At 70.7% G+C, this 461,373-nt stretch carries 393 protein-coding genes, 1 tRNA gene and 7 pseudogenes (2 of these 401 running past the window's edge); 221 read left to right on the top strand and 180 right to left on the bottom strand.

Annotated elements, in window-relative coordinates; all coding sequences use genetic code 11:
• The 9 genes from O7616_RS26525 to O7616_RS26485 form a co-directional block, all read left to right on the top strand.
• Window positions 1-1,033: the 3' portion of a cytochrome P450 gene (locus O7616_RS26525; RefSeq protein ID WP_282307734.1), read on the top strand. Its footprint begins 257 nt before the window's first position; only the last 1,033 of its 1,290 coding nucleotides appear in the window; its start codon lies off the left edge, out of view; its stop codon occupies window positions 1,031-1,033.
• Window positions 1,034-1,035: 2 nt separating this feature from the next.
• A complete protein-coding gene (locus O7616_RS26520; RefSeq protein ID WP_282304498.1) occupies window positions 1,036-1,938 on the top strand; it encodes a terpene synthase in 903 nt (300 codons plus the stop codon).
• Window positions 1,935-3,548: a prenyltransferase/squalene oxidase repeat-containing protein gene (locus O7616_RS26515; protein ID WP_282304497.1), complete on the top strand. Its 1,614-nt coding sequence runs from the start codon at window positions 1,935-1,937 to the stop codon at window positions 3,546-3,548. Before O7616_RS26520 ends, O7616_RS26515 begins: the two co-directional genes overlap by 4 nt.
• Window positions 3,549-3,627: 79 nt before the next feature.
• Entirely contained in the window at window positions 3,628-6,201 is a 2,574-nt protein-coding gene (locus tag O7616_RS26510; RefSeq protein ID WP_282304496.1) for a nitrate- and nitrite sensing domain-containing protein, read from the top strand.
• Between the two features lie 91 nt (window positions 6,202-6,292).
• Window positions 6,293-6,715 (top strand): roadblock/LC7 domain-containing protein, encoded by a 423-nt coding sequence (locus O7616_RS26505; protein ID WP_282257857.1) that lies wholly within the window; start codon window positions 6,293-6,295, stop codon window positions 6,713-6,715.
• Between the two features lie 5 nt (window positions 6,716-6,720).
• On the top strand, window positions 6,721-7,107 hold the full coding sequence (locus O7616_RS26500) for a DUF742 domain-containing protein (protein ID WP_145779890.1): 387 nt from the start codon (window positions 6,721-6,723) through the stop codon (window positions 7,105-7,107).
• Window positions 7,088-7,699, top strand: a complete 612-nt coding sequence (locus O7616_RS26495) for an ATP/GTP-binding protein (protein ID WP_278147066.1) — start codon at window positions 7,088-7,090, stop codon at window positions 7,697-7,699. Before O7616_RS26500 ends, O7616_RS26495 begins: the two co-directional genes overlap by 20 nt.
• Window positions 7,700-7,784: 85 nt before the next feature.
• Window positions 7,785-8,120 (top strand): YciI family protein, encoded by a 336-nt coding sequence (locus tag O7616_RS26490; protein ID WP_282304495.1) that lies wholly within the window; start codon window positions 7,785-7,787, stop codon window positions 8,118-8,120.
• A gap of 26 nt (window positions 8,121-8,146) precedes the next feature.
• Window positions 8,147-9,379 (top strand): sigma-70 family RNA polymerase sigma factor, encoded by a 1,233-nt coding sequence (locus O7616_RS26485; protein WP_282304494.1) that lies wholly within the window; start codon window positions 8,147-8,149, stop codon window positions 9,377-9,379.
• 216 nt (window positions 9,380-9,595) lie between these two features.
• Here O7616_RS26485 and O7616_RS26480 read toward each other — a convergent pair.
• Window positions 9,596-9,697 (bottom strand): annotated as a pseudogene (locus O7616_RS26480) (DUF397 domain-containing protein); the annotation flags it as partial.
• 75 nt (window positions 9,698-9,772) lie between these two features.
• Between O7616_RS26480 and O7616_RS26475 the strand changes: the two are divergent.
• A complete protein-coding gene (locus O7616_RS26475; RefSeq protein ID WP_282304493.1) occupies window positions 9,773-9,994 on the top strand; it encodes a hypothetical protein in 222 nt (73 codons plus the stop codon).
• 77 nt (window positions 9,995-10,071) lie between these two features.
• On the opposite strand, the gene O7616_RS26470 is transcribed toward O7616_RS26475, so the two are convergent.
• Window positions 10,072-12,924, bottom strand: coding sequence for an aconitate hydratase (locus O7616_RS26470; protein WP_282304492.1), 2,853 nt, complete (start codon window positions 12,922-12,924; stop codon window positions 10,072-10,074).
• A gap of 354 nt (window positions 12,925-13,278) precedes the next feature.
• Entirely contained in the window at window positions 13,279-13,935 is a 657-nt protein-coding gene (locus O7616_RS26465) for a C39 family peptidase (protein ID WP_282304491.1), read from the bottom strand.
• A gap of 500 nt (window positions 13,936-14,435) precedes the next feature.
• Here O7616_RS26465 and O7616_RS26460 point away from each other — a divergent pair, with 500 nt between their 5' ends.
• From O7616_RS26460 to O7616_RS26450, 3 genes are read left to right on the top strand one after another with little or no spacing between them, the layout of a single operon-like run.
• Complete coding sequence (locus O7616_RS26460; RefSeq protein ID WP_282304490.1) at window positions 14,436-15,656, top strand: macrolide family glycosyltransferase; 1,221 nt, start codon at window positions 14,436-14,438, stop codon at window positions 15,654-15,656.
• Window positions 15,657-15,658: 2 nt separating this feature from the next.
• Window positions 15,659-16,150, top strand: a complete 492-nt coding sequence (locus O7616_RS26455) for a hypothetical protein (protein ID WP_282304489.1) — start codon at window positions 15,659-15,661, stop codon at window positions 16,148-16,150.
• Entirely contained in the window at window positions 16,147-17,091 is a 945-nt protein-coding gene (locus O7616_RS26450; RefSeq protein WP_282304488.1) for a hypothetical protein, read from the top strand. Before O7616_RS26455 ends, O7616_RS26450 begins: the two co-directional genes overlap by 4 nt.
• A 4-nt stretch (window positions 17,092-17,095) precedes the next feature.
• Here the strand turns inward: O7616_RS26450 and O7616_RS26445 are convergent, their stop codons facing one another.
• Window positions 17,096-18,211: an FUSC family protein gene (locus O7616_RS26445; RefSeq protein ID WP_282304487.1), complete on the bottom strand. Its 1,116-nt coding sequence runs from the start codon at window positions 18,209-18,211 to the stop codon at window positions 17,096-17,098.
• A 338-nt stretch (window positions 18,212-18,549) separates the two neighbouring features.
• Entirely contained in the window at window positions 18,550-18,738 is a 189-nt protein-coding gene (locus O7616_RS26440) for a hypothetical protein (protein WP_282307813.1), read from the bottom strand.
• Window positions 18,739-18,757: 19 nt separating this feature from the next.
• Here O7616_RS26440 and O7616_RS26435 point away from each other — a divergent pair, with 19 nt between their 5' ends.
• The 5 genes from O7616_RS26435 to pulA all read left to right on the top strand — a co-directional run bounded on the left by O7616_RS26435 (window position 18,758) and on the right by pulA (window position 27,041).
• Window positions 18,758-19,429, top strand: a complete 672-nt coding sequence (locus O7616_RS26435) for a hypothetical protein (RefSeq protein ID WP_282304486.1) — start codon at window positions 18,758-18,760, stop codon at window positions 19,427-19,429.
• A 37-nt stretch (window positions 19,430-19,466) separates the two neighbouring features.
• The gene (locus O7616_RS26430; RefSeq protein ID WP_282257867.1) at window positions 19,467-19,856 is read left to right on the top strand and encodes a hypothetical protein; all 390 of its coding nucleotides are present in this window, start codon (window positions 19,467-19,469) and stop codon (window positions 19,854-19,856) included.
• A gap of 135 nt (window positions 19,857-19,991) precedes the next feature.
• Window positions 19,992-20,672, top strand: coding sequence for a hypothetical protein (locus O7616_RS26425; RefSeq protein ID WP_282304485.1), 681 nt, complete (start codon window positions 19,992-19,994; stop codon window positions 20,670-20,672).
• 80 nt (window positions 20,673-20,752) lie between these two features.
• Window positions 20,753-21,448, top strand: a complete 696-nt coding sequence (locus O7616_RS26420; RefSeq protein WP_282304484.1) for a cellulose binding domain-containing protein — start codon at window positions 20,753-20,755, stop codon at window positions 21,446-21,448.
• 109 nt (window positions 21,449-21,557) lie between these two features.
• Window positions 21,558-27,041 carry a pullulanase-type alpha-1,6-glucosidase gene (gene pulA / locus O7616_RS26415; RefSeq protein WP_282304483.1) on the top strand — a complete coding sequence of 1,828 codons (5,484 nt, stop codon included), beginning with the start codon at window positions 21,558-21,560 and terminating at the stop codon, window positions 27,039-27,041.
• Window positions 27,042-27,120: 79 nt separating this feature from the next.
• Here the strand turns inward: pulA and O7616_RS26410 are convergent, their stop codons facing one another.
• The 3 genes from O7616_RS26410 to O7616_RS26400 form a co-directional block, all read right to left on the bottom strand.
• The gene (locus O7616_RS26410) at window positions 27,121-28,776 is read right to left on the bottom strand and encodes a hypothetical protein (protein WP_282304482.1); all 1,656 of its coding nucleotides are present in this window, start codon (window positions 28,774-28,776) and stop codon (window positions 27,121-27,123) included.
• A 292-nt stretch (window positions 28,777-29,068) separates the two neighbouring features.
• Entirely contained in the window at window positions 29,069-30,970 is a 1,902-nt protein-coding gene (locus O7616_RS26405; protein ID WP_282304481.1) for a hypothetical protein, read from the bottom strand.
• Between the two features lie 589 nt (window positions 30,971-31,559).
• A complete protein-coding gene (locus tag O7616_RS26400; protein WP_282304480.1) occupies window positions 31,560-33,041 on the bottom strand; it encodes an aminopeptidase P family protein in 1,482 nt (493 codons plus the stop codon).
• Between the two features lie 132 nt (window positions 33,042-33,173).
• On the opposite strand from O7616_RS26400, the gene asnB reads away from it, so the two are divergent.
• Entirely contained in the window at window positions 33,174-35,135 is a 1,962-nt protein-coding gene (asnB, locus tag O7616_RS26395; protein ID WP_282257874.1) for an asparagine synthase (glutamine-hydrolyzing), read from the top strand.
• Between the two features lie 93 nt (window positions 35,136-35,228).
• Here asnB and O7616_RS26390 read toward each other — a convergent pair whose 3' ends face one another.
• Window positions 35,229-36,320 (bottom strand): lytic polysaccharide monooxygenase, encoded by a 1,092-nt coding sequence (locus tag O7616_RS26390; protein ID WP_282304479.1) that lies wholly within the window; start codon window positions 36,318-36,320, stop codon window positions 35,229-35,231.
• A gap of 352 nt (window positions 36,321-36,672) precedes the next feature.
• Here O7616_RS26390 and O7616_RS26385 point away from each other — a divergent pair, with 352 nt between their 5' ends.
• From O7616_RS26385 to O7616_RS26375, 3 genes are all read left to right on the top strand, one after another.
• Window positions 36,673-37,824, top strand: a complete 1,152-nt coding sequence (locus O7616_RS26385; RefSeq protein WP_282304478.1) for an XdhC/CoxI family protein — start codon at window positions 36,673-36,675, stop codon at window positions 37,822-37,824.
• Window positions 37,825-37,937: 113 nt separating this feature from the next.
• Window positions 37,938-38,879, top strand: coding sequence for a carbohydrate kinase (locus O7616_RS26380; RefSeq protein ID WP_282304477.1), 942 nt, complete (start codon window positions 37,938-37,940; stop codon window positions 38,877-38,879).
• 147 nt (window positions 38,880-39,026) lie between these two features.
• On the top strand, window positions 39,027-40,808 hold the full coding sequence (locus O7616_RS26375) for an RICIN domain-containing protein (RefSeq protein ID WP_282304476.1): 1,782 nt from the start codon (window positions 39,027-39,029) through the stop codon (window positions 40,806-40,808).
• A 28-nt stretch (window positions 40,809-40,836) separates the two neighbouring features.
• Here O7616_RS26375 and O7616_RS26370 read toward each other — a convergent pair whose 3' ends face one another.
• Window positions 40,837-41,667, bottom strand: coding sequence for an MBL fold metallo-hydrolase (locus O7616_RS26370; protein WP_282304475.1), 831 nt, complete (start codon window positions 41,665-41,667; stop codon window positions 40,837-40,839).
• The gene (locus tag O7616_RS26365) at window positions 41,664-42,068 is read right to left on the bottom strand and encodes a hotdog domain-containing protein (RefSeq protein ID WP_282304474.1); all 405 of its coding nucleotides are present in this window, start codon (window positions 42,066-42,068) and stop codon (window positions 41,664-41,666) included. Before O7616_RS26365 ends, O7616_RS26370 begins: the two co-directional genes overlap by 4 nt.
• A 138-nt stretch (window positions 42,069-42,206) precedes the next feature.
• On the opposite strand from O7616_RS26365, the gene O7616_RS26360 reads away from it, so the two are divergent.
• The gene (locus O7616_RS26360; protein WP_282257883.1) at window positions 42,207-43,292 is read left to right on the top strand and encodes a phosphatase PAP2 family protein; all 1,086 of its coding nucleotides are present in this window, start codon (window positions 42,207-42,209) and stop codon (window positions 43,290-43,292) included.
• Between the two features lie 148 nt (window positions 43,293-43,440).
• Here O7616_RS26360 and O7616_RS26355 read toward each other — a convergent pair whose 3' ends face one another.
• The 3 genes from O7616_RS26355 to O7616_RS26345 all read right to left on the bottom strand — a co-directional run bounded on the left by O7616_RS26355 (window position 43,441) and on the right by O7616_RS26345 (window position 46,095).
• Window positions 43,441-44,865: a PH domain-containing protein gene (locus tag O7616_RS26355; protein WP_282304473.1), complete on the bottom strand. Its 1,425-nt coding sequence runs from the start codon at window positions 44,863-44,865 to the stop codon at window positions 43,441-43,443.
• A gap of 220 nt (window positions 44,866-45,085) precedes the next feature.
• Complete coding sequence (locus tag O7616_RS26350) at window positions 45,086-45,622, bottom strand: PH domain-containing protein (RefSeq protein WP_282307733.1); 537 nt, start codon at window positions 45,620-45,622, stop codon at window positions 45,086-45,088.
• Between the two features lie 242 nt (window positions 45,623-45,864).
• A complete protein-coding gene (locus O7616_RS26345; protein ID WP_282304472.1) occupies window positions 45,865-46,095 on the bottom strand; it encodes a hypothetical protein in 231 nt (76 codons plus the stop codon).
• A 241-nt stretch (window positions 46,096-46,336) separates the two neighbouring features.
• Between O7616_RS26345 and O7616_RS26340 the strand changes: the two genes are divergently transcribed.
• The 3 genes from O7616_RS26340 to O7616_RS26330 are packed head-to-tail and all read left to right on the top strand — an operon-like array spanning window position 46,337 to window position 49,370.
• A complete protein-coding gene (locus O7616_RS26340) occupies window positions 46,337-47,443 on the top strand; it encodes a MoxR family ATPase (protein WP_282304471.1) in 1,107 nt (368 codons plus the stop codon).
• On the top strand, window positions 47,422-48,423 hold the full coding sequence (locus tag O7616_RS26335) for a DUF58 domain-containing protein (RefSeq protein WP_282307731.1): 1,002 nt from the start codon (window positions 47,422-47,424) through the stop codon (window positions 48,421-48,423). The genes O7616_RS26340 and O7616_RS26335 overlap by 22 nt, the downstream gene beginning before the upstream one ends.
• Window positions 48,420-49,370 carry a VWA domain-containing protein gene (locus O7616_RS26330; protein ID WP_282257889.1) on the top strand — a complete coding sequence of 317 codons (951 nt, stop codon included), beginning with the start codon at window positions 48,420-48,422 and terminating at the stop codon, window positions 49,368-49,370. Before O7616_RS26335 ends, O7616_RS26330 begins: the two co-directional genes overlap by 4 nt.
• A gap of 99 nt (window positions 49,371-49,469) precedes the next feature.
• Here O7616_RS26330 and O7616_RS26325 read toward each other — a convergent pair whose 3' ends face one another.
• The 5 genes from O7616_RS26325 to O7616_RS26305 form a co-directional block, all read right to left on the bottom strand.
• Entirely contained in the window at window positions 49,470-49,625 is a 156-nt protein-coding gene (locus O7616_RS26325; RefSeq protein WP_167393634.1) for a hypothetical protein, read from the bottom strand.
• Window positions 49,626-49,749: 124 nt separating this feature from the next.
• A complete protein-coding gene (locus O7616_RS26320; RefSeq protein WP_282304470.1) occupies window positions 49,750-50,982 on the bottom strand; it encodes an acyltransferase in 1,233 nt (410 codons plus the stop codon).
• The gene (locus O7616_RS26315) at window positions 50,979-51,905 is read right to left on the bottom strand and encodes an alpha/beta hydrolase (protein ID WP_282304469.1); all 927 of its coding nucleotides are present in this window, start codon (window positions 51,903-51,905) and stop codon (window positions 50,979-50,981) included. Before O7616_RS26315 ends, O7616_RS26320 begins: the two co-directional genes overlap by 4 nt.
• A gap of 98 nt (window positions 51,906-52,003) precedes the next feature.
• On the bottom strand, window positions 52,004-52,666 hold the full coding sequence (locus tag O7616_RS26310) for a response regulator transcription factor (RefSeq protein WP_282304468.1): 663 nt from the start codon (window positions 52,664-52,666) through the stop codon (window positions 52,004-52,006).
• On the bottom strand, window positions 52,663-53,889 hold the full coding sequence (locus O7616_RS26305) for a histidine kinase (protein WP_282304467.1): 1,227 nt from the start codon (window positions 53,887-53,889) through the stop codon (window positions 52,663-52,665). The genes O7616_RS26310 and O7616_RS26305 overlap by 4 nt, the downstream gene beginning before the upstream one ends.
• Before the next feature lie 154 nt (window positions 53,890-54,043).
• Here O7616_RS26305 and fabG point away from each other — a divergent pair, with 154 nt between their 5' ends.
• The 4 genes from fabG (at window position 54,044) to O7616_RS26285 (ending at window position 57,469) form a co-directional block, all read left to right on the top strand.
• Window positions 54,044-54,748 (top strand): 3-oxoacyl-ACP reductase FabG, encoded by a 705-nt coding sequence (gene fabG / locus O7616_RS26300; protein ID WP_088988617.1) that lies wholly within the window; start codon window positions 54,044-54,046, stop codon window positions 54,746-54,748.
• Window positions 54,749-54,776: 28 nt separating this feature from the next.
• Window positions 54,777-55,544 carry an enoyl-ACP reductase FabI gene (gene fabI, locus O7616_RS26295; RefSeq protein ID WP_282304466.1) on the top strand — a complete coding sequence of 256 codons (768 nt, stop codon included), beginning with the start codon at window positions 54,777-54,779 and terminating at the stop codon, window positions 55,542-55,544.
• A 100-nt stretch (window positions 55,545-55,644) separates the two neighbouring features.
• Window positions 55,645-56,697, top strand: coding sequence for a ferrochelatase (locus O7616_RS26290; RefSeq protein WP_282304465.1), 1,053 nt, complete (start codon window positions 55,645-55,647; stop codon window positions 56,695-56,697).
• The gene (locus O7616_RS26285; RefSeq protein WP_088988620.1) at window positions 56,690-57,469 is read left to right on the top strand and encodes an HAD-IIA family hydrolase; all 780 of its coding nucleotides are present in this window, start codon (window positions 56,690-56,692) and stop codon (window positions 57,467-57,469) included. The genes O7616_RS26290 and O7616_RS26285 overlap by 8 nt, the downstream gene beginning before the upstream one ends.
• A gap of 184 nt (window positions 57,470-57,653) precedes the next feature.
• Here O7616_RS26285 and O7616_RS26280 read toward each other — a convergent pair whose 3' ends face one another.
• Window positions 57,654-58,448: a hypothetical protein gene (locus O7616_RS26280; RefSeq protein WP_282257903.1), complete on the bottom strand. Its 795-nt coding sequence runs from the start codon at window positions 58,446-58,448 to the stop codon at window positions 57,654-57,656.
• 433 nt (window positions 58,449-58,881) lie between these two features.
• Between O7616_RS26280 and O7616_RS26275 the strand changes: the two genes are divergently transcribed.
• Together O7616_RS26275 and O7616_RS26270 are read left to right on the top strand one after the other, a co-directional pair.
• Window positions 58,882-59,694 carry a DUF3097 domain-containing protein gene (locus O7616_RS26275; protein ID WP_282304464.1) on the top strand — a complete coding sequence of 271 codons (813 nt, stop codon included), beginning with the start codon at window positions 58,882-58,884 and terminating at the stop codon, window positions 59,692-59,694.
• A gap of 253 nt (window positions 59,695-59,947) precedes the next feature.
• Window positions 59,948-60,829 carry a transposase family protein gene (locus O7616_RS26270; protein WP_282303345.1) on the top strand — a complete coding sequence of 294 codons (882 nt, stop codon included), beginning with the start codon at window positions 59,948-59,950 and terminating at the stop codon, window positions 60,827-60,829.
• Between the two features lie 403 nt (window positions 60,830-61,232).
• On the opposite strand, the gene O7616_RS26265 is transcribed toward O7616_RS26270, so the two are convergent.
• Window positions 61,233-62,546: a serine hydrolase domain-containing protein gene (locus tag O7616_RS26265; protein ID WP_282304463.1), complete on the bottom strand. Its 1,314-nt coding sequence runs from the start codon at window positions 62,544-62,546 to the stop codon at window positions 61,233-61,235.
• A 113-nt stretch (window positions 62,547-62,659) separates the two neighbouring features.
• Here O7616_RS26265 and O7616_RS26260 point away from each other — a divergent pair, with 113 nt between their 5' ends.
• The 4 genes from O7616_RS26260 to O7616_RS26245 all read left to right on the top strand — a co-directional run bounded on the left by O7616_RS26260 (window position 62,660) and on the right by O7616_RS26245 (window position 67,686).
• Window positions 62,660-63,133, top strand: coding sequence for an NfeD family protein (locus O7616_RS26260; RefSeq protein WP_282304462.1), 474 nt, complete (start codon window positions 62,660-62,662; stop codon window positions 63,131-63,133).
• 5 nt (window positions 63,134-63,138) lie between these two features.
• A complete protein-coding gene (locus tag O7616_RS26255; protein ID WP_278147034.1) occupies window positions 63,139-64,245 on the top strand; it encodes an SPFH domain-containing protein in 1,107 nt (368 codons plus the stop codon).
• A gap of 153 nt (window positions 64,246-64,398) precedes the next feature.
• The gene (locus tag O7616_RS26250) at window positions 64,399-65,166 is read left to right on the top strand and encodes a hypothetical protein (protein WP_282304461.1); all 768 of its coding nucleotides are present in this window, start codon (window positions 64,399-64,401) and stop codon (window positions 65,164-65,166) included.
• Between the two features lie 321 nt (window positions 65,167-65,487).
• On the top strand, window positions 65,488-67,686 hold the full coding sequence (locus O7616_RS26245) for a transglycosylase domain-containing protein (RefSeq protein ID WP_282304460.1): 2,199 nt from the start codon (window positions 65,488-65,490) through the stop codon (window positions 67,684-67,686).
• Between the two features lie 9 nt (window positions 67,687-67,695).
• Here the strand turns inward: O7616_RS26245 and O7616_RS26240 are convergent, their stop codons facing one another.
• Window positions 67,696-69,543 carry a thiamine pyrophosphate-requiring protein gene (locus O7616_RS26240; RefSeq protein WP_282304459.1) on the bottom strand — a complete coding sequence of 616 codons (1,848 nt, stop codon included), beginning with the start codon at window positions 69,541-69,543 and terminating at the stop codon, window positions 67,696-67,698.
• A gap of 118 nt (window positions 69,544-69,661) precedes the next feature.
• On the opposite strand from O7616_RS26240, the gene O7616_RS26235 reads away from it, so the two are divergent.
• The 3 genes from O7616_RS26235 (at window position 69,662) to O7616_RS26225 (ending at window position 73,784) form a co-directional block, all read left to right on the top strand.
• Window positions 69,662-70,483, top strand: coding sequence for an RNA methyltransferase (locus O7616_RS26235; protein WP_282304458.1), 822 nt, complete (start codon window positions 69,662-69,664; stop codon window positions 70,481-70,483).
• A gap of 46 nt (window positions 70,484-70,529) precedes the next feature.
• Window positions 70,530-71,984 carry an argininosuccinate synthase gene (argG, locus tag O7616_RS26230; RefSeq protein WP_282304457.1) on the top strand — a complete coding sequence of 485 codons (1,455 nt, stop codon included), beginning with the start codon at window positions 70,530-70,532 and terminating at the stop codon, window positions 71,982-71,984.
• 96 nt (window positions 71,985-72,080) lie between these two features.
• Window positions 72,081-73,784 carry a PucR family transcriptional regulator gene (locus O7616_RS26225; protein WP_282257915.1) on the top strand — a complete coding sequence of 568 codons (1,704 nt, stop codon included), beginning with the start codon at window positions 72,081-72,083 and terminating at the stop codon, window positions 73,782-73,784.
• Window positions 73,785-73,882: 98 nt separating this feature from the next.
• Here O7616_RS26225 and O7616_RS26220 read toward each other — a convergent pair whose 3' ends face one another.
• The gene (locus tag O7616_RS26220; RefSeq protein WP_282304456.1) at window positions 73,883-75,226 is read right to left on the bottom strand and encodes a hypothetical protein; all 1,344 of its coding nucleotides are present in this window, start codon (window positions 75,224-75,226) and stop codon (window positions 73,883-73,885) included.
• 48 nt (window positions 75,227-75,274) lie between these two features.
• Here O7616_RS26220 and murD point away from each other — a divergent pair, with 48 nt between their 5' ends.
• On the top strand, window positions 75,275-76,624 hold the full coding sequence (gene murD / locus O7616_RS26215; RefSeq protein ID WP_282304455.1) for a UDP-N-acetylmuramoyl-L-alanine--D-glutamate ligase: 1,350 nt from the start codon (window positions 75,275-75,277) through the stop codon (window positions 76,622-76,624).
• A gap of 327 nt (window positions 76,625-76,951) precedes the next feature.
• A complete protein-coding gene (locus tag O7616_RS26210; RefSeq protein ID WP_282304454.1) occupies window positions 76,952-78,343 on the top strand; it encodes a hypothetical protein in 1,392 nt (463 codons plus the stop codon).
• A gap of 34 nt (window positions 78,344-78,377) precedes the next feature.
• On the opposite strand, the gene O7616_RS26205 is transcribed toward O7616_RS26210, so the two are convergent.
• Entirely contained in the window at window positions 78,378-80,714 is a 2,337-nt protein-coding gene (locus tag O7616_RS26205) for a CHAT domain-containing protein (protein ID WP_282304453.1), read from the bottom strand.
• A gap of 119 nt (window positions 80,715-80,833) precedes the next feature.
• Here O7616_RS26205 and O7616_RS26200 point away from each other — a divergent pair, with 119 nt between their 5' ends.
• From O7616_RS26200 to O7616_RS26160, 9 genes are all read left to right on the top strand, one after another.
• Window positions 80,834-81,163, top strand: coding sequence for a hypothetical protein (locus O7616_RS26200; RefSeq protein ID WP_282304452.1), 330 nt, complete (start codon window positions 80,834-80,836; stop codon window positions 81,161-81,163).
• A complete protein-coding gene (locus O7616_RS26195; RefSeq protein WP_282304451.1) occupies window positions 81,150-82,670 on the top strand; it encodes a CATRA conflict system CASPASE/TPR repeat-associated protein in 1,521 nt (506 codons plus the stop codon). Before O7616_RS26200 ends, O7616_RS26195 begins: the two co-directional genes overlap by 14 nt.
• Window positions 82,671-82,731: 61 nt before the next feature.
• On the top strand, window positions 82,732-83,505 hold the full coding sequence (locus O7616_RS26190; protein ID WP_282304450.1) for a protein phosphatase 2C domain-containing protein: 774 nt from the start codon (window positions 82,732-82,734) through the stop codon (window positions 83,503-83,505).
• Window positions 83,506-83,734: 229 nt separating this feature from the next.
• Window positions 83,735-84,091, top strand: a complete 357-nt coding sequence (locus O7616_RS26185; protein WP_282304449.1) for a hypothetical protein — start codon at window positions 83,735-83,737, stop codon at window positions 84,089-84,091.
• Between the two features lie 63 nt (window positions 84,092-84,154).
• A complete protein-coding gene (locus O7616_RS26180; RefSeq protein ID WP_282304448.1) occupies window positions 84,155-85,168 on the top strand; it encodes a UDP-N-acetylmuramate dehydrogenase in 1,014 nt (337 codons plus the stop codon).
• A gap of 167 nt (window positions 85,169-85,335) precedes the next feature.
• Window positions 85,336-86,319, top strand: coding sequence for a hypothetical protein (locus tag O7616_RS26175; protein ID WP_282304447.1), 984 nt, complete (start codon window positions 85,336-85,338; stop codon window positions 86,317-86,319).
• Entirely contained in the window at window positions 86,316-87,281 is a 966-nt protein-coding gene (locus O7616_RS26170) for a hypothetical protein (RefSeq protein ID WP_282304446.1), read from the top strand. Before O7616_RS26175 ends, O7616_RS26170 begins: the two co-directional genes overlap by 4 nt.
• An 87-nt stretch (window positions 87,282-87,368) precedes the next feature.
• Window positions 87,369-88,235 carry a hypothetical protein gene (locus O7616_RS26165; protein ID WP_282304445.1) on the top strand — a complete coding sequence of 289 codons (867 nt, stop codon included), beginning with the start codon at window positions 87,369-87,371 and terminating at the stop codon, window positions 88,233-88,235.
• A 26-nt stretch (window positions 88,236-88,261) separates the two neighbouring features.
• The gene (locus O7616_RS26160; protein WP_282304444.1) at window positions 88,262-89,119 is read left to right on the top strand and encodes a hypothetical protein; all 858 of its coding nucleotides are present in this window, start codon (window positions 88,262-88,264) and stop codon (window positions 89,117-89,119) included.
• On the opposite strand, the gene O7616_RS26155 is transcribed toward O7616_RS26160, so the two are convergent.
• The gene (locus O7616_RS26155; RefSeq protein ID WP_282304443.1) at window positions 89,091-90,536 is read right to left on the bottom strand and encodes an acyltransferase; all 1,446 of its coding nucleotides are present in this window, start codon (window positions 90,534-90,536) and stop codon (window positions 89,091-89,093) included. The two genes, O7616_RS26160 and O7616_RS26155, sit on opposite strands and share 29 nt — an antisense overlap.
• A 193-nt stretch (window positions 90,537-90,729) precedes the next feature.
• Here O7616_RS26155 and ngcE (O7616_RS26150) point away from each other — a divergent pair, with 193 nt between their 5' ends.
• The 3 genes from ngcE (O7616_RS26150) (at window position 90,730) to O7616_RS26140 (ending at window position 94,017) form a co-directional block, all read left to right on the top strand.
• A complete protein-coding gene (ngcE, locus tag O7616_RS26150) occupies window positions 90,730-92,145 on the top strand; it encodes an N-acetylglucosamine/diacetylchitobiose ABC transporter substrate-binding protein (RefSeq protein ID WP_282304442.1) in 1,416 nt (471 codons plus the stop codon).
• A gap of 67 nt (window positions 92,146-92,212) precedes the next feature.
• A complete protein-coding gene (locus O7616_RS26145) occupies window positions 92,213-93,121 on the top strand; it encodes a sugar ABC transporter permease (protein ID WP_282257935.1) in 909 nt (302 codons plus the stop codon).
• On the top strand, window positions 93,118-94,017 hold the full coding sequence (locus O7616_RS26140; protein ID WP_282304441.1) for a carbohydrate ABC transporter permease: 900 nt from the start codon (window positions 93,118-93,120) through the stop codon (window positions 94,015-94,017). The genes O7616_RS26145 and O7616_RS26140 overlap by 4 nt, the downstream gene beginning before the upstream one ends.
• A gap of 466 nt (window positions 94,018-94,483) precedes the next feature.
• Here O7616_RS26140 and O7616_RS26135 read toward each other — a convergent pair whose 3' ends face one another.
• Complete coding sequence (locus O7616_RS26135; RefSeq protein WP_282304439.1) at window positions 94,484-95,470, bottom strand: BadF/BadG/BcrA/BcrD ATPase family protein; 987 nt, start codon at window positions 95,468-95,470, stop codon at window positions 94,484-94,486.
• A gap of 206 nt (window positions 95,471-95,676) precedes the next feature.
• On the opposite strand from O7616_RS26135, the gene O7616_RS26130 reads away from it, so the two are divergent.
• The 5 genes from O7616_RS26130 to O7616_RS26110 are packed head-to-tail and all read left to right on the top strand — an operon-like array spanning window position 95,677 to window position 100,757.
• Window positions 95,677-96,630, top strand: coding sequence for a MurR/RpiR family transcriptional regulator (locus O7616_RS26130; protein WP_282304438.1), 954 nt, complete (start codon window positions 95,677-95,679; stop codon window positions 96,628-96,630).
• The gene (locus O7616_RS26125) at window positions 96,627-97,376 is read left to right on the top strand and encodes an SIS domain-containing protein (RefSeq protein WP_091403970.1); all 750 of its coding nucleotides are present in this window, start codon (window positions 96,627-96,629) and stop codon (window positions 97,374-97,376) included. The genes O7616_RS26130 and O7616_RS26125 overlap by 4 nt, the downstream gene beginning before the upstream one ends.
• A gap of 25 nt (window positions 97,377-97,401) precedes the next feature.
• Window positions 97,402-98,814, top strand: a complete 1,413-nt coding sequence (gene ngcE, locus O7616_RS26120; RefSeq protein ID WP_282257939.1) for an N-acetylglucosamine/diacetylchitobiose ABC transporter substrate-binding protein — start codon at window positions 97,402-97,404, stop codon at window positions 98,812-98,814.
• Window positions 98,815-98,846: 32 nt separating this feature from the next.
• A complete protein-coding gene (locus O7616_RS26115) occupies window positions 98,847-99,788 on the top strand; it encodes a sugar ABC transporter permease (protein WP_282304436.1) in 942 nt (313 codons plus the stop codon).
• 12 nt (window positions 99,789-99,800) lie between these two features.
• The gene (locus O7616_RS26110) at window positions 99,801-100,757 is read left to right on the top strand and encodes a carbohydrate ABC transporter permease (RefSeq protein WP_348773837.1); all 957 of its coding nucleotides are present in this window, start codon (window positions 99,801-99,803) and stop codon (window positions 100,755-100,757) included.
• Window positions 100,758-100,805: 48 nt separating this feature from the next.
• Here O7616_RS26110 and O7616_RS26105 read toward each other — a convergent pair whose 3' ends face one another.
• Entirely contained in the window at window positions 100,806-102,503 is a 1,698-nt protein-coding gene (locus O7616_RS26105) for an ABC transporter ATP-binding protein (protein WP_282307730.1), read from the bottom strand.
• A gap of 50 nt (window positions 102,504-102,553) precedes the next feature.
• Complete coding sequence (locus O7616_RS26100) at window positions 102,554-104,284, bottom strand: ABC transporter ATP-binding protein (RefSeq protein WP_282307728.1); 1,731 nt, start codon at window positions 104,282-104,284, stop codon at window positions 102,554-102,556.
• 120 nt (window positions 104,285-104,404) lie between these two features.
• On the opposite strand from O7616_RS26100, the gene O7616_RS26095 reads away from it, so the two are divergent.
• From O7616_RS26095 to O7616_RS26085, 3 genes are all read left to right on the top strand, one after another.
• Window positions 104,405-106,114 carry a bifunctional 3'-5' exonuclease/DNA polymerase gene (locus O7616_RS26095; RefSeq protein ID WP_282307727.1) on the top strand — a complete coding sequence of 570 codons (1,710 nt, stop codon included), beginning with the start codon at window positions 104,405-104,407 and terminating at the stop codon, window positions 106,112-106,114.
• 276 nt (window positions 106,115-106,390) lie between these two features.
• Entirely contained in the window at window positions 106,391-106,984 is a 594-nt protein-coding gene (locus O7616_RS26090) for an NTP transferase domain-containing protein (protein ID WP_282304435.1), read from the top strand.
• Window positions 106,985-107,204: 220 nt separating this feature from the next.
• Window positions 107,205-108,638: a S1 family peptidase gene (locus tag O7616_RS26085; protein ID WP_282304433.1), complete on the top strand. Its 1,434-nt coding sequence runs from the start codon at window positions 107,205-107,207 to the stop codon at window positions 108,636-108,638.
• A 92-nt stretch (window positions 108,639-108,730) separates the two neighbouring features.
• Here the strand turns inward: O7616_RS26085 and O7616_RS26080 are convergent, their stop codons facing one another.
• From O7616_RS26080 to O7616_RS26025, 12 genes are all read right to left on the bottom strand, one after another.
• Entirely contained in the window at window positions 108,731-110,134 is a 1,404-nt protein-coding gene (locus tag O7616_RS26080) for a GH1 family beta-glucosidase (protein ID WP_282304432.1), read from the bottom strand.
• Complete coding sequence (yicI, locus tag O7616_RS26075; protein WP_282304431.1) at window positions 110,131-112,362, bottom strand: alpha-xylosidase; 2,232 nt, start codon at window positions 112,360-112,362, stop codon at window positions 110,131-110,133. Before yicI ends, O7616_RS26080 begins: the two co-directional genes overlap by 4 nt.
• On the bottom strand, window positions 112,359-113,225 hold the full coding sequence (locus O7616_RS26070) for a carbohydrate ABC transporter permease (RefSeq protein ID WP_348773836.1): 867 nt from the start codon (window positions 113,223-113,225) through the stop codon (window positions 112,359-112,361). The genes yicI and O7616_RS26070 overlap by 4 nt, the downstream gene beginning before the upstream one ends.
• Before the next feature lie 10 nt (window positions 113,226-113,235).
• A complete protein-coding gene (locus tag O7616_RS26065; RefSeq protein ID WP_282304429.1) occupies window positions 113,236-114,204 on the bottom strand; it encodes a sugar ABC transporter permease in 969 nt (322 codons plus the stop codon).
• A gap of 67 nt (window positions 114,205-114,271) precedes the next feature.
• Window positions 114,272-115,576 carry an extracellular solute-binding protein gene (locus O7616_RS26060; RefSeq protein WP_282304428.1) on the bottom strand — a complete coding sequence of 435 codons (1,305 nt, stop codon included), beginning with the start codon at window positions 115,574-115,576 and terminating at the stop codon, window positions 114,272-114,274.
• A gap of 76 nt (window positions 115,577-115,652) precedes the next feature.
• Window positions 115,653-116,723 (bottom strand): LacI family DNA-binding transcriptional regulator, encoded by a 1,071-nt coding sequence (locus O7616_RS26055; RefSeq protein ID WP_282307726.1) that lies wholly within the window; start codon window positions 116,721-116,723, stop codon window positions 115,653-115,655.
• A gap of 622 nt (window positions 116,724-117,345) precedes the next feature.
• Window positions 117,346-118,254 carry an amidohydrolase family protein gene (locus O7616_RS26050; RefSeq protein WP_282304427.1) on the bottom strand — a complete coding sequence of 303 codons (909 nt, stop codon included), beginning with the start codon at window positions 118,252-118,254 and terminating at the stop codon, window positions 117,346-117,348.
• Window positions 118,251-119,060 (bottom strand): metal-dependent hydrolase, encoded by an 810-nt coding sequence (locus O7616_RS26045; protein ID WP_282304426.1) that lies wholly within the window; start codon window positions 119,058-119,060, stop codon window positions 118,251-118,253. The genes O7616_RS26050 and O7616_RS26045 overlap by 4 nt, the downstream gene beginning before the upstream one ends.
• Before the next feature lie 103 nt (window positions 119,061-119,163).
• A complete protein-coding gene (locus O7616_RS26040; protein ID WP_282304425.1) occupies window positions 119,164-120,795 on the bottom strand; it encodes a serine/threonine-protein kinase in 1,632 nt (543 codons plus the stop codon).
• A 119-nt stretch (window positions 120,796-120,914) separates the two neighbouring features.
• The gene (locus O7616_RS26035) at window positions 120,915-122,648 is read right to left on the bottom strand and encodes a serine/threonine-protein kinase (RefSeq protein ID WP_282304424.1); all 1,734 of its coding nucleotides are present in this window, start codon (window positions 122,646-122,648) and stop codon (window positions 120,915-120,917) included.
• A gap of 83 nt (window positions 122,649-122,731) precedes the next feature.
• Window positions 122,732-124,066 carry a glycosyltransferase family 4 protein gene (locus tag O7616_RS26030; RefSeq protein WP_282304423.1) on the bottom strand — a complete coding sequence of 445 codons (1,335 nt, stop codon included), beginning with the start codon at window positions 124,064-124,066 and terminating at the stop codon, window positions 122,732-122,734.
• Window positions 124,067-124,204: 138 nt separating this feature from the next.
• The gene (locus O7616_RS26025; RefSeq protein ID WP_282304422.1) at window positions 124,205-126,148 is read right to left on the bottom strand and encodes an amylo-alpha-1,6-glucosidase; all 1,944 of its coding nucleotides are present in this window, start codon (window positions 126,146-126,148) and stop codon (window positions 124,205-124,207) included.
• 42 nt (window positions 126,149-126,190) lie between these two features.
• On the opposite strand from O7616_RS26025, the gene O7616_RS26020 reads away from it, so the two are divergent.
• Together O7616_RS26020 and O7616_RS26015 are read left to right on the top strand one after the other, a co-directional pair.
• The gene (locus O7616_RS26020; protein ID WP_282304421.1) at window positions 126,191-128,896 is read left to right on the top strand and encodes a glucosidase; all 2,706 of its coding nucleotides are present in this window, start codon (window positions 126,191-126,193) and stop codon (window positions 128,894-128,896) included.
• 532 nt (window positions 128,897-129,428) lie between these two features.
• Window positions 129,429-129,896 (top strand): hypothetical protein, encoded by a 468-nt coding sequence (locus tag O7616_RS26015; protein ID WP_282304420.1) that lies wholly within the window; start codon window positions 129,429-129,431, stop codon window positions 129,894-129,896.
• A 21-nt stretch (window positions 129,897-129,917) separates the two neighbouring features.
• Here O7616_RS26015 and O7616_RS26010 read toward each other — a convergent pair whose 3' ends face one another.
• Entirely contained in the window at window positions 129,918-130,220 is a 303-nt protein-coding gene (locus tag O7616_RS26010; protein ID WP_282304419.1) for a hypothetical protein, read from the bottom strand.
• A 20-nt stretch (window positions 130,221-130,240) separates the two neighbouring features.
• The gene (locus O7616_RS26005) at window positions 130,241-130,624 is read right to left on the bottom strand and encodes a DoxX family protein (RefSeq protein ID WP_282304418.1); all 384 of its coding nucleotides are present in this window, start codon (window positions 130,622-130,624) and stop codon (window positions 130,241-130,243) included.
• 196 nt (window positions 130,625-130,820) lie between these two features.
• On the opposite strand from O7616_RS26005, the gene O7616_RS26000 reads away from it, so the two are divergent.
• Window positions 130,821-131,714, top strand: a complete 894-nt coding sequence (locus tag O7616_RS26000; RefSeq protein WP_282304417.1) for an RNA polymerase sigma-70 factor — start codon at window positions 130,821-130,823, stop codon at window positions 131,712-131,714.
• 10 nt (window positions 131,715-131,724) lie between these two features.
• Here the strand turns inward: O7616_RS26000 and O7616_RS25995 are convergent, their stop codons facing one another.
• The gene (locus O7616_RS25995; protein ID WP_282304416.1) at window positions 131,725-132,924 is read right to left on the bottom strand and encodes a low temperature requirement protein A; all 1,200 of its coding nucleotides are present in this window, start codon (window positions 132,922-132,924) and stop codon (window positions 131,725-131,727) included.
• A gap of 177 nt (window positions 132,925-133,101) precedes the next feature.
• Here O7616_RS25995 and O7616_RS25990 point away from each other — a divergent pair, with 177 nt between their 5' ends.
• A complete protein-coding gene (locus O7616_RS25990; protein WP_282304415.1) occupies window positions 133,102-133,725 on the top strand; it encodes a TetR/AcrR family transcriptional regulator in 624 nt (207 codons plus the stop codon).
• A 38-nt stretch (window positions 133,726-133,763) separates the two neighbouring features.
• A complete protein-coding gene (locus O7616_RS25985; RefSeq protein ID WP_282304414.1) occupies window positions 133,764-134,477 on the top strand; it encodes an HAD family hydrolase in 714 nt (237 codons plus the stop codon).
• Window positions 134,478-134,800: 323 nt separating this feature from the next.
• Here the strand turns inward: O7616_RS25985 and O7616_RS25980 are convergent, their stop codons facing one another.
• The 4 genes and pseudogenes from O7616_RS25980 to O7616_RS25965 all read right to left on the bottom strand — a co-directional run.
• On the bottom strand, window positions 134,801-135,076 hold the full coding sequence (locus O7616_RS25980; protein WP_269683309.1) for a hypothetical protein: 276 nt from the start codon (window positions 135,074-135,076) through the stop codon (window positions 134,801-134,803).
• 47 nt (window positions 135,077-135,123) lie between these two features.
• Entirely contained in the window at window positions 135,124-135,555 is a 432-nt protein-coding gene (locus tag O7616_RS25975) for a hypothetical protein (RefSeq protein WP_282257964.1), read from the bottom strand.
• A 184-nt stretch (window positions 135,556-135,739) separates the two neighbouring features.
• On the bottom strand, window positions 135,740-136,441 hold the full coding sequence (locus O7616_RS25970; RefSeq protein ID WP_282304413.1) for a VOC family protein: 702 nt from the start codon (window positions 136,439-136,441) through the stop codon (window positions 135,740-135,742).
• A gap of 140 nt (window positions 136,442-136,581) precedes the next feature.
• Window positions 136,582-136,692: pseudogene (locus O7616_RS25965) on the bottom strand (DUF397 domain-containing protein); the annotation flags it as partial.
• A gap of 402 nt (window positions 136,693-137,094) precedes the next feature.
• Here O7616_RS25965 and O7616_RS25960 point away from each other — a divergent pair.
• From O7616_RS25960 to malQ, 5 genes are all read left to right on the top strand, one after another.
• Entirely contained in the window at window positions 137,095-138,384 is a 1,290-nt protein-coding gene (locus O7616_RS25960) for an ABC transporter substrate-binding protein (protein ID WP_282304412.1), read from the top strand.
• Window positions 138,385-138,419: 35 nt separating this feature from the next.
• Window positions 138,420-139,337, top strand: a complete 918-nt coding sequence (locus tag O7616_RS25955; protein ID WP_348773890.1) for a sugar ABC transporter permease — start codon at window positions 138,420-138,422, stop codon at window positions 139,335-139,337.
• Window position 139,338: 1 nt separating this feature from the next.
• On the top strand, window positions 139,339-140,175 hold the full coding sequence (locus tag O7616_RS25950; RefSeq protein ID WP_282257973.1) for a carbohydrate ABC transporter permease: 837 nt from the start codon (window positions 139,339-139,341) through the stop codon (window positions 140,173-140,175).
• Window positions 140,176-140,185: 10 nt separating this feature from the next.
• Entirely contained in the window at window positions 140,186-141,394 is a 1,209-nt protein-coding gene (ugpC, locus tag O7616_RS25945) for a sn-glycerol-3-phosphate ABC transporter ATP-binding protein UgpC (protein WP_282304410.1), read from the top strand.
• A 114-nt stretch (window positions 141,395-141,508) separates the two neighbouring features.
• Window positions 141,509-143,467: a 4-alpha-glucanotransferase gene (gene malQ / locus O7616_RS25940; protein ID WP_282304409.1), complete on the top strand. Its 1,959-nt coding sequence runs from the start codon at window positions 141,509-141,511 to the stop codon at window positions 143,465-143,467.
• Between the two features lie 11 nt (window positions 143,468-143,478).
• On the opposite strand, the gene O7616_RS25935 is transcribed toward malQ, so the two are convergent.
• Complete coding sequence (locus tag O7616_RS25935) at window positions 143,479-144,588, bottom strand: winged helix DNA-binding domain-containing protein (protein WP_282304408.1); 1,110 nt, start codon at window positions 144,586-144,588, stop codon at window positions 143,479-143,481.
• Between the two features lie 189 nt (window positions 144,589-144,777).
• Here O7616_RS25935 and O7616_RS25930 point away from each other — a divergent pair, with 189 nt between their 5' ends.
• The 6 genes from O7616_RS25930 to wrbA all read left to right on the top strand — a co-directional run bounded on the left by O7616_RS25930 (window position 144,778) and on the right by wrbA (window position 148,841).
• Window positions 144,778-145,302, top strand: a complete 525-nt coding sequence (locus tag O7616_RS25930) for a hypothetical protein (protein WP_282304407.1) — start codon at window positions 144,778-144,780, stop codon at window positions 145,300-145,302.
• Window positions 145,303-145,534: 232 nt separating this feature from the next.
• Window positions 145,535-145,906, top strand: coding sequence for a hypothetical protein (locus tag O7616_RS25925; protein ID WP_282304406.1), 372 nt, complete (start codon window positions 145,535-145,537; stop codon window positions 145,904-145,906).
• A 248-nt stretch (window positions 145,907-146,154) separates the two neighbouring features.
• The gene (locus O7616_RS25920) at window positions 146,155-146,745 is read left to right on the top strand and encodes a TetR/AcrR family transcriptional regulator (protein WP_282304405.1); all 591 of its coding nucleotides are present in this window, start codon (window positions 146,155-146,157) and stop codon (window positions 146,743-146,745) included.
• A 33-nt stretch (window positions 146,746-146,778) separates the two neighbouring features.
• On the top strand, window positions 146,779-147,540 hold the full coding sequence (locus O7616_RS25915) for a HipA family kinase (RefSeq protein WP_282304404.1): 762 nt from the start codon (window positions 146,779-146,781) through the stop codon (window positions 147,538-147,540).
• Entirely contained in the window at window positions 147,537-147,905 is a 369-nt protein-coding gene (locus O7616_RS25910; RefSeq protein ID WP_282257981.1) for a DUF3037 domain-containing protein, read from the top strand. Before O7616_RS25915 ends, O7616_RS25910 begins: the two co-directional genes overlap by 4 nt.
• Window positions 147,906-148,223: 318 nt before the next feature.
• Entirely contained in the window at window positions 148,224-148,841 is a 618-nt protein-coding gene (gene wrbA / locus O7616_RS25905; protein ID WP_282257982.1) for an NAD(P)H:quinone oxidoreductase, read from the top strand.
• Between the two features lie 85 nt (window positions 148,842-148,926).
• Here the strand turns inward: wrbA and O7616_RS25900 are convergent, their stop codons facing one another.
• Entirely contained in the window at window positions 148,927-150,849 is a 1,923-nt protein-coding gene (locus O7616_RS25900) for a chorismate-binding protein (protein ID WP_282304403.1), read from the bottom strand.
• 205 nt (window positions 150,850-151,054) lie between these two features.
• Here O7616_RS25900 and O7616_RS25895 point away from each other — a divergent pair, with 205 nt between their 5' ends.
• The 3 genes from O7616_RS25895 to O7616_RS25885 all read left to right on the top strand — a co-directional run bounded on the left by O7616_RS25895 (window position 151,055) and on the right by O7616_RS25885 (window position 155,526).
• Complete coding sequence (locus tag O7616_RS25895) at window positions 151,055-152,467, top strand: FGGY family carbohydrate kinase (RefSeq protein ID WP_282304402.1); 1,413 nt, start codon at window positions 151,055-151,057, stop codon at window positions 152,465-152,467.
• 99 nt (window positions 152,468-152,566) lie between these two features.
• A complete protein-coding gene (locus O7616_RS25890; RefSeq protein ID WP_282304401.1) occupies window positions 152,567-155,107 on the top strand; it encodes a nitrate- and nitrite sensing domain-containing protein in 2,541 nt (846 codons plus the stop codon).
• A 5-nt stretch (window positions 155,108-155,112) separates the two neighbouring features.
• Window positions 155,113-155,526 carry a roadblock/LC7 domain-containing protein gene (locus tag O7616_RS25885; RefSeq protein WP_203148617.1) on the top strand — a complete coding sequence of 138 codons (414 nt, stop codon included), beginning with the start codon at window positions 155,113-155,115 and terminating at the stop codon, window positions 155,524-155,526.
• Window positions 155,527-155,601: 75 nt separating this feature from the next.
• On the opposite strand, the gene O7616_RS25880 is transcribed toward O7616_RS25885, so the two are convergent.
• Entirely contained in the window at window positions 155,602-156,945 is a 1,344-nt protein-coding gene (locus O7616_RS25880; protein ID WP_282304400.1) for a GH1 family beta-glucosidase, read from the bottom strand.
• Between the two features lie 831 nt (window positions 156,946-157,776).
• On the opposite strand from O7616_RS25880, the gene O7616_RS25875 reads away from it, so the two are divergent.
• The gene (locus O7616_RS25875; protein WP_282304399.1) at window positions 157,777-160,683 is read left to right on the top strand and encodes a glycoside hydrolase family 48 protein; all 2,907 of its coding nucleotides are present in this window, start codon (window positions 157,777-157,779) and stop codon (window positions 160,681-160,683) included.
• Between the two features lie 322 nt (window positions 160,684-161,005).
• Here O7616_RS25875 and O7616_RS25870 read toward each other — a convergent pair whose 3' ends face one another.
• Window positions 161,006-161,740, bottom strand: a complete 735-nt coding sequence (locus O7616_RS25870) for a DUF3159 domain-containing protein (RefSeq protein ID WP_282304398.1) — start codon at window positions 161,738-161,740, stop codon at window positions 161,006-161,008.
• A gap of 83 nt (window positions 161,741-161,823) precedes the next feature.
• Here O7616_RS25870 and O7616_RS25865 point away from each other — a divergent pair, with 83 nt between their 5' ends.
• Both O7616_RS25865 and O7616_RS25860 read left to right on the top strand, forming a co-directional pair.
• Entirely contained in the window at window positions 161,824-162,711 is an 888-nt protein-coding gene (locus O7616_RS25865; protein ID WP_282304396.1) for a phosphatase PAP2 family protein, read from the top strand.
• 8 nt (window positions 162,712-162,719) lie between these two features.
• Window positions 162,720-163,388 carry a maleylpyruvate isomerase N-terminal domain-containing protein gene (locus tag O7616_RS25860; RefSeq protein WP_282304395.1) on the top strand — a complete coding sequence of 223 codons (669 nt, stop codon included), beginning with the start codon at window positions 162,720-162,722 and terminating at the stop codon, window positions 163,386-163,388.
• 144 nt (window positions 163,389-163,532) lie between these two features.
• On the opposite strand, the gene O7616_RS25855 is transcribed toward O7616_RS25860, so the two are convergent.
• Together O7616_RS25855 and O7616_RS25850 are read right to left on the bottom strand one after the other, a co-directional pair.
• Window positions 163,533-164,396 carry a DUF1028 domain-containing protein gene (locus O7616_RS25855; protein WP_282304394.1) on the bottom strand — a complete coding sequence of 288 codons (864 nt, stop codon included), beginning with the start codon at window positions 164,394-164,396 and terminating at the stop codon, window positions 163,533-163,535.
• A 51-nt stretch (window positions 164,397-164,447) separates the two neighbouring features.
• Entirely contained in the window at window positions 164,448-165,668 is a 1,221-nt protein-coding gene (locus O7616_RS25850; RefSeq protein WP_282304393.1) for a low temperature requirement protein A, read from the bottom strand.
• A 155-nt stretch (window positions 165,669-165,823) separates the two neighbouring features.
• Here O7616_RS25850 and O7616_RS25845 point away from each other — a divergent pair, with 155 nt between their 5' ends.
• The 4 genes from O7616_RS25845 to O7616_RS25830 all read left to right on the top strand — a co-directional run bounded on the left by O7616_RS25845 (window position 165,824) and on the right by O7616_RS25830 (window position 169,453).
• Window positions 165,824-166,807 carry an LLM class F420-dependent oxidoreductase gene (locus tag O7616_RS25845; RefSeq protein ID WP_282307725.1) on the top strand — a complete coding sequence of 328 codons (984 nt, stop codon included), beginning with the start codon at window positions 165,824-165,826 and terminating at the stop codon, window positions 166,805-166,807.
• Window positions 166,804-167,595, top strand: coding sequence for an SDR family oxidoreductase (locus O7616_RS25840; RefSeq protein ID WP_282304392.1), 792 nt, complete (start codon window positions 166,804-166,806; stop codon window positions 167,593-167,595). The genes O7616_RS25845 and O7616_RS25840 overlap by 4 nt, the downstream gene beginning before the upstream one ends.
• Window positions 167,596-167,834: 239 nt before the next feature.
• A complete protein-coding gene (locus O7616_RS25835; RefSeq protein WP_282304391.1) occupies window positions 167,835-168,917 on the top strand; it encodes a hypothetical protein in 1,083 nt (360 codons plus the stop codon).
• Entirely contained in the window at window positions 168,914-169,453 is a 540-nt protein-coding gene (locus O7616_RS25830; RefSeq protein WP_282304390.1) for a hypothetical protein, read from the top strand. The genes O7616_RS25835 and O7616_RS25830 overlap by 4 nt, the downstream gene beginning before the upstream one ends.
• Before the next feature lie 102 nt (window positions 169,454-169,555).
• On the opposite strand, the gene O7616_RS25825 is transcribed toward O7616_RS25830, so the two are convergent.
• The 6 genes and pseudogenes from O7616_RS25825 to O7616_RS25800 all read right to left on the bottom strand — a co-directional run.
• A complete protein-coding gene (locus O7616_RS25825; protein WP_282307724.1) occupies window positions 169,556-171,916 on the bottom strand; it encodes a transglutaminase domain-containing protein in 2,361 nt (786 codons plus the stop codon).
• 8 nt (window positions 171,917-171,924) lie between these two features.
• Window positions 171,925-173,094 carry a DUF58 domain-containing protein gene (locus O7616_RS25820; RefSeq protein WP_282304389.1) on the bottom strand — a complete coding sequence of 390 codons (1,170 nt, stop codon included), beginning with the start codon at window positions 173,092-173,094 and terminating at the stop codon, window positions 171,925-171,927.
• Between the two features lie 14 nt (window positions 173,095-173,108).
• Entirely contained in the window at window positions 173,109-174,104 is a 996-nt protein-coding gene (locus tag O7616_RS25815; RefSeq protein ID WP_282258010.1) for a MoxR family ATPase, read from the bottom strand.
• 26 nt (window positions 174,105-174,130) lie between these two features.
• Window positions 174,131-176,755, bottom strand: coding sequence for a fibronectin type III domain-containing protein (locus tag O7616_RS25810; protein ID WP_282304388.1), 2,625 nt, complete (start codon window positions 176,753-176,755; stop codon window positions 174,131-174,133).
• 216 nt (window positions 176,756-176,971) lie between these two features.
• A complete protein-coding gene (locus O7616_RS25805) occupies window positions 176,972-178,033 on the bottom strand; it encodes a hypothetical protein (protein WP_282307723.1) in 1,062 nt (353 codons plus the stop codon).
• A 1,467-nt stretch (window positions 178,034-179,500) separates the two neighbouring features.
• A pseudogene (locus O7616_RS25800) lies at window positions 179,501-179,917 on the bottom strand (tetratricopeptide repeat protein); the annotation flags it as partial.
• A 231-nt stretch (window positions 179,918-180,148) separates the two neighbouring features.
• On the opposite strand from O7616_RS25800, the gene O7616_RS25795 reads away from it, so the two are divergent.
• A tRNA-Leu gene (locus O7616_RS25795) sits at window positions 180,149-180,235 on the top strand.
• Window positions 180,236-180,419: 184 nt separating this feature from the next.
• On the opposite strand, the gene O7616_RS25790 is transcribed toward O7616_RS25795, so the two are convergent.
• From O7616_RS25790 to O7616_RS25775, 4 genes are all read right to left on the bottom strand, one after another.
• Window positions 180,420-181,325: a septum formation family protein gene (locus tag O7616_RS25790; protein WP_282304387.1), complete on the bottom strand. Its 906-nt coding sequence runs from the start codon at window positions 181,323-181,325 to the stop codon at window positions 180,420-180,422.
• A 273-nt stretch (window positions 181,326-181,598) separates the two neighbouring features.
• Complete coding sequence (locus tag O7616_RS25785; protein WP_282304386.1) at window positions 181,599-182,306, bottom strand: SDR family NAD(P)-dependent oxidoreductase; 708 nt, start codon at window positions 182,304-182,306, stop codon at window positions 181,599-181,601.
• A 258-nt stretch (window positions 182,307-182,564) separates the two neighbouring features.
• On the bottom strand, window positions 182,565-183,257 hold the full coding sequence (locus tag O7616_RS25780; protein ID WP_282304385.1) for a hemerythrin domain-containing protein: 693 nt from the start codon (window positions 183,255-183,257) through the stop codon (window positions 182,565-182,567).
• Between the two features lie 189 nt (window positions 183,258-183,446).
• Complete coding sequence (locus tag O7616_RS25775; protein WP_282304384.1) at window positions 183,447-184,916, bottom strand: M1 family metallopeptidase; 1,470 nt, start codon at window positions 184,914-184,916, stop codon at window positions 183,447-183,449.
• Between the two features lie 169 nt (window positions 184,917-185,085).
• Here O7616_RS25775 and O7616_RS25770 point away from each other — a divergent pair, with 169 nt between their 5' ends.
• The 3 genes from O7616_RS25770 to O7616_RS31185 all read left to right on the top strand — a co-directional run bounded on the left by O7616_RS25770 (window position 185,086) and on the right by O7616_RS31185 (window position 187,157).
• Entirely contained in the window at window positions 185,086-185,847 is a 762-nt protein-coding gene (locus O7616_RS25770; protein ID WP_282304383.1) for a hemerythrin domain-containing protein, read from the top strand.
• Window positions 185,848-185,948: 101 nt separating this feature from the next.
• Window positions 185,949-186,401, top strand: a complete 453-nt coding sequence (locus O7616_RS25765; protein ID WP_282304382.1) for a MarR family transcriptional regulator — start codon at window positions 185,949-185,951, stop codon at window positions 186,399-186,401.
• 438 nt (window positions 186,402-186,839) lie between these two features.
• On the top strand, window positions 186,840-187,157 hold the full coding sequence (locus O7616_RS31185; protein ID WP_348773889.1) for a TetR-like C-terminal domain-containing protein: 318 nt from the start codon (window positions 186,840-186,842) through the stop codon (window positions 187,155-187,157).
• 13 nt (window positions 187,158-187,170) lie between these two features.
• Here the strand turns inward: O7616_RS31185 and O7616_RS25760 are convergent, their stop codons facing one another.
• Window positions 187,171-188,076, bottom strand: a complete 906-nt coding sequence (locus tag O7616_RS25760) for a LysR family transcriptional regulator (protein ID WP_282304381.1) — start codon at window positions 188,074-188,076, stop codon at window positions 187,171-187,173.
• 180 nt (window positions 188,077-188,256) lie between these two features.
• On the opposite strand from O7616_RS25760, the gene O7616_RS25755 reads away from it, so the two are divergent.
• On the top strand, window positions 188,257-188,976 hold the full coding sequence (locus O7616_RS25755) for an SDR family oxidoreductase (RefSeq protein ID WP_282304380.1): 720 nt from the start codon (window positions 188,257-188,259) through the stop codon (window positions 188,974-188,976).
• Window positions 188,977-189,284: 308 nt separating this feature from the next.
• Window positions 189,285-189,518: a cold shock domain-containing protein gene (locus O7616_RS25750; RefSeq protein ID WP_282304379.1), complete on the top strand. Its 234-nt coding sequence runs from the start codon at window positions 189,285-189,287 to the stop codon at window positions 189,516-189,518.
• A gap of 146 nt (window positions 189,519-189,664) precedes the next feature.
• Here the strand turns inward: O7616_RS25750 and O7616_RS25745 are convergent, their stop codons facing one another.
• Both O7616_RS25745 and O7616_RS25740 read right to left on the bottom strand, forming a co-directional pair.
• Entirely contained in the window at window positions 189,665-189,928 is a 264-nt protein-coding gene (locus O7616_RS25745; RefSeq protein WP_282304378.1) for a hypothetical protein, read from the bottom strand.
• Between the two features lie 165 nt (window positions 189,929-190,093).
• On the bottom strand, window positions 190,094-192,556 hold the full coding sequence (locus tag O7616_RS25740; protein ID WP_282304377.1) for a trypsin-like serine protease: 2,463 nt from the start codon (window positions 192,554-192,556) through the stop codon (window positions 190,094-190,096).
• A gap of 1,367 nt (window positions 192,557-193,923) precedes the next feature.
• Here O7616_RS25740 and O7616_RS25735 point away from each other — a divergent pair.
• Window positions 193,924-198,033: a hypothetical protein gene (locus O7616_RS25735; RefSeq protein WP_282304376.1), complete on the top strand. Its 4,110-nt coding sequence runs from the start codon at window positions 193,924-193,926 to the stop codon at window positions 198,031-198,033.
• A 516-nt stretch (window positions 198,034-198,549) separates the two neighbouring features.
• Here O7616_RS25735 and O7616_RS25730 read toward each other — a convergent pair.
• The 3 genes from O7616_RS25730 to O7616_RS25720 form a co-directional block, all read right to left on the bottom strand.
• Window positions 198,550-198,765, bottom strand: a complete 216-nt coding sequence (locus O7616_RS25730) for a hypothetical protein (RefSeq protein ID WP_282304375.1) — start codon at window positions 198,763-198,765, stop codon at window positions 198,550-198,552.
• Window positions 198,766-199,052: 287 nt separating this feature from the next.
• Window positions 199,053-199,232, bottom strand: coding sequence for a hypothetical protein (locus O7616_RS25725; protein WP_282304374.1), 180 nt, complete (start codon window positions 199,230-199,232; stop codon window positions 199,053-199,055).
• Window positions 199,233-199,340: 108 nt separating this feature from the next.
• Window positions 199,341-200,549 (bottom strand): DUF2254 domain-containing protein, encoded by a 1,209-nt coding sequence (locus O7616_RS25720; protein WP_282304373.1) that lies wholly within the window; start codon window positions 200,547-200,549, stop codon window positions 199,341-199,343.
• A 69-nt stretch (window positions 200,550-200,618) separates the two neighbouring features.
• Between O7616_RS25720 and O7616_RS25715 the strand changes: the two genes are divergently transcribed.
• Window positions 200,619-201,080, top strand: a complete 462-nt coding sequence (locus O7616_RS25715) for a cation:proton antiporter (RefSeq protein WP_282304372.1) — start codon at window positions 200,619-200,621, stop codon at window positions 201,078-201,080.
• Between the two features lie 23 nt (window positions 201,081-201,103).
• On the opposite strand, the gene O7616_RS25710 is transcribed toward O7616_RS25715, so the two are convergent.
• The 3 genes from O7616_RS25710 to O7616_RS25700 all read right to left on the bottom strand — a co-directional run bounded on the left by O7616_RS25710 (window position 201,104) and on the right by O7616_RS25700 (window position 203,007).
• The gene (locus O7616_RS25710; RefSeq protein WP_282304371.1) at window positions 201,104-202,033 is read right to left on the bottom strand and encodes a mechanosensitive ion channel family protein; all 930 of its coding nucleotides are present in this window, start codon (window positions 202,031-202,033) and stop codon (window positions 201,104-201,106) included.
• A gap of 174 nt (window positions 202,034-202,207) precedes the next feature.
• Window positions 202,208-202,636, bottom strand: coding sequence for a hypothetical protein (locus O7616_RS25705; RefSeq protein ID WP_282304370.1), 429 nt, complete (start codon window positions 202,634-202,636; stop codon window positions 202,208-202,210).
• A gap of 185 nt (window positions 202,637-202,821) precedes the next feature.
• Complete coding sequence (locus O7616_RS25700; RefSeq protein WP_282304369.1) at window positions 202,822-203,007, bottom strand: hypothetical protein; 186 nt, start codon at window positions 203,005-203,007, stop codon at window positions 202,822-202,824.
• A 146-nt stretch (window positions 203,008-203,153) separates the two neighbouring features.
• Here O7616_RS25700 and O7616_RS25695 point away from each other — a divergent pair, with 146 nt between their 5' ends.
• Window positions 203,154-204,401 carry a cation:proton antiporter gene (locus O7616_RS25695; protein ID WP_282304368.1) on the top strand — a complete coding sequence of 416 codons (1,248 nt, stop codon included), beginning with the start codon at window positions 203,154-203,156 and terminating at the stop codon, window positions 204,399-204,401.
• Here the strand turns inward: O7616_RS25695 and O7616_RS25690 are convergent.
• The 3 genes from O7616_RS25690 to O7616_RS25680 all read right to left on the bottom strand — a co-directional run bounded on the left by O7616_RS25690 (window position 204,333) and on the right by O7616_RS25680 (window position 206,125).
• Entirely contained in the window at window positions 204,333-204,998 is a 666-nt protein-coding gene (locus O7616_RS25690) for an ATP-binding protein (protein ID WP_282304367.1), read from the bottom strand. The genes O7616_RS25695 and O7616_RS25690 overlap by 69 nt on opposite strands.
• Before the next feature lie 151 nt (window positions 204,999-205,149).
• Window positions 205,150-205,506, bottom strand: a complete 357-nt coding sequence (locus O7616_RS25685) for an STAS domain-containing protein (RefSeq protein WP_282304366.1) — start codon at window positions 205,504-205,506, stop codon at window positions 205,150-205,152.
• Window positions 205,507-205,576: 70 nt separating this feature from the next.
• Window positions 205,577-206,125 carry a MarR family transcriptional regulator gene (locus O7616_RS25680; protein ID WP_282304365.1) on the bottom strand — a complete coding sequence of 183 codons (549 nt, stop codon included), beginning with the start codon at window positions 206,123-206,125 and terminating at the stop codon, window positions 205,577-205,579.
• A gap of 48 nt (window positions 206,126-206,173) precedes the next feature.
• Between O7616_RS25680 and O7616_RS25675 the strand changes: the two genes are divergently transcribed.
• From O7616_RS25675 to O7616_RS25660, 4 genes are all read left to right on the top strand, one after another.
• The gene (locus O7616_RS25675; protein ID WP_282304364.1) at window positions 206,174-206,965 is read left to right on the top strand and encodes a potassium channel family protein; all 792 of its coding nucleotides are present in this window, start codon (window positions 206,174-206,176) and stop codon (window positions 206,963-206,965) included.
• 106 nt (window positions 206,966-207,071) lie between these two features.
• Entirely contained in the window at window positions 207,072-208,070 is a 999-nt protein-coding gene (locus tag O7616_RS25670) for a PP2C family protein-serine/threonine phosphatase (RefSeq protein WP_282304363.1), read from the top strand.
• 127 nt (window positions 208,071-208,197) lie between these two features.
• Window positions 208,198-208,536 (top strand): STAS domain-containing protein, encoded by a 339-nt coding sequence (locus O7616_RS25665; protein ID WP_282304362.1) that lies wholly within the window; start codon window positions 208,198-208,200, stop codon window positions 208,534-208,536.
• A gap of 130 nt (window positions 208,537-208,666) precedes the next feature.
• Window positions 208,667-210,139: a metallophosphoesterase gene (locus O7616_RS25660; protein WP_282307722.1), complete on the top strand. Its 1,473-nt coding sequence runs from the start codon at window positions 208,667-208,669 to the stop codon at window positions 210,137-210,139.
• Window positions 210,140-210,171: 32 nt separating this feature from the next.
• Here O7616_RS25660 and O7616_RS25655 read toward each other — a convergent pair whose 3' ends face one another.
• Window positions 210,172-212,163 (bottom strand): acyl-CoA dehydrogenase, encoded by a 1,992-nt coding sequence (locus tag O7616_RS25655; protein ID WP_282307721.1) that lies wholly within the window; start codon window positions 212,161-212,163, stop codon window positions 210,172-210,174.
• 161 nt (window positions 212,164-212,324) lie between these two features.
• On the opposite strand from O7616_RS25655, the gene O7616_RS25650 reads away from it, so the two are divergent.
• The 3 genes from O7616_RS25650 (at window position 212,325) to O7616_RS25640 (ending at window position 213,327) form a co-directional block, all read left to right on the top strand.
• Window positions 212,325-212,753, top strand: a complete 429-nt coding sequence (locus O7616_RS25650) for a PRC-barrel domain-containing protein (RefSeq protein WP_282304361.1) — start codon at window positions 212,325-212,327, stop codon at window positions 212,751-212,753.
• A 78-nt stretch (window positions 212,754-212,831) separates the two neighbouring features.
• Entirely contained in the window at window positions 212,832-213,110 is a 279-nt protein-coding gene (locus O7616_RS25645) for a BON domain-containing protein (protein ID WP_282304360.1), read from the top strand.
• A 16-nt stretch (window positions 213,111-213,126) separates the two neighbouring features.
• Window positions 213,127-213,327, top strand: coding sequence for a hypothetical protein (locus tag O7616_RS25640; RefSeq protein ID WP_282307812.1), 201 nt, complete (start codon window positions 213,127-213,129; stop codon window positions 213,325-213,327).
• 485 nt (window positions 213,328-213,812) lie between these two features.
• On the opposite strand, the gene O7616_RS25635 is transcribed toward O7616_RS25640, so the two are convergent.
• The 5 genes and pseudogenes from O7616_RS25635 to O7616_RS25615 form a co-directional block, all read right to left on the bottom strand.
• Window positions 213,813-214,220 carry a RidA family protein gene (locus O7616_RS25635; protein WP_282304359.1) on the bottom strand — a complete coding sequence of 136 codons (408 nt, stop codon included), beginning with the start codon at window positions 214,218-214,220 and terminating at the stop codon, window positions 213,813-213,815.
• Between the two features lie 107 nt (window positions 214,221-214,327).
• Window positions 214,328-214,564: pseudogene (locus tag O7616_RS25630) on the bottom strand (transposase); the annotation flags it as partial.
• A gap of 99 nt (window positions 214,565-214,663) precedes the next feature.
• The gene (locus tag O7616_RS25625) at window positions 214,664-216,808 is read right to left on the bottom strand and encodes a hypothetical protein (protein ID WP_282307720.1); all 2,145 of its coding nucleotides are present in this window, start codon (window positions 216,806-216,808) and stop codon (window positions 214,664-214,666) included.
• A 220-nt stretch (window positions 216,809-217,028) separates the two neighbouring features.
• A complete protein-coding gene (locus tag O7616_RS25620; protein WP_282304358.1) occupies window positions 217,029-218,741 on the bottom strand; it encodes a carboxylesterase family protein in 1,713 nt (570 codons plus the stop codon).
• A 363-nt stretch (window positions 218,742-219,104) separates the two neighbouring features.
• Window positions 219,105-219,296, bottom strand: coding sequence for a hypothetical protein (locus O7616_RS25615; protein ID WP_282304357.1), 192 nt, complete (start codon window positions 219,294-219,296; stop codon window positions 219,105-219,107).
• Window positions 219,297-220,474: 1,178 nt separating this feature from the next.
• On the opposite strand from O7616_RS25615, the gene O7616_RS25610 reads away from it, so the two are divergent.
• A complete protein-coding gene (locus tag O7616_RS25610) occupies window positions 220,475-221,005 on the top strand; it encodes a hypothetical protein (RefSeq protein ID WP_282304356.1) in 531 nt (176 codons plus the stop codon).
• A 741-nt stretch (window positions 221,006-221,746) separates the two neighbouring features.
• Here the strand turns inward: O7616_RS25610 and O7616_RS25605 are convergent.
• The 3 genes from O7616_RS25605 to O7616_RS25595 all read right to left on the bottom strand — a co-directional run bounded on the left by O7616_RS25605 (window position 221,747) and on the right by O7616_RS25595 (window position 223,085).
• A complete protein-coding gene (locus O7616_RS25605) occupies window positions 221,747-222,124 on the bottom strand; it encodes a DUF4260 domain-containing protein (protein ID WP_282304355.1) in 378 nt (125 codons plus the stop codon).
• 363 nt (window positions 222,125-222,487) lie between these two features.
• The gene (locus O7616_RS25600) at window positions 222,488-222,745 is read right to left on the bottom strand and encodes a (4Fe-4S)-binding protein (protein WP_282304354.1); all 258 of its coding nucleotides are present in this window, start codon (window positions 222,743-222,745) and stop codon (window positions 222,488-222,490) included.
• Window positions 222,746-222,776: 31 nt separating this feature from the next.
• A complete protein-coding gene (locus O7616_RS25595) occupies window positions 222,777-223,085 on the bottom strand; it encodes a GNAT family N-acetyltransferase (protein ID WP_282304353.1) in 309 nt (102 codons plus the stop codon).
• Between the two features lie 610 nt (window positions 223,086-223,695).
• On the opposite strand from O7616_RS25595, the gene O7616_RS25590 reads away from it, so the two are divergent.
• Genes O7616_RS25590 through O7616_RS25580 form a run of 3 tightly spaced genes read left to right on the top strand, consistent with a single transcriptional unit; the run spans window position 223,696 to window position 224,917 of the window.
• A complete protein-coding gene (locus tag O7616_RS25590) occupies window positions 223,696-224,007 on the top strand; it encodes a hypothetical protein (RefSeq protein WP_282304352.1) in 312 nt (103 codons plus the stop codon).
• 2 nt (window positions 224,008-224,009) lie between these two features.
• Complete coding sequence (locus O7616_RS25585; RefSeq protein ID WP_282304351.1) at window positions 224,010-224,405, top strand: nuclear transport factor 2 family protein; 396 nt, start codon at window positions 224,010-224,012, stop codon at window positions 224,403-224,405.
• Window positions 224,406-224,452: 47 nt separating this feature from the next.
• Entirely contained in the window at window positions 224,453-224,917 is a 465-nt protein-coding gene (locus tag O7616_RS25580; protein WP_282304350.1) for a MarR family transcriptional regulator, read from the top strand.
• Between the two features lie 786 nt (window positions 224,918-225,703).
• Here the strand turns inward: O7616_RS25580 and O7616_RS25575 are convergent.
• A complete protein-coding gene (locus O7616_RS25575; protein ID WP_282304349.1) occupies window positions 225,704-226,588 on the bottom strand; it encodes an alpha/beta hydrolase in 885 nt (294 codons plus the stop codon).
• An 88-nt stretch (window positions 226,589-226,676) separates the two neighbouring features.
• On the opposite strand from O7616_RS25575, the gene O7616_RS25570 reads away from it, so the two are divergent.
• The gene (locus tag O7616_RS25570; RefSeq protein ID WP_282304348.1) at window positions 226,677-227,186 is read left to right on the top strand and encodes a CGNR zinc finger domain-containing protein; all 510 of its coding nucleotides are present in this window, start codon (window positions 226,677-226,679) and stop codon (window positions 227,184-227,186) included.
• 43 nt (window positions 227,187-227,229) lie between these two features.
• Here the strand turns inward: O7616_RS25570 and O7616_RS25565 are convergent, their stop codons facing one another.
• Window positions 227,230-227,514 carry a GPP34 family phosphoprotein gene (locus O7616_RS25565; protein WP_282304347.1) on the bottom strand — a complete coding sequence of 95 codons (285 nt, stop codon included), beginning with the start codon at window positions 227,512-227,514 and terminating at the stop codon, window positions 227,230-227,232.
• A gap of 157 nt (window positions 227,515-227,671) precedes the next feature.
• Here O7616_RS25565 and O7616_RS25560 point away from each other — a divergent pair, with 157 nt between their 5' ends.
• Together O7616_RS25560 and O7616_RS25555 are read left to right on the top strand one after the other, a co-directional pair.
• On the top strand, window positions 227,672-230,449 hold the full coding sequence (locus O7616_RS25560) for an AAA family ATPase (protein WP_282304346.1): 2,778 nt from the start codon (window positions 227,672-227,674) through the stop codon (window positions 230,447-230,449).
• A 102-nt stretch (window positions 230,450-230,551) separates the two neighbouring features.
• Complete coding sequence (locus O7616_RS25555) at window positions 230,552-231,514, top strand: alpha/beta hydrolase (protein ID WP_282304345.1); 963 nt, start codon at window positions 230,552-230,554, stop codon at window positions 231,512-231,514.
• A 102-nt stretch (window positions 231,515-231,616) separates the two neighbouring features.
• Here the strand turns inward: O7616_RS25555 and O7616_RS25550 are convergent, their stop codons facing one another.
• The 4 genes from O7616_RS25550 to O7616_RS25535 form a co-directional block, all read right to left on the bottom strand.
• The gene (locus O7616_RS25550; protein ID WP_282304344.1) at window positions 231,617-232,318 is read right to left on the bottom strand and encodes an alpha/beta hydrolase; all 702 of its coding nucleotides are present in this window, start codon (window positions 232,316-232,318) and stop codon (window positions 231,617-231,619) included.
• A gap of 32 nt (window positions 232,319-232,350) precedes the next feature.
• Window positions 232,351-233,265 carry a carotenoid biosynthesis protein gene (locus O7616_RS25545; protein ID WP_282304343.1) on the bottom strand — a complete coding sequence of 305 codons (915 nt, stop codon included), beginning with the start codon at window positions 233,263-233,265 and terminating at the stop codon, window positions 232,351-232,353.
• Between the two features lie 184 nt (window positions 233,266-233,449).
• A complete protein-coding gene (locus O7616_RS25540) occupies window positions 233,450-233,626 on the bottom strand; it encodes a hypothetical protein (RefSeq protein ID WP_282304342.1) in 177 nt (58 codons plus the stop codon).
• Window positions 233,627-233,706: 80 nt separating this feature from the next.
• Window positions 233,707-234,051, bottom strand: coding sequence for a hypothetical protein (locus tag O7616_RS25535; RefSeq protein ID WP_282304341.1), 345 nt, complete (start codon window positions 234,049-234,051; stop codon window positions 233,707-233,709).
• 105 nt (window positions 234,052-234,156) lie between these two features.
• Between O7616_RS25535 and aroQ the strand changes: the two genes are divergently transcribed.
• On the top strand, window positions 234,157-234,714 hold the full coding sequence (aroQ, locus tag O7616_RS25530) for a gamma subclass chorismate mutase AroQ (protein WP_282304340.1): 558 nt from the start codon (window positions 234,157-234,159) through the stop codon (window positions 234,712-234,714).
• Window positions 234,715-234,845: 131 nt separating this feature from the next.
• Complete coding sequence (locus tag O7616_RS25525) at window positions 234,846-236,315, top strand: NAD(P)/FAD-dependent oxidoreductase (RefSeq protein WP_282304339.1); 1,470 nt, start codon at window positions 234,846-234,848, stop codon at window positions 236,313-236,315.
• A 19-nt stretch (window positions 236,316-236,334) separates the two neighbouring features.
• Here O7616_RS25525 and O7616_RS25520 read toward each other — a convergent pair whose 3' ends face one another.
• Window positions 236,335-238,752: a LuxR family transcriptional regulator gene (locus tag O7616_RS25520; protein ID WP_282304338.1), complete on the bottom strand. Its 2,418-nt coding sequence runs from the start codon at window positions 238,750-238,752 to the stop codon at window positions 236,335-236,337.
• A 465-nt stretch (window positions 238,753-239,217) separates the two neighbouring features.
• Between O7616_RS25520 and O7616_RS25515 the strand changes: the two genes are divergently transcribed.
• From O7616_RS25515 to O7616_RS25495, 5 genes are all read left to right on the top strand, one after another.
• Window positions 239,218-240,123: an alpha/beta hydrolase gene (locus O7616_RS25515; protein WP_282304337.1), complete on the top strand. Its 906-nt coding sequence runs from the start codon at window positions 239,218-239,220 to the stop codon at window positions 240,121-240,123.
• Between the two features lie 83 nt (window positions 240,124-240,206).
• Window positions 240,207-240,812: a sigma-70 family RNA polymerase sigma factor gene (locus O7616_RS25510; RefSeq protein ID WP_282304336.1), complete on the top strand. Its 606-nt coding sequence runs from the start codon at window positions 240,207-240,209 to the stop codon at window positions 240,810-240,812.
• A gap of 89 nt (window positions 240,813-240,901) precedes the next feature.
• On the top strand, window positions 240,902-242,749 hold the full coding sequence (locus O7616_RS25505) for a Na+/H+ antiporter NhaA (RefSeq protein WP_282304335.1): 1,848 nt from the start codon (window positions 240,902-240,904) through the stop codon (window positions 242,747-242,749).
• Window positions 242,750-242,808: 59 nt separating this feature from the next.
• Window positions 242,809-243,522 carry an SDR family oxidoreductase gene (locus tag O7616_RS25500; protein WP_282304334.1) on the top strand — a complete coding sequence of 238 codons (714 nt, stop codon included), beginning with the start codon at window positions 242,809-242,811 and terminating at the stop codon, window positions 243,520-243,522.
• A 56-nt stretch (window positions 243,523-243,578) separates the two neighbouring features.
• Window positions 243,579-244,664 carry an LLM class flavin-dependent oxidoreductase gene (locus O7616_RS25495; RefSeq protein WP_282304333.1) on the top strand — a complete coding sequence of 362 codons (1,086 nt, stop codon included), beginning with the start codon at window positions 243,579-243,581 and terminating at the stop codon, window positions 244,662-244,664.
• A gap of 201 nt (window positions 244,665-244,865) precedes the next feature.
• Here O7616_RS25495 and O7616_RS25490 read toward each other — a convergent pair whose 3' ends face one another.
• The 7 genes and pseudogenes from O7616_RS25490 to O7616_RS25460 all read right to left on the bottom strand — a co-directional run bounded on the left by O7616_RS25490 (window position 244,866) and on the right by O7616_RS25460 (window position 252,706).
• Window positions 244,866-245,825, bottom strand: coding sequence for an NADP-dependent oxidoreductase (locus O7616_RS25490; protein ID WP_282304332.1), 960 nt, complete (start codon window positions 245,823-245,825; stop codon window positions 244,866-244,868).
• Window positions 245,826-245,887: 62 nt separating this feature from the next.
• Window positions 245,888-246,976, bottom strand: a complete 1,089-nt coding sequence (locus tag O7616_RS25485) for a Gfo/Idh/MocA family oxidoreductase (RefSeq protein ID WP_282304331.1) — start codon at window positions 246,974-246,976, stop codon at window positions 245,888-245,890.
• Between the two features lie 78 nt (window positions 246,977-247,054).
• Window positions 247,055-247,636, bottom strand: a complete 582-nt coding sequence (locus tag O7616_RS25480; protein ID WP_282304330.1) for a TetR/AcrR family transcriptional regulator — start codon at window positions 247,634-247,636, stop codon at window positions 247,055-247,057.
• Window positions 247,637-248,003: 367 nt separating this feature from the next.
• The gene (locus O7616_RS25475; protein ID WP_348773835.1) at window positions 248,004-248,333 is read right to left on the bottom strand and encodes a protein-tyrosine phosphatase family protein; all 330 of its coding nucleotides are present in this window, start codon (window positions 248,331-248,333) and stop codon (window positions 248,004-248,006) included.
• A gap of 297 nt (window positions 248,334-248,630) precedes the next feature.
• Window positions 248,631-250,901: an MMPL family transporter gene (locus O7616_RS25470; protein ID WP_282304328.1), complete on the bottom strand. Its 2,271-nt coding sequence runs from the start codon at window positions 250,899-250,901 to the stop codon at window positions 248,631-248,633.
• 116 nt (window positions 250,902-251,017) lie between these two features.
• Window positions 251,018-251,353, bottom strand: a pseudogene (locus O7616_RS25465) (DedA family protein); the annotation flags it as partial.
• A gap of 357 nt (window positions 251,354-251,710) precedes the next feature.
• Complete coding sequence (locus O7616_RS25460; RefSeq protein ID WP_282304327.1) at window positions 251,711-252,706, bottom strand: DUF418 domain-containing protein; 996 nt, start codon at window positions 252,704-252,706, stop codon at window positions 251,711-251,713.
• A gap of 146 nt (window positions 252,707-252,852) precedes the next feature.
• Between O7616_RS25460 and O7616_RS25455 the strand changes: the two genes are divergently transcribed.
• The 6 genes from O7616_RS25455 to O7616_RS25430 all read left to right on the top strand — a co-directional run bounded on the left by O7616_RS25455 (window position 252,853) and on the right by O7616_RS25430 (window position 258,577).
• Window positions 252,853-254,010, top strand: a complete 1,158-nt coding sequence (locus O7616_RS25455) for a histidine kinase (protein WP_282304326.1) — start codon at window positions 252,853-252,855, stop codon at window positions 254,008-254,010.
• Window positions 254,007-254,645: a response regulator transcription factor gene (locus O7616_RS25450; protein WP_282304325.1), complete on the top strand. Its 639-nt coding sequence runs from the start codon at window positions 254,007-254,009 to the stop codon at window positions 254,643-254,645. The genes O7616_RS25455 and O7616_RS25450 overlap by 4 nt, the downstream gene beginning before the upstream one ends.
• A 354-nt stretch (window positions 254,646-254,999) precedes the next feature.
• Entirely contained in the window at window positions 255,000-255,971 is a 972-nt protein-coding gene (locus tag O7616_RS25445) for an ABC transporter ATP-binding protein (protein WP_282304324.1), read from the top strand.
• Window positions 255,949-256,737, top strand: coding sequence for an ABC transporter permease subunit (locus O7616_RS25440; protein ID WP_282304323.1), 789 nt, complete (start codon window positions 255,949-255,951; stop codon window positions 256,735-256,737). Before O7616_RS25445 ends, O7616_RS25440 begins: the two co-directional genes overlap by 23 nt.
• Before the next feature lie 60 nt (window positions 256,738-256,797).
• Complete coding sequence (locus tag O7616_RS25435) at window positions 256,798-257,847, top strand: helix-turn-helix domain-containing protein (RefSeq protein WP_282304322.1); 1,050 nt, start codon at window positions 256,798-256,800, stop codon at window positions 257,845-257,847.
• Between the two features lie 292 nt (window positions 257,848-258,139).
• Entirely contained in the window at window positions 258,140-258,577 is a 438-nt protein-coding gene (locus O7616_RS25430) for a hypothetical protein (protein ID WP_282304321.1), read from the top strand.
• A 64-nt stretch (window positions 258,578-258,641) separates the two neighbouring features.
• On the opposite strand, the gene O7616_RS25425 is transcribed toward O7616_RS25430, so the two are convergent.
• The 3 genes from O7616_RS25425 to O7616_RS25415 form a co-directional block, all read right to left on the bottom strand.
• A complete protein-coding gene (locus O7616_RS25425) occupies window positions 258,642-259,148 on the bottom strand; it encodes a hypothetical protein (protein WP_282304320.1) in 507 nt (168 codons plus the stop codon).
• A gap of 105 nt (window positions 259,149-259,253) precedes the next feature.
• Window positions 259,254-259,505, bottom strand: coding sequence for a transcriptional regulator (locus tag O7616_RS25420; protein ID WP_282304319.1), 252 nt, complete (start codon window positions 259,503-259,505; stop codon window positions 259,254-259,256).
• Window positions 259,506-259,562: 57 nt separating this feature from the next.
• Window positions 259,563-260,399 carry an SDR family oxidoreductase gene (locus O7616_RS25415; RefSeq protein WP_282304318.1) on the bottom strand — a complete coding sequence of 279 codons (837 nt, stop codon included), beginning with the start codon at window positions 260,397-260,399 and terminating at the stop codon, window positions 259,563-259,565.
• A gap of 112 nt (window positions 260,400-260,511) precedes the next feature.
• On the opposite strand from O7616_RS25415, the gene O7616_RS25410 reads away from it, so the two are divergent.
• The 4 genes from O7616_RS25410 to O7616_RS25395 all read left to right on the top strand — a co-directional run bounded on the left by O7616_RS25410 (window position 260,512) and on the right by O7616_RS25395 (window position 262,233).
• Complete coding sequence (locus O7616_RS25410) at window positions 260,512-260,766, top strand: helix-turn-helix domain-containing protein (protein WP_282304317.1); 255 nt, start codon at window positions 260,512-260,514, stop codon at window positions 260,764-260,766.
• Complete coding sequence (locus tag O7616_RS25405) at window positions 260,712-261,056, top strand: hypothetical protein (RefSeq protein ID WP_282304316.1); 345 nt, start codon at window positions 260,712-260,714, stop codon at window positions 261,054-261,056. The genes O7616_RS25410 and O7616_RS25405 overlap by 55 nt, the downstream gene beginning before the upstream one ends.
• Window positions 261,057-261,248: 192 nt before the next feature.
• Entirely contained in the window at window positions 261,249-261,908 is a 660-nt protein-coding gene (locus O7616_RS25400; protein ID WP_282304314.1) for a hypothetical protein, read from the top strand.
• Window positions 261,909-262,074: 166 nt separating this feature from the next.
• Window positions 262,075-262,233: a hypothetical protein gene (locus O7616_RS25395; RefSeq protein WP_282304313.1), complete on the top strand. Its 159-nt coding sequence runs from the start codon at window positions 262,075-262,077 to the stop codon at window positions 262,231-262,233.
• Window positions 262,234-262,402: 169 nt separating this feature from the next.
• Here O7616_RS25395 and O7616_RS25390 read toward each other — a convergent pair whose 3' ends face one another.
• From O7616_RS25390 to O7616_RS25375, 4 genes are all read right to left on the bottom strand, one after another.
• Window positions 262,403-262,927 carry a hypothetical protein gene (locus tag O7616_RS25390; protein WP_282304312.1) on the bottom strand — a complete coding sequence of 175 codons (525 nt, stop codon included), beginning with the start codon at window positions 262,925-262,927 and terminating at the stop codon, window positions 262,403-262,405.
• 391 nt (window positions 262,928-263,318) lie between these two features.
• Window positions 263,319-264,104, bottom strand: coding sequence for a nucleotidyltransferase domain-containing protein (locus O7616_RS25385; RefSeq protein WP_282304311.1), 786 nt, complete (start codon window positions 264,102-264,104; stop codon window positions 263,319-263,321).
• A gap of 32 nt (window positions 264,105-264,136) precedes the next feature.
• The gene (locus tag O7616_RS25380) at window positions 264,137-264,778 is read right to left on the bottom strand and encodes a hypothetical protein (protein WP_282304310.1); all 642 of its coding nucleotides are present in this window, start codon (window positions 264,776-264,778) and stop codon (window positions 264,137-264,139) included.
• Between the two features lie 381 nt (window positions 264,779-265,159).
• Complete coding sequence (locus tag O7616_RS25375; protein WP_282304309.1) at window positions 265,160-266,149, bottom strand: hypothetical protein; 990 nt, start codon at window positions 266,147-266,149, stop codon at window positions 265,160-265,162.
• Window positions 266,150-266,183: 34 nt separating this feature from the next.
• Between O7616_RS25375 and O7616_RS25370 the strand changes: the two genes are divergently transcribed.
• Both O7616_RS25370 and O7616_RS25365 read left to right on the top strand, forming a co-directional pair.
• Window positions 266,184-266,648 (top strand): hypothetical protein, encoded by a 465-nt coding sequence (locus O7616_RS25370; protein ID WP_282304308.1) that lies wholly within the window; start codon window positions 266,184-266,186, stop codon window positions 266,646-266,648.
• A 200-nt stretch (window positions 266,649-266,848) separates the two neighbouring features.
• Window positions 266,849-267,880: a DUF808 domain-containing protein gene (locus tag O7616_RS25365; RefSeq protein ID WP_282304307.1), complete on the top strand. Its 1,032-nt coding sequence runs from the start codon at window positions 266,849-266,851 to the stop codon at window positions 267,878-267,880.
• Between the two features lie 318 nt (window positions 267,881-268,198).
• On the opposite strand, the gene O7616_RS25360 is transcribed toward O7616_RS25365, so the two are convergent.
• Window positions 268,199-269,512, bottom strand: a complete 1,314-nt coding sequence (locus O7616_RS25360; protein ID WP_282304306.1) for an aspartate aminotransferase family protein — start codon at window positions 269,510-269,512, stop codon at window positions 268,199-268,201.
• 84 nt (window positions 269,513-269,596) lie between these two features.
• Between O7616_RS25360 and O7616_RS25355 the strand changes: the two genes are divergently transcribed.
• Both O7616_RS25355 and O7616_RS25350 read left to right on the top strand, forming a co-directional pair.
• Window positions 269,597-270,484, top strand: coding sequence for a LysR family transcriptional regulator (locus O7616_RS25355; RefSeq protein ID WP_282304305.1), 888 nt, complete (start codon window positions 269,597-269,599; stop codon window positions 270,482-270,484).
• A 253-nt stretch (window positions 270,485-270,737) separates the two neighbouring features.
• Window positions 270,738-271,592, top strand: coding sequence for a hypothetical protein (locus O7616_RS25350; RefSeq protein ID WP_282304304.1), 855 nt, complete (start codon window positions 270,738-270,740; stop codon window positions 271,590-271,592).
• A gap of 216 nt (window positions 271,593-271,808) precedes the next feature.
• Here O7616_RS25350 and O7616_RS25345 read toward each other — a convergent pair whose 3' ends face one another.
• From O7616_RS25345 to O7616_RS25330, 4 genes are read right to left on the bottom strand one after another with little or no spacing between them, the layout of a single operon-like run.
• A complete protein-coding gene (locus O7616_RS25345) occupies window positions 271,809-272,462 on the bottom strand; it encodes a response regulator transcription factor (RefSeq protein ID WP_282304303.1) in 654 nt (217 codons plus the stop codon).
• Window positions 272,459-273,613 (bottom strand): sensor histidine kinase, encoded by a 1,155-nt coding sequence (locus tag O7616_RS25340; RefSeq protein ID WP_282304302.1) that lies wholly within the window; start codon window positions 273,611-273,613, stop codon window positions 272,459-272,461. Before O7616_RS25340 ends, O7616_RS25345 begins: the two co-directional genes overlap by 4 nt.
• A 14-nt stretch (window positions 273,614-273,627) precedes the next feature.
• Entirely contained in the window at window positions 273,628-274,377 is a 750-nt protein-coding gene (locus O7616_RS25335) for an ABC transporter permease (RefSeq protein WP_282304301.1), read from the bottom strand.
• Window positions 274,374-275,270 (bottom strand): ABC transporter ATP-binding protein, encoded by an 897-nt coding sequence (locus tag O7616_RS25330; protein ID WP_282307719.1) that lies wholly within the window; start codon window positions 275,268-275,270, stop codon window positions 274,374-274,376. The genes O7616_RS25335 and O7616_RS25330 overlap by 4 nt, the downstream gene beginning before the upstream one ends.
• Between O7616_RS25330 and O7616_RS25325 the strand changes: the two genes are divergently transcribed.
• The gene (locus O7616_RS25325) at window positions 275,269-275,817 is read left to right on the top strand and encodes a MerR family DNA-binding transcriptional regulator (protein WP_282304300.1); all 549 of its coding nucleotides are present in this window, start codon (window positions 275,269-275,271) and stop codon (window positions 275,815-275,817) included. The genes O7616_RS25330 and O7616_RS25325 overlap by 2 nt on opposite strands.
• Here the strand turns inward: O7616_RS25325 and O7616_RS25320 are convergent.
• Window positions 275,741-277,939: a hypothetical protein gene (locus O7616_RS25320; protein ID WP_282304299.1), complete on the bottom strand. Its 2,199-nt coding sequence runs from the start codon at window positions 277,937-277,939 to the stop codon at window positions 275,741-275,743. The genes O7616_RS25325 and O7616_RS25320 overlap by 77 nt on opposite strands.
• A gap of 684 nt (window positions 277,940-278,623) precedes the next feature.
• Here O7616_RS25320 and O7616_RS25315 point away from each other — a divergent pair.
• Together O7616_RS25315 and O7616_RS25310 are read left to right on the top strand one after the other, a co-directional pair.
• Window positions 278,624-282,733, top strand: a complete 4,110-nt coding sequence (locus O7616_RS25315) for a polymorphic toxin-type HINT domain-containing protein (RefSeq protein WP_282304297.1) — start codon at window positions 278,624-278,626, stop codon at window positions 282,731-282,733.
• Window positions 282,734-282,808: 75 nt separating this feature from the next.
• Entirely contained in the window at window positions 282,809-283,108 is a 300-nt protein-coding gene (locus O7616_RS25310) for a hypothetical protein (protein ID WP_282258392.1), read from the top strand.
• 207 nt (window positions 283,109-283,315) lie between these two features.
• Here O7616_RS25310 and O7616_RS25305 read toward each other — a convergent pair whose 3' ends face one another.
• Entirely contained in the window at window positions 283,316-284,563 is a 1,248-nt protein-coding gene (locus O7616_RS25305) for an MFS transporter (RefSeq protein WP_282304296.1), read from the bottom strand.
• A 388-nt stretch (window positions 284,564-284,951) separates the two neighbouring features.
• Here O7616_RS25305 and O7616_RS25300 point away from each other — a divergent pair, with 388 nt between their 5' ends.
• The 8 genes from O7616_RS25300 (at window position 284,952) to O7616_RS25265 (ending at window position 300,823) form a co-directional block, all read left to right on the top strand.
• Window positions 284,952-285,752 (top strand): response regulator transcription factor, encoded by an 801-nt coding sequence (locus O7616_RS25300; RefSeq protein WP_282304295.1) that lies wholly within the window; start codon window positions 284,952-284,954, stop codon window positions 285,750-285,752.
• A 5-nt stretch (window positions 285,753-285,757) separates the two neighbouring features.
• Complete coding sequence (locus O7616_RS25295) at window positions 285,758-286,597, top strand: aminoglycoside phosphotransferase family protein (RefSeq protein WP_282307718.1); 840 nt, start codon at window positions 285,758-285,760, stop codon at window positions 286,595-286,597.
• Window positions 286,598-286,762: 165 nt separating this feature from the next.
• Entirely contained in the window at window positions 286,763-289,990 is a 3,228-nt protein-coding gene (locus O7616_RS25290) for an amino acid adenylation domain-containing protein (RefSeq protein WP_282304294.1), read from the top strand.
• Window positions 289,983-292,238: a polyketide synthase gene (locus O7616_RS25285; RefSeq protein WP_282304293.1), complete on the top strand. Its 2,256-nt coding sequence runs from the start codon at window positions 289,983-289,985 to the stop codon at window positions 292,236-292,238. Before O7616_RS25290 ends, O7616_RS25285 begins: the two co-directional genes overlap by 8 nt.
• Window positions 292,238-292,504, top strand: coding sequence for a phosphopantetheine-binding protein (locus O7616_RS25280; protein ID WP_282304292.1), 267 nt, complete (start codon window positions 292,238-292,240; stop codon window positions 292,502-292,504). The genes O7616_RS25285 and O7616_RS25280 overlap by 1 nt, the downstream gene beginning before the upstream one ends.
• Window positions 292,504-295,959 (top strand): amino acid adenylation domain-containing protein, encoded by a 3,456-nt coding sequence (locus O7616_RS25275; RefSeq protein ID WP_282304291.1) that lies wholly within the window; start codon window positions 292,504-292,506, stop codon window positions 295,957-295,959. The genes O7616_RS25280 and O7616_RS25275 overlap by 1 nt, the downstream gene beginning before the upstream one ends.
• Window positions 295,956-298,838: a type I polyketide synthase gene (locus O7616_RS25270; RefSeq protein WP_282304290.1), complete on the top strand. Its 2,883-nt coding sequence runs from the start codon at window positions 295,956-295,958 to the stop codon at window positions 298,836-298,838. Before O7616_RS25275 ends, O7616_RS25270 begins: the two co-directional genes overlap by 4 nt.
• Window positions 298,835-300,823: an amino acid adenylation domain-containing protein gene (locus tag O7616_RS25265; protein ID WP_282304288.1), complete on the top strand. Its 1,989-nt coding sequence runs from the start codon at window positions 298,835-298,837 to the stop codon at window positions 300,821-300,823. The genes O7616_RS25270 and O7616_RS25265 overlap by 4 nt, the downstream gene beginning before the upstream one ends.
• A 120-nt stretch (window positions 300,824-300,943) precedes the next feature.
• Here the strand turns inward: O7616_RS25265 and O7616_RS25260 are convergent, their stop codons facing one another.
• The 15 genes from O7616_RS25260 to O7616_RS25190 all read right to left on the bottom strand — a co-directional run bounded on the left by O7616_RS25260 (window position 300,944) and on the right by O7616_RS25190 (window position 317,585).
• Window positions 300,944-301,351 (bottom strand): carboxymuconolactone decarboxylase family protein, encoded by a 408-nt coding sequence (locus O7616_RS25260; protein ID WP_282307716.1) that lies wholly within the window; start codon window positions 301,349-301,351, stop codon window positions 300,944-300,946.
• Window positions 301,352-301,499: 148 nt separating this feature from the next.
• Window positions 301,500-302,561: an LLM class flavin-dependent oxidoreductase gene (locus O7616_RS25255; protein ID WP_282304286.1), complete on the bottom strand. Its 1,062-nt coding sequence runs from the start codon at window positions 302,559-302,561 to the stop codon at window positions 301,500-301,502.
• A gap of 101 nt (window positions 302,562-302,662) precedes the next feature.
• A complete protein-coding gene (locus O7616_RS25250; protein ID WP_282304285.1) occupies window positions 302,663-303,214 on the bottom strand; it encodes an NAD(P)H-dependent oxidoreductase in 552 nt (183 codons plus the stop codon).
• A gap of 149 nt (window positions 303,215-303,363) precedes the next feature.
• On the bottom strand, window positions 303,364-304,599 hold the full coding sequence (locus tag O7616_RS25245; protein WP_282304283.1) for a vanadium-dependent haloperoxidase: 1,236 nt from the start codon (window positions 304,597-304,599) through the stop codon (window positions 303,364-303,366).
• A 62-nt stretch (window positions 304,600-304,661) separates the two neighbouring features.
• Entirely contained in the window at window positions 304,662-305,726 is a 1,065-nt protein-coding gene (locus O7616_RS25240; RefSeq protein WP_282304282.1) for an aldo/keto reductase, read from the bottom strand.
• Window positions 305,727-305,746: 20 nt separating this feature from the next.
• Window positions 305,747-307,078, bottom strand: a complete 1,332-nt coding sequence (locus O7616_RS25235) for an LLM class flavin-dependent oxidoreductase (RefSeq protein ID WP_282304281.1) — start codon at window positions 307,076-307,078, stop codon at window positions 305,747-305,749.
• A 2-nt stretch (window positions 307,079-307,080) separates the two neighbouring features.
• Window positions 307,081-307,818, bottom strand: a complete 738-nt coding sequence (locus O7616_RS25230; protein ID WP_282304280.1) for an ABC transporter ATP-binding protein — start codon at window positions 307,816-307,818, stop codon at window positions 307,081-307,083.
• Window positions 307,794-308,630 (bottom strand): ABC transporter permease, encoded by an 837-nt coding sequence (locus O7616_RS25225; RefSeq protein ID WP_282304279.1) that lies wholly within the window; start codon window positions 308,628-308,630, stop codon window positions 307,794-307,796. The genes O7616_RS25230 and O7616_RS25225 overlap by 25 nt, the downstream gene beginning before the upstream one ends.
• Window positions 308,627-309,691: an ABC transporter substrate-binding protein gene (locus tag O7616_RS25220; protein WP_282304278.1), complete on the bottom strand. Its 1,065-nt coding sequence runs from the start codon at window positions 309,689-309,691 to the stop codon at window positions 308,627-308,629. The genes O7616_RS25225 and O7616_RS25220 overlap by 4 nt, the downstream gene beginning before the upstream one ends.
• Entirely contained in the window at window positions 309,692-310,204 is a 513-nt protein-coding gene (locus O7616_RS25215) for a flavin reductase family protein (RefSeq protein WP_282304277.1), read from the bottom strand.
• Between the two features lie 464 nt (window positions 310,205-310,668).
• On the bottom strand, window positions 310,669-312,063 hold the full coding sequence (locus O7616_RS25210) for a nitrate/nitrite transporter (RefSeq protein WP_282304276.1): 1,395 nt from the start codon (window positions 312,061-312,063) through the stop codon (window positions 310,669-310,671).
• 54 nt (window positions 312,064-312,117) lie between these two features.
• Window positions 312,118-312,447, bottom strand: coding sequence for a Rieske (2Fe-2S) protein (locus O7616_RS25205; RefSeq protein WP_282304275.1), 330 nt, complete (start codon window positions 312,445-312,447; stop codon window positions 312,118-312,120).
• On the bottom strand, window positions 312,447-315,080 hold the full coding sequence (gene nirB, locus O7616_RS25200) for a nitrite reductase large subunit NirB (RefSeq protein ID WP_282304274.1): 2,634 nt from the start codon (window positions 315,078-315,080) through the stop codon (window positions 312,447-312,449). Before nirB ends, O7616_RS25205 begins: the two co-directional genes overlap by 1 nt.
• Window positions 315,080-315,427, bottom strand: a complete 348-nt coding sequence (locus O7616_RS25195; RefSeq protein WP_282258400.1) for a molybdopterin oxidoreductase — start codon at window positions 315,425-315,427, stop codon at window positions 315,080-315,082. The genes nirB and O7616_RS25195 overlap by 1 nt, the downstream gene beginning before the upstream one ends.
• Before the next feature lie 16 nt (window positions 315,428-315,443).
• Window positions 315,444-317,585 carry a molybdopterin oxidoreductase family protein gene (locus O7616_RS25190; RefSeq protein WP_282304273.1) on the bottom strand — a complete coding sequence of 714 codons (2,142 nt, stop codon included), beginning with the start codon at window positions 317,583-317,585 and terminating at the stop codon, window positions 315,444-315,446.
• Window positions 317,586-317,730: 145 nt separating this feature from the next.
• Between O7616_RS25190 and O7616_RS25185 the strand changes: the two genes are divergently transcribed.
• On the top strand, window positions 317,731-318,303 hold the full coding sequence (locus O7616_RS25185) for a sigma-70 family RNA polymerase sigma factor (RefSeq protein ID WP_282258402.1): 573 nt from the start codon (window positions 317,731-317,733) through the stop codon (window positions 318,301-318,303).
• Window positions 318,300-319,472, top strand: a complete 1,173-nt coding sequence (locus tag O7616_RS25180) for a hypothetical protein (RefSeq protein ID WP_282304272.1) — start codon at window positions 318,300-318,302, stop codon at window positions 319,470-319,472. Before O7616_RS25185 ends, O7616_RS25180 begins: the two co-directional genes overlap by 4 nt.
• Before the next feature lie 175 nt (window positions 319,473-319,647).
• Here O7616_RS25180 and O7616_RS25175 read toward each other — a convergent pair whose 3' ends face one another.
• Both O7616_RS25175 and O7616_RS25170 read right to left on the bottom strand, forming a co-directional pair.
• Window positions 319,648-320,709, bottom strand: a complete 1,062-nt coding sequence (locus O7616_RS25175) for an NAD(+)/NADH kinase (RefSeq protein WP_282304271.1) — start codon at window positions 320,707-320,709, stop codon at window positions 319,648-319,650.
• A 209-nt stretch (window positions 320,710-320,918) separates the two neighbouring features.
• Window positions 320,919-322,148 (bottom strand): dipeptidase, encoded by a 1,230-nt coding sequence (locus O7616_RS25170; RefSeq protein ID WP_282304270.1) that lies wholly within the window; start codon window positions 322,146-322,148, stop codon window positions 320,919-320,921.
• A 290-nt stretch (window positions 322,149-322,438) separates the two neighbouring features.
• Here O7616_RS25170 and O7616_RS25165 point away from each other — a divergent pair, with 290 nt between their 5' ends.
• The 10 genes from O7616_RS25165 to menC all read left to right on the top strand — a co-directional run bounded on the left by O7616_RS25165 (window position 322,439) and on the right by menC (window position 335,294).
• Window positions 322,439-323,989 (top strand): ABC transporter substrate-binding protein, encoded by a 1,551-nt coding sequence (locus tag O7616_RS25165; protein WP_282304269.1) that lies wholly within the window; start codon window positions 322,439-322,441, stop codon window positions 323,987-323,989.
• 11 nt (window positions 323,990-324,000) lie between these two features.
• On the top strand, window positions 324,001-324,975 hold the full coding sequence (locus O7616_RS25160; protein WP_282304268.1) for an ABC transporter permease: 975 nt from the start codon (window positions 324,001-324,003) through the stop codon (window positions 324,973-324,975).
• A 3-nt stretch (window positions 324,976-324,978) separates the two neighbouring features.
• Window positions 324,979-326,886 carry a dipeptide/oligopeptide/nickel ABC transporter permease/ATP-binding protein gene (locus O7616_RS25155; RefSeq protein WP_282304267.1) on the top strand — a complete coding sequence of 636 codons (1,908 nt, stop codon included), beginning with the start codon at window positions 324,979-324,981 and terminating at the stop codon, window positions 326,884-326,886.
• Window positions 326,883-328,235 carry a serine hydrolase domain-containing protein gene (locus tag O7616_RS25150; protein ID WP_282304266.1) on the top strand — a complete coding sequence of 451 codons (1,353 nt, stop codon included), beginning with the start codon at window positions 326,883-326,885 and terminating at the stop codon, window positions 328,233-328,235. Before O7616_RS25155 ends, O7616_RS25150 begins: the two co-directional genes overlap by 4 nt.
• 7 nt (window positions 328,236-328,242) lie before the next feature.
• A complete protein-coding gene (locus tag O7616_RS25145) occupies window positions 328,243-328,992 on the top strand; it encodes an ATP-binding cassette domain-containing protein (RefSeq protein WP_282304265.1) in 750 nt (249 codons plus the stop codon).
• Window positions 328,993-329,023: 31 nt separating this feature from the next.
• Window positions 329,024-330,643, top strand: a complete 1,620-nt coding sequence (locus O7616_RS25140; RefSeq protein ID WP_282304264.1) for a helix-turn-helix domain-containing protein — start codon at window positions 329,024-329,026, stop codon at window positions 330,641-330,643.
• 119 nt (window positions 330,644-330,762) lie between these two features.
• Window positions 330,763-332,187 (top strand): serine hydrolase domain-containing protein, encoded by a 1,425-nt coding sequence (locus O7616_RS25135; RefSeq protein ID WP_282304263.1) that lies wholly within the window; start codon window positions 330,763-330,765, stop codon window positions 332,185-332,187.
• A gap of 1 nt (window position 332,188) precedes the next feature.
• The gene (locus tag O7616_RS25130; protein WP_282304262.1) at window positions 332,189-333,310 is read left to right on the top strand and encodes a M20/M25/M40 family metallo-hydrolase; all 1,122 of its coding nucleotides are present in this window, start codon (window positions 332,189-332,191) and stop codon (window positions 333,308-333,310) included.
• Window positions 333,307-334,188 carry a GNAT family N-acetyltransferase gene (locus O7616_RS25125; protein ID WP_282304261.1) on the top strand — a complete coding sequence of 294 codons (882 nt, stop codon included), beginning with the start codon at window positions 333,307-333,309 and terminating at the stop codon, window positions 334,186-334,188. Before O7616_RS25130 ends, O7616_RS25125 begins: the two co-directional genes overlap by 4 nt.
• Window positions 334,185-335,294: an o-succinylbenzoate synthase gene (menC, locus tag O7616_RS25120; protein WP_282304260.1), complete on the top strand. Its 1,110-nt coding sequence runs from the start codon at window positions 334,185-334,187 to the stop codon at window positions 335,292-335,294. Before O7616_RS25125 ends, menC begins: the two co-directional genes overlap by 4 nt.
• A 256-nt stretch (window positions 335,295-335,550) precedes the next feature.
• Here the strand turns inward: menC and O7616_RS25115 are convergent, their stop codons facing one another.
• From O7616_RS25115 to O7616_RS25105, 3 genes are all read right to left on the bottom strand, one after another.
• Window positions 335,551-336,765: a GDSL-type esterase/lipase family protein gene (locus tag O7616_RS25115; RefSeq protein WP_282304259.1), complete on the bottom strand. Its 1,215-nt coding sequence runs from the start codon at window positions 336,763-336,765 to the stop codon at window positions 335,551-335,553.
• Between the two features lie 48 nt (window positions 336,766-336,813).
• The gene (locus O7616_RS25110; protein ID WP_282304258.1) at window positions 336,814-337,383 is read right to left on the bottom strand and encodes a TetR/AcrR family transcriptional regulator; all 570 of its coding nucleotides are present in this window, start codon (window positions 337,381-337,383) and stop codon (window positions 336,814-336,816) included.
• Window positions 337,384-337,489: 106 nt separating this feature from the next.
• On the bottom strand, window positions 337,490-338,227 hold the full coding sequence (locus O7616_RS25105; protein WP_282304257.1) for an SDR family NAD(P)-dependent oxidoreductase: 738 nt from the start codon (window positions 338,225-338,227) through the stop codon (window positions 337,490-337,492).
• A gap of 130 nt (window positions 338,228-338,357) precedes the next feature.
• On the opposite strand from O7616_RS25105, the gene O7616_RS25100 reads away from it, so the two are divergent.
• From O7616_RS25100 to O7616_RS25085, 4 genes are all read left to right on the top strand, one after another.
• Window positions 338,358-339,290 (top strand): AraC family transcriptional regulator, encoded by a 933-nt coding sequence (locus O7616_RS25100; RefSeq protein WP_282304256.1) that lies wholly within the window; start codon window positions 338,358-338,360, stop codon window positions 339,288-339,290.
• A gap of 213 nt (window positions 339,291-339,503) precedes the next feature.
• On the top strand, window positions 339,504-340,064 hold the full coding sequence (locus tag O7616_RS25095) for a hypothetical protein (protein ID WP_282304255.1): 561 nt from the start codon (window positions 339,504-339,506) through the stop codon (window positions 340,062-340,064).
• 1 nt (window position 340,065) lies between these two features.
• Complete coding sequence (locus tag O7616_RS25090) at window positions 340,066-341,487, top strand: NAD(P)/FAD-dependent oxidoreductase (protein ID WP_282304254.1); 1,422 nt, start codon at window positions 340,066-340,068, stop codon at window positions 341,485-341,487.
• A 47-nt stretch (window positions 341,488-341,534) separates the two neighbouring features.
• Window positions 341,535-341,840 carry a hypothetical protein gene (locus O7616_RS25085; protein WP_282258428.1) on the top strand — a complete coding sequence of 102 codons (306 nt, stop codon included), beginning with the start codon at window positions 341,535-341,537 and terminating at the stop codon, window positions 341,838-341,840.
• 100 nt (window positions 341,841-341,940) lie between these two features.
• Here O7616_RS25085 and O7616_RS25080 read toward each other — a convergent pair whose 3' ends face one another.
• Complete coding sequence (locus tag O7616_RS25080; RefSeq protein ID WP_282304253.1) at window positions 341,941-342,339, bottom strand: VOC family protein; 399 nt, start codon at window positions 342,337-342,339, stop codon at window positions 341,941-341,943.
• Between the two features lie 127 nt (window positions 342,340-342,466).
• Between O7616_RS25080 and O7616_RS25075 the strand changes: the two genes are divergently transcribed.
• Window positions 342,467-343,447 (top strand): YafY family protein, encoded by a 981-nt coding sequence (locus tag O7616_RS25075; RefSeq protein ID WP_282304252.1) that lies wholly within the window; start codon window positions 342,467-342,469, stop codon window positions 343,445-343,447.
• A 54-nt stretch (window positions 343,448-343,501) separates the two neighbouring features.
• On the opposite strand, the gene O7616_RS25070 is transcribed toward O7616_RS25075, so the two are convergent.
• From O7616_RS25070 to O7616_RS25050, 5 genes are read right to left on the bottom strand one after another with little or no spacing between them, the layout of a single operon-like run.
• On the bottom strand, window positions 343,502-343,837 hold the full coding sequence (locus tag O7616_RS25070) for a DUF4387 domain-containing protein (protein ID WP_282304251.1): 336 nt from the start codon (window positions 343,835-343,837) through the stop codon (window positions 343,502-343,504).
• The gene (locus O7616_RS25065) at window positions 343,827-345,200 is read right to left on the bottom strand and encodes an acyclic terpene utilization AtuA family protein (RefSeq protein ID WP_282304250.1); all 1,374 of its coding nucleotides are present in this window, start codon (window positions 345,198-345,200) and stop codon (window positions 343,827-343,829) included. The genes O7616_RS25070 and O7616_RS25065 overlap by 11 nt, the downstream gene beginning before the upstream one ends.
• Window positions 345,201-345,229: 29 nt before the next feature.
• A complete protein-coding gene (locus O7616_RS25060) occupies window positions 345,230-346,894 on the bottom strand; it encodes an FAD-binding dehydrogenase (RefSeq protein WP_282304249.1) in 1,665 nt (554 codons plus the stop codon).
• A complete protein-coding gene (locus O7616_RS25055) occupies window positions 346,891-347,835 on the bottom strand; it encodes a phosphoglycerate dehydrogenase (protein ID WP_282304248.1) in 945 nt (314 codons plus the stop codon). Before O7616_RS25055 ends, O7616_RS25060 begins: the two co-directional genes overlap by 4 nt.
• Entirely contained in the window at window positions 347,835-349,094 is a 1,260-nt protein-coding gene (locus O7616_RS25050) for an MFS transporter (protein WP_282304247.1), read from the bottom strand. The genes O7616_RS25055 and O7616_RS25050 overlap by 1 nt, the downstream gene beginning before the upstream one ends.
• A 98-nt stretch (window positions 349,095-349,192) precedes the next feature.
• Between O7616_RS25050 and O7616_RS25045 the strand changes: the two genes are divergently transcribed.
• Both O7616_RS25045 and O7616_RS25040 read left to right on the top strand, forming a co-directional pair.
• Window positions 349,193-349,882, top strand: a complete 690-nt coding sequence (locus O7616_RS25045) for a GntR family transcriptional regulator (protein WP_282304246.1) — start codon at window positions 349,193-349,195, stop codon at window positions 349,880-349,882.
• The gene (locus O7616_RS25040; RefSeq protein WP_282304245.1) at window positions 349,879-350,976 is read left to right on the top strand and encodes a tartrate dehydrogenase; all 1,098 of its coding nucleotides are present in this window, start codon (window positions 349,879-349,881) and stop codon (window positions 350,974-350,976) included. Before O7616_RS25045 ends, O7616_RS25040 begins: the two co-directional genes overlap by 4 nt.
• 128 nt (window positions 350,977-351,104) lie before the next feature.
• Here the strand turns inward: O7616_RS25040 and O7616_RS25035 are convergent, their stop codons facing one another.
• Complete coding sequence (locus O7616_RS25035) at window positions 351,105-351,920, bottom strand: AfsR/SARP family transcriptional regulator (protein WP_282304244.1); 816 nt, start codon at window positions 351,918-351,920, stop codon at window positions 351,105-351,107.
• Window positions 351,921-352,376: 456 nt separating this feature from the next.
• Here O7616_RS25035 and O7616_RS25030 point away from each other — a divergent pair, with 456 nt between their 5' ends.
• Window positions 352,377-353,345, top strand: a complete 969-nt coding sequence (locus O7616_RS25030; RefSeq protein WP_282304243.1) for a hypothetical protein — start codon at window positions 352,377-352,379, stop codon at window positions 353,343-353,345.
• A 41-nt stretch (window positions 353,346-353,386) separates the two neighbouring features.
• Window positions 353,387-353,764, top strand: coding sequence for a peptidase inhibitor family I36 protein (locus O7616_RS25025; RefSeq protein WP_282304242.1), 378 nt, complete (start codon window positions 353,387-353,389; stop codon window positions 353,762-353,764).
• Between the two features lie 213 nt (window positions 353,765-353,977).
• Here the strand turns inward: O7616_RS25025 and O7616_RS25020 are convergent, their stop codons facing one another.
• Window positions 353,978-356,887, bottom strand: coding sequence for a BTAD domain-containing putative transcriptional regulator (locus O7616_RS25020; protein ID WP_282304241.1), 2,910 nt, complete (start codon window positions 356,885-356,887; stop codon window positions 353,978-353,980).
• A gap of 155 nt (window positions 356,888-357,042) precedes the next feature.
• On the opposite strand from O7616_RS25020, the gene O7616_RS25015 reads away from it, so the two are divergent.
• From O7616_RS25015 to O7616_RS24995, 5 genes are all read left to right on the top strand, one after another.
• On the top strand, window positions 357,043-357,246 hold the full coding sequence (locus tag O7616_RS25015) for a hypothetical protein (RefSeq protein WP_282304240.1): 204 nt from the start codon (window positions 357,043-357,045) through the stop codon (window positions 357,244-357,246).
• A complete protein-coding gene (locus tag O7616_RS25010; RefSeq protein WP_348773834.1) occupies window positions 357,159-357,887 on the top strand; it encodes a MauE/DoxX family redox-associated membrane protein in 729 nt (242 codons plus the stop codon). Before O7616_RS25015 ends, O7616_RS25010 begins: the two co-directional genes overlap by 88 nt.
• A 48-nt stretch (window positions 357,888-357,935) precedes the next feature.
• The gene (locus tag O7616_RS25005; protein WP_282304238.1) at window positions 357,936-358,481 is read left to right on the top strand and encodes a hypothetical protein; all 546 of its coding nucleotides are present in this window, start codon (window positions 357,936-357,938) and stop codon (window positions 358,479-358,481) included.
• 134 nt (window positions 358,482-358,615) lie between these two features.
• A complete protein-coding gene (locus O7616_RS25000; RefSeq protein WP_282304237.1) occupies window positions 358,616-360,403 on the top strand; it encodes an ABC transporter ATP-binding protein in 1,788 nt (595 codons plus the stop codon).
• Complete coding sequence (locus O7616_RS24995; protein WP_282304236.1) at window positions 360,400-361,068, top strand: S26 family signal peptidase; 669 nt, start codon at window positions 360,400-360,402, stop codon at window positions 361,066-361,068. The genes O7616_RS25000 and O7616_RS24995 overlap by 4 nt, the downstream gene beginning before the upstream one ends.
• A gap of 51 nt (window positions 361,069-361,119) precedes the next feature.
• Here the strand turns inward: O7616_RS24995 and O7616_RS24990 are convergent, their stop codons facing one another.
• The gene (locus O7616_RS24990; protein WP_282304235.1) at window positions 361,120-361,713 is read right to left on the bottom strand and encodes a DUF4240 domain-containing protein; all 594 of its coding nucleotides are present in this window, start codon (window positions 361,711-361,713) and stop codon (window positions 361,120-361,122) included.
• A 223-nt stretch (window positions 361,714-361,936) separates the two neighbouring features.
• Window positions 361,937-362,662 (bottom strand): nuclear transport factor 2 family protein, encoded by a 726-nt coding sequence (locus O7616_RS24985; protein ID WP_282304234.1) that lies wholly within the window; start codon window positions 362,660-362,662, stop codon window positions 361,937-361,939.
• A gap of 417 nt (window positions 362,663-363,079) precedes the next feature.
• On the opposite strand from O7616_RS24985, the gene O7616_RS24980 reads away from it, so the two are divergent.
• The 4 genes from O7616_RS24980 to O7616_RS24965 are packed head-to-tail and all read left to right on the top strand — an operon-like array spanning window position 363,080 to window position 366,113.
• Window positions 363,080-363,688 (top strand): TetR/AcrR family transcriptional regulator, encoded by a 609-nt coding sequence (locus tag O7616_RS24980; RefSeq protein ID WP_282304233.1) that lies wholly within the window; start codon window positions 363,080-363,082, stop codon window positions 363,686-363,688.
• Between the two features lie 60 nt (window positions 363,689-363,748).
• The gene (locus O7616_RS24975; protein ID WP_348773888.1) at window positions 363,749-364,294 is read left to right on the top strand and encodes a DsbA family oxidoreductase; all 546 of its coding nucleotides are present in this window, start codon (window positions 363,749-363,751) and stop codon (window positions 364,292-364,294) included.
• A 22-nt stretch (window positions 364,295-364,316) separates the two neighbouring features.
• Window positions 364,317-365,300 carry an NADP-dependent oxidoreductase gene (locus tag O7616_RS24970; RefSeq protein ID WP_282304232.1) on the top strand — a complete coding sequence of 328 codons (984 nt, stop codon included), beginning with the start codon at window positions 364,317-364,319 and terminating at the stop codon, window positions 365,298-365,300.
• 48 nt (window positions 365,301-365,348) lie between these two features.
• Window positions 365,349-366,113, top strand: a complete 765-nt coding sequence (locus O7616_RS24965; protein ID WP_282304231.1) for a glucose 1-dehydrogenase — start codon at window positions 365,349-365,351, stop codon at window positions 366,111-366,113.
• Between the two features lie 84 nt (window positions 366,114-366,197).
• Here O7616_RS24965 and O7616_RS24960 read toward each other — a convergent pair whose 3' ends face one another.
• Window positions 366,198-366,998, bottom strand: coding sequence for a helix-turn-helix transcriptional regulator (locus tag O7616_RS24960; protein ID WP_282304230.1), 801 nt, complete (start codon window positions 366,996-366,998; stop codon window positions 366,198-366,200).
• A gap of 124 nt (window positions 366,999-367,122) precedes the next feature.
• On the opposite strand from O7616_RS24960, the gene O7616_RS24955 reads away from it, so the two are divergent.
• A complete protein-coding gene (locus O7616_RS24955; RefSeq protein WP_282258460.1) occupies window positions 367,123-367,572 on the top strand; it encodes a VOC family protein in 450 nt (149 codons plus the stop codon).
• Window positions 367,573-367,717: 145 nt separating this feature from the next.
• Here O7616_RS24955 and O7616_RS24950 read toward each other — a convergent pair whose 3' ends face one another.
• A complete protein-coding gene (locus O7616_RS24950) occupies window positions 367,718-368,341 on the bottom strand; it encodes an SRPBCC family protein (RefSeq protein WP_282307715.1) in 624 nt (207 codons plus the stop codon).
• Window positions 368,342-368,349: 8 nt separating this feature from the next.
• Window positions 368,350-368,499 (bottom strand): hypothetical protein, encoded by a 150-nt coding sequence (locus O7616_RS24945; RefSeq protein ID WP_282304229.1) that lies wholly within the window; start codon window positions 368,497-368,499, stop codon window positions 368,350-368,352.
• A 380-nt stretch (window positions 368,500-368,879) separates the two neighbouring features.
• Here O7616_RS24945 and O7616_RS24940 point away from each other — a divergent pair, with 380 nt between their 5' ends.
• Window positions 368,880-369,653 carry a maleylpyruvate isomerase N-terminal domain-containing protein gene (locus tag O7616_RS24940; RefSeq protein ID WP_282304228.1) on the top strand — a complete coding sequence of 258 codons (774 nt, stop codon included), beginning with the start codon at window positions 368,880-368,882 and terminating at the stop codon, window positions 369,651-369,653.
• Window positions 369,654-370,209: 556 nt separating this feature from the next.
• On the opposite strand, the pseudogene O7616_RS24935 reads toward O7616_RS24940, so the two are convergent.
• Window positions 370,210-370,584, bottom strand: a pseudogene (locus tag O7616_RS24935) (hypothetical protein); the annotation flags it as partial.
• Between the two features lie 245 nt (window positions 370,585-370,829).
• Between O7616_RS24935 and O7616_RS24930 the strand changes: the two are divergent.
• Together O7616_RS24930 and O7616_RS24925 are read left to right on the top strand one after the other, a co-directional pair.
• Complete coding sequence (locus tag O7616_RS24930; RefSeq protein WP_282304227.1) at window positions 370,830-371,384, top strand: SMI1/KNR4 family protein; 555 nt, start codon at window positions 370,830-370,832, stop codon at window positions 371,382-371,384.
• 152 nt (window positions 371,385-371,536) lie between these two features.
• Window positions 371,537-371,983 carry a GNAT family N-acetyltransferase gene (locus O7616_RS24925; protein ID WP_282304226.1) on the top strand — a complete coding sequence of 149 codons (447 nt, stop codon included), beginning with the start codon at window positions 371,537-371,539 and terminating at the stop codon, window positions 371,981-371,983.
• A gap of 92 nt (window positions 371,984-372,075) precedes the next feature.
• Here the strand turns inward: O7616_RS24925 and O7616_RS24920 are convergent, their stop codons facing one another.
• Both O7616_RS24920 and O7616_RS24915 read right to left on the bottom strand, forming a co-directional pair.
• Complete coding sequence (locus O7616_RS24920) at window positions 372,076-374,898, bottom strand: immunoglobulin-like domain-containing protein (RefSeq protein WP_282304225.1); 2,823 nt, start codon at window positions 374,896-374,898, stop codon at window positions 372,076-372,078.
• A gap of 314 nt (window positions 374,899-375,212) precedes the next feature.
• Window positions 375,213-375,659: an SRPBCC domain-containing protein gene (locus O7616_RS24915; RefSeq protein WP_282304224.1), complete on the bottom strand. Its 447-nt coding sequence runs from the start codon at window positions 375,657-375,659 to the stop codon at window positions 375,213-375,215.
• A gap of 431 nt (window positions 375,660-376,090) precedes the next feature.
• On the opposite strand from O7616_RS24915, the gene O7616_RS24910 reads away from it, so the two are divergent.
• Together O7616_RS24910 and O7616_RS24905 are read left to right on the top strand one after the other, a co-directional pair.
• Entirely contained in the window at window positions 376,091-377,032 is a 942-nt protein-coding gene (locus O7616_RS24910; RefSeq protein ID WP_282304223.1) for a DUF5996 family protein, read from the top strand.
• Window positions 377,016-377,405, top strand: a complete 390-nt coding sequence (locus tag O7616_RS24905; protein ID WP_348773833.1) for a GNAT family N-acetyltransferase — start codon at window positions 377,016-377,018, stop codon at window positions 377,403-377,405. Before O7616_RS24910 ends, O7616_RS24905 begins: the two co-directional genes overlap by 17 nt.
• Window positions 377,406-377,439: 34 nt before the next feature.
• Here O7616_RS24905 and O7616_RS24900 read toward each other — a convergent pair whose 3' ends face one another.
• From O7616_RS24900 to O7616_RS24865, 8 genes are all read right to left on the bottom strand, one after another.
• Window positions 377,440-377,838 carry a cupin domain-containing protein gene (locus tag O7616_RS24900; RefSeq protein ID WP_282304221.1) on the bottom strand — a complete coding sequence of 133 codons (399 nt, stop codon included), beginning with the start codon at window positions 377,836-377,838 and terminating at the stop codon, window positions 377,440-377,442.
• 59 nt (window positions 377,839-377,897) lie between these two features.
• A complete protein-coding gene (locus O7616_RS24895) occupies window positions 377,898-379,136 on the bottom strand; it encodes an iron-containing alcohol dehydrogenase (RefSeq protein ID WP_282304220.1) in 1,239 nt (412 codons plus the stop codon).
• 64 nt (window positions 379,137-379,200) lie between these two features.
• Entirely contained in the window at window positions 379,201-380,661 is a 1,461-nt protein-coding gene (locus O7616_RS24890) for an NAD-dependent succinate-semialdehyde dehydrogenase (RefSeq protein WP_282304219.1), read from the bottom strand.
• 108 nt (window positions 380,662-380,769) lie between these two features.
• Window positions 380,770-381,846 (bottom strand): ABC transporter ATP-binding protein, encoded by a 1,077-nt coding sequence (locus tag O7616_RS24885; RefSeq protein WP_282304218.1) that lies wholly within the window; start codon window positions 381,844-381,846, stop codon window positions 380,770-380,772.
• Window positions 381,846-382,913, bottom strand: coding sequence for an ATP-binding cassette domain-containing protein (locus tag O7616_RS24880; protein WP_282304217.1), 1,068 nt, complete (start codon window positions 382,911-382,913; stop codon window positions 381,846-381,848). Before O7616_RS24880 ends, O7616_RS24885 begins: the two co-directional genes overlap by 1 nt.
• Complete coding sequence (locus O7616_RS24875) at window positions 382,913-383,830, bottom strand: carbohydrate ABC transporter permease (RefSeq protein ID WP_282304216.1); 918 nt, start codon at window positions 383,828-383,830, stop codon at window positions 382,913-382,915. Before O7616_RS24875 ends, O7616_RS24880 begins: the two co-directional genes overlap by 1 nt.
• A complete protein-coding gene (locus O7616_RS24870) occupies window positions 383,830-384,738 on the bottom strand; it encodes a sugar ABC transporter permease (RefSeq protein WP_282304215.1) in 909 nt (302 codons plus the stop codon). Before O7616_RS24870 ends, O7616_RS24875 begins: the two co-directional genes overlap by 1 nt.
• Window positions 384,739-384,776: 38 nt before the next feature.
• Window positions 384,777-386,210 carry an extracellular solute-binding protein gene (locus O7616_RS24865; protein WP_282304214.1) on the bottom strand — a complete coding sequence of 478 codons (1,434 nt, stop codon included), beginning with the start codon at window positions 386,208-386,210 and terminating at the stop codon, window positions 384,777-384,779.
• A 392-nt stretch (window positions 386,211-386,602) separates the two neighbouring features.
• On the opposite strand from O7616_RS24865, the gene O7616_RS24860 reads away from it, so the two are divergent.
• The 3 genes from O7616_RS24860 (at window position 386,603) to O7616_RS24850 (ending at window position 388,848) form a co-directional block, all read left to right on the top strand.
• Window positions 386,603-387,346, top strand: coding sequence for a GntR family transcriptional regulator (locus O7616_RS24860; RefSeq protein ID WP_282304213.1), 744 nt, complete (start codon window positions 386,603-386,605; stop codon window positions 387,344-387,346).
• Between the two features lie 91 nt (window positions 387,347-387,437).
• A complete protein-coding gene (locus O7616_RS24855) occupies window positions 387,438-388,007 on the top strand; it encodes a DJ-1/PfpI family protein (protein WP_282258486.1) in 570 nt (189 codons plus the stop codon).
• Between the two features lie 19 nt (window positions 388,008-388,026).
• Complete coding sequence (locus tag O7616_RS24850; protein ID WP_282304212.1) at window positions 388,027-388,848, top strand: alpha/beta hydrolase; 822 nt, start codon at window positions 388,027-388,029, stop codon at window positions 388,846-388,848.
• Window positions 388,849-388,958: 110 nt separating this feature from the next.
• Here the strand turns inward: O7616_RS24850 and O7616_RS24845 are convergent, their stop codons facing one another.
• Complete coding sequence (locus O7616_RS24845) at window positions 388,959-390,050, bottom strand: Gfo/Idh/MocA family oxidoreductase (RefSeq protein WP_282304211.1); 1,092 nt, start codon at window positions 390,048-390,050, stop codon at window positions 388,959-388,961.
• Between the two features lie 63 nt (window positions 390,051-390,113).
• On the bottom strand, window positions 390,114-391,085 hold the full coding sequence (locus O7616_RS24840; protein ID WP_282304210.1) for an aldo/keto reductase: 972 nt from the start codon (window positions 391,083-391,085) through the stop codon (window positions 390,114-390,116).
• A gap of 128 nt (window positions 391,086-391,213) precedes the next feature.
• Here O7616_RS24840 and O7616_RS24835 point away from each other — a divergent pair, with 128 nt between their 5' ends.
• A complete protein-coding gene (locus O7616_RS24835; RefSeq protein ID WP_282304209.1) occupies window positions 391,214-391,735 on the top strand; it encodes a MarR family winged helix-turn-helix transcriptional regulator in 522 nt (173 codons plus the stop codon).
• 15 nt (window positions 391,736-391,750) lie between these two features.
• Here O7616_RS24835 and O7616_RS24830 read toward each other — a convergent pair whose 3' ends face one another.
• From O7616_RS24830 to O7616_RS24815, 4 genes are all read right to left on the bottom strand, one after another.
• Window positions 391,751-392,794 carry a PHB depolymerase family esterase gene (locus O7616_RS24830; RefSeq protein WP_282304208.1) on the bottom strand — a complete coding sequence of 348 codons (1,044 nt, stop codon included), beginning with the start codon at window positions 392,792-392,794 and terminating at the stop codon, window positions 391,751-391,753.
• A gap of 69 nt (window positions 392,795-392,863) precedes the next feature.
• Window positions 392,864-393,544, bottom strand: coding sequence for a GPP34 family phosphoprotein (locus tag O7616_RS24825; protein WP_282304207.1), 681 nt, complete (start codon window positions 393,542-393,544; stop codon window positions 392,864-392,866).
• On the bottom strand, window positions 393,541-394,260 hold the full coding sequence (locus O7616_RS24820) for an ABC transporter permease (protein WP_282304206.1): 720 nt from the start codon (window positions 394,258-394,260) through the stop codon (window positions 393,541-393,543). The genes O7616_RS24825 and O7616_RS24820 overlap by 4 nt, the downstream gene beginning before the upstream one ends.
• A gap of 26 nt (window positions 394,261-394,286) precedes the next feature.
• Window positions 394,287-395,168: an ABC transporter ATP-binding protein gene (locus O7616_RS24815; protein ID WP_282258498.1), complete on the bottom strand. Its 882-nt coding sequence runs from the start codon at window positions 395,166-395,168 to the stop codon at window positions 394,287-394,289.
• A 107-nt stretch (window positions 395,169-395,275) separates the two neighbouring features.
• On the opposite strand from O7616_RS24815, the gene O7616_RS24810 reads away from it, so the two are divergent.
• From O7616_RS24810 to O7616_RS24790, 5 genes and pseudogenes are all read left to right on the top strand, one after another.
• Window positions 395,276-396,418, top strand: a complete 1,143-nt coding sequence (locus O7616_RS24810) for a histidine kinase (RefSeq protein WP_282304205.1) — start codon at window positions 395,276-395,278, stop codon at window positions 396,416-396,418.
• The gene (locus O7616_RS24805) at window positions 396,415-397,017 is read left to right on the top strand and encodes a response regulator transcription factor (RefSeq protein ID WP_282304204.1); all 603 of its coding nucleotides are present in this window, start codon (window positions 396,415-396,417) and stop codon (window positions 397,015-397,017) included. The genes O7616_RS24810 and O7616_RS24805 overlap by 4 nt, the downstream gene beginning before the upstream one ends.
• A gap of 198 nt (window positions 397,018-397,215) precedes the next feature.
• Entirely contained in the window at window positions 397,216-398,121 is a 906-nt protein-coding gene (bla, locus tag O7616_RS24800) for a class A beta-lactamase (RefSeq protein WP_282304203.1), read from the top strand.
• A 77-nt stretch (window positions 398,122-398,198) separates the two neighbouring features.
• Window positions 398,199-400,337 (top strand): annotated as a pseudogene (locus O7616_RS24795) (transglycosylase domain-containing protein); the annotation flags it as partial.
• Between the two features lie 279 nt (window positions 400,338-400,616).
• Entirely contained in the window at window positions 400,617-401,435 is an 819-nt protein-coding gene (locus tag O7616_RS24790) for a CPBP family intramembrane glutamic endopeptidase (RefSeq protein ID WP_282304201.1), read from the top strand.
• Here the strand turns inward: O7616_RS24790 and O7616_RS24785 are convergent.
• From O7616_RS24785 to O7616_RS24775, 3 genes are all read right to left on the bottom strand, one after another.
• Window positions 401,432-402,352, bottom strand: coding sequence for a serine hydrolase (locus O7616_RS24785; RefSeq protein ID WP_282304200.1), 921 nt, complete (start codon window positions 402,350-402,352; stop codon window positions 401,432-401,434). The genes O7616_RS24790 and O7616_RS24785 overlap by 4 nt on opposite strands.
• Window positions 402,349-403,260, bottom strand: a complete 912-nt coding sequence (locus tag O7616_RS24780) for a LysR family transcriptional regulator (RefSeq protein ID WP_282304199.1) — start codon at window positions 403,258-403,260, stop codon at window positions 402,349-402,351. The genes O7616_RS24785 and O7616_RS24780 overlap by 4 nt, the downstream gene beginning before the upstream one ends.
• Before the next feature lie 88 nt (window positions 403,261-403,348).
• Entirely contained in the window at window positions 403,349-403,717 is a 369-nt protein-coding gene (locus O7616_RS24775) for a MerR family transcriptional regulator (RefSeq protein WP_282307714.1), read from the bottom strand.
• A 140-nt stretch (window positions 403,718-403,857) separates the two neighbouring features.
• Between O7616_RS24775 and O7616_RS24770 the strand changes: the two genes are divergently transcribed.
• The 9 genes from O7616_RS24770 to O7616_RS24730 all read left to right on the top strand — a co-directional run bounded on the left by O7616_RS24770 (window position 403,858) and on the right by O7616_RS24730 (window position 411,308).
• Window positions 403,858-404,253: a hypothetical protein gene (locus O7616_RS24770; RefSeq protein ID WP_282304198.1), complete on the top strand. Its 396-nt coding sequence runs from the start codon at window positions 403,858-403,860 to the stop codon at window positions 404,251-404,253.
• Window positions 404,250-404,789, top strand: coding sequence for a TetR/AcrR family transcriptional regulator (locus tag O7616_RS24765; RefSeq protein WP_282304197.1), 540 nt, complete (start codon window positions 404,250-404,252; stop codon window positions 404,787-404,789). The genes O7616_RS24770 and O7616_RS24765 overlap by 4 nt, the downstream gene beginning before the upstream one ends.
• A gap of 630 nt (window positions 404,790-405,419) precedes the next feature.
• On the top strand, window positions 405,420-406,667 hold the full coding sequence (locus tag O7616_RS24760; RefSeq protein ID WP_282304196.1) for an NAD(P)/FAD-dependent oxidoreductase: 1,248 nt from the start codon (window positions 405,420-405,422) through the stop codon (window positions 406,665-406,667).
• Window positions 406,668-406,675: 8 nt separating this feature from the next.
• Window positions 406,676-407,155 carry a MarR family transcriptional regulator gene (locus O7616_RS24755; RefSeq protein WP_282304195.1) on the top strand — a complete coding sequence of 160 codons (480 nt, stop codon included), beginning with the start codon at window positions 406,676-406,678 and terminating at the stop codon, window positions 407,153-407,155.
• A gap of 158 nt (window positions 407,156-407,313) precedes the next feature.
• A complete protein-coding gene (locus tag O7616_RS24750) occupies window positions 407,314-408,192 on the top strand; it encodes a hypothetical protein (protein ID WP_282304194.1) in 879 nt (292 codons plus the stop codon).
• Entirely contained in the window at window positions 408,185-408,685 is a 501-nt protein-coding gene (locus O7616_RS24745) for a SigE family RNA polymerase sigma factor (protein WP_282304193.1), read from the top strand. Before O7616_RS24750 ends, O7616_RS24745 begins: the two co-directional genes overlap by 8 nt.
• Before the next feature lie 140 nt (window positions 408,686-408,825).
• Window positions 408,826-409,434: a hypothetical protein gene (locus O7616_RS24740; protein WP_282304192.1), complete on the top strand. Its 609-nt coding sequence runs from the start codon at window positions 408,826-408,828 to the stop codon at window positions 409,432-409,434.
• Window positions 409,427-410,350: a serine hydrolase gene (locus O7616_RS24735; RefSeq protein WP_282304191.1), complete on the top strand. Its 924-nt coding sequence runs from the start codon at window positions 409,427-409,429 to the stop codon at window positions 410,348-410,350. The genes O7616_RS24740 and O7616_RS24735 overlap by 8 nt, the downstream gene beginning before the upstream one ends.
• A gap of 211 nt (window positions 410,351-410,561) precedes the next feature.
• Window positions 410,562-411,308, top strand: coding sequence for an alpha/beta hydrolase (locus O7616_RS24730; protein ID WP_282304190.1), 747 nt, complete (start codon window positions 410,562-410,564; stop codon window positions 411,306-411,308).
• A gap of 73 nt (window positions 411,309-411,381) precedes the next feature.
• Here the strand turns inward: O7616_RS24730 and O7616_RS24725 are convergent, their stop codons facing one another.
• The 4 genes from O7616_RS24725 to O7616_RS24710 all read right to left on the bottom strand — a co-directional run bounded on the left by O7616_RS24725 (window position 411,382) and on the right by O7616_RS24710 (window position 417,297).
• Entirely contained in the window at window positions 411,382-412,782 is a 1,401-nt protein-coding gene (locus O7616_RS24725; RefSeq protein WP_282304189.1) for a ricin-type beta-trefoil lectin domain protein, read from the bottom strand.
• A 91-nt stretch (window positions 412,783-412,873) separates the two neighbouring features.
• Window positions 412,874-415,219: a non-reducing end alpha-L-arabinofuranosidase family hydrolase gene (locus O7616_RS24720; RefSeq protein WP_348773832.1), complete on the bottom strand. Its 2,346-nt coding sequence runs from the start codon at window positions 415,217-415,219 to the stop codon at window positions 412,874-412,876.
• A gap of 505 nt (window positions 415,220-415,724) precedes the next feature.
• The gene (locus O7616_RS24715; RefSeq protein ID WP_145780103.1) at window positions 415,725-416,318 is read right to left on the bottom strand and encodes a lytic polysaccharide monooxygenase; all 594 of its coding nucleotides are present in this window, start codon (window positions 416,316-416,318) and stop codon (window positions 415,725-415,727) included.
• A gap of 397 nt (window positions 416,319-416,715) precedes the next feature.
• The gene (locus O7616_RS24710) at window positions 416,716-417,297 is read right to left on the bottom strand and encodes a hypothetical protein (RefSeq protein ID WP_282304187.1); all 582 of its coding nucleotides are present in this window, start codon (window positions 417,295-417,297) and stop codon (window positions 416,716-416,718) included.
• Window positions 417,298-417,924: 627 nt separating this feature from the next.
• Between O7616_RS24710 and O7616_RS24705 the strand changes: the two genes are divergently transcribed.
• From O7616_RS24705 to O7616_RS24680, 6 genes are all read left to right on the top strand, one after another.
• On the top strand, window positions 417,925-418,590 hold the full coding sequence (locus tag O7616_RS24705; RefSeq protein WP_282258539.1) for a GntR family transcriptional regulator: 666 nt from the start codon (window positions 417,925-417,927) through the stop codon (window positions 418,588-418,590).
• 76 nt (window positions 418,591-418,666) lie between these two features.
• The gene (gene atzF, locus O7616_RS24700; protein WP_282304186.1) at window positions 418,667-420,472 is read left to right on the top strand and encodes an allophanate hydrolase; all 1,806 of its coding nucleotides are present in this window, start codon (window positions 418,667-418,669) and stop codon (window positions 420,470-420,472) included.
• Window positions 420,473-420,511: 39 nt separating this feature from the next.
• Window positions 420,512-421,201: an isochorismatase family cysteine hydrolase gene (locus tag O7616_RS24695; RefSeq protein ID WP_282258544.1), complete on the top strand. Its 690-nt coding sequence runs from the start codon at window positions 420,512-420,514 to the stop codon at window positions 421,199-421,201.
• A 7-nt stretch (window positions 421,202-421,208) separates the two neighbouring features.
• The gene (locus O7616_RS24690) at window positions 421,209-421,901 is read left to right on the top strand and encodes a cysteine hydrolase (RefSeq protein ID WP_282304185.1); all 693 of its coding nucleotides are present in this window, start codon (window positions 421,209-421,211) and stop codon (window positions 421,899-421,901) included.
• Window positions 421,902-421,913: 12 nt separating this feature from the next.
• Window positions 421,914-423,530: a regulator gene (locus O7616_RS24685; protein WP_282304184.1), complete on the top strand. Its 1,617-nt coding sequence runs from the start codon at window positions 421,914-421,916 to the stop codon at window positions 423,528-423,530.
• Window positions 423,531-423,610: 80 nt separating this feature from the next.
• Window positions 423,611-423,988 carry an AtzH-like domain-containing protein gene (locus tag O7616_RS24680; RefSeq protein WP_282304183.1) on the top strand — a complete coding sequence of 126 codons (378 nt, stop codon included), beginning with the start codon at window positions 423,611-423,613 and terminating at the stop codon, window positions 423,986-423,988.
• A gap of 73 nt (window positions 423,989-424,061) precedes the next feature.
• On the opposite strand, the gene O7616_RS24675 is transcribed toward O7616_RS24680, so the two are convergent.
• The gene (locus O7616_RS24675; protein WP_282304182.1) at window positions 424,062-425,399 is read right to left on the bottom strand and encodes a ricin-type beta-trefoil lectin domain protein; all 1,338 of its coding nucleotides are present in this window, start codon (window positions 425,397-425,399) and stop codon (window positions 424,062-424,064) included.
• A gap of 29 nt (window positions 425,400-425,428) precedes the next feature.
• Window positions 425,429-426,787 carry a ricin-type beta-trefoil lectin domain protein gene (locus O7616_RS24670; RefSeq protein ID WP_282304181.1) on the bottom strand — a complete coding sequence of 453 codons (1,359 nt, stop codon included), beginning with the start codon at window positions 426,785-426,787 and terminating at the stop codon, window positions 425,429-425,431.
• A gap of 627 nt (window positions 426,788-427,414) precedes the next feature.
• Here O7616_RS24670 and O7616_RS24665 point away from each other — a divergent pair.
• The 4 genes from O7616_RS24665 to O7616_RS24650 all read left to right on the top strand — a co-directional run bounded on the left by O7616_RS24665 (window position 427,415) and on the right by O7616_RS24650 (window position 432,307).
• A complete protein-coding gene (locus O7616_RS24665; protein WP_282304180.1) occupies window positions 427,415-428,854 on the top strand; it encodes a glycoside hydrolase family 43 protein in 1,440 nt (479 codons plus the stop codon).
• A gap of 29 nt (window positions 428,855-428,883) precedes the next feature.
• Entirely contained in the window at window positions 428,884-430,383 is a 1,500-nt protein-coding gene (locus O7616_RS24660) for an RICIN domain-containing protein (RefSeq protein ID WP_282304179.1), read from the top strand.
• Between the two features lie 143 nt (window positions 430,384-430,526).
• Window positions 430,527-431,237 (top strand): ThuA domain-containing protein, encoded by a 711-nt coding sequence (locus tag O7616_RS24655; RefSeq protein WP_282304178.1) that lies wholly within the window; start codon window positions 430,527-430,529, stop codon window positions 431,235-431,237.
• Window positions 431,207-432,307, top strand: a complete 1,101-nt coding sequence (locus tag O7616_RS24650; RefSeq protein ID WP_282304177.1) for a Gfo/Idh/MocA family oxidoreductase — start codon at window positions 431,207-431,209, stop codon at window positions 432,305-432,307. The genes O7616_RS24655 and O7616_RS24650 overlap by 31 nt, the downstream gene beginning before the upstream one ends.
• 7 nt (window positions 432,308-432,314) lie before the next feature.
• Here the strand turns inward: O7616_RS24650 and O7616_RS24645 are convergent, their stop codons facing one another.
• From O7616_RS24645 to O7616_RS24615, 7 genes are all read right to left on the bottom strand, one after another.
• A complete protein-coding gene (locus tag O7616_RS24645) occupies window positions 432,315-432,875 on the bottom strand; it encodes a DM13 domain-containing protein (RefSeq protein WP_282307712.1) in 561 nt (186 codons plus the stop codon).
• Window positions 432,876-432,966: 91 nt separating this feature from the next.
• Window positions 432,967-433,812 (bottom strand): S-methyl-5'-thioadenosine phosphorylase, encoded by an 846-nt coding sequence (locus O7616_RS24640; protein WP_282304176.1) that lies wholly within the window; start codon window positions 433,810-433,812, stop codon window positions 432,967-432,969.
• Window positions 433,805-434,263: a hypothetical protein gene (locus tag O7616_RS24635; protein ID WP_282304175.1), complete on the bottom strand. Its 459-nt coding sequence runs from the start codon at window positions 434,261-434,263 to the stop codon at window positions 433,805-433,807. Before O7616_RS24635 ends, O7616_RS24640 begins: the two co-directional genes overlap by 8 nt.
• Complete coding sequence (locus tag O7616_RS24630) at window positions 434,260-435,393, bottom strand: molybdopterin-dependent oxidoreductase (RefSeq protein ID WP_282304174.1); 1,134 nt, start codon at window positions 435,391-435,393, stop codon at window positions 434,260-434,262. Before O7616_RS24630 ends, O7616_RS24635 begins: the two co-directional genes overlap by 4 nt.
• The gene (locus tag O7616_RS24625; RefSeq protein ID WP_282264867.1) at window positions 435,390-435,947 is read right to left on the bottom strand and encodes a methyltransferase domain-containing protein; all 558 of its coding nucleotides are present in this window, start codon (window positions 435,945-435,947) and stop codon (window positions 435,390-435,392) included. Before O7616_RS24625 ends, O7616_RS24630 begins: the two co-directional genes overlap by 4 nt.
• Window positions 435,948-436,081: 134 nt before the next feature.
• Complete coding sequence (locus O7616_RS24620) at window positions 436,082-436,762, bottom strand: DUF2064 domain-containing protein (protein WP_282304173.1); 681 nt, start codon at window positions 436,760-436,762, stop codon at window positions 436,082-436,084.
• Window positions 436,759-437,436, bottom strand: a complete 678-nt coding sequence (locus O7616_RS24615) for a glycosyltransferase family 2 protein (protein ID WP_282304172.1) — start codon at window positions 437,434-437,436, stop codon at window positions 436,759-436,761. Before O7616_RS24615 ends, O7616_RS24620 begins: the two co-directional genes overlap by 4 nt.
• A 148-nt stretch (window positions 437,437-437,584) precedes the next feature.
• Here O7616_RS24615 and O7616_RS24610 point away from each other — a divergent pair, with 148 nt between their 5' ends.
• The gene (locus O7616_RS24610) at window positions 437,585-438,976 is read left to right on the top strand and encodes a hypothetical protein (protein ID WP_282304171.1); all 1,392 of its coding nucleotides are present in this window, start codon (window positions 437,585-437,587) and stop codon (window positions 438,974-438,976) included.
• Here the strand turns inward: O7616_RS24610 and O7616_RS24605 are convergent.
• The gene (locus O7616_RS24605; RefSeq protein ID WP_282304170.1) at window positions 438,948-440,027 is read right to left on the bottom strand and encodes an NAD-dependent epimerase/dehydratase family protein; all 1,080 of its coding nucleotides are present in this window, start codon (window positions 440,025-440,027) and stop codon (window positions 438,948-438,950) included. The two genes, O7616_RS24610 and O7616_RS24605, sit on opposite strands and share 29 nt — an antisense overlap.
• A 146-nt stretch (window positions 440,028-440,173) precedes the next feature.
• On the opposite strand from O7616_RS24605, the gene O7616_RS24600 reads away from it, so the two are divergent.
• The 9 genes from O7616_RS24600 (at window position 440,174) to O7616_RS24560 (ending at window position 456,530) form a co-directional block, all read left to right on the top strand.
• Complete coding sequence (locus O7616_RS24600) at window positions 440,174-440,869, top strand: response regulator transcription factor (RefSeq protein ID WP_282304169.1); 696 nt, start codon at window positions 440,174-440,176, stop codon at window positions 440,867-440,869.
• Window positions 440,862-441,878 carry a HAMP domain-containing sensor histidine kinase gene (locus O7616_RS24595; RefSeq protein ID WP_282304168.1) on the top strand — a complete coding sequence of 339 codons (1,017 nt, stop codon included), beginning with the start codon at window positions 440,862-440,864 and terminating at the stop codon, window positions 441,876-441,878. The genes O7616_RS24600 and O7616_RS24595 overlap by 8 nt, the downstream gene beginning before the upstream one ends.
• A 373-nt stretch (window positions 441,879-442,251) precedes the next feature.
• Window positions 442,252-445,371, top strand: a complete 3,120-nt coding sequence (locus tag O7616_RS24590) for an AAA family ATPase (protein ID WP_348773831.1) — start codon at window positions 442,252-442,254, stop codon at window positions 445,369-445,371.
• Window positions 445,372-445,521: 150 nt separating this feature from the next.
• On the top strand, window positions 445,522-446,547 hold the full coding sequence (locus O7616_RS24585; RefSeq protein ID WP_282304166.1) for a hypothetical protein: 1,026 nt from the start codon (window positions 445,522-445,524) through the stop codon (window positions 446,545-446,547).
• Between the two features lie 143 nt (window positions 446,548-446,690).
• Window positions 446,691-448,967 carry a TOMM precursor leader peptide-binding protein gene (locus tag O7616_RS24580; RefSeq protein ID WP_282304165.1) on the top strand — a complete coding sequence of 759 codons (2,277 nt, stop codon included), beginning with the start codon at window positions 446,691-446,693 and terminating at the stop codon, window positions 448,965-448,967.
• 52 nt (window positions 448,968-449,019) lie between these two features.
• Window positions 449,020-450,483, top strand: coding sequence for a SagB family peptide dehydrogenase (locus O7616_RS24575; protein WP_282304164.1), 1,464 nt, complete (start codon window positions 449,020-449,022; stop codon window positions 450,481-450,483).
• Window positions 450,480-451,289 carry a hypothetical protein gene (locus O7616_RS24570; RefSeq protein WP_282258577.1) on the top strand — a complete coding sequence of 270 codons (810 nt, stop codon included), beginning with the start codon at window positions 450,480-450,482 and terminating at the stop codon, window positions 451,287-451,289. Before O7616_RS24575 ends, O7616_RS24570 begins: the two co-directional genes overlap by 4 nt.
• Window positions 451,286-453,472 (top strand): NHLP family bacteriocin export ABC transporter peptidase/permease/ATPase subunit, encoded by a 2,187-nt coding sequence (locus O7616_RS24565; RefSeq protein WP_282304163.1) that lies wholly within the window; start codon window positions 451,286-451,288, stop codon window positions 453,470-453,472. Before O7616_RS24570 ends, O7616_RS24565 begins: the two co-directional genes overlap by 4 nt.
• Window positions 453,473-453,497: 25 nt before the next feature.
• A complete protein-coding gene (locus O7616_RS24560; RefSeq protein WP_282304162.1) occupies window positions 453,498-456,530 on the top strand; it encodes an ATP-binding cassette domain-containing protein in 3,033 nt (1,010 codons plus the stop codon).
• 8 nt (window positions 456,531-456,538) lie between these two features.
• Here O7616_RS24560 and O7616_RS24555 read toward each other — a convergent pair whose 3' ends face one another.
• The gene (locus O7616_RS24555; RefSeq protein ID WP_282304161.1) at window positions 456,539-457,318 is read right to left on the bottom strand and encodes a MerR family transcriptional regulator; all 780 of its coding nucleotides are present in this window, start codon (window positions 457,316-457,318) and stop codon (window positions 456,539-456,541) included.
• Window positions 457,319-457,650: 332 nt separating this feature from the next.
• Between O7616_RS24555 and O7616_RS24550 the strand changes: the two genes are divergently transcribed.
• From O7616_RS24550 to O7616_RS24530, 5 genes are all read left to right on the top strand, one after another.
• Complete coding sequence (locus tag O7616_RS24550; RefSeq protein WP_282304160.1) at window positions 457,651-458,013, top strand: hypothetical protein; 363 nt, start codon at window positions 457,651-457,653, stop codon at window positions 458,011-458,013.
• Window positions 458,014-458,161: 148 nt separating this feature from the next.
• Complete coding sequence (locus tag O7616_RS24545) at window positions 458,162-458,536, top strand: class IIb bacteriocin, lactobin A/cerein 7B family (protein WP_282304159.1); 375 nt, start codon at window positions 458,162-458,164, stop codon at window positions 458,534-458,536.
• Window positions 458,537-458,563: 27 nt separating this feature from the next.
• Window positions 458,564-459,730, top strand: a complete 1,167-nt coding sequence (locus O7616_RS24540) for a YcaO-like family protein (RefSeq protein ID WP_282304158.1) — start codon at window positions 458,564-458,566, stop codon at window positions 459,728-459,730.
• A complete protein-coding gene (locus O7616_RS24535; protein ID WP_282304157.1) occupies window positions 459,723-461,117 on the top strand; it encodes a TfuA-like protein in 1,395 nt (464 codons plus the stop codon). The genes O7616_RS24540 and O7616_RS24535 overlap by 8 nt, the downstream gene beginning before the upstream one ends.
• A 10-nt stretch (window positions 461,118-461,127) precedes the next feature.
• Window positions 461,128-461,373, top strand: partial view of a radical SAM protein gene (locus O7616_RS24530; RefSeq protein ID WP_282304156.1) — the 5' end (the start) only. It continues 1,881 nt past the right edge of the window; only the first 246 of its 2,127 coding nucleotides appear in the window; it begins with the start codon at window positions 461,128-461,130; its stop codon lies beyond the right edge, outside the window.

Here is a 461,373-nt window from a genome sequence, read left to right as displayed (position 1 = left end):
CGCCGCGATCGGCGATCTGAGCCGGGCGATCAGCGATGCGGTCGACGACCTGAAACTCCCGGCCCGCAACGGCGAACCGGTCGACGCGGCCGACGAGATCTCCCGGATCATCTGCCAGGCCGTCATCAAGGTCTTCTTCGGCGACCGGATCACCGTCGCCGACGCCGTACGGGTCGTCGCGGAACAGGACACCGTGGCCAACGCGCTGCGCTTCCGGCTGCTCACCCCGTTCATGCCGGACGCCGTGCCGATGCCCGGCGACCGCGCCTTCCGCCAGGCGGTCCGGAACATCGACGACATCCTGCTGCCGCTGGTCCATGCCGCCCGAGCCGAGGACGACGAGGGCGACGACATCGTCGCGTCGCTGGCCCGGGCCCGTGACGCACACGGCCGCAGACTCGACGAGCAGCGGGTACGCGACGATCTGGTGTCGATGTTCGCCACCACGACCGAGACCACGTACGTCGTGCTCACCTGGCTCTTCCCGCTGCTGGAGCAACAGCCCGACGTCGCCGCGCGGCTCTACGAGGAGATCGATCGCGTGGTCGGCCCCGACGACGTGATCGACAAGAAACAGCTCGGCGAACTGCGCTACCTGCGGATGGTGCTGGACGAACTCCTGCGTGCCTACCCGTCCGGCTGGTTGGTGCCCCGCACCGCTGTCGCCGACGACGTCATCGACGGCACCCGGGTCAGGGCCGGCAGCACGATCATCCTGAGCCCGTACGTGACCCAGCGGCTGGCCCGCTTCTGGGACCGGCCGGAGGTGTTCGACCCGGAACGCTTCGCGCCCGACGCTCCCCGGCGCGCTCACCGCTACGCCTACTACCCGTTCGGTGGCGGCGCTCACCAGTGCATCGGCCAGTACCTCTTCCAGCTCGAGGCGCCACTGATCGTGGCGACCCTGCTCAGCCGATTCCGGTACCGACTCTGCACGCCCGGGATGCCGTCGGCGAAACTGGCGGCGTCGCTGCGACCACGGGAACGGGTGCCGCTGCTGCTCACCCCCCATCGGCAACCGGCCCTGGCCTAGCAGTGGCACAACGATCTGCGATCAGCGACGACCTCCAGCAGGCCGCCGAGCACGGGCGCGTCTGTGCCCTCGCCGCCCAGGGGCAACGTGACCTGCAACGGTGTCTGACCGCGCACCCGGACCTTTTCGCGGAAGGGCCCTTCGACGGCGCTTTGACCAGCACCATCGCGCTGGTCACCGCGTTCAGCGCGCCCTGGTGTGCGGCCGCCGAGCTGCGACTGACCAATCGGGCCGTGCTCTGGGTGTTCGCGCTGGACTGGCAGGTGGACCGGCTGGCCACCTCTGCCGCCGAGCTCGACCGGCTGGTGCGGGGGCAGCTTCGGGTGGCCGACGGTGAACCGCCGTCGGCCGACGAGCCACTGCAACGGTTCCTCGCTGCTCTCCACGACGACCTGGCTGCCGCGCCCGCATTCGACCGGCTGGGTGGGGCATGGCGGGCGGCGGCCCGTCGAAGCCTGCTGGCCATGCGGCAGGAGTGGCAGTGGAAGACGGCGATGGGCGACGACCTCCGGGCGCGGCCCAGCCTCGCCGAGTACCTGGACAACGCGGACAACCTGGCCAGCACTCTCGTGAACGTCCTGCAATGGATCCGGACCGGCGCGGCCGAGACGGAGGCCGCGCTCGACCGGCTGGTCATCGTGAGTGACGCGGTACAACGCGCTCTTCGACTGGTCAACGACCTGAGTACGTACGAGCGGGACCTTCGCTGGGGCGACCTGAACGCGATCATGCTGGTGGACGACCGGTCAGTCGTGGAACAGGAACTGAAGCGCCTGGTCGCGGAGGCGACCGACCTGCTGGAGGAGTTGCGGGTCGACTGCCCGAGGGAGGCGGCGTACCTGACCCGGCAGCTCGGCTACACCACCGGCTTCTACCGGAGCACCGACTTCTGGGGAGTGTCGTGAGCACCGGGGCGTTGGTCCAGGACGCCGGGGCGTCCAGAGATCGCGGGCCGGCGCGCGACGTCGCCGAGGTGATCGCCGAGCTGAGCCGGCACCCGTCCGGCCGTACGTCCGCCTCGCCGTACGAGACCGCCCGTCTGGTCTCCCTGGCCCCCTGGCTGCCACGCCACGCCGACCGGATCCGGTACCTGCTCGCCGGGCAGCGCCCGGACGGCGGCTGGGGCGGGCCGGACGGGTACGCGCTGGTGCCCACCCTGAGCGCCGTGGAGGGGCTGCTCGCGACGTTGCTGCGCGTCGAACCGGCGGGCTGGTCTCCCGAGGCGGTGTCCGATGCCGTCGATCGTGGACTTCGACTGCTGTTCGACCGGGCGACCGGCCCGGCGACCCACCCCGTGCCGGACCTGCCGGCCGCGGACCTGATCGTTCCGGCACTCGTCGACCGGATCGCCGACCACCTCGCCGACCCGCCGACGCGGTTGGTCCACTGGCGAGGCGTCGGCGCGCCGGCGATGCCCGACGGCCTGGACCGGCAGCGGCTCGACCGGGTACGCCTGCTGCTGGGGTCCGGTCGGCCGATTCCGCCCAAGCTGCTGCACGCGTTGGAGGTCCTCGGCCCGGCCGCCCGGCGTGCGGCAGGTGTCACCGCCACCGCCGCCGGCCCGGTCGGAGCCTCGCCGGCCGCCACCGCCGCGTGGCTCGGCGACCCCGACGGTACTCAATCCGCCACGCTGGACTACCTCATTCGGGCAGCCGACGAGCACGGTGGAGCGGTCCCGTGTGCCACTCCGATCACCGTGTTCGAACGGGCGTGGGTGCTGAGCACCCTCGCGCGGGCCGGTGTGCTCCCGACGGTGCCGCCGGAGCTGCTCGCCGGGCTGCGCGACGCGGTGGGACCCGACGGTGCGGCCACCGGCCCGGGGCTGCCCACCGACGCCGACACGACGGCCGTGACGTTGTACGCGCTGGCCCTCCTGGGGCACCCCGCCGATCCGTCGTGCCTGGGCCGCTTCGACGCTGGTGAGCACTTCGGCACCTGGCAGGGCGAGGACGGCTCGTCGGTGACCACCAACGCGCACGTGTTGGAGGCGTTCGGTCGGTGCGTCGGCGGCGGCGGCCCGTCCCCGGCGCCCGTGCTGCGCCGGCTCACCGGATGGCTGCTCGACCGGCAGGAACCCGACGGTCGATGGTCGGACCGGTGGCACGCCTCGCCGTACTACGCCACCTACTGCGTCACGCTGGCGCTCCGGGAGTACGGCGGGCCGTCGGCACGCCACGCATTGCGGCGGGCCGTCTCCTGGGTGCTCGACACCCAGCGGGCCGACGGTTCGTGGGGGCGCTGGTGTGGCACGGCGGAGGAGACCGCCTACGGGCTGCTCGTGTTGCTGGCCGCGCCGCCGTCACCCACGATCCGTGCCGCGGGCGTCGCCGCCGCCCACCGTCTGTCCACAATGCAGGATGAGCGTACCGATCATCCACTGTGGCATGACAAAGACCTTTATCATCCGGCGGTGATAGTCCGAGCGACGGTGGCGGCTGCCCGGGTTTCGGCGGCGGCGCGGCTGGGCGGATCCGCCCATATCCCGGATAGCCGTTGGTCTGCACCGCTTGAGTGAAATTCCGGACACTGCTAGCGTGCGCCGGGCCGGGGGCTGGGCTCGTTCAGCCAATCGAAACGGTCGAGGGACGGGTGGGATGGCTTCCCGCAGTGCAAGTTTGCGCACCAAGATTGTGGCCCTGCTGGTCTCGCTCGCCGCGCTCTGGGCGTTCGCGGCCTGGGTGACCCTGCGCGACGGCTTCAACGTGCTCGGTGCGCAGACGCTCGACTCGCAGGTCGCGCAACCGAGTGAGTCACTGCTCACCGAGCTTCAGCGGGAGCGTCGGATGTCGGTGGCCTACCTCGGCCGCCGCGATCAGGGCCTGGCACAGGAGTTGCAGGCGCAGCAGGAGCGCAGCGAGAAGAGCGCGACCACCTTCGCCGAGTCGGCCCGCAGTTGGCGGGCCCGGTTCGCGTCGAGCGACGAACTGATCGGTCGGATCGACGAGATGGTGGCCCGACTGGACGGGCTCGGCGAGATGCGTGCGGCCGTCGTCTCCGGCTCCGTGGACCGGGCCGGCGCGGCCGCGGCGTACACCGGGGTCCTCGACTCGCTGTTCCGGGTGTACGCGGCGATGGGTCAACTCGACGACGAGCAGATCGCCCAGGACACCGTCAACCTCACCCGGCTCGTGCGGGTACGGGAGCTGATGTCGCAGGAGGACGCGCTCTTCGCCGGGATGGCCGCCGCCGGTCGGGTCAGCGCCCCGGAGTACACCCAGTTCGCCCACCTGGTCGGCGCGCAACGGTTCCTGGTCGCCGAGGCGTTGGCCGAGCTGCCGGACGCCGACCGTGAGCGCTACGTCCAGATGACCGAGGGGCAGGCCTTCACCCGCCTCCGCGCCCTCGAAGACCGGATGGTCACCGTCGGTCGCCCCAACGCGCCGCTGCCGGTCGAGGCCGGCGACTGGCAGGCCGCGATCGATCCCTCCCTCAAGGAGCAGGAAGCCGTCGTCCTGGCCGGTGGTGACGCTCTGGTGAAGCGCGCCACGCCGGTGGCGGTCTGGGTGGTCATCCGGCTGGTGCTCGCCGCCGGTCTGGGTCTGCTCGCCGTCATCGCCTCCGTCGTCGTCTCGATCACCACTGCTCGCGCCCTGCTACGCCAGTTGGGCCGACTGCGGGAGGCCGCCTGGCAGCTCGCCGACGAGCGGCTGCCACGCGTGGTCGATCGGCTCGGCCGCGGCGAGGAGGTCGACGTGGCCACCGAGGCACCGCCGCTGGAATTCGGCACCGACGAGATCGGCCAGGTCGGAAAGGCGTTCAACGCCGTCCAGGAGACCGCTCTGCGGACCGCCGTCGAGCAGGCCGACCTGCGTCGCAACGTCCGCGAGGTCTTCCTCAGCCTGGCCCGCCGCACCCAGGCACTCGTACACCGCCAGCTCACCCTGCTGGACGCGATGGAGCGCCGTGAACACGACGCGGAGGAGCTGGAGGACCTGTTCCGCGTCGACCACCTGGCCACCCGGATGCGGCGTAACGCGGAGAACCTGATCGTCCTCTCCGGCTCCACCCCCGGTCGGGCCTGGCGACGCAACGTCCCGATGGTCGACGTGGTACGTGGCGCCGTGGCCGAGGTGGAGGACTACACCCGCGTCAACGTGCTGCCGCTCGGTGAGGTCTCCCTCGCCGGCCGGGCGGTCGGCGACGTGATCCACCTGCTCGCCGAGCTGATCGAGAACGGCCTGTCCTTCTCCCCGCCGCACACCACCGTCGAGGTCCGTGGCCAGTCGGTGGCCAACGGGTTCGCCATCGAGATCGAGGACCGGGGCCTCGGCATGAGCGAGGAGGACCTGGCCGCGGCGAACCACCGGATCGTCGACCAGTCCGAGCTGAACCTCGCCAACGCCTCCCGCCTCGGCCTCTACGTGGTCAGCCGGCTGACCGAGCGGCACGGTGTGCGGGTGCGGTTGAAGGAGTCGGCGTACGGCGGAACCACGGCGGTCGTGCTGATCCCGCTCGAACTGGTCACCGAGGACGGTCCCAACCCGGAGGACTCCGGCTCGATGCGGACCGGCTCGGCCGCTCCGACGCCGTCGACGAACTCCGCCGACGCCGGCCGGTCGACGGCCCTCGCACCCGTCGCGCTGGCCGCGACGCCAGCGACCGCGTCGGACGTACCGGAAGCGGTCGTCCCGGCAGCGCCCACGTCGGACGGTGCCGACCCGGCGACGTCGGCCGACGAGGGCGACACCGCCCTGCCCACCCGGCAGCGGACGACCGCGACGCCCGAACTGCCCGTCCGGGCCCGGCGTGGTCCGGCCGTGCCGGCGCTGGAAGCACCCACGGTTCCCACCGGCCTGCCCGCTGTCGACCGCACCCGAGGGGCGGAGCGCGTGGAAGCACCCGTCACGGCCGACGACGGCCCTCCGGTCGCCACCGGCGGCGACGCCCCGACGCCCGACCAGGCCGAGGCGGCGCGAACCGACTCCGGTCTCCCGGTCCGGGTCCGACAGGCGAACATCGTTCCCGAGCTACGGGACGACCCAGCGGAGTCGGAGAGTGACGACGAGGATGTGGTGCGCCAGCCGGAGCAGGTGCGCCGGATGATGAGCTCCTACCAGACCGGCACCCGTCGTGGCCGCACCGACGCGGCACGGCTGCTCGGTGGCCCGTCCGGCGCCCCGACGACGGCGACGCCCGAGCCGAGCGACGAGGACCCCCAAGCCCCCTGACCGGCTGTCGAAGTGCGGGAATCCCCGCACGGCGTGACGGTCAGCCCTAGACGAACACGGCGCAACAGCCGGGCGAGAAGAGGACGACGAAGTGGCGCAGAAGACGGCTTCGAGTGCCGACCTGACGTGGTTGCTGGACGATCTGGTGGGCCGGGTGAAGCAGGCCGAGCATGCGGTCGCGCTCTCCAGCGACGGGCTGTTGATGGCCTCCTCCCAAGGGCTGAGCCGGGACGACGGTGAGCACCTGGCGGCGATGGCGGCGGGCATCCAGAGCCTGGCCCGAGGCGCCGGGAAGCGCTTCGGCGGCGGGCAGGTGCAGCAGACCATCATCGAGATGCAGTCGTCGTTCCTGTTCGTCACGGCGGCCGGGCGCAACGCCTGCCTGGCGGTCCTGGCCAGCGAGGACGCCGACGTGGGCCTGATCGCCTACGAGATGGCGATGCTGGTCACCCGCGTCGGCAAGTACGTCGCGTCTCCTTCCCGGGCAACTGAGCAGTCGGTCGACGAGAGGTAGCGGCGATGACGGTCCAGGGGGAGTCCGCAGACCATCAGTGGGTGGATGACCACGCGGGTCCGGTCGTACGCCCATACGCGGTGACGCGCGGGCGAGCCCGCCCGGTCACCGGCACCTTCGACCTGATCTCCCTGGTCACCGCGACCCAAGCCGAGGTCACGCCGGAGATCGGTCTCGGTCCGGAGCACGTGGCGATCGTCGGCTTGTGCCAGCGCATACAGTCCGTCGCCGAGATCGCCGCTCATCTCGACCTGCCGGTGGGCACCATCCGGGTGCTCCTCGGTGACCTGGCGGCCCGCAGCCTGGTGCGGGTCCGCGAGCCGCAGACCACGGCCGGTCTTCCCGACAACAGCATCTTCGAGGCGGTAATCAATGGACTACGGGCACTCTGACCGGCCGGCCGGAGCGACGACACTGCCCACCGCGATCAAGATCCTGGTCGCCGGCGGCTTCGGCGTGGGCAAGACGACCATGGTCGGTGCGGTCAGCGAGACCCGGCCCCTGCGCACCGAGGAGGTGCTGACCGAGTCCGGTGTCGGCATCGACGACCTCTCCGGAGTGGAGGGCAAGTCCACGACCACCGTGGCCATGGACTTCGGCCGGATCACCATCAGCGACGACCTGGTGCTGTACCTGTTCGGCACGCCCGGGCAGGACCGGTTCTGGTTCGTCTGGGACGAGTTGGCGTTGGGCGCGATCGGTGCCGTGGTGCTGGCCGACACCCGCCGGCTCGCCGACTGCTTCCCGTCGATCGACTACTTCGAGGGCCGGGGTACGCCGTTCGTGGTGGCGGTGAACTGCTTCGCCGACGCCCGGCAGTACCGGCTCGACGAGGTGCAGGCCGCGCTGAACCTGGACCCGGGGGTGCCGGTGCTGCTCTGCGACGCCCGGCAGCGCGAGTCCAGCAAGGAGGTGCTCGTCACGCTGATGGAGCACGCCATGAAGACCCGCGAGGCCCGTCGCCGCGCCGCCAGCGGAGACTGACCGACGTTTTTCGGGGGAGGGTGTCCGGAACGCCGTCGGCCGATCGTCATGCTGGCGACACCCCGAGAGACCAGGGAGCGACCAGATGAAATACATGATGTTCGTGTGCAGCGACAGCGAGCCGGACACCGACCCCACCGAACTGCCCGACATCCACAAGTGGGTGGCGGAGAACGACTCTCGTGGCCGCCGCCTGACCGGCGACGTGCTGGCGCCGACCAGCGCGGCCACCACCGTCCGGGTGCGCAACGGTGAGCTGCTCGTCTCCGAGGGGCCGTTCGCGGAGACCGCCGAGGTGATCGTCGGCTTCGACCTGATCGAGTGCGCTGACCTGGACGAGGCGATCGAGGTGGCCCGCACCCACCCGATGGCCCGTGCGGGGCGACTGGAACTGCGTCCGTTCGCGGACCTGCCCGACTGACGGTGCCCACATCGCAGCGCCGGCCGGTGCGCACGGGGGCACCGGTCGGCGCGGCGGCGGAAGCCGTCGCGGCCGCCGGCGTCGAGGCGTACCCCCGGATCGTCGCGACCCTGATCAGGGTGACCGGGGACTGGGCGTTGGCCGAGGACTGCGCCCAGGAGTCGGTGACCGTCGCCCTGGAGCGCTGGCCCGTCGACGGTGTGCCGGACAACCCGGGCGGCTGGCTCATGACGGTGGCCCGCAACCGGGCGATCGACGCGCTGCGGCGGGCCACAGTGGAACGCCGCAAGCTGCACGACCTCGCCTTGCTCACGCCCCCTGACGCGCAGCCCGAGCCCGAGGTGGGGGAGGACGTGGTGGACGACCGGCTACGGCTCATCTTCACCTGCTGCCATCCGGCCCTCGCCTTCGAGGCCCGGGTGGCGCTGACGCTGCGTACCGTCTGCGGGGTGCCGACCGCCGCCATCGCCCGGCTTCTGCTGGTCACCGAGTCGACGATGACCCGGCGGTTGACCCGGGCCCGCACGCGCATCGCGCAGGCCGGCATCCCGTACCGGGTACCGGCCGGGCCGGCGTTGACCGAGCGGTTGCCGGGCGTCCTCGCGGTGCTGTACCTGCTGTTCACCCGAGGCTACGTCGCCGACGGCGAGCCGGCCTTCGCCGACGAGGCGGTCCGACTGGCCCGGCTGCTCGACCGGCTGATGCCGGAGCAGTCCGAGGTGGCGGCGCTCCTGGCGCTGTGCCTGTTCCAGCACTCCCGCCGGGACGCCCGCCGCGACGCCGCCGGCAACCTGCTCACCCTGCAACGGCAGGACCGCTCACTGTGGGATCACGCGGCCGTCGCCGAGGGCCTGGAAGCCCTCCATCGGGTACGCCACGACGGGCCGTACGCGTGGCAGGCCCGGATCGCCGCCTGCCACGCCACCGCCGCGTCGGCCGACGACACCGACTGGCCGACCATCGCGCGGGCCTACGACGCGCTGGCCGACCTCCGGCCCTCCCCGGTGGTCGCGCTCAACCGCGCTGTCGCGCACGGGTACGCGTACGGGCCGACCGTCGGGTTGGCTCTGCTGGACGCGGCGCGGGCCGGGGGAGGGCTGGACGGCTACCCGCTCGCGGGGGCGGTGGAGGCCGATCTGGTGGCCCGGCAGGGCGACCGACGTCGGGCCGCCGGACTGTTCCGGGAGGCGGCGGCGACGGTGGGCTCGACCGCCGAGCGTCGCGCGCTGCTGGACCGGGCGGCCGAACTCGCGCCCTAGACGAGCGCGTCGGCTCTGAGCCGGCCGAGTCCCGACGGCCGGACCGCGCTTGTGCGTTTGGTGGTCCGGCCGTGTCGAAGACGCCGGTCGGGGCGTCGGGGAGGACTAGCACTGTGAATCTTGGACAGTTTCCGTCTTCGGCTGACGGAAACTGTCCAAGATCTCGGCTTTCAGGCGGTGGCGCGGCCTGGGCCGCGCCGGGAACCTCCCAGAGGTTCAGCCGCGCTTGGCCGACGCCAGGAATCGGGACCAGGCCGCCGGGTCGAAGGTGAGCGCCGGACCGGCCGGGTCCTTGGAGTCGCGTACGCCGATGACGCCCGCTGCGGCTGCGCTGAGCGCTCACCCAGTCACGCATCCCTGTTGGGCGCGGTCGGCGACCGATATGGTGGCCGCATGCAACTGCCGTTCGTGGTTACTCTGCGCGGCTACGACATGCGTCAGGTCGAAAGTCTCTTCGCCGAGGTCGACGGGGCACTGGCCACCGACAGCGCAGTGTTGCGGGCTGCCGCGCGAGACGCGCTTCGGGCGGCCAGCCTGCGACGGCGGCTACGTGGCTACGACATCCGGGCCGTGGATGCGGCGATAGACCAACGGCTGGCAGCCCTCGCGCCCTGACCGCAGGCGTTCCTCGGCTAGTCCGGCGAAGGCCGCCCCCGCCGAAGCGGGAGCGGCCCTCGACCAGCCGAACGCGATCAGTTGGCGATCATGCGGCGCAGCACGAACTGCAGGATGCCGCCGTGCCGGTAGTAGTCCGCCTCACCGGGGGTGTCGATCCGCACCACGGCGTCGAACTCCACGCCGGTGTCGGTGCTGACCTGCACCGTACGCGGGGTCTCGCCGTCGTTGAGGGCGGTCACCCCGGTGATGGTGAACGTCTCGGTGCCGGTGAGCCCCAGCGACTCGGCGGTGACGTCCACCGGGAACTGCAGCGGCAGCACGCCCATGCCGATCAGGTTGGAGCGGTGGATCCGCTCGTACGACTCGGCGATGACCGCGCGGACGCCCAGCAGCATCGTGCCCTTGGCCGCCCAGTCCCGCGACGACCCCGAGCCGTACTCCTTGCCGGCCAGGATGACCAGCGGGACGCCGGCCTCCTGGTAGGCCATCGAGGCGTCGTAGATCGAGGTCTGCTCACCGGTGAGGTGGTTGACGGTGAAGCCGCCCTCCACCCCGGGCACCAGCTGGTTGCGCAGCCGGATGTTGGCGAACGTGCCCCGGATCATCACCTCGTGGTTGCCCCGGCGGGACCCGTACGAGTTGAACTCGTGGCGGGGCACACCGTGCTCGGCGAGGTACGTGCCGGCCGGGGAGTCGGCCTTGATCGCGCCCGCCGGCGAGATGTGGTCGGTGGTCACCGAGTCACCCAGCTTGGCCAGCACCCGGGCACCGGCGATGTCGACGACCGGGGTCGGCTCCTGCTGCATGCCCTCGAAGTACGGGGGCTTACGCACGTAGGTGGAGTCGTTCTCCCAGGCGAAGGTGTCACCGGTCGGGGTGGGCAGCGACTGCCACCGCTCGTCACCGGCGAAGACGTCGGCGTACGCGGCGCTGAACCCGGTGGCGCCGATCGCCTGGGCGATGACGTCCTGGATCTCGGCGCTGTTCGGCCAGATCTCCCGCAGGTAGACCGGGTTGCCCTCGGTGTCCTCACCGATCGGCTCATTGGCCAGGTCGATGTCCATCGTGCCGGCCAGGGCGTAGGCGACCACCAGCGGCGGGGACGCCAGGTAGTTCATCTTGACGTCCGGGTTGATCCGGCCCTCGAAGTTGCGGTTGCCGGAGAGCACCGAGACGACCGACAGGTCGTGCTCGTTGACCGCGGCGGACACCTCCTCGGGCAGCGGGCCCGAGTTGCCGATGCAGGTGGTGCAGCCGTAGCCGACCAGGTTGAAGCCGAGCTTGTCCAGGTACGGCGTGAGGCCGGCCCGCTCGTAGTAGTCCATGACGACCTTCGAGCCGGGCGCCAGGGTCGTCTTCACCCACGGCTTGCGGGTCAGGCCCTTGTCGACGGCGTTGCGGGCCAGCAGGGCGGCACCGATCATCACCTGCGGGTTGGACGTGTTGGTGCAGGAGGTGATCGCGGCGATCACCACGGCGCCGTGGTCCAGCTCGTACTCGACACCGTCGGTGCCGGTGACCCGGACCGGGTTGGTGGCCCGCCCGCCCGCTCCGGCGGCGGCCGTCTCCAGGTCGCGCGGCTCGTCGGCCGGGTCGCTGAACTCGTTGGCCGGCGGGTCGCTGGCCGGGAAGGACTCGGCGCTGGCCTCGTCGGCCGGGCCGTTCGCGCCGCGCGGCAGCTCCTCACGGGCCACGCTCGGCTTCAGGTCCCGCTCACCGGCGGAGTCGTCGGCGACGTAGTCGGTCAACGCGGAGCGGAACAGCGTCTTCGCGCTGCCCAGCGGCACCCGGTCCTGCGGGCGCTTCGGGCCGGCGAGCGACGGCTCGATGGTGCTGAGGTCCAGCTCCAGGCGCTCCGAGTACTCCGGCTCGGCGTCCGGGTCGTGCCAGAGGCCCTGCTCCTTGGCGTACGCCTCGACGAGCGCGACCTGAGCGGCGTCGCGGCCGGTCAGCTCCAGGTAGCGGACCGTCTCCGCGTCGATCGGGAAGATCGCCACGGTGGAGCCGTACTCGGGGGACATGTTGCCGATGGTGGCCCGGTTGGCCAGCGGCACGGCGCTGACGCCGGGGCCGTAGAACTCGACGAACTTGCCGACCACACCGTGCTTGCGCAGCATCTCGGTGATGGTCAGCACCAGGTCGGTGGCGGTGGTGCCGGCCGGCATCTCGCCGGAGAGCTTGAAGCCCACCACGCGGGGGATCAGCATGCTGACCGGCTGGCCGAGCATCGCGGCCTCGGCCTCGATGCCGCCGACGCCCCAGCCCAGCACGCCCAGGCCGTTGACCATCGTGGTGTGCGAGTCGGTGCCGACGACGGTGTCCGGGTACGCCTGCCCGTTGCGCTCCATGATCGTGCGGGCCAGGTACTCGATGTTGACCTGGTGCACGATTCCGGTGCCCGGGGGGACGACCTTGAACTCGTTGAACGCGGTCTGGCCCCAGCGCAGGAACTGGTAGCGCTCCTTGTTGCGCTCGTACTCCAGCTCGACGTTGCGGGCGAACGCGTCCTCGCGGCCGAACAGGTCGGCGATCACCGAGTGGTCGATGACCAGCTCGGCCGGGGCGAGGGGGTTGACCTTGGTGGCGTCGCCGCCCAGGTCGCGCACGGCCTCGCGCATGGTGGCCAGGTCGACCACGCAGGGCACGCCGGTGAAGTCCTGCATGAGCACCCGCGCCGGGGTGAACTGGATCTCCACGCTCGGGGCGGCGGTGGGGTCCCATCCGCCGAGCTGACGGATGTGGTCGGCGGTGATGTTCGCGCCGTCCTCGGTCCGCAGCAGGTTCTCCAGCAGGATCTTCAGGCTGTACGGCAGCCGAGCGTGGCCGTCCACCTTGTCGATCTTGAAAATCTCGTAGCTCGCGTCTCCGACGCGTAGCTGGGTCTTCGCACCGAAGGTGTCGAGGCTCGCCACGTCGTACTCCTTCACACCAGCGACCGTGAGTAGTCCTGAGCAGTCTGTCGCACCGGTCGGGGTGCCGCCGAGGTTAGGTGACACTTACCGCCGATTCCGCGCTCAACAAAACCGTACGTCCGTCTTGCTAGTTGTGCAACCCGGCCGCCTGTCCGCCCGTGCCGCGGCGGCACCTGCCGGACAAGTCGCCCGGGAGGGTTCGCGGCACTGTTGCGGATCCAGGCCAGGCCGGGCCGCTCGCGAGCCCACCGGGTCGAGGCCGTCGAACCGACGCCAGACCCCGAGGTGGTACGCGCGAACACCTGACCCGCGCACGGCGAAGGGCCGGGCCCCGTGGTGGGGTCCGGCCCTTCGGGTGTGTCTACCGGCTTAGCTGGTGGCGTAGCCGCGGGTGGCGATCCAGTCGGCGAGGTGCTCGACGGTGATCTGGTAGGAGGCCTGGGTGGGGTCGGCGGAGTCGGCGATGGTGACGGTGTCGCCGTTGTCGCGGTAGCCGACGACGCTGATGTAGTGCCCACCCTCGTAGGAGTGGCTCACCCCGTCGGTGTCGGTGCTGGTGCCGGCGATGTTCGCGACCACGGCCCGGCCGTCGTCGACGGTGCGGACGATGTCGGCGCGCAGCTGGTCGGTCTGCTTCGCATCAGCGTCCGGGCTGGAGATCTCCACCGAACGGTACGCGTCGTTCTTACCGGTCTCCTTGTTCAGCACCGGGGTGATGTCGTTGATCGAGTTCGTGCCCGCCTCGGTGGTGCCCATCTCCTTGGCCATCGCGTCCACGTTGATGTCCTTACCCTGCACACTCAACGCGTTACGGGTGGCTGCCGGGCCGCAGTAGTAGAAGTTCGGCTGCGCCTCGTAGCGCACACCCAACTCCCGCTCACCACTCTTACGGTCCTGGGTCTGGGCGCTCGGCTTCGCGGTACTCGGGGCCGCGAACGCGGTCGTGACGGGACCGGCGATCGCACCACCGGTGAACGCGAGACCAGCAGCGGTCAGAGCAGTCCTACGAATCAGATCGGTACGCATGACAGCGTGCTCCTCTGCATCGGGGGTGGTGTGCACGGCACGCCCGGGGGGGTGGACGTGCCGCACGTACAAGGGGGAAGGTCACGGCAACGTCGGCGATCCAGGGGACCTGCTCGAACGTTGCGGAGGATGTAACCGGGGCGGCCTGGCGGATGTTCCCGGCGGCCGCCGCGCCCCACGACCCGAGAGTCGCGGTGGCGTGCCAGGTATAACGACCCCGCCCGGCCGCCGATTCCGCCCCCGGGGTGGCCCCGACCACGGGACATCACCGCACACAACCGGCTGAACCACACGAACGGCCGACCGCCGAACCGGACATTCGACGCTACGGGACGTCGCGGCTGATCAGGTGCCAAACGATCTGAGCCTGCCGCTCAGGGTCACGTACCTGGTCCACGACGCGCCGCCACCAGGCAACATCTAGGCTCTGACCGAGAAGGGTGGATCATGGACGCTGCAATGTGCCGGGCTCTGGTTCCTGCCCCGTCGGGGGTCGGCCGATGAGCGCAGTGGCATTCCTGAACATCTCCATGCACGGGCACATCAACCCGACATTGCCCGTTGTGGGCGAGCTTGTTCGTCGCGGTCACTCCGTCACCTACCACACGACGCCGGTCTACGCCGAGGAGATCAAAGCCACCGGGGCGCGGGTGCTCCTCTACCCCGGGGACGACGTACCGCTCTCCGGCCCGCCGACGCCCGTCACGGTGATGGAGCAGCTAGCGCGTACCGCCGTACGCGTGCTGCCCGCCGTGCTGACCGACCTGCGGGGCACCCGACCCGACGTGATCGTGCACGACTCCCTCTGCCCGTGGGGGCCGGTGGCCGCCCGGGAACTCGGCGTTCCGCCCGCGTCGTCGTTCACCACCTTCGCCTTCAACCGGCACGTGCCCAGCCCAACCCGCGGCTCCTGGAAGCTGCTCAGCGCGGCGGCGGCCCTTCCCCGTCCCACCATGGGGTACCTGCGGTCGCGCTGGGAGCTGCGCCGGCGGTACGACACAGGCGCGTTACCCCTGATCGACCTGGCCAACATTCGTCAGCCGCTCAACCTGGTCTACACCTCGCGGGCGTTCCACCCCGAGGCGGACAGTTTCGACGAGTCCTACCAGTTCGTCGGACCGAGCATCGGTGCCCGCCCAGCAGACTCGTCGTTTCCGGACGATCGACTGCGGGACCCGGTGATGTACGCCTCGATGGGCACGGTGTTCGACGCCCCGCAGCTGCTGCGCACCTTCGCCGCCGCGCTCGCCCCACTGGGTGGCACGGTGATCATCTCCACCGGACACACCGAACCCGCCGCGCTTGGCCCGCTGCCGGACAACGTGCTCGCCTACCGTTCCGTACCGCAGCTGGAGGTGCTGGCCCGCGCAACGCTGTTCATCACCCACGGCGGAGTGAACAGCGTCAACGAAGCTCTGTACGCCGGCACCCCGATGCTGGTGGTCCCGCAGGGCGCTGACCAACTGCTGGTGGCTTCCCGCATCGTCGAGCTCGGTGCCGGCCTGTCGATCCGCACCGAGGATGTCACGGTGGAGGTGATGCGCGCCCTCGCTGGGCGCCTGCTCGACGAGAGTCGATTCCAGGCCGCCGCGAGCACCCTGCAGGTCGCCCAGCGCCAGGCAGGCGGCTACGCCCGTGCCGCCGACGTGCTCGAGCACTTCATGCAGCAGACCGGTTCGGTCACCCAGCCGGGCTCCGTCAATCTGCCACCACCGAGCTGACGATGTCTCCATTCGTCGTCATCCTGCTGCTCGTCGCCGGGCTGTCCGAGGCCGCCGGGCGTCTCCTGCCGGTGGTGGCTCGCCTGTCCGGCGTGTCGCGCGCGAGGGTGGTCAGTCTGTTGCTGGCGGGCGCGATCGTCGACGGTGCGGTGTTCGCACTCTGGCCGCTGTCCGCCTGGGCCGTTGCCGGTCTGGTACTGCCCACCGCACCCTCCGGCGAGGCCGCACTGGTCTGGACACCTGGCCTGGCCGCTCCGCTGGTGCTCGCCGGCGTCCTCGCGTTCCCGCTGCTCGGGCCACTGCTGCACCTGTTGCTCATGGTGGGCGTGGGGGCCGGCCTCGCCGGTGCACTCGCCACAGTCGCCGACGTTGGCTGGTGGGAGGCCGCCGGCTGCGTAGCGGTCGCGGGTGTCGGGCTCGGCGTCTCCGTCGAGGCCGTCCGCCGCCTTGTCGTGAAGCTCAACAGCAGAAGAGCACCGGAGCCGGTCGCGTGATCGGACTGGCGCTCTTGCTGCTGCTCGGAGGGCTCGGACTGGTGCTGATCGCCGAGGCGTTGCTCGCCCGCTACGAGGTGCTGGTCTACGCCGCAGGATGGCGCACGCCCACCATCTCCCGCCCCGACGGGATGTCCTACGCCCGCGGGGCGGATCCGGACCGCCCCCCGGACGCCTACCTGGTCTACCTGGACGGCATCGGGAAACGCCGTTTCCACGACACCCGCGACGGTGGCCGACTGGTCAAGAGCCTCATCGACCGGGCGCCGGAGCTCCGGGTACTGGGCCAGGTGCAGCCCTACTCCCCGCTGGCCGTGCCGCTCGCCGACCGGCCGGTCTGGACCTGGCTGCGCCGCCACATCGGGCTGCTGCTGTTCCTACACAACGTGATGCAGATCTTCGTCGCCGCCGACCGCCGATACCGTCCCCTGTACAACCGGGCCGTCGGCGCGCAGATCGCCACCGAGCTCCACGTCGCCGGTTACCGGCCGGACAGCGGCATACCCGTGGTGCTGCTCAGCTACAGCGGTGGTGCCCAGGTCGCCAGCGGTGCGGTGAACGAACTGTGGTCCCAACTGCGCACCCCGCTCTGGCTGATCACTCTCGGCGGTTTCCACAACGGGGCCAACGACATCACCCATGCCCAGCACCTCTACCGACTCACCAGCGCCGGCGACTGGATCGAGCGGGTCGGCACCTGGATCTTCCCGCAGCGGTGGCGGCTGTTCCGCTGGAGCGGTTGGAACCGGGCCGACCGCGAAGGGAAGATCAGCGTGCATCGGCTCGACCCGGCCACGCACATCGGTCCGCGCAGCTACATCGCCCCTGAGGCACGCATGCCGGATGGCCGCAGTCACCTCGACCGGACCACCGACACCGTGCTCGCGCTGATCCGGGACAGCCTCCGCCGGAATGCGGAGACCGACGGCCCGCTGCCCTGAACGCTCACACGTCAGCCTTCAAGCCCGCCTGCTGATCCGCCTCGCTCTGAGTGAGCCCGGAGATCTGGAGCACCTGGCTGACGACGACGCGCAGTTGCGAGACGACGACCGCCCCGGAGGACCCGACACCCTCGGCGCAGGCCTCGTTGATGTCGGTGATCACCTGTAGCGCCCGCTCCCGCGCGCGGTCCGGCTCCCGTCCGGCCAGGAAGTCCCGGTGCAGAAGCCTGAACGCCTGGCCGAAGTGCTCGATCGCTGTGGAAAGGCCGGCCGGTAGCCTCTCCCCGGCGTGCAGTGCCGACAGCGCCCACTGCACCATCTCGCGGCTGCTGGTGTAGGCGAGTTCAAGGTGCTCGGCCGCCCGCGAATACCGACGCATGATGCCCAGCCGTCCCCTGCGCCACGGTGAGAGGACCGCGACTTCGCATGCCGCGGCGACCACGTCGGCCATGTTGCGTCGGTCCGCCTCTGCCGCACGCAGTCGCTGCAGGGCATCCTCGGCCTGCCGCGCGTCGCGGTGCGCCAGCGCGTTGGCGGTAGCTGTCATCTCCCGGGCGATGGCGTTGACTGTCGGGCCGGCGGCGCGGTGCACGATCCGCACCGGATTGAGCGGCAGGATCAGCAAGGCCACCACGATGGCAACCACGACACCGACCAGCGCATTCGACGTCCGTGGAACGGCCAGGTCCGGCCGGTCCGGAGACACTGTTCCGAGCAGGACGGCGGTGCTGCCCGCCTGCACCATGACGGCTCCGGTGCCGCGAAAGACGGCGGCCGCCGAGATGGCCAGTGCCACGACCACGCCGGTCTGTATGGGTCCCACCCCGATGAACCGTATGAGCCCGTTTCCGACCAGCACCCCGAGGACCACCCCGGCGAGAAGTTCCAGAGTTCGACGGGCCCGGTTGCCGATGGCCGCCGCGATCGTCCCGACCGCCGCGGCGGGTGCGAACAGCGGCTGCGGGTTGTGCAGCACGTCGTTGGCGATGAACCAGGCCAGACCCGCGGCCACGCCCGCCTGCACCGCGAGGATGAGGTAGGTGCGAAGCCGTTCATAGGCCTCCCGGCCCTCGCGCAGCGCACTCTCCGCCGGTCGGGCACCCCGACGTCTGCTACGCATCTCGCACCCCTGCCATCGTCCGGCTGTCTTCCGATCGTCGTACGACGGGGAACGTCGGGTGCGAGAGATCCCCGATCTGATGACCGTGGCTGAGGAGTCGAAGGAGTGTCGGCCGTCCGGCATCCCGCTCACCCGCATCGGCCAACCCTGCGGGGTCGCCGCCCGGAACGAATGCGTCGATGCCGGCCAGGACCGGTGGGATGTCCTGGCCGGCCCGGGTCAGCACCGGTGGCACGCCCCTGCCGGAGCTGAGGCTCCGACCAGCAGGAACCGAGGGTCGACCTCCCGACCGGGGGAGGGCGAGAAGGATCCGACGATGATCTACAAGGGGCGGTCGGTCAGGCCGGGTCGGCGGGCTTCGCGGCGTCGCCGGCCTGGGCGTGCCGCTCCAGCAGTCGCTGCCGGATCTCCTCCGGGGTGTACGCGCGTCGGCGTCGTTCGGCCCGCGCGACGACCACGCCGGAGGCTGCGACGCCGGCGAGGCCAGCCAACCCGAGAACCTTCCACCACCGCATTCGTTGCGCCATCGGCCTAGGCTAGTCCCTCATGAGCATCAGCCTGGATGAGGCCGTCGAGTTGACCCGCACCGGCGACGTGTGGGTGTTTCGGGGTCGCAGCGTGCCGGACCGGGCGATCCAGTTCACCACCAACAGCCCGGTCAACCACGTCGGGATGGCGGTGGTGCTGGACGACATGCCGCCGCTGATGTGGCATGCGGAGTTGGGCAGGTCGTTGCCGGATCTGTGGTCGGGTACGCACCAGCGTGGCGTCCAGTTGCACGACCTGCGGGACGCGGTCTCCGTGTGGGCGAACCGGTACGGGCAGCGGGCCTGGCTGCGGCAGCTCGATCCGCCGGCCGACGGGGAGATGGAACGGGCGGTACTGCGGACGATCGCGCGGTTGGACGGCACCCCGTTCCCGTCTACCGCTCAGTTGGCGTGGCGGTGGGTGCGTGGCCGGGTGCCGACGCTGCCGCGCCCCGGCCGCCCCGCACTCCGATCGACCCCGGCCGGCTCGGCGGGGGAGCGGGACCGGGCGCTGGAGACGGCGTACTGCGCCGAGGTGGTCGCGGTGACCTACGAGGCGATGGGGTTGCTGCCGGCGGGCCGGCGTCCTAACTGGTACGACCCGGGACGGTTCTGGAGTGGTGACGACCTGGGTCTGGCCGCCGGTGCCCAGCTGGGCTCGGAGATCGAGGTGCGGGTGCCGCCGCGTTGAGGTTTGACCTGGGCGGTGACCGGCAATTGCTGTGGCCGTGAACGCCTCCACGGATCTCGACACGCTGGCCGACTTCTTCGACCGGTACGGTGCGGCGCTGACGTCCGGCGACCTGCCGGCGATCGCGGGCTGTTACGCCCTTCCGGGTCTGGTGGTGGCCGACACCTACAGCTTCTCCTTCACGTCCCCGGCGGCTGTGGCGCTGTCCTTCGTGGGGGCCGCACCGGACTACCAGGATCGGGAGCTGATCGCGGCGCACGCCCGGATCGAGGATGTGCAGGCGGTGTCCGCGCTGTTGACGATGGTCGCGGTGGAGTGGGAGTTCCTGGACAGTCAGGGGCAGGCGGTGCCGGGGGAGCGGTACCGCTACCTGCTGCGGATCTCGGACGAGGGGCCGGTGATCTGCACCGTCGTCCGGACGGCCTGATCGAGCGGGACCGTCCGCCGGGTCGGACCGTTTTCCGTTGGGCGTCGGCTGGTCGGCCCGATCCCTACCCGCCCGGTTTCCGCGCGGGGCGGTGCTGGCTACGCTGTCGCGTCGGTGGGGACGAGGGGAGACCTGATGGCGGTGCGGCCGGATGGCGCGGCAGGGTCACGGGCGGCTCGACTGTTGGCGTCGGTGCCGTGGATCGTGGTGCTGTGCGGTGTGTGCGCGCTGGTGGTGCTGCTGGTGGTGGCGCTGCTGTCCTTCCGGACCAGGGAGCGGGAGGCCGTACCGCAGGGTGCCCCTCCGGTGATCGTGCCGACCGTGCCGGCTGCCGCGTCGGCGACGGGTGGGCCGACTCCGGCCGGTGTGGAGCGGCGCTCGGTGTCGCCGCGGCCGTCGCGCAGCAGTCGGACGCCGTCGCCACGGCCCACCGTGACCGGCGCTCCGACGCCGGGACGGACGAGCGCTCCGCTGGTGTCGGCGTCCTCGGCGGGTGCGACGGTCACCGCCCGGTACCAGGTCGGCACGGACGGCTGGGACGGGGACGCGGCGGTGTTGTCGATCGCGAACGAGTCGAGCCGGTCGGTGGACTGGTCGGTGGAGTTGACGTTCGACGACGACCTGTGGGCGTTGCGCCTCAGCGACGACTCGGGGATTTCGGTGCGGGGTCGTGGGAACGGCGAGTTCGTGTTGCGGGGGACCCGTTCGCTGGAGCCGGGTGGTTCGCGGACGGTGCGGTTGCGCGTGGGGTGGGGTGAGTCCGCGCAGCGGCCGGAGCGGTGCACCATCAACGGGGTCGACTGTCGGCTCGGCTGAGCGGACGTCAAGCGGTCCCGGCGCTTTCCGGTGCGGCCGCCGATCGCTACGCTGCCCGGACGGTCCGCTGAGGGAGGTACATGTCCGGCATGCGTCGCGCCCCGCGACTGACGCCCGGCCCGGCCGCGATCGTGTCGTCGCCCTGGGTCGTGGTGGGCGCTGGGGTGGTCGTGATGGTCGTTCTGCTCGTCATGACCCTGAGTGCGTACCGGGGGCGTAGCCCGGCACCGGACGGTGCGTCGGCCCCGCCGGCGTTGCCGCTGCCGTCGGCGGAGGCGGCGCCGAGCCGACCCACGCCGGTGGCCTCGCCGGCGCCGGTGATGCCGGGGTTGTCCGGGCGCGCGAGCGGGCTGCCGCCGGGTGCCGTGACGGGTTCGCCGTCGCCGTCGGTCGCCCCTCCGGTCAGCCCGCCCGGTCAGCCGGTGGTGACGCGGTCGCCGAGTCGTGCGCCGCAGGGTCAGCCGGCGGTCAGTGGGCGGTACCGGGTGGTGCAGAGCTTCGACGGCGGCTTCATCGGCGAGGTGGCGATGGTCAACGCGTCCGCCCAGAGCCGTGGCTGGACGGTCCGGCTGGAGTTCTCCGGTGGGCGGCTGGTGACCGCCTGGGTGGAGGGTGTGCCACAGGGGACGGTCCGGCAGTTCGACGGCGGTTTCACGTATGTCAGTGGGGTGGACGTGCGGCCCGGCGGGTCGGTGTCGTTGCGGTTCCACATGGAGCGGGCGTTCAGCACGCCGCGGTCGTGCACTGTCGACGGGGTGCGCTGCGGCGGCTTCTGAACGGCACTTCCGCAAGAACATGCTCGGTTACGACCATGTTTGCAAGGCATTGCAGAATGTTTCGGCAAGGGTTAGCGTGCGGCCATTCAGCGACCAGAGGAAGGCGTCGATGAAACAGCCGCCGATACCGCGCACCACCCTGGCCCTCGTCTCCCTGCTCACCGTGACGCTCGTCGGCACCTCGGTCGCCGTGCCCCCGGCCGCCACCGCGGCCCCTCGCCCCTCCGGGGCCGTCCCGCTCGGCGGTGCCACCCAGTGGACCAGCGAACCCACCGCCGAGGCGCTGGTGAAGGCCGGCGGCGGCTCCGCGCGGGCCGAACAGTTCTACTTCGTCCTGCCGGACCGGTTCGCCAACGGAGACTCCCGCAACGACCGGGGTGGCCTGACCGGTGACCGGCTGCGGACCGGGTTCGACCCGACCGACAAGGGCTTCTACCACGGCGGTGACCTCAAGGGTGTCATCGACAGGCTGGACTACATCCAGGGGTTGGGCACCACCGCCATCTGGCTCGCCCCGATCTTCAAGAACCGACCGGTGCAGGGCTCCGGCGATGACATCTCGGCCGGCTACCACGGTTACTGGATCACCGACTTCACCCAGGTCGACCCGCACTTCGGCACGATGGCGGAGATGAAGCGGCTGGTCCGGCTCGCCCACCAGCGCGGCATCAAGATCTACCTCGACGTGATCGTCAATCACACCGCCGACGTCATCAAGTACGCCGAGGGCTCCTACGCGTACGTCGACAAGGCGGCCTCGCCGTACACGGACGTGCGGGGGCAGGCGTTCGAGGACCGTAACCACGCCGACGGCAGCCGTGCGTTCCCGCCGGTCGACGAAACGTCATTCCCGTACACGCCGACGTTCGACGAGCCGACGGACGCCACCGTCAAGGTCCCGGCCTGGCTGAACGACGTCACCATGTACCACAACCGGGGTGACTCCACCTTCGCGGGTGAGAACAGCGAGTACGGCGACTTCTTCGGTCTCGACGACCTGTGGACCGAGCGGCCCGAGGTGGTCCGGGGGATGACCGAGGCGTACGGGGACTGGATCGGCGCCACCGGCGTCGACGGGTTCCGGCTGGACACCGTGAAGCACGTCAACATGGACTTCTGGCCGCAGTTCAGCCAGGGCATCGAGCGGGCCGCCGAAAAGGCCGGCAAGAAGGACTTCTTCATGTTCGGCGAGGTGTACAGCGCCGACCCGGAGATCAGCTCCCGCTATGTCCGGCAGGGCAAGCTGCCGGCGACCCTCGACTTCGCGTTCCAGGAGGCCGCCCGCGGCTACACAGCCGGTGCGGGCTCGGCGAAGGCGCTCGCCGACGTGTACGCCCGCGACGACCTCTACGCCGCCCGGAACACCGACGCGGGACGGCTGCCCACCTTCCTCGGCAACCACGACATGGGCCGGATCGGGTCGTTCGTCGCCACCGGTGGCACCGACCCGGCCAGTCACCTGCGCCGGGACCAGCTCGCACACCAGTTGATGTTCCTGACGCGTGGCCAACCGGTGGTCTACTCCGGTGACGAGCAGGGCTTCACCGGGCCCGGCGGGGACAAGGACGCCCGGCAGGACATGTTCGCCTCGAAGGTGCCCGACTACCTCGACGACGACCTGCTCGGCACCGACCGCACCCATGCCGCCGACCAGTTCGACACCGGCCACCCGCTGTACCGGACCATCGCCGAGCTGGGGCGGTTGCGCCAGGCCCACCCGGCGCTGCGCGACGGTGTGCAGGTCACCCGGTACGCCGCCGACGGCCCGGGTGTCTTCGCCGCCTCCCGGGTCGCCCCCGCCGACCGGATCGAGTACGTGGTGGCGGTGAACAACGCCGACACCGCGCAGACTGTCACCGTGGACACCTGGTCGGCCGGCGCCACCTTCACCGGCATCTACGGCGACACCGGCCGTGCCACGGCGAACGCCGACGGCAGGCTGACCCTCACCGTGCCGCCGCTGTCGGCTGTGGTGCACCGGGCGGGCACCCCCGTCGCACGGCCGACCGCCGCGCCGCGCATCGCTCTCACCACCCCGGACGCGCCGGTCGCCACCCGGGTTGCGGTGACCGCCCAGGTGACCGGTGACCCGCTCTCCACGGTCACCGTCGCCGCCCGGGTCGCGGGCGGTCGGTGGACGTTGCTGGGCAGCGCCGACCGCGCACCGTACACGGTGCAGCACGACCTGACCGGCCTGGCCGGCGGCACCCGGGTCGAGTACAAGGCGGTGGTCCGCGACGGTCGGGGTCGCACCGCGACCGCCCGGTCCACCGCCACCGTCGGCACGCCGCCGCAGGGCGGGTCCCGGGAGTGGGCGGTGGTGCACTACCAACGCCCCACCGGCGGGTACGACGACTGGGGGTTGTACGCGTGGGGTGACATCGACCCGGCGTACGTCACCGAGTGGCCCGAGGGGCAGCCGTTCGCCGGGGAGGACTCCTACGGCCGGTTCGCCTGGGTGAAGCTCAAGCCGGGCGCGACGTCGGTGGGTTTCGTGGTGGTCGACGAGGACGGAAACAAGGACGTCGCCCAGGACCGCAGCATCGACGTCACCGCCACCGGTGAGGTCTGGCTCAAGCAGGGCGACCCGACGGTCTACCCGACCCGGCAGGCGGCCACCGGTGAACCGGACCCGCCGGCCGAGGAGGACACCGCGGTGATCCACTACCGGAGGGCCGACGGCGACCACGACGGCTGGGGTCTGCACGTGTGGGACGGCGCGGCCGACCCGACCGACTGGTCCGCGCCGCTGACACCCATCAGGACTGACGCGTTCGGCGCGGTGTTCCGGGTGCCGCTGGCGGCCGGAGCGACCGGGCTGAACTACATCATCCACCAGGGCGACACCAAGGACCTGCCCGACGACCAGCGGCTCGACTTCACCAGCGCGGGCCGGGAGGTGTGGCTGCTCGCCGCCACACCGGGCCGGTTGCTGCCGCAGACGGCGACCAGCGCCGGTGGGGACACCGACATCACCCGGCAGAAGGCGCACTGGATCGACAGGTCCACCGTGGCGTGGCAGACCCCGCCGACCGACGGCAAGACGTACGCGCTGGTCGTCGCACCCGAGGGCGGGATCGGTGTGGCCGACGGGGAGTTGACCGGGGCGTACACCACCCTGCCGTTGCGGGCGCAGCGCAACGGGCTCACCGAGGCCCAGCGCATGGCGTTTCCGCACCTGTGGTCGTACCGCAGCTTCACGCTGGACCGGCGCGACCTGGCCAAGGTCCCGGCGGCGCTGCGGGGGCAGGTGCTGGTGACCGAACGCGACGCCTCGGGGGCCCTGCTCGCGGCGACCGGCGTGCAGATCCCCGGCGTGCTCGACGACGTGTACTCCCGGGCCACCGACGCCACCCTCGGACCGAGCTTCGACGGCCGGACGCCGAGCCTCGCGGTGTGGGCGCCGACCGCGCGGGCGGTGACGTTGCAGCTGTTCGACTCGCCGACCGCCACACCGAAGGCGGTGCCGATGCGCCGCGACGACCGTACCGGCGTCTGGTCCGCGCGTGGCGACCGGAGCTGGACCGGCAGGTACTACCGCTACCAGGTGCGGGCGTGGCAGCCGGCGGCGCAGAAGATGGTCACCGCGTCGGTGACCGACCCGTACTCGGTGGCCCTCGCCGCGGACTCCACGCACAGCCTGCTGGTCGACCTGAACGACGCGGCGCTGGCCCCGCCGGGCTGGCGGACGCTGCGCAAACCTCCACCGGTGCCACCGGCGAAGGCGCAGGTATCCGAGCTGTCGGTACGGGACTTCTCCATCGCCGACGAGACCGTGCCGGCCGAGCGTCGGGGAACGTTCCTCGCCTTCACCGACCCGAGAACCGCCGGGATGACCCACCTGAAGGCGCTCGGCGACGCGGGCGTCACCCACCTGCACCTGCTGCCGGCGTTCGACTTCGCGACGATCCCGGAGAAGCGGGCCGACCAGCGGCAGCCGACCTGCGACCTGGCGGCGCTCCCGCCGGACTCCGCGGAGCAGCAGAAGTGCGTGGCGGCGGTCGCCGATACCGACGGCTACAACTGGGGGTACGACCCGCTGCACTACACGGTGCCCGAGGGCGGTTACGCCGTCGACCCGGTCGGCGCGGCGCGGACCACCGAGTTCCGGCGGATGGTCGCCGGGCTGAACGGCGCGGGTCTGCGGGTGGTCATGGACGTGGTCTACAACCACACGGCGGCGGCCGGAACCGACACCAAATCGGTGCTCGACCAGGTGGTGCCCGGCTACTACCACCGGCTGCTGGACGACGGTACGGTGACCGACTCCACCTGCTGCGCCAACACCGCTCCCGAGCACGCCATGATGGGCAAACTGGTCATCGACTCGCTGGTGACCTGGGCCCGGCAGTACAAGGTGGACGGTTTCCGGTTCGACCTGATGGGTCACCACCCGAAGGCGAACATCCTGGCCGTACGCCGAGCACTGGACCGACTGACCGTCGCCCGCGACGGGGTGGACGGCAGGTCGATCCTGCTCTACGGGGAGGGCTGGAACTTCGGCGAGGTCGCCGACGACGCGCGCTTCGTCCAGGCCACCCAGGCGAACATGGCCGGCACCGGCATCGGGACCTTCAACGACCGGCTCCGCGACGCGGTTCGCGGCGGTGGACCGTTCGACAGCAACCCGCGCGCCCAGGGCTTCGCCTCCGGGCTCTACACCGACCCGAACGGCGACGAGGTCAACGGGTCGCCGGCCGAGCAGAAGGCGCGCCTGCTGCGCGCCCACGACCTGATCAAGGTGGGTCTGACCGGCAACCTGCGCGACTACCGCTTCACCGACACCGCCGGACGGCAGGTCACCGCGGCGCAGGTGGACTACAACGGCTCCCCGGCCGGCTACACCGCCGCGCCGGGGGAGGCGGTCACCTACGTCGACGCGCACGACAACGAGATCCTGTACGACGCGCTGGCGTACAAACTGCCGCAGGCCACCTCGGCGACCGACCGTTCCCGGATGCAGGTGCTGGCACTCGGCACCGTGGTGCTCGGTCAGGGCACCGGGTTCGTCACCGCCGGGACCGAGCGGTTGCGGTCGAAGTCGCTGGACCGCAACTCGTACAACTCCGGTGACTGGTTCAACCAGATCCGGTGGGGCTGTGAACGGGGCAACGGGTTCGGTGCCGGTCTGCCGCCCGCGCCGGACAACGAGGACAAGTGGCCGTACGCGAAGCCGCTGCTGGCGGACCCGGCCTTGGTGCCCGACTGCGCGGCGATCGACACCACCGACGCCCGGTACGCCGAGCTGCTGCGCATCCGGGCGTCGTCGCCGGTGTTCGGGCTGGCCACCGCCGAGCAGGTCCAGCGACGGGTGGCGTTCCCGCTGTCCGGGGCGCAGGAGACGCCGGGCGTGCTGACCATGACGTTGGACGCCCGCGGGCTGGGCGGACAGTGGACGTCGATCACCGTCGTCTTCAACGCCACCCCGAAGACGGCCACGCAGACGCTGACCGGTCTGCGTGGGGCGGATGTGGCACTGCACCCGGTGCTCGTCGACTCGGCCGACCCGGTGCTGCGTACGGCCTCGTTCGACCGGTCCGCCGGGACGTTCACCGTCCCGGCGCGCAGCGTGGCGGTCTTCGTCCAGAGGTGACACGGAACCGGCCCCCTCCCGCTGGTGCGGAAGGGGGCCGGCTCGTTGGTGCTCTGCTATCTCGTCACCCGAAGGGTGATCAGGCGAAGCAGTTCTCGATGGTCCCGCCCGGGATGGCCAGGCAGTTGGTCGGGCGGTTGGCGGTGATCGCGGACTTGTCGTCCACGTTCACGTCTCCGAAGAAGCTGAAGACACCGCCCGGAGCGAAGGTGGAGAAGTTGTGGGCGACCTTCGTCTTCGACAGGTTGACCTCGCCGAAGATGTTGAAGATGCCGCCGCCGACCCCGATCGGCCCGATGGCCCGGTTGCCGACGACCTCGCTGTCCCGCAGCGTGGTGACGCTGAAGGCGTTGAAGAGTCCGCCGCCGAAGAAGCCGGCGGTGTTGTCCTTGATGCTGCTCTTCTCGAACGTGGCCACGCTGTCGAAGGCGATGGCCACACCGCCACCGACACCGGCGGTGCTGTTCTTCTCCACCGAGACGTGGTGCAGGTTCAGCTGGCTGTCCGCCGCGGCGATACCACCACCGGCGAGGACCGCGGTGTTCGAGACGAACTTCGTCTCGTACGCCGTGGTGTTGCCCTCGATGTCGAGGTAGCCACCGCCGAAGCCCAGCGTCTCGTTGTCGGTGATCTCGGCCTTCTTGAGCTCGACCGTTCCGCCGTCGACGTCGTCGGCGAAGATCTCCGCGGCGCCGTTGGAGATACCGCCACCACCGATGATGGCCGTGTTGTCCTTGATCTTCGACTCCTCGACCTTGAGCAGGCCGGCGTTGAAGACACCACCACCGAAGAAGAAGGCGGTGTTACGGGTCACGGTGCTGTGCCAGATCTTCGTGGTGCCGAAGTTGGCCACACCACCACCGTTGCCGCCCGACTGGTTCAGGACGACCTCGGACTCCAGGATCTCGGCGGTGCCACCCGGCTGGACCAGGATGCCGGCACCGTCGGTAGCCTCCGGCTGCTCGACGAGCGGCGTGACGACGCCGCCCTCGGCAGCCGGCGCGGCCTTGGCCGTGACCTTCGGCGCGGCCTTGAGGCCGGCCTTCGGGTTGGCCTGCCGGGCGGTGAGCGCCTCGTTCAGCGGCGTGCCCGCCTTCACCTGCGCCGCGATCGCCTCGGAGTCCGAGTACGACGCCCAGACCTCGGCCGGCTGGACGGTGTTGAACAGTTCGAGGGTCTGGCCGCCCTTGATGGTCAGGCCCTTGATGGTGAGGTGACCGCCGCTGCCGACGTTGAGGATGCGGAAGTAGTCCGCCGTGGCCTCCCGGGCGATCGTGGTGTGCTCACCCTTCAGGGTGATGCGCTCGGTGATCACCGGCAGGCCGTTGCCCTGGTAGTCGTTGCGGGTCAGGTTGTAGGTGCAGCCCTTGGCCAGCTCCAGCACACCGCCGTGCTTGCTGTTGGCGAAGATGATCGCCTGGATGAGCTTGTCGGTGTCGCAGGGCACCTCCTTCCCGCGCTCGTGGTCCTTGTCCCGGTCCTTGTCCTTGTCCCGGTCCTTGTCGTCCTTGTCCTTGTTCCAGTCGCGCGACTCGTCACCCCGCTGGTCGCCGTCCTTGCTGACCTGCGCGGTGTTCCAGTTCAGGCCGACCGCTCCGGCGCTGCCCGCGACGCCCACCGCCGCGAGACTGATCACGCCCGTCAAACCGGCCACGCCACTGGCGAGCCAGAGCTTGCGGCGGCGCTTGGCCGTCGCCCGCCCGGAGGCTTCGTTGTTCGTTAGGTAGTTGGACATCGGAGCTCTCTGCCCTCTCCTCGTACCAGACAGGGTCGCCGCCGTCAGACGGGCGTCCCCTGCTACAAATCGGTTGTAGCTCCCAAAACCACCGTATGAGAAGGTTCCTCGCCTCGTGGGCTTATCCGAGAGAACCCCACATTCGGTTCATCTTCGGCGCGGACCGGCCGGGAGGGTCCGTTGGGGACGGCGCCCCCGTAGGGCCCCTGAGCTGCCCAAATGGGTACGCCCCTCCGTGCCGTGACCGGCTCGGAGGGGCGCACCCTCTATGTGGATCAGCCATCCGTTCCGGTCAGAAGCAACCGGGAACGTTCAGGCAGTTGGTGGGGCGGTTGGCGGACACCGCGGACTCGTCGTCCAACCGGACGAAGCTGCCGAGGCCGTTGGAGATGCCGCCGGGCGGAAGGGTGGCGAAGTTGTGCGTCACCTTCGTCCGGCGGAGGGTGATCTCGCCGCCATCCGTGTTGTAGATACCGCCGCCGCTGGCCAGCGGACCGATGGCCCGGTTGCCCGTCACCTCGCTGTCGCGCAACGTGGTGACGCTGTCCTCGTTGAAGAGGCCGGCGCCGAAGAACCCCGCGGTGTTGTCCTTGATGGCGCTGTCCTCGATCGTCGCGACGCTGTCGAAGGCGACCGCCAGGCCGCCGCCCACGCCGGCGGTGCTGTTCTTGACCACCGTCGCGTGCTTGAGCGTGAGCCGGCTGTCGGCCACCGCCACGCCGCCACCGGCGAGGACCGCGGTGTTGTCGCTGACCTTCGTGTCGTGCAGGGTCGTGGTGCCCTCGATGTCCAGGACGCCACCGCCGAAGCCGAGCGTCTCGTTGTCGGTGACCTCGCTCTTGTAGACCCAGACCGAGCCGCCGTCGACATCGTCGGTGAAGATCCGGGCCGCCCCGTTGGAGATGCCGCCGCCGCCGATGATGCCGGTGTTGTCAGTGATCTTCGACTCGTCCACCTGGAGCACCCCGGCGTTGAAGATGCCGCCGCCGAAGAAGAAGGCGGTGTTGTGGGCCACCGTCGTCTTGCTCAGTCTGGTGCTGCCGAAGTTGGCCAGCCCGCCGCCGTTGCCGCCGGACTGGTTGTAGAGCAACTCGCTGTCCAGGATCTCCGCACGTCCACCGGGCTGAACCAGCACCCCGGCGCCGTCGGTGAACCCGGGCTGCTCCACCAACGGGGTCACCGCCGGCGCGGCTAGCGGGGTTGCCTTGGTCGCCGCTGCCGCCTGGGCCTTGGCGGTTGCCTTCGGCTCGGCCGCTGCCTTGGTTGCCGCTGCCGTGGCTTTCGACGCCTTGGCCTTCGGCGCCGTCGGCGTGGCCTTGGCGGCGGCCTTCGGCTTGGCGGCCGCCTTGGTCGCCGCCGCCTCCGGCTTGGCCGCCGCCTTGGTCGCCGCCGCCTTCGGCTTGGCCGCCGCCTTGGTCGCCGCCGCTGCCGGCTTCGCTGCCGCTGCTGCGGCCGGCTTCGCTTCCGGCTTCGCTGCCGGTGCTGCGGCCGGCTTGGCTGCCGTGCTGGTCACCGTGGAGCGGACCATCGAGGAGTACGGCGCCCAGACCGCCGCCGGGTCGGCGGTGATAGCGGCTTCGAGGGTCTGCCCGCCCCTGATGCTCAGGCCCTTGAGGGTGAGGTGCCCGCCGGGGCCGACGTTGAGGATGCGGAAGTAGTCCGCGGTGGCCTCCCGGCCGATCGTGGTGTGCTCGCCCTTGAGGGTGATGGGCTGGGTGATCACCGGCAGGCCGTTGCCGTCCTGGTTGCGGGTCAGGGTGTAGGTGCAGCCCTTCGCCAGTTCCAGTACGCCGCCGTGGTCGTTGTTCGCGAACGTGATGGCCTGGATCAGCTTGTCGCTGTCGCACGGGACCTGCTTGGTGCGGTCCTTCTCGTCGCGCTTGTCGTCCTTGCCGGACCGGTCGTCGAAGCCGCTCCAGTCGTCGCCGCTCCACTCGTCGTCCCGACCGTCGGTCTTCGAGCCACCCTCGTCCGCGCCGCCGGCGTCACTGACGTTCTGCCGGTCGGTCGACGGCTGCGCGTCCGAGACCTGGTCGGATTTGGGCTTGTCGTCCCGGGCGGCCACGCCACCGAGGGCCGCCAGACCGACCACACCGGTCAGCCCGGCCACGCCGGCGACCCACAGCGCCCGCCTTCGTCGTGTCGGCGGAGCTGTCGAGGCCCCGCCGTCGGTACTCGTTACGTCGTTGGACATCAGAGCCTTCCGCCCTTTCCTGCTACCAGACGGGGTCGCACCGCCTGGGGCGCCACGACCAGCTACAAATGGGTTGTAGCCTCTGATCCCCACCGTATGAGAACCATCTTCGCGATGCGGACGTATCCGAGATAACCCCGCATTCGGCTCAGGCCGGTTGACGTCGGGCAACCGGTTCGGGGTGGTTGAAAGGGGGCGTGAGCAGCGCAAACGCCGACGGAAAGCGCAGCCTCACCCACGAGTCGCGGCGTGATCCACTCCACATCGCCGATATCGCGCTGTCCCCGCAACCGGATACCGCCACTTCGGCGATATGGAGTGGATCAGGCGCCGGGCCTCGTGCCGGGCCTCGTGCCGGGCCTCGTGCCGGGCCTCGTGCCGGGCCTCGTGCCGGGCCTGGCGGGGCCCGGCGGGGCGGGGCGGGGCGCGGCGGGGCGCGGCGGGGCGCGGCGGGGCCGGCGGGGCGCGGCGGGGCCGGCGGGGCCGGCGGGGCCCGGCGGGGCGGGCTGGAGGCAGTGGGGTGGCTGGAGACGGGTCGGGCCGCGACGGTCAGTCGTCGCGGCCCGAGGGTGAGGTGCTGGTGGCGCGGTCAGCCGGGCAGGCGGGGGCCGGCCTCGCGCTGCTCGGCCAGCCAGGTCTCCACCTCGTCGGAGGTGCGGGGCAGCCCGGCCGACAGGTTCGTCGCGCCGGTCGCGGTGACCAGCACGTCGTCCTCGATCCGGATGCCGACGCCGCGCAGCTCGGCCGGGACCAGCTCGTCCTCGGGCTGGAAGTACAGCCCCGGCTCGACGGTGAGCACGTAGCCCTCGCCCAGAGCGCCGTCGCGGTACGTCTCCTTGCGGGCGTTCGAGCAGTCGTGCACGTCGATGCCGAGCATGTGACCGAACCCGTGCAGCGTCCACCGCCGGTAGACGGTCGACTTCTCGTCCATCGCCTCGTCCACGCTCACCGGCAGCAGACCCAGGTCGGACAGGCCCTCGGCGAGCACCCGCATGCAGGTCAGGTGGACGTCCTTGAACTTCACGCCGGGGCGGATGGCCTCGATGCCGGCCTGCTGCGAGGCGTACACGATGTCGTAGACCTGGCGTTGCAGGGCGGTGAACCGGCCGCTCACCGGCAGCACGCGGGTGACGTCGGCGGTGTAGAGGTTGCGGCCCTCGACGCCCATGTCCATCAGCAGCAGGTCACCCGGCCGGGTGGTGCCGTTGTTGTGCACCCAGTGCAGGATCGTGGCGTGTTCGCCGGCGCCGACGATCGAGCCGTACCCGACGTCGTTGCCGTCATGGCGCGCCCGCAGCGCGAAGACACCCTCCAGGAGCCGCTCGGAGACCGCGCGGTCGGCCGGGAGGATCCGGGCCACGTCCTCGAACCCGCGCACGGTGGCGTCGATCGCGTCCTGGAGTTGGCCGATCTCCCACTCGTCCTTGACCAGCTTCATCTCCGAGATGGCGATGGCCAGCTCCCGGTCGCGGGCCGGCTGACCCTCGGCGCGGGCGCCGTCGTACTGGCGCACGGCCGCGTCCACCTGGGCGTCGAAACCACGCAACACGCGGGTACGCCCCGGCGCGAGGTCCGCGAGGGTCGCCTCCAGGCCGGTCAGGTCGGCGGTGGGCAGGCCCAGCTCGGTCGACTTCTCGGCGAGGGTGTGCCGCCGGCCGACCCACAGCTCGCCGTTGCGGCTGCGGAAGAACTCGTCGGTCTCCCGGGACGACCGGGGTCGCATGTACAGCGTCGCGTCGTGGCCCGAGCCGTTCGGTCGCAGCACGAGCACGCTGTCCGCGTCGTGGTCACCGGTCAGGTAGGCGAAGTCGCTGCCGGGCCGGAACGGGTAGTCGGTGTCGTTGGCCCGGACCTTGTCGGTGCCGGTGGGGATGACGAGTGTCTCGCCGGGGAAGGCCGCCGAGAGCGCGGCGCGCCGCTTCGCGTAGTTCGGCGTCTCCGGGCGAGGCGTCACGGGCAGCGCGGTGTCCCGCCAGCCCTGCCGCATGAAGGACAGGAACGCCTCCGGGAAGTCCGGATCGTGTGATTCCGTACCGTCCGTCGTCGTACCGTCGGTGCGTCCCTCGGTCATTGCGCCGCTCCCTCCGCTTCGTTGCTGGTCCCGACGGTACCGCGCGTCCGGTTCGCGGTGCCGCCCGCCGGGAGCGGGCCGATCGACGGACGCCTGCGACGGGCCGACAACGCGCGTGGAAAGATGGCCATCATGTGCGGACTTCTGGCCTTCTTCAGCGCGAACGGTAATGCCGCCGCGCATCGCGACCACATCGCCGGAGCGTTGGAATGCCTGCACCACCGCGGCCCCGACGAGACCGGGGTCGAGGTGGTCGGCGACGCTTCCGGCCGGTACGCGGACGGCGTGTTCGCCCACAAGCGGCTGGCGATCATCGACGTCGCGTCGAGCCACGAGCCGCTGCCCTACGCGAACGGTCGTTACCTGCTCACCTTCAACGGTGAGATCTACAACTACATCGAGCTGCGCGAGGAGCTGATCAGGAACTTCGGCGCGCAGTTCGCCACCGCCGGTGACGGCGAGGTGATCGTGGCGGGCTACCACTTCTGGGGCGAGCAGGTGCTCACCCGGCTGCGGGGCATGTTCGCCTTCGTCATCTGGGACCGGCAGGAGCGGCGCGCCTTCGGTGCCCGGGACTACTTCGGCATCAAGCCCATGCACTACCTGGAGACCGCCGACGGTCTCTACCTGGCGTCGGAGAAGAAGGCGCTGCTGCCGTTCGCGCACAGCAACTACCAGGGTGACGCGGGTGTCGACCCGGCCAACCTGAGCCACTACCTGACCCTGCAGTACGTCCCCGAGCCGGGCACCCTGCACAAGGGCATCAGTCGGATCGGCTCGGGGGAGTACCTGACCTGGACCCCGGGCGGGCGGATCGACGTACGCCGGTGGTACCGGCCGGTGTTCCGGCCGGCACCGGTCGACGACGAGCAGAAGCTCTACCACGAGATCCGGGAGACGCTGCGGGAGAGCGTGCGCATGCACATGCGCTCCGACGTGCCGGTCGGCTCGTTCCTGTCCAGCGGCATCGACTCCACGGCGGTGGTCGCGCTGGCCCGCGAGTTCAACCCGAACATCCTCACCTTCACGGTCGGCTACGACGTGCCGGGCTATTCGGAGATCGACGTCGCCCAGGAGTCGGCGCGGCACCTGGACGTCACCACGATCCCTACCAAGATCGGTCCGCAGGACATGATCGACGCGTTGCCGAAGATCGTCTGGCACCTGGACGACCCGGTGGCCGACCCGGCGCTGGTGCCGCTCTACTTCGTGGCGAAGAAGGCCGCCGAGCACGTCACCGTGGTGCTGTCCGGCGAGGGCGCGGACGAGTTCTTCGGCGGCTACACGATCTACCGGGAGCCGCTGTCGTTGGGCACCGTGAACGGTCTGCCCGGCGGGGTGCAGAAGGGCCTGCGCGCGGTCTCCAAGGCGATCCCGCAGGGGGTCAAGGGCAAGAGCTTCCTGGAGCGCGGCACCACCCCGATCGAGGAGCGCTACTACGGCAACGCGCGGATGTTCACCGAGGAGGAGAAGCAGCACCTGATGCGGCGCTACGACCCCTCGGTGCGCTACACCGACGTCACCGCCCCGATCTACGCCGAGTGCACCGAGCTGGACGACGTCACGAAGATGCAGTACGTCGACCTCTACACCTGGCTGCGCGGCGACATCCTGGTGAAGGCCGACCGGATCTCGATGTCGCACTCGCTGGAGGTGCGGGTGCCGTTCCTCGACCGTGAGGTCTTCGACGTCGCGGCGAAGATCCCGGTCGACCTGAAGCTGCCGCCGCGCTCCGACGCCACGAAGTACGCGATGCGTCAGGCGTTGCAGGGTGTCGTGCCGCCGGCCATCGTCAACCGGAAGAAGCTGGGCTTCCCGACCCCGACCCGGGTCTGGCTGCGCGGTGAGATGTACGAGTGGGCCCGGCACGTGCTGAGCACCTCGGGTGCGGGTGACCTGCTCGACCTGTCGTACGCGCTGCGACTGCTCGACGAGCACAAGCGGGAGGAGGCCGACCACTCCCGCAAGGTGTGGACGGTGTTGATCTTCTGCATCTGGCACGCCATCTTCGTGTCGAAGACGCTCGACCCGGGCATCCAGCGCAACCAGTCCGCCCTGCTGACCAAGCCGGTCGTGGGCTCCATGGTCCGCTGACCCACGGCCTCACCCCGTTGATCAAGAGGTTTGCGTCATCCGGAGTCACTCCGGTGACGCAAACCTCTTGATCAACTATTCACGGCGGGGCGCTCAGCGGGCGGCGCAGGTCACCGTGGGGGCGCTGTTGGTTCCTGTGGAACTGCCCAGGAAGCCGAACGTCGCGGTGCCCGACGGTGCGACAGTGCCGTTGTAGGCGACGTTCGTCGCCGTCACCGACGAGCCGGACGTCGTCTGGGTGGCACCCCAGATCTGGCTGATCGACTGCCCGTTGGGCCAGGTCCAGCTGGCGGTCCAGCCGGACAACGCCGAACTGCCGTTGTTCGTGATCGTGACCTCGCCCTGGAAACCACCCTGCCAGGAGCCGGTCACCTTGTAGCTGGCCGCGCAGGCGCCACCGGCCGGCGGCGGGGTGGTCGTCGGCGGCGGGTCGGTCGGCCCCGGCGTCGGCGTGGTCGGGGTCGGCGACGTCGTGCCGCCCCGGATGCCGGTCACCTGGCCGTTGCCACCGTCGAAGACCACGTCGGAGCAGCCGAAGAAGTTCTCCTGCGAGTCGGATCGCACCCAGCGCGAGTAGATGATGTGCTGGCCGCTCTTGCCCGACGGCAGGTTGCCACTGAAGTAGTAGTGACCGTCGTTGGTGCCGACAGCTCCGCGCTGCGGCGGGTTGGTCACCGTGAGGAACGGCTGCTCCTCCAGGTCACTCCAGGCCAGCGCCCGGTTCGGGCTCCAGCTGTTCTTCGTGATGTAGAAGTAGAACGTGCCCGGGTGGTGGGCCCAGTTGCTGTACTTGAAGTCCAACCGCGCCCCGGCGGTCAGGTGGGTGAGCGGCCAGTCGGTACGCGGCAGGTCGTAGCCGCGGAAGCCGGTGGCACCACCGCTGCACAGCTGGCCGTCCGGGATGAAGCCGGTGGTCCGGCCCCCGGCGTCGGAGCGGAGCACGCTGAACCAGTTGTAGAGCGAGTTCGCGCCACTCGTCGCGACGGCGGCGGAGCACGCGGGGTTGGTCGGCCGGATCTCACCGGTCGTGCTGAGGCCGTCCTGCCAGCACAGGTAGGTGCGGCTGCCGGGCGTCATCGCCGCGCCGTGCGCCTCGGCAGGCTGCGGACTGGACGCCAGGGCGACAGCGCCCAGCGCGAGTGTCACGGACGCGATGAGCAACGCGGCCGTACGGGAACGGTTCACAGGTTCTCCTGACTCGCGAGGCGCGCCGCCAGCGACGCCCCGCTGCAATCGGGTGGGGATGTGGCTTGATCGCCCGCTTCGGTGAGCGGTGCGACGATCACGGCGACGGTCCCGGCGAAGAATCGGCCGGTGGACGTGCGCCATCGTCGGTCCTGCCCTGGACCGGTGCCCTCGCGCCAAACGAACCCGGCAACCGGCGACGCGACAGCCCTCGCACCGCCCGGTACGCGTCATCCCACCACGCCGCGCCGCCCAGCGCAATAGTCGTTCCTCGATGGATGAAATGACCCGTCGCCCGTCGGTGGACGCCATATCCTGCCTGGGGGAGCGGGAAACCGGGAGGTGGCGGCGGGTGCCGGACGTGTTCGACGAGGCACACCGCCGTTGCCGCGGTGGCGAGCCGGTCGCCCTCGCCACCGTCGTGGCCACCTGGCACTCCGCGCCGCAGCCGCCCGGCGCGACGATGCTCGTCGCAGCCGACGGCACGGTCACCGGCAGCGTCTCCGGGGGCTGCGTCGAGGCGGACCTCTACGAGCGGGCCCGTCGCGTGCTCGACACCGGCGCAGCCGAGCTGATCCGGTACGGGGTCAGCGACGACGACGCGTACGCCGTGGGCCTGACCTGTGGGGGCACTCTGGACGTGTTCGTGGAACGCGTCGACGCCGACGCCCTGCCAGGGCTGGACGTGGTCGCCGCCGCCCGCCGCGACGGCCGACCGGCGGCGGTGGTCACCTGCGTGGCGGCCGACGCCGGTGACCCGCCGGGCGCGGTGCCGGTCGACCCGGCCGGGCGGCTGGGCCGGCGGCTCGTGCTGACCGGTCAGCTGTCGATCGGTTCCCTCGGTGACGACCGGCTCGACGACGCGGCCGGTGCCGACGCCCGCGGGCTGCTCGCCGCCGGGCGCAGCGGGATGCTCCGGTACGGGTACCACGGGCAGCGCCGCGGCAGCGGCGTCAGCCTCTTCGTGGCCGCGTACGCCACAGCGCCCCGCATGATCGTCTTCGGGGCCATCGACTTCGCCGCCGCCGTGGCCCGGATCGGCGCCTTCCTCGGCTACCGGGTCACCGTCTGCGACGCCCGGCCGGTCTTCGCCACCGCTCGGCGCTTCCCCGAGGCGGACGAGGTGGTCGTGCGGTGGCCGCACCGCTACCTGCGTACGGAGGTGGACGCCGGTCGGGTCGACGAACGGACCGTGGTGTGTGTCCTCACCCACGACCCGAGGTTCGACGTGCCGTTGCTGGAGGTGGCGCTGCGGCACCCACTGGCGTACGTCGGCGCGATGGGCTCGCGACGCACCCACGACGACCGGCTCAAGCTGCTGCGCGAGGCGGGGCTCAGCGCGGCGCAGCTCGTCCGGCTCGCCTCCCCGATCGGGCTGGACCTCGGCGGGCGTACCCCGGAGGAGACCGCGGTGAGCGTGGCCGCGCAGATCGTCGCGGCCCGGTGGGGCGGCACCGGGCGCCCTCTCGCGGCGCTCGACGGGCCGATCCACCAGCCGGGGTAGCGGTTGCGGCGGCTTCGGGGCCCGTCGGGCGGCGCACTGTGCCAGCCTGGTGCCACGGCGATCGGCTCGGCGTACGACGGTCGGTGGCGGTTGGCGAGGACGGGAGACCCGGCATGGGATACGCGGTGGTGCTCGGCGAGGCGCTGGTCGACCTGCTCGACAGTGAGCGCGACGGTGAGCGGGTCTACCGGCAGGCGATCGGCGGAGGGCCGCTCAACGTCGCCGTCGGCGTGGCCCGGCTCGGAGGCGAGGCACAGTTCGTCGGTTCGCTCGGCGACGACGTGCTGGCTGATCGGATCCGCGCCTTCCTGAGTGCGGCCGACGTCGGGCTGGCCGGCGCGGTCACGGTGCCGGCGCCGACCACGCTCGCGGTGGTCACGTACGCCGGACCGGAGCCGGACTTCCGTTTCTACGGCGAGCCGGCCTCCTACGGGCTGCTCGGCCCCGACGACCTGGATCTCGCGCTGATGGAGGGCGCGGACGTCCTCTACTGCGGCTCGATCGTGCTCCTGCGGCCCGGCACGCTCGCCGCCGCCCGACGCGCCTGGTCGCTCGCCACCGGTCTGCGGGTCTTCGATCCGAACGTGCGTCCCCGGCTGCTGGACGGGCCGACCGCTCTGGAGGGGCTGCGCGAGGTGGTGGCCGAGTTCGCCGCCGGAGCGCACCTGGTCAAGCTGAGTGCCGCCGACGCCGGACTGCTCTACCCGGGTGAGCCGGTCGAGGGGGTCGCCGCGTACCTGCGCGAGCTGGGTGCCTCCACGGTGGTGGTGACGCTCGGCGCGGCCGGTGCGGTGTTGGCCGCCGCCGATGCCGACCCGGTCCGGGTGCCGGCCCCGAAGGTCGACGCGATCGACGCCACCGGCGCGGGTGACTCGGTGATGGCCGCGTTGATCGCCGATCTGCTCGTCGGCGGTGAGCCGGTCACCCCGGACGGTTGGGTCGAGCGGGTGGGTTTCGCGCTGCGGGTCGCCGGTCTGGTCTGCGAGTCGCCGGGTGGCGCGACCGCCATGCCCACGCGTGCCGATGTGGAACGTCGCTTCGGAAGCCCCGGCTGAGTCGTCGCGTGGGCGGGAGTCGTCTTGACGTCCACTTAATGTGAACGTTAACATCGACATCTTGCGATGGAAACATCCCTGCGCTTCTCGCCGGAGGCTTCGATGTCACCAGTCCTGGTACCTCCGTCGTTCCGCCCCCTCGCGGCCATGCTGATCATGCTTCTGGTGGCCGCGGCTGGCATCTTCGTCAGCCCGCCACAACGGGCGCTCGCCTGGGACAACGACGTGGCCGACACCCCACCGATGGGCTGGAACAGCTACGACTCGTTCAACTGGCGGGTCACCGAGGCCGACGTCCGGGCCAACGCCGACTACATGGCCACCAACCTGCGGCAGTTCGGCTGGCAGTACGTCGTGATCGACTGGGCCTGGTACTACCCCGGCCAACACAACAACAGCCCCAACCAGGACGCCAACCTGCAACCCCGGCTCCGGATGGACGCCAACGGACGGCTGCTGCCGGACACCACCCGCTTCCCCTCCGCCGCCGGTGACAACGGGTTCAAGCCCCTCGCCGACTACGTCCACGCGAAGGGGCTGAAGTTCGGCGTCCACCTGATGCGCGGCATCCCCCGCCAGGCCGTCGCCGACAACGTCCCGATCCTCGGCACCACCTGCCGCGCCAACCAGATCAACAACACCACCACCGCGGCCTGGCTCAACCTCATGTGGGGCCTGAACATGTCCAACCCCTGCGCGCAGACCTACCTGGACTCGGTGTTCCAGCTGCTGGCCTCCTGGGGCGTCGACTTCGTGAAGGTGGACGACATCGCCGCACCGACGTACCGGCAGGCCGAGGTCGAGGGATACCGCACCGCCATCCAGCGCAGCGGCCGTCCGATGGTGTTGAGCCTGTCGCCCGGGGCGACCCCGCTGGCCGGCGGCGGGCACGTGCAGAACAACGCGCACATGTGGCGCATCGTCAACGACCTGTGGGACAACTGGTCGTCCGTGGACGCCCTCTTCGACCAACTCCGCAACTGGACCCCGTACCGTGCCACCGGCGCCTGGCCCGACCCGGACATGATCCCGATCGGTCGGCTCTCCAAGTACGGGCCGGTCGGCTCGCCGCGCTACTCCAACCTGACCGCGGACGAACAGCGCACCCTGATGTCGCTCTGGGTGATCAACCGCGCGCCGTTGATGTGGGGCGGCAACCTGGTCGAGAACCGCGCCTCCGAGCTGGCGTTGATGACCAACGCGGCGGTGTTGGCCGTCGACCAGAACAGCACCGACAACCGCCAGCTCACCGGCGGCACCCGGCAGGTGTGGACCGCCGACGTGCCGGGCGGCGACCACCGGTACGTCGCCCTGTTCAACCGGGAGAACAGCGCGGCCCCGGTGACTGTCAACCTGGCCGACCTGGGCATCGGGTCGGCCACCGTGACGGACCTGTGGTCCGGTGCGGCCCTCGGCACGGCGAGCGGGACCTTCACCCGTACCCTCCCGGCCCACGGCGCCGGGCTGTACCGGCTCGCGCCGGAGACCACGGTGCCGGTGCCCACCACCTCCACCCTCACGGCACGGCACAGCGGCAAACTGCTGGACGTGTCCAACAACGCGACCACCGACGGCGCCGACGTGGTCCAGTGGGCCGCGAACGGCCAGCCCAACCAGCGGTGGCGGTTCCAGGACGCGGGCGGGGGCTACCAGACCGTGGTCAGCGTGCACAGCGGCAAGTGCCTCGACGTGTACGGCGGCGCGGGCGCCATCGCCGACGGGATCCGGGTGACCCAGTGGACCTGCAACGGCGGCACCAACCAACAGTGGCGCGTACAGGACCTCGGCACCGGCTACGTGCAGCTCGTCGCCCGGCACAGCGGCAAGTGCCTGGACGTGCTCAACGCCGCCACCACCGACGGTGCCCGCGTCGTGCAGTGGACGTGCAACACCGGCAACCAGCAGCAGTGGCGGCGTACCCCGGCGTAGCCGGGTCGGGCGCGCCGCGGGACGAGGGTCAGCCCTCGCCGTCGAGTTCCAGATAGCCGCGCCGGGCGGCGACCAGGGCGGCGCGCGCGCCGAAGGGCGCCTCGGCGGCCACCCGCTCCGGCGGCGCGCTGCCGGTGTGCGCGGCCCGGATCAGCCAGGCCAACCTGGCCAGCTCGGTGTGCTGGGCGCGGACGAAATCGACGTCCACCGGGTCACCGTGGCCCGGAATGACCACCGTGCGCGCCGTGGTCAGCCGCAACAGGTCCGCGACCGCGTCCGGCCACCGCAGGGGGTACGAGTCCTCGAAGGCGGGTGGGCCGCTCTGCTCCACCAGGTCCCCGGCGACCAGCACGTCGGCGTCCGGCACGTGCACCACCAGGTCGGCCTCGGTGTGCCCCCGGCCCGGGTGCCGCAGCAGCACCCGCCGGCCACCCAGGTCGAGCGTCGTCTCCGTCTGCACCGGGTGCGTCGGGGCGAGCAGCGGGGTGTCGGCCAGCTCGGCGGCGAGCGTCGGGTGCTCCGTCCGCACCTCCTCGTACGCCTCCCGGCGCAGCCGCTCCGGCTCGTCGCGCAGGGCCGCGGCGGCCAGCTCGTGCGCGTACACCGGGCGGGATGGCTCACCGGCCAGGACGGCGTTGCCGAAGCAGTGGTCGTAGTGGTGGTGGGTGTTGACGAGCGTCAACGGCCGGTCGGTGACCGCCCGGACGGCGGCGGCCAGGTCGGCGGCCTGCGCGGCCGACGAGAGCGTGTCCACCAGCAGGGCCTCGTCGTCGCCCACCACCAGGGTGACGTTGACCCGCAGCATCGGCTCGCGCAGCAGGTGCACCCGGTCGGCGACCTCGACGAACCCGGCGTTCACGAGGCCCGCCCGGCGCGTTCCACGAAGCGTTGCCGGTCCACCATGATCCGGTCGACCCGGCCCCGGGCCACCGTCTGGTCACCGTCGCTGACCGTGACCTCGAACGACAGCCGACGACCGTCGACGGTCGCCAGCAGGGCCTGCGCCCGGACCGTCCGGCCGACCACGGTCGGCGCCAGGTGCTCCACCTCGACCCGGGTGCCCACCGTCGTGAACCCGGGCGGCATCCCGGTCGCCGTCGCCGCGACGGTGGCCGCCTCGGCGAGCGCGAGCACCCGAGGAGTGCCCAGCACCGGTACGTCCCCCGAACCCACCGCCTGGGCGGTGTCCGCGTCGGTGACTGTCAACTCGACCTGGGCGGTCAGACCCGGCGCGAAGGCCGGCTCGGGCTGCTCCTGCATGGTCGTCAGCCTAGGTGCTCGCCGGGCCCGTCGAGCACGCGCCCGGCGATCCCGACACCCACCGTCTCCCACCTGTGCGCGGGCCCGCCGGGTGGTCCCCGTCGGTCGATGCCGTACCCGTCGTTAACCTTGACGGCGATGGCCGTCGTGACTGACCCCCAGCCCCCCGCCCGGACCGACCCACCCGCGTCCCCGGACGGTGGTCGTCGGCGCGTCGTCGCCATGACCGTCTGGGCGGTCGCCTTCGTCGTCGCGTGGCTGGCCATCGGGTTGCCCACCGACCCCGCGTACGCCTTCGTCTGGATCTGGGCGGCGACGATCGCCTGGAACAGCGAGCGACCGTGGCGCAGCCACCTGCGCTTCGCCCGGGACTGGGTGCCGGTGGTGCTGCTGTTCGTCGTCTACAACCTCTCCCGGGGGTTCGCCGACAACGGGGCCACCCCGCACGCGATGGAGTTGATCGTCGCCGACCGGTTCATGTTCGGCTGGGCCACCGGCGGGGAGGTGCCGACCGTCTGGTTGCAGCAGCACCTCTACCACCCGCAGGTGCACTGGTGGGACGTCGCGGCGAGCTGGGTGTACTTCTCCCACTTCGTGGTGGCGCTCGCCGCCGCCGCGGTGCTGTGGCTGCGTGACCGGCACCGCTGGGCCGCGTACATGCGGCGCTGGGGTTTCCTCTGCGCCGCCGGCCTGGTCACCTACTTCCTCTACCCGGCCGCCCCGCCCTGGTGGGCCGCGCAGAACGGGCTGCTCACCGAGGTCGCCCGGATCTCCACCCGGGGCTGGAAGGCGTTCGGCATGCACGGTGCCGGCAACGTCCTCAACGCCGGTCAGATCGCCTCCAACCCGGTCGCCGCGATGCCGTCGCTGCACACCGCGTGGGCGCTGTTCGTGGTGCTGTTCTTCCTGACCAGCACCCGCCGCCGCTGGTGGCCGCTGCTGCTCGCGTACCCGCTGGCGATGACCTTCACCCTGGTCTACTCGGGCGAGCACTACGTGATCGACGTGCTGGTCGGCTGGGCGTACGTCGGGTTGACCTTCCTGGTGGTCGGCCTGGCCGAGCGTGGCTGGGCCGCGTGGCGGGTCCGTCACCCGAAGACCCGAACCCAACCGCCCCCCGAACCCCCCGCCACCACCCCCGAAACACCGACCGGCGAACCCCCGTCCCCCCGCAAACAAACCACCCCCACCAGCCCAGACCCCCAAATCCCCGCCGACCACTAACCCCGGGCGTGCCCACCCCTCCCGGTGCCCCCGCCCTCGGCGGCCCGCCCGCCCTCGGCGGCCCGCCCCTGTTGATCAAGAGCTTTGCGTCAGGAATCGCGGGTGCGGTGACGCAAACGTCTTGATCAACACGAGCGGGGCGTGGGGGTTAGGGGCGGTGGCGGGCTTGGTGGGCTCTGTGGGTCAGGTCGGCGGCCAGGGCCCAGGCTTCGGTCAGGTCGCGGTCCTGGGCGGTGGCGCCGGAGCCGCCCGCGGTGTCCACGTGCACGGAGGCCAACCCGAGGCGGCGCTGGATCGGCCCCTGCACCACCCGCACGCTCTGGATACGGGCGTACGGCACGATCACCAACTGGCGGGTGAGCCGCCCGGAGCGGGTGGCGAACACCTCCTCGAACAGCCCCGCACCGAGCGCGCGTCGGCCCAACGGGTGCAGCCACCGGGTCCGGGACGGCGGAGGGCTCAGCGTCATGGTGTCGAGGCGTACCCCGGGGAGCACCTCGGCGACGATCATCGTCGCGGTCGGCAGGTCACCGACCGGCAGCAGGCGGTCGGGTCGGTTGCGGTCGTCGGCCTCCGCGACGGAGAACCCGGCCACCTCCAGGCGCAACCGCAGCCAACCGTTGACCCGCCACAGCAGCGGCCAGGTGGCCCGTACGGTCTGCACCCGGGCCAGCGGCACGGTCTGCGAACGGGTCTCCAGCAGGCCGTTGTGCACCCGCAACGTGCCGCCGTCGCGGGCCAGCCGGAAGTTCCAGTCGTCGAGCACCCGGCGCACCGGTTGCAGCAGCACACCGGCCATCGCGGTCAGCGTGCTCGCCACCGCGACGAAGGACCACGACCCGGCGGTGAGGAACTGGATCACGACGAACGCCACACCGAACGGCAGCAGGAACGCCTGCGGCGTGAGCAGTTGGCTGATCAGCAGGCTCTGGTTGCGTACCGCGTGCAGTGGTCGGCCCGGCGCGGCCACCGTCGGCGCCGGTGCTCCCGGGACCGCCGCGGACGTCGCGTGCTCCGGTGCCGGGGCCTGCGCCACCCGCCCCGCCAGCTCCAGCAGCCGAGCGCGCAGCCGGGCCGCGTCGGCCACCCCGAGGTACGCCAGGGGCGCCTCCGTCTTACCGCCACCGACCACCTCCAGCCGCAGCTCGGCCAGGCCGGTGAGCTGGGCGAGCAGCGGCCGGACCACCTCCACGGCCTGCAGGCGCTCCAACGGGATGGCCCGGGTACGCCGCCAGAGCAGCCCCTCGTACACCCGTAGCTCGCGGCCCACCACGTGGTAGCCGGTGTTGTACCAGCTCACCACCGACAGCACTGTCGCGCCGAGCGCCAGCACCGCCACCATGGCGGCGAACCAGCCGAAGCCCACCCGGGACAGCGTCGACCAGGACAACCCGGCGATCACCACGACCAGTGACTTGGCGCCGTGCAGGACAGGGCTGAGCGGGTGCAGACGTTGCCGGGGCTCGCCGTCGCCGCCCTCCGCCGGTGTCGGCCATGCGGCCGGCGGCACCGAGTCGTGCGGTGTCGAGACGGCGGGTGGCACGGTGCTCGGCTCGGCAGGCCCCTCGCTCATCGGGCCGGCCCTCGCCGCCCAGGGTCAGCGCGTCGCACAACCGCTCGGGTGGTCGCCGGGCGCGACTGCGGGGCTCGCGAACCCGGCTCACTCCTCGCGCTCGCCGGGCCGCCGTCCGTTCGCGACTGCGGGGCTCGCAAACCCGGCTCACTCCTCGCGCTCGCCGGGCCGCCGTCCGTTCGCGACTGCGGGGCTCGCAAACCCGGCTCACTCCTCGCGCTCACAGGCCCTCCGCCCGGTCTTCGCCGAGCGCGGTGAGCCGGTCGCGTAGCCGGGACGCCTCTGTGGGCCGCAGCCCGGGCACCCGGGCGTCGCTGGCCGCCGCGGCCGTGTGCAGCTGCACGGTGGCCAGGTCGAAGGCGCGCTCCAACGGCCCGGCGCTGACGTCGACGAACTGCATTCGCGAGTACGGAACGATGGAGAGCCGCCGGACCAGGAGCCCGTGCCGGACCAGCAGGTCGTTCTCCCGCTCCGCGTACCCCCAGGCCCGCACGGCGCGGACGATCGCGATGGCGCGCCACCCACCGAGCAGCGCGACGACGGCGACGGCCAACCCGAACAGCCAGTGGCCGCTCAGCGCCCAGCCCACGGCCGTCACCGCCAGCCCGACAGCGACCACGATCGCCAGCCGGATCAACTCCACCCAGATCAGGTCGGTGGAGATCGGCTGCCAGTTGACAGTGCTCGGCCAGGGCTCCAACGGCCCCCGCCCCGGCACAGGACCGGACGGGCCGGGAGCGTCGGGGGCGGCCGGCAGGAGGCCGGGTGCGGGCAGGTCGGGGGCCCGCTGGTCGGCGGCGGGCCCCGGACGGTGACCGGGTGGCAGCGCACCCGGTGGCAGCGGCGCCGGTGACGAGACGTCGGGCGCGGCGGGCTCCGGGCCGAGCGTGCCGGGTGCCGGAAACGCGCCGGGCGGCGGCTCGACGCCCGGTGGTGCGGAGGCCGGGGCGGGCGGCCAGGTCGGGGAGGTGGGGCCGGGGGAAGCCGGTGGGTCGCCGCTCACGTGTCGAGCGTAGGCGATCCGGGCACCGGAGTGACGGCACGTAGGAAGCCGCGAGCGTCCAGGAAGTCACCGAGGCTGCTCCGGTGTTCGGCGCAGGCCAGCCAGGTCTTGCGCCGGTCGGCGTCGTGCAGCCGGGGGTTGTTCCACTTCAGGGCCCAGACGGCGTCGGCCCGGCAGCCCCGGGCCGAGCAGACCAGGGCCTCGTCGGCGGGGGAGGGGATGCTCATCCCGGCCAGTCTAGGGCGGCGGGACGGAGAGTTTGAGCGCCGGGCGACCACGGGGGGAGCCGCCCGGCGACGGGATGAATCGTACACGCGGCGGGCCGATCCGTGCACACCCGCGTTTCGCGGTTCGGCCGCCGGGGACGGCGCGGCGAAAATCGGCTTCTCCCCACCTCGACACTCAGCAAGGCATGCGAGTCTTGATACCGCACCAGCCGCGACGACCGATTGATGCTGTGGAGGACCGGTGGCCCAGCCGACCATGCCCGACGCCCCGACGCCGAACGGGGCGGCACCACAGACGCCCGCGCCGGTGACCACACCCGCGCAGGACGCCACCCTGCTGGAGAAAGCGCTGTTCGAGATCAAACGCGTGATCGTCGGGCAGGACCGGATGGTGGAGCGGATGTTCGTCGCGCTGCTCGCCCGTGGTCACTGCCTGCTGGAAGGGGTGCCCGGGGTCGCCAAGACCCTCGCCGTGGAGACCCTCGCCAAGGTCGTCGGCGGGTCCTTCGCCCGGGTGCAGTTCACTCCGGACCTGGTGCCGGCCGACATCATGGGCACCCGCATCTACCGGCAGTCGAGCGAGAAGTTCGACGTCGAGTTGGGGCCGGTCTTCGTCAACTTCCTGCTCGCCGACGAGATCAACAGGGCTCCGGCGAAGGTGCAGTCCGCGCTGCTGGAGGTGATGAGCGAACGGCAGGTGTCCATCGGTGGGGAGAGCCACCGGGTGCCCGACCCGTTCCTGGTGATGGCCACCCAGAACCCGATCGAGCAGGAGGGGGTCTACCCGCTGCCGGAGGCGCAGCGCGACCGGTTCCTCATGAAGATCGTGGTGGGTTACCCGACCGACGCGGAGGAACGGGAGATCGTCTACCGGATGGGCGTGGCACCGCCGGAGCCGGTCGCGGTGTTCGACACCCCGGAGCTGATCGCCCTGCAACGCAAGGCGGACCAGGTCTTCGTGCACAACGCGCTCGTCGACTACGCGGTCCGGTTGGTGTTGGCCACCCGCGCCCCGGCCGAGCACGGCATGCCCGACGTCGCCCAACTGATCCAGTACGGGGCCAGCCCGCGCGCCTCGCTGGGCCTGGTCCGGGCCACCCGCGCGTTGGCGCTGCTGCGGGGGCGCGACTACGCGTTGCCGCAGGACGTGCAGGACATCGCACCGGACATCCTGCGGCACCGGTTGGTGCTCAGCTACGACGCCCTCGCCGACGACGTGCCCGCCGACCACATCGTGCACCGGGTGATGTCGACGATCCCCCTGCCGGCTGTCGCACCCCGGCAGCAGGCCACCCCGTCGTCGAGCGTGCCCCCGCCGGGCGCCGGCTGGCCCGGGCAGCGCCCGTGACCTCACCCACCCCTCGTCCCGCCCCCCTCGCCGACCGCAGCGAGGCCGTGCTGTCCCGGCTTCAACTGCTGGTCACCCGCAAACTCGATGGCCTGCTCCAGGGCGACTACGCCGGCCTGCTCCCCGGGCCGGGCAGCGAGGCGGGGGAGTCCCGGGAGTACCGCCCCGGCGACGACGTACGCCGGATGGACTGGCCGGTCACCGCCCGCACCACGACCCCGCACGTGCGGCGTACGGTGGCCGACCGGGAGCTGGAGACGTGGCTGGCGCTGGACCTCTCGGCCAGCCTGGACTTCGGCACCGGGCAGTGGCTGAAACGGGAGGTGGTGGTCGCCGCCGCGGCTGCCATCACCCACCTGACCGTACGCGGTGGCAACCGGATCGGCGCGGTGATCGGCACCGGTGGCGGCGCTCCCGTTCCGACCCGACGATGGCGGGGCGCAGCACCGCCGGCCGGGCCCGGAGTGCTCACCCGGCTGCCGGCCCGCTCGGGTCGCAAGGAGGCGCAGGGCCTCCTGCGTACCGTCGCGGGCACCACCATCCGACCCGGCCGCGGTGACCTGGGCGCCCTGATCGAGATGCTCAACCGCCCGCCCCGACGACGCGGGGTGGTCGTGGTGGTCTCGGACTTCCTCGCGCCGCCCGAGCAGTGGGCCCGGCCGTTGCGCAAACTGCGGGTCCGCCACGACGTGCTGGCGATCGAGGTGGTCGACCCGCGCGAGCTGGAGCTGCCCGACGTGGGAGTGCTGCCTGTCGTCGACCCGGAGAGCGGCGAGCTGCACGAGGTGCAGACCGCCGACCCTCGCCTACGGCAGCGCTACGCCGACGCCGCCGCCGCCCAACGCGCCACGATCGCCGCCGCCCTGCGCGGCGCCGGCGCGGCCCACCTGCGTCTGCGTACCGACCGAGACTGGCTGCTGGACATGGTGCGATTCGTGGCCGCGCAACGGCACGCCCGCACCAGGGGGACGACACGATGATCCGTTTCATGCAACCGTGGTGGCTGCTGGCCGTGCTGCCGGTGCTCGCACTCGCCGGGTTCTACCTCTGGCGGCAGCTGCACCGCCGGGCGTACGCGATGCGGTTCACGAACGTGGACCTGCTGCGTACGGTGGCGCCGAAGGGGCTGGGCTGGCGTCGGCACGTTCCGGCGACCGCGTTCCTGCTCTGCCTGCTGGTGCTGGCCAGCGCGTTGGCCCGGCCCGCGGTGGACACCAAGGAGCCGTTGGAGCGGGCCACCGTGATGCTCGCGATCGACGTGTCGTTGTCCATGCAGGCCGACGACGTGGCGCCGAATCGGCTGGAGGCGGCCCAGGAGGCGGCCAAGCAGTTCGTCGGCGAGCTGCCGGAGAGCTACAACCTGGGCCTGGTGTCGTTCGCCAAGGCGGCCAACGTGCTGGTGCCGCCGGGCAAGGACCGGGACGCGGTGACCAGTGCCATCGACGGGCTGGTGTTGGCCGAGGCGACCGCCACCGGTGAGGCGGTGTTCACCTGCCTGGAGGCGATCCGGTCGGTGCCGGCCGACGGCGCGGCGGGCATCCCGCCGGCCCGGATCGTGCTGCTGTCCGATGGTTTCCGCACCTCCGGGCGGGCGGTGGAGGAGGCGGCGGCGGCCGCTCAGGCGGCCAACGTCCCGGTCTCCACCATCGCGTTCGGCACCGACACCGGTCAGGTCGACATCGGCGGGCAGTTGCAGCGGGTGCCGGTGGACCGGTTGGCGCTCGCCGACCTCGCCGAGACCACCGAGGGCTACTTCTACGAGGCGGCGTCGGTGAGCGAGCTGAAGCAGGTCTACCAGGACATGGGCAGCTCGATCGGGTTCCGCACCGAGCCGCGCGAGGTGACCCAGTGGTACGCGGGGATCGCGTTGCTGCTGGCGCTCTGCGCGGGCGCGCTCAGTCTGCTCTGGTCGTCGCGGATGCTCTGAGCGGTGGGCCGGATGCGGTGAGCGGTGGGCTGGCGGCGGACAGCGCCGCCGCCGGGGCGGACGACGGCCGCCGGCAACCGGAACGAGTGCCGAGGACGGTCAGTGACCGCCGCCGGCCAGGACGAAGACGACTGCCACCCAGACGGCGGCGAGGGTGAAGCCCAGCGGGGCGACGTAGCGGCTCATGGACGGCTCCGGGTGGCGGCAGGACGGTCCGCGATGCGGGGGCGGACCGCAGGGGGTGGGGACGCGCACACGAAGTCGTGACCGGGCGGCTCCCGGCGACCGCCCGGAGTCGGGCGGCGCGGCATACACACCTCGGCGTGGACCGAGGTGGTCGGGAGCGAAGCGGGGTCAGCTCACCAGACTGAGTCGTGGCTCAGCGGGACTGACCATCGGCCCGGCCACGACTAGGAGGATCGCTATCTCGCACAGCGATCACCTCCTGCGGGTCGGGCGGGCCGGAACGTCGATGATCGTACACCGGCGACACCGCCGGGGCGTACTCGGCCGACCGGTCGGCAACCCCTCCACCGCCCGGCCGTCGCGGCGGCCGTGGTCGACCCGTCCGCACCACCGTGACCAGCACCGCGGCCAGCAGTGGCAGCCAGCCGAAACGGGCCAGCACCCAGCCCGGGCCGTCCGGCGCGGTGTGCAGCCCCGGCAGGGCCAGCCCGCCGCGGGCGGTGAGCGCGGTCACCGTCACCAGGATCGGCTGATGCCACAGGTAGATCCGGACCGCGTACCGGTTCACCTCGGCCACCGCACGGCCCGGTAGCGGCCGGGTCAGCAGCCGTTCCAGTGCCGGCCGAGCCAGCAGGCCCAGTCCGACCTGGGTGACCGCCAGTGCCACCGCCAGCAGCGACGGCGGGTTCAGGTTGGACACCCCGGCCCCGGGCACCCCGACCGCGCTCGCCGGATAGCCCAGCGCCAGCAACGCCGCGAGCGCGACAGCCCCACCGGCCGCCAGCGTGCCGGCCGTCCGTCGGCCGCCCAACCGCCCGTCGGCGTGCGCCACCCCCAACAGGTACGGCACCGACCACGCCGCCAGGACGGTGAGCGGCGGCAGGTCGGTCCCGGCCGGTAACAGGCGCACGGCCAGGTCGACCGCCGCGACCACCGCCACCGCCGGTGCGACGGTCCGGGCCACCCCCCAGCGGCGTACGGCGGCGCGCAGCGGGCTGGTCGCCGCGACCAGGAACACCAGTGGCACCAGGAACCACAGTGGACTGATCGCGAGTCGGAGCGCCACCGCGAGGGTCTCGTCCGGGGTACCGGCGACGGTGGCGGCGAGCAACACCGCAGCGCCCACCCCGAGCAGCGCCACCGTCGGCAGCAGCAGCCGGCGCAGCCGACGGGCCAGCCGACTGCCCGCCCGTCCCCGATGGCTCGCCAACGACCGGGTCGACCCGAAACCGGCGGTGAAGAAGAACAGCCCGAGCGTCTGCAACACCCAGGTCACCGGGGCCAGGCCGGGCAGGGCGGTCAGTGGGCTGGCCTGGTGCAGCCCGCCGTCGCCGGTCAGCACCAACCCGGTGACCAGCCAGTGCCCCAGCACCACCCCGCCGATCGCGTACGCCCGCAACGCGTCGACGGCACGGTCCCGGTTCACCGGGCGTCCCCGCTCCCGGCGTCGGAGCCGCCGAGCACCACCGCGTCGGAGCCGCCGAGCGCCACCGTCGCCACCGCGGCCAGCGTGGCGCTGCCCGACGCGAGGTAGCCGTCGTGCCCGGCCACCCCGACCACCGGCAGCGGGCGTGCGCCGAACGCCTCGTCGCCGGGACGACGGCCGAAGCCCAGGCCGAGCAGTCGCACCGGCGGCACGCGGCGGATCCAGTCGCTCGGCGCCTCCGCCGCCCAGAACCGCCGCCGACCGGGCAGATCGTCGGTGTGCTGCACTCCGGCGCCGACGCCGCCGAGACTGACCACGTCGGTCACCTGGGCGGGGGCGTCGACCGCCGCCAACGACACCACCAGCGCCCCGTAGCTGTGCCCTACCAACGTGATCGTCGCCGCCGGACGTCGAGCGGCCAACTCCCGCAGCAACACGACCAACCCGCGCGCTCCGCGCCGGGCGCTGCCAGCACCGGCTGCGGTCAGCACCCCGTCCGGCGGGTCGTAACCCAGCCAGGCCAGCACCGCCACCCGCGCCGTCGGGTCGGTCGCCCGCAGCTCCCGGTAGAGCTGCCCGGCCTGCACCGCCGGCGCCCGGCCAGCCACCCCGCCCAACCCCCGGTCGAAGTCGGCGAGGGTGCTGCCCACCCCCGGCACCAGCACCGCGATCCGGTCCGCGCCGACCAGATCGCCGAACACCTCCACCGCACGGCCGTCGCCACGCGTGTCGAACGTCAGGAACCGGCGTCCGTCGGCCGCCCAGTCCGCGTACGGGCGGCCGGCCGCGAGCATCGCCGCCGCCATGACGGGGTACGCCTCGACGAACCCCGCCGCCGCCACCGGCTCGGGTCGGGTCGGCAGGACCAGGTTCACGCCCAGCAGCGCGGCCACCGCCACCCGACCGGCACCTCGTCGTCGCATCACTTCTCCCTCCGGAATGTCGTCCGGAGGGAGAGTGCGTGAGCGGTCGGCGCTCGGTCGTCATCCCGGGGAGCCGTCTGTGGACTGGCTCCACGGGGCTACTCCCCGGCGGCCACCAGACCCGTCTCGTACGCCAGCACCACCGCCTGGGCCCGGTCGCGCAGCCCCAGCTTCGCCAGGATCCGCCCGACGTGCGTCTTCACGGTCTGCTCGGCCACCACCAGGTCGGCGGCGATCTCCGTGTTGTTGCGGCCCCGGGCGATCAACCGCAGAACCTCGGTCTCGCGTGGAGTGAGCCCGGCCAGGTCGGTGGGGCGCGGACGGCGGCGCTCCGGGCGGGCGGCGAACTCGGCGATCAACCGGCGGGTGACCGCCGGGGCGAGCAGCGCGTCCCCGGCCGCCACCACCCGCACCGCCTGCACCAGGTCGGCGGCCGGGGCGTCCTTGAGCAGGAACCCGCTGGCCCCGGCGCGCAGCGCCTCGTACACGTAGTCGTCCAGGTCGAACGTGGTGAGGATGAGCACCCGGGGTCGCTGCGCCGAGCGGTCGCCGAGCAACATGCGGGTGGCGGCCAGCCCGTCCATGACCGGCATCCGCACGTCCATCAGCACCACGTCCGGGTCGAGGTGGCGGGCGGCGCTGACGGCCTGCTCGCCGTCGGCGGCGTCACCCACCACGAGCAGGTCCGGTTGGGCGGCGAGCAGCGCCCCGAAGCCCTGCCGGACCATCGCCTGGTCGTCGGCGATCAGCACCCGGATCATCGGTCCCCACCCTCCGCGTCGTACGGCAACCCGGCCGCCACCGCGTAACCCCCGTCCGGTAGCGGCCCGGCGGTGAACGTACCGCCCAGCGAGGTGGCCCGCTCCCGCATACCGGTCAGGCCGTGCCCGGGACCACCGTCGGCGGTCGGCCGGGCGTCGGCCGGGGAGTTCTCGACGCGTACCTCCAGGCGGGAAGGACCGACGCGGACGGTGACCCGCACCGCGGCGCCGGTCGCGTGCCGGGCCGCGTTGGCCAGGCCCTCCTGCACGATGCGGTACGCGGCCAGCCCGACCGGCGCGGGCACCCGCCCGTCGTCCGGCGGCCCGGCGTCCAGGGTGACCGGCAGCCCGGCCCGGCGGGCCGCGTCGACCATCGCGCCCAGGTCGCTCAGGTCCGGCTGCGGCGCGGTCTCCGGCCCGGTCGTCTCGCTGCGCAGCACCCCCAACAGTCGCCGCATGTCGGTCAGCGCGTCGCGGGCCGAGGCGGCGATGGCGACGAACTCGGCAGCCGTCGGGGCCGGCACGTCCGTCAGCCGGTACGGGGCCGTCTCCGCCTGCACCGCGATCAACGACATGTGGTGCGCCACCACGTCGTGCAGCTCCCGGGCGATCCTGGTGCGTTCCTCCAGCACCGCCCGGCGCTCCTGCTCCCGCTCGTTGCGCTCGGTCTGCGCGGCCAGTTCGTGCCGGGACAGCCGGTTGCGGCGGACCAGGTCACCGACGATCGCCAACGCGCCCAGCAGCAGCAGGACGGGGACCCGGTTGTCCGGGTGCACCATCGTGAGCACCGGGACCGTGCTGATCAGCACCACCCAGGCCAGCACCGGACGGTCGACCCGCGCGACGACCACCGCCAGCACCGCGATCGAGCCGAGCGCCAGTGGCGGGGTCCACGGCCAGTCCTGATCCGCTGGGGCGTCGAACGTGCAGATCAGCAGGGCCAGCACCATCAGCCGCCAGGCCAGCAGCGGACGCCGGGGCAGCGCCAGCAGCGGCGCCACGGTCATCGCCGCGAACAGCACCGCGATCGGCGTCGGCAGGCCCCACTCGGTCTCCACGGTCAGCGTGATCAGGAATAGGCCGAGCGCGGCGAGCAGGCCGACCGGGGCGGCGTACGGGGCCAGCGTGGGCCAGCGGGCCAGCAGCGGCCGACCGGGCGGGGCGTCCCGGCCCCACAGGGTCTGCCCGAGGCCATCGAGGGCCAGGGATGGTCGCCAGTTCACCACCCGGAGGCTACGGGCCGCCCCCGCCGCAGGGCGTGCCACCAGGGGTTGATCCCGGTGTCGTACCCCGGTGTGACGCGGCTCCCGTTAGCGCTTACCTGCGGGTAACGCCTAGGCTCGCCTCCGACTGAGATCGGCTGAGCAAGGGGGAACAGTGGCCCGTACCGTGCTGGTGACCGGCGGCAACCGGGGGATCGGCCTGGCCGTCGCGCAGGCCTTCGCCAAGCAGGGCGACCGGGTGGCGGTCACCCACCGCAGCGGCGACGCGCCCGAGGGGCTGTTCGGCGTACGCGCCGACGTCACCGACGCCGCCTCCGTCGACGCCGCGTTCGACGCCGTCGAGGCCGAGCTGGGCCCGGTCGAGGTGCTGGTCGCCAACGCCGGCATGACCGCCGACACGCTGCTGCTGCGGATGACCGAGGAGCAGTTCACCGGTGTGGTGGACACCAACCTCACCGGCGCGTTCCGGGTCGCCAAGCGCGCCTCCGGCAAGATGCTCCGCGCCAAGTGGGGCCGTATGATCTTCATCTCGTCGGTCGTCGGTCTCGCCGGTGGTGCCGGGCAGGTCAACTACGCCGCCAGCAAGGCCGGTCTGGTCGGCGTGGCCCGCTCGATCACCCGGGAACTGGGCAGCCGCAACATCACCGCGAACGTGGTGGCACCCGGCTTCATCGACACCGACATGACGTCCGGCCTGTCCGAGGACCGCAAGGCGGAGATCCGCAAGTCGATCCCGGCCGGTCGGATGGCCAGCCCGGACGAGGTCGCCGGGGTGGTCACCTGGCTGGCATCCGACAGCGCCGGGTACGTCTCCGGCGCCGTGATCCCGGTCGACGGCGGCCTCGGCATGGGCCACTGACCCCATCTACGTACGGAGGAACCCCCGGATGTCCGGACTGCTCGCCGGTAAGCGGCTGCTCGTCACCGGTGTCATCACCGACGCCTCGATCGCCTTCTCGGTGGCGAAGCTCGCCCAGGAGAACGGCGCGCAGGTCGTCCTCACCGGCTTCGGTCGGCTCTCCCTGGTCGAGCGGATCGCCAAGCGGCTGCCCGAACCGGCCCCCGTGATCGAGGTGGACGTCACCAACGCCGAGCACCTGGCCAGCCTCGCCGACCGGGTCCGCGAACACGTCGACGGCCTCGACGGTGTCGTGCACTCGATCGGCTTCGCCCCGCAGAGCTGCCTCGGCGGCGGCTTCCTCGACGCGCCCTGGGAGGACGTGGCGACCGCCCTGCACGTCTCCACCTTCTCGTACAAGTCCCTCGCGATGGCGGCGCTGCCGCTGATGTCGCCCGGCGGCGCGGTGGTCGGCCTGACCTTCGACGCGACGAAGGCGTGGCCGGTCTACGACTGGATGGGCGTCGCCAAGGCCGGTCTGGAGTCGGCGTCCCGTTACCTGGCGCTGCACCTGGGCAAGCAGGGCATCCGCAGCAACCTGGTCGCCGCCGGGCCGTTGCGCACCATCGCCGCGAAGTCGATCCCCGGTTTCGACCAGTTCGAGGAGGCCTGGACCGAACGCGCCCCGCTGGGCTGGAGCCTCACCGACCAGGAGCCCGCCGCGAAGGCGTGCCTGGCGCTGCTCTCCGACTGGTTCCCGGCGACCACCGGCGAGATCGTGCACGTCGACGGCGGCTACCACGCCATCGGCGCCTGACGCTGCCCAGCGGCGCTCCCTGATCTCCGTTCGCGTGACGCACGCATCCGGACCAGGGGGCGTCGCGGGGCCGTTGCGGCCGAGGGGCGAGAATGACCCCATGTCGTACGACGCGGTGGTGCTGGTGTCCTTCGGCGGGCCGGAACGGCCCGAGGACGTGATGCCGTTCCTGCAGAACGTGACCCGCGGCCGAGGCGTGCCGCCCGAGCGGCTGGCCGAGGTCGCCGAGCACTACCAGCACTTCGGTGGGGTGTCCCCGATCAACCAGCAGAACCGGGACCTGCTGGCCGCCATCCGCGCCGACTTCGCCGCGAACGGCATCGACCTGCCGGTCTACTGGGGCAACCGCAACTGGGACCCGATGCTCGCCGACACCGTCACCCGGATGCGCGACGACGGGATCACCCGCGCCCTGGCCTTCGTCACCAGCGCCTACGGCGGCTACTCGTCCTGCCGGCAGTACCAGGAGGACATCGCCGCCGCCCGGGCCGCCGTCGGCCCGGACGCCCCGGTGATCGAGAAGCTGCGCCAGTTCTGGGACCACCCCGGCTTCGTCGAGCCACACGTCGACGCGGTCCGGGCGGCCCTGGGGCAGCTCGACCCGGCCAAGCGGGCCACCACCCGGCTGGTCTTCACCGCCCACTCCATCCCCACCTCCATGGCGGCCAACGCCGGCCCGCACGGCGGCCGGTACGAGGCGCAGCTCCGCGAGACCGCCCGACTCGTGGCCCAGGCCGCCGCACCGGACCTGGAGTACGACCTGGTCTGGCAGAGCCGCTCCGGGCCACCACAGGTGCCGTGGCTGGAACCGGACGTCAACGACCACCTGGCCACCCTCGCCCAGGGCGGCACCACCGGCGTGGTGGTCAGCCCGATCGGGTTCGTCTCCGACCACCTCGAAGTGGTGTGGGACCTGGACACCGAGGCACCGGAGACGGCCAAGCAACTCGGCCTGGACTTCGTCCGGGCCGCCACCCCCGGCGTCGACCCGCGCTTCGTGAGCATGGTGCGGGAGCTGGTCACCGAACGGACCGACCCGGACGGCGCACACCTGCGCCGCCGCCTCGGCGAACTGCCGATGTGGGACACCTGCCCGACCGTCTGCTGTGTACCGACCCGCCGTCCGACACCTGCTGGGGGCACCGATGCATGACCGTAAGCCCGTACAGAGTTGGCTGACCGACATGGACGGCGTGCTGGTGCACGAGGGCCAGCCGGTGCCCGGCGCGCCGGAGTTCATCAACCGGATGCGCGCCTCCGGCAAGCCGTTCCTGGTGCTGACCAACAACTCCATCTACACCCCGCGCGACCTGACCGCCCGGCTCAGCCGGATGGGGCTGGACGTGCCGGAGGAGTCGATCTGGTCGTCCGCCCTCGCGACCGGCCAGTTCCTCGCCGACCAGCGGCCGGGCGGCACCGCGTACGTCATCGGTGAGGCCGGGTTGACGACCGCGCTGCACGCGGTCGGCTACGTGCTCACCGACTTCGCCCCGGACTACGTGGTACTCGGCGAAACCCGCACCTACAGCTTCGAGGCGATCACCAAGGCGGTCCGCCTGATCAACGACGGCGCCCGGTTCATCTGCACCAACCCCGACGTGACCGGGCCCTCCGTGGAGGGCGCCCTACCCGCCGCCGGCTCGGTCGCCGCCATGATCTCGAAGGCCACCGGGGTGGAGCCGTACTTCGTCGGCAAGCCCAACCCGATGATGATGCGCTCCGCGCTCAACACCATCAACGCGCACTCGGAGAGCACCGCGATGATCGGTGACCGGATGGACACCGACATCCTCTGCGGCCTGGAGGCCGGGCTGGAGACCATCCTGGTGCTGACCGGGATCAGCAGCCGCACCGAGGCGGAGCGCTACCCGTACCGCCCCTCCCGGATCGTCAACTCCGTCGCGGACCTGCTCGACGAGATCTGACCGGCCGGCCTTCGCGGGCTGGTCGCGTCCTGCGGTGGTCGCGTCGTGCGGTGGTCGCGTTGCGCCCCGGATGATCGCGCTGCAACCGGGATGTAGTGGTCATCGTCCGCGCCGGAGGCCACTACATCCATGATCGAGCGCGATCATGCAGGGCGCGCGGCATCACCGTGGCGTGGGTGACCGGTCAGGGGCGAAGTGGGGCGTTGCAGGCGGCCACCAGCGCCTGCCGGCAGGCCGCGGTGAGCGGACGAAGCGCGGCGTCGCGCTGCTGGGCCTCGTAGTTGTTGATCGCGCCCCCGGGAGCGGCGTGCCCGGCCAGCGCGAGCACCCGGTCGAGCACCGCGGCCCGGGCGAAGAGCCGGCGGGCCCGTGGGTCGAAGCCCGGCGGCAGGTCGGTGGCGCCGTCGGGGCGGCGCAGCGCGGCCAGCGCCCCGGCCAACTCGGGCCGCCACTGAGCTACGTCGAGACGGGTCAACGCGGCGGTCGTCTCGGCGAGCGCGGCGGCCAACTCGGCCTCGGCCTCGGCGGCGCCGGGCAACGAGAGTGATGCGGCGGGGGCGTTGGCGGGCAGCGGATACACCCGCCACAGCACCGTCTCGAAACAGTCCCCCGAGCCGGAGGTGTGCGAGCGGACCTCCGGGATCAACCCGAGTGCACCGGCCACCACCGCCTCGCCCGCGACCAGTGCCGCACCCGCGAAGTCGCCGGGACCAGGCAACCCCCGAGGGTCGCCCGGCGCGGGCAGCACCAGGCGGATCTCGTCCGGGGAGAGCTTGGCCAGGGTGGGCAGCGCGGCACCCAGCGGGACGTCGGTCCAGGTGCCGGGGGCGTCCGCGACGAGGTGCTCCTCGTCACCGGCGATGGCGTCGGCGACTTCGTCGTACGGCACCAACCCGGCGCGCCACGCGCGCACCCAGGCAACGAACCGGCTCGACCGGCGCGGCGCGAGTGTGGCCGCGCCCGTTGCGGGGGTGGACATGCCGAAAGGGTACGTGGTCACCACCGGCTGTGTCTCGACTGCCGCTCCGGCCGCCCGCCCTGCCCCGAACTGCTCCCTTCACCCCATTCCCCGCCCCCGCCCCCGCCCCCGCCCCCGCCCCCGCCCCACCCCCACCCCCACCCTCGCCCGCCCCTCGCCCGCCCGGTCCCGCCCCGGTCCCGCCCCGGTCCCGCCCCGGTCCCGCCCCGGTCCCGCCCCGGTCCCGCCCCGGTCAGCGTCGATCATGGTTCTGGTGGGCGATATCCGGCTGTTGCAAGCGTTTGTGGAGCACCACAACTCCATGATCGACGAGGCCGTGGCTGTGCGGAGGGCGTCCGGACGGGTGGCTGCTGGGCGGGGCGGCGTTCGGTGAGGAGGCTGGGGGCGGTGTGTCGGGAGGTGGGGTGGGGGTCGGGACGTTAGCGTGATCGACATGGCGGGGCGATACGGCGAGGACGTGTTGGCGGGGGACTGGCGGCGGCGAAAGGTCACCCCCGAGGTGGACGCCGAACCGGACCTCGTGGTGGAGGACGCCGACTCGGGGTTCTGCGGTGCGGTGGTCGGTTTCGAAGCCGGCGCGGTGGTGTTGGAGGACCGGCACGGCAAACGGCGCAACTTCCCGCTGCTGCCCGCGGCGTTCCTGCTCGATGGTCGCCCGGTGACCCTGCGCCGCCCCGCCCGCGCGCCGGTACCGGCGGCGCGTCGACGCACGGCGTCCGGCTCGGTGGCGGTGGACAACGTCCGGGCCCAGGTCGCCAAGGCGAGCCGGATCTGGGTGGAGGGCATCCACGACGCCGCGCTGGTCGAGCGGATCTGGGGCGACGACCTGCGCATCGAGGGTGTCGTCGTGGAGCCGTTGGACGGCATCGACGACCTCGACGCCGACGTACGCGACTTCGGCCCCGCCCCCACCCGACGGCTCGGCGTGCTCGTCGACCACCTGGTGCCGGGCAGCAAGGAGAGCCGCATCGTGGCCCGGGTGACCTCGCCGTACGTGCTGGTGACCGGCCATCCCTACGTCGATGTGTGGCAAGCGGTCAAGCCGGCGGCGCTGGGCATCGCGGCGTGGCCGGTGGTGCCGCCGGGGCGACCGTGGAAAGAGGGAGTCTGCGCGGCCCTCGGGGTCGCCGAGCCCGCCGACATGTGGCGGCACATCCTGTCCCGGGTGAACAGCTTCGCCGACGTGGAAACCCCGCTGATCAACGCCATGGAACGCCTCATCGACTTCGTCACCGAGCCAGCCTGACCCCCGCCCCGTGGCTTCCCTCACCGCCTCACCGCCCCGCCCCGCATCATCCGCCGTCCGCCGCCCGCCCCAAGATCCGCGCAGTTTCCCTGGGGTAGTTCCATCCTGAGTTGGCTGGTCAGGGGGTCTTGACGGTGCGGGGGTGGCGGGGATGGAGCAGGTCAACCGCTGGTGATCTTCGCGGTGATCGTTTGCCGGTGGTGACGGTGTGGCGTGCAGAAGATAGATGAGCCCTCGGCCAGGGTGTTCGGTCGTGACACACAAAAACCCGGTGGCCGAGGGCTCGCCGCTTGTCTACCAGTCGAGCCTTGCGCTGTCCACGAAGACCCTGACCCTGGTCGTCAACGCGATCCGTCAGCACCGCTCACGGGTGCGTTCCCGATGGCGCAAGTTGTCCGATCACCGCGCGGCGATGATCGTGCTGGCGGTATTGCGCCATAACCAACGCCCTCACGACCTGGCCGCCGGCAACGGCATATCCGCCTCCACCGTCCGTCGATGGGTCGCGCAAGTCATCGCTGTCCTGGCCGCTGAGATGCCCCGCCTGTCACGGGTCCTGCGCCGCGCCCGCCACCACAGCGAGGTAGTCCTGCTCGACGGCACCCTCATCCCGGTCCAACGCCCCCACGACCGACACCGCCGCCGCACCCATTACAGCGGTAAACACAAAACCTTCGGCCTACTCGTCCTCGCCATCACCGACCTCAACGGCAACCTGCTCTGGACCTCCGCAGCCCTACCCGCACGCACCGCGGAAATCACCGCCGCCCGCCGCAACCGCATCCCCGCACACCTACGCGCAGCCGACCTCGCCGCCATCTGCGACCTCGGCTTCACCCGCCTCGACGACCAACCCGGCATCAGCCACACACCTCGCCCCCGCGGCGCTCACCCCGGCCACCCCCACGACCAACCCACCATCATCACCGGCCGCCGCGCCGCCCGCGGCAAACCCCTCACCCGCCACCAAACAATCGTCAACACCCTCATCAGCCGCGAACGAGCAACCAACGAACACGCCTTCAACGACCTCAAGAACTGGCGAATCCTCGACCGACTACGCGGCAACCACCACCACGCCACCACCCTGATCCGCGCACTCACCGTCCTCACCCAAACCCACACCACCCGCTAACCACCCACGGCAAACGATCAACCCAAAGATCACCTCACCACCAACCTGGACCTCCCACCCACCACCACCAACCGTCAAGACCCCCTGACCAGCCAACTCAGGATGGAACTACCCCCCTGATGTTGCTGCCTCATCGCGCTCCGAGGCAGCAACATCCCTGATGTTGTGCGGATCTTGGGGCGGGCACGGGGGCGGGTCGGGCAGGCATGGGCGGGGCGAGGCGTGGCGCGGGTCGGGCAGGCATGGGCGGGCCGAGGCGTGGCGCGGGTCGGGGAGGCGCGGGCGAGGCGATGCGAGGCGCGGGCCGTGGCGCGGGCGCGGCGAGGTGTGGCGCGGGCCGTGGCGCGGGCGCGGCGAGGTGTGGATGAGGGCTGGGCGCAGGTGAGGGCTGGGCGGTGTGCTCTCAGGGCTCCTGGTCGGGAGTGCGGGTGTAGACGAAGGTGGCGACGTCCAGCGCGACCGCCCGGCCCTGCTCGTCGCGGTGCACGGTGAGGATCTCGCCGTCCTGCCCACCGGCTCGACCGCGCCAGCGGTCCGGGCCTTCGGCGACGAAGCGGAGGTTCGGTGCGCCGACCGGGCCGGCGCGCAGGACGCCGTCGGTGTCCGCGTACACCTCGATGGTGGTGCCCATCCACCACCAGCGGCCGGTCAGCTCGGCGAGTTCGGCGGGCGGCGGGTTGGTGGCCGGACGCCAGGGGGCGACCGGCGCGGGTTCGGTGTCCACCACCAGGGTGAGCAGCCGCCGCCCGAGCGCGCCGAGGTGCACGTTCCGCAGGGTGTACGCGTTGACCAGGCCGACCACGGCGGTACGGCTGGGCCGGTGCACGGCCAGCGAGGCGCCGTAGCCGGGCATCGATCCGCCGTGTCCGGCGTACACCCGGTTGCCGTCCCGGAACAGCTCCAGCCCGAGGCCGTGCCCGTGGGTCCAGGCCTCGTGGTCGCTGATGACGACGGGGGAGCACATCTCGGTCAGGGTGTCGGCGGTCAGCACCGACGGGTCGGGGTCGGCCAGGAACGCGGCCCAGCGGCCCAGGTCCTCGATCGTCGACCAGAGTTGCCCGGCGGGGGCCATCGCGCCGGTGTCGGTGCGCGGCTCCTCGCGCAGGGTGTCGTGCCAGGGGTGGACGACGTGGCCGCGGGCGAACGGTTCGGTCGCGTTGTACGTGGTGCGGCCCATGCCCAGCGGCGTGAGGATGCGTTGGTCGAGCAGGTCGATCCACGGCGTGCCGGTGAGCCGTTCGAGCATCCCGCCGAGCAGCCCGTACGCCAGGTTGGAGTAGTGGTACGTGGCGTGCGGCGAGTAAGCGATCTTGTCGGCGGTGACCCCGGCGAGCAGGGTGGGTAGGTCGACGCCCTCGGTCCGCTCCCACCAGTCGCCGTCGGGTTCGCGTTGCAGACCGCTGGCGTGCCCGAGGAGTTGGCGCACTGTGAGCGCGCCGAGGCCGGTGCCCGGCAGGTGCTTCTCCAGCGGGTCGTCGACGCTGAGCCGGCCCGCGTCGCGCAGCTGCATGATCAGGGTCGCGGTCATCGTCTTGCTGATCGAGCCCAGCCGGTACTGCAGGTCGACGTCCGGGCGGGGGTGTTCGCCGGCGGTGGCCAGGTGCGCCAGCGTGCCGTCGCGGACGACGCCGATCACCAGCGACGGGGCGTGCCCGTCGCGCTGTGCCTGGGCGACCTGGTCGTCGATCTGTCGGGCGGTCTCGGGCAGCAGGGGCAACGGGGTCTCCTCGGGTCGGGTCGGGCGCCCGGATCAGGGTCAGGGAGGGCCTCGCCGAGCCTACTGATCTTCGCGGGGAGGCCGCGCGTGCATTCGCGTGTCACGATCGTGGGGTGGACGCGGTGGTGTGGATCGTATTGGGTGTGGTGCTGGCGGTCGCCGAGATCTTCACGACGACGCTATTTCTGATCATGTTCGGGGTCGGTGCGTTCGCCGCCGCGGGGGCCGCCGCTCTGGGCGCGCCGGTGGCGGTGCAGGCGCTTGTCTTCGCTGTGGTGTCGGCGTTGAGCCTGGTGGTGGCTCGGCCGGTCATCCGGCGGCACCAGCGTCCCGCGGTGGACAGCGGCGAGCAGCCCTTCGGCGTGGAGGCGATCGAGGGCTCCACGGCACTGGTGCTGGAACGGGTGGACGCCGACCATGGTCTCGTCAAGATCGACGGCGAGCTGTGGACCGCCCGCTCGTACGACACGACGCAGGTTCACGATCCCGGTCAACGGGTTCGGGTGATAAAGGTCCGGGGCGCGACCGCCCTGGTGTGGCAGGACGACGTTTCTTCCGCCGGCGAGTTGCCGGAAGCGAGAGGGTGAACGGGATGACAGTCATAGGGGTGCTGATCATCGCGGTGGCGTTGATCGCCGTGATAACGCTGGCGAAGGCGGTGCGGATCGTGCCGCAGCAGCGCCAGGACGTGGTGGAACGGCTCGGTAAGTACAAGCGCACCCTCAGCCCCGGCCTCAACCTGCTGGTGCCGTTCATCGACGCGGTCCGGACCAAGGTCGACATGCGGGAGCAGGTGGTCAGCTTCCCGCCGCAGCCGGTGATCACCTCGGACAACCTGGTGGTCTCGATCGACACGGTCCTCTACTTCAAGGTGGTCGACTCGGTCCGGGCGACCTACGAGATCTCCAGCTTCCTGCAGGCCATCGAGCAGCTCACCGTCACGACGCTGCGTAACGTGATCGGTTCGCTGGACCTGGAGCGGGCGCTGACCAGCCGCGATGAGATCAACCGCCACCTGTCGGGTGTGCTGGACGAGACCACCGGCCGCTGGGGCATCAAGGTGACCCGCGTGGAGATCAAGGCGATCGAGCCGCCGGCCAGCATCCGCGACTCGATGGAGAAGCAGATGCGCGCCGAGCGGGACCGCCGGGCGGCGATCCTGACCGCCGAGGGGCACAAGCAGTCGCAGATCCTCACCGCCGAGGGTGAGAAGCAGTCGGCGGTGCTGCGGGCCGACGGTGACCGGCAGGCCCGCATCCTGCAGGCCGAGGGTCAGGCGAAGGCGATCCGCACGGTCTTCGACGCCATCCATCAGGCCAACCCGAGCCAGAAGGTGCTCGCCTACCAGTACCTGCAGGCCCTGCCGCAGATCGCCCAGGGCAGCGCCAACAAGGTCTGGATCGTCCCGGCCGAGCTGACCAAGGCTCTGGAGGGGATGGGCGGCGCTCTCGGCGGGCTGAGCCAGATGGTGGGGGACCTTCCCGCGCCGGAGGCCGCGGACCACGCGAGCCAGGTGGAGCGCGAGGCGGCGGAGGCCGCCGAGGCCGCGGCCGCGGCGGCCCAGCAGATCCACGACGAGGTACGCGTCGCCGAGGCGCAGGCCACCGGCGGGAACAAGCCGCAGGGGCTGCCGGCGCCGGAACCGGTGTCTCCGCTGAGCCTGGTCGAGGACCCGGCCGACGAGCGCGAGCGCGGCTGATCCTGGTACACAGGCCGGCAATCCGGCGTTAATACGAGAAATGCTCATGGGGCGCTCCGACGCCTGCCACGATCGGTCCTAGGACGGGTGGTGACCAGGCAATCGGGGCGCCCCGGCGCGTCTCGCACCGCTCGTGGACGAGCGAGGTGACGCATGAAGGATCCGGCGAATCGGATGTGGTCCTCGGCCCCGGTGCCCGGCGCGCACGACCCGGTCGCCCCGCTGGGCTCCCGCCGCAGCGGCGGCGGTTTCGGCGTACTGCCCTTCGTCGGCGAGCCGACCCCGGGCGCTCCGGCCACGAACGCCAGTTGGGCCTGGTCGGTGCGGAAGTTCGCGCGGGCCGCCGTGTGGCTGCTGCCCGCGTACGCCATCCTCTACGGCATGGTGGCGATGGCCAGCGACGGCGGGGTGGGCAACGACCCCTATCCGGCCGACGGCCGCGCGGTGTACCTCATCGGATGGGTGGCCGCCGTCTGGCTGGGCCTGCTCGCGTTGCTGGCCCTCACCGGCCTGCTCGCCGCGACCCGCAGCCGCCGGGTGGCCGCCGCCGGGCTGCTGGTCAGCATCGCCGGCACCGTGCTGATGCTGCCCTTCGCCGGCCTGGCCGAGCAGACGCCGGTCTTCGGCACCACCGCACGGTCGCTGGTCCTGCTCGGCGCGACCTTCTACAGCGTGGGCTGGTTCCTCACCGGCTGGGCGGTCGCCCGCTCGGGCACCTTCAGCCTCGGCGACGGCGCCATGTTGATCATCGCCGCGCCGCTGCTCGGCCTCGGTGGCGCCCTGATCGGTTCGCTGCAGACGTTCGGCGCGATCTTCGTGCTGATCGCCGGCATCGGCATCGGCTACCGTTCCGGCCGCCTGATGCCCCGGGAAACCGCCCGAGACGCCGCCACCGCCAGCCTCAGCACCCCCAACCCCTAAGCGCCTGCCACCCCTCCACCCCGGCCCTCGACCACCCCTCCACCCGGCCCCTTCCAGCCCCGGTGATCATGAGGTTGACGGGCGATTCCGTGATCAAACTTCCCGCTAACCCCATGATCACCAGAGCGGACCGGCGGGGAGCGGGGAGCGGAGCGGCGGGGAGCGGGGAGCGGGGAGCGGACCGGACCGGCGGGGGAGCGGGGAGCGGGGCGGGGAGGGCAGCCAGCGAGCTGGGGATTGGCTGGTGGGGGGCCGTGAAGTTGGTGACAATCAGCCCCTGGGGCTGGTCGGTTGGCGTTTTTTGTGGCAATCCTGGGGAGCATGGCCGCCTCCCGCTCGCCGCTGTCGCGGCTGTTCACCGTGCTGCTCGCCGGCGTGTTGGCCGGGCTTGTCCTGGCAGTCGCCGCGCTCCCGGGCAACCTGCTGCTCGGGTTGAGCGCCCGTGCCGCCCTCGGCTCGTACGCCGCGTTGCCGGCCTCGCTGAAGACCCCGGCCACCCCGCAGCGCTCGTACCTGTACGCCAACGACGGCAAGACGCTGATCACCACGTTCTACGACGTGAACCGCACCGACGTGCCGCTGGCGGACATCGCCCCGGTGATGCGGCAGGCCATCGTCGCGGCCGAGGACCGGCGCTTCTACGACCACGGTGGCGCTGACCTGCGCGGCCTCGCCCGGGCGCTGGTGGCCAACGTCAAGGGCGGCGGCACCGAGCAGGGCGGCTCGACGCTGACCATGCAGTACGTCCGTAACGTGCTCAAGACCGACCCCACCCGCACGGCCGAGGAGCGCGCCGCCGCCACCGACCCCACCGTCGGGCGCAAGATCCAGGAGATCAAGTACGCGAGCGCGCTGGACAAGAGCCTCGGCAAGGACGAGATCCTCGACCGGTATCTGAACATCGCCTACTTCGGCTCCGGCGCGTACGGGATCGCGGCGGCCAGCCAGCGCTACTTCGGTAAGCCGCCGGCCCAGCTCACCCTCGCCGAGTCGGCGCTGCTCGCCGGTCTGGTGCAGTCCCCGGACGCGTACAGCCCGATCGACGGCGACAAGAACGAGGCGCTGGCCCGCCGGTCGTACGTGCTGGACTCGATGGTCGCCACCGGTGCGATCACCGCCGCCCAGGCCGCCCAGGCCAAGGCGGAGCCGCTGGCCCTGCACCCGACCGCCCAGCCCAACGGCTGCACCGCCGTCTCCCAGGGCCACGACGACTGGGGATTCTTCTGCGACTACCTGCGTCAGTGGTGGCGGAGCCAGCCGGCGTTCGGTGCCACGGTCGCGGAGCGCGAGCAGGCCCTGCGCTCGGGTGGCTACACCGTGGTCACCACGCTGGACCCGAAGATCCAGGCCACCGCGCAGCAGCAGGCCACCAAGGTCTACGGGTACGACAACAAGCGCGCCCTGCCCATCGCGGCGGTCGAGCCGGGCACCGGGCAGGTGCTGGCGATGGCGGTCAACCGGCACTACAGCCTGGCCGACAACCCGGGCGGGCAGGCGAACCACCCGAACACCGTCAACCCGTTGATCTCCGGCGGAGCCAGCGTCGACGGGTACCAGGCGGGTTCGACGTTCAAGCTGTTCACCATGCTCGCCGCGTTGGAGTCGGGCCGTACCCTCTCCACCGGCTTCGACGCGCCCGCCAAGCTGCCCACCCGGTACGCCGCCGAGGGCCCGGGAAGTTGCGACGGCCGCTGGTGCCCGGCGAACGCCAACCCGGACTGGATGGACGGTTACCGGATGATGTGGGACGGCTTCGGCCGCTCGGTGAACACCTACTTCGTCTGGCTGGCGGAGCAGGTCGGCCAGGACAAGGTCGTCGAGATGGCGCAGCGGCTGGGCATCACCTTCCGGGCCGACTCGGACGCCGCCTTCGCCGAGGACAACGCCGCGAACTGGGGTTCCTTCACCCTCGGCGTGGCCGCCACCACCCCGTTGGACCTGGCCAACGCGTACGCCACGGTGGCCGCCGAGGGCACCTACTGCACGCCGGTGCCGGTGGTCTCGGTGACCGGGGCGGACGGTACGAAGGTGCCGGTCGGTGAGCCGTCCTGCAAGCGGGTCCTCGACCCGGACGTGGCCCGTGCCGCGACCGACGCCGCTCGCTGCCCGGTGGGTCAGCAGTCCGCGTTCGGGCAGTGCAACGGTGGCACCGCGACCGGGGTGAACGACATCCTCGACGGCCGGCCGGTGGCGGGTAAGACGGGCAGCTCGGAGCAGAACTCCACCGAGACGTTCGTCGGTTTCACCCCGCAGGTCGCGGTCGCCGGCATCGCCGCGAACCCGGACGACCCGGCCGACTCGGTGGGCTCCGCGGTCCAGAGCAAGGTGATCGACGCGGTCGCCCGGGTCATCGCCACCGCCGTCAAGGGGCAGCCGGAGAAGGCGTTCGCAGCGCCCAGCAAGGAGCTGGCCGGTGACCCCCGCCGCCCGGTCGAGCGCCCGACGGTCCCGCAGAGCCCGCAGAACCAGGACGACGACCGCCTGTCACCGCTGGAGCGCTGGCTGAACCGCCGAGGCTGACCCCGCCCGTCAGCGGTCGCGGCGGCGGGGGCGGTAGCTGGCCAGGGTGGCGGGGAGGCCGCGGCGGATGATCCCGGCCCAGTCGGTGTCGCCCCGGAGTACCGCCGCCGCGGTCTTGCGGGCCTGCTCGGCGGTGAAGTGCGGCGGCAGCATCAGCTCGGCCGGGTCGACCAGCGCGTTGATCACCACCGGCCGGTCGGCGGACAGGGCCCGGTCCCACACGTCGGGCACCTGCTCCGGCGAGTCGACCAGCTCACCGCGCAGCCCGAGCACCTCCGCCCACTGGTGGTAGGCGATGTCCGGCAACTGTTGGCTGTCCGGGAACATCGGCGTCCCCTCCGACGAGCGCTGTTCCCAACTGACGAACGCCAGGTCCCGGTTGTTGAGCACCAGCACCACGAACCGGGGGTCGGCCCAGCTGCGCCAGTACTTGGCCACGGTGATCAGCTCGTTGACGCCGTTCATCTGCATGGCGCCGTCGCCGATCAGCGCGACCAGCGGCCGGTCCGGGTGGGCGAACTTGGCGCTCAGCGCGTACGGCATGGCGCCGCCCATGGACAACAACGTGCCGGACAGGCTGGCCAGCATCCCGGGGCGGACCTGGATGTGTCGGGCGTACCAGGCGGTGGTGGTGCCGCAGTCGACGGCGAGCAGCACGTCGTCGGGCAGCCGCTGGTTGAGGGTGTGGAAGAGCAACTGCGGGTTGACCGGGTCGGCGGCCTGCTCGGCCAGGTCGTGTTGCACCCGCCACCACGCCGAGGTCGCCTCGGCGATCTCCGCCCGCCAGGCGGTCGGTGCGGGGCCGGGGCCCAGCTCGTCCAGCAGTGCCCGCAGGGTGGGGCGGGCGTCCCCGGTCAGGTTCACCTCGGTCGGGTACCGCAGCCCGAGTTGGGTGCCGTCCAGGTCGATCTGCACCGCTCGGGCCTGACCCGGCGGTGGGTAGAACTCCGAGTACGGCATGTTGCTGCCGACGATCAGCAACCGGTCGCAGCCGGTCATGAGCTGCCAGCTCGGTCGGGTGCCGAGCAGTCCGATCGCCCCGGTCACCCACGGTTCGCGGTGGTCGACGGCGGTGAAGCCGAGCAGGGCGGTGGCCACACCGGCACCGAGCCGGTCGGCGATCTCGCGGACCTCGTCACGCGCCCCGAGGGCGCCCTGCCCGACCAGCATCGCCACCCGCTGCCCGCCGCGCAGCACGTCGGCCGCCCGGCGTACGTCCGCCTTCGGCGGCACCGTCGGGGTGCTGCTCGGCGCGTTGCTGGTCTGGTAGTAGCCGTGCGCGTGCGGCGGGTCCACCACGGCCGGCTCGTCCTGGATGTCGAGGGGGAGGATCAGGGCGGTGACGGTACGCCGGGCCAGGGCGGTGCGGCACGCCCGGTCGACCAGGTGCCGAACCTGGGCGGGATTGTCGAGCTGGGCCAGGAACGCGGCGGCCACGTCCTTGTAGAGGGCGAGCAGGTCGACCTCCTGGTAGTAGCCGCCGCCCTCGGCGGTCGTCGCCGTGTGCCCGACCAGGGCGATCACCGGCTGGTGGTCGAGCTTCGCGTCGTACAGCCCGTTGAGCAGGTGGATGGCACCGGGACCACTGGTGACCAGGGCGCAGCCCAGCGGCCCACCGCCGTACTTGACGTGCGCGGAGGCGGCGAACCCGGCGGTCTCCTCGTGGCGTACCTGGATGAACTGGGCGCGCTCGTTGGTGCGCTGCAGCGCGGACGTCATGCCGTTGATGCCGTCGCCGGGGTAGCCGAAGTAGCGCCGTACACCCCAGCTGAACAGCCGCGACACGATGTGGTCGGCGACGGTCGGGTGCCGGGGCAGGGCGCCGGCCTCGTACGCTGACGTGTGGTCCGTGCTCACCTGGCTGGTCCTTCCCGTCGGATCCCTACTGTGCCGGTCCTTCCCGTTCTCTTCCGGACAAAACACCTCGCGTTACCGGCGCCGGAGTGCGGGGCGCGGCGTCCGGCAGAATCGTCGGGTGCCTGTCCACCAGATCACCGACCCCGACGACGACCGGATCGCCGACTACCGGGCGCTCACCGACGTCGAGTTGCGCACCCGCTGGGAACCGCCGCACGGACTGTTCATCGCCGAGGGGGAGCTGGTGCTGCGCCGCGCGCTGCGCGCCGGCTACCCGGCCCGGTCGTACCTGGTCGACGCCAAGCGGGTCGACCAACTCGCCGACCTGGACACCGGTGACACGCCGGTCTACGCCGCGACGCCCGACGTGCTGCAACAGGCCACCGGCTTCCACGTACACCGGGGGGTGCTGGCGTCGTTCCACCGCCGGTCGCTGCCGACGGCGGCCGAGGTGCTCGCCGCCGCGCGCCGGATCGTGATCCTGGAGGACGTCAACAACCACACCAACCTGGGGGCGATCTTCCGGGGCGCCGCCGCGCTCGGCGTCGACGCGGTGCTGCTGTCGCCGACCTGCGCCGACCCGCTGTACCGGCGCAGTGTGCGGGTCAGCATGGGGGAGGTGTTCGCGGTGCCGTACGCCAAGCTCGACCACTGGCCGGCGGGCCTGGACCTGGTGCGGGAGGCCGGCTTCACGGTGCTCGCCATGACGCCCGCGCCGGACGCCGTACCCATGCAGCGGTTGACCCCGGCGCAGCGCGAGCGGGCGGCGTTGCTGCTCGGAGCAGAGGGGCCCGGTCTGACCGCGGCGGCCCAGGCGGCCAGCGACGTGCGGGTGGTCCTGCCGATGCGGCGCGGGGTGGACTCGTTGAACGTCGCCGCCGCGGCGGCGGTGGCGTTCTGGGAGTTGGGCCGCGACGACCCGCCGGACGACAGCGAGTAACCGCTTCGACTTGCATGGCCATACGTTCTATTGCATAATTTTCCCCGTGTCCAAGGTTCTCACCTCCCTGCCCACCGGCGAACGTGTCGGCATCGCCTTCTCCGGCGGCCTCGACACCTCTGTCGCCGTCGCGTGGATGCGCGACAAGGGCGCGATCCCCTGCGCCTACACCGCCGACATCGGCCAGTACGACGAGCCCGACATCGCCTCGGTGCCCGGTCGCGCGCTCAGCTACGGCGCCGAGTTGGGCCGCCTGGTCGACTGCCGCGCCGCCCTGGTCGAGGAGGGCCTCGCGGCGTTGACCTGCGGCGCCTTCCACATCCGTTCCGGCGGGCGGGCGTACTTCAACACGACCCCGCTGGGCCGGGCCGTCACCGGGACGCTGCTGGTGCGGGCGATGATCTCCGACGACGTCCAGATCTGGGGCGACGGCTCGACGTTCAAGGGCAACGACATCGAGCGGTTCTACCGGTACGGCCTGCTGGCCAACCCGATGCTGCGGATCTACAAGCCGTGGCTCGACACCGCCTTCGTCACCGAGCTGGGTGGGCGTAAGGAGATGTCGGAGTGGCTGCAGGAGCGCGGCCTGCCCTACCGGGACAGCACCGAGAAGGCCTACTCCACCGACGCCAACATCTGGGGCGCCACGCACGAGGCGAAGACCCTGGAGCACCTCGACACCGGCATCGAGACGGTCAACCCGATCATGGGTGTCCGTTTCTGGGACCCGGCGGTGGAGATCCCGACCGAGGACGTGACCATCGGCTTCGACCAGGGCCGCCCGGTGACGATCAACGGCAAGGAGTTCGGCAGCGCCGTCGACCTGGTGCTGGAGGCCAACGCCATCGGCGGCCGGCACGGCCTGGGCATGTCCGACCAGATCGAGAACCGGATCATCGAGGCCAAGAGCCGGGGCATCTACGAGGCGCCCGGCATGGCGCTGCTGCACTACGCGTACGAGCGGCTGGTCAACGCCATCCACAACGAGGACACCCTGGCCAACTACCACAACGAGGGTCGCCGCCTCGGCCGGCTCATGTACGAGGGCCGCTGGTTGGACCCGCAGGCGTTGATGCTGCGCGAGTCGTTGCAGCGCTGGGTCGGCACCGCCGTCACCGGCGAGGTGACGCTGCGGCTGCGCCGGGGCGAGGACTACTCGATCCTGGACACCACCGGTCCCGCGTTCAGCTACCACCCGGACAAGCTGTCGATGGAGCGCACCGAGGACTCGGCGTTCGGCCCGTCCGACCGGATCGGCCAGCTCACCATGCGCAACCTGGACATCGCCGACTCGCGGGCGAAGCTGGAGCAGTACGCCTCCCTGGGCATGGTCGGCGGCGGTGCGGCCCCGCAGCGGGTGATCGGCGCCGCCCAGGCCGCCTCGACCGGGCTGATCGGTGCGATGCCGGAGGGCGGCGCGGAAGCCATCGCCTCCCGGGGGGTCGCCTCCGCCGAGGACGAGGCGCTCGACCGCGCCGCGATGGAGTTCGGCGTCGACTGAGCCCGTCCCACCACGCCGCCACGCCGGGGCAGCCCAGGCCGCCGCCCGGCTCGCGTCGCCGGCCGCTGTTCGAGATCCGGCGTCACGGACGGTAGCGTGGCGGCCGTGTTCCCTACCGTCCGTGAGGTCCTCGCCCTGGACCCCGTCCGCCACGGCGCACCGCGCGTGGTCGCCGGAGACGCGGGGCTGGACCGGCCGGTCCGGTGGATACACATCGCCGAGGTGCCGGACATCGCCACCCTGCTCGGCGGCGGCGAGCTGGTGCTCACCACCGGCATCGGTCTCCCCGGCGACGACGCGGGCCTGCGCGCGTTCATCGGCGACCTCGCCGACGTCGGCGTCTCCGGGCTCGTCGTCGAGCTGGGCCGCCGCTACCTCAGCGGGGTGCCCCGGGTGATGGTCGCCGCCGCCGAACGACGGGGCCTGCCCCTGGTGGAGCTGCGCCGGGCCACCCCGTTCGTGCGGATCACCGAGGCGGTGCACGCGCTGATCGTCGACGCGCAGCTCACCGAGCTGCGCGCCACCGAGGAGATCCACCAGCGCTTCAACGACCTGTCCGTCGAGGGCGCCGACGCCGCCGAGGTCATCCGGCAGGCCGCCGAGCTGTCCGGCTGCCCGGTGGTCCTGGAGAACCTGTCCCGGCAGGTGCTCGGGTACGACCCGGCGGGCGAGAACGCCGAACTGCTGCTCGACGGCTGGGAGCAACACTCCCGGCGGATCCGGCTGACCGGGCGCACCGCGTACGACCGGGACAGCGGTTGGCTGGTCACCGCCGTCGGGGCGCGAGGTCAGGACTGGGGGCGGCTGCTGCTGCGGTGGCCGGCCAGCGGCGACGAACCCAGCGACGATCCACCGACGCGGCTCACCATCCTCATCGAACGGGCCGCGTCCACCCTCGCGCTGGGCCGGCTGATCCGTCGCGACGCCGAAGGGCTGGAACGGCAGATCCACCGCACCCTGCTCACCGCGCTGCTCGACCACTCCCGGCCGGTGGACGAGGTCGCACTGCGCGCCAAGGCGCTCGGGGTGGTGCTCGACCGCCGACACCTGGTCGGCGTGATGGTCCGGCACCGGTCCGAGGACCCGGTCGGGGAGAACGGCCCGGAGGCCGGTCAGGCCCGGCTGCGGGACCTGTCCGAGGCGGTCGGTCAGGCGCTTCGGGAGGCGAAGCTGACCGCGCTGACCAGCGCCGTCGACGACAACTCGGTGGGCGCGCTGCTGGCCCTGACCGACCCGGCCGCCGAGGACCGCGCGCTGTCCGCGTTCGCGACCGCACTTCGCCGGGTACGCCTCGACTCCGGCGCGACCCGCGCGACACCGGGAGTCGAGGCGTCCCGGGGTGTCGGGGCGGGCGCGGTGATCGTGGCCGCCGGATCCGGGGTGGCGACTCCCCGGGAGGCCCGACGCTCGCTGGTCGAGGCACGGCAGATCGCCGAGGCGGCTCGCCGGGACCGGCGGGACCTGCCGATCTTCCGGCTGCCGCACGTCGGGCTGGCCGGGCTGCTGCACCTGCTGCGCGACGAGCCCCGACTGCAGACCTTCGTGGAACGCGAACTCGGCGCACTGCTGGAGTACGACGCCCGGCACCCCCGGGAGCAGTTGCTGGACACGCTGCGCGCGTACCTCGAACAGGGCCGCAACAAGACCGCGGGCGCCGCCGCCGCCCACCTGTCCCGGCCCGCGTTCTACGAACGCCTGGCCCGCATCGCCCGCATCCTCGACGTGGACCTGGATTCGGTAGAGGCCAGCCTCTCCCTACACGTAGCCCTCCTAGCCCTCGAAGCAGTCCGAACCCCCTAACACCCGACCCCGCGCCCTCTCGTGTTGATCAAGAGGTTTGCGTCAGAAATCGCGCCGTTCGTGACGCAAACCTCTTGATCACCGAGGTGGGGGTGGGGTTAGAGGTTCAGGGTTTTTGCGTAGGTTGGGGGGATGTGGTTCGGGCCGCCGGGGGTGAAGACGTCCGTTGACGCCACCGCGGACCAGGCTGTCGCGGGGACCGCGTCGACCAGGGCTCGGATCACCGGGGCGTCGCGCCACTGGTCCTGCTCGGCGAGCAGGCCGAGGGCCACCACCGACTCCTCGACCTCACCCACGCACTCGAACGGCTTGTGCCCGTCCACACCCAGCAGCTCCCGGTAACCGGGGATCTGCTCCGGGTCGGCGAGCAGGTCACCGCCGAAGATGTGCGTGACCCGCTCCCGCGACATGAACGGCGCCATGGCCAGGAAGACGAACCGGCACTTCGGGCAGTCGCGGCACCAGCGCTCGCTCGGGTCGTGCAGCTTGAACGCGGCGTTGCAACTGGTCACCACGTCGTCGTACCGGGTGATCTCGGCGAACAGCCGGGCGATGTGCAGCTCCGACAGCGACCGCAACAGCGAGAAGTACGGGTCGGTCAGGCCGGCGTGCTCGGCCAGCGCCCCGCGCAGCAACCCCTCCGCCTCGACGCCCTTCGACCACTGGTGGTTGATCTCGTGGCCGTCCCAGACCAGGTTCGGGTCGGACGCCGAACGCTCGTTGGACATCACCACCGGGCCCAGCCCGTGCAGCACGGCGGTGGCCACCGCGATCAGCGAGTTGATCGCCGTGACCGGGATGTGCCCGTTCAGGGCGCCGGCCTTGTTCAGGTCGAACAACACCGGGTCGATCCGCCGCCGGGCCGTCAGCGGGGTCAGCCCGGACGCCTCGTTGACCGCGACGATCACGTGGTTCGGGTTGACCGAGAACGGCACCGGGTCCAGCTCGGCGCGACGAAGCGCCTCCAGGCTGACGATGGAGTCCTTGCCACCACCGACCGCCGAGAGCGGGCGACGGTCGGAGTCGTCGTACACCCGGGGGGAGTCCGGCGAGCCGGCCGGCACCTCCGGGCGCAGCTGGAGCACGTGCGGCAGCTGGTTGCGGTACGCGTACTCCGCGAGGCCCTTGGTGTAGACGGCCGTGACGTAGTCGACGACGGCCGCACCCAGCGGCGTCGGCAGCACCAGCCGGGGCGGCGCGGCCGCCTTGTAGTAGCTGACGCCGGCGACGAGGTGCAGCACCTCCAACACCCGGTTGAGAGTCGCCACCGTGTCGTCCGAGGGCGGCTCCGCCGGCAGCGGAAGAGTGATCACCTCGGTGAATCGCTGCTCACCGGCTGGGCCGGTCAGGGCGTAGTCGAACAACACCTCGCCCGTGGCGAAGTCGATCGAGTAGGACGGGAAGGTGAAGGCGTCCATCCGCCGCAGTTGTCCGTTAGGCACAGGTCATACTAGTCCGAGCTCAACCGCTCACGAGCAAGGAGATCACAGGTGCACCTGGCTGACCTGCGCGGACGCTCCGTGGCCGTCTGGGGTACGGGTCGTGAGGGCGTGGCTGCCGTCACCGCCGCCGCCGCGCACGGCCCGGCAAGCCTGGTGGCCGTCGACGACCGGACGAACTTCCTGTCGCTGCCGTGGGAGGGGGCGGTCGCCCAGGCCGCGCCACTGGTGACCGGCGAGGAAGGCCTCGCCCGGCTGGTCGCGGCAGACGTGGTGATCCGTTCGCCCGGTGTGCCGCAGACCCACCCCTGGATGGCCGAACTGCGCCGACGTGGCATTCCCGTCACGCAGGGCACCGCCCTGTGGATGGCGGATCACGCGGCCCGCACCGTCGGCGTCACCGGCAGCAAGGGCAAGAGCACCACGTCAAGCCTGACCAGCCACCTGCTCAACGCGGTGGAGCGGCCGAACCTGTTCGGCGGCAACATCGGCGTACCGACGCTGGAGCTGCCGGAGGCGGACCTCTACGTGCTGGAACTGTCGAGTTACCAGTGCAGCGACCTCACCGAGTCGCCGCACGTCGCCGTGGTGACCGCCCTGTTCCCCGAACACCTGGACGCGCACGGCGGTGAGCGGGAGTACTACCGGGACAAGCTCAACCTGATCGCACACGACCCGGCGACCGTGGTGGTCAACGGCGCGGACCCGCGGCTGGCGGCGGAGTTGGGTGACCGTCCGGTCGTCCGGGCCGGTCTACCCGACACCACCCACGTCGACGTCGGCCCGGACGGGACGCCCTGGTTCCACCTGGGCGGCCAGCCGCTCTTCCCGCGCGCGGTGCTGCCGTTGGTCGGCCGGCACAACGAGAGCAACCTGTGCGTGGCACTGGCCGTGCTCGAGGCGCTCGACGTCGACGTCGTCGCACGCAAGGACACCCTTGCCGTGGCGATCGCCGAATTCCAGGGTCTGGCACACCGGCTCACCGAGATACCCGACCCGTCCGGCCTCACCTTCGTCGACGACACCCTCGCCACCAGCCCGTACGCGGCGATGCACGCCATCGACGCGTACGACGGTCGGCCCTTGACGGTGATCCTGGGCGGCAACGACCGAGGGGTGGACTACGGCCCGCTCCGCGACCACCTGGCCGAGCGGGATCTCACCGTCATCGGCATCCCGGACAGCGGCCCACGCATCATCCAGACGCTCGCCGGGCTGCCCGGGGTGCGCTGCGAGATCGTCGAGGACCTCACGGCGGCGGTACGCCAGGCGCGCAAGCTCACGCCGGCCGACGGTGTGGTGCTGTTGTCACCCGCCGCGCCCAGCTACGGTCGATACCGCAACTTCGAGCACCGCTCGGAGGCGTTCCTCGAGGCGATCGAGGAGACGGCGGCTCGCTGACCGGCCTGCTTGAGCGGGCGGGTCTGCCCCGGACACCGGGGCGGCGCTGCCCCGTAGGTTCGGTACAGCCCGATCCCTATCAGTCGTGGCGATCCTGAGCAATCGGTTGTGGGTAGCTGGGCGTATACCGATATCCGACAGTTCGAATCGGGGTCGCGGCGGCGATTGTCCCGAGACTTCCCAGAAGCGATGAGGCGTCCGCCTCCTCAGTGGTGTCCATCGACCTGAAAGGTTGATGGTGACCACACCGGCGCCTATCTAACCTGACCCCGAAACGCATCGCAGATCATCATTGATCAATCGCTGCGAAGGGGAGTCCTTTCACTCATGTGGACCGTCGAAGAATTGGAATCGATCTGCCATGCCCTGCGCGCCGAATCCGATGGCGTGGATGATCCCGAGGTGGACCGTCGCGCCGCCGAAGAGACGCTGATCGAGGAGATCGAGCGCGAGGTGGCGGAGTACCGCGAGTGGTATGCCAAACACCGATCGTCCGAGTCGATTGAAGACTCCGTCGAACCGCCTGATGAGCTGCGTGAACGTCTGTGGTTGATCGGATGGATGATCTACGAGGCGAGTTGGCAGATTGTCCGCTGGGCGCGGCGTACCAAAGCGGGTGTCGAGGTCAACCAACGGGCTGCCCACCTCATCGAGCGATTGGCCGAAGTGGCTCGTATCCTGCCCTGGCCGCATTTCGCACCCCGGGCACTGGGGGCGATCCGAGCCGACGCGCTGGTCGCGTCCAAGCGGGATACGCCACAGGGTTACAACGTCGCGTTCCTGCGGCACCGGGAGGCGCGGGAACGGCGCGACCACTATGTCGAGAGCCATGGTCGTGCACCCGGGCGCGAACGGGAGTTGCTGGGCCTTGAGGAGATCTTTCTCCAGTTGGTGCTGGCCGAGACGGGCACCGCCTGCCGCACGGCGGAGCGTTTCATCGGTCGTTGGCTGGACGAACTGGAGAAGGACCAGCAGAAGCGCCAGTGGACCGCGGACGACGAGGAGCACTGGGTCGAGATCCTGTACCAGCAGCTGTCCGTCGGTGTCGTCATCGGCGAGCAGTCGCTCGACAAGGCCGCCGAGATCGAACGCGCCTACGGGCTGGTCAAGCGCGTAGGTCGGGACCGACTGGCACTGCGCACAGCCTTCCGCAACCCCGGCATCATGACCGCTCGGGCGGCCCTGCACCTGCTGCCGCTGACGTACGAGATGGAAGAACTCGCCCTGGAGCCGGGTTCCGACTACGAGAGTTGGAAGGAGATGCGCGAGGCGACCATCCGGCGCTTCGTCAAGGCGTACCAGGCTATCGAGAGGCCCGTCCTGGACGACGACGACCAGGCGGTGCCGCTGATCGCCGACCATCGACGGTCAGTCGCCCAGCTTCGGCTCAACGCCGCGCTGGTACTCCCCGGTATCGACCTGCCCACCTCTCTCGACTTCGCGGATTTCCTGCGGTGCGACCCGCTCGACGCCGAAGCGGCCGAGGAGATCTCGGCCTGGCTCGCCGAAGAGGACAGCGCGGGAAAGATCCGCGGCAATGCCAACGCGATCGGCAGCGTGACGATGCCCGCGTTCCTGCGGGGCGTCCGGGCCAGCCGTGCCGAGCGCGGCGTGTCGGAGGGCTACCGGGAATGGCGGCAGCGGTGGTTCGTCCTCGATCGCTACGCCCAGGAGGAGGGCCGCCGCGAACGGGTGGAGCGCGCCTTGCGGGACTACTGACGACGCTCAGCCCTGGCTCCGGTCCGACGTCGGGTCAGCGCGCGTAGGCGGCGAACAGGATCCAGGCGAGGTCCGGCCAGCGGCGCCTCACCCACTCCAGTTGAACCTCGCGGAGGGCGACGTCGAGCCGGGTGCCGTTCGTACGGCTCTCGCGAACCATCGCGGCGGCCGTCTTGCTGGCTGAGTAGTCCGCGACGTCGTCGATGCAGGCCACGACCTGTTCCGCTCCGCCGGCGAGCGTCGCCATCACGAAGTTCAGTGGTTCGGCGTGTTCGACATTCACCAGCCGACCGACCTGACACGACGCGATGAGCAGTGACTGCGGCCAGCGCAGCATCAGCGCCCGGCCGGCGCTGATGGGTGCGTCCGGCAGCAGCAGGGTCTGGCCGAGGCCCACGCCCTCACCGTGGGAGGCGATGTGGACGTAGCGCCAGCGGCCGCTCCGCTCGGACAGTGCGGAGGCGAGCGTGCCGGGCACCTCGACCGGCGGTGCGCCCGGCTCGAGCTCGCACTCGCTGAGCGGAGGGCTCCCATGCTCGGGTGGGGCCAGACCCCAGGCGGCACCCTCTCTTTCGATGCCGAGCTCTGGGCTGCCCTCGGCACGATCCCCGACCAACTGGATCAGGGCGGGCCCGGCAGCGGTCGCAGCGGTCGGACCGGAGAGGAAGGTGAGCACCGGCGTCTGGGTGAGGATCGCTCGCTCCACCAGGTGCGTGTGTGGGTCGACGCGAAGTGCCGCCCACGGCATCAGGCTGAGCGCGGAGTGCGCCGAGATCACCAACGGGACAGGCTCTTCGGTCAGTTGCAGGACGTCACGCAGCTGCGGTGGTAGGAGTTGCTCGCCGAGTGCCTGCCAGTCGACGCCACCGGCCAGGGCGTCGGCCAGACTGACCGTCGGCGCACTGATCGCGGTGATGAACGCCGAGAGGACGTCGCCCACCCGGAGCCGGCCGAAGGAGATGACGCCGGTCGGCTCGATGAGCGTCCGGAACCACGAGGTTTCGGCGGTGACGGTGTCCGGGAGGCCGACGTAGTCGAGCGCGTAACGGTCGCCCACCGCGTCGATCAACCGCGCGACGTTCACCGGCACGGGCACGACGGCGTCCGCGAGCAGCGGTGAGACCGCATGTTCGATGCGTTGCCGTAGTTCCTGGAGAAGTTTTTCGTTCTCCGCGTCGGCCGCGCCGAGTTGCTGTCCGGATTCGGCCTCGACCACCTGGTCCAGCAGCGTGCGCAGTCGCCGACCGGTTCGCCAGGTGCGCCAGTTGGTCTCGACGTCGAACCGGTCAGCCCGCACCCGAGAGGCGAAGCCGGACTGCTTGGCCGAGAGACTCACCCGTAGCCCGAGCTCGGCTGCCTGACGGCCCGGCAGCATGGCGGCGGCACGGGCGATGTCTCCGTAGACGCGGCGGATCGCCGCGGCCAGCGGGCTGCCGGACCGGGAGATCACCCGCCACCGGTCGCGGAGTCCCTCGATGGTGTGCAGCGCGTCGTCCAGATGGTCGATCGCCTGATTGACGGCAGCGAGCGGCAGGTGGTTCCCGTCGATGAGCAACTCCGCACGTGTCATCGACAGCAGCAGGTCTTCGATGTCGTACTGGGGTGCCCGCCCGCCGGTCTTCCGGAGGTGGCGATGGGCGCGGGCGAGCCGCTTGGCCGCGTCATCGCGGTCGCCCTCCGCCCAGGCGCCGAGGGCGTAGGCGTAGTCGATACGGTGACGGCTGACGAACTGGCTGTCCTGGACTGCCTTCCAGTACCCCCGCGACTCCGACTCGCGCAGTAGTCGCCGGACCTGCGCGCCCTCGTTCTCGAGGAGGTGTCCGGCTGCCAACTCGTAATGAAAATGAGCGCGGAAGATGTCGGCGCCGCTTCCGACGAATTCGCTGTCGGGTCGGTCGGCGAGGGTCATCGCGCCGTGGCGGTCGCCCCGGATCCGGCGATCACGGGCCGCCCGATACCGGATCGTCCGTCCTCGGTACAGGTCCTTGTCGAGATCGACGCCGGCCAGCGTCTCGGAATCGGCCTCCAGTCGGTCGAGCGCCTGCTCGTGCAGAGTGGCGACGTCGACACCTTTGGGGGCCCGTAGGGGGACTTTGAGCAGGGCACAGAGCCGAACGATCGTCCCGGCGCTGTCCAGCGAGTCCAGAAAGGTCGACGACGAGAATCGGTCGTCGGTCGCGTTGCGGGCGGTGTCGCAGTACGTCTTCAGGGCCTCGGAGAACAGTTCGCTCTCCTGCCGAAACACGTGTTCTTCCGGCATTCCCTCACGCATGATGTCGACGGCCACCTCGGCGTCCCGAGCGAGCATCATCACGTCGTCACGGGCGAGTACCCGCCGGACCGCGGAAGAGAGCCCACCGTCAGTGGCCATCGGCCGATTATTCGGTCACGTCGATCCACCGTCAATCGTGCGGCCGGGGCGATCGGCAGTCAGGATTCCGATACGTCGATCCCTTGACTGGGGCCGGGCTTCTGCTGAAGTAATTGACCATGGACGAGGTGGATCGCGAAGATCTGACGTACCTGATGACGAAGATCATCGACAGCGAGTTCGAGGAATCCGACTGGGGGCGGGTCGAGCGTGCTCTCGCGCTCCTGGATCAGTCGCGTGGCTCCGGCGACGAGGATTGGACGCAGGGCAGGAATGAGCTGTACAGGTTGCTGGAGAGATATCAACGCACGAGGAGGGGCTTGCGAGATTCGCTGTCCGAGAAAACGGAGAAGCCTGCCCCGCAGTTGATCCGGGAACACGCCGTCCAGTTGTTGCACAAGGTCGGTCACGTGCCTCGTCAGGAGCGACGCGCCGATGACTCCGCGTAGACCGGCCCTCATCGTCCACACGTTTTTCGCGGTCAATGCGGCCAGCGGCTCTGCGGGGGAGTCGACTCCCGCCCTGACCGCCGACGCGGTGACAGGTCTCTGGCGTGGGCTGGTGCGGCTCGACCTGACCGAACCGATCGCGCCGTACCCGGCCGACCTACCCGACGACTACGGTCCCGCGACCCCGGAACTGCGCGTGCTGGCCGCGCGGCAGCGGGTGGTTCCGGAGGCGTTCTACGAGGCCCTGGCATTCCGGTGCCGTGACGTCGTCGGCGTGAGCGTGCTGCTCGCACCGAATGACGACGGTGTCGGCTGGCAGGAGTTGCGCGATCGGTGGGCGTCGGCAGTCCCACCGGTCTCCGGCGCGGAATTCAGCACGACCATGGTCTATCTCGGGCTTCTCGATCACCGCCACGTCAACTGGCTCGGACGGCGGGTAGGGGAGGCCCGGTGGGCGCGGCGGTTGGACCTGCTCCTGCCCGGCCCACATCCGGGGCCGGGCTGGACGGCGACCTGGAGCCGCATCGCCGACAGCCTGCTGATGTGGGTCCTACCGGCCGACGACGGGTACGCGCACAGCCGTTACCTCGTCCTGGCCGACCTCGCCGACGAAGCCGAGCTGGACCGGCTGACGTGGCTGAGCGACGGCCGGGCCCTGCCGCCGTTGACCCGATACGTGCTCTGCGGTGCCGAACTCCGGCACCAGGAGAAGGTTCTGGAGGCGGCTGTTCCAGGTTTACGTGCCGCGATCAGAAGGACTGACCGCGCGTGCGAGACCCTCGCGGAGCTGCTGCGGGCGACCGACCCGTCCGACCGGCAACTGCGTGCCGCCGCGCTGGAGTTGGCCACCGTCCAGGCCGAGGGAAGCGGATTGATCGCGGCCACGGCCGATGTCAGCAAGATGGCGGAGACGGTACGCGGCATCCGCGACAACATGGAGGCGGCCCTCGGCCACGCGGTAGGTCGCCGCCTGAACGCGGCCGTGGAACAGGACCGGACGCGTGCGGTGTGGCTGGCGGACCAACTGCGCATCGAGCTGACCTACGTCGATGCCACGTGGCGCAAGGCCGACCAGCTCAACCGTCTCGCGGCAGCTGTGGTGGACGAGCGACACCGTCGCCGGCAGGAGGTGTTGACGCTCATCCAGGCGTCGATTCTGGGCAGCCTGCTGATGGGGTTGGCCGCGATCCAGAGCCTCCAGTACCAGGTACCCCTGGCCGGGCCGCTGGTGGCGCCGTTGATCTGCGTGTTGGGAATCCTGGCACTGCTGCTCCCCGCCGCGGTTCTACACTGGCCGCGCCCGGGTACGTCGGTGCCTCGGCGCCGCTGGCTCGTGGCAGGTGGCTCCGTCTTCGGGGCCGCCCTCGGTTGGCTGATGGCCAGTATCGGCTGGTGGCAGGCGCGGGACGAGCCGGCTCCTTCGACGTGGTCGGCTCTGCTGGCTGCTGCCGGTGCCACCGTGGTGACGGCGTCGGCCCTGCTGCTGATCCGCCCGCGAAAACACTGATCCGCCCGCGACAACCATTCGCTGTCCTCGGAAAGTCTCCTGAGAACCGGTTTGAGGATCCATGGACTTCGTCTTCGCCAGTGAGCCTGGTCCGGGCCGACCCAACGAGGATCACGTGGTCGTGTCGGCCACCTTCGCCGTCGTCCTGGACGGTGTCACCCAGCTCCCTGATCTGGACACCGGTTGCGTCCATGATCCGATCTGGCTGGTCCGGGAACTGGGCGCCTGTCTCGTGGAGGCGTTGACGCGGGCGCCGACGGCACCACTCGACGACTCCCTGGCGGAGGCGATCGGCCGACTGCGCGGCCGTCACCAGGGCCTGTGTGACCTGTCGAACCCGAACAGCCCCTCGTCTACCGTGGCGATCCTGCGGGAGCGAAGCGGTCAGGTGGACTACCTGGTGTTGTGCGATTCGTCGGTGGTGTTCGAGGACCGGACCGGCATCACCGTCGTCCACGACGACCGTACCGACGGCCTGCCCGCCTACGACCGGCACACCGTGGCGCGGCTTCGCAACCGGCCGGGAGGCTTCTGGGTGGCGTCGACCGACCCGGCCGCCGCCACCGAGGCGGTGACGGGCAGCGTCGCCCTCGACGGGCTGCGTCGGATGTTGGTCTGTACTGACGGGGTCTCGCGACTCACCGAGTTCTTCGGGCTCAGCTGGACCGACGTCTTCCAGTTGGCCGAGCGCTCCGGGCCGCGAGCTGTCATCGACACGGTCCGAGAATATGAATCGAACCGCCCAGGACTGCTGACCCGGCCGGGGCGAGGTCGGGTGAAGCGACACGACGACGCGACACTCGTCGTCCTTCGAACGGGAAGGATGAATCGCTAGCGGACCTCGGCCGGATCGTTGACGGAATCCCGACCATGCTGTTGCACTGAAGGGCACGTGCCGGTTCAATACTGCCGTTCTGACCTGACGGGACGACATCACCACATGCGCCAACCCGCACCCGTACCGTTTGCCTCACGATCATTCATGACCGGACGTCGTGGCATTGCGCTCCGGGGGCCCGGTCCGACGGGATGTGTCAGCTGTGATCGAGGAAACGGACAGGCCGATGTCCTCCGATGACCTGTACCGAATGGCAGCGATGGACGCCAAGACGTTGCAGGATCGGATCTTGTCGGCAGCGGGGAACAGCGTCGACGTCAGTGACGGGCGGGTGGCGGCACTCGCCCTCGCCGACGCTCTCCTCGCCGCCGTGCAGGAACACCTCGAACGCACGTCGAACGAGCATGACGTGGAGCTTTTCCTTGAGGTCAACGGGCGGCGACCGGCCGACATCGGGACCTGGCCGGTGAACATCCTGGCGGGCCTACGGCTGCGGCGGACTTCGGCCGACGATCGGCGATCCATCTGCGAACGCGCGGTTCAGTTGGCGGTACGACGGCTTCGACCGCGACCCGGGGCCTGAGCGTCGTCGCCTGACCACCGTGATCATTGACGGCCGGCATTGGGCGATCAGTAGGCTGGCGCTGTGACAACCACCTTTGCTGACCTGACCACGATGCGGGTCGGCGGCCCGATAGGTCGCCTGCACACCCCGGAGACGATCCCGGAGGTTGTCGACCTTCTGCACGAGACCACCGCCGCAGGAGACCCGCTGCTGGTGATGGGTGGCGGATCGAATCTGATCGTGGGTGACGTCGGTTGGGACGGCACGGTGATCAAGACGGCGTCCTCGGAGTTCGACATCGACGGCGAGGTGGTCACCGCCGCCGCCGGCGTCGAATGGGACCACCTGGTGCGGACGACGGTCGCCGAAGGGCTTGCCGGCTTGGAGGCGCTCTCCGGCATCCCCGGCCTGGTGGGAGGCACACCGGTGCAGAATGTCGGCGCGTTCGGCACGGTGACCTCGGACGTGCTGGCGTCGCTGTCCGTGTACGACCGGCAGACCGGTGCCCTGGAACGGTGGACTCCGGACCGCTGTGGGTTCGGCAGCCACCGGCAGTCCGTCTTCAAGCACAGCGACCGGTGGGTCGTGGTGGACGTGACGTACCGCCTGCGCCGGAGTGACCAGTCAAAGCCGATCGGGTACGCCGAACTCGCCGCGAGGTTGGGGATCGAGGTCGGAGGCACGGCAGCGCCGGCTGACGTGCGGGAGGCGGTTCTGGCCCTACGTCGCGGCAGGGGCATGATCCTTGACCCGGAGGATCACGACACCTGGAGCGTCGGTTCGTTCTTCATCAACCCCGTTCTCGCCGAGGTGCCGGACAGCGTCCGGGACTGCCCGCGCTACCCCGACGCCAAGGGCACGAAATTGCCGGCGGCGTGGTTGATCGAGCGAGCCGGGTTTCCCCGAGGCTTCGGTCATGACTGGGGTAACGGGACGGTGGCTCTGTCCAGCCGCCACGCGCTTGCTGTCACCAATCGGGGTGGCGCCACAACGTCGGAAGTCATGAAATTCGCGGCCCACATCCGGGAAGGTGTCGAAGCGTGCTTCGGCATTCGTCTGGGCCCCGAGTGTGATCTCGTCAACTGCTCATTCTGACGTGATCTTCGAAGCCCCGTACCGACGCTTCTCGGTGTCGGTCCAGGTCGGACGATCGCCGATGGCCCGCGTCGACCTTGACCGACCGACGTCACTCTCGTCTAGCATGCGTATACGGGACGTCGTCACCACTTCCGCCCGCGTCGTGATCCCTGTGAAGGAGACGCATGGCCAGCTTTCCCGCTGTTGCCCTGCCGACCTGTGAGCCGAACTTCCGCCCGGAGGCGGTAGCCGCCGAGATTCACGGCTGGATCTCCTCGGCGCCGATGCGTGCTCTCGTCGGCGAGTACGGTGGCACTCTCCCGTCGGCGACGGTCGGCGATCTGCTGACGTGGTTGGACGCCTTCTCCGACGAGCACTGGGACTTCCGCAAACACGGCAACGTCGAGCGTGACCAGGTGAAGGCACCCAGCTTCACTCCCGCCCAGGCCGAACTCATCCAGGCGGCCGCGACGGCGCTACGTCTGGTCGACGCCGATCGGCCACCGCGATCGACGTACGACCACCTGCTGATCCTGGGTGGCCTCGGGCGGGCCTGTCTACAACGAACCGAGTACGCCGCCCGCCTTGTTCGGGACGCCGCGGTCGCGGTCGGTGCGGTGTCGGCGCTCGGCAGTTTTCGCCAGTTGACCGAGGCGGAGACGTCGTTACCCGGCCTTGCCGACAGCCGCTACGAGGTGGACGCGATGGACGTCGGCGTACGGCTGGGGTTCGGGCTCGCGGAGCCTGCGCTCACCGAGTCGTCCGGCGGCGCCGTGACGCACGAGTCCTGGCAGGTGCGCACGTACCGTGCCGCCGGTTGCCCGGAGGTGCATGTGCTGGCGGCGCCGTCGAGCGAGCCTGCGCAGCGGCGGGCCAACACACCGGACACGTACGACTTCTGGGCCCGGCGGTCCAGCCTTCGGCCGACCGACCGCATCCTCGTCGTCACCTCCTCGATCTACGTGCCGTTTCAACACAACGACGCGATCCGGATGCTGGCGATGCGATACGGCTGTGGTATCGACACCGTCGGGTTCGACCCGGCGCGGGCCAGCGTTCCGATGGCGTCCGGGGCCACCGGCCCCGACCGGTACCTGCAGGAGATCCGGTCCGGGATCCTGTCGATGCGGCGGTTGCACCACGCGCTCGCCGGGAGCCTGACCGCGTGACGGCCGTTGCGCTTCCCCCGGTGCCACTGCCGACCACCGTCGCGGGCGGTGACAACCGCGCCGAACTGGCTCGGGCCATCGCCTCCTGGGTCGACTCGCCGGCGATGACCGCCCTGCTGCGGGAGTTCCGCTACGGGCCGCTGCCGGACGCCCCGCTCGGCGATCGGCTGGCGGCGCTGGAGAAGATCTCGGCTGAGCGTTGGGACTACCGCGCGGGAAACCTCGAACGCCACGAGGCGGTCGGGGAGCGCTTCGACCCGGCGGCCGACGCCCGGATCCGGTCGGCGGCCGGGGCGCTGGGGCTGGCCGACCGGTCCACACCGGCGGGGCGGCGGTACGACCATGTGCTGGTGCTCGGCGGTGGCGTACGCACGATGATGGCCCGCGCCCATCTGGCAGCCACGATCCTGCGCAGCGGTGTCGGTGCCGGCTCGGTCACCGGGCTCGGCAGCCTACGCCTCCTGCACGACCAGAACGACCTCGCCCGGCAGTTCGGGCTGGGCGAGTGTGTGACCGAGGGTGATGCGGTCGACGAGGCGTTGCGGCACGTCTTCGACTCGCCGCCGCGCGCCGATCAGCGGATCGGCAGGACCACCACCGGCGAGCCGTGGTGGATCAGGTCCTACCCGGAGACACAGCCTCCGCTGCACGTCCTCGCCGCACCGTCGAGCCGACCCGGCGAGCGGGCCAATACCGCGGACACACTGATCGGCTGGGCGGAGTTGACCGGGCAGGCACCAGCCGGCGCGCGGTTGCTGCTGGTCACCACCGACATCTTCGTTCCGTTCCAGCACTGTGACGCGGTCCGGATCCTGGGCCTCGGGTACGGCTGCGGCGTGGAGACGGTCGGCTTCGCCAATCTCACGGACCGGTGGGTTCAACCGGCGGAGACCTTCGCGATTCTGCAGGAGGTCCGGTCGGCCATCCGGTCGATGCGGGCGCTGCACCAAGCGCTCACCTGATCCGCCGCACACGGTCCCCCGTCGCGGTGTCAGGGGCGGTTGTAGCCGGTGTTTACGCTGGTCGTAGCGGCTGATTGGGGGACTTCGATGACCCGTGACGTGGCCCGTCCACGCCGACGAGGCGGCACCTCCGGCGGGTTCCTCCGCCTGGTGGCGCACACCGACCCGGTGGCCCTGGTCGGCATCACGCTGTCGATCACCCTCAGCATCGCGCTCGACCTCAGCAACGCCGCCTCCGGCGTGGAGTCGCTGCTGGCCGGCCTGATGGGTATCACCATCTCGCTGTTGGTGGACTCGCTGGCCCGCGCGGAGCGCCGGTTTCACCTGCGTACCCTGCTGGACGGTCCGCCCTGGCTCGCGCACACCACGACAGAGTTGGCCGGGGCCATCCGGGACGCGACCGAGCAGCACGCGGGGACCCGGGTCGCGGTGGAGGCGCAGCGGCGCTACGAGCAGTTCCGGGTGGAGGCCGAACAACTCGCGTACGGCCGGATCATCCGGCGGGGCGACGAGGACGAGGACCTGGCCGGTGCCACCCGCACCTGCCAGCACCGGTTGGACGGCCTGACCAACGTGATGCCCCGGGTGAGTGGTGAGTTGAGCTGGTGGCGCAGTGAGATCGGGCAGCGCTACTGGGAGGCCAACGTGGAGGCCCTGCGACGCGGTGTCCAGGTCACCCGGGTCTTCGTCTACGCGAACCTGACCGACGAGCTGTCCGCTCTGGTGGAGAAGCAGCGCGCGGCCGGAGCCCGGGTGGGTCTCCTGCCCCTCGGTGTGGTCAGCCCTCACCTGCACGTCAACCTGACGCTGTGGGACCTGTCGAGCTGCTGGGAGGCCCGGATGACCGCCCACGGTGAGATCGGCGAGAACCAGTTCTCCGTCAACCGGGCGGACGTCGCCCGGCTCACCCGCGTGTTCGACCTCTGCGCGAGCGCCGCGACCTTCCAGGACTGACGGCACCCGGGGCGAGGGCGGGCGCGATGACGTGGAGTGGGGTCCTGCTGCTGACGGCAGTGGTCTGGGCGGTCAGCCTGATCCGCTCCGTCCGGCTCCGAGCGCTGGTCTACAGCCTGCCGTTGCCGATGACGCTCGCCCTGGTCAGCAGCGGCCACCGGGTGGAGGGCGCGCAACTGCTCGGTGTGCTCGGGCTCAACCTCTTCTTCGTCACCGTCGCGGTCACCCACCGGCGGCTGCGCTGGCCGATCCTGCTCGCCGACGGCGCGGGGATCGTCGTCTACGTCGCGCTCAGCGCCGGCCTGCTGGCCGTCGGCATCCCGTTCGAGGCCGCCCTCGGCGGCACGCTCGTGCTCTGGGCGGCGACGATGCTGCTGCTCCACCGTCGCGCCCGCGCGCGAACCGCCCCCGCTGACGCACCGGCCACCGCCGACGCACCGGCCACCGCCGACGCCCGACGCCACGGGCTGCCGGCGCTGCTCAAGCTAGTGGTGATCTTCGTCGGGGCGGTCCTCACCACGCTCCTCGGTGCCGTGCTGCGCGGCATGGTGGTGACCTTCCCCTACTCGGGTGTGCTTGTCGCGGTCGAGGCCCGCCGTCAGTTGGTCGAGTTCAGTCGACACTTCGCCCGCAACAGCCTCGCGCTCGTCGGATTCCTCACCGCGTACCACTACCTCCAGGACGTCTCCCCGCTCGTGGCGCTGGGTGCCGGTTGGGCGGCCTTCGCGGTGGTCGCCGCCGCGCTGCACCTGCCGCCGCGCCCCCGGCCGGGACACCGGACCCCCGACGGGGTACGCGGGGCGAGGCTGCCGGGGACACGTCGCCGATGCTTTCCTCGCCCCCGGCCGGGCGGTGTCAACGTCGGGTTCCGAACCCGGACCTGAGCAGTCGCAGCGCACCCGCTCCGGCCGCGTATGCCAGCAACACCCCGACCGGTGTGCCGAGCGGTTCCGGGGCGTGCTGCGGTGTCGTGCTGTTGACCAGCAGCGCGGCCACCACGGCGGCGTAGCCGGCGACGGTCGCCGCCGCCTGGGCGGGTGTGCCCCGACCTGCCCGACGAGCGGTGCGGTGTCGGCCACTGCGTGCCTCGACCGGTCCGAAGACGGCGACCAGCACCGCCAGGACGGCGGTGAGCAGCAGCAGCCACGGCACCCGCCACACCCACCAACCGGCCGAGTCGACCGCCGGGGTGGGCAACGTTCCGGTCGCGTCGAGCAATCCGATCAGCAGGATCGCGGCGGTCAGGTGCCAGAGGAAGACGGTCAGCACCACCAGGTTGACACCGATCACCACCTGCCAGGGGCCGGTGCGGCGCAGCAGCCGTTCCGCCGGGCCGCGGAGCAGCAGGATCACGCCCAGTTGGCCGGCGGCGACGGCCAGCAGCGCGAGGCTGGGCGGTGCCGCGTTGTCGAGCCGTTCGTCGGGCACCTTGAGCATGGCCACCGGCCACGGACCGAGCACGGTGAGCAGCAGCACCGTACCCAGCCCGACGGTCAGGAAGGCCAGGCCGGCTCGGCGGGAGGTGGGCAGCCGTCGTCGGCGTACCGTCGGGCGCTCGGGTTTCGGCGCGGCGTCGGCCTTCGCGGACGGTTTGGCGGTCGGCCCGGCGGCGGGCGGTGGCGCGGTCCGGCCGTCGGGCGGCGGTGCGGCGCGGGTGTCGTGCCAGGCGAAGCCGAGCTGGTGGACGGCCAGCCAGCCGAAGAGGTAGTTGCCGTAGCTCAGCCCTTCCGGCCCGGTCAGCCGGCCGAGGTCGCCGAGGCCGACCAGGGCGACCAGCACCAGTGGGACCGTCAGGCCGAAGCGGCGGTGCAGCGCGTACATCGGTGGGGTGAGCGTGACCACCACCAGGTAGGCGACCAGGAACCAGAGCGGGATGGTGGCGAACCAGAACACCTCGCGGGTCCGGGTCGGGTCGGCGCCGCGCAGCCAGGCGACCGCCGCCGCGGCGGTGAGCACCAGCAGCAGCGTGCTGGTGGGGCGGACCAGTCGGGCGCTGCGGTCGAGCAGCCAGTCGGCGGCGTCGCCACCGCGCGCCCGCAACCGGGTCAGCGAGGCCGCGTTGGCGTAGCCCCCGACCAGGAAGAAGACGGGCATCACCTGCACCAGCCAGGTCAGCGGGTACGCCCAGCGCAGATCACCGAGCGCGGAGTGCGCGGTGACGCGTCCGTCCGCGTCACGCTCGATGACCGTGACGATCCAGTGTCCGATAATGACCATCGTGATGGCGAGCGCGCGGAGCAGGTCGACGTACCGCTCCCGGTCGGCCGGGGTGCGCTCGGCTAGCTGGCGCAGGCGGCGCATCGCCCCAGGTTAGGTGACGCGACGGTCGCTGGTGGCGATAACGGTTCGACCGTCAGGACTTGAAGTCCGGGCCCGGCTGTCGTAGAAATTCTTCAGCAACAGAGCATGAACTGAAGAGAACCAACGCGCCTCGCGTGGCGGTCGCCTCCCCCTGAACACCGGCGGCCCGCCCGACCCGACCCGAGGAGAACCGATGAACAGGCGTGACATCCTGCGGCGTACCGCCGCCGCCGGCGTGCTGGCCACCCCCGCCGCCGCGCTACTGACCGGCTGCGCCACCAGCGGCGGCGGTGACAAGAACGACGCCGACACCTACCAGGGCACCAAGAGCGCCGAGAACCCCCTCGGCGTGAAGGAGGACGCCCCACTCGAAGTGGTGATCTTCGGCGGCGGGTTCGGTGAGGAGTACGCCAAGGCCCACGAGGCCATGTACACCGCGAAGTACCCGAAGGCGAAGGTCAAGCACACCGCCACGCAGGAGATCAGCAAGACCCTCCAGCCCCGCTTCGTCGACGGCACCCCGCCGGACGTGGTCAACAACTCGGGCGCGGGCCAGATCGACTTCAACGGCCTGGTCAGCCAGAACGCGGTGGCCGACCTCGGTGAGCTGCTCGCCGCGCCGAGCCTCGACGTCCCCGGCAAGACGGTCCGGGACACGCTGCTGCCCGGCGCAGTCGAGGTTGGCTCGTACGACGGTAAGTTCCTGGTCCTCAACTACACCTACACCGCCTACGGCATCTGGTACTCCAACAAGCTGTTCACCGACCGCTCCTGGGAGTACGCGAAGACCTGGGACCAGCACATCGCGCTGTGCAAGGAGATCAAGGCCGCGGGCGTCGCCCCGTGGACGTACGCCGGTCTGCACCCGCGCTACATGAGCTGGCCGGTGATCGCCACCGCGATCAAGCTCGGCGGCCCGTCGGTGGCGACAGCCATCGACAACCTGGAACCGAACGCCTGGAAGTCCGAGTCGATGCGGGCCGCCGCGGACGCCTGGTACCAGATCGTCAAGGACCGGTACATCCTGGACGGCTCGTCCGGTTTGGATCACAAGCAGTCGCAGACCGCCTGGTGCCAGGGCAAGGCCGCGTTCATCTCCTGCGGCTCCTGGTTGGAGAGCGAGCAGAAGGACGTCACCCCGGTCGGGTTCAACATGACCATCGCGCCGACGCCGAGCCTGGGCAGCGGTGACAAGCTGCCGTTCGAGGCGATCCGGGGCACCGCCGGTGAACCGTTCATGGTGCCCGCCAAGGCCCGCAACCTCGCCGGTGGCCTGGAGTACTTCCGGACCATGCTCTCCAAGAAGGGCGCCCAGGACTTCACGAAGAAGGTCGCCAGCCTCACCGTGGTCGCCGGTGCCACCGAGGGCGTCGAGCTGCCGTACGGGCTGAACAGCGTGGTCAAGGCCCTCGACGCGTCCGGCGCCAACGGCTTCAACTGGGTCTACAACAACTACTACCGCAAGTTGGAGCGCAACCTCGTCGACGCCGCCTGCGGCGAGTTCTTCAGCGGCCGGACGAGCCCCGCGGAGTTCCTCGACCAGTGTCAGAAGGGCGCCGACTCGATCGCCCAGGACAGCTCGATCAAGAAGTACAAGCGAGCGGCCTGACAGCCCGACCGGCCGGTGGGGGAGAGGTCCACCCCACCGGCCGTACCCCAACGGAGAGGTCCTCCTCGTGAGACATGGCAAGTGGCCGCTGATCGTCGTGTTCCTGGTGCCACCGGTGCTGCTGTACGTGTTCTTCGTCGTCTCGCCGTACCTGCAGGCGTTCCAGATCTCCACCACCGACTGGCTCGGCTACTCCGCCGAGGCCAACCCGGTCGGCCTGGCGAACTTCAGGACACTGTGGCACGACGGCTACGTGTGGAACGCGCTGAAGAACAACGCGATCCTGCTGGGCCTGGTGCCGGTGCTGACCATCGTGCTCGGGCTCTTCTTCGCCAGCATGCTCGCCCTCGGCGGCCGCAAGGGCCGCGCCGGCGTGACCGGGGTACGCGGCGGGGCGCTCTACCGGACCGTGTACTTCTTCCCACAGGTGCTCTCCGTGGTGATCATCGCGCTGCTGTGGAAGGAGGTGTACCACCCCAACCAGGGGCTGCTCAGCGGGCTCGTGCGCGCGGTGGGGCTGCCCGCGCCGACCTGGCTCGGCGACCCGGCGACCGCGTTCTGGTGCGTCCTGGCGGTGATGGTCTGGAGCAACGTCGGCTTCTACGTGGTGCTGTTCGGGGCCGCGATGTCGGCGGTGCCCAAGGAGATCTACGAGGCGGTGCTGCTCGACGGCGCGTCCCGGTTCACCACACTGCGCCGGGTCACGCTGCCGCTGCTGTGGGACACCATCCAGGTCGCCTGGGTCTATCTGGCCATCTTCGCCCTGGACGGGTTCATCCTCGTGCAGTTGATGACCAACGGAGGCCCGAACTTCTCCACCGACGTGATCGGCGTACGGATGTACGACACCGCCTTCGGTAGCGAGACCAAGTTCGGCTACGCCTCGGCGATCGGCGTGGTGATGTTCTTCCTGACCCTCACGGTGGCGGTGCTGTCGCTGCGGGTCGGCCGGCGCGATCGAATCGAGTACTCGTGACCACTCTTGATCAGCCCACCACGCCCGTGCCCGCGCCGACCGTCGGTCGGGACCGCCCGGTGCGCCGGGAACTCGGCTTCGGCAACACCCTCTCGCACGGCTTCCTGCTGCTCTGGGGCCTGCTCACCGTACTCCCGCTGCTGTGGATGTTCGTCAGCTCGTTCAAGACGAACGGTGAGATCCTGGCCGACCCCTGGGGGCTCCCGGCGACGTTGCACCTGGACAACTGGGCGCGGGCCTGGACCGGAGCGCACATCGGCCGGTACTTCCTCAACAGCCTGGTGGTGGTCAGCGGCTCGGTCGCCCTCACCATGCTGATGGGCGCGACCGCCGCGTACGTCTTCGCCCGCTACGAGTTCCGCGGCCGCCAGGTCGTCTACTACCTGTTCGTCGGCGGCCTGATGTTCCCGGTCTTCCTCGCCCTGGTGCCGCTCTTCTTCGTGGTCCGCAACGCCGGCCTCTTCGGCACCTGGAAAGGGCTGATCCTGGTGTACGCGGCCTATTCGCTGCCGTTCACGGTGTTCTTCCTGACCGCGTTCTTCCGGACCCTGCCGACCACGGTGGCCGAAGCCGCGATGGTCGACGGCTGCGGGCACTTCCGGCTCTTCTTCCGGGTGATGCTGCCGATGGCGCGTCCGGGATTGATCAGTGTCGCGATCTTCAACTTCCTCAGCCACTGGAACCAGTTCCTGCTGCCGCAGGTACTCATGCAGGGCGACGACTCCAAGTGGATGCTGGCGCAGGGGCTCTTCGCGCTGTCGGTGAGCCAGGGCTACGCCGGCGACTATGCCCGGCTCTTCGCCGGGCTGAGCATCGCGGTGCTCCCGGTCCTCGCGGTCTACGTGGCGTTCCAGCGCCAGGTGCAGGCGGGCCTCACCGCGGGACAGCTCAAGTAGGGGTCCGTTCCCGCCCCGCCCGCCGCCCACCCGCCGCCCCTGCCCCCTCGCCCGAGCGCCTCGCGCGCCTCGCGCCCTCGCCCTCGCCCCAAGATCCGCGCAACTTCGGTGAAACTGCTGCCTCATCCCGGGTCGAGGCAGCAGTTTCACCGAAAGTGCGCGGATCTTGGGCGTGCGGCGGCGGGTCGGCGTGGTTCGAGCACGATCTTGATCGGGAGTGCGCACCGGTTCGCCCACCGCGCCTGCCGCCCCGCTCCGATCCGGCGCGCCTGGTCCAACCCGCTCCGGCAAGGCGATGTCTGTGCTGGTGCGGCCCGCCCTGGTGCGGCCCGCCCTGGTGCGGCCTGCCTGGCTCGGCCTGGCCTGGCCTGCCTGGCTCGGCCTGGCCTGGCCTGCCTGGGGTGGCCTGCCTGGCATGGCCTGGTCTGCCTGGCTTGGCCCCGGCGGGCGGGCGTGGGGCGGGTGGTCAGGTGGTGGGGAAGAGGCGGGCGTGTAGGGCGCCCGGGTCGGTGACCTCGGGTAGGTCGCGGGCGGCCAGCCAGGCGGCGGCGACCGCCCCGTCACCGGCGGTGCGTAGGGGGGCGTCCGGCCACTGTCGGGCGATCTCCACCCGGACGGCGGTGGCCAGTGGGGTGTCCGCGGTGAGCAGTCCGCCGCCGAGCACGACAGGTGTCACCGCGCCGGCCGGGCGGATGCGGCCCACGCTGTCGGCCAGGTGCGCGGCGGCCTCGGTGATCAGCGCGGTGGCCACCGGGTCGCCGTTGGTGGCGGCGTCGACGACGAGCGGTGCGAGCCGGGCCAGGTCGACGGGGGCTCGGCGGGTCACGGCCTGGATGGCGGCGTCCACAGTGGTCCGGGGTCGGGCGGCCACCTCCGCGCTGCCGAGCAGTTCGGTGAGCACCGCTGTGGTCAGCGGGCCTAGGGCGTGGCCGGAATCCAGGTCGGCGAGCAGTCGGCGGACCGCCTCGCGGCCGAGCCAGAAGCCGGACCCCGCGTCGCCGAGCAGCCAGCCGTGACCGTCGGCGATCCGGTCGAGGCGCAGGTCGCTGACCTGCGCGGTGATCGCCCCGGTGCCGGCGATGAGGACGGTTCCGTCCGGGGCGGCGGTGCCGGAGGCGTAGGCGACCAGGGCGTCGCCGTGCACCGCGTACGGGCAGCGCAGGCCGGCGTCGTGCCAGGCCCGGTCGAAGGCGGCTCGTCCGGCGGGGTCGGCGAGCAGTCGGCCCGCTCCGGCCAGCCCGATGGTGCCGGCGGCCACCCGGGCCGGGTCGAGGTCGACGAGTGCGGCGCGGAGCGCGGTCAGCAGTTCGACGGCGGCGCGTTCCGCGCCGTGACTGGTCGGGTTGCCGCCGCCGGCGCGACCGCTGCCGACGCGTCGGCCGGTGAGGGTCAGGGCGGTCGCCCGGGTGGACGTACCGCCGACGTCGAGGCCGACCACGACGGTGTCGGACATCGGCACGGGTCTCCTTGCGCTGGACGGCGATCGGGACTGTTCATGCTGGTCGGCGCCACCGTGGAGGGCAAGATCTGGCGGGCGCGGCGGGCTGTGCGCCAGGTAACAGTTTGAAAACTTCGCCCACAGTCTTGACACGGAGGGGCCTTCAGTAAGAACTTTTACCACTAACAGTTAACAGTCTTTTCGGAAAGGTGAGGCGACCCATGGTTGATCACGAGGTGGACACCGCCGCGGGGACCGCGGTGGTCGACGCCGACGTGGTCGACCGACGGAGTTCCGCCTCCGGCGGCGTGCTGGCCCGCGTCCGCAACGGACTCGGCGACCTGACCGGCGCGCTTCGCCGAGTCGCCGAGCACGTGCTCAGCGACCCGGAGGCCGCCGCCCGATCCACGATCGTGGAGCTGGCCGAGCGCAGCGGGACCTCACCGGCCACCATCACCCGCTTCTGTCGGGCGATGGGCTTCGAAGGGTACGCCGACCTGCGGTTGGGCATCGCCTCCGAGACCGGTCGGGCCCGCTCGGCCGGCTGGACCGTCGACATCGGACGCGAGATCCAGCCGAGTGACCCGCTCGCCCGGGTGCTCGACCAGATCATGGCCGCCGACACCCGCGCCATGCACGACACGGCCACCCTGCTCGACCTCGCCGAGGTGGAGCGGGCCGCGGTGGCCATCGCGGGCGCCAACCGGGTGAACATCTTCGGTGCCAGCGGCAGCGCGCTGGTCGGCGAGGAGATGCAGTTCAGCCTGCACCGCATCGGCGTGGCCGCGTGGGCGTGGAACGACGTGCACGAGGGCCTGGCCAGCGCCGCGTTGCTGCGCTCCGGGGACGTGGCGCTCGGCATCTCGCACACCGGGCAGACCCGGGAGACGATCGAGATGCTCGCCGAGGCGGGCAGCCGGGGCGCCACCACCCTCGCGCTCACCGGTTTCCCCCGCTCACCCTTGGCCGAGCTGGCCGACATCGTGCTGCTCACCGCCAGCCAGGCGACGACGTTCCGACCGGACGCGCTCTCCGCCCGGCACCCGCAGCTCGTCGTGCTCGACCTGCTCTACATCGCCGTCGCCCAGCGGACCCACGACCGCGCGCACGCGGCCTTCCGGCGTACCGCGCAGGCCGTCGACGGGCACAAGGCAGCGAAGGGAAGCCTCTCATGATCAGCGCCCAGGGGTACGCGGACGCGGTCCGCCCGGTGCTCGACCGCCTGCTCGACTCGGAGGCCGACGGGATCACCCGGGCCGCCGACCTGATCGCCGACAGCCTGCGCGACGGTGGCGTGCTCCAGGCGTTCGGGGCCGGGCACTCCGAGGCGTTCGCCGCCGAGTTGGTGGCCCGGGCCGGCGGGTTGGTCCCCACCAACCGGCTGTCGGTACGGGACCTGGTGATGCACGGTGACGCCCCGCGTGACGTGCTCGCCGATCCCAAGCTGGAACGCGACCCCTCCATCGCCCACCAGATCTACGCGCTCGCGGCACCCCAGCCGCGGGACGTGTTCGTGGTGGCGTCCCAATCCGGCATCAACGGCTCGGTGGTCGAGCTGGCGGCGCTGGTCACCGAGCGCGGTCACCCGTTGATCGCGGTCACCTCGGTCGAGCACACCGCGCGGGTCGCCCCACGGCACCCGTCCGGGCATCGGCTCGCCGACCTCGCCGACGTCGTGCTGGACAACGGCGCGCCGTACGGCGATGCACTGCTGCCGCTCGAGGGCGGCGGCGCGGTCTGTGCGGTCTCCTCGGTCACCACGGCGCTGCTGGCGCAGCTGCTGACCGCGGAGGTCGTACGACGGTTCCACCAGGCCGGGGAGGTACCCCCTATCTACCTCTCCGCCAACGTCCCCGGCGGGGACGAGCACAACCTCGCCCTCGAGTCGCGGTACGCCGGGCGTCTCCGGCGAACCGCCTGACCCGACACCACAAGGAGAGTCGAAGATGTCGGATACCCCCGAGAACATCGGTGACCTGAACCGTCGGACCCTGCTGCAGCGCGCCGCGGCGGCCGGTCTGCTCGCCGTTCCGGCGGCGGGCCTGTTGAGTGCCTGTGCCGGCAGCGAGCCGTCCAAGTCCGAGGACAGCGGTGCCGCGAAGAGCAAGGACAACCCGTTCGGCGTCAAGGACGGCAGTGCCGTCAAGGTGGTCGTCTTCAACGGCGGTCTGGGCGACCAGTGGGCCAAGGAGGACAAGGTCCTCTTCAACGCCAAGCACCCGAACATCACCGTCAACATGAGCTCCACCCAGAAGATCAAGACCGAAGAACAGCCGAAGATGGCGACCCAGCCGAGCGACCTGGTGATGAACTCGGGCGCGGACATCATGGATCGCAGCACGCTGATCAACGAGGGTGCGATCGAGCCGCTCGACGACCTGCTCACCGCCCCCGCGTGGGACAGCGAGGGCACGGTCGCCGACACGCTGCTGCCGGGCACGGTCACCGACGGCACCCAGAACGGCAAGTTCTACGTGGTGAACGTGGCCTACACGGTCTGGGGCAACTGGTACAACGCGGCCCTGTTCAAGCGTGAGGGCTGGCAGGCGCCGACCACCTGGGACGACTTCTTCGCCCTCGCGCCGAAGATCAAGGCCAAGGGCATGGCGCCGTACGTGCACGACGCCGCCCACGGTTACTACCCGCGCTGGGCGCTCTTCGCCAGCATCTGGAAGGCCGTCGGCAAGCAGCCGATCATCGACATCGACAACCTGAAGGACAACGCCTGGAAGGCCGACGGCATCGTCGCGGCGCTGGAGCCGTGGGAGAAGCTGGTCAAGGACAAGCTGCTGCTGCCGGGCAAGCTCGACCACACCCAGTCGCAGCAGGCCTGGCTCGACGGCAAGGCCGCCTTCATCCAGGTCGGCACCTGGCTGAAGAACGAGATGTCGGCGACCATCCCGCCGGGCTTCGAGATGACCCTGTCGGACTACTGGTCCAAGCCGGGCGACAAGGCCGCCAAGGACGTCTTCGCCTCGTCCGGCGAGGGCTTCGTGGTGCCGAGCAAGGCGCCGAACAAGGCGGCCGCGAAGGAGTTCCTGCGGGCCATCCTCTCCAAGGCCGGCTCGGCGAAGTTCGCGGAGCTGACCAAGTCGCTCGCCTCGACCAAGGGCTCCGGCGACAACGTCCAGGACACCGCGCTGGCCTCGGCCAACACGCTGATGAAGAGCGGCAGCACGGACCTGATCTCGGTCAAGTTCCCGGACTTCTACGCCGACCTGGACAAGGAGAGCCAGAACCTGTCCGAGGAGCTGATGGCGGGGCGTCTCACCGCGCAGCAGTTCGTCGACAAGATGCAGGCGGCCGCGGACAAGGTCGCGAAGGACTCCTCCGTCAAGAAGCAGACCCGTACCGCCTGACAGGCCCTGATCAGCTAGAGAAGTGAGTGACCATGCGGCACGGTGTTGCGCGTTTCGTCACGGGTTTCCTGGCCTTGCCGCTTGCGCTGTACCTCTTCTACGTGGTGTGGCCCTTCGTGCAGGCGGCGGGATACTCGTTGACCGACTGGGGTGGTTACTCGGACACCCAGAACTTCGTCGGTCTGGACAACTACGTCCGGCTGTTGTCGGATGAGTTGATCAGGAAGGCCTTCTGGCACAACGTCTTCTTCCTGATCACCGTGCCGCTGTTCACCATCGCGCTGGCCCTGTTCCTCGCGTTCCTGCTCAATGTGGGCGGACGCGAGGACAGGGCCGGCATCCGAGGGGTGTTCGGCTCCGGGGTCTACAAAATCATCTTCTTCTTCCCGCAGGTGCTGTCGCTGGTGGTCATCGCCGTCATGTGGCAGCAGATCTACCGCAGCGACGGCCAGGGCCTGATCAACGGCCTGTTGATCAAAATCGGTCTGGTCGACGTGGACAACCCGATCGCCTTCACCGCCGACCCGGAGCCCTTCCTCGGCGTGCCGGCGGTGCTCTGGTGGTTGCTGCTGATCGCGGTCTGGAGCGGTGCCGGCTTCTACATGGTGCTCTTCTCGGCGGCGATGCAGTCCATCCCGAAGGACATCTACGAGGCGGCCCTCCTCGACGGGGCCAGCCGGTTCCACACCTTCTTCAAGATCACGCTGCCCCTGCTGCGGGACACCGTCTCGGTCGCCTGGGTCTACCTGGGCTTCATCGCACTGGACATGTACGCCCTGGTCTTCGTCATGACGCCCAGCCAGGGCGGCCCGAACCACGCCAGTGAGATCTTCGCGTCGGTGCTCAACTTCACCGCGTTCCAGAAGGGCCAGTTCGGTTACGCCTGCGCGATGGGTGTCGCCCTGGCGATCTTCACGATCCTGCTCGCCGCGGCGCAGCTCAGGATCACCCGTCGCGACCGTATCGAGTACTGAGGAGGCTGGACGATGAGCACTGCGACGCACGATGGTCTGACCCGGCCCGACCAGAGCCCGGACACCGCACCCGAGGGTGGGAAGGGCGGCAGGTCCACCTCGGACGGGATCGGCGGCAAGTTCTTCAACGGCTTCTCCCACCTCTTCCTGCTGGTGTGGGCCGTGATGGTGATCTACCCGCTGCTGTGGGTGGTGATGTCGGCGCTCAAGACCGACTCGGAGGTCATCCGTCAACCGCTGTCCCTGATCCCGGCCAAGCTCAACTGGGACAACTTCAGCCGAGCCTGGGGCGCGGGGCACCTCGGGTCGTTCTTCCTCAACACCGTGCTGGTGTTGGCCGGCAGCGTCACCCTGACCATGCTGCTGGGCTCGATGGCCGCGTACGCGCTGGCCCGCTACGAGTTCCGGGGCAACCGGCTGATCTACTACGTGTTCCTCTCCGGCCTGACCCTGCCGATCTACCTGGCCGCGGTGCCGCTGTTCAAGGGCGTCTACAACACCAGCGTCCACTTCCCGCTGCTGGGCCCGAACAAGCACCTCATGCTGATCCTGGTCTACGTGGCCTGGTCGCTGTCGTTCACCGTCTTCTTCATGCACTCGTTCTTCCGGACGCTGCCCAACACCATCGCCGAGGCGGCCATGGTCGACGGCGCATCGCACAGCCGACTCTTCTTCAGCGTCATGCTGCCGATGTCGAAGCCCGGTCTGATCAGCATCGGCATCTTCAACGTGCTGGGTCAGTGGAACCAGTGGTATCTGCCGACCCTGCTCATGCAGTCGGTCGCCGGGGAGCCGAAGAACCAGGTGATCGCCCAGGGCCTGATCGAGCTGTCGGTCAACCAGGGCTACAAGTCCGACTGGTCCGGCCTGTTCGCCGGGGTGACCATGGCGATGCTTCCGGTGCTCGTGGTCTACATCATCTTCCAGCGGCAGGTGCAGTCCGGCCTCACCGCGGGCGTCGGCAAGTAACCATCGACCGCACGTCAGGGGCCCCTCACCGGAGAGGGGCCCCTTTCGTCATCTCCGGTGCTCGTCGGCCGGGGTGTGCCAGGAGCGCCACAGGTCGGCGTACGCCCCGCCGGCCGCGACCAGGTCGTCGTGACTGCCGATCTCGGTGATCCGGCCGTCCGCCAGTACGGCCACCCGGTCGGCGTCGTGCGCGGTGTTGAGCCGGTGCGCGATCGCGATGACGGTCCGCCCGACCAGCACGGCGGCGAGTGCCCGCTCGGTACGACGGGCCGTGGTCGGATCGAGCGCGGCGGTCGCCTCGTCGAGGATCAGCGTGTGCGGGTCGGCCAGCACCAGCCGAGCCAGCGCGAGTTGCTGGGCCTCCGCCGCACCGAGCTGGCGCGCGCCGTCGCCGAGCGTGGCGTCCAGACCCTCCGGCAAATCGGCGAACCAGTCGGCGCCCACGGTGCCGAGCGCCGCCCGCATCTGCTCGTCCGAGGCGTCCGGCGCGGCGAACGCCAGATTGTCCCGTACCGAGCCGATGAAGACGTGGTGCTCCTGGGTGACCAGGGCGATCCGGCGGCGACGCTCGGCCGGGTCGAGGTCGGTGACCGGGCAGCCACCGATGCTGACCACGCCCTGTCGGGGCGCGTCGATCCCGGCCAGCAGCCGGGCCAGGGTGGACTTGCCGGCCCCCGACGGGCCGACGACGGCCAGCCGCTCGCCGGGCTGCACCTCCAGGTCGATGCCGTGCAGCACGTCCGGCCCGCCGGAGTAGGAGAACCGCGCCCCGCGCACGACGAGCCGCTCACCCCGCGACGTGGCCGTCCGGCCCGGCGGCTCCGCCGGGACCAGGCCGACCCCGAGCACCCGCGCGTACGACGCGAAGCCCCGCTGCGCCTGCTCCGTCCACTGCAACAGCCGGTCCAACGGGTCGATCGCCTGTTGCAGGTAGAGCGCGGCGGCGACCACCGCGCCGAGCGACACCACGTCCCGGGAGAGCAGGTAACCGCCGACGAGCAGCACCAGCGCGATCGGCAGCGGGTAGCTGGCCTCGACGACCGAGAAGAACACCGTACGCAGGGCGAGGGTGGCCCGCCGGGCCTGCCACACCCGGCTGATCCGGTCGGTGCCGTGCCGGACCCGGTCGTCGGTGAGGCGCAGCGCCTCGACCGTGCGGGCGCCCTCGGCGGTCGTGGTGAGCGTCTCGGTCAACTCGGCTGCCGCCGCACCCTCGGTGAGGTACGCGGAGCCGGCCCGGCGCAGGTACCAGCGGGTCACCGCCACGATCGACGGGAGCCCGGCCAGCGCGGCCAGCCCGAGCAGCGGATGCAGCAGGAAGACCGCGCCGAACAGCAGCAACAGCTGCACCGAGGCGATGACGATGGTGGGCACCACGTCCCGGACGGTGGTGCCGACCGTCGCCACGTCGACCGAGCTGCGGGTGGCCAGGTCCCCCGAGCCGGCGCGCTCAACGACCGAGACCGGCAGCCCGAGAGTCCGGGAGACGAACTCCTCGCGTAGCTCCGCGACGGCACGCTCACCGAAACGGTGACCGGCGTACTGCGCGTACCGGGAGAGCAGCGCGCTGACCACGACGCAGCCGGCGATGGCCAGCGCCAGCCGGTCCACGGTGGCCACCCCCGCGCCCGCGGTGACCCGGTCGACGATGGTGCCCAGCAGCCACGGTGGGGCGAGCCCGGCGACCGCGGCGGCGCCGTGCAGCGCCAGCACGACCCCGACCGCGCGCCGGTGTCGGCTGAGCATGTCCCGTAACGCCCGGCGTACCGTGCCGCGGTCGGCCACCGGAAGCCGGCTCACCGGTACGCCTCCTCGGTGTCGACGGGCTCGGGCTCGTCGCTGCCCCGGGCCACCAGGTGCCGGTAGTCGGCGTCGGATTCCAGCAGGTCGGCGTGGCTGCCGGTGGCGGTGATCCGGCCGCCGCTCAGGTGCGCGACCAGGTCGGCCCGGCCGAGCAACAGCGGTGACGTGGCGATCAACACCGTCGTCCGCCCGGCCCGCGCGACCCGCAACCGTTCGGCGATCCGGGCCTCGGTGTGCGCGTCCACCGCCGACGTCGGGTCGACGAGGATCAGCACCTCCGGTTCGGTGAGGAGGGCACGCGCCAGGCGGACCCGTTGCCGCTGACCGCCGGAGAGGGTCCGGGCCCGGGAGTCGATCGGGGTGTCCAGCCCGGCCGGCAGGGCATCGACCACGTCCTCGGCGGAGGCGGTCCGCACCGCCGCCCCGACCCGGTCGTCACCGTCCTCGGCCCCGCCGCGCAGGATGTCGCGCAGTGTCCCGGCGAAGAGGTACGAGTCGTGGTCGGCGACCAGGACCCGGGAGCGGACCTCGTCCAGGGCGACCCCGGCCAGCGGCACCCCACCCCAGGTGGTGTCACTGACCACGTACCGGCCGAGCCGGTCGGCCAGTGCCACGGCCGCCGCCGGGTCGTCGGCCGCCACTCCGGTCAGCCGGCCGGCGCGGACGGTCAGCCCGGTCACCGGGTCGTGCAGGTCGGCGGGGCCGACCGGCGCCGCCAGGGCTTCCGGCTGGCGTGCCTCGGGCACCGAGCCCGACCACCGACGGCCCGGGCCGCCGACATCGTCCGGGGCCACCGTGAGCAGGTCGGTGATCCGTCGCGCGGCGACCCGCCCCCGGATCAGCTGGTGACTGCCCTCCAACAGGAACCAGACCGGCACGATCAGGGTCGCCACATAGCCGTAGACGGCGACCAGCTCACCGATCGAGACGTCACCCGTCACCGCCATCCGGGCCGTCAGCCACACCACCGCCGCCAGGAACAGCCCGGGGATGGCCACCGTCGCCGCGTCGATCCAGCTGATGACCGCGCCCACCCGGTAGCCCTCGACGCGCAGCTCCTGGGACCGGGCCGCGTACCGGCCGGCGAACAGGCCCCGACCGCCCACCCCGGCGAGCACCCGCAGCCCGGCCACGATGTCCCCGGACCGGGCGGTGAGTGCGCCCTGCTGGCGGCGGTAGACCGACTCCGCCTGTTCGAGGCGGCGCAGCAGCGGCCCGACGACCAGCCCGACCGCCGGCACCCCGACCAGGACGCAGAGCGCGAGCATCGGCGAGATCGACCAGAGCACCACGGCGATGACCCCGAAGGCGACCACCGCTCCGACGCCCGGCCCGGTCAGCGTCAGCACCTGCGCCGTCCAGTCGATGTCGGAGCCGCCGATGGTGGACACCTCGCCGGAGGCGACCCGGCGGGGGAGCACCGCGCCGATCCGGGACAGGTGGCGCAGCAGGACCTCGGCGGAGCGGGCCTTGGCGTCCTCCCGGATGAAGGTCATCGTGCGGTGCCGCATGGTGCCGAGGAACGACAGAGCAACCCCCGCGACGACGATCGCCGCGACCCAGAACACCAGCGCCCGGGTGTCGCGGGCGCGCAGACCGTCGTCCACGGCGCGGGCGATCAGGTAGGGCCGGGCCGAGAGCCCGACCATCCAGGCCGTGCCGAGCAGGCTGCCACGTAGCACCCGCCAGGGTTGGCGGCGGGTGAGCCACCACAGGTATCGCATCGGGCCGCGGGTGTCGGGAGTGCCTGGATCGGGGTGCGGGATCTGCGGAGGCACCAGCTCACGCTACCGACCGGGCCCGACACCCCACCGACCCGAAACGCGTGAGGTGCGCCTCCGTTCCTGTCGCAGGGGAGAGGCAGAATCACGTTCGTGCTGGTAGCGGTGGTGGCTGATGAGCGGGGCGGCGGAGTGCTCTGTCCGCTCGACCCCGCCGGTCGCCCGGCCGGCCCGATCGAGGTCGTCACCGATCTGGCGGCCGCCGTCGCCGCGCGGGAGGCCGCCGGGCACCCGCGCTGGGTCTGGTCCGGCTCCGCGTCGGTCTACCCGGCGTTGCTGCGCGCCGGCGTCCGGGTCGACAGGTGCCACGACGTGGAGTTGACCGAGGCGTTGCTGCTCGGTCACGCGGGCCGCTGGGGCGAGCCCCGTTCGCTGGCCGCCGCCTGGGCCCGGCTGAACGGCGCGGCGGTGCCGCCCGACCCGCCGCCGCGCGCCCCCGCGCCACCCGGGCACGGCCAGGGCGCGCTCTTCGACACGATGCCCGGCCCGCCGGGGCCGGGCATCGAGGCACTGACCCAGGTGTACGCCGACCAGCTCGCCCGCGTCGGCAGGGCCGAGCACCCGGGCCGGTTCCGGTTGCTGGTGGCCGCCGAGTCCGCCGGTGCGTTGATCGCGGTGGAGATGGGCGTCGCCGGGCTACCCTGGCGGGCCGACGTGCACGACGAGATCCTGCACGAGCTGCTGGGTGACCCGTCTCCGGTCGGTGGCCCGCCACGCCGCCTCGCCGAGTTGGCCGCCCGGATCGCCGACGCCCTCGGCGTACGCCACCTGCACGCCGACTCCCCGGCGGAGCTGCTGAAGGCGTTCGCCCGGGCCGGGGTGGAGCTGCCCAACACCCGGGCCTGGGTGCTGCGCGGTGTCGACCATCCGGCGGTGCCGCTGGTGCTGGAATACAAGGAGCTCTACCGGATCTGGACGGCGCACGGCTGGGCCTGGCGTGAGCAGTGGGTGCAGGACGGCCGCTTCCAGCCGGAGTACGTGCCGGGCGGGGTCGTCTCCGGCCGGTGGGCCACCCGGGGCGGTGGCGCGTTGCAGATCCCGAAGGTGATCCGCCGGGCGGTGGTGGCCGATCCGGGCTGGCGGCTGGTGGTCGCCGACGCCGGCCAGTTGGAGCCCCGGGTGCTGGCAGCGGTCTCCGGCGACGCGCGGTTGGCGGCGGCCGGTGGAGCCGGCGACCTCTACGCCGCGTTGGCCCGGGATTCGTTCGGTGGCGACCGGGCGAAGGCCAAGGTGGCCCTGCTCGGCGCGATGTACGGGCAGACCGGAGGTGCCGCGGTGCCCGCCCTGGCGGTGCTGAAGCGCAGTTACCCGACCGCGTTCGGCTACGTCGAGGCGGCGGCGCGCACCGGTGAGACCGGTGGGCTGGTGCGATCGTGGCTGGGGCGGACGTGCCCGCCCGGCTCGGCCGGCTTCGGCGATCTCGACGACGCGTCAGCCGACCCGGAGGGGGCGGCCGATCCGCAGAGCCCACGGGCTCGTGCCGCCCGGTCCCGGGGTCGTTTCACCCGCAACTTCGTCATCCAGGCCACCGCCGCCGAGTGGGCCTCCACGTTGCTGGCCACGCTGCGGACGGAGTTGTCCGGCACCGACGCCGAGCTGGTCTTCTTCCAGCACGACGAGGTCATCGTGCACGCTCCCGCCGAGCAGGCGGCAGCGGTCACCGACGCCGTCACGCGGTCCGGCGAGCGGGCCTCGGCGCTGCTCTTCGGTGCGACGCCGGTCCGCTTTCCGCTGGACCTGTCAGTCGTCGACTGCTACGCCGACGCGGCCTGACCGCCGGCGCCGACCTGCCCGCGGACGCTTTGATCGACTCCACTTCGGCGATGTGGTGGCAATCTGCCGCCCGGATACCGCCATATCGGCGACCCGAAGTCGATCAAGCCGCCCGCCCGCCGCCGCAAGTGCTCCGATGCGTAACGGTTGTGCTATTTCTCCTTTTCGCCCCGCCACCCCCCGCTGGCCGTCCTCGTTGCAGTGTCCGTAGGAGGGGGCGGATCGGTAGCGGTCGCTCCCATGCTTGAGGGGGCGCAGCTGAACCGGATCGCAGGAATGATCATCGCAGCGGGTGGGGGACGACGGATCGGTGGTCCGGAGGCACTGCTGTGCCAGGGGGACAAGCCCCTGGTCAATCAGATGATCGACACGATGACCGAGGCGGGCTGCGAGCGGATCGTGGTCGTGCTGGGTGCCGCCGCGGAGCAGGTGCAGGAGGCCGCCGACCTGGGCAGGGCCACCGTCGTCATCAACAAGGCGTGGGGCACCGGAGTCGGCTCGTCCATCCGGGCCGGCCTGGCCGCCATGGACGACGAGGGGATCGAGGCGGTGGTGGTGGTCCCGGTCGACATGCCCGGTCTGACCGCCACGGCCGTCAGCCGGGTGGCCGCGCTGCCGTACCCGGACGTGCTGGTCTGTGCCACCTACGACGGGTTGCGCGGGTACCCGATGCTCTTCGGTCGCCGCCACTGGCCCGGCATCGCCACGCTGGCCAGCGCCGACGTCGGCGCGCGGCCGTACCTGTTGGCGCACAAGGACCAGATCGTCGACATCGCCTGCGACTCGGTGGCCGACGGCAGCCGGGTGGACACGCCGGAACTGATGGAGCTGTACGGGCTCACCGTCCCGCCCCAGCGCGTCGGGGTCTAGGTGCGAGTCTCGCTCGACTGATCGAACGACGCTGTCCCCCTGGACCGGTCGAAATCCCGTTCCGCCAATTCGATCTGGTGTCGGGAGCTGCCGCCCACTAGCCTGACCCTGCGCGGTCTCGCTTCCACGGGGGTTGATGTGACATCGCCGTTGTCGCTTGCCTGTGCGCGCGTGGCTGTCCTCAGACAGCCAATCCGGGTTCGTGCCAGAGAGGCGATGCATGAGATTTGTCAAAGTCGGTTGGCGGGCGGGTTTATCGCTCGTCCTGGTGGCGGCGGGTTTGACGTCGTCAGGGCTGCCGGCGCAGTCGGCTGTCGGCGTCACAGCCGCTGACGGCACATACCGTTTCGTCGCCAAACTGACCATCGGAGATCCAGGCCAGGCGGATGGCACCAGCTGTTCCGGGGCGCTGGTCGCGCCGCAATGGGTGATCACCGCAAAGAGCTGCTTCGGATCGTCCAGTGTGACCGCGGGGCCACCGCCACGGTCCACCACGGCGACCGTAGGCCGCGCGAGCCTGAGCACGTCCGCCGGTACGGTTTCCGCTGTCGACAGGCTGGTGCCCCATCCGGATCGAAACGTGGTGCTGGCGCGGATGGTGACTCCGGCCGATGGCATCACGCCGATCAGGCTCGCTCCGGCCGAGCCGCGGTACGGGCAGGTGCTCCGCGTCGCGGGCTACGGCCGGACCGCCACCGAGTGGGTGCCGGACCGGATGCACACGGCGCAGTTCACAGTGGGATGGTGGGCCGACCAGACGGCGACGACCTTCGACGTGAAGGGCCGGGTGCCGGCGAACGCGAGCATCTGCAAGGGCGACGGCGGAGGGCCGGCCTTCCGGGAGCTCGAATCCGGCCCTCAGTTGGTGGCCATCAACGGGTCGTCATGGCAGGCCGGCTGCATCGGTGAGACCCAGACGCGGCAGGGCGCCGTCGAGATCCGTGTCGACGACCTCGCCGACTGGGTCCGGAGGAGCATCGTCGACTTCCCGATCGCCGACGGGTCCCTCTACCGCGAGGCGGCCGGCGCGATCTCCGTCATCGCCGGGGGATCGCCCATCTGGTTCGACGACATCGCCGAGATCAGGGCCACTGGCTACACCACCTCGTGGACCGACGTTCCGAACGGCACGTTCGGGCTCCTGCCGACCGCCCCGCGCAACGGCACTGTGGTGTCTGCTCCGCAGCATGGCATCTACGTGATCGCGGGCGGTGCGAGGATCTGGTTCAGCACTCCGCAGGAGATTGTCGACACCGGTTACGGCGGGGTGTCGCCGACGATGGTGCCCACCCGTTACCTTGACACCGTTCCCACCACTCCGCGGGACGGCACCCTGGTGTCCGACCCGCAGGGCAACGTGTACGTGTTCGCCGGTGGGGCGAAGATCTGGTTCAGTCACCCGCAGGAGGTGACCGACACCGGTTACGGCGGGCCCCGAACTGTTCTGCCCACTCGGCACCTGGCTGGTGTTTCCGACGTTCCCCGTGACGGCACGATGGTGAGTAACCCGCAGGGAGACGTCTACCTGATCGTCGGTGGCGCCAAGAAGTACTTCCACTCGTGGAACGAGATCGTCGCGGGCGGGTACGCGGACGCGCCGCTCACCGTGCTTCCGGCCCGCTACCTCGCTGGACTACCGACCGCTGCCTCGTGATGACGAGCGGCCGGTGAGCCGTTGATGATCGACGGGCTGGATGTGCTCGGCAACCGCCGAACGCATCCAGCCCGTCGCGGTTCGTCCGCCCGTCAGGCGTCCGGCAGTTCGCCGGTGGCCGCGAGGCGCTGGTACCAGTGGGCGCTGTCCTTCCAGGTGCGGACCTGGGTGTCGTAGTCGACCCGGATGATGCCGAACCGGCGGTCGTAGCCGTAGCCCCACTCGAAGTTGTCCAGCAGCGACCAGACGAAGTAGCCGCGCACGTCGGCACCCTGCGCCCGGGCGTCGCCCATCGCGCCGATGTGTCGGCGCAGGTAGTCGATCCGCCGGTCGTCGTGGACCCGGCCGTCGGCCGACACCTCGTCGTCGAACGCCGCGCCGTTCTCGGTGATCATCATCGGCTGGTTCGGGTACTCGCGGTGCAGGCGCAGCAGCAGCTCGGTCAGGGCCGGCGGGTCGATGTTCCACCCCATCGCCGTGTACGGGCCGGGCTGCGGCAGGAAGTCGACGTCGTCGGCGGCGACCCACGGCGTCGAGGTCGAGGCACCGTGCCCGTCGGCGTCGGAGCGGGCCGACACCCCGTCCCAGGCGCGGACGAGGGTGCTGGAGTAGTAGTTGACTCCGAGCACGTCCAGCGGCACCGCGATCTGCTTCTCGTCGCCGTCGTGGACGAACGACCAGTCGGTGACGGCCGCGGTGTCGGCCAGCAGGTCGGCCGGGTACGCCCCGTCGAGCATCGGCCCGAGGAACGCCCGGTTGGCCAACGCGTCGATCCGGCGTACCGCGTCCCGGTCCGCCTCCGACCCGGACGCCCCCCGGATGACGTGCAGGTTCAGCGTCACCGACAGCTCGGCGGCCGGGGCCAGCTCCCGGACCACCCGCCCGGCCAGGCCGTGCGCGAGGTTCAGGTGGTGCACGGCGGCCAGCGCCGCCGCCGGCTCGGTGCGGCCGGGCGCGTGCACGCCGGAGGCGTAGCCGAGGTACGCCGAGCACCACGGCTCGTTCAGCGTCGTCCAGGTGTGCACCCGGTCGCCCAGCGCGCCGACGATGCCCGCCGCGTACTCCTGGAAGCGCAGCGCGGTCTCCCGGGCCGCCCAGCCGCCCGCGTCCTCCAACTCCTGCGGCAGGTCCCAGTGGTACATGGTCGCCACCGGGCGGACGCCCCGCTCCAGCAGCCCGTCCACCAGCCGGGAGTAGAAGTCGATCCCCGCCTGGTTGAACCGGCCGGAGCCGCCCGGCTGCACCCGCGGCCAGGCGATGGAGAACCGGTACGCGTCGAGCCCGAGGTCGGCGACGTGCCCGAGGTCCTCGGCCCACCGGTGGTAGTGGTCGGCGGCCACGTCGCCGGTGTCGCCGTTGAGCGTCCGGCCCGGTGTGTGGCTGTACGTGTCCCAGATCGACGGCCCGCGCCCGTCCTCGCGGGCGGCGCCCTCGATCTGGTACGCCGCCGTCGCCGACCCCCAGACGAAGCTCTCCGGGAAGTGGTGTTGCGTCATCGTTCAGTCCCCTGGATCTCGCAGATGTAGCCCGTCGAGGCACCGGCGACCAGTGCGGCACTGGCCGTCCCGTCCTCGTAGCGCACGTCGAACTCGGCGCCCGGCCCGTGCCCGGGTGACGGTACCCGTACCCGGGTCCGCTGACCCTCGGCCGGTGCGTACAGCCGTAGCCGCACATCGTCGGCCCACTCGTAGTCCGGTCGGTCGTCGCGTGCGCCGAACGGGATGACGGCGCCGGGCCGGGCCAGCACGGGCAGGCTGTCGAAGGCGTGCTTCTCGGTGACCCACGCCGGGCCGGTGACCTGCGCCCCGCTGACCAGGTGCGTCCAGGTGCCGGCGGGCACGTAGTAGGTGACGTCGCCGTCGGCGCTGAGCACCGGGGCGACCAGCACGTCGGGGCCGAGCATGTACTGCCGGTCCAGGTACGCGGTGGCCGGGTCGTCCGGGAACTCCACGAACATCGGCCGCATCATCGGCGTACCGTCGCGGTGCGCCTCCTGGGCGGCGGCCGCCAGGTACGGCATCAGGCGGAGTTTGAGCTGGGTGAAGTGCCGCAGCACGTCGACGGCCTCGTCGTCGAACGCCCACGGCACCCGGTACGACCCCGAGCCGTGCAGCCGGGAGTGCGAGGAGAGCAACCCGAAGGCGACCCACCGCTTGAACACCACCGGATCGGGGGTGCCCTCGAAGCCGCCGATGTCGTGGCTCCAGTAACCGAAGCCGGACGACGCCAGCGACAGCCCGCCGCGCAGCGACTCGGCCATCGCGGCGAACGTCGCCTCGCAGTCGCCGCCCCAGTGCACCGGGAACTGCTGCCCACCGGTCGTGGCCGAGCGGGCGAACAGCACCGCCTCACCCTTGCCCCGCTCCGTCTCCAGCAGCTCGAAGACCGCCTTGTTGTAGAGGTAGGAGTAGTAGTTGTGCATCCGCTGCGGGTCCGAACCGTCGTGCCACACCACGTCGGTCGGGATGCGCTCGCCGAAGTCGGTCTTGAAGCAGTCGACGCCCATGTCGAGCAGCACCTTGAGCTTGCCGGTGAACCAGCGGACCGCGTCCGGGTTGGTGAAGTCGACCAGCGCCATCCCGGCCTGCCACTTGTCCCACTGCCAGACCGACCCGTCGGGCCTGCGGACCAGGTAACCGGCCTGCCGCCCCTCCTCGAAGAGGTAGGAGCGCTGCGCGATGTACGGGTTGATCCAGACGCACACCTTCAGGTCGCGCTCGCGTAGCCGGCGCAGCATCCCCTCCGGGTCCGGGAACGTCGCCGGGTCCCAGATGAAGTCGACCCAGTGGAACTGGCGCATCCAGAAGCAGTCGAAGTGGAACACCGACAGCGGCAGCCCGCGTTCGGCCATCCCGTCGACGAACTCGGTGACCGTCTTCTCGTCGTACGAGGTGGTGAAGGAGGTCGACAGCCACAACCCGTACGACCAGGCGGGGATGCGGGCCGGGCGGCCGGTGAGTGCCGTGTAGCGACGCAGCACGTCCTTCGGGGTGGGCCCGTCGATCACGTAGTAGGTGAGCGACTGCCCCTCGACGCTGAACTGGGTCTGCGTGACGATCTCGGAGCCGACCTCGAACGACACGTGCTCCGGGTGGTCCACGAACACCCCGTAGCCGGCGCTGCTGAGGTAGAACGGCACGTTCTTGTACGCCTGGTCGCTGGCGGTGCCGCCGTCGGCGTTCCAGATGTCGACGGTCTGCCCGTTCTTCACGAACGGGCCGAAGCGCTCGCCCAACCCGTACACCGTCTCGCCGACACCCAACGCGAGCCGCTCGTGCACGTGCTGCCGGCCCTCGGCGTCGGTGACCAGGCCGACGCTGCGTTCGGTGGACGCGGTGAGCAGCCGGTCACCGTGCCGGAAGTCGACGCGCCACCCGTCGACGAGCGCCACCCGCGCGGTCAGCTCACCGGTGGTCAGCGTCGCGCTGAGCCCGCTGACGTCGACGGCGACCGGATGCGTGTCGTCGGTGCTCAGCCCGAAGTGCGGCTCCCGGGGCAGCCCGCCGGTGTGGTGGGCGATGGTCACCCCGACGACGCCGGGGGCGGGGGAGAAGAACCGGACGGTGACCAGGGGCCGGTTGAGGGTGTCGCCGCGTCCGGTGATCCGGCCGGTCGGTGCGAAGACGGTGAACCCGCGCTCGTCCGGCTCGACCGACTCGACCGTGCCGGGGCGCAGGACGCTGACACCGGGGCGCAGTTGCCAGTACCCGTCGGTGAACTTCACTTCTCGGCTCCTGCCGTGATGCCGCGCGCCAGAGTGCGCTGGAAGATGAGGAAGAAGAGGACGGCCGGCACCAGGCTGATCAGCGAGCCGGCGTTGGTGGTCGGAGCGTCCATCAGCCGGTCGCCCTGCAACGACGCGAGCGCGACCGGGATGGTCTGCGTCTGGTTGTCGATGAGCATGACCAGCGGGATGAGGAACTCGTTCCACGTCCAGATGAAGAAGAAGATGAGCAGCACCGCGAGGGTGGGTCGCAGGTTGGGGAAGACCACCCGCCACAGCACCGTCCACTTGCCGGCGCCGTCCAGCGCGGCGGCTTCGAGCAGTGAGCGCGGGAACGTGCCCAGCACCGAGGCGAGCAGGTAGGTGCCGAACGCGCTCTGGATCACGGTGAAGATGATGATCACCGCGAGTCGGGTGTTGTAGAGCCCGACCTCCTTGGCCACGTAGTACAGCGGGTAGATCAGCGCCTCCTGCGGCAGCATGTTGGCCAGCAGGAAGAGACCGACGATCCAGAGCCGGCCACGGACCCGGCCGATACCGAGGGCGTACGCGTTGAGCAGGGACACGGCGACGCCGAGCACCGCCACGGAGCCGGCGATGAGCGCCGAGTTCCACAGTTTGAGCGGGAAGTCGACGGCGGTCCAGTAGGTCCGCAGACCCTTGGTGTAGAACTCCGTCGGCCAGCTCAACGGCCCGGCCGACGAGTAGTCACCGGGCGACTTGAACGCGTTGAGCAGCATGAACGCGAACGGCACTAGCATGACCAGCGCGCCGAGGGTGACCAGGGCGAGCACCACCCAGCGACTCGCGCCGCGGTGGTGCCGGTCGCGGACGGGTCGGCCCGCCGGGGCTTTGGTGATCATGATGGCCATCTCAGACCCCCCGGTCCCGGCGCTCGCTGCGAGCCTGCATCCAGATGAAGAGCACGGCCACCACGATGATGATCAGCGTCAGCACGGTGGAGATCGCCGAGCCGTAGCCGACCTGGAGCTTCTTGAAGAACGTGTAGTACGCGAAGTAGGACGGCACGTTCGTGGCGTTCTCCGGGCCGCCCCGGGTCAGGGCGAAGATCGGCCCGAACACCTTCAGCGCGGCGATGGTGCAGGTCAGCGCCACCACGAAGGTCTCCGGCCGGATCTGCGGGAGGGTGATCGCCCGGAACCGGTGCAGCCAGTTCGCGCCGTCGACCTCGGCCGCCTCGTACAGCTCGGGGTCGACCCGTTGCAGCGCCGCCATGAAGACGACCACCGGGTAGCCGATCTGCACCCAGATCATCACCGCCATCACGGCCGGGAGGGCCGTGTCCGGGTCGCCGAGCCAGTCGTGGCGTAACGCGCCGAGCCCCACCGCGTCGAGCAGGCTGTTGAACGCGCCGTCCGGGCGGAGGATCCAACCCCAGACGATGCCCGCCACCACCACGGGCAGCACCTGCGGCAGGTAGAACGCGGCCCGCAGCGCGGCGGCGGTGCGGGGCTTGAACCGGCGGCCGATGACGTCGAAGAGCACCGCCGCGAGCAGCAGCCCGAGCACTGTGGGCACCACCACCATCGCGACGATCATCGCGACGGTGTTGCGGAACGACGCCCAGAACACCTCGTCCTGGAACAGCTGCCGGTAGTTGTCCAGGCCGACCCACCGGGGGTCGCCGACACCCGACCACTTGGTCAGCGACAGGTAGACCGTGCCGACCAGCGGTGCGCCGATGACCAGGACGAAGAGCGCCGCTCCGGGGAGCAGATAGAGCCAGTACGCCGCGTCGCGTCCGCGTCGTCGGCGGTTGGGCGCGGGCGGGGTGGTCGTCGCGGCCGGTGGTGTGGCGGCGACGGTCTCGGAGACTGCCATGGAAGATCCTTCCCGGCGGGGCGGGCGGGCGCGTCGGTGGTGCCGCGCACGCCCGCCGCTCGCCGTGTCACTTGCCGGTGATCTCCTTGACGCCATCGGCGTACGGCTTGGCGATCGTGTCGAGAACCTGGTCAGGCGACTTCGAACCGTTGATCAGGGCCTGGAAGCCGGAGACCAGCACGTCGTAGTAGCCGGGGACCGGCCAGTCCGGGTAGAAGGCGAGCCCGTCGGACTTGCTGACCGTGTTGAAGTCCTCGATCAGCTTGCGGTCCTTCGGGTCGGTGATCTTCGACGCGTCGGCGGCGACCGGGACACCACCGTTGTTGCCGATCAGGTCCTGGACCTCCGGACGCAGGGTGATGTCGATGAAGTCGTACGCCAGGCTCTTGGCCTTGCTGTTCTCCGGGACGACCCAGAGGTTGCCGGAGGAACCGGCCTGCAGCGTGTTGCCCGGGAAGAGGAAGGTGTCCCAGTCGGCCTTCATCTCGGTCTTGAACCGGCCGTACCACCAGCTGCCCGAGACGATCATCGGAACCTTGCCGGCGATGAAGGCGGTGCCCATGTCCTCGGCCTTGAGGCTGGCCGAGTCCTTGGCGACGTAGCCCTTCCGCACCCAGTCGGCGAAGGTCTCCGCGCCGTACCTGAGCGGGTCGGCCTTGAAGTCGACCGGGTTCTTGTAGAGCTGGTAGTCGTCGACGAACCGCCGGTCGCCCTTGGAGAGGGCGAGCTGGTAGAACAGCTGCCCGGCCGGGTACTCGGCACCGGCCATGCCCAACGGGGTGACGCCCTTGCCGACGAAGGTGTCCATCGCGGCGGTCATCTCGGCCATGCTGGTCGGGACCGCGACGCCGTTGGCCTGGAACAGGTCCTTGTTGTAGTAGACGGTGACGTACTCGCCGTAGTTCGGGACGCCGAACCACTTGCCCGAGCCCATCACGCCCTTGTCGCTGTAGCGGGCGGTGGTCTGCAGGCTGGGGCTGAGCTTGCCGGCCCACCCGCGTTTGTCCGCCTCGGCGCTCAGGTCGGTGAGCAGACCCTGGGAGGAGAGCAGACCGGCCGTCGCGTTGCCCTTGTTGTACTCCATGATGTCCGGGCCCTCGGACGAGTTGATGATCATGCCGGCGTTCTGCTGGATCTGCTCGAACGCCTTGCGCTCGAAGCGCACCTCGACACCCGGATGTTCGGACTTGAAGATCTCGATCGCCTTGTCCCAGCCGACCCCCATCGCGCTGTTCTCGCTCTCGTAGTGCCAGAGCTTGAGGACCTTCGCGTCGCTGTCGTCCGCGTTGTCACCACCACCGCAGGCGGCCACGGTGGTCGTCGCCGTCGCCGCCAGGGCGAGCGCGGCGACGAGCCGGTGGAATCGCTGCATTAGCATCCTCCTCGTTGAGTATCTAGCCGGTACTTCACGAGGCCCGTCGTCGCGTTGCAGCGCGGCGGCGGGCCGTTTACTGATCAGCCCCCACTGGTCGGCGGCTTCGTGGGCGGCGGCTTCGTGGCGCGGCGGTCGACCCCCGGACCTCCAACACGCAGGGCAGCAGTTGCTGGTGGTGCTCGACCGCCGAGCCGTCCATCTGGCGCTCGGCGGGGCCCTCCAAATGGCGCACCAACGCCTCGATCGCCATCCGACCGAGCGCCGACCCCGGCGACGTCATCGCGGTCAGCGCCGGGGTGGCCAGCTCGGCCACCTGCGGCGAGGTGACCATCGAGACGACCGAGACGTCGTCGGGCACCGACAACCCACGGCCGGTCAGCTCACCGAGGATGCCGAAGATCGCGGTCTCGTTCATGGCCAGCACGGCGGTCAGCTCCGGCGCCTGCGCGAACGCGTCGGCCAACGCGGCCCGCCCGCCCGCCGCGCTGTCCTCGGCCGCGATCATCACCGGGTCGAGGCCGTGCGCGGTCATCGCCGCGACGAAGGCATCCCGGGTACGCAACGCGGGCCCGTAGCCGCTGGCCAGGGTCGCGGCCGAGTGGTTGACGTAGACGATCCGCCGGTGCCCCAGGTCGACCAGGTGCGCGACGGCCTCCCGCACGGTCTGGTCGAAGTCGATGTCGACGTAGGAGAGGGTGCTCGTGTCGGCGGTGCGGCCGATCAACACCAGCGGAACCCCGGTCTCCTGGAGCACGGTGACCCGCTCGTCGACCAGTTGGACCTCCATCAGCACGACCCCGTCGAGCATCCGCTGACTGGCCAGCCGCCGCAGGTCGTCGAGGTCACCGCCGCCGACCGGGGAGAGCACCAGGTGGTAGCCGGCGTCGCTGGCCGCCGCGGCGGCACCGGTGACGAATGCCGTCTCGGTGGCGCCGAGCCCGCGCTCGTCCATCGGCATCAGCAGACCGAGGACCCGGCTCCGCCGGCTGGCCAGGCCGCGCGCCAGCGCGTTGGGCTGGTAGTCCAGCTCCGCCATCGCGGCGAGCACTTTGTCGCGGGTGGCCTGCGAGATGGGCCGGGTGCCGGTGAGCACGTACGAGACGGTGCTGACCGAGACCTGCGCGAGGCGGGCGACGTCGTGCATGGTGGCCACCCGCGCACCTCCCTGGGCCAGGCGTGGGATCGCTCCCGATACGGCGTCGAAGCGTTTCGACTAAGCGGTTCGACAGGACGCTAGGCCACCTGTTACGGAGACGTCAATAGGAGATGTCGAAAAGGATGCGGCCCGCCGCTGGCACCCCGCCCCGCCCCGCCCCGTTCCGCGCCGCCCCGCGCCGCCCCGCCCCGCGCCGCCTGCCCCGCCCCGCGCCGCCTGCCCCGCCCCGCGCCGCCTGCCCCGCCCCGCGCCGCCCCGCCCCGCCCCGCGCCGCCCCCGCCCGGCCGCGAGGCGCGAGGCGCGGTACTCGCAGGCAGCAACATCCGGGATGTTGCTGCCTCCCGCATGCCGGAGGCAGCAACATCCCGGATGTTGCGCGGATCTTCCTCGCCTGTCGCCCAGCGCGGGCGCGGGGCGCGCGGGCGCGGCGGTGCGCGGGTGCGGGGCGCGGGGCGGTGGGGGGCGGCGGTGCGGGGCGCGCGGGTGCGGGGCGGTGGGGCGCGGCGGTGCGGGGCGCGGCGGTGCGGGGCGCGGCGGTGCGGGGCGCGTGGGGCGCGGCGGAGCGGGGGCGCGTGGGGCGGGGCGGAGCGGGGGCGCGTGGGGCGGGAGGTCAGGGCAGGTTGAACAGCGCGGCGGCGTTGTCCCAGCAGACCGCGCGCAGCCAGTCGTCGCCCAGGTCGAGTCGCGCCAGGCCGGTCAGTTGGTCGGCGTACGGGTAGGGGATGTTGGGGAAGTCGCTGCCCAGCAGCACCTTGCCGGCCAGCCCCAACTCACGCAACCGGGGCCGTTCCTCGGCGGGGAAGGGAACGACCTGCTCGAAGAACGGCGTGAGGGCCATCGTGGTGTCCAACCGAACCCGTTCGTACGTCTCGGCGAGGTCCAGGAAGGCCCGGTAGTCCGGGGCGCCGAGGTGTGCGACCACCGCGCTCAGCCGGGGGTGGCGGGCGAGCAGTGCGGCGAACGGGTCCGGGCCGGTGTGCGCGGTCCCCACCGGGGCGTGCCCGGCGTGCACCACGACCGGTACGCCCGCGTCGGACAGCGTCCCCCACACCTGGTCCAGCGCGGGGTCGGTGGGCGAGAAGCCGCCGACCTGCAGGTGCACCTTGAACAGTCGGGCCCCGTCGGTCAGGGCCGCCTCCACGTACTCGGCGACGTCCGGTTCGGGGAAGAAGGTGGCCGAGGGGAGACAACCCGGGGTGGTCCGGGCGAAGTTCAGCGTCCACCGGTTGAGGTCTGCCGCCATGGCCGGCCGGTGCGCGTACGCCAACGCGCTGAACGCCCGCACCCCGAGGCGGCGCAGGTGCCCGACCCGCTCGGCGTCGCTCCACCGGTAGCGGATCGGCCACTCGACGCCGACCAGCGGCCCGGCCGCGTCGAAGTACTCCCAGATGCGGCGCAGCAGGCGCGGCGGCAGGAAGTGCACGTGCACGTCGGCGAGACCGGGCAGGCCGAGCGCGTGCCAGAACTCGGGCACGCGCTCGTCCTCGGCCGGTGGCAGCTCCGCCGCCGGGTCGGTCATATCTCGATGTCGAACCGGCTCAGAACCGACGGCGCGACCAGGCCGAGGGTCGCGAGCGCCGAGATGACGGTCAGGGCGATGCGCATCCCGACCACCTCGGCCTTGCTGCCGACCCGCAGGGCGATCTTGTTCGGCAGGCCGATCATCGTCCACATGCGGCGCTTGATCGGGATCGGCCAGAGGATCGGCACTCCGGCTCGGGTGATCATGTCGCCGAGGATGTGTACGAAGCAACCCACCCCCAGCGCCGTGCCGATCAGCGGATAACCGCGACCACCGGGGAGGTTGGCGAAGGTGAACCAGGCCGCCCCGGCCGAGGCGAGGGTGATGATGACCCAGCCGGCGCGCTCCGCCCACTCGTCGAACAGTCCGCGCAGCGCGAGGCCGAACATGAAGAACAGGATGGTGATGACCGCCCACTTGCCGTACGCGGCGCAGAGCGCGGTGGTGCCCCAGCCCACCAGCACCGTGAACGGCAGCGTGTGGGTCAGCGTCCGGTGGCCGTTGTTGCGGCGGGGGTCCTTGCTGAGCTTGGTGGCGTAGTAGACCCCGAGCGAGATCTTCTCCATCACCTCGGCGGCGAAGAGCGAGAAGACCCCGAAGGTACGGGCGACGGTGGCCCCACCCTGGTTCCTGGTCACCTTGCCCGACATGTCGAGGTCCGGAAAGAGCGCGCCACCGGCGCACACAGCGGTGCCCACCGCCAACGCGAGCGGCGACTGGTGGTAGTCGGCGAACTGCTGCAACGCCCAGGACCCGGCCAACCACACCGCCGCGCCGGACAGCGCGTGCTGCGGACCCATCATCTCGGCTCACCCTCCCCAGGGATCTTGAGCGCCCAAAACTACGCCACTGTAGTCAGCGTGGACGTCGCAGGGGCATCACCCGGAAGGTCCACATCGGACACTGTCAGAGGGCGGGGGTGAAGCTCTGCCGGATCATCGGCAAGTATGCCGCGTTGACCTGCCAGTCGAACTCTTTTGTCAACCACGAGACGGTGTAGGAACGCTCGGCCGAGGTGTTGGCCAGCAACCGGAAGCTGTGCACCTGCTCACCGGCGGCGTTCTCCCAGCCGCACTCCCAGACGGCGCCGCCCTCGAAGATGTCCATCGCGGAGATGTCCACCTTGCGGTACGCCGGCAGCAGCCCGTCGCCGCTGGTGAGTCGCGCCTCCTCATCCCTCCAGTACGCCACCGGGTCGGGTCGCGCCGGCCCCGACTCGACACTGAGCACCCGGGCCCCGCCCGGCTCCCGGAAGCAGGTCGCCGACCCCTCGGTCCAGCGCGCCCAACCGACCGGTGCGGCGATCCGGAAACCGGTCGGGTCGTCGTGCCAGGTCCAGCCTTCGCGCAGCCGGTACCGGGCCTCGGCGGGTGGCGCGACCGAGGCCACCGGAGTCGACGTGGGCGGCGCCGGTGGAGGTGCCGCACAGGCGAACGCGGCCGGTCGGGGGGTGGCCACGCCTCCACCGGAGCCGGACGGTGGCGTCCGGTCGTCGTGGCGGTTGACCAGGGCAACCGCGACACCTCCGGCGACGAGCAGCGCGGTGGCCGCACCCCCCAGGGCGAGCAGGCGCCGCCGTGCTCGGCGGGGGTGACTCGTGGGCCGGGCCGTCGTCGCGGGGTCGAGGTAGCCGGGCACGTCCACCGGGGCGGGTGCCTGGACGCGACCCGCGCTGCGTACCGCCGCCACCGCCGAGGACAGCGGTGGCCCGGCGGGCTGGTCGTGCTGCGCCGCCGCCTGGTGCAGCAGCGACTCCGCCTCCGCGGCGGTCAACCGCCGCCACGGATCGCGCTGCAACAGGCCGACGAGGACGGGACGCAGCGGCCCGGCCCGGCGCATCGGGTCCGGCGGCTCGGTGGCCAGCGCGCTCAGCGTCGCCATCGCGCTGGACCGGGCGTACGGTGACTGCCCCTCGACCGTCGCGTAGAGCGTCGCGCCCAACGACCACAGGTCGGTGCGCTGATCCGACACGCCGTCGCGGGCCCGTTCCGGGGCCACGAACTGTGGTGAGCCGAGCACCGTGCCGGGCCCGGTCATCGCCCCTTCGCCACCGTCGAAGGTGGCCAACCCGAAGTCGGTGAGCACCACCCGACCGTCGTCGGCGACCAGCACGTTGTGGGGCTTCACGTCGCGGTGCAGCACCCCGGCGGTGTGGGCGGCCCGCAACGCGGCGAGCACCGCCAGCCCGATCCGCGCGGTGCGCTGCGGGCTCAGCGGCCCCTCGGCGCCGATGATCTGCTGCACCGACCGGGACGGGACGTACTCCATCACGATCCAGGGGCTCTCCCGGTCGTGCACGACGTCGTAGATGCGGACCACGTTGGGGTGGTTGAGCCGGGCGGCGGTGCGGGCCTCGCGCAGGGTCCGCAGCCGTAGCTCCTCGCGTTCGGACTCGGCCAGCCAGGACGGCGGCACGATCTCCTTCACCGCCACGTCACGATGCAGCATCTCGTCGCGAGCAAGCCACACCCGGCCCATTCCGCCGGTGCCGACCAGGTCGAGCAGCCGGTACCGACCCGCGATCAGCAACTGCTGCACGGTCGCTCCCCCTCGGTCACCCCGAGTTACACGATAGCCACCGTGGCGGCATTTCTCATCCGCTGAGCGGCCTCGATCCACGCCGGACGGTAGTCCGGATCATGACCATACGGTGCAGGTCAGGGGGGTGGTCGGAAACTCTTTCGGAGGTTTTCCCCGTCGGCTGCGGCCCCGGCCCAGTCCTCGTCGTGGGCGATCCAGCCGAGGGCCCAGCGGCCGGCCCCGACGACCTGATGCCGAGCGTGCAACCACGGGCCGTTGAAGGGAGCCGTCCACCGGCACTCCCACTCCGCCCCGTCGTCGGTCCCGGCGAGCCGGATCTCGTCGTACCCCGGAAGTGCCCCCGCCGAGATCGCCGTGTCGCGCGCCGCGCGCAGCCGGGCCAGCGGGTCGGCGCTGTCGCCCCCGGCGACGCTGAAGGCCCGGCCGGTCGCCGGGTCCTGGAAGCAGGCCACCCCACCGTCGCGGGAGTAGTACCAGGTCGCCGGTACGGAGACCCGGAAGCCGCTGCTGTCGGCGTGCCAGACCCAGCCGGGCGGCGGCCGGAACGACTCGCCCGGGGTCGGCGTGCCGGCCTGCACCGGCCTGCCGACGACATGCGGACGGACACACGCGAACGGTGGCGGAGGGACGTTCCGGCCACCGGGTGGGGGACCGGGCCGATCGAGGCCGGGGTCGAAGGGTCCGCCCGGGCCGCCACCGTCGGGCGGACCGTTCTGCGGCTGTTGCGAGGACCATCCGCCGGTGTCGCCGGGCTTGTCGTCGGTGAGGGTCAGCGCGGTGCCGACGCCGGCGGCCGCGGCCACCAGCAGCGCCACGCCGACCAACGCCAACCGAGCGGTGGTACGCCTCCCGCCCGCACGCCCCGAGGTCGGCGCGTGGGTGGTGGGGTCGCCCGGGCGGGGGCTCGGGTCGGCGGGCGGATCGGGCAGCGGAACGGTGGGGTCCTGCTCGTCGCCGCCCTGCGCGACGGCGGGCACCCGCACCAGGCCCGGAGTGGGCCGGTCCGGCGTCGACTGTGGGTCGGACACGGGCGGTGGTTCGGGGCGGCCGGTCGCCGCGGCGGTGAGCAACCGGCGGGCCGTGTCGTGGTCGAGGCGGTCGCGCGGGTCGCGGCGCAACAACCCGTCGAGCACCGGCGCGAGCCGCCCGGCGTGCGGTGCCGGGTCCGGTGGCCCGGCGGCCAGTGCGCTCAGGGTCGCCATCGCCGTGCTGCGGGCGTACGGGGAGCGGCCCTCCACCGCGGCGTGCAGTGTCGCGCCGAGCGACCACAGGTCGGCGGCGACCGTGGACACCCCCTCGGCGGCGCGTTCGGGGGCGACGTACTGCGGGGACCCGAGGACCATGCCGGGGCGGGTCATCACACCGTCACCACCGTCGAAGGTGGCCAGCCCGAAGTCGGTGAGCATCACCCGCCCGTCGTGCGCCACGAGGACGTTCTGCGGTTTGATGTCGCGGTGCAGCACCCCGGCGGTGTGCGCGGCGTGCAGCGCGTCGAGCACCGCCAGCCCGATCCGGGCCGCCCGGGCCGGCTCCAACGGCCCTTCCGCGTCCAGTACGTCCTGCAGGGTGCGCGACGGGACGTACTCCATCACGATCCACGGGCTGCCCTCGACCGGGACGACGTCGTAGAGCCGGACCACGGCGGGGTGGTTGAGCCGGGCGGCGGCGCGCGCCTCCCGCAGGGTGCGCGAGCGCAGCTCGTCCCGCTCGTGGTCGGCCAGCCAACTCGGGGGGACGATCTCCTTGACCGCGACCTCACGGTGCAGCATCTCGTCGTGGGCGCGCCACACCCGCCCCATTCCCCCACGACCGACCAGGTCGAGCAGCCGGTACCGACCAGCGATCAGCACCTGCGCACACTCCTCCTCAGCCGCTGTCCGGGCTACACCCTAACCAGCGGATCGGAAGCCACCTATAGCTCGTCTGACGTATCTCAGCACGCGGCGGGGTCGAGGCGGGCGAGCAGATTGCCCTCCGGAATCGCGATCCGGGGTTTCCCACCGGCCAGTCGGGCGGCGGCCCGGCGGGCCTGTGTCGGGCCGTGTTCGCGTCGGGCGGCGGTGTAACTCGCGGCGGTACGGGCGGCGATGCTCGCCCAGCCGTACCGCTGGCCGACCATGGTGCGGGCCCGGCGCGCGACCCGCCGGGCGAAGATCTCGTCACCGAGCAGTTGACCGACCGCCCCGGCGAGGGCGTCCGGGTCGCTGTGCGGGAACGTCACCCCGGTGACGCCGGGCTCGACGATCTCGGCGAGCCCGCCGGTACGGGCCACCGCGAGGGGCGCACCGGCGGCCGCCGCCTCCAGCGCCACCATGCCGAACGGCTCGTAGAGGCTGGGCACCACCGTCGCGTCGGTGGCCCCGAGCATCGCCGGCAGTTGGGTGGAGTCGAGGAAGCCGGTGAACCGTACCGTCGAACTGAGCGCCAGCCGCCGGGCCTCGGCCTCCAGGTCGGCGCGGTAGGGGCCGTCCCCGGCGATCACCACGCGCAGCCCCGGGTGCTCCTTGCGCAGCCGGGGCACCGCGTGCACCAGGTGCTGGACGCCCTTCTCGTAGACCAGTCGCCCGGCGTACCCGACCAGCGGGCCGTCTCCGGCGAAGCGCGCGCGGGCCGACGCGACCGCCCGTGGGCGGGCCCGCCAGGCACGGTCGTCGACCCCGTTGGGCACCACGTCCACCTGCGCCGCCGGCACGTCGAACAGCGTCGTCACCTGCTCCCGCATGTAACCCGAGCAGGTGATCACCCGGATGGAGGAGCCGCTGAGCCAGTGCTCCACGCCGTGGATGGTGCGGTTCATCTCCTCCGGCAGCCAGCCCTGGTGCCGGCCGGCCTCGGTGGCGTGGATGGTGGTGACCAGGGGCAGGTCCAGGTGCTCGGCCACTGTGATGGCGGTGTGCGCGACGAGCCAGTCGTGGGCGTGGACGACGTCGTACGAACCGGCCTCGGTGGCGCGCAGCGCGGCGCGGGTGAGGGTGTGGTTGAAGGCCATGGTCCAGGCCAGCAGGGAACCGGTGGCGAGGGGGAAGGTGACCGGGTCCTCGGGGGCGCGCAGGATGCGCACGCCGTCGGCGTACTCCTCCAGGGGTGCGCCCTCGGAGTGGCGGGTGACGACGGTGACCTCGTGGCCGGCGGCGGCCACTGCGACCGACAGGGCGTGCACGTGCCGACCGAGACCGCCGACGAGCACCGGCGGGTACTCCCAGGAGAGCATCAACACCCGCAGTCGCCGGGCGGGGTGGATGTCGATCACGTGGGCGTCGGGTGACATGCGGCCCCCTTTGAGTTGTCCCCGGGCGCGCGCCGACCGACACCGGAGCCCGGTGTCGCCGTCGCGTCTGGATCGGGGCCAATCCTGCCGGGACCGAGATAACCAGCGGAGACACCGCCGTTGCGGTCGTGTAAAGCGCTACTGGCCCTTTCGGCGCACTCGCAGCAACTCGGCCACCGACCACGCCTGGAATGGGCAGCCGGTCGCGGAGTGCGGCGCGAGACCGTCGGCCGTCTCGCTTACCGATCCTAGCCCATATTCGGTCAGATGGGCCTCGATACCAACGAAAACGTCATCGACCGACATCTTGCCCCGGCGGCAGGCGTCCACGTACGGCCCGAGCAGCCACGGCCAGACCGTGCCCTGGTGGTAGCCACCGTCGCGTTCGGCGGGACCACCCCGGTGGCGGCCCACGAACTCCGTCGAATCCGGGGCGAGGCTGCGTGGCCCGAGCGGGGTGAGCAGCCCGTCACCGATGCGCCGCAACGTCGTCTCGTCCGGCTCCATCGGCGCGTACGGCAGCGACCAGGCCAGCAGTTGGTTGGGGCGCAGCGCGTCGTCGTCGTGCAGGGCGGCCCCGCCCAGCGGGTACGCCGGCGCGGGCGCGTCCAGCACGTCGTGCAGCCAACCGGTGGGCGCGGGGAACCGCTCCCGGAACGAGGCGACGGCCTGGCCGTGCCGTCGCCACAGCTCGTCCGCCTCCTGCCCGGCCAACTCGGCCAACTCCGCGAACCCGGCCAAGCCGTTGATCCACAACGCGTTGACCTCGACCGGCTTGCCGGTACGCGGGGTGACCGGCACCCCGTACACGCGGGCGTCCATCCAGGTCAGCGCGGTGCCGGGGGCACCCTGGTTGAGCAACCCGTCGGCCGGGTCGACGGAGATCCCGTACCGGGTGCCGGCCACGTGGGCGTCGACCACCGACCGCAACGCGGGCAGCAGCTCGTCACCCAGGTCGGTGTCACCCGTGACGGTGACGTGCCGACTCACCGCGTGCAGGAACCAGAGCGTGCCGTCGACGGTGTTGTACTCCACCCGACCGGTGTCGGCCGTGTTGGCGAGCATCCCCTCGGACAACGTCGCCGCGTACGCCCGCAGCAGCTCCCGCCCCTCGTCGGCGCGACCCGTGCAGAGGAACAACCCCTCGTAGGAGATCATCGTGTCCCGGGACCAGGCCCCGAACCACGGGTACCCGGCCACCACGTCGACGGCCCGCCCGCCGGGGCGGACCACGAACGCGTCCGCGGCCAGCGTGAGCGTCGCCTCGACCGGGTCCGCCGGCTTCGCCGCCGCCACCACCCGCCGGTTGCGCCGTCGGGCCGTCTCGACGATCTCGGTGGCCGGTGGCGGCTCCTCGTCGAGTCGACCCGCCCACGCCCGCACCGACACCGTGTCGCCGGGGCGTTCCAGGGTGCCGGCGAACCGCCCCGCGTACCACAGGTCCTCGTCCGGATTCAGGCCCCGGTTGGCCTCCTCCCGGTGGTGTACGCCCAGCCACCACTGCCCCTCGGGTGACCAGCCCGGCCCGGACAGCCGGTACGCGCCCTCCACCACCGCGCCGTCGGCCACCGTCTCGACCTGCGGAACCGGGCCGTCGGCCCGCCGTTCGCCGTGCGCGTCACGCCAGGTGCAGGCCGCCGACAGCTCCAGCCGGACGGGCCCGCCGGCGACCAACCGGTGCACCACCGACACGCAGGAACGGCCGGGCAGCATGGCCACCTCCCGCTCGATCACCACGCCGCCGATCCGCCAGCGCCACCGGGGCAGCCCGTCGACCAGGTCGAAGCGCTCCAACAACTCGAAACCACGCGGGTCCACGTCACCGGAGGACCACTCGTGCGCGCCGAGGCGCACCCGCGCGCCGGACGGCAGTGTGACCGCCGGGTCGAGGCTGACCAGTCCCACTTGACGGGACGCCGGAGTTTCGCCGGGAACCACCAGCAGACCGTGGTAGCGGCGCGTCCGGAGCCCGCCGACAGTGCCCATCGCATATCCGCCGAGACCGTCGGGGACCAGCCACTCCCGGCTCGTGGCGCTGGTCAGATCGCCGCAGACCTGGGGGCCGAAGCGCATGTCGATCAACTTTCCTCCACCTGCGACGGGGTGTAACACGCCACGACGAGAATGGCCGCTGTGGTCAAGTACCGCGGCGACGTCAAAGATGTGCACGTGATCACTGACGGATCGTCCTCCGACGCCTCGCCACCCGACGCTGAGCAGCTCCGGCTCGCCCAGGCCGACTCGGGGGAGCAGGACTGGCGTGCATGGGGTCCCTATCTGTCCGAACGGGCGTGGGGGACGGTACGGGAGGACTACAGCGAGCACGGTACGGCCTGGGACTACTTCCCGCACGACCACGCGCGGTCCAGAGCCTACCGGTGGAACGAAGACGGAATGGCCGGCGTCTGTGACGACCGGCAGACCTTCGCCTTCGCCCTCGCGCTCTGGAACGGCAAGGACCCGATCCTCAAGGAGCGGATGTTCGGCCTCGGCGGCGACGGCGGCAACCACGGCGAGGACGCCAAGGAGTACTGGTGGTACCTCGACAGCACCCCGACGCACTCCTGGATGCGCTGGCGCTACCACTACCCCCAGGCCGCCTTCCCGTACGACGAACTCGTCGCGGTGAACGCGTTGCGCGGCCGCGACGACACCGAGTACGAGCTGGTGGACACCGGGATCTTCGACGACGACAGGTACTGGGCGGTGACCGTCGACTACGCCAAGGCGTCCCCCACCGACCTCTGCATGGTGGTGACCGTCGCCAACCGGGGCGACCGGGCGGCGACCCTGCACGTGCTGCCGACCCTGTGGTTCCGCAACACCTGGGCGTGGGGCCTGCCCGGCGGTGACCGGATCCCCCGCATCACCGGTCAGGGCACCCGGCTCGTCGGCGAACACCGGGTGCTCGGCCAGCTGCTGCTGGAGGGCGACGGTGGCCCGGTGCCGCTGCTCTGCGACAACGACACCAACGCCGAACGTCTCTGGGGCCTACCCGGGCGCTCGAAATATCCCAAGGACGGCATCAACGACCACGTCGTCAACGGCGCGGCCACCGTCAACCCCGACCGGGAGGGCACCAAGGGCGCGCTGCACTACGTGCTCGACGTCCCGGCCGGCGGGCAGCGCCAGATCCGGCTGCGACTGACCCGCACCGCGTCGCCCCCGGCCGCCGCGCCGCCGCCCCCGGCCGACCTCAGCGCCGGCTTCGAGGCCGTGGTGTGGGCGCGGCGGGCCGAGGCGAACCGCTTCTTCGCCGGGATCATCCCACCGGCCGCCACCCCCGACGAGGCGTTGGTGGCCCGGCAGGCCATCGCCGGGCTGATGTGGGGCAAGCAGTTCTACCACTTCGACGTCAAACGCTGGCTCGACGGCGACCCCGGCTCCACCCCACCGGCCGGTCGCCGTCACGGGCGCAACAGCGCCTGGTGGCACATGACCAGCTTCGACGTCATCTCCATGCCCGATCCCTGGGAATACCCGTGGTACGCGGCCTGGGACCTGGCCTTCCACTGCGTGAGCATCGCCCGGGTCGACCCGGGCTTCGCCAAGGAGCAACTGCTGCTCCTGCTCCGCGAGTGGTACCTGCACCCCAACGGGCAGATCCCGGCGTACGAGTGGGCGTTCGGCGACGTGAACCCGCCGGTGCACGCCTGGGCGGCGCTGAAGGTGTTCGAGATCGACGGCGGGCGGGACTACGAGTTCCTGGCCCGGGTGATGCACAAGCTGCTGCTCAACTTCACCTGGTGGGTCAACCGCAAGGACACCGGCGGCAACAACGTCTTCGAGGGCGGCTTCCTCGGGCTGGACAACGTGGGGCCGTTCGACCGTTCGGCGGCGCTGCCGGTGGCGGGTGTGCTGGAGCAGTCCGACGGCACCGGCTGGATGGGCATGTACGCGCTCAACCTGCTGGACATGGCCATCGTGCTCGCCGAACACGACCGGACCTGGGTGGACACCGCCACCAAGTTCTTCGAGCACTTCGCGTACATCGCCGCCGCCGCGTACGAGCAGGGGCTGTGGGACGACGAGGACGCGTTCTTCTACGACGTGCTGCGCCTCGCCGACGGCACGAAGGTGCCGCTGAAGGTCCGTTCCGTCGTCGGGCTGCTGCCGTTGGCCGCCACCACCCGGCTCACCGCGAAGACCCTGCACCGCCTACCGGAGTTGGGCGCCCGGTTGCGCTGGTTCCTCACCAACCGCCCGGAGTACGCCCAGGTGATCGGCACCCGACGCCTGGGCCCGGACGGCCGGCAGCAGCGGCTGCTCTCCATGGTCGGCCCGGAACAGGTGGTCCGGCTCCTCGCCCGGATGCTCGACCCCGACGAGTTCCTCTCCGACTTCGGCCTGCGGACGCTGTCCCGCGCGCACCTGGACAAACCGTTCTCGGTCACCCTCGGCGGGCAGGAGTTCTCCGTCGGCTACGAGCCGGCCGAGTCGACCAGCGGATTGTTCGGGGGCAACTCGAACTGGCGTGGGCCGATCTGGATGCCGACGAACTTCCTGCTGATCAGCGCGCTACGCGACTACGCGGCGTTCTTCGGCGACGACCTGCAGGTGGAGTACCCGACCCGCTCCGGCGTGAAGCGCACCCTGGACGAGATCGCCGACGACCTCTCCGCCCGGCTGATCGCGTTGTTCACGCAGGACGACTGGGGTCGCCGACCGATCTACGGGGCGGCGCAGATGTTCCAGACCCACCCGGACTGGCGCGACCTGATCGCCTTCCCCGAGTACTTCCACGGCGACAACGGCGCCGGCCTGGGCGCCTGGCACCAGACCGGCTGGACCGCCCTGGTGGCCGACCTGATCCTCACGTTGCGCCGCTGACGCCCCCACATCCCACCCCGGCCACTCCCTCTCCCGCCCGGCCCTTGCCCGGGCCTGCCCTCGCCCGGGCCCGGCCTTGCCCGGGTCTGCCCTTGCCCGGGTCTGCCCTTGCCCGGGCCCGGCCTTGCCCGGGCCCGGCCCGGGGGCCTCGCCCCGGGTGGGCCTCGCCCCGGGTGGGCCTCGCCCCGGGTGGGCCTCGCCCCGGGTGGGCCTCGCCCCGCCCAAGATCCGCGCAACATCGGTGATGTTGCTGCCTCCGACGTCCGTGAGACAGCAACATCACCGAAAGTGCGCGGATCTTGCGGCTGGAGAGCGGCATGATCGCGCTCGATCCTTGTTGTAGTGGTGTCGACCGGAGCAGGAGGCCACTACATCCCGGATCGAGCACGATCATGCCGGGGCGCGGGGCGCGGGGCGCGGGGCGCGGGGCGCGGGGCGCGGGGCGCGGGGCGCGGGGCGCGTTGTCGGTGGTGCGGCTGGGCGCTGGGGCTCGAGGTGCCGTCGTGTGGTGCATTCACTAGCGTGAGTGTGCATGGGGGAGTCGGTGCGGCCGGTGGGCGAGACGGTCGTTCTCGGGCAGTCGCGGGTCTGGCCCGCCGTGGCGATACCGGGAGCGTTCCTGGCCGCGATGATCGTGGTCGGGGTGCTCTTCGAACTGCTCAACTGGACGGCGCTGCTGTTCGGTTTCGCGTCGGTCGCCATCGCGTTCACCCGCTGGCAGAACGCGGTGCTCGCGGACGACGTCGGGCTGCTGATCCGCGATCGTCAGGGCCTACGCCGCTCGTACGCCTGGACGGAGATCGAGCGGATGGGCTGGGTGGACGCGGGAATGTGGGGCAGCACCCTGGCGGTCTATCCCCGAGGCGGCCCGTACGACGTGCCGGGGCCCAACTCGTCGACGAACGTGGGACGCATCTGGCGGCCCCGGCGGCGCCATCTCGCCGACCCGATGCCCGCGCTGCTCAAGACTCACGGCATCAAGGCGCTGTGGGACGGCTGATTCCCGAGCCGCCGGGGCACGTCAGCCGTCTGCCTCCGCCTGCCTGGCTTTCCATCGGCGACGGCGGACTGCCGCGACGGCGACGGCCAGGGCGAGGAGCAGTGCGACGACACCTTTCCACGCCCGCTCGACCCACGGTCGATCGTCGCCGAACGCCGCCTCGCCGGCCGTCATCAGCCACAGGCCCACCCACGCCCACTGCCAGCCGCGCGGCCGGGAGAACGTCTCGGGCCGGTCGGAGAACACACTGACGAACATGAATCCGGCCCAGACGACGAGAAGCACCGGCATCACGACGCGTGTGACGACCTCCCACGGGGGCATCGACAGATCATCACATCCGGTCAGCCTCCGAAGGGCTCGGGCCAGAGGCGACCCCACGCCACGAAGGCGGCCACCGCCAGGTAGGTCAGGTTCAGCACGATGAACTTCGCCTCGCCGTAGCGCAGGTGGGTGATCATCGCCCCGACCATCAGCAGGATCCAGCAGAGGGCGGTGACCGGCACCAGCACCGGTGCGATGTCGAGCACGGCGGGCAGGATCAGGCCGACCGCGGCCAGGATTTCGAGGATCCCGAGGGTCTTGACGAAGCCCACGCTGGCGTCGGCGGTCCACCCGCCGCCGTTGGTAGCGGCCAACTTCTCCTTGGGTACGAACGTCTTGGTGACGCCGCCGGCCAGGGCGACTGCGGCCAACAGTCCGGCCGCGATCCACAGTGCCAGGTTCATGGGGTTCCTTCCGTCTCGGGTCGACCACGAGACACCGCCGACCCGCTCGCTGTGACAGGGGTGCCGGGGTGACGCGGCCCACGCCTGCCCGGTGTCACAGACGGCGCGGGACCGGTGTCTCGTGGGCGATGCCATCGGGATCGACGAGACTGGAGCCAGATGTGGTCGGCACATTCCGGACCTGGGGAGCGAAGCCATGACCGAGGACGGCCGGGCGGGCCCCGCCGTCGACGCGTTCGTCACCCACCGGAACCTGCTCTTCACCGTCGCCTACGAGATGCTCGGATCGGCCGCCGACGCTGAGGACGTACTCCAGGAGACCTGGCTGCGGTGGGCGGACGCGGATCTCGCGGCGGTGCGGGACCAGCGCGCCTACCTGGTCCGGATCACCACCCGCCAGTCGCTCAACCGGCTGCGGGCGGTCGGCCGGCGGCGGGAGTCGTACGTCGGCTCCTGGTTGCCCGAGCCGTTGCTGACCGCGCCCGACGTCGCCGACGATGTCGAACTCGCCGAGAGTGTCTCGATGGCGATGCTGCTGGTGTTGGAGACCCTAGCGCCGACCGAGCGGGCGGTGTTCGTCCTTCGTGAGGTGTTCGACCTCGGCTACGACGAGATCGCCGAAGCGGTCGACAAGAGTGCGGCCGCCGTCCGCCAGATCGCCCATCGGGCCCGGGCGCACGTCGCCGCACGTCGACCTCGCGGGACGGTTTCCCCGGCCGAGACCCGGCGTGCGCTCGACGCGTTCCAGCGGGCCGTCGAGACCGGCGACGTGCAGGGCCTGCTCGACGTCCTCGCACCGGACGCCGTGTTGCTGGGCGACGGTGGCGGAATCAGACAGGCGGTGCTACGGCCGGTCGTCGGGGCCGACAAGGTGGCCCGGCTGCTGGCCAGCACGAAGGCCCGGGCCGCTGCCATGTCGTTGCGACCGGCCCAGGTCAACGGCTACCCGGCGCTGGTGCTCCGATTCGACGGCGAGATCGACACGGTGGTCGCGCTGCGCATCGACGACGGTCTGGTCAGCGCGCTCTACGCCGTACGTAATCCGGAGAAGCTGTCGCACATGCGGCGGGAGACGACCCTGTCCCGCTGAAGATCGTTGTCTAGAACGGCGGTGTCGGTGTCTCCGGTGGGTGCCGGCGGGAGCGTCGTGCGTCCGCCCCCGCGACGCCGAGCAGCACCACGGCGGCGGCCGCCCCGGCGGTGAGCGGTTCGAGGTGCACGGCGACCGGCGCGAGCAGGCCGAGCGCGAGGAGGCCGGCCAGCCGGGAGCGGGAGACCCGGGCGAACACCTGGTATTCGAGGGCCGATCGTCCGGCGAGGAAGAGCGCCGGACCGCCGAGGATGGCGATGAGCCAGGCCGCCGGGAGGTGCCCGAGGGGTTCGGTGATGAACAGTTCGAAGCCGACGCCGGTCAGCACGATCCCCGCGATCATGACCATGTGGGCGAACGCCAAGTCGGTCGCGAGCCGGGCCGGGTCGCGGGAGCGGTCGACGGCCGTGCCCAGTAGCCCGCCCGCCACGTGGAAGTAGATCCGCCAGAGCAGGACGGTGCTCGCCAACGCCAGGACGAACCCGCCCGTCTGGTCGGTGTGGAACTCGCTGCCGCTGAACGCCAGGCCGATGACGAAGATCGCCTCGCCGAGAGCGATGAGGAGGAACTGTTGGTACCGCTCGGCCAGGTGCTCGGCCGCGATCATCTGGACGCCGAGTCGTTGCGCGCCGAGTCGGGGGGTCGGCCAGCCGAGGAACAGCCCGGTGTAGTCGATCAGCACGGCGAGGGTCCAGAGGGCCCCGCGGATTGTGCCGTCGTTGACCAGCCCGCCGACGACCCAGAGCGGCGCGCTCAAGCCGAACCAGAACAGGATCCGGATCGACTGTTGGGGGTCCGGTCGGCCGTGCCCGGCGAGGTGGAAGAACACCACTCGGCCGATCTGGAGGGTCACCAGGGTGATGGCGAAGAGTGAAGCCCGCGCGCCGAAGCCGTTCGGCACCGCGACGGCCATCGTCATGGCACCGACCAACGTCATGATGATGACGGTCTGGACGATCGGAGCGTCCGGGTCCAGCCAACTCGTCGACCAGACCGTCACCGACCAGACCGCCCACAGCGCCAGGAACAGCAGCAGGGCCTGGCCGAGACCCGCGAGCACGCCGCGTTGGCCGTCGGTGAAGTCGGCGATCAGCCGCGCGGAGATCCGGGTGAGGGCGAAGACGAAGACCAGGTCGAGGAAGAGTTCCAGGAAGGTGGCCCGCTGGCGGGTGGCTTCGCTGCGCAACAGTCCGCCGGGGGTATTCCTCATCGGCTCGCCACGCGCCGGTGTCGCCGAACGAGCACGTGCCCTCCCGTCGCGGTGATCTCCTCGCCTAACGAGCCAGGGGCCGCTGTGGCACGTGGGGGGAGGGGGCGCACCCACCACAACAGTCACCAATCTGTCACCAGGCGGCTACCGGAGGGGTCCGGGCTTACGCTCGTGGGCGTGCCCGGACCTGCCGAGAAGGCCACCGAACAGGACCGGCGTGACCTTCTCGTCACGGTCGCGCGGGAGTTGGCCGAGGCGGAGGGCTGGGCGGAAGTGAGCACCCGCCGGCTCGCCGAACGGGCCGAGATCGACATCGGCGACGTCTACCGACACTTCGCGGATCTGGAGGCGCTGCTCGCCGCCGTCGCGGTGTGCGCGTTCGCCGACCTGGCCGCCGATCTGGCGGAGGCGCACGCCGAAGCCGTGGACGGTCCCGACGGTGCCTGGTCGGCGGTCGCTACCGCGTACCTCGACTTCGCGTACACCAATCCGGAGGTCTACGACGCGATGCTCGCGCTGACCCCCGACCTGGCGCTCGGCGTGGATGGTGTGCCGGCCGCGCCGCGGGCGGTCTTCGCGGAGCTGAGGGCGGCTCTGAAACCCCTGGCCGAGGGGCGGGACCTGGACACCCTCGCCGAGGTGGGATGGAGCCTGCTGCACGGCGTGGTGATGCTCACCCGTGGTGGTCGGCTCCGGCCCGAGGGGCAGGAGGAGCGGGAGGCGCTGATCGCCGAACGACTGCTGCGATGGCCCTACCCGGCGAGCAGGAACTCGGTGGGGGTGACGGGCGACATGACCTAGAGTTCCGCACCGCATCAGCGTGATCGCGCGGGGGCGGCATGACAGCGGACGGCACGGCGGCGCGGCGGCAGGCGAAGGTGTTGATCTTCGATGCGGACGACACCCTGTGGGAGAACAACGTCGTCTTCGAGCGGGTGATCGACGACTTCCTGTCCTGGCTGGACCACCCCACCCTGGACCGGGCCGCGTTGCGCGCCGTCCTGGACGACATCGAGCGGGCCAACGCGGTGGCGCACGGGTACGGCAGCAAGGTGTTCCTGCGCAGCCTGGGGGAGTGCCTCGAACGGCTGCGCGCCCGGCCGGCCACCGAGACCGAGCGCCAGGAGATCGACCGGTTGGCGGTGGCGCTCGTGGAACACCGGGTGGAGCTGATGCCCGGTGTGGCCGAGGCGCTCGACGACCTGGCCAGCCGGCACGAGCTGCTGTTGCTGACCAAGGGCGACCGGGAGGAGCAGCAACGCAAGCTGGACGCCTGCGGGGTGCTGCACCACTTCCAGGCCGCGCACATCGTGCCCGAGAAGAACGCCGAGACGTACCGGTGGCTGGTCCGGGAGCACGGCTTCGACCCGTCCACCGCCTGGATGATCGGCAACTCCCCGAAGTCCGACATCCTGCCGGCGCGGGCCGCCGGGCTCAACGCGGTGTTCATCCCGAACGAGAACACCTGGGTGCTGGAGGAGGACGAGCTGGACCCGACCGACGGCGGCGTCCTGCGGCTGGCCGCGTTCCGCGACCTGCTCCGTCACTTCTGACGGCCACACCCGACGTCGGACCCCGGCCCGCGGCGGCCGAGCCGACGCGGCGACCCGAACAGCGCCGACGATCAGGGTCCCGTTACGGCGACATGCCGCTTTTTCAGCGTGGGATCAGTCATGCCGTCGGCGGCCCGCTTCGGCTTGTTCGCCCCGTCGGGGCCCCCTAGCCTGGGCCGGCGTCTTCTGGCTCTGGGGTTTTGCCGGGACGCGTCAGGCGTCCGGAGGGTGGGCACCGCGGAGCTGAGTGACCGCAGCCGGACGCCACGGTCAGGGCCGGGTAGTTGCGGACCCGGCCCTGACCACCACGATCTGTCGCCGACTCAGGACGCCTCACGCCGGACGATCGCCACCGCCACCCGGCAGAACTCGTCCATGTCCGGGTTGAACCCGGCCGCGATGTCGGGATGCAACCCGGAGCGGGTCTCCTCCAACAGGCGCTGGCAGACCTGCTCGACCGGCTCGCCGGCGTAATCCGCGCGGACCCGGTCGGTGGCGGCCTGAAGCGCCGAGGTCAGCTGTTCCTCCAGCGGGCCGCGCAGCTTCTGCTGCACCGGGTCGAGCCCGCGCGGGTCGAGCGTGACATGTGGCTCCGACATCGGTGCTCCCTTCGTCGGCGTCCGCGGTACCCCACCGCGGACGTCGGTCAAACCCCGTTCGGTACGGCGGCGACCCGCACCTGGTATGAAAAGTCCTCCGCCGGCTCCTCGTGGTACGACAGCCGGCGGATCTGCCGGTCGTCGTCGTAGAGGGCGACGTCCACCAGGACGCCGAGGTGGCTGAGGCCGATGGACGACACCCGCTTCTTGTCCTGCAACACCGCGCAGACGCCGCCGAGCAGGGTGCTGGCGTCGGCCGTACGGTGCCCGGGTGGGCAGCGCAGGACCAGGTCGACCTCGACCGGCCCGGGCAGCGGCGTCCAGCCGGTGCGCTGGGCCGCGGTGAGAGCGGCCTGGAGCAGGGTGCGGACCCTCGTCGCCTGGCGATGCCCGGCGGCGAAGATGGACAACGCTTCGGTCTTGACCGGGGGCAGGCCGCTCACCTCGAATGTGAGGGCGAGAGCGCGGGTGTCCTGCACGACGGCACCTCCTCGTTGGGACGATCCTGCCGAACCGGGGGAGCGGCGGTGCGACGTTCCCGCGATTACCAACCGATCGGGCAGGTTGGGGTCGGCCGAGGCGTGTCGACGGCGGCGGCGAACGCGCCCGCTGCGGCGCTAGGAAAACGCTAGTCGACGATGCCCGCGCTGGGTAGTCGGTCGTTCACCCGGTAGTGCGCGGTGCGAAGGCGCAGAACTCGTTGCCCTCGGGATCAGCCAGCACCCACCAGCGGCTGCGGTCGGTCGGCTCGGCCAGCACCGTCGCACCGGCGCTGACCAGCGCGCCCGGCTCGTGATCGACCAACTCGACGTCCCAGTGCATGCGGTTCTTGACCGTCTTGGGCTCGGGCACCCCGGCGAACACCCAGTAGTCCCAGGGGAACCCGGCCGCGCCGACCACACCCGCGTGGGTCCCCTCGTCCTCGACGGTGCCGCCAACCACTCCGGCCCACCAGGTCGCCTGCGCAACCGGGTCGGTCGAGTCGACGACCAACTCGAACGGGCCCGGCCGGGTGCCCTCCCGGGCCGGGAACGCACAGAACTCGTTGCCCTCCGGGTCGCTCAACACCCACCAGGTCGCCTCGCCGCCCGGCTCGCGCACCAGCCGGGCACCGTCCGCGAGCAGCGCCGCCGGGTCCGCGTCGGCCAACCGCAGATCCAGGTGTACGCGGGTCTTGCCGACCCGGGGCTCGGGCACCTTGTTCACCCAGATCGACTCGGCGTCGGAGCGGGCCGAGCGGGGGTCCAACCGGGTGTCGCCGTCACCGGCGTCGGCCACGTCGCCGTCGAGCATGCGGGCCCAGAAACCGCCCAGCGTGAGCGCGTCGGCGGCGTCCAGACAGAGGTCCTTGAAGCGCGCGATCATGACCCCAGCATGCCTGGTCCAGGCACGCCGTGGGAGCTGCCGCCCGACGCCTCGTCGATCATGGAGTTGTGGTGGGTGACAAACTCCTCGTACAACCCCAAACCAGGCACCACAACTCCATGATCGACCGGGTTGGGGCCGCGGTCCTTGGTGTCGCGCACCAGCACCACGGTCGGCAGGTTGTCGGCGACCTCGACGCGGGACCCGCCGTTGCCACCGGACCGGGTCGACTTGCGCCACTGTGGGCCGGTCCAACCTGTCCAGCATCCGCTGGAATCGGTCGCCGGTCTCGTGGTGGGTGTCGACCGCCCGCATGTACTCCTCCTGGGCCAGGGCCCGCACCTGACCTAGCTCGACGCACCGCTTGATCGACTCCGCTTCCTGAAAGGCGGGGCTTCCGGGCGCGGTGACAGCCCGTCTTCCGGAAAGCCGAGTCGATCTTGCAAATGGCGTCCGCGCCGCCCGCAGACAGCTCGTCGCTGCCCGCAGGCTCGGTGTGACGGCCAGGTTTCGCGGCTTCGCGAGTGGGGCAGTGTAGCCGCACGGAGCATCTGAGCCGTCGTGTTTCCGCAGTTCACGGGGCTCGGAATTGTCTCGCCGTGCGCCGGGGCACGGATGCCCTCCCCGGTTTCGCCGAAGAGAGGGGGAGGGCGATGACGGACCCCGAAGCGGCTCGACACCGACGCCGGCCGGTTGTTCGGCTCGGGGCGGCGGCCGCCGCGCTGGCGCTCGTCGCACCGCTGGCCGCGTGCGGCAGTGACGACGGTGGTGGCGGTACGCCGACCATCAACCTGTACTACCCGCCGGAGCAGAACCTGCAGAAGGTCGTCGACGACTGCAACGCGCAGGCCCAGGGGCGGTACGAGATCGCCTACCGGGTGCTGCCCCGGCAGGCCGACGACCAGCGGGTGCAGATGGTGCGCCGGCTGGCCGCCGAGGACACCGGCATGGACGTGCTCGGCCTGGACGTGACCTGGACCCAGGAGTTCGCCAGCGCCAAGTGGATCCGGGAGTGGACCGGCCAGGACAAGGCCGAGGCCGAGCAGGGCACCCTCGCCGGGCCGCTGGAGACCGCCCGCTACGAGGACAAGCTGTACGCGGCCCCGAAGAACACCAACGTCCAGCTGCTCTGGTACCGCAAGGACCTGGTGCCGCAGCCGCCGACCACCTGGGACCAGATGATCAGCGCCGCCCAGCAGCTCAAGGAGCAGGGCAAGCCGTACCAGGTGCTCACCATGGGCGCCCAGTACGAGGGCCTGGTCGTCCTCTACAACACCCTGGCCGAGAGCGCCGGCGGGAAGATCCTCGACGACGACGGCACCAAGGCCGTGATGGACGAGGGCGCGGTCCGGGCGTTGGACCAGCTGAAGCGTTTCGCCACGTCGGGCGTGACCTCGCCGTCGTTCAGCAACGCCACCGAGGACCCGGTCCGGCTGGAGTTCCAGTCCGGCGCGGGCGCGTTCCAGGTGAACTGGCCGTTCGTCTACCCGGCGCTGCAGGAGGCCGACCCGGAGCTGGCCGAGCAGGTCGGCTGGGCGCGCATCCCCAGCGTCGACGAGGGCACCCCCAGCAAGGTCACCATCGGTGGGGTCAACCTGGCGGTCAGCTCCTATTCCAAGCACCCGGAGCTGTCCTTCGAGGCGGCCCGGTGCATCCGCAGCGCCGAACACCAGAAGTTCTCCGCCATCAACGACGGCGTACCGCCCACCATCGAGGCGGTCTTCGACGACCCGGAGATGACCGAGGCGTACCCGATGAAGGACACCATCCTGGAGGAGCTGAAGGACCCGGCGACGCGGCCCCTGACCCCCGCGTACCAGAGCATCTCCACGGTGATGTCGGCGATCCTGTCGCCGCCGTCCGGGATCCGTCCGCAGCAGACCGCCGACGAGTTGCGCGGCGCCATCGCCGACGCCCTCGAGTCGAAGGGGGTGCTCCCGTGAGCGCGGACACCGTCGAGAAGACCACGACACCCACCGTGCCCACCCAACGCGGGGGCCGCCGCAAGCCGCCGCTGAGCGAGAACAAGAAGGCCGAACGGCGGCTCGGCTGGCTGCTCTGCGCGCCGGCCGCGCTGGTCATGATCCTGGTGACCGCGTACCCGATCCTCTACTCGGTCTGGCTGTCGTTGCAGCGCTTCGACCTGCGCTTCCCCGACCAGCGGGAGTTCGTCGGGTTGGAGAACTACGTCACCGTGCTCACCAACGAGTTCTGGTGGACCGCGTTCGGGGTGACCACGCTGATCACCGTGGTCACCGTGGCCGTCGAACTGGTGCTCGGTATGGGCCTGGCGATCATCATGCACCGCACCCTGGTCGGGCGCGGCCTGGTCCGGACCTCGGCGCTCATCCCGTACGGGATCGTCACCGTGGTCGCCGCGTTCTCCTGGCGGTACGCCTGGACGCCCGGCACCGGCTACCTGGCCGACCTGTTCAGCGACGGCGCTCCGCTGACCGAGCGGGCCAGCTCGCTGGCGATCATCATGCTCGCGGAGATCTGGAAGACCACCCCGTTCATGGCGCTGCTGCTGATGGCCGGGCTGGCGCTGGTGCCGGAGGACCTGCTGAAGGCTGCCTCCACCGACGGCGCGACCGCCTGGCAGAAGTTCACCAAGGTGATGCTGCCGGTGATGAAGCCGGCGATCCTGGTGGCGCTGCTCTTCCGCACCCTGGACGCGTTCCGGGTCTTCGACAACATCTACGTGCTCACCGCCGGAGGCAACGAGACGTCGTCGGTGTCGATGCTCGCCTACAACAACCTGCTGCGGGGTCTCAACCTCGGCATCGGCTCGACGATGTCGGTACTGATCTTCATCACCGTGGCGATCATCGCGTTCGTCTTCGTGAAGCTGTTCGGCACCGCTGCCCCCGGCAGCGACGACGGGGAGAGGCGCTGACATGGCCGTCGAAACCACTGGTAAGGCAAAGCTGCGCTGGGGTCTGCTCGACGTCCTCGTTGTCGTCTTCGCGCTCGTCCCGGTGCTGTGGATCGCGTCGCTGTCGTTCAAGACGCCGGCCACCCTCACCGACGGGAACTTCATCCCCCGGGAGTGGACGCTCGACAACTACCGGACGATCTTCGACACCGACCAGTTCGTCCGGGCGCTCGTCAACTCCATCGGCATCGCGCTGATCGCCACTTTGATCGCGGTGGTGCTCGGGGCGATGGCCGCGTACGCGATCAGTCGGCTGGACTTTCCCGGCAAGCGGTTGCTGGTCGGCATCTCGTTGCTGATCGCGATGTTCCCGCAGGTGTCACTGGTGTCGCCGCTGTTCGAGATCGAACGACAGTTGGGGATCTTCGACACCTGGCCCGGGCTGATCCTGCCGTACATCACCTTCGCGCTGCCGCTGGCGATCTACACCCTGTCGGCGTTCTTCAAGCAGATCCCGTGGGACCTGGAGAAGGCCGCGAAGATGGACGGCGCGACCCAGGCCCAGGCGTTCCGGCGGGTGATCGCGCCACTGGCCGCGCCCGGGTTGTTCACCACCGCGATCCTGGTCTTCATCTTCTGCTGGAACGACTTCCTGTTCGCCATCTCGCTGACCTCCACCGAGCGCTCCCGCACGGTGCCGGCCGCGCTGTCGTTCTTCACCGGCGCGTCGCAGTTCGAGGACCCCACCGGGGCGATCTGCGCCGCCGCCGTGGTGATCACCGTACCGATCATCCTCTTCGTCCTCTTCTTCCAGCGTCGCATCGTGTCCGGTCTGACCTCCGGCGCGGTCAAGGGATAGGTGAGTAGTCATGGCTGACATCGTGCTGGACAAGGTGAGCAAGAACTTCCCGGACGGGACGGTCGCCGTGCGGGACGTCGACCTGGAGATCGCCGACGGTGAGTTCGTGATCCTGGTCGGCCCCTCCGGCTGCGGGAAGTCCACCACCCTCAACATGATCGCCGGATTGGAGGACATCAGCTCCGGCGAGCTGCGCATCGGCGGGCAGCGGGTCAACGACAAGGCCCCCCGGGACCGGGACATCGCCATGGTGTTCCAGTCCTACGCGCTCTACCCGAACATGACGGTGCGGGAGAACATGGCGTTCCCGCTGCGGCTGGCGAAGCTGGACAAGGAGACCATCAACGCCAAGGTCGACGAGGCGGCCAAGGTGCTGGAGCTGACCTCACTGCTGGACCGCAAGCCGGCCAACCTGTCCGGTGGTCAACGCCAACGGGTGGCGATGGGCCGGGCGATCGTCCGCCAGCCGAAGGCGTTCCTGATGGACGAGCCGCTGTCCAACCTCGACGCCAAGCTGCGGGTGCAGATGCGTACCGTGGTGTCCCGGTTGCAGAAGCAGCTCGGCACCACCACCGTCTACGTCACCCACGACCAGACCGAGGCGATGACCCTCGGCGACCGCGTGGTGATCATGCGGGGTGGAGCGGTGCAGCAGGTCGGGCCACCGCAGGAGCTGTACGACCACCCGCGCAACCTCTTCGTGGCCGGGTTCATCGGCTCGCCGTCGATGAACTTCCTGCACGCCGCCGTGGAGGACGGCGGTCTGCGTACCGCGCTGGGTGACGTGCCGCTCGGCGACCGGGTCCGCCGGGAGTTGGAGTCGGCCGACGCGCCCCGCGAGCTGATCCTCGGGATCCGCCCCGAGCACTTCGAGGACGCCGAACTGGTCGACGACGACACCCGCCGCCGGGGCATGGAGTTCGAGGCGCCGGTCGACATCGTCGAGTCGATGGGCTCGGACAAGTACGTCTACTTCACCGTCGAGGGAGAGAAGGCCAGCGCCGCCGAGTTGGAGGAGTTGGCCGCCGACGCCGGTGCCGCCGACTTCGCCGGCGCCGGGGGCAACCTGGTGACCCGGCTGTCCGCGGAGTCCGCTGTCGCCGAGGGGCAGTCGCGGCGGGTCTGGTTCAACCTGGAGAAGATTCACCTGTTCGACCCGACCACCGGGCGGAACCTGACCCTGCACGAGGGGCGGGCGGCCGGCGCGCTCGGCGACTGAACGCCAGCAGGGTGACGGGCCGGCGGGTTCGCCCGCCGGCCCTCGTCGTGTCCTGCGCCGCCGGCCGGGTCGTGGGAAGGTGGTCGGAGGTCGCGTCGTGAGGCGGGGGGCGGGATGAACCGACGACTGGCCGCGCTGGCCGATGCGCACGGCGTGTCCACCTGGTACGAGGACTGGCGGCACCGTCGCGTCGCTGTCGCACCGGAGACCGTGGTGGGTGTGCTCGGCCTGCTCGGTGTGGACGCCACCAGCCCGGCGGCCATCGCGGACGCGCTGGCCGCAGCCCGTGCCGTCGACCGGGGCGCGTTGCCGCCGACCGTGGTGCTGACCCACGGCACGACCCGGGCGCTGCCCGGCCCGGGCGTGGTGACCCTTGAGGACGGCGGTCGACGCGCCGTCGACGGCGAGCTGCCGGGGGACCTGCCGCTGGGCTGGCACCGGTTGGCCTGCGCCGACCAGGAGGCGACGCTGGTGGTGGTGCCCCGCCGACTCCCGGTGCCCCCACGCACCTGGGGCTGGATGCTCCAGCTCTACGCGCTGACCTCGGAACGCTCCTGGGGCATGGGTGACCTCGGCGACCTCGCCGACGTCACCCGCTGGGCCGGCGACACCGGCGCCGGGCTGGTGCTGCTCAACCCGCTGCACGCCGTCGGGCCCGCGCACCCGGTCGCCGCCTCGCCCTACTCGCCCGCCAGTCGACGCTTCGTCAACCCGCTCTACCTGCGGGTCGGTGACACCGCCGCGTACCGGGCGGCCGACCCGGCGACCCGGGCCGTGGTGGACGCCCTGCGCCCCGACCGTGGCGAGTTGATCGACTACGACCGGGTGTGGGCCGCCAAGCGGCACGCCCTGGAGCTGCTGCACCCGTACGCCCAGTCGGTCGACCTGGCCGCGGACCCGGCGCTGACCAGCTTCGCCACCTGGTGCGCGCTCGCCGAGCGGCACGGCAACGACTGGCGTGCCTGGCCGGAGGCGCTGCACCACCCGGACTCCCCGGCGGTCGCCGAGCAGCGTCGGCAGCTCGCCGACCGGGTCGCCTTCCACGCCTGGTTGCAGCACCTGTGCGACGAGCAGCTCGACGCCGTCACGGCGGCGGCCCGGGCGGCCGGGATGCCGGTCGGGGTGGTGCACGACCTGGCCGTCGGCATCGACCCCGGCGGCGCGGACGGTTGGCAGCTCGCCGACGTGCTGGCCCAGGGAGTGCGGGTCGGGGCCCCGCCGGACGACTTCAACCAGCTCGGCCAGGACTGGGGGCTCGCCGCGTGGCGCCCGGACCGGCTCGCCGCCACCGGGTACGCCGCCTACCGGGACATGCTGCGCCGGACCCTGCGGCACGCCGGTGGCCTGCGGGTCGACCACGTCGCGGGCCTGTGGCGGCTGTGGTGGGTGCCGCCGGGCGCCGGGGCGGCGGAGGGCACCTACGTGCGTTACGACGCCGAGGCGATGCTCGGCATCCTCGCGCTGGAGGCGCACCGGGCCGGTGCGGTGGTGGTCGGTGAGGACCTCGGTACCGTCCAACCGGCGGTGACCCGGGGGCTGCGCGGGCGCAACATGCTCGGCTCGACGGTGCTGTGGTTCGCCCGCGACGACGACGGCGCGTTCGTCCCGCCCGCCCGTTGGCCGCGCAACGCGCTGGCCACGATCTCGACGCACGACCTGCCGACCGCGCCGGGCTTCCTGACCGGTGAGCACGTACGGGTGCGCGACGAGTTGAAGCTGCTCGGCACCGACGTGGCGGTGGAGCGGGCCCGGGCCGCCACGGACCGGAAGCGTTTGCTGGACATGCTGCGGGCGGAGGATCTGCTGCCCGACCCGGAGGCGACATCCGACGACGACGTGGTGGTGGCCATGCACGCGGCGCTCGCGGCGAGCCCCACCCGGCTGCTCGGCGTCTCCCTCTACGACGTGCTGGGCGAGGTGCGTCAGCCCAACATGCCGGGCACCGTGGACGAGTACCCGAACTGGCGGCTGCCACTACCGGCGACCGTCGCGGAGATCCGTTCGGACCCCCGGGTGGCCCGGATCGTCGACCTGCTCACCACCGCCCGCCCGCAACGGGCCGGCCAGGATTGACGTCGCTCAGGTCACGCCAGCCAGTCGACGCGCGCCGGCAGCCCGAGGAAGTCCGCGTACCGCCCCAGCGCCTGCTCCACCCGGGCCCGTGCCGCCGCGTCGAGTGACGTGAGCGGTCGGACCGCCACGGTGACGGCTGAGCGGCCGACCTTGCGCTTCCACACACCGACGACCCGCCCGGCGCGGGCCACTGTGGCTTGGAAGATGCCATTGTTGCCCGGCACGACGGCCTGCTGGTCGGCCGGGTCGAGCATCAGTGAGCGATCCCGGTAGCCGAGCAGGTACTCGTCGAAGCCGGGCAGCGCGAGCACGTCGTCCGGCGCGAGGTCCGGCACGTCGGCCAGCGCCGCGTCGACGTGCATCGGCTCGCCGTCGACCCGTACGGTGCTCAGTGCGCTCTCGGCGGCGGCCAGGCCGCGCCGCGCGTCGGTCAGCGTGAGGCCGCTCCACCCGGCGAACTCGCGGGCGGTGACCGGCCCGTGCCCCCGCACGTAGCGGTGGGCGAGCACTGCCAGCGCCTCGTCCCGGTCCAGTCGGCGTGACTCGGGCGCCCACTCGTCGAGCAGGGCGAAGGTCTGGTCGGTGCCGACGTTGGGTGCCACGCAGGTCACCCCGCGCACGCTCGCGGTCCACAGCAGGTGGTAACCGCGTTGTCCGTCGGTGCCGATGCCCGCCTCGCGCAGGGTGGCGAGGCACTGGGCGCGGGTGAGTCGCCCGCCGCCGGCCAGCGCCGCGCCGAGCACGTCCATCGCGCGGCCCTCGTCGGCCTCGGTGAGACCGAGCTGCGCGCGCCGGGTCGCCGAGCCGGAGAGCGAGCGTACGCCGGTCAGCTCCAGCATCCAGCGGGCGTCGGCGGGCGGGACGAGGTGCACGGTGCCCCGCATCGGCCAGGTGCGCAGGGCCTCGCGCCGCTCCAACGCCGCCTGCACGTCGGCGACGCTCTGCCCGGGCAGGCGTGCGCCCAACGACCACAGGCCGCTCGCCAGATCCTGCGCCTGCATCGCACCGAACCACCGCACCACGTCGGCGACGCCGCCGGGTCGGCTGCTCGGGTGCGGGCGCAGCAGCAGGCTCGTCATCCGTAGGCCGAGCGCCTCGGACGCCGTGAGATCCCTGCTCATCAGGCTCCTTCCCCGGGTCGACGGCCAGCGTATGACAACCGGCCGACGTCGCTGCCCCCACGGCGAGACGTAGATGTGGGACGATCTCTGCCGTCACCATCCTGGTGCCGCAGCGGTGCCGCCACGTCGATCCACACCGGACCGTGCGGGCGACTGGTCTCAGGTGACTTCACACGGGGTGAACGATCAATGCAGACTCCCTCCTGGAAAACAACTGTCGCCGGTGCTGCCGCTGTCGTGCTGGCCAGCGCAGCGGCGGTGGTCGTCAGTCAACTTCCGTCCGCGGCCGAGGACACGCCGCCCTCGATCGTCGAGGACTACTCCTACCCGGGCGCCGCGCAGGTGCTGGCTCAGCGGGGCATCAAGCTGATCAAGGGTGACGGGCACATCACGTTGGTCAGCTGTGGGTCGACGCCCAACAACCCACCGGCGGACCTGATCCTGGTGCAGAGCAACGACCTCACCCTGCCGGCAGGCATCAACTTCTGCTTCAAGGCCACCGGCACCACGGGCCTGCTCACCATGGAGATCCCTCAGGTCTACTTCGTTCGCGGCGACAGCACCCGCACGATCGCGGCGAAGGTCGAGGTGAAGGACGAACCCACCGTGGTGGAGGTCGAGGAGGTCATTCCCGCGGAGTGGCAGCCGGTCGGCGTCGGGCAGGGCCGGGGCGATGCCACGATCCTCGAACTGCGGTACCCCTTCACGTCCTGAGGTCTGACACACGGGCTAGAGGGCGGGCTTGAGCCCGTCCTCTGTCTCCGTCTATCCGCCGAACCCGCCGAATCCGCCGTCGAGGCCGTGTCGGTCAAGATCCGGCTCAGACGGCATCTCCCCGCCGGGGCACCCCGCCGGCAGCGCACCCCGTTGAGCTGGCATAACGACCCACACGGTGGGAAGGCGCTCACCCGGAAGTGCGCGCGCCGCGCGTACGGAGGGGAGCCTCATGACTGCCGCAAGCCAATCGGCCGGGTCCCGGCCCCATCGAGCGTCCACCGGTGCCAAGACCAGCGCGGCCGCCACCTTCGCCCTGGTCTTCGGTGTGGCCGGTCTGTTCAGCGTGTTGACGGCGATCCTCGCCTGGCTGGGGCTGGTGCTCGGCATCATCGGGATCATCCTCGGCATCGTCGGCCTCAAGATGGCGCGCCGACCCGGGGTCACCGGACGTGGTGTGTCGATCGGCGGCCTGGTGCTCAGCATCCTGGCGGTGCTGATCGGGCTGGGGCTGGCTGCGGGGATCACCACGTTCGTCAACAACGAGAACGCGGTGGACCGCCTGCAGACCCAGGTCGACAAGCTGCGCGACAAGCTCGACTGACACCGGCCCGGTGAGCGGGGCCAGGGAGTGCCGCTGGCCCCGCTGGACCTACCTCGACTCGACCCGGCCGACGGCGTCGCCGCCTCGACCCGGCGCGGCGAGGAGCCTTCCGGGTGCTGACGCGGCACCGGCACGGTTGGTGCCGGGGCAGGGCACCGCCTGCTTCGGCTACAGTCGAATCGGATCGCTGTTCCACTATCATGCGGAGCGTTGATCCGTTTTCTGATCGTGTGGGTGGAGGAGAGCCGGTGTCGGCGACGAGCCAGTCCCCGCAGGTGCCGACCCGTGGCAGACGGGCCGACGCGCTGCGTAACCAACAGGCACTCCTTGCCGCCGCCGCTGCGGTGTTCGTCACCTCCGGTGTCGAAGCGCCGATCCGGGAGATCGCGGCCCGGGCCGGGGTCGGCATCGGGACGATCTACCGGCACTTCCCGACCCGGGCGGACCTCGTCGTCGCCGTCTACCGCCACCAGGTCGAGGCCTGCGCCGCGGCCGGCTCCACCCTGCTGGCGAACGCCGCCTCGCCCCTGGCCGCACTCCACCAGTGGGTCGACCTCTTCATCGACTTCCTGGTGACGAAGCACGGCCTGGCCAACGCGCTGCGATCGGACACCGGCGGTTTCGACGCGCTGCACACCTACTTCGTCGACCAGCTCGTGCCGGTCTGCGCGCAACTGCTCGACGCCTCGGTCGCCTCGGGTGAGATCACCCCCGGCACCGGCCCCTACGAGCTGATGCGTGGCATCGGCAACCTCTGCATCGGCCGCGACAACGACCCGGAGTACGACCCCCGGCGGCTCGTCGACCTGCTCCTGCGCGGACTCCAGCAACCACGGTGACCCACCCTCGGAGATCACAGTAGGGTTGGCGACGTGCTCCGCCAGGTCACCGCGATCCGCTACGTCACCCCGCTACGCGAGGGTGGCTCGTTGCCGGGCGTGGTGGAGGCCGACGACCTCGGCACGTACGTGGCGAAGTTCCGGGGTGCCGGGCAGGGGCCCAAGGCGCTGGTCGCCGAGGTGATCTGCGGTGAGTTGGCCCGCCGCCTGGAGCTGCGGGTGCCGCCGCTGGTGGTGCTCGACATCGACCCGGTCATCGGCCGCGCCGAGCCCGACCAGGAGGTGCAGGAGCTGCTGCGGAACAGCGGCGGCGCGAACCTGGGCATGGACTTCCTGCCCGGGGCGCTCGGCTTCGACCCGGTGGCGCATCCCGTCGACGCGGCGCTGGCGTCGCGGGTGCTCTGGTTCGACGCGTACGTGGAGAACGTCGACCGGAGCTGGCGCAACCCCAACCTGCTGGTGTGGCACCGGGAGCTGTGGCTCATCGACCACGGTGCCTCGCTCTACTTCCACCACAACTGGCCGCGCGCCGGGGCCGCCGTGCACCGCGCCTACCGGGGAGCCGAGGACCACGTGCTCGCCCCGTACGCCGACGGGCTCGCCGAGGCCGACGCCGAGCTGGCCCCACGGGTCACCACCGACCTGCTGACCGAGGTGCTGGCCCTGGTGCCCGACGAGTGGCTGACGGCCGCCGACTTCGAGACGGCCGACGAGGCGCGGGCCGCCTACCGCGACCACCTGTCCGCCCGGGTCGCCCGCACCGCCGACTGGCTGCCACCGGGGAGCGCGGCATGAGGCACCCCTTCGAGTACGCGCTGATCCGGCTGGTGCCCCGCATCGAGCGCGGCGAACAGATCAACGTCGGGGTGCTGCTCTACTGCCAGCAGCGCGACTTCCTGGGGGCGCGCACCCACCTGGACGCCGACCGGGTCCGCGCCCTGGCCTCCGACGTCGACCTGCCCGCGGTGGCCGCCGCGCTCGGCTCCTGGGACCGGACCTGCTCCGGCGACGGGCCGGCGACCCGGATGCGACTCGGTGAGCGGTTCCACTGGCTGGTGGCACCCCGCAGCACGATGATCCAGGCCGGGCCGGTGCACACCGGGCTCACCGCCGACCCGGCGGCCGAGCTGGAGCGGCTGATGGCGGCCCTGGTCCACTGAGTGCCGGGTCCACCGACTGCGGGGTCCACCGCGCCCCGGTACATCCGACGACCCCTGATCGCGCTACGCCAGCGCCGTTGCCGGCGGAGCGCGATCCCCCGTTCAGGTGCCCGGTGCGGGGCGGCGGCTCGTTCCCGCCGGCACCGGTGACATCAGGATCGCCGCCCGCGTGGGACGCAGGGCCGTAACCACCCGGAAGTTGCGGAAAACTTGAGCCCGGCGGATCGATCGGTGAGAACCCTCGCGCGCTGGCGTTAGAGAGCGCGCTCATCGGGTAGTCGCGGGAGCTGACCCGAGACGAGTTAGGGGAAACATCTGATGGCTGCCCAGACCAAGGTAGCGGTGATCTACTACAGCGCGACCGGCATCACGTACCAGATGGCGCAGGCCGTGTGCGAGGCCGCCGGGGACGCCGGCGCCGACGTGCGGCTGCGTAAGGTGCGCGAGCTGGCGCCGGACGAGGCGATCCGCTCCAACTCCGGCTGGCAGGCCCACCACCTGGAGACCCAGGACGTGCCCGAGGCGATGATCGACGACCTGGCCTGGGCCGACGTGGTGATCCTCGGCGCGCCGACCCGCTACGGCCTGATCGCCGCCCAGCTGAAGCAGTTCATCGACACCACCGGCCCGCTCTGGGCCCAGGGCGCGCTGGCCAACAAGGTCTACTCCGCCTTCACCTCGACGGCCACCTCGCACGGCGGGCAGGAGACCACGTTGACCTCGCTGTTCAACGTCTTCTACCACTGGGGCGGTGTGGTGGTGACCCCCGGCTACACCGACACCAGCCAGTTCATCGCCGGCAACCCCTACGGCCCCTCGCACACGAGCAACAACGGCGAGATCGCCCCGGACGCCGTGGCGCTGGGCGCCTGCGCGCTCACCGCCCGGCGGGCGGTGCAGCTCGGGGCCGCGTTGAAGGCGGGCCTGGGCAGCTGACGGCGGAAGCGACCGGTGGCGCGGGCGGGGGCTCTCGGCCCGTCCGCGCCACCGGTCGATCCAGCCCTACCCCGAGGCGGAACGACTATGCGCGTCCGCCCGTCGCGGACAGCTCGTCCGCCCGCGGTGCCGGCAGCAGGTCACTCAACAGCTCGGTCAGCACAGCCAGCCCGTCCGGGCTCAGCACCGACTCGGGGTGGAACTGCACCCCGGCGAAGCCGCGCCCCCGCAGCGCGTGCACGGCCCCGTCGCCCGGGTCCCGGGCCAGCTCCACCGGCCCGTACGCGGTCTCCAGCCGGTCGGCTTCCGCGCGGGCCGTGAACGTCGAGTAGAACCCGACCCGCCGGGTCCTGCCGAACAGCGGCACCTCCCGCTGCAACCCCTGATAGGGCGCGTCCCTGCGGTGCAGCGGCAGCCCCAGCAGCCCGGACAGCACCTGGTGGCCGAGGCAGACCGCGAGGGTCGGCCGACCGGCCGCCAGCAGGCCGCCCAGCAGCTCCCGTACCGCCGTCATCTTCGGCTCGTCCGGGCTACCCGGGTCACCCGGCCCGGGGCCGGCCACCACCAGGTCGTACCCGTCGACCGAGCCGCTCGTGTGCCACGGTCGGGTGGTCACCGCGAGACCCAACGCGCCCAACTGGTGGGCCAGCATCCCGGTGAACGTGTCCTCGGCGTCCACGATCAACGCGCGACGGCCGACCAGACCGGGCAGCTTGGGAGCGTCCGGTGCCCGCTGGTCCAGCCAGAACCGGGCGAGCGGGGCGTTGCGCCGGGCCAGCGCGTCGCGTACCGCCGGGTCGTCGGCCAGTCGCGCGACCGGCTCGTCCCCCCGGTCGGGCGCCGCCGGCCCGAGGCCGAGCGCGGCCAGCACACCGGCGGCCTTGGCGTGCGTCTCGGCCACCTCACCGGCTGCCGTCGAGTGTCGGACCAGGGTGGCGCCCACCGGCACCCGCAGCCGCCCGGCAGGGGAGATCTCGGCGGTACGGATCAGGATCGGCGCGTCGAGGGTCTGGCGGCCGGCCTCGTCGTGGCCGACCAGCGCCAGCACCCCGGAGTAGTAGCCCCGGCCTCGGCGTTCGTGTCGGGCGATCACCCGGCAGGCGTTCTCCATCGGGCTGCCCGTGACGGTCGGCGCGAACATCGTCTCGCGCAGCACGTCCCGGACGTCGCGGGTGCTCTGCCCGGCGAGCAGGTACTCGGTGTGCGCCAGGTGCGACATCTCCTTCAGGTACGGGCCGATCACCTGGCCGCCGTGCTCGGCGACCGTGGCCATCATCTTCAGCTCCTCGTCGAGCACCATGTACAGCTCCTCGACCTCCTTGGGGTCGGCGAGGAAACGCAGCAGCGCCTCCCGGTCCGGCGTGTCGCCGGCACGCCGGAAGGTGCCGCTGATCGGGTTCATCATCACCAGCCCGTCGTCGACGCTGACGTGCCGCTCCGGACTCGCGCCCACCAACGTCCGGGTACCGGTGTGCACCACGAACGTCCAGTACGCGCCGCGCTCGGCGACCAGCAGCCGACGCAGCGCGGCGAGCGCCGCCACCAGCGGTGGACCCTGCACGGTGGCGTGCATGGTGCGGTGGATGACGAAGTTCGCGCCCTCACCCCGGCCGATCTCCTCGGCGAGCACCTGGTGCACGGTGCGCGAGTAGTCCTCGTCGGTGATGTCGAACGCGGCGTCGGCGGTGCGGACCTGCTCGTCGGGCAGCGCGGCCAGGGCGTCGGCCAGCGCGATCCGTCGATGGTCGCGGATCCGGAGGCACTCCAGCGGGGCGCCGTCGTCGACGCAGGCGAAGCCGCGTTCGGAGATCTGCCGGTACGGCACCAGTGCCAACGTCTGCGCCCCGGACGTACCCGGCGTCAGCGGGATGTCCGCGAGCCGTTCGACGGTGTCGACGGTGCCGGTGAACAGTTCCAGCTCGTCCGCGCCCTCACGGCGTAGCAGGGCGAAGGGGCCGGGGTCGGCACCGCTGACGATGGCGGTGAGCAGGTCGGTCAGGTGGGTCATCGGAGTCTCCGTCAGGCTCGGCGCCGCCGTTGTGGCGGTCATCCGGCCGGGAGATCCGGCAGCCGCCTGGAGGGCGGCCGCGTGGTTGGAGCTACGCGCGGGAGGTGGCCGCCGGGTCGGCGGGCCACCAACTGGTCGGTTGCGCGAGCATGTGATCCACCTTACGCGCCCGTCGCCCGGTTCGCACCGGGTAACTTGACCGGCGATGAACATTCTCGCGCTCGATCTCGGCACCTCCTCGGTTCGCGGGCTGGTGCTGGACGGGAACACGCGTCCGCTGTCCGGTGCCCTCGCCCGGCGCAAGGTCGAACTCGCGATCGGCGACGACGGGACCGGCACGCTGTCCGCCCCCGACTATCTCGCCTCGCTCGTCGAATGCCTGGACGAGTTGGCCGAGGCGGGGCACCTGCGCGACGTCGACCTGGTGGCGGTCTCCGCGCAGTGGCACTCGGTGCTCCCGCTGGCCCGCGACGGCGCGCCGATGGGCCCGGTGATCACCTGGCTGGACACCCGGCCCGCGCCGGTCGGCGGTACGGCGGGGCCGGCCGACCCGGACGCCTTCCACCAGCGCACCGGCTGCTGGTGGCACCGCTCGTACTGGTCGATGCGGCTGCCCTGGTTACGCGAGCAGGCCGGTACGCCGATCGCCCGGTTCGTGGGCCTGCCGGAGTATGTGCTGGGCGAGCTGCTCGACTCGGCTCCCATGTCGATCTCCCAGGCGTCCGGGACCGGCCTGCTGGACCTGCGCACCCTGCGCTGGGACGAGGAGGCGCTCATGCTGGCCGGGGCGCGGGCGCAGGACCTGCCGTCCCTCGGCGCGCTGGACTGGCACGGTCGACTCCGGGCCGACCTGGCCGGCCGGTGGCCGCAGCTGGCCCGGGCGCGCTGGTCACCCCCGGTCGGTGACGGCGGTGCCTCGAACGTCGGGTCGGGCTGTGTCGACCCGAGCCGGGCCGCCGTCACGGTGGGCACCTCCGCGGCCGTACGGCTGATGCAGCGGATCCCGGCCGGCGACCCGATGCCGCGGCTTCCCGAACGGCTCTGGCGTTACCGGGTCGACCACGACCACGTGGTGACCGGGGCGGCGTACGCCTGCGGTGGCAACCTGTTCGCCTGGGCGGACCGGGAGTTGCGGTTGCCCCGGGGTGCGGAGCTGGACGCGGCGCTGGCGCTGGTGCCGATCGGCGGTGGCCGATCGGCCGACCCCCGTTTCGGCGGCGACCGGGCGCCCGGCCTGGCCCCGGCGGGCACCGGTGAGCTGCGCGGCCTGAGCTTCAGCACCACCGCGGTGGACATCCTGGCCGGTCTGATGCAGGGGGTGTGTGAGCTGGTCGCCGAGGATCTGGCGGTGCTGGAGTCCACGATCGACAAACCGGTGGGTGTGGTGCTCGGTGGGGGCGCGGTGGCGGCGTCGACGTGGTGGCGGCAGTCCTTCGCCGCCGCGCTCGCACCACGACCGGTGTCGCACCAACGCAACCCGGAGATCGGGGCCACCGGTGCGGCACTGGTGGCGCTCGGCCGGTTCGGCGACGCGATCGACCTCGCCGACATCGGCCGGACGGACGAGCTGGTACTACCGACCACGGCAGGACGATCCCACCCGCAGTATCCTTCCTGAACCACCGCTCAGCCCAAACCGTTGACAGTCCAACCAAGCCTGGTTGGATGGACTGCGCTCCCCGGACCGCGGCGGACGCGGTAGCACGGAGGAGGCAGGGTGGCGGCAGGTCCCGAGCCGGCGAACGGCGCGGTGTCGAACCACCGCCGGCGCCGCTTCGATGTCCGGGTGGTGGCGCACCGGCGACGGTCGCCGTTCCGGCTGCGCGACTGGCGGATGAGCACGAAGCTCGCCACGGTGCTGGTGGTGCCGTCGATGGCGTTCCTGCTGCTCGCCGGCGTGCAGACCAGTGACCTGGTGGGACGGACGACCGCGCTCAACGACTTCTCGCGTCAGGTCGGCATCGGCCGGCAGGTCACCGCGGCGGTGCATCAGCTTCAGCAGGAACGCGACCGCTCGGCGGGCGAGTTGAGCGAGTTGCGCAGGGGCGGCGACCGGGCGGCCGCGACGGCCAACCTGAAGCCGTTGCAGACGGCCACCGACCGGGCCGTCGCGGAGCTGAGCCGGGCGGCGGAGCCGCTGGCCGACGCCGACGCGTCCTGGCGGGTCGCCTTCTCCGAGGCGCTGGAGGCGTACGACCAGGTGATCGACATCCGCCCGGCGATCCCACCGGCGGTGCTCAGCAACGAGACCATCCTCAGCAACTACCACCGGGCCGTCAACGCGTTGCTCGACCTGCTCGCCGAACCGACCCCTGGTCAGGGTCGGCCGGCGTTGAACGACGCGGTGTTGCGCTACGTCCAGATGGCCCGGGTGAAGGAACTCTCCTCCAGGGTGCGGGCGCAGCTCTACGCCGCCGGACGCGCCGGCGCGTACGGCACCGAGGACCGGGTGATCCTCAGCGATCTGCGTGGCCAGCAGTTGACCGCGCTCAGCGCGTTCCGGGTAGCTGCCACGTCCGACCAGGTCCGCCGGTACGACGAGACGTCGGTGAGCCCGACGTTCCTCGTCGCCACCCAGTTGGAGGAGCGCAGCCTTCCGGCCGGCAACGCGTCGCCGGAGGTGCTGCCCTCGGAGCAGTGGTGGGCGGCCAGCCAGCAGCGCCAGGAGCTGCTGCGCCAGCTCGAGGCGGGTGTGCTGGACGACGCCGTGCGGCAGGCCGACGACGCCAGCAGCGAGCAGTTGAGGACCACCCTGCTGGTGGCCGGCGGGGTGGTGGCGGTCCTGCTGGTCGCCCTGCTGATCTCGTTGCTCGTCGGCCGCTCGGTCGCGCGGTCGATGCGTTTGCTGCGGAGCCAGGCGCTCCGGATCGCGCAGGTCGAGCTGCCGGACGCGTTGGACCGTTTGAAGACCGTCACCGGCGGCGTGCCGGGCATCGAGGTCGCGCCGGCGGTGGTCCGCTCGCTCGACGAGATCGGTGAGCTGGCCGAGGCGTTCGTGGCGGTGCACCGTAGCGCCGTCACGGTCGCCGTCGAGCAGGCGCTCATGCGGCGCAACGTCAACGCCATGTTCGTCAACCTGGCCCGCCGCAGCCAGGTGCTCGTGGAGCGCCAGCTCGAACTGCTGGACGACCTGGAGCGCGAGGAGAGCGACCCGGACCAGCTGGAGAACCTGTTCAAGCTCGACCACCTGGCCGCCCGGATGCGCCGTAACGACGAGAGCCTGCTGGTGCTCGCGGGCACGGACTCCACCCGCCGCTGGAACCGGCCGGTCGGCCTCGGCGCGGTGCTGCTGGCCGCCGCCGCCGAGATCGAGCAGTACCAGCGGGTCCGGATCGACGCGGTGGCCGACGTGTACGTGGTCGGGCACGCCGTCGGCGAACTGGTGCACATGCTGGCGGAGTTGCTGGAGAACGCCACCGCCTTCTCGCGTCCGGACACGACGGTGGTGGTGACCGCGCGGGTCGACGCCGCGACCGCCCTGGTCGAGATCGCCGACCGTGGCCTGGGCATGAGCCCGACCGCGCTGGCCGAGGCGAACGCGGTGCTGGCCAGCCCTCCGGCCGCGGACGTCGCGACGGTGGAGCGGATGGGCCACTTCGTGGTCAGCCACCTGGCCGCGAGGCTGGGCGTGCGGGTCAGGTTGGACGACCACCAGGGCGGTCTGGTCGCCCGGCTGGCGTTGCCCGCGGCGTTGCTCGCCCCGGCGGGCGCGGTGCAGGCGGATCTGCCCGCGCCGGCCCGCATGCTGGCGACGGGCGCCGCCCGCGGCGTGGTCCGCCAGCCCTCGGCCGTCGCCGAGGCCCACGTCACCGGGCCGGGCATCGCGGCACGGGACCTGCCGGTCGCCGGTCGGCCACCGGCCGCGGCCGTGCCGCGGCAGACCCGACCGGTGCCGCTGCGCGCCGAGGACGTGTTGACCCCGGCCGGGCGTGACGACGGCGGGGGTTGGTGGTCGCGGCAGGGCCCCGGCCCGTCCGCGCCGATCGTGCCCGCGTCGGGGATGCCACCGGCCGTCCCGGTCACGGCCGGCACGAACGAGCGGGGTCTTCCGGTGCGCGTGCCGATGGCACAGTTGAGCGCGGTCACCAGATCGGCGCAGCCGACGGCGCCACCGACCCGCACCGACCCGGACCCGGAGGCGGTCGGCGGCATGCTCTCCCGGCTCTACAGCGGGGTGCGGCGCGCCGAGGCCGAGGACACCACCGAGATACCCGTGCCACCGTCCGGGGGGCACGACGAAGGGGGACGACGACAGTGACGACGTTGAGCCAGGAGGCGCGTGACCTGAGCTGGCTGGTGAGCGCGTTCGCGGAGCGGGTGCCGGGCGTGGCGCACGCGGTGGTGGTCTCCTCCGACGGGCTGTTGGTGGCGATCTCCGATCACCTGCCGCGCGACAACGCGGACAAGCTCGCGGCGGTCACCTCCGGGTTGATGAGCATCACCGCCGGAGCGGCCCAGATGTTCGACGGGGATGTCGTCAAGCAGACGGTGGTCGAGATGGGCCGCGGGTACTTCCTGGTGATGCAGATCCGCGACGGCTCGATCCTGGCCACGTTGGCCGCCGGTGACGCGGACATCGGCGTGGTGGGCTACGAGATGGCCCGGTTGGCCAAGCAGGCGGGGGAGATGCTCACCCCGGCGCTGCGGGCGGAGTTGCAGCAGGCGTTGCCCCGCTGAGTGCGTCGGCCGGGGCCCGGACGGTCACCGGCTCATCCGAGCCGTCCGGGCCCGGCCGTCCGGGTGGCCGCGCGCTCAGAAGCCGCCGTCGGCGATGACGGAGCGGTACCACGCGGCGCTGCTCTTGGGCACCCGTCGCTGGGTCGCGTAGTCCACGTAGACCAGACCCCAGCGCTGGTCGTATCCGGCGTCCCACTCGAAGTTGTCGAGCAGTGACCAGACGTGGAAGCTCTCCAGCGGCACGCCGTCGGCGATGGCCCGGTGTGCGGCGGCGAGGTGGTCGCGCAGGAAGCTGATCCGGCCCGTGTCCTGGACGGTGTCGTCCGCGGCCAGGGTGTCCGGTGTGGGCAGCCCGTTCTCGGTGATGGTGAGCGGGATCGGGCCGTAGTCGCGGGTGACCCGGGTCAGCAGGTCGTACAGCCCCTCGGGGTAGATCTGCTGCCAGGCGGCCTCCGAGGTCACCCAGCGGTGTTCGGTGCCGCCGTCGGCGGTGACGTAGATCGGCGTGTAGTACTGCACGGCCAGCAGGTCGACGGGCGCGGAGATGATCGCCAGGTCACCGTCGCGGATGCCCTGGACCATCCGGCTGCCCGGGCCCAGGTCGGCCAGCACGTCCTCGGGATAGCTGCCCCGGAGGATCGAGTCGAGGTAGAGGCGGTTCTCGTAGCCGTCGTAGAGGTGGGCGGCCGCGGCGGCCTGCGGGGAGTCGTCGGCGGCGTAGCAGGGGTGCAGGTTGAGTGCCGGACCGATCCGGCTGTCGCTGCCACCGGCGCGCAGTGCGGCGACGGCGAGCCCGTGCGCGAGCTGCAGGTGGTGGGCGACCAGGTAGGCGGCGTCCGGGTCCTGCCGGCCGGGGGCGTGGTGGCCGGTGAGGTAGCCGTTCTGTACGACGGTCTTGGGTTCGTTGATGGTGAGCCAGGCCGGCACCCGGTCGCCGAGAGCGCGGAAGACCAGGTCGGCGTAGTCGGCGAAGCGGTGGGCGGTGTCGCGGGACTCCCAGCCGCCGGCGTCCTGCAGTGCCTGGGGGAGATCCCAGTGGAACAGGGTGGCCATCGGGGTGATGCCGCGTTCGTGGAGGCCGTCGAGGAGGCGGCGGTAGAAGTCGAGCCCGCGTTGGTTGGGCGTGCCGGTGCCGTCGGGCTGGATCCGGGGCCAGGAGATGGAGAAGCGGTAGCTGCGCAGGCCGAGGTCGCGCATGAGGTCGAGGTCCTCGGCGTAACGGTGATAGTGGTCGATGGCCACGTCGCCGGTGTCGCCGTTGCGGGTGCGCCCCGGGACGCGGCTGAAGGTGTCCCAGACCGATTCGCCGCGCCCGTCCTCCTTGGCGGCGCCCTCGATCTGGTACGCGGAGGTTGCCGCGCCCCAGCCGAAGTCCTCCGGGAAGCGGAGCGGGCTGGCGGGCCCATTAGGTATCGACATGGATTCTCCTCATGGATACGGGGCCACCGCCGAAGATTCGGGAGCGCTCCCATGATAGGGCAGACGCGGCCTGCCGGTCATCCGTCCGTCCTGACGGCCGGGGCTGGCGGGGTGGTGGCGGGTATGGCCCCGAGCAGCGAACGAGGCCGTCCGGGCGGCGCACCGCGCCTGTCCCGTCGGCCTCTTTTCCTATCGTGTACGGGGGTTTAGTGTGGGGACGGGGGAGGGCAACCCCCGTCCCCACCGTAACTGCACACACGCACGCGGAATTTGGGTCCTGTCATGCGTGTCGCGCGGGAGCCGGGCCACGCGAGTGGCTCTGGTTCCACCTCCCTCCATGTGGCGGGACGATGGTTGACGACGGCGTCCGGGCTGGCCCGTCGTCGACCATCGGTCGGGTTCCCCGACCCTGCCCAGAGGCAGCGCCGGCGATCTTCTAGTTGGAACCTTGTCGATGGAAGCGCTCCCATCGACCGATGTTGCGACTGTAACGCCCGTCACGCCTTTGTGAAAGACCCAAAACAAGATCGAAACAAGGAGTCGATCCGGCTTGTTGTGGGAGCGCTTCCATGGCACACTGTCGATTCAGCGCGGCAGGAGCCAGATCGCGTGAGTGCGGGTCCACCGAGGGCAGCCGGCGGCATCACCTCCGGTCACGGTCACCCCACCGCAGCCGGCGGGACCCCCTCCCGTGCAGGCCGCACCGACCCACCCCGGCCGGGCCCGGGGGAGACCACCATCCCGGCGCCTTGACTCCCCGCGGACCACCACCCTCGCGGGCAGGCGCCCCGCCGGGACCATCCCGGCCTCGCCCGAGGAGACACCGCGCACATGAGACAACTGGCAATACGCCGTCGCGTGGCGATCGCCGCCGCCGCGTTGCTCGCCGTCGGCGGGGTGACCCTGCCTGCCGGCGCCGCGCAGGCCGCCCCCGCCTGCGACGTGGTCTACGCGACCAACGACTGGAACACCGGCTTCACCGCCAACGTCACCATCAAGAACCTGGGCGACCCGATCAGCAACTGGACGCTCAAGTGGACCTTCCCGAACAGCAGCCAGCGGGTCACTCAGGGCTGGTCGGCCAGGTACAGCCAGACCGGCAGCGAGGTCACCGCGACGAACGAGTCGTACAACGGCAACCTCGGCACCGGGGCCTCCACCACGATCGGTTTCAACGGCGCGCACTCGGGGAGCAACCCCAAGCCCACCTCGTTCACCCTGAACGGCACGGTCTGCAACGGCACCGCGGCCAACCAGCCGCCCACCGTCGCGCTCAGCCTGCCGAGCGGGCCGTTCACCGCGCCGGCCGACGTGCCGCTGACCGCCACCGCCAGTGACCCGGACGGGACGATCAGCAAGGTCGAGTTCTACCGCAACGGCCTGCTGATCAACACCGACACCTCCGCGCCGTACTCCTACACGCAGGAGGACCTGCCGGCCGGCAGCTACACCGTGCAGGCCAAGGCGTACGACAACGCCAACGGCATCGGGGTCGACGAGAAGGCGTTCACCGTCGGCGCCGCCACCGGCCCGACGCTGGTGGCCACCCCGTCCGCGGTGAGCGTCGCCGAGGGTGGTACCGCCACCTTCAACCTGAAGCTCAGCGCCGCGCCGACGGCGAGCGTGCCGGTCACCCTCACCCGCACCGGCGACGCCGACATCACGGTCTCGCCGGCCAGCGCCACGCTGACGTCGAGCAACTGGAACACCGGGGTCACCGTCACGGTCGCCGCGGCCGAGGACGCCGACACCGCCGGTGGTGCCGCCACCATCACCGCCTCCGCCACCGGTCTCGCCTCGCTGGCGGTCGCCGCCACCGAGATCGACAACGACACCCCGGGCGGCGACAACACCTACATCGCGAAGTTCCTCGAGCAGTACGGCAAGATCAAGAACTCGGGCTACTTCAGCCCCGAGGGCGTGCCGTACCACTCGGTGGAGACGCTGATCGTGGAGGCGCCCGACCACGGTCACGAGACCACGTCGGAGGCGTTCAGCTTCTGGCTCTGGCTGGAGGCCTACTACGGGAAGGTCACCCAGAACTGGGCCCCGTTCAACAACGCCTGGACGGTGATGGAGAAGTACATCATCCCGACGCACGCCGACCAGCCGACTTCGGGTTCGGCGGGCACCCCGCAGTACGCCGCGGAATACAACCTGCCCAGCCAATACCCCTCGGCGCTGAACCCGAACGTCTCCGTCGGGCAGGACCCGCTCCGCTCGGAGCTGCAGTCCACCTACGGCACCGGCGACATCTACGGCATGCACTGGCTGATGGACGTCGACAACACCTACGGCTTCGGCCGCTGCGGTGACGGCACCACCAAGCCCGCCTACATCAACACCTTCCAGCGGGGCACCCAGGAGTCGGTGTGGGAGACCATCCCGCAGCCGTCCTGCGACACCTTCGAGCACGGCGGTCAGTACGGCTACCTCGACCTGTTCGTCAAGGACACCGGCGCCCCCGCCAAGCAGTGGAAGTACACCAACGCCCCGGACGCCGACGCCCGCGCCGTGCAGGCCGCGTACTGGGCGCTGACCTGGGCCAAGGCGCAGAACAAGCAGGCCGACGTCGCGGCGACCATCACCAAGGCCGCCAAGATGGGCGACTACCTGCGGTACGCGATGTTCGACAAGTACTTCAAGAAGATCGGCAACTGCGTCGGGGCGAGCACCTGCCCCGCCGGCAGCGGCCGGGATTCGGCGCACTACCTGCTGTCCTGGTACTACGCCTGGGGTGGCGCGTACGACACCAGCCAGAACTGGTCCTGGCGGATCGGCTCCAGCCACAGCCACTTCGGCTACCAGAACCCGTTCGCGGCCTGGGCGCTGACCAACACCCCGGAGTTGGCGCCGAAGTCGCCGACCGCCGCCAGCGACTGGACCAAGAGCTTCGAGCGGCAGCTGGAGTTCTACACCTGGCTGCAGTCCGCCGAGGGCGGCATCGCCGGCGGTGCCACCAACAGCTGGGACGGCAGCTACGCACAGCCGCCGTCGGGCACCAGCACCTTCTACGGCATGTTCTACGACGTCGACCCGGTCTACAACGACCCGCCGTCGAACCAGTGGTTCGGCATGCAGACCTGGTCGATGCAGCGCATCGCCGAGCTGTACCTGCAGACCGGCAACGCGAAGGCCAAGGCGCTGCTGGACAAGTGGGTGCCGTGGGCGATCGCGAACACCACGCTCGGCACCAACTGGTCGATCCCGTCGGACATGGCGTGGACCGGTCAGCCGACCACCTGGAACCCGAGCAACCCGCAGCCCAACACCAACCTGCACGTCGAGGTGATCACCAAGGGCCAAGACGTCGGTGTCACCGCCGCCTACGCCCGGATCCTGATCGCGTACGCGGCCAAGTCGGGCAACGAGGCGGCCAAGACCACCGCCAAGGGGCTGCTCGACGCGCTGTCGGCCGCCAGTGACGCCAAGGGTGTCTCCACCACCGAGAAGCGTGGCGACTACCGGCGCTTCGACGACGTCTACAACGCGTCCACCGGGCAGGGCCTCTACGTCCCGCCGGGGTGGACCGGGACGATGCCGAACGGTGACGCCATCGCCGCCGGCAAGAGCTTCCTCGACATCCGGTCCTTCTACAAGAACGACCCGGACTGGCCCAAGGTGCAGGCGTACCTGGACGGTGGTCCGGAGCCCGAGTTCAACTACCACCGGTTCTGGGCACAGGCTGACGTCGCCATGGCGTACGCCGACTACGGCAGCCTGTTCCCGAACGGCTGAGCGACCCGGGGTGGGTGGCGTGGACCGCCCACCCCGGGAATCGGTCGGGGTCCGGGGAACGACGGACCCCGACCGGGGAACGGCCTGACACCCACGGTCAGGCCGGGGTGGGCCGGCCATCTGGCCGACGCAGCGGATCGGCTGGCCCACCCCACCGCCCGGACTGGAGCCAGTCGCGAAAAAGCCCAGAAATTCGGGCCGTCACGGGATCACGCCGAAGTCCACGACGGAGTAACGTACGTCACCGGAGAGGCCGCTCCCCCCGTGGCGGCCTCTCCTCTTTCTTGCCCGGGATCCGTCGCTGCCGGGAGCCCCGTTCGGGTCAGCGCGGCGGCCCGGCCGGGCCCGGGACGACCGGATGACGCAGACCCGGGTGCCCGGCGGGCAGCGACCGACGCAGCACCACCCAGCTCAGCGCCAGCGCCGCCGCGACCAGCGGCCAGGTCAGGGCCACCCGGGCCACCACCAGCGCGAGCACCTGCCCACTCAGGTAGAGCGGAACGAACACCACGAGCCGCAGCACGTAGGTCGCCGTCCACACCCAACTGGCCCGCCCGTACCCGCGCAGCAGCGCCGGGTCGCGCCGCCACCGGGCGCGTTGGCCCAGCACCGCGCCGACCAGCACCCCGAGCAGCGGCCACCGCACCAGGATGCTGACCGCCCAGGCGAGCGCGCTGGCGGCATTCGAGAGCACCTGGAGCAGAAAGAAGTTCTCGGCCCGGCCGGTACGAACCGCGATCAACGCCGCGACGCAGACCGCCAGCAACCCGATGAGCACCGAGCGCGGTCGGTCGCCGCGGCGCAGCCGTACACCGGCCACCACCCCGCCCACGGCCAACGCCGCGCCGACCCCACCCCACAGCGACTCGCCGCCCAGCAGCCAGCCCACCGCGAACGCCAGCGGCGGCAGGGTGGCGTCGACGGCGCCCCGCCGCCCGCCCAGGAGATCGGCCAGCGACTCGGCCCGCGTCGACTCTCCCGGGCCCGAACCGGCGTTCGCCTGCTGGTCCGGGCCGGGTGTGGCCTGACCGCCGTCGCCCATCGGTGCTCCGCCCACCGCCGCCTCCTCGCCTCCGGCACAACCTAACCGTCGGCGCGCGGCGGGCCACCGATCGGCTGGCCGACATCGGCCGCTACGGTGTGCGGATGCGCGCGACGGCACGGGGTTGGACCGCGGTCTGGTTGGTCGTACTGGTCCTCGTCCAGGCGGCTGCCTTCCTCGCCGTGTGGCGGGTGGCCGTGCACACCGAGGTCGGTCAGTGGGTGGACACCGTCGCGTTGACCGGCAACCGGATCGGGCACGACACCATCGACGGCCCCGTCGACCGGATCCTCAACGCGATGTCGGTGGTCTCCCTGCTGGCCGCCACCGCGATGATCGGCTTCATCGCCCTGATCCGGGGGCGGATCGCCCTCGCCATCACCGCGACCCTGCTGATCGCCGGGGCGAACGTCACCACCCAGTTGTTGAAGTACGGGCTGGGCCGCCCCGACTTCGGCCTCGACCCGGAGCGCGCCGGGGTGGGCAACAGTCTGCCCAGCGGGCACACCACAGTGGCCGCGTCGGTGGCGGTCGCGCTGATGCTCGTCCTCCCGCGCAAGGTACGGGCGGCCGGCGCCTTCATCGGCGCCGGTTACGCCGCCGCCGCCGGGGTCGCCACCCTCTCCGCCGGTTGGCACCGGCCCAGTGACGCGGTCGCCGCGTACCTGGTGGTGGGTGTGTGGGCGGCGTTGGCCGGGCTGCTCCTGCTGGTCACCCAACGAGAGCAGGCCGAGATCGCCCCCGGCGACGCGCACCGGGTCGCCGCCCTGGTGCTCGGGGTGGGCGGCGTGGTCGCCCTGGTCGCCTGTGGGCTGGCCCTGGCCTGGCTGATCGAGCTGCGCGGCACCGGGCCGCAGGAGTTGACCCGCCGGCCGCTGTTCGTCGGGTACGCCGGCAGCGCCGCCGGGATCGCCGGCACCATGGCGGTGGTGATGGCGCTGGTGCTCACCGTCGTGCACCGGCTCGTGCCCCGGGTCAAGGGCTGAGCCGGACGATGGATCCGGCCCGCGCGGCGTTCTCCGCCGAGTGCGTACGCCTCACCGAGGTCCTGGCCGACCTGGTCGACGCCGACCTCGACCGTCCCACCGACTGCCCGCCGTGGACCGTCCGGGAGTTGATCGCCCACATCCATACCGGAGTGGGCCGGCTGGCCGACATGCTCGCCGCGTCGGCCCCAACCCGCGCCGAGGTGGACGCCGCCGGTTACTTCTCCCGGGCGAAGTTCACCCCGCAGGTGGACGCCGACCGGATCGCCGGCGGGCGGCGCGACGCGCTCCAGGTGGACCGGGGGGCCCTGGCGGCCGAGGTGGAGCGGGCGTGGCGGGCCACCGAGGCGGGTGTGGCCGCCGCGCCGCCCGGCCGGGTGGTGCGGACCCGCCACGGGGACGCGATGCTCCTCACCGAGTTCCTGCGCACCCGGGTCGTCGAGGTGGGCGTTCACGGTCTGGACCTGGCAGCCGCTCTGGGCCGGTCGCCGTGGCTCACCGCCCCGGCGGCCGAGGTGATCGCCGACCTGCTCACCGGCGGGCACCCCACACCGGTCGGTCTGGGCTGGGACCGGGTGACCCTGATCCGCAAGACCACCGGCCGGGCGGCGCTGACCGCCCCGGAACGGGCCGCGCTCGACGCGGCCGGGTTCCGCCCGCTCGCCTTCGGCCGCTGAGCCTCTCCGACGGCCCTGGCTCCATCGCTGCCGAGCCGAGCCGACGGCTCCGGATCCGTGGCCGCTGAGCCAGCCGACGGTCTGGCTCGGTGGCCGTCGGTGTCGGCTCGTCGTCGGCGCTGGTCGCGGCTCGTCGGGAGCCGGTCAGCTCGCGGATCGGGGTGCGGGAACGTGCCTGGCGACGCCGCGCAGGTGCGTCAGGACGACCGGGTCGATGCGGCCCGGCACCAACCGCTCCTCCAGGTTCTCCAGCCCCGCCCAGGAGATCAACGCCGCCTCCGGCCCGTCGTCGGCCACCGGGTGGCCCAGCGCCCTGAGCAACGCTGTGACCTCCTCGGCGACCGCCCCGGTCAGGTCGAGCAGGGTGGCCGGGTCCGGCCGACCGAACAGCATGGTGTGCACGGCGAGCAGCCGGCTCAGCTCGGCGATCGGATCCGGGTGGTCGTCCACCCGAAGGTCGACGACCACGTCGCTGGTGCCGCCGTACCCGCCGCCGCGCTCGACCACCAGCAACCCGGCGCTCTGCCGACCCCGCCGGTCACCGCCGGCCTCGTCGCCGGCTCGCAGCGCGGCCACCAGCCGCTCGGCGAACGGCAACGCCGCCCCGGCCAGCCACGCCTCGCCGAGCGCGTCGACGACCTCCGGGCCGGTGAGCACGTTGCCCTGCGCTGCCCAACCGTCGCCGGTCCGCCCGCCGGCCCACGGAAGGCAGGACGGCCCGGTCCAGCCGGCACCCGGACCGTCGGCCCCGACGACGCCGAGTTGGCGGTGCTCCCGCTCGGGGTCGGCGGCGACCAACCCGGCCACGACGTCGGCGGCGGCCACGCCGGTGCGGAGCAGGGCGAGGCCCTGCGGGCGGTAGGCGAGGTTGGCGTGCGCCTGGGTGGCCAGAGCGCCGACCTCGGCGGCGGCGGCCGGCACCAGCGCCCCGGCGGCGAGGAACCTGCTGGCGACGGCGACGCCGTGCAGGCGGCCGTCGGCGGAGCGGGCGACGAGCGAGAAGGTCACCGGCCGAGATTAACCGGTCGCGTCGGCAGGACATCGCCGTACGTCGTCGCCTCAGAACGGCGGCGAGGCGGGCTCCGGTGGGGCGCCCCGCGCCCGACGGGCGTCGGCGACCACGACCGCGGCCAGCACCACCGCTCCGACCGCTGTCGCGGCCACTCCGGGCAGGTGCCACAGCGGCACCGCCGACGCCAGCAGCACCAGGAGGGCGATCCACCGGGACGGGGAGACCCGTGCGAACACCTCGTACTCCAGGCGGGACCGCCCGGCCAGGAACAGGATCGGACCGGCGAGCACCATGACCAGCCACGGCCCGGGGATCCGCTCCAGCGGTTGTTCGATGATCAGCTCGTATCCGATCGCCGTGGAAGCGAGACCGATCACCATCACCAGGTGGGTGTCGGCGGCGGAACGGCCGATGGTGGCGGGGTGCCGAGCCTTCGTCACCGCCTCGCCCAGGATCCGCCCGGCACGCTGCACGTAGATCCGCCACAGCATGATCGAGGTGGCCAGTGCCAGCGCGAACGCCCACGCGTGCCCTGCCTCGTACGGGCCCTTGCTGTACGCGAAACCGGCCACCAGGATCGTCTCGCCCAGCGCGACGAGGAAGAACTGCTGGTACCGCTCGGCCAGGTGCTCGCCGGCGATCTCCCACTTGGAGATTCTCGAACGGCCCAGGCCGGGCACCGGCCAACCGCAGCGGGCCGCCAGATACTCGAACGCCAGCGCCGCCGACCAGAGCGCCACCTGCCCGTTGGTGCCCAGCATCGCGCCGCCGATCCAGAGCACCCCGCTCAGCGCGAAGATCACCGCCATGCGCACCTTCAGCCGGCGGTACGGGTGCGCGCCGAGCGCGACCGACAGGATCACCGGCCGGGTCACCTGCGCGATCACGTACGCCACCGCGAACATCAGCGCCGTCTCGCTGAACGCCCGGGGGATCGCGACCCCCATCACCATGCTGCACACCAACGCGGTGATCACCACGGTCTGCAACGGCACCCGGTAGGGGTCGTACCGGCTGGTCGTCCACGCGGTGCCCTGCCAGACCGCCCAGAGCGCGAGCAGCAACAGCAGGGTCTTGCCGCTGCCGGTGACCGCCTCCCAGATGTGCTCCCGGCCCGACTCCTCGGTCAGGTCCTCGAACGCGCGCGCCGAGATCCGGGTGAGCGCGAAGACGTACACCAGATCGAAGAAGAGTTCGAGGAAGGTGGCCCGGCCGGGAGCGGTCGCCGCAGGGACCGGCTCCAGGCCGCCCGCTGCCCTGGAACCCATGGTCAGCGGCCTGCGCCGTCGGTCCGGTCCACCTCGAAGTCGTAGCACCCTGCGGCGGCACGCACCGCCGGAAACCGGCGATTCTGCCCAGTACGGGGATCTTGCTCGCGTGCCCCGTCAACGGGCACGATCGATCGGTGACGAATCGATGGGGCATGACGGTGCCGCTGGGCGGGATCGCCCTGGCGCACCACGACGCGGCCTACGCGGCGCTCGACCAGGCCGGGTTCACCGACGTGTGGTCGTCGGAGGTGGCCGGGACCGACGCGTTCACCCCGCTGGCGCTCGCCGCCGCCTGGCAGCCCCGGCTGCGGCTCGGCACCGCGATCACACCGGTCTTCACCAGAGGGCCGGGGCTGCTGGCGATGAGCGCGGCGGCGTTGGCCGAGGCCGCGCCGGGCCGGTTCTCGCTCGGCATCGGGGCGTCCTCACCGGTGCTGGTCCGGGACTGGAACGCGGTCCGGTTCGACGAACCGTTCCGTCGCACCCGCGACGTCCTGCGCTTCCTGCGCGCCGCGCTGCGCGGCGACACCGTCGACGAGGTCTACGACACCTTCACCGTCCGCCGGTTCACGCTGGAACGGCCGCCGGCGGTGCCGCCGCCGATCCTGCTCGCCGCACTGCGCCCGGGAATGCTCCGGCTCGCCGGCGCGGAGGCCGACGGGGTCATCCTCAACTGGCTCAGCGCCGACGACGTGCCGCGCGCCCTCGCCGAGCTGGGCGAGCGGCGTCCCGGGTTCGAGGTCGCCGCCCGCATCTTCGTGTGCCCCACCGAGGACGCCACCTACGCCCGGACACTGGGCCGGCGGCTGATCACCAGCTACCTGACCGTTCCGGCGTACGCCGAGTTCCACCGCTGGCTCGGGCGCGGCGAGACGCTCGCGCCGATGTGGGATGCCTGGGCCGCCGGTGACCGGCGGGGGGCCGGTGCCGCGGTGCCGGACGAGGTGGTCGACGCCCTGGTGCTGCACGGCACGCCCGAGCGGTGCCGCGCCCAGGTGCGTCGCTACGTCGACGCCGGCGTGGACGTGCCGGTCGTCGCGCTGCTGCCCACCCCGGAGGTGACCGCCGGCGGCGCGGCCGCGCTGCTCACCCTCATCGCCCAGTTGGGCGTCGATCCGCAAGGAGCGTCCGCGTGAACCTCACCGACCGGATCGTGGTGGTCACCGGTGGCGCCGGTGGGATCGGAGCCGCGCTGTCGCGCCGGTTCGTCGCCGAGGGGGCCGCCGCGGTGGTGGTCGCCGACCTGGACGCCGAGGCGGCCCACGCGGTGGCCCAGGGCATCGGCCCGGTCGCGCACGCCACCGCCCTCGACGTCACCGACGAGGACCAGGTCCGCGAGCTGGTCGCCGACACCGAGACACGATACGGCCGGATCGACCTGTTCTGCGCCAACGCGGGCGTGACCACCGGTGGGGGAGTGGAGGTCGACGACGCCGCCTGGGACCGGGCCTGGCGGGTCAACGTGCTCGCCCACGTCTACTCGGCCCGTGCGGTGCTGCCCGGGATGCTCGCCCGGGGCGGCGGCCACCTGCTGCACACCTGCTCGGCGGCGGGGGTGCTGACGGCGGTGGGCGACGCCGCGTACACCGCGACGAAGCACGCCTCGGTGGGGTTCGCCGAGTGGCTGGCCATCACCTACCGGGACCGGGGCATCCGGGTCAGCGCGCTCTGCCCGCAGGGCGTGGACACCCCGATGCTCGCCGACGGGATCGCCGAGGGTCACCTCGGCGCCCGGGTGGTCACCGCGTCCGGTGCGGTGCTCACCCCGGACCAGGTCGCCGACGCGGCCATCGCCGGGTTGGCCGAGGAGCGCTTCCTGATCCTGCCGCACCCGGAGGTCGCCGACTACGCACGCCGCCGCGCCGAGGACCCGGACGGTTGGCAGGCTGGCATGCGCAAACTCATCCGTCGCCTGACCGCCTGACGCGGTCGGGCGTCGGTCCGGCCGGGTCGGGGCTCTGGTCCGGATCGCGGGTTCCGGGGCCGGTCTGGTTGTCGGCGGAATGCTCATGGCCGCCGGCATGGAGGGTTGACGCAGCGCCAAGGTCAAGCCCGACGAGCGCCGCAGGCCGGATGCGGCGCGTGCGGCCATCCCCCGACGGCGGGAGCGAGACCCCCGACGTCGGGGAGGAGTGGCGCGGCGTCGCCGCAGAGCATTGATCCATGCATGTGGGTGTGGGGTCACCGGCGTCCGGTCGTGTCAGTCGATCCGTCGACCCCGGTGCGGCGCGACGCTGGGCGGTGGCCGGTGCCGTCTTCGTCGTGGGGGAGTCGGCCCTGCGGCTGTACTGGATCGCGGGCGGTCGGTGGGCGTACACCGCCTGCGACCGCACCGCCCTGGTCGACCCGGCCGGTGGATGCGGCGCGGACCGGGTGCGGACGCTGCCGTTCTGGGCGGGTTGGGGTGCGGTCGGTGTCGGTGTGGCGCTCGCGGTGGTCATCGGCTTCGCGATCCGGGCTCCGGGCCGTGCCGCGTCCGCCGCGAGCTGGGCGGTGGGCGCGTTTCTCCTGGTCGTGGCGTTCCCTCTGCACCTGCTCTTCGAGGTCCCGGCGGCGGTGGCGGGACGCCCGTCGGACTGGCGGGACCTCGGGGCCCGGCTGGCGCTGGCAGCCGGTGGCGTCCTGTTCGCCGGGCTGGCGAACGCCTCCGCTCCCCGGCGTGGCCCGGCTTCTGGCGACTACCAGCCGGTGCCGAGGTGGACGCGCCGCTGGGCGTACGCCGCCGTCGCCCTGCCCGTGGTCGGCTGGGCCGTGCCGCACGGGCTGTGGGTGCTCGGCGTTCCGTTCGGCATCTCCGAGCGGAAGCTGGACGAGATCCACCTGAATCTCTCGACGGAGACCGGCGTCGCGATCACTCTCATCCCGCCGCTCGCCGGCCTGCTCGTCCTCGGGTTGGCGCGGCGGTGGGGGCAGCAGTTCCCGCGCTGGGTGCCGGGGCTGGGCGGCCGACGGGTTCCCCGGCTGCTGGCGGTGATCCCGGCCGGGGTGGTGGCGCTCGCGTTGGTCAGCTACGGCGTGTTGAGCGTCGCGGTGTTCGTCGGCCGGCTCCGCACCGGAGAGCTGCAGTGGTCGGAGGTGGGGGAGAGCTGGGCGACCAGCGCCACCCTGCTGGTGTTCCTCGGTTGGGGAGTGGCGCTGGGCGTCACGACCAGCGGATACGCCCTCGCCACCCGGCCACGTCGGCCGCACGACGTTTGTCTGCCGTCGGAGCAGGCGGATCCCCTGCCACGATCGGAGTACCGGTGAACCCCACCGACTGCTACCGCGCCTGGGCCGCCGACCCGCCACGCTGGGCCGTCTGGGCCGCCTACGCCGTGCCGCTGTGCGTCCTGCCGTCCGCGCTCTGGCGACTGTCCCTGCTGTTCACCGACGATGCCGTCACCTCGTGGTACATGATCTTCCTGTCCGTCCTGTCGATGGGGCTGGCGCTGTCGACACTCGGCCTGGTGCATCGCTGGGGACAGCGACTTCCGCGCTGGGTGCCGTTGCTCGGCGGCCGTCCCGTTCCGGCACGCCCGGTCGTGCTGGTCGCGCTGATCGGCGGTGCGCTGCTCGTCGCCATCTGCGTCTACCTGTTCCTGAACAGCAGGTTCCACTTCGTGGAGCGCGGGTGGGTGGGAATAGGCCGCGACGAGCCGGCGCGTCCGGCACCGACCTGGGAGGTGCTGCGCTACTACGCGCCGATGCTCGCCTGGGGGCCCCTCGTCATCGCCGTAGCCGCCGACTACGGCCGCCGCGCCACCCGCCCCCGCCGACCCCCGGCGGACCACCGCCTGGGTTGATCAAGAGGTTTGCGTCAGAAAGACACCGGCCGGTGACGCAAACCTCTTGATCACCGGGGGAACCCGGGGGTGGGTGGTCCGGGTGGGTGCGGTGGGCGGGGGTCAGCGGGGGGATCGGCGGGCGCGGCGGAGGGGGGACGGGTGGACGGACCAGAGCAGGCGGCGCCACCAGGGCCGGGCGGCGCGCAGGGTCGCCACGTAGGCGGTGGCCACCTCGGCGGCCCGCGCCGCCTGGTCCGGAGTCGCGGCACCGGGGGCGAAGCCCACCTGATTGAGCAGGGCCGCCAGCTCGTCGACAGTGGACCCCTCGCTGGTCGGGCCGCCGACGGTGAGGCCGCCGCCGGCTACGCCGCTGTCGGTCGGGCCGCCACCGGTCGGACCGCGGCCGCCGGTCGCGTCGGCCTGGGCGTCGGTCAGGGCCTGGCGGGCGTGCCCGGCCACCTCGGTGGCGGCCAGGTCGTCGCCGACCGGTCGACCGGCCAGACGCAGCGCGTCGGTGACCTCCTGCCAGGCCCCGGCGATACGACGACCGGGATCACCCTGGGCGAGCCGACTCCGGGTCAGCGAGCGACGCATCGCCAACAGGGTGAGCAGCAGCGCGCCCACCAGCAGCACCAGGCCGCCGCTGCCCCCGGCGACGAGCACCGGCGTGGACAACCCACCGCGTCCGGGTGGCCCTTCCGGGGCGGCCACCGGCTCCGGCGACGCGGTCGGCTCCACGGTGGGCGCCGGGGCCTCCGACGGCGGCGGATCGTCCGGCGTCGGCCGGAAATCCTCCTCCACCGGCCTCGGCTCGTTGTTCGGGCGTGGCAGCGGGTCGAACGGCACCCAACCCAACCCGTCGAAGAGGACCTCCGGCCAGGCGTACGCGTCACCGGCCAGCACCGGCCCCTGCCCACCGGCCCGGAAACCCACCACCACCCGGGTCGGCAGCCCGGAGAGCCGGCCGAGCACCGCGAACGCCGCCGCGAACTGCTCGGACGTACCCTCCTGACCGCCACCGTCGCGGGGCCCGAAGAGGAAGAAACCCAGATTCGGGTACGCGTGACCGCTCGGCGCGTCCGCCACCAGCCGGTAGTGCTCGGCCAGGAACTGCTCGATCGCCAACGCCCGCGCGTACGGAGCGCCGTTCTCCTCGGCGAGCTGCCCGGCCAACCGGCGCATCGGGTCGGGGACCCCGTCGGCGACCCGCAACACCCGGGCCACCTCGTCACCGGCGGGCACGTTGGCGGTGCCCAACAGGTTCGAATCCGGATGCGCCTCGGCGGAGGTCACCTCGTAGCGCAGCCCCGGCGTCAGCCCCTCCGGCCGGATCAGCGTCCCGGTCGCCGGGTCGTACGCCACCCGCGCGCCGCTGACCTCCCGAGGCGTCGCCACGGCCGGGAGAAGTCGACCGCTCAACTCCGCCACGGTGATCTGCTGGCGGACCGTCCCGACAGTGCTGTCCTCAGGAGGTGTGGCGGCCGGCAGGATCCGGCCGGCGTTGCGGTACGTCGCCCCGACCCGCCAGGTCACCCCGTCGTAGTCGCTGAGCACCGCCAACCGGATCCGCACGCCACCGGCTTTCTGCTCGGGTTCCGGCTCGCCGTCCGGTGGCGCGGCGTCGGGCGGTGCGCCGTCGCGTTCCGTGCTCACCTCGAGGAGTTTCTGCTCCGGGCGCAGCGCCCAACCGGAGATCCGGATCAACGGGTTCTCGTCGAGGGACTGCACCTGCGGTGGCTCCACGTACCGGCGCGGGTCCACCGGTCGACCGTCCACCTGACCGGCGACCACGGGACCGAGGAGCGCGACCGACCCGACCACCACCGCCACGCCGAGCGTCGCGCCGGCGGCCAGCCGGAGTCGCACCGCCGCGCGTACCCGAGGTGCCAGGTCGGCCGCCGGGTCCCCGCCGACCGGCGTCGCGGTGCCGGGTGCCGCCAGGCCGACCGCCGCGACCGCGACGAACGCCACCGTCGTCCCGACCGCCGGCTCCGAGTTCGGGCCGACCGCGTAGAGGGCGGCGGCGTAGAGCCCCGCCGCGGGCAGGTAACCCAGCAGCACCCGGCCGGCGCGCAACGCCACCTCCGCACCCGCCAACCCGGCCAACCAGGCGGCGACCACCGGCACCAGCACCGTGTCCGGTGCGGGCTCCACCGGAATCATCGCGGTGAGCAGCCGGGGGATGCCGTTGCGCGCGGCGTCCGCGGTGACCTCCAGCAGGCTGCCGGGAAGCTCGGCGTGGTCGGCGGCGAGCCGCAGCGACCACAGTGTCCAGCCCGCCATCGCGGCCACCGACACCGGCGCCACCAGCCAGGACGGCAACCGGCGGGCGGCGACGCTGACCAGCACCGAACCGGCCGCCGCGCCGCCCACCAGCCAGGTCAGCAGGTCACCCGCGTACACCCGGCCCAGCGCCACCCCGGCGAGCACCGTCAACCCGATCAACGCTGCCGGGACGACGGCCGCCCGCAGCACCCGCATCACGTGCGTCACCACCGGCGTACCCCGTCCCACTCGGCGGCGAACCGCGCGCCGTCCGCCGCGTCGACCACCACCAGGCCGGCGGCGCCCGGTGGCGTCGGCTCGGCCGCGCCGAACACAGCGACCACCACCGAGGGGTACGCCCCGCGCAGCGCGCCGACGTGCCCCAGGTCGCCTCGGCCACCCGGCCCGGTCAGGAAGATCAACGTGTCGCCGAGCCGGTCCTGTCGCAGTCGGGTCGTCGTCGCCCGTACCGCGTCGTCGTCGGTGGACAGTTCGGCGGCGGCCAGCCGGTCCAGCGGTCCGAGGGCGGCCCCGGAGTCCGCCTCCCCGCCGGGCGTCGCCGCCTCGGCGGCCACGAACAGCAACACCACCGGCAGGTCCGCGCGGTGTGCGGCGGTGACCACCGACGCCGCCGCCTCGCACGCCGACTCGAACGACTCCACCACCCCGTCGACGCGCTGCGGGTGCGCGGCGACACGGTTGTCCAGCAGGACGACCAGACGCGGCAGACTGGTGTCGACGTTCTCCCGCACCATCAGCTCACCCACCCGGGCGCTGGTCCGCCAGTGCACTCGGCGCAGCTCGTCGCCGACCACGTACTCCCGCAGCGAGTCGAACGTGATCGACCCGTGCGGCACCCCGTCCACCCGGCCGTCGAGGCTGCGCCCCGCGCCGGTGGGCACCGCCGTCAGCGGGTGGATCCGCGGGTGCACCCAGACCGGCACCACCGCACCGTACGGGCGGGCCAATGCCACCAGACCCAGCGGGTCGCGTCGGGTCACCCGCAGCGGCCCGACCGCGACCACCCCACGTCGGTGGGTCGGCACGTCGTAGCGGACCTCGGTGTCCCGCCCCGGCCGCAGACGCAGCACCGGAACCGGTACGACGCGGTCGCCGCACCGGTCCTCGGCCAGCAGGTTCGCCGACCGCAGCCGCCCCGAGTTACGCACTGTCACCGTCATGCTCGCCGACTCGCCGCGCGCCACCCGGTCCGGGTCGGCGTGCCGGGTGACCGTCAACCGGGGCCGCCAGGCCGCGACCAGTGCCGCGTAGCCCACCGCCGCGCCGGCCGCCGCGCCGAGCAGCGTCAACTCGGGGTACGCGAACCGGAAACCCGCCCCCAGCAGCACGACGGCGGCGACGAGCAGCCCGACCCCACGGGCGGTGATCCCCATGCCGCTGCTGCCGGTCAGCCCTGCACCGGAGCGGGTTGCCCCGACGGCAGCGGCACCGGCACCGAGGCGATGGCCTGGCGCAGCACCTCCGCGGCGGTCAACCCACGCACCTGGGCTTCCGGGGTGAGCAGCAGCCGATGCGCGAACACCGCCTCGGAGAGCGCCTTCAGGTCCTCCGGCATGATCCAACCTCGCCCGTCGATCAGCGCGTACGCGCACGCCGCCCGGGTCAACGCGATCACACCCCGGGGGCTGACCCCGACGCGTACCTGCGGGTGGGCGCGGGTTGCGGCGGCCAGCCGGACCGCGTACGCGTAGAGCGGCTCGGCGATGTGCACCCGGCGGGCCATCCGGACCATCTCTCCGACGGTGGCGGTGTCGGTGACCGGGGCGAGCGCCTCGGGGGAGCGCACTGTGGCACCGCGCAGCACCTCGACCTCGACCGCCTCGTCCGGGTAGCCGACGGACAGCTTCACCAGGAACCGGTCCAACTGTGCCTCGGGCAGCCGGTACGTGCCGTCCATCTCCACCGGGTTCTGGGTGGCGACCACCAGGAACGGCGACGGCACCGGGTGCCGGACCCCGTCCACCGTGACGGTGCGTTCCTCCATCACCTCCAGCAGCGCCGACTGGGTCTTCGGCGACGCCCGGTTGATCTCGTCGGCGATGACGATGTTGGCGAAGACCGGCCCCGGGTGGAACTCGAAGTCCCGGGTCGCCTGGTTGAAGATCGTCACGCCGGACACGTCCGACGGGAGTAGGTCGGGGGTGAACTGGATGCGCCGCCACTCACCCTTCACCGTGGCGGCGATGGCCCGGGCCAGGGTCGTCTTACCGACGCCCGGCACGTCCTCCAGGAGCACGTGACCCTGCGCGAACAGCGCGGTCAGCGCCAGCCGCACCACCTGCGGTTTGCCGAGTACCACCGCGTTGACGTTCTCGGCCAGCCGGGCGGCCAGGGCCGCGAAGCCCTGCACCTCCGGCTGGGTGAGTGGCTCGTGGGTGTTCACGGTCGGTGGTGCTCCTCGCTGGTGGTTCAGCAGGTGGGCAGGACGTTGATGGTGTCGCCGCCCTCCAGGTTGAGCCAGGCCCAGGGGATGTAGTTCTTCCCCTCGAAGTTGACCTGCACCCACCAGGTGCTGCGCTTCTCGTTGTTGTAGATGTAGGCGTAGACCTCTTCGCCCGACTTCTTGCAGTACGCCTGCAGCCTGGTGCCCGGCTTCGCCCAGCCCACCTGCTTGTCGTTGTCCTGCCGAGCGACCGAGAAGATCTCGTTGCCGTTGCGGCCATCCCGGTCCCGGTCGCAGTAGGTCGACTCGGGCCCGGACGCGCCGTTACGGCAGGTCGCGATCCCGTACAGCGGCTGCGTCTTCTGGGCCCTCGTCGCCGTGCCCTTACCGGCGGCGTTGCTCGCGGTCACCGTGAACGTGTAGTTGGTGCCCGGCGTCAGGCCCGTCATCGTGATGCTGGAACACGCCCCGGCCTTCGCCGGCTCACCCGGCGTGCTCAGCGAACAGGTCGCCTGACCGCCACCGGCGTCCACTGTGAACGTCACCGTCGCCCCGGTGGCCGTCGCCGACGAACCGGTCACCGTGACCCGCGGCTCGGCGACCGTACGCGCGGTGGCGGTGGCCTCCGGGCCCGGCCCCGCCTCGTTGACCGCCTTCACCTTCACCGTGACGTTCTGGCCGTTGCCCAGCCCGGTGACTGTCGTGCGGGTGTCGGTCACCTCGCTGGTGCGCCCACCGACGTCCACCAGGTACTTCGTCACCGGCCGACCGTTGGCCTCGGCCGGTGCCCACTGCACGGTCACCGCGCCCGGCTGGTTGGCGACGGTGCCGGCCCGCAGGTTGAGCGGACGACCCGGCGCGGCGAACGGCACCACCGTGTTGCTCACCGGCGAGGCCGCCGACCCGGCGCCCTTGCTGTTGACCGCCACCACCGTGAACGCGTACTGGGTGCCGTACTCCAGCTCACCGGCCGGCACCACCAGCTCCGTCTTCGTCGACTCGCCGGCCGGGGCGTTCGTCCCCGCCGAGGTGGCCGTCACCGCGTACCTCGCGATGGTGTTGCCCTGCCCGTTCGCGGCCGGCCACTTCACCAACACCGTGCCGTCCGGCCGTTCCTGGGCGGTGACGCTCGCCGGCGGATCGGGCACCGCCGCGGTCGGGGTCACCGGGTTGCTGTTGCGTGGCGGGCCGTCGCCCTTGGCGTTGACGGCGTGCACGGCGAACCGGTACGTCTCGCCGTTGGTCAGACCCTTGATCTCCACCGCACGCTGGTTCGCGCCCACCTCCACCCGCTGGCCGGCACCCTCCACCACGTACTTCATGATCTCGGCGCCGTTGGCGGCAGCCGGCCGCCAGCTCACCCGGGCCTGCGCGTTGCCGGCGGAGGCGGTCACGCTGCGCGGAGCGCTCGGCTTACCCACCCGGGGCTTCTTCGGCGGGGGCGGTGGCGGGGCGACCGGCGGCGGGTCGCCGCCGAGAACGTCGTTGGCGTACTTGTCGACCTCACGCACCTGGTGCTTGTCGTCCACCACCCGGGCGGTCGCCGCGTCGGGGGAGTTGATGAACAGGTGGTTCTCCCGGACCTCCAGCTCCAGCGGCCCGTTCGCCCGCCCGCCGATGGTCTCGACCAGCTGCCCGCCCCCGTCGAAGGCGTAGATCGTGCCGGTGGACTCGTCGGCGCAGTAGAACCGGTCCGCCCAGGCCACCGCCGCGCTGAGCCGATCCCCCTCACCCGGCACCGTGAACGCCTTCTCCTCCCCACCGTCGCCCACCACCAGCACCCGCCGCTCGGCGGGCACGGTGACCGGGATGCGGGGGCCGCTGGTCCGTGCGGGCAGCGCCGCCGGACCGGACAGCGTCAACGGCGTCGGACGCACCTTGCCGCCCTGCACGCGCACCAGCTTGCCGGCCGTGCGGTCGAGCACCGCCACACCGTCGTCCAGGGTGGAGACCACCAGCTCGTGGCTCGCCTCGGCCACGTCGTACGACTCGACCCGCTCCGGGCTGAGGCCGCCACCGTCGGGCGCGGCCGAGGCCGGCGCGGACGGCAGCTTCGCGGCGGTGATCGCCGAGACGGTGCCCTGGCTGGGCACCGCGATCCAGAGCCGACCCTCGCCGTCGAAGGTGCCGCCGGCGATGCCCGGGGGATAGCGGACCGGCTCGCCGACCGGGGCCAACGACCGCGGGTCGAGCTGCCGCACGATGCCCTGCACGGCGTCGACGACGAACGCCGCGTCCTCGTGCAGGGCGACACTCACGCCGAGGCCGGGGGTCGTCTTGGTGGTCGCGGTGAGCTGCAGGGTCGCCAGGTCCAGGGAGCTGACCTGCCCGGTCTGCAGGTCGCGCAGGATCAGCAGCCGGTCGGTCTGGGTGACCTGCATCGGGTGACGGTTGGCGCCGGGGATCTCGGTGCGGGTGTCCACCCGGGCGGTCACCCCGTTGACCCGGGCCAGCTCGCTGCGCGCCGTGCTCCACAGCCAGGAACTCGCGTCGTAGTTGGCCACCGCGTTGTCGGCCGCACCCAGCCCGAGAACCGTCAACCCCATGGCGGCCAGCAGAGCGGTCACCGTGCCGACGGTCACCAGCCCACCGCGAAGCCGGGACCGGGAGCGGGGGGCGTCGGTCCGTACGGCGTCGTCGATGCTGGCCACAGCCGGCTGCCTCCAATGAGTCGTGGCAGGTGGCGCGCCGCGCGGCGACCCCTCCCCTGAGCCGGGTGCCATCATATGGCGCTGCTGGTGGCGGGGGAACCCGCACGGTCACCCCTGTGGATACCGAGCGTGTGCGTTGTGGACGCCCAGCTAGCCCGGTGCGCGCTCCGAATCGGTTCGGCTCACGTTCCGGCTCGGCCCGGCTCACGTTCCGGGTCAGCTCGGCGACGGTCGGCCCGAGGGCCCTTCACCCGGCGAGGCGGTGCGCTCCCGCGCGGTGCAGACCTGGCCCGAGGTCGCGAAGCTGTCCGTCGAGTACACGGCCAGCACGGTGAAGCAGTGATCCACTCGGGAGTTCAACCCGTTGACCGTGTAACTGGTGCGGCCCGGGTCCACCGTGGCCATCACCCCCAGTGCCTGCCCGGCCCGTCCGGCGGCGACCATGAACGGCACCGCACCGCCGGACGGGTCCGTCCAGGTCAGCGTGATCGTGGTCGAGTCGTCCCGCAGTTTCAGATCCCCCGGAGGCGGCCCGGCCGCCGTCGGCACCACACCCGTCGGTGCCGCAGTCGTCGGCGCGGCCCCGCCCGGCGGCGGATCGTCGCGGGTCAGCACCACCGCGCCCAGCCCGGCCACCGCCACAAGGGCGACCCCGGCCGCCACCACCGCGCCGATCAGCGTCGCCCGGTTACGGCCCGCCGAGCCGTCCTCGTCGGCGTACGCCGGCCGGTACGCGTCCGGCACCGGGTGGTACTGCTGGCCCGGGTACAACGCCTGGCCCTGCTGGTGCTCCGGGGTGGCGTGGTGGTCCTGGTGGTGGCTCTGCGTCGGGTAGGGGGCCTGTCCTGCCGGGGTCGACTGCCCGTCCTGCTGGTGCTGCCCGTCCTGCTGGTGCTGCCCATCCTGCTGGTGCTGCGTGAACGGCTGTGGCACGCCCGGCGTCGCGGCGCTGCCCTGCGCCGACCACTCCACCGGAGTCGGCGTCGACGGCGTGGCGACAGATCCGGCCTGGACGGCGAACGGCTGACCCGGGTCGGCGTGACCGCCGGGCGGACCACTGCTCGCCGCGACGGCCGGGAACACCTCGGTCGCGTCGGACGCCGAGTCCCGGGTCCGCTGCGTCGGCACCACCGCGGCGTCGAAGATGTCCAGCCCGGACTCACCGTCCCCACCGGCGGGTTCGGCGTCCGTCCGGGGCGGCTCAGCGACCTCAGCGACCTCGGCGCCGGTGTTCGGCAGTGGCGGCGGGCCACTCTGGCTCCACGGCGGCGCGGTCAACCCCCATGGGGGTACGGAAGACGCGGCGTTGGGCGGCGCGGTGTTGGGCGGCGCGGTGTTGGGTGGTGCGGAGACGGGGGGCGCGCTCTGCGGGAGCCCGGCGACCGGTTGCCGGGGAATGGGCGGTGCGCTCGTCGGAGGGGCGGAGACGGGGGGTGCGGAGATCGGCTGCCCGGCCGGTGGCGCAGAGGTCGGGTAGCTGTACCCAGCCGAGGCGGGCGCTGCTGGGTAGGTGTGCGCGGGTGGCGCGGACCCGAATGGTCCATGACCGGGTGGCCCGGAGACCGGAGGAGTGGGTGGCCCGGAGACCGGATGGGCTGATGCTCCGGAGCCCGGGTGGGTCGGCGGCCCGCTGACCGGGTGGGCTGGTGCTTCGGAGACGGGGTGGGTCGGCGGCGCGTTGACCGGGTGGGCTGGTGCTCCGCCGACCGGCCGTGTCGGCCCCGGGTGGCTCCTGGTCGGCGACGGGCTGCCCGGCGATGTCGCCTCGACATCGGCTGCGTCGACCGGTCCGGTTGGCCTGACTCCCGTTCGGGCCGCCTCCTCGGCGAGCAGCGGCTCGATCTGCCGTACCTGGATCGTGGGCTCGTCCCAGCGGGGTGCGGGTGTCGGAGCAGGTGGGACGGCCGGTTGGTGTGCGGCGGCGTCGACGGGCGGGTGGTCATCGCCGACACGCTGGCGCGGCGCGGCGAGAGGCCCGACCGGTGGTCGGTGTGGCGGCCCCTGCTCGGATGACGGCACCGGCTGGCGTTCGGCCCTGGGCCTGGGTAACCGGCCGTCGGCAGTCGGTCCGGCCGGTTGGCCTCCGGCCCTCGGCGTGAGCGGCTGGGACTCGGTACTCGGCCGGGGCCGCTGCCTCTCGACCGTCGGCCCGAGCGGCTGGCTCTCAGTCGCCCGCCCGGGCGACCGGCTCGCCGGCGGGGGTGGCCCTGGCTGCGCTGGCGGGGTAGGTGTCGGCGGGGCGGGTTGTGCTGGCGGGGTCGGGGTAGGTGTCGGCGGGACGGGTTGTGCTGGCGGGGTCGGGGTAGGTGTCGGCGGGACGGGTTGTGCTGGCGGGGTCGGGGTAGGCGTCGGCGGGGCGGGGCGCGGTGGCTGGGCGGGTCGCGGTGGCGTGGCCGAGGGAGGTGCCTGCGGGACAGTGTGCGTCGGCGGGACCGAGGTGGGCGTCCGGTGGATGGGCTGCGCCGGAGGCGCCGAGGCCGGAGCCATGGCGTTGCCGGGTGCGGCGGGTGCGCGTACCCCTGGAGGGGTTTGCTGGGGTGGGGCCGGCGGTTGCGGCGGAGCCCAGGGTGAGGCGGCGGTCGCCGGTTTGAGACCGGAGGGACGCATCGCGGCGAGGGTCGCCAGGGACAGCGTCGGCCCGGACAGCGCCGACCGGACACCGGAAACGGGCGGCGCACTGACCGGCTCCGGACCGGGCGTGGGCGGTGGGTTGGGCGGCCCGCTCGGGGCCGACGCGGGCAGGCCGAGGTAGTCGCGGGCGGCGCGTACCGTCGGGTGGTGCTCCCCGAGCACCGCGGGCCCGGCGGTGGCGACCCGGGTGTAGTTGCGGCGGGCCTCGTGCCGGTTGCCCAGTTCCTCGGCCACCTCGGCGAGTTCGAAGGCGATGGCGAGCAGCCCCGGGTCGGAGTGCTCCCACCGCCGCTCACCCGCCGCGAACGCCTCCTCCAACACCCGGCGGGCGCCGAGCGGATCATCCGCCTCCCGGTGCAACCGCGCCAGCAGATGCGCGGTGTGCAGCACCTCGGGATGATCACCAGCGTACGGCGCGGGAGGGGACTCGACAGCCTCCGCGAGCAGCTGCCGGGCGGCGCTGAGATCGCCAGCGGAACGCAGGGCGAGGGCCCGATGCTGGACGGCTGCGAGGGGGGAGGGATGGGACACGTGGCAATGCTGCCGCCAGAGGGCCGCCGGACGCTACCCGGACACGCGTGACCGCCGTGTCGGTGCGGCCCGGTGAGGCCGCCTGAGCAGTGGTGCGAGCGCCCAGACCGGGACGCCGGAAGGCGATGTGCATGATCCACGAGCGGCGTGTACAGTAACTCCCCGTGCGGCCCGCCGTACCGACATCGGATGGAAAGATCATCCGGTCGGCGAGGTAGGCTGAACGTGTAGGTCCGGGTGGCGGAATGGCAGACGCGCTAGCTTGAGGTGCTAGTGCCCGTATAGGGCGTGGGGGTTCAAGTCCCCCCTCGGACACCAATGATTGCCCACGGTGCGTGCTGAGATCGACTGCAGCACGCACCGTTTGCGTTTCGGTCTGGTAGGTGATTCGACGCGACCACCCCCGCAGCGCAAAGCCGCGCGTCGCTGCCACATGACCTTCGTGAATTCCGGCAACAGGCCCCGGACACGGCCAGCACCATCCAGACGGCGAGGAACGCGCTCAGCGGACCGGTAGCACCCTTGTGCCACCGTCCTTGATCGAGCGAGTCACCTTCGGGCCTCCTGACCAGTAGAAGCATCGGATTCCCCGGTCGCCGCGCGCCCACGCCTCCTCGGCCGGCGCCAGGTACGAGGTGCCCGTGCGGTAGCGCAGCGTGCCGTCGACCGGGACCTTCGCGTACCGAGCCACAAGGGTCCGGCACTTGGCGTGCACGCCGTCCTCGTCACGTTCCGCGTCCGCGTACGAGCTGTCGGGCGCCGTCCACGAGCCGACGTACTCGAAGGTGTGCGGCCGGGCGCAGGTGCTCTGCTCGAACTTGCCGTACCGGTCCTCGTTCAGGCACCCGAAGGCCAGCGGTGACGGGCCCTTCAAAGCGTCCCGCAGGCTGCCGGTGTGCTGCACCGGGTGGTCGTCCGGATGCCGTTGCGCCGAGCCGCCGTCGGCGGTGTCCAGCTCAAAGATGTCGCACCGGAACCAGCGACTGCCACCCTGCCATCCGCCCGGAGACGGGGGCGCGACCTGCACCGTCAGGCGAGCGCCCCGCCAATCACCACCGACGAACGCGGTCGCCTTCGCGTCGCATTCGGCAAACGCCGGCCGCAGCACCGCCGAGCCCACCGGCGGCGGGGCTTCCCGCTCGGCTACCGCGCCCGTGAACGTGCCCAGGTGAAAGGTCTCCAGCAGGTGCTGCCGCGTGCAGTCGACCGGCTGGTAGCTGGCCAGGTAACTCGACGGCTCGGCAATCACATGGCAGTCGCCCACCTTCGGGGTGAACTGCACGGCCGCCGCGGCGGGCCGCCAGTCGTCGGTCAGGTCGCCGTCGAGCCCGGCCGGTGCCCCGCACCCCGCCATCGCCGTCGCCCCGGCCATGGCGGCCACCGCCACCCGAACCCGCCACCGTCGCATGTCACCCTCCCCGTCGTGCCGCGGCAGCATATGCCACCCGGCGTCGCGGACGTATTGCCCGTAGTCGCGGTCTCAGGCTGCGCCGAAGACGGTGCCTTTTCTTGTTGCCGAGCAGAGGGGGAGCGCCGCGATGAGGGTGTCTGCGGGGGCGTAGTCGGCTGCGCAGGTGGATCGGCGGTGTTCGACGAGCCGAGTGCGGTATGGCGATGTTGTTTGAGGTGTCGAGTGGTCACCAGCGCAGTTGGCCATGCCGATGGTGCGTTCCGCCGTGGGTCACCAGGGGATGACGCCCCGGGCGTCGAAGAATCCGCCGCTGGGACCGTCTGGTCCGATCTGGGCCATCCGCACGATGATTTCGGCACCCTGCTCGATGGTCTGGTGGCCGGCGTGGAAGTTGAGGTCGGTGGCGGTGAAGCCGGGGTCCACGGCGTTGATCCGGATGCCCGGGTACGCCTTGGCGTATTGGACGGTCAGCATGCTGACGGCTGCCTTGGATGCGGGATAGGTGATGTCGGGATAGAAGTGGGCCGGGCTTTCGGGGTTGCTGAGTTCACGCATCAGTGACGCGCCGCTGCCGACGTTGACCACGGCCGGCGCGGCGGAGCGCTGCAGCAGGGGGAGGAACGCGTGCAGCATCCGGATGTGCCCGAACACGTTGGTGTCGAACACGCGGTGGGCGAGGTCGGCGCTTACCTCGGCGGCAGGGATGAAGCCGCCGTCGGCCTGGCGTGGTTCGATGCCGGCGTTGTTGACCAGGACGTCCAACCCGCCCTCGGCCGCGACCTGCTGGGCCGCTGCCGTTACCGAGGCGTCGTCGGTCACGTCGAGCAGCAGGAAGCGGGCGCCGAGTTCGTCGGCGGCCCGTCGCCCGCGTTCGGCGTCGCGTGCACCTGCGTACACGGTGTGTCCGGCGGCCACGAGTTGCCGGGCGGTCTCGAAGCCCAGGCCCTTGTTGGCGCCGGTGACGAGGATTGTTGTCATCATTAGCTCCGCAGTTGCAGTAACAGGTGATTAATGCTTCGGCCCGGCATCAGTCGCTGACGTGATCGTGCCATTACGTAGCGGTGTCAGACTGCGCTTGAATGGAATCGCCTGTCGGCAGGTCTGACCCGCTATCGGACTCGGGTGTCGATCGGGTGCCGGCTCCGCCGACACCCGAGTCCGGGCGTAGCTCTCCGTCCTGACTGCCATGGGTCGGCCGGCGGGCGCGACTCGCCGCCCGGCTGGTGGACGGGGTGATCAGGCGGGGATGGCGGTGCTTCGAGGTGGGGTGGCGGTGCCGTGGATGCGCTTGGCGTGCTTGGCGTACGTGCGTGGCGCGATGATCGGCATGAGCAGCCGGATTAGGAGCGGGGCCTCCGCGAGGATCCCCTTGATCACCTCGGGATCGGCCTCGTACATCATCATGCCTAGGGCCAGTGGCACGCTTTTCTTCGGGGCGTCCTTCATCCCGTGCTCGCCCATCTGCTTCCACTCCGCGTGGGTGACGTGCTTCTCGGCCAGCGGCAGGATCTCGCGCTCCTCCAGCGTCATGTGCTCGGCCACCGCGGTGTAGAGCCGCTCGCAGGCGTCGGCGAGGTCGTCGCCGCCGCGGCCGGTGGCCCGCCAGCCGGGGAGCAGAGCGGCCACCGTCTCGTTGGCCTCCTCAATGGCGTGATGCTGCTTCTCCATGATCGGCACAATGGCCGTCGCCTCGGCGCCGCCACGCGCGTTCAGCAGGGGCCAGAGCAGCGCATCCTCGCCCTGGTGGTGCAGGTGCAGGATCATGGTCACGAGCTCGGTATGCGCGCCGACGATCTCGGCTCGCGCGGCATCGCCGGGCGTGACCCCGCGGACGACCCGCGGAAGCAGGCCGAGCTCCCGACGCATGAGGGCATGGGCCATGTACATGTCGCGGACATCGGCCATGGGTTCGTTCTGATTGCGGCTCACGGTGACCTTTCAGGGTGGCATCACGGGGTTTGTTGATCGTCGGCCACGGGATCGGGCCTTAGCGACGGCACACGTCGAGCGATCGTGCGCCCAGTCACTCGGGGGTCACTTGGAATTGACTAACCACCTCATCCGGCGAGCGCGGACTCCCCTGTACGGGTGGGGTGGGTACGGCATCGACGGCGGGCATCACCGCGGCAGCGGGCCGGTCTCCGGGGGTGTGGTGGGGGAGTCGAGCCACGCGTCGATGAGCGCGGTGAAGTCGTGGCCGGTCTTCTTGTTGACGTACGCGGTGAACGACGCCCGGGTCTGCTGGGTGTGCAGGTTCTCCTGCACCCAACCCCGTGCCAGGTCGAAGAACCGCTCGTCTCCCAGCGCCTGATGTAGTTGGCGGAGCATCGCCGCGCCGCAGGTGTAGACGTTCGTCGCACCGAACTCGGCGGGGTCGGGCTTGCTCGGTGGGCCGTACTCCTTGCGTAGTTCCCCGTCGCGTTGCCGGCTCGCCTTCACCATCTCCGCGTCCGTGAGCCCGTACTTGTCCTTCTCGTAGAGCTTCTGCACGTAGAGGGCCCAGCCTTCGTTGAGCCACATGTCGCGCCAGTCGGTGAGCGTGACGGCGTCGCCGAACCAGTGGTGGGCGTACTCGTGCACTGTGGTGAGGTCGAACATCTTGTCGCCGCGTTGCGGCTGTACCTCACCCAGGGTGACCATCTGCTGGGTTTCCATGGCGGAGTTCGACTCGACCACGACGAGGCCGGCGGAGTCGAACGGGTACGGGCCGAAGCGCTCCTCGAGCCAGGTGAGGAAGGCCGGGGACCGTTTGAGCATCGGTAGGAATCGAGTGTCCTTCGCTCGGTACCAGGTGGTGACGGGGATGCCGCGCGGGCCGGTGGCCGCGAGCTTCTTGTACCTGCCGACGGCCAGGGTCGTCGCGTACGAGGCGACCGGGACGGTGCTGCGGTAGGTGAAGGTGGTGCCGCTCTGCCCGACCGGGGTGCCGCTGGCCACTCCCGTCCAGCCCTTGGGCGCGGTGACCGCGATGTCGTAGAGCGCCTCGTCGGAGGGGTGGTCGTTCGCCGGGTACCAGGTGAAGGCCCCGAACGGCTCCTGCATGGTCCAGATTCCGCCGTCGCTGTCGACTGTCAGCCCGAGCGGGTGGGCGTCGCCGCGCTTCGTCGGCCACGTGGTGGTCGACGGCTTGCCGTGGTAGCCGACGACCAGTGTGATCGGGACGCCCGCCCGGACCGGGGTCTCGACTACGAGCTTCTCGCGGGTGACCGCCGCCGTGGCGCTGGTGCCGTCGACGGTCACGGTGTCGAGGGTGTACGGCGTGAAGTCCAGGCTCACCGACGACGCGTCCCGGATCGGCCGCAGGTGAACTGTCGCCGTGCCGGTGAGGGTGCGTTTCGTCGGTGACCAGTCCAGATCGAGTCCGTAGTGCAGCACGTCCACCGCGTCGGTGCCGCGCTCGGGGTAGAGCGGGTCGACGACCGGCTTCGACACACCCGCCGCGAACGCCATGTACGGACCGGAGAGCGCGGGGGCGCCGGACGGGGTCGCGAAGATGCCGCCCTTCGTGGGCGCCGTTGGCGGGTCGGCCGTGCAGCCGGCGAGCAGCGTCAAGGACGCCAGCACCGCGACGGCGGATCGGTAACGCACCTGTGAGCTCCAGAGGCCGGCGACAGCATGGGGGATCTTCTGCAGGTAGACGTCCGGTCTTCCTCGGGACTCTGCTGGAGAGGGGCGGTCGGTGCTCATGTGACCCATCCTACTGTTGCTTGCGCAAGCACGTAAATAGCGGGATTGTCGGATCCAGACCCCGCCCGGGTTGTCACGATCCCTCCCGCATACGGACCGGCTCGGCGTCCCGGGGCAACGCGACATGGAAGGCAGGAAACCTGTGACTCCGGAGAACGAGCCGCTCGCCGACGCCCGCGACATGTTCGCAGTGCACACCATGCTGCGCCGCGAACTCGGAACTACCCCGGCCCTGATCCGCAAGGTCGGTGCCGGTGACCAGCGCCGCGTGGAGGTCGTGGCGCGTCACGTCGACCTGATGAGCCAACTCCTCGAACAGCACCACTCCGGGGAGGACAAGCACATCTGGCCCCGGCTGGAGGCGCGGGTCCCCGAGGCCATCGCGCCGATCATCGACGTCATGGAAAGGCAGCACGAAGCCATTCACCGAGGTGCTGAACGGGTCAACGAGGCGTTGCGACAGTGGCGGGCCGACTCGTCAGCCGTGTCGCGCGATGCTCTCGCCGACGCCGTCGACGCGCTCCTGAGGGTGCTGCGGGAACACCTGGCACTTGAGGAGGAACGCGTCGTCCCGCTCATCGAGAGGTACGTCACCGCGGCCGAGTACCGGCTCGTGGCCGGCGAGGGCGGCGAAGAAACCTCGCCCGAACTGCTGCCGGTGATCTTCGGCATGCTCATGTACGAAGGTGCCCCGGAGGTCATCGACAGCATCATCGCCGAGATGCCCCCGCAGGCTCAGACTGGAATCAGGGAGTTGGCCTCACAGGCGTACGCCAGCTACGCCGAGAAGGTCCACGGCACGTCCACGCCAACGCGTACGACGGGGAGCTGACCAGCCGTTCACCCTGCGGTGGGTCGACGCCGGGCGGGCGGTCCGAGCCGCTACCGCCGCCGGCGCGTCGTTTCGAACCACACCACGGCTACGCTTGTTGAATGACAGCCCCAGTTCCTCTCGACCCCGACGAGGAGCGTTTTTGGCGAGCGTTGATGCGGGTCATGGTCTCGCTACCGAAAGCGCTCGACGACGACCTGCAGAAGGCGACCGGGCTGACGCTCTCGGAGTACATCGTCTTGATGCACCTCTCCGAGGCTGCCGACCGGGAGATGCGGGTAACCGACCTCGCGATGACCGCGACACTGTCCGTCAGCCGTATCTCCCGGGTCGTCAACGCCCTCGAAACCCGTGGTTGGGTGACGAAACGACGCGACGCCAAGGATGCCCGGGGGAGCGTCGCGACTTTGACGGACGAGGGACTACGACGCCTTGAAGCGGCCTATCCGACGCTCCTGGCGAGTGCCCGTCGGCGCATCGTCGACCATCTGGACAAGGCCGAGGTCCCCGGTATCGCCGACCAGTTCCACAGCATGGCGCTGACCCTCGAGTGAGCCGACCCTGAGAACCGGGCGTCGGCGCGCCACACACAACAATGAGGTCGGTCGGGACGCCTCAGGCCCTCTGGTTGATGACCTCTTCGGCGAGTCCGAAGGCGTCAGCGTCGGCGCCCTGTGGACGCGGTAGGGCCGCGTCCGTACATGCCGAGAACATTCGACATGACCAGGCTCGTACCCGACGTGTACCGCGATGTCGCCGATCGTGCGTCACTGCGCTGGGACCTGGCCGCCCGCCAAGCCCCGGAGGAATCCCTTGACCTCGGGGCCGGTTTCACCATCGAGAAGGGCGCGGCGCTCGCCAGGGCCAGCCGGATGACGACCTACAAGTGGGGCCCGCCAAGGGCGCGCTCGCCCTGGACGGCTACTTCACCGTCGTCGCACCCACGTCGGCGTTCCCGGACACCGGCGACATCGTCGCCGACCTGACCGACCATCTCGTCGCCTTCGTCCACCCCGTCCGGGACACCTCCGCCGGGCCGGTCATCAATCAACTCATCGGGCAGGCGCAGACCGACCCGGCGCTGGCCGCCGCCTACCGGGAGCGCTACTCCGCCCCCCGTCGGGCCCTCGCCGTCGAAACCCTCACCCGGGCCATGGCCCGGGGGGCAGCTACGGGCCGACATCGACCCGGAATCCGTCGTGGATCAATTCTGGGGCGCGTGCTACCACCGCCTGCTCATCGCCGACCTCCCGCTCACCGCAGACTTCGCCCGCACCCACGCCGACAACCTCGTTCGTGGGCTGCGCTGACCGCCCGGCCGGGTCAACCCGCCTGCCGCTCAAGCCTCCGGTGCCGCCTCAGCAACTCGACGAAGCGGCGCGTGGCGGGGCTGGCCGCCTCCCCGGTAGGGAACACGAAGTCCAGTTGGCGCTCCAGCCGCAGATCGGCGAGCGGGATCAGGCGGACGCCGAGTTGACGGCGGTAGCGGGCGAAGTCCAGCCCGGCGGGGACCAGGGAGACACCGACGCCGGCGTCGACCAGGTCGAGCACGCTGGTCCACTCGTTGACCTCGCAGACGACCCGCCGCGTCAGACTCGCGGCCTGGAACGTCCGGTCGACCAGCACCCGGATGGCCCAGTCGGCGGGTGTCTCGACGAACCGCTCCCCGTCCAACTCGGCCAGCCGGACCGCGCGCCGGTCGGCCAGCGGATGCCCCTCGGCGCACGCCAGCACCACCGGGTCAGAGATCAATCGCAGGGCCGCCAGGCCGCTGGCATGCGGGGCGGAGAGCAGGGCGCAGTCCAGCCCGCCGTTCTCCACCATCTCCAGCATGCGCAGCGTCGCGTCCTGCTTCACGACGATGGTCACCCCTGGATGGGCATGGGCGAACTCCGCCAGCCAGGTGGTGAAGGGCAGCGTGTGCCCCACACTGCTGATCGTCCCGATTCGCAGTCGTCCGGAGAGGGTGCCCTCGACGTCCTGTACGACCTGCCGGGCCGCGGCCGCCGCCTCCAGGGCGCGCCGGGCCGCGCCGACCAACGCCTCACCCGCCGCGGTCAGCCGCACCGGCCGCGTCCCCCGCACGAACAGCGGCGCCCCGACGTCCCGCTCCAGCGCCCGGATGGACGTGGACAGCCCGGACTGAACGATGAGTTCTCGTGCGGCCGCCCGGGTGAAGCTCCGCTCCTCGGCCAGGGCGACGAAGTGCCGCAGGTTCCGCAGTTCCACGCACACGTCATTTCCCGCAGAGATGGGAACCATCTCCACCATGTGTGTCGGATCTGAATACGTCCTGAACAGGCCGTTTGTTGTGAGTGGCAGGACCGGCACCGTCCGGCCGGCACGGCAACAAACCTGTTCAGAAGTGGAGTTCGTACCATGTCCGTTTTTCCCACACACGAAGGCCGAGTGGCGGTCGTCACCGGCGCGGCCCGCGGCATCGGCCAGGCCATCGCCCGTCACCTCGGCGAACGAGGCGCGACGGTCGTCGCGATCGACCTCTCCGACCCGGTAGAGACCGTGGGTCTGATCACCAGCGGTGGACACACCGCGATCGGTCTCACGGCCGACGTCTCCGACCCGGACCAGACGGCGGCCGTCGGCACCGAGATCATCCGTCGGTTCGGGAGGGCCGACATCCTCGTCAACAACGCGGGCATCTTCCCGTTCCGCGACATCGACGACCTGGACTACGCGACCTGGCGGCACGTCCTCGCGGTCAACCTCGACTCACAGTTCCTCATGGTCAAGGCCGTTCTTCCGGCCATGAAGAACGGCGGGTGGGGTCGGATCGTGAACCTGACCTCAAACTCGATCGTGACCGCGAGCCCAGGGCTGTCGCACTACATGGCGAGCAAGATGGGCGACATCGGCTTCACCCGAGGTCTCGCCAACGACCTCGCGCCGTTCGGCATCACCGTCAACGCCGTAGGCCCGACCCTGACCATCACGCCGGGCGTCCTCCAGGTTCACCCGAAGGAGGTCCTCGCGGCGGTCGCGCAGGCGCAGGCGATCAAACACAACGGCCAGCCGGACGACCTGGTGGGCACCGTGGCGTTCCTCACCAGCGACGACGCCAGCTTCATCACCGGCCAGACGGTCATGGCCGACGGAGGTCTGGCCCGTTGAGGACGTGCGACCCGCCCAGCAGAGTGACCAGCGAGCGCCACCGCCACCGGTGGCGCTCGCACCGTCCGCTCAGATGACCGGCCAGCGGCCAGACCACGTCGCCACGCCACGGATCGACCGGACCCTGCGGCTGGTCGCTGCATCGCGTGCGGCGAAGCCTCGCCGGCATGCTCGGCCAATTCGTCAACACACCGAGTCAGCGTCCGGGCAAGTCGCGACATTGGTGCGCGAGCCAACCCGCCGTGATCGGCATCGCGAAGCCGCAACTACATTGCGGGCCAGCACGCCCGATCCCTACGATCTGCCACGTGACTGATCGCGAGCGCACCGGCACAACAACAGCCAACACGCGCGAGTGGCGGGACGAAGAGGGTTGGGGAGTCGTCGACTCACCCGATACGCCAGGCGGGTGCTGGGTGCACTTCAGCCACATTGACATGCCCGGTTACCGCGCCCTGACCCCGGGACAGGCAGTACGACTCGACTGGGAATCCCCTGGCCAGGATGGCTACGACTACCGCGCCGTCCGCGTCATTCCGTAAACCCAACAGCGAGCCGACGCCCCCGAACGCCAGGTCAGGTCCAAGGACACAATGACTCGCCCTCGCACGCCGAACCACGCTCTGCTCATCGCTGGTCATCTACATAACTAACCCCGCTGCCGTACTAGATGAAGTCAGCTCAGCGGCTAGAATCGTGCGAGCCTCAGAGTTGCGCTGAGCTTCATCGGCGGTGGGGCAATGGGCTGTGTCGCCCCTCGGACACAAACCATTGCCCCACGGTGCGCGCTGAGATCCACTTCAGCGCGCACCGTTTGCGTTTCCGGTTGGTAGTTCAGCCGGAGGCCGAGTTGCCGGTAGACCTCGGCCTTGTCGGCGGGGTCGGCGTCGCGCAGCACGGTGGTGATGTCGCCGAGTGCGGTCACCAGGGGGGTGATCTCTGCTCGGCTCATCCGGGGTGGCACCCGGAATGGTGCGTAGTTCGGCTTTCCGCGCGGGCGCGTTCGGCCTGGGTTTGGGCGATCCAGGCGGTGACCACCGCTGGGTCGGGACAGGAGCAGGGGGATGCGCGCTCGCCCGCGTCCCCCTGCTCGCGCTTAGCTCGGCAGCCTCATTGACTACTCCGGCAGTTGCATGGGTCGGCCGCAGCCGGGGGCGGCGGACAATTTCGTCTGGGTCCAGCCGGCCGGGTCGACGAGCGGTCCGAGCTCGGTGATGTCGCTGCCGGAATTGTTTTCTGGGTTCTTGTCGAAGTAGACGGTCACCTTGCCGGTGTCCTTGTCCCGGGCGTAGTAGAGGCCACTGCCGGGTGAAAGCAGGTGGCTCAGGTTCGACCACGTGTGACCGAGCGGCCAATCGTAGAACGAGTTGACGCCATTGATCAGGTAATTGTGCAGCGTGCCGTCCGTGGTCTTCGTTCCGATGATGTGCTGGTTGGCGCTGGCGGCGAGGGTGTTCAGCGTGAAGCCGGTGCCGATCGTCATCGAACCGGTGATGTCGCCGCTCACGGGCTTGCTCGGGTAGATCGTGTAACGCTGCAGAGATCCGGCGGCGGTCACCGCGTGTAGGTAGGAGCCGTGGTAGGCGAGCTGGGTGAAGCCCGTCCAGCGCGAGCCGATTGCCACCGGGGCGCCGAAGGTGAGTCCGGTGGTGTTGTTGGTGATGTCCACTCGGTAGAGCGGGCCGGCTGGGCTGGTCATCAGCACCGTGTTGTCGTTGAGAGTGGCGATCGCGAGCGGGGCGAAACTGAGGGGCGCGTTCGATGTCAGGCGCCGGACGACCGTCCGGGTGTAAGGCTCGATCAGCGTATAGGTCAGCCGGTTGTCGGCGTTGACGCCGTAGAGCGTGACCTGCGGATCGCAGTCGATCGCCGGGCCCGCCGGCATGACCGCGTTCGTCGAGGTCTGTACGGCGGAGATGGTGCCGTCGAGGAAGTCGCCGACGACGCCGTTGTTCTTGACCGCGCCGACGCGGAAGCTGCCGTTGGCGTCCGGCGGGTAGGGGTTCTTGGGGTTGGGTTCGGCGGAATAGGTAGCGCTGGCAGCCGGGACACCGTCGATCTTCAGGAGCAACCGCCGTGTGGCGCGTTCGTAGTGCACCGCGATATGGGTCCACGTGCCGAGCCGGGAGGTCTCCGGCGCCGTGCTCACCGTGCTCCAGGTGGGCGGGCCGTTCCTAGTCAGGATGCCGTCGAGTACGGAGAACCGCCACGACCGGTCGCTGGCTTCCGGCCACAGCCGGTAGGCGGGGTGGTTGGCATAGCCGCTGTCCTGGGAGATGACCGTGCCCCCGAAGGCATCGAGCTTCACCCGCACGCTGAGGGTGAAGCTCGCCAGCTTCGACACCGCGGGCTGTGTGGAGGCCAACGAGCCGGAGACGCCGTCGAGGGCGACGGCGGGGGTCGTCGAGTCGCCGGTCGTCCACGTGGCGCCGGCGGTCGCGGTCAGCGGCATCGGAGTGCCGTTGTGGACGCTGTCGCCGACGGTCAGGACTTGGGTGCCGTTGGTGGCGTCAGCCGGCATATCGGTCAGCGTCCAGGTGTGCGCCGCACCAGGGTAGGTGGTGGTGATGGCACTGACCCAGGTGGGCAGGTCATCGACCCGGGCGCCGGTGACTGCGGAGCCGGCGCCAGTGACGTCTAGACAGCCCTCCTGGCCAGCCTGGCTGAGCACTGCGGCGACCTTGCCGCCGACCAGGACCGGTGCGCCGGCCATGCCCTGGCAGATCTGCGGACCGGTGGGTGCGGACAGCGTGGTCGCGGTGGTCGCGGAGAACGTGACGTTCGCGATGCGCTGTGTGTCCGTCAGTCGATCGGTTGCGGTCTGCCCGAAGCCGACCGCCGGCACTGATACACCCGGGATCGCAGGCACGGTGGCGACTGCCAATGGGGTCACGCCGTCCACGGCGGTGACCAGGCGGGCCAAAGCCACGTCGCGGCCGGGTTGGGGGCTGACCCAGTCGACGGCGACGACGCCCTTGCCGGGAAACACCGCCCGGCTTCCTTCAGGTGCCTTCGCTTCGTTCACGACCGGCGCGACCGGGTTGTCGGCAAAGCAGCTCGCGGCGGTCAGCAACCAGCGGGGCGAGACGAGGGTAGCGGTGCATTGCCGATCGAGAGTCGTGATCTTTCCGACGGCGGCTTGGGCGCCGCTCACCGGTGCCATGCCGTCGCCGGCGCGGAGCTGCACCAGCATCGTCGGTGACGCTTCCGGGTCGGCGCCCAGGCCGACCTGGGTGGAGCCGTCCGGATCAACCTCGACGGAGATCTCCTCGCCGTCATCCGCGACAAGATCGGCGATCACCTCGTGACCGGTGTTGGGTCGTTGGCCGTCGCCCCGGATCTCGTATACGCCGGGCACCGCGAGGGTGAGCCAGCCACCCGTCGCGGTGACCTTGAAGCAGACCCGGCCGATTCCGTCGGCACCGATCGTCTCGTCGGTGGTATAGATCTTCAGCAGGCCGATGTCGCCTGTCGGCGGGCTCGCACAGTCGGCCAGAATGATATGGCCGTCGCCGGCGATCAGTCGGACGTTCTGCTCGGCGAGGATCTCTCCGGCGCCGGGATAAAGCGAGTCGTCCACGAGAGACGGTGCGGGTACGGCAGCAGCAGTGGCCGACCCGCCTGTGCCGAAGATGCAGACTGAAGCTGAGACCGTTGTGGCGGCAGCAATTGCCGCCCATCGCCGTAATCCGACCATGGCTACGCAAACTCCCCCGTGTATGAAGCGAGCCTCCAGAGATGAGGTTGGCTCACGGAAGGTAACTCTCCGCGTCGAAACCCGTCAAGATTAGTGCAGTCAATATGTCAAGCGCGCAAGATGTCGCTGCTCCGTCGAATGTCCGGCGCGACTGCGTCGGGAGGGAGGCGTGTTCGACGGGGCCGCCCAATTAGGAAAAGACCGCATCGGGCCAGGCCCGCGCGGAGTGGGCGGCCTGCTCCAAGCAATCGCTTCGGCCAGCCCTGGCCCAATGCCTCGACAGACATCATGCTCGCCTCACCTTCAGCGGCCCCGGTTTTTGCACGGCTTCGCTCTTGCCATCTCTCGATCCTTCCTAAATGGGGAGTTTCTACACGAACGCGGGATTTTCAGGCGACGCGGCCCTGGCTTGGGGTCGATGTGGACAAGGGCAGTCCTCGCTCCCAGCGGACGGCTCGGTGCACAGCCGTGGTGCAGATGTCCTCGCCGACCGGCCATCGTGCTGTGTCGATCTCGCGCGCATCCGGCAGAGAGTGGTTAAGGTCAAGGCGGGGGTTGCCTACGTCAATTTCTTGACTGTAAGGAACGGTTGCGTCCCACGAGCATGTTCACCTACGCTTGGGGCGCTCCTTGGTCGCAGGACGGCCGAAAATTCTGATAACAGCAGGTCAATGCCTATCGTGCCGGACGGGTGGCCTGTAGTTCGTGGCGATGATTCCTGACGGGGGAAATCACATGGCCCATTTTATTCGGTGCGCAGGGTCTGCTCATGGCGACCTCCATGTAGGCCGCGTCGATCGACGCCTGTGCCGCAACGGTCGCCAACGTTCCTGACGATACGCCCGGGTGGGTCAGTCATCGACTGCTGCAGCTATCCGAATGCCGGGAAGATCAGGCGACGAACGTCAATGGATTCCCGCTGATGCTGGCGTGTGACAACGGTCGTCGGTCCCCCATCGTGGTACCCGGGCCCGTCAAGGCCTCCTCCTCGTGGCTCCGGCACGCCGTATTGAAGTGGATGACGGCGGCTGGCTAAGCCACTTCTCGCGTTCCATCCTCCCTGACCGCACGCCACGAAGGGTCCACTAGGGCCCTCACTGCCGAATCGACGTTGCCGAACCGCGGCCTCAGCCGCATCGAGACACTTGCCCACGGGGATCGGAGTCGCAGTGAAGTTGCCATCTGAGGTGTTCCTGGGCCGGCGACTCCGACACGTCGGTAGGCGTGGTCCGATCGCCATGCTCACCGCGGTGACACTGCTAGCAGGACTCCTGCAGGCCACCCCGGCGACCGCTGCGGCCGAACAGGAGCCAACCAGTCCCAATCGGTCGATGGTGGTCGCCGCATGGCGATCCGGCGGCGCCCAGGTGCGATTGGCCGCCGAAACTGCGCTCGTTGGCTCCGACGACCAAATTCGCGACTTCCTCGACGACGGCTGGCAGTCGGCCCAGGCAACTGATGAGCGGGACGCGATCGCCGGTGTCATCGGAGAGGCCGGCCCGTCCGTGCGGGATGCGGCTAATCAGGCGCTGGTGGCGGCCGAGGCTGGTAATCCGGCGGCGATCACGGCCTTCCTGGCTGAGGGATGGCAGGGGCCGTCGAACATTGACCTACGGGTGTCGGTCAACCGAATGATGGTCGACGCCGGGCCTCAACTTCGCCAGGTGGCCCAGCAGGCACTGGACTCCGAGGACCCGACCGTGCTGCGGGACTTCCTCGAATCCGGCTGGCAGGTGCAGTGGCTGACCGACCAACGGCTGCGAGTCAACCAGGCAATGTCCACCGGCGGACCACAGGTCCAATCCGCCGCGCAGCGGGCCTTGGACCACGGCACCCCGGAGGCCCTGGAAGCGTTCCTGGAGTACGGGTGGGCGGTCGCGTCGGCGCGAGACGAGGAAACCGGAACATTGGTCGGGCTTGTTGCCCAGGCCCAGGCCGCCGGAGAACTCGCAGCACAGGAAACCCAACATGCCAATCAGGAGGCGGCACGGGCGAAGGCTGCCGCCGATGCGGCCCGTCGAGCGGCCAGCGAGGCTGCCCAGGCGACGGCGGCTGCTCGGAACAACATGACGCAGGCGGCAGCCCACGCGAAGCGCGCTGCGGTGGCCGCGGAGAAGGCGGCACAGGCGGCGAAGGTGGCGGTGCAGGCTGCGGCTGCGGCGAGCAGGGCTGCCCGTGCCGCCGCCTCGGCTGCGTCCCGAGCCGCGTCGGCGGCGTCCCGTGCTGGTCAGGCGGCTGCGAGGGCATACAGATCAGCCGCCGATGCAGCGCAGGACGAGACGAAGGCTGCGGACGCACGACGAGCCGCAGACACGGCGAATCGGATCGCCCAGGAGGCCGACAGCCTCGCGGACAAGGCTCACGAAGCGGGCCAGGCGATCGAGCAGGGCCTGGCTGCAATCGAGGCCGCAAAGTCGGCAGCCAACCACGCTCGACAGGCCGCCGACGCCAACGACGAGGCCGCTCGGCACGCGGGAAGTGCAGGCGCGGACGCGTCCGCCGCGATCGCGGCGGCACAGCGGGCACGGGCCAACGCCGATCGTGCGGCGCGTGCGGCGCAAGCGGCCGAGAGGTACCTCAGGGTCGCGATCAGTTCAACGTTCGCGGCGAGGGACGCGGCCCGCCAGGCGGCAGGGAACGCCCGAGCCGCCGCCAGGGCTGCGATCGAGGCGGCCGAACACGCCGGTGAGGCCGCCGAAGCAGCACGCCGGGCCACCGAATACGCCATCGCCGCGACCGCAGCGGCACAGGCTGCGGTGGACACCAGCATCCACGCTCTCACCGTGTTCGAGGCGGCCCGGGAGGCTGATGCCGAACGGCTCGCGGTGGCGAGCGGTCAGGGGCTGGAGTTCGCGAGAGCTGCCAATGCGGAGTACGAGAACCAGCAACGCGCGATCGACTGGGATGTCGAGCAGGCGGCCCAGCGCGACGCGGAGACCAACCGACTGATCGCAGAGGCGCAGAACCCGGCTACACCTCCTGAAGAGGCGGCGACTGCCGGGCGCCGAGTCGCGCTTGCGTTAGCCAGTGCCAGGGGCACCTGGACCCGGGAAGCCGCCCTAGCGGCCCTCGAGAGCAGCGACGAGCAGGTGCTTGAGTTCGTTCGCACCACCATCACGAAAGCCGCCGGCAGGGATGACCGCCAAGTCGTGATGAATCTCGCGGTCAGCGACAACGCGGCGCTCTCGGCAGCGGCACTGACCGCGTTGGCGGGAAGTGACGCGACGGTGACGCATTTCCTGCGCACCCAGAACTACCCCGGCCGTTACGCCCGAGACCGGACGGCGGTCAACCAGATCCTCGAGTCGGCCCGCGGGACCGGCGACGTGGTTCTGATGCAACGGGCACAGGAGGCGTTGGACGCCGAGACCCTGCCCGCTCTGCGGGACTTTCTCGACACCGGCCAGTACACCGCTGCTGCGATCGGCGAACGGGTACGCGTCAACAACATCCTCGCTCACCCTGCCAGCGGGCCGGAGATCAAGGCTGCCGCCCAGATCGCCCTGGATGGACCGCCGCCGGGACTGCGGCAATTCCTCAGCACCGGCCAGTACCTCGCTGCGGAACGAGACCACGACAGCGCGGTGCACGTCGCGGTGGCCGGCGGACTCGTCGAACAAATCAACCAGATCGCCGAAACCGCCGTACAGAACGCCTTCGAAGCACAGGCATCAGCAGCGCAGGCGCGTGGCGACGCCGAAAAGGCCGCAGAGTACGCCAACCGGGCGATCGCCTCGGCAACCAGAGCCGCCGAATACGCCACCCGAGCAAACGGCTATGCCAACCAGGCGGCGCAGTCAGTGGAGAAGGCCGCCACCGCCGTCGCCACCGCCAAGAACGCGGCCACCAGGGCCAACTCCTCCGCCCGAAGCGCCATCCGGTCTGCCACTTGGGCGATCACCTCGCATCACACCGCCGTCAAGTACGCCGCGGAGGCGAACGCCGCAGCCACTCGCGCCTACGCGTCAGCGGTCAGGGCTGGCATGGATGCCGAAGCCGCGGTAGCCGCTGCCCGCGAGGCTTACGAGGCGTATGACAGGGAGAAGCATGCCGAGATCGCGCACTGCCACACGGCCTGGGCCTCTGGGCCGGCCCTGACGATCGAGCGTCTACTGCGTGACGAGGAAGGGTCGTGGTTTCGGAACTGCGCACGGAATGTCATCGCTGATCCGGTCGAACTGGCCACCCGCGGTTACACCAACGAGTCCCTCTGCGGTGTGCATCCGGAGGGTAGCCGGCTTTACGACAACTGCCTCGACCGGGTACACAACCCCAACTTCGGGGCGATGGAGCCGCTGTTCTTCCTCACGGAGTCGATCAAGGGTCTGACTGCGACTCTCGTCCCGCTCGGGATCATCGCCGCTGGCGCATGCCTGGCCACGCTCGTCTGCGGAGCGGTGGCGGGAACGCTTCTCACCCTGGCCGACGTCGGCCTCAACCTCCACCGTCTCATCAATGGCGACCAGTCACTCGCCGGCACCCTGCTCAACCTTGGCCAGGCGGCGCTGGAGGCCCTGGTCATCATGGGTATCGGTAAGTTGGTCGACGTTGGCTTCCGGAACATCAGAGCGCTGTACATCACGACCCAGAACGCCAAGCGTGCGGAGAAGGGCCTGTGGGAGACCAACCAAGCCCGCGTGCGGCTGGTGATGCTCAATTGGATCCGAGGTTGCAGCGGTCCCGAGGTCAACGCCGCCTCCGGTAGATCCGGACAACTCGACAACGACCGGCCAAGTCGAATCATCGCTGCTGACACCCACCCGTTTTGGATGCCGGATCATCAGCCGCGGGCCGCCACCGCTGAACTGCCTGCGGGGCAGTGGCTACGCACAAGCTCCGGCAGCTGGGTTCAGGCGGACAGGGTCGCGCCTCGGGCGACAAAGGCCTTTGTCCACAACTTCACCGCCGCCGACGACGCCCACCACACCGGCGCGAACCTGGCACCCGTCCTTGTACAGAACGACAGCTGCTTCTTGCGACTGACGGACCTCGGTGCAAACTGGTACCGGACGCCAGCAGGGCTGAACTACGGGCCGGGCAGCGAGCACGGCCATTACATCCTCCATGTGCTCGACCACGCTTATCCCAATCCCGCGAAGTCGCTTCACACGGTGTTCCTGGCCGAGCCTAGTGAGATCCTCAAAATCGTTGACGAGGCATGGAATAGACGTGACGGCAGCATGCTGATCGAGATTGATGACCGAGGCGATTCGTGGTGGGCGATCTCCATGGGACGACAGATCGGCACCGCCGGCGAACGGCATATCTGCCTAGTGGTCAGGGACATCGATCGAGTTGTCACCGCATATCCCATCGCCAACCCGGCAAAATGCCGACGCGACCCCAAGTCGGTGCCATGAGTCACGAGAGCCAACGTCTGGCCTGTCCCGCCTGTGGACAGGACTGGCAGATCTGGTACCGAGTCCGAAGCGACGGATGGTCGTTCCTCCTGTGTGCCGAGTGTGAGTCGGTCTGGTTGCCCGAAGACGATCGACACGGCCCCGCGAGCCGCTATCTCGACAGCCTCTTCCCGTCCGGCCAGATGTACGACGCATGGAGCCTCATCGAACCGATTGACCCACCGGATCAATGTTAGGAGGGCGCGGAGAAGGTGTGGGCCAAGATCGCCCATCACGAGGCCCACGGCGCGGGCGAGGAAGAGGTGCAGGACGAGACGACACTGTCTCACCAGACGCCCGAAACCCCGCTCTGCGAATGATTCCCGCCTGGGGGACGTCAGCGAACAACAGGCTGAGCTGGTGACCTCTTCGGCGCGCCCGAAGAGGTCACCACCATAGCTAGACTTGCGCGAGCTTCAGAGTCGCGCTGAGCGTCATCGGGGGTGGGGCAATGGGTCGTGTCGCCCCTCGGACACGTTATTTCCCCACGAAGCGCGATTTCTCTTCGCGTTTCGAGCGATCCCCGTCCCGTTGGACGGGGATTTCTGCTGTGCGGGTCAGGACGGTCGTCGGGGCGGTGAGTGGGAAGACCGCCCGGTCAGTTTCGGTGGTCCAGGCGTCGTTGTCGCAGACGATGATCATGTTGTGGAGCCGTAGGTAGCCCGCGACGCTGTCTGGATCCTGGTCGCGCATCGCCGGGTGGTGCCGACGCAGGCTGCTGTCGTGTCGGATCCTGTCCAGAAGATGGTCCTCACCCAGATGCGTGCCACGAGCAGATCGGGGTCGCCTGCGGCCGTACGCCGGCCGAGGTCCCACAGCGGTCGGAGGATGCTCTTGCCCGGGATTTGGCGTTCGCCGGCCCCTTTGGTGGGCGACAGGAGCCGCAACTCCGCGCGGACGATCCCGTGGATGCTCTCCCACCGGCCCTCAGTGGCACCACGCGGCAGCGTCGGGGAGCCACATCAGCTCGGCGCTGCCGATCAGCAGATCCCACCAAGCGGTCGGCGGTCGCCATCGAGGTCTCTAAGGAGGTCGAGCGCGATCTCCCCCTCGTCGTAGTCGAGGTACTCGCGTACGTCCGCCACCGTCACGCCGGCCTCGTTGACGACATCAGCCGGGACCATGCCTGCAGCCCGAGCGAGCAGATCGGCAACATCCACCCGCGGATTATTCAACGTCGCCGCAGCATCCGCCCGGGGTTACGTCGTGATCGACATGGGCGGCAGTTCCCTCGCCGGGGGTGGTACGCGGAGGTTGGCTCGAGGTTGTCAGGGCTGGTTGTCAGCCGCTGACGTTGATAGCCGACGCCGGACCGCCGCTTGGTGGAGGGGGAGTGCGACGGATGCCACGTCACTGACGACGGAGTCCAGCAGTCGCTGAACGCGTGGCTGCTGGCGGGAGACGAGTCGAATGTCGTCGATGATCATCGCCAGGATGGTGTCGTACGAGATGCTCCGCATCTGGGCGCGGACAGTGCCGTCGTCGTCGCGGACGATGTGGGTCGGGTCGGGACGGGTGGCGAGCCGGCGAAGGAGGTCGTGTGCTTCCTGCACCGCGCGTACGGCGGTGGTGACGTCGTTGATGCCGGGGGACAGCGCACGTTCGGCGATGTCGGCGAGCTGGCGGAAGCCGAACCCGAGGTCCTGGCCCGGGGTGCGTTCCACGCCGATGGTCACGCCCTGTTCGGCTGCGTCGACGGGCACCGGGGAAGGCGTGGCGCCAGCGGTCCGGTGGATGCGCAGCAGCGGTGCTCCCGCGACGACGAAGTCACCCGGTGTGGGCACGACGGTGATGGTGCAGTCGTGCTCGCGGGCCAGCCACGCGAGGAGGGCAAGGTCGACGTTGCTGACCATTCCGGGTGCCGAGGCCGGCACGGTCTGTGTCAGCTCGCCGAGGGCAACGACCTGGGGTTCGTCGGGCGGAGGGAGTCGGGCGATCGACCGTCGGGTCTGTGCGCCGATGGAACCGATGATGTGTGACACCCGCATCACGGTGGTGATGTGGTGCAGGTAGTAGATGAAGGTGGCGCTGCTAACCAGGACGAGCGCTATCGACACCGCCAGGGACAGCTCGGGCAGCCCCTGGTTCGCCTGGTCCGGTAGCGCGGCCAGTACCACCATGGCGAACAGGAACGTCGCGACGAACGTACCGAGCGTCGCCTGGATGGTCCGGTCCTGCAGGAAGGTCCGCAGGACGCGGGGGGAGTACTGGCTGCTCGCCAACTGCAGGGCCACGACCGTGATGGAGAAGACCAGCGCGGTGAAGGAGATCATCGCCGTGATGATCGAGGACAACAGCGACCGCGCGCCGGCGGGGCCGCTGGGCACGACCCCTCCGAAGGGGAGATTCAACTGCAGCTCCAGCGCCGACAGGCCGATCGCCGCCACCACCGCGCCGATGGAGAAGAGCGCCGGCACCAGCCAGAAGCTCTCCCGTATCTCGGCCAGCCGCGCGGCGGCCGTACGGGGCCGGCTCACGGTGCGCAGCTCATCGTCATCACAAGGTCATCGTCGCGCACACCCGAATGTCGCGCGGGCTGTCCGCTGATGTCGACAAGGGGCCGGCGCATCGTCGCCGGCCTGGCGCACAACACGGTCGTCGGGGACCGGTCGTGGGCGTCGGCGCATGAGCTCGACGACGCGTTGACCCGCTATCTGGTGTTGCCGCTGTTCTTCCTGCTCGGCGTCGAGGTGCCGTGGCGTGCGTGGCGCGAGTTGGGCTGGCCGTTGGTGGCGTTCGTGGTCGCGGTGCTGGTGCTGCGTCGACTGCCGGTGGTGCTCGCGCTGAAGCCGGCGCTGGGGCTGCCCTGTCTCGGTGTGGTGTTCCTGGGGTGGTTCGGGCCGGTCGGCGCTGTTCGATCTGACCTACAGCCGGGACGGGGGGTACGGGATCCTCGGCCGTGGGCTGCCGGGAGTCTGGTGGTGGCGGCGAGCACGGTGGTGTACGGGGTGACGGCCATGCCCGGTCGTCGCTGGTACGCGCGGCGGTCGTCGGTCTCCGGTCGTTGACAGCGAGGGAACGTTCGAGACCGCTACCGGTGGTCGGCCGAGGTGGCGGCGGCTGGTTTCATCGGGTGGGGTGAGTGGATGGTGATGTCCTGGGTCTCCGATGCCACCCGGATGCCGCTTTCGGCGAAGCGATCCAGCACCCGCCGGGTGACCTGGTCCTTGACCTGACGGGCGCCGCGCACCGGCACCACGAACCGTGCCGACAGCTCGATCCAGTTCGAGGTGGCGCGGACGAACACGCGGGGATCGACTTCCGCCTCGGCAGTGGGGTAGCGGTGGCGCATCGCGTCGATGGCAGTGCGTGCCTCGGCTGTCGAGGAGACGTTCTGGGCTTCCTCGCACAGGATGCTCTCGGCGAGGTGCCAGTCGGCCTCGTAGGGGATGGGCAGCGTCAGCTCCTCCCACAGGTGGTCCAGGACCATGCTGCTGTTGTAGACCGGTGTGCAGAACACGAAGCGGTTCGACAGTGAGACAACCCGGCCGGTGTACTGGCGGCCGCGGATCCAGGATTCCGGGTCGGTGGACGAGCCGCTTTCCAGGATGCGGGTGCGCAGGGGGGTGATTTCGAGGACGTCACCTCGTACGTCGCACATCTGGATCCGGTCCCCGACGCGGTACTGCCGGCCGGTGATGATGCTGATCCATCCGGCAAAGGCGCCGATGACCTCCTGCAGGGCCAGCGCGAGACCGACGCCGAGTAGTCCGACGACCAAGCCGATCCGGCCGGCGAACGGCTTCCACAGCAGCGCCAGCGCGAACAGCAGCACCATGACGGTCAGGTAGTGCGTCGCCTTGCGCAGGTAGTAGCGGTTGGTGGTGTCCTTCACCCGCAGGGTGGACAGGCGCCCGGCCAGGGCGGCGATGACGAAGGCCAGCACGATCAGGACGATGCTGGTCACGAGGCGACCGCTCACGCTGCCCGTGTCCCAGAGTGCCTCCAGGAACCGCTCCATGTTGCTTGCCCATCGTCCTCGCAGGCGACCCGTCGGTGCGTTTCTGTCGCGTCAGCCTCACCATAGGCAGCCGCTGTCCGCGGATTCTTGGAAACGGCCGGTGCGGGCTGGGGCGGCCGGGCGCGCCCGGCTCGGCGATGCGACGTGCACCTCTCCGCGGCACGCAGAGGATCGTCACCAGACGGTCAACTCCCGGGCGACGAGCGCGCGCCCGCCCTCGAAGGCCCGGTACGGTCCCCGCGGCCCGAGGTGGTAGCGGCCGGTGAGGTCGCCGTGGGAGAACCGGATCACGGTGCCCTCGACGGTCACCAACTGCGGCGCGGCGGGCACCGACGGGCCCGTCGACAGAACGAGCAGGGTCCCGTCGGTCAGGTCCACGTCGCGGACGACGAACGCGCTTTCGGTGATGACCGTCTCGACGGTCGCGGTCACGGTGAGCTGGTCGCCCACCTGCGCCCGTGCGACCGTGCCCGGCGCGGTGGTGGGCGTCGGCACGGGACTGGGTTGCGGCGCTGCGGGCTCGTCGGTGCAGCCCCCGGCGAGCAGGACCACCGCCGAGAGGGTTGCCGCTGCTGGGCGCACCCAGCCATGCCTTCTGCTCATTCGTGGTTCCTCCGCTCCGTCGTACCGCCTCCGCAACGAAATTCCCTGGCATGTGGCGGCACGACCCCGAAACCGTGACGGTTTGGTGACGATCGACCTCATCGGGCCTCGCCGCACCGAGCCAGGGCCGACGCCACAAGACGACCGGGGACGGTCCGTGGCGGCTTGCTGCGTCGCAGCGGACATCAGCCGCCGTGATCGCTGCCCTCGCGTTCGACGATCGGTGGTGGCGGTGCGTCGGGGGTCAACGGGGCGGCGACCGGTGCCGGACCGGTGACCTTGTGTCCGTTGCCGAAGTCGAACGTGACGGACGCGGTCTGTCCCGAGTGCAGGGACTCGTCGAGTCCGAGGAGCTGGAAGTGCGCGACCATGCGGGCTAGGTGAGCCTACGAGTGTTGACACTGTCCCTGATGGCCAGCGTGCCCGTACACGAACGACGCTATGATCATTCGGACCCAGCGGGGCGTCGAGAGGTCTTCTCGGCATCGTCATGACGCATGTCCGTGGAGCGTGACCGATGCTGTTGCTGTCGTTCGCCGTTGTCCTTCTGGTGGCGGTGTTGCTCTCGGCGCTGGCTCACCGCACCATCCTGTCCACCGCGGCGTTGTTCCTGGTTGCCGGGTTCATCCTTGGCGAGGACACCACCGGGCTGCTGCACCTGCACTCCGATTCCCCCATCGTGGCGCAGCTCGCGGAGCTTGCCCTGTTCGCGGTGCTGTTCACCGATGGGATGCGGGTCGGTTGGGCGGACCTGCGTTCGGCGTGGCGGCTGCCCGGCCGGGCGCTGGGTTGGGGCCTACCGCTCACCCTGCTGATCACCGCACTGTTGGCCCACTTCGTGGCTGGCCTGGGCTGGCCGGAGGCGCTACTGATCGGCGCTGTTCTGGCCCCCACCGACCCGGTGTTCGCGGCGGCGCTGGTGGGCAATGACAAGGTTCCGGCCCGACTGCGGCATCTGCTCAACGTGGAGTCCGGCGTCAACGACGGTCTGGTCCTCCCGTTCGTGGTGCTGCTGCTGGCTTTGGCCGCAGGCTCGGACGACCTGCACCTGGGCAGGATTGCCAGCGAACTGGCGGTGGGCCTGCTCATTGGTGTGCTGGTGCCACTGCTGGCGATCGCCTTGGAGCGGACCCGCTGGCTTGCGGCGTCCGCGGCGTACGCGCCGCTGAACGGGGTGGCGATCGGGCTGCTCGTGTTGGCGTTGGGCAAGGTCACGCACGGCAACCTGTTCCTGGCGGCGTTCGCCGCCGGGATCACCGTGGCGACCTTCGGGCCGAGGGAACGGGCTGCGTTCGAACATTTCGGGGAGAACATCGCTGAGCTGTTGAAACTCGCCGCGCTGCTGGTCTTCGGCGCGCTGATCTCGGTGCGGTTCCTGGGTGAGATCTCGTGGACCGGCTGGGCCTTCGCGGTGCTGGCCATCTTCGTGGCCCGCCCGGTCGCATTGTGGATCTCGTTCCTGCGGTCCGGGCTCGGCGCCAGGGAGCAGGCCGCCGCGATGTGGTTCGGGCCGAAGGGGTTCGCTTCCGTCGTCTACGGGCTGCTGGTCCTGGAGTCCGGCATCGCTGCGGGTGACGAGGTGTTTCACCTCGTCGCCCTGACAATCGTGATCTCCATCTTGTTGCACTCATCGACCGACGTGGTGATCGCTCGGGCGTTCGACGAGTCGCGCGAGGCGCCCGCCTGGTTCGGCGTGCTACATCGGGTCCGCCGGCCGCTGCGGCCCCGGCGGCGAGATCGGGAAAACTCGTCCGCTGACGGGTGATCCGTGGGGGCCGTCGATCGCGGCCCAGACGGTCTTGCCGTCGCCGAAGGGGAAGAAGCCCCAGTGCGTGGTGAGGGCGGCGATGATCGGCAGGCCACGACCACCTTCGGTGACCTGACGAGGGAGGGTCGGGGTGGTGGAGTCGGGTGTTTCGCCGTCGCGGTCTCGGACGCTGATCCTCAGCGATCCCGCCACGTCGGCGACGGTGATGTCCATGTCGGTTCTGGCGTGTTGGACGGCGTTGCTGACCAGCTCCGAGGCGATGACCATCACTCGGTCGGCCACCGCGTGCATGCCCCAGGCATGACACTGCCGGGCGACGAGCCTGCGGGCAGCGGCGGGCGACCGCGCGTCAGCGGGAAGTCGCAGGTGCGCGCGATACGCAGAGACCGGCGCACGTCTGGCGGGGTGTTCGAGCAGAGCCCTGCCGAGGATCGCGTGCTGACCGAGTGTGGCGCGCAGCAGGCGTCCCGGGGGAGTCAGCGGATTAGCCGACACCGTCAGCTCAGGCCCGGCGGAGCGGTCGGCGGCCCACCGGGCGAGGAACGTGCCGATCGGGACGACGTCCGACGTCGTGATTGTGTCGAGGTCGACCACGAGGGTCAGCGGGGCGTCCAGGGCACCCGCGCACAGCAGGGCGGCAAGATGTGGTTCGGCCTCTGGGGTGAGGCCGCCGGCGAGGGTGATCCGGGTGCTACCACCGTCGAAGTCGCGCAGGATGGTCCATCTCATTCGTGGCACGCGAATGTCATCTGCCGGTCGGCGAGCCGTAAATCGTGCCGGTCGGCCGGTTGGCGGGACGCCCGAGCGTCGCCGCCACCCCGGTGACCCGGAGTACCTCGGCGACGATTCCGCTGGCGTTGCGCAGGATCAGGACCCGTCCCTGTCGGGCGGCGAGCCGGTGGACGTCGACAAACTCCTTTATCGCACCGGAGTCGATCATTGTGGTGTCCTGAAGATCGACGATCAGCCATTGCGTCGAGGTCGCCGCGAGCGTGCGCTCGACGGCGTCGCGGAGTTGGCCGGATACGGCCATGTCCAGTTCTCCGGAGAGGTGGAGGGTCCTCGGCGCGAGCCCCGCACCGGAGGACCGGATGCTGAACACGGGCTTCTGCCACCTCCCACGAGCCGACGCCATAAGGTACGCCAAGATACCTGCATGACTGCAGGTATCGTCAGGGCGTAACGGTACCTGCTCGATGGCTCGCGTCGTCAGGTACCGACGCTGACTGCTCCCAGTGCTGCCACCACAGCTCCTCCGTCGGCTCTCCGGCGGCGATCACCAGGGAGTTGATCAGCTCGGCGGGCGTGCGCCGGCGTCCGGAGTCGGCGACGCTCAGGAGGCGCCGGATTTCGGCGGTCCGGCGTCGCATGACATCGCCCACGAGCGTTTTGCCGCCCTCGGTGAGGCTCAACCAGGCGACCCGCCGGTCGTCGGCCTGCTGACGGCGGGCCACCAACTCCCGCCGTACGAGGCGATTGCACGTCCTCGTCGCCGTCGACGGGTGCACCCCCAACAGGGACGCGAGATCCACGGTGCGCAGCGGAGCACGGGACGCGAGAATGACAAGTGTCCGGTACTGGGGCAGGGTCACCTCGGCGTCCACCGACGCCAGGGTTCGGGCGGTGATCCCTACCAAGGTGCGGGCCAGCGCAGACAGGCCGTCAACCAGCTGGTCGTTACCTGCGGTCGACGCGGTGCCGCCTTCCCCGTACAGTTTCACCTAGAAATGATTGCACGGGTGCACGCACAATCGTCGGGTGGGCCGTTCATGCAGGTGAGGACTGAAGCGCTGCCTGCCGACCGGGCCGCGCGATGGGAGCGGCTGACGGCACTCCCGTTGACCGTCCTGTCGGTCCTTTTTCTCGTGGTCTACGCGGCACCGATCCTGCGGCCCGACCTGGCGGAATCCTGGCTGCGGGTGTGCGAGGCGACGACTGTTCTCATCTGGCTGACGTTCTGGGTCGACTTCGTAGTGCGGCTGAGCCTGACCGGAGCCCGGCGGCGTTTCCTGCGCGATCACCTCTTCGACCTCGCGGTTCTGGTGCTCCCCGTCCTGCGCCCGCTGCGTGCCCTGCGGCTGATCACCGTGGTGCTGAGCCTGAGCAGACGCGCGGAGTCGTGGGCACGTGGCCGGCTCGCCGTCTACGTGGGCGCCACCACCATGCTGCTGGTGCTGGTGTCCGCGCTGGCGGTGCTGGACGCCGAGCGGTCCGCGGCGGGCAGCAACATCGCGTCGTTCGACGACGCTCTATGGTGGGCGACGGTGACCATCACGACCGTCGGCTACGGTGATCACTTCCCCGTCACCGGGACGGGCCGGTTCGTCGCGTTGGGGCTCATGATCGGCGGCATCGGCCTCATCGGTTTCGTCACCGGCTCACTGGCGACCTGGATCGTGGATCGGGTCTCCCAGAAGGGCGGCACCGCGCCGGCGACCGCCGACGACATCGCGGCCCTGCGCGCGGAGATCGAGGCGCTACGCCGACAGCTCGACCCAGAGTCATCGCCAGCGGGCGACGATCCGGATCGGCGGAGCCATGCGGCCCAACCCTCCGGTTGAGAGCGGCGAGGGCAGGGAGCCGTCCGCCCGTTCCTCCGTCGCTGACGCGGAGCCGGGCCGGTGGACCCGCTGGCTCGGGGTGCGGCTGGCCATCGGATTCATCGCGGTGGTCCTGCTGATTGACGTCGCGGCGGGCACCCATGCCGTACTCATTGGTTTTCTGGCCCTTGCCCCGCTGTTCGCCGCCGCCGTCGAAAGCCCTCGCCGGACTGCAGTGGTGTCGGCCACCGCGACCGGGGCGGCGGTGGGGGCCGGGCTGCCCAGCGGGATGCTCGGCAGCCTCGATCACCTGCTGCGGGTGGCGGTGGTCATCTCGGTCAGCCTGGTGGCGGTGTACGTCGCGCGGGCTCGAACGGGACGGGAGGAGCGTCTGCGTCGGATGGCCGAGATAGTGCGGATCACCCAGGCTGCGATCCTGCGTGAGCCGCCGCGGTATGCGGCCGGGGTGGAGTTGGCGGCCCGGTATGTCTCGGCTTACGAGGAGGCCGGCGTGGGTGGCGACCTGTACGAGGTGGTGGTCGACCAGGACCGGCTGCGGATCATCGTCGGTGACGTCTGCGGCAAGGGGCTTGCCGCGGTGCGGCTGGCTTCGGCGGTGGCGGGGGCGTTCCGGCAGTCGGCGATCGTTCGGCCCGACCTGACGCAGGTGGCGCGCGACCTGGATGATCTCGTCGCTCGGGAGCCGACTCCCGCCCAGGGCGCGACGTTCGTCACGGCCGTTCTGGTCGAGCTACGCGGGGGCGAGATCCGGACCGTCAACTGCGGTCACCCCGCGCCGTTTCTGCGGCACCGCTCCGGAGAACTGGAGGAGTTGATGGCGTCTGCGCCGGATCGACCATTGGGTCTGGGTGGGCCTCGGACACCGGGGAAGGTGGACCGTTGGGACGTCGGTGACCGGCTGCTGGTCCTCACCGACGGGCTGATCGAGGCACGTGACGGCGAACGGCGCTTCTTTCCGATGCCTGCGCTGAGGGCGTGTCTGGCCGAGCCGTCGGTGGACAACTGTCTCGACGCGGTCTGGGACGCCGTGCACCGGCACGTGGGCGGCGAGCCGCACGACGACATCGCCCTTCTGCTGGCCGAGCGGAGCCCTGCGGCACAGTGAGCGACGAAGACGCCTCGCACTTGGCGATCTTGGACATGGCTCCCGCAGAAGATAGGCTGGCCTGCGGCAATAATTCATTGCATCCATGCATGTTTCACCTGGCGCTGCCACGGTTAGGAGTCGTGCGTTGGAGTTGACAGTCGACACGTTGCAGATGGGGGCCACCACCCGCATCCGGTTGGGTGGGGAGATGGACCTCGCAACGAGCGGACTCGTGCACGACGCGGTCATTGCGGCGTTGGCGACTGATTCGGTGCAAGACGTCATCCTCGACTTCGGTGACCTCACCTTCATCGACTCCACCGGCATGGGAACGCTCGTGGCCTGCCAACGCGCCGTCGCCGTGCGGGGCGGCGCGCTGCGGTTGGAGAACCTCGCGCCTGTCGTCCGGCGGCAGCTGTTCGCCGCCGGCCTGCTCGGCCTGCTGTGCCCAGGGGCCGAAGACCAGGCCGCCCTCTCGGACTGACCCCCGGCCGTCCCCTCGGTTACCCCACAGATCGGATCCTCTCGTGACTCCGCCCCCGGACGCGGCACCGCCGCGTCGTACCGCCCTGGCCGAACGCCTCAGGCACGCGGCTGCTCGGCCAGGGCGGATCATGCGCTCGCCGTGGGCAGGCAGTGTCCTGGCGGCGGTCGCCCTGGTCGCCGTCACCGCCACGGGCATCACGGTCGGCACCCTCCTCGGGGCCAGAGGCGCCAGTGACGTCGGGCCGTTCCGGGTCGTCTTCCAGCTGACCCCGTCCGCGGACGGTGGCACGGAGATCGCCATACCCCCACTGGGGTCGCTCTTCCTCGACAGCCACGACGGCCCCGCACGACTGACCGTCCGCCTCGACTCACTCGACCAGCGACGCACCAAGGCGCTGCTCGACGACCCCGCCGGCCTCGCTCACGCCGGCGCCACGGCACCTGATGACCTCCGCGATGCCCTGGTCCGGCTCGGGCTCCGTACGCTCGGCGTGTCGGTCCTGGCGTCCATGCTGCTCGCGGGGTTGACGTTCCGGTCCGTGCGCCGCGTCGCCTGGTCGGGTGGCCTCGCGCTGCTGGTCACCGGCGGCACCCTCGGCACGGCCGCCCTGACGATGCGACCGCAGGCGCTGGCCGAACCCCGATACGAGGGCCTGCTGGTCAACGCCCCGGCGCTGATCGGTGACGCGCAACGAATCGCCGATGACTACAACCGCTACGCCGAGCAACTCCAACGCCTCGTCGGCAACGTCGGCGAGCTGTACACCACCGTGTCGACCCTGCCGATCTACCAGGCCGCGCCCGACACCACCCGGATCCTGCACGTCTCGGACCTGCACCTGAACCCCGCCGCCTGGCCGATGATCAGAACCGTGGTCGAGCAGTACGACATCGACCTCGTCATCGACACCGGGGACATCACCGACTGGGGCAGCGAACCCGAGACCTCGTACGTTTCCATGATCGGCCAGCTCAACGCGCCCTACGTCTACATCCGGGGCAACCACGACTCACCCCGAACCGCCGCTGCGGTGGCCAGCCAGCCGAACGCGGTCGTCCTGGACGACTCCGTCACCACGATCGCCGGAGTGACGATCGCCGGGATCGGCGATCCTCGATTCACGCCCGACAAGCAGGAGGCCGAGGCCGGGCCCTGGGAGGAGCCAGCGGCGACGGTCGAGGGCACTGGGAAGCAGCTCGCCGCGACGATCCGCTCGCTGGACCAACCGGTGGACATCGCTCTCGTGCACGACCCCGCATCAGCGACCGCGCTCAACGGTGCGACGCCGCTCGTCCTGGCCGGCCACACTCACCAGCGGAAGGTGACGACGCTGCCGCAGACCGCCGCGGTCGCCACCCGGCTGGCCGTGCAGGGTTCCACTGGCGGGGCGGGATTGCGCGGACTCGAAGGTGACGAACCGATGCCTCTGGTCATGTCGGTGCTCTACCTCGGCGCCGATCACCGGCTCCAGGCGTATGACGACATTCAGGTCGGCGGCGCCGGCACCGCGCAGGTGAGTCTCAACCGCAAGGTGGTCGACGGCGCGCCACAAATGAATCCGGCAGCACCGTCCGCGACTCCGCCGACAACTAGCTTCTGAACCCCTCCACCCAGACGGCGGCGTCACCGGAGTCATCCTGCCCAGGCTGGAACCACCTGCGGGTCACCGGCGTCGTCGTGGGCGGTCATGGTCTCCTGCCGGTGGGGTTCCTCGCGCAGGATCGCGGCGTGCAGCCATTCTTGAGGGATGGCGAAACCGTCGACGAGGTCGCGCATGTGCGGGCGTAGTTCCTTGAGTAGTCCGTTGACGACGCCGGTGATGGTCTTGGAGCGGGCCGGTGTGAGCCGGCCGTGCTCCAGGAACCAGCCCTTGTTGGTCTCGATGACGCTGAGCGCGTAGAGGTCGCAGACGCGGGTGAGCAGCGCCCGGACCGCCGGGTCGGCGGTGTCGTTGATGCCGGCGACGAACGCCTCCAGGGTGATCCGGTCGATGTGCGCGGCGGCGACGGTCAGGACGTGGTCCTGGACGTCGTTGAAGATGTCGAAGGGTCGGTCCTTCTTCGTGGCCGCGCCGTTGCGCAGGCGGCGGACCGCGCCGTCGAGGAGGTGCCTCTCGCGGTCCTCGAAGGTCTTGAGCTGCCAGCCGCGGTCGGTGACGGCGACCTCCTCGTCACGGCCGGGCACGGCGCTGATCAGCCGTTCGATGAGCGAGCGCGCGGCGGTGCGTTCGAGCACCATCTCGCGGACCTGCTCGGCGACGAAGGAGGCCCGCCCCCAGCCGTCCAGCGAGCCGAACTCGTCCCGGTAGCCGGTGAGTAGTCCTTTGGCTACCAGTTGCAGCAGCACCGTGTTGTCGCCCTCGAAGGTGGTGAAGACGTCGGTGTCGGCCTTGAGGCTGGGCAGCCGGTTCTCGGCCAGGTAGCCCGCACCGCCGCAGGCTTCGCGGCACATTTGAATGGTGCGGGTCGCGTGCCAGGTCTGCGCTGCCTTGAGACCAGCGGCCCGGGACTCCAGCTCCCGTTGGCGGTGTTCGTCGACCGGCCCGTCGCCGCCCTGGACCTCGTTGAGCGCGGTGACCAGCTCGGATTGGGCGAAGTGCAGCGCGTACGTGGTGGCCAGGGCGGGAAGCAGTTTGCGCTGGTGGGCGAGGTAGTCGTTGAGCAGCACCTCCCGGTCGGCGTCGGGCGTGCCGAACTGGCGGCGGATGTCGCCGTAGCGCACCGCGATGGTCAGCGCTGATTTCGTGGCCGCCGACGCGGCGCCGCCGACGCTCACCCGACCACGGACCAGGGTGCCGAGCATGGTGAAGAAGCGGCGGGAGTCGTTCTCGATCGGGCTGGAGTAGGTGCCGTCCGGCGCGACCTGACCGTAGCGGTCCAGCAGCATCTCCCTGGGCACCTGCACGTGGTCGAAGGTGAGTCGCCCGTTGTCCACGCCGAGCAGCCCGGCCTTGGGCCCGGCGTCGCCGATGCGCACGCCGGGCATCGGGTTGCCCTGCGCGTCGCGGATCGGCACCAACCACGCGTGTACGCCGTGCCGCTCCCCGTTTGTGATCAGCTGCGCGAAGACCACCGCCATCCGCCCGTCCCGCGCGGCGTTGCCGATGTAGTCCTTACGGGCCGCCTCGTGCGGGGTGTGCAGGTCGAAGGTCTGCGTCTGCGGGTCGTACGTGCAGGTGGTGCGCAGCTGCTGCACGTCGGAGCCGTGCCCGGTCTCGGTCATGGCGAAACAGCCAAAAACCGTGCCGGAGATGATGTCCCGCAGATAGGCGTAATGGTGCCGTCGGGTGCCGAGAGCCGCGACCGCGCCGCCGAACAGGCCCCACTGCACGCCCGCCTTGACCATCAGCGACAGATCGACCTGCGCCAGCATCTCGCTGGCGATGATCGAGCCGCCGACATCGGAGTTGCCGCCGTACTCGGTGGGGAAGGCCGACGCCATGCCCAGCTCGGCGGGAAGTTCGGTGAGCAACCGGGAGATCCGCTCCCGTGCCTGGTCACCGGTCTCGCCGTACACCGGGAGGAAACGCGCGTCGAGGTGCTCCCGGTGCGCGTTGCGGACTGCGGCCCACGGTCCGTCGAGCACGTGCCGCAGGCGAGCGAGGTCGATCTGGTCGGGCACGATCCCCCCTCAGTCAGCGGACATATGCGCACAGGTCGTACTCGATCAAAGATACCGCCGCCAGCCGTCACGAAAGTGGGCAGGGACCGTCATCGTTTCGTCGTCTAGTCCGGGACGCCAGGTGGGTAGCGGAAAGGGAACAGACGCTACGGAAGGAGCAGCTCATGCCACACGACACGACAGCGATTCTGATCAAGCTTGGTGACTCCGGGCAGACGATCGCGGCTGCCGAGCAGGACGTACGCGGCCGGCACGTCCTCGACGCCAACGGCGACGACCTGGGCAAGGTCGACGACCTGCTGATCGACCGCGACGAGCACAAGGTGCGCTTCCTGCGAGTCGAGCACGGAGGAGTCCTCGGTATCGGCGCCACCGCCACCTTCATCCCTGTCGAGGCGATCAGCGACGTCACCGACGACACGGTACGGGTCGACCTGACCCGCGAGAAGATCGAGCAGGCCCCGACGTACGACCCGGAGGTCGTCGAGGAGACCGGCTACTACGAGGACGTGTACTGGTATTACGGCTACGCGCCGTTCTTCGGCCCGAGGGGGGTCGCTCCGCCGTACCCGGTGCCCCCGGCCCAACGCTGAGTTTCGGCTACCCCCGACCGGTGTTTCGCCGGTCGGACGCGAGCCACCGGAACACCGAAGCACCCGCGAGGAGGCACGATGACCTACGTCCCCTGGTTCGTTCCCGACGACCCCCCATCGCTGTTTCAGACCGGTCCGACCTCTGCTGATGCCCGTCTGGCCTGCCAACTGCTTGAGCGCATGCAGCGGGATCTGCGGTTGCGTCATGAACACATCTGCATCGAAGTGCAGAACCGCGTGGTCATCCTGGAGGGCACGGTCACGTCCGCTGATGTGAGCGCGGAAGCCCAGGCCCGCGCCTGGAGCATTCCGGGAGTGCACGACGTCAACAACCGCCTGCGCTCGTTGGAGCGCTGAACGCCCGATTGCGAGGGTGACCCCGCTCAGGCACAAACGTCCCGACGGCGGTAGCCGGCTGTGCTGGGGCGACGAGCGGGTCGACCAAGAGGTGGCGCACTACGTCGCGCGGGTCCGGGCCGAGCGGGCCGCGCACGAGCAGCCCGACGACGCGGCGGCGGACGCCTTCCGGCTGGACCCGCCCGACGTGGTGCCGGCGGTTACCGTGGCGGCCTGAGCGGGCTCCGGGGGTGTGCCCGGCATGCCGCCGGAGCCGGTGGGCAGTGTCGGCTACACCTTGCTGCTCCCGCTTCCCGGCGACGTCCTCACCCTGGCCGCGCAGGACTGCCCGACGGCCGCGCATCGGCTGCTCCTGGCACTCGTAGCTAGACCTGCGCGAGCTTCAGAGTTGCGCCGAGCGTCATCGGCGGTGAGGCAACGGTTCGTGTAGCCCCTCGGACACCACATTTCGTGGAAAATCACGATGAACAGGGCAGAGTTACTGTCAACGGCCGGAAGCGGTTCATCATCACCGACACCCTCGGCCAACTGGTCACCGTCTGGGTCCTGGCCGGACCGCAACGGCGCCAAGGAGCCCTACTCGCCACCACGCAGAGACCCCCATCCGGCATGCTCCGCCGTCTCACACGAGGCGAAGCCGCCACCCGCCGACAACGCCGCACCTTCAACACGCCCGACTGACAGCAAATCTGAAACCCGCTCTCAGTCCATGACGGCGGTGGCCTCGACCTCGACGAGGTAGTCGGGGCCGGCGAGGGCGCTGACGCCCAGCCCGGTGAACGGCGGGACCGGAGTGACTTCGAGTTTCGCGGCGGCTCGGGTGATGCCGTCGATCAAAGGCGTCATCTTGTCCGGGGTCCAGTCGACGACGTACACGGTGAGGCGTACCACATCACCGAAGGACCCACCGACCCCGGCCAGAGCTTTGGCGACGTTGAGGTAGCACCGCTCGACCTGCGCGGCGAGGTCTCCGGCGCCGACCGTGCCCCCGTCCGCGTCGACGGCCACTTGGCCGGCGATGAAGACCTGCTTCGTGCCGGTCGCGACCGCGACGTGACGGTACAGGTCGGTCGCCGGTAGTCCCTCGGGATTGACGAACGAGACGGCCATGGTGCGCTCCTTCCGGAAGAGCCGCCGATCGGCGACTCGTCAAAGCTCGGCCTGCCGGTCGTGGCCAGGCGGACCCGTTCCCACAGCTCGGAGAGAATCTCCTCGGTCATGCCCTTCCTGTTGAGGCGTTGGAAGTCGGAGTCCACGGTCTGCCAGGGCGGGAAGTGAACCGGTAGGTACCGCCACGCGCACCCGGTCCGCACTACATAGAGGATGCCGTCGACGACCGCCCGGCGTGAATGCTTCTCTGGTTTGCCCATCCACTGCGGCGACGGCAGCATCGGCTCCACGATCTCCCACTCGACGTCAGTCAGATCAGACGGGTACCGCCGCATTCGACCCATATCCTTCTACCGACCCGGTCGGGGCTCATCGATCGGACCGGTGTGCGACACGCCCGGCCAACCCACAACCCCAACGCGCACTGAGGTTGCTACGCCATCTCAGCCCGTCCGGAGCCGCTCGGACAACTCGCAGACCGCCGCCTCGTATCGGTCGTCCGTCACGCACGGCCGATGACCGCACATCGGAGGCCACACGGTGTCACGGCCTCGGGCTTCGAGATTCTGCGGATCCCGAAGCCTGCGGTCCACCTCGGACCGCTGCGGCAGCGCGTCGTCACCGCCGCGTCCGGACGTGAAGATCCAACTGCCGATGGGATCGGTGTCACGCCACAGGTTCACCCAGCGCCAGCCCAACCGGCGGCCGGCTTCACTCAGCACATCCCTGCCCACGTACGCCGGGAACAGCGTGCTGTAGAGGCATCTCAGCGGTGAACCGTGCGTCAGCAGGGCAACCCTGGAGAGCGCGGACGCCTCCAGTTGCAGGACGCTCGCCAGAGCGAGTACCGACCCGTGGCTGTGCGCCGCTACCAACACGTATCTTCCTTGCCGGACCAGCATGCTGATACGACACGCGAGTTCGGGCACGGCGCGCTCGGCGTAACACGGTGGGGCGAAGGGGTGAGCGGCGCGCGGCCAGAACATCCCGAGGTCCCAGAGCGTACCGATATAGCGACGAAAAGTGGTCGTACGGTAGGCGAACAGCCCTCCGAAGAACAGGCCGAGAAACAGCAACGCCATCAGGTAGCTCCCCAGTTGGGTGCCCGCGCTGACGAAATCGGATGGCAAGCTGACCAGGCCCTCCACGGCGACACTGGGCTGCAGCTCGTCCAAGGCCAGAGCGGTGAAACCCAGGCTCAGCGCGACGAGGCAGCAGTAGGTCAATCCGAGCGGAAACAGCCGTTCCGTGAATTGCGCCCGGGCGATTGCGTCGCGTACTTCTGCCCGCCGTCGGGTCGTCCCCGCATCTGCGTCAGGAAAGTCGCGCGCGACGATGTCTTCCGCTGATCGTCGTCGACTCCACCGCGTGAACAGCACCATCACCGCACCTGCGACTGCTGCGCCAATGACCGACACGAAGAACCCGAACATCGTCCACTTGTATGCCAGAACAGGGCTGGTGGGCAGCACGTCGGGGGTGGGCAGATCGCGGTCGAGGTAGTCCGATACGCGGTAGTTGAATTCGGTGGCAAAGCCGACCGCCAGTCCCACCGCCAGACACGCGAACAGCGGCGCACCCGACCAGCGCAGCCTCCTCAGGCTGCCCTCCCGGCCCGCCAGTGCGGCGATCCCGAGCAGCGCGAGTAGGGCGCCCTGTGTCCCGAAGAGCAGCACGACCGCGACGTCGTGGCCGGGCAGTCCGTTTTCGGCGGGCCACTCGCTGCGATCGAACGCGACCCGCCCGATGACGGCGATCGTCACCACCACGGCAGTCGACCGCAGGGCATGGACCACCCCATCGACCGCCGGGGTGCCGGCTACGGCGTCGATGACGGAAGGTACGCACACCAGTACGACAGTGACGACAAGGGTGAGCGCGGCGCCGAACGTGAGCAGAACGTCAAGGAGGTTCGGTCCACGAGCGGTCCACAACGTCGCAATCAAACTGAGATCGAGCACGGCGAGACCGGTCGCCACATGGATGGAGCGAAGTCGCATCACTCCCGGAGTGGCGTGACGTGTCCCGATCGCGCCCAGTGCCGTGTCGGCCGGCGCAACCGTAGGTGGGATGAAGTTGTCGTACCAGCGAGGGCACCGGGAGCCCACCAGCCACAACACCCAGATCGCGGCGACGGGCACCAGCGACAACAGCGCAATGCGCAATCCGACCGGTTGACCACCGAGCCAGGACAGCCAGGTCCGGCCTCCGAGGCAACTACCCAGGGACATGCACTTGCAGGCGAGCAGGTCCAACGCCACGCCGACGAAAGACAGGACGTACAGGGCCGTGAGGCTCAGGCCGACCAGCCTGCAGCCCACCCAGACCACACTGCCGCTGACCTTCGCCCGCGGCCGCATCCATGCCGCCACGTTGCAGGCCATGAACGGCAACAGCAACACCAGCGACAGCGTCCTCGCGGCGGCCCCGCTGCGGAGATCGCTCCACCGATATGTCTCCAACACCACGCCGCAGGCGCCTCGGGAGTCGCCGTAGCCTCTGCGGGGCCGGTAGAAGCCGCCCTTGCTGTCGCCGCCGACCCGCTGCACATGCGGCCGATCCAGGATGTCATCCGCGTCGGCACCCATCACGCCGTGCACCCGCAACTCAACGACGTCACCGGGCGGGTGGCACTCACCCTGTGCACGGCGCGGCGATGATTCGGGCATTCCTACCTCGCAGACTGGGACAGACCTCGGAGCGAAGCGCTGGCCAGCCGTGCATACCCGAACGGGCCTATTCCAGACGAGGGATCCCCACCACCCTTCGTCTCGCCCGACTACCCGGGGCTCGTGTAGAAGTGCTCGTCTAGGGGATCGGCCCGTCGTAGTCCATCCAGAAGTCGACCTCGTCGGAGCGTGGGTGACGTGCCATCCCGCTGCCGCCATTGAACTCCATGACGTGGTCGGGTGCTTGCGCGACCGTCGGCCAGGCCGGCAGGCCCGGCGCGTTGGGGTCGCCGGTGCGGACGAAGTTGACCCAGTACGCGCTCATCTGGTCGCGGAGCCGGTAGTCGGCCTCCGTGTAGTCGGCGGCGCTGTCGGCGCCGAGGTTGTCGTATGCGTATGCGACCTCGGCGCCGTGGTAGGCGCCGTACTTTTCGAGACCCTTCTCGGGAGGGATGTGTGAGAAGAAGTAGAGGTAGGCGTCCGACTCGCCCGTCTGCGTCTGCAGCTGAGCCCAGCGCCGCATGGCACGCGTCATGATCTTGTCGGTCTCGGCCTGCAGGCGCGACTCCAGAACCTGCTCCGCGGTGTCCCCTGGATACAGATCGAGGAACCGATCCGCACCCTCACCGTATGTTTCGCGTGCGGACGCCCGGTACTCGTCGACGTCCGTGTCCGGTGGGCTGGCCAGCGCGAGCGAGGCCTCGTCCGCGTTGCTGCCGACCAGGGTCGGCACGTCCAGTTGCTCTCCGGACGCGTAGGTCTCCGCCGGCGAGCGCTTGAGCACATGGCCGTCGACGGAGGGTTGCCAGTGCGCATCGAGCTCGCCTGCCGCGTCCACGAGGCGCTCGACGGGCATCTCGCGCATCTCCTCGATGGTCGCCCCTCCCAGTTGCTCGCTCAGGCGGCGGCCGGCATCCTCAGCCGCCTCACGCGTGTCAGTCTGGTCGCCGCGCTCGGTGTTCCCCGTGGTGCCCATGCACGCTCCGCTGCCGGCGACGATGCCGTCCACGAGGTCTTCGGCGAGTGGTGTCGCACCGAGGATGCAGACGCTCTCGCCCCCGGCGGATTCGCCCGCGATCGTGACCCGGTCGGGGTCGCCGCCGAATGCCGCGATGTTGTCGCGCACCCAGGCTAGGGCGGCGAGCTGGTCGAGGATCCCGTAGTTGCCCGACGCGTTGTGTGCGGACTCGGCGGACAGTTCGGGATGGGAGAGGAAGCCGAGTACCCCCAGCCGGTAGTTGATGGTGACGGTGATCACCTCGCCGCGGGAGGCGAGCGACTCGCCATCGTAGAGGGGGAGGGCGCCGGAGCCGGTCGCGAAACCGCCGCCAGGGATGTAGACGAGCACGGGAAGGTCCTCCGAGGCGGGCTTCGTGCTCCGCCAGATATTGAGGGAGAGACTGTCCTCGCTCACGGGATACGGATTGAGGAGCGTGCCTTCCAGGGGCACCTCCACGATCTGCGAGAGCGCCCGCGTGAAGAACCTGGAGGTGCCCTGAATCGGAACGGCGGAGAACCGGTTCGCGGTGAGCACGCCCTCGCGCGGCTTCAGCGGCTCAGGCGCACGCCAACGCATATCCCCCACCGGAGCCTGCGCGTAGGGGATGCCCGCGAAGACCTCGACGGTGCGCTCGTCGTTGTAGACGCCGGTGATCGGTCCCTGCTGCGTCTGCACCGGCCCGGACGGCGAGCGGTCCCCGCCGCCGGCGATGCGGGTCTGCGGCGGTGGATAGGCGAGCACCGCCGCCCCGAGGACGAGCGTCCCGGCGAGCAGCCACGCACCTATCCGGAGCAGCGCGTGCCCTCGGGCCCACGAGCGCACGGTCGCACCGAGCACCACGAGCAGCCCCACGACAAGTACCCAGCCCCACCACGGACTCCGGTTGAGCCACGCGAGCACGAACGCGATAGCCGTCAGCGGGAACAGGGGGACCCAGGGGCGGAGGGACCTCGCGAACCGTCGGCGCCCCCCAGACGTGGCACCCTCCTGGTCGACACCGGTTGGGCGCTGTTGCCGCTCGCTTCCCACTCTTGACTCCTGTTGCTGGATTGAGAACTGACACATGTTCGCGAAGCGCTTCGCTGCCGGGTGCGCAGTGACGCGTCGCCTATCAGCGGACACTCTGTCGCCGGAACAGGGTCAACCGCGGCGTCGCCGCATTAGACAGCGGGGAGTTTGCGAACGGCGCAGCGCTCGTCCGACGGTGCGCGGTGCTCATCGGCGGGGTTCCCGCTGGAAGAGCCGGGTGGCCGGGGTGGCGGCGATGGCGACCCACGCCAGGTCGTGCATGGTGCCGGAGGTCGGCCTCCGGTGGGGCCGTACCTGGAAGGTGAGGTCCTCGACGGCGTGGAAGTCGCCGTCGGTGAGGTTCAGCCGGTCGACGACGATGACAGGTGTAACTGACATATACCCATGACAGCGCGGGCGAGGCCGACCCGTCAGTGGCGCCATGTCACGACTGCGTGTGACGTGGTGTCACTGGTTGGTCCTCGGCTGCCGGGTACCCGACTTCGGCCCCGGCGAACGCGTGCTCTCGGCCTACCACCAGGGGGAAGCTCTCCCGTGACGACGCGGTGCGGTATGGCCTGGGCGCAGTGCGCTCGCCCCGGTCGGTGCCGCGGCCGGAGCAGAAGTAGCGGAAAATCTTCTGTCAGGGTCGGCGGGCCGAGCCGCTTTGGGTGATATTCCGACGGGGAATGCGACGCGAGCCCCGGGAAGCGCGACGCAGTCGACAGGGGCGGGTGAAACCGGAGGTCAAGCCACCAGGGACAAGACGACAGGCCAGGGAGAGTGGTGGTCAACGTCGTACGCAAGACGACCGCGGTCGCCTGCCACAGCAGCAGCACCCGGGAGCGCGAGGTCCCCGAGGCGATGAGCATGGCCTCGGTGAACTGGGTCGGACGGCCAGCAGTCCGAGCAGGCTCGCTCCGGGCATGCCGAAGCGCATGAGGTAACGGCGGAGACGCCGGCACCCGTTGGCCTCGGGGTGCTCCTCGCGGCCGCTCGGTCGGCGTCCGTGAGCGACCGCAGCGGCGCGGGCCCGCGAGCTGACCAGCACGACGACGAGCAGCCGGAGGAAGTTGCCCGCACGAGCTGCGCCCCGCCTGCTGCCGTTACTCTGAGTCGCTTGCCTATTCTTCGGATCGAGTCGACGGCGGGCGGCCCGGCTGGCGGCGAAGGCCAGCGCCGCCCGAACGGCAAAGAGCAGTGTCGTTCAGATCTACCTGCACACGTCCACCGCCGCCCGGCCCGCGACTACGAGACCTACCCCAGCACGTGAGAGGCCGTAATTCGATGGGCTGCGCTCGGCGGCATACTTCGCCCTCACCCAAGGCAAACCGCCACCCGCCAACAACGCCGCGCTTTCAGCACGCCCGAGTGATACAAAATGCGAAACCCGTTCCCAGTCTGTGGATGGTGCTCACGGTGCCTTGCGTACGTCGGACAACTCGCGCCTGGACGTATGGACTTGGCACCTCGAGAGGCCGAGACCGCAAATAGGCACCCGCCCTCCTCGGTCGTCCGTATAGTCACCGAGAGACTGCCGTCGGGACATCCTCCACGCTGAAGGGGAGTCGGTCGCGATGCGAGAAATCAGCGATGAGTTCTTTTTGACCATGGCAGAAGTTTCTGCTGCTCTTATCGGCACACTTCTCGTCGGAGTCTTTTTCTACCTCGACTCCGACCTGCACAAGACCCGCCGGGGCGCAGCTGCGGCCGACCGCTACATGCGCTCGGGAGTGCGGTGGATCTTCTTGGTATCGGCCGTGCCGCTCATCGTGTCCCTCACGCTCGCCGGCCTGGAGCCGTTCTGGGGTGCTCTCACCTTCATCGCGCTCTCGGTCGTACTGGTTGCTTTAACTGCCAACACGACCTACCGCACAGTCGCTCGCGGCGCCTCGGCTATATCGACCGCCTTCGTTATAAATGAAATCGCCACCACGGTCGCAGTCGTCGTCCTTGTCACGCTGCCCTGGGTGCTTGGTGGTTGGGTGCCACCGCCACCTGCCTTCGTGCCCTCGCTTTTGCTGGCCTTGGGATCCGGCTTCTTCAGCATTGTGGCGCTCGTGATGACTCTCTTTGGGCCGGCCCGGCAGGACGACGCCCCTCCGTAGCACCCAGCGGACACCGGCGGGTCGAGACCGGCTGAGAGCACGCGGCAGCGCGCTGGGTAACAGCTAAGGGGCTCATACCGACGCGGCCGTGCCGGCGGTGGCGGGAGCCTCACCGTTGCGGAGTCCGTCCGGCTGATCGGCCGGCTCGCCCAATGTCGGGGCACTGTGGCCAGGGTGCTCGATCTCGTCGACCTCGCCCACTGGGCGGACACGACCACGAAGTATCCGACGATAGAAGGGAAATGACCATGGGTTCATCGCCGTCGGGAACGAGAAACAGCACTCCGATCGAGCTGTACTACGAGGATCGGGGTGCAGGTCAGCCGGTTGTCCTTCCCTGCGCTCCTTCCTCCGCTGAGCTGAGGGCGGGCGCCAGCTTAGCCACTAACACCAGTCAATGAGCGTCCGGTTGTTGTCACCCGCCGCGATCGTTCCGCCCTCGAAGTCGACATCGGACCACGGCAGCCCGCACACCTCGGCCGGCCGTAGGCCCATCAGCGACAGCAGGCAGGCGGCGTAGAGGCGTTCGCCCGTGATGCCGGTCAGGAACGCGCCCCAGCCGCAGTCAGGCGCTCGTCTCCGACGCGAGCGGTGAGACGGGTAGCCTGCCAGAGATTGCACATCTGACGACCCTGTCTGTCAGAGCGGTCCGCCGCTCTCGCCGTCGTCCCCGCCCTCTTCCAGCTCGTCGAGCTGCCGGCGCAACTCGGTTGCCTCGCCGCTTTTGATCATGGTTGTCCGTCAACGCGGGTCAGACCCTCTGGCCTTGCCGATCAAGCCGAGGTGGGTGTGCTCGAATCCTTCGGCCGTCTTCAGGCCGTAGCCAAGGCCGCGATCGACGCCGATGTGGAACACCCAGGCAAGGGCCAGAACTCCGAGCCAACCGATCCGGTCGCCGAACCCGGCCGCGGCCACGGCTACCGCGCCCAGCGCAGCCGGCAGGGTGTAAGAGTGTGCCAGGTTGTAGCAGAAGGCCCCGAGACGTGGCCCGCGCAGGTAGCCGAGCATGGACAGGTCGAAGACGAGGAAGAGGGCAAGCATCGACCACCACGGGTACCCGGCGGTGACGGTCACGACGACGGCGAGAGCCGCGACGACGAGGCCCTCGACGCGCTGCACTGCGACCGGACTCAGATGCGGCATCTCACACCTCGTTGTCGGTCAGGGACGCTCGTGGGTTGTCTTCCCGTCGCTGGCCTGGCCTGGCCTGGGAAGAGGATAGGCGGTGATGACGACCCTCGTGCTCCGTTACCGGACAACAGCTTCGGCAGAGAGGACCAGCGGCCCCGCGGGGTCGGCCAGATGAGGGTGGCCGTCGGCGCGCCAAGGATTTGGTCGACGAGCCTCTTGCGAGTTGCCGAGCCGAGGGCCGCGTTGGTCCTGCAGCACCTACGGATGGGGTAGCGGGTCAGCCCTGCCTGCCCGCACGCACACAGGCCGGCCCTGGTCCGCGCACGGTCAACTGTCCGACGGAGTTGCGCGTCATCTGCTCGGGCCGGTCTGGTTCTCGGCCCCGCCGTCGACGAGTTCGTACTGCAGTGCCCCGGAGGGGCAGCGCCGAACCACTTCGGCCAGGCGCTCGGCCTCGGCACCGTCGGGCCGGATCCACGGGCGCTGGCTTGGGTCGAAGACCTCCGGCAGGCCGCGGACGCACTCGGCGGCGTGCAAGCAACGCCTCGCCTCGAACGTGACAGTGATCTTCTGGCCCTCGTACGTCTTCTTTGTGGTTCCGCTGCTCATAGCGACCTCCGTCGTTGCCCTGCTCGGCCGTTCAGTCCCTGACCCTGCTGTTGGCCTGGTACACCAGGTCCTGATACTCGGGGTGCCTGGCGATCCAACCCGCGATAAATGGGCAGGTGGCCAGGACCAGCAGGTTCGCGGCGCGCGCCTCGTCGAGGGCGGTGCGGGCCAGTGCCGCCCCGACTCCGCGGCCCTCGTACTCCGGCGAGACCTCGGTGTGTACGAACGCGACGAGCTCCGCGGTGCGGATGTACTGCGCGACGCCCGCGACCTTGGACTCTGCGTCGACGCGGGCCTCGTATCGCTTGGCCTCGGGGACCTCACTCACTCTTACTGCCACGTGTTCTCCATGTGTCTTCAGGGTGGATCTCAAGCCATGGGGGTTCGGTCTCGTTGATGTGTCACTCAGTGTCACCGGCCTCCGGACCCCGGGGCCTGCTTTCGGGACTTGGTGGGGCAACGCGGCGCTCGACGTCGCCAAGTTGTGCGGGCACAGCCGTCGCCGCGTCGTTCCGGTAACCGCGGCGATCCCGCGGTCACCACCCAGTGTCCGTCAGCAACCGGCCTCGACCAGTGACACCGCGTCACATGCGGTGATGACGCAGCGCCACTAGCGGACCGGCTCGTAGGCGCTTCCAGGAGTCTGTCCAACCAACCGGTCATCGAAGTCGAACGGCTCAATGTCATTTACAGCGGCACACCTTCAGTGAAGGTGCTCTCTTCCAGGTACGGCGGCAGTGCGTTGGTGCAGGCGCAGCCCCAGCGATCAGCGGCGGATGCGTCCCCCATGGGTGTCCTGCTCGCAGATGGCGGCTTCTCCCGGAGCTCACGGGTCGTGCCGCTCGCAGCGCCTGGGTGACCTGCATCCCAACCCCTTGCCGAAACGCGCCGCCGAGTTGAGAGTTCAACTCAGCGGCGCGTCGTCCGCACCGGCAACGGAAGGGCATGTCATGACCAGGCAACTAACAGGCCGTAGCTTTCGCTTCGACCTGGGCGACCTCAAGGTGCGGTTCACCTTTGATTCGCCGACCCAGGGCAGCTTCACCGTGGTGCAGGGCGCGGGGCTCGCGCCCGACGGTCACGCTGAAACGGTGGCTCTGAACCTGCGGGAGATCCGTGAAGGCGTGTACCTGAACTCCTGGACCGAGGCGAGCGGGGCCACCGTTACGCACCTGGAGGACTTCGAGAACGGGACGGTCTATTCCAATGTGACCGTTGGCGGCAAGCTCTACAACCTCGTCGGAACGATCAAGGAGGCCTGAAGATGACCCAGTACCCCGTGACCCAGGACGATCAGGCACAGCGCAACACCGAAATTGTGCTGACCGCGATGCGAGAGTTGTTCGCGGAGAAGGATCTCACCGCGATCGACCGATACTGGGCCGAACCTTACGTCCAGCACAGCCCGCAGATGCCCAACGGGCTGGACACCTTGCGCAATGTCGTCCCGGGGCTGGAGGGCTTCTCCTGGGAACCACAACGGGTTGCCGCTCAGGGCGATCTGGTCTTCACCCACAGCATCGTCCGCGGCTGGGCCCCGAACCCGGTGGCCATTGTCGACATCTTCCGGCTGGAGAACGGACGTATTGTCGAACACTGGGACGTGGTTCAGGACATCGTCAACCCCGAGGCCTCCGCCAACGGCAACGCCATGGTTTAGGCGCCCGAAGGTCGACATGCCGGTGCGTCGACGCGAGAATGAACACCGTGACGACGCGACGTGACGACGACCTCGACCGGGCCGCGATATGGCAGGACTTCGTGCTGGCGGCCCACCTCCTCGAGGTCGCGCTGGAACGACAGTCCCAGCGCGACGGGAACATCTCGCATGGGCACTTCAAGTTGCTGGTCCTGCTGAGCGCTGCGGAGAATCAGACGCTGGGCCTGAAAGCGCTCGCCGGCATGCTGCGCTTCTCGCCCAGCCGCGTCAGCCACACGCTGAACGTCTTGGAACGCCAGGATCTGGTCACCCGGGGTCGGGTACCAACGGGACGACGTGCCTACGAAGCCACCTTGACCTCGCAAGGTCGGTTGCTCGTTGCGCGCGTGCTACGCGCGCAACGAGCAGAAATTCGAGACGTCCTTTTCGGCAGCCTGGGTGCAGCTGATGCCGCCGCCCTCGGCAGGATCAGCGCGCGTGTTGTTCGAGTGCTCGACGAGGCAGAAGTCTAGTGCAAATGCCACAGGATGGTGTGGTGGCCCAGTGCTATCCAGTTGCTCCCAGGCGGGTGTGCCGGAATTCAATGAGAATAGTTGGGCTGCGGTTAAGCGCGTTTCATTAGTAGTTGCGCGCCGGGTCAGGTGACGGCGTGACGGTGATCGATATAGGGTGAGGTCTCCGCTGGGTGAACATCCACGTGACGACCGGTGCGATGGCCGGTTCGGGGTCAAGCCGTAGCCGGCGTCGGCCTCGCCGGGCGTCGGCGCGGTTGGGGTGCGGCCCGGCGTCGGTGGGTCGACACCCGTATGGGGGTCGTCCGCCCAGATAGCGGGCCTTGTTCGCGGGCCTGTGCCCGCATCGCCGCGGTGATCCGGAACCGCGAGCGCAGCAGCTCCCGGCGTGACTGCGCGGACAGCTGAAGGATCGCCAGCGCATGCACCGCGTTGGCAGGGTCGTAGGTTCCGCACAGTTCGGGCAGCCACACCTGCACCCCGTGCCGGGCGGGAGATCGGCATCAGGTCGGCGAACTGGTTGCCGTAGAACGCCCGCTCACGCTCGCCGATCACGACCGCTCGAAAGCACGGTTGGGATCGGCGAGGACGGCAAGAAGCTCGCGGGCCTTCGGACGCTGCGACCACGGCAGCCGGCTGGTGTACCCGACGTCGCGAGGCTGAGCGGGCGTAGCCACCCTGGGTCGACTCGCTGGACGCGGCGATCCTGAGGTCACCCCCTCAGTGTCCGGCAGCCACCGGCCCTGGCCACTGACGCCACGTCACGCGTAGCGGTGAGGAGCAGCCTCAGGGTTGGTCGGGGCCGGACGTTACGAGAGCTCGGCCGAGGAAGTCGTTGATGAGTTCCGCCACTGTCCGCCCTTCGCTCTCCAGCAGAAAGTGCCCGCCGTCCAACAGGTGGATCTCCGCGTTGGGCAGGTCGTCCCGGAATGCCTCCGCCCCCTCCGCGGAGAAGATCTCGTCGTTGCGGCCCCAGACCGCAAGGAGGGGGATCTGGCTGTCACGCAGATACTCCTGCAGCCGAGGGTAGAGCTCACGGTTGGTGTGGTAGTCGCCGAACAGCCGCAGCTGCACCGCGTCGTTGCCGGGCCGCTGCAGCAGTGCGTGATCGAGCGTCCAGGTGTCGGGGGCGACCACGCTGGGGTCCGGTAGGCCGTGGGTGTACTGCCAAACGATCGCGTCGAGGCTGAGGGCGGGTCGGAGCGCGGCTTCGTTCTGCGCGTTCGGGTCGTCGCCGTACGCCCAGATCGGGGCCCAGAATTCGGGCACGAAGCCGGCCTCGTAGCCGTTGCCGTTCTGGCTGATGATGGCGGTCACCGGGGCGGTCGGCTGAAGCGCGAGGCGCCACCCGATCGGCGCGCCGTAGTCCTGGACGTAGATGGCGTAGCGGTCGAGCCCGAGGTGGCCGAGCAGCCCGGCGGTGAGTCGCGCCAGCGCGTCGAAGCTGTAGTCGAACTCGTCAACCGTCGGGGCGTCCGACTGGCCGAAGCCAAGGTAGTCCGGCGCGATCACGTGGTAGCGGTCGGCCAGCCTCGGGATGAGGTCGCGGAACATGAACGAGCTGGTCGGGTAGCCGTGCAACAGTACGACGGCAGGGGCGCCGGCAGCGCCCGCCTGGCGGTAGAACAGTCGCCGCCCCTCGATGGTGGCGTACCGGTGATGGACCCGCATATCTAACCTCCATAACCTAGTGTGAGGGTTAGGAGCCTACTGATAGACTTCTACCCTGTCAAACTCGTGAAGATGGTTAGGCGGTGCGATGCCGGTCTCCACTGGCGAGGAACTTCTCCTGTTCATTCTGAACAGCACCCCGCTGGTCAACGGCGATTCACAGGATCTGCTCGCCGATCCGACCGGCGCCCCCCCAGCGTTGCGGCGATTCGGCGGTACCGGCTCGCCCGAGGAGTTGGAGGCCGTACGCGCCGTTCGTCCCCTACTGCAACAGGCGGTCCGCGGCGACATCCCGGCCGACGCTCTCGCTTCCGCCCTGACCGGTGTCCACCGGACCCCGCGGCTGACCGCGACCGGCCTCACCTGGACGCTGGTGGTCGCGTCGGACCGGAGGCTCGCCGTCCAGGCCGTGCTCGCCTGGGCCGAGATGCGCGAAAGCGCCCCCGGACGGCTACGCCCCTGCGCCAACGACGAGTGCCGCCTGTTCTTGGTCGACCGCAGCCGGGCGAACACCGCCCGGTGGTGCTCGATGGCGACGTGCGGCAACCGACTCAAGGCTCGACGTCACTACCGCCGCTCGGTGAGCCCGGACGCCTGACGCTCCCGTTCGGTCCAGCCGGGGTCGTCTACCTCTTCCCTGCCTACGTCATCACCGCCGGACTCCTGATCGCCGCTATCGGCTTCGGGTTGACCAACTTCCTGTGCGTCCCGCTGGCCGAGAGCAGCGCCGTGAGCGCGGCGACCCGGGCCTGCGGCTGCGCACCGTCCACGAGGACTTGCCGAACCTCGGCGAGCAGGCGGGCCCGTCGTTCGGTCCGGCCGTCGCGCAGGACCGCCGTCCGGAACAGGCCGAGCACCTTGCGGGGCGGAGGGGAGCTGACCGTGGAACAGCCGGCTGCGCCACCCTGGACTCGACGGAATGCCACTTCGACTAGGGCGGGGTGGCCCGCACCTACGCCGGACGCCGACCCCCGCACTGGGCGAACCGGCTGAGGGCGACCCCAGGTCGTCGAACGGGATTTGTCGTGGGGGCTAGCCACCGCGCCTGCTCAGCGGCTACGTCCCCGACTAGGGTTTATGGCGATGTTTTCCCAGGACGGCCACGGTGCGGCCATGAGCAGACAACGACGGCGCAACGTGCTGTTGGATAGGAGCGTCGAACGCGCAGCGCTCGATCAGCTCCTCGCTGGTGGGCGTCTTGGAGTCAGCGGGGCTCTCGTACTTCGTGGTGAGGCGGGAATCGGAAAGACCGCACTGCTGGAATACGCCCTGGCCCAGGCCGGGGACTGCCGGGTCCTTCAGGCCACCGGGGTAGAGGCCGAAAGCGAACTCGCGTTTGCCGGCCTGCATCAGATCTGCGCGCCGGTTCTGGATCGGCTTGAGCGGCTGCCCGCTCAGCAGGGCCGCGCGCTGAGCACCGCGTTTGGTCTGAGCGCTGGCGAGGCACCGGACCTCTTCATGGTTGGTCTGGGAGTGCTTGGCCTTCTTGCCGGCTTCGCCGACGAACAGCCGGTCGTGTGCATCGTTGACGACGCCCAGTGGTTGGACAAGGCGTCAGCCCAGGTCCTCGGCTTCGTGGCCCGGCGGCTGAGAACCGAGTCGCTGATCATGATTTTCGCGGTGCGCGGCGACCTCGACACGGACGACATGCCGGAGCTGAAGGGCTTGCCGGTCATGACCGTCACCGGCCTGTCCGACGAGGATTCGCGGGCGTTGCTCGCTTCGACGGTTCTCGGGCGAGTCGACCAGCGGGTACTCGAGAGGATCATCGCCGAATGCCACGGCAATCCCTTGGCGCTCACCGAACTGCCTCGTGGCTTCACTGCTGCTGAACTCGTAGGCGGCTTCGGCATTCTCAGCCACAGCGCTCTGCCTCGCCGCATCGAGGAGAGCTTCCGACGGCAGATTGCCGCGCTCCCTCCGGACGCCCGCACGTTGCTCCTGGTCGCAGCGGTTGAACCCGTCGGAGATCCTGTGCTGGTATGGGGCGCTCTCACTCGTCTGGGCGTGCCCGCCGAGAGTCACCTCGCTGCGTCATGGCCCGCCGCCGAATTCGTGGATCTCGGCTTCGGGGTCCGGTTTCGACATCCACTGCTGCGCTCGGCGGTTTACCGGGCCGCCACCGAGACGGAGAGGCGTCAGGCACATGCCGCGCTCGCCGACGCCATGGAGCCCGGCAGGGATCCGGACCGGCGAACCTGGCACCGGGCGCAGGCAGCCGCAGGACCCGACGAGGACGTGGCGACCGAGTTGCAGGCATCCGCGGCTCGGGCGCAGACCCGTGGCGGGTTCGCGGCGGCCGGAGTGTTCCTGGAACGCGCTGCGGAGCTGACTCCGGATCCGGCACGGCGAGCTTCGCGACTCTTGGCAGCGGCGCAGGCCCGACATCTGGGCGGCGCTCCGGACGTCGCGTTGCGCCTGCTCGCCTGGGCTGAGGCCGATCATTCGTCCGAGCTTGACCGGGCACGCGCGGATCTCCTGCGGGCCGACATCGCCTTCACGGTCGACCGAGGTCGTGAAACGGCGGATCTCTTCCTCAAGGCGGCTTCGCGGCTCGAACCGCTGGACGTCGGTCTCGCCCGGAGCACATATCTCGACGCGTTGCGGGCGGCCTGGTACGCGTCAGATTCCAGCAGCAGTGGCACGCTGGGAGACGTGGCCCGGGCGGCCGCTGCTGCGCCGGTCGCCACAGCGCCAGCGCGGCCGTCGGATCTCCTCCTGGACGGTCTCGCGATGCGGTACACCGCAGGCTTCGCTGCTGCCGTGCCGAAGATGAAGGAGGCGCTGAAGGCGTTCCAGAGTTCGGATCTGGCGAGCGCGGAGGGCCTTCGGTGGATGTGGTTTGCCAGTTCGATCGCTACGGACCTCTGCGAGGACGATGCGGCAGACGCGCTCACCGGCAGCTACGTCCGGCTGGCGCGCGAGAGCGGGGCGTTGGCCGACCTGCCCTTGGCGCTGACGACACGCATTCTCATGCACCTGTTCGCCGGTGACCTGTCCGAGGCATCCGTACTGCTTATGGAACTCGACGACGTGGCGGACGGTACCGGGATACCGGTGCCGGGTTACATGGCTCTGCTGCTCGCCGCGTGGCAGGGCGACGAGGCGCGGACGATCGAGTCGGCCGCTGCCAGCACCGCCGACGCCCGCCGCCGCGGTGAAGGGCTCGCCCCGGCGATCGTCGGTTGGGCCCAGGCGCTGCTGTACAACGGCGTGGGCCGGTTCGGTGCGGCGCTGAGCGCAGCTCAGCTGACGATCCAGTCGAGCCTGGAACCCGGGGTGTTGACCGGTGCGCCGCTCGTCGAGCTGATCATCGCCGCTGCCCGCACCGGACAGCGCGCATTGGGGGCCGAGGCATTGGAGCGGTTGTCCATCTCGACGCAGGCGTGCGGCACCGACTGGGCGCTCGGTATGGAGGCGTGCTGCCGTGCCATGCTCACCGGCAACGCGAGGGCGGAGGACTCGTACGTCGACGCGATCGAGCGGCTCCACCGTACGAGGATTCGACCGCTGACGGCACGCGCCCACCTCTACTACGGTGAATGGTTGTGGGATCTGGGGCGACGCGACGACGGCCGCGACCAGCTTCGGATGGCCTACGACATGTTCACCGCGATGGGCATGGAGGCGTTCGCCGCCTCAGCTGCTCATCGACTGGGATTGACCATCCGTCAGCGGCCGAGTAACGACACCGGCTCGCTGACGCCACAGGAGACCCATATCGTCAAGCTGGCCCGTGAGGGGCTTTCAAATGCGGAGATCGGGACCCGTTTGTTCATCAGTCCACGGACGGTCGAGTGGCATCTGAGCAAGATCTTCGCCAAGTTGGGCATAACCTCACGGCGTCAATTGCGTCGCTGAACCCGGGACGGGGGCGGCGCAGGGAAGCTTCGGAGCACCTGGTCGCGCTCGGCAGCGGTCGGCCGGCTCGGGTCGGCGACCACGAAGCACAACTGGAGCTGCATGTCACAGCGTCGTTTCGTCGCTACCAACGGTGTCAATCTTCGGATATGGGAGGCGGGCGACGGCCCCCTCGTCGTACTGCTGCACGGCTTTCCGGAGTCGGCTCACTCGTGGCGGCACCAGATCCGTCCCTTGGTCGAAGCCGGCTACCGGGTGGTCGCTCCCGAGCAACGCGGCTATGGCAGCAGCTCGCATCCGCCGACGGTCGAGGCTTATTCGATCATGCATCTGGTTGGCGACATCACCGGCCTCATACGAGAGATGGGGGCCCAGAGTGCCGTTCTGGTCGGCCACGACTGGGGTGCCACTGTCGCGTGGAGCCTCGCCCAGATGCGTCCTGACCTTGTCCGGGGGGTGGTGGGGCTGAGTGTTCCCCCTTATCTGCGGGGAGAGAGCGGACAGTTGACCACCATGCGTGCGATGCACCACGGGCGGTTCTACGTGAACTACATCGAGGAGCCTGGCGTCGCGGACGAAGAGTTCGGCCGTGACCCGATGACGAGCCTGCGTCGCACCTTCTACGGCTTGAGCGGGGACAACCCGGCGAACCAGGCACCCCGGGACATGCTGGTCCCCCCGGGCCGGGGGTTGCTGGACGCGGTCGACCCGGAGCACAGTACGGCGCTGCCAGGATGGCTGACCGAACAGGATCTGGAGGTCTATGCCGCCCAGTTCGAGGACGGTTTCACCGGAGCACTCAACTGGTATCGCAACCTCGACCGCAACTGGGAGTTGACCGCTGCCTTCGACGGGCTGCGCCTGCCGATGCCCGCGCAGTTCATCTCGGGCGATCTGGACCCGGTACTGGCGTTCCGCGGGCTCCGCGACTACGTGCACACCCTTTCCCGTCGACACGACCGGTTCGCCGAGCCCATCTTCCTGCCAGGGTGTGGACACTGGATTCAGCAGGAACGCCCGCAGGAGGTCAACCGGCTGCTGCTTCAGTTTCTGGCAACCCTCTGACAGCCCATTCCGGCACCGCCGGTCCGGCCGCGGTACGGCCGGACCGGCGGTGACATCCTTGCCAGGGCCGGTTCGTTCGGACGCGCAGTCCGCCCGAACTTTCTAACTTGCGGCGACTGCACCTGCACGAGATGTCAGGATCTCTGCGACCTGGTCAGGCTGCGACAGCATCGGTGAGTGCCCCGTCGGGATCCGGACGACATCCGTCGTCTGCGCCGCGTACTGCTCCTGCAGAGAGACCGGGAACTGCTTGTCCTCGGTGCAGATCACGTAGGTCGAGGGAACCGTACGCCAAGCCGCTCGCGTCGTCGGCTGCACACAGGACAGCAGGCTCTGGTCGACAAGCTGGTCGATGGCGGCCTTCGCGTCGACGTCCGAGAGGTCCGAGTAGAACGTCTCCCGCGGATTTCCGTACGCCTCGCGCGGCGCGAGACCGCTGGGGTCATCAGGCACCGGAATGCCGAAGGCCGTCGCGGCGGAAACCCCTTCGGTCGGCATGAAGGCGGCGACGTAGATCAGGCGGACGAGGTTCGGGTGGTCGTCGCCGAGCTGGGTGATGGTCAGGCCTGCGTGGGAGTGACCGACCACCACGACCGGGCCTTCGATCTCCCGCAGCCTCGCGGCCAGCGCGTCGGCATCCTCGTACAGGCCTGCTGTGGGCTGCTGGCCCGCGCTGGGCATGCTGACCGCCTCGGACTTCCATCCCCGGGCGTCGAGAATGTCTTGTACGGGTAGCCAGGCGGACGCGGTGTGATAACCACCGTGGACGAGCAGGAAGGACGGGGAAGGGGCAGAGTCAAGCAAGGTGGAACTCCTTCTCGTAGACATGCGACCGCTTAGGAGCGGTGCTGATCGGCCAACCGGAGAGCGGCCAGCAGGGCCAGGAAGCCCATTCCGTAGATGGCGGACAGGGCCGAGCTTTCGTAGACGTCCGCGGAGCGCCACAGGTATCCGGTGGCATCCATGACCTGTGCTGGCACACCGTCGTGGCCGCCGGTCAGCCAGGTGACCACGTAATCGCCGGCCACCACGACGTACGCGACGACCGGTAGCGCCAGGTAGCCGCCGCGCCGTCGTTCGAGACTGTCGGCCTCGGGGCCCCACCGGCGCAGGTACAGCGCGAAGAGCTGGTAGAAGACGTAGACGGTCAGGCTCCAGCCCAGGAAGTTCGTGAGCGGCACCCCGAAGTACCCGCCGCCGTCCTCCCACTCCCAGCGTCCCCGCAGCGTCGACGACGACGGGTCCAACGCCAGATCCCAGGCGACCATGGTGAAGGAGGCGACGAGGGGCGTGCCGATGACTGCGACGACAGGGCTGCCCCGGTGCACCGGACGGAACAGGATGGTGGCGATGCACCACGCCAGGTAACCGACGGCGAAGTAGGCCGGCCCGATCAGCACGGGTACCTCGATCAGCTTGGCACCCAGCTCGTCGGTGTAGTGATAGTGGCCGAACGGCACGCCGGTCAGCACGCCGATGTCCTCGATGACGTTGCTGACCACCAGCGCCAGCAGGAGGAAGACCAGAATCCCTCGCCATCGGTAGGCCACGGCACCGTGCGACAGGGCGAACGTCAGCTCCATCAGCAGGCTCACCACGGTCACCACCGAGCCCGCCAGAGGCAAGGGGATCAGGTTCACGATCGCGTCCACGCCGACGGCGATCCACATCACGACGAGGACTGTCCGGGTGGGGCGCAGCCGGCGTTCGCGCCGATCCCCGGCCTCGATCTGTTGGATTCGAGCACTCACAACCAACAGGTACGAACCGCCACGGGCGAAGTTCTCCCGGTGTGAGAGATCACAGAGGGTGGGCTGCGGTGTGGTTGCGTCTCACACCGGGGCGGGTGCGGTCTCAGCTCGATCAGCAAAGCCGACACAGGGGATGACGACGCGCAGCCCGTCGCGTTCGGGCTGCGCGTCGTGTTCGCGGAAGTCAGCTGTTGATCGCGCCCATGATGGCGGCGTTCGTCCCGCCGTTCTCCGCCCGGTCCGCAGCCTTACGCGCCTCCTCCGGGGTAGCTCCTCCTGCGGATGCACGCAGGTACGCCTCCTGGCGCCGCTGCTGGATCTGCTTGTTTCGCCGCTCCTTGAGCCTGCTCCAAATGGTCATGACACGATCCTTTCCGAATCGGGGCGGCGACAAACCGCGAGGTCGGTGTCCGGCTGGGCCCGGTACCAACCCCGCGAGGTCTATCGGCGCAGGACGACCATGCGGCCGAGGTTCGTCGTGGCGATGCGGATCAGAGTGAAGCCCGCCGCCTGAGCCTCGACGGCGAGCTGCTCGGCTGTCGACGCGAACGAAATGCCCCAGCCGTGGAACACCATGCGGCGCAGCGCCAACGCCGGAGCATGTGCGGTGTCGGCGGGCTTGCTGTCCAGCTCCTGTTCCAGCAGGATCCCGCCGGGGGCGAGGGCACGGTGGATCGCCCTGAGGGTGCCTGGACGAGTTCTCGTGACCTCGGTCTCCGGTCCGCCAGGTGCCCGACCATCGGGAGGATGGTGGCACCCGTTCCCCGCCGTCATGGCCGCTGCCACCGTTTGCGCCTTTCATGATGGACCTGGAGGGCAGGCGACGTGCAACGTGGCGGTAGGCACAGGTCCGCAGTCGAACCGGGCGCTCAAGCCGACGTGAGAGCGGTCATGGAGTGGTCAGACTCGAACAACCAGACTTCCGCCGACGACGTGAAAGAACAGAAGTCCCTGCTCACGGCACTCGCTGCAGAACGCCTCGCGCTCGGCGACAAGGTCGCCGCCGCCAAGTACGGCAGCACGACCCCGATCGACGACGAAGCTCGGGAGGAGCGGCTGCTCGCGGACGTCGTCGCGCGTTCCCGGGAGATCGGACTCGACCCGTTGCTCAGCTGGCGCTTCTTCCGGGCCCAGATCGAGGCCAACAAGGTGCTCCAGCGCCGTCTGCACGCCCTGTGGAGTGATCATCCGGAACTGCGGCCACGGCGCCGGCCGAATCTGGATTCCGAGGTGCGTCCGCAACTCGACATGATCACGCAGCAGATGCTTCTGCGACTGAAGGCATTCGAGTGCGCCCTTACGGCCGCGCACCGCGTCGACGGCACCCTCGACGAGTCACTGCGCCGCCTGCACGAAGAGGCCCTGCGCATAGCGCTGGGGTCGATCCGGGGACGCACCGACACGAACATGACATCCGACGGCGCCGACCAGAACCGCCACGAGCGGTGAGGTGTCCAGCACCAGGTGGTTGACCGGTGTTTCCCGGGGGCGGCCCCGGGCCGCTACGGATTCGCTCGGCTCGGCCGAGGGCGACAGTGATCGAAGCTGACCTGACTATGCGATCACGAAAGGCGATAACGATGGGAAATTCCGAAGTGGCGGCTTCCGCAGACAGGACCTACGACGTGATCGTCATCGGCGGTGGTCCCGTCGGGCAGAGCGTCGCTGCTCGCGCCACCGCAGCCGGCCTGACTGTGGCGATGGTCGAGAAGGAACTCGTCGGCGGTGAGTGTTCCTACTGGGCGTGCATCCCGAGCAAGGCGATGCTTCGCCCGGTGGTGGCGGTGGACGAGGCCCGGCGGCTCGACGGTGCACGGCAGGCTGTCAGCGGGCCCGTCGATGCTGCCGGTGTCTTCCGACGCCGTGACGTTCTCGTATCTGGGTGGGACGATTCCGGGCAGGCGCAGTGGGTCAAGGACATCGGGGCCGACCTGTTCCGTGGCCACGGCCGAGTCGACGGTCCGCGCCGGGTCGCCGTCGCGACCTCGGAGCACCAGATCGTCGGCCTGACGGCCCGACACGCGGTGGTGGTCTGCACCGGCAGCCGTGCGGCGATCCCGGACATGCCGGGTATCGCCGAGGCGTTGGTCTGGACGAACCGGACCGCCACCGACACCTCGACCGTGCCCGCCCGCTTGGCGATCGTCGGTGGCGGCGCGGTCGGTGTGGAGATGGCCACCGCCTGGCAGGGTCTCGGGTCCGCGGTGACGCTGTTGGCGCGGGAGCCGCGTCTCCTACCACGGCTGGAATCCTTCGCCGGCGAGATGGTCGGTGCGTCTCTGCAGAAGGCGGGGGTCGACGTTCGACATGGTGTGACCGTGACGTCGATGCGCCGGCCGTCACCCACCGGTCCGGTGACGCTGATGCTCGACGATGGGGCCGAGGTGGAGGCGGACGAGGTGCTCGTCGCCGTCGGCCGCGTCCCGCTCACGGGCGACATCGGTCTCGAGACGGTGGGGCTCAGGCCGGGGTCCTGGCTCGACGTGGACGACACCTGCCGCGTGCACGGCGTCGACGGCGGCTGGCTGTACGCGATCGGCGACGTCAACCACCGCGCGTTGTTGACCCACCAGGGCAAGTACCAGGCCCGGATCGTCGGGAACGCCATCGCGTCCGTTGCCGCAGGTCAGGCTCTGGACACCGCGGCCTGGGGACGGCACGCGGCGACGGCGGACGTGCACGCCCTGCCGCAGGTCATCTTCTCCGATCCCGAGGTTGCGACGGTCGGACTCAGCGCCGACCAGGCGCGCCGCAATGGCCGTGAGGTGCGGGTCGTCGATGTCGACATGGCGGCAACCGTCGCCGGCGCCCGGCTGTTCGCGGACGACTACCAGGGCCGGGCCCGCATGGTCGTCGACAGCGCCACCGAACGCGTCCTCGGCGTGACCTTCGTGGGGCTCGGAGTCGCCGAACTGCTCCACTCGGCCACGGTCGCGGTAGCCGGGCAGGTGTCCATCAGCCGGCTGTGGCACGCCGTGCCGCCGTTCCCGACGGTCAGCGAGGTGTGGCTGCGGCTGCTGGAGGCGTATCGCGACGGGAACAACGCCTGACCGCTCGTCGACGGCAGTATCACGATCCCGCACGACTGTCGGTCTGCCCGTGAAGGTCCCGAAGTGGCTGCAGCTCGGCACGGGACCGGACGCCGAGTTTGGGGAAGGCCTTGTACAGGTGGTACTCCACCGTACGGGGGCTGATGAACAATTGTGCGGCGATCTCGGCGTTGCTGAGCCCGGCCCGGGCCAGCGATACGACCTGAGTCTCCTGCGGGGTCAGCCGGCGTCGGCTCCGGTCGGGCCGCCGATGCGTGTACTCCCCGGTCGCGAGCAGTTCTCGGCGGGCCCGTCGGACGAACGCATCGGCGCCGACCTCGCCGAAGTGCCCGCTCGCGGCTCGGAGCTGAGCCCGGGCTTCGATGCGGCGGTTACGCCGACGCAGCCATTCGCCGTAGAGCAGCTCGGCCCGTGCCAGCCGATCGGGCAGGCCGGTGCGGCCGAGCCGCTCGACGGCCTCCCGGTATGACGCCTCCGCTTTCTGGTCCTTGGCGATCAGCGCCTCGGCGGTTGCCTGGACTCCCAGCGCCCAGTCGCCTCCCGCCGGGGTGGTGCGCTGCGCGAGCTGGGCCGTGGCTCTTTCGGCCAGCTGCTCGTCGCCCGCGCGGACCGCAGCCTCGACCAGCTCGATCAGCGCCCAGCCCGTCAAGCCGGGATGCTCCGACCGCGCCGCCTCGGAGGCCGCCTCGACGGCCAGGTCGTACTGCCCTGCTGCGTTGTGCAATGCCGCGGCCGCGACCAGCTCGGCGATCCCGGTGGCGCGACTGCGAGCCCGCTGGGAGAACTGCGAGAGCGGGCTGTCGCGCCAGAGGTTCCGTCCGGTCGCGCCGTGGCGCTGAGTCAGGTCTCGCCAGGCATGGCTGTCCCACACCTCCGCGGCGAGCAGACCCGCGAGGCCGAGCCACCGTGCCGCACGCAGGTCGAGAGACGGCTCCCGGAAGGCCGCGACTGCCGCCCGCAGCGGTGCAACCGAGCGGGCGTAGCCGTCGAGTACCCGGGTGGCGAGCCCGAACAGAAGCTGGTCGGCCGGACGGCGACGGTGTTCGCCTGCGGTGGCGCGAGCCTCGGTCGCCGTGACGAGCAGCAGCGCGCGATCCGTGGGTCCGCTGACGAAGGTCGCCGCGAGGAGAGCGTCGACGTATGCCTCCCGCGCGTCGTCCGGGTCGAGTGGCCACAGCCGCCGGGCCGCCTCCAGCAGGTGGCGCGCGGAGCCCGCACCGGGACGCAGGACGGTCTCGATCCGGGTTCGGTGCCAGGTCCGCCGAGCGGCGCGGACAGCGTCCTGCGACTCCGGCGTCACGATGGCCAGGAGCCGCTGGGCGCCGGGAAGGTCGCCGTCGTCGTACATCGCGGCCGACGCCGCGAGCGCGCGGTCGGCGCGTACGCCCGGGTCGCTGGTGAGCAGGGCTGCCCTCTCCAGGAACGCGGCGCGGGCGGCCGTGCCCACTCGGGGCTGCAACAGGTCGGCGTGGGCCTCGAGATCGTCGGCGAGAGCGTCGTCAGGGGTGCCTGCCGCCAGGCCGAGGTGCCACAACCGCCGCGTTGGATCGCCGGTCGTGTTCTCGGCGAGCATGCGGTGGATCAGTCGCCGTTCGGCGGGCGCGGCCGAGTGGTAGCTGACCGACCTCAGGTCCGGGCAGGCGAAGACGACATGATCACCAACCTCGACCAGCTGGGCCGCGACGAGTGTTTCCCGGTCGGTGCCCAGCTCGACGGCCATGCGCTCGAAGAGCAGGACGTCACCGGTCGGGTCGGCCGCCGCCGCGAGCAGAAGCCGCCGGGACGGCGGCGTGAGGTGACCGACAACCGCCGAACAGTGGCCTTCGTGCGGGCACGAACGGACGCGACGGGGGCCGGGGATCGCGAATCCACCGGCCAGTTCCGCCGCCGTGTGACCCTGGAGCGACTCCACCAGTGCGCACAGGTTGTCGCCGGACTCCGCCAGCATGCGCTCGGCCACCGCGTCGTCGACGGGACCCGGCACGACAGCCCTGAGCTGACCGCGGAGCTCGCCGTGCCCGATCGGCCGGCGGTGCATCGCCGGAACCTGCCCGAATGGGTCGAGCCGTGGGGTGGGCGAGCCGGCGATCACGATCATCAGCGCTCGTCCGGCCGAGTGGGAGGCGACGAAGCCCAGTACCTCGGTGCTGGGCTCGTCCAGCCAGTGGGCGTCGTCGACGACGGCGCAGACCGGCTGCACCTCGGCGATGCCGCTGAGCAACGCGAGCACAGCGGGGGCGACTGCGCCGACGCTGGGCCTGGGTTCGTCGATCAGGCCGAACGCGGCCTGCAGTGTCGCGAGATGTACGGCCGACAGGAACGCGCAGTGGTCGAGCAGCTCAGCGCAGAGCAGGTGGAGAGCCGCAAAGGGGATCTCCTGCTCGGTGGCGACCGCCCGAACCCGGAGCAGGCGGAAGCCGGCAGCCTGATCGATCATCTGATCCAGGACTGCTGAACTCCCGGTGCCGCGGTCTTCGACGATGCGTATCCCGCCGCCGGAACCGGCCGCGGTACCCAGTCTCAGGTCACCGAGCTGGTCCTCCTCGCCAGGACCGTACAGCGGCAACCGAGGGTCCGCCGGCAGGCCCGAGGCATCGGGGTCGAGATCCATCGGACAATCCTGCGCGTCGTCGGCCGGATCGAGTCACGGGTCCGCCACCGGTTGCACCCCGGACCTGGCATCCGCGCCCCGGGAGGTGTGCAAAAACCCACAAGATGGCTGAAATGGTACGCCGACAGCGTTCGCGCCCCGTCGCCTGCTCGCGTTCGACAGGCAGCCCCCGGGACCAGGCCGGGGGTTAGGCCGGTGGTGATTCGGAGGCGAAGCCCCTTCTCGCCGAGCCAAGCTCGCAACCGTACAGGTCGCAGACCGTCCTGATGGTGCAGCGGAGAAGGAGGAGCCATGCCCAACGTTCACCACCGGTATGCCTCAGTGGCAGGGCGTCAACTGTTCTACCGGGAGGCCGGCCCGGCCGACGCGCCGACCGTGGTCCTCCTGCACGGGTTCCCGACGTCGTCGTTCATGTTCCGCAACCTGATCCCGGCGCTGGCCGATCGCTATCACGTCATCGCGCCCGACCACCTCGGGTTCGGGCTGTCGGATGCTCCCGCGGCCGATGAGTTCGACTACACCTTCGACGCGTTGACCGATCTCACCGCCGACCTGCTCAAGCAGCTCGGCATCGAGCGGTACGCCATCTACGTGCAGGACTACGGGGCACCCGTCGGGTTCCGGCTGGCCCTGCGCGACCCCGACGCGATCACGGCGATCATCACGCAGAACGGCAACGGCTACGAGGAGGGTTTCGTCGAGAGCTTCTGGCAGACGGTCTGGAACTACCAGAAGGAGCAGACCCCGGAGACCGAGTCCGCCATCCGTGCGGCACTCACCCTGGACGTCACCCGCTGGCAATACGTCACCGGCACCCCCGACGAGACCCTGATCAGCCCCGACACCTGGCACCACGACTACGCCCTGCTGAGCCGGCCCGGCAACGACGACATCCAGCTTGCCCTGTTCCGCGACTACGCCACCAACCCGCCGCTCTACCCCCGTCTGCACGAATACCTGCGGAGCAGCGGCGTGCCGGTGCTGGCGGTCTGGGGCCGCGGTGACGAGATCTTCGGCCCGGACGGCGCGCGGGCCTTCGCCACCGATGCGACCGACGCCGAGATTCACCTGCTCGAGGGCGGCCACTTTCTACTCGAGAGCGCCGGCGACACAGTGGCCACGATCATCCGCGAGTTCCTCGGCCGCCGACTGTCCGTGACCATGCCCGCGAGTGCTCCGGGCGGGGTCTCCAGCTAGCGGGTAAGACGGCCGGCCGCCCCTCGATGTGCCCGAACGCAATCGGCGGCCACCGCTCACCTGACCACGCTGTCCAGGAGTGAATGATCGCCATGAATACTCCGCGCCTCGACGGCCCGGACGAAAGCCCGTACCTCGCCGGAGAGTCAGGGCAGATCCCACGGCACGACGACCGGAACTCTCTTCGGCGGCGTGACGGGGAGAAGTTGCGGCAGATCTTCGAGGAACGTTCCGGCGTCCTGCTCCGCTACCTCAGACGGATCAACGCCTACCGGCCGCAGATCGTCGAAGACCTGTTGCAGGAGACGATGTTGAAGGTGTGGCGGCACATCGCCGACGTCCCGGTCGACGAGGACCACATCCAGTCGTGGCTCTTCACGATCGCTCGCCACGTGTCGGCGGACGAGGCGCGCAAGCGCGTACGGCGGCCCCAGGAGTCCCCGGGCGAACGAGAACTGCAGAACCACTCCTCGCCGGCCGACCCGATGGACGTCGTCGTGGCCCGCGAGTCCCTGCTGGACGCGTTCCGCAAGCTGAGTCCCGAGCGCCGCCGAGCGTTCGAGGAGATCTACCTGCAGAGCCGCAGCGCAGTCGACGCCGCCGAACTCCTCTCCGTGCCGATCGGAACGGCCAAGTCGCGAGCCTTCCACGCGATGAACTCCCTGAGGTCGGCGGTCCTCTCCGCCTGACGACCGGCACGCCGGACCAGACCAATCACGAGGAAGCGATGCCGCAGGTGCACCAAACGATGGAGCCCGACCCGACGACGTCGATGGTTATGACACCCATCGGGTCGGCGGCTCGGCGCGGCTTCCCGCGTACCGGATCGGCCGGCGCGACGCTCCTCGTCGCCGCCGTCGCCGTCGCCCTCGTCTGGGCGAACCTGCCCTCGCTCGACTACGACGGCTTCTGGTCCTGGGTCATGACCATCCAGGTCGGCCCCTGGGCGGCGCACCTCGACCTGCGCACCTGGGTCAACAGCGGGTTGATGACGTTGTTCTTCCTCGTCGTCGGCCTCGAAGCGCGCCGCGAGTTCGATCTGGGCGATCTGCGAGAGCGGCGACGCCTGGCCCTCCCGGTGCTCGCCGGTGCGGCGGGCATGGTGATTCCGGTCAGCATCTATCTGATCGTGAACCACGGGGGAGCCGGTGCCGTGGGGTGGGGCATCGCGATGTCCACCGACACCGCGCTCGCGCTGGGAGCCTTCTCCCTGATCGCAGCGCACGCGCCGGACCGAATCCGAACCTTCGTCCTGACCGTGTTCGTCGTCGACGACCTGGTGGCCCTGATCGTGATCGCCCTCGCGTACAGCGAGCACATCGCGGTGCCGGGCATGGTGGTGGCAGTGGTGGCCTACGCCGGCCTGCTGGCAGGGCGCCGGCTGCCGCACCGGCTCCGCGGATGGAGCTTCGCGCTCGGCACGGTGGTGACCTGGGCCGGGTTGCTCTCGGCCGGCGTCGACCCGGTGGTCGCTGGGCTGGCCGCGGGGCTGGCCACGACGGCGTACACGCCCAGCCGCACCGAGCTTCAGGAGGCGACCAGACTGGTCCGGCTCTTCCGCGAGCAGCCGTCGGCGAAGTTGGCGGCGGTGGCCACTCGGAGCCTGACCGGTGCGCTGTCGGCCAACTCCCGGATGCGCCATACCCTGCACGCCGCGACCAGCTACGCGATCGTCCCGCTGTTCGCCCTGGCCAACGCAGGAATCGTCATCGACGGTGACTCGGTGCGCCAGGCACTTCGATCGCCGATCACGATCGGTATCGTCCTCGCCTATGTCGTGGGCAAGCCGGCTGCCGTCGTCGTCGCCTCCTGGCTGGCGGACCGTCTCAGCCGAGGTTCGCTGCGCCCACCCGTCGGATGGGGCGCGGTCCTGGAGAGCGGCACGATCGCCGGGATCGGCTTCACCGTGTCGCTGTTGATCGCGAACCTGGCCTTCACCGGCGACGCGCTCGACCAGGCGAAGATCGGTACTCTCGCGGCCGCGGCCGGCGCGGCTCTGCTGAGCTTCGCCGTCTACCGCGTCATCGAGACCCTCCCGGCCAGAACACAGGCGCGGGCGTTGCTCGGCAGCGCGGGCCCGCTTGTCGACCTGGCGGAGCCGGTCAACGACGACCGTGACCACATCCAAGGCCCACCCACCGCCGTCGTCACCGTCGTCGAGTACGGCGATTTCGAATGCCCGTGGACCGCGATGGTCGGCCCCACCGCCCAGGAGCTGCTCATCGAGAACGCCGACGTGCGCTACGTGTGGCGGCATCTGCCCCTGCCGGACGTCCATCCGTACGCGCAGACAGCCGCCGAGGCCGCCGAGGCCGCGGGAGATCAGGGCGCGTTCTGGCCCATGCACACCCTGCTGCTCGAACGCCAGGACCGGCTCGCCCCCGAAGACCTGATCGGGTACGCCGAGCAACTCGGCCTCGACCTCGACAGGTTCCGCGACGACCTGGCCCGCCACCGGCACGAGGCCCGGGTTCAGCGGGATGTCGATTCAGCCGACCGCAGCGGCGTGGCCGGCACCCCCACGTTCTTCATCAACGGTCGGCGTCACGAGGGACCCCAGGACCTCGCCACCCTCAATCGCGTCATCGAGGAGGCACGGGCCCAGGCCACCGCCGTGCACCGTTGACCAACTCCGCCTGACGCCCTCGATGGCGTGCGCCTGGATCCCCGAAGAGGAATTGAGTTATGCACAGTGACCTGGAAAACCGATCAGTGCTGGTGATCGGGCGCAGCGGCGGCATCGCCGGCGCCATCGTCTCCGCCGTACGCGCCTCCGGCGCCACAGTGGTCGTCGCCTCCCGCAACCGCGATGCCCTGGCCGACGCGTACGGCGAGGAGGTGACCATCGAATCCGTCGACGTCACGGATGAGGTGAGCGTGGCGGCGCTCGCTGAACGGCTGGGTCGCGTCGACCATGTCGTGTCGACAGCGTCGGCCCGGGCTCGCGGACGTCTGAGCGACCTGCAGCCCGCCGCCGTGCTCCAGTCCCTGTCGACCAAGGTGCTCGGCCCGATCCTACTGGCCAAACACCTCGCGCCTCGCATGCCGCAGGACGGCAGCTTCGTCTTCTTCTCGGGCGCGACCGCCCGCAAGCCGGCGCCGGGCATGCTGGCGGTCGCAGCCACCAACGGCGGCGTCGACGCGGTCACCCGGGCATTGGCTGTGGAACTCGCACCGCTGCGGGTGAACTCAGTCTCGCCGGGCACCATCGACAGCGGTGCCTATGACGCGCTCGGCGAGCGGCAGAAGGCCGACCTCTTCGCGAGTCGGGCGGCGCGCAACCCGGCCGGTCGGGTGGGCCACCCGGACGATGTCGTCCGCGCGGTCCTCTACGCCCTCACGAGCACCTTCACGACCGGCGCCACGCTGGCCGTCGATGGTGGCGAGACGTTGGTCTGACGATGGTGCCTCAGCAGGTCCCACGTTCGTTTCGGTTCGAGGTCAGGGGAGTGGCAATGGAACAACGGCGCGGCACCGACCTGCCGACAGGCGCGGCCCAGGATGGACGGCACGGGACGAGTCCCGTACCCCTGTCGATTCTCGATCTGGTCGTCAGGGGCGCCGGGCACCGGCCGGCCGACGCGCTCCAGCAGTCCACGACACTGGCGCAGGCCGCCGAGCGGTGGGGTTACCGGCGCTTCTGGGTCGCCGAGCACCACAGCTTCCCCGCCTCGAGCAGCCCGGCGCCTGCTGTTCTCCTCGCGCACCTCGGTGCCGCGACCCGCTCCATCCGGCTGGGGTCGGGAGGAGTCATGCTCACCAACCATGCACCACTGATCGTGGCCGAGCAGTTCGGCGTCCTGAACGCCTTCCACCCCGGCCGCATCGACCTGGGCGTCGGCCGAAGTCCCGGCGGTCTGCCGTCGGTCATGCAGGCGCTACGTCGCAGCGGCGAGGGCTCGGGTGGCAACAGTTTCCGCGACGACGTCGAGGAGCTTCTGGGGTTCCTCCGCAACGACTTCCCGGAGAACCATCCCTACCGTCGCGACAACGTACACGTGGTGCCGGCGGCACCCGCCCTTCCCGTCTGGACACTCGGCTCGGGAACCACCGGTGCGGAGGTGGCCGCACGCCTCGGCCTGCCGTTCGCGGCTGCCTTTCACATCAATCCCGTGCAATCCCTGCGGGCCGTCGACGAGTACCGGAGAACGTTCCGGCCGTCCGATGCCCTGGCCGCACCACACGTGATGGTCTCCGTGAACGTCACCTGCGCCCCGACCGCGCCCGAAGCCGAGCGCCTGGCTCGGCCGGGTGCGCTGATGATGATGCTTGCGCGGCAGGGGAAGCAGGCCGCCCTTCCCAGCCCGGACGAGGCGGAGAACCGCCCTTACACGCCGGAGGAGAAGGAGTTCGTCGAAGGCTGGCTGGGCAACGTCATCCACGGGGCGCCCGACACGGTGCGCGAAGGTCTGACAGAGCTGCAGCGGCGAACCCAGGCCGACGAGTTGATGCTCACCTCGTTGATCTACGACGCCGCCAACCGCATACGTTCCTTCGCCCTCGTCGCCGAAGAGTTCTCACTCAGCACAAGCTCCTCCTGACCAGAGCCAACGGGTGTGCGGTCTCTAGATTGCCCGCTCTTCCGATGCCTGTCCGGTGACTGGCAGCACCACCCAGAGCTACCGGAGGTTCGCGCCTTCTGCGCCGCCTTGGACCTCCCGCTTGGTGCTGCCCTGCGCCCCCTCTCCCATCGTGACGCCGGTGATCCGCTTCCGGGTCGGAGAATCTGCTCGCCGGCGACCTCACAACTCGATGACGAGCCGGCCCCGGACGCCGCCGGCCGCCAAGAGCCGGTGGGTCTGTGCCGCGTGCTCGGGCGGGAAGGTGTCGGCGACCCGGAGGCTGAGCCGTCCTTCGTCGGCGAGCCGGCGGAGCAGGTCGAGCTTGTCGCGTCGCCCGTCGTAGTCGTGCACGTGGGCATAGGTGAGGGTCACCCCGCTCGTCGCGGCCGCCCGCTCGAACGCCGCCTGGTCCGGCCCGCCGCGTACGTACGCCAGGGTGCCGCCGCGGCGGACGGCCGTGAGCAGCGGGGCGCCGATGACCGCGGCGTCGACGACCGCGTCGACGCCGTCGGGGGTGAGCGCGCGGAACCGGTCGGCGACCCCGGGCCCACGGTCGACGACGCTGTCGGCGCCCAACGACGCGACGAGATCGGCGTCGCGTGGGGAGGCGTCGGCGAGCACGCGGTGTCCGGCGACCCTGGCCAGTTGTACGGCGTAGCCGCCGACCGCCCCGGCCGCGCCGGTGACGGCGAGTGTGCCGCCCGGGGGCAGTCGCAGCTGGTCAAGGGCGTGCAGGGCGGTGAGCCCGTTCATCGGGAGGGTGCTCGCCTCGGCGTGACTCGCCCCGACCGGTGCCGGGACGACCCACGACTCGGGGAGTACGACCCACTCGGCATAGCCGCCGCCCGCCGGGCGGGTGGGGTTGACCATCGCCATCACCCGGTCGCCGATGGCGAGGCGGGTGTCGGTGCCGGGACCGATCTGGTCGATGGTGCCGGCCACGTCCAGGCCGGGGATGACCGGCTCGTGTCCGCGTTGTCGGATGGGCGTGACGCCGGCCCGGATCAGGGTGTCGGCGGGGTTGACGGCCGCGGCGCGTACCCGGATCCGGACCTCGCCCGGTCCAGCGTGCGGGGTGGGCCGTCCGACTACCTCCAGTACGTCCGGTCCACCGTGCCGTAGCAGTCCGATCGCTCTCATGTCATCGGCTCCAGATCGGGGGAGGCGGCCGGCGCCCCGGGGCGCCGGCCGCCGGTTGGTCACTACAGGGATTGAGCGATGCCGGTGGCCGACGAGCGCTCGACGGCGTCGATGAGGCGGTGCCGGTTGAGGGCGTGCGCGAAGTCGGGCACGGTATGGGCGCCGTCGGCCAGGTCGCGGGCCAACTGCGCGTAGAGCCGCGCGACGCTTGCGGCCGGGGTTCCGGCCAGATCCGCGGGGATCCCGTCCGAGTAGGACGCGGGGACTTCGATGGTGGTGGCGGTGGCGTCCGCACCGCGGCCACCGGCGAGGGTGAGCTGGGCGACCTGCATGTTGCCCCAGTCCGAGGTCAGGACGAGGTCGCCGTCGCTGCCGTTGATCTCCCACCGGAGGTTCTCGCCGCGCGACGCGCCGCCTCGGTAGAAGACCGAGGCGGCCGCGCCGGAGGTGAGCGTGCCGATCAGGGCGACCTGATCGGCCACCGTGACGGGGATCCGGGTGCCGTCCTCGGCGATCGTCGTCTCCTTGCGCGCCACCACGAGGTTGGCCGCGACCTTGTCGAACTCGCCGAGGACGAAGTGCACCGGGTCGAGGGCGTGCAGCGTGGCCGAGGTGAGCGGGGTGGCGCCGTTGGTGTTGTCGAACCAGTAAGCCTGGCTGCGGTTGGCCACTCCGCCCCACACCATGCCGGAGCCGACCAGGGTGGTGCCGAGCACCTCGCCGACGTATCCGTCCCGGATCAGGTCACGGGCGTGCTGGACCTCGGGGGCGTAGCGTCCCTGAAGCCCGACCACGGTACGGACGCCGGCCCGGCGGGCCAGCTCGGCGAGGCGCTCGGCCTCGGCCAGGCCGTTGGCGAGCGGCCACTCGCTGTAGACCATCTTGCCCGCCTCGAGCGCCGCCGAGATCAGCTCGAAGTGCTGGGTCACCTGCACCGCGACGACCACCAGGTCCACCCCTGGATGGTTGATGAGGTCGTTGTGGTCGTCGTACCCGGGCACCCCGTACCTGGCCTCTGCGGCCTCCGCCGAGCTGCGCCGGGACGTGCTGACCGCGCGCAGGTCGAATGACGGGGATGCCGCGATCGCCGGGATGTGCGAGACCGACGCCCACGCGCCGGGCCCGATGATGCCCACACCTGTCTGTTTCATCCGCTTACTCCATCATTATCTTGAGTGATCGTTACAGAATCTGGGTACGACGGGGGCCCGAATGGCCCAGGGAACCGGTCAGTCCAGGCAGCTCAGCGCAACCTCGGCGGAACGCATCAGGGTGGACCGGTCGGGGTTGATCCCGCCCATCACCCGTAGGCCCTGAAGGCTGGTGACCAGGAAGGCGGCGAGGTCCGAGGCGCTGCGTCCGCTGCGGATCTCACCCCGCAGCTGTCCCTCGGCGAGCACGTCGAAGAGGGCGGACTCCAGCGACCGAGTCGTCGACCGGAGCCGCTCGGCGACCCGCAGGTCGTCGCGGGCCCGCTCGACCGTGGCGCTGACGATCAGGCATGCCCGGTGTTTCCCGTCCCGGGCGATCTCATCCACGGCGGCGATGAAAACCTCGCGGATCACCTCCCGGGCGTCGTTGCCCGAGTGCAGCATGTCGATCAGGGGCGTCGCGTACCGCTGCCGGTAGAGGTCGAGCGAGGCCAGGTACAACCCCTCCTTGCTACCGAAGGCGGCATAGATCGAGCCGCTGCCCAGGCCCGTCGCCTCGCTGAGGTCGCGGATCGAGGTGCCCTCGTAGCCGTGGCGCCGAAACGCCTCCATGGCCGCGGCCACCGCCGCATCGATGTCGAACTCCCGGGTACGAGCCATGCAGCCAGCGTACGGCTAACTGGAACGATCGCCAAAGAATTGTGGCTCCGCCCACTGGGGTCTGTTCCATAAGAACTGGCCGGCCTGCGGCAGGCCCGGACGACGACCGGCGGCGTTGCGGTGGCATCCGGATACAACACCGGTATCCGGACACCACCGTGCCTTGCCGGATCGCCGCCCGGACTCCGCCTCGGCTCGACCGCCCTTATGAAACAGACCCTAGGTGCGGTGATCGTGGGCGTGCTTCCCGAGCGACCGATGTGGTTGCGGGCGTGGTGCCGCCTGGTAGAGAGGTGTGCGCAGGTCAAGGCGGTAAGGAGTCGTTGGTGAGCTTGGCCTTGGAGCCAGAACCAGTTCCCGGGAGCGGCTATCGGAACCGGGAGACGAAGCGGCGCTGCCAGGGGGTCTCGACGGCACGCGGAGCGTAGTGCTGCCGGACATAGGCGACTGCCTGGTCGTTGGGTACTCCGTCGATCACGGCGAGGCAGGCGAGGGCCGTGCCGGTGCGTCCCTTTCCGCCCCCGCAGGCGATCTCGACGCGATCGTTTTCGGCGCGGGCCCATGCCTCGTACAGCGCGTCGGCGGTTGTCGCACGGTCGGATGGCAGCCGGAAGTCGGGCCAGCGCAGCCATCGATGCTCCCACGCCACGGGCGTCGGCTGGCGGCCGAGAAGGTAGAGCGCGAAAGTGGGCTGCATGCCCTGCGGGAGCGGGCGTCTGAGTGCCCGGCCGCGGACAAGTCGGCCGGAGGGCAGTCGGAGCACGCCTGCCGCTGTGGGGTCCCAAGTGCTCATTCGTGGTCAGGGCCGCCGCGCCCTTTCGGGTGCGTGTGCCCGTCCTCCTTTCGGTTCGGTGTGTGTAGGTCCGACGTCGGCGCCTTCTGCCAGCACGCCCTCCTCTCCATTGCTCGTGACATGTCAGATCCACGCCGTTCGGGCAGATGGCGGCCTGGGTCGCGAACACTGTGTGTGTGTCCGGCTGCCCACCCCGCCCGGCTACCGGTCGCCGGTCATCAGGATGACCTGCGTGTCGGAGTCGGGGTCGCTGTCGTGTCGGGTGACGTGGGCCGGACGACGGCTGGCGAGGAATCGCGGGGCCCACCAGTTCGCTTCGCCGAGCAGCCGCATGAGGGACGGCAGGACGACCGCGCGGATGACCGTGGCGTCGATCAGGATCGCGGCGGCGAGCCCCACGCCGAGTTGTTTGAACTCGACGATCGACAGGGTGGCGAAGATGCAGAAGACGGCGACCATGATGATCGCGGCGCTGCTGACCGTCGACGCTGACGAGACGATTCCCTGCTCGATCGCCTGCCGGGTCGGTACGCCCCGCTGGACCGCCTCGCGGATGCGGCTCACGACGAACACGTGGTAGTCCATCGAGAGCCCGAAGAGGATGACGAACAGCATCAGCGGCAGCCACGACACGACCGCACCGTTGGAGGTGAACCCGAGCAGGTCTTCCGCCCAGGTGTGCTGGAACACCAGCACCAGCAGTCCGTACGAGGCGGCTACGGAGATCGTGTTGAGCAGGATCGACGTCAACGCCACCACCACCGACCGGAACGTGACGAGCATGATCAGGAATGTCATGCCGAACACGAACGCGACAACCGGCGGGAGTGCCGCCGCCATCTGGTCGCGGAAGTCGGCGTCGCTCGCGGTACGGCCGGCCACCGCCCACTCCGTATCTGGGACCGTGCCGACCGTCTGCGGCAGCAGTTCGGTGCGCAGCCGTCGCAGCGACTGGGTCGCCTCGCTGCTGTCGCTGGTGCCCGCCACGTGGACGGTGGCCAGGAAGACAGTGCCGTCGGCGGATTTGCGCACGGTCGGGGGACGGTCCTGTGCGAACCGACTATCCCGCATGATCCGGCTGGAAAGCTCGGAGATCTCCCGCTCCACCAAAGGTCGGGCGGCGGCCTCGGTGCGGATCGCGACGACATGGCCGGTGCCCAGGTCGTTGCTCGGGAACGCCTCGGCCAAGCGGTCGTAGCTGCGCAGGATCGGGATCGAGCGGGGCAGGTCGGTGACGGTCGGCCGCTTGAGATTCATCTGCAACGCGGGGACGGCGACGACAACCAGTACTCCGGCGGAGAGCACGAACGTCACGAGCGGTGCCCGCAAGGCCGGCCGCAGCACCGCCGCCCAGAAGCGGCTGCGTTCCGCCCGCTGGATTCGCCGACCGAGGAAAGGCACTCGTGGCCGATCCACCCAACGTCCGAGGGTGACCAGGATCGCGGGTAGCACGGTGAGAGACCCGATCACCGCGACCCCGACGACCAGGATCGAGCCGGTTGCCATCGAACTGAACGTGTTGTCGCCGACCAGGAACAGGCTGGCCATGGCGACCATGACGGCGAAGCCGGAGACCATCACCGCGTGCCCCGAGGTGGCGGCCGCGACTTCGACCGCGCTGCGATGGTCACGACCGCGGGCTCGTTCCTCCCGCTCACGGCGCAGGTAGAACAGGGAGTAGTCGACGCCGACCGCCATGCCGATCAGCAGGATGATGCTGCTGACCAGTTCCCCGGCCGGGAAGACATGCGAGGCGATCTGCGCCAGCCCCATGGCACCGGCGACGGCCGACAACGCCAGCACGACCGGCACCCCGGCGGCGATCAACGCACCAAAGCTGAAGAGCAGGATCACCAGCGCCACCGGAACGCTGATCAACTCCGCCTTGACGAAATCCGCCGCCAGCGTCTCGGTCAACGCCTTCGCCAGGGACGCCGAACCCACCTGTTCCACCCAGAGGTCGGGATACGCCTGCTGCGCCCGCGTCGTAGCCTCCAACAGCGGTCCTACCCGCGTGTCCGCGTCGTTCGCCGAACCGGTCATCTCGACCTCGACCAGCACGGCGTCCCGATCGAGGGAGGTAACCGGATCAGCCACCCTCGCCACCTCCGGCAGCCCGCGCATCCGCGCCGACAGTTCGACCGCGACAGCCTGCGCACGTTCGAGATCCAGTTCGCCGGTTCGCGCCGTGATCAGGACACTCTCGGCTGCCGGAGCCTCCGGGAACTCGCCGGCCTGCTCGATGCGGTCCGCGCGGGCCAGTTCTCCGTGCAGGCTGTCCTGCGTGGTGGCCTGCACCGTGCCGACCAGGCTCCCACCGACCACGCTGGCCAGCACGAAACACAGCCAGGCGGCGATCGCGAGCCAGGGATGGTTCGCGCTCCACCGGCCCACCCGGCTGGTGAACGACGTACGGACGGTATGCGGTCGGCGGTGCCCCGTCGGTGCGGGGTTCACCACACCCGGGGTCATCGGCGATTCTCCGACCGGCGCGGAATTCCGTACACGCTGCTGCGTACGACTGAGGCCGGATCGTCGGTCCCGGATGGCTCGTACGCCCCGACGCGTGTTCCCCACCCGTACGGTTGCGGCAACCGAGCCGCGATTACGCGGACCCGGTCCCGCCCGAACGCGACGCCGAGGCAGTACAGCATCGCCGCCCCCAGCACCGAACCAATCGTGGTCCAGATGACCGCGGCGAAGCGACTCATCCTTCCCTGACTGGCCGTGAGTCCGGCCAGCGGCAGGATGACCTCGGTCGGGATCGGCGGGAACAGGTTCTCCAACGCGACCGCCAAGCCCGCCCCAGGAGCGCCGAACCGCTCCATCAGACCAGTCACCAAACCGACCAGACCACCCGGCGGCGGATCAGATTCCCGTGCCAACAGGCCAGCATGCATCGACGCGTGCCACAAACGGATCATGCCGACAACGCTATGAATTCACCACGGCCCGGACCATGAGGCCAACCACCGGCCCCAACAGGCCGACCTCAATGGCCAGGGTGCGGAAAACCACACTCCCACCGAACACTCAAAGGCAAGGTGGCGCCTGCTGGGCGGTCAGCGACCGGCACACGGACCCACGGTGTGCCGGGGGTCGACGCCAGACGCCGCGTGATCAACATGGGCAATGCTGCCGCCAACAGGTTCGCCAACGGTCACCGCCCAGGATCAACGAGAACCTGCACCGCCTGACCAGCTCAACCCCGACGTTCGGCCTCGCACCCCGTCCGGACCGCACAAACATCCCGCCCATCCGCACCATGGCAGGTTCGTCCATCAGGCGCGGCGGATCGGCACCCGCTGCCACCAGGTGAGGCACCGCCAGAGCCATTCGAGCGGACCGTAGAGGAAGGAACGCAGCCACAGCACGCTGAAGATCGCCTGCACGACCCCGATCGCCAGGCCCAGTGCGACCACGGCGCCGTACGGAGGCCGGGATCCGATGTCGAGCAGCACGTCACCGGCCACGATCAGGAACGACGCGGCGACGTAATTGGTGAGCGCCACCCGACCCAGCGGGGCCAGCAGCGCGCCGAGCGGCCGTCGCAGGGCGGTTCGCATCAGCAGCAGGAACCCGACGGTGAAGAGGAAAGCGAACGCGAGACCGGCCGGCAGGACGCGGTAGTTGGCGGTCGCACCGACTCCAGCCCGGAACTGCAACCAGCCCATCACCGCGGCGACCGGCACCGCGACGGCGAGGGCGAGGGCGAGTTGCCGGCCGCGCGACGGCAGCGTGTCCGGGATGTCGTACTCCGCGATCGCCAGGCCGAGCAGGAAAAGGCCCGGGATGATGAAGACACCGTTGAAGGTCAGCGCGGCGGCGAGGGTCGACACGATGCCCAGCCCGAGCGCCCAGCCGCGGGACAGGTACGACGCCGGCAGGAGCACGACCAGCCCGAACGCGGCGTAGAACTTCAACACCTCGCCGGGCTGGATCAGGGTGTGTAGCGCGCCGAAGAGACCCAGCCAGAGCAGCCGGCGCAGCAGCACCAGCCGGGGGCGGTCGCTGCGCCGGGCCGCCGTACGCAGGAAGAGCGAGAAACTGATCCCGAAGAGCAGCGAGAAGATGGGAAACGGCCGCTGCACGAAGAGCAGCTCCCAGACGTACGCGCCGACGTGCTCGTCGGCCGGTCCGGAAACCCGGTTCAGGTGGGTCATCTGGACGATGTTGAACATGACGATGCCGAGGAGCGCGAGCCCACGCAGCGCGTCAAGTTCGTCGATGCGGTGGAACCCGGCCGGTTGCGCCACGGGATCAATCGAATGTGCCATCCGGCAATGCCACAGCAGTCGTACCCGGTCGAGGCAGGCCCGGAGGTCGCCTCCGCAACCTACCTTCGTCGCGTCCCCTGGTCCCTTCGTCGCTACCCGTGTTGCTCGCCGCGCCGATCCCGGCCGGCCCGGCTAACCTGCAACGCATGAGCGCGGTGGACCGCCGAAGGGTGCCGCCACTCGTCGTCGACGTGCTGCTGGTCGTCGTAGCGGCGGCGGCCGGCGTGGCCCGTGAGGTCGCCTTCCCGAGCGCCGGGTCGAGGCATCTCCCGGCCCCTGTCTGGGTCCACGCGGCGGTGCAGGTCGTCGCGGCGGTCACCCTGCTGCTGCGTCGGCGTCGGCCGTACCCGATGGCCCTGGTCATCGCCGGCGTCAGCCTGCTGGTGCCGGCGTCGGCGGTCTTCCTCGCGCCGTACGCGGTGATCGTTTATGGCCGCGACCGGCGGCGGTCCTGGGCGGTGATCGCGGCGCTCGCGGTGTGCTGGCTGCTCGGCGCGCGGCTCTGGACGGTCGACGACCCGTTCAGCGGGCCCGGACTGTTGGCCATCTCGGCCTTGCTCGGCCTCTATGTGGGTGCCCGCCGCAGGCTCGTCGCGGAGCTGCTCGACCGCGCTGAACGCGCTGAGCAGGAGCGGCTGCTCCTCGCCGAGCAGGCCCGCATCGACGAGCGGCTGCGGATCGCCGGCGAGATGCACGACGTGGTGACTCACCGGATCAACCTCATGGTGCTGCACGCCGGGGCGCTGGGCACCAGCACCACGGATCCCGCCGTTCACAGCGCCGCCGAGGAGCTGCGGACGACGGGCTGCCAGGCGCTGGCCGAGCTGCGCGACCTGCTCGGCGTGCTGCGGCACGGCGACCAGTCGACGACCCGCGCCGCAGCGCAGGAGCCGTCTGCGGAGGGCGACCTGAACGATCTCGTGACCGACTCGCGCGCGGTCGGTCTGGCGGTCCGTCTCGACGAGGAGGGTGACCCGTCGGCGCTGGCACCGGCCATGCGGCGCACCCTCTTCCGGGTGGTGCAGGAATCCCTGACCAACGTGCACAAGCACGCTCCAGGCTCGCAGGTGACAGTGTCGATCCGGTACCAGCCGGATCTGGTCCGCGCGACAGTGACGAACGACCGGCCGGACCGCGCCCCCGACCCGGACCTCGCCGCCGCCGGCGAGGGTGCCGGCCTGGCCGGCCTGCGGAGTCGGGTCGACGTGCTGGGCGGCACCCTGACCGCGGCGGCGACCCCGGAGGGCGGCTTCGCGGTGCGGGCGACCCTGCCCGGGTACGTGCCGACGGGCGTGCCGCGATGATCCGGGTCCTGCTCGTCGACGACGAACGGATGGTCTGCGCCTACCTGCGGACGATTCTCGAAGCAGCCCCGGACGTCGAGGTCGTCGGCGAGGCGTACGACGGGGCGGAGGCCGTGGAGGCGGTGACCCGGTACCGGCCGGACCTGGTCCTGATGGACCTGCGGATGCCGGGCGTCGACGGGCTCACCGCCATCGAGCACCTCACCCGGTCCTCGGCGCCACCGAGGATCGTCGCGCTGACGACGTTCGACCTCGACGAGTACGTGCTGCGGGCGATGCGGGCGGGTGCCGTCGGTTTCCTGCTCAAGTCCACGGCGCCGGAGGACCTCGTCATCCTGGTGCGGGTCGCCGCCGCCGGGCACACGGTGTTGTCCCCGACGGCGACCCAGCGGCTGGTGTCGAATCGGCACGACGGAGAACGGGTGCGGGAACGGGTCGCCGCGCTCACCCCCCGGGAGGTCGAGGTCCTCGGCTGTCTCGGCGCCGGCCGCTCCAACCAGCAGATCGCCCGACGACTCTGCCTCTCCGAGGCGACGGTCAAGGGGTACGTTTCCCGCCTGTTGGAGAAGCTCGGCTGCGACAACCGGACCCAGGCGGGTCTGTTGGCGCACCGGGCCGGCATCCCGGCGAACTGAGAGCACCCGGCGCACCGGTCACCGATCGGCCGTCGGCAACCGGTGCGAGGCGTGGGCGCGCGCCGCTCACGCCCATCGCACCGCGTCCGCGTGGTCCAGCCGCGGCAGGCGCGCGTACCACGGGTCCTTGCCGGGGGTGGCCGATGTCGAACGGGATGCGTTACACGTCGTTTGACCTGACGTGCGATCTGACCAAGGCAGCCCTCGGACCTTTCCAGACGCCCGCACGGCATGACCTGCCGGCGCACCTGACTCGGGGGCGATCCCGGCGGTCGCGGCGTGGCGGCGGCCGGGGCTGACGAACGGGCTACCGCTTCCGATGTTCGGCAACGGTCTCGGCGTCATGTCAGCCGGATGCTGACCTGGATGCCAGATAGGAACGCCGACGACGATGTGGGTATGACAAGCGACATCGCCCTACTCACCGAGGACCTGACCAAGTTCTACGGTCAGCGCCGCGGCATCGAGGGCCTCAGCCTGGAGGCTCGCGCCGGGGAGGTGGTGGGATTCCTCGGACCCAACGGAGCAGGCAAGACAACCACGATCCGGCTGCTACTCGACTTCCTGCGCCCCACCCGTGGACACGCGAGGGTGCTCGGACTCGACCCACGCAAGGACAAGGCCGAACTGCACCGTCAGATCGGCTACCTGCCGGGCGAGCTCGTGTTTCCCGGGCGGGACAAGGCGGAGGACCAGCTGCGCTTCTTCGCCGCAGCACGCGGCGGCGTGCCCTGGTCGCAGGTGACCGAACTCGCGGAGCGGCTCGAGCTGGATCTCTCGCGCTCGGTACGGACGATGAGTAAGGGCAACAAGCAGAAGGTCGGGTTGGTGCAGGCGTTCATGCATCGGCCGGCGGTGCTGGTCCTGGATGAGCCGACCAGTGGGCTGGATCCACTCATGCAGCAGGAGTTCCTGGCCATGGTCCGCGACGCCAGTGGTGCCGGGCAGACCGTCTTCATGTCCTCTCATGTCCTGGCCGAGGTGCAGCAGGTGGCCGACCGGGTCGCCATTGTGCGGGACGGCCAGTTGGCCGCGGTCGAGCGGGTTGAGTCGCTGGGAAAGCGGGCGGTCCGTGCCGTCGAGATCCATTTCGATGATCCGGTGGACCCGGCAGAGTTCAGTGTCCTGCCCGGAGTCAGTGACGTGGTGGTGTCCGGGCCGGTGCTGAAATGCACTGTCGACGGCCGCATCGACCCGCTGATCAAGGCGGCGGCTCGTCATGAGGTGGTGGACATGTTGTCGGCCGAGCCCGACCTGGAAGAGACGTTCCTGTCGTTCTACTACCACGGGGAAGGAGCCGGCGATGCTTCCCGCGCTGGTGCGTAAGACCTGGCGTGACGACCGCCTGGCATTGATCGGGTGGGCCGGCGGCGTCGCCGCTTTCACCGCCATCTACACCTCGTTCTACAGCCAGTTCCAGGGAGCCGCGGAGCTGAAGCAGGACGCGCTGCCCCAGGGCATGCTGGACTTCCTCGGCATCGCCGACATGCTGTCACCGGCCGGCTATCTGCAGGCGACCATCTTCAGCCTGGTCGGCCCACTGCTGGTCCTGATGTGCGCCATCACGCTGGCGGCCCGCACGATCGCTCGGCCGGAGGAGGACGGTGGCATGGAGCTGATGCTGGCGAACCCGGTGTCGCGCGCCGCTTTCGCCCGGCAACGCGTGGCCGCTGCCGGCAGCGCGCTCACCGGGATCGCCGCCATCCCCGGGATTCTGCTGATGATCATCGTTCCCTGGATCGGCATGGACATCGCCCTGTCCAACGTCGCTGCCGCGTCCGCAGGTCTGGTCGCCCTGGTCTGGAGCTTCGCCGGCGTCGCCTTCCTCGTTGGTGCCGCCACCGGAAAACGGGCCGCCGTCCTCGCGATCACCGGCGGCCTTGCCGTGGCCACCTACATGGCCAACGCCATCGGCGGCATGCTCGACGGGTGGAACTGGGTGCGCTGGCTCTCACCGTTCCACTACTTCATCGGCACGGACCCGCTGCACACCGGCTGGCACCCGACCGAGCTTTCCACCCTCGTGCTCCTCGGTGCCGCAACCACGACCGCCGGAGTCATCGTGTTCGACCGCCGCGACATCGGTGTGTAAACCTGAGGCTGGTGGCCGCCGTGCACCGGCCGCCACCAGCACGCCGACGAGGAACAGCCCGTGAACGACGCCGATTGGCTGGTGGCCAACTGCCAGGATCTGCTGTACGTCGCGGCCAGTGCCCGGCGTCAGGCAGCGATCAACCTGGGTGCCCGCGCAGCAGATGAGGGGTTGACGCTATGCGAGCTCGTTACCGCTCTGCTGGATGCCACGAATGCCCGCTGGAGCGCCACCCCGGCCGAGCCGGCCGACGCGGCCGCCGCCGTGCACTCCCGCGCCGGGGCCCTGTTGGACACCGCCCGTGCCCTGCTCACCGCAGCTATCGACGGCTACAACCGGCAGAACCGTGCCGAACTGGATCGCCACGACAACGAACGTGCCAATTTCGTCAACGACCTACTCACCGGCCGCGCCGACCCAGGCGGTCTGGCCGAGCGCGCACACCGCTACGGTATCCGCCTGTCGGCCACCCACACCGTCCTCATCGCCCGTGCGGCCGGCCTGACTCCCGGCATCGCGCACCGCATCGATGCCGCGCTGGCCTCCAGGTTCGGCGAGGGCAACACCCTCACCACCCTTCGCGACGGCGACGTGGTCTGCATCAGCGCCGGCGGCCTACGCGGCATCGCGGCCGAACTCGCCCACCTGCTCCTGACCGAACTCGGCGCTGGGAACTGGCAGATCGCCGTCGGCCGCACCCAACCGGGGGTGCACGGCCTGGCCACGTCCCTCGACGAAGCCCGCCACACCCTCGACTACGCCGTCCGGCTCGGCTTCACCACGCCCATACTCAATGCCGCGGACCTGCTGGTGTTCCCGGTGCTGTTGCGTGACCGGGACGCCATCACCGACCTGGTGACCACGGTCCTCGGGCCACTGACCACGGCTCGGGGTGGTGCCGACCCGTACCTGGAGACCCTGACCGTGCTCTTCGAAAACCAGGGCAACCAGACCGCGGCCGCCCGGCAGCTGCACCTGTCTGTCCGCGCGATCACCTACCGACTCGAGCGCATCCGGGACCTGACCGGCTACCACCCCGGCGAGCCGACCCAACGCTTCACACTGCAGACAGCCGTACTCGGCGCTCGACTGCTCGGCTGGCCGCCATAGCCCAGGCCGGCGACGCCGACCGGGGCCAGCCCATCGGAGTCGGCGGCCACGGCAGCGCACTGATCGGTCGCGACACGCGGTGGGCGGGTAGGTTGACCCCGCCCAGCGCGTGTCCTCGACACGTCGCCAATCCACGGTGAGGTCGCATCGCCGCGCCGACGTCTTCGGTAACGCCTGACGTGAATGCCGGGACGGCGAGCGGGATCCGGCTCGACGTCGTCGAAGCCGACCTGGCCACGATCGGGCACGCCACGAGCTGGCTGCCGTTGCCTGACAAGGGAGAGGATGAGTCATGCTTCATGCCTTCGTAGCGGAACCACCGTGCGCAGTGTGCGGGCGACCGGCGGCACACGTCGAACTCGTCGCTCCCGCTAGCCAGCCGGCGGACTTGCATCGCTGGTCACCGCAGCAGCGCGACGCCTACAACGCTGCCCGACGGTGCCACGACGACCAGCAGTGGTGGCTGGTGTTCTCCGGGATCGTGGCGGGCAACGGATCCGGCAGGCCGGTGGACCCGGCAGAGGCGCAACGGATCGCTGACGCCTTCACCCGGCCGTACCGGTACGCCGCCGTAACCTCTGCGGGCTTCTACGACGACGCCGGATTCTGCGGCCAGTGCGACGCACCGTACTGCTACCACCATTGGAACGTCTCCAGCACTGGTTACGGACGATGCCCTCAAGGCCACGGCAAGAGCCTTGATCCGCACTGGTGGCCCGACGATCTTTGAAGGCCTGCGAGCGGAACACAGTGGAAGTGCGTCCACAAGGCTGGCGGAGGCGCCGGGGTCGCGCTCAGTGCGTCCAGCCGGCGGCGTGAAGGCTGTTGTGGAACCAGCCCCCTCGACTGAGCGGCTGGACGGACTTGCCGTCGTCGAGGTCGTGCGGGAAAAGGGCCAGGACTTGGGCGAGATCCTGCTCCGCCGGTCGGGGTAACTGCAGAAGTGCCTCATCGAGGGTCAGCCCGTTCGCCTTGACGAACTCGGGATGCTTCCGGAGGTATGCCGCGACGTGGTCCACTACGGCGGCGAGACGCTGGCGCAGCCGGGCGGCGTCGGGTGCGTCACGGCTGTCCCGTAGGTCGACCAGTTGCCAGGTCGGTCCGAACACCGGCACCAGTTGTGAGCCTGCCGCGTTGAAGAATTCCAGGGGCCCTCGACGGGTGTCGGTATCACCGAACCCATCCTCGATCATTTGCCGTACGTCCGAGTAGACGTGCGCGTAGGTGTCGTCGGAGGCGATGGCGACGATCGTGGTGGTCGTGCGGGGCGTGGTGACGATTGTTGTCGAAGATCCGTCCACTCTGCTTTCCTCCCGTACAAGCATGACGTGGAAGTTCGTCTATGCCTCCAGGGTAGGCAGTCAGGTCAACCGCTGACGTGCCGATGGGGCCTGACATCCGCTGACTCACCTGCGCCGCATGATCGCGTGCAGCGTCCTGCTGCTCCCCACCTCCGTCACATCAATGAGTTCCCACCCCATGTGGCTGAGGTAGTCGGCGGCGGCGAGTGCCTGACTGATGCCGGCCCCGCCGAGGGCATTGGCGGCCACGGCAAGGTGCCGGTGCGGGTAGGCACGTAGATCGACCAGTTGCTGCAGAACCGCCGCTGCGGTGATGGCGCGGGTGCGAGCAACAGAATCAATGGTCTCGCGGGGCATGCCACGACGATAACGGGCCGGCCTCCGCCGGCCCGACCCATGCCGTAGGTGAAGCAGTCACACTGCCTCCGGCGGCCCCTGGCCGACGGAGAAGCCGAGATGGGCCCCTCCGGAGGCGTCGATCACCTGGCCGGTCACCCAGCGGGCCGCCGGAGAGGCGAGGAAGGCGACCACCTCCGCGACATCCTCCGGTTCTCCAACACGGCGCAGGGCCGACAGGCCGGTCACGGCCTCGCGGAGCGCCGGCTGGGCGTCGAACCACGCCGCGTTGACCTCGGTGGCGGTGGTGCCGGGCATCACCGCATTCACCGTGATACCCCTGGCGCCGAGTTCCTGCGCCAACGTGACGCTGAACGTGTTGATCGCGCCCTTCGTCATGGCGTACGCAAGTGTGTCCGGTATTGCGATCCGGGTGGCGACGGACGAGACGTTGACGATCCGGCCGCCGTCCCGAAGCCGGTCTACGCCATGCTGAACCACGAAGAACGGCGCCTTGACGTTGATCGCGAACAACTCGTCGAAATCGTCCGGCCGCGCCGTGGCCAACGTCGGCGTGGCCCCGCCGATCGCCGCGTTGTTCACCAGCACGTCGACGCCAGGCCGTACGCCACGCTCGGCCAGACCGGCCTCCACACCCGCCCAGAGCCGATCTGCGTCACCGGCGACGCCAAGCCGCGCGCCGACCGCGAACGCCGCGCCGCCCGCCTCGGTGATCTGCGCAACGGTTTCCTCGGCACCCGACCCGTCCGTGCCGTAGTGCACTGCGACCAGTGATCCGTCCCCGGCGAGACGCTTGGCGATCGCGCGACCGATGCCCCGGCTCGCGCCGGTGACAAGACTGGTAGTGCCATCCATCGTTCTCAACTTTTGTCTCCTGCTCCTCGTATCGGGCAACCGGACCGACCATCCGGCCCCGGTTGGCCAGGCCGCAACGCAGTGAGAGAAGACAACGTCCGGTTGCCGCACTTCCGCCCGCCGGGGAGGGCTGCGCGCGTACGCTCGTTCGATGCGCTGGGACGCCGAGGAGAAGCGACAGCGGATCCTGGCCGCGGCACGGCGCGCCTTCGCCGACAAGGGTGCGGACGTCACGGTGGCTCGGATCGCGCGCGACGCCGGCGTGTCCGTCGCCACCGTCTACCGGCGTTTCCCCACCCGCGACCGCCTCATCGCCGACGCTACGCCGATCAGTGGAAAGACTGCGCGACCATGCACGCCGCAGCCCTGCGCGACCCCGATCCTGCGCGTGCGCTGCGCGAGCTGATCCGAACGCTCTGCGCATATCAGTTGCAGGACAGGGGCTTCACCAGGGCGTACGTCGACGCGGTGGTATCCGGACACGGGCTGGACCACGAGCGGCAGCAGACCGACCGTGTCATCGCCCGACTCCTGGAGCAGGCGCAGGCGGCCGGCACCGTTCGCGCCGACCTGACCGTCGCCGACTTCCGGCTACTGATCGCCGCGCACCACGGCGTCGTCCTGGCCGCCGGGCCCGACGCCGCAGCGGATTCCCAACGCTACCTTTCACTGATGCTGCGTTCGCTCCAGTCATGACAACGGGTGCGCCGCAGCGGTGTCGCTCGTCATCGCCGTCGTCATCGCCGCCTGGAACGTCAGCCGGCTGGCGGCGCCGAGCGTCGTGCCACGCGTGAACCTGAAACGCTGAACCCGGCACCGGCCCGCACGTCGACCGGAACCCCCGAGCGGGCCATGCCGGCGCGCATCATCGGGGATAGGGTGCCGCGCATGGAGTGGGACTACGAGGCGTATCGGTTGATCGATCCCGGTGAGGCCGAGCGGCGGTTCTCGTTGTCTGTACATGTCGGTTATCCCTACGCCGACCCTGCCGACCAGCAGGAGATTCGGCTGTTCGAGGGCGATTGGACGGTCGACGGGGACCTGATGTCGGCATTCGACTTCACCCGGCCGCCGTACCACGTCATCATCGACGGCGACCTGACTCACGTCAGCGAGCTGACCTGGGTGACCGACGACCGCTCCTCGTTCTTCCTGGTCTGTGGCGATGTGGAGGCCCGGGCGGTGACGCTCGGCGGAGTCACCGCAGGGCCGGAAATGGTCATCAGCGGGAGTCTGGTGGCATACGAGGGCGTACTCGGCGACTGCGACGACCCCGGCGGCCGGCTCGTTGTCCACGGTCGTACGCACACCCCGATCGCGTTGGTACTCGACGCCTTCGTCATGGATTTTCGTCGGTCGCTGGACGGCGTCGCCGTCGGCGAACCCAGCGCCTTCGTCGGGTCGCATCCTGTCGCCGGCTATGCGGACGCACTGCGCCCCGGTCTTATCGTCGACGGCGAGTTCGACAGGGAGGCAATCTGGGAAGACCTCAGCGCTGGCGGCGCCGCTTCCCTCCTGTGGTCGCAGTACACCCCTCGGTCGGACTGACCGCTTCTGCGGTGGCAGACAGGTGGATCCGGGCCAGGGTGTCGGTGAGGCCGGCCTGCCACCCGGTCTACCTGCCGGCGCCGGCTGCAGTGGCAGGCGGCCGAGGTACCGAATGATCACCGTCCGAACCTGATTGGGCGGGCATCCGTAACGGCCGCTCGGACAGATGCTGACGGCGCGTCCGGCGGTCGCGCAACTCTCCGACGACGACCAACGGCTGCTCGCCCTGGCCGGCAGCCTCGCCACCGGGCAGCCGGTCGACCTTGCCGCGAAAGCCGCCGTGCGGGCCACGAGCACGCGGCGAAGGTCGCCGAGGCAATGGTGATCGCCGCCGGATACCACATGAAGTACGAGGTCGAGGCGACCGAGCGGCTCACCACGAGATTCGCCAAGGCCTGAGAGCGGAATGGCGGGGCACCCTCCGGAGCACGGTTGGGTGCTCGGGTGGAGAGCGCCGCTCTGCCCCTCTCGCGGACCTCGACGTCCCGGTCGAACTATGCGATCTCGTGCTCGCGTGATTTCGCTTTCGTCACACTGTCGTTCATGCCGAGGTCGGCGGGGTAGCTGGCGAAGTGCTTCAGGTCGAACTTGCGTACGGCCGTGGCCCACGGGTTGTGCGTGGCCGTGTGGACGAGGTGCTCGAAATGGGAGAGGTACGTCTCGCCGCGCTGGGCCCGCTCCGCGAGGATGTAGGGCTCCAGGATGCGCCACGCCTGCCGGGAGCGGTAGCTGACAGTGCCCATCAGAAGCCTTGGATCGACCGCCTCGAACGCCAGCATCTGGCCCAGACCGTTGTAGTAGAGAGACAGTCGGACCACGTGGTGGCGGGCCTCGACCGGTAGGGCGCTGACGCTGATACCGGGTGGCGGGTGTCGGGCGGCAAGCTCGTTGAGGACGAAGTCCTCCGCGCGTATGAACTCGTCGCTGGATCGGTCTCGGGTCAGTAGCTCGATCGCAACGAGGGTCTGGTTGGCGGTCTGCGCCGAGCGCAGTTGGCGTACCGCGAATACGACTGTCACGACAACCGCGATCGCGGACCCGCATGCCGCTACGACGTCCGCCAGGTCGGATATCACAAGGCCCGAGGGTACCGAACCGAGGCGAGCATCGATGGCTGCCTTCCCCGCGCACCGGACTGGCGTGAGGTTCCCCCGGTAGCTCGGAGGCTTTCGATCATCCTCTGATGGAGCTGAAGGGAGTCATCCGTGGCTGCGGAACTGGATCCGCCAGGACGAGGCCGACCGGGGTCAGCGTGACGACCGGCCGACGACCTCGGAGGTGGAGGAGTTGCGGCGGCTGCGGCGGGAGAACGCCGGTGAACGTCCGCGCCTTGCCCTGGTGCGGCATCTGGGCTGCGCTGGCAGCCAGTGTGTCGACGCTTCACTCCAGCGCATCGTCCTCCTCCTTTCCTCAGTGGCGCGGATCTGAGGCGCGGGAGCAGAGGATGTTGATCGCCGTGGTCTGTTCAGCGGTGAGAGGAATTGATTCATCGCCGTCCGCGCGCTCGAATCCGCCAGCAAGGGATAGCACCTCATTTCTCCATGCTCCACCGAAATTCGCAAATAGCCAGGATTCCAGGGGACGCAGGGTCGCCACGGCTCTCTCCCACTCCGTGTAGGTCGGCACTAGGCCAAGCTGCCGGCTCCGAATCCCATCGTTGGCTCGGAACCTGCGCCATGCTTCTCGCAGACCGGACCACCGCCCGCCTTGAAGCATGACCCAAGAGAAGAGATAAACGTGGACGGCCTGTCCCGCTAGGAGTCGTAGCTCTTGAGCGTCGCGGATCCCGACCATGTCTTCGATGACTCTAGCGAGAGAGAACCGCAGCCCGTCCACGGCCGCACCTGACCGTTCAGTCGGGGATGAAAAGGATTCCCGAATCGACTGGATAAGTGCCTCCACGCGGAAGTCGATGCAGTGGATGATTCGGATCGACGCGAAAATTCCATCCCACGGGGCCTCCTCGTTGATGAGCATGCGGCGATGGAGAAATTCAAGACTCTGAAGTGAGGTTATGTTCAGATCCACTTGTTTGGTGTGGAATCGAAATGGTGTGTGCCGCGACTCCGTAACGACAATCAGGTCGAAGTCGGAATTGGCCGAGTAGGTACCCCGGGCACGGCTCCCGTATTCGAGGAGAGCGAGATAGTCGCTCAACGTCGCTCGAAGTTCCTCGGCGATGGCGGTGAGGTTCATAGGATGCCAATCTTCAGCTCGGAAGCGGGCAACTACCAAGGGACTGCGTCCGAACCCTCCGTGCGCTTCAGGACCATAGCCCTCGACTGTGCGACGAGCCTTCTAGCCTCTCGCGCCTTGGCGAACGATGCATTCTTCATGTGGATCTGCCCAGTAGTCGCGAGCCTATAGATTGACTCGAAGTGCTGAAGGTACACGTCTGATCCAATCTCCTTCCGTGTCGCGCGAACCACTGGCTCCATTACGAGCCAATAATCCACAACAGTTGGAACGAAATATGCCTGTTCAAGTGTTGCAGGGATCATGCCGTGGACAGCGAGGAGCGCGGCGTACTCCAAGGTCGCTAGATCTTTCCGCAGCTCGGACAGGGTGTGGGGTCCATCGTCAGCAGGTCCGGTTTTGCGAAGGAACTCGTCGAGTTCCCGCAGTCCATTCTTTCGACCAAGGATGGCCTCAACCTCATCTCTGTGACGATAGAGGAAGCTCCGGCTTCGGCGCGCCGAACTCGACTCCAGTTGCTGCATCAGCCCGAGAATTCCCTGCAGCTGCCGAGCGGAAAGAGACTCCTTGAACTGGCGCAATGCAATCCATGCCGCGACTATGACAATTGCAGCTGCTAGCGCATCAGAGATTGCTGATATGGCATCCCACGAAACCTGCACTGGCTCCTCCACCGCCGCATCGTTTTGAGAACCATCGTTGCAGGCCGAGGCAAGGCGAAGGGGCGGTGGACTCATTGCAGTTGTTGAAATAGGCTGCGATGGTGGTCGGGAGCGACGTCAAAATCTGACGGGCGACCGAAGCCGGTCACGCATCCGTCCCGGTTTTCTCGGCGTCTTGCGATCTGCGGCCCGGTCGTGGTCGGCGCCTGGGTATGGGGGACTCGTAGCGGTTGTGGGGTCGGCGTGGCTGTCGGCGTCGTCTTCCTCCCAGCGCCGGCCGGCGCGTTCGCCGTCTCGCAGGCGAGGGCAGGCCGGGAGCATTCTTCGACTACGCTAAGTCACCGCAGGCGGGGACGGCGGTGCCCGGATCTGCCGACGAGCGGATGTCTATGCCTACGCGCTCTCCGGCGGTTGGACGCGCTGCTGTGCTGGATGGCGACGGTGGCCGTCGGATGGATCGGCCTGCCGATGGTCTGATCGACATGACTCAACGGGACCGGTGCTTCGGTTGTTCGGTATCGCCTGGATGGGAACGGATGTCGGGCGGATCAGGGTGATGCCGTAGGCGACGAGCCACACGACCCAGATCAGCCAGCCGACGAGGCCGAGGAGACCGACCGTACCGGGGTCGTCGATGGCCAGAGGGCTCAGCACGGCCGAGCCGAACTGGAGTGCGGCGGCAAGCAACCCGATCCCGCTGTGCCAGCGGCGGATCAGGCCGGCGCGTCGGCCGCTGATGGACAGGCCGGTCATGGCCAGTGCCAGGAAGGTGCCGTTGAAGACGAACAGCGCGTTGTGTAGTGCCCAGAGCCCGGCGATCGTGCTGCTGTCCTGCGCGGTCGTTGACGCGAGCGCGAGCCGGGTGGCCATCACGCCGGTGAAGGTGATGTTCTGCATGATCACCCCGGCGAACCCGACCAGGGACCAGGCGCTGCCTTGCTCGAGGTCGGAACGCCACAGCACGGAGACCGCACCGGCGCCGAACAGGGTGGCCAGCACCCAGGCGATCGGGGCGAGTGCTGACGCGAGGCCGACGGTGTCCTGTCGGGTGGTGAAAAACTGGACGACGTCGTTGGTCTCAGCGCCGGTGTGGGGCAGGCCGGCCGGCACCAGGAAGGCGTTGGTGGAGGCGATCAGGATGGCGAAGCCGAGTCCGGCGAGTCCGGCGATCCGCGAGAACGTCCAGGTGCTTGCGACGCCGAGTTTACGGAACATATATCCAATATAAGTCCCGAAAGGTGAAGGGGGCAAGCCATTGACCGCGGAGACAGGCAGGCGGAAGTACGAATCACTGCGCCGGGTGGCGCAAGCGGCAGAGACGAGGGGTGAGATCGCCAGCGCCGCTCGTCGACTTTTCTTCTCCCGCGGCTGGGCGGCGACCACGGTACGTGACGTGGCACGGGAGGCGGGGGTCTCGGTGCCGACCGTCTACGCGGTGTACGGAAACAAGACCGGGCTGATCCAGGCCCTGGCCGACGCGGCGGACATCGCCGCAAATCCATCGCAGTCGCTCGCCGAACTGGAAGAGGCCGAGAACGATCCGGTGCGGCAGCTCGCGGCGATGGCCGGCTACGACCGGCGGCTCTTCGAGCGCGCCGGTGACATCATCGCGCTCGTACGCGAGGCGGGCCGCACCGAGCCTGCGCTGGCGAACGTCTACCGCGACGGCCGTCAGCGGGGGGACGAGACCAGGATCCAGGTGTTCTCGTCGTGGCCGGGCGGCGTTCTCCGGCAAGGACTAGACATACGGTCGGCCGTCGATATCTACGCGGCGATCTGCAACATCGACGTCTACACCACGCTGACCGGCGAACGCGGCTGGCAACCCGATCACGTCGAGCGCTGGTGGGCCGAGGCCCTGGCCCGCGAACTCCTGGCCTGAAGTGTCATGAGGCGCCTCATGACACTGATGCTCATACGCCGACCCTACACTCCATGATCATGGCGGTCGTCGGCCGGGCGCGATAGTCGCGCACCTCGAGCTCTCGCCCGAAATACGACCGGGCGGTGGCGTGCCGCGCACCGGGACCTGAGCGAGAATAGGCCAGTTCGAACTCTGCGCAACCCTGGAAGGACCCTCCCTTGGCCGGTGGACTCGTAGCCCTGCTGGATGACGTGGCGGTGCTGGCCCGGGCCGCTGCCGCGTCGATCGATGACGTCGGGGCGGCCGCCGCGAAGGCCGGCGCCAAGGCTGCGGGCGTCGTCGTCGACGATGCTGCCGTCACGCCGCAGTACGTGCGGAGCCTGGCGGCAGAGCGCGAGTTGCCGATTATCAAGCGCATCGCCGTGGGGTCGCTGCGCAACAAGTTCCTCATCATCCTGCCGGCGGTGCTGCTGCTCAGTCAGTTCGTGCCCTGGCTGCTCACTCCGATCCTCATGCTCGGCGGCGCCTACCTCTGTTACGAAGGCGCGGAGAAGGTGTGGGCCAAGATCGCCCATCACGATGCCTCCGGCGCGGGCGAGGAGACGGTGCAGGACGAGACGACACTGGTGTCCGGGGCGGTACGAACCGACCTGATCCTCTCGGCGGAGATCATGGTCATCAGCCTCAACGAGGTGATCGATGAGCCGTTCTGGTCCCGCCTGGCGATCCTGGCTGTGGTCGCCGTCGTCATAACCGTCCTGGTGTACGGCGTGGTGGCCCTGATCGTGAAGATGGACGACGCCGGGCTGCGCCTGTCGCAACGTTCCGGCGCCGTCGCCACGTTCGGCCGCGGTCTGGTGCGGGCGATGCCGACGGTTCTCACCGTGCTGACGGTGGTCGGCACCGCGGCGATGCTGTGGGTGGGCGGGCACATCCTGCTGCTGGGCACGAACGAGCTGAACCTGCACTTCCTGTACGACGCCGTGCACCACGTGGAGGTCGCCGCCCACGACGCCACGGGTGTTCTCGGCGGGATCGTCGGCTGGCTCGTCAACACGGTGGCCAGCGCGATCCTCGGGCTGATCGTCGGAGCGCTGGTCGTGCTGGTCATGACTCTCACGCTCCACCGCCGCAACTCCAAGGCTGCGGCTGCGGCGGCCACGACTCGTACTGACGGCACCATCCCCGCGCCGCTGAGCCGTGCAGCTCGGCGTCTCGACGCTCCTACCGACCGAGCGCCGCGCGGCTGACCGCAAAATCCCGCGTCGCGCTCGGCGCATCGGCCTACCCTTACCGCTGCATATCCTCGGGTTTGGTGTTGTCCTCGATGAAGCCTTGGGTGAGGAACAGCGGTGCGTCGCTGCCGTGAGTCAGCCGGGGCAGGTCGCGTGCCCTCCAATGCGCCGAGTCCTGCTCGTTGACCAGCAGCCCCAGCCGACAGGTCGCCGGGATCCGGTAGCCGCCGTCCGGCTCCCGGTATCGGCAAGCTCTTCCCGGGCCGTGACGTCGGCGTCGTGATCGGGCAGGTAGGTCATTCAATCAACCGGGAACGTGATCACCAGCTGGTATCAGGGTCTGAACTGCGGCGTCACGTCGGCGAGTGCATGATCGAGGATTTCCAGGCCCAGGTCCAGCTCCGCGTGGCTGGAGGTGAGCGCTGGCGCGATGCGGAAGACGCCGCCCATGCCCGGCAGCTGCACCACGTTCATGTGCAGGCCCAGCTCCAGGCAACGCCCTGTCACTGCGGCGCCCAAAGCGTCGGCCGGTCGTTTCGACTCCCGGTCGCTGACCAGCTCGAGCCCGACCAACAGCCCGCGGCCGCGCACGTCGCCGACTGCAGGGTGCCGCTGGCTGATCTCCTGAAGGCCCTTCCGCAGGTACGAGCCCAGTTGCGCCGCCTGTTCGTCGAGCCGGTCGGCCTCCAGCACGTCCAGGACCGTGTTGCCGACCGCGGCCACCAGCGGGTCCGAGACGTGCGTGGTGAAGAAGAGGAAGCCGCGCTCGTGTGCGGTCTGCTCGATCTCCGGGCTGGTCACCACGGCGGCCAGCGGCAGGCCGGCGCCGAGCGTCTTGGACAGGGTCAGGATGTCCGGCACGACGCCGTCACGCTGGAACGCGTACCACTCCCCGGTGCGGCACAGACCGGTCTGCGCCTCGTCGAGGATCAACAGCCCGCCCCGCTCGTGCACCTTGTCGCGCAGGGCCAGGAGGTATCCCGGCGGCAGGTCGATCACTCCGCCGGAGCTGAGGATCGGCTCGACGATGCACGCCGCCAGGCTGCCCACCGACTGGGCGTCGAACAGCTCGAACGCGAACTCCAGCTGACGCCGCCAGTCCAGCTCGCCGTTGGGAGAGGTGAAGTCGGGCCGGTACGCGTTCGGCGTGGGGATGGCGAAGTTGCCGGGCGCCGCGGGCCCGTACCCCTTGCGCCCCGAGCTGTAGGTGGCGCTCGCCGCCGCCTGCGTCATCCCGTGCCAGGACCGGGCGAACGAGATGATTTCGTGCCGGCCGGTGACCAGCTTCGCCATCCGGATCGCCGCCTCGTTGGACTCCGCGCCGGTGGTGAGCAGCAGGACCTTGTCCAGCGGCGCGGGCAGCGAGCCGGCGAGGCGGCGTGCCAGCTCGACCACGGGCCGGCTCAGCATGCCACTGAACAGGTGGTCGAGAGTGGCCGCCTGCCGCTGGATCGTGGCTACGACGGCCGGGTGAGAGTGGCCGAGGATCGCGCTCATCTGCCCTGACGTGAAGTCGAGCAGGCGGCGGCCGTCGGCGGTGAAGACGAAGCTGCCCTCGGCACGGTCGATGATCTCACGTACGAAACCGCCCGCGCCGATGTAGCGGACCAGGTGACGATCGGCGTCGGACCAGAAGGAATCAGCCATGGACCGACGCTAGGCAGCCCGGACAGACACGTCCATCGCACATTTCCGCTGTCGCTGTTAAGCAGAGCCGTACAGTCGGCGGTCATGACACTGAATCCGTGGCGGCTGCGCCTGCTCGCCGACCTGGCGACCTACGGCACCGTCCGGGCCGTTGCGCAGCGCGGCAACCTGAGCCCGTCGGCGGTGTCGCAGCAGCTGACCACGCTGGAACGGGAGACCCGGACCGCGCTGCTGGAACGCACCGGGCGGCGGGTGCGGCTCACTGCGGCCGGAATGTTGCTCGCGGGCCGGGCTCGGGAGATCCTCGCAGCGATGGACGCGGCCGAGGCGGAGCTGCGCCGCCTCGCCGACGAGCCGGCCGGCACGGTCACCGTGGCCGCATTCCAGAGTGCGGTGCAAGCCCTCGCCGAACCGGCACTTGTCCGTCTCGCGGCCCGACACCCGGACGTGAGCGTGGTGTTGCTGGAGCTGGAGCCGCACGAGAGCATGCCGGCACTGCGCCGCGGCGACGTCGACCTGATCATCACGACGGCCGACTTCGCCGGCGCCGAGCTCTCCCCGGAGATCCACCTGGTGCCGCTCGCCACCGACCCGATCGTGCTCGTGCTGCCCCCGGAGCATCCGCTGACCAGCGCCGAGTCGGTCGCACTGGAGGCGTGCGCGCAGCAGCGCTGGACGTTCGACGTCGCCGGCTCGTACATGTCCGAGCTGTCCACCCGGCTGTGCCGGGAGGCCGGTTTCGAGCCCGTGGTGATCTGTCGGTTCAACAACTACATGCTGGCGCTGCAGCACGTGGAGAACGGCCGCTCGATCACCATGCTGCCGAAGCTGGCGGTGGACTCGCGATACCGGGTGGCGACCCGACCGCTGAGCCCGCCGCTGACCCGGCGCATCACCGCCGGGGTTCGGCGACCGGCGGCGTCACGCCCCGAGGTGACGGCCGTGCTCAGTGCCCTGAGAGCAGGTGACTGACCTGGGCCGGGCCGTCGGTCGGACCCGCGTCTCTGCGCCGCGCCGGCTGAGCACCACCACCGAGAGCCTGTGCCTGGAACACACGTCAATGGCGAGATGCACTCCTGTTTCAGCCCCGGCGCCTTCGGGTGCTTCGGCAGGGCGGCACTGAGTCCGCCTGCCCGGGCCATCCGGTCGTACGCTGGTACGAGGGGCCTCAGCCACTGAATCAAAGGTAGTTCACGATGCAGCAGGCGACTCGACCGGGGGCGACGTGACTCGGGTGCTGGTGACCGGGGTCCGCGGCAAGACGGGCCTACCGCTGGCTGAGTTGCTCGTGGCACGGCAGGGCGTCGAGGTGCTCGGCGGCAGCAGTGATCCGTCCAGCGTCGGCATCGACGGCGTCCATCCCATCGCCTTCTCCTGGGATGAGCCTTCGGGGTGGACGGCGGCGACCGACGGCGTCGACGCCGTGTACGTGGTCCGCCCAGATCGCGCGGACGCGCCGGCACTCATCGGGGAACTGCTGGCTGGGACCTCTCCGCGGACCCAGGTGGTCCTGCTGTCCGACAGGGACGGCGACCACCCGGGCTCCGACTACCCCGCCGGCTGGGCACCGAGCGTCGAGCGCGTGGTACGCGACAGTGGCCGCCCCTGGACGGTCCTGCGGCCGGGCTGGTTCATGCAGGTCTTCACCGACTCGCGCTTCTACCAGAGTCAGATCGCCGACGCGGGCGAGTTGCCGTTCCCCGGTGGCGGCGCCGAGATCTCCTGGATCGATGCGCGCGACATCGCCGCGGTCGCCGAGCGGGCGCTCGTCGAGGATGGGCACGCCGGTCGGACGTACCAGCTCTCGGGCCCGGAGGCATTGTCGTTGCCGCGCACTGCGGAGTTGCTCTCCGCTGCGGCGGGGCATCCCGTGATTCACCGGGACCTGACCGTCGACGAGGCCGTAGCCGGGACCGAGGGCTTCGAGCGCGACCTCAACGTGCTGACGTTCGAACGCGTACGCGCCGGTGGCTTCGCCGAGGTGACCGACACCGTCGCGCACGTCGCCGGAAGGCCGGCGCGTACGCTGCGGGACTTTCTGTCCGCCAACGGGCCGGCGTTGCGGCGTACAAGCCGTTGACAGGGGACAAGACGCAGACCCGGACCGGCCACGAGGCGGTCCGCTACTCCCGCGAACACGAGCGGCTGCAGCCAGCGGTCCGGCCCGCGCCCGGTGTGACCACCCGTCAGGTCATGAGCGCGTTGGATGCCCTGCTGGCGGCAGGGTGAAGATCGGCAATGTGCGGCGGTGGTGCCGGGAGACCGGGTTAATAGGAAACTCCTGTCCCTCCGCCGGTCAGTGAGGGTGGACCAGGCCGTTGTCGTACGCGAAGATCACCGCCTGGATCCGGTCACGGGCGCCGATCTTGAACAGGACCCGTCCGACGTGCTTCTTCACGGTCGACTCGGTCAGCGTGAAGCGTTCGGCGATCTCCGTGTTGGTGGCGCCCTGGCCGATCGCCTCGAGCACCTCGCGCTCCCGCTCGCTCAGCGTGTTCAGGCGAGGGTCCGTAGGTGTGGTCGGCACCGGCTCCTGAAGGTAGGCGTCCATCAGCTTGCGGGTCAGGCTGGGGGCGACCACCGAGTCGCCACCGGCCACGGCGCGGATGGCGGCGATGAGTTCCTCCGGGCGTGCGTCCTTGAGCAGGAAGCCGCTCGCTCCGGCCCGCAGCCCGGCATAGACGTATTCGTCCAGGTCGAATGTGGTCAGGATCAGCACGCGGGTGCGCGATCCGGCAGCGGTTATGCGGCGGGTGGCCTCGATGCCGTCCATGCCGGGCATGCGTACGTCCATCAGGACCACATCGGGCCGGGTCACATCGACTTTCCGCACTGCCTCGGCGCCGGTGGGGGCCTCACCCACAACGGTGATGCCGGGGGTGCCGTCGAGCAGCATCTTGAAACCCATGCGTTGCAGCGGCTGGTCATCGGCGATCAACACCGTTGTCATGCTGGCTCCTTGAGGACGACATCGACGACCCAGCCGTTCCCCGCCGGACCGGCGGTCACCACCCCGCCGTACATGGCCCCGCGTTCGCGCATGCCGAGCAGGCCGTGGCTGGGGGCGGCGGGGGCGCCACGGCCGTTGTCGCGTACGCGGACCCGTACCTCGCCGTCGGACACACTGAGACTCACGTCAGCGGTCGCGCCCCGTCCGGCGTGTTTGAGGGTGTTGGTGAGCGCTTCCTGGACGATGCGGTAGACCGCGAGCTGCACGCCCCGGCCGAGGGTGTGCAGCTCACCCGAGGTCGAGTAGGTGACTGGCAGCCCGGCCGCCCGCACGCTCGGCAGCAGCCGGTCGAGATCGTCGATGCCGGGCTGCGGCCTCAGCTGCGGATCGCTGGCCTCCCCGCGCAGCACGCCCAGCACCCGGCGTAGCTCCGCGAGCGCCTGGCGGCCGGTTTCGCCGATCAGCCGGAGCGGCTCGGCGGTCTGCTCCTGCCGCGATCTGGCGAGGGCGGCGCTGCCGTCGGCGAGGCCGACGATCACCGACACGTGATGGCCGACGATGTCGTGCATCTCGCGGGCCACCCGGGCCCGCTCCTCAGCGACGGCCAGGCGAGCCCGCTGGTCCCGTTCGATCTCGAGGCGGGCGGCGCGGTCCTCCAGGGCGATGAGGTACGCCCGGCGGGTGCGCACCGCGACGCCGGACGCGATCGCCGCCACTGTCGCCCCGAGGGCCAGCATCGACGTGAGGGTGCGGTTCTCGGTGACCGACCCGAACAGGTAGATCTCCGCGAGTAGCTGGACCACCGTGATCGCGGAGGCCCAGGCCAGCGACCGCCAGGCCCCTCGGGAGGCCACCCCGAAGAGCATCACCAGCAGGATCACCCCGGCGCCGACGCCGATGCCCAGCCCGCTCAGGAGCAGGTCGGTGGCTACGGTGGCCAGGAACGCCGGGAACGGGTACCGCCGCCGCCAGTAGAGCGGTGGCAGGAGCACCAGGGTCGCGATGGTCGCCGACAGGGGCTTCTCGATGATGTTCGGGATGCTGAAGAGCACGATCGGAACGGCTACCAGAGTGTCCGTGACCCACGGGTGGCGCCGATCGAACGCCCGCAGCCGTTCCTGCCGGTCCACGAGCCATCCCTGCGTGCTCATCGCCCGAGTCTCCCTTACGCGTCGGTCTTCTTGAGCCGATAGACGGCGGCGGCGAGCGTCACGGCCACGTACCCGGCGAAGACGGCCAGGCCGGCCCATGGGGCCAGGGTGCCCTCCCCGTGGGTCAGTGCCATCACGGCGCTGCCGGCGTTGCTGGGCAGGTATGGGGTGATGGCCTCGGAGATCGAGTCTGGCAGCAGCGCGGCCAGACCGGGGACGATCAGCAGCAGACCGGCCAGGATCGCGATGGCTCCGGCGCTGGAGCGGACGAGCATGCCGAGCGCGACGCCGAGCACCGCGACCAGGCCGAGATAGAGGCCGGCGCCGAGCAGGGCCCGCAGCACGCCGTCGTCGCCGAGACCCAGGCCGCTGATCTTGTCGTTGAGTACGGCCGATCCCGCTGCGAAAGCGGCGAAGGCGCCAGCTGTCATTGTGACGAAGGCGGCCGACCCCGCCACGAGGCTCTTCGACCACAGCACCGGCGACCGGCGTGGCACTGCGGTCAGGGTCGCCCGGATCATGCCGGTGGTGTACTCACTCGCTCCCAGCAGTGCGCCGAGCACGCCGACGGACAAGGCGGCCAGGACGCTGCCGGACAGGGCCAGGTCGATCGCCGTCATGCCGTCGCCCGAGAAGGAAGCCGAAGCGATCATGCCGAAGGCGATCAGGAGGAAGACGGAGATGCCGGTGGTGATCCAGGTGGAGCGCAGTGAGGAGAACTTGGTCCATTCGGCGGCGATGACGCCGCCAGGGGTGATCTTCATCGGGCGGCCTCATATTCGACGGCGTTGCGGGTCAGTTCCATGAACGCCTCTTCCAGCGAGGTGTTCTGCGGGGTGAGTTCGAACAGCGGGATGCCGCGCCTGGCCGCGGCCAGGCCGATCTTGCGGGCGGAGGTGCCCTCTACCAGCAACTCTTCAGCACCGGTCGAGGTGACCGTGATACCTGGACCTGCGATCAGGGTGCGCAGCGCATCCGGGTCTGCGGTGACGACCCGGACGCCTTCGGCGGTCACGAAATCGGCCACGGTGGTGTCGGCCAGCAGCCTGCCCCGGCCGATGATGACCAGGTGGTCCGCGATCAGCGAGACCTCGCTCATCAGGTGCGACGAGAGCATCACGGTGCGGCCCTCCGCAGCCAGGCCGGTGAGCAGGTTGCGCACCCAGAGGACACCCTCGGGGTCGAGGCCGTTGACCGGCTCGTCGAGCATCACCACGGCCGGGTCGCCGAGCAGCGCCGCGGCGATGCCGAGCCGCTGGCCCATGCCGAGGGAGAAGGCGCCGACCCGCTTGTGGGCGACGGCCGAGAGACCGACCAGGTCGAGCACCTCGTCGACGCGGGAGCGCGGAATGCCGTTCGTGCGAGCCATGACCAGCAGGTGGCTGACCGCAGTGCGCCCCGGGTGCACGGCCTTGGCTTCGAGCAACACGCCGATCTCCCGCAATGGCGCTGTCGACGACGCGTAGGGCTTGCCGTTGACCAGCACGTCACCCGAGGTCGGCGCGTCGAGACCGACGATCATCCGCATGGTCGTCGACTTGCCGGCACCGTTGGGGCCGAGGAAGCCGGTGACCTGTCCGGGCTTCGCGGTGAACGACAGTTGGTCGACGACCGTCTTCGGGCCGTATCGCTTGGTTACTTCGCGTACCTGAATCATGTTCACCACGCTAGGTCCGGGCGCAGCCCCCACCCTGGTACCGCAGTCGAATTCTCCGGCCCGCCGGTGGTACCCAGGTTCTACCGGCCATCACTACGTAAGGGCGTTTCACCGACGCGAACGCCGCCCCCTGCGCGAGCGTGGAGCCGCAGACGTACAGGCGGGAGGAACTGAAGTGGCCTGGAGCGCCCGGGAGCTCGCGGAGCTCTCCGGCACGACGGTTAACGCGATCCGGCACTACCATCGGATCGGCCTGCTCGATGAGCCCTCGCGCCGATACAACGGATACCAGCAGTACGGAGTGTCCGACCCCGTGCTTCTGCCTGTGACCCGGCGGCGTGAACACGTACACCCCGCGTGGCGCTTCCGCACAACCCAGCACCCGGGACGGGTTCTCGACTCGAGTCAGGGGCGCTTGCAGTTGATCGTCGAGGCGACGACGGCGAGCGGGCCTGCTCGCGACCGCTCGCTCAGCGGAGGCGTTCGGCGAGGTCACGCACGGCTTCATCGAACACCCGGTCGGCCTCGCAGGGGCTGTGTCCCCTGATCGGTGGTGGAAAGATGTCTCCGGGCGCAGCGGTGATGTCGGCTGGGTCGCGTAGCCGTCGGTCCACCGGCGGCGTTCGGTCGAATGCGCCAGGCTGCTGGGGTGGGAGGACGCGGCCGCCGATCGGGTCGGTGTCGCGCCACAGGTTCACCCACCGCCAGTCGACCCGTTCGGCGATCTCGCGGATGACCTCGTCGTTGAGGTAGGCGGGGAAGAGTCGGGCGTACAACCGGCGCAGCGGCGAGCCGTGGGTCAGCAGGGCGATCCGGTCGGTGACCCGTGCCGGCAGTTGGAGCACTGTCGCGGCGAGCAGGACGGAGCCGTGGCTGTGCCCGGTGAGCACCACCGCGTTGCCGGAGTCGACGAGGTGGGTGATCCGGCAGGTCAGTTCGGGAACGGCCCGTTCGGCGTAGCAGGGTGGCGCGAACGGGTGCGCGGCCCTGGGCCAGAAGGTGCCCAGGTCCCACAGCACGCCCACGTACCGGCGGAACCCGGGGGTGCGGTAGGCGAAGATCCCGCCGATGATCAGGCCGAGGAAGAGGGCGGCGATCAGGTAACTGCCCGCACCGATGCTGAAGTTGACGAAGCCGGCCGGGAGGCCCACGTAGCGTTGGATCAGTTCGTCCGGAGGTGTCGGCATCAGGCCGAGCGTGACCGCTGCGATGCCGATCCCGGCAAGGCAGGCGTAGAACACCGCGAGCGGCACCAGCTTCTCGGTGAAGCGGGCACGGGCGATGGTCTTGCGCACCTGGCGCAGTCGGGGCGTGGCATCGGCGGGGGCGTCGGGGAAGTCACGGGCGACGATCACCGACGCGGCGCGGATCCGTCCTGGCCGGGACGCCAGCGCCTTCACGCCTGCGGCGGCCAGTGTCACCAGCACCGCCAGCGAGAAGCCGAGAATCGCCCAGACGCAGGCCCGCGGAGGGCTGGTGATCGAGGCCTCCGCGGTCGGTGCGTCCCGGTTCAGGATGTCGGCGACCCGGTAGACCAGTTCTGCGGAGAACGTGAGCGCCAGACTGATCGCGGCGACGGAGGCCGCCAGGGCGCCGAGCCCGAGCGAGAAGGCGACATCCGGCTGTCGGTCCCGGTGCCAGAACAACGCCACCCCCAGGACGACCAGCAGCATCATCTGACCGATGAACAACCCGACGACGGTCAGGTCGTAGCCGGGCAGTCCGTTCCTCTCCGGCCAGGGAGCCGAACTGGACAGGACGTAGATCCAGACCAGCGCGGTCAGGCCGAGCGCGATGGTGCGCAGCACGCCGACCAGCCGGTCGAGCCGCCGTTCCGTCGGCGCGGACCGGGGCGGAGTGCAGAGCAGAACCGCACACGCGGTCAGCAGAAGCACGCCCACTGCCGCCAGCGCGACAGTGACGATCGACCGACCCTGTGCCGCCCGCGCGCCGAGCAGACTGAGGTCCAGCGTGGCGAACGCCGCCGCGACGTGAATGGAGCGCAACCGACCGACCAGCGGCTCGGTGTCCCACCGGCCGACGGCGGTGAGCCGGTGCGCCGAAGTGAGCGGGTCGGCCGAACGGGGAACGTGGGGCGGGAGTGCCGGGCGAGCGGTGATCCCCCACACCAGGGCGATCGCCGCTACTGGCGCGAGTGCGAGCACCGCCAGTCGCAGTCCGGCCGGGCGTCCGCCGAGCCAGGAGAGCCAACTCCGTCCGGCCAGGCACTCCGGCGAGGACATGCACTTCCAGGCGATCACGTCCAGCGCGATCCCGACGATGCTCAGCACGTACATCGCGGTCAGGGTGAGCGCCAGCAACCGGCACAGGGCCTTGATCACCGGGTCGGAGCCGGCTCCGGTCGGACGCATCCAGACGGCGAGGTTGATCGGCATGAAGGGCAGCAGGATCACCATCGACAGCGTTCGCACCGCGTTGCCGGCCGGCAGGTTGTTCCAGCGGTAGGCCTCCAGCGTCACCCCGTCCGCCTCGCCACCCTCGCGACATTCGGGTCGGGGTCGGTAGAAGCCACCCCGGTGGTCGCCCGCCACCTGGCGCACGTGCGGCCGCTCCAGCAGCTCAGCCGGGCCGATGGCGGACACCCCGTGCACCCGCAGCTCCACCACACCGACATGCCCGGCGCGCCCGCCCACCTCTCGCTGATCCATCCCGTACCGGCCCCCGGCGCGTCCGCGGCCACACGTCCCGCTCGGCTGATCCGACGGCACCCGCGTGGCGGAACGGCGTACCCCCCGAAGGGGAAAACAACCCTGAGCTTCGGGAGCGGTCCGGCCGGCCGGACCGGGTGATCGACGGCGCTGGTCATCGACCTGGGATGCCGGGCGTGGACGGCCTGGGCGTCGTCGCGCAGATCCGACGCCGATCGGGACCACACGTGTCCGGCCGTGGCCGGATCCGGTTCGAGGCGTTGAAGCCGGCGACCCAGCGCCCGAGCGCGGCGTTCGGATGAGGGCCGGCGACGGTGAACGGGAGGATCCACGCAGGGTGGTCTCCGTGATCACCTGCACCCAGGCATCCCTCCCGACCATCCTCAACAGACAGACGCCAGGGTTACGAGACATCCCTCAGCGCAGCTGGTCCATCCTCATGGAGCGATGATGGCCGCATCGTCGGTTCTGGCCGTTCTCGTGCCGTCTCCTCGTAACGGCCCAGTGCTCAGGTACATGACCCCAGCCACCGAGTAACCGGCGAGTGATTCACGACGGAGCGATCGAGGCCGGCCAGTGCGGGGCGGACGGGAATCCATGACTGCCGCTATCCTGCCGCTGCAGTCGATTTTCGACCTATCTACGGGGGAAGTAATGCCTGCGGCTTCTGCTGCACGTTTTCGCTTGGGGCTGCGCGCCCTATGGGCGTTCGTCGTCCTCGCTCTGATCGTCCAGACCGCCGGCTCCGGCGTGGCCGCCCAGGCGGCCTCGACCGACATGTCGATCACCGCCATCCGCGGCGTCGTCGTGCTCGACGCGATCAAGGGCACGCCGTCGATCCGCCGGGCCGCCGAGACCGCGCTGCTGGGGACCGACCAGGACCTGCGCACCTACTACGACACCGGCTTCACCGCGGCCCAGCAGGCCGACCAGCGGGCCGCCGCGCAGTCGCTGGCCGCCATGGACGGTCCGTCGATGCGGGCCGCCGCGCTCAACGTGCTGAACGGCTCCCCGTCCGAGATCGAGTCCTTCGTGCAGGGTGGCTGGACCTCGGCCTGGAACGCGGACGAGCGCCTGCGGGCATACCGCCTGATCGAGTCCGGTGGTCCCACGGTGCGAGCCGCGGCCCAGCGTGCGATCGAGGGCGGCACCGAGACGGTGGCGTCGTTCCTGTCCGACGGCCTGGACGCCGCCGAGCACGCCGACGACCGGCTGGCGGCGACCCGCATGCTGACCGGCGCCCCCAACGCCAGCGGCCCGGTGCTCAACGCGGCCGCGTCGACGGCGCTCAACGGCACCCCCGAGGATCTGCGGGAGTTCCTGCGCTGGGGTCAGTTCGTGGCCCGGGCCCGTGACGCCGAGCTGGCGTCCATCAAGAGTCTCACCGAGCAGGCCAAGCAGGCCGGCGAGACCACGTCGCGCGAGGCCAACCTGGCCGAGGAGTCGTCGACCCGGGCCGGCAACGCGGCCGCCGAGGCCAAGAAGGCGGCGCAGGCGGCCGAGGCCGAGGCGCGCGCGGCCGGCGGTGACGCGAAGAAGGCGTCGGCCGCGGCCGGCCGGGCCGCGGACGCGGCGGAGGGCGCGGCCAGCGCGGCGCGGGAGGCGATCGCGGCCTCGAACGCGGCGATGCGCGCGGCCAGGGTGGCCGCCGACGCGTCCCGCAAGGCGACCACCGCGGCCGCGCTGACCGCGCAGGCGGCGGCCAAGGCGCAGCGGGCCGCCTCGGCGGCCCGGCTGAACGCCGGCGACGCCCGGCTGGCCCGCGAGGCGGCCGAGGCCGCCCGCGACGCGGCGGCCAAGGCGAAGGAGCTGGAGCAGGTCCGCGCGGAGCGGGACCGGGCCCTGGCCCAGGCCGGCGCCGCGTCGGCGTCGGCCAAACTGGCCAGCCAGAACGCGGATGCCGCGGGTGTCGCCGCGGACCAGGCGAGCCGGCAGTCGGGGGTGTCGCAGCAGCAGGCGCAGCGGGCCCGCAACGCGGCCGCGCAGGCGCGCCGCGCGGCGGCGACCGCGGACCGGGCCGCCGATCGGGCCGAGGCCCTCGCGCGGCAGGCGCGGGAGGCGTCCGAGGAGGCGTTCGCGTACGCCAAGTCGGCCGCGCAGCACGCCGACAACGCCGTCACCCAGGCGATCGCGGCGGCCGACGCGGCCGAACGCGGTCAACTGTCCGCGGCCGAGGCGGCCACGCACGCGGCGGCCGCGGTGGACGCCGCGAACGTCGCGGTGAACGCGGCCAACCAGGCGGTCGAGCTCGAGGCGCTGGCCCGGCAGGAGGACGTGGACCGCCTGGCCGAGTGGAAAGAGCAGGGCATCCACGCCGCGCAGGACGCGCTGCTGGCCGAGCAGGAGGCCATCGCCGAGGGCGGTGAGCTGAACGCCTGGAACCGCTCGCTGCTGTGGGACACGGCCGAGGAGGACCGCGTCGACGCGGCCACCCGGGCCCTGCTCAACGAAGCGACCGCGGCCGGCACCTCGCCCGCAGTGGCGGTCGACCGGGGTCGCCGGGCGGCCGTCGCGCTGCTCACCACCGGTGGCGAGTGGACCAAGGACGCGGCCCAAGACGCCCTGGCCGGCACCGACGCCGAGGTCCTGCTCTGGCTGACCGAGGGCCGGCGGGCCGCGGTCGGGCAGGACGACCGGGCCCGGACCTGGCGGCTGATCGACACGCTGCCCGACGGCAACGAGAAGACCGCGGCGCAGACCGCGCTCGACGGCGACGACGCGGCCGTGGAGACGTTCCTGCGGACGCGCAACTACGCCGGCAAGGTGACCAAGGACCGCCAGACGGTCTACGCGATGCTCCCCGGCGCCGGGCCGAACCTGACCGCGGCGGCCAACGCGGCGCTGGCCGGCACCTCGGCCCAGTTGCACCAGTTCATCCGCACGGGGCAATACCCGGCCCGGGCGGCCGACGACCGCATCGAGATCTACCGCGTGATCGACGCCGGCGGTCCCGAGGTCAAGGCGGCCGGCGAGGTGGCCCTGAACGGCCCGGCCTCGTACCTGTCGTACTTCCTGGCCAGCGGCCGGTACGACGCGGCCCAGCGTGACCTCGAGCAGGCGGCGCACGTCCAGACCGTGCACAAGCTGATCGCCGAGGCCCAGCAGTACGCGCAGAAGTCGGTCGAGGACGCCAACCGGGCGATGGAGGCCGCCAAGCGGGCGCAGGGCTACGCCAGCGAGGCGAACGCGGCCAAGGCCCGCGCGGATGCAGCCGCGGCCCAGGCGATCACCTTCTCCAACCAGGCCCAGGCTTCGGCCCAGGACGCCAAGCGGTCGGCCGACCAGGCGGCGCAGTCGGCCGTCACCGCCCGCGACGCGTCCAACCGGGCCCAGGCCAGCGCGGCCGCGGCCTCCCGGTCAGCAGCCACCGCGACCGCGGCCGCGCAGCGTGCGCGCAACGACGCCGCCGCGGCGCTGGCGGCCAAGCGGGACGCCCGCGCGGCCGCCGACGCGGCCGGGGCGGACGCCGCCGCGGCGGCCCGGGCCGCCAAGGAAGCGTCCGACATCTACACCGAGCGCCTCAAGCAGGCCGAGAAGGACCGGCGCAGCACCGTGCCCGGCAGCGGTCCGGGCGGGGAGGGCACCGCGGCCGACGCCCACAAGACGTGGGGCTGTCTGTCGCTGGACCCGTCGAACCTGTCCAAGGAGTGCCTGACGGTCTTCAAGGACTTCGCCGACGCCCTCATCAACCCGGCCAAGTGCGCCGCGCCGGCCAACAAGGACATCACCGGGTGCTCGATGCTGGGCGACCTCAAGCAGTTCGTCGCGGAGAACAAGGACATCCTCCTCGACATCCTGCAGTTCACCCTGATGGCCTGCGGTCTGATCCCGGGCGCGGGCGAGGTCTGCGACGGCATCGACGCGGCGGTGTCGTTCGGCCGCGGCGACTGGCTCGGCGGCCTGCTGTCGCTGGGCTCGGCCATCCCGGTCGCGGGCTGGCTGGCGACCGGGGCCAAGGCGTGGAAGAACTCAGACCGGTTCCGCAACGTCCAGAAGATCCTCGACAAGCTCCGACGACCGGCGGTGGACTGCAACAGCTTCGTGGCCGGCACCCGCGTGCTGCTCGCCAACGGGCGCTTCCGGGACATCGAGGACGTCGAGGCCGGCGAAAAGGTGGTCGCCACCGATCCGATCGCCGGGCGCACCGGGGTCCGGACGGTGACCACACTGATCCGTGGCACCGGCGTCAAACATCTGATCGACATATCCGTCGACCAGGACCACGACGCCGACACGGCGCCGACCGTCATCACTGCCACCGACGGCCACCCGTTCTGGGTACCGGCCTCGAAGGCGTGGGTCAACGCCGGTGACCTGGTGGCCGGCTCGACCGTGGAGAACGGGGCCGGCAAGCCGGTCACGATCACCGCGCTGGCGGCGCGGGACGAGGTGACCACCGTCTTCAACCTCACCGTGGCTGACATGCACACCTACTACGTGGCGGCCGGCAACACGCCGCTGCTGGTGCACAACGCCAACTGCGTCCCGGCGATGCTCGACGAGTCCTCCGAGAAGTACGTCAAGGAGAAGCACGTGCAGGGCGGGCCGAAGGTCGAGGACAGTAAGGGCGTCTTCGACAACACGGTGGATCTCGACGATCTCGTCGACGAGGCGAACAAGTGCCCGTGCAACGGGCCGAACAAGGACGGCCACTACGAGCGTGAGGCGAAGGCCGACCAGCCGGTCGGTCGGACGTCGAAGGACAGTGGCGCACAGATCACGAGTTGTTACATGGTGGTTCAGGACAGGTGGGGCGGCGTGCGAACGATGTACCCGATTCCCTGCAAGGACTGAGCGCCGAGGACCGTAAGGTTGGCCGGCCGGGGTGTGCGATGCCCTGGCCGGCCATTTCGTGAAGGAGGCGCGGCGGTGGGGTTCGGGGTGTATGTCGAGAACCAGGTGCACGAGCGACGCTATGCCGGCGTGGAAGCGGGCTCCTCACTGCAACGCCTGGTGGCGGCGAGCGACCGGGAGCGGCACCACCTGGTGTCGAGGATCGATTCCTACGGCGACACCATGATCAACCTGATCCAGCTGCCGCAGCTGACCGCGGAGCTGGACGAGATCGCGAGCCGCAGACCGGAGCTCCGGGTCGACGTGCAGGCACTGGGGACGCTCATCGAGGAGGCGACCCGGGCACGCGGATATCTCTGGATCTCCGGTGACTGAGTGGGGCCGTTGACCGCAGACCTGCGTTCGCGTTGAATCCGGACCGCCGAGCCCGTGGCCGGCGCATCCGCGCATCGGGCCCCTCGGTGACCTGTTGGTGACCTCGGGTGGGTTCGGTCGGGCGGATCACCGTGGCTCAGTGGTGCGTGTTCGGGACCCGGCCTCCGGGGGACCTGCGGTTGGAGATCGACCTCGGCCTCGGCGGCGTCAGGTCGTGGAGGCCGGGGCCGTCTCGCGGACCAGCGTGACAGCGCTGCGGTCGGCGGCCGGAATGATCAGCGCCGATGCGACGAGCGCGGCGACGGCGATGCCCAGCCATCCCCAGAAGCCGAAGGCGATGACCAGGCCGGAGAGCGCCGCCGGGCCGATGATGTTCTGCGTGATCACGTGCAGGTCGAACGCGCCCAGGTACTCGCCCTGAGCGTGCTCGGGGGCGAGGCCGAACGCGAGCCCCCAACCGGAGGCGGCCTGCATCACCTCGGCCACGGAGAGGATCAGCACGGCGGCGACGATCGCCACGGATGCCAGGACCACGGTGTCGTCGAGCGCGGTCACCGCCAGGACGGCGCAGCCGCCGGCCAGCCAGTAGCCGGAGCGCCGGGCGAGCCGACCGGCGCCGTGCACGGTGTCCGCGCCCCGGCTGGCCCGTACCTGGAACAGGATGACGAACGCGGTGTTGACGATCAGCAGCAGAGGAATCAGGAAGTGCGGCAGGTCGGTGCGGTTGAGCGCCCAGAGCGGCACCGTCACCAGGATGATGCTGACGTGCGAGGCGAGGATCGTCGAGACGCCGATCACCGCGAGGAAGCGTGGGTCGCGGACTGCGGCGAAACGCTTGAAGCCCACCGGTGCGGCACGCGGCGGCACGTCGGGCAGGCGGGTGACGAGCAGCGCGGCGCCGGCCATCAACGCGGCGGTGGTGAGGGGGATCAGCACGAGCAGCCGTTGGCTGAGGGCGGCGACGGCCGCCACGCCGATACCGATGCTGAATCCGATGTTGAACACCGACCGCATCAAGGCCTTGAGCTTCACCCGCTCCTCGGCGGGCACGAGGTTGCCGATGAGGGCCCCGTTGGTCGGGCCGGTGCCGTACTCGAGGAAGCCGACGGTGACCACCAGCGCGAAGAAGGCGGTCGCGCTGTCGACGAGGCTGTAGAGCCCGAATCCGACCGCCAGCGCGGCGAACAGGATGACGAGCAGGCGGCGGGCGCCCACCCGGTCGGCGATCACGCCGAACAGGACCGACGAGAGGAAGGCGGACAGGCCGGCGGCCGACAGGCCCAGGCCCACCTGCCGGGCGTCGAGTCCGACACGCAGCGTGAAGTAGACGACGCTGCCGCTGAGGAAGACTCCCTTGCCGATGGACTCGGCCAGTCGGATCGCGATCAGCTTCCTGCGGAGCGGGTCGGTCGGTACCAGACCGGTGAGAACGTCCGTCACTCGTGACAAGGGCATGGGTCAATCCTGGCGACGGCGGTGTCGGGCGGACAGGGCGACAGGTGTAGCGCGTACGGGATGACGTCCCGGATCGGCCGGGAAATTCCCCCGTGGACTCCCGGGTGGGCGGCATGTCGACCGCCCGTGAAAGGTCCGCTGTGGACGGCTTCGTCAGGGCCGGGACGGAAAGTTCGGTTCGGTTTTTCGATGCGTCAAAAGGCTGACCGAGCCCGGCCCCGGGATCACTTCTTGTGTTGTTCTGTTGGCCGTGAGTAGATGTTCATCACGACGCGGGGTCGGCGCTACCGCGGCGTTTCCCCGCGCGACTAAGACACCGCGGGCCGTTCGGACGGGGTGAGGTGGATAGATGGTCAGCGTTGGCTCGGCCTCGGAACTGGCTCGGAACATGAGGCGGTATCCGGAGGAAGTCACGGCGGAGACACAACCCGACGCGGTGACGGTGGTCCTGGCCGACGCTCAGCCGGTGGTACGCAGGGGCCTGCACGCCCTGCTGGCGCCGTCGGCTGAGGTCGCCGTGAAAGGTGAGGCGGCGTCCGCGCGGGAGGCGTTGGCGCTGGCCACCGCTACCCGTCCCGACGTGCTCGTTCTCGACATCGAGCTGCCGGGGTTCCAGGCGGGGGTGACGATCCAGGAGATCAACCGGGTGTCGCCCTCGACAGCGGTGCTGGTCTTCACCGCGGTCGAGGACGAACACGCGATCCTCGCGGCCATGTGGGCGGGCGCCCGGGGCTACGTGCTCAAGAGCTGCCCGGGCGACGGCATCGTCCGGACGATCCGGGGCCTCGCGACGGGTGAGGTCATCCTCGGCCCCCGGGTGGCCGACAAGCTCATCGGGCAACTGAGCCTGGAGCCCCGCATCCAGCAGCTCTTCCCGGAGCTGACAGCCCGCGAGCGGGAGGTGCTGGAACTGATTGCCTCGGGTATGCGCAACGTGGCGATCGCCGCGAAGCTGAATCTGTCCCCGAAAACGGTCAGCAATCATATTTCCACCATCTTCAGTAAATTGAACGTCTCTGACCGGTACGAGGCGATCGAGGTCGCCCGTCGGGCGCGGTTGGGGCGCCCCGGGCCGCCCGGCTCCCATTCACCATCGGTGCCTGGTGGCAGCGTTCTGCTGGCCGGCAGGCGTGGTGTCGTGGCGCCGGGCGCGGCCGCGTACGCCGGCGCGCGGTCGGTGCGCGGGTGAGCGGGATGAGCCTGGACCTGGACGCGATCGCCAACCGACTGGAGCCACGGTTCGGCCGGGCCGCGCACCGCTGGGTGGGCACGCTGCGCCAGCGGCTCGACGACCTCGTCGAGCAGTGGGAGTTGACTCTCGGTGACCCGCTCAAGTCCGGCAACTCCTCGGTGGTGTTCCGGTGCGTGGGCCCGCTCGGCGACGCGGTGCTCAAGCTGTCCCCGGACAGCTACGCCGTGCGGGAGGAGGTGGACATGCTGCGCCAGTTCGCCTCCAGTGCGCGGGTGCCGGCGGTGCGGGAGTCGGCCAAGGGCGCCGTCCTGCTCGAAGCGATCCACCCCGGCACCCTTGTGGAGAAGATGCCGCAACCGCCCTCACCGCGGGAGTACGCCGCCTTCCTCACCGATCTGCACGGCGCGGGCGACCCGGCTGCCGCTCCCCGTCAACTGGCGGACTGGATCGACGTGCTGTTCAACTCGGCGACGCGCCGGGGTGCCGACCTGAGCGGGTCCAAGCGGCTGCGCGACGACCTGTTCGCGGTGCCCACCGACACCGTGCTGCTGCACGGGGACCTGCACCTCGGCAACGTGCTCGACGGCGGAGCCAGGGGCCTGGTGGCGATCGACCCGATGGCGTGCGCCGGTGACCCCTGCTTCGACGCCGTGGACTACGTGCTGGAGGGTCTGGACCGCGCGGAGATGGTGCGCCGCCGCGACGAGCTGGCGAGCGCCGCCGGCATCGACGTGGGCCGGCTCGACGCCTGGTGCCGGGTGACGGCCCCGATCGGCGCCACGTACGTCAGTAATCCCGTGCACTCCGCCGAGCTGGCGGCCTTCGGGCGCGGCGAGTACTGACCGGCCGACCACCGCCCCGGTCCGACGGCGACCCGCGCCGGGCCGGGGCCGCGCCATGCCCGGGGACCCGCGTCGACGTGTCGCCGACGCGACCGGGAGCTTTTCCTGGTGGGGCAGGAGAACGTGCTCTGCCGCGCGGGACGTGCCGGGCCGCACGATCGGTGCATGGTTCGTACCGGTCGTGCTTCCTTCGCCCAGGAACGCCTCTACTTCCTCGATCAGCTCCAGCCCGGAAACCCGGCGTACGTGGTGGCCTTCGCGGTGCACCTGCGCGGTGCGCTGCGACCCGAGGCCCTTCGCACGGCCCTGACCCGGCTGGTCGCCCGGCACGACGCGCTGCGCACCACGTTCGGGGTGGTCGACGGTGTCCTCACCCAGCGGGTGTCGTCGACGCCCGCTGTGGACGTCGACATCACCGCCGACGGGTGGGTCGATCGCGCCGCCCAGGAGGCCCACCTGCGGACGCTCGTCGCCGAGCAGGCCCGCCAGCCCTTCGACCTCGCCGACGGGCCGGTGGTACGGGCCTTCCTGCGCTCCTGGGGCCCGGACGAGCACGGCCTCGCGGTGCTCGTGCACCACATTGCCTGCGACGGGTGGTCGGTGGGTCTGCTCCTGCGCGACCTGGCCGCCGAGTACAACGCCACTGTCGACGGGTCGGTGGCCGCCTACGACGAGCCGGCCGAGTCCTACCTGGCGTACGCCGAGCGGCAGCACGAGACGTGGCGGCGGGACAGCTCGGGCCTCGACTTCTGGCGTGCGGCGCTGGTCGACGTGCCACGACTGGCGCTGCCCACCGACTTCCCCCGCCCGAGCGTGCTCGGCACCACCGGCGCGGTGCTGCGCCGCCCGGTCGAGCCGGAACTGGTGCGGCGGCTGGGGGAGTGGGGGCGGGCGCGGGGCGTGACGCTGTTCGCGGTGACGCTCGCCGCGTACGCCTCGGTGTTGTCCCGGTACGCGCGCCAGGACGAGGTGGTGGTCGGCGTTCCGGTGGCGAACCGGATGGACGACGCCGAGGAGCGCCTGGTCGGCTGTCTGGTCAACACGCTGCCGATCCGGCTCGACGTGTCCGGCCGGCCGAGCTTCAGCGAGCTGGTGGACCGGGCGCGGCGGACCAGCATGGCGGCCTTCGCCAACCAGGACGTGCCGTTCGAGCAGATCGTGCGGGCCACCGTGGGGGAGCGGCAGCTCAGCCACGCGCCACTGTTCCAGACCTCGCTGACGGTGCAGAACTTCCCGTTCGCGTTCCCCGAGTTCGCCGGGGTACGGCTGACCGAGGTCGACGTCGAGATCGACGTCACCAAGTTCGACCTGGGCCTGACCCTCGACGTCTCCACCGACGTGCCGTTCCTGCGCGCCGAGTACAGCACCGAGCTGTTCACGGCCGAGACCGTCGGCACGCTGCTCACGCACTACCTGACGTTCCTGCGGTCGATCGTCGACGAGGAGCAGTGGGAGCCGTCCATGGTGGACGAGGCCGAGCGGGTGCGGCTCACCGAGGGGGTGAACCCGCCGCTCGCGTCGGCGCCGGTCACGTACCCGTCGGTGCTGCGTCGCCTCGCCGACCACGTGGCGGCGACCCCGGACGCGGTGGCCGTACGCCACCGGGACGTCGAGATCACCTACGCGGAGCTGGACCGGTGGGCCGGGCGGATCGCGGCGGGCCTGGCCGATCGCGGTGTCCGCCCCGGCGTCCGGGTGGGGCTGCTGCTCGGCCGTTCACCGGCGGTCGTCGCGGCGATCCTGGGCGTGTGGAAGCTCGGCGGCGTCTACGTGCCGCTGGACCCGGACTACCCGCGCCAGCGCCTCGAACTGATCGCCGCGAACGCCGGGATGGCGGTGCTCGTGGTGGACCCGGAGACCGCGGAGGCGGCCGCGGCGCTCACCCGCGACAGCGGGACCCCCCTGGTCGACGCGCACACCCTCGACGGCATCTCCGTGCTCGAGGAGACCTTCCCCGGGCCGGACGACCCGGCGTACGTCATCTACACCTCCGGCTCGACCGGCGTACCCAAGGGGGTCCTGGTCGGGCACGGCGGCCTGGACGCGCTGAACAGCCCGACCCCGGCGGGCCTGGACGTCACGGCCGCCGACGTGTGGCTGGCGGCCAGCTCGTTCTCGTTCGACGCGTCGGTGTGGGAGATGTGGGGCGCGTTGACCACCGGCGCCCGGCTGGTCATCGCCGACCGGGTCGACCTGGTGGACCGGGAACGGCTGGCCCGGCTGGTGCGTCGCGAGGCCGTCACCGTGCTGTTCCAGACCCCGGGCGCGCTCTACCGCCTGCTGCCGCCGTACCTGCGGGCGCTCGAGGAGGACGAGACCTCCCGCATCCGCTACGTCGTCCTCGGCGGCGAGGCGCTGAGCTGGTCGCGGCTGGCGTCGCTGATCGCGGACGCGCCGGGTCTGCACACGGTGTTCGTCAACATGTACGGCATCACCGAGGGCACCATCCACGTCACGATCTTCCAGGCGTCGGCCGCCGACGTGCCCCGGGTCCCCGAGGGTGCCATCGGCGTACCGCTGCCGTCGGCGCGCTGCTACGTCCTCGACGAGGACCTGCGGCCGACCGGCCTCAACGTGCCCGGCGAGCTGTACTGCGGCGGCGCGCTCGTGGCGCACGGCTACCTGGACAACCCGGAGCTGACCGAGGCGCGGTTCCCGCCCGACCCGTACGGCGGCGGGGTCATGTACCGCACCGGCGACGTGGTGAAGTGGGGTCTCGACGGGAGCATGGTGTACCTCGGCCGCAACGACACGCAGGTGCAGGTGCGCGGCTACCGCGTCGAGCTGGCCGAGGTGGAGGGTGCCCTGCTCACCCACCCCGCGGTGCGGTCCTGCGCGGTGGCCGCCGAGGACGACGAACTCGTCGCGTTCGTGGTCCACGGGATCGGCCCGGACGCCGAGCACGACCTGCGGGCGCACCTGCGCGAGACACTGCCGGCGTACATGGTGCCGTCGCGGATCCTGACCGTGGCGACCATCCCGCTCACCGCACACGGCAAGGTGGACCTTCCCCGCCTGCTGGCCGACAGCCGCGCGGCACGGACGGCCACCGCGCCGTCGCGGCCACCGGCCGCAGTGGTCGGCACCGGGTTGGAGGAACGGATCCGGGCCTGCTGGGTCGAGGTGCTCCGGCGGGACGACGTCGGGCTGCACGACAACTTCTTCGACCTGGGCGGCCACAGTTTCGCGCTGATCGCGCTCCAGCAGCGGATGTCCGAGGAGGGGCTGGACGTCTCGGTGACCGACCTCTTCCGCTGCGGCACGATCGCCGGCTGCGCGGCGACGCTCCAGCACACCGCGCCCGTCGTCGCGGACCCCAACGCGGCGCAGCGCCGCCAGGGCCGCGCCCTGCTGGCCGACCGGCGGCGCAGCGTGGGAGCCGGCCGTGGCTGAGCTGGACGACAGCGCCGCGGTGGCGGTGGTCGGCATGGCCGTCCGGGTGCCCGGCGCCGAACGCGACCTGGACCGGTTCTGGCGACACGTCCACGACGGTGTCGACGCCGTCAGCGTCTTCACGCCCGAGCAGCTCGTCGGTTGGGGCGTACCCAAGGATCTGGTGGAACGGCCGGGCTTCGTGCCGGCCCGCGCGGTGCTCACCGACGCGGACCGCTTCGACCACCGGCTGTTCAGCTACTCACCGTCGGACAGCGCCCTGATGGACCCCCAGCAGCGGATCCTGCTGGAGTGCGCCTGGGCGGCCCTGGAGCACGCCGGCCACCCGCCGGTCGCGCCCGACGGCAACCGGGTCGGGGTGTACGTCGGCACCGGGCTCAACGTCTACCTGCTGGACAACGTGTGGCCCAACGAGCGCGCGGTCGAGGCGGCCGGTGGCCTGGGCGTGATCATCGGCAGCGACAAGGACTTCGCCGCCACCCGGATCGCCTACAAGCTGAACCTCCAGGGGCCGGCGCTGACAGTGCAGACCGCCTGCTCGACGTCGCTCGTCGCGGTGCACCAGGCGACGCAGGCGCTGCTCACCTACGACGCGGACGTGGCACTGGCCGGCGGGGCCACCGTCGCCCCACCGACCCGGCGCGGGCACCTGCACGAGCCCGGCGGCATCTTCTCCGCCGACGGTCGCTGCCGCGCCTTCGACGCCACCGCCGACGGGACGGTGCCGGGCGACGGAGCGGGCGTGGTGGTGCTCAAGCGCCTCACCGACGCGTTGCGTGACGGCGACACGGTGCACGCGGTGATCCGTGGCTCCGCGGTCAACAACGACGGCGCCCGCAAGGCGGGTTTCACCGCGCCCGGCCCGACCGGTCAGGCCGCCGTCATCGCGGCGGCGTTGGAGGTGGCCGACGTCGACCCGGACACCGTGGGCCTGGTCGAGACGCACGGCACCGGCACCGCGCTCGGCGACCCGATCGAGGTGGCGGCGCTGCGGCAGGTGTTCGACTCCGCCCGGCCCGACCGGGTGCCCTGCGCGCTGGGCGCCGTCAAGTCGGTCGTCGGACACCTGGACACCGCCGCCGGGGTGGTCGGCCTGATCAAGACGGTGCTGGCCCTGACGCACCGGACGATCCCTCCGATCGCCCACCTCCGTACGCCCAACCCGGCGATCCGACTGGACGGCTCGGTGTTCGAGCTGCCGACGACCGCCCGACCCTGGGCGCCTGTCGACGGCGTACGCCGGGCCGGGGTGAGCGCCTTCGGCATCGGCGGCACCAACGCCCACGTGGTGCTGGAGGAGGCCCCGCCGACTCCGCCCCGACCCCGTCGGCACGTCCCGCAGCTCGTCCTGGTCTCCGCGAAGACCGCCGCGGTGGCGCAGGAGAGCCTGGACCGGGTCACCTCGTTCGCCGCGGGAACCGCGCCCGGGGACCTGGCCGACCTCGCGTACACACTGCGGACCGGCCGCGCCGAGCTGCCCTGGCGGGCCGCCGTCCTGACCGGCGTGACCGACGGGGTCGCCCGGCTGCGCAAGGTCGACGCGACGGCTCGGGCGCGCGGGGTGGCGCTGCACCTCACCGGGGCCGGTGCGGTGACCGGCAACCGACCCAACTACGACGCCGACCCGGTGTACCGGCGGACCGTCGACGAGGGCGTCGCGCTGCTACATGGCCACGACCTGGACGATTCGGTCCGGGAACGCGGCGACCGGCTGCTGGCCTGCGTCGGCCTGACCCGGTCGCTGCGCAGCCGGGGCGTCACCCCGCGCGCCCTGGCCGGTGACGGCGTCGGCGCGGTGGCCGCCGCCGTCGTGGCCGGGGTGATGTCGCTCGCGGACGCGCTGGCGCTGCTGCGCGACACCGACGACCCCGGGGTACGCCTGCACCCCGCCGCTCTGCCCCTGCTCATCGACGGGCGGCCCGACGACAGCGCCTTCTGGCGGGCCGCGGCCCTCCGCCCCCCGACGTCGACGCCGCCCCCCGACGTGCCCGACCCGGTGCTCTGGATCGAGGTCGGCACCACCGTCACCCCGCACCTGGACGCCGACCAGCCGGCACTTCCGGCCGACCGGCATGCCCGCCTGCTGGCGATCGTCGGCGCACTGTGGCAGTTGGGTCTGACCGACGCCTGGGACCCCGTGCACGACACCGGCCGCCGCCGGCTGCCCGCCCCCACCTACCCCTTCGCGGCCACCCGGCACTACCTGGACGCACCCGGAGCCGACCCGACCACAGAGAGGCGACACTGATGCGCGACGTACACGACCGGACCTGGGTGGCCGAGTTCGAAGAACTGTGGATGGAGGTGCTCGGCGTCGACACCGTCGTCGACGACGACGACTTCTTCGACCTCGGCGGCCACTCGCTCAGCGCGCTGCGGCTGAGCACCCTGATCCGCCAGGAACTCAACCTCGCGGTCATGTTCGGCCACGTGCTGGAGAACCCCCGCTTCGCCGACCTGCGCAAGGTCGCGAGCGAGGTGCCGCTGGAGCGTCCGGCGGCGGAGACCGCCTGATGGTCGCCCCCGACCTCGCCGCCTGGGCGCCGCTCGCCGCACGGGTGCTCGGCGGCACCCCCGAGCAGGTCCGCGCGGTGGCCGCCACCGAGTCGTTCGTCGCCCTGGGCGGCACCTCGCTCCAGGCCATCGCCCTCGTCGCGCTGGGCCAACGCGAACTGCGGGCGGACGTGGACAGCGCCCGCCTGCTGTCGGCGCTGCCGCTGGCCCAGGCCCTCGCCGGCGCCGTGGACTTCGTCGACACCGCGCCACCCGTCGTCGCGCGGCGGCCGGCAGAGCGGGAGTTGCTGCCGGGTCAGCGGTCCATGCTGGCCGCGCACCTGCTGGACCAGGACGCGCCGTACCACCTGATGTTCACGGTGGAGGCGGACGGGCCCCTCGACCCGGCCCGGGTCCGGTGGGCGCTGCGCGAACTGGCCACCCGACACGAGGCGCTGCGGACACGCTTCGTACGCGACCCCCGCCAGGCCCGGATCGTGCTGCCCGCGCCCTACGAGCCGCGCCTACTGCACCAGACGCTGCCCGACGACGACGCGGTACGCGCCGTGCACGACCTGTACGGCCCGGCCGCCGCGCGTCTGCTGCGCCCCTTCGCGCAGCCACCCGTGGTGTTCGTACTGACCCGAACCGGCCGGCGCGACCTGCTCACCATGCTGGTGCACCACACGGTCAGCGACGGCTGGAGCGTCGGGTTGTTCGCGCGGGAGTTCGCCGAGTTCTACACCGGGGACGGCCCGGCCGAGGCGGCCCCGTCGCCGGACTGGGTCGGCACCCGGCTCGCCGCGCAGGAGTCGTCCGGCGCGCTGGAGGCCGCCCTGACCCGGGTCACCGCGCGGCTGGACGGCGCGCCGTGGACGGTGACGCTCCCCACCGACCTGCCGCCGGTCGCCGAGGCCGACGGGCGGGGCGCCCGGCTGCGCTTCCACCTGGACGAGACGGCGGCGGAGGCGACGACCGGGTTGGCCCGGGAGTGCGGGGTGACCGTCACGTCGGTGGCCCTGGCGGCCTGGGCGTTGACGGTGTCCCGCCGCGCCGGTCTGGACGACCTGGTGCTCGGGGTGCCCGCGGCGGGCCGGTTCGAGGCGGGCATGGACCGCCTGGTGGGCCTCTGCACCCGGGTCGTCCCGGTGCGCTGCGCGGCGACCGACGACAGCACCGTCCGGGAGTTCGTCCGGGGGATCGCCGACGCCCTGGCCGCGGCGGTCGCCGACGCCGACGTGCCGTTCGAGCGGGTCGTCTCCGCGCTGGGCGCCGGCACCGACCCGGGCCGCAACCCGCTGGCCCAACTCGGGTTCGCCGCGCACCACGAGCTGGTGCCCGACGAGCTGGCGGTGGGCGACCGGAGCTGGCGGCTGCACGAGGGCCACTGCGGTGGCGCGGTGTTCGACGCCCTGCTCTACCTCCAGTCGTGGTCGGATCGTCCCCGCTTCGCGCTGGAGTACGCGACAGCGCTGCTGACCGCCGCCGACGCCGGGGAACTGGTCGAGTCGTTCCAGGCGGCGGTGCGGGAGCTGGCCGCCGACCCGGACGCGACGGTGCGGGACGTCACCACGCTCTCGGCGGGTCAGCGCGCCCGGTTGCGCGAGCTGGGCGCGGGCGGGACGTACGACACCGCCGACGACGTGTGGCACCGGTTCGCGGCGTACGCGGAGTCGGCGGGCGAGCGGTCCGCGCTCGTCGACGCGCACACCGGGCTGACGCTCACCTACCGGGACCTGCACGACGCCGCCGTCGAGCAGTCCCGTCTCCTGCACGGCCACGGGGTCCGTGCCGGCGACGCGGTGCTCCTGGAGGTGCCCCGCTCCGCCGCCGAGGCGGTGGCGGTGCTGGGCGTGCTGCGACTCGGCGCGCACTACGTGGCCGTCGACCAGCACGCCACCGCCGAGTGGCGTACCCATCTGGCGGCGACCGTCGCGGCGCGGGCCCGCCTCGGTGTGGGTCAGCCCTGGCCGGGAGTCGTCGACTGCCCGCTCGCCGATCCGCGGACGCCCGTCGGGGCGGACCCGGTCGAGGCGGCGCCGCGCGACCCGGCGCGCACCGCGTACGTCTCCTTCACGTCCGGTTCGACGGGCGTGCCCAAGGGCGTCGTCGTGCCGCACCGGGCGGTGCTGCGACTGGCCGACGACCCGGGGATGTTCGCCGAGCGGCCGGGTATGCGGATGCTGCGGTTGTCCCCGCTGGCGTTCGACGCGTCCACCCTGGAGCTGCTGGTGCCCCTGGCCACCGGCGACACGGTGGTGGTCTTCCCGCCGGAGGACCCGACGCCACGCGGGCTGGCCGACGTCCTGAGCACCGCCGGGGTCACCCACGCCTGGCTCACCTCGGGCGTGTTCCACCTGGTCGCCGACCACCGTCCGGACGCGTTCGCCGGGTTGCGGCAGCTGTTCACCGGCGGGGGAGTGGTGTCACCGCCGCACGTGCGCCAGGTGTTGCGGGCCTGCCGGGGCCTGCGCCTGACCAACGGGTACGGCCCCACCGAAAACACCACCTTCACCACCACGTACTCCGTCGAGCACGCCGACGCGACGCCCGACCCGCTGCCGATCGGTGCTCCGGTGCACGGCACCGACCTGTCCGTGGTCGACGCATCGGGTCGGCTCGTCCCACCGGGTGCCGTCGGCGAACTGCTGGCCGGCGGCACCGGCCTGGCCGACGGGTACCTGGGCGACCCGACGAGGACGGACGCCTCCTTCGTGCGCCACGACGGGGAACGCCGTTACCGCACCGGGGACCTGGTGCGCTGGGGCGCCGACGGCCACCTGCGCTTCCTGGGCCGCAACGACCGCCAGGTGAAGATCGCCGGACACCGGGTGGAACCGGTCGACGTCGAGCGCCGGTTGCGGGCGCAGCCGGGCGTCCGCGACGCCGTGGTCTTCCCCACCGGCGACCCGGCGAGCGGGGTACGCCTCTGCGCGGCGCTCAAGCCCGACCCGCACGGCGTCGACGTGGCCGCCGTGCGCCGCGCGGTGGAGCCCGACCTGGCCCCGTACGCCCGGCCGCAGCAGTGGGTGACGGTGACCGAGTTCCCGCTGGACCGCAACGGCAAGGTCGATCTGCGGGCGCTGGGCGCGCTGGCCCAACCGACAGTGCCGCCGGAGACCTCGACCGTGCCGCCGGAGACCTCGACCGTGCCGCCGGAGACCTCGGCCGTGCCGCCGGAGACCTCGGCCGCGTCGGCCCGGGTTCCCGCCCAGCGCTCGGCGTCGCTGGCCGAGTTCGAGGAGCTGGTGACGGGCGCCTGGGTGGAGGCGCTGGGCACCGACGACTTCGACGTCGACGAGGCGTTCTTCGACGTCGGCGGTGAGTCGCTGCGCCTGGCGATCGTGCGCCGGCTGCTTCAGGAGCGGCTGGCCGGCCGGACCATCCCGCTCACCGACCTCTACCGCTTCCCGACCGTGCAGACGTTGGCCCGGCATCTGCACGCGCAGACCGAGAGAGCAGGCGCACCCTCATGAACGACGACATCGCGATCGTCGGCCTGGCCGGTCGGTTCCCCGGCGCCGCCGACGTCTGGGAGTACTGGTCGAACCTGGTCGACGGGAAGACCGCTGTCAGCGCGCTGACCCGGGGCGAGCTGCTGGCCGCCGGGGTGCCCGCCGACCGGCTCGACGACCCGGCGTACGTCCCCGCGCGCGGCGTCCTGGCCGACCCGGACCTGTTCGACGCGGCCTTCTTCGGCATCACTCCGAGGGAGGCGGAGACGATGGACCCGCAGCACCGGCTGCTGATGCAGACGGCGTGGGCCGCGCTGGAGTCGGCGGGGCTCGCCACCGAGCGGCCGTTCGGTCGGGTCGGCGTCTTCGCCGGGGCCGGGTTCAACTACTACGCGCTGCACCACGTGTTCGCCCAGCCCGACGTCGTCGAGTCGCAGGGGCTGCTGTCGGTCGTGCTGGGCAACGAGAAGGACCACCTGGCCGCGAAGATCGCGTACCGGCTGGACCTGGGCGGGCCCGCCATCACCGTGCAGACCGCCTGCTCGACGTCGCTGGTGGCGGTGCACCTGGCCTGCCAGAGCCTGCGCGGCGGCGACTCGGACGTGGCGCTCGCCGGTGGCGCCTGCGTGGCGGTGCCGCAGCAGGCCGGGTACCTCTACGAGACGAAGGGCATCATGTCGCCGGACGGCACGTGCCGGCCCTTCGACGCCGCGGCCGACGGCACCGTGCCCGGCAACGGGGTCGCCCTGGTGGTGCTCAAACGCCTCCCGGACGCCCGCCGGGACGGGGACACCGTGTACGCGGTGATCAAGGGGTCGGCGGTGAACAACGACGGTGGGATGAAGGTCGGCTACACCGCGCCGGGCATCGCCGGTCAGGTCGACGTGTTGACCCGCGCGTACGCCTGCGCCGCCGTCGACCCGGCGACAGTGGGCTACCTCGAGGCGCACGGCACCGCGACCGAGGTCGGCGACGCCATCGAGCTGGCCGCCCTGACCGAGGTGTTCCGTCGCGGCGAGCGACAGTGCTCGATCGGCTCGGTCAAGGCCAACATCGGGCACCTCGACGCCGCCGCCGGTGTCGCCGGTCTCATCAAGGCAGCGCTGGCCCTGCACTTCCGGCAGATCCCGCCGCTCGCCGGCCTGAAGCAGGCCCGGCCCGAGCTGCTGGACGGCTCGACGCCGTTCACGGTGGACACCGTCGCCCGACCCTGGGAGACCGCCGACGGCCCGCGCCGGGCGGCGGTCAGCGCCTTCGGTCTGGGTGGCACCAACGCCCACGTGGTCCTGGAGGAGGCCGACGGCCCGATCCCGCCGGAGCCACTAGCCGCCGACGGCCCCGCCGAGTTGATCGTGCTGTCCGCGCGGACCCCGGAGGCGGTCCGCGAGGCCGCCGAACAGGTGCACGAGTACCTGCGGCAGCGCCCCGACCTGTCCGTGCGGGACGTCGCGTCGACGGCGCAGACGTACCGCCGGCACTTCCCGCACCGGTTGGCGGTGGCCGCGCGGGACGTCCCGGCGGCGCTCGCCGGGCTGCGCCGGGGGCGGGTGCGCGCGGCGGCCCGCCGACCCCGGGTGGTCTTCCTGTTCCCCGGGCAGGGCGCCGAGTTCCCCGCCATGGCACGCGGCCTCTACGACCACTACCCCTCGGTGCGGGCCGCCCTCGACCACGGGGCGGAGCTACTGGCCCCGGTCCTCGGGCTGGACCTGCGGGACGTCCTCGTCGACGACGACCCGCGCGGTGTCGTGCACCGCACCGACGTCACCCAGCCGGCCCTGGCCCTGTACGAGGTGGCGCTCGGCCGGCTGCTGCTGTCCTGGGGCGTCCGACCGGCGGCGATGATCGGCCACTCGGTCGGTGAGTTCCCGGCCGCCGCGCTCGCCGGTGAGCTGGCCGACGACGACATGCTGCGCCTGGTCGCCACCCGGGGCCGGCTCATGCAGGACGCCCCGGAGGGTCACCTGCTGGTCGTGCTGGCCGGGCCGCGCACCGTGGAGGAACACCTCACGGGCCTGGACGACCTCGACATCGCCGCCCGCAACGCGCCGGAGGTCACCGTCGTGGCCGGGCCACCGGCCCCGCTCGCCGCGTTCCGCGAACGCCTGGACGCGGCCGGAGTGCCCTGTCGGGCGCTGCCCGCGCAGCGCGCCTTCCACACCCGGATGATGGCCGACGCGGCCCGGCTGCTCGGCGTCGAGGCCGACCGGGTGCCCCATCGACCCCGCACCCTCCCGGTCGTCAGCAGCGTCGACGGCACGCTGCTCGGCACCGGCCGGGCGCGTGCCGAGGGCTACTGGGCGGCACAGTTGCGCAGCCCGGTGCGCTACCACGACGCCCTACTGACCGCGCTGGAGCTACCCGACCCCGTGCTCGTCGAGGTCGGTCCCGGCACCGCGCTGACCGGCATGGCGCGGCAGACCCCGCAGGGACGGGGGGTGCCCGGGTTCGCCGTGCAGCCGCGACCGACGCCGCGCGCCGACGCCGCCGACGTCCTCGCCGGGATCGGTGGACTGTGGACGGCCGGGGTGACGGTGGACTGGGCGGCGGTGCGCGGCGGCACCCCGGCGCGGCGGGTGGCGCTGCCGACGTACCCGTTCGCCCGTACCCGGCACTGGCTGGAGGCGACACCGCCACCGGCCCCGGACACCGTCGAGCCGTCGCCGCCTCCCGCGACTACCGGGGAGAGCACGGTGGTGGGGGAGATCGTGGAGCTGTGGCGCCGGTTGCTCGGCTCGCCCGACATCGGGCCGGACACCGACTTCTTCACCGTCGGCGGTGAGTCCCTGCTGTTCATCCGCATGGTCAACCAGGTGCAGCGCCGCTTCGCCGTCCGCATCCCGATGGAGGAACTGTCCGCGCGACCCACGCCGCGCGTCCTGGCCGAGCTGGTGACGGCATGACCGACCACACCGACCTGACACACGCGGCAGCGGTGGCGGCCGTGCTCGTCCACCGCCTCTCCGGCGCGAGGTCGGTGACGGTGCGCGGCCCGCACGGCGACCACACGCTGCGCGTGCACCCGGAGCAGACCCCCACCGAGGTACGCGGGCAGGCGCGAAAGCTGTCGTCGCTCTCCTCCACCGTGGACGTGGTGTTGGTCGCCCCCGGCCCGCCAGACGTCGGGGCGGCGGCGACGGTGGGCCCGGTGCCGGTCTGGCTCGCCGGCGACCACGGACACCCCGCCCACCTCCAGGAACGACTGGACACCCTGAGCGGATGGCTCACCGCCCATCCCGACCGCCCGGTGCGCGAGGCGGTGCTCGTCGGTCCCCGGGAGCGGGCCACGCTGCTCGGCTTCAACCCCGCGCCGACCCCGGCCCCCCGGACACCCGTGCACGAGGCGATCTGCCGGCAGGCGGAGCGCACCCCGGACGCCGTCGCGTTGCGCGGCGGCGGACGCGACCGCAGCTACCGGGACCTGCTCGACGAGGCGGCGGCGCTGGCCGGGCGACTGCGCGCCGAGGGCGTGGGCTCCGGCTCGGTCGTCGCCCTGTGCACCGAGCGGAGCCCGGAGATGGTCGTCGCGGTGCTCGGTGTCCTGCTGGCCGGAGCGGCGTACCTGCCACTGGACCCGTCCCACCCGAGGGCCCGGCTGGACCTGATGCTCACCACCGCCGACGCCGCGCTGGCGCTCGCCGACGAGGAGGGACGGGCCGCGCTCGGCACCGGCGGAGCCCCGGCCGTGCCGGTGCGACCACTGGCCGGCGCCGACCTGCCCGCCTCGCCCGTCGACTGGCGTGGCTACCGCGCGCCGGAGGCGGTGGTGGACGGGCTGTCGTACGTCATCTTCACCTCCGGGTCGACCGGGGCGCCGAAGGGTGTGCAGATGACCCATCTGTCGCTGGCCAACCGGCTGGCGTGGATGCAGGAGGAGTACCGCATCGGGCCCGGCGACGTGCTGCTGCAGAAGACGCCGTACACCTTCGACGTGTCGGTGTGGGAACTGCTCTGGGCCTTCCTGGCCGGCGCGACGCTGGTCACGGCCGAGGCCCAGGCGCACCGCGACCCGCAGGAGATGGCCGCCGTCATCGCCCGCGAGGCGGTGAGCACAGTGCACTTCGTGCCGTCGATGCTCGCCCTGTTCGTCGAGGAGCCCGGGGTCGCCGCGTGCGCAGCCCTGCGCCGGGTGATCTGTAGCGGGGAGGCCCTGCCGCCGAAGCTCGTCAACAAGCTCACCGCCACCCTGCCGACGGTACGGGTGGACAACCTGTACGGCCCCACCGAGGCCGCCATCGACGTCACCGCCTGGCCGTGCCGCCGACCCGAACCGGACCCCACCGTCCCGATCGGCAGGCCGATCACCAACGTCACGGCCTACGTGCTGGACGACGACGGTGCGCTGGCCCCGCTGGGCGTACCCGGGGAACTGGTGGTCGGCGGCGACTGCCTGGCCCGGGGGTACGCCGGACGGCCCGACCTGACCGCCGAGCGGTTCGGCACCGTGCACGTCGCCGGGCGTCCCCAGCGGGTGTACCGCACCGGCGACCTGGCCTGGTGGTCACCGCAGGGGTTCCTGAACTACGGCGGGCGCATCGACACCCAGGTGAAGATCCGTGGGCAGCGGGTGGAACTCGGCGAGATCGAGTCGGTGCTGAACAGTCACCCGCTCGTCGCGAACAGCGTGGTGCTGCTCCGTGACGACCTGGGTGCGGCCCCGACCCTGGTGGCGTACGTGGTGACCGAGCGGCACGCCGACGTGGGCGACGTGAGCGAGGCGGCGCTGCGGGCGTTCCTGGCCGAGCAGCTTCCCGACCACATGGTGCCGCTGCGCCACGTGGTGCTGCCCGAGTTGCCCGCCACCGCCAACGGCAAGGTCGACCGCAGGGCTCTGCCCGCCCCGCCGGCCCGGGTCCGCCGGCCGGTACGGGTCGGGTCATCGGCGTAGGGCGTCCGGAGCGGAGGAGTCCGCAAGCCAGTGCTCCGATGCGCTCCCGTCCCGGGAGTCGGCGGCAGCGCGCGATCCGCCAGTCGAGCGGCGTCCGCTCAGGTCGTGACGACGGACGGTTCAGGCGGCTGGGGTGGGGCGGACGGGGAGCAGGTTGCGCTCTGCGAAGACCTTCTTGGCGACGAGCGTGGCGTTGACGGCCCGCGGCACACCGCAGTAGACCACCGCCTGCAGGAGCGCCTCGACTATCTCCGACGGCGTCAGGCCGGCGTTGAGCGCGCCGTTGACGTGGACCTCCAGCTGGGCCTCGGCGTCACCGAGGCCCGTCAGGATGCCGAGGGTGAGCAGCTCCCGGTCCCGGCGCGCGAGTTGGGGCCGGACATAGAGATCCCCGTAGGACCAGGCGACGGAACGACGACTGAGCTCGGGTGAGACGTCGGCGAGGGCTTCCAGGAGTCTCTGCCCGGCGCCGCCGTCGGCCTGCCGCAGGGCCTCAAGACCCCGCTCGTACTGCTCGTCTCCCGCCATGGTCACGCCCTACCTTTGCCCAATCGTCCTGTCGGCTGGACCGGCGGGTACCCGTGACCGCGCCGGACAAACGGATCACTGCCACTTCGCGCGCGGTGTCGTGTTAGTCGACCGCCCTGCGACCACGAGATGGGCCCGTCCCACCGCCTCAGGTGCGCAGCAGTGGCAGCAGTTGGTCGCCCTGACGGGTGATTTCGCGACGGTAGGGCGTGTCGGAGAGCACGAAGTGGGTGATGCCCAGCCGCTGGTATTTGCGCAGCGAGTTCGCCACGTCCTCGGCGGAGCCGACCAGCCAGGTGGTGCCCGCTCCGCCCCCACCATATTTACCGGGGCTGGTGTATAGGTTGTCGTCGAGCACCTCTCCGCGGGCGGCGAGGTCGAGCAGCCGGCGTTGACCGACGGCAGTCTGCCGGTTCCGGTCGCGTGCGGCGCCCTTGCCCTTGGCCATGTCGGCGACTTTGGCTTCGGCGTCGGTCCAGGCCTGTTCGGTGGTGTCTCGCACCAGTGTGGTGACCCGCAGCCCGAACTCCAGAGGCGGGTGCTCGCGTCCCAGCTTCTCGCTGAGCTGCTTGAGTCGTTCGATCCGATCGGCCACGCCGTCGAGTGGCTCGCCCCAGAAGAGTTGGACGTCGGCCTCGGTGGCGGCAACCTCTTCGGCGGCGGCGGAGGCGCCGCCGAAGTAGAGCCGGGGATGTCGGCGTTCGCCGTTGACGACCGGTCGGAGCGCCAGGGTGGAGCCGGTGACGGAGAAGTGCTCGCCCTGGTAGGTGACGCTCTCCTCGGTCCACAGCCTCCGAACGATCTGGAGGAATTCCTTGGTGCGGGCGTAGCGGTGAGCCGGATCGCCTTCGCTGTCGCCGTAGGACGCCAGATCGTCCTTGCCCGAGACGATGTTGATCAGCGTTCGGCCCCCGCTGAGGTGGTCGAGAGTCGCGGCGGCGGAGGCGAAGTTGGCGGGCCGCCAGTAGCCGGGTCTGATCGCGATCAGTGGCTGGAACGTGGTCGTCCGGGCGGCGAGCGCGGTGGCGACCGTGAACGTGTCGGGCCGTCCCCAGCCGGTCCCGATGAGCGCGCCGCCCCACCCGTGCTCTTCGAGGGCCCTGGCGTGGTCGGTGAGGGTCGCCAGGCTGTTGTGGTCGTCGATCACGTCGTCGCCGCGGTGGCCGGGTTGGACCTGATTCGGGATGTACCAGAGAAATTCGGGACTCATCGGTGGCGGCCTTCCAGTTCGGTGAGATGACGGCAGCGGGCATCGCCCACCGGGCGGGCGGTGACCGTGCCGCCCGCCCGGTGGGGCGAATCAGGGTCGTGTCATGTCACGCCGGTTCGCTGTGCGCTGATCGCGGTGGAGTGCTGGTCGGCCCACTGCGCCGCGATCTCGTACACGTCTGCCAGCTGCGACTCGAGTACGGCAAGCGGCGGCGCCGGGACCTGTGCGCCCAGTTCGACGAGCACGTCCCGCAGAGCCGACGCGGCCGCGTCGGCGTGCGACGGCGAGGCCGCCACGGCTATCGGCATCGCGACCACCCCGGCCAACTCCCGGTGCCCGAACTGGTCCAGGAAGACCTTCACCAGCCCGGTGTAGCTGCCCTTGTACGTCGGCGTCGCGACGACCAGCAGCCGGGCCGACCGGACCGCCGCGAACGGATCAGGGCCGGCCTTCGCCCCGTACGCCGGTTCCGGTCCGAACGACACTCCGACGATCTCGGCCAGCTCCAGCACCTGGACGGCGTTCGGTGGTCCGCCCAACCGATCCAGTAGGGCCACGGTGACCGCCTCGGCGATGCCCCGGGTACGCGACCCGGCCCGAGGGTTACCCACCAGCACGACGAGGTCCGGGGTCGACGGCGATCTGTCGCTCATGAGGCCACCCCGATCCGCGCCGATGAGCCGCCGCCGCGATGAGCGGGCTCGACCTGGTTCGGCATCTTCCAGAGGAACTGGGAAGTCATCAGTGGGTCTCCCCGTTTCGGGGGCGCAGCGGCGATGGCCGCCCCGCCCGGTGGGTCCGGTCAGCGGAACAGCCGTGGCGCGTTGCGCAGCGTGTACGCGGCCACGTCGCGGCCGAGCCGGACGCCGACCTCGTCCGCGGTACGGGTGTGGATGCCCGACCACACCCGGGCGTCGACGTTCTCCGCCGTGGGTCGCTGCCAGTCGCGGTAGGTCCGGGTGGCGCCGGGCTGGCTCGGGCTGGTGATGGTGTAGGGCTCCCGGGCCTGCGGCCCCAGCAGGACTGTGAGCACCTGCTCGGCGGCGCCGGAGTAGGTGTTGTGCCCGCTCGGGTAGTCCGGGTGCGCCGGCGTGGTGTGCAGCGGCGTCCAGGCCGGATCGCCGCCCGCGCCGGCCCGGATGGCGGTGACCGGTCGCCAGCGCAGGTACGCGTACTTGGCGTCGGAGGTCGCGATCTGGGTGTCGACGAGCGCGACGTGGAAGATGGCCACCAGGCTCGCCCGCCCGGCGACCGGCCCGGTGGACTGCGCCAGCGCGGCGCGCAGGATCCCGGTGTAGAGGGTCAGTGAGGAGCCGAGCCAGAAGGTCGCCGTGTCGGTCTGCTGCGGTGTGCGTACGGCGCTGCCCACAGCCCCGTACGTCCGGACCTCGGCGAGGTCCGCCCGGTAGCGCTCCGAGTCCAGCGCGGGCGGTGGACCGGGCCGGTACCGGTCCGCGCGGTCGAGCAGGAACGGCCGTGCGAAGCGGGTTCCGGCCTGCTGAGCGGGGGAGAAGCTCGGTGGGGTGGGCTGCCAGCTACCCGGGCCCGCTTCGGGGTTCGGATACGCCGGGTTGACGGAGGCGGGGTCGAGCCCGTCGCCCGTCCGCTGGGCCAGCAGCAGGCGTGCTTCGGCACGGCCGGTGGCCGCGCCCCGGTCCTTTGCCCGCCCGTCGGGGATCCGGTCGAGTGCGGTCCGCAGTGCCGTGTCGAGCGCGGCAGCGCCGTCGGGTATCAGGGTGCTCAGCGCGGTGTGGACGGCGGTCGCGAGCGCGGCGTCCCGGTAGTGACGGGGGTTTCCGGTGGGCGCGGTGCGGGTGGCGCGGGCGGCGGCGAGCCAGCTGATCGCCCACGCGCGGCTGTTGGCGACCTGCGGCAGTGTGCTGGTCGCGACGGCTGCCGCGGTGGCGTCGTACCACTCGAGAGCAGTGTCGGTCGTCGTGCTGGCGGCGGCCGGCGCGGCGGGCAGGCCGCCGACCAGGACGGCGGCGGCGATCATCGCCACACCGCGGCGCCAGCCGCGGCGGCTCGACAGGGTCATGATCCGGTGGCTCCTCGGCTGGGACGGGTGCGACGGTAGGGAGAGCGGCATGCCTCGGCTGCTCATCGGGCCGGCCCGGCGGCGCGTGGCGTCGTCCCGCCGCGTCGGCGTTCGGCCGGATCGGTCAGCGACGGTGGGAGGTAGCCGGCGTCGGCGGGGTTGAGCGTGGTGCCGGGCGGGACGATGGCGTCGATGCGGTCCAGCACGTCCGGGGACAGCGTCACCTTGGCGGCGCCGATCTGTGATTCCAGGTGTGCCAGGGTGCGCGGCCCGATGATCGCCGACGTGACGGCCGGGTGTTCCAGGACGAAGGCGATCGCGAGGTGGATGAGGGAGAGTCCGGCCTCGTCGGCGAGGGCGGCGAGCTGGTCGACGGCGGTCAGTTTGGCGGCGTTGGCGGGCAGGGTCGGATCGAAACGGGCCGGGAGCCGGTCGGCACGGCGGGAGATCGGGGCGTCGAGCCGGCCGTGGTAGCGCCCGGAGAGCCACCCGCCGGCGAGCGGGCTCCACGGGATCACGGCCAACCCGTACCGCTGGGCCAGCGGCAGCACCTCCCGCTCGACCTCGCGGGCCAGGATCGAGTACGGCGGCTGCTCGCTGACCACCCGCTCCCGTCCGCGTCGCTGCGCGATCCACTGCCCCTCCACGATCGCGGACGGCTCGAACGTGGACGTACCGATGTAGCGGATCTTGCCCTGGTGCACCAGGTCGGTGAGTGCGCCCAGGGTCTCGTCGAAGTCGGTGTCCGGCTCCGGGCGGTGAGCCTGGTAGAGGTCGATCCAGTCCGTCCCCAGCCGGCGCAGGCTGTTCTCGACGGACCGGACGATCCAGCGGCGGGAGTTGCCGCGGTGCTGCGGGTTGTCACCGACCTGGCCGTGGAACTTGGTGGCGAGGAAGACGTCGTCGCGCCGCCCGCCCGCGAGGGCCTTGCCGACGATCTCCTCCGACTCGCCGTGGGAGTAGACGTCGGCGGTGTCGATGGCGTTGATGCCCTCGTCGAGGGCGCGGTGGATGATCCGGATGCCGTCCTCGTGGTCCGGGTTGCCCCGTTGTCCGAAGTTCATCGCGCCCAGGGTCAGGGAGCTGATGCGGACGCCGGTGCGCCCGAAGGGCCGTTGGTCGACCATGACTTCTCCTTCGTGGTGGGTCAGCGGGACGCGGTGGTGAGCTGCCGCGTGAACTGGTTGGTCGGTCGGGGCAGCCCGTAGTGCTCGCGCAGGGTGGTCCCGGCGTAGTCGGTGCGGAACAGCCCGCGGCGTTGCAGGATCGGCACGACGTGCTCGACGAACGTCTCCAGGCCGGACGGCAGCACGGGAGGCATGATGTTGAAGCCGTCGGCCGCGCCGCCGCGGTACCACTGCTCGATGGCGTCGGCGACCTGCTCCGGGGTGCCGGCGAAGGTGCGGTGCCCGCGCCCGCCGCCGAGCCTGCCGATGAGTTGGCGGACGGTCAGGCGTTCGCGCCGGGCCAGGGTGACGATCAGGGTGTACCGGCTCTTGGCGCCCTCGATCTCGTCCTCGCTCGGCAGGTCGGCGGGCAGTTCCCTGTCCAGGTCGAGGTCTTCCGGGGCGACCCGCAACGTTGTGGCGAGCTGCTGCCGGGCGTACTCCGGTTTGACCAACCGGTCCAACTCCTCCTCCAGCGCGCGGGCCTCGGCCTCGGTGGCTCCGATGGCCGGCACGATGCCCGGCAGGATCTTGATGGTGTCCGGGTCGCGGCCGACCTGCGCGGTACGCCGCTTGAGGTCGCGGTAGAACGCCTGCGCCTCGTCCAACGTCTGCTGGGCGGTGAAGACGGCCTCCGCGTAGCGGGCGGCCAGGTCCTTGCCGTCCTCGGACGACCCGGCCTGCACCAGCAGCGGATAGCCCTGCGGTGGGCGGGGGACGTTGAGTGGGCCGGCCACCTTGAAGTACCGCCCCGAGTGCTCCGGCGGGTAGAGCAGCGCGTCGTCGCCCCACCGCCCGGCGGCCTTGTCGCCCAGCGGCGCTGCGTCGTCCCAACTGTCCCAGAGCTTCTGGGACACCTCGATGAACTCGGCGGCCCGCTCGTACCGGTCCCGGTGCGCCGGTAACTCGTCCAGGTTGAAGTTCCGGGCCGCCTTCTCGCCGGCCGTGGTGACGATGTTCCAGCCCGCCCGGCCGCCACTGATGTGGTCCAGCGATGCGAAGCGACGGGCCAGGTTGAACGGCTCGTTGTACGTCGTCGACGCCGTCGCGATGAGCCCGATGCGGCTCGTCGCCGCGGCCAGGGCGGTGAGCAGCACGGTTGGCTCCAGCGTGCCCCCCGGCCGTCGACCGATGCTGTTCCACAGCACCGGGCTGTCGGCGAGGAACAACGAGTCGAGCTTGCCGCGCTCGGCGATGCGGGCCAGACGCGTGAAGTGTTCGACGTCGGTCTGCGCGAACGGATCGCTCTCCGGCAGCCGCCAGGCCGCCTCGTGGTGGCCGACGCCCATGAGGAACGCGTTGAGGTGCAGCATGGTCATCCTTCCGTCGGGTCGACGCCGAGCGCCCGGAGCAGGGTTTCGCGGTACGCGAGGAACTGCGGCTGTCGGTACGACCGCGGCGTGGGCAGGTCGATGGCGAGGTCGACGGCGATCCGGCCGCTGTCCAGCAGCAGAACGCGGTCGGCCAGCGTGATGGCCTCGTCGACGTCGTGGGTGACGAGCAGCACCGTGGGCCGGTGCCGAGCGCACAACTCGCGCAACAGGCCGTGCATGTGCAGACGGGTCAGCGCGTCCAGCGCGCCGAACGGCTCGTCGGCGAGCAGCAGGTCCGGTTCGGACACCAGCGCCCGGGCCAGCGCCACGCGTTGCTGCTCGCCGCCGGACAGCTCGTTGGGCCAGGCCCGTTCCCTGCCGGCGAGGCCGACCTCGGCGAGCGCCACCCGGCCGCGTTCGGGAGAGTCCGGCCCGCGCAGGCCGAGGACGACGTTGTCCAGCACGCGCTGCCAGGGCAGCAGCCGGGCGTCCTGGAAGACGACCGAAGAGTTCTCCGGTACGTCGACCAGGCCCGAGCCGGTGGCGTCGCCGTCCAGGCCGGCGAGCGCACGCAGCAGGGTGCTCTTGCCCGACCCGCTGCGCCCCAGCAGCGCGACGAACTCCCCGGTGCCGATCTCCAGGTCGAATCCGTCGAGGACCACCCGGTCCCCGAAACCTCGCGCCAGGCCGTGCACCCGTACGGCGCGAGACGCGGTCAGTCCGCCAGCGTGCGTCGCCACGACAGCGCCCTCCTCTGGGCAAGCCGAACCGCGCCGTCGGACAGCAACCCGAGCAGGCCGTACAGCACGAGTCCGACGATGATCACGTCGGTCTGGCCGTACTCACGGGCCAGTTCCATCATGTAGCCGATGCCGCTGGTGGAGTTGATCTGCTCGACGACGACCAGGGACAGCCAGGCCCCGACGACCGCGAACCGCATGCCGAGCAGGAAGCCGGGCAGTGCGCCGGGCAGCACGATCCGGCGGATGAAGGCGGTACGCCGCAGCCGTAGCGACTCGCCCAGCTCGACGTACCGGCTGTCGATGGTGCGTAGCCCGTTGTGGGTATGGATGTAGACGGGGACGAACACGCCCAGCGTGATGGTGATGACTTTCATCTGCTCACCGATGCCGAACCAGAGGACGAGCAGCGGAATCAGCGCGAGGGCGGGGATGGCCCGCTTGATCTGGATCGGGCCGTCGAGGACGGCCTCGCCCCACCGGCTCAGACCGGCGAGCACGGCCAGCACCGTGCCGACGGCGGTACCGATGGCCAGCCCGAGGCCCGCCCGTTGGGCGGAGATGGCCAGATTGTCCTGCAGCCGACCGTCGGCGATGAGGTCACCCGCCGTGGTCACCACGGTCCACGGCGCCGACAGCGTACGGGGGTCGATCCAGCCGGCCGCCGAGCCGGCCGCCCACAGCACCAGCAGCAGGGTCGGACCGATCGCCGCCCCGAACGGGATGGGGCGGCCCGGCTTGAGCCGGCGCCGCGGCCGGTCGGCGAAGATCGCGGCGGTCGGTCGGGGGCGGGCCGGTGCCGAGACGGTCACTGGGCACCTCCCGCGGTCAGGGCCTGCGCACCGACCGACTCGTACCGTCGGTCGTACAGGTCCTCGGCCGTGAGGGGCTTGTTGCCGGTCTCCTTCGCGAGCAGGTCGATGGTCTCCTGGTGTCGGGCGATGGCCTCCGTCCAGCTCGCCGGGATGTCGGCCACGCCGCCGTTTTCGACCAGCCACCTGCCGTCGTCGGCGGTCAGGCCCTGGTCCTTGACGTAGTACCGCTCGATCCACTCGTCCGGGTTGGCCTCGCGCCACCGCCAAGCCCGTGCCCACGCCTGCGTGTACTCGCGGATCGCGGCCGCCTTCGCCGGATCGCCGAGCACGGTGACGGGGGCGTAGAGGTGACCGGGGTCGTCGCGCAGTCCGTGTGCGATCGTCGTGGCGCCGTCCCGGGTGTACTTGGTCTCGTACCGCTTGATCTGCACACCACCGATCGGCGCGACCTCGACCTGGCGGCTGGCGAGCGCGGTGGCGTAGACGTCGCCGGTGCTCGGCAGCTCGACCAGCTTGACGTCCTTCTTGGTGAGGCCGACCTTGTGCAGTACCCGCAGGACGAGTGCACCCTGCGCCTGTCCCGGGCTGTACGCGATCTTCTTGCCGCGGAGGTCGGCGAGGGTGGCGACCGTGACGCCGGGGGCGATGCCGAGCCGGTAGATGGCGTGGTCGAGTGGGTTCTGGCGGAACTTCGAGGCAACGATCTTCGTGGGGATACCCGTCCAGTGCGAGTGGATCGGCGGAATGTCGGCCACCGCCCCGACGTCCAGCGCCTTGGCGCGGAACGCCTCCAGGGTCTGCGGGCCGCCGCTGATGTTCGCCCATTCCACCTCGAAGCTGAACGTGTCCGCCTCGCCGGAGAACTCGATCGCCTTCTGGTGCTCCTTGTCGCCGACGACGAGCTTGGTGCCCTTCGGCACGGCCTGCGGCAGCGGTGCGCCGGCGGCCAACGCCGCGACGGGTGTCTCGTCGCCGGCGCAGGCGGTCAGGCCCAGTGTGACCGCGCCGAGGGTCGCGGTCAGGAACGCCCGACGGTCCAGAAAGGATGGTGAGGTCACTTACAACTCCTTCGTCGCTGGTTGCAGGGCGGCGTAGCGCCCCATGTGGTAGAGCAGAGGCGCACCGTCGCGGTGACTGGCGACCAGCGGCTCGGCGATCACGATGACGTGGTCGCCCGCGGGCACCCGCTGGGTCACGCGACACAGGAGCCACGCGACCGGCTCGTCCAGTAGCGGCACCCGGTGCGGCCCGTACCGCCAAGCCTGGTGTGCGGCGAACCGGTCGATGCCGCTCGTCGCGAAGGTCCGCGCGACGTCCTCCTGGTTCGCACCGAGCAGGTGCACCGCGACGTGCTCCGCCTCGGCGATCGTCGGCCAGCTCGACGACGATCGGGCCAGGCAGAACGACACCAGCGACGGGCGTAGCGACACGGACGTCAGCGAGGTGACGGTGATCCCGACCGGTGGCTCGCCCGCGGCGGTGACCACCGCGACTGAGGCGGCGTGCCGGCGTAGAAGAGCGCGAAACAGGTGCGGGTCGACCGGAGTCACGGGTTCGGCGGTGACTGTCATGGCTGTCCTCCTGGGTCGACGAAGACAGCTGCGCGCCGCCCTGGATACGCGTGGACGCAGGGCGGCGAGCAACCGTCGATCGGTGCGAGGAGTCGGCTGCCGGTCGTCGTCGACCTGGCGGCGCGAGGGGGGAAAGAGGGAGCCGGGGTCAGCGGCAGCAGCCGCAGGCGGCGGTCCAGCCACGGCAGCATCCCCGCGACACCGCGATAGCGGTGTTCTGAAGCAGGGTGTGTTGGCTGGTCATGGATACGACGCTAACCCACAATCTCTATGTGTCAAGTAGGATTTCAGGCGCTGGGATCCGCGGCGCTGGGGCCGACGAGGTGGTGGTGGGCCCGGAGGGCGTCGGCGAGCCGGCCGCCCACCGGTCGACGCCGCGGAGTTGGTGCGGCTCGGGGCATCAGGTCGATTACCGCTGGAGTGCCCGCCCATGTCGATGGGCGGGCACTCCAGCCGACGAGCTGTCAGACGCCCTCGAGTCGAGCGGACGACGGGCGTAGGTACACGAACCAGGTGATGACGAAGCAGATCGCGTAGAAGACGATGAAGGCGATGTAGGCCGCATCCGCGGTCTGGTAGGTGAGGAACGACTGCCGGAAGGCCAGATTGACGAGGACTCCGCCGAACGCGCCGATGGCACCGGCGACGCCGATGAGCGCGCCGGAGAGGCGCCGTGCCTCGTGCTCCGCCGCCCGGTCGTGCGGGTCGGCCGCGCCGGCGGCGGTCACCTGCACACCGCACTTGGCCCGGAAGATCGCCGGGATCATCTTGTACGTCGAGCCGTTGCCGACACCGCTGAACACGAAGAGTGCGATGAAGCCGACCAGGTACAACGGCAGCGAGCGTTGCTGGGAGGCGAGCAGGACGATCGACGCGCCGACCGCCATCGCCACGAAGTTCACGAAGGTGACCCGGGCCCCGCCGAGCCGGTCGGCCAGGACACCGCCCACGGGACGGATGAGCGAGCCGAGCAGCGGTCCGAGGAACGTCAGGTATGCGGCCTTCACCGGCGTGTCGAAGGTGTCGGCGAACTGCACCTGGAGCACCTGGCCGAAGGCGAACCCGAAGCCGATGAACGACCCGAACGTGCCGATGTAGAGCAGAGACATGATCCAGGTGTGCGGTTCGCGGGTGACGTCGCGCATGGCCCGTTTCTCGTTGCGGGCGTGGGTGAGGTTGTCCATGAACAGCGCGGATCCGAGTGCGGCCAGCACGATCGCCGGAACGTAGATGCCGGCGACGATGCCGGGACTGTCCGCCCCCAGGAATGCCAGCACGAACAGGCCGACGAGCTGGACCGCGGCGACGCCGAGGTTGCCGCCGCCGGCGTTGATGCCGAGCGCCCAGCCCTTGAGCCGGTCCGGGTAGTAGGCGTTGATGTTCGCCATCGAGGAGGCGAAGTTCCCGCCACCGACGCCGGCCAGCGCGGCGATGAGCATCAGCGTCGAGTACGAGACGCCGGGCTGGATCAGGAGCGCGCCGAGCAGGCTCGGGATCAGCAGCAGCGCCGCGCTGATGATCGTCCAGTTGCGGCCGCCGAACCGGGCCACGGCAAGGGTGTACGGGATCCGCAGTACCGACCCGACCAGTGCGGGCACGGCGGTGAGCAGGAATTTCCCGGCCGGGTCGATGCCGTACTGCGGCCCGAGGAACAGCACCAGTACCGACCACATCGTCCAGATGGAGAAGCCGATGTGCTCGGAGTAGATGGAGAAGATCAGATTGCGTCGGGCGATACGGGACCCCCGGCGTTCCCAGAAGAGGGGGTCCTCGGGTCGCCAGTCGTCGATCCAGTGTCCGCGGAGGGTCAGGCTGCGCCGGTCCTGCTCGATGCTGCCGGTTTTTACCGCCGTGGTCATGGTTCCTCCCAAGGAAAGTCGTCGGTCGGCTCGACACCGTGATCGATTCGCTCGTCAGGTGGGCGGCAGGCCCACCACCAGGCGTCCGTCGGCGTCGGCACGGACCGGGTACACAGTGAGTGGGGACTGCCCGGTGGTCGAACAGCCGGTCGCCAACTCGAAGGTGTTCTGGTGCAGAGGGCAGACGACGACTTTCGTATCCACCAAGCCGTCCGCGAGCGGCCCGCCGGCGTGCGGGCAGAGCGCCGACACCGCGCGCAGGCTGCCGTCGCGCAGCCGGAAGACGGCGATCATGTCGGCCCCCACGGCGTAGGCACGCCCCTCCCCGTGGGGGATCTCGTCGACCGGCCCGAGCCGGTGTTCCACGGCGACGAGCTTGGCCATCACGGCCGCCTCGCGGATGCCGAGCCGGCGCCGTCGCCCTGGTGGCCGTTGCCGCCGTGCCCGTTGCCGGCCGAGCCGTCCGTTACCGAGCCCGGCCCCGATACGGCGGAGCCGATCGACGGCACCACCGGCCCCGGAACGGAAACCGGTACGGCTTCGCGGACCGGCACCTGGGGCAGGACCGCCAACGGCAGGGAGGTGCGGAACTGCCCTGGAGTGACCGGGTCGCGCCGTTCCAGCCACGGGTCGCGGTAGGCGGCGACGGAGGCGGCCATGGTCGCATCGAGCCGCGCCGCGATGCCGTCGCTGTCGTCGACGACCACGGCCCGGATGTGGTCGATGCCGAGCCGGGGCACCCACGCGTACGTGCGTTCCAACCAGTTCGCGCTCTCCCGGTAGTACTGCAGGAACCGGCCGGTCAGCGTGATGACCTCGTCGGGCGAGTCGACGACGGCGAGCAGGTCCCCCTTGCGTACGTGGGCGCCGGCGGCCCCGCCGACGTAGATCTCCCACCTGCCGCCGTCGATGGCGACGACACCGAGATCCTTGACGTACGCCTCGGCGCAGTTACGGGGGCAGCCGGTGACGGCGAGCTTCATCTTGCCGGGGCCCTCGATGCCCTTGAACCGATCCTCGATCGCGATGCCGAGAGCGGTGGAGTCGCCGACGCCGAAGCGGCAGAAGTCGGAGCCGACGCAGGTCTTCACCGTACGGAAGCTCTTGCCGTAGGCGTACCCGGACGGCATGTCGAGGTCCGCCCACACCCCGGGCAGGTCTTCCTTGCGGATGCCGAGCAGGTCGAGGCGCTGGCCCCCGGTGATCTTGACCAGCGGTACGGAGTACTTCTCGGCCACCTCGGCGATCCGCCTGAGCTGCGCCGGTGTGGTCACGCCACCCTTGATCTGGGGGACGACCGAGAAGGTGCCGTCTCGCTGGATGTTGGCGTGCACCCGGTCGTTGATGAAGCGGGCGTCGCGTTCGTCGACGTACTCGTCGCCCCACATCATCTTCAACAACGAGGCCAGGCCCATCTTGCTCTTCGCGTCCTCCGCGCCGCCGGGCACGAGGGTGGCGAACACCGCGGAGACGGATTTCAGGCCGTGTTCGCGGATCACCGCCATCAGCTCCGCCTTGGGCATCGGCACACCGGGGACGTACCAACTCGCGGCCGGGTCGTCCTCGACCTCGCCGTCAGCGGCCCACTCGACGATCTGGGCGACCAGGCCCTTGCACGAGCCGCAGCCCTTGCCGGCACGGGTGGCGTCCATGACACCGGTGAGCGTCTTCACGCCGCCCCGCACGGTGCCGACCAACGCCCGCTTGGTGACGCCGTTGCAGTTGCACACCTGCACGTCGTCGCCGAGCTCCGCGGCACTCACGTCGGCCGACGGCGCGCCGAGGTCGAACAACATCTCGATCCGCTCCTTCGGCAGGGCGAGCCCACGGTCGAAGGCCTGCACGAGGAACGCGACCTTCTTCACGTCGCCGAGGAGAGTCGCGCCGACGAGCCGGTCGTCGCGGATGACGATGCTCTTGTAGACGCCCTTGCACGGCTCGGCGAAGACGACCGTCTCGTCGTCGTCGCGCTCCGCCTCCTTCAGGCCCATCGACGCGACGTCCACGCCCGCCACCTTGAGCTTCGTGGCCAGTCGGGAGCCGTGGTACGCCGCGTTCGGGTTCGTTCCGGTGATGTGGTCGGCGAGCACCCGCGCCTGCTCCCACAGCGGAGCTACCAGGCCGTACGTCTCGCCGCGGTGTTGGGCGCACTCGCCGACCGAGTAGATGTCGACCTCGTCCTGCACGCGCATCTGGTCGTCCACGACGATGCCCCGCTCCACCGGCAGCCCGCTGGTCGCGGCCAGCTCGGCGTTCGCCCGGATGCCGGCGGCCACGACGACGACGTCGCAGGCGATGGTCCGGCCGTCCTTGAGTTTGACCCCGGTCACGGCGTGCTTGCCGAGCACCTCGGTGGTGTGCGCGCCGAGGACGACCTCGATGCCGAGTCGCTCGATGCTGCGCCGCAGGATGGCGCCCGCCTGGGCGTCCAACTGGGCGTTCATGAGATGGCCGGCGGCGTGCACCAGGGTCACGTGGGGCAGATGGTTCTGCAGGCCACGCGCGGCCTCCAGACCGAGCAGGCCGCCGCCGATCACCACCGCGCGCTCGTGCTCGCGGGCGTACCGGACCATGTTGCGGGTGTCGTCGATGGTGCGGAACGCGAACACGCCCTGGTGGTAGCCGCGCCCAGGGCGGTGGATGCCGGGAATCGGCGGGACGAACGCCCGGCTGCCGGTGGCGATGATCAGTTTGTCGTACGGCGTCGCGGTGCCGTCGTCCGCGTAGATCCGTCGGGCGAAGCGGTCGATGCGGGTGACCCGGGTACCGGCGTGCAGGGTGATGCCGTTCTCGGCGTACCAGGACATGTCGTTGAGGAAGATGCCCGCCTCGTCGTCGGCCCCGGAGAGCACGTTGGAGAGCAGGATGCGGTTGTAGTTGCCGTACGGCTCCTCGCCGAACATCGTGATGGCGAACTGGTCGCCCCCGCCGCGTTCGAGGATCTCCTCGACCGTGCGGGCGCCGGCCATCCCGTTGCCCACCACGACGAGGCGTCGGCGCTGGTCGACGGCGTCCATCAGACCTCGACCAGACCCAGGTCGACGATGACGGTGCCGGACACCCCGGCGGGCGCCGCCACGTGCACCTCGATACTGGTGCCGGCGTCGAGGTCCTCGACCACCCGCAGCGGCACGTGGACGTCGGACTTGGCGCCGATCGGGAAGTACCGCATCGGCTGGCCGTCGCGCACGAGCAGGACACAGATCAGCTCAGCACTGGCGTTGCCGCCGCGGAAGTAGACCGGCTGGGCCACGACGCCGCCCGGCACCACGTAGCTGAGTGTGCCGTCGACGAGGCCGGGTCGGTCGAGGCCCTTGCCCTCGAAGCTGTATACGCCCTGCAGGAAACGGGGAGTGGTGTGCACAGCGATGCTCCCTTGATCATTGAGGCGCTGGGTTGGGCGGTCGGGTGGTCAGCAGGTCGGTGTCGTCCGGGCCGCCTGCGCGCGCGATCGACACCGCGCAGGCCTTGAAGGCCGGCATCCGCGAATGGCGGTCCAGCGCCGGGTCGGTCAGCGCGTTCACGGCGGAGCTGCCACCCCAGTGGAACGGTGCGAAAACGGTGTCGCGGCGGATGCCGTTGGTGAGGCGCGCCCGGAAGAAGGCCCGTCCGCGTCGGCTGCGCAGTTCCACCACGTCGTTGTCGGCGATGCCGTGCCGGTGGGCGAGGTCCGGGTGCAGCTCCGCCCGGGCATCGGGCAGCGCCATGGTCAGGGCACCGACCCGGCGGGTCTGGTTGCCGCTCTGGTACTGCTGCATGTTGCGGCCGGTGGTCAGCACATACGGGTAGTCGGCGTCGGGCAGTTCCGCCGGATCGCGGTGCTCCACCCGGAAGAACCTCGCCCGCCCATCGGCGGTCGGGAACCGGTCGGTGAACAGCCGTGGCGTACCCGGATGGTCCTCGCTCGGGCATGGCCAGAACACCCCCTGCTCAGCCTCGATGCGTTCGTAGCTGATGCCGGCGTAGTCGGCCGTCCCGCCGGCGCTGGCTCGGCGCAACTCGTCGAAGACGCGGCGCGGATCGTCGTCGAAGTAGCGGCCGCGGCCGAGCCGGCCGGCGAGGTCGGCGAGCATCCGCAGGTCAGTGCGGACCTGCGGCGGCGGTGACATGACCCGCTTACGGCGGATGACGCGCCCCTCCAGATTCGTCATCGTGCCGTCCTCCTCCGCCCACTGTGTCGTGGGCAGCACCACGTCGGCCATGGCTGCGGTCTCGGAGAGGAAGATGTCGGAGACGACGAGCAGGTCCAGCGCCTGCAGCCGGTCCCTCACCCGGTTGGCGTGCGGCGCCGACACGGCGATGTTGCTGGCCAGCACGAGCAGCACGCGTACTCCGTCGTCGGTCCCGAGCCGGTCGAGCATCTCCCAGGCCGACCGGCCCGGCCGGGGCAGCTCGTCCGGGTCGATGCCCCAGACGGCCGCGACGTGGGCTCGCGCCGCAGGGTCGTCCAGGCGCCGGTAGCCGGGCAGTTGGTCGGCCTTCTGCCCATGCTCGCGCCCACCCTGCCCGTTACCCTGCCCGGTGATCGTGCCGTAGCCGGAGAAGGGCCGCCCGGGCAGGCCCAGGGCGAGGGCCAGATTGAGGTACGCCTGCGCCGTGTCAGTGCCGTTGCTGTGCTGCTCGGCGCCGCGGGCGGTGAGCACCATCGCCGACGTGGCCGCCGCCAGCAGCCGTACCGTCTCCCGCAGGTCCCGTTCCGGTACGCCGGTCATCCGCTCCACCCGGTCCGGCCAGTACGCCGCTACGGTGGCCCGGACCGCGTCGAAGCCGCTCGTGCGGTCGCGCACGTACGTCTCGTCGACCAGGCCCTCGCGAATCGCGACGTGCAGCAGCCCGTTCGCCAGTGCGAGGTCCGTGCCCGGCAGTGGCTGCAGGTGGAGGTCAGCTCCTCCCGCGGTGGTCGTCCGGCGGGGGTCGACGACGATGTGCCGTGCGCCGGCGGCTCGTCCGGCGTCGAAGTACTGCATGGACGGCGGTAGCACATCGGCCGGATTCGCGCCGACCAACAGCACGGCCTGCGCCTGGGCGATGTCGGCCAGAGGGAACGGCAGGCCACGGTCGATCCCGAGCGAGCGGTTCGAAGCGGTCGCCGCGGACGACATGCAGAACCGGCCGTTGTAGTCGATCGACGCCGAGCGCAGCGCCACCCTGACGAACTTGCCCAACGCGTACGCCTTCTCGTTGGTCAGCCCGCCGCCGCCGAAGGCCCCGACGCTGTCGGGGCCGTACCGGTGTTGGCTGGTACGGATGGCGTCGACGATACGGTCGAGGGCCTCGTCCCAATCCGCCGGTCGTAACGGGCTGGTGCGATCGCCGGGATCCTTACGGACGAGAGGGCTCAGTAGCCGGTCGCCGTGGTCGAGAAGGTCGGCAGCCGTCCATCCCTTGGCGCACAGACCGCCCCTGTTGACCGGGAATTCGGTAGGCGCCAGCAGAGGCGGCCCGTCGCCGATCGTCAGGGACACCCCACACTGCATGGCGCAGTAGGGGCAGTGCGTATCGATCGCAGACGATGCGCTCACCTGTCCGATGCTTGCCCGGCACTGTTTCCGATCCATACCGGGGCCGTAACGCTCTGCGACCCTCGGGCTCGGACCTCCGCGCCTGAACACTTTCCCGGCTGATCGGCAATGTCAGGGTGAAGCGCGGACTTTGCCGAGGAGGGCCATGGCTTCGGATGCGGATTTGATCGGCCGGTCGCTGGGTGGCGATGTCGACGCCTTCGTGGAGGTGGTCGAGCGTCACGAGGCCGCCGTCGGTTCGTACCTCGTTCGCCGGGTGGGGCGGGATGCGGCTGAGGACCTCCTGGGCGAGGTCTGGGTCGCGGCGTTCGAGTCGCGGCGATCGTACGACCGGTCGTACAACGATGCGCGGCCGTGGCTGTACGGGGTGGCATTGAACCGCCTGCGGCGCTACTGGCGGTCCCGGCCGGCCGAGGATCTGGTCGCCGATGTGCCGGACGTGGCCACTGGATGGGATCCGTGGTCGGCGGTGGACCTCGGCGTGGACGCCCGGGCGGTACTCCGGTCGGCCCTGACCCGGCTCAAACCCGAGGAGCGGGAAGTCCTGAGGCTCGTCGCCTGGGAGGACCTGACCGCAGCCGACGCCGCGCGGGCACTCGGCATACCGGCCGGCACCGCGCGGCGGCTGCTGAGCCAGGCCAGGACGGCATTGCGCGACGCCCCGGGGGTGTCCGCGCTTCTGAAGGACCGCAACAGCGCGAAGGAGAGACACCGATGACCGACGAGCTCGATCTGATCGGTGCCTTGGGCAGCGCAGAACCACTACGCCCGGAGGCGTATCAGCGGGCACGGGCGGTGCTGCGGGCGGCTATGGCCGACCCCGGAACCGTGCGGCTGCTCGGCGCGACATCAGCGGAGGACACGACTATGGAGGCGTCTTCAACAATGGAAACGACGACAACCACGCGGGACCACGAATCCAGCCCAGCGCCTCAACGCCGCCGCGGGATCGGTATCGCGGGTCGACTGGGCATCGGCGCCGGGGTGGGGGTTGCCGCCGCGGCGGCGGTCGTCGCTGTGGTGCTCAGCTCGTCGGCGACCGGAGGCATGGAGGCCGGCAAGGCCGGTAAGGCCGGTAAGGCCGGTAAGGATTCGTCAGCCGCCACCTCGGGCTCGACCACCGTCGACGGGTCGGCCGAGCGCGCGCCGCTGATGACCCTGGCCGGGTCCATCACGACGGTCACCCCGGCGGCGGGCGACGCGTGGCTGGTGAAGGCGACGCAGGTCCACGGCACCAAGACCATGCAGGTCGTCTACACGCTGTACACCGACGGTCACGCGATCTATACGGGCAACAGCGTGAAGGACATCAAGCGTGCGATCGCCCGTCACCAGGACCAGATGACGGACGGCGGCTACGCTCCGCTCCTCAAGGCAGCCGTCGCCGCGGCGGACAGCAGCCCGGCCGACGGCCGGACCCAGATGCTCACGGCAGCCGAGGACCCGCTGGTGGGCCTCGACCCCGCAGCGCAGAAGGCGGTGTGGGACAAGCAGCAGGCGGACGTCCAGGTGATCATCAAGCAGAAGGGCGGCAACGCCGAGCCGAAACCGTACAGCCCCCAGGCCGTCGAGCGGCACTTCGACAACGCCCTGTGGACGTACAGCACCCAGGCGCTGTCCGCTGGCAACGGCAACACGCAGGTCCGGGCCGGTGTGCTGCGCCTGCTGTCCACCATCTCCGCGGTCAGCGTCAAGAACTCGACCACCCACGGCAAGGCCACGCTGACCATCACCGCCGGCCCCGAGGTGTTCGGCGGCGAGGGGAGCGAGGTGCTGACCATCGACGCCACGACCGGCATGCTGGTCAAGGACGTCTCCACCGTGCCCGGCCTCCCCCCGGCCGCCACGACGTACGAATCCTCCCGCGTGACGACGGTCGACCTGTAGGCCCGGGAACTCCCACCCACCGGCAATCCGGTAGACGGGCGTGACGCGCCCAGCGTTCGATATAACGGTGCGGGCCGCCCAGAGGCGGCCCGCACCGCCGTTCTGTTGTTCGCACGGCCCGTGCACGCCCTGATCGTTTACCTTCTCCGGCCTTCGGAGGCGTGGGAGGTGCGGCTCAGCCGGGATCGGACCCCTCTGCCGGCAGGTGCAGGTGTTGGAGGTCCTCCGGTATCGGTAGGTCCGGCCGGTAGATCAGCAGTGGGGGCCGGCTGTCGGTGTCGGCGCGGGCGGCGGGGGCATCGGCGAGCGAGAACTGGTCCCGGAGTCGGCCGAAGAAGTCGTCGACGTCGCCGACGATGAGCTTCGCGCGGCGTCGGGCGGGGTAGACGGCGACCCAGTCACCGGGGTCGAGGATTCCGTGTACGCGTCCGTCGACGACGACGGTGACCTGACCCGAGCGAGGCAGCACCTGGACACCGACGGGCTCGTCCGGGGCGGTGACCATGCTTCGGTTGAACGCCATGTGCGGGGCGACCGGGGTGAAGACGAGGGCGTTGAGGCGCGGCGACAGGACCGGTCCGCCTGCGGCGAAGGAGTAGGCGGTGGAGCCCGTCGGTGAGGCGACCATGACGCCGTCGGCGGAGTAGGTGGCGAACAGCCGACCGGACAGGTACACCGCCACGCTGGTCTGCCGGTCCCGGCCGAGCTTCTCGAACACGACGTCGTTGAGGCCGCTGAGGCCCAGCGGGACACCCCAGCCCACCTGGTCGGGCGTGCTCGGCCGGGGAATGGGCGGGGCGGGCGCGGGACCGCGGCCGTAGCGCAGCAGGGTTCGAAGCTCGGGTGGGACCTGCAGCGGGCGCGACGCCCGCAGGGTGAGCAGCATCCGTTGCTGGATGGTTGCGCGGCCGGTCAGGGCGGCGCCCAGCACCCTCGGCAGGTCCGTCGCGGCGAACGGAGTGAGGAAGCCGACCCGTCCGGCCTTCACGCCGAGAACGGGTGCGTCGGCCTCGACCGCGACGGCCAGTCCGCGCAGGAGAGTGCCGTCGCCGCCGATGGTGACGACGAGCTGCGGTCGTTGCGGAAGGTCGGCCAGCACGTCGGCGGGGCTCTGCTCGTCCCGCCAGACGTCCAGGGTCTGCGCCGTGGCGCCGTGCTCGGCGCAGATTCGCGACACCATGTCCGCCGTCTCGGCGGCCTGCGGCCTGGTCGGGTGTACGACGACGCCAACGAGCATCCGAATCACCACGTCCCCTCGGCTCCCGACGTCATCTGACGTGACCACTGCGGAAATACTCTACGGAGCGGTCGGGTGCCGGGTGTACGCGTCCTCCGCTCGCGCCGGTGCGCCGGCCGACTCGCCGCCGCACCGCGCGAGCCCCGGCAGACCTGGACACCGTGCGCTGGTCCGGCTGGCGACTCGGCGGGTCGTCGCGACCCGGTGCCTCAGCCGGCGGGGGATCGGGGCCAGAGGATCTCGTCGGCGGCGTCCTCGGCCGCCTGAAGGACCCGGAGGATGTTCCGGCCGGTCAGCTTCTCCAGGTCGGCCTGTGACCAGCCGCGCTGCCCGAGTTCATTCAGCAGCCGCGGGTAGCCGGACACGTCCTCGAGGCCGATCGGCTGGCGATCGCAACCGTCGTAGTCGCCCCCGAGCCCGACGTGGTCGATCCCGGTGACCGCGCGAACGTGGTCGACGTGGTCGGCGACCTGGGCGATGGTGGCCTCCGGTCGGGGATGCGCGGTCAGCCAGGCCCGGAAGGGTTCAGGGGCGTCGGCCGGGACGCCGGGCAGTCCGAAGGCGGACGTCGCGGGTGCGGCGGGAAGGGATGACGGCAGGTGCTCGCCGGGGCGCGGCGCGCGTGTCCATTCGTCCTTCGCCGGCGGCAGGCCCAGCCGTTGCCACTGCTCGGTCGCCGCCGCGAGCCACTCGGCGACCTGGCCGGAGACGAACGGCGGCGCGAACGCGACCATGCACACCCCGCCGTTGTCCCGCAGTCGGACGAGGACGTCGTCGGGCACGTTGCGGCTGTGTCCGGTGAGCTGCCTGGCCGACGAGTGGCTGAAGATCACCGGAGCGGTGGCGACGGCCAGGGCCGCGCGCATCGTCGTCTCCGCCACGTGCGACAGGTCGACGAGTACCCCGATGCGCTGCATCTCGGCGACGATCGCCCGGCCCTCGTCGTTCAGGCCCCCGACGCCGGGCCGGTCGGTCGCGGAGTCGGCCCAGGAGGTGTTGTCGTTGTGGGTCAGGGTCACGTAACGCACACCCAGCCGGGCGAAAGAGCGCAGCACCCCGAGCGAGGAGGCCAGGCTGTGTCCGCCCTCGATGCCGATCAGGGAGGCGATCCGGCCGGCGCTCAGGGCCCGCTCCACGTCGCGGGCCGAGTACGCGATCGCCAGCTCCTCCGGATACTCGGCGGTCAGGCGGTACACGGCGTCGACCTGCTCCATCGTCGCCACGACCGCGTCCGGTTCACTGAGGTCCGACGGCACGTACACGGACCAGAACTGCCCGCCCACCCCACCGGCGCGCAGCCGGCTCAGGTCGGTCTGCAACTCGGGCCGCTCACGCAGGCCGGTCACCCGATAGCCGGTCCGGGCCCGCAAGGCCAACGGCAGGTCGTTGTGCCCGTCGATCACCGGCATGGCACGCAGAGCGGCGTCGACCACGGACATGTCATCAGCTCCTCACCGTCGGCTGTTCGGCGACGTCGGCCGGGGTCACGGCTGACCCCGGTGGCTCGCGTGCCGTGAGCCATCGTGCCGCCGGAGGCCACCGGTGTCTTCGTGCGGTGCGACGAGACCGGGCAGAGATTCCTGTCCGCCCCTCCACCACCTCGTCGGGTAGCGGTCGATGTCGTCGCCGACGACGAATCGGCAGGCGCCGTGTTGTCGGGGGCACCGAAGACAACCGGTCGCGGCGCTCGGCAGTCTTGCCGCACACGTAGGTGGGTGGAGGCGGCGCGATGAAGGCTCTTGGGTTGACGGCGGTGCTCGGCGCGGCCGTTCTGACGATGAGTGCGTGTGGTGGCGGTTCCGGCGACAGCGGCGGAACCGACCTGGTCAACGGCAAGACCTTCGTCATGGCGCTGCCTGGCGACCCCGGCAACCTCGATCCACACTTCACCTCCCTGTCGGTCACCGGCCAGGTCGGCCGATTCCTGTACGACTCGCTGCTCGGGTTCGCTCCGGACGGACGGTTGCTTCCCGGCCTCGCCGCGTCGTGGGAGTCGACGGGCACCACGGCGACGTTCACGCTGCGCAAGAACATCACCTGCTCCGACGGCAGCCCGCTGACCGCGACCACCGTGGCCGCGAACATCAACTTCGTCGGCGATGTCAAGAACGCCTCGACGCGGATCGGCACATACGTCCCGGCCGGCGCCAAGGCCACGCCGGACGACAGCGCCGGAACCGTCGCCGTGACGGTGCCCGCCCCGGACGCGTTCCTGGACCGCAATCTGGGCGGCCTGCCGATCGTCTGCGACGGCGGGCTCAAGGACCGCGCCAAGCTCAAGCAGAACGCCCTGGGCTCCGGCATGTTCACGCTCACCGAGGCGGTTCCCGACGACCACTACACGCTGACCCGGCGCAAGGAATACGCGTGGGGGCCCGGCGATTTCAAGGCGGACCAGGCCGGACTGCCCGACAAGGTGGTCCTGCGGGTCGTCGCGAACGAGGCCACCACCGCCAACCTGATGCTCTCCGGTGAGGTGAACGCGGCCCGCTTCACCGGGCCGGACGGCCAGCGGTTGCAGGGCGCCGCGTACCTCAAGCGCGACATCATGGCACCGACCGGCGAGATGTGGTTCAACCAGAAGCCCGGCCTGCCCACCGCGGCACTGAACCTGCGCCGAGCGCTGGTGCAGGCCCTCGACCTCGCCCAGCTTCGGCAGGTGTTCGTGAGCGGGCGCGGCGGCCCACCGACCGGGCTGGTCGTCCCCGCCACCAGCCCCTGCAAGCAGGACACCGTCACCGGTAACCTTCCGACATTCGACGCCGACGGCGCGAAGACGGCCGTGGCGGCGGCCACGAACGGCAAGCCCGTCAAGCTGACCGTCGCGTTCGACACGTCGTCCGGTCCGGGTGCGCAGGCCGCCGCCGAGCTCGTGCAGCAACAGTGGGCCGCCGTCGGCGTACAGGTGGAACTGACGTCGGTGACCGAGACGCAGATCGGCCAGATCGCGTCCGGCCAGTTCGCCTGGGACGTGGCGATGTTCCCGATCGGCGTGTCGCTGCCCAGTCAGCTGGTGCCGTTCTTCTCCGGGCCCACGCCCCCGAACGGCAGCAACTTCGCCAGTGTCCGCAACGACGCCTACGTGGCCGCGGTGACCGCCGCCGCCAAGACCCCCGGTGACGGTGGATGCGATCAGTGGGCCGCGGCGGAGAAGGCCCTGCTGCAACACCTCGACCTGGTGCCGTTCGCCAACTCCAACGTGCCGGTGTACGCCCGGGGATCGCAGTTGGACCTCTCCACGGGCGACGTCGACCCGACGTCCATCCGGATGCTCGGCTGAGGATCACCAGCGTGACCGCGACGACCGTGACCGCCCTGGCCGAGAACCAGTGGATTCGGTTCGCGCTGCGCCGCTCCGGAAGACTGCTGCTGTCGCTGTGGGTCCTGGTGAGCGCCGCGTTCCTCATGATCCATGCGCTGCCCGGCGACCCGGTCCGAGCCGCGTTGGGCCCCACCGCTCCGAGCGCACTGGTCGAGCAGCGGCGCGCGCAGATGGGCCTGGACGATCCGCTCGCGCTGCAGTACGCGCACTTTCTCGGCCGTCTGATCACCGGGGACCTGGGGACGTCGATGACCTCGGGCCTGCCGGTCGCCGACGTCATCGGGGACCGGATCGGCTCCACCGTCACGATGGCGGCGCTGGCGTTCTCCGTGGCTCTGCTCGTCGCGATACCGCTGGGACTGGTGATGGCGGTGCTGGCCCGAAGTGGCCGTCGCGCGGCCGACGGGCTCTTCACGTCGGCCGGCATCGTGGCCGCCACCATCCCGGAGTTCCTCCTGGCGGTCGGCCTGGTGTTCGTGTTCGGCGTGCAGCTCGGCTGGGCGCCGGTGGCCGGACGATCCGGGGCCGGCTCCTACGTGCTGCCCGTGGTGGCACTGGCCGTCGGGCCGGCGTTCGTGCTGGCCCGCATCATCCGCGTGGAACTGCTGACAGTGCTGCGCGCCGACTACATCCGCACCGCCCGGGCGAAGCGGTTGCCACCGTGGCTGCTCTACCTGCGGCACGCGCTGCCGAATGCGCTGACCGCTGCCCTGACCATCGGCGGCCTCCTGTTGGGTTCACTGGTGGCCGGCACCGTGCTGGTGGAGAACATCTTCGCGTGGCCGGGGCTGGGTGGCACGATCGTCGCGTCCATCCTCGCCAAGGACTATCCGACCGTGCAGGGCGTGGTCCTCGTCTACGGGGCCGGCGTGCTGCTGGTCAACCTCGCCGTCGACGTGGTCCTCGCCGTGCTCGACCCGCGCTCCGCGATCCGGGAGGGCTGAACCATGGCGGGAGCGACGGCGCGACGGTGGGTGGCGGTGCTGCGCAGTCCGCTGGGCATCCTCGCCGTGGTGCTGTTGACGGTGCTGCTCGGCCTCACCGTGCTGGCGTACCCGCTGTGGCACGCCCGCGCGCACACGGTGGTGCCGGCGGAGATCCTGCAGGGTCCGTCCGCCCGGCACCCGGCCGGAACCGACCTGCTCGGCCGGGACATCCTGGCCCGGGTGCTGGTGGCGACCCGGCTGTCAGTCGGCCTGGCGCTCGCCGCCACCGGCATCGGCGTGGCCATCGGCCTGCTGTTCGGCGCGGCCACAGCGCTGTCCGGAAAGCGGTTCGGACGCTGGATCGGCACGCTCGTCAACATCGCGGTGGCGTTCCCGAATCTGCTGCTGGCGCTGTTCTTCGCGGTGATCTTCGGGGTCGGGGCGAAGGGCGCGGTACTGGCCATCGGGTTCGCGACCGCACCGGGCTTCGCCCGGCTCACCCAGACGCTCGCCGCGGCTGTCTCCGGACGCGACTTCATCGCCGCCGCCCGCATCGCCGGAGTGGGCCGCGTCCGGATCCTCTTCCGGCACGTGCTGCCCAACATCGCCGAGCCCCTCGTGGTCACCGCCACCTCGGCCGCCGGCGGCGCGCTGCTGGCGTTCGCCGGCCTGTCGTTCCTCGGGCTGGGTGTGCAGGCACCGTCCTACGACTGGGGACGGCTGCTCGGCGAGGGCCTGACACAGATCTACATCCATCCCGCGGGGGCGCTCGCGGCAGGACTCGCTGTCGTCGTCGCGGCGTTGGCGTTCAACCTCGCCGGGGAGGTCGCGGCTCGGGCGCTCAGCTCGCATGACGCCCGGCACGGTCTCCGGCGTTCACCCGCGTCGGAACTGGCTCCCGTCGTACCGATGGGGGAACCGACGGTGCTGGCCGTGGAGAACCTCAGCGTCTCCTTCCCGGCCGACGAGGGGTTCGTCACTCCCGTACGCGGAGTCAGCATGACACTACGACGGGGTGAGTCGGTCGGCATCGTCGGCGAATCCGGTTCCGGCAAGAGCCTGACCGCGCTGGCGATCGCCCGGCTCGTGGAGAGTCCGGGCCTGGTGCGGGCCGACCGGCTCGACTTCCTCGGCACCGACCTGCGGGCCGCAGACTCCCGCTCGGTGCGCGGCCTGCTCGGCACCTCGCTCGCGATGGTCTTCCAGGACCCGATGACGTCGTTGAACCCGATCCAGCGAATCGGCCGTCAGCTCGCCGAGGTGGCCGAACGGCACCAGCGGATGAACCGACGCAGGGCCTGGGACCGGGCGGTGGAACGGCTCGATGCCGTACGCATTCCCGCGGCTGCCCGGCGCGCCCGGCAACTGCCGCACGAGTTGTCCGGCGGCATGCGCCAGCGGGCGATGATCGGCATGGGCATCATGGCCCAGCCCTCGTTGATCATCGCCGACGAGCCGACCACGGCGCTCGACGTGACAGTGCAACGGCAGGTGCTGGAACTCCTGGCCGAGGTGCGCGGCGGCAACCAGGCCGCCCTCCTGTTCATCAGCCACGACATCACCGTCGTCGCCGAGGTGTGCGTGCGGGTGCTGGTCATGTATGCCGGTCACATCGTCGAGGATCTGCCCAGCGCGGCGCTGCTCCACGACGCGCGGCACCCGTACACCCGGGCACTGGCCGCCGCCGTGCCCACCATGGAGACCGACCGGGACCAACCACTCGCCGTGATCCCCGGCCGCCCGGCTGATCCACGCCGACCAGCCGCCGGCTGCCCGTTCGCCCCCCGCTGCCCGCTGGCCACCGAACAGTGCCACGAGCAGAACCCGCCACTGGCCGCGTACGGCACCGCGCACCGCGTCGCGTGCTGGCACGCCGATCTCGCACCGGCGGTGGCACCCGTCACCGTTTCGGAAGGAGACCTGAGATGAACCTCGAACACCGGCTCGCCACGATCGCAGAACGTCACGGCGTGCCCGGCGCCGCCGTGGGCATCCTGCACGGTGACACCGTCACCGAAGCCGCCTACGGTGTCCTGAACCGGGCGACCGGCGTGGCCGCCACCACCGACTCGCTGTTCCAGATCGGGTCGATCACCAAGGTGTGGACCGCGACCGTGGTCATGCGGCTGGTCGACGACGGGCTGCTGGATCTCGACGCGCCGCTGGTCGACGTGCTCCCGGAGCTGCTGCTCCGCGACGCCGACGTGACCAGGAAGCTGACCATGCGCCATCTGCTGACGCACACCAGCGGCATCGACGGTGACATCTTCACCGACACCGGCCGCGGCGACGACTGCCTCAAGAAGTACGTCGCACTGCTGGGCGACGCCGCCCTGACCCACCCGCTCGGCGCCACCTGGTCGTACTCGAACTCGGGGTACTCGCTGGCCGGCAGGGTGATCGAGAAGCTGACCGGCGACTCCTGGGACGCGGCACTGCGGGAGCTGCTGTTCCGACCGCTCGGGCTGACACACACCGTCACGTTGCCGGAGGAAGCGCTGCTGTTCCGTACGGCGGTCGGCCATCTGCCCGGCGCCGACGGGAAGCCGGAACCGGCGTCGCAGTGGGGCATCCCCCGATCCGCCGGCCCGGCCGGAGGTGTCACCGCCACCGTCGCCGACGTCCTCCGCTTCGCCCGCATGCATCTGAACGGTGGCAGATCCGCCGACGGCACCGCGGTGCTCAGCACCGCCGCGACCACCGCGATGGCCGCCCACCAGGTGGAACTGCCCGACAAGCACACTGTCGGTGACTCCTGGGGGCTCGGCTGGGAGCGGACGGCCTGGGACGGCCACCGGGTCATCGGTCACGACGGCAACACCATCGGCCAGGCAGCTTTCCTGCGCCTGCTGCCCGAGCGCGATATCGCCGTGGCACTGCTCACCAACGGCGGTAACGCCGCAAGACTGTACGAGGAGTTGTACCGGGAGATCTTCGCCGAGATCGCCGATGTGGCCGTGCCGCACCCACTCGGGCCACCGGACGAGCCGGTGGCGACGGACGTGACCCCGTACGCGGGGCTCTACGAGCGGGCCAGCATCCGGCAGGAGGTGCTCACCGGCGGGGACGGCCCGATCCTGCGGGTATCCGTGACCGGGCCGCTCGCGGAGGTGCTCAAGGACCAGAACGTCGACTACCGCATGGTCGCGGTCGCTCCGGACCTGTTCGTCTGCCAGGACCCGACGACCGGCAACTGGATGGCCGCCACGTTCTACCAGATCGAGAGCGGGGAACGCTACGTTCACTTCGGCGCCCGCGCCACACCCCGGATCGGGTGAGGCCGACGTGCCCGAGCTTGTCTTCGAGGACGTCACCGTACGGTTCGGCACCCGCCGACGCGGGACGGTGGCGGTCGACGAGGTGAACCTGACGGTGCCGGCCGGAGCGGTCGTCGGCCTGGTCGGCGAGTCCGGCTCGGGCAAGTCCACACTGGCCCGCGCCGCAGCCGGGCTGACGCCCGTCACCGGCGGCCGGATCCTGCTCGACGGGCAACCGCTGGACGCGGTTCGGGCGCGCGGACGACGTCCGCTGCAGATGGTCTTCCAGGACCCGTACTCCGCACTCGATCCCCGGATGGCGATCGGCGCGTCGATCGCCGAGGCCGTGCCCCGCGGCAGCACCACCGCGCAGCGCCGTGCCGAGGTCGCGCGGCTGCTCGGCCTCGTCGATCTGCCGCCCGAGATGTCCACCGCCAGCCCGGATCAACTGTCCGGCGGTCAACGGCAGCGGGTCGCGCTCGCGCGGGCGCTCGCCGGGCGACCCGAGGTCCTGGTGGCCGACGAGATCACCTCCGCGCTGGACGTCTCCATTCAGGGTGCCGTGCTCAACATGGTCCGGGACCTGCAGCGGCGGATGCGGTTGACAATGCTGTTCATCTCGCACAACCTCGCGGTGGTGCGCTACGTCAGCGACTTCGTGGGGGTCATGCACCAGGGCCGGATCGTCGAGTACGGCCCGGTGGACGACGTGCTGACGGATCCGCGGGACCCCTACACCCGCGACCTGCTCGCCGCGATTCCACACGCCGGGGTGTAGGCCCCGGCCCAGACAGGACGGCGGTCACTCGATGCAGCCTCGTGCGAGCCTGGGCCGGATCCTCGACGACCTCGGCGCCACGTTGCTCGATCTGGTCCACGGCGACTCGCACACCGGCGCACCGATCGGCGGCGTCTCGATCCACGACCCGTTGGACGAGGTCGTTCTGCCGCCGCACGCCCTGGTGCTCGGCGTCGGCCTGCGGGAAGTCCACGAGATCGCCGACCTGCTGCGTGCGCTCGGCACGCACGGCGCCGCCGGTCTCGTGGTCCGGGGCCCCCTGGCCGACTCCGACAGCCTGCGATCAGCCTCCCAGGAGTCCGGGGTGGCGCTGCTCGCGCTGACCCGCGGCGCATCCTGGGCGCAGCTCACCGCCCTGCTGCGGTCCATGCTCGGTCAGGGCGACGTCGGCGACGCCGGACCGGAGACTCTCGGCGGGATGCCCTCCGGGGATCTGTTCGCGGTGGCCAACGCGGTCGCGGCCCTGGTCGACGCGCCGGTCACCATCGAGGACCCGGACTCCCGGGTGCTGGCGTTCTCCGGGCGTCAGGAGGAGGCCGACGAGTCCCGGGTGGAGACGATCCTCGGTCGGCAGGTGCCGGAACGGTACGCCCGACTGTTGACCGAATCCGGAGTCATCCACGACGTGCGCCACAGCGAACAACCGGTGTTCGTGGCACCGCTGCCCAGCCTTCCCACCTTCCTGGTGCCGCGCGTCGCCGTGGCGGTCCGCGCCGGCGACGAGTTCCTCGGCTCCATCTGGGCAGCCGTACGCAAGCCGCTGAGCCCGGACCGGTCCCGGGCCTTCAGCGACGCGGCGAAACTGGTCGCCCTGCACCTGCTGCGGCTACGGGCCGGCGCGGACGTCGCACGGCGGTTGCGGACCGACCTGGTCAGCACGGCGCTGGAGGGAGGCTCGGGCGCTCGGGAGGCCCTGGCCCGGCTGGGGCTCACCGATCAGCCGCTGGTGGTGCTCGCGCTCGCGCCGACCGAGCGGATCACCCCGGGCGTCGATGACCGATCCGGGGTCGTCGCGCAACGCCAACGCCTCGGAGACGCGCTGGCGATGCATCTGGGCACGGTGCATCCAGCCAGTGCGGTCGCCCTGCTCGGCGATGTGACGTACGGGCTGTTGCCGGTCGGCCGCGACGCGCCGGCGAAGCAGGCGGCCCGGGTGGCCTCCGGGTTCCTCGATCGGATCGGCACCCGACTGCCGGCGATGGCCGGTGTGAGCCCGGTGGCGAACACACCCACCGACCTGCCCGCCGCCCGCACCAGCGCGGACCGGGCGCTTCGCGTGCTGTGCGCCGGGCGGGGCGGTTCGCGCCGGGTCGCTCACCTCGCCGACGTGTACACCGAGTCGTTGCTGCTCGACATGGGCGACGCCATCGCGGCTCGTGGGGACGCACCCAGCGGCGTGGTGGCGCGGCTGATCGCGTACGACGCGGAGCACCAGTCCAGCCTCGTCGAAACGCTGTCGGCCTGGCTGGACGCGTTCGGTGACGTGGTCGCGGCGGCAGCGGCGTTGCACGTGCATCCCAACACCTTCCGGTACCGGTTGCGGCGCCTCGCCGAGCTGGGCGGCCTGGATCTGACCGATCCGCACGCACGCTTCGGCGTGATGCTCCAGCTGCGCGTGTTCGGTCTCTGACAGCCGATCTTGGTCGTCCGGACGAGAGCGGCGTGCCCGTCTCGTGCCGTCGCACCAAGACAGCGATCGCGGTGACCGGCAAGCTTCGTACCAGAGGTCCCCGACGCCAGGAGAGTGCCGTGGTGTCGCCGACTGGCTGCACCGCCACCCGGAGAGAAAGGTCGACGGACATCAACGTTGAACTCTGGCAGCGTCGCCTGGCCGCGCTCGCCGAACAGCACCGCGTTCCCGGCGCCACGCTCGGCATCCTGCGACTGCGCCCGGACGGACCGGACGAACTCGTCGAGGTCGCGTACGGCGTTCTCAATGTGAACACCGGGGTCGAGACGACCACCGATTCGGTGTTCCAGATCGGCTCCGTCAGCAAGGTGTGGACCGCGACCCTCGCGATGCAGTTGGTGGATGAGGGGCTACTCGATCTCGACGAGCCGGTGGTCCGGGTGCTGCCGGAACTCGCGTTGTCGGACCCGACGGTGGCCGCCGAGGTGACGATGCGTCACCTGCTCGCGCACACCAGCGGCATCGACGGCGACGTCTTCACCGACACCGGCCGCGGTGACGATTGTCTGGAGAAGTACGTGGCGACGCTGCGCGACGAGGCGCAGAACCACCCGCTCGGTGCCACCTGGTCGTACTGCAACTCCGGGTTCGTGCTGGCCGGCCTCGTCATCGAGAAGCTCACCGGGATGACCTGGGACGCCGCCGTCCGGACCCGGCTTACCGAGCCGCTCGGGTTGGCGCGTACCAGCACGCTGCCCGAGGAGGCCCTGTTGCAACGGACGGCGTGCGGGCACACCGACAGCGCCGAGGGCCCGGAACGGGTCGCGCAGTGGATGCTCCCGCGTGCGCTCGGGCCGGCCGGCCTCATCAACGCCAGTGTCGCGGACCTGCTGCGCTTCGCCCGGATGCACCTCACCGGGGGTGTGACGGAGGACGGCACCCGCGTGCTCAGCGAGCGCAGCACCGCCGTGATGGCGGCACACGAGGTGGACCTGCCCGACCGGTACACCCTCGGCGACTCGTGGGGTCTGGGCTGGATCCGCTTCGGCTGGGACGGGCGGCGGCTCATCGGCCACGACGGCAACACCATCGGGCAATCGGCTTTTCTGCGGTTGCTGCCGGAGCAGAACACGGCGGTGGCGCTGCTGACCAACGGTGGGAGCGCCGGGGACCTCTACCGCGACCTGTACCGGGAGATCTTCGCCGACATCGCCGGTGTGACGATGCCACCACCGTTCACGCCGCCCGCCGAGCCGGTATCGGTGGACGTGACACCGCACCTGGGCACGTACGAGCGAGCGAGCACTCGGCTGGAGGTTCTCGACGGTGCGGACGGCCCGGTGCTGCGGATGACCGTGACCGGCCCGCTCGCCGAGCTGACGCCCGATCCCGTCCAGGAACTGGCTCTGATCGCGGTCGGCCCGGATCTGTTCGCGATCCGTCTGCCGGACCGGGACTCCTGGACGCCGGTGACGTTCTACCGGCTGCCCACGGGGGAGCGGTACCTGCATCTCGGCGTTCGTGCCACGCCGAAGGTGACGTGAGATGAGCCTGCGGGAACGCCTCACCCGTCGTCTGCCGCACATGCTGGAGGACATCGCGGAGCTGGTCGGGTGCGAGTCGCCATCGGCCGACCTCGCCGCCGTGGCCCGAAGCGCCGACGTCCTGGCTGCCATCGGGCAGCGGCGGCTCGGCGTGCCACCGGAGAGGATCGTTCTCGACGGGCACACCCACCTGCGGTGGCGCTTCGGTTCCGGGCCGCCGACGGTGCTGCTGCTGGGTCACCACGACACGGTCTGGCCGATCGGTTCCCTTCGCGACCGGCCGTACGAGGTGACGGACGGGATCCTGCGCGGTCCGGGGTGCTTCGACATGAAGGTCGGCATCGTCCAGGCACTGCATGCGGTTGCCGAGCTGGACGACCGTGACGGCGTGACGCTTCTCGTGACCGGCGACGAGGAGCTGGGATCGCCCAGCTCCCGATCACTCATCGAACGGGAGGCGGCGGGAGCCGCCGCAGCTCTGGTGTTGGAGGCTTCCGCCGCCCGTGGCGCTCTCAAGACCGCCCGCAAGGGCATGTCCCGCTACGTCGTGCACGTCGAGGGACTCGCCGCGCACGCCGGCCTGGAACCGGAACGTGGTATCAACGCCGGGGTCGAGGTCGCCCACCAGATCCTCGCCGTTCTCGCCCTGGCCGATCCGAGCCGAGGTACGAGCGTGGTGCCGACCACGATGTCCGCCGGAAGCGCGGGCAACACCGTTCCGGCGAACGGTACGTTCGTCGTGGACGTGCGCGTGCATGACATCGACGAGCAGCGACGGGTCGATCTCGCCCTGCGGAAGCTACAGCCGGTCGTTCCGGGCACCCGGCTGAACGTCGAGGGCGGGCCGAACCGACCTCCGCTGCCGTCTTCGGCGTCCGAGGCGCTGTACGAACGGGCTGCAGCAGCGGCGCGAGACCTCGGTCTGCCGGTCCCGGGGCGGGCCGCCGTCGGGGGCGCGTCGGACGGGAATCTCACCGCCGGCGTGGGCACGCCCACGCTGGACGGGCTCGGAGCGGTGGGCGGCGGGGCCCACGCCGACTCCGAGCACGTCGTGGTCGCGGAGATCCCGCACCGGGCGGCGTTGGTGGCCGCGCTCACCAGGGCACTACTGGAGCAGCCGTGAGTGCGGCCGTTGCGCTGACCAGCACCCCCGGGGATGACGCCTCGGCCTCCGCGGCGGCGGCCCGGGTCCGCGTCGCGGCACTGACCGAGCTCGACGACCTGCGCGCCGTGCATCGGCTGCTGATCAGCATCTGGCAACCGGCTCCGGACAATCCACCGATGACGCCCGAGCTTCTGCGCGCTCTCAGCCTGGCGGGCAACTACGTGGCCGGGGCGTTCGACGGCAGTGCGCTCGTCGGGGCGTGCGTGGGCTTCTTCGCCGCCCCGGAGCGCCGCGAACTGCACAGTCACATCGCCGGAGTCTCGGCCACCGTCCTGGGCCGCGGGGTGGGACACGCTCTCAAGCTGCACCAGCGGGCCTGGGCGCTGCAGCAGGGCGCGACCACGATCGCGTGGACGTTCGATCCGCTCGTCGGTCGTAACGCGTACTTCAATCTGGTGAAGCTGGCGGCGACGCCGACGCGTTACCTGACGAACTTCTACGGCAGCATGCATGACCGGATCAACGGCGACGACGACACCGATCGCCTGCTTCTGCACTGGAGTCTCACCGATCCTGAGGTACGGCAGGCGTCGGCTGGCAGCGTACGCCGATGGGACGCCGCGGCACGGCGGCGAGCCGGTGCGGCGGTGGCCCTCGACCGGGATGCCGACGGTGCGCCGGTGATCGGCAGCATCACCGGCGACGACGTGCTCGTGGCCACCCCTGAGGACATCGAGAAGCTACGGGTGACCGACCCGGCAACCGCCCGCCAGTGGCGCCGGGCACTGCGGGAGGTCCTGGGCTCATTGCTGGCCGAAGACGCGACGGTCCTCGGATTCGACCGGGCAGGGTGGTACCTGCTGACGCGTAACAGTGCGACGAGGAGAGATGGATGAAACTCACCGGCATCGAGTTGCGCCGTGTCCGCATGCCGTTGGTGGCACCGTTTCGGACCTCGTTCGGCGTCGAGCACGACCGAGACATCCTGTTGGTTCGCGCGGTCACGGACGAGGCGGAAGGCTGGGGAGAGTGCGTGGCGATGGCCGACCCGCTCTACTCCAGCGAATACGTCGAGGCCGCCGCGGACGTCCTGCGTCGGTATCTGATCCCCGCCCTCGCTGCCCGGCCACCTGCCGACGCGACGGCTGTCGGCCCGACGCTGCATCGGTTCAAGGGGCACCGGATGGCGAAGGCGGCGTTGGAGACGGCGGTGCTCGACGCGGAACTGCGGGCCGGTCGCCGGAGCCTGGCTCGTGAGCTCGGTGCGGTGCGGGACAGGGTGCCCGCCGGCGTCTCGGTCGGCATCATGGACTCGGTCGACAAACTTTTGTCCGATGTGGAGGGCTACCTCGACGAGGGCTACATCCGGATCAAGCTGAAGATCCAGCCCGGCTGGGACGTCGAGCCGGTCCGCGCGGTGCGGGAACGCTTCGGCGACGACGTACTCCTGCAGGTCGACGCGAACACCGCGTACACGCTCGGGGATGTCGCGCTGCTGGCCGCGCTCGACCCGTTCGGGCTGCTGCTGATCGAGCAGCCGCTCGACGAGGAGGACATCCTGGGTCATGCGGCGCTGGCGCGGCAGGTGCGCACTCCCATCTGCCTCGATGAGTCGATCGTTTCGGCGCGGGCCGCCGCGGATGCGATCCGCCTCGGCGCGTGCCGGATCGTCAACGTCAAGCCGGGTCGGGTCGGTGGCTATCTCGAGGCCAGGCGCATTCACGACGTCTGCGCGGCCCATGGTGTACCGGTGTGGTGCGGCGGCATGCTCGAGACCGGTATCGGTCGAGCGGCCAACGTGGCGCTCGCGGCGTTGCCGAACTTCACCTTGCCGGGGGACACCTCCGCCTCCGGCCGTTACTACCGAACGGATCTGACCGAGCCGTTCGTCCTGGACGACGGGCACCTCGCCGTGCCCGACGGCATCGGCATCGGCGTGGCTCCGGTGCCGGAGATCCTCGCCGAGATGACGACGTCGCTCGAATGGCTACCCGTGGCCTGAATCGGCTGCCCAGGTCTCGCGGGGCGATGATCAGTTGTCCCAGGGCTCGGTTGTGGGCCGATGCGGCCAGCCACGCCCGGTTCCGGTACTCGATGGCGGGTGACGCAGGGGTTTGTCAGAACCTCGCGTGGTGCCGGGGACGCTTCCTCCAGCGGGATGGGTACGCCGGAGCGACGACCATCGGCCAGGCCGCTGTCGTTCTCCAGGAGCCGGACCGGACCGGTTGGACCGTCGCTGCGCGGCGTACCCCAGAGGGTCAGCCGGTCTTGGTGGCGAAGGGACCGCCGTCGCCGAACGCGAGCCGCGCGAAGTTGTCGGCGATACGGCGATGTCCGGCCGGGTCGGGATGCACCTCGTCGGGAAGTGGGAGTTCGGCGTAGTCCGCCTCGCCGTACAGGTCGCGTCCGTCGAGGTAGTGCAGGTTCGGGTCATCGGCCGAGCGCTGTTCGACGATCCGGGCGAGTTCGTCACGGATGACGTTGAGGGTCAGCCGCCCAGCGCTGCGCTCGGCCGGATCGCCCGTGGCCTTGAACCGCAGAGTCCCGCCCTCGAAGTCCGGCGCGAGAGGGCCGGGCGTGTCCTCTTGAACCGGGCACAGGATGGCGGACACGACCAGCAGTGGTGTGGTCGGGTGCCCTTCGCGGACAGTGTCGAGGAAGCCGTGGACCGCAGGGGTGAAGGCGCGTAGTCGCATCACGTCGCTGTTGACGATGTTGATGCCGATCTTGACACTGATCAGGTCCGCAGGGATGTCCCGCATGGCGCGGGCGGTGAACGGGTCGAGCAACGCGCTCCCGCCGAACCCCAGGTTGACCAGCTCCACACCGCCCTCGGCCGCGGCCAGGGCAGGCCAGATGGCGGTGGGATGACCGGCGTTCGAGCCGTGGCTGATGGAACTGCCGTGGTGTAGCCACGTCCGGTGTCCGCTGGGCGGGGTGTGCTCGACGGGCGCGTCGGTGCGCAGCGCGATCAACTCGGTGATCTCCGTGTGCGGAAGCCAGATCTCGATGTCCTTCTCACCCTCCGGCAGACCCGCGAAGCGGGCTGTGCCGGACGGCCCTTCGGCCAGCACAGAGGTTTGGGTGAACATGTCGGTGACCGTCCGGACGTTGCCGTCGGGCACCGAGGCCTGTGCGGCCAGGCGGCCGTTGATCAGCAGGTCGTAGACGCCGTCCGGTGGGGGCGGGAAGCCTTGGTAGACCCGCTTGGTGGGCAGCGTGTCCAGTTCGATGGTGGTGGCCCGGGTACGGAGAGCCAGTCGCACGCCGGAGGGCTGGGCCTCAGCCATGGCCAGTTGGTCGTCGGGGATCTGCCGGCGCGCCTGGGCGGTCAGCCGATGAGGCAGTAGACCGCGCGCGGTCGCCTCCAGATCGACAAAGCCACGCAGGAGGTCCGCGGTGACCGGGGTGGTGATCCACTGGTGTTCGGTGGGCATTGCCTCAAGCCTCTCGATCGAGATCTCGATGTCCATCCGCGCTCCGCGCTACGAACCGCTGGCGGTGGTGCGGCCGTCGTCGGGTCAGCGAGTGCTGCGGTTGCGTAACACCGCGTCGAGTGAATCCACGATCCATTCCCAGGATTCCAGCGCGTCGGGAGGGCTGTGTTCGAAACCACCGGCTAGCTCCAAGCTGACGTAGCCGTGGAAGACGCTGCCCAGCATCCGGACCGCATGAGTCGCGTCCGGCTCGTCCAACCCGTAGCCCCGCAAGATCGCCCGAGCCATCTGCGCGTGCCGGACACCGGCACTGGCGGCCGCCGTTTCCGGATCGAGCCGGAGTCGCGCGGCGGCATAGCGGCCCGGGTGCTCCCTGGCGTAGTCGCGGTAGGCGTCAGCGAACGCGGCTAGAGCGTCCCTGCCGGCCCGACCGGCGACGGCATCGGCGACGCGGTCGGCGAGTTCGTTCAGCGCGAACAGCGCTATGCGCATCCTGAGGTCCTGCGAGTTCTTCAGGTGCGAGTACAGGCTCGGGACCTTGACGTCGAACCGCCGAGCGAGCGCCGAGACGGTGACCTGGTCGAAGCCGACCTCGTCGGCCAGTTCCGCCCCCGCTCGGGTCAGACGCTCCGGCGTCAGTCCTGGTCTGTCCATCACGCCCCCTGCTTGCCTAAGGCGATTATGCTCCTGCCTAACATCTGTAGGCAAATCTGGCCGTGAGGTCGAAGCTGGGGCGACGTTGGGCTTGGTCGGGTGCGCGTCAGCGCGTCGTCAGCATCTCCACGCCGAAGGCCTGCGGCTCGCCCATCAGCGACGCCTTGGTGGTCGCACTCGCGGTGTCCGCGATGATCTCGGTCTTTCCCGCCTCGAGGCCGTCGAGAGCGATGCGGGCGATGTCGGCCGGAGCGTTCATGAGGCTGAGCAACGCGTCACCGCCGTCCATCCGGGCCGCGAAGGATGTCATCGCCTCGGTTGCCGTCGGCCCCAGCACCACCCCGCTGACCAGAGTGCCCTGCTCGGCGAGTTCGAGCCGGACGGCGTTGGTCAGTCCCCACTGCGCCGCCTTGGCCGTCGAGTAGGCGAGGTTGCCGGGGAACGGCGCCCACCCCACCGCGGACAGCATGTTCAGGATGCCGCCGCCGCCGTTGGCGGCAAGTACCGGGGCGAACGCCCGGATCACGGTCAGCGTGCCCCAGAGGTGGGTGTCGAAGGTCCGCCGGATCTGATCGAGGTCCCCGTACACGAGCGGGGCGCCGAAGGAGACGCCGGCATTGTTGATCAGCAGGTCGACGTCGGCGGCGACGGCTGCGGCTGCGGCGACGGATGCGGGATCGGTGATGTCGAGCTCGAGAGCCCGCACACCGTCCAGGGTGATCAGCTCGGGCCGGCGGGCGGTCGCGTAGACGTTCGCGCCCCGCCGTAGCAGGTCCGCGGCCAGCTCCCGGCCGAGGCCGCTGCCGGCTCCAGTGATGAGGGCGGTCGCTCCGTGCAGTCGCATCGTTGTCTCCTTCTGCTCAACAGTTCTTCATCTGCACTGTATGCATCACACGATGCATCAGTCGATGCTGCAGAAGCTCAGAAAAGTTGCTGCTTGCCTCAGTGAAGGTGGTGGGCGGTAGTCTCGACGAATGGATGTGGTCAGCGAGGTGTTACGTATGTCCGGCGTCCGTGGGAGCCTCGGTGCCCAGATCGAGGCGGGCGGGCGCTGGGCGATGGCCCTGGACGACTTTCCCGGTGCGGCCCTGCACGTGGCCATCACCGGTCGCGCGAGGGTCACGGTCCCTGGGCGCGAGCCGGTCGAGCTGGCAGCCGGCGATGTCGTACTGCTGGGGGCCGGCCTCGAGCATCGTCTCAGTGACTCGGCCGATGAGCACGACGGTCCCACGGCGGAATTCGAAGTCCCAGAGCCCGGCAGGGTGATCCGGCTCGGCACGCCACCCGTCCGGACGCGCTTGGTCACCATCTTCTACGACTGCGACCACACCGCGCGGACCCAGGTTCTCCCTACCCTGCCGGACCTGCTGCACATCCCCGGTGGCGACGGCACCGAAGGGGTCGGCGACATAGTTCGCCTTCTCACCCGGGAGCTGGCCCACCCTCGGTTCGCCGGCACAGCGGTGCTCGACGGCCTCGTCGACATCATGCTGATCCAGTTGCTACGCGCGTGGCTGCCCGGCCGGCCCGGCGACCAGCGCGGCACCTGGCTCGGCATGCTGACCGACCCGATCGTCCATCGAGCCCTCCAGCACCTCCACGCTGATCCCGCGCACCCTTGGACGACCGCGAAGCTGGCCGCCACCCTCGCGGTGTCGCGGGCGACGCTTGCCCGGCGTTTCCCGGCCGCCATCGGCCAGAGCCCGGTCGCCTACCTGACCCAGTGGCGGATGGACCTCGCCGCCGCCCGCCTGCGGAGCGGCTCCGGATCGGTCGAGGCGATCGCCGCCTCTGTGGGCTACCTCTCGGTGCCGGCCTTCAGCCGCGCCTTCACTCGCGCCCATGGGCAGGCACCTGGCCGCTTCCGCAGCGCCCCAGCCGAAAACGTCGGTACCAAGCCGACCTGAGCCACTACGAAGGCCGAGGCCACCCACTCTGCTGACTGCCGTACCAGGCTGGATTCGGTCGGCTGGCGCTCGTGACGTCAGTAGAGGCGTTGCGTGGAGAAGCATGGCCGCGGCGGGGATAGAACGTTCGGTCTTGACGATGCGGCGTGCGTCTGTCATGCTGGATAAGACAGAACGATCGTTCTCCCTAGCCCCTCCGCCGAAAGGTCACCCGTGACCACCATTGCTGCTTCGCCCGGTATCTCCCAGACGGCCTCCGCGCTGCGGCGGCTGTACTTCGTCCGCTTCGCCTTCGCCATCGTCTGGGCCGGCGTGACGATCGCCACCGCCAAGGAGATCGGTCCGCTCACGGTGGCGCTGTTCGTCCTCTACCCGTTGTTCGACGTGGGCGCCGCCATCTACGACCTCCGTTCGTCGCGGGCCACCGGCTCGCCGACCCTGCTGTACGTGAACATCGCGGTAAGCCTGGTCACGGCCGTCGGTGTCGGTGTCGCAGGCGCGTCCGGTGTGCCCGCTGTCCTGCGAGTGTGGGGCGCATGGGCGGTCGTGGCTGGTCTGGTTCAGTTGGTCGTGGGGGTCACCCGCCGGAAGATGGGCGGGCAGTGGCCGATGATCATCAGTGGCGGCATCTCGACGCTGGCCGGCGCGTCCTTCATCGCCGGTGCCTCCGCGGCCAACCCGTCGCTGACCAACGCGGCCGGCTACGCCATCCCCGGCGCCATCTTCTTCCTCATCGCGGCGATCCGCCTCGGCCGTACCGCGAAGGGCAACTGACATGACAACCATCGAGTACGACGTCGTCGTGATCGGTGCCGGTCCGGTCGGCGAGAACGTGGCCGATCGGGTCGTGCAGGGCGGGCTGACCGCCGCGATCGTCGAGCGGGAGTTGGTCGGCGGTGAGTGCTCGTACTGGGCCTGCATGCCGACCAAGGCGTTGCTGCGCAGCGCGTCCGCGTTGCGGGCGGCTCGCCGACTGCCGGGTGCGCGAGAGGCGGTGACGGGAGACCTGGACGCGGCTGCGGTGCTCGGCCGGCGGGACTCCTTCGCGTCCCATTGGCAGGACGACGGTCAGGTGTCCTGGCTGGCGTCGGCAGGCATCGCGCTGCACCGCGGTCAGGGGCGGATCACTTCCGCCCGCGTCGTCGAGGTGACCGGCGACGACGGTGTCACGACGACGCTGACCGCGCGGCACGCGGTGGTCGTCGCGACCGGCAGCAGCGCCCTGTTGCCGGATATCCCGGGGCTGCGCGAGTCGGCGCCGTGGTCCAGCCGCGAGGCCGCTTCGGCCAGTTCGGTTCCCCGTCGGCTCGCCATCATCGGCGGTGGCGTGGTGGCGGCCGAGATGGCGACCGCGTTCGCCGCACTCGGGTCGTCGGTGACCGTGCTGGCTCGCGATGGTGTGTTGCCGTCGGCGGAGCCGTTCGCCGGCGAACTGGTCACGGAGTCGTTGCGCGAAGCCGGCGTGTCGGTACGCCTCGGCGCGGAGGCCGTCGCCGTCCACCGCGACGACAGCGGAGCCGTCCACATCAGGACCGCCTCCGGCGAGCGGGTCGAGGCCGACGAGGTGCTGGTGGCGGTCGGTCGCACACCCAACACTCAGGACATCGGCCTCGACCGGGTCGGGCTGGCGCCGGGTGCCTGGCTGGCGGTCGACGACACCCTGCGCGTCGTCGGCGGCGGTGAGTGGCTCTATGCGGCGGGCGATGTGAACCGGCGGGTGCTGCTGACCCATCAGGGCAAGTACCAGGCGCGGGCGGTGGGCGACGTGATCGTGGCCCGGGCGAAGGGCGAGAAGGTCGAGGACGGCCGGTGGGGCTGGCACGTGGCGACGGCCGACGAACGCGCGGTTCCGCAGGTGGTCTTCACCGACCCGGAGATCGCGTCGGTGGGCCTGACCGCGGCTGCGGCCGAGGCGGCTGGGCTGCGGACCCGCGTCGTGGACTACGACCTCGGGGCCGTCGCCGGAGCCTCCCTGCACGCCGACGGCTACCGGGGACACGCCCGCATGGTCGTCGACGAGGACCGAAAGGTGATCGTCGGCTGCACTCTGGCAGGCCCGGACGTCGCGGAACTGATCCACGCCGCGACCATCGCGATCGTCGGCGAGGTCCCGCTCGACCGGCTGTGGCACGCGGTTCCGGCCTACCCGACCGTCAGTGAGGTGTGGCTGCGGCTGTTGGAGACCTACGGCCGCTGAATTCAGATCCGCAGCAATAGTTTCATCTCAATGTCGAGGAGAGTCCCATGCCCACCAAGATCACGATCATCATCGACAACCCTGCGAGCCCCGACGACTTCGAGCGGGCCTACGCGGACGTGAAGGCTGCCGCGGCGACGTTCCCGAAGTTGCGGCGACTCGAGTCCGCGAAGGTGTGGCCGAAGGAGGATGGCACCGCCACCCCCGCGTACCGGACGCTCGACCTCTACTTCGACAGCTACGAAGACGCCTCCGCTGCAGTCGCGACAACCGTTGCCGCTGATGTCTTCGGCACCCTCGTGGGAACGCAGGTCCCGTTCAAGGGGCTGTTCTCGGACATCGAGCAGGCTTAAGGATCGAAAGCTCCCCGGGCGTAGGCGGAAACGACGCCTACGCCCGGTTGCTGAGCTGGTGGCCGGGTAGGAAGCCGGCCGCACACCGGAGGGCGAGGCCTCAGCGAGCGAATTTCTCGATGGCGGCCGGGGTGACCGGAGTGAAGACGTTGACGAGGTTGCCGTCGGGGTCACGGAACAGCAGTGACCGGTTGCCCCAGGGCAGCGTGGTGGGCTCGTTGACGAAGTCTTCGACGACGGTGGTCAGGTTCTGATGCACGGTGTCCACGTCGTCGACGAGGAACTCGATGATCAGGCTGCGGTTGTCCGCCGGTTGAGCGGACCCGGGCGCGAACAGTGCGACGGTGCGAGTGCTGCCGATCGCGAGAGTGCCGGAGGCGGTCCGCAGCTCAGCGAAGTCCTCGGTGGCCCAGTCCGCCTGCACTCCCGTGACTCGTTCGTAGAAGTCGACGAGGCGTGCGACATCACCAGTGATGATCCGGACCGAGACGAGGTTCATGGTGATCTCCTAGATCGGGTGGAGCCAGGTGGCACGGCCACGCTAGAACGAATACCGGACAGAATCGGTCCAGTATTCGCGGTAACTTCGGCAGGTGGCTCGACCTACCGCTCAGGTCCTTACCCTGTTGGAGCTCCTGCAGTCGGGTGGCATCCGGACGATGGCCGAACTCGCCCACCGTCTGGGCGTCGACGAGCGCACCGTGCGGCGGTACGTGGGTCACCTGATCGACCTCGATGTGCCCGTCGAGTCGGTACGCGGTCGTCACGGCGGGTACCGACTCGCGCCCGGGTACCGCATGCCGCCGCTCATGCTCAGCGACGACGAAGCCCTCGCCGTGCTGCTCGGCCTGGTCGCGGGTCCCCGGACAGGGCTGGCGACGACGTCCGACACGGCGAGTGAGACGGCAGCGGCCAAGATCCGTCGGGTACTACCCGAGCGCCTGGCCCGCAGACTCGGCACCGTGCTCGAGGCCCTCGCCTTCACGGCTCCGCCCGGCGAATTCGGCGCCCCGCAGACTGGGGTTCTCCTCACTGTCGCCGATGCGGTGCGCCATCACCAGCCGTTGTCGATCAGATACACCAGTGCCGACGGCCGGCGCAGTGAACGGACGCTGCACCCGTACGGCCTCGTCGCCCATTCGGGCCGGTGGTACGTCACGGGTGCGGCCCCTGGGATCGGCGAGGACCGGACGTTGCGGCTTGATCGGATCACGGACGCGAGGACCCTTCCCGGCTCCTTCGAGCCACCCGCCGGACCCGATCCGGCGCAGCGCGTCCTTTCGGCGCTCGCCAAGGCGCCGTACCGGTACGAAGTGACCCTGCGGATCCAGGCGACGGTGGAGCAGATCCGTACCCGACTTCCGGCCAGCATCGCGATCGTGGAGGAGTTCCCGTCGCCGGCAGACGCAGATCTCAACAGTGAGGGCTGGCTGCGCGTCGAACTGCGGGCGGAGCGGCTCGACTGGCTGCCCCCGGTGCTCGCGTCGCTCGACCGGCCGTTCGTCATCGAGCGGCCGGACGAACTCCGCGGGCTCGTCACCGCGCTCGCCGACCGGCTCACGACCAGCGCCCGCAGAGTCCGTCCTCTACCTGACCGCAGCTCGTGAGGCGGGATCAGCGAGATTCTCGGGGGGCTCCCGCTGACCCGGTCGGCACCGGTCTCAAAGCGACTCCGGCAGCGGGAGCATGGCCAGGGGCACGTGGTGCTGCCCGGCGTGGATGTCGCGGTCGCGCAGGCTGCCCTGCGCCACAGGGCGCGGGAACGAAATCTTGACGACGTTCAGCGCCGGTATCCGGAAGATGCGGATGGTGTCGGCCGGTACGCCGTAGAGGCGGGCGATCAGCGGCGCGTCCAGGAAGCCCGGGTCGGCCACCACGGCGTACCCGGCGGTGTCGCGCATGAACAGCTCCATCGTCACCCAGAACGGGCCGGCGTTCTTCGACCGAACCTCCAGCGCGAGGTCGGCGACGGTGCGGGGGTGGGCGTTACCGGACATCGCTGTCCTCCGGGAGGTGGATGCGGAAGAGGCTGGTGGGCGAGTCCACGTCGACGACGTGGTTGAGGACGAACTCGTACGCCGCCCCGCGCTCGGTCTCGGCGGGGGAGTAGGGGAACGCGAGGCTGGGCAGGTAGTCCATGTCGGGCGTGGGCAGGTGCAGCATGAGCGGATTGGCGATCTTCGCGACGGCGGTGGCCGTCTGCTGATCCGCGGCGCTGACCAGGAGCATCACGCCGACCTCGCGGGGTGTCCGGGTGTCCGGGTCCTTCGCCTCCAGCACGGCGTCGTAGCCGTACAGGCGGATGTCGAAGGCGTAGTCGTCGGCGCCGAGCCCGAGCGTCTGGGCGACCCGATCCGCGGTGACCCGGCGCAGCAGCTCGGCCCAGGTGGTGATCTGGCCGAGGATGTGCGGGTCGCGGATGGCGGTGAACGACATCGTCTCGTAGCCGGTGATCCGGGCCCCCTCGAGCTTGTTCGTGTACGGGGCCGGCTCGAACCGGGAGCCCTCCACCCGTACCCGCCGCTCGTCCAGGGCCCGGTAGGTGGCGTCGGCGACCATCAGCGTGCCGGCCGGTTCCCGCATCGAGAACGGGTCGGCGGTCTCGTAGAGCATGTGCGCCGCGACCGAGGTGGGCGTGCAGGCGACGGCCGGGTCGAGCGGCTCGATCGTGAAGCCGGTGGCGTCGATGGTGGCGAAGACCCCGCTGGAGCGCGGGTTCGTGGTGCACTGCGCGCCACACTCGATGATCTTGGCAGCGTGCCAGGTCGGGCCGGCGGGCATGCCGGCCATCAGCGGGAAGGCGGCGGCCAGGGCGGTGTCGGTGGCGCGCCCGGCCAGTACCACGTCGGCCCCGCCCGCCAGCGCCTCGGCGATCGGCTCATGGCCCATCATCGCGACGATGTGCTGGCAGCTGTCCAACGTCGCCGGGTCGAGGTCGCCGGCCGGCGGGAGCGGGTGGATCCGCCCCTTGTCGAGATGGTCCTTGAGGTCGGTGGCCCGCTGCTCGCTGTAGATGGTGGCCACCCGCAGGTCCAGCCCCTCCTCGGCCAGGATGCCACGGGCGATCCCGGCGACCCAGTCCACGCCGGAGTCGGTGCCGCTGGTACCGCACGAGCCGACGATCAGCGGAATGCGCGCCTTAGCCGCCGCCCGGAGCAGCAGGCGCAGGTCGCGGGCCACGGCCGCGGCGGTGGTCTTGGCCGTGCCGGTGCCCAGATAGTACGGGCCGGAGTCGGTGGACCCTCCGTCCAGGGCGATGACGTCGGCGCCGAGTTCCAGTCCACGGTCAACGATCTCGGGCGGGAATCCCGAGCCGAGCATGCCGGAGGGCACGAGAATGCGTACGCAGTCGCGGGTCACGGTTTCCTCATTTCGCGGGTACGAGCCGGTCATCCGACGGTGGTGGCCACGGCGCGGCCGGCCTGGCGGCCGGAGAAGAGACAGCCGCCCAGGAAGGTGCCTTCCAGCGCGCGGTAGCCGTGCATGCCGCCACCGCCGAACCCGCTGGCCTCGCCGGCGGCGTAGAGCCCGGGCACCGGCTGGCCGGCGCCGTCCAGCACCCGACCGTCGAGGTCGGTGTGCAGGCCGCCCAGGGTCTTGCGGGTGAGCACATGCAGGCGCACGGCGATCAGCGGCCCGGCCTTCGGGTCGAGGATCCGGTGCGGCGCCGCGGTCCGCATGAGCCGGTCGCCCCGGTAGTTCCGGAAGTTGCGGATGGCGGCGATCTGCATGTCCTTGGTGAAGCTGTTGGCCAGCTCCCGGTCGCGTGCCTCGATCGTGCGCTGAATCTCGAGCGGGTCCAGCAGAGGCTCGTCGGTGAGCGCGTTCATGCCCTTCACCAGCTCGTCCAGCCGGTCGGCCACGACGAAGTCGGCGCCCTGCCGCTTGAACGCCTCCACCGGTGCCGGTGCGCCGGCACGGAGGCGGCCGAGTACCTGTTTGACGCTGCGACCGGTCAGGTCCGGGTTCTGCTCAGAGCCGGAGAGCGCGAACTCCTTCTCGATGATCTTCTGGGTGAGGACGAACCAGCTGTGGTCGTGGCCGGTGGTGCGCAGATGGGCGAGCGTGCCGAGGGTGTCGAATCCGGGGTAGAGCGGCACCGGCAGCCGTCGTCCGCGCGCATCGAGCCAGACGGAGGACGGCCCGGGCAGGATTCGGATGCCGTGCGCGTCCCAGATCGGGTTCCAGTTCTGGATGCCCTCGACGTAGTGCCACATCCGATCGGGGTTGATCACGGCGCCGCCGGCGTCCTGCGCGATGGTCAGCATGCGACCGTCCACATGGGCGGGAACGCCGCTGATCATGTGGGTGGGCGGGGTGCCGAGCCGTGCCGGCCAGTTGCGGCGGACCAGGTCGTGGTTGCCGCCGATGCCGCCGGAGGTGACGATGACGGCCTGCGCGGTGTAGGCGAAGTCGCCGATCGCGTCCCGCGAGCTGGCGGTGCCGCGGGCGGCGTCGCTGGGCTCCAGGACCCGACCCGTGGCGCCCACCACCGCGCCGTCGCTGATGGTCAGCGCGTCGACCCGGTGCCGGAAGGCGAACCGGACGAGACCGCGCCCGGCGGCCTCCCGCACGATCGCGATGAAGGGTTCGAGCAGGCCCGGACCGGTACCCCAGGTGACGTGGAAGCGGGGCACCGAGTTGCCGTGTCCGGTGGCGTCGTAGCCCCCGCGTTCGGCCCAGCCGACGATGGGGAACAGCTTGACGCCGAGGCCCCGCAACCACGCGCGTTTCTCGCCGGCGGCGAAGTCGACGTACGCCTCGGCCCAGCGCCGTGGCCACGCGTCCTCGGGGCGGTCGAACCCGGCGCTGCCTAGCCAGTCCTGCCAGGCGAGTTCGGTCGAGTCGCGGATGCCCATCCGGCGCTGCTCGGGCGAGTCGACCAGGAACAGCCCGCCGAACGACCAGAACGCCTGGCCGCCGAGGCTCTGCTCGGGCTCCTGGTCGAGCAGCAGGACGGATCGGCCGGCGGTGACGAGTTCGGCGGTGGCCACCAGTCCGGCGAGGCCCGCGCCGATCACCATCACGTCCGCGTCCGCTGTCCTGGTGGTCATGCCGGCTCCTTCGGTTCGGTGAGCGAGTGGGCGGGCCGGCCGTCGAGGGCGGCGACGAGTTCCCTGGCGCCCTCCATCCCCGCGGCCAGCCGGGCCTCGGCAGTCTGCCCGGCCATGTGCGAGTAGACAGTGATGCCCGCCACGCCGCGCAGGACGCTGTCGGCGGGCAGCGGCTCCACGTCCACCACGTCGAGGGCTGCGCCCGCCAGCCGGCCGGACCGGACCGCCTCGACCAGGGCGGCCTCGTCGACGAGCGGCCCGCGTGCGGTGTTGATCAGGTGCGCGCCCGGCTTCATCCGGGCCAACGCGGCGGTGTCGATGAGATGGCGCGTGAGCGGGGTCAGTGCGGTGTGGACCGACACGAAGTCGGCGTCGCGCAGCAACTCGTCGAGCGTCACTCGGGTGACCGGCGCGGGCAGGCTGCCGGTGCACAGCACCGTCATGCCGAAGGCGGCGGCCAGCGGCGCCACCTGCTGGGCCACCGCGCCCCGCCCGATCAGGCCGAGCGTCTTGCCGCGCAGCTCGTGGCCGTCGGTGCGGGGCCAGCCGCCGGCGGCCACCCCGGCGGCCATCGGCACCAGGCACCGGGCCTGGGCGAGCAGCAACCCCATGGTGTACTCGGCCACCGCGTTGGCGTTGATCCCGGGCAGGTTGCTCACGCTGATCCCGAGCCGACCGGCGGCGGCCACGTCGACGGAGTCGTACCCGACTCCGGTACGCACGACGGCGCGCAGGTCCGATGCCTGGCGCAGCACCTCCGCGGTCATCGGCTCGTTGGCGATCAGCGCCCCCTCGACGCCGGCCAGGGCCGCGATCAGCTGCTCCGGCCGGCGTGGTCCCCGCATGGGGTCGTGCCGCGTCGTGAAGCCGAGCCCGGTCAGGTAGGTGTCCACCTCGTCGCCCGGGGCGAGGTAGTCGGTGGTGATGAGGATGGTCGGCATCATTCGCTTCCGGTGAGGGTGACGGCCCGGTCGGCCCGGTGCACACGCTGCAGGCGTTCGAGACGTACGACGACGAGCATGGCGAATACGGCGAGCACGGCGATGTAGAGCGGCATCCCGTCCCAGCCGACCAGGTCGATCACCGCGCCGACCAGGGCGGGGCCGCCGAAACCGCCCAGGTACCAGGTGACCGCGTACAGGCCGGTGTAGGCGCCGAACACCCGGCTGGACGGTGCCAGGTTCCACAGCGCCACCGCCGCGTTGATCGTGAACGCGGCGGCGCCGGCCGAGGCCACACAGAACGCGACGACAGTGCCGGTGGCGGTCTGCACGACGGTGCCCGCCGCCAGCGCGACGGCGAAGACGCCGATGCCCACGAGGATGATCCGCAGCCGTCCGAAGCGCTCGGCCAGCAGCGCGGCCGGATAGGCGGCGGCCACGTAGACGATGCCGCTGGGCAGGGTGAGCCCGCCCGCGTCGCCGCGGCTCAGGCCCAGCGCCTCCATGCCGTACGGGGTGATCAGCGACCGCGAGGCGAACCATGCCCCGCCGAAGAGCAGGACGGTCAGCAGCAGCAGGAGCCGGCGGCGGTCCTGGTCGGTGAACAGGCCGGCGACGATCTGCCGCAGCGGTTGGCTGACCGCGGCGGGACCGGCGGAGGACTCCTCGGCCACCGCGGCCTGGTAGGCCGCCGACCGGCTGTCGCGCACGTTGGCCAGCAGCACGAACGTGGCGGCCAACATGATCACCGATGGGATGACGAAGGCTGCCCTCGGATGCTCGTCCACCACGAGCAGGCTGATCAGCGACGCGACGATGATGGTCAGCGCGGTCGCGATCTTCACGACGGCGTTCGCCCGGCTGCGCCGGTGCGGGGGCAGGAAGTCCGGCACCAACGACTCCGCCAGCGGCCGTGTGGTGTTGGCGATCAGCGCGTAACAGAACATCACCACGACCAGCGTGGCCAGCGACGTGGTCCACGGCAGGAGGACGAAGACCAGGGCGGCCAGGGGCATGCCCACCGCGAGGTACGGGATCCGCCGCCCCCACCGGGTCCGGGTGTTGTCGGACCGGTTGCCGATCCAGGGCTGGACGAAGATTCCCAGCAGGTTGTCCATCCCCATCAGCGCGCCCACGAGCGCCGCGCTCGTCACGTGCTCGCGCAGCAGGACGGGCACCTGATTGTCATAGAAGTTCCAGGTCGACTCCTGGGCGAAGAGTGCGAGGGCTATGAAGAACGTGATCCGTCGGTTGGACACACGTCCACCTCCTTGTGTCCCCGGTCACGTTAAGTTGCTGTAGCAAACTCGTCAACAGTTGCAAACAAAGTTGCTATGTCATGCGCTAGAGTGCGGTCATGACGACAGCCGGGACGCTCGCCGATCAGGCGTACCGACAAGTCCGCACCGCGATCGCCACCGGCGAACTCGCGCCGGGAGAGAAGGTGACCGAGCGCGGCATGGCCGAGCGGCTCGCGGTCAGCCCGACACCGGTCCGCGAGGCCCTGCGCCGGCTGGAGCTCGACGGGCTGATCGAGCGGATCGGGCCGCGTACCGTGCTGGTCGCCGCCATCCGCGACGCCGCCATCGACGACCTCGCGGAGGTGGAGGTCGGCCTGCGTGGCCTCGTCGCCCGCTTCGCCGCCCGGCACGCCACCGCCGAGCAGCTCGACGCGCTCGACGCCCTTCTCGACCGCGCCGACGACCTGCTGATCCTCCTCAAGGAGCGGTCTGCTCAGGGCGGGCCGGTCGAGCGGCATCTCACCGACCTGCTCGACACCATGCAGCAGTTCAACGACACGGTCAGCGCCTGCGCGCACAACCCGGTGCTGGTCCGGATGCTCGAGCAGAGCCGCGTGTTCTCCCGCCCGCAGCGCCGCGAGCTGCTCCTGCAACGGGTCGCGGAGGACGACACGTTCGGTCTGGAGCGATACGGCAGCCACCGGGCCCTGGTCCGGGCGCTACGTGCGGGCGACTCCGCCGCAGCGGAACGCATCGCACTCGAGGACTCACAGGGCGGCCTCGCAGCGCTTCGGGAGGCGCCGTGACCACCCACCGGATCGCCGTCATCCCCGGTGACGGCATCGGCAAGGAGGTCGTCCCGGCCGGCCTCGACGCGCTGCACGCCACGGCACGTCGTTTCGGCCTGACGCTCACCTTCGACAGCTTCGACTTCGCCAGCGCCGACTACTGGCAGCGGCACGGCGCGATGCTGCCGCCCGACTGGGAACAGACGCTGCGGGGCTACGACGCCATCTACTTCGGCGCGGTGGGCTGGCCGGAGGTCGTACCCGATCATGTCTCGCTCTGGGGCAGCCTCCTGCAGTTCCGGCGGGTCTTCGACCAGTACGTGAACCTGCGCCCCTGCCGGCTCATGCCCGGCGTCCGCAGCCCGCTGGCCGGGCGGCTCCCCGGCGACATCGACTTCGTCGTCGTCCGCGAGAACACCGAGGGCGAGTACTCCAGCGTGGGTGGACGGATCTTCGAGGGCACCGACCGGGAGACCGTCCTGCAGGAGACGATCATGACCCGCGTCGGCGTCGACCGAGTCCTGCGCTTCGCCTTCGAGCAGGCCGACCGTCGCCCGAAACGGCACCTGACGTCCGCCACCAAGAGCAACGGCATCTCCATCTCCATGCCGTACTGGGACGAGCGGGTGGCCGCGATGGGCGAGCGGTTCCCCGACGTCCGCCTCGACAAGTTCCACATCGACGCGCTCGCGGCGCAGTTCGTCCTCCATCCGGAGTGGTTCGACGTGGTCGTGGCCAGCAACCTGTTCGGCGACATCCTCTCCGACCTCGGTCCGGCCTGCACCGGCACACTCGGCATCGCACCGAGCGCCAACATCAACCCTGAACGTGAGCATCCGAGCCTGTTCGAGCCTGTGCACGGCTCCGCACCCGACATCGCCGGCAAAGGCATCGCCAACCCGATCGGCCAGATCTGGTGTGGCTCGATGATGCTGGAACACCTCGGCCACCCGGAGGCCGCCGCCCACCTGCTCGGCGCGGTCGAGGACGTCCTGGCGTACGGGCCCGGACAGGCGCCACTGACCCCCGACCTACACGGCACCGGCACGACGGCGGAGCTGGGCCGGGCGATCGCCGAGAGGGTCGGCGAACGCCCGTCCGGCACCGCGTGAGGTGGCGGCAGGCCGTCGCCCCCGACTCCGGCGTCGGGAACCTGCACGGGTTGGACGTCGCCGCTCTGCGCGGTGGGCCTCGACCGACTGGTAGTGGGTGCCCGCGGGCCGACGCCCCTCTCCCCGCGCTACGCCAGCCACGTCGGGGCATGTTCGTCCATGGTGGACGGGGCGGCGGATCCGGGTCCTGACCCGAGACCGACCGCGAACACCCCTCGTCCTCCGTTGAGCAGATCGGTGTAGGCCTCCTGCAACTCGGCTGACGGGTCCACCCCGAGCTCCTCGGCGATCCGCCGCCTGACCTGCTCGTAACGTTGCAGCGCCTCGGCCGGTCGGCCCAGCCGGTGCAGGGCCTTCAGGAGGCGCAGCCACAACGACTCACGCAGCGGATGTCGCGCGATCAACCCCTCGACCGCCAACAGCGACTCGTGGTACCGACCCACTTCTAGATCGATGTCTACGAGGCGTTCGACAGCCGCCAGATGCCGCTCGAGCAACCGTGGATACTCGGTACGCGCCAACCACTCGGAGTCGACGCCCTGGAACGGCTCGCCCCGCCACAACCCCAGTGCCTTGTCCAAGAGTGCCCGCTCCATGGCGACATCCGGGGTGCGGGTCGACTCGGAGAGGACCCCTTCGAACCGCAACGCGTCCACCCCATCGGCGGGGACTTTCAGCGCGTACCCAGCGGGTTCGGTCCTGATGCGGTCCGCCCCGAGAACGGCACGCAACCTCGCCACATAGGTCTGCAGACTCCGCCGAGGATGAACCGGAAGATCGCCATTCCAGACGATGGCCGTGAGCTGCTCGACCGGCACCGATCGTTCTGGCGACAACGCCAACCCGACCAGCAGGCATCGCAGACGATTCATGGTCAGCGGCACCGACCTACCGTCGAGATCGACCAGTAGTGGCCCCAGAACACCCACCGTCAGCGCGGCCACAGCCGCTCCCCGCGGACTCGCCCGTTGCCGGCCACCGTGGCGATGCCGGGTCCGAGAGACTCCGTCCTGGGCCTGACCAGCGCGAGCACCGGGACGACACTCGCCACGGCGACGAACGCCGACGAGGTCGCCCACGGACCGACCGACCTCGCCCGCTGTGGTGACCCTGCATCTGTCATGCATCGATCCTCGTCGTGCGCCAGCGCTCCAAGACTGCTCCCGCTCGAACGTGTCCGGATTCCTCGGCAGCCGTGCCGAAATCCTGGCGCGGACAGCTACCGGGACCGACGTGTGGTCGTACCGGCAGCGCGACGGGCGTACCGGTTGAGCAACCGACCTCGACCTGAGCAGCGGTGAAGCGCTTCTGAAGCGGATGTGAAGCCGGCTACCACGATTCTGGCTCGGCGAACGCGAACGCGAGCGCGTCGGCGACACCGACACCCAGGAGTACGTCGCATGACTCGACAGCCCCAGCATCATCCCGGGCCTCCAGGCGAAGCGACCCGTACCCGGGACAGCGGTACGAGGCGGCACGGTCCGACGCTCACCCGCATCGCCGCCGGCATCGCCCTCAGCGTCATGGCCGCGTGGGCGGTCGTCAGCACCGGAACAGGTGCTGCCGTCAACGCACCAACCTCCGGCGGTCGACCAGTGGACGCCACCGATGACGAGCTGCTCCATCGGGCCTCGGAGCGGCTGATCGCCCGCTGCATGGCCCGGCACGGCTTCACGTACACCGAACAGCCGCCGCCCTCGTCGGCGGGGCAGGACTTCCGCTACGTGCTCGACGATGTCGGTTGGGCCCGTGAGCACGGGTACGGCGCCCTGCTCGGCAGACCCGGCGCCTGGGACCAGGATGCCAACTCCGTCAACCTGGAGAAGCTGTCGACTGACCGGCAGCGGGACTGGCAGCGGACGCTCCTGGGGTCCGGACGTGAACTCACCGTGGACCTTCCCGACCTCGGCCGGATGTCCGCGCCCGACAACGGCTGCACCGCCGATGCGCGACTCACCCTCTACCGGGACCTCGCCGGCTGGTACCGGGTGCGGCGGATCGCTGACCACGTCGGCAGCTACGTCGCCGGCAAGGTGACCGGAGCCCCTGAATACCGAACCGGGCTCTCCGTCTGGGCCTCGTGTGTGCGCCAGCGTGGGTATGCCGCGTCGTCCCCGCGTGAACTGCGCGAAATCGTCGCTGCCGAGACACCGGAGTCCGTCGGCGAGCAGGCCCGGGAACGGGAGGTCGATGCGGCCGAGGCTGAGGCCGAGTGCGCGACTTCCTCCGGACTCTCCCAGACCATCGACGCTCTTGAGCGGAGGTACCGACCGGAGATCGAGAGGAGGTTCGCACGCGAGCTCGACGCACTGAGGTCACTCGAGCGGGAAGCCGTTCCCCGGGCCAGGAAGACCCTGGCCAACGCCTAGCACCGCAGCACCGACCGGAGAGAAGCCGAAAGGACAATTTGATGATCAAGGCTCTGAGGAACATCGTCATCGGGCTGCCCATCGTGGCGGCGGCCCTGGTGGTGGCCCCGACCAGCGCCAGCGCCGACTTGGGCGACTGCCCCCGAAGCGCCTTCTGCGCCTGGGCCGAGGACCGGTTCACCGGCCCCTGGGCCTACTGGTACGGGAGCTACCCGAGGTGGGGCGACTATGGCATGCACGACGACGCCGACTCCGTCTTCAACAACGCCCGATCGAGTACGACAGTCCCCGACAACGTGTGGGTCTACTACGACGTCGACTACGTGAGCCCGTCCATCTGCGTTCAACCCGGCGAGACGTACGACGCCGGGATGAACGACAACGACTACGACTCCCACAAGTGGTTCCACTCGTGCTGACGGACGGACCTGCCCAGCGGCGGGGTGCCCGGCCCGCATAGTCGCCCACGACAGACCCCGCCTGCTCGTGTCTCCGTCAGGAGCGCGGCAGGCGGGGTCCACGACTTCGACCCCGACGCTCTCGCCCCACTCGCCGCACACACCAGGACGGACCGGCCGGGGAAGCGACCGGGTCGGTCCTCGCCGGCAGCAGAGAGGTCTCCGTCAGCTCCCTTAGGTGAGTGTCGGCGGTGGCTCGTCGAGTTCGAGCAACCGGCGGCGCAGCCGCTCCGTCTCGGCAGGGCTGCCGCGGAGCAGAGCGGCAGCGCGTTGCCACGCTTGCCGCGCCGCATCGGGGCGACCCAGGCAGAGGTGGCTTTCGCCGAGATGCAACAGGCTCTCGGCCTCCTGGAAGCGGTCGCCGACCTGCCGGGACAGTTCCAGGGCTCGCTCGAAGCAAGCCACCGCCCGGTCGTACTCGGCAAGGCGGTGGTGGATGTATCCGAGGCTGTCCCAGGTCTGGGCCGCGGCGGTGACGTTACCCATCGCCTCGTGCAGGGTGAGTGCGCGAAGGCAGTAGTCCAACGCCGTGGCGAGGTCGCCGAGCTGGGCGTGATCCCACCCCAACGCGTTGAGAGCCCTGGCCTGACCCACCTTGTGTCCCACCTCGGCGAAGAGCGACAGGGCGCGCTCGTCCTCGGCGAGTGCCGCCCGCTGACGACCCTGCAGCTCGTACACCCAGCCGAGGTAGAGGCGGGTGTAGGCGTGGCCGGACGGTAGGTCGAGCTGGACGAAGAGCGCGCAGGCATCGCGAAGATGGGCGACGGCTTCGTCGTGCCGGCCCACCTGAACCGCGGCCAACGCCAACTCCCGCAGTGTGTGGGCCTGGCCGAGGGCATCGCCTCCGTGCGTGGCCGCTCGCAGCGCGATGCGCTGGACCGAGGCCAGATCCTGCCAGTACGCCTGTCGGCTGAGGAAGGTGGCGAGAGCCCAGGACAGCCGCCAGGCATGGCCGTCGTAGCCGGCGCGCTCGGCGTCCGCCACGATGGCGAGCAGCACCGGACGCTCCGCGTTCAGCCAGCGCAGCGCGTCGGCCCGATCGTGCAGACGCTCGACTGTGACGTCCGTCGTCACCGCAGGGAGATCGATGACGTCCCGGTGCGGTTCGGTCAGGAGCGCCGCGGCGTGGGCCGTGTGCACGTAATGGTCGTAGAGGCGCTGCCGTGCGCCACCGTCGTCCTCCTCGGCGGCCAACTCCGCCGCGTAGGCACGGACGAGGTCGTGCGAGGTGTACCGGTGCAGACCGTGTCCACTGACCAGGTGCGCCCTGGCCAGGTGCTCCAGGATTCGCTTCGTCGCGGTCACCGGCAGCCCGACCAGACTGGCTGCCGCGGCGGCGCTGATGTCGGGCCCGGGGTGCAGCCCGAGCAGCCGGAACAGCCGGGCCGGCTCCGGCCTGAGCGCCCGCCATGACCAGGAGAGGACGGCCCGTACGTCTGCGGCGGGTTCCCCGGTGGCCAGCGCGTCCAACCTTCCCGGGCGGTCGATGAGGTCGTCGGGTGACAGGGCTCGGTTGGTGCTTGCGCGCGCGGCGACGATGGAGAGCGCCAGCGGCAGGCCGGCGCAGGACGCGACGATCTGGTCGATGCGAGTCGCCCATGCCGCGGTGCGTTCCCGCCCGAGCCGGTGGGCCAGCAGATCGAGGGACTGCTGGGTGCTCAGCGGATCCAGCGGCAGCGGGTGGGCGCCCTCGGTGGTGAGCAGCCCCACGAGCTGATCCCGGCTGGTGATGACCACGAAGGAGTGGGATGCGGACCCGGGCAGCAGCGCGCGAACCTGATCGGCGTCGCGTGCGTTGTCCAGCAACACGAGCATCGTCCGGCCGGCCATGAGGCTGCGGTAGAGGGCCGTCTGCCCGTCGAGGTCGCGTGGTATCGACTCCGGCCGTGTGCCGAGTGCCTCCAGGAAGCCGTGAATCGCCGTCGACACCGGCAGCGGTCGGTTGTCGGGGGAGAAGCCGCGCAGGTTCACGTAGAGCTGACCATCCGGGAAACGGCTCAGGTGCTGGTGGGCCCAGTGCAGGGCAAGCCACGTCTTGCCCATGCCTCCGACACCGGTGACCGCGGCCGTCACGCCGGAGCCGGAGCGGAGCGCATCGCCCAACAGTTCGGTGAGCCCGTCGAGTTCCTGCCGCCGGCCGACGAAGTGCGGTGGGGCAGCGGGTAGTTGACGGGGGACGGGAACGCCGTCCGCGTCGGCCGGGGTCTCGTCAGCAGCCGGCCCGACCGGCTGCGCCGAGCCGGGATCCGCGTTCCGGGGAGCGTGGCCGCTGGTGCCCGGGCCGGTGGTGCCCGCCGGTCTGTCGCCGGTGCCGGGGCGGGCACCGCCGGTGGTCTGCGGGCCGCCCGTGAGCAATGCCTGGTGCAGGATCCGCAGCTCGTCACCGGGGTCGATACCCAGTTCCTCGGCGAGGTGCTGCCGCACCGTGGCGTAGCGGTCCAGCGCCTCGGCGGTCCGGCCCGCCTGCTGCAGTGCCCGCATCAGCGACGCGGCGAGCGGCTCGACAAGTGGGTGGTCGTCCGCCAACTCGCCGAGCCGAGCGATGACCGGGTCCGGGTGCTGGAGCGTCAGCTGAGCCTCGGCCCAGTCGAGGGTGGCCTCGAGCCGTTGCCGACGGCAGTTCTCCCGCACCTGCTGCGGCCAGGAACCGTCGAGCCCGGCCAACGGATCGCCGCGCCACAGCCCCAGCGCCTCGTCGAGCAGCGCCGCTCGCCGGTCCTGCGGCACCGCCGGTTGGCGGGCGGTGCCGACCAGCCGCCGGAAGCGGTGCAGGTCGACCGCGTCCGGGTCGACGTCGAGAAGGTACCCGTCCGGACGCCGCCGCAACTGGGTGTGCGTCTGCGGGCTCGCGGCCACCGGGGCGAGCAGCCGCCGGATCCGCATCACGTGTACGTAGAGGGCGTTGCGTGCGCCGGCGGGCGGCTGCTGATCCCACACCCGATCCACCAGAACGGGGACGGGCACCGGTTGGCCGGCGTCGACGACCAGCGCGGCGAGGGTCGCCCTCTGCTTGGGCGGCCCCAGATTCGCCGATTCACCGGCAATGACCAGCTCCAATGGACCGAGTACGCGGAACTGCGCCATGGCCCCCCAATCGCGAGACGCGACCGCCGATTAGATTTTCTTAAGATCTTCACACATACGTCGGAGCCATGATTCCACCGTCCCGACCCGTAGAACGCGCCTGGTGCTCCGTCCGGTGCACTCCGGCACGTTCTGCTCGACCGGAAGGAGTGGGTATGTATCGGAAGCTGGAGGCGGCGGGAAGCCGATTCCTCGCGCTGTTCGTGCCGACGCTGGAAGCGGAGGCGGCCTGCGGCCCGCAGAAGGTGGTGAACTACTCGTCCTGCTGGCAGTGCGAGGCCCCCTGCGGCTACTACGCGAGGTGCAGGGCGATCTGCCGCGATGGTTGCGGCTGCCAGGTGACCACCTGCTACTGCTAGTCGTCAGCGTGCCCGGTGGCCACAGCCACCGGGCACGCCCCGTACCGCGCCACGTCCAATCCGGCAGAGGAGCAGCTGTGGTCTATCTGGCAATCGGAGTTCAGTGCCTCCTCGGAACGGTGTTCGTCGTGTCGTCATGGGCGAAACTGGTCGGTCGGAATTCGTTCCGCGAATTCGTCACCTCGGTGGACGATCTCGGCCTATTGCCAATCCGGTGGGTTCGGCCGGTAGCGTGCCTGGTCGTCGGTGGTGAGCTGGGAGTCTGTGGCCTGCTCCTGGTTCGCGCGGTCGACGTGGCGTACCTCCTCGCGGTGTTCTTGTTGATCGCGTTCGCGACCGCGATCGCGCTGACCCGGCGTCGCGGTGTCTCCGCGACCTGTCGCTGTTTCGGCGCCTCCACGGCCCCGTTCGGGCCCCGCCACATCGTCCGCAACGGGGTCCTCGCGGCGGCGGCGCTGGTCGCGGCATTCGGTCCGCAGACCACCGCTCGGGCCGGCGCCGGTGGCACGGCGGTCGCCATGCTCGCGGGCCTCCTCGTCGGAGTCGTCGTCGTGACCCTCGACGACATCCTCGACGTGCTCCGGCCGTCGCCGGTACGGCCGTGGCCCTCCACCGGCACGAGGAGCAGGGCACACGGCTGATTCAGCACCGGGGCGCACACCGCGTCCCGCTCATCAAGGGAGATGTTCATGTCGATCATCACTGCGACCGTCGTCCTGCTCGCGGCGGTCTGCGCGTTGCAGTTGCTCCTCACCCTCGGGGTGATCAGGCGGCTCCGCGAGCACACGGCCGCGCTGGCCGGCGTCGCACAGCCGCCGGCGTCCCTCGGGGTCGGCGACGAGGTGGGCGCATTCAGTTCGGCCACTGTGGACGGCGAACCGGTGGAGCGGGACTCGATCACCGATGAGACTCTCGTCGCCTTCTTCACGCCCGGCTGCGGACCGTGTGAAAAGCGCCTGCCGGAGTTCGTCTCGTACGCCGGCAGCTCCCCGGGCACGCGTGACCGACCGATCGCGGTCGTCGTCGCCGCCGAGGCCGGCGACGCCGACCCCTACGTCGAGGCCCTGCGGCCGGTCGCCCGGGTGTTCGTGCAGGACTCCGACGGGGCGATGTGCAGGGCCTTCCAGGTGACCGCGTTCCCGACGGTGGTGAAGGTGGCACCTGCGTCGGACGGGAGGGTCGTGATCACCTCCGACCGGATCCGGCTCGACCAGCCCGCATCCGTACCGGCATGAACCCACCGTCGTCGCGGCCTGGGTCCCTCGGCGACCGGCGCACCCGCGGCGGACCGATCGGGGTACGCAACCTCTCGGCCGCGTGCAAGCTCCCGGCATCGGCCGCACCCGTCACGTTCGCCGGATACGTCGGGGTGACCTTGATCGCCGGAGCGGTGCCGGTGGCGTTGGCCTGGATGGCGAAGCTGGTGCTCGACGGCGTGGTCCAGGGCGGTACCGAAGGTCGACTCGTCGCCCTCGCCGCCGGCCTGGCCGCAGCGGGAGTGGTCGCCGCGGTGCTGCCGCAACTCGGCCAGTACCTTCGCGCAGAACTCGACCGCGCCGCCGGGCTCACCGCCCAGAAGCGGCTCTTCGAGGCGGTGGGCCGCTTCGTCGGGCTCGGGCCCTTCGAGGACCCGGTGTTCCTGGATCGACTGCGGTTGGCCCAACAGTCAGCGGCGATGATGCCGACCCAGGCCGTCGACGGGGTGCTGGGCGCCGGACGGTCCGCCGTCACCATCACCGGTTTTCTCGGCACCATGTTCCTGATCAGCCCGTTGATGACGGGGCTGGTGCTGCTGGCCGGAGCGCCGACGCTGCTCGGTGAGCTGGCGCTCGCGCGAAGACGCGCACGGATGCACTGGGAGGTCGGACCGGTCGAACGACGGGAGATGTTCTACGGCGGCCTGCTGTCCAGCCTGGAGGCGGCCAAGGAGATCCGCCTCTTCGACTCGGGGCTGTTCCTGCTTCGCCGCATGCTCGCCGACCGTCGTGCCGGCAACGCCGTCAAGCGGTCGATGGACCGGCGCGAACTGGTCACTCAGGCCGGGCTGGGCCTGCTGGCCTCGGTGGTGTCGGGCGGTGGTCTGCTGTGGGCCGTGGGCGCCGCCCGACAGGGCCGCCTGTCGGTGGGGGACATCACCGTCTTCATCGCCGCCGTGGCGGGAATGCAGTCGGCGCTCGGCACCCTCGCGGCCGAGGTCTCCCGCACTCATCACGCGGCACTGATGTTCGACCACTACCTGGCGGTGACCACGGCGGGGCCTGACCTTCCAGTGGCGGTCGACCCGCCCGCGCCGCCCGCGCTCACGCACGGCATCGAACTGCGCGACGTGTGGTTCCGCTACTCCGACAACCATCCCTGGGTGCTGCGCGGGCTCAGTCTGTGGATACCGGCCGGGTGTTCGCTCGCCCTGGTGGGCCTCAACGGCGCGGGAAAATCGACGCTGGTCAAACTTCTCTGCCGGTTCTACGACCCCACCCGCGGCAGCGTCCGTTGGGACGGCCGGGACATCCGTGACCTGGACCCGGGAGAGTTGCGGCGGCGGGTGAGCGCGGTCTTCCAGGACTACATGGAGTACGACCTGACCGCCGGCGAGAACATCGCGCTCGGCGACCTGACGGCGCTCGACGACTCGGCGAGGATCGAGGCGGCGGCGCGCGGGGCCGGGATCCACGAGCGGCTGCACCGGTTGCCGCGAGGGTACGACACGCTACTGTCACGGATCTTCTTCATGGAATCCGAGAAGAACGATTCCGGCACCGGCGTGGTGCTGTCCGGCGGGCAGTGGCAACGGCTGGCCCTGGCCCGCGCCTTCCTCCGTGGCGACCGGGACCTGTTGATCCTCGACGAGCCGTCGGCCGGGCTGGACCCGGAGGCCGAACACCTCATCCACAGTTCGCTGCGTCGACAGCGGGTTGGGCGGACGAGCGTGCTGATCTCGCACCGGCTCGGGGCGGTGCGAGACGCCGACGTCATCGCCGTGCTCGACGACGGCCGGGTCGTCGAGCAGGGAACCCACCAGGAACTCGTGGCTGCCGACGGCGCCTACGCCCGCCTCTTCGCGCTGCAGGCCGCCGGCTATCAACCGGAGGAGAGGCCGTCGCTGTTGTCAGGGGCAGGGGGCGCGGTCGGCGTCTCGGACGTCGGGAGGCTGTCGTGACGGTCGGGTGGTGGATCGGCTCTCTACTGGGCGCGCTGACGGCGGCCGCTCTAGCAGCCCTTCACCTGAGGAGGCGGTTGGTATCGGTGACCGTCCACGGTCACAGCATGTATCCCACCTACACCTCGGGTGAACGCATCGTGGTCCACCGGCGCCGCCGGGTCAGGGTGGGGCGGGTGGTGGTGGTGGAGCAACCGGAGCCGGGCAGAGGATGGGCACCGGAACCGGTGATCGGAGCGGCGCCGGCCGTGGCCGTACGACGATGGATGATCAAACGGGTGGCTGCCCTGCCGGGAGATCCACTGCCGTCGACGCCGATACCCGTCGCCGACGGCGTCGGCGTGACCGTACCTCCGGGGCACTTGATCGTCTTCGGTGACAACCAGCGGGCCAGCTTCGACTCGCGGCACATCGGCCCGGTGCCGATGGAACGCGTTCTCGGCGTGCCGCTGGTGAACCGCCCGGCCCGTTCGCCGGACGGTGTCCCGGTCGGCAGGGGTCTCGACCCGCACGGTGACGTACGGGGGCGGAGCCGGGCGGAGGTGATGGTGTCGAGCGCGGAGACCGACACGAGCAGCGAAGCCTCCGGTAGTCGGTTCGGCAACCACGCTGGAACGTCACACCGGAGGCATCGTGCCGTGCGTAACGGCAGTGAGGCGTCATGACCTGACCGACATGCGGTGGGGCGGCGCTGGAGCCGTCGGCGTCTGCCGGGATCAATCCTCGTCGGGCTGGAGGAACAGCTCGGCCAGCCGGGGCAGCCGCCTCCGCATCTCGTCGTCATCGTCGAAGTCGAAGTCTTCACCCATGTCGGCTTCGTGGGCCTCGTCGATGCCGACCGCAGTGTGCCGGCGGGCCTTCAACGCTTCGTAGAAGGCATCGTCGTCACCACCCGTGACCTGCTCGTACGCCTCGCCGGCCACGTAGTTCACCGACTCGGCGAACAACGCGCCGTCGTCTTCCTCGGCCGCCGCTTGTCGGACCACGGGGTGGTCAGCCAGTGCGTCGGGCGAGGCCAGGACCCGTCCGTACCACTCGCGGCCCAGCGCGATGACTCCCGCCCGGAAATCGATGAAGCTGTCGTCGGAGCATCCCCCGCCGATCAGGTACGCAGCCGCCCACACGTCCCAGCGGTAGAGGGCGTCATGGAGCTGATCGAACAGCTCCTGGAACTCGAGGATGCCCTCCGACGGTGTCGCGGCCAAGCGCGTCACCAGCGCCGCGGCAACGGCCTCACCGTCGTCGCCGGTCCGCCCGTCGAGACCCGCTCCGGCCGACTCCACGACCGCCCAAAACTCGTCAATGTCCACGGCGCGAGAGTCTCCCACCGCCAACCGACAGAACTCATGCCTGTCGACACGGGAAACCAGTGCCGATGACGGTGTGGCGGCCGGTGTAGGCGAGACCGCAACCCTTCACATGGTCGTTGACGGTGTCCTGACGTCGTGAGCCGAGAGAGCCTGGCTCCATCCAGACGTGCGGCTTGGGAGGGTGGTGGCGTGTCAGGTTACGCAACCCGACACGCCACCTGCCTCACCTGCCGTTCGTGGTCGCCGGTCGGGTGCCGGGGTTCGAAGGGGTCGTGGTCGCCGGAGGAGTCCAGGCGGGCAACGGGTCCATCCAGAAGCGGGTCAGCAGTACCGAATCGATCAGCCACTCACCGTTGACCTTCTTGTAGGTCTCGCGGTACTGCCCGTAGCCGTTGTGCCCCTCAGGAGCGTTCGGGCCGGCCGGGAAGGTGAGGATGTCTTCCATCGACCAGATTCCGGACGCCGTGTCCGGTCCCGTCATCGTGATCTCTGGCATGGCTCCCGAGTGAGCTGACGGGGCGGCGCCGGTGAGGTCGCGGATCGTGTAGGCGAACTCCTTCGGCGATTTCCAGGTGATCCCGTCGGTGACGAGTTTGGCGTCGGGCGTGAACAGCGCGGCCAGGTCATCGTGCTTCTTCTCGTCGACAAACCGGAAGTAGCGGGCCTTGAGCTGGTGGATTTCCTCGATGTCTTCCAAGCGCTGCACCCGCTCGGCGAGGGACTTGGAGGAGGCGCTCGTCGAGTGGTCGTGCGCGCTCGCCGCCTGGGAGGTGAGGGCTGCCACGCCCACCCCACTGCCGGCCAGCAATGCAGCCGCCGCGGCCACCGCGCCGACCCGCCACCGCAACGTCGCTGCTCGACGGGTTTCCTGCTTGCTCATGACGTGGTTCCTTTCGTCTCTGTAAACGGTCTCGGACGCTCGGGTGCTGTGCCGGGCGATCCCGCGCATTGCGCTTCAACCTCTATACGGACGGAGTGCGTCCGCTTTCAGTCGGTGGCGAGCCTAGCCCAATGGGACGACTGTCGTCCGCTTCTGCTGGTGGTCGACCAGGTGACCCTGACCACTCCGCATCAAGGCGCCGGGGCAGGCCGCCGCCGGCAGGCGAATCCGTCTGCGGGCACTCCCGCCATCGGCGAAGGGTGGCCAGGGTCACGTCGGCGGGGATCCGGGAAGCGGACGATGCCCGTCCTGTTGAGCTAGAGTCAGATACGGACGGCACTCGTCCGCCTAGTGATGCTCGATTCCTAATGGATGCGCAGGGAGGCTCCGTGAGTCATTTCACCGAAACGGTCCGGCTACGGGACGCGTCGGAGGCGATCGGAAGCAGTGACGAGCGCCGGATTCCACCGGTCTGGGCTGGGGCCGATGTCTGACGTCCGGGCGGACGCTCGCCGTAACCGACGCCAACTGATCGTTGCGACACGGGAGGCGATCGCCTCCCGTGGACTCGACGTGTCGGCTCTGGACATCGCCACGGCTGCGGGTGTGGGAGTGGGTACGTTGTACCGGCGCTTCGGTACCAAGGAAGCCCTGCTCGACGCGGTGGTCCTCGGCCTGTATGACGAGTTGTGCGAGACCGCACAAGCCTGCCTCGAGCGCCCGGATCCATGGAATGGGCTGGCCGAGTTCGTCATGGAATTGGCGGGGGCGCATCGGGACAGTCGCGGCCTGGCCGAGGTCACCGCAGCGTGCGAACGGCCGCCGTCACCCGAGCTGGCGCAGCGGACCGCCGCACTGCAGGACGCCGTCATCCGGCTGACCGAACGGGCCCACGCCGCCGGCGAGCTGCGCGAAGACGTGACGTGGCAGGACATCATGATCTGCTCACGCGCGCCGCTGGACACTGACCACTGCCTCGGTGTCGACGCGGGACCGGGCGGATGGCGGCGCGTCGTCACCATCCTGCTCGATGGTATGCGTGCCCCCGGGCGAACAGCTCTTGACGCGCCCGGGCCACAGATCAGCCAGGCATGACCACCGGAACGCCGCCCACGAGGTAGACCCCAAGCACCTCCCGGCCGCCTCCTTGCCCGCCTGACTCCTGCCGAGGCTCGGGCGGCCGAGGAGAACCTCGCGGGCATCGCCAGGGAGGAAGGGCTCGACTACCTCGTCGACTTCCGGGACCACGGCAACACCTTCGACCTGCACCGGCTGCTGCATCTGGCCGCGGCCCGGGGTCTGCACGACGAGCTGCTGACGCTGTTCTATCAGGGCAACTTCGCTGCGGAACGGAGCACCTACGACTCCGAGCACCAGGTGGAGATCGCCATCCGCGCCGGACTCGACGAGGCCGAGGTGCGCGCCGTGCTCGCCGACAGCCGGGCGTACGCCGACGAGGTGCGCCGGGACGAGGACGAGGCCGCGCAGCTGGGCATCAGCGGCGTGCCGTTCTTCGTGATCGATCGGAAGTACGGCGTCTCCGGCGCCCGTTCGGTCGAGGTCTTCTCCGAGGTGCTGAGGCGGGCCTGGGCTGATCGCCGACCGGAGCTGACAGTCCTCGGTGCTGGTGGCCGAGTCGGGTGCGACGCGCACGGGTGCGAACTGCCCAGCGCCGGCGAACCCAGCACACCAGGCATGTGATGAACCACGAGAGGAAGATGTGATGCGAGCAGTTGGTCTACATGAATTCGGCGGGCCGGAGGTGCTGCGCGTCATCGAACTGCCGGAACCGCATGCGGGCCCCGGCGAGGTGCGGGTACGCGTACACGCGGCGGCGGTGAATCCGTCCGACACCCTGCTGCGCTCCGGTGTTCACGCGTCGGCCCTGGCCGGGGTGCCAGGGCCCTACGTGCCCGGAATGGACGTCGCGGGCGTGATCGACCAGATCGGCCCGGGCACCGTCACCGATCTGTCGGTCGGTGACCGGGTGATGGCGATGCTCCTGCCGGTGACGCCGACCCCGGAAGGCACCCTGGAGAACAGCGGTGGCGGTTACGTGGAGTACGTGGTGCGTCCGGCCGGCTGGGTCGTGCGCGCGCCAGCGGGCGTCAGTCATGAGGCGGCGGCGACGCTGCCGATGAACGGACTCACCGCACTTCTTGCACTCGACCAGCTGGCGCTCGCGCCAGGATCGACCCTGGCCGTGCTCGGGGCCGCCGGGGCGCTCGGCGGCTACCTGGTGCAGATGGCCGGTAACGCCGGGCTGACCGTGGTCGCCGACGCCGCCCCGGCCGACGAAGCCCTGGTCCAGGAGTCCGGTGCGGCCATCGTGGTGGCCAGGGGGTCCGAGGTCGTGAACGGTATCCGGGCACACTTCCCGGACGGTGTGGACGCCGTCGCCGACGTGGCGCTCATCGGAGCGAGGCTGTTCGATGTCGTACGCGACGGTGGCACCCTGCTCCGGATCCGCCAGGCCGACGAGCCCGGCGGCTACCAGGCCGCGAGCACCCGGGGTATCAGGGTGTTGACGCCGTTCGTGCCCGACTACGCCGGCCGGACGGACAAACTGGACGAGATCCGTCGGCTCGCCGAGGCGGGTGTGCTCATTCCGCGGGTGGCGAAGACTCTGCCCGCCGCCGAGGCACCCGACGCGCACCGCCGGTTCGCCGCCGGCGGTGTCCGCGGCCGACTCGTGCTCACCTTCTGAACCACGCACCCACCGAAACACCCCACTGACAAGAGGCAAGGATCAACTGTGTCCACCCGATTCGCAGACAAGGTCATTCTGATCACCGGTGCCACCTCCGGCATGGGCCGGGCCACCGCCGAGCGGGTCGCCGCCGAGGGCGCGAAGGTCGTCCTAGCGGCCCGCGGCAAGGACGCCGGCGAGGCGGTCGCCGCCGAACTGCGTTCCGCCGGCCGCGACGCCCTCTTCGTGCCGACCGACGTGACGGTCGAGGCCGAGATGGCGCGGCTGGTCCAGCAGACGGTCGACCACTACGGCCGGCTCGACGGCGCCTTCAACAACGTCGGCGCGGCCACCGCGTACGGCCCGGTAACCGAGATCAATGGTGATGCCTGGAGTGCCGAACTGGCACTCAACCTCAACAGCGTATTCCACGGTCTGAAGCACCAGATCCCCGCGCTGCAGGCGTCCGGCGGCGGTTCGATCGTGAACAACGCCTCCAACGTCGGTGTCACCGGTATGGCGAACATGGCCGCCTACAGTGCGGCCAAGCACGGCGTCGTCGGTCTGACCCGGTCGGCGGCACTCGACGTGGCCGCGACGGGCGTGCGGATCAACGCCCTCGTCACCGGTGGTGTCGACACCCCCCTGCTGCGCGGCAACATGGGCCCGAACCCGGAGGAGGCCCTCCGTGCTGCCGGCGCCATGCACCCCGTGGGCCGGATCGGAAGGCCCGAGGAGATCGCCGCCTTCGTGGCCTTCCTCCTCAGCGACGAAGCCCCGTTCGTCACCGGAGCCGCGCTCGCGATCGACGGCGGCCTGACCGCCGCCTGACGACGCGCCTGCCCATCTGGCGTGGTTTGCCCACACCCGCCGATAGGTCTTGGACGCCCTCTTGATCCGGCGCGGCCAGCGTCCTCACACCAGTCGATCCAGCCGCTCGCGAGCGGCGGTGTCGGGCCGAGGAGTGAGGACGACGAGGCGCAGGTCGGTGTTCTGGGTGGTCAGGACGTTGGCATCCAGTGGGATGGCGCCCACGTCCGGATGTACGGCGGTCTTGTGCGCGCTCTCGTGATGGGCCACCGCGCGGAGGGCCCAGAGGTGGCAGAACCTGTCGTTCCCGGCCATGCGTGAGACCAGTGCCGCCACATCGGGGTCGTTCGGATAGCGGGCGCTGGTGGCGCGCAGATCGGCCACCAGCGACTGCTCGAAGTAGGCACGCTCGGTGTCGGTCTGACGGACTCGGGGGTTTCGGGATTCGAACTGGACGATCAGGGCGTTGCGGTCGTCGGCTGTGGCGCCCGCGGGGTCGCCGAAGACGGCCGCGAACAGCCGGTTGCAGTGCAGCAGCCGCCAGACGGCGTCGTAGACGGCCACGGGGGTGTCGCCGAGGTGGTCGATGACGCGGTGCAGGCTGCTGGGGATCAGGCGGGGGATCCGGTCCGGGGCCGCGGCGAAGCCGGCAAGGCGCATCAGGTGCGCCTCCTCGTCGTCGGAGAGCCGTAGCGCGCGGGACAGAGAGGTGCACACCTGCGCCGATGGTGTGGCGGCCCGGCCCTGTTCGAGGCGTGCCACGTATTCGGGGGAGATACCGGCCAGTGCTGCCAGCTCGCCACGTCGTAGCCCGGCGACGCGGCGAGGTGAGACGTTCGTGAGACCGACCGCGGCCGGGTCCGTGCGATCCCGCCAGGCCCGCAGCGCCGCTCCGAGGTCATTCATGAATAACATGATCCGCCATCGATGTCGGAAGAGCTGGGTGGTACCAGCGGTACGCGGAAGATCTGTGCCTTCCACGGTGGTGGCGCTGCCCCTGAGGATGGGGATCATGAGCAGAGTGACCAGGATGAATCACATCGGAGTGCCGGTCAGTGATCTGGCGCGGTCGGTGCGGTGGTACGAGGACGTCCTCGGCATCGCGCCGAACGGCGTGACGATCTCGGCGACGAACCCGGCGATCGGTGCGGTTGTCGAGGTCGAGAGCGCGTCCATGCGGGCGTCGTTCGCGCTGGCCGGTGACAACGTGCTTTTGGAACTCATCCAGTACGACAACCCGCAGCCGAGGCCCTTCACCGGGCGCAACTGCGACGTCGGGGTGATGCACCTGTGTTTCGAGGTCGACGACCTCGACGCGGCGCACCGCGACCTGGTGGAGCGGGGCGTGCACGTCAACGCCGATCCGGTCGTGCTCCAGGACGGCGACGGCGTCGAAGCGGGGGCGTTGGCCGGAACCAAGATCCTCTATCTACGTGACCCCGACGGCATCCAGCTCGAACTGTTCGAGTTGCGCGCGTAGGAGCGTGCCACTTCGGACCCGGTGGCGGTCGACCCGATCGGTGCACTGCTGTCGAAACCATCGATCGGGCCGACCAACCGAAGCCGGGCCGACCGAGCGACGAACGGCCCCGGCGGCACGAGACCGGCGGGGCCGTCGAATCGCGTCAGCGCCGGGCCCGCTCACACTCCCGTTCGGCCCGCGTCTTCAGCTCCGTCAGCCACGTCTTCAGACCGTCGCCGAGAGCCGCGGTCGAAAAGTCGACGTCCTGCTCCACCTGGTCACCGCGCCACGTCTCCTCGGTACGCACCAGAACCCGGCCGTCGACCTCGGTGAACGTCCACACGTGAACGCCCTCGTCGATGCGCAGCCCCGCACCGATCGCCGGGCCGTCCCACCGAAGGCACTTCTGGTGCTGTAGCTGACGGACGGTGGACGTGACGACGAGGGTCGTGGCGGGATTCAACGCGGTCTCGGGCACCGAGGTCGACCATCGAAACGATGAACCGGGACGCAGTGGACCGCGATCGAGCCGCTTGCTGGAGAGGACCGGCCTCTGCCACGACGGCCAGCGTTCCACGTCGGTCTGGATGTTCCAGATGGTCCGTAGCGGGGCGTCGATCGTCGTCTCCGTCCGGTAGCGAATCTTCGCCGTGGTGTCGACGGTCCTTCCCGCACATCGCACCGTCGCGCGGTCGGAGCCGCCATCGCGCCTGGCCTCGGCCCCAGCCGGTGCACCTGCGGCGCCCACGAGGCCGGCCACGACCACTGCCGTCGCGGCGGCAACCATACTGTTCTTCATGAGGCGGTCGCCTCCTCGGCGGTGCGCTCGATGTCCGTGAGGATCCGCCACACGGTGTCCACCGACGCGGTCACCGTGACGCTGTGGCGGCTGACCACCGGTGCCGACACGATGCCGGCCTCGTCGGCGTCCGTCATGTTCTCCATCGTGAAGCCCTCCTGCGGTCACTGACGATCGGAACGCCGGGCATGAGCGAGCTGATCGATCCACACCCGGCAGAAGCGATCGTGCCAAGACGGCGAGGGCTCACCATCGGCGAGAATTACGTAGTTACCGCTTCGTCGGCCGAGAACGGTGGCACGCGATGCCGGCAGGCCGTCACAGCGATGCTCGCCAGCCGGTCGGACGGCCAGGCACGGGTCTGCGACACAGTCACTGATCGGCCCCCTTACCGGGTGCGGTCGAGACCACCCCCGAGGGGGAACAGATTCGAGGTCCGCGACAGCCCGCGCTCCGCCCGGCCGTCGACGCGTCCGTCCGACAAAATCGGTACCCGGATGGCGGTGCGCGGTGATACACAGCCGAGGTGCGAAACATTCTGGAGTTCCCCGAGGTCCTGCGGCTGATCGAAGACCGCTCGGCCGCGTTCCGCGCCGCGATCGCGTCCGCTGCCGACCTTGACGTCCAGGTCCCGACCTGCCCGGACTGGACCCTACGCGAACTGGCGCAACACCTCGGCGACGGCCGTCGCCGCCAGGCCGCCATCATCGCGGCGGGCCCGGGCGCTGAGCCCCCGGCCAAGACGAACCCGAAGGGTGCCCCGACCGCGCCCCGCGACCGCGAAGCCCTGGACGCCTGGCTCTCCGAGTCGACCGAGCTCATGCTCGGCGCGTTGCGCGAGGCCGGCCCGGACCGCGGCTGCTGGACCTGGTGGGGCCGCTCGCAGGCCCCGGAGACCAGCGGAGCCCTGGCGCGGCACCAGATCCAGGAGATCGCCGTCCACACCTACGACGTCCAGCTCACCCAGGGGGCCGCGCAGCCGCTGCCGACGGACGTCGCGGTCGAGGGGGTCGACGAGTTCCTGACGACCGTCGCGGCGACGACCGTCGCCTGGCCGTTCACGCCGGCGACAATCGACCTGCACACGACCGAGGGCCGGTCCTGGCGTCTGACCCTCGACGCCGAGGGTGTCCGCTGCGACGACCTCGCCGCCGACGCGGAGCCGGGTGACATGGCGATGCGGGGCACCGCAAGCGACCTGGTCCTCTACTTCTACGAGCGCCTTCCGCTGGACGACCTGGCGACCACCGGCGACACCGAGCCGATGGAGCGGCTCGCGGACTGGGACCCGACCGCGTAACCACCGGGGAACGTCGGCACCTTGCGTCTGCGGCTCCCAGAGATCCTCGTTCCGCGGCACGAACACCGTGGCAGCGGAAGCCGCCATCCTGATCTGCCGGTGATGACCACGCACGCGCAACAGCCCGCCCCGCAGACGCCCGCTAATCCTCGAAGGTGAACTCGAAAGTGCCCGCCTCGATGCGGTCGATGAGCCGGCTGACATCGTCGGCTTGCCGAATCGCGCTCTCCCAGCCACTGCTGGTGATGTCGCCCAGTAGTACTGGCGCATCCTCGCCGCGCAGGTCGAGCACAAGCTGTTCACGTGAACCGTCACCGCCGATGATCGCGATGCCGGGATGCTCATCGGTGGCCTGGCCCCACGCGTCATGCACGTCGAGCATCTCGCGTGGTGTGTTGAGCCATACGTAGGCTCCGCTGGGCATCCAACCTCGCCGGAACCACGACTCACCTTGCAGGTAGCTGCGCCAGGCAGCGGGCAGTGGCCGGCCCAGGGCCTTGTCGGCGTCGGTGAACTCCTGGTCGTCCACCGGGCCGCGGTACTCGGCCTCCTCGACGATGGCGCCGACGATGTGGCCGTTGAAGTCGGCGAGTTCCTCGGCGGGGATCCAGTACTCCAGCACGTCGCGGCCACCGGCCTGATGAACCTCGTAACGGTCCAGGTACGACCGCTCGACGTCGAACCGGGTCACGTAGCCGACACCCTCGGCGGGGACGTTCCACTCACGGGCGATCTTCGTGGCGTACCAACGGTTCAGGACCGGGTAGAAGATCGGCTGGTCCGCCAGGCGTGGTGGCCACGCACGCCACCCCGACGCCGCGACGAGGTCACGTTCGGCCTGGCCCGTGGGCCGCCACAGACTGATCGTGTCGGAGTTGTCGATGGTCTGCTCCTCGCCGATCGTGGTCACGGGGTGGTCGTGGCAACCCATGTGTCCTACGCGGGGCCCTCGGGATGGCCGACATCCGTGGAACTCGACGCGACGCGGACGCGACAGCTCCACTGTCGGAGTACCTGGGCGGTCGTCCGGAGGGCATCCACGCGATGATGATGCCTGGCCCCGCCAGGATCCGACAGCCGAATTCGGCCACTGTCCGCGCTGGTGCGCCACGTGCGCCGGTGGTCGGGCCGGGCCTACCGCGCACCGCCGGATCCATCGTGGTACGACTACGCGTCATGGACGCGAAAACCGACTCGGATCTCGCCGACCTTCGCGCCGCCTTCCTGGTGGACGACGCCGGTGAGTCGGCTCTGGGCTGGCCAGGCGTGTACGCCTTCGAGACGGAGCACGGGATCGTGCTGCCGGAGCCGTACCGGACCTTCGTCGCGGAGATCACCGACGGGTCGTTCTCCGGGCCACCGGACTTCGGTCTTCTCGGGGTGGCCGAGATGCCCGATGACTGGGGTGACGACCGCCCGGTGCGCGAGTTGGCGGCTCCGTTTCCGCTGACTCAGGCATGGCTGTGGGAGGAGGACTCCCGCCCGTCGGAGGAGATCGAGCCGCTGCTCGATGCCGTCTTCGACCACGGCTCGATCGTGCTCGGCACGGACGGCTGCGGGATGTACTGGCATCTCGTCGTGACCGGACCGCATCGCGGGCACATCTGGAACATCAGCGGCGAGGGGGCGATGCCCTTCGGGGCGGAGTTCGGCCACACCACCGGGGCGTCGGGGTTCGTCGGGTGGGTTCGGCACTGGGCGGCCGGCAAGCCATGGTTCGACGCTGCCTGAACTGAACGCGGCACACGAGCGGATTCGTCAGCTTCTGCGATCCGCCGACGAGACCCTCATCCGGCTCGGGCAGCGGTTGCGTGCACGATCTGGATGCGGACCGCCGTCTCTTCGCCCGGCATCCCGACGCCGACCGCAGGCAGGATGGATCGATGGCGACGATCAGACCGTTCGACAGCGCCGATGCCCCGGGTGTGGCGGGCCTCATCGAACGCTGCCTGCGTGAGGTCAACAGTCGCGACTATCCGAGCGAGGTCATCGAGCGGATGTGCGACCACTTCACCGAGCGACGCATCAGGGAACTCGCGATCCGACGACAGATGTTCGTCGCAGAGGAAGACGGGATCGTCGGCACCGTCTCCCGCGACGGCGACAAGGTCTACACCATGTTCGTGCACCCACGGGTCGCCGGTCGCGGCATCGGGCGGCTCCTCATGCGCCACGTCGAGGCGCTGGCGGCGATCGACGGCTACGACCACATGGAGACCGGAGCGAGCATCACCGGGCACGCCTTCTACCGTCGGCTCGGCTACATCGACGTCCGCTCCACCGAGACGGAGTTCGGCCTCAACTACATCATGAGCCGCAGTCTGCCCTGACGAACCGGGGTCGCCGACGCCGCCTCACTGACACAGTGGGCGGGCGAGATCGATCTCGCCCGCCCACTACTGCGACGCGTCTCCTCGGGTGCCTATCCCGCCTTCCGTACCGTCAACGTCTGGTAGTCGGCGGCGTGGGGCCGGTAGGTCGGGTTGCCGGAGTAGGCGACGTGGACCCGGTAGGCCCCCGGCCGCAGATCAGCGGTCTGCAGTTCGACGACCGCCTTACCGTGTGCCAGTGGCACGACGTGCACGGTGCCGCCGAAGGTGACGGTGACCTCGCCGGTCGGGGTCGGAGCGTGCTTCCGCCCGCCCGCCGGCCCGACGGTCACGTTCAATTTGAACGTGTCCCCGCGAACGACCGACGCCGGCGAGGCTTTCGCCTGGACCTTGACGGCGGCCGGGCCGGAGGGCACCTCGAACGACGCCGTACCCTCCGACGCCTTCAGGTAGTCGAAGCCGAGGTATTCGGCCTTCACCGTCCGGGCACCCGCGGGCAGACCCGTCGGCAGCGTGACGGTCGCCGCACCGTCGTTCAGGTAGGCGAGCTTCGACCACGAGCCGACGCTGACCCGTACCTGACCGCCGGTCTCGAACCCGTCCGCTGCCGCGACCGTCACGGTGGCCCTGGTCGTCTGGGCCCCCCTCGCGTACGGCTCGACAGCCACCTCGGTGGTGGTGGTGACATCGCTGTTCGGGATACCGCGGATGTCGTTCCACTCGCGAACCGTCAGCGGGATCACGGTGCCGTGACGCGGACGGACGACACCCGCGTTGGTCATCGTGATCGCCTTGGCGTTCCACGTCGGAGCCTCGATGTTCTCGTGACAGGCGGCCTGGTACCCCCCACCGTTCGTGTACCGGTCGCCCCAGAGGTAGAACTGGCCGGGGCAGGCGGTGTCACCGGGGTTGGCCTCGAAGATGACCGGCCCCTCGTACCCCTGGTCGGCGACCCAGGTCGTGCGGCCCAGAGCCGGCGCGACCAGCGTCCAGTTGTCGATGTCGCTGTCCAGGAAGTCGGTGTGCTTCTCCGAGAAGATGTCCGAGCCCTGGTTGCCGGCCTCGTTCTTGGTCACCCGGTAGTAGTGGTCGCCGACCCGGATCGCGGTCGTGTCGATGCGCGACAGCGGGGCGGGATCCTGCCAGACCTGGGGAGCGGAGAACGTCTTGAAGTCCCGCGTCGTGGCGTACCACATCTGCGCGTTCCCCTGACCGGTGCGGTTCACCGGGTCGTTCCACAGCGACTGGGCCCAGAACACGACGTACGCGCCGAGTTCCTCGACCCACAGCGACTCCGGTGCGAAGGCGTTGCCCGCGTTGTCGGGCGCGACCTTCACGTGCCGCTGAGGGGTCCAGTTCACCAGGTCGTGCGACTCGAACACCTCGATGTACTGGGTGTCGTTGATGGCGTACCCGCCCTGGTCGTACCAGTTCAGGTCGGTGGCGATCATGTAGAACGTGTCGCCGTCGGGGGAGCGGACGATGTGCGGGTCGCGAAGCCCCTGGTCGCCCAGTTGGGAGATGAGGGACGGCCGTCCTCCGGTCAGACCGGTCCAGCCCAGAGCGGTGTTGCCGTTGGAGGTGGCGAACATGATCTGCTCGCCGTCGGCGATGCCCTCCCCCTTGAAGTACCCCATGAAGTACCGCTCGTACTCCTCCGAACGCGGCATGGCGGCGATGGTCACCGGGAACGACTTCTTCTGCGACGCCTTGCCCTTGGTGACGGTCGCCGTCAGGGTGGCGGCGACTTCAGCGCGGCCGAAGGCCGGGCGGGTGACCTCACCCGTCGGGGTGATGAGGCGGGTGGTCGACTTCCAGGTGATCGTGGATCCGAACTCGCCCTCGGCGGTGAGGTCGAGGTTTCCGCGTACGTCGTCGGTGGCATCCAGGGTCAGGTCGAAGGCGTCCCGGTCGACCGACTGCGCATCATCGAACTCGGCCTTCACCACCACGGGGATCTCCCGTGTGGTGACCTCCTGGGCGCCCTTGCGGACGGTCGCCGTGAGCGTGGCTGTCGCGTCCGGCTGCCCCTGCGCGGGCCGGGTGATCCTGCCGGTCACCGCGACCTTGCGTGCGCTGGGGACGGCCGGCGGGGTGTCGACCTCGACGACCGACGGGTCCGAACTCGTCCAGGTGATCGCCGAGCCGGCCACGGAGCCCACCTTGGGCAGGACGATGTCGCGTACGACCGCACTGGTCCGGCCGAGGTCGATGGCCGCGGCGTCGGCGCGAACGCCGTCGGAGACGGTCCTCTCCGCCAGGGCGAGTGTCTCGTCGAGACTGACCGCCCGGTCGTACACCCGGAAGTCGCGGATCGTTCCGCGGAACGAGTAGTGACCCGATGTCTGCGAGCGGCCGAGGAAGTTGCAGTTGGTCCCCGCGGCGTTCACCGACGGCGCCGTGGTCAGGTTCGTCGACGTCGCGTGCGGCACACCGTCGAGGTAGAGCCGGCCGGTCCAGCTCGTTCCGTCCGAGTTCAGTGACTGGGTGTAGGTGACATGGGTCCACGCTCCCTCGCGCATGCGGACCCGGTTCTGTTGGAGGTTCGCCGAACCCACCGCGACGCGGAACCGCTGGGTGTTCGACGCGAAGATGGAGCCCTCGGCGCCGGTGTCGACGTCGCACGAGCCGGACTTACGGCCGAAACCCCACATCTGGTGCTCGCCGACGTTCGCCGGGTCGACCCACACGTCGTAGTCGACGGTGAGGTTGGACATGCCGGCGGTGATGTCGTTCGGCAGCGCCACGTAGGCGCCGTCGAGGGCGCCCTCGTAGGAGTCGGGGTTGAATCTGACCCCTTCGCCGGTCAAGGTCGCCTTCTCGGGATTGACGAGCGTGGCGTTCGCCGCCGCGCCCGCGCTACCCGAATTGACCAACGTCGTCCCACTGGTCTCGTCGAGGGCGAAGTGGTGCACCAGGCCCTCGTCGAGCTGCTCCTCGGCAGCGTACGAGGGCGTTGCCGCGAACGAGACCGAGAGAAGCGCACCGAGTGCCAGGACCGCGACACCTCTACCCTTCCGACTCGGCCCGAGGCGTGGTCTCCGCTGTCGCAGTCTCAATGGATCCTCCTTGACCGGGACGGGTTTCGGGCGTGTTAACGCTAACTACGGGGTGCCGTCGGGTCAACGAGATGCGTCGATGCCCCCTTCTGTGGACGCCCGCGGTGCCCGAAGCTCAGCAGACAGGTCGGGGATCGGATCCTTCAGCAGCAGGTCCGGCGTGACCGCCGTCATCGAGGGGGGTGGGCCGACTCGACACGCTGCTTGAGTGCGTCGTTGAAGGCATCGAACCCGGCGTGTGTGTTCTTCAGTGTGCCCTTGAACAGGGCGACGAGGATTCCCGAGAAGCGTTCGCCGTGGACCAGGTGGGTGGTCCCGTCGGCGTTGGCGGTGAGGACGAACGAGTGTTCCCCGTCGAACAGTCCACCGAAGCCGAGCTTGCCGAGCCAGCGCAGTTCCTGGCCCGGGTTCGCAACCAGAACGGTGGGCTTGAAGGTCATGCCGCCTCCCCCTGGTGGGCTCAGGTGCACGACGAGCTTGGTGCCGACCTGAGGGGTGCCCTCGATGCGGCGCATGAACGGGTTCCAGTCCGGGTAGGCGGCGAAGTCGGTGAGGACCTCCCACACGGTTTGCGGACTGGCGGCGATGTCGATCGTGGTGCTGATGGTTGTGCTCATGGCTCGCTCCGTCTCACCTGGCTAACGCTGTTAGCTACCACGTTAGGCAACAGGGTTGCTCACACCGGGAGATTCTGTGCACGGCCCGCCCGCCGGCATCTTCGAGGTGTGCGGAGCGCTGCTCCGCGTCTGGCCTGGTAGCCGACCCAGGACAGCGCGGACGTGCCCGGAGGCGCCAGTGGCGTGGTGTCACGATCGCTTGTGACGTAGCGTCACTGTTCGTTCGCCGCTGAGCACCGAAGACTGGGGTCGTTGCCGTACCCACTGCCGCGTCACGCCCGCGTCGATCGGGGCGGTCGCGTGGACGCTGAGCGCGTAGGCGCTCGTCCGGTACGCCGTGGCCGACCCATTGACCAGCCGATTCGACGCACGACCGGCCACGATGACGACCTCTGTCACCCTCCGGTGACAGCACCAAGGAGTGCGAAGCGATGACAAACCCGGCAACGACGAGCTGGCCGAGCCTGCGGGTCTCGGACTGGACCGCCACCCGCGACACCCTGCACATGTGGACCCAGATCGTGGGCAAGATCCGCATGGCGCACGCTCCGTTTCTCAACCACTGGTGGCAGGTGACCCTGTACGTGAGCCCACGCGGGTTGACGACGTCCGCCATCCCGTACGGCACCGGGGTCTTCGAGATCGAGTTCGACTTCATCGCCCACCGGCTCGACGTGCGCACCAGCGACGGCGGCGCGCGGAGCCTGGCGCTTCGGCCGATGCCGGTCGCCGAGTTCTACTCGCGGGTCATGGCCATGCTCGACCAGCTCGGAATCGAGGCGCCGATCCGGCCGTACCCCAACGAGGTCGACCCGGCGATCCCGTTCGCCGAGGACCACGACCACGCCTCCTACGACGCTGAGGCGGCGGCCTTGTTCTGGCGACAGCTGGTGCAGGCGAATCGGGTGATCGGCGAGTTCCGGTCGCATTTCGTGGGCAAGGTCAGTCCGGTGCACTTCTTCTGGGGCGGGATGGACCTCGCCTGCACCCGTTTCTCCGGCCGGTCGGCCCCGCCCCACCCCGGCGGCGTGCCCAACTGCGGGGACTGGGTCATGGTCGAGGGCTACTCCCGCGAACTGTCCAGCTGCGGGTTCTGGCCCGGTGGCGGCGAGGAAGGGGCCTTCTACTCGTACGCCTACCCCGCGCCCGACGGGTTCGCCGAGCAGCACGTCGGTCCCGAAGGCGCGTACTACAGCAGCGAGTTCCAGCAGTTCCTCCTGCCCTACGAGGCGGCCCGTGCCGCACCGGACCCCGATCGCGCGGTGGCCGAGTTCCTCCGCAGCACCTACGAGGCCGCCGCCGACCTCGGGAACTGGGACCGCTCCGCGTTGGAGGACGACCCCCTCCGGTGGGACCGTGCCGCCGCTACCTGAGAAGGACCGTGAATCTCACGAGTACGAAGACACTGTGGATCCCGATGAGCCGTATGGAGGACATGACATGGTGGACGTGAAGGACGCGCCCGAGGCCAACCGGTACGAGGCCAGGGTCGACGGGGAGTCCAGGGTCGCCGGCGTCGCGCAGTACATCCGTACCGCGGAGCTCGTCGCGTTCGTGCACACCGAGGTCTCGCCGGAATACGAGGGCAAGGGGGTCGGGTCGGCGCTGGCCCGCGCCGCCTTGGACGAAGCTCGTGCGGCGCACCTGCTCGTCCTGGCCACCTGCCCGTTCTTCGCGGGATGGATCAACCGGCATCCCGAGTACCAGGATCTGGTCTACCAGTCGCACAGCCGGGTCAGCGACTGAGACAGAAGGGCCCGGCGGACGCCCTGGAGGGTCCTCACGGCATGGTGAAGTCGGCGAAATCGAAGCCCGGAGTCACCACGCAACTGACGAGGACGTGCTCGTCGCCCGCCGGTTTCGCCGACTGCCACTCGCCCGCCGGGACCAGGATCTGCGGGCGCTCGGCACTCAGGATCATCGGCCGACTGTCCCTTCCCACGGTCAGCGCCAGCGGCCCACCCGAATGCCAGAACCACATCTCGTCCGACCGCACGGTGTGCCAGGCCGACGAGTCACCCGGCTCGAGAAGGAAGAGGATCGCCGTCGCGGTGGCCCGGCTGCCCGGGTAGCCATCAGGCTCGAACGTGACAGCGGACCGGTAGGTCTCCCTGAACCATCCGCCTTCGGGATGCGGCTGCAGGTCGAATTGCTCGGCGAGAGGCGGACGTGTGGTCATGAGGGGCCACTGTAGTGGCCGACATCGCGGAGGTACGCCGAAGTGTCACCGCGCGCCGGTCACCGACCCCGGCTCGCGGTCGGGACGTGTCGGGTCCGGTCCCCGGTCCAGGCCGCCTCGAGGATCGCGGTCAGGCTGGCGGTGTCGGTCGGGCCCGGGTGGTTCTGGATCAGGCGGGTGACGCCGCTGGCCATCTCCGCGAAGCGCGGGAGGTCGGCGCGTGCCACGCCGATGTCCGCCAGGGTGGGCGGGATGCCGATGTCGACGAGGAGCCCGTCGAGCCAGGTGAGGAACGCGTCCGCGGCCTCGGCGTCCGAGGCGTCGCCGACGTCGAGCCCGCACACTCCGGCGAGGATGGCCAACCGGTCGGCGATGGCGTCCCTGGCCGCGTCCAGCGCGTACGGCAGGAGCAGCCCGACGCCCAGGCCGTGCGGCGTGTGCGTGGCTGCGCCGATGGGGTACTGGAGGGCGTGTGGGGCCGCGTTGCCCGCGTGGGAGAAGGCGAGCCCGGCGAGCATCGACCCGTAGGACATGTCCGCGCGTGCCTCCGTGTCGCCTCCGTCGGCGACCGCCCGACGCAGGCTACGGGCGATCCGCTCCGCGGCCAGGAGCGCGTAGTGGTCGGTGATCGGGTTGCGGCCGAGGAACACCTGCTCCACCGGGTCGCGCGGGCCGTGGGCCCGGGGTCGCGCGGTGTAGCTCTCCACCGCGTGACAGAACGCGTCGATGCCGGAGTGGGCGGTGACCGTCGCGGGGCAGGTGTACGTGAGTTCGGGGTCGACGATCGCGAAGTCGGGCACGATGTGGACGCTGGAGACCCCCACCTTCAGCTCGCGGTCCGGGTCGGTCAACACCGAGACGGGTGTGAGCTCGGAGCCGGTGCCGGACGTCGTCGGGACCGCGACGAGCGGAATAGTCGGGCCCGGCACCCTCGACTCGCCGTAGAAGTCGCGCGGCGTCCCGCCGTGGCGCCGGATGACCCCGACGATCTTGGCCAGGTCGATCACCGTGCCACCCCCGACGGCGAGGATCACGTCGGCGTCCACCTCGGCGGCGGCCGAGACGGCCAGGGCGACGTCGGTGAGTGGCACGTCCGGAGTCGCGTCGGAGAACACCCCGACGACGGCGACCTTCTCCCGCACGGCGGCCACGATCTCGGCCACGCCCGGCTGCCCCAGAAGAACCTTGTCGGTCACGATGAGGACCCGTGAGCCACTCTCGGCCACCACTCGCGGGATGTTCTGCGCGACCCCTTCGCCCACGATCAGTTGGCGTGGTCCGCGGACGGTCTCAAGCATGTCGGTGCCTCTCTCGGAACGTCGGCGGCGATGTGGTGGGCGGGTGCCCGGAGCAGCAGGCCGGTCACGGTAGGTCGATCGCCGCGTAGGTGAGGTCGAGGTATTCGAGGATTCCCTCGTGCGACCCCTCCTTGCCGATCCCGGACTGCTTCACGCCGCCGAACGGAGCTGACGGGTCCGAGATCAGACCACGGTTGACGCCGACCATCCCCGTCTCCAGCCCCTCGGTGAACCGGATCGCCCGCTGCAGGTCACGGGTGAAGACGTAGCCGACCAGGCCGTGCTCGGTGTCGTTGGCCTTCGCCAGCACCTCGTCGTCGGACGTGAACGGGATGATCGGCGCCACCGGGCCGAAGATCTCCGCCTGCAGCATCCGCGCGTCGTCGGGCACGTCGACGAGGACGGTGGGCGGGTAGAAGTGGCCCGGCCCGTCCGGACGCTCGCCGCCCACCAGGACCCGGGCGCCGCGATCGACCGCGTCGGCGACGAGTTCGCCGATCGTGGTGACCGAGGCCTCGTCGATCAACGCCCCGACGTCCACGCCGTCGTCGAGACCGTGGCCCACCGACAGCGCGGCCATCCGCTCGGCGAAGCGCGCCGTGAACTCCTCGCGCACCGGTTCCTCGACGTAGATCCGGTTGGCCGCGATGCAGGACTCCCCGATGTTGCGCATCTTGGCCACCATGGCGCCGTCGACCGCGACGTCCAGGTCGGCGTCCGCACACACGATCAGGGCCGCGTTGCCGCCCAGTTCCATCGAGGTACGCAGTACGGCGTCCGCGGCCTGCCGGAGCAGCACGCGCCCGACCTCGGTCGAACCGGTGAACGAGAGCTTGCGGGTCCGAGCGTCGGCGAGCAGTGCGGAGACCACCTCGCCGGAACGCTTGGTGGTGACCACGTTGACGACACCCGGGGGGACGCCGACCTCCTCCATGATGCGGGCCAGGAGCAGCATGGTGAGTGGCGTCTGGCCAGCCGGCTTGGTGATCGTCGTGCAGCCCGCGGCCAGCGCGGGCGCGATCTTGCGGGCACCCATCGCCAACGGGAAGTTCCAGGGCGTCACGAAGACGCACGGCCCGACCGGCTTCGGCACGGTGAGGATGCGGTACCCGCCGGTGGGGGCGGTGCTGTAGCGCCCCTCGACACGTACCGCCTCTTCGGCGAACCAGCGGAAGAACTCGGCGCCGTAGGCGACCTCGCCCCGCGCCTCGGCGAGTGGCTTGCCCATCTCGAGTGTGATCAGCCGGGCGATCTCCTCGGATCGCTCGGTCAGCGCCCGGTACGTCGCGGTCAACAACTCCGACCGTCGCCGTGGCGGGGTCGCCGCCCACCCCGGCATCGCCGTGCTCGCCGCGTCCAGGGCGGCGAGCCCGTCGACGACGTCGGCGTCCGCCACCTCGGCGATGGTCTTGCCGGTCCCCGGGTCCTCGACGGCAAAGGTGGTGCCGCTCGCGGCGTCGCGCCAGGCGTCGCCGATCCGGAGCCGCCGGTACTCGGGGGGCAGGACGTCCATCGGGTCACTCATTGCGTCGCCTCCTGCGATCTTCTCGGTGATGGGCAGGACGACGCCCCGCCCACCGACCGTCTTCTCGGGCCACCTGCGGGCGCAGCGCGCCGTCACCGCCCGGCGCGGCTACCGCCCAGCCTCGGACAGCGACAACCCGGTGTCCGCGTCGAAGAGGTGCGCGCGGTCCAGGTCGACGGTGACCTGCAGCCGTTCGCCCGGCGTACCGGTGACTGTGGGTCGTGCCTTGACCTTGAGGATCGTCGTCCCCACCCGAACGTCGACCACCGTGCGGTCACCGAGCGGTTCGAGCCCGTAGAGCTCTCCCGGCAACGACGCGTCCCCACGCTGCTCGACGGACAGGTCCTCCGCGCGCAGGCCCAGCAGCAGCGCACGACCGTCCTCAGCCGTGGTCCACCGGGGCCGCGGCAGTGTCCAGCCCTCCGCACCGACCAGACGATCTCCCTCGGCGCGGCAGGCGAGCAGGCTGATCGGCGGGCTCCCGACGAATCCCGCGACCCACTGGTTGGCGGGACGCTCGTACACCTCGGTCGGTGTTCCGACCTGTTGCACGGTCCCCTCCCTGAGGACCGCGACCTGGTCGGCCATGGACAGGGCCTCGACCTGGTCGTTGGTCACGTACACGAAGGTCGCTCCGAGGCTCCGGTGGATGCGGGTGAGCTCGGTGCGCATCTCGACGCGGAGCTTGAGGTCGAGGTTCGTCAGCGGCTCGTCCATGAGGAACGCGCGCGGGCTGCGGACCAGCGCCCGGGCCAGGGCGACGCGCTGCATCTCACCGCCCGACAACTGCGCGGGCCGACGCTGCAGCAGACGTTCGATGTGCAGCAGGTTCGACATCCGCTCGACGGCGGTGGCGATCTCGCCCGACGAACAGCGGCGTGCCCGCAGCGGCGAGGCGATGTTCTCGTACACGGTGTGGCGCGGGTAGAGGGCGTAGTTCTGGAACACCATGGCCAAATCGCGTGCGGCGGGGGCGTCACCGGTCGCGTCCCGCCCGTCCAGGTGCACCGACCCGGCGTCGAGCTTCTCCAGCCCGGCGATGGCGCGCAGGGTCGTCGTCTTGCCTGCCCCGGAGGGCCCGAGCACGACGAAGAACGAGCCTTCCGGCACGTCCAGCGTCACCCCGTCCAGGGCCCGCACCTTGCCGAAGGACTTGCACAGGCCGTGCACTGCCACGGTTCCCATCAGGCCACCAGTTCTTCCGTGCGCACGTCGTAGACCGCCGGGGTCCCGCCGGTGTGCCGCAGCCCGACCGTCGCGTCGGCGGAGAAACGGACGGTCGGGGGCATCCGAACCCGTACGTCGCGCTGGCCGCCGTGGTCGACCACGTAGATGATCTCGTCGCCCAGCCACTCCGCCGAGACCACGCGGGCCGGGACCGCGCGGTCCGCCCCCGGTTCGGTGACCTCCAGTGCCTCCGGCCGGACGCCGGCGACCAGGCTGCGGTCGCGCGGCAGGCCCGGTGGCGGCGTGAGGACCAGTCCGCCTTCCCCGCGCAGCTTCCCCTCGGCCACCTCGACCTCGATGAGGTTCATCGGCGGGGAGCCGATGAACGCGGCGCAGAAGAGACTCGCCGGACGGTCGTAGACCTCCAGCGGCGTGCCGATCTGCTCGACGCGGCCCTTGTTGAGGATGGCGATCCGGTGACCGAGCGACATCGCCTCGACCTGGTCGTGGGTGACGTAGACCATCGTCGCCCCCAGCTCTCCCTGCAGGTGCTTGATCTCCGTACGCATGTCCGCCCTCAGCTCCGCGTCCAGGTTGGTGAGGGGTTCGTCCATGAGGAATGCGCGAGGTCTTCGCACCAGGGCGCGAGCGAGCGCGACGCGTTGCTGCTCCCCGCCGGACAGCTGGCGCGGTCTACGGTCCAGCAGCGGACCGAGCCGCATCAGCCGGGCGGCCTCGGCGACCCGCTCCTGCACCTCCGACTTGGGCAGTCCCTCGGCCCGCAGGGGGAACGCCAGGTTGTCGCGGGTTCGCAGATGCGGGTAGAGGGCGTAGAACTGGAACACCATGGCGATGTCGCGCTCGGCGGGCGGCAGGTCGTTGACCAGCGTGTCGCCGATGTGGATGTCGCCGGTCGTCTGCCTCTCCAGGCCGGCGATGGCCCGCAGCGTGGTCGTCTTGCCGCAACCCGACGGGCCGAGCATCACGAACAGCTCGCCGTCGCCGATGGACAGGTCGACGTGGTCGACCGCGACCGTCCCGTCCGGGTAGCGCTTGTGCAGCGCGGTCACCTCGATACCCGCCATCAGCGTCGCACCGCCCCGAGCGTCACACCGGCGACGAGGTGCTTGCGCACCAGGTAGGCGAAGACGAGCACCGGTAGGGCGAACACCACGGAGGCGGCGGCGACGAGACCCCAGTCCGTCGTGGTGCCGCCGATGAGGCTGGCGATGGCGGGTGGTGCGGTCCGCACGCTGTCGCTGGAGGTGAGGAAGGTGGCGAACACGAACTCGTTCCAGGAGAAGATGAGTGCGAACACCGCCGTCGCGGCGATGCCGGGCACGAGCAGGGGGAGGGTGAATCGCCAGAACGCCTGCAGGCGGGTGTAGCCGTCGAGCATGGCGGCGTCCTCGTACTCCGCGGGCACCTCGTCGACGAACCCCTTCATCATCCAGATCGTGAACGGGACGTTGAACGCGGTGTAGATGAGGATCAGACCGATCTTGTTGTCGATGAGTCCGACCTGGCGGTACATGAGGAAGATCGGGATCACGACCACGACGGGCGGCATGAAGCGCGTGGACAGGATGAAGAACAGCTGGTCCTTCTTGGCCTTCACGGCGAGGCGTGAGTAGGCCCAGGCCGCCGGGACCCCCAGCACGGTGGCCAGCACCGTGGAGACCCCGGCCACGATGACGGAGTTGAGGAACGACTCCGACAATGCCTTGCGACCGCTGTCGGAGCCGACGAAGACGTCCCGGTAGTGGTCCAGAGTGACGGTGAAGTCGAAGAACTTGGCCGGGATGGCGTAGACGTCCCGGTTGTCCTTGAGGGACGTCTCGATCATCCACAGCACCGGGAAGAGCATCACGACGGCCAGCGCGGTCAGCAGCGCGACCTCCAGTACGGAGCGGCCCCGGCCGCGGCCGCCGAGGCGACGCGCGGGGGGCGTGTGATCCCGGGGGGGACCCGTGGACACGGCCTCGTCGACGGAGACGGCCATCAGCCCTCCTTGAGCTTGTTCAGGTAGCGCAGGTAGAGCTGCGTGAGGACGATGACGACGAGGATCATGAGGATTCCGTACGCCGAGGCGGTTCCGGTGTTGAAGCCCAGGAACGCGACCTTGTAGACGTGGAACGACAACGTCTCGGTGGAGACACCCGGGCCTCCGTTGGTGAGGATGTAGACGAGGTCGAACAGCCGGAAGGCCTCGATGCCCCGGAACATCACGGCGATGAGCAGCAGCGGCCACACCAGCGGAAGGGTGATGGTGCGGAACCGGAACCACTCGGACGCCCGGTCGATCGAGGCGGCCTCGTACAGGTACTTGGGGATCGCGCTGAGGCCCGCGAGTGCGATGAGCATGATGAACGGCGTCCACTGCCAGGTGTCGACCACGATCAGGGAGACCAGTGCCGTCCGCTGCCGGGTGAGCCACTCCACCTGCCCCAGACCGAGCGAGCCGAGCATGCTGTTCACCACGCCGAACTGGGCGTCGAGCATGAATCGCCAGAACAGCCCGACCACGACCGGCGACAGCATCATCGGAACCAGGAACACGGTGGTCAGCAGCCCTCGCCCGTGCGTACGCCGTGAGATCAGGTAGGCGATGGTGAAACCGAGCACGGTCTGCAGGCCGACCGCGCCGACCACGTAGATCAACGTCGTCAGGGCCCGCTGGTGGACCTGCGCCGACGTCAGGATGGCCGTGTAGTTCCCGAACCCGATGAAGTCGGCGGGCCCGCCGCGGGTGGCCGAGTAGTCAGTGAAGGACAGGTACAGCGACCACAGCAACGGGAACACCGACATGGCGAGCAACAGCAGCAGCGCGGGGGAGATGAAGGCCACGGCGAGCCAGCGGTCGCTCAGCCGGCGGGACCGACCCGGTGCGGGTGGCGTCGCAGACGCCACCCGCCCGTGGTGATCGGTCTTCAGAGGTACGGGGCCACTCACAGTCCGCCGCCGCCCTTGCGGCCGCTGGAGTCGAGCACGCCCTGCTGCTCCTTGGCGATGTCGTCGAGCGCGTCCTTCGGCTTCTTCGCGCCGTTGAGAGCCGCGTTGACGTTGGTGTTCTCGATGTCGACGAGTCGCGCGTACTCGGGCACGTTCCACATGTCCCGCATCCGCGGGACCGAGTCGGCGTACACCTTGTTGAACGGCCCGGCGTTGAGGAACTCGGGTGACTGGATCGCGTCCGTACGCGACGGCACCCCACCGGCCGCGGCCCACTTCTTCTGGATGTCAGCCCGCTCGAACCACTTCATGAAGTTCAGGGCCTCCGCCTGGTTCGCCGCGGCGGAGTAGGCCGACACGTGCATCCCCATACCGCCGAGCGGGACCAGGTTCGTCTTCTGCGTCGGCAGGGTGGCGAAACCGAGCTTGTCGAGGATCTGCTCGCGGGTGGTGCCGAGCGTCGACTGCTTCGGATCGAGCAGACCGCCGCTCGCGGCGATCCAGTTGAACGCGATGCACGCCTTGCCCTGGGCGACCGCCGCGTTCACCTCGTCGATGAACCAGTTGCCGGAGCCCTTGGCGGTCAGCGGCTTCATCTTGTTGACCAGGACGTCCATCGCCTCTTGGCCCGCGGCGTCGTTGAGGACGCCCTCGATCTTGCGGTTCTTGGAGTCCCAGAGGTTGCCGCCGTAGACGCCGTTGACCGTGTTGTAGGTGACGGCCGCGGCGTCGGAGCCGTTGGCCTGGTGGAAGGCCAGACCGCTGACGCCGGGGTTGTCCGTCTGGCACTTCTCGGCGACTGAGATCATCTCGTCCCAGGTCTGCGGTGGCTTGTCGCCGATCAGGTCCTTACGGTAGATCATCGTCCAGGTGTCGCCGAGCAGCGGCAGTCCGTACAGGCTGGCGTTCTCGTCGCGTTTGCCGGTCTCCGCCTGGGGGAACTGGCCGTAGGCCGCCAGGAGGTACGGGTCGTAGGCGTTGACCTCGATGTTGTTCTTGACGAAGTCGGTGAGGTCGAGGATGTTGCCGTTCGTCACGGCCTCGCCGATGTGTTGCGAGTCCAGGATCGCGATGTCGAAGTCGGTCTTACGCGCGGCGAACTGGGTGAACATCGCGTCGTGCCAGTTCGCGTTCGGTACGGTGTTGACCTTGATGGTCGCGTTCGGCCGCTCCTTCTTGTACTCCGCGTTCGCGAAGGTCTCCAGTGCGTTGGCGGGCGGCCAGTCGAACCAGATGAAGCTGAGCGTCAGCGGGTCCTTGGTGAGCTCCGGGATGGTCGCCGGTGCCTTGGGGGCGCTCGCCTTCGCGCCGTCGTCCTTGCCATCGCCGCACGCCGCCATGGTCGTGGCGACCAGCAGCATGGCCGCCGTCGCCAGCTGGACCTTCCGACCGGGGGCGGATGTCCGTCCTGTTCGCTTCAATCGCCGCATATTCCTGCCTGCTTTCCGGGTTCGGACTTCTAGGGCCTCGCTAGGTGCTTCGCCGAGCAGTTGCCGGGTTGTTCAAGCGTGTTGCCGGGCTCTCGCGGGCGCGAGCCGCGGGCCGGCGTCACGAGTGCGCCGCGATGTGCCGGGTCCTCATGCCGTCGAGAAGTCCCTCGGTCCACCTGCGGCCCGGTGACGAACCGAGCAGGACGTCGAGCATGCTCATCGGCAGCCCCAGGTGATCGAGATGGAGCGATGGCGGCCGGTCCCGCGATGGTGCAGGATGGCGATCATCCGCCACGTTTCCTATACGATCGTGTGGGGGGCGTCAGCATGCCGCAGCGTTGTGACTGATGTCAATAGGCTCGCGAAGGCGCACGGAAGGACCTCACCTCACGATGGACGACGAAGCGATGACCACGCGGGGCCGTAGGGCCGTGCCGGGCGGAACGCCGCCGGGACGATCCGGCGGCCGGCTTGCCGACGAGGTGTACGACACGCTGCTCGGACAGCTGATGTCGCTACGGATCGAACCGGGCTCCCGCGTCACGATCGACGTCCTGGCGCGAGAGCTCGGGGTCTCGCAGACGCCGATCCGGGACGCCCTGAACCGCATGGAGGCCGAGGGTCTGGTCGTGCGTGTGCCGCACGCCGGCTACCGCATCCCTCCCCAGATCACCCGGCACCGGTTCGAGGACATGCTCGAGGTCCGCCTGCTCCTCGAACCGGCAGCGGCACGCCGATCCGCCGAACGCGCATCCGCCGAGCAGGTGGCCGGTCTGCGGCGGATGCTGGAGGAGATGGCGGAGTTGGAGGGGGGCAGCGGGCCCGCGGCGTACGGTGCCTTCGGGTTACGTGACGCCGCTTTCCACGATCTCGTCGCCCTGAGCGCGGAGAACCAGGTCATCCGGGAGGCGCTCGCGCGCCTGCACAGCCACGTGCACCTGTTCCGGCTGCACCACGACACCCAGGTCACCCACCTGGCCATGGCCGAGCACGAGGACGTCGTGGCGGCGATCGCCGCGCGTGACCCCGACGCCGCCGCCTACGCGATGCGCCGGCACATCCTGCGCTCCGGCGAACGTTTCCGCCGATTGTTCGATGAGGTCACCGAGGTGAATGGAGTGGCGGTAGAGGCTTGACGGGTCGGCTGGGTCGAGCGATGCTAACGCGATCGGATCAGATCGGATCTGATCGAATCCTCCCACCCGTCCCAGATGCGAGGAGAAGCAGGTGCCCAGAGCGCTGCTCCTGACCGGCGACGCCGCCGAAGAACTCGACACCATGTATCCCTACTACCGCGTGCAGGAGGGCGGCTGGGACGTCGACGTCTCGTCCCGGACGATGCGTGACGTGCAACTGGTCATCCACGAGTTCGACCCCAACTCCGACGCCTACGTGGAGAAGAACGGCCGGAAGCTGCCGGTCGACGTGCCCTGGGCCGACGTCGACGTCGAACGCTACGACGCCCTGATCATCCCCGGCGGACGTGCTCCGGAGTGGATTCGGGTCGACGCCGACGTCAGGCGCATCACCGAGCACTTCTTCGCGCGCAACCTCCCCATCGCGCTGGTGTGCCACGGCGCGCAGGTGCCGGCGGTCTACGGGCTGCTCAAGGGCCGGAAGACGGCGTGCTTCCCGCCCATCACCGGTGACATGGAGAACGCGGGCGCGACGGTCATCGACGCTCCCGACGTGGTGGACGGCAACCTCGTCTCCTGCCGGGGCTGGCCCGACATGCCGCAGTTCGGCCGGGCGATGATGGAGGTCTTCTCGAAGTCCGTCAGTCCCGCATCGGCATGAGCGCAGCTGGTCTGCCCCGGTGACGACACTTCGGACCGTCGCGGTCGACGGTTCCCCCGTCCACGTCCTGGAGGGCGGCACCGGGCCGGCGGTGCTGATGCTGCACGGCTCCGGACCCGGCACGACCGGGTCCGGAGCCTGGGCGACGACCGCGCAGGCGCTCGGCCCGTCCTGGCGCCTGGTGGCTCCCGACCAGGCGGGGTTCGGCCGCACACCGGTCCCGGCGGGCTCCAGGGGTGGGCTACGGCTGTGGACGGAGCAGGCCGCCGGCCTGATGGACGCCCTCGGCGTGCAGCACTACGCCGTGGTGGGTCACTCGATGGGCGGTGCCGTGGCGCTGGCGTTGGCCGCGGCGCGCCCCCAGCAGGTCACCCGTGTCGTGGCGGTCTCGACGATGGGCGCCCCCGGGGCGCCGCTATCCGCCGACCTCGACGCGATCTGGGCCGCCCCCGCCGGCCCGCTCGGGGCACGAGACATGCTGAGTCGCCTCGTCCTCGACCAAGCGCTCGTCACCGATGCGGCCGTCGACGCCCGGGCGACCGCGATGCGAGCGGGGGAGGCCGCCTTCGCGTCGTTGTTCCCGCCACCCCGGGCCCGTTGGAACGACGACCTCACCCTCTCGGCGCGGACGCTGGCCGAGATCCGCGCGCCCGTGCTGCTCGTGCACGGCGCCCAGGACCGAGTCACCCCGCTCGGGACGGCAGCCCAGCCCCTGCTGGAACACCTGGCCGACGTCCGTCTGCACGTGTTCGGCCGATGCGGGCACGTGCCGGCGATCGAGCACCCGCACGAGTTCCGGCACCTGCTGTCGTGCTTCCTCGACCGGGGCCGGGGTCACTGACCGCTGCGGCAGGTGCGCGGCCACCCGGAGGGGCTGCTTCTCGGCGAAGGCGCGCCGCGCACGTGCGCTCGGTGCGGCGGTACGCGCTCGACCCCCCACTCCCGGAACCGCTACTGGCGGGTGCCGGTTCGGGCGGCCCGCTCGACTGCGGCGACCAATCGGCTGTTGTGGGCGGCGTGCCCGAAGCCCGGCGTGTGGTGGGTGCCGTTGGCGATGTCGCGTGCCAGGCTGGCGTACACCTCGCCCACGTTGATGGACGCGCCGTTCCAGATCTCCGCGGCGGTCGGGCCGGTGCCGGTGGCGACGGGACGGTCGGGCGCGGTGAAGTCGACGCTCGACGACAGCGTGAGGTCGCCGACCTGAACGCCCGCAGGGTGGTTGCCGGTCAGTCTCAGCCAGCCGTCCGAGCCGCGGACCTCCAGACTGAAGGCGGCGTCCGTCGGGGGTACGCCGGCCAGGATCTGCACCCCCACGCTGGGGCCCGACGAGGTCTTGACGATGGCGTCGAGGTGGTCCGGCACCTCCCGGGTGGTGACGGCGCCGGTGTCCACCAGCTTCACCTCCGGCCACAGGATCTCCGTGCGCGCGTCGATCTCGGTGATGTCGCCGAGGACAGCCTCGACCACGTCCAGGACGTGACCCGCCGCGATCGTCAGGAAGCCGGCGCCCGCCGCGGCCTTGTCGAAGTACTCGTACGCGCTCACCGACTCGGGGCCGTTCCCGAAGGTCGTCGCGGCTACTCGCGCCGACAACAGCCGCCCGAGGCGCCCGGCCTCGATGATCTCCGCCGCTCGGCGCACCGAGGGGTTGAGTCGGCCCTGGAGGCCGATCGCGGTGTGCAACCCTCCGGCGGCTTCGGCCATCTCCTCGGTCTGCGCGACGCTGGCTCCCAGTGGTGACTCGGAATACACCGCCTTGTTCGCGGCGAGGGCTGGAAGCACGAGGTCGCGGTGGGCCGGGACCTTGACGGCCACGGTGACGAGGTCGATCGACGGATCGTTGATGAGGTCGAGCGGGTCGGCGTACCAGCGTTCCGCGCCGAAGGCTTCCGCGGCCGCGCGAGCACTCTCCTCGCGACGGGTTGCTACGGCGGCCAGGACGAACTGCGGCTGTGCTGCCAGCGCGGGGATGTGCGATGCGCCGGCCCAGCTCGCCTTCGTGTCCGCGCCGATGATGCCGACCCGAATCACCTTGTTCTGCATGACGTGCGGCTCCGTTCGATGAGGTGCGACCGGGGACCGGCCGCTGCGTGGTGTTCTGCTTTCTCAACCGTCGATCGCGTCCATGTCGGGCTCGGCGTGGCGCTCGCCGGACGCCGGCGTCAGGTCGTCCAGCCGGGCGATCTGGCCGGCGGTGAGTCGGGTCCCGTCTGCGGCGCAGTTCTCCTCCAGCCGGTCGACACGCCGGGTGCCCGGAATAGGCGCTATGCCTTCGCCCTGCGCGAGGAGCCAGGCCAGGGCGACCTGCGCGGGAGTCGCACCGGCCTCGTCGGCGATGTCGCGGACCTCGTCGACGATGCGCAGGTTGCGCGTGAGGTTGTCGCCGATGAACCGGGGGTTGGTACGCCGCCAGTCGTCTGGGTCCAGGCCGTCGAGCGAGCGGATGTCGCCGGTGAGGAAGCCGTGCCCGAGCGGCGAGTAGGGCACCAGGCCGATGCCGAGTTCCCGCAGCGTGGGCAGCACGTCCGCCTCGGGGTCGCGAGTCCACAGCGAGTATTCCGTCTGGACGGCGGCCACCGGATGGACCGCGTGAGCCCGCCGGATCGTCGTCGGGGACGCCTCGGAGAGGCCGATGTAGCGCACCTTGCCCGCGGTGACGAGGTCGCGCAACGCTCCCACCGTCTCCTCGATGGGGGTCTGGCGGTCCACCCGGTGCTGGTAGTAGAGGTCGATGTGGTCGGTGCCGAGTCGTCGCAGCGAACCGTCCACAGCGGCGCGGATGGTGGCCGGACTGCTGTCCGGACCCGGTCTGCCGGTGTGCGAGACGAGACCGAACTTGGTGGCCAGGGCCACCTCGTCCCGGCGGCCCCTGATCGCGCGACCCACCACCTCCTCGTTGACGTACGGCCCGTACACCTCGGCGGTGTCCAGGTGCGTGACGCCGAGGTCCAGAGCGCGCTGGATGGTGCGGATCGACCCGGCTTCGTCGTGGCCGGCGCCGGTGTAGTAGGCCGACATTCCCATGGCACCGAGGCCGATGCGGGAGACCTCGAGGCCGCCCAGCGAGGTGGTGTGCATCAGGTGGTCCTTCCGTGGATCGGCGGCCGGTTCGTGCCGCCGAGGAGGCACGCTCAGGCGAACTTGACGCTTCAAGTTCTACTCCCTTCAACTTGAAGCGTCAACAAATAGCTTGTATTGTGATCCACATGACGAAGAAGGAGGCGGAAAGGCCCAGCGGCCCCGTTGCCGAATCCCGGTGGTTGAGCGACGACGAGCGGGCGGCGTGGCTGGCCAACTCCGCGATCATGATCAGCCTGCCGGCTGCCCTGGACGCACGGATGCAACGCGAGTCCCAGCTGACCTTCTTCGAGTACATGGTGCTCTCGGTTCTCTCCGAGGAACCGGAGCGCACCATGCAGATGAGCCGCCTCGCCGCTCGTACGGCCGCGTCGCTGTCCCGCCTGTCACACGTCGTCGAGCGGCTGGAGAGGCGCGGGCTGCTCGCCCGGGCCCGGGTCCCCGGCCCCGGCAGACGCACCAACGCCGTGCTCACCGACGTCGGCTACCAGGCGGTCGTGGCTGCGGCGCCGGGGCACGTCGCGGCGGTTCGGGAATACCTGATCGACCAACTCGAACCGCACGAGCTGGCAACGTTGACGCGCATCGGCACCGCGGTCGAGGCCGCCATCAACCGCCCCGCGGCACCGCCCGGGACGGCCGCGCGGTAGCCCCGGTGGCCGGCCTCATCGCATCGGATGGCGCTCGGCGAACTCCCACACGATCGCGCTGGCGTCGGGGCCGGCGTGATCGGTGTAGCGGCCGTCGCCGTCCGGGCCCGGCCACGCGTGCCCCATGTCCTGGACGCGGTACGCCTCGACGACCGACGAACCGTCCGGTGCCGTGATCGTCGAGTGCGTGTACGCGTGCCGACCCTCGGTGGCCGGCACGGACACGGTCTCCTCGGTCGGGGCGAGGCTGCCGTTGGGCAGCCCGTCGTCGACGAGATCGCCGACCGCGGTCCAGTGGGCGACGAGGCGGGTGGCGACCAGGGGCGGCACGACCTCGTCCCGCTCACCCTGGATGATCAGCAACGGCACCCGGCGAGCCCGCTCACCCATCTGGGCCCAGGCCTGACGTGCCGTGTCCAGCGGTGGCGTCGCGTCCGGGTCGTCCGGGTCGACCTGGTTGAGGCCGCACTCTCCGCCGGCCACCGAGGTCACCGTGGCGAAGACGTCGGGGTGGGTCGCGGCGAGGATGACGGCGGTCCCCGCGCCCGACGAGGCTCCGGCCACGTGCACCCGCGCGGGATCCGCGTCGTACTCCTCGACCACCTGGCGGGCGACACCGGCGAGCAGCGCGGGTTCGCCGGTGTGCCGCTGTTGGTCCCGGGGATCGGCGGAGTTCCAGCAGGCGATCACGTTGCGGGAGATCAGTTGCGTGGGATAGACGACGATGAAGCCCTCCCGGTCGGCCAGGCGGTTGAACTGCGTCGTGGACTTCATGGAGTTCCACCCGTAGCCGGTCATCGCGCAGCCGTGGATCGCCATGACGACCGGCAACCCGGCTTTTTCGTCCTGTTGGGGCGGAACGTGGACCTGGTAGCGCTGCGACCCGGCAGCGCCGTTGTAGACGTGGTTGCGGTCGCCCTCGCCCAGCTGCCAGGGCAGGCCGAGTTGAAGACCGGCGACGCCGACGCTGACGGCGGCCACGACGGTGACGAAGATGCCGGAGACGATCCGGAGCCATCGTCGTCGTGGACGACGCGGCGGGTGCGGCGGTGCGGTCACGCGGGCCTCCACTGCGGTACGGCATCCACGTCGGACGGATGTCCTGGCCGGTTCCTGTGCACCAGGGCCTCAGCCCCGGGGAAGCACAGAGATGGCCACGACGGCGCTGTTGACGACGGTGGCGGTCACGGTTCGGGTCACGGCTGCCCCCGCTGCCTCGGCGCCCCAGTCGCCCCGCTCGAGCTCCTTGGCTCGGCTGATCACCGGTGACGTCCACGGGATCTCGCGGTGGAACTGCGGGAGAGTCCCGCTCGCCGAGAGCAGCGCCGCGAGCGCGGCGACCCGGGCCTGCGGCTCCGCACCGTCCACGAGGACCCGCCGGACGTCGGCGAGCAGGCGGGACCGGCGTTCGGTCCGGCCGTCGCGCAGCGCCGTCGTCCGGAACAGGCCGAGCACCTTACGGGGCTCCTGGTCGATGTCGCCCCGCGCGATGAGCCGCTGCAGAACCGGCTCTCGCAGGGTGGGACCGATCGCGGCCAGTGCCGTCTGCACCCCTCGGGGTTTCTCGGCGAGGTAGTCCCACGCCCGGCGCAGGAGGCCGTCCGACGGCGGGTGACCGGCGACGCTGCTGACCCGCTGCCGGTCCGTCGTGGTCAGGTGCTCGCCGAGGGCGAGGTCTGCGAGGACGGCGCCGCCGAGGACGTAGAAGAGGGTGTTCTCGCCGGCGATGGTCCCGGATGCGGGTTGGAACAGGAGCAGGAGGAGGTCTTCGACGAGGGTCGGGGCGTCCGACCGGGGTTCGGTGGTCATCGGCGGGGCTCCCAGCGGAAGAGTCGGGTGGCGAGGGCGACGGCGATGACGACCCAGCCCAGCGTGGGCGCGAGCAGGAGCAGGGAGTCGATCACGGCGACGCCGCCGTTCCAGGCGTTCATCGTCAGCTCGGTGGCCGCTCCGCCGGGCAGCAGTCGCTTGAGCCAGGCGAGGTTCTCGGTGCCGGAGATGCCGACCCAGCTGGCCACGGCGATCACACCGAGGGTGACGGGCAGGGTGGTGACCTGGGCGTGCTCGGGGGAGTTCGTCAGCCCGGCCGTGGCCAGCGCCAACCCGATCATCATGGCCACGGTCGCGAGGACCGCCACCACCAGCAGGGCGACGTTGTCCGGCCCGCCGGCGACCACGGCCAGGGCGATCAGGATCGCGGTCACCTGCACCACGGTCAGCAGGAGTACGGGCAGCAGCAGACCGGCGAGGATGCCGGCGTCACCTTCGGCGGTGGACCGCAGCCGCTTGAGGAAGAGGTTCTGACGGCGGGACGCCAGGGTGGTGACGGCCGTGGCGTAGAGCCCGAAGGCGGCCACGGTGAACAGCACGATCGCGGCGATGTACCCGAGGCTCCCGATGGCGGCGTAGGTCTCGTGCTGACGGACGAAGAACGCGGACACCGCCGCCGGGATGATGAGGCTGGTGATCAGCACCAGCCGGTTGCGGAAGATCTGGATCAGTTCGCTGGACGCGATGGACAACACGGTGACGGGCCTCTCGGAAGAACGAATCAACTGTTGATGGCGCGGAACACGTCGTCGAGCCGGGTCGGTCCCGCCGCCAGGTCGCGCAGTTCCACGGCGTGGTCCTGCGCCCAGCCGAGCAGGAGGTGCAGGTCCTTCTGCAGTTCGAAGGACTCGACGGTGACCTTCCCGTCGGCGTCGACGACCGCCTGCAGCGGTAGCGGCGGGACCGGCGCGGCAAGGGAGAAGCGGATCACGCCGGGCAGGGTGCGGGTCAGCTCGGAGACGGTGCCCTCGCGGTGCAGGGTGCCCTCGTGCATGAGCCCGATCCGGTCGGCGCGCTGCTGCGCCTCCTCCAGGTAGTGCGTGGTGAGCACGATCGTGGAACCGTTCTCCCGCAGCCGGTCCACGGTCGCCCAGACGGCGTCGCGGGACTGGATGTCGAGGCCGGTCGTCGGCTCGTCCAGGAAGATCAGCTCCGGGGTGCCGTAGACCGCGGTGGCGAAGTCCAGCCGCCGCTTCTCCCCGCCGGACAGCTGGGCCACCTTGCGGCCGGCGCGACCGGTGAGGTCGACCACGTCGAGCACCCGGTCGACGTCGTCGGCGCGTCGGGTGAGCCGGCCGACCAGGCCGACGGACTCCCGCACGGTGAGGTCAGGGGAGAATCCGCTCTCCTGGAGCATCACGCCCATCCGGGGACGTACCGCCCGGCGGTCGGCGGGGCTGTGCCCGAAGACGCGTACCGTGCCCGACGTCGGCTTCCGGTGCCCCTCGACGACCTCCAGGGTGGAGGTCTTCCCGGCGCCGTTGGTGCCCAGCAGCGCGTAGAGCTCTCCGGGCCGTACCTCGAAGGAGAGGTCCTTCACGGCGTGGAAGTCGCCGTAGGTGAGGTTCAGCCGTTCGACTTCGATGACTGGTGTGGTGGACATGCACCAATGACAGCGCGGGCGCGGCCGTTCCGTCAGTGGCGCCATGTCACCACCCCATGTGACGCGGTGTCACTGGTCGCCGCCTCCGGCTGCCCGATACTGGTCTGGTGACCGCCAGGCCGCCGCGCTTCACCGAGTCGACGCAGGGAAGGCTGCGCCGACTCAACCTCGCCACGTCGCTGCCGCCGGTGGTGTTCGCCGCGGTCGTCCTGGTCTACACCGACGCGCGTACCTGGTGGCACGTCGTCGTCCTGGCGCCGGGGGCCGTGGCGGCCCTGGTGGCCTTCGAACGGTGGACGGCCAACGACCTGGCCCGGGTGGCCCTGCCCTGCCTGGTCGTGGCGGGAGCGGTGTGGCCGCTGGGGGTCCTGGTGACCGGCAGCCCCAACGCCTACTGGGGGTTCTGCGCGGTGGGCTCGCTCGCCATGCGCGAGGTCCGGCGGCACCGGAGACTGGCGCTGACCGGGCTCTTCGCCTACGTCGCCGCCGTCGGCGCGGCGCGGCTGCTGGTGCAGCGGGACGACATCGGTCACGTCCTGGTCACCTACGTTCTCATCCCGACCGTCCTCACCGTCATCGTGACGGTCTTCACCATCCTGGGCGAGCGGTTCTTCGACCTCATCCGCGAACTCGAACAGACCCGGGAGCGGGAAGCGGAACTCGCGGTGATCCGCGAACGCGTCCGTTTCGCCAGCGACCTGCACGACATCCAGGGCCACACCCTGCACGTGGTGAAGCTGAAGATCGCCCTGGCGCAGCGGCTGCTGCTCCGCGACAGCGCCCGCGCGGAGAAGGAACTGCGGGAGACGTACGCGCTGGTCAGCGACACCATCGCGCAGACCAAGGAACTGGCGTACGCGCAACGGCGGCTCAACCTCACCGCGGAGATCGAGAACGCGAAGAACCTGTTCGAGGCCGCCGGCATCCGGGTGCGGGTGACCCGGGAGGCCGAGGTCGACGCCCGCGTCGGCGAACTGCTCGGTCAGGTGCTTCGCGAGACCACGACCAACATCCTGCGGCACGCGCAGGCCTCCCAGGTGCAGATCACGCTCTCCGAGTCGAGCATCACCATCGTCAACGACGGCGTGACCGCCACCTCGCCCCCCGAGCTGCGGGGGCTGGCGGCACTCCGGCAACGGGTGGCCGGCGACGGAGGGGAGCTGACCGTGGAACAGCAGCAGGGACGCTTTCGGACGGCGGCGACGTTCCCCGTCGTGCGTGCCGGCGCGGAACGGGGTGACGGCCGATGACCACGATCGTGCTCGCCGACGACGAGGCGCTGCTGCGGACGGCCCTGGCCGCGCTGCTGCCGATGGAGGGCGACATCACCGTTCTCGCCGAGGCGTCCGACGGCCGGACGGCCGTCGAGGCCACTGTGCGGCACGAGCCCGACGTGTTGGTCATCGACCTGGAGATGCCGGGCGTGGACGGCCTGGGCGCGGTCGCCGAGATCCGGCGTACGCGCCCGGAGCAGGTGGTCCTCATGCTGACCCGGCACGCCCGCCCCGGCGTGCTGCGTAAGGCGTTGAAGCTCGGTGTCCAGGGCTTCGTCAGCAAGTCCGCCGAGCCGGCGCACATCTCCTCCGTCATCGCCACCCTGCACGCGGGCAAACGCTGGATCGACCCGGACGTGTCCGCGCTCGCCGTCACCGAGGACAACCCCCTCACCGACCGTGAGGCCGACGTGCTGCGGGTCACCGGTGAGGGCTACTCGGTCGCCGACATCGCCGCACGCCTGCATCTCGCGCCCGGCACCGTCCGCAACTACCTCTCCAACGCGATGCGCAAGACCCAGACCCGGACCCGCCACGAAGCGGCCCGCTACGCCCGCGAACACGACTGGCTGTGACCGGTCCGGCCGCTCCTCGCGGGCGCGTCCATCCCACACCAACGCGGCGGTCGAACTCGACACGCTGCCTCGGCGATGCCGAATCAGCATGAACACCGCCAGTTCCGTCTTCGACCGCATGCCAGATCCCTGCCAGGGTCGAGTCCTGTCCGACCGGTGCCGCCCGCACCGGACCGACGGCACTGACAAGGAGCGATGATGATTTTTGCGACACACCGTCTGGTGGCCGCGATGGCGGCGGTGTCCCTGGCCGCGTGCGGCCCCGCCGATGCCGCCGAACAGGGGCCGAGAGACGGTGCGGTAACGGTCACCGTGCCCACCGCCACCGACCGGGACCATGAGTTCCGGCGACTGGAGGAGGACTTCGACGCGCGGCTGGGGGTCTACGCGATCGACACCGGCACCGGTGGCACGGTGCGGTACCGGGCCGACGAGCGGTTCGCGTACGCCTCGACGTTCAAGGCGTTGGCCGCCGCCGAGGTCCTCGACGGGACCACCGACGCCGAGTTGGACCGGGTGGTGCGGTACTCGGCGGACGACCTGGTGACCTACTCGCCGATCACGGAGCAGCACGTCGCCGAGGGCATGACGCTGCGCGCGATCGCCGACGCGGCCGTGCGCTACAGCGACAACACCGCCGGAAACCTGCTGTTGCGTCAGCTCGGTGGGCCGCAGAAGTTCGAGAAGGAACTGCGCGAGGTGGGGGACGAGGTCACCGATCCGGCGCGGTACGAGACCGAGCTCAACGAGGCGAGGCCGGGTGACCGGCGGGACACCAGCACCGCGGCGGCCCTGGCCGAGGACCTGCGGGCGTACGCCGTGGGAGACGCCCTCGAACCGGCGGACCGCGACATCCTCACCGGTTGGTTGAAGGGCAACACGACCGGCGCCGAGCTGATCCGCGCCGGTGTGCCCGACGGCTGGACCGTGGGGGACAAGACCGGCGCCGGTGGCTACGGCACCCGCAACGACATCGCAGTGATCTGGCCTCCGGACCGCGCGCCGATCGTCCTCGCGGTGCTGTCCAGCCGCGACCAGAAGGACGCCGACTACGACAACGCCCTGATCGCCCGAGCGACCGAGATCGTGATCGCCGCGATGTGACGGCGTGCCGGCCCGCCCCCCGAGGGCGGGCCGACACCGGCTCGCCTGCTGCACGACGTGGATCGAGGTCGCCCAGAATGCCGATACGTAGGCACACAATCCTGAACAAGACCCTGTCGCTGATCATCTGTGGCCTGTTGGTCGGCGTGGTGGTCGCGGCGGCCGCCTTCCCTCCGTTGGCACTGTCCGGCATGGGTGCGAAGGCGGGCGCGGAGGCGTTCGGCGCGTTGCCGAGCGAGTTGACCGCGGCCCGTACGCCGCAACTGAGCTACCTGCTCGCGGCCGACGGCAAGACCCCGCTGGCCACCATGTACGACGAGAATCGGCGCGACGTGAGACTGCGTGACGTGGCGCCGGTGATGCGCGAGGCGATCATCGCCGCCGAGGACCACGATTTCTACCGGCACAACGGGGTCGACCTCGCCGGCATCGCCCGCGCGTTCGTCAACAACTCCTCCGGCGCCGGGGACCGGCAGGGCGCTTCGACTCTCACCATGCAGTACGTACGGCTGGCTCTCGCGTATTCGGCGGACCACCCGGCCGACGTGGTCGCGGCGACGGAGGACACCACCGCCCGCAAGCTGCGTGAGGTGCGGTACGCGCTCCAGGTCGAGAAGGATCTCGCCAAGGACGAGATCCTGGAGCGTTACCTGAACATCGCCGCCTTCGGCAACGGTGCGTACGGCGTCCACGCCGCCAGCCAGGTCTATTTCGGCAAGCCGCCGAGCAGGCTCAGCATCGCGGAGTCGGCGCTGCTGGCCGGCATGGTGAAGGCACCCACCACCAATGACCCGACCACCAGCGGCGGCCGTCCGCTGGCACTGGAGCGGCGCGACTACGTGCTCGACAACATGGCCACGGTCGGCGCCGTCACGCAGGCCGAGGCCGACGCCGCCAAGGCGGAGCCGATGGTGGTCAGGGACAGGCGTTCCCCGAACGGTTGCGTCGCCACGAACGAGAAGAGCTGGGGTTTCTTCTGCGACTACCTCTACCGCTGGTGGATGTCCCAGGAGGAGTTCGGCGCCACCGCGTACGACCGGGAGCGGCGGCTCAAGGGCGGCGGCTACCGGGTGGTCACCACCCTCGACGTGCAGGCGCAGCGCGCCGGCGACCGGGCCGTACGCAAAGCCAAGAGTGAGACCGCCAAGGAGGCCGCGATGGTCGCCGCGGTCGAACCCGGCACCGGCCGCGTCCGCGCCCTCGCGGTGAACCGCACCTTCCAGATCGACGACCCGCAGGATCCGGCCAACAAACCCCACAGCGACCCGCGACAGCGCTCGAAGAACCGGTTGGGTACCTACCCCAACACGGTGAACCCGTTACTGACCGGCGGTGACGGCATCACCGGCTACCAGGCCGGCTCGACCTTCAAGATCTTCACCGTCGTCGCCGCCCTGGAGAAGGGGATCCCCCTCAGCCACACGATCGACTCGCCGCAACGCTTCCGGTCGGAGTACGTCATCGACAGCGCCAGTCCCACCGCGTGTCCCGGGACCTCCCGCTACTGCCCCCGGAACGCCGACCACAGGGCCGGTGGGGTGCTGAACATGTGGAGCGCGTTCTCCCGGTCGACGAACACCTACTTCGTCCCCCTGCAGCAGCAGGTCGGCGCGGAGAACGTGGTCGACGTGGCCAAGCGACTCGGCATCCAGTTCCGGGTCACCCGGGAGGACCGGTGGGCCGACGACCGGGCCGCCGCCCACGGTTGGGGCGCGTTCACCCTCGGCGTCTCTGCCACGACCCCGCTGGAGCTGGCCAACGCGTACGCGACCCTTGCCGCGGACGGCACCTGGTGTGCGCCGACTCCGGTGCAGGAGATCCGCGGCCCTGACGGCGGGAGCCTGGACATCGCCGAGCCGCGCTGCGAGAAGCGGGTCGGCACCGACGTGGCCCGCGCCGCCGTCGACGTCGCCCGCTGCCCGGTCGGTGACGACTCCGCGACCAGCCGGTGCGGCGGCAGTCGCACGGCCGCGCAGGTGAAGGCCGCGGTGGACGCTCCGGTCGCCGGTAAGACCGGCACCACCGACGCGGAGAACTACGCCTCCATGGTGGCGATGACGAAGCAGTACGCGGTGGCCGGGATCCTGACCGACCCGGACTGGCCGCAGACCACCGTGAAGATGCGGCACCAGCAGCGCGACGGCATCAATCCGCCGGTCTACGAGACCCTGGCGGCGGCGATGCACGGCAAGCCGCGCGTCGACTTCCCGCCCGCGCCGGCGGCTCTCGCCGGGTGAGGCGGTCGGGACGCGCACCTCGAAATGTCACGGTGGGGTGGTGACACGGTGGCACTGCACGTCGGACGCGGTCCGCGCTGGAATGGGACGTCCAGCAGCGTCGAAAGGAATCCCCCGATGAGCGCGCCACGATCCGACGGACCCTGGGTAGGGGCGGAGCGCCCAGGCACCTCTGACGCGAGAGGCTCGCGCCGTACGACGTCGGAGCGATCCGGGCCGGCCGTCGACAGTTCCCGGCCCTTCGGCGCCCACCTGCGCATGAGCTGGTGGAAGCCGCTCGTGGTCATCCTCGTGCCGCCGCTGGTGATGCTGCTCCTGCAGGTGCTGCTCTACCAGGTCGTGGGCGTCATCGAGGGCAGCGACGACCCGATGTCGGCCACGCTCACGCCGTTGAAGTTGGTGGCCGTCAACATCAGCATCGGCGCGGCGGGCGTCTTGGCGATCCTGCTCCTGGTGTGGATCGCCAAGGTGCCGTGGCGGAGCCTGATCAGCTTCCCCCGGGCCTTCGACGCCCGCCGCCTGGCCCACTACCTGACCGGAGCGACGCTGCTGGTGGGTGCCGGGATCGGTGTCGTGGCGCTGGTCGCGCCGGACTCCCCGGGCTGGACCGCCTTCGGTGTCACCGGCACGACGATCGGCGTGCTGGCGGTCACCGTCCTGAGCACCCCGATCCAGTCCGCCGGCGAGGAGTTGATGTTCCGGAGCGCCGTGCTGCCCGCCGCCGCGTCCTGGGTGCGCGCGGTGCGCCCGGCCCTGGTCGTCGGGCTCGTCGTCTCCGGCCTCGGCTTCGCCGTGGTCCACGGGTCGGCCGACCCCTGGCTGTTCGGCTACTACACGTTCATCGGTGTCAGCACCGGCCTGATGGCCGTCGTCAGTCGCGGCATCGAGGCGCCGGTCGCCTTCCACGTCGCCAACAACGTCCTGTTCGGGATCGTCAACACGGTGATGGCGGACGGGGAGCCCTACGCGATCGACCGGTCCACCGACTCCGGTGACGCGGCCCTGTTGATCCTCGGCGCCGTCAACATCGCCATGGTGGTGCTGGTCTGGCTGCGTGAGCGGCGCCTGCGGCCCTAACCCCACCAGGGCAGGGTGCCCGTCCGCAGGTGGTCGTGCAGGCTCCGGGCGACCTGGGCCATCGTCGCCTCGCTGCCGGGCTGCGCGACGGCGGGCACCCGGGAGGCGGTGAGCGCGGCGATCGCGTACGACTGCCCGTCAGCATGATCCACCACCCCGATCTCGTGGCGCAGGTGCAGCAGGGTGCCGGTCTTGGACGACCAGCGGGACGCGTCGGAGGTGAAGTCGGGGGCGAGCCGCTGCCGGTGCAGGTTGTCCGCCAACAGAGCGCGTACGCGGGCGGCGGTGCTCTCGTTGATCGCCGAGGGCCGCCAGAGGGCGTGTAGCAGGTCGACGAAGGCTCGCGCCGACCCGGCGTTGGCACGGGTGACGTCGAGTTGGGCGACCGGATGGCCCTGACCGGGGGTCGCCGCGCCGATGGCGAGGGAGTGGGCCAGGTGCACCTCGTCGGGGCCGAGGCGTTCCGCCGGGGTCTCGGCGAGGTCGGCGACCCGGTGCCGCACGGAGATGCCCCCGATCCGCAGTCGCCGCAGCTCGGCGGCGACCGCGGTCGGCGGGACGAGGTCGAACAGGGCGTCGGCGGCAACCCCGTCGCTGACGGAGGTGCTCAGGTAGAGCAGGTCGTCCACGGAGATCCGGGCGGGATGACGGAAGCGGCTGATCCCGGTCGGGCCGGGCGTGGTGATCCGACCGGGCACGAGGTCGACAGGTGTCGCCGGGTCGAGTTCCCCGCGCGCGACCCGTTCCAGGACGGCGACCGCCAGCGGCACCTTGACCAGCGACGCCGACGGGTACGGGGTGTCGGCGTCGAAGCCGATCTCCTGCCCGTTGTCGAGGTCGCGGACGAGGAAGGCGCCGCGCAGTCCCGCCTCGTCGAGCAGGTCACGTGCGCTGCGGACGACGGCGGTGGCGCTCATTCCGTGGCTCCTCTCGGTCGGTCACCGGCTGCGCCGTCCCCGGCGGCACCCAGGGATCGTGCGACGTCCGCGTACAGGACGGTGCGGAGCTGGTCGAGGTCCTCGCGTGCGCCGGCGGCGACGTCGTAACCCCGCAGGAGCCGCGGGCCGGCGAGGGGGCACCAGTGCAGCGCGAAGTCCTCGGCCTGCCGGCGGGAGCACAGGAGGAGGTCGGGGGAGCCGAGGGCCGCCGCCGCGGCGTCGACGAGGGACGGCGCGATCGCTACCTGGGCCGGTGCCAGGCCGGCCGACTGGCCGGCGCGGGTCAGGGGATCCCGCAGGTGCGCGACGTCGTCCTCGGGCTGGATCAGGATCCGGCGGCGTGCCTGGGTGCGGGCCCGGCCGGTGCGTAGCGTCTCCAGGAACACCGTCGGCGCCGGGAAGGGAGTCCGGGCGGCCAGCCCGAGCGGCACCCGCCAGAGTGCCGTCGCCTCCGGAACCGCCACGATCGCGGTATCGACCTCGAGGGTCTGGCAGAGCCGTTCGCGCTCCTGCGGACCGGCCGGCCGTACCTCCAACTGGACTCGCTGCCGTCGGGCCGCGACCACCAGGGCGGCGAGGCGGTGCGGCGGGCAGATCTCGGGTACGGCGACCCGCAGCGGCCGCAACCGGGCCCGCTCGGCGTCGTCGGCCATGGCGTCGGCGAGGTCGACGAGGCGTCGCGCCGTCGGCAGCATGTCCTGCCCGAACGGGGTCAACCGGACCGCGCGGGAGCTCCGGTCGAACAGCCGCGACCCGAAGTGCTCCTCCAGGGCGGCGATGCGGCGGCTGGCCACGGACTGGGGTATTCCCGCCGCCGCGGCGCCCGAGGTGAAGCTGCCGTGGCCGCTGACGGCGACGAAGGCCCGACACGCGACGACGATGTCCATCCACCGAAGCTATACCTGGAACGCATGGACGAGGCGGCCGGGCACCCTGATCGGCATCGTTCTCTCCGCCCGAGTCGGCCGCACCGGCTCATGCGCTGGCGAGTTCCCTACGGTGGGCGCGGTTGGCGCTGATCAGCTCGTCGAGGACCGCCCGGGTCTTGATCAGGTCTTCGATGTGCCGATCGATCCGGTCCCGCTCCTGGCGCATCCGCTCGAAGGCCGCCTCGGAGGTGGCCGTACTCGGGGACTCGACGCAGGGCAGGAGGTCGACGATGGTGCGACTGTTCAGGCCGGCGGAGAAGAGCCGCTGAATGAGGATGATCCGCTCGACCTGGCCCTCGACGTAGCGGCGGTGACCGCTCGGGCTGCGCAGGCTGGCGAGCAGACCCTGCTCCTCGTAGTAGCGCAGGGATCGCACGCTGACCCCGGTACGGGCCGCGAGTTCACCGATCCGGATGGTGGTGCTCATTCCTGCCTCCCGTCGTACCTCACGTGGATGTGAGGTCAAGCCTACCCCTCACTGGTAGCGGACTCCTGAGTCCGGTACTGTCGGCGCTATCCGGACTCGGGAGTCCGGATAGTCGAGAGGACAACCCGATGACACCCGTACGCATCAGCGACGCCATCCGCGACGTGGCCTTCGAGCCCCGCCTCAGCCTGGAGGAGGCCCTGGACAGGTACTACGCCCCCGACCTCGTGCACACCGGCGACGGTCGGACGCGCGACCGCGCCGAGTTCGCGGAGATGGTCGCCGGGATCCGCAGCAGAGTCGCCGAGGGCGCGGTGACCGTGCTCGACGAGCTGTACGACGGCCTGAACTACGCCGAGCGGCACCGGTACACGATGACCATGACCGACGGAACGGTCGTCCACCGGGAGATGTACTACTTCGCCACGCTGGCCGAGGACGGTCGGTTCCAGCGGGTCCACGAGAGTGGCTTCGACGTCGACCCGGGGCCGGGGCTGCCTCTGCCCGAAGCAGACCGACGGTGAACGCTCTTCGGCGCGCGGACGCGCTGCGCAACCACGAGCGGGTCGTCGCGGCGGCCCGTGACCTGTTCGCCGAACGCGGCCTGGACGTCACAGTGCCCGAGGTGGCGGCGCGCGCCGGGGTCGGGCGGGCCACCGTCTACCGTAGTTACCCGACCAAGGATGAGCTGGTGCTGGCGGTCGCGCAGGAGAGCTTCCGCTCGCTGCACGCGCGTACCCTGGCCGCCCTTGCCGCCGACGACGCCTACCGGGCGTTGCTCGACTACGTGCCGGACCTGCTCGACCATCTCGCCCGCGACCGCGGCCTGGCGGCGGTTTTCTTCGAAGGCCGCCTGCTGCCCGCCGCGGAACTCGTCGACCTGATCGGCCGGCTGCTCCAGGCGGCGAGGGCGTCGGGGCCGATCCGCGCGGACGTCGGCACCCTGGACGTCCGCGTCGTGCTGTGCGGCGTGGTCCGCCAACTCATCGCGCTGGACGAACGCGATCCGGCCGTCTGGCGTCGCTACGCGGGTCTGATCCTCGCCGCCTTCCATCCCTGACCACGGCTCCGGCCGGGCGTAGCAGACGACGTACGCGCGGGAGCTGTTGGCGAGCAGGTGCGGCAGCGGAGCGCCGGGGTCCCACTCGAAGCCGATGTCGATCACTTCGGCGTACTGCTCGCCGCGGGCTGCTGCGAGAGCACGCTCGGCGGTCGATCTCTTCTTCCCGTCGCTTGGCCTCAACCAGTCTGCGAACCAACTCATCAGGCACGCCAGCATTATCGATTGCGGAGTCGCCGCGAGTTTTGGGGACGAGGTCCGCGGGGAGCCGACCGGGCATCGCTGCCGCCGTCAGGCGCAGAACCCTTGCTTCGCCCTTTGCTCTGCACCCATTGAGGCGACGGTTACGGAACGTGCGTGGTGCCTGGATGGGTGCAGAGCAAAGGGGGCGGGCCTGGTGGGTGGGTCCGGCGGGCGGGACCCCGCTGAGCAGGGGGCGGGCGCAAGGCGAAGGCGGCGTGCGCGGCGGTCGGGCCGGGCTGGCGTTACCGGCGGTGACATCCACGAGATGTGGCGCGCGAACGGCCGATGCTACGCCGACAACGGAGCGATGAAGCGGGAGGCTCACGTCGGTCGGGCGACGTGCGTCGGTGCCCTTGCCCAAATCATCTTAGTCATTAAGATAAATGCATGCGGCTATCGACGGACTTCTCGGTGGCGATCGCCGGCGCCGGCCTCTCCGGCCTCTGCCTCGCCCAGTACCTGATGCGTGCCGGCATCGAGGTGCACGTCTACGAACGGGACCCGGGCCCCTTCGTCCGGCGGCAGGGCTACCGGATCATCCTCGACCGGTACGGGCTGGCGGCGCTGCGCGAGAGCCTGCCCCGCCAGCTGTACAACCTGGCGCTGGCCACCGGCGACGAACCCGGCGGGTACCTCCGCTTCACCGACAGCCGACTGCGGGACGCCTTCACCATCACCTTCAAGGACCAGCCACACGCGACCCGTCAGGTCGACCGGCTGACCCTGCGGTCGATCCTGCAGTCCGGGCTGAACGGGCGCATCCACTACGGCAAGGAGGCCGTCGCGGTGGACGGCGGCGGCCCGTCGAAGCTCCGACTGCGGTTCTCCGACGGCGGGGCCGCCGGGGCGACCGTCGTCGTGGGCGCGGACGGCGTCGGCTCGGCGCTACGCGCGCAGCTCATGCCGGACGCGGACCCGGCGAACACTCCGATGGCGGGCATCTACGGTCGGTCACCCCTGCTGCGCAACGGCGAGAGCGTCATCCCGGACGCGCTGCGGACCAGCGGGGTCCTGGCCATCGCCGACCAACCGGGCCGCGCCTTCTTCTTCACCTCCATGCGGTTCGGCGAGAGCCCGCAGGAGGCGTTCGCGCGCCTGGCCCCGGGCAGCTACGCGCCCACCGGCTACGACTACGTCATGTGGGGACTGCTGCTCCGGCAGGAGGAGGTGCCCACCGGCGTACGCGGAGACCTGCTGGCGCTGTGGCGACTGGCCGCCCGGATGAGTGCGGACTTCCACCCGGTCGTCCGGCGGTTGGTCGCCACGGCCGAACTGGACGCCACGGTGCTCAACCTCTTCGCCGCCGGCCGGCGTCCGCGCCGGTGGGCGGTGCCCCGGGCGACGATGATGGGCGACGCCGTGCACGTCATGCCGCCGTTCGGCGCTCACGGCGGCAACACGGCGCTCCGCGACGCCGCCCTGCTCGGCCGCAGGCTGGTCCAGGCCCGGGCGAACGGCACGCCGGTGGAGCAGGCGATCGCCGACTACCAGGACGAGATGGTGCCCTACGCCTTCCGCGCCGTCGACACCGCCGCCGGGCTGATGCGCCGCCTCACCGGGGGAGCGGCCGCACCGCACTGGGTGCTGACCCGCCTGTTACCTCGGCTGCACCGGGTGACCGTGCCGGAGGCATGATTGCCGGCATGTCCGACGACCCGGCCCGTGCGTCCGCCATCGCCGACCTCATGCACGCCGGGCGGGAGATGTCGCGGCTGTCGATGGTGTTCCGGTACGCCATCGCGGAGCGGCTGGGCCTCACCGTGAGCGACCTGGAGTGCCTGGACTACCTGGCGGACGCGGGATCCGCCACGGCGGGGCAGGTCGCCGAGCGGACCAACCTCACCACCGGGGCGGTGACCAGCATGCTCCGTCGGCTCCAGCAGGCGGGCTACGTGACGGCCGAGCGCGATCCGGCGGACCGGCGGCGGGTGATCGTCACCCTGCGGCCGGAGCGGGCCGCCGAGTTGAAGCGACCGTACGAGCGCTTCGCCGAGTGGACGGAGCGGCTCATCGAGGGCTACAGCGTCGACGAGGTCACGCTGCTCGTCCGGCACTACGACCACATGCAGGCGATGTACCTCGCCGAGTTGGACCGCCTCCGCGCCGACAACCTAACCTCCTAGGATGCCGTACGGACCGTGACCCGCACGACCCACTGTGCCGGTCGGCAGGAGCTGAGGAAAATTCGCGCCGGAAGACGGTAACCAAATCGGCCCGCCAACGCGTCAGGTAGGAGACGGATCGCCGCGCAGGGCGGCCGGGCCGAGGAGGGGTACGGGACATGGGTGACGTCCGTGGACGTTTCAGGGACGATCTGGCCCACCACCCCGCCCCACCGTTGGGTGACCTGGTGGAGCGGGCGATGGTGCAGGGCCGCCGACTGCGCCGTCGGCGCCGCCTGGCGCAGGTCGGCGCCGGCGGGTCGGCATTGGTGATGCTGGTCGTGATCGGTCTGGTCGGCGGGCCGCTCGGCGTCGGGACAGGTGACGACGGTCCGCCCGGTGGGATGAACGTGGGTTCGCTGGGTGGGCGGGTCGACACGACCACGCCGTCCCCGGCGGGGACCACGGACGGGTTCGTCGACGACGCCGGTGGAAAGCCGGGGGGAGCCCTCAACCCGGCGATGTCGCCGACCCCGTCGACCACGGTGATCGACACCGTGCGAATCGGGGCGGGGCCGGGCGGTGAGCTGCTGACCGCCACACCGCAGGGCGCCCTGGAACTGTTGACCCGGCTCCTGCCCAAGGGGAAGACCGGCGGGTACGCGAGCCTGCAGAGCAGCGGTGCGGGCCCCGGCATGCCGTACGTCCAGCTCCACCTCGACCGGGGCGAAGGGCCGGGCATGCTGCGGCTCTCCGTCTACCAGGACCGCCTCGGTGACAACCCGGCACCGGGGACGGTGGAGCTGACCGAGGTTCCCGACAACTGCGTGCAGAACGAGATGGTCACGGTTTACCACCACGATGGCCTCCAGGTCGATGTGATGATCTCCACCTGCCTGTTCTGGGAGGGCAAGGGCACCTCGCCGGCACCGCCCGCCCTCTCGGTGGACGAGGCGATCGCGATCGCCGCGAACCCGACCTGGGGGACGAGGATTCCGGCCGAGCTCGTGCGAAGCGGCGCCAAGAACTTCGCGTCGCTGGCGCGGTCGAATGGCTGACGAGGACTTCGTGGAGTTCGCGCAGGCGGCCGCTGGTCGCCTGCGCGACGCCGCGTTTCTGATGTGCCGCGACTGGCACCTCGCCCAGGACCTCACCCAGACGACACTGGCCAAGGTGTACGCCAACTGGAAGCGGGTCCGCCGGGCCGACGACCCCCACGCGTACGCCCGCAAGGTACTGCTGCGCTGCATGATCGACCAGCAGCGGCGCCGCTCCAGCCGCGAGTTGGCGATGTCGGTGCCGCCCGATCGGGGCGAGGAACATCCGACCGAGTTGCGGATGACGTTGCTGGACGCGGTCGCCACCCTGCCGCTGCGGGATCGAGCGATCATCGTCCTGCGTTACTGGGACGACCTGAGCGTGGAGACGACCGCCGAGGTGGTGGGCGTCTCCGTCGCCGTCGTCAAGAGCCAGAGCATGCGCTCCCTGGGCCGCCTGCGCGAACTGCTCGGCGATAGCCGTTCCGAGCTGTTCGCCGAGGAACGCCATTGACCGGTCCTGTCTGCGGTCGGGGCGTGGCGGACCCCGGCGGTGAATGTCTGCCTCGGGGAGGTTCGGTGTCGGTGTCGAGCGGCAGGACGGGCCGAGGCCGGATTCGCGGCAGAGGCAGAGGTTCGTCCGCTGTCCTGCCGGTGGTCCTGTCGGCGTTGGTGGTGATGGCCGCGGGGTGCCATCGGCCGGAGCCCGGCGTCGGCCCCGACGAGCGGCGTGCCGCCGACGCGGAGCCGAGCGGTCCAGGCACCCTGCTGCGTGCGGCCGACCTGGGTTCGGGCTGGCACGAGGACGAGGCCCGTAGCGGTCTGCCGCCCTGGCCGTGGGAGCAGGTCGACTGCCCCGACTATCGGAGCACCGACTACCCGGCGAAATCCCATCGCCGCGCTGCGGTGGAGCGCTACTACCAGCCGTCTGACGGCTCGTCATCCGCCCATCACGTGGTGGAGACGTACGAACCCGGGTGGGCCGAGCGGAACGTCGACGACGTCCGTCGGGTTCTGCTGCGGTGCGCGAGCTACCCGGTGCACGGGTCGCAGCTCTCCTTCGCCGTCGTCGACGCGCACTACCTGGGGGGCGAAGGTCTTCTCATCCGAGGCCGGATCGAGCGTGCCGGCATCCCGCACAGCGTGAGGTACTTCGTGATGCTGAAACGAGGCGAGACGGTCTCGACGGTCAGCCTTCCGGATCCGGGCAGCCGGGCCGCGGTGGACTCGATCGCGGCGAAGGCGGTGGCCCGTCTTGGCTGAGCGGGAAGGTCGACAGCTGACACGCCGCTGGGTGGTCTCCGCGGTCACCATGTCTCTGGCGGGTGTTGCGACGGCCGCCTTCGGTGCCACCCGCGCTCTCGACGGCGGGGGAGCCGGCCCGTCGCACGGTCCGTCTCCTGCCCGGCCGATTCCCACGACACCCGCCGTCGACCTGGTCGCCGAGGCGAGGAAGCGCATCGAGACCTACGTGGAGCGGTACGACGGTCACCTGGCGGTGGCGGCACTGGATCGGCAGGGAACGGCGGCGGTGACGGCCGGCGTCAAACGGTTCGAGACGGCCAGCATCGTGAAGGTCGACATCCTCGCGGCCCTGCTGCTGAGGCAGAAACCGGCGGGCAAGGCCCTGAGTTCCGGCACTCGGCGGTTGGCCGAAGACATGATCGTGTCCAGTGACAACGATGCGGCGGTGGCGCTGTGGCAGCGGATCGACGGCTCGCGCGGACTCACCGCCGCGAACCGCGCACTCGGTCTGCGGGAGACCAAGCCGAACTCGCACTGGGGCCTCACCACGACCACTGCTGCCGACCAGCTCCGTCTGCTGACCGCGTTGACGTCGCCGACGGGACCGTTGACCCCGCAGGACCGTACCTTCGTCCTGGGCTTGATGAAGAAGGTGATCCCCGAGCAGCGATGGGGGGTCACCGCCGCCGGGGAGCCGGGCAACCGGTCCGTCTACGTCAAGAACGGCTGGGACACCGCCGATGTCGACGGCGGTCGCTGGATCGTCAACAGCATCGGACGGATCGTCGAGGCACGCCACGATTGGCTGATCGCCGTACTCTCCGACCATCACGCGAGCCAGGAAGCGGGCGTTCGCGTCGTCGAGCAGGCCGCCACGTACGTGCTCAAGGAGCTGCGCGCCGCCACCGCTGGTGACGGTTCGTCGCAGGGATAGCTCTCCGCCTCTGGTGAGCGGCCCGCCGAGCGGCTTTCGGATTTCGCTGACACAGGGCTCATCCGTGCTGGATATTAATGCTGTACCGCCCCCCGAGGCCCGGATCCCGGGCCGGCACGGGGCTGCGAGTGAGACGCCCCATCGAACGTTCCCGCCGCCTATGCACGTGTGGTGACGTCAGCGGCAGGGGACTTCCGAAAGGTGATGCCGAATGACCGCTGCACCTGACTCGCCCGGCCAGGCGGGGCTGCCCACTGTTGTGTTCGTCCATGGGGCGTTCGCCGATTCGTCGAGCTGGAACGGGGTGATCGCCGACCTCAAGCGTCGAGGCTACCCGGCCATGGCTGTCGCCAACCCGTTGCGTGACGTGCAGCAGGACGCCGCCTACGTCCGTTCCGTCGTGGACAGCATCGATGGTCCGGTCGTCATGGTCGCTCATTCCTATGGCGGAATCGTGATAACCGAGGCCGCGGACGGCGCCGCCAATGTGAAGGCTCTGGTGTACGTCGCCAGCGTCAGCCCGGACGTCGGCGAAAGCGTACTCGACCTGATCTCGAAGTATCCCGGGAGTGAACTCGGTACCTCCATCAAGATGGTTCCGTTCCGCCTCCCCGACGGGTCGATGTCCATGGAGCAGTACATCGAAACGGACAAGTTCCCGGCGGTGTTCGCCGCCGACGTCGACCCCGACCTCGCTGCGCTGATGGCGGTCACGCAGCGGCCCGCCGCGCAGAGCGCCCAGACGGGATCCGTGACCAAGACCGCCTGGAAGTCCATCCCGTCGTGGACCCTGATCAGCAAGCAGGACAAGGGCATTCCGCCGGACCTGCAACGCTTCATGGCCGACCGGGCCAAATCCACCACGGTCGAGGTCGACGGGTCCCACGCCGTGGCGGTCTCCCAACCCGGCAAGGTCGCCGACCTCATCGACACCGCCGCCCGCGCGACCGCCGGCTAGGCGCCCGCCGAGGACGACGGACGAGGGGCGGGCCCGGCGTCACGCCGAGCCCGCCCCTTTCAGTTCGCCGTGCTCATCGCGAGAGCGCGGTGAGCCGGAATTGCTGGTTGGTCTGGCCGTGGCAGTCGTAGAGCTGGATCTGGGCGCCGTTGGCGGTGCTCCAGACGTCCAGGCATCGCCCGGACTGTACGCCGCTGATGGTGCCGTTGGAGTTGACGTTCCACTGTTGGTTGGTCTGGCTGTGGCAGCTGTAGATCTGCACCGCCGCCCCGTTGCCCGACCCTGCCGCGTCGAGGCACATGTTGCCGTACACCTGGAGTTGTTTGTTCGAGGTGTAGGTCCACTGCTGGTTGGTCTGGCCGTGGCAGTCGTAGAGGTGGACCCGGGTGCCGTTGGTGCGTGAGGCGTTGGGTACGTCGATGCACCGGCCGGACTGGGTGCCGACGATCTCGTTGGCCGAGCCCGGTGGGACGGTCGGGGTGGGGGTCGGCGTCGGCGGATCCGTGGGGGTCGGCGTCGGCGTGGGCGGTGTCGAGGGCAGCAACGGGCAGGTGCTGCGATAGGTGACCACACCGCTGTTGTCCAGCAGCGGGCAGAGGAACTGGCTGTACCGGGCGTCGTTGTCGACGAACATCTTGACGAACGGCAGCATGGTCCGGACCATCACCGGGTTCGACCGTCCGACCATGAACCCGTGATCGGCCCCCGCGACCTCCAGGTAGACGCTCTCAGTGGTGCTCGGGAGGCTGTTGTACAGGCCGGTGGCGTAGGACGGGGTGACCACCGTGTCCGCCTGCCCGGAGATGATCATCGTGGGCACCCGGTCGTTGGCCAGGTTCGAGGACGGTGAGTACGGCGCGATCCCGACCACCGCCTTGAGCGACGAGCGTCGGATGGCCGCGCTCAGCGCGCCACCGCCGCCCATGGAGTGACCGGCGACCGCCAGCCGGGTGGGGTCGACCCGGTCGCGTACCGGGCTCTGCTGGGTGAGGTAGTCCAGTGCGGCGAGCAACTGGGTGCCCCGGGCGGTGTCGAAGTCGTTGCGGCTGTTGGTCTCGATGCCGATCACCACGAACCCGTGGGAGGCCAGCCACGGCCCCATCCAGGCCAGTTCGGCGGAGAACAACGCCGTGTAACCCGGCGAGATCGCGATGGCCCCGAAGGTGCCCTGGCTGGTGTCGGTCGGGTAGTAGATCCGGCCGCCGTTGAAGCCGTACCCGGTCGGGACGCTGACCGACGTGTTGGCGAAGGGGCCGTTCACGGCGGTGACGCTGGTCCGGGTGGGGTCCGGGCCGCGCTGGTACGGGTTGTCGGCCGCCGACGCCGAGCCGGTCGCCACGGTGATGGTGAGCAGTCCGACCGCGGCGGCGATCCCGGCTGCGGCGAGCTTGAACAGTCGTCCCCGACGGCCGGGTGTCGCTCGGTCGGCAGGGGTGTTCCCCGCGGGTGGCGGGTGGTCTACGGGTCGTCGCACTGTCGGTACCTCCTGGGTGGTGGTGGGGGAACGAGGGGCGGGCGGGCTCGTCGTGTGCCGAGCCCGCCCGCCCCCCGGCGTGTTCCGATGGTCAGCGCTGCAGGGTCAGCAGACCCGGGCGGTACGGCAGGAGGCCGTAGTCGCCGCCGGAGCTGGGGGAGCGGCCCTGGTAGAGCAGTTGCAGGTTGCAGGCGTTCACGGTCATGGTCTGGTCGGCGTTGGTGCGCAGCAGCTCACCGTGGCTGATGTCGTTGGTCCAGGTGGCACCGCTGTTGGCCTTGCCCGCGAACGGGTTGCTCTCACTGGTGGCCTGCGGCGTCCAGGTGCCACCCAGGCTGCTGGCGGTGAACGAGCGGAAGTAGCGCCCGTTCGCGCCGATCGCCTCGACGATCATGAGGTACTTGTTCAGGCCCTGGAGCTTGTAGACCTGGACGGCCTCGAACAGGTTGTTCGTGGTGTCGGTCATGATCGTGGTGTAGTTGGAGCCGAAGCTGCCGGGGAAGTTCCCGATCGGCATGCTGGCCCGGTAGATCCGGCCGTTGTCGCCGGCGAAGAACAGGTACATGTTCTGGTCGTCGCCGATGAGGGCCTGGTCGATCGGGCCGGTGTTGGAGTTGGAGATGCTGCCGCTGAACAGCGTCTGCGGCGACGACCACCCGTTGGGGTTGGTCGGGTCGCTGGAGGTCCGGTACGAGAACGCCGGGCCGCCCCACTGGTAGGCGAGCACCCAGATGTTGCGCGGCGCGAAGTAGAACAGCGACGGCGCGACGGTCGCCGAGTTCATCGCGTTCTGGCTGGCCGAGCCCATCTGGGAGTAGTTGCTGAAGAGGCCGAAGTTCATCGAGCCCCACGTGGTGCCGGTGTCGTGGGTGGTGGCGTAGACGAGCTGCTGGCCGTTGTACGGCGCGACGGTGAAGTCCTTCAGCGACACCCAACCGGACCTCGGCTGCGCCAGCGCGCCAGTCGACGACCACCGGTACGACGACGGGAGGTCACACGTGGTGGTGGGCGGCGGAGTCGTCGGGGTCGGCGTCGGGGTGGAGCCGCCGCCCAGGGCGGCGAGCCGGAACTGCTGGTTGGTCTGGCCGTGGCAGTCGTAGAGCTGGATCTGGGCGCCGTTGGCGGTGCTCCAGACGTCCAGGCATCGCCCGGACTGCACGCCGCTGATGGTGCCGTTGGAGTTGACGTTCCACTGTTGGTTGGTCTGGCTGTGGCAGCTGTAGATCTGCACCGCCGCCCCGTTGCCGGAGCCCGCCGCGTCGAGGCACATGTTGCCGTACACCTGGAGTTGTTTGCTCGAGGTGTAGGTCCAGGCCTGGTTGGTCTGCTTGTTGCAGTCGTAGAGCTGCACCCGGGTGCCGTTGGTGGTCGCCGCGTTCGGCACGTCGACGCACCGGCCGGACTGGGTGCCGACGATCTCGTTGGCCGAGCCCGGTGGGACGGTGGGGGTGGGGCCCGGCGTGGTGGGCGTGGGGGTGGGGCCGGGGCCCGCGCTGTTCAGGGCGTCCAGGGTGGACGTGTAGGCGGCCTTCTTGTTGCCGTTGCACTCGAAGAGCAGCGGAGTGCCGCCGGAACGCCACGAGTCACAGTCGCGCACGCCCCAGACGGTGATGCCGTTGCAGCGAGCCACGGCGAGACAGTCGTTGACCACGTTGCGGTAGGTGTTGGCCTGCGTCGTGCCGGAGCCCTCGATGTCCAGTTCGGTGATCTGCACGTCCACCCCGAGGGCGGCGAAGCTGGACAGCGTCGTGCGGTAGTTGCTGTTGTACGGCGAGTTGGCGTTGAAGTGCGACTGGAACCCGACGCAGTCGATCGGCACGCCACGGGACTTGAAGTCGCGCACCATGTTGTAGACCGCCTGGGTCTTGGCCCAGGTCCAGTTGTCGGTGTTGTAGTCGTTGTAGCAGAGCTTCGCGTCCGGGTCCGCCGCGTCGGCGGCGCGGAACGCGGCCTCGATCCAGTCGTTGCCGGTGCGCTGGAGGTTCGAGTTACGACGGGCGCCGCTGTTGCCGTCCTCGAACGCCTCGTTCACCACGTCCCAGGAGTGGATCTTGCCCCGGTAGTAGCCGGCCACGCGGCTGACGTGGTTGAGCATCGCGCTGCGCAGCGCGGAGCCCTCCATGCTCTGCATCCAGCCGGGCTGCTGCGAATACCAGGCCAGGGTGTGGCCGCGGACCTTCCAACCCCGGGAGAGTGCGTGGTTCACGATCCGGTCCGCGTTGCCGAAGGTGAAGTTGTTCTGCTGTGGCTCGGTCGCGTCGATCTTCATCTCGTTCTCGGGAGTGACGCTGTTGAACTCCCGGTTCAGGATCGTCGTGTAGGCGCTGTCACCGAGCTTGTTCGCGGCGACGGCGGCACCGAAGTACCGGCCGGACTGGGCCGCGGCCGCACCGAGTGTCGTCTCGGCGGCCTGGGCGAGGTTGGGTAGCAGCGACACGACGAGGGCCGCAACTATCGCGACAGTTCCGGAAAGTGTGAGTGTTCGTGGTCGGATGCGACGGGTGGGACGGGTCCGGGGAACCATGGTGATCCTCCAGTAGTGGGAGTGGCCCGGTGGCCTGGCGGGGAATGGTGGCGGGCGCTGGGCTCGCTGGGTGGTGGTGCGCTGTCACCTGGCAGATGGGTGGGTTGCGGTCGGTGGGGCACCTCCGGCGGCGAAAACGATCATGTTAACGTTCACACTCATCGATGGCCTTCAGGCTGGCAGAAAATTCCAGGGATATCAACCGGTAGTTTCGGGGCTGTTGCGATCACCTGCCGCGGGGTCCGACCGCCGGTTGTCGACGACCAGGAACGCCTGACCTCCTCAAGCGTGGTCAGGCGTCGGTCTTGCTGATGGTCGGTCGGGCGGATGTCGGCGGCTGTCGGCCACCGCGTCGCCGCCGGAGACACGCCGGCCCAGGGCGTTCACGCCCTGGGCCGGAGCAGTGCCGTGTCGCCGGTCAGGCGATCCTGATGTCGCTGCACCACATGTAGGTCTGGTCCATGTGCGACGCCTTCCAGATCACGAACAGGATGTGGTTCCCGCTGCGTCCGGACGCCGAGACGTTGAACGAGATGTTCTGCGCCGGCGCGTACCGCCCGGTCGTCGCGACCAGGTCGAGGTTGCCCCAGCCGAGCTGCTGCGTGGCCGGGTTGAAGCCCTGCTTGGTGACGTACACCCGGAAGTAGTCAGCTCCATGGCTGGCCTGGTCGTACAGCTGCACCGTGAAGTTGCTGCTGACGGTGGTCGCCTTCCAGGCTCCCAGTTGGTTGAGGGAGTTGTTCCGGGAGAGGCCGTTGCTGCAGAGCTGCCCGTCCGGGGTGCGGGCCTGGAACTGGCCGGCGAGACCGTCGCGCAGCTGGCTCATCCAGTTCCACATGGTGTCGGGGTTGGACTGGAAGGCCTGGTAACACATCGGGTCCTGCTGCTGCATGGCCGGGTTCATGTGCTGGTTGCCCCAGGTCTTCCAGCACTGGTAGGCCCGACTCGCCGGGTTGATGATCGTGCCGTGGGCCTGGGCGGCGCCGGTGAACGGCAGCGTGCCGACCACCATCGCGAACAGCAGGACGAGCGCTTGGAGCGACCGACGGATGGTTGACCGGGACGGTCCGCCGGATTGACCTAACTGGTGTGAACGCACTGTTCATCCTCCGTTCGTTGGTGCGGGGGGTGGGAACGCTCCCAAGGCCACTGTTGCATCAATAAATGTAAATATCAATGTTGATCTGTCTATAGCCGGATGTGGATCGAGCTGTCCGCAATCGTCGGATCAATGACGGGTCTGCGCACGGCGCGCTGCGGCGCGGCCGCGGCCCATTGACCGCGGGCGACGGCATCGACCACGCTGCCCGGACCGGGCGCGCCCGATGGCGCGGATGGTCAACGCGCGGCCTGGCGGCCTCGCATCCGACGGCCGGTCGGGTGCGGGAGCGACCCCCTGCCCGGTGCGGTCACAGCCCTGCTGCGGCGTCGTACCGGCGACGCTGGTCGGCCATCTCCGCGGCGGTCAGCGCCTCCTCCTGCGCCAACGCCGCGTACTTGGCCGGGAACATCTGCCGCAGACGGTCGATGAACCTGACGTCCTCGGTCGCCTCGACCACCTGGATGCCCGGCGGCTCGGTGGACATGTCCATGATCACCGGACCGGCGAGTTTGACGGCCACGTCCCAGGGGCGCTTGCGCTCGGCGACCCCGCAGAGGTGGAAGCCGTAGACCGTCTTCACCTCGGCGAGCGTGGTCACCTCGGCCGGCTCGTAGCCGTAGACGCGCACGCCGCAGATCACCGGCGGCTTCTCCTCCCCGGCGGCCACCTGCTGCGCGCCGTGCCCGGCGTGGTTGTGCTGCCCCGGGTCCACGCGTTCGAGCGTCGTCCGCATCCGGGCCACGATCTGCGCCTGTAGATCCGCCGGCTCCGCCTCCGAGCCGAAGCGGTTGACCAGTACGGCCGCACCGGCCGACGTCACCAGCAGGATCACCGCAACCCACACCAGGCGGTGTCGGTACCACCCAGCCAAACTCTCTCGGGAAATCATTACCGCTTCTCACCTCGTCGCCGGTTCTGCCGTGCTGGCAGGCCGATTCGGACGCCCCCGGCGGGCGGGGCAGGTGGCGCTTCGGCCGCCGGGGACGCGTACCGGGGGACACGCGCGGCGGGCGAGGCCGCCGGTCGGCAGGACGCCCGTCGTCGTGGAGATGGCCCGGCGATGCGGCAGGCGAGCGCCTGCCCAGGCGGCGCGCTGCCGGCACTGCGATGCTCCCGTGCTTGCCGTTCCCAGCGCGGTTGCCCCCGCGCTGCGGCGATATGAGCCATTCCAACACGTCTGAAGGCGTTCTGGCAACATCGACCAGCGTCAGTGCTGCGCTGTCCTGGTCGCGTTCACCGGAGCCGCTGCTGCCGGGTCGGTCAGGCGGCCACCGGCGGCGCACGATGATCAAATGGTGAGAAGTAGGTCCGGGGGGCCGGTGGAGCTGCTTTCCATCAATTGATCATGGGCCCGCCGCGTCCTCCGTGGGCGCGGTGGCCTCACCACCGGCCGGGCCGCCCTGGCGACCGGAAACGGTTCAGCCAACCTCGGGTGCGACGACTCGCAGGTTCGGCGTCGGACCGAGGGGACCGCGTCCGCGTCGGTCGTCGTGCGGCAGGTGGCAGACTCGGCGGGGTGAACGACGTGGCCGCATCGCCGATGGATGGTGAGCTGGAAAGTGTCAGCCTGGTGGACCTCGCCGTCACCCGGCTCACCCGCGAGATCCTCAGCGGCAGGAGTGACCCGGGTGAACGCCTCGTGGAGGAGCAGCTGACCCGGCGGTTGGGGATCAGCCGGGCGCCGTTGCGCGAGGCGCTGCGGCTGCTGGCCCAGCGAGGGCTGGTCGAGCACGTGCCACGGCGCGGGGTCCGCGTCGCCACCCTCTCCGAGCGGGACGTGCGGGAGCTGTACGAGCTGCGGGACGTGTTGGAGCGTTTCGCGGTGCGCGCGGGCATCCCGGTGGGCCGGGAGAGCGACCTGGTCGGCCTGCGGGCCGCTCTGGACCGGATGGGGGAGGCGGTCCGCCTCGGCGATCGGATGGAGGTCGCCGAATCGCACCGCGCGTTCCACGTCGCGTTGGTGGCGCTCGCCGACAACCGCCAGTTGTCCATGGTGTACGACTCGATTCTGGTGAAGTTGCAGCTCTACATGGCGATCAACCTGCGTCGGGAGGCCGAGTTGGCGCAGCCGCTGGACGGCGTCCACCGGCACGAGCGGCTGTTCGAGGCCGTCGCGGGGGGAGACCCGGAGGAGGTGCTGGCCGTGCTCTCCGCGCACGGCGCACGCTCGTACCTCGGCTAGCCACCACGGGCGGCCCGACACGGGCTCGTTACCAATCGCGCCGCTGTTCGTAACAGGACTGTCGACAATCGACAGTATGTCAGAGCCCGTTGGTCCCTTTTCGGTCCTGCGGTCGGCGTACCTGAGCGGCGCGACGACCCCCGTCGAACAGGTCGAACGTGTCCTGGCCGGGCTCTCCGGCCGAGACGGCGGGCCGGTCTGGATCAGCACCGTCGCCGCCGACGGCCTACGGGCCCACGCCGCGTGGCTGACCCGCCACCGCGACCCGGCCGACCTGCCGCTGTACGGGATCCCCTTCGCGGTCAAGGACAACATCGACGTCGCCGGTATGGTCACCACCGCCGGCTGCCCCGACTTCGCGTACCGTGCCGCCGAGGACGCTCCGGTGGTACGCCGACTGCTCGACGCCGGTGCCCTGCTCGTCGGCAAGACCAACCTCGACCAGTTCGCCACCGGCCTGACCGGCGCCCGCTCGCCGTACGGCAGCTGCGAGAGCGTCTTCGGCGGCGGGCTCGTCTCCGGCGGGTCCAGCTCCGGCTCGGCCGTCGCGGTGGCCTCGGGCCAGGTCGGCTTCGCCCTGGGTACGGACACCGCCGGCTCCGGCCGAGTCCCGGCGGCCTTGAACGGGATCGTCGGCCTCAAGCCCACCCGGGGGCTGCTCAGCACGGCCGGTGTGGTCCCGGCCTGCCGCTCACTGGACTGCGTGTCGGTCTTCGCCACGGACGTCGCGGACGCCGTCGAGGTGCTGCATGCCGCCCGGGGTGTGTCGGAAGCCGACCCGTGGGGGCGCGCGCTGCCGGCCGAACGCGCGAGCGGCGACGCACCGGGGACGCTCCGCCTCGGGGTGCCTCGCGCGGAGGGCCTGGAGTTCTTCGGCGACGAGGGACAGAGCGAGAGGTTCACCGCCGGCGTACGACGACTGGGCACCCTGGTCGCCGCCACCCGGCCGGTGCCGCTCGACGACTTCTTCGCGGCGGGGGACCTGCTCTACCAGGGGCCCTGGGTCGCCGAGCGGCTCGTCGGGCTGGGCGAGTTCCTGCGAGGGCACCCCGATTCGGTGCTCCCGGTCACCCGGACCGTGCTGGAGACCGGGTGGCGCTACGACGCGGTCGACGCCTTCCGGGGTCAGCACCGGCTCCGCGAACTGCGCGCCCGGGTCGACCGGCTCTGGCGCGAGATCGACGTGCTGGTGGTGCCCACCGTCGGCACCACGTTCACCCGCGGCGAGATCGCCGAGGATCCCATCGGGCGCAACGCCATGCTCGGCCGCTACACCCAGTTCGCCAACCTGCTCGATCTGGCCGCGGTGACCGTACCCAACGGTTTCACCGACAACGGCCGACCGGCGAGCCTGACCCTGCTCGGCCCGGCGTTCAGCGACCTCACACTGGCCCGGCTCGCCGCCGCGCTCGTCGCCGGCGTCGGTGAGGCGTCGCCGGCTGCGGCGGCGGCCGACGCGCTGCCGACCACGGCGCGGACGCTGATCGCCGTCGTCGGCCGACATCTGAACGGCGAGTCCCGCAACGGTGAGCTGACCGGGCGTGGGGCCACTCTCGTCGGCGCGGCACGGACCGCGCCGCTGTATCGGCTCTATCGGATGGAGACCCCGGACGGTGAGGGGCTGCCCGGCCTGGTCCGGGTGCCCCCGGGCGACCCGCAGGGTCAGCCGATCGAGGTCGAGCTCTGGAGTCTGCCGTCGGCCGCCGTCGGTGAGCTGCTGGCCGGAGTGCCGGCTCCGCTCTCGCTCGGCTGGGTTCGGCTGCACGACGGGCGGGACGTGCTCGGCTTTCTCTGCGAGGCGTACGCCGCCGGCCCGCCGGCCGTGGACATCAGCGCCGCCGGTGGGTGGCGGGCCCACCGTCAGGCCGCCGCCGGGAGGTAGGGCGGCAGGCACCAGCGAGGAACGACAGGAGGCGAGAAGATGGGCAGCATCGGGCCGGTACCGGCCAACCCCTACCCGTGGCCGTACGACGGTACGGCGGACACCGCGCACACCGCACTGCTCTGCATCGACTGGCAGACCGACTTCTGCGGACCGGGCGGCTACGTGGATGCGATGGGCTACGACATCGGCCTCACCCGGGCGGGCCTGCCGGCCACCGCCCGACTGCTGGAGCATGCCCGTTCACTCGGGATGCTCGTCGTGCACACCCGGGAGGGACACGACCCGGAGTTGTCCGACCTGCCGGCGAACAAGCGCTGGCGGTCGGCGCGCATCGGCGCCGAGATCGGTTCGTCCGGCCCGGCCGGTCGGATCCTGGTCCGCGGCGAGCCGGGATGGGAGATCGTGCCCGAGGTCGCACCGGCCCCCGGCGAGGTGGTCATCGACAAGCCGGGCAAGGGTGCCTTCTACGCCACCAACCTCGACCTGGTGCTGCGCACCCGGGGCATCACCCACCTGATCCTCACCGGCATCACCACCGACGTCTGCGTGCACACCACCATGCGCGAGGCGAACGACCGGGGGTACGAGTGCCTGATCCTCTCCGACTGCACCGGCGCCACCGACAAGGCCAACCACGACGCGGCACTGCACATGGTCACCATGCAGGGCGGCGTCTTCGGTTGCGTCACCACCTCCGACGACGTCATCGCCGCCACGACCACGTGAGGTGTCCATGTTGACCATCGCCGCCGCGCGGCCCACCCCGTACGCTTTCGACCTCTCGACCACGGCGTTGCTCGTCATCGACATGCAGCGCGACTTCCTGGAACCCGGCGGGTTCGGGGAGAGCCTGGGTAACGACGTCGGTCAGCTTCGCCGCACCATCGCCCCGCTTGCGGCGCTGCTGGCCGACGCCCGCGCCGTGGGCCTGACCGTCGTGCACACCCGCGAGGGGCACCTGCCGGACCTGTCCGACTGCCCGCCGGCCAAGCTGAGTCGCGGTACGCCCAGCAAACGGATCGGTGACCCCGGGCCGAACGGTCGGATCCTGATCCGCGGCGAGTACGGCCACGACATCGTCGACGAGCTGACGCCGCTGCCCGGCGAGCCGGTCGTCGACAAGCCGGGCAAGGGCGCCTTCCACGCCACCGACCTGGACGCCCTGCTCACCGAGCGGGGCATCCGTAGTCTCCTGGTCACCGGGGTCACCACCGAAGTGTGTGTGCACACCACCGTCCGGGAGGCCAACGACCGCGGGTACGAGTGCCTCGTGCTCGCCGACTGCGTCGGGTCCTACTTCCCGGAGTTCCAGCGGGTGGGGCTCGACATGATCGCCGCCCAGGGCGGGATCTTCGGTTGGGTCGCCGACTCGGCGCAGGTCCGCGCCGCGCTGCCCACCACCCCCGTGTTGCAGCCCTCCTCCTGACCGGGAGCAGTCATGGCCTCCACCAGACCCTCAGTCGCCCCACTGCCCTACTGGGTACGCGGCGACACCAACGCGTTCTTCGGCTTCGGCGTCAACGTCCTGGTCAACGTGCTCACCCTGACCGGGCTCTGCCTCGCCGTGGTGAACCTCCCCGAGGGGGAGGTGTTCGGCACCATCCTGCCGGCGCTCGGCATCGCCCTGGTCGCCGGGAACATCTACTACACCTACCTGGCCCGTCGGCTGGCCCGACGGGAGAACCGCAGCGACGTGACGGCCCTGCCGTACGGGCCGAGCGTGCCACACATGTTCATCGTCATCTTCGTCATCATGCTCCCGATCTACCTGCGTACCCAGGATCCCGTGCGCGCCTGGGAGGCCGGGCTGGCATGGGCCTTCATCATCGGCGTGATCGTGTTGATCGGCGCGTTCGTGGGGCCCTACATCCGCCGGTACGCGCCCCGGGCCGCGCTGCTCGGCACCCTCGCGGGAATCTCCATCACGTTCATCTCGATGAACCCGGCCGGGCAGATGTGGCGGCTGGCCTGGGTCGCCCTGCCCGTCTTCGCCCTGCTGCTGATCGGCCTGCTCACCGACGTGAAGCTGCCGTTCAACTTTCCGATCGGGCTCGCCGCGCTGCTGCTCGGCACCGCTATCGGCTGGGCCGGCGGAGCGATGTCGGTGCCGGACGTCACGGCGGCGGCCCGGGACATCGCCATCGCCGTACCCTCGTTCAAGATCGACCTGCTGGTCGCCGGGCTGGCCGACATGGCACCACTGTTGGCGACGGCGATTCCGCTCGGCGTCTACAACTTCACCGAGGGCATGACCAACGTGGAGAGCGCCGCCACGGCGGGGGACAACTACAACCTGCGCAGCGTGCTGCTCGCCGACGGCGCGGGCGCGGTGATCGGTGCGGCTCTCGGCTCGCCGTTCCCACCGGCGGTCTACGTCGGACACCCGGGCTGGAAGGCGGCGGGTGGGCGCAGCGGCTACTCGATGGCGACCGGCGTGGTGATCGCGGTGCTCTGCTTCCTGGGCATGTTCGGTCTGCTCGGGGCGATCTTCCCGACGGCGGCGATCGTGCCGATCCTGCTCTACATCGGACTGCTGATCGGGGCACAGGCGTTCCAGGCGACGCCCCGGGCGCACGCCGCCGCGGTGGTCGCCGCGCTGATCCCGAACATCGCGGCCTGGGCGACCGGGCAGATCGACAACGCGTTGGCAGCGGCCGGTACGACGGCCGCCGCGGTCGGCGACGAGGCGCTCAACGGTGCCGGCGTGGTCTACGACGGGCTGCTGGTGCTCGGTCAGGGCGCGATCCTCGCCGGCCTGGTACTCGGCGCGGTGGTGGTCTTCATCATCGACAAACGGTTCGTCCGGGCCGGGATCTTCGCCGGCTCGGGCGCGCTGCTGTCGTTCGTCGGGCTGATCCACGGCGAGCGGATCGAGTGGAACGCCAACGGCCAGGTCGCGCTCGGCTACCTCTTCGTCGCGGCGATCTGCGCGGTCTTCGCGCTCGGTCGTCCCGCTCCCCGTGAACCCGACCCCGGCGAGGACGACGAGGATCGGGCTGACCCGGCCGCTGACCGGTCCGACGGTGAGCAGCGGACGTCGGCCCTGAGCGGCTGAGCCGACGGGCCCGGTCGGGGCGCCAGGGCTCCGACCGGGCCCACCAGTTCCGGACCCGACGGATCGGAGGGACGAACCGCATGGATATCGACCGGACCGACGTGGTCGCCGAGGTGACGGCGGCCTTCGCCGACTACGAGCGGGCTCTGGCCGACGGCGATGCCGACCGGATCTGCGGGTACTTCTGGGATTCCGAGCGGACCGTGCGGTTCGGCCTCGCCGACCATCAGTACGGGCTGGACGAGCAGCGCAAGTGGCGGGCCGCGCAGCCACCACTGCCCGCCGGTCGCCGGCTGGTGGACCCCGTCATCACCACCTTCGGCCCGGACCTGGCGGTCGTGACAACCCGATTCGGGTACGCCGGCGCCGCCGCGACCGGGCGGCAGACCCAGACCTGGGTACGCCTGCCCGTCGGCTGGCGGATCGTCACCGCCCACGTCTCCGTTCCGGAGCACTAGCCGCCCGGGTGGTGACGCGCCGCCCGGGACAGGAACCGGGCGGCGGCGTCTCCTGGATCGGCGCAAACAGGCCCTAGCTGCGCGTGCTCCACCGCTGGTTGGCCCCGCCGTGGCAGGCCCACAGGTGCAGCTGCGTCCCGTTGGTGGTGCCGGAGCCGACGGCGTCGAGGCAGAGCCCGGACTGGGCTCCGGTGATGGTGCCGTTGGAGTTCAGGTTCCACTGCTGGTTGGCCTGGCCGTTGCAGTCCCAGATGATGACCGCCGTGCCGTTGCTGCTGCCGCCTCCGCTGGCGTCCAGGCACTTGTTGCCGTAGACGGTCAGGGCGCGGTTGATGGTGTGGGTGAAGCGCTGGTTGGCGCCGCCGTGACAGTCCCACAGTTGCGGGCGGGTCCCGTTGCTGGTGCTGGAGTTGGGGATGTCGACGCACCGGCCGGACTGGCTACCCGCGATCATCACGTTCTGCTGGCCGGACGGCGGCGTCGTCGGCGGGGGAGTGGTGGGCGGTGGGGTGGACCCGAACTGGCTGAAGAACTGCCACACCTCCTGCTTGACCCAGCTCCGCGCGCCGCTCTCGCACCCGGCGCACCCGTCCACCGGGCCTTGCTGGTGGCCTCCGTCGAACGCGGCCCAGAGGACCGGATATCCGGGCTGGCACGAGTAGGCGGTGGTGATGTGGGTCAGGCTGCCAGCCCTCGGCTCGGGCGGGTTCTGCGCGGCACAACCGTTGTTGCGGACGAACCTGTCGCGCAGCGAGCGCCCGCTGGGGATGTTGTCGTTGATGCCGTGGATCCCCAGGTACGCGACCGGCTGGGTGCCCCCGCTGCATCCGCTGATCGGCCCGGGGGCGGCGATCGCCGCGACCGCTCGGAACACGGTGGGCCGGGAGCAGGCCAGGGAGTAGCTCATCGCCCCGCCGTAGCTGAACCCGACCGAGAAACGTTGGGTCGTGTCGACGCAGAGGGCGTTCTCGATCGTACGGATCATGTCGTCGGTGAAGGTCACGTCCTCACCGTTGGAGTTGCCCCAGCCGTTGTTGAGGCCCTGCGGGGCGACGAAGATCGTGGTGTTGTCGGCCTGCGAGAGCATGCCGTAGTAGGCCCACGCGGCTCCGTCGGTCCCGCCCGACGCGACCTGGGTGGCGGTGCCGCCCAACCAGTGGAAGCCGAAGGCCAGCCGGTGGGCGTAGGTGTTGTTGTAGCTGTCGGGCAGCCGAAGGATGAAGCTGCGGCTCTTCCCGCTGCTCTGGATGGTGTGGGTGCCGCTGCTCAGTCCGGGTGCCTTGCCGCAGCCGGCGGTGGTGGCCGCGGCCGCCGAGGTGACGGTCGTGAGGACGTACGCCCCGATGGCGAACAGGACCATGACCGCGATGGCCGCGCCCAGCCAGGGGGTGGACGGTTTGCGAAGTCGCATGGTTGAGCCTCCTTCTGCGTTCGCCGAACTCAACTCCGGCTCCATCGTTGGCTGGCCGCGCCGTTGCAGTCCCAGATCTGGACACGCGTGCCGTTGGCGGTGCCGGTGCCGACCGTGTCCAGGCAGCGGCCCGAACCGACTCCGGTGATCGAGCCGTCGGAGTTGAGCCGCCACTTCTGGTTGGACTGGCCGTTGCAGTCCCAGATGATCACCGAGCTGCCGTTGGCGGTGGCGGCGCCGTTCACGTCGAGACACTTGCCGCCGAAGACACGCAGCTCCTGAGCCGAGGTCGACGTCCAGCTCTGGTTGCTCTGCCCGTGGCAGTCCCAGATGATCGCCGCCGAGCCGTTGGACTGCGATGCGCCGTTGACGTCCAGGCACCGCCCGGAGGACGCGTTGCGCAGCGGCGACGTGCCGCCCGGCGGCGGGGTGGTCGGCGGCGGCGTGGTCGGTGGGGTGGTCGGGTCGGTGCTGCCGAACTGGGTGAAGAACCGCCACACCTCGCCCTTGGTCCAGGTCCTGGCGCCGCTGTCCCCGCCGCCGTCCACCGGGCCGGGGGTGTGCCCGCCGTCGAAGGCGGCCCACACCACCGGGTAGCCGGACCGGCAGCCGGAGTAGGTGGTGGTGATGTGCGTCAGGCTGCCGGACCTCGGCTCGGGCGGGTTCTGGGCGGTGCAGCCGTTGTTGCGGACGAACCTGTCCCGCAGGGACCGTCCGGCGGAGATGTTGAGCACCGAGTCCCCGATGCCGTGGATGCCCATGTACGCGATCGGCTGGCTGCCGTCGCTGCAACCGCTGAGCTGCCCGCCGGCGTAGACCGCGACGGCGCGGAAGACACCGGCCCGGGAGCAGGCCAGCGAGTAACTCATGCCTCCGCCGTAGCTGAAGCCGAGCGCGAAGCGCTGCGTCGTGTCGACGCAGAGGTCGGCCTCGATCAGGCTGATCATGTTGTCGACGAAGGTGACGTCCTGGCCGCCGGGGTTGGCCCAGCCGTTCCCGTTGCCCTGGGGGGCGACGAAGATGGTGCTGTTGTTCGCCTGCTGCCGCAGCCCGTAGTAGGACCAGGCAGCCCCGTCCGACCCACCGCCGTCGACGTCGCCGGCGGTGCCGCCGTTCCAGTGGAAACCGAAGATCAATCGGTACGGGTGGTTGCGGTCGTAGTTGTCCGGGATCCGCAGGATGAAGCTGCGGTTCTGGCCGCTGCTCTGGATGGACCGTTGGCCGCTGGTCAACGTCGGGGCCTTACCGCAGCCGGCGGTCGCCGCGGCCGGGGCGACGTCCGCGGCCGACGCGGTGGTGCTCAGGCCACCGGTCAGTGCGGCCGCGCCCGCGGCCACGACGACGGCTGCCGTCGCGAGTGAGGCAAGGATCGGTCTGCGTCTTGTCATGCTGGGGCTCCCGCCACTCGGCACGGATTGATGTAGCTGGAAGAGACCGCGGTGACCACACGCGCGGTTGCCGGCTGACCCCTGCCGACACCGCGGGCGACACCTCGGGGAGACGTGACGTGCCACGGCGCCCGGCCGGCTCGTCGGCACCCGATCCCGCCACCGACCTCGCCGCCCGAGCGGGACCAGGTGGTCGTCGAATCGATTCGGCCCGACGCTAGATCAGGCAGTGAAGTATGTCAATGCTGTGTCCGGCCGGTTGCGGGCTGGCGAACGCACCCGGCGCCGACTGGCCGTGTCGCCGGCGCGCAGGGGTGGACGGGCGCACCTCCGTGGGGGCGGGGGGTCCCGGACCCTCGATTCCTTGACACCCGTCGATGCTATCGCTAACACTGTCCGCAACGCGACGTTAACGAGCAGAAAACATCCGCCCCGCTGCTCGCGAGCGCCGCATCGGCAGTGCTCGAGACGGCACATCACCGCGCCCACGGTTGGAAAGAGCGCATCGCGTACGGATTGATCTTGTTAGCGCTAACATAGATGACCTTTGGCAGAGGAGAGGTCCGGATCGTGGTTTCCCGGCGGATGACGGATCGCCTACCGCCCCTGCGCGAAGGAGACAGACCCATGTCGAGAGCCCTCTCCCGGCTCTGTGCGGTGGCCGTCGCCGCGTGCCTGCTCTTCACCACCTGGTCGGCGGCCACTCCGAAGCCGGCCGCCGCGCTCGACCCGACCGTCGGGTACCTGATGGCGCACTTCACCGGTGAGTCGTCGACAGACCAGCAGATCTACCTGGCCCACAGCACCGACGGCCTCCGCTGGACGGACCTCAACAACGGCGGCCTCGTCCTGCGTTCCCCGGTCGGCACCCGTGGTGTCCGCGACCCCGCCCTGGTCCGTTCGCCCGCCGGCGACAAATACTGGATCATCGCCACGGACCTGTGCATCGGCTGCGGCCAGGACTGGTCGGCCGCCATCAACAACGGCAGCCGCAACCTCGTCGTGTGGGAGTCCACCGACCTGGTCAACTGGTCGACGCCGTGGTTGCTGAACGTCGCCGGGGCGATCCCGGACGGACGCAACGCCTGGGCACCGGAGGCGATCTGGAACCCGGCCACCGGCGACTACGTCCTCTACTGGGCGACGAACGTCCCGCTCAACGGGGCCACCAAGCACCGCATCTACTACGCGCGCACGTCGAACTTCCGCAGCATCACCACGCCCCAGCCGTACATCAACCGGCCCGGCAACCAGGAGATCATCGACACCCAGATCGTCGAGGTGCCGGCCGGCGTCGGCGCCTACCGCTACGTGCGGGCGTCCCGGGACGGTCAGATCACCATCGAGGGCAGCAACTCCATCCTCGGAACCTGGACCACGCTGGGCGACCTGTCCGGCATCGGGCTGACCGGCGCGCAGGTCGAAGGCCCGATGTGGATGCCGTTCAACGGCCGCAACGAGTGGGTGCTCTACCTGGACCAGTATTCGAGCGGGCGCGGCTACCTGCCCGTGCTGACCACCAACCCGTCGAGCCCGGGCGCCTACCGGCTGCCCGCGTCCGGCTCGTACACCATGGGTGGCACCAAGAAACGGCACGGCACGATCCTCAACCTGACCGCGGCCGAGCAGAGTCGGGTGCTCGCGCGCTGGCCCAACACCGCGGTCAACCGCATCCAGTCGTACAACTTCCCGGACCGGTACGTGCGGCACGCCGACTACGACGCCCGCATCGACCCGAATGTCAGCCCGGCGCAGGACGGCCAGTGGCGGCTCGTGCCCGGTCTGGCCGGCTCCGGAACGGTCTCCATCCAGTCGGTCAACTACCCGGGCCACTACCTGCGGCACTACGGGTTCGACTTCCGGTTGCAAGCCAACGACGGCAGCGCCACCTTCGCCGCCGACGCGACCTTCCGGCAGGTCGCCGGTCTGGCCGACTCCTCCTGGACGTCGTTCCAGTCCTACAGCCACCCGGACCGCTACATCCGGCACTACGGCTACCTGCTCCGGCTCGATCCGGTGACCGACGCCCAGAGCCGTGCCGACGCGACGTTCCGGGTGACCAGCTGAGCCCGACCTCCGCACCGATTGGACATCTCATGAACACAAACGCGTCGTGGAGTAGGCGGAGACTGCGCCGGCTGCTGATCACGGTGGTGACCGCGCTGACCGCGATGGCCGGCGTCATCGTCGTCGCGTCGTCGCCGGCCACCGCCGCCACCAACCAGTTCCGCGGCATGAACTGGGCGGTGCTGGGCGACAACTTCAGCACCGGCCCGCTCGTCGTGCAGGGCCTCAGCTCGTCGGACAGCAACGCGACGGTGCGGGCGAAGGCGAACGCCCTCTACGACGACATGGCCGCCACCATGGGCGTCAACACCGTCCGGCTGCCCATCAACACCCACACCGTGGGGACGGCCTGGTGGGAGGCGTACCGGGGGGCCATCGACGCGGCCACCGCGCGGGGCTTCAAGGTGATCCTGGCGTACTGGGAGGACGGTGCCGCCTCCGGCGGCAGGATCACGAACCTCGCCGCCTGGAACGCGATGTGGTCCACGGTGACCAACACGTACGGCGGGAACGCCAACGTCTACTTCGAGCCGATGAACGAGCCGCATGGTTACAGCTCTGCGGAGTGGCGCAACGTGGCGGCGAACTGGCTCAGCTACCACTACTCGGCGGTGCCCGGCCGGGTGCTCATCGGCGGTACCGGCTTCAGCCAGGACCTGCGGGACATCTGCAACGACACCCGCTTCACCTCGACACTGCTGTCCTTCCACCACTACGCCTTCTTCTACGGCGCGATGACCTACGACGCCTTCCGCAGCCACATCCAGACCCGGCTCGGCAACTGCGCCTCCCGGGCGGTCGCGACCGAGTTCGGTGCGCCCATGAACGACGGCCGCAACTACGCCGACGCGAACAGCACCGACAACTTCGTCCGCCACATCCGGGCCATGGCGCAGGTCATGCGCGACAACCAGATGGGCGGCACGTACTGGCCCGCCCTCGGCGGCAAGCCGGGCACCATCGGTTACGACTGGTACTCGATGTTCTCCCTGGGTGGCAGCGGCACGAACCTCGACCTGAGCATTCGCAACACCTCCGGCGCCGACCGGATCCGGTACGCGTGGGGCGACATCGTCGGGACCGACCCCACGACGCCTCCACCGGCGACGGGGACGTTCTACCGGGTCACCGTGCGGCACAGCGGCAAGGCCATGGACGTGCAGCAGCCCAACACCGACAACGGCGCACGCGTCGGCCAGTACACCTACGGCGGCAGCGCGTGGCAGCAGTGGCAGTTCCAGGACGCCGGCAGCGGCTACTGGCGCATCGTCAGCCGGCACAGCGGCAAGTGCCTCGACGTGGTGAACGTGTCGACGGCCGACGGCGCCGAACTCATCCAGTACACCTGCGGCACCGGCACCAACCAGCAGTTCCAGATGGTCACCAACGGTGGTTACTTCCAACTCCGGGCCCGGCACAGCGGCAAGTGCGTGGACGTTCCGGCGGCGTCGACCGCGGACGGCGTGGTCCTCAAGCAGTACACCTGCAACAGCGGCGCCAACCAGCAGTGGTCGCGTACCGCCGTCTGAGCGACCGCCCCGCGACCCGACCGGTGCCGGGTCCGCCGCCGACCTAGTACGGTTTCGGTGATCGACAAGCACCGGTGTCGGTGGCACCCCGCCGCGGCGGGAACCGTCAGTCCGGTGGCGACGGATCGTGGGAGGGAGCGCGGGTGACCCAGCCGAAGGCACTGGTGGTTCGAGGCGGATGGGAGGGGCACCAGCCGGTCGAGGCGACGGAGCTGTTCATCCCCTTCCTCGAAGGCAGCGGCTATGCCGTACGGGTCGAGGAGTCGACGGAGGCCTACGCCGACGCGGCCGAGATGGCCGACACCGACCTGGTCGTGCAGTGCGTGACGATGTCGCAGATCACCTCGGCCGAGGTGGCGGGCCTGAGCGCCGCGGTCGTCGCCGGCACGGGCTTCACCGGGTGGCACGGTGGCATCGTCGACTCGTTCCGCGCGTCGTCGGACTACCTGCACCTGGTGGGCGGTCAGTTCGCGACGCACCCGGGCAAGGAGCCGTGCGAGCGGCACGGTGCGGCGGAGGACAACTTCCTGCCGCACACCGTGCACGTCACGGACCTCGGCCGGGAGCACCCGGTCACCACGGGGATCGAGGACTTCGACCTGGTCACCGAGCAGTACTGGGTGCTGCACGACGACCTGATCGACGTACTGGCCGTCACCACCCACCCCACCCGGGAGTGGCACCCGTGGCACCGGCCGGTCACGTCACCGGCGATCTGGACCCGACAGTGGGGTGCCGGGCGCGTCGTGGTGACGACCCCGGGGCACAGCGTCGACGTGCTGGAGCACCCGAGCGTCCGTACCGTGATCGAGAGGGGGATGCTGTGGGCGACTCGCACCGCGTCGGCATCGTAGGTCTCGGAGTCATCTCCCGCGCGTACCTGGACACCCTGGCGAACCACCCCGCGGTGAGCATCGTCGCGCTGGCCGACCTCGACGCCACCCGGTCGGCCGAGGCCGCAGCCAAGATTCCCGACGCCGAGGCGGTGAGCGTCGAGAGCCTGCTCGCCCGCCCGGACGTGCAGACGGTGCTCAACCTCACGATCCCCGCCGCCCACGCCGACCTCTCGCTCGCCGCGATCGACGCGGGCAAGAACGTGTACGTCGAGAAGCCGCTCGCGGTGACCCTGGAGGACGGCCGCTCGATCGTGGAGCGGGCCGCGTCGGCGGGCGTCCTCGTCGGGTGTGCGCCGGACACCGTCCTGGGCACGGGTACGCAGACGGCCCGGGCGGCGATCGACGGCGGCCTCATCGGGCGACCGATGTCCGCCTCGGCGGTCATGGTCACGGCGGGGCACGAGCGTTGGCATCCCCACCCCGACTTCTACTACGCCCCGGGTGGGGGCCCGCTGCTGGACATGGGTCCGTACTACATCTCCGCGCTCGTCCACCTGCTCGGGCCGGTTCGCGCGGTGACCGGAGCCGCCAGCCGCCTGCGCGCCGAACGCGTCATCGGCTCCGGCCCGCGCGCCGGTCAGCGGATCCCGGTCGAGGTGGACAGCCACGTGACAGGCGTGCTCGAACACGTCAACGGCGCTCTGTCCACGATCACCACCAGCTTCGACGGCGTCACGACGACCGCCGCTCCGATCGAGGTGCACGGGGAGACCGGCACGCTCGCCGTACCCGACCCGAACTACTTCGACGGGGACGTCCGACTCTTCGCGCTCGGCGGCGACGAATGGCGGGTCCTCGAACCGCGGGCCGGTTACGCCGGAAGCTCGCGCGGCGTCGGTCTGATCGACCTGGTCCGGGCCGACGGTCAGCGTCCGCCGCGGGCCGGTGGTGACGTCGCGTTGCACGTGCTCGAAACGATGACCACCCTGCTCCGCTCGGCAGCCGAGGGCCGGCGGATCGAGCTGACGACGACGGCGCGGCGGCCCGCGCCGGTCCCGCTCACGCCCGCCGAGGAGTGGCAGGCATAGGCCCTGGTCAGGTGGTCGTGAGATCGGCCGCGCCGAAGGAGACCGCGAATCGCTTGCACCAGATGGAGACGCTGCGGAAGTCGGCTGGATCAGCCGACGCCGGTAGCTCGTACACCTGATTGCCCTTGTTGCCCTTGAGCCGGGCCAGCTCGACCCACTTCCCGTCGTCGAACACCTTCCAGCCGGCCGTGCCCCGGATGACCGGCTGGTCGGTCAGCCACACCCGCAGGTCCGGGCCGTTCGACGTGTTCAGGTCGCGGATGACGAGCTGGTGACGCCCGTCGGCGAGCCGACGGATCTCGGCGCTGCCGGTCGTCTCGTGCTCGTGGGTGACGAAATCGCCGGAGGCCAGGATCTCGTTCGCCGCCGGTGTGGCCGCCGGGCTCGGGGAAGCCGACGCCGGAGCCGACGCGGGAGCGGAGGTCACCGGTGTCGTCGCGGCGGGGGGCAGCGCGTCGTCGACGTACGTGTCGGTGAACAGCTTCCACGGTTGGAACCAGTAGAGGCCCAAGACGGCCACGACGACAGCGGCGGCGATACCGGCCCGTGCCAGGCGCGACCGGAGAATCCATTTACCCACCCGCACAGCGTATGGCGGCCACCGCGGTCGAACCGGCCCCGAACCCTTTCGGAACCCTTACGACGTCAACCGGCCGGCGTCATGGCAGCGTGATGCCGCTGTCCGTACCCGCCAGAGCGTGCCCGCACGGGCAGTCTCCCTGGTCCGGTGGCAACGCCTGCACCGCGTCGCCGAGCAGGACACGGAGGCGGTCGATGTTCCCGGCGAAGACGGTGAACACCTCCTGCTGGGTCACGCCGTGACCGACCTCGACACCCGAGTCGAGGTCGGTCACCAGGGACAGCGCGGTGTAGCACACCGCCAGTTCGCGGGCCAGCACCGCTTCGGGGTGACCGGTCATGCCGACCGTCGACCAGCCCGCCTGGCCGTACCACAGTGATTCGGCGCGGGTGGAGAACCGAGGGCCCTCGATGACGACCATCGTCCCACCGTCGACCGGTTGCCAGCCGTCGGCGCGGGCGGCGTCGAGGACCGTGGCCCGCCCGACCGGGCAGTAGGGGTCGGCGAACGGCACATGGACGACCCGGGGGACCTGCCCGTCCGGGCGTACCTTCCCGTCGTAGTAGGTCTGCTCGCGGCCGGTGGTCCGGTCGACCAGTTGATCCGGTACGACGAGCGTGCCGGGGCCCAGCTCCGGTCGCAGGCCACCGACGGCACCCGGTGCGAGCACCTGGCGGACGCCCACTGCTCGCAACGCCCACAGGTTGGCCCGGTAGTTGATGCGGTGCGGGGGCAGGGTGTGCCGACGACCGTGACGGGGCAGGAAGGCCACCGTCCGCCCGGCGAGGCTCCCGATGGAGAGGGAGTCGCTCGGCGGTCCGTACGGAGTGTCGACGGCGACCTCGGTGACGTCGTCGAGGAACTCGTAGAATCCGGACCCGCCGATCACCCCGACCGGCGGGCGACCGTCTCCTCGTTCAGACATGGGGACTTCTCCGTTCTGCGTGGTCTGCGGGTTGCTCGGATCGCCGGGCCGGGTCGCGGTGATCGGCGATGGTGTCGACGACCAGCGCGATCGCGACGACGGCCCAGAGGACGGTCAGCCCGGCGGTGAGGCCCAGCGGATAGTCGCGGTCCGGTAGGCCCGGGTTCGGCGGTGCCGACGGCGGTCGCCACAGCAGTGGCACCGCGACCAGCAGCAACGTGGCGCTCGCCGCCAGCCCGGCGGTGATCCAGGCCCGCCGCCGCCGGTTCGTCACCAGTCGGCCCAGCGCCAGCCCGGCCAGCCCGACCAGCGGGGCCACCAGGAGGTCGTGCAACACCGGCCCGCCGATCAGCCACGGCACTGTGGTGTCGAGTTGACCTCGGAGCAGCCAACCGCCGTACGCCGTCGCCGCGACACCGAGCACGAGCAGAAGCAGCCGTACCGCTCTCACCGCAGCACCTCCAACCGGGCCACCCACTTGGTCTGGAGCACCCCCGGCCGACTCGGGGCGATGAGGCGGCAGGGGTAACCGTGGTCCGGGGACAGCTCCTCACCGTTGATCCTCAGCGCGAGCAGGGTGAGCGGGTCAGCGACGTGGGTCGCCGGGAGGGTGCTGGCGGCGTACAGGCCGTCGGTCTCCAGTGAGGAGACCCGCACCGGTCGGGTGGTCGGCGCGCCGACGAGCCGCAGCAGGTCGACGACGGGTACGCCGGTCCAGTCGGCGGAGGCGCTCCAGCCCTCGACGCAGGCGATCGGCAGGTTCGCCGTCCGCTGGCGCAGGGCGGCCAGTTCAGCGCGGGAGAAGACGGCCCTTCCACCCGCCCAGACGATCTCCAGCCGCCAGTCCGCCGGAACGGTGATGCGGGCGGCCGCCGCCGTCCGGTTGATCGGTACCCCCTGCGGTCCGGCCGCCGAACGCCACGCCAGCGGAGACACCCGACGCAACCACGGCACGGTCACCCCGGCGGTGGCCAGCACCGCCACGCCCGCGACGCCCGCCGACGTCCGCAGGAACGCCCGCCGTCCGGACGAGTCTCGATCGTCGCGTCGCAGCGGTGTGCTCAGCGCCGCGCGGACGATCGGCAGTTTCACCGCGAGGTGCAGCAGCACCCCGCCCGCCAGCAGCCAGGCGACCGCGTAGTGCGCCGCCGGGAAGAAGAACCCCCACGGGTACGACTGGGCGACGTTGAACAGGCCGGTGACCAGCTCGAAGAACGCGGCGCAGACCAGGACCAGGACGGAGATCCGTTCCAGGCCGTGTGCGGACAGCCGGATCGGGTGGCGCACCGGTGGACGGACGAACAACCGGGGGTAGACGCTCCACAGTTTGGCCAGCAGCAACGGGATCGCGGCGATCCCGGAGAGCACATGGGTGCCCTGGGTGATCCGGTAGAGGTTGACCGGGCGGCTCGGCCAGGTGAACCAGCCGGGCGGGTGCTGGATGAGGTGGCTGAGGACACCGGTGACGAAGCACAGCCCGAACGCCACCCCGAGCCAGAGACCGAGCCGGGCGGCGACCAGCGGTGAGTGCGACGGCGCGGTGAAGTCCTCGGGGGCGGGGACGCGTGGGCGGCGGGTCATGCGCTCACCAACTCGGCGAACCAGCGCGGACCGAGGCGGAACGTCGTCGCGACCCGCAGGCCGGCAGCGGTAGCGGCGTCGGCCACCGCCTCCGCCCCGACCCGCGCCCAGCGGAACGTCGGACCCTGTCGCGCTTCGTCGCCGGTGGAGCCGGACAGCACGTACGCCTGCCCCTGCCACAGCCCGGCTCCCGGGGGTTCGACCTCGACCACGAGCGTTCCGTCCGCCGCGAGCAGCGCGCCGCACCGGCGCAGCAGTCGGACCGGGTCGCCGCCGATACCGATGTTGCCGTCGACGAGCAGGGCGTGTGCCCATCGGCCCTCGCCGGGGAGTGGTTCGAAGATGTCGCGTCGCAGGGCGACCACCCCTCGGCCCTGGGTCAGCCGTACCGCCTCGGCGGAGATGTCCACTCCCAACGCGACGAGACCCTGCTGGGCGAGTGCCCTGGTCAGTCGGCCGGGGCCGCATCCGAGATCGATCGTGGGGCCGGAGCAGCGTGCGGCGATGGACGTGATCGCCGGTTCGGGTGGGCCGTGCCAGCGCCGCACCGGCAACGGGTCACGTCGCCCGTCGGTGTGCACGAGCCAGTGGTCGGCCGGAGGTGGCGGGCCGCAGGCGTCCTGGGCGGTGGCCCGGCTGTCGAGCCCGCCCCAGACGAGGTCGAAACCGTCACGGGTGATCGTCGAGGTCACCGGTGGCGTCCGCTCGTCAGGTGGCCACCGACCGACTCGACGGCGTCCGCGAACCGGGTGCCGGGCAGGTCGACGGCGACCGCCAGCGCGGTCGACCAGTCGTCGACGTCCCGTTGCACGGGCAGGATCGCCGGGTGTGTGCCGTGGTCGCGAAGCGCGGCGAGAGTCCGTCGACCGGTGTCCTGGGACGACATGGGCACGTCGCGTAACACCCGCGCGCCCGCCGGGTCGCGTAGCCCGAGCGCCCACCAGCCGCCGTCGAGCGCCGGTCCGAACACCGCCTCGTGGTCGGCGAGCCGTTCCAGCGCGCTGGTGAGCAGGGCCGGGCGGATCTGCGGCGTGTCCATGCCGATCTGCAGCACCGGGCGGCCGGGGAAAACCACGGCCGTGTCGGCGTGCGCGTTCGCCAGACGGTCGGCGAACGTGTCACCGCGCTGCGGAAGGAGATGCCAACCCGCCAACGCGGCGGTCAGCTCCGCGGCGTGCTCGGCATCGGCGAACCGGCCGGTGTACGCCAGCACGGGGATCGTCGACGGGGTGGCGCGCACCGCCGCGAGGGTGTCCAACAACGCCGCCGCCGCGATCCGGGCGGCCTGGGTGGGACTCGCCGGCGGGCAGAGCCGCGTCTTGGCCAGCCCTGGGACCGGTGCCTTGGCGACCACGAGCAGGACGTTCACCGGCCACCACCGGCGTCGGCGCGGAGTACTCCGGCGAAGTCCCGGGCCGCCCGCACCGTGCCCCGGACCGACCCGGAGACCTTCGACCTGGTGCCGGCGGCCCGGGGCGCGTAGGCGACGTCCAGTTCGAGGATCCGCCAGCCTGCCCGGGACGCGCGGAGCAGCAGTTCCAACGGGTAGCCGAACGCGCGGTCGTCGACGCCGAGTCCCAACAGCGCCGCGCGGTGGGCCACCCGGATCGGGCTGACGTCGTACACAGGTACGCCACGGCGGCGCAGCAGCGCGGCGACCACCGCGTTTCCGGTCCGGGCGTGCCACGGCCAGGCGTCCGCCGAGACCGGCCGACGCCGCCCGACGGCGAGATCCGCCCTACCGTCGAGCACCGCCGCGACGAGCCTCGGCAACTCGGCCGGGTCGAACGAGCCGTCCGCGTCGAGTACGCAGACCAACTCGGCGTCCGCCGCCAGCAGCCCGGCGTGCACCGCCGCGCCGTAGCCGCGTCGTGGCTCGTGGACGACCCGGGCCCCGTGCTCGGCCGCGATCATCGGCGAGCCGTCCGTGGAGCCGTTGTCGACCACGACGGCGCGGTAGCCGGGCGGCAGCCCGCTCAGTACGGCAGGCAGTGCGGCCGCCTCGTCCAGACACGGCAGCACCACGTCGATCGTTGTGCGCATACCGGCGACGCTAGGCCCGCGACGGACCACCCGGACCGTCGTGCCGTCTTACGAATCGCTTACGCGGCAACGGATCTTACGAGTCCCTGACGTCCCCGTCGTTCGGCTGTCGAAGCCCTGGTCGCGGGTCGTATCGTCGGCCGTCACCATGACCATGATGACCCGGCCGGGACGATCCCGGTACGCCGACCTGATCGTCCTCGGCGTCGAGGTGGCAGTGCTCGCCGCCGCCGTCGGCATCGGCGCACTGCTCAACCACCGGGGCGTGCGGCTGCACGCCGACGCCGCCCCGCTCTATGCCACCTGGCGGCCCCATCTGGGCTTCGGCACCCCGGTCGCGCTGCTCGTCGGGGCCCTGTTCGTCTGGCGCGGTACGCGCTGGGCAGCCGACACGCGCTGGCCGCGGCTGCTGGTCGTCGGCTACCTCGCCTCGGTGCTCTGGACGCTCTCCCTGGCGCTGGTGGACGGCTGGTCGGCCGGCGTGACCGAGCGGCTCACCGTGCAGGCCGAGTACCTGCACGAGGTGCCCCGGGTGACGGATGTCGGCCTGATGCTGTCCGGCTTCGCCGACCGGATCCTCGACTTCCAACCGAACTCGTGGTCGACCCACACCGCCGCTCACCCGCCGGGTGCGCTGCTGTTCTTCGTCGGGTTGGACCGGATCGGCCTGGGCGGCGGGGCCGCCGCCGGGCTCGCCTGTGTGCTGCTCGGGGCCACGGTGTCGGTGTCGGTGCCGGTGACGTTGCGGGCACTCGGGGCAGCGGATGCGGCTCGGGCGGTCTGGCCGTTCCTGGTCCTGTTCCCGGGGGCGGTCTGGGTGGGGGTGTCGGCGGACGGGATCTTCGCCGCGGTGGTCGCGGGCGGGCTGGCGCTGGTGGCGGTGGGCGGCCGACCCGCTGCCGTGCCCGGCGGGTTGCTGCTCGGGTTCGCGCTCTACCTGTCGTACGGCTTCGTCCTGGTCGGGCTGCTCGCGCTGACCGTGGTGCTGCTCCGGGCGCGGGACCGCCTCGCCGTCCTCCTGGTCGCGGCGACGGCGGGCGCGGTGGTCGTCGCCGCGTTCACGGCGTCCGGTTTCTGGTGGCCGGACGGCTACCAGTTGGTGACCCGTCGTTACTACCAGGGCTGGGCGGCGGATCGCCCGTACGGCTACTGGGTCTGGGCCAACCTCGCCGCACTGCTGCTCTCGGCCGGCCCGGTGGTGGGGCCGGCGCTACGGCGGGCGGTGGCGTCCCTGTCGATCCGGCGGGCGGTGCCCGCCGGGTCGGCCCGGCCGCCGCATCGGTCGTTCGCGGCGGCCCTTCGAGAGCGGGCCGTCGGCGCGGGCCCCACGGTGTGGCTGCCCGTCGCGGCGGCGGTGGCGGTGCTCGCGGCGGACCTCTCCGGGCTCAGCAAAGCCGAGGTCGAGCGGATCTGGCTACCGTTCGCCGTCTGGCTGCTGGTCGCCACCGCGCATCTGCCCGCCGGGCACCGCCGGTGGTGGTTGGCGGCTCAGGCCGGCACGGCTCTCGCCGTCAACCACCTACTGTGGACGGTGTCCTGACCGTAGCCGGTTCCCTCATCACGGCGGTGGTGAAGTCGGCGATGCCGGCGGCGAAACCGATCCTGGCGGTGAAACCGAGCAGCCGGGTGGCGCGGGCCGGGTCGGCCACGACGTGCCGCACGTCCGCCGCCCGCCCGCCCCCGACCGTGACGGGCAGCGGCCCGTCCATCGCCGTGGCCAACTCGTGGGCCAGCTCGCCGACGGTGTGCGGTTCACCCGAGCAGACGTTGACCGGGTTCAGCGGATCCGGTGCCGGTGTCGTCAGGGCCAGCAGGTTCGCCGCGGCGACGTCCGTCACGTGCACGAAGTCGCGCCGCTGCCGGCCGTCCTCCAGGACCCGGGGCGGTCGCCCGGCCGCCAGCGCCGACCGGAAGATCGACGCGACCCCGGCGTACGGGGTGTCGCGGGGCATCCGTGGCCCGTACACGTTGTGGTAGCGCAGGGCCCAGACCGATCCGCCGGTCTGCCGGGCCCACGCGCCGGCGAGGTGTTCCTGGGCCAGTTTGGTGGCGGCGTACGTGCTGTGCGGTTCCAACGGCGCGTCCTCCGGAACGAGACCGGGGGAGAGCGTCCGGTCACAGCGAGGGCAGGTCGGCTCGTACCGGCCTTCGGCCAGGTCGGCGGCCCGGCGGCCGGAGGGCCGGACGACTCCGTGGGTCGGGCAGTGGTAGCGGCCCTCGCCGTAGACCACCATCGAGCTGGCCAGCACGAGGCGGCGTACCCCGGTGGCGTGCATCGCCGCCAGGAGGGTGGCCGTGCCGAGGTCGTTGTGCGCGGCGTACCGGGGGGCGTCGGCCGGGTCGACGCCGTGGCCGACCATGGCCGCCTGATGGCAGACCGCGTCGACCCCCGCCAGTAGCCGGGTCAGCAGGTCGACGTCACGTACGTCGCCGAGCACGAGACCGTGCCGATCGGTCCAGGGCGGCGCGACGGCACCGTGCGCCTCCGGCAGGAGCGCGTCGACGGCCACCACCTCGTGCCCGTGTTCGATCAGCAGGTCGGCGACGTGTGAGCCGATGAACCCGGCCGCACCGGTGACAAGGATCCGCATTCCGGTCACCGTATGACCCCGGGTACGCGCGGGTCGCGGTGCGCGCGCAACCGTAAGAACCTCACAAGATCTGCGTGGTGGGGGCGTGCCTCGGCGCGTGGCTACGCTGGGTCGATGGACGGGACGCGCCGGAACGGGGGAGGCACGTGACACAGCGGGTGCTGGTGGTCGACGACGACCAGACCGTGAGTGACGTCATTCGCCGTTACCTGGAGAACGACGGCTTCCAGGTGAGCCTGGCGGCGGATGGCGAGGAGGCGCTGGCGGCGGTGGAGCGGGAGACGCCGCACCTGGTCGTGCTCGACCTGATGCTGCCCCGGATCAGCGGTCTGCAGGTGTGCCGGCAGCTGCGGGTACGGCCGGACGGCGTGCCGATCGTCATGCTGACCGCCCGCGGAGACGAGTCCGACCGGATCCTCGGTCTGCAGCTCGGCGCGGACGACTACCTGACCAAGCCCTTCTCCCCCCGGGAACTGGTGCTGCGGGTCCGTTCGGTGCTCCGTCGCGCCGCCGGCGGGTCGACGACCGAACGGCCGGAGGCGCTCGCCGACGGCGGCCTGGTGGTGCACACCACCTCCCGAACCGCTCACCTCGCCGGCCGGGAGCTGGCTCTGACGCTGCGCGAATTCGACCTGCTCGTCCATCTCATGCGGCACCCGTCCACGGTGTTCGGCCGCGCCGAGCTGCTGGAGCAGGTCTGGGGATGGAACTTCGGGGACCACTCGACGGTGACCGTGCACGTACGCCGGCTGCGCGAGAAGATCGAGGCGGACCCGGCCGATCCGCAGCGGATCGTGACCGTCTGGGGCGTCGGCTACCGCTACGAGCCGGCCCATGCGTGACCTGCTGCTGATCTTCGCGATCGCCCTCGGCGCGGCGCTGGGCATCGGCCTCGTCGGCGCGGCCCTGCTCCGCGCGCTGCGGCGCAGGTCGATCACCGTGCACCTCAGCGTGCTGCTCACCACCACGGTGGTCGCCGTCGCCGTCGGGGTGATGGCGGTCGCGGAGGCGATGTTCCTCTCCCCACACGACCTCGAGGTCGTCCTGATCACCGTTTCGGCGGCTGCGGTGGTCAGCCTCGCCGTCGGCGGGCACTTCGGTCGCCGACTGGCACGCGCGGCGGTGTGGCGTGACCAGGCCCGCGAGCGGGAACGGCACCTGGAGAAGGGGCGGCGTGACCTGGTCGCCTGGGTCTCCCACGACCTGCGTACGCCGCTCGCCGGCATCCGGGCCATGGCCGAGGCGTTGGAGGACCGGGTGGTCCGGGATCCGGACACGGTCGAGGACTACCACCGACGGATCCGGCTGGAGACCGACCGGATGACCCGACTGGTCGACGACCTGTTCGAGCTGTCCAGGATCAACGCGGGGGCGCTGCGATTGTCGTTGACGGCGGTGCCGCTCGGCGAGGTGGTGTCGGATGCGCTGGCCACCACGTTCCCGTTGGCCGACGCCCGCCGGATCAAGCTGGTCGCCAGCGAGTCGGGGTGGCCGACGGTCGCCGCGAGCGAGCCGGAGTTGGCGCGCGTGGTGACCAACCTGCTGCTCAACGCGGTGCGCTACACCCCGGAGGACGGCACGGTACGCATCGAAGCCGGCCGCGAGGAGGACGACGCCTGGCTGTCGGTCGCCGACACCTGTGGCGGCATCCCGCCGGGTGACCTTCCCCGGGTGTTCGACATCGCCTTCCGCGGTGAACCGGCCCGCACCCCGGGCCGCGGCGACGGCGGAGCCTCCGGAGGGCTCGGCCTGGCCATCGTCCACGGCCTGGTGGAGGCGCACGGCGGTCGGGTCGAGGTACGCAACACCCCTGAGGGCTGTCAGTTCCTGGTCCGACTGGCCGGGGCCTGACGTAACGCGCGGGCCGGTGAACGTCGCCGCGCGACGGTGGCGGTCACTGCGCCGCCGGCGCCATCCCGAGCGGGGCTGGGTTCGCCGGGGGTGGCGCTCCGGTTGTTCGGCCACGCGCTTTTTCTCAAGTCGCCTATCGGCTGCCGGTCGGGTCGGCATCGTGCCGTGAAGGTCGGTCGGAGGCAGGCAAGAGGCGTTCTGATTCAAGTCATTCGGCGGTTGACAAATCCTTGCGGACGGTTCTTCCAAGGGCTGCCGCATGCGGCGCGAGGACTCGATGTGGACATGGCAGATTCGGTCGTTTTGCATAGGCGCTCATGGTTTTGGTGATATCTGGACGGGCGCGATCGGTCGATAATCCGCCCTGACCCGCATGGGATTCCTGTCCCCACTCGACTTCGTCGTGTGTGTCCCGGCCCGGTGGATCCGGGGTGGTTTATTGGTTTTCGGGGAATCCGACCGGTCCCTTTCTACGGTTCAAAGGGCAAACTCGCAAATAACCTGCACCCCGACGTCGGGTGTTGGAATGGGAGTGGACATCTTCGAAATTCGATGGCCCTCCGGTATAGTGACCATTCCCCTTGAGTGCGCCGGAAAGCGTTTGATCTGCGTGATGACATCTGGGCTGGAAAATGCGTCAACGGGCCCGCGCTTCGTCGGGCGGCAACCACAGTTGGCGCGTATCGAGAGAGCCCAGGCCGCTGCGCTGAGCCGTGGCCGGCAGATGGTTTGCGAGGTGGTCGGTGAGCCGGGCATCGGCAAGACCCGGTTCGTCCACGAGGCACTGCGACGATGCGTTCCCACCGTTCCGTGGGCGGTCGGGACGTGCGCGCCGGACGAACGAGGGGTTCCCTTCCACGTCTTCCGACAGGCCTTCACGACCGGGCAGCCACACCGACGCGGGCTACGCCTCGGGCGGTTCACCGGGGAGACCTGGATGGAGTCCGGCGCGGCGCCACCGGGGCCGGCGCGGGCGTCGGACGCCCAACGGTTCCGCACCAACCAACTAGCCCGTCGGCTGATCGGCCTGGCGGCGCGGGACGGTCTGACGCTGGTCCTCGACGACCTGCACTGGGCGGACGCCTCCTCCGCCGGCCTGATCGCCCACCTCCTGCGCTACCCGGTGCCCGCCCCCCTGCTGCTCGTGCTCGTCTACCGCCCGCGGCAGATGGCGACGCCGATGCCGTTCGGGCCACCGGATTCGCGCGAGCAGGCCGACGCGGAGCCGGCGTCACACGACCGGATCGAGCTCAGCCCGCTCAGCCTCGCCGAGATGGCGCCTCTGCACCCACACGCCGACCAGGCGGAGCTGCGGGCACGGTACGACGTGACCGGCGGCAATCCCGGTTACCTGACGGCGCTGCCGGGCGGCCCCGCACCGGACCACACCGACCCGATCCGGGAGGCGCAGGGCGCCTGGTTGTCCGACGCCGTGGTGGCCGTGCTGCGCCGCGAGTGGTCGGGCCTGCCGCCCGTCGAGCTGGCCTGTCTGCGGGCCGGGGCGGTCGTCGACGCGCCCTTCGCCGCCGACCTGCTCGCCGCGATCGCGCAGGTGCCGACGCCACGTGCGGTGGAGGCCGGCTGGCGGCTGGTCCGACTCGACCTGATCCGCCGCGTCCCCGGCACCGGACGATTCGCCTTCCGGCACCCGGTGCTGCGGATGGCCGTCGCACAGGACACCGACCCGGCGTGGCGGGCCGATGCCTCCGCGCGGGCGCTCACCGCGCTCGTCGAGCTGGGCGCGCCCCCCGCCGACCAGGCCCGCTACGCCGAACGCCTGCTCGCCCTGCCGAACGGCCGCTGGGCCGAACGCTGCGTCGACGTGCTCTGCCAGGCCGCCCAGGAGATCCGCCGCGAGACACCGGACCTGGCCATCCGCTGGCTGCGGTTGGCGTTGCGGGCGCTGCGGCCGACGGCCGGCTCGACGCAGCGTCGCCGAGACGTGGCCCTCGCGCTCGCCCAGATCACCGGGGAGGCGGGCGACCTGGCCGAGAGCAGGGCCCTGCTCCAGGAGATCGTGCCGCTGTTCCCCGCCGACCCGCAGGGACGACGGGCGCAGGCGGTCGCGCTCTGGGCGCGAGTGGAACGCCTGCTCGGCAACTACCCGGAGGCGGCGGCGATCAGCCGGCGCGAACTGGCCGCCCTGCCCGCCGACACCGCACCCGGTGTCGGCTACCGACTCGCCACCGAGATCGGCGTCGCCGGCATCCTGGGCGGCCGCCGACCCGCCGCCGGTCTGCCCGACGCGCTCACCGGAGACCGCGACGGCCCCGCCGCCGACCGGGCCGGCCTGCTCGCCGTCCGCAGCCTCGCCGCCGTGCACGACGGCGCACTCGACGACGCGCGGGGCCTGCTCGACGCGGGCGTCCGGATCGTCGACGCGTTGCCGGACCGGGACGTCCGCGACCACCCCGACTGCCTCACCGCGCTCGGGCTGACCGAGTTGTACCTCGAACGGCAGGCCGACGCAGCGCGGCACCTCGACCGAGGGCTGACCCTCGTGCGGGCCTCGCACCGCGACGACGGGCTCTGCCAACTGCTGCTCGGTCGCAGCCAGGTCGCCTACCACGGCGGTCAGCTGACCACGGCCATCGGGCTGGCCACCGAGGCGGGCATCGTGGCCCGGCGCATCGGCAGCCATCACCTGCTCAGCTTCGCCCTGGCGTTCGAGGCGGAGGCGACGGCCTGGCGTGGTGGCCCCCGCGACGACGACCGGGCGGTGGCGCTGGCCCGCAGCGCCGTCGGAATCGCCACCGACCTCGCCACCTGGTGTGGCCGTACCGCCGTACTGGCGCTGGCCACGGCGGCACTGCTGTCCGGTGATCCGGCGACCTGTGCCGAGCTGGTGCGCTCGGCCGGCGGTGACAGCCGGCTGAGCCGCCTGCAGACCACCCTCCGGCCGATGTGGTTCGAGCTGCTCTGCGCCGCCGCGCTCGCCGCCGGTGAGGTGACCGAGGCCGAGCGGCAGGCGCGACAGGCGATGACCGAGGCGGAGCAGAGCGGCCTCGCCGGGCAGCGGGGCTTCGCCGAGTCGGCGTACGGCGAGGTGCTGCTCGCCCGGGGTGAGGTGTCCGCCGCGTTGCGGCACCTGGAGAGCGCGGCCGACCTGTTCCGCGCCGGTGGGATGGCGCTGCGGCGCAGTCTCGCGCTGGCCTCCCTGGCGCGGGCCGCCGAAGCCGAGGACCAGGCGGGCCGGGCGGCGCGGGCCCGCCGCCGGGCTCTGGAACTGGCCGGGTGGTGCGGGACGGAACGGGTCGGCCTTCGGCTGGCCCGCCCGGTCGGCCCGGTCGAGGTGGCCGCCCTGACCGACCGGGAATGGCACATCGCCCGGCTGGCGGCGACCGGAGCCACCAGCCGACTGATCGGGCGGCAGTTGAACATCAGCCCCCGCACGGTGGAGGCGCACCTGACCCGGATCTACCGCAAGGCCGGCGTCGCCTCCCGGTCGGGGCTGGTCGCCTGGGTCGCCCGGCTCGATGACACCGATCGGTGACCGCGATCCCGGCCCGATGACGTCGTTCGGTGCAACGCCCGGAGGCCGGGCAGCACGAGGCCGCGCCGCCCCCGGCGGGACCCGACAGCCGCTCACATACTCGACTCATCGGGCGCGATTCCCGCCGGCCGGTGGTGGATGGAGGACGAGATGCTGGGCAGAAGATCCGTCAGGAGCCCGCGTACCCTCGCCGCGCCGGTGCCGGTGATGCCGCTGGTCGCCGCCGTGACGGCGCTCCTCGTGCTGGCCGGCTGTGGTGGTGAGCCGGTGGACGCGGCCGCCCCCGCGACCGAGGGTCCGGCCACGTTCGGTCGCGAGCGGGCGGCGCTGGTGCTCACCGCCTTCGACCAGGCCGACTCGGCCGCCTCGGTGGCCGGTGACGTCGAGGCGCTGCGGACCCAGGAGGTTCCGCCCTCGCTGGACCTCAGCATCGCCGCGGTCCGCCGGGCCACCTACAACCAGCGTCCGCAACCGTCGTTCCAGCACATCAACCCGGCGTTCGCGGTGCCGCCCGGAGACCCGGCCTGCTTCCTGGTCACGGCCACCCTCAAGCTGAACGGCTCGGAACTGGCGCCCACCGACGTCAGCCAGTTCGTGCTCGGCGACGACGGCCAGTGGAAGCTCAGCCACAACGTCCAGGTCACCCAACCCTCGCTGGTGGTCGCCCGGAGCATCGACGGCCGACCGGCCACGCAGGGTGGTACGGCATTGGACGAGACCAGCCGCCGGGCCCTCGCCGCCGAGGTCTTCGCCCGCAGCATCGGGTCCACCACGAGCAACCGCTCCCTCGTCGCGTCGAGTCCGTTGCTCGACGGCCAATTCGCCGGCGGCTGGGAGATCTACGGCCAGCAGCTCGCCGGTGCCGGCGCGGCGGCGCAGCGGACGATGGACCGGGCCGAATGGTCCGACTGCGCGGTGGCGGTGCCGACCGGCACGCTGACCTTCCTGACGATCCACGCCACCGACACCCTGCGCCCGGCACCCGGCGGTCCGGCCACCGTCCAGATGGTGCCGCAGAGCCCGGATCTGATCGCCACCGGCCACCGCCAGACGATCAGCGGAAAGTCGATCCGGGTGAACCGGGTGGAGACGTTCCTGCTGCTCGTACCGACGCAGGTCACCGGCACGTCGGTGCTGGGGCTCAACGACACCGCGCTCACCGTCACCGCCGGCTGACCCGACCATCGGCCGCCCCCGGTCGCCGCCGACGGCAGAAACCGGTGGCATCACTCGGATCGGACACCGGTGGACCGCGACGATGGCAGCAGCCGTGATCGCCGGCGGGGCCGGCGGTGCGGCCACCAGGCTCGGGAGGAACCATGTGGCGTCCGCGCTTCCGATCGGACTACGCGCAGGTACGCCTGCCCGACGGTCCGCTGGTGGTGCTGGGGGAGACCCGCAGCCTGCTCATCGACGACCCGGTCGCGGCGGACCTGGCCGACCAGCTCGACGGCGTCGAGCCGTTGGCCGACGTGGTGACCCGGCTGGCCACCCGGCACCCGGTCACCGCCGTCGCCTCCGCTCTCGCCCGGCTGCGCGACCACGGCCTGCTGGTGTCCGGTCCGGCGGGCACCTCGACGGCCGAGGCCGCCGGATGGGACGCCCGGGGTGTCCCGCCCGAGGCCGGGCACCGGTGGATGGCGCAGGGCGCGGTCACCATCGTGGACCTCGGGGCGCCCCGGGTGGCGGAGACCGCCGACGCGCTGCGCACCCTCGGGCTCGCCGTCACGGTGGTCGGGCCGGACGAGACGGACGACGATCCGGTCGCCGCTCAGATGCTGGTGCTGCCGTCGTCCATGCTCGACCCCCGACTGGCGCCGATCAACGACCGCCACCTGGCCGCCGGTCGTGCGTGGACCCTGGCCCGGCCACACGGCAACGTCATCCTCCTCGGCCCGCACCTGGTGCCGGGGCGCACCGGCTGCTGGGCCTGCCTGCGGCAACGGTGGCAGGAGAACGAACAGGTCAACGCCTTCCTCGACGGGCAGGACCTGGGCGACCCGCTGCCGCAGCTTGGCCGGGCGGTCCTACCCGGCCTGGCCACCACGGCCGCCGGGCTGCTCGCCACCGAACTCGCCGTGCTCGCCGTCCGGGGTTCGTCCCCCCGCCTCACCGGTCGGATGGTCGCCCTGGACACGCGGGACCTGAGCACGGAGAGCCACCAACTCGTACGCCAACCGCAGTGCGCCGCCTGCGGCGACCCGGACCTCGTCGGCAAGGCCGAACCACGGATCGACCTGCCGCCGAGCGGTGCCCAACCCAGCCGGGCCGAGGACTCCCGCACCCGGGATCCGGCCGAGGCGTACGCCGCCCTCGCCCACCACGTCAGCCGGTACCTGGGGGTGGTGAGTCGACTGACCCCGTTGGAGACGACCGACAACGGTGTCACCCACACCTACTCGGCCGGGCACAACTTCGCCCAGCCCCGCCAGCTCGCCGGGTTGCGCCGCAACCTGCGCGGGCAGAGCGGCGGCAAGGGCCGCACCGACCTCCAGGCGCGGATGAGCGCGATCGGGGAGGCGGTGGAACGCTACTGCGGGGTGTGGCGCGGGGACCGTCCGGTGCACCGGGCGACGTACCGGCAGCTCGGCCCGGACCGCGCGGTGCACCTGCGGGAGGTGCTGCTGTTCTCGCCCCGGCAGTACGCCGAGCGGGACCGGCTCAACGGCGACCTGGGCCACCTGCACCGCATCCCCCGCCCGCTGGCTGACGAGGTGGAGCTGGACTGGACCACCGGCTGGTCGCTGACCCGGCGGACGCCACGCGAGCTGCCCGCCGCCTACTGCTGGTACGGACATCCGGAGTTGACCGGGCTCGGGGTGTGCTCGGCCGACTCGAACGGCTGCGCGGCCGGAGGCAACCTGTCCGAGGCGATCCTGCAGGGCTTCTGCGAACTCGTGGAGCGGGACAGCGTCGCCCTGTGGTGGTACCACCGTTCCCGGATGCCCGGGGTGGACCTCGCCTCGTTCGCCGACCCGTGGACGGCCGCCTGCGTCGACCATCACGCCACCGTCCTGGGCCGCGAGCTGTGGGCCCTCGACCTGACCGCAGACCTCGGCGTACCCACGTTCGCCGCGGTGTCCCGGCGGGCCGACGGCGGGCCGGAGGACGTCCTGGTCGGCTTCGGCGCGCACCTGGACGCGCGGGTCGCCCTGACCCGGGCGTTGACCGAGGTCAACCAGTTCCTGCCCGCCGTTCCCGGGCCGACCTCCGCGCGCAACCGGTACGGCGTCGACGATCCGGACACCGCCCGCTGGTTCGGCACGGTACGGGTGGCCGATCAGCGGTGGCTGACCCCGGACGCCACCCGAGCGCCCCGCACCGCCGCCGACCACCCGCCGCTGACGACCGGGGATGTCGGGGACGACGTGCGGCAGTGCGTACGCCGGGCGGAGCTGGCCGGCCTGGAGGTGATCGTCGTCGACCAGTCCCGTCCGGACGTCGACCTGTCGGTGGTGAAGGTCGTGGTGCCGGGCCTGCGGCACTTCTGGCGTCGGCTCGGTCCCGGGCGGCTGTGGGACGTGCCGGCCCGGCTCGGCCGGGGTCCGTTGGCCGCCGACGAGACGGCGGCCAACCCGCTGAACGTCTTCTTCTAGCGAGGGGTGCGCAGATGACCACGGTGGTGGGACCGGCCGGTCGGCGGTCGTCGTGAGCGGCTCCGTCGGCGGTCCGCTGATCCAGGAGTCGTACCGGCTGCGCCGCGACGCGGAGCTGCGGCTCGGCGAGGACGGTTCGCTGACCCTGCGGCAGACCCGCTTCCAGCTCACCCTGGAACGACCGGGCATGGGTCGGCGGGCACTGCTGCTGCAACTCGCCGCCGACTGGGTCAGCGACGTCGAGGTCGGTCGGCTGATCAGCGGTCTGGAGGGGGAGAGCCGGGTGCTGGCCGCGCAGCTGCTCCTGCGCCGGTTGCTCGCCCACTCCTGGCTGGAACGCCGCCTCCAGGTCGACGACCGGGCGCTGCTCGACCTGGTGCCCACCGGACTCGGGCGGGGCAGCCTGCCGGAGAGCCGCCCGCACACACCCGGGGTCCGTCACCGGCTCTCCCGCTTCGCCACCCTCGCCCACGAACGGGGCCGGCTGGTGGCCACGTCGCCGCTGAGCACCCTCGCTGTCGGCTGCGCCGACGTCGCCCTCGGCGCGGTCCTGGCCGCCGCCGTGCCGGGCGTCGGACCGGACACGGTGGCCCGCACGCTCGGGGTACGGCCGGCGGCCGCCGGCCGGGTGCTCGACGAACTGGCCACCGCCCGGATCCTGGTCACCGAGGCCGAGTTCGAGGCGGAGTGCGACGACGCGCCGCTGGCCTACTGGTCACCCGAGGAACTGCGTCTGCACCACCGCTCCCGGGCCGGTCGGCACGCGCTGCCGGTCGGGGGCACCTACCGGATGCGGGAGCGGTTCGAGCCACAGCCGTTGCGCCGCCCCTACGACGGGGCTCGCGCGATCGAGTTGCCGCTGCCGGACCTGGCCACGATCGCCAAGGTGGATCCCGCCTTCGGCCAGGTCGTGGCGGAGCGGCGCAGCGTGCGCGAACACGACGACTCAGCGCCGCTGCCGGTGGAGCGGCTGGCCGAGTTCCTGTACCGCTCGCAGCACACCAGCGCCGTCGGCGAGGCCGGTGGTCAGGAGGTCGGTCACCGGCCCTACCCGGGTGGCGGCGGGGTCTACGAGCTGGAGATCTATCCGCTGGTCGCGCGGTGCGACGGGCTCGACCCGGGGCTCTACCACTACGACGCGGTCGGGCACCGGCTGGAGCCGGTCGCCGGTTGGGGGGCGGCCGCCGACCGGTTGCTGGCGTACGCCCGGGCGGCCGGCGCCATGCCCCGGCCGCCGCAGACGGTCCTGGTGGTCACCGCCCGGGTTCAGCGGCTGATGTGGAAGTACGAAGGGATGAGCTACGCCATGATCCTCAAGGACGCGGGAGTGCTGACCCAGCAGATGTACCTCGTCGCCACCGCCATGGAGTTGGCGCCGTGCGCCCTCGGCGCCGGGGACTCGCAGGCCTTCGCCGAGTTGTCCGGGCTCGATCCGCTGGTCGAACCGAGCGTGGCGGACTTCCTGCTCGGCTCGCGCCGCGCCGCCGCCCCGCCCGGGACGGGGGACCGGCCATGAAGTTCCGGCGGCAGGCACTGCGCCAGTTGGAGGCCCCGGAACAACTGGACCGGGCGGTCCGGCTGACCACCGTGCCGCACTGGCTGGCCACCGCCGCACTGGTCATCGTCGTGGTCGCCGCGGGCGTCTGGTCGGTACGCACCGTGGTGCCCCGCACCGTCGAGGCGGCCGGGGTGCTGATCCACTCCAACGGGATCTCCGCCCTCGACGCGATCGAAAGCGGTCAGGTCACCAAGGTCTGGGCGTCCCCCCACCAGCGGGTCACCAAGGGCACTCCGCTCTACAGCCTCCGCACGCTGGACGGCAAGGTGGTGGTGGAGAACGCGCCGGGTGACGCGTACGTCGTGGTGTGGCTGGTGTCGGAGGGGGAGATCGTCACCCCGGGCACGCACCTGGCCGATCTGGAACGGCTCGACACCGCGGGGGACGCGTTGCAGGCCGTCGTGTACGCGCCGGCCGTCGCCGCTCCGCTGCTGCAACCAGGTGTACCCGTCGAGGTGGCGGCCGCGGCGGCACCACGCAACGTGTTCGGCACCCTGGCCGGTCAGGTGGCCACCGTCGGCGCGTTCCCGGAGACCGAGGCGTCGCTACGGGCCTTCCTGGGCACCGGTCCGGACGTCCGGCGGCTGCTGGCGCACGGCAGCGTGATCCGGGTGACCGTCGCCCTGGTGCCGGACCCGGCCGCCCCGGGCGGTCTGCGCTGGACGAAGACCCCGCCGCCGTTCCAGCTCAACTCGGCCAGCGAGGTCACCGCCTGGTTCACGGTGGACGAGGAACACCCGATCGACTGGTTGCTGCGGCGATGAGCGCGCCGTCGACAGCGGTCCCGAACGCACCGGAGCTGCCCCGGATCCGGCGTCGACGGGTCCGCACGCCCACCCTGATCCAGATGGAGGCGGTGGAGTGCGGCGCCGCCGCGCTCGGGATCCTGCTCGCCCACCACGGCCGGCACGTGCCGCTGGAGGAGTTGCGTCGGGTGTGCGGAGTGAGCCGGGACGGCTCCACCGCGGCCACCGTGCTCAAGGGCGCCCGCCGCTACGGGATGGTCGCCAAGGGCTTCCAGATGGACCTGGCCGGCCTGGCCACCGTGGCGCTGCCGGCGGTGCTGTTCTGGCGGTTCGAGCACTTCGTGGTGTTGGAAGGGCTCGGTCGGAAGAAGGTCTTCCTCAACGACCCGGCGACCGGCCCCCGGGCGGTGAGCTGGGAGGAGTTCGACGGCGCCTTCACCGGCATCGTGCTCACCATGGAACCGGGGCCGGAGTTCCACCCGGGCGGCACCCGTTACCGGCTGGTCCGGGCGCTGGCCCAACGGTGGCGCGGTCCCGGCTCGGCGATCGCACAGATGCTGCTGCTCGGGCTGCTGATCGCCGTGGTCGGTCTGACCATTCCGGTGATGGCCCAGGTCTTCGTCGACCGGGTGCTGTTGCAGGAGGACCGGGCCGCGTTCGCCGGCCTAGTGGCGGCGGTGGGGGTGGCCACCGTGCTGACCTTCCTGGCCGGCCTGCTCCAGCAACGCCTGACCGTACGCGCGGAGACGGCGCTCGCCCTCGCCAGCGCCGCCCGGTTCTTCCGACATCTGTTGCGACTGCCTCCGTCGTTCTTCGACCAGCGCCAGGCCGCCGACCTCGGCCAGCGGGTCCGCGGCAACGACGTGGTCGCCGAGGTGCTCACCCGCCGCGCGGCCACCACTGTCGTCGACACCGGCCTGGTGCTGGTGTACGGGGCTCTGCTCTGCCAGTACGACCTCCTGCTCGGACTGTGCGCGGTGGTCCTCGCCGGGCTCAACGTCAGCGTGCTGCGCTACGTCGCCTCGACCCGGTCGACCGCCGTCGCCGGACTCCAGGCGGACCGCAGCAAGCTGGTGACGACGGTGTACACCACGGTCCAGTTGATCGAGACGGTGAAGGCCGGCGGCGAGGAGGAGCGGGCGGTGGCCCGGTTCGCGGCGCGGCACGCCACCGTCGCCAGCCGGCAACAGCGGCTGGGGGTGCCCACCGCCGTGCTCTCCGTGCTGCCGGCGTTCCTCGCCTCCGGGACCACCGCGGTGCTGCTCGGGTTGGGCAGTCGGCAGGTCGTGGCGGAGGCGATGACCGTGGGCGTGCTGGTCGCCATGCAGAGCCTGGCCGTCGCGATGAACAGACCGTTGGGCAACCTGACCGCGCTGGGTTCGCGGTTGCAGGACATGAGCGCCGACCTCAACCGGCTCCGTGACGTGGAGCGCTACCCACTGCCGTCCACCGGGGATCGACCTGCCCGGCCGCTGACGCCGATGGAGGGGCATCTGCGCATCGAGAAGGTGACCTTCGGCTACAACCCGCTGGGTCGTCCACTGCTGGAGGACTTCAGTCTGGACCTGCCGCCCGGCGCCCGGGTGGCGCTGGTCGGCCGGTCGGGCAGTGGCAAGTCGACGGTGGGCCGGCTGGTCGCCGGGCTCTACCGTCCGTGGACCGGCCAGGTCACCGTGGACGGCCTCGACCGTCCGGGCACCGACGACGGTCTCTGGGCGGCCACTGTCGCCATGGTGGACCAGGACCAACGGCTGTTCGAGGGGACGGTCCGGGACAACGTCACCATGTGGGACCTCACCGTCGCCGACGAGGACGTCGTCACCGCGCTGACCGACGCGTGCCTCTACGACGAGGTGGCGGCGCGCCCGGGCGGCCTGGGCAGTCCGGTACGGGAGAACGCCCGCAACTTCTCCGGCGGCCAACGGCAGCGCCTCGAGATCGCCCGTGCGCTCGTGCGCAACCCCCGGGTGCTGGTGCTCGACGAGGCCACCAGCGCGCTGGACGCCGAGACCGAACGTCGGATCGACACGCATCTGCGTCGGCGGGGGGCGACCTGCCTCATCGTCGCCCACCGCCTGTCCACGGTCCGCGACTGCGACCTGATCGTCGTGCTGGACGGCGGTCGGGAGGTGGAGCGCGGCACCCACGAGCAACTTGTCGCCCGCGACGGGGCGTACGCGCGACTGGTCCGGGACCAGTGACCGACGACGAGCCGAGGAGACACTGATGAGCGGCGCGGTGGAGGAGCCCCCGACCGGCGACCTGATCGGATTCTGCGCCGACGGCGTACGCCAGGTCTGCCGGTTGGACGGCCCGGTGGCCGGCTGGTTGGTGACCGGCGGGGAGGCCGACCTGTTCGCGGTGCGGCGGACCGGGATGAGCCCGTCGCGCCGTCACCATGTGGCCCGGTTGCCGGCGGGGGGCCTGGTGCCGACGTCCACCGCGATCGGTGCGTGGCAGTTGATCCTGGTGCCGTTGCCCGGCGCGGAGTTGCACGGGTTGTCCCAGCGACACCTGTCCCTGCTGGAGCGGCACGTCCGGCTCGGCCGTTCGGCGGACGAGGGGCCGTCGCGTCGGGCGCGGACCGCGGCTGCGGAGATGGTCGCGGCCGTGGACCTGGTGTTGGTCACCGTCGCCGACGCGCTGCGCCACGGGCAGGCGCCCCGGGAGGCGTCCACCCTGAGTGGGCGCGAGATCGTGTCGCTGGCGCAGGGCAGCGCGCTCACCTCCACCGGGGGTGCCTGGTGGCTGCGCAGCGCCGGCGGGCAGCTGCGCCGCAACGACGGTGGCCCGGCGGAGATGTCGGGGGAGCACGAGCTGCTGCTGATCGCCGAACGTGACTGGGTGGTGGCCGAGTCGGCGTGCGCGGTGGAGAGCCACGGCAGCTGGGACCTGTTGGTCGCCGGTCAACTCCGGGCGGCTGTCGACCAGCACGTGGCCCGGCTCCTGCGCATGGTGGAGAGCCGGATCGAGGAGGCCGACGCCGCGTTGCTGAGCGCCGTGCGGCGGCGTCGGCAGGTCGACGCCGCGGTGCTCGCCGCGGCGGCCCGCCGTTCGATCGGGGTGATCGGCGCGAGTGGCACGGTTCCGGTGCCGGACGTCGAGGCCGGCTTCGACAGGTACGGGCGGGCGGCCTCGGTGCTCGAGGTGGTCACCGAGGGGATGGGCAGCCCGATCAACGAGCCGGCCGACCGCGGTCGCGCGCCACTGGGCGATCGGGCCGCGGTGCGGGCGGTGTCCCGCGCGTCCAGCCTGTTCCTGCGTGAGGTGCGCCTGCCGGAGCGGTGGTGGCGGCGGGACCTCGGGTCGTTGGTGGGGTGGCGGGCCGGTGACGACCCGGAGCATGCGGTAGCGGTGCCGCTGGTGTTCCGGCGAGGTCGCTACCACCAGGTCGACCCGGACACCCGCGCGCGCCGCCCGATCAGCGCGACGGTGGCGGCGACGTTCGCCACCGAGGCGACCCAGGTGCAGGCGCCACTACCGCCGGTCGCCCGGATGCGTCACCTGCTGCGGGCCGGACTCGTCGGCGCGGGCCGCGACGTACGGGGCCTGCTGTTCGCCGCCGCCTGCGTGGCGCTGCTCGGCCTGGGGGTGCCGCTGGCCACCGGCGAGGTGCTCGGTCAGTTGGCCCGCCAGGGTGAGGTGGACGGCCTGTTCGGTTTCGTCGCGCTGATGCTCAGCGCCGCGGTGGTCGCCGGGCTGGTCGGAGTGGTGCAGAACCTACGGCTGCTGCGGTTGGACGGCCGGTTGCAGTCCGGCGCGCAGCTGGCGATCTGGGACCGCCTCCTGCGTCTGCCGGCCCGGTTCTTCACCGGTCGCAGCAGCGGTGAGATCGCCAACTCGATGCTGGGAATCTCGTTCGTCGGTGAGGCGCTGAGCGCGCTGCTGCCGCAACTCGTCTCGGCGGCGGCGACCGTCGCGGTGACCCTCGGCATGCTCCTCGTGGTCGAGCCCGTGCTCGGGCTGTGGGGGGCGGGGATCGTCGCCGTCACACTGCTGACCTTCGGCGCGTTCGCCGTGTTGATCGTCCGTCAGCAACGGTCCGCGCTGCCGGCGGAGCACCGGGCGGCGGCGATGACGAACCAGTTGCTCGGCGGCATCATCAAGATCAAAGTGGCGGCCGCGGAAGCCCGTGCCCACGCCCGCTGGTCGGAGGTGGCTGCCTCGGCACGGGCGGCGCTGCAACGGGTCCGGCAGAGCCAGGCGGGTCTGGTCGCCTTCGCCACCGTGCTGCCGATCGCCGGTCAACTGGTCCTGTTCGCCGTGCTGATGGGGCCGCTCTCCGGCCGGATCGCACCGGCCGACTTCTTCATCCTCAACGTCGGCTTCGCGATGTTGCTCGGCGCGCTGCTGGTGCTGGTGTCGGCCGGGGTCGAGGTGATCGCGGCAGTGCCCCGGCTGCGCAGCCTGAACGACATCCTGCGCGCCGACCCCGAGGCGCGGCCGGACCGGGTGGATCCGGGCGAGCTGCGTGGCGAGATCGCGCTGCACCGGGTCACCTTCGCCTACCAGCCGGACGAGCCGCCGGTGCTCGTCGACATCGACCTGCACGTCCGTCCGGGTGAGTTCGTCGCCATCGTCGGGCCGAGCGGCTGCGGGAAGTCCACCCTGCTGCGGCTGCTGCTCGGTTTCGAGCGCCAGCAGCAGGGTGCGGTGCTCTACGACGGCCAGGACCTCTCCGAACTGGACGTGCACGCGGTCCGCCGACAGTGCGGGGTGGTGCTTCAGGACGGCCAGCTCTTCGCCGGCTCGGTCCGGGACAACATCTGCGGTGCCGGCAGCTTTCCGCTCGACCAGGTCTGGGAGGCGGCGCGGATGGCCGGTCTCGCCGACGATCTGGAGGCCCTGCCGATGGGGATGAGCACGATGGTGCCCTTCGGCGGCGGGACACTCTCCGTCGGGCAGCGCCAGCGGGTGCTGATCGCCCGCGCGTTGGCTCCCCGGCCCCGGATCATCTTCCTCGACGAGGCGACCAGCGCCCTGGACAACCGGACCCAGGAGGTGGTGACCCGGAGCACGGCGAGCATGGCCGCGACCCGGTTGGTCATCGCCCACCGGCTGTCCACGGTCCGTGCCGCGGACACCATCGTCGTCCTCGACGCGGGGCGGATCGTCCAGCGGGGCACCTACGACGAGTTGATGGACCAACCCGAGGGGCTGTTCCACCGGCTGGCGCGGCGACAACTGTTGACCGAGCCGGACCGGTCCGACACCGCCGCGCAGAGCCGGCAGTCGGAGGGGCAGCCCGCGACGGGCTGACCGTCGGCTCAGCCGTTGTCGATGACCGTGCCGTCCTCCAGTGACACGTCCGTGTCGAGGTGGTTCTCCAACAGCTCCGCCACGTGCGCCTCGGCCTGGTTCTCCGCGGCGAGCCGGAACGCCTCGGTGAGCACGTTGACCACACCCTGGGTCAGCATCAGGGTCTCCCGGTCGAGGTCGGCCCAGGACGCCCCGGGGCCGTTGCGGACCAGCTCCGGCGCGAGCGCCAGCAGTCGGGCGGTGACGGCGGCGACCAGCTCGTCGGCGACCGGCCGCAGGCTGTCCAGCACCTCACTGAGGGTCTGCAGCGCCGGCACCGTGCCCACCCGTACCCGATGCAGGTCCAGGGCGGCACGCAGCGGGCGTGGCCGCACGGTGCGGACGGTGCCGTCGGTGGTCCGGCCGATCACGCCGTGGCGGGTCAGCGCGTGGGCCAGCGCGGGGCGGTCGGCGGTGAGCCGTTGCAGCATCGCGGTCAGACCGTCGGGCGCGTCGTCACTGGCCCGGACCCCGAGCATCGCCTCGATGGAGACCAGGTTGAAGCCCTGCCGTTGCAGGGCGAGGATCGCGTCCAGCCGGCGGACGTGGGAGTCGTCGTAGTAGGCGGCCCGACCGTGCCGCACCGGCGGAGGCAGCAGCCGCCGAGCCTGGTGCGCGCGGATGTTGCGAGGCGACATCCCGACCTTGCGGGCGAGTTCCTCCACGCTGTACCCGGCCGGGCCGCCGGGCGTCGTCGTCACCTGGTCGATGGTCACGGTGGCCTCCGGCAGCGATCGGTGGCGGAACATGGCACCCCGTCGAACCGCTCTCAGCACTGGCGGTCCGTTGATCGCAGCCTAGGTGCGCGGACCGGGTGGTAACAGGCGAGGAATTACTACTTGTTCACAGTGATGACAGTCTCTAGAATCGCAATCCGCCGCACGCCACTGAATCCCAATTACCCGGCTTTCGCCGCAGGGTGGCCTATTCGCGGCCACATTCGATGAAATCCCCGCTCGCGACGCGGACCGGATCGGCCGGTGGCCCACGATGAAGCGGAACCGGCGGCCCGGAAATCCCGCGCTTCCGGTCGCCGCCGGGGCGTCGCCGCCGGCTGCCGATCATCGAAGGGAGCAGGGGTGTGACACCTGTCGATCGAGCGGTCTTCGTGGCCGCGTACAGCCGGTTGGTCGCCGAGGTCTGGGCCGACCCGGTCAAGGAGCGGGCGCTCGACGAGGACCCGCGCGGGTTCCTCGCCGGATACGGGCTGGAGCTGCCCGAGGACGTGCAGGTACGGGTGGTCCGGGACGTCGCCGACGCCGACCCCGACCTGGAGGTGCAGGTCGAGTCGTGGGAGTCGGCGGCCACCACCGGCACCTTCGTGCTCTTCGTGCCGTCGCTGCTGCCGGTGGCCCAGGCGGAGCTCGCCGAGGACGAGTTGGACAGCGTCGTCGCCGGCCTGGACTCCAGCTGCGCCTGCTGCTGCCCGTGCTGCTGCACCTGACACCGATGTCTGCCGCGGGTCGGCCTGTGCGGCACATTCTGATGGCAGTGACAGGAAATGCTTGATTGCCGAACCTCGATCTTTTTAGCGTTCTCCAAACAGAAATCGACCGCCCACCCCGGAGCGTTCCCCAGGAGAGGACCAAACGATGAGCAACGACGGACAGGAATTCGGCGCGAGGTTCGTGACGAAGTATTCGGAGCTGGTTACCGCGGTGTGGCGCAGCGACGAGGAACTGCAACGCCTCCTCGCCGACCCGACCGCCTACGCCACGGCGGCCGGCCTGCCGGTCGAGCCCGGTGCCCGGGTCGAGGTCGACCGCGCCCAGCCCGCCACGCTCTACACCAAGGAGCAGATCGTCTCCGACTGGGCCGGCACGCCGGGCCTGCACATCCTGCACGTGCCCGAGGTGCCGCTGGTCGACCTCAACGAGCTGACCGAGGCCGAGTTGGAGACGGTCGCCGGTGGCGTCGCCCCGATCGCCGACAACAACGTCAACATCATCGCGGTCCTCATCCTCTGAGTTCCCCCACCACCGCCGGGAGCCTCGATGACTGACACGACCGAAACCATCGCTTTCCGGTCCGGCACCTACCGGACGGCGAGCGTGGAGCAGACCTGGGAACGGGTCGGCGGGATGCTCGACCGATTCCGGATCACCCGGGTCGCGGACATCACCCGACTCGACGAGATCGGCCTACCGGTGCACGTCGCCTACCGGCCGGTCGGAGCCACCATGGCGGTGAGCGTCGGCACCGGCGCCACGGCGACGCAGTCCCGGGTCAGCGCGGTCATGGAGAGCATCGAGTCCTGGCATGCCGAGAACCTCCGGCCGGGGATCGTCGTGCGGTCCCCGGCCGCGGCGCTCGACCTGCCGTACGACGTTCGGTGGCTACACCTGGCCGAGCGGTCGCCGCTGACCCCCGCCGTCGAGTTGGACTGGGTGGCCGGCCGTGGGCTGGTCACCGGTGCGCAGTGCCTGGTGCCTCGCGCCACGATCGAACTCGACTTCACCGTCCGACGGGGCTGGGACCGCGCGCTGTTCACCCCCAGCAGCAACGGCCTGGCCACCGGCAACACCTTCGCCGAGGCCAGCCTGCACGCCCTGCTGGAGGTCGTCGAACGCGACTGCATCGCGCCGTACTGCACCTCCCCGTTGGCCGAGCGCACCTACGCCGACCCGGGCACCGCCACGAACCCGATGACCCGCACGGTGCACGACGCGTTGCTCCAGGCGGGCTGCTGGGTGGAGGTCTGCGACATCACCAACGCGATCGGTGTGCCCTGCTACGCCGCCTCGATCTGGTCGGAGGACCTGCCGGTCACCTTCGGCGGCTTCGGCTGCCACGTGGACCCGCAGATCGCCGTCGGCCGGGCCATGTCGGAGGCAGCCCAGTCCCGGCTGGTCATGGTCTCCGGAGCACGCGACGACATCGACGCCACCGCGTACCACGACGTGGGTGCCGCGCCGGTGCCGCCCCCGACCGTCGACCGGCCCGTCCAGCCGGTCCGCCGGGACCTCCCGCCCACCGGCGACGTGACCGAGGTGCTGCGCGAGTTGGCGTCCCGCGTGCAGCGGATCACCGGCGTCGAGCCGTTCAGCGTCGACCTGACGCACGACGACATCGGCATCGCGGTGAGCAAGGTGTTCGCCCCCGGCCTGCGCATGTTCGACGAGCGGGCCCTGAGTACCCGACCGGGAGTGCCCCGTGACTGACGTCGTCTTCATCGGTCCGAGCCTGCCGATCGACGAGGTCCGCCGGTCGCTGCCCGACGCGGTGGTGCTGCCGCCCGTCGCGCACGGCGACCTGCTCCGCCTGGACGTCGTCCCCGGCGACCGGGTCCTCGTCATCGACGGGTTCTTCCTGCAACACCCGCCGGTCCGCCACCGGGAGATCCTCGACCTGCTCGACCACGGGGTCGCAGTGGCCGGTGCCGCGAGCATGGGCGCGCTGCGCGCCGCGGAGCTGTGGCCGTTCGGGATGCGGGGCGTGGGCGAGGTGTTCCAGCTCTACCGCGACGGCGTCGTCACCGGCGACGACGAGGTGGCGGTGGTGCACGGGCCCGCCGAGGAGGGTCACCGCACGCTGAGCGAGCCCCTGGTGAACATCCGGGTCCAGCTGCGTCGCGCCGTCGCCGCCGGAGTGCTCAGCGACGCCGAGGCCGCGCTGTTGCTGGACACCGCTCGGGAGTTGCCGTTCCGGCGGCGGTCGTACCGCGCGTTGGAGCGCACCGCGCCACCCGAGGTGGCGGCCGTGGTGGACCGCTTCGTGACCTGGCACCGGCGCAACCCCTGGGACGCCAAGAGCGCCGACGCCCGGTTGCTGCTGTCGATGGCGGCGGACGACGCCCCCGAGCTGTCCCCGGCGCACGGCGGCGACCAACCGATCGACAACCTGCACACCCGCTTCCTGGACAGCTGGCGATCCCGCTTCGCCGGGGAGTCGATCGGCGGGCACTGGGTCAGCGACCGGGAGGCCGCGGCGGTGCTCATGCTGCTGCACCCCGAGGAGCCCGCCTGGCACCGACGGGAGGTGCTGGCCGGGCTGGCCGGAGTCGACATCGCCGATCCGACCGCCGAGGAACGCGCGTACGAGGTGGCGCGTGGGCGAGGACTGACCACCGTCCTGCCGACCGGGCACGACTGGCTGACCGACTCCGAACGGGGCCTCGACGACCGCGAGGCGGTGCTGCGGGTGTTGGTGCGGGCGTTCGGCACCACCCCACACCGCAGCCTGGCGCTATGGATGGTCGCGGCCCCGCTGCGTACCCCCGCACTGCTCGCCGCGGCACGGCAGGTCGCGGCCACCGCGGCGGCGCTGAACGAGACCCTGCCCCGGAAGACCGGGCACCGTCGACCGGGTGGTCGGCTGCACTTCCGGACCGCTGTCGTCGACGCGTGCTTCGCCGCGCTGTGGGGCTGCGACACCGACGGGCTGGAGGCGGCGGCATGGGACCGGGGCTTCGTCGACCTGATGGCGTTCCGGTACGCCGCCGAACCACTCGTGGCGTACGTCAAGGCGTTCGGCGCTCCCCGGCTGCCGGAGGTGGCGCAGCACGCGCCGGAGGAGACCCTGGCCGGTTCCGCGGCCCGGGTCGGCTGAGGAGGAGTCGATGAGCGGCACCGTCAAGGCGGCACTGATCTACCCCCCACTGACCGATCCCACCTCGGGATACCACTCCCTGAACTACCTCGACTCGTACGCCCGCGCGCAGGGGCACCGGCCGGCGGAGATCATCGACGCCAACATCGAGGCGTTCCACCACTCGTACACCCCGTCGGCGTACGAGTGGCTGCAGCGGGAGCTGTCCCGCCTCTCCGTCGACGACCTCAGCGGCCCGGACGCGCTGATGGCCCGG

The organism is Micromonospora sp. WMMD964 (assembly GCF_029581455.1).
Classification (GTDB): Bacteria; Actinomycetota; Actinomycetes; order Mycobacteriales; family Micromonosporaceae; genus Micromonospora.
The sequence above is the reverse complement of the archived record's forward strand: the minus strand, read 5'-3'. Positions and strand labels throughout refer to the sequence as shown.

Coding starts and splice junctions, on each gene's coding strand:
- O7616_RS25300 (WP_282304295.1), top strand. CDS start 284,952: ATGAGGCGGTATCCGGAGGAAGTCACGGCGGAGACACAACCCGACGCG.
- O7616_RS25110 (WP_282304258.1), bottom strand. CDS start 337,383: ATGGACAGACCAGGACTGACGCCGGAGCGTCTGACCCGAGCGGGGGCG.
- O7616_RS24750 (WP_282304194.1), top strand. CDS start 407,314: ATGGGTGACGTCCGTGGACGTTTCAGGGACGATCTGGCCCACCACCCC.
- O7616_RS25880 (WP_282304400.1), bottom strand. CDS start 156,945: ATGTCGATACCTAATGGGCCCGCCAGCCCGCTCCGCTTCCCGGAGGAC.
- O7616_RS25405 (WP_282304316.1), top strand. CDS start 260,712: ATGCACGCCGCAGCCCTGCGCGACCCCGATCCTGCGCGTGCGCTGCGC.
- O7616_RS24895 (WP_282304220.1), bottom strand. CDS start 379,136: ATGCTTGAGACCGTCCGCGGACCACGCCAACTGATCGTGGGCGAAGGG.
- pulA (WP_282304483.1), top strand. CDS start 21,558: ATGAAACAGCCGCCGATACCGCGCACCACCCTGGCCCTCGTCTCCCTG.
- O7616_RS25060 (WP_282304249.1), bottom strand. CDS start 346,894: ATGACCACCAGGACAGCGGACGCGGACGTGATGGTGATCGGCGCGGGC.
- O7616_RS26245 (WP_282304460.1), top strand. CDS start 65,488: ATGGCCGCCTCCCGCTCGCCGCTGTCGCGGCTGTTCACCGTGCTGCTC.
- O7616_RS26315 (WP_282304469.1), bottom strand. CDS start 51,905: ATGCGACGACGAGGTGCCGGTCGGGTGGCGGTGGCCGCGCTGCTGGGC.
- O7616_RS25355 (WP_282304305.1), top strand. CDS start 269,597: ATGACACTGAATCCGTGGCGGCTGCGCCTGCTCGCCGACCTGGCGACC.
- O7616_RS24780 (WP_282304199.1), bottom strand. CDS start 403,260: ATGGACATCGTCGTCGCGTGTCGGGCCTTCGTCGCCGTCAGCGGCCAC.
- O7616_RS25480 (WP_282304330.1), bottom strand. CDS start 247,636: ATGGCTCGTACCCGGGAGTTCGACATCGATGCGGCGGTGGCCGCGGCC.
- O7616_RS25025 (WP_282304242.1), top strand. CDS start 353,387: ATGATCAAGGCTCTGAGGAACATCGTCATCGGGCTGCCCATCGTGGCG.
- O7616_RS24900 (WP_282304221.1), bottom strand. CDS start 377,838: ATGACCACACGTCCGCCTCTCGCCGAGCAATTCGACCTGCAGCCGCAT.
- O7616_RS25080 (WP_282304253.1), bottom strand. CDS start 342,339: ATGAACCTCGTCTCGGTCCGGATCATCACTGGTGATGTCGCACGCCTC.
- O7616_RS25250 (WP_282304285.1), bottom strand. CDS start 303,214: ATGAGCGACAGATCGCCGTCGACCCCGGACCTCGTCGTGCTGGTGGGT.
- O7616_RS25600 (WP_282304354.1), bottom strand. CDS start 222,745: ATGAGCAGCGGAACCACAAAGAAGACGTACGAGGGCCAGAAGATCACT.
- O7616_RS25645 (WP_282304360.1), top strand. CDS start 212,832: ATGACCTACGTCCCCTGGTTCGTTCCCGACGACCCCCCATCGCTGTTT.
- O7616_RS26105 (WP_282307730.1), bottom strand. CDS start 102,503: ATGCTCAGCCGACACCGGCGCGCGGTCGGGGTCGTGCTGGCGCTGCAC.
- O7616_RS25020 (WP_282304241.1), bottom strand. CDS start 356,887: ATGGCGCAGTTCCGCGTACTCGGTCCATTGGAGCTGGTCATTGCCGGT.
- O7616_RS25005 (WP_282304238.1), top strand. CDS start 357,936: ATGTCGATCATCACTGCGACCGTCGTCCTGCTCGCGGCGGTCTGCGCG.
- O7616_RS26210 (WP_282304454.1), top strand. CDS start 76,952: ATGTGGACCGTCGAAGAATTGGAATCGATCTGCCATGCCCTGCGCGCC.
- O7616_RS24730 (WP_282304190.1), top strand. CDS start 410,562: ATGACCGCTGCACCTGACTCGCCCGGCCAGGCGGGGCTGCCCACTGTT.
- O7616_RS25570 (WP_282304348.1), top strand. CDS start 226,677: ATGCCGGTCTCCACTGGCGAGGAACTTCTCCTGTTCATTCTGAACAGC.
- O7616_RS25970 (WP_282304413.1), bottom strand. CDS start 136,441: ATGATCGCGCGCTTCAAGGACCTCTGTCTGGACGCCGCCGACGCGCTC.
- O7616_RS25615 (WP_282304357.1), bottom strand. CDS start 219,296: ATGTCAGTTACACCTGTCATCGTCGTCGACCGGCTGAACCTCACCGAC.
- O7616_RS26400 (WP_282304480.1), bottom strand. CDS start 33,041: ATGACCGAGGGACGCACCGACGGTACGACGACGGACGGTACGGAATCA.
- O7616_RS25420 (WP_282304319.1), bottom strand. CDS start 259,505: ATGCCCCGCGAGACCATTGATTCTGTTGCTCGCACCCGCGCCATCACC.
- O7616_RS25875 (WP_282304399.1), top strand. CDS start 157,777: ATGAGACAACTGGCAATACGCCGTCGCGTGGCGATCGCCGCCGCCGCG.
- O7616_RS25245 (WP_282304283.1), bottom strand. CDS start 304,599: ATGACCCTGTCGAGCCGCCGCGGCTGGCGCCGCGGTGTGGCGATGATC.
- O7616_RS24890 (WP_282304219.1), bottom strand. CDS start 380,661: ATGAGTGACCCGATGGACGTCCTGCCCCCCGAGTACCGGCGGCTCCGG.
- O7616_RS25490 (WP_282304332.1), bottom strand. CDS start 245,825: ATGAGAGCGATCGGACTGCTACGGCACGGTGGACCGGACGTACTGGAG.
- O7616_RS24745 (WP_282304193.1), top strand. CDS start 408,185: ATGGCTGACGAGGACTTCGTGGAGTTCGCGCAGGCGGCCGCTGGTCGC.
- O7616_RS26015 (WP_282304420.1), top strand. CDS start 129,429: ATGGGGGAGTCGGTGCGGCCGGTGGGCGAGACGGTCGTTCTCGGGCAG.
- O7616_RS24785 (WP_282304200.1), bottom strand. CDS start 402,352: ATGAGCGCCACCGCCGTCGTCCGCAGCGCACGTGACCTGCTCGACGAG.
- O7616_RS25185 (WP_282258402.1), top strand. CDS start 317,731: ATGGCTTCGGATGCGGATTTGATCGGCCGGTCGCTGGGTGGCGATGTC.
- O7616_RS24590 (WP_348773831.1), top strand. CDS start 442,252: ATGGGATTCCTGTCCCCACTCGACTTCGTCGTGTGTGTCCCGGCCCGG.
- O7616_RS25325 (WP_282304300.1), top strand. CDS start 275,269: ATGTTCACCACGCTAGGTCCGGGCGCAGCCCCCACCCTGGTACCGCAG.
- O7616_RS26065 (WP_282304429.1), bottom strand. CDS start 114,204: ATGGCAGTCTCCGAGACCGTCGCCGCCACACCACCGGCCGCGACGACC.
- O7616_RS26455 (WP_282304489.1), top strand. CDS start 15,659: ATGTCTCCATTCGTCGTCATCCTGCTGCTCGTCGCCGGGCTGTCCGAG.
- O7616_RS24595 (WP_282304168.1), top strand. CDS start 440,862: ATGCGTGACCTGCTGCTGATCTTCGCGATCGCCCTCGGCGCGGCGCTG.
- O7616_RS24980 (WP_282304233.1), top strand. CDS start 363,080: ATGTCTGACGTCCGGGCGGACGCTCGCCGTAACCGACGCCAACTGATC.
- O7616_RS25895 (WP_282304402.1), top strand. CDS start 151,055: ATGAACATTCTCGCGCTCGATCTCGGCACCTCCTCGGTTCGCGGGCTG.
- O7616_RS25105 (WP_282304257.1), bottom strand. CDS start 338,227: ATGCGACTGCACGGAGCGACCGCCCTCATCACTGGAGCCGGCAGCGGC.
- O7616_RS25015 (WP_282304240.1), top strand. CDS start 357,043: ATGTATCGGAAGCTGGAGGCGGCGGGAAGCCGATTCCTCGCGCTGTTC.
- O7616_RS25475 (WP_348773835.1), bottom strand. CDS start 248,333: ATGCAGCCCACTTTCGCGCTCTACCTTCTCGGCCGCCAGCCGACGCCC.
- O7616_RS26310 (WP_282304468.1), bottom strand. CDS start 52,666: ATGATCCGGGTGCTGATCGCCGACGACCAGGCGATGGTCCGGCAGGGC.
- O7616_RS25335 (WP_282304301.1), bottom strand. CDS start 274,377: ATGAAGATCACCCCTGGCGGCGTCATCGCCGCCGAATGGACCAAGTTC.
- O7616_RS24640 (WP_282304176.1), bottom strand. CDS start 433,812: ATGTCTGAACGAGGAGACGGTCGCCCGCCGGTCGGGGTGATCGGCGGG.
- O7616_RS25180 (WP_282304272.1), top strand. CDS start 318,300: ATGACCGACGAGCTCGATCTGATCGGTGCCTTGGGCAGCGCAGAACCA.
- O7616_RS24815 (WP_282258498.1), bottom strand. CDS start 395,168: ATGTCCACCACACCAGTCATCGAAGTCGAACGGCTGAACCTCACCTAC.
- O7616_RS26005 (WP_282304418.1), bottom strand. CDS start 130,624: ATGAACCTGGCACTGTGGATCGCGGCCGGACTGTTGGCCGCAGTCGCC.
- O7616_RS25470 (WP_282304328.1), bottom strand. CDS start 250,901: ATGACCCCGGGTGTGGTGAACCCCGCACCGACGGGGCACCGCCGACCG.
- O7616_RS25715 (WP_282304372.1), top strand. CDS start 200,619: ATGTCGACAAGGGGCCGGCGCATCGTCGCCGGCCTGGCGCACAACACG.
- O7616_RS24715 (WP_145780103.1), bottom strand. CDS start 416,318: ATGGTGGTCGGCACGCTGCCGTTCACCGGCGCCGCCCAGGCCCACGGC.
- O7616_RS26460 (WP_282304490.1), top strand. CDS start 14,436: ATGAGCGCAGTGGCATTCCTGAACATCTCCATGCACGGGCACATCAAC.
- O7616_RS25510 (WP_282304336.1), top strand. CDS start 240,207: ATGATCGCCATGAATACTCCGCGCCTCGACGGCCCGGACGAAAGCCCG.
- O7616_RS25635 (WP_282304359.1), bottom strand. CDS start 214,220: ATGGCCGTCTCGTTCGTCAATCCCGAGGGACTACCGGCGACCGACCTG.
- O7616_RS26405 (WP_282304481.1), bottom strand. CDS start 30,970: ATGTCCAACGACGTAACGAGTACCGACGGCGGGGCCTCGACAGCTCCG.
- O7616_RS25055 (WP_282304248.1), bottom strand. CDS start 347,835: ATGCCGACCATCCTCATCACCACCGACTACCTCGCCCCGGGCGACGAG.
- ngcE (WP_282304442.1), top strand. CDS start 90,730: ATGAACAGGCGTGACATCCTGCGGCGTACCGCCGCCGCCGGCGTGCTG.
- O7616_RS25675 (WP_282304364.1), top strand. CDS start 206,174: ATGCAGGTGAGGACTGAAGCGCTGCCTGCCGACCGGGCCGCGCGATGG.
- O7616_RS25260 (WP_282307716.1), bottom strand. CDS start 301,351: ATGGCGGGAGACGAGCAGTACGAGCGGGGTCTTGAGGCCCTGCGGCAG.
- O7616_RS24695 (WP_282258544.1), top strand. CDS start 420,512: ATGGGCAGCATCGGGCCGGTACCGGCCAACCCCTACCCGTGGCCGTAC.
- O7616_RS25505 (WP_282304335.1), top strand. CDS start 240,902: ATGACACCCATCGGGTCGGCGGCTCGGCGCGGCTTCCCGCGTACCGGA.
- O7616_RS25730 (WP_282304375.1), bottom strand. CDS start 198,765: ATGCGCGACCAGGATCCAGACAGCGTCGCGGGCTACCTACGGCTCCAC.
- fabI (WP_282304466.1), top strand. CDS start 54,777: ATGTCCGGACTGCTCGCCGGTAAGCGGCTGCTCGTCACCGGTGTCATC.
- O7616_RS24585 (WP_282304166.1), top strand. CDS start 445,522: ATGCTGGGCAGAAGATCCGTCAGGAGCCCGCGTACCCTCGCCGCGCCG.
- O7616_RS25330 (WP_282307719.1), bottom strand. CDS start 275,270: ATGATTCAGGTACGCGAAGTAACCAAGCGATACGGCCCGAAGACGGTC.
- O7616_RS26020 (WP_282304421.1), top strand. CDS start 126,191: ATGGCCGCTGTGGTCAAGTACCGCGGCGACGTCAAAGATGTGCACGTG.
- O7616_RS26155 (WP_282304443.1), bottom strand. CDS start 90,536: ATGCGCCGCCTGCGCCAGCTAGCCGAGCGCACCCCGGCCGACCGGGAG.
- O7616_RS25280 (WP_282304292.1), top strand. CDS start 292,238: ATGCGCGACGTACACGACCGGACCTGGGTGGCCGAGTTCGAAGAACTG.
- O7616_RS25710 (WP_282304371.1), bottom strand. CDS start 202,033: ATGGAGCGGTTCCTGGAGGCACTCTGGGACACGGGCAGCGTGAGCGGT.
- O7616_RS25695 (WP_282304368.1), top strand. CDS start 203,154: ATGCTGTTGCTGTCGTTCGCCGTTGTCCTTCTGGTGGCGGTGTTGCTC.
- O7616_RS24540 (WP_282304158.1), top strand. CDS start 458,564: ATGACTGACACGACCGAAACCATCGCTTTCCGGTCCGGCACCTACCGG.
- O7616_RS24910 (WP_282304223.1), top strand. CDS start 376,091: ATGACAAACCCGGCAACGACGAGCTGGCCGAGCCTGCGGGTCTCGGAC.
- O7616_RS26110 (WP_348773837.1), top strand. CDS start 99,801: ATGAGCACTGCGACGCACGATGGTCTGACCCGGCCCGACCAGAGCCCG.
- bla (WP_282304203.1), top strand. CDS start 397,216: ATGATTTTTGCGACACACCGTCTGGTGGCCGCGATGGCGGCGGTGTCC.
- O7616_RS24860 (WP_282304213.1), top strand. CDS start 386,603: ATGGACGACGAAGCGATGACCACGCGGGGCCGTAGGGCCGTGCCGGGC.
- O7616_RS25785 (WP_282304386.1), bottom strand. CDS start 182,306: ATGACAACAATCCTCGTCACCGGCGCCAACAAGGGCCTGGGCTTCGAG.
- O7616_RS25950 (WP_282257973.1), top strand. CDS start 139,339: ATGGCCGTCGAAACCACTGGTAAGGCAAAGCTGCGCTGGGGTCTGCTC.
- ugpC (WP_282304410.1), top strand. CDS start 140,186: ATGGCTGACATCGTGCTGGACAAGGTGAGCAAGAACTTCCCGGACGGG.
- O7616_RS24790 (WP_282304201.1), top strand. CDS start 400,617: ATGAGCTGGTGGAAGCCGCTCGTGGTCATCCTCGTGCCGCCGCTGGTG.
- O7616_RS24685 (WP_282304184.1), top strand. CDS start 421,914: ATGGCCTCCACCAGACCCTCAGTCGCCCCACTGCCCTACTGGGTACGC.
- O7616_RS24970 (WP_282304232.1), top strand. CDS start 364,317: ATGCGAGCAGTTGGTCTACATGAATTCGGCGGGCCGGAGGTGCTGCGC.
- O7616_RS26205 (WP_282304453.1), bottom strand. CDS start 80,714: ATGGCCACTGACGGTGGGCTCTCTTCCGCGGTCCGGCGGGTACTCGCC.
- O7616_RS25360 (WP_282304306.1), bottom strand. CDS start 269,512: ATGGCTGATTCCTTCTGGTCCGACGCCGATCGTCACCTGGTCCGCTAC.
- O7616_RS25270 (WP_282304290.1), top strand. CDS start 295,956: ATGAACGACGACATCGCGATCGTCGGCCTGGCCGGTCGGTTCCCCGGC.
- O7616_RS25030 (WP_282304243.1), top strand. CDS start 352,377: ATGACTCGACAGCCCCAGCATCATCCCGGGCCTCCAGGCGAAGCGACC.
- O7616_RS26500 (WP_145779890.1), top strand. CDS start 6,721: ATGACGGTCCAGGGGGAGTCCGCAGACCATCAGTGGGTGGATGACCAC.
- O7616_RS24885 (WP_282304218.1), bottom strand. CDS start 381,846: ATGGGAACCGTGGCAGTGCACGGCCTGTGCAAGTCCTTCGGCAAGGTG.
- O7616_RS25215 (WP_282304277.1), bottom strand. CDS start 310,204: ATGACAGTCACCGCCGAACCCGTGACTCCGGTCGACCCGCACCTGTTT.
- O7616_RS26100 (WP_282307728.1), bottom strand. CDS start 104,284: ATGCGATACCTGTGGTGGCTCACCCGCCGCCAACCCTGGCGGGTGCTA.
- O7616_RS24605 (WP_282304170.1), bottom strand. CDS start 440,027: ATGCGGATCCTTGTCACCGGTGCGGCCGGGTTCATCGGCTCACACGTC.
- O7616_RS26125 (WP_091403970.1), top strand. CDS start 96,627: ATGATCAGCGCCCAGGGGTACGCGGACGCGGTCCGCCCGGTGCTCGAC.
- O7616_RS26255 (WP_278147034.1), top strand. CDS start 63,139: ATGACAGTCATAGGGGTGCTGATCATCGCGGTGGCGTTGATCGCCGTG.
- O7616_RS25825 (WP_282307724.1), bottom strand. CDS start 171,916: ATGCGGGTGCTGCGGGCGGCCGTCGTCCCGGCAGCGTTGATCGGGTTG.
- O7616_RS26130 (WP_282304438.1), top strand. CDS start 95,677: ATGGTTGATCACGAGGTGGACACCGCCGCGGGGACCGCGGTGGTCGAC.
- O7616_RS26135 (WP_282304439.1), bottom strand. CDS start 95,470: ATGTCCGACACCGTCGTGGTCGGCCTCGACGTCGGCGGTACGTCCACC.
- O7616_RS24710 (WP_282304187.1), bottom strand. CDS start 417,297: ATGATTTCCCGAGAGAGTTTGGCTGGGTGGTACCGACACCGCCTGGTG.
- O7616_RS25100 (WP_282304256.1), top strand. CDS start 338,358: ATGGATGTGGTCAGCGAGGTGTTACGTATGTCCGGCGTCCGTGGGAGC.
- O7616_RS25295 (WP_282307718.1), top strand. CDS start 285,758: ATGAGCCTGGACCTGGACGCGATCGCCAACCGACTGGAGCCACGGTTC.
- O7616_RS25140 (WP_282304264.1), top strand. CDS start 329,024: ATGCAGCCTCGTGCGAGCCTGGGCCGGATCCTCGACGACCTCGGCGCC.
- O7616_RS25540 (WP_282304342.1), bottom strand. CDS start 233,626: ATGACCATTTGGAGCAGGCTCAAGGAGCGGCGAAACAAGCAGATCCAG.
- O7616_RS26410 (WP_282304482.1), bottom strand. CDS start 28,776: ATGTCCAACTACCTAACGAACAACGAAGCCTCCGGGCGGGCGACGGCC.
- O7616_RS25590 (WP_282304352.1), top strand. CDS start 223,696: ATGACCAGGCAACTAACAGGCCGTAGCTTTCGCTTCGACCTGGGCGAC.
- O7616_RS25850 (WP_282304393.1), bottom strand. CDS start 165,668: ATGGGTTCCAGGGCAGCGGGCGGCCTGGAGCCGGTCCCTGCGGCGACC.
- O7616_RS24845 (WP_282304211.1), bottom strand. CDS start 390,050: ATGCAGAACAAGGTGATTCGGGTCGGCATCATCGGCGCGGACACGAAG.
- O7616_RS25445 (WP_282304324.1), top strand. CDS start 255,000: ATGCTGACCTGGATGCCAGATAGGAACGCCGACGACGATGTGGGTATG.
- O7616_RS24875 (WP_282304216.1), bottom strand. CDS start 383,830: ATGGCCGTCTCCGTCGACGAGGCCGTGTCCACGGGTCCCCCCCGGGAT.
- O7616_RS26050 (WP_282304427.1), bottom strand. CDS start 118,254: ATGACCGACCCGGCGGCGGAGCTGCCACCGGCCGAGGACGAGCGCGTG.
- O7616_RS25995 (WP_282304416.1), bottom strand. CDS start 132,924: ATGAGGAATACCCCCGGCGGACTGTTGCGCAGCGAAGCCACCCGCCAG.
- O7616_RS24555 (WP_282304161.1), bottom strand. CDS start 457,318: ATGTTCCGCCACCGATCGCTGCCGGAGGCCACCGTGACCATCGACCAG.
- O7616_RS26435 (WP_282304486.1), top strand. CDS start 18,758: ATGAGCATCAGCCTGGATGAGGCCGTCGAGTTGACCCGCACCGGCGAC.
- O7616_RS24835 (WP_282304209.1), top strand. CDS start 391,214: ATGACGAAGAAGGAGGCGGAAAGGCCCAGCGGCCCCGTTGCCGAATCC.
- O7616_RS26165 (WP_282304445.1), top strand. CDS start 87,369: ATGACCCGTGACGTGGCCCGTCCACGCCGACGAGGCGGCACCTCCGGC.
- O7616_RS25835 (WP_282304391.1), top strand. CDS start 167,835: ATGCATGTGGGTGTGGGGTCACCGGCGTCCGGTCGTGTCAGTCGATCC.
- O7616_RS26280 (WP_282257903.1), bottom strand. CDS start 58,448: ATGTCCACCCCCGCAACGGGCGCGGCCACACTCGCGCCGCGCCGGTCG.
- O7616_RS25150 (WP_282304266.1), top strand. CDS start 326,883: ATGAACCTCGAACACCGGCTCGCCACGATCGCAGAACGTCACGGCGTG.
- O7616_RS24865 (WP_282304214.1), bottom strand. CDS start 386,210: ATGCGGCGATTGAAGCGAACAGGACGGACATCCGCCCCCGGTCGGAAG.
- O7616_RS25745 (WP_282304378.1), bottom strand. CDS start 189,928: ATGAGCCGAGCAGAGATCACCCCCCTGGTGACCGCACTCGGCGACATC.
- atzF (WP_282304186.1), top strand. CDS start 418,667: ATGTCAGAGCCCGTTGGTCCCTTTTCGGTCCTGCGGTCGGCGTACCTG.
- O7616_RS26345 (WP_282304472.1), bottom strand. CDS start 46,095: ATGAGCATCCCCTCCCCCGCCGACGAGGCCCTGGTCTGCTCGGCCCGG.
- O7616_RS26070 (WP_348773836.1), bottom strand. CDS start 113,225: ATGATCACCAAAGCCCCGGCGGGCCGACCCGTCCGCGACCGGCACCAC.
- O7616_RS25520 (WP_282304338.1), bottom strand. CDS start 238,752: ATGATCGATCAGGCTGCCGGCTTCCGCCTGCTCCGGGTTCGGGCGGTC.
- O7616_RS25765 (WP_282304382.1), top strand. CDS start 185,949: ATGACAGCCCCAGTTCCTCTCGACCCCGACGAGGAGCGTTTTTGGCGA.
- O7616_RS26115 (WP_282304436.1), top strand. CDS start 98,847: ATGCGGCACGGTGTTGCGCGTTTCGTCACGGGTTTCCTGGCCTTGCCG.
- O7616_RS26355 (WP_282304473.1), bottom strand. CDS start 44,865: ATGAGCGAGGGGCCTGCCGAGCCGAGCACCGTGCCACCCGCCGTCTCG.
- O7616_RS24565 (WP_282304163.1), top strand. CDS start 451,286: ATGAGCGCGCCGTCGACAGCGGTCCCGAACGCACCGGAGCTGCCCCGG.
- O7616_RS26190 (WP_282304450.1), top strand. CDS start 82,732: ATGGACTTCGTCTTCGCCAGTGAGCCTGGTCCGGGCCGACCCAACGAG.
- O7616_RS26490 (WP_282304495.1), top strand. CDS start 7,785: ATGAAATACATGATGTTCGTGTGCAGCGACAGCGAGCCGGACACCGAC.
- O7616_RS26175 (WP_282304447.1), top strand. CDS start 85,336: ATGGCCAGCTTTCCCGCTGTTGCCCTGCCGACCTGTGAGCCGAACTTC.
- O7616_RS25820 (WP_282304389.1), bottom strand. CDS start 173,094: ATGGGGATCACCGCCCGTGGGGTCGGGCTGCTCGTCGCCGCCGTCGTG.
- O7616_RS26420 (WP_282304484.1), top strand. CDS start 20,753: ATGTCCGGCATGCGTCGCGCCCCGCGACTGACGCCCGGCCCGGCCGCG.
- O7616_RS26275 (WP_282304464.1), top strand. CDS start 58,882: ATGGCGGGGCGATACGGCGAGGACGTGTTGGCGGGGGACTGGCGGCGG.
- ngcE (WP_282257939.1), top strand. CDS start 97,402: ATGTCGGATACCCCCGAGAACATCGGTGACCTGAACCGTCGGACCCTG.
- O7616_RS26475 (WP_282304493.1), top strand. CDS start 9,773: ATGCAACTGCCGTTCGTGGTTACTCTGCGCGGCTACGACATGCGTCAG.
- O7616_RS24545 (WP_282304159.1), top strand. CDS start 458,162: ATGAGCAACGACGGACAGGAATTCGGCGCGAGGTTCGTGACGAAGTAT.
- O7616_RS24665 (WP_282304180.1), top strand. CDS start 427,415: ATGTCGAGAGCCCTCTCCCGGCTCTGTGCGGTGGCCGTCGCCGCGTGC.
- O7616_RS24955 (WP_282258460.1), top strand. CDS start 367,123: ATGAATCACATCGGAGTGCCGGTCAGTGATCTGGCGCGGTCGGTGCGG.
- O7616_RS24950 (WP_282307715.1), bottom strand. CDS start 368,341: ATGGTTGCCGCCGCGACGGCAGTGGTCGTGGCCGGCCTCGTGGGCGCC.
- O7616_RS24960 (WP_282304230.1), bottom strand. CDS start 366,998: ATGAATGACCTCGGAGCGGCGCTGCGGGCCTGGCGGGATCGCACGGAC.
- O7616_RS24945 (WP_282304229.1), bottom strand. CDS start 368,499: ATGGAGAACATGACGGACGCCGACGAGGCCGGCATCGTGTCGGCACCG.
- O7616_RS25525 (WP_282304339.1), top strand. CDS start 234,846: ATGGGAAATTCCGAAGTGGCGGCTTCCGCAGACAGGACCTACGACGTG.
- O7616_RS26465 (WP_282304491.1), bottom strand. CDS start 13,935: ATGCGTACCGATCTGATTCGTAGGACTGCTCTGACCGCTGCTGGTCTC.
- O7616_RS26030 (WP_282304423.1), bottom strand. CDS start 124,066: ATGTCACCCGACGCCCACGTGATCGACATCCACCCCGCCCGGCGACTG.
- asnB (WP_282257874.1), top strand. CDS start 33,174: ATGTGCGGACTTCTGGCCTTCTTCAGCGCGAACGGTAATGCCGCCGCG.
- O7616_RS24825 (WP_282304207.1), bottom strand. CDS start 393,544: ATGACCACCGAACCCCGGTCGGACGCCCCGACCCTCGTCGAAGACCTC.
- O7616_RS25130 (WP_282304262.1), top strand. CDS start 332,189: ATGAGCCTGCGGGAACGCCTCACCCGTCGTCTGCCGCACATGCTGGAG.
- O7616_RS26160 (WP_282304444.1), top strand. CDS start 88,262: ATGACGTGGAGTGGGGTCCTGCTGCTGACGGCAGTGGTCTGGGCGGTC.
- O7616_RS24630 (WP_282304174.1), bottom strand. CDS start 435,393: ATGACCCGCCGCCCACGCGTCCCCGCCCCCGAGGACTTCACCGCGCCG.
- O7616_RS25430 (WP_282304321.1), top strand. CDS start 258,140: ATGCTTCATGCCTTCGTAGCGGAACCACCGTGCGCAGTGTGCGGGCGA.
- O7616_RS26365 (WP_282304474.1), bottom strand. CDS start 42,068: ATGCAGGAGCAGCCCGAGCCGGCCTTCGCGCCGGGTCTGACCGCCCAG.
- O7616_RS26055 (WP_282307726.1), bottom strand. CDS start 116,723: ATGCACGACGTCGCCCGCCTCGCGCAGGTCTCGGTCAGCACCGTCTCG.
- O7616_RS25165 (WP_282304269.1), top strand. CDS start 322,439: ATGAAGGCTCTTGGGTTGACGGCGGTGCTCGGCGCGGCCGTTCTGACG.
- O7616_RS26510 (WP_282304496.1), top strand. CDS start 3,628: ATGGCTTCCCGCAGTGCAAGTTTGCGCACCAAGATTGTGGCCCTGCTG.
- O7616_RS25585 (WP_282304351.1), top strand. CDS start 224,010: ATGACCCAGTACCCCGTGACCCAGGACGATCAGGCACAGCGCAACACC.
- O7616_RS25400 (WP_282304314.1), top strand. CDS start 261,249: ATGGAGTGGGACTACGAGGCGTATCGGTTGATCGATCCCGGTGAGGCC.
- O7616_RS26360 (WP_282257883.1), top strand. CDS start 42,207: ATGGCCGTCGTGACTGACCCCCAGCCCCCCGCCCGGACCGACCCACCC.
- O7616_RS25345 (WP_282304303.1), bottom strand. CDS start 272,462: ATGACAACGGTGTTGATCGCCGATGACCAGCCGCTGCAACGCATGGGT.
- menC (WP_282304260.1), top strand. CDS start 334,185: ATGAAACTCACCGGCATCGAGTTGCGCCGTGTCCGCATGCCGTTGGTG.
- O7616_RS25560 (WP_282304346.1), top strand. CDS start 227,672: ATGTTTTCCCAGGACGGCCACGGTGCGGCCATGAGCAGACAACGACGG.
- O7616_RS26080 (WP_282304432.1), bottom strand. CDS start 110,134: ATGACGCAACACCACTTCCCGGAGAGCTTCGTCTGGGGGTCGGCGACG.
- O7616_RS25660 (WP_282307722.1), top strand. CDS start 208,667: ATGCGCTCGCCGTGGGCAGGCAGTGTCCTGGCGGCGGTCGCCCTGGTC.
- O7616_RS25175 (WP_282304271.1), bottom strand. CDS start 320,709: ATGCTCGTTGGCGTCGTCGTACACCCGACCAGGCCGCAGGCCGCCGAG.
- O7616_RS25485 (WP_282304331.1), bottom strand. CDS start 246,976: ATGAAACAGACAGGTGTGGGCATCATCGGGCCCGGCGCGTGGGCGTCG.
- O7616_RS25395 (WP_282304313.1), top strand. CDS start 262,075: ATGCTGACGGCGCGTCCGGCGGTCGCGCAACTCTCCGACGACGACCAA.
- nirB (WP_282304274.1), bottom strand. CDS start 315,080: ATGGACGCCGTCGACCAGCGCCGACGCCTCGTCGTGGTGGGCAACGGG.
- O7616_RS24840 (WP_282304210.1), bottom strand. CDS start 391,085: ATGCACACCACCTCGCTGGGCGGCCTCGAGGTCTCCCGCATCGGCCTC.
- O7616_RS26440 (WP_282307813.1), bottom strand. CDS start 18,738: ATGGCGCAACGAATGCGGTGGTGGAAGGTTCTCGGGTTGGCTGGCCTC.
- O7616_RS26445 (WP_282304487.1), bottom strand. CDS start 18,211: ATGCGTAGCAGACGTCGGGGTGCCCGACCGGCGGAGAGTGCGCTGCGC.
- O7616_RS25515 (WP_282304337.1), top strand. CDS start 239,218: ATGCCCAACGTTCACCACCGGTATGCCTCAGTGGCAGGGCGTCAACTG.
- malQ (WP_282304409.1), top strand. CDS start 141,509: ATGAACCGACGACTGGCCGCGCTGGCCGATGCGCACGGCGTGTCCACC.
- O7616_RS25960 (WP_282304412.1), top strand. CDS start 137,095: ATGACGGACCCCGAAGCGGCTCGACACCGACGCCGGCCGGTTGTTCGG.
- O7616_RS25320 (WP_282304299.1), bottom strand. CDS start 277,939: ATGGATCAGCGAGAGGTGGGCGGGCGCGCCGGGCATGTCGGTGTGGTG.
- O7616_RS25305 (WP_282304296.1), bottom strand. CDS start 284,563: ATGCCCTTGTCACGAGTGACGGACGTTCTCACCGGTCTGGTACCGACC.
- O7616_RS26330 (WP_282257889.1), top strand. CDS start 48,420: ATGATCCGTTTCATGCAACCGTGGTGGCTGCTGGCCGTGCTGCCGGTG.
- O7616_RS24580 (WP_282304165.1), top strand. CDS start 446,691: ATGTGGCGTCCGCGCTTCCGATCGGACTACGCGCAGGTACGCCTGCCC.
- O7616_RS26250 (WP_282304461.1), top strand. CDS start 64,399: ATGAAGGATCCGGCGAATCGGATGTGGTCCTCGGCCCCGGTGCCCGGC.
- O7616_RS25170 (WP_282304270.1), bottom strand. CDS start 322,148: ATGTCCGTGGTCGACGCCGCTCTGCGTGCCATGCCGGTGATCGACGGG.
- O7616_RS25205 (WP_282304275.1), bottom strand. CDS start 312,447: ATGGCCAAGCTCGTCGCCGTGGAACACCGGCTCGGGCCGGTCGACGAG.
- O7616_RS24805 (WP_282304204.1), top strand. CDS start 396,415: ATGACCACGATCGTGCTCGCCGACGACGAGGCGCTGCTGCGGACGGCC.
- O7616_RS25500 (WP_282304334.1), top strand. CDS start 242,809: ATGCACAGTGACCTGGAAAACCGATCAGTGCTGGTGATCGGGCGCAGC.
- O7616_RS24880 (WP_282304217.1), bottom strand. CDS start 382,913: ATGGCGGGTATCGAGGTGACCGCGCTGCACAAGCGCTACCCGGACGGG.
- O7616_RS26045 (WP_282304426.1), bottom strand. CDS start 119,060: ATGATGGGTCCGCAGCACGCGCTGTCCGGCGCGGCGGTGTGGTTGGCC.
- O7616_RS24915 (WP_282304224.1), bottom strand. CDS start 375,659: ATGAGCACAACCATCAGCACCACGATCGACATCGCCGCCAGTCCGCAA.
- O7616_RS25790 (WP_282304387.1), bottom strand. CDS start 181,325: ATGCGACGGTGGCGGGTTCGGGTGGCGGTGGCCGCCATGGCCGGGGCG.
- O7616_RS25985 (WP_282304414.1), top strand. CDS start 133,764: ATGACAGCGGACGGCACGGCGGCGCGGCGGCAGGCGAAGGTGTTGATC.
- O7616_RS24930 (WP_282304227.1), top strand. CDS start 370,830: ATGGACGCGAAAACCGACTCGGATCTCGCCGACCTTCGCGCCGCCTTC.
- O7616_RS25460 (WP_282304327.1), bottom strand. CDS start 252,706: ATGGCACATTCGATTGATCCCGTGGCGCAACCGGCCGGGTTCCACCGC.
- O7616_RS25900 (WP_282304403.1), bottom strand. CDS start 150,849: ATGACCCACCTGACCGACCTGCTCACCGCCATCGTCAGCGGTGCCGAC.
- O7616_RS25045 (WP_282304246.1), top strand. CDS start 349,193: ATGACGACAGCCGGGACGCTCGCCGATCAGGCGTACCGACAAGTCCGC.
- O7616_RS25575 (WP_282304349.1), bottom strand. CDS start 226,588: ATGCGGGTCCATCACCGGTACGCCACCATCGAGGGGCGGCGACTGTTC.
- O7616_RS26185 (WP_282304449.1), top strand. CDS start 83,735: ATGTCCTCCGATGACCTGTACCGAATGGCAGCGATGGACGCCAAGACG.
- O7616_RS25275 (WP_282304291.1), top strand. CDS start 292,504: ATGGTCGCCCCCGACCTCGCCGCCTGGGCGCCGCTCGCCGCACGGGTG.
- O7616_RS25265 (WP_282304288.1), top strand. CDS start 298,835: ATGACCGACCACACCGACCTGACACACGCGGCAGCGGTGGCGGCCGTG.
- O7616_RS24670 (WP_282304181.1), bottom strand. CDS start 426,787: ATGACAAGACGCAGACCGATCCTTGCCTCACTCGCGACGGCAGCCGTC.
- O7616_RS25090 (WP_282304254.1), top strand. CDS start 340,066: ATGACAACCATCGAGTACGACGTCGTCGTGATCGGTGCCGGTCCGGTC.
- O7616_RS25340 (WP_282304302.1), bottom strand. CDS start 273,613: ATGAGCACGCAGGGATGGCTCGTGGACCGGCAGGAACGGCTGCGGGCG.
- O7616_RS24755 (WP_282304195.1), top strand. CDS start 406,676: ATGTCCGACGACCCGGCCCGTGCGTCCGCCATCGCCGACCTCATGCAC.
- O7616_RS25255 (WP_282304286.1), bottom strand. CDS start 302,561: ATGAGTCCCGAATTTCTCTGGTACATCCCGAATCAGGTCCAACCCGGC.
- O7616_RS25385 (WP_282304311.1), bottom strand. CDS start 264,104: ATGAACCTCACCGCCATCGCCGAGGAACTTCGAGCGACGTTGAGCGAC.
- O7616_RS26425 (WP_282304485.1), top strand. CDS start 19,992: ATGGCGGTGCGGCCGGATGGCGCGGCAGGGTCACGGGCGGCTCGACTG.
- O7616_RS25980 (WP_269683309.1), bottom strand. CDS start 135,076: ATGTCGGAGCCACATGTCACGCTCGACCCGCGCGGGCTCGACCCGGTG.
- O7616_RS25910 (WP_282257981.1), top strand. CDS start 147,537: ATGAGGCACCCCTTCGAGTACGCGCTGATCCGGCTGGTGCCCCGCATC.
- O7616_RS24985 (WP_282304234.1), bottom strand. CDS start 362,662: ATGCGCGGGATCGCCCGGCACAGCACCCGAGCGTCCGAGACCGTTTAC.
- O7616_RS25155 (WP_282304267.1), top strand. CDS start 324,979: ATGGCGGGAGCGACGGCGCGACGGTGGGTGGCGGTGCTGCGCAGTCCG.
- O7616_RS26195 (WP_282304451.1), top strand. CDS start 81,150: ATGACTCCGCGTAGACCGGCCCTCATCGTCCACACGTTTTTCGCGGTC.
- O7616_RS24615 (WP_282304172.1), bottom strand. CDS start 437,436: ATGCGCACAACGATCGACGTGGTGCTGCCGTGTCTGGACGAGGCGGCC.
- O7616_RS25450 (WP_282304325.1), top strand. CDS start 254,007: ATGATCCGGGTCCTGCTCGTCGACGACGAACGGATGGTCTGCGCCTAC.
- O7616_RS24560 (WP_282304162.1), top strand. CDS start 453,498: ATGAGCGGCGCGGTGGAGGAGCCCCCGACCGGCGACCTGATCGGATTC.
- O7616_RS25115 (WP_282304259.1), bottom strand. CDS start 336,765: ATGGACATCGAGATCTCGATCGAGAGGCTTGAGGCAATGCCCACCGAA.
- O7616_RS24760 (WP_282304196.1), top strand. CDS start 405,420: ATGCGGCTATCGACGGACTTCTCGGTGGCGATCGCCGGCGCCGGCCTC.
- O7616_RS24570 (WP_282258577.1), top strand. CDS start 450,480: ATGAAGTTCCGGCGGCAGGCACTGCGCCAGTTGGAGGCCCCGGAACAA.
- O7616_RS26060 (WP_282304428.1), bottom strand. CDS start 115,576: ATGCAGCGATTCCACCGGCTCGTCGCCGCGCTCGCCCTGGCGGCGACG.
- O7616_RS24770 (WP_282304198.1), top strand. CDS start 403,858: ATGACACCCGTACGCATCAGCGACGCCATCCGCGACGTGGCCTTCGAG.
- O7616_RS24680 (WP_282304183.1), top strand. CDS start 423,611: ATGGATATCGACCGGACCGACGTGGTCGCCGAGGTGACGGCGGCCTTC.
- O7616_RS25210 (WP_282304276.1), bottom strand. CDS start 312,063: ATGACCACGGCGGTAAAAACCGGCAGCATCGAGCAGGACCGGCGCAGC.
- O7616_RS26090 (WP_282304435.1), top strand. CDS start 106,391: ATGATCATCGCAGCGGGTGGGGGACGACGGATCGGTGGTCCGGAGGCA.
- O7616_RS25705 (WP_282304370.1), bottom strand. CDS start 202,636: ATGAGCAGAAGGCATGGCTGGGTGCGCCCAGCAGCGGCAACCCTCTCG.
- O7616_RS25240 (WP_282304282.1), bottom strand. CDS start 305,726: ATGGTCGACCAACGGCCCTTCGGGCGCACCGGCGTCCGCATCAGCTCC.
- O7616_RS26200 (WP_282304452.1), top strand. CDS start 80,834: ATGGACGAGGTGGATCGCGAAGATCTGACGTACCTGATGACGAAGATC.
- wrbA (WP_282257982.1), top strand. CDS start 148,224: ATGGCTGCCCAGACCAAGGTAGCGGTGATCTACTACAGCGCGACCGGC.
- O7616_RS24675 (WP_282304182.1), bottom strand. CDS start 425,399: ATGCGACTTCGCAAACCGTCCACCCCCTGGCTGGGCGCGGCCATCGCG.
- O7616_RS25290 (WP_282304294.1), top strand. CDS start 286,763: ATGGTTCGTACCGGTCGTGCTTCCTTCGCCCAGGAACGCCTCTACTTC.
- O7616_RS26010 (WP_282304419.1), bottom strand. CDS start 130,220: ATGCCCCCGTGGGAGGTCGTCACACGCGTCGTGATGCCGGTGCTTCTC.
- O7616_RS25930 (WP_282304407.1), top strand. CDS start 144,778: ATGCAGACTCCCTCCTGGAAAACAACTGTCGCCGGTGCTGCCGCTGTC.
- O7616_RS25650 (WP_282304361.1), top strand. CDS start 212,325: ATGCCACACGACACGACAGCGATTCTGATCAAGCTTGGTGACTCCGGG.
- O7616_RS25410 (WP_282304317.1), top strand. CDS start 260,512: ATGCGCTGGGACGCCGAGGAGAAGCGACAGCGGATCCTGGCCGCGGCA.
- O7616_RS25925 (WP_282304406.1), top strand. CDS start 145,535: ATGACTGCCGCAAGCCAATCGGCCGGGTCCCGGCCCCATCGAGCGTCC.
- O7616_RS26375 (WP_282304476.1), top strand. CDS start 39,027: ATGCTGATCATGCTTCTGGTGGCCGCGGCTGGCATCTTCGTCAGCCCG.
- O7616_RS26380 (WP_282304477.1), top strand. CDS start 37,938: ATGGGATACGCGGTGGTGCTCGGCGAGGCGCTGGTCGACCTGCTCGAC.
- O7616_RS24610 (WP_282304171.1), top strand. CDS start 437,585: ATGACCATGATGACCCGGCCGGGACGATCCCGGTACGCCGACCTGATC.
- O7616_RS25935 (WP_282304408.1), bottom strand. CDS start 144,588: ATGAGCAGGGATCTCACGGCGTCCGAGGCGCTCGGCCTACGGATGACG.
- O7616_RS25625 (WP_282307720.1), bottom strand. CDS start 216,808: ATGGGTGCCGACGCGGATGACATCCTGGATCGGCCGCATGTGCAGCGG.
- O7616_RS25860 (WP_282304395.1), top strand. CDS start 162,720: ATGGATCCGGCCCGCGCGGCGTTCTCCGCCGAGTGCGTACGCCTCACC.
- O7616_RS25440 (WP_282304323.1), top strand. CDS start 255,949: ATGCTTCCCGCGCTGGTGCGTAAGACCTGGCGTGACGACCGCCTGGCA.
- O7616_RS25555 (WP_282304345.1), top strand. CDS start 230,552: ATGTCACAGCGTCGTTTCGTCGCTACCAACGGTGTCAATCTTCGGATA.
- O7616_RS25495 (WP_282304333.1), top strand. CDS start 243,579: ATGGAACAACGGCGCGGCACCGACCTGCCGACAGGCGCGGCCCAGGAT.
- O7616_RS26495 (WP_278147066.1), top strand. CDS start 7,088: ATGGACTACGGGCACTCTGACCGGCCGGCCGGAGCGACGACACTGCCC.
- O7616_RS26290 (WP_282304465.1), top strand. CDS start 55,645: ATGTCGTACGACGCGGTGGTGCTGGTGTCCTTCGGCGGGCCGGAACGG.
- O7616_RS25610 (WP_282304356.1), top strand. CDS start 220,475: ATGCGAGAAATCAGCGATGAGTTCTTTTTGACCATGGCAGAAGTTTCT.
- O7616_RS24690 (WP_282304185.1), top strand. CDS start 421,209: ATGTTGACCATCGCCGCCGCGCGGCCCACCCCGTACGCTTTCGACCTC.
- O7616_RS26285 (WP_088988620.1), top strand. CDS start 56,690: ATGCATGACCGTAAGCCCGTACAGAGTTGGCTGACCGACATGGACGGC.
- O7616_RS25070 (WP_282304251.1), bottom strand. CDS start 343,837: ATGTCCGGTAACGCCCACCCCCGCACCGTCGCCGACCTCGCGCTGGAG.
- O7616_RS25235 (WP_282304281.1), bottom strand. CDS start 307,078: ATGCTGCACCTCAACGCGTTCCTCATGGGCGTCGGCCACCACGAGGCG.
- O7616_RS25700 (WP_282304369.1), bottom strand. CDS start 203,007: ATGGTCGCGCACTTCCAGCTCCTCGGACTCGACGAGTCCCTGCACTCG.
- O7616_RS25085 (WP_282258428.1), top strand. CDS start 341,535: ATGCCCACCAAGATCACGATCATCATCGACAACCCTGCGAGCCCCGAC.
- O7616_RS24660 (WP_282304179.1), top strand. CDS start 428,884: ATGAACACAAACGCGTCGTGGAGTAGGCGGAGACTGCGCCGGCTGCTG.
- O7616_RS26085 (WP_282304433.1), top strand. CDS start 107,205: ATGAGATTTGTCAAAGTCGGTTGGCGGGCGGGTTTATCGCTCGTCCTG.
- O7616_RS25845 (WP_282307725.1), top strand. CDS start 165,824: ATGACGGTGCCGCTGGGCGGGATCGCCCTGGCGCACCACGACGCGGCC.
- O7616_RS25455 (WP_282304326.1), top strand. CDS start 252,853: ATGAGCGCGGTGGACCGCCGAAGGGTGCCGCCACTCGTCGTCGACGTG.
- O7616_RS24925 (WP_282304226.1), top strand. CDS start 371,537: ATGGCGACGATCAGACCGTTCGACAGCGCCGATGCCCCGGGTGTGGCG.
- aroQ (WP_282304340.1), top strand. CDS start 234,157: ATGGAGTGGTCAGACTCGAACAACCAGACTTCCGCCGACGACGTGAAA.
- O7616_RS26000 (WP_282304417.1), top strand. CDS start 130,821: ATGACCGAGGACGGCCGGGCGGGCCCCGCCGTCGACGCGTTCGTCACC.